Annotated in this window: 429 protein-coding genes, 7 tRNA genes, 1 other RNA gene and 1 pseudogene (1 of these 438 only partly in view); 220 read left to right on the top strand and 218 right to left on the bottom strand. The window is 71.7% G+C overall.

Annotated elements, in window-relative coordinates; translation table 11 throughout:
• The 3 genes from ACQPZA_RS00285 to ACQPZA_RS00295 all read left to right on the top strand — a co-directional run.
• On the top strand, positions 1–1,116 hold the 3' portion of the coding sequence (locus tag ACQPZA_RS00285; RefSeq protein WP_433277345.1) for a gamma-glutamyltransferase family protein. The gene continues 672 nt to the left of window position 1, outside the view; the window shows 1,116 of its 1,788 coding nt (coding positions 673–1,788); its start codon lies beyond the left edge, outside the window; the stop codon is at positions 1,114–1,116.
• Between the two features lie 177 nt (positions 1,117–1,293).
• A complete protein-coding gene (locus ACQPZA_RS00290; protein ID WP_433277347.1) occupies positions 1,294–1,863 on the top strand; it encodes a TetR/AcrR family transcriptional regulator in 570 nt (189 codons plus the stop codon).
• Between the two features lie 4 nt (positions 1,864–1,867).
• Positions 1,868–2,401, top strand: coding sequence for a methylated-DNA--[protein]-cysteine S-methyltransferase (locus ACQPZA_RS00295; protein ID WP_433277349.1), 534 nt, complete (start codon positions 1,868–1,870; stop codon positions 2,399–2,401).
• 7 nt (positions 2,402–2,408) lie between these two features.
• On the opposite strand, the gene ACQPZA_RS00300 is transcribed toward ACQPZA_RS00295, so the two are convergent.
• Genes ACQPZA_RS00300 through ACQPZA_RS00310 form a run of 3 tightly spaced genes read right to left on the bottom strand, consistent with a single transcriptional unit; the run spans position 2,409 to position 6,588 of the window.
• Entirely contained in the window at positions 2,409–3,209 is an 801-nt protein-coding gene (locus tag ACQPZA_RS00300; RefSeq protein ID WP_433277351.1) for a YceI family protein, read from the bottom strand.
• Positions 3,206–6,127, bottom strand: coding sequence for an MFS transporter (locus tag ACQPZA_RS00305; protein ID WP_433277353.1), 2,922 nt, complete (start codon positions 6,125–6,127; stop codon positions 3,206–3,208). The genes ACQPZA_RS00300 and ACQPZA_RS00305 overlap by 4 nt, the downstream gene beginning before the upstream one ends.
• On the bottom strand, positions 6,127–6,588 hold the full coding sequence (locus ACQPZA_RS00310; RefSeq protein ID WP_433277355.1) for a MarR family winged helix-turn-helix transcriptional regulator: 462 nt from the start codon (positions 6,586–6,588) through the stop codon (positions 6,127–6,129). The genes ACQPZA_RS00305 and ACQPZA_RS00310 overlap by 1 nt, the downstream gene beginning before the upstream one ends.
• Before the next feature lie 178 nt (positions 6,589–6,766).
• On the opposite strand from ACQPZA_RS00310, the gene ACQPZA_RS00315 reads away from it, so the two are divergent.
• The 12 genes from ACQPZA_RS00315 to ACQPZA_RS00370 all read left to right on the top strand — a co-directional run bounded on the left by ACQPZA_RS00315 (position 6,767) and on the right by ACQPZA_RS00370 (position 20,170).
• Positions 6,767–7,993, top strand: coding sequence for a cytochrome P450 (locus tag ACQPZA_RS00315; protein WP_433277357.1), 1,227 nt, complete (start codon positions 6,767–6,769; stop codon positions 7,991–7,993).
• Positions 7,994–8,048: 55 nt separating this feature from the next.
• Positions 8,049–8,558, top strand: coding sequence for a cupin domain-containing protein (locus ACQPZA_RS00320; protein ID WP_433277359.1), 510 nt, complete (start codon positions 8,049–8,051; stop codon positions 8,556–8,558).
• Positions 8,559–8,630: 72 nt separating this feature from the next.
• A complete protein-coding gene (locus ACQPZA_RS00325; RefSeq protein WP_169399048.1) occupies positions 8,631–9,071 on the top strand; it encodes a hypothetical protein in 441 nt (146 codons plus the stop codon).
• A 10-nt stretch (positions 9,072–9,081) separates the two neighbouring features.
• Positions 9,082–9,957, top strand: a complete 876-nt coding sequence (locus ACQPZA_RS00330) for an Fpg/Nei family DNA glycosylase (protein ID WP_169399049.1) — start codon at positions 9,082–9,084, stop codon at positions 9,955–9,957.
• A gap of 14 nt (positions 9,958–9,971) precedes the next feature.
• A complete protein-coding gene (locus tag ACQPZA_RS00335; protein WP_312859429.1) occupies positions 9,972–11,177 on the top strand; it encodes a sensor histidine kinase in 1,206 nt (401 codons plus the stop codon).
• 82 nt (positions 11,178–11,259) lie between these two features.
• Positions 11,260–12,132 carry a S49 family peptidase gene (locus tag ACQPZA_RS00340; RefSeq protein ID WP_169399066.1) on the top strand — a complete coding sequence of 291 codons (873 nt, stop codon included), beginning with the start codon at positions 11,260–11,262 and terminating at the stop codon, positions 12,130–12,132.
• A gap of 136 nt (positions 12,133–12,268) precedes the next feature.
• A complete protein-coding gene (locus tag ACQPZA_RS00345; RefSeq protein WP_169399050.1) occupies positions 12,269–13,141 on the top strand; it encodes a LytR/AlgR family response regulator transcription factor in 873 nt (290 codons plus the stop codon).
• On the top strand, positions 13,138–14,307 hold the full coding sequence (locus tag ACQPZA_RS00350) for a hypothetical protein (RefSeq protein WP_433277362.1): 1,170 nt from the start codon (positions 13,138–13,140) through the stop codon (positions 14,305–14,307). Before ACQPZA_RS00345 ends, ACQPZA_RS00350 begins: the two co-directional genes overlap by 4 nt.
• 9 nt (positions 14,308–14,316) lie before the next feature.
• The gene (locus ACQPZA_RS00355) at positions 14,317–16,047 is read left to right on the top strand and encodes a cation acetate symporter (protein ID WP_433277364.1); all 1,731 of its coding nucleotides are present in this window, start codon (positions 14,317–14,319) and stop codon (positions 16,045–16,047) included.
• Between the two features lie 131 nt (positions 16,048–16,178).
• Positions 16,179–17,930 (top strand): cation acetate symporter, encoded by a 1,752-nt coding sequence (locus ACQPZA_RS00360; protein ID WP_433277366.1) that lies wholly within the window; start codon positions 16,179–16,181, stop codon positions 17,928–17,930.
• Between the two features lie 267 nt (positions 17,931–18,197).
• Positions 18,198–18,530, top strand: a complete 333-nt coding sequence (locus ACQPZA_RS00365; RefSeq protein WP_169399052.1) for a DUF485 domain-containing protein — start codon at positions 18,198–18,200, stop codon at positions 18,528–18,530.
• A 2-nt stretch (positions 18,531–18,532) separates the two neighbouring features.
• Positions 18,533–20,170, top strand: coding sequence for a solute symporter family protein (locus ACQPZA_RS00370; protein ID WP_246267438.1), 1,638 nt, complete (start codon positions 18,533–18,535; stop codon positions 20,168–20,170).
• 68 nt (positions 20,171–20,238) lie between these two features.
• On the opposite strand, the gene ACQPZA_RS00375 is transcribed toward ACQPZA_RS00370, so the two are convergent.
• Positions 20,239–20,607, bottom strand: coding sequence for a hypothetical protein (locus ACQPZA_RS00375; RefSeq protein ID WP_169399054.1), 369 nt, complete (start codon positions 20,605–20,607; stop codon positions 20,239–20,241).
• A gap of 95 nt (positions 20,608–20,702) precedes the next feature.
• Between ACQPZA_RS00375 and ACQPZA_RS00380 the strand changes: the two genes are divergently transcribed.
• Entirely contained in the window at positions 20,703–21,035 is a 333-nt protein-coding gene (locus ACQPZA_RS00380) for a rhodanese-like domain-containing protein (RefSeq protein ID WP_433277368.1), read from the top strand.
• 5 nt (positions 21,036–21,040) lie between these two features.
• Complete coding sequence (locus tag ACQPZA_RS00385; protein ID WP_433277370.1) at positions 21,041–22,006, top strand: DUF4328 domain-containing protein; 966 nt, start codon at positions 21,041–21,043, stop codon at positions 22,004–22,006.
• On the opposite strand, the gene ACQPZA_RS00390 is transcribed toward ACQPZA_RS00385, so the two are convergent.
• The gene (locus ACQPZA_RS00390; RefSeq protein WP_433283153.1) at positions 21,969–23,141 is read right to left on the bottom strand and encodes a cytochrome P450; all 1,173 of its coding nucleotides are present in this window, start codon (positions 23,139–23,141) and stop codon (positions 21,969–21,971) included. The genes ACQPZA_RS00385 and ACQPZA_RS00390 overlap by 38 nt on opposite strands.
• Before the next feature lie 149 nt (positions 23,142–23,290).
• Between ACQPZA_RS00390 and ACQPZA_RS00395 the strand changes: the two genes are divergently transcribed.
• Together ACQPZA_RS00395 and ACQPZA_RS00400 are read left to right on the top strand one after the other, a co-directional pair.
• The gene (locus ACQPZA_RS00395; protein WP_433277372.1) at positions 23,291–24,253 is read left to right on the top strand and encodes a DUF5926 family protein; all 963 of its coding nucleotides are present in this window, start codon (positions 23,291–23,293) and stop codon (positions 24,251–24,253) included.
• Between the two features lie 52 nt (positions 24,254–24,305).
• Positions 24,306–25,223, top strand: a complete 918-nt coding sequence (locus ACQPZA_RS00400; RefSeq protein ID WP_211174966.1) for an SDR family NAD(P)-dependent oxidoreductase — start codon at positions 24,306–24,308, stop codon at positions 25,221–25,223.
• A gap of 90 nt (positions 25,224–25,313) precedes the next feature.
• Here the strand turns inward: ACQPZA_RS00400 and ACQPZA_RS00405 are convergent, their stop codons facing one another.
• On the bottom strand, positions 25,314–26,135 hold the full coding sequence (locus ACQPZA_RS00405; protein WP_433277374.1) for a CPBP family intramembrane glutamic endopeptidase: 822 nt from the start codon (positions 26,133–26,135) through the stop codon (positions 25,314–25,316).
• Between the two features lie 35 nt (positions 26,136–26,170).
• Between ACQPZA_RS00405 and ACQPZA_RS00410 the strand changes: the two genes are divergently transcribed.
• Positions 26,171–26,623 (top strand): hypothetical protein, encoded by a 453-nt coding sequence (locus ACQPZA_RS00410; RefSeq protein WP_433277376.1) that lies wholly within the window; start codon positions 26,171–26,173, stop codon positions 26,621–26,623.
• 26 nt (positions 26,624–26,649) lie between these two features.
• Positions 26,650–26,967 (top strand): DUF3817 domain-containing protein, encoded by a 318-nt coding sequence (locus tag ACQPZA_RS00415; protein ID WP_312859431.1) that lies wholly within the window; start codon positions 26,650–26,652, stop codon positions 26,965–26,967.
• Here the strand turns inward: ACQPZA_RS00415 and ACQPZA_RS00420 are convergent.
• The gene (locus ACQPZA_RS00420) at positions 26,960–27,772 is read right to left on the bottom strand and encodes a DUF2470 domain-containing protein (protein ID WP_433277378.1); all 813 of its coding nucleotides are present in this window, start codon (positions 27,770–27,772) and stop codon (positions 26,960–26,962) included. The genes ACQPZA_RS00415 and ACQPZA_RS00420 overlap by 8 nt on opposite strands.
• A 120-nt stretch (positions 27,773–27,892) precedes the next feature.
• Here ACQPZA_RS00420 and ACQPZA_RS00425 point away from each other — a divergent pair, with 120 nt between their 5' ends.
• The 3 genes from ACQPZA_RS00425 (at position 27,893) to ACQPZA_RS00435 (ending at position 30,479) form a co-directional block, all read left to right on the top strand.
• A complete protein-coding gene (locus tag ACQPZA_RS00425; RefSeq protein ID WP_169399062.1) occupies positions 27,893–28,774 on the top strand; it encodes a hypothetical protein in 882 nt (293 codons plus the stop codon).
• A 113-nt stretch (positions 28,775–28,887) separates the two neighbouring features.
• Complete coding sequence (gene pheA / locus ACQPZA_RS00430; protein ID WP_433277380.1) at positions 28,888–29,835, top strand: prephenate dehydratase; 948 nt, start codon at positions 28,888–28,890, stop codon at positions 29,833–29,835.
• Between the two features lie 11 nt (positions 29,836–29,846).
• Positions 29,847–30,479 (top strand): histidine phosphatase family protein, encoded by a 633-nt coding sequence (locus ACQPZA_RS00435; RefSeq protein WP_433283155.1) that lies wholly within the window; start codon positions 29,847–29,849, stop codon positions 30,477–30,479.
• A 26-nt stretch (positions 30,480–30,505) separates the two neighbouring features.
• On the opposite strand, the gene ACQPZA_RS00440 is transcribed toward ACQPZA_RS00435, so the two are convergent.
• On the bottom strand, positions 30,506–30,844 hold the full coding sequence (locus tag ACQPZA_RS00440; RefSeq protein ID WP_433283157.1) for a metallopeptidase family protein: 339 nt from the start codon (positions 30,842–30,844) through the stop codon (positions 30,506–30,508).
• 19 nt (positions 30,845–30,863) lie between these two features.
• A complete protein-coding gene (locus ACQPZA_RS00445) occupies positions 30,864–32,363 on the bottom strand; it encodes a septum formation family protein (protein WP_433277382.1) in 1,500 nt (499 codons plus the stop codon).
• Positions 32,364–32,524: 161 nt separating this feature from the next.
• Between ACQPZA_RS00445 and ACQPZA_RS00450 the strand changes: the two genes are divergently transcribed.
• From ACQPZA_RS00450 to ACQPZA_RS00460, 3 genes are read left to right on the top strand one after another with little or no spacing between them, the layout of a single operon-like run.
• Positions 32,525–33,163 carry a hypothetical protein gene (locus tag ACQPZA_RS00450; protein WP_433277384.1) on the top strand — a complete coding sequence of 213 codons (639 nt, stop codon included), beginning with the start codon at positions 32,525–32,527 and terminating at the stop codon, positions 33,161–33,163.
• A 19-nt stretch (positions 33,164–33,182) separates the two neighbouring features.
• Positions 33,183–34,349, top strand: a complete 1,167-nt coding sequence (locus ACQPZA_RS00455; RefSeq protein WP_433277386.1) for a glutathionylspermidine synthase family protein — start codon at positions 33,183–33,185, stop codon at positions 34,347–34,349.
• 22 nt (positions 34,350–34,371) lie between these two features.
• Positions 34,372–34,833: a DUF350 domain-containing protein gene (locus tag ACQPZA_RS00460; RefSeq protein WP_312859565.1), complete on the top strand. Its 462-nt coding sequence runs from the start codon at positions 34,372–34,374 to the stop codon at positions 34,831–34,833.
• Positions 34,834–34,921: 88 nt separating this feature from the next.
• On the opposite strand, the gene ACQPZA_RS00465 is transcribed toward ACQPZA_RS00460, so the two are convergent.
• Positions 34,922–35,563: an endonuclease gene (locus tag ACQPZA_RS00465; protein ID WP_433277388.1), complete on the bottom strand. Its 642-nt coding sequence runs from the start codon at positions 35,561–35,563 to the stop codon at positions 34,922–34,924.
• Between the two features lie 229 nt (positions 35,564–35,792).
• Between ACQPZA_RS00465 and ACQPZA_RS00470 the strand changes: the two genes are divergently transcribed.
• The 6 genes from ACQPZA_RS00470 to ACQPZA_RS00495 all read left to right on the top strand — a co-directional run bounded on the left by ACQPZA_RS00470 (position 35,793) and on the right by ACQPZA_RS00495 (position 42,845).
• Entirely contained in the window at positions 35,793–36,869 is a 1,077-nt protein-coding gene (locus ACQPZA_RS00470; RefSeq protein ID WP_433277390.1) for a MerR family transcriptional regulator, read from the top strand.
• 100 nt (positions 36,870–36,969) lie between these two features.
• Positions 36,970–37,779, top strand: a complete 810-nt coding sequence (locus tag ACQPZA_RS00475; RefSeq protein WP_433277392.1) for an HAD family hydrolase — start codon at positions 36,970–36,972, stop codon at positions 37,777–37,779.
• 180 nt (positions 37,780–37,959) lie between these two features.
• On the top strand, positions 37,960–38,583 hold the full coding sequence (locus ACQPZA_RS00480) for a phosphatase PAP2 family protein (protein ID WP_407692274.1): 624 nt from the start codon (positions 37,960–37,962) through the stop codon (positions 38,581–38,583).
• Positions 38,580–39,503: a decaprenyl-phosphate phosphoribosyltransferase gene (locus tag ACQPZA_RS00485; RefSeq protein ID WP_169400163.1), complete on the top strand. Its 924-nt coding sequence runs from the start codon at positions 38,580–38,582 to the stop codon at positions 39,501–39,503. Before ACQPZA_RS00480 ends, ACQPZA_RS00485 begins: the two co-directional genes overlap by 4 nt.
• A 121-nt stretch (positions 39,504–39,624) precedes the next feature.
• Positions 39,625–40,821: a UDP-galactopyranose mutase gene (gene glf / locus ACQPZA_RS00490; RefSeq protein ID WP_312859563.1), complete on the top strand. Its 1,197-nt coding sequence runs from the start codon at positions 39,625–39,627 to the stop codon at positions 40,819–40,821.
• 26 nt (positions 40,822–40,847) lie between these two features.
• The gene (locus ACQPZA_RS00495) at positions 40,848–42,845 is read left to right on the top strand and encodes a glycosyltransferase (RefSeq protein WP_433277394.1); all 1,998 of its coding nucleotides are present in this window, start codon (positions 40,848–40,850) and stop codon (positions 42,843–42,845) included.
• Between the two features lie 60 nt (positions 42,846–42,905).
• Here ACQPZA_RS00495 and ACQPZA_RS00500 read toward each other — a convergent pair whose 3' ends face one another.
• The 3 genes from ACQPZA_RS00500 to ACQPZA_RS00510 all read right to left on the bottom strand — a co-directional run bounded on the left by ACQPZA_RS00500 (position 42,906) and on the right by ACQPZA_RS00510 (position 51,222).
• On the bottom strand, positions 42,906–44,822 hold the full coding sequence (locus ACQPZA_RS00500; RefSeq protein WP_433283158.1) for a glycosyltransferase: 1,917 nt from the start codon (positions 44,820–44,822) through the stop codon (positions 42,906–42,908).
• Positions 44,823–44,908: 86 nt separating this feature from the next.
• On the bottom strand, positions 44,909–47,947 hold the full coding sequence (locus ACQPZA_RS00505; protein ID WP_433277396.1) for an arabinosyltransferase domain-containing protein: 3,039 nt from the start codon (positions 47,945–47,947) through the stop codon (positions 44,909–44,911).
• Between the two features lie 53 nt (positions 47,948–48,000).
• Positions 48,001–51,222, bottom strand: coding sequence for an arabinosyltransferase domain-containing protein (locus tag ACQPZA_RS00510; protein ID WP_433277398.1), 3,222 nt, complete (start codon positions 51,220–51,222; stop codon positions 48,001–48,003).
• Between the two features lie 471 nt (positions 51,223–51,693).
• On the opposite strand from ACQPZA_RS00510, the gene ACQPZA_RS00515 reads away from it, so the two are divergent.
• The 6 genes from ACQPZA_RS00515 to ACQPZA_RS00540 all read left to right on the top strand — a co-directional run bounded on the left by ACQPZA_RS00515 (position 51,694) and on the right by ACQPZA_RS00540 (position 59,045).
• Positions 51,694–52,953, top strand: coding sequence for a lipopolysaccharide biosynthesis protein (locus ACQPZA_RS00515; protein ID WP_169397819.1), 1,260 nt, complete (start codon positions 51,694–51,696; stop codon positions 52,951–52,953).
• Positions 52,943–54,100, top strand: a complete 1,158-nt coding sequence (locus ACQPZA_RS00520; RefSeq protein ID WP_433277400.1) for a glycosyltransferase family 4 protein — start codon at positions 52,943–52,945, stop codon at positions 54,098–54,100. Before ACQPZA_RS00515 ends, ACQPZA_RS00520 begins: the two co-directional genes overlap by 11 nt.
• A complete protein-coding gene (locus ACQPZA_RS00525; RefSeq protein ID WP_433277402.1) occupies positions 54,097–54,822 on the top strand; it encodes a class I SAM-dependent methyltransferase in 726 nt (241 codons plus the stop codon). The genes ACQPZA_RS00520 and ACQPZA_RS00525 overlap by 4 nt, the downstream gene beginning before the upstream one ends.
• Before the next feature lie 91 nt (positions 54,823–54,913).
• A complete protein-coding gene (locus ACQPZA_RS00530; RefSeq protein ID WP_433277404.1) occupies positions 54,914–56,695 on the top strand; it encodes a hypothetical protein in 1,782 nt (593 codons plus the stop codon).
• Positions 56,696–56,702: 7 nt separating this feature from the next.
• Positions 56,703–57,347: a nitroreductase family protein gene (locus ACQPZA_RS00535; protein WP_169397817.1), complete on the top strand. Its 645-nt coding sequence runs from the start codon at positions 56,703–56,705 to the stop codon at positions 57,345–57,347.
• Between the two features lie 207 nt (positions 57,348–57,554).
• Positions 57,555–59,045 carry an acyltransferase family protein gene (locus tag ACQPZA_RS00540; RefSeq protein ID WP_433277406.1) on the top strand — a complete coding sequence of 497 codons (1,491 nt, stop codon included), beginning with the start codon at positions 57,555–57,557 and terminating at the stop codon, positions 59,043–59,045.
• 27 nt (positions 59,046–59,072) lie between these two features.
• Here ACQPZA_RS00540 and ACQPZA_RS00545 read toward each other — a convergent pair whose 3' ends face one another.
• Genes ACQPZA_RS00545 through ACQPZA_RS00555 form a run of 3 tightly spaced genes read right to left on the bottom strand, consistent with a single transcriptional unit; the run spans position 59,073 to position 61,581 of the window.
• Positions 59,073–59,438, bottom strand: coding sequence for a YciI family protein (locus tag ACQPZA_RS00545; protein WP_433277408.1), 366 nt, complete (start codon positions 59,436–59,438; stop codon positions 59,073–59,075).
• A 26-nt stretch (positions 59,439–59,464) separates the two neighbouring features.
• The gene (locus ACQPZA_RS00550) at positions 59,465–60,220 is read right to left on the bottom strand and encodes a decaprenylphospho-beta-D-erythro-pentofuranosid-2-ulose 2-reductase (RefSeq protein WP_169397814.1); all 756 of its coding nucleotides are present in this window, start codon (positions 60,218–60,220) and stop codon (positions 59,465–59,467) included.
• Positions 60,220–61,581, bottom strand: a complete 1,362-nt coding sequence (locus ACQPZA_RS00555; protein WP_433277410.1) for an FAD-binding protein — start codon at positions 61,579–61,581, stop codon at positions 60,220–60,222. Before ACQPZA_RS00555 ends, ACQPZA_RS00550 begins: the two co-directional genes overlap by 1 nt.
• A gap of 130 nt (positions 61,582–61,711) precedes the next feature.
• On the opposite strand from ACQPZA_RS00555, the gene ACQPZA_RS00560 reads away from it, so the two are divergent.
• Complete coding sequence (locus ACQPZA_RS00560) at positions 61,712–62,317, top strand: DUF1707 SHOCT-like domain-containing protein (protein WP_169397812.1); 606 nt, start codon at positions 61,712–61,714, stop codon at positions 62,315–62,317.
• Between the two features lie 15 nt (positions 62,318–62,332).
• Here the strand turns inward: ACQPZA_RS00560 and ACQPZA_RS00565 are convergent, their stop codons facing one another.
• Positions 62,333–62,977 (bottom strand): nitroreductase family protein, encoded by a 645-nt coding sequence (locus ACQPZA_RS00565; RefSeq protein WP_169397811.1) that lies wholly within the window; start codon positions 62,975–62,977, stop codon positions 62,333–62,335.
• A gap of 135 nt (positions 62,978–63,112) precedes the next feature.
• Complete coding sequence (locus ACQPZA_RS00570) at positions 63,113–64,801, bottom strand: DUF885 domain-containing protein (RefSeq protein WP_433277413.1); 1,689 nt, start codon at positions 64,799–64,801, stop codon at positions 63,113–63,115.
• Between the two features lie 90 nt (positions 64,802–64,891).
• Here ACQPZA_RS00570 and ACQPZA_RS00575 point away from each other — a divergent pair, with 90 nt between their 5' ends.
• Positions 64,892–65,305: a GtrA family protein gene (locus ACQPZA_RS00575; protein WP_433277415.1), complete on the top strand. Its 414-nt coding sequence runs from the start codon at positions 64,892–64,894 to the stop codon at positions 65,303–65,305.
• A 58-nt stretch (positions 65,306–65,363) separates the two neighbouring features.
• Here the strand turns inward: ACQPZA_RS00575 and ACQPZA_RS00580 are convergent, their stop codons facing one another.
• The 9 genes from ACQPZA_RS00580 to ACQPZA_RS00620 form a co-directional block, all read right to left on the bottom strand.
• Complete coding sequence (locus ACQPZA_RS00580) at positions 65,364–66,668, bottom strand: UDP-glucose dehydrogenase family protein (protein ID WP_169397808.1); 1,305 nt, start codon at positions 66,666–66,668, stop codon at positions 65,364–65,366.
• Positions 66,669–66,717: 49 nt separating this feature from the next.
• Positions 66,718–67,758: a right-handed parallel beta-helix repeat-containing protein gene (locus tag ACQPZA_RS00585; protein WP_433277417.1), complete on the bottom strand. Its 1,041-nt coding sequence runs from the start codon at positions 67,756–67,758 to the stop codon at positions 66,718–66,720.
• Positions 67,755–69,728 carry a right-handed parallel beta-helix repeat-containing protein gene (locus ACQPZA_RS00590; RefSeq protein ID WP_433277419.1) on the bottom strand — a complete coding sequence of 658 codons (1,974 nt, stop codon included), beginning with the start codon at positions 69,726–69,728 and terminating at the stop codon, positions 67,755–67,757. Before ACQPZA_RS00590 ends, ACQPZA_RS00585 begins: the two co-directional genes overlap by 4 nt.
• Complete coding sequence (locus ACQPZA_RS00595) at positions 69,715–70,953, bottom strand: glycosyltransferase (protein WP_433277421.1); 1,239 nt, start codon at positions 70,951–70,953, stop codon at positions 69,715–69,717. The genes ACQPZA_RS00590 and ACQPZA_RS00595 overlap by 14 nt, the downstream gene beginning before the upstream one ends.
• 286 nt (positions 70,954–71,239) lie before the next feature.
• Positions 71,240–72,166, bottom strand: coding sequence for a galactofuranosyltransferase GlfT1 (gene glfT1, locus ACQPZA_RS00600; RefSeq protein WP_169397804.1), 927 nt, complete (start codon positions 72,164–72,166; stop codon positions 71,240–71,242).
• Positions 72,163–72,930: a galactan export ABC transporter ATP-binding subunit Wzt/RfbE gene (wzt, locus tag ACQPZA_RS00605; protein ID WP_169397803.1), complete on the bottom strand. Its 768-nt coding sequence runs from the start codon at positions 72,928–72,930 to the stop codon at positions 72,163–72,165. Before wzt ends, glfT1 begins: the two co-directional genes overlap by 4 nt.
• Before the next feature lie 7 nt (positions 72,931–72,937).
• On the bottom strand, positions 72,938–73,762 hold the full coding sequence (wzm, locus tag ACQPZA_RS00610) for a galactan export ABC transporter permease subunit Wzm/RfbD (protein ID WP_169397822.1): 825 nt from the start codon (positions 73,760–73,762) through the stop codon (positions 72,938–72,940).
• Between the two features lie 186 nt (positions 73,763–73,948).
• Complete coding sequence (locus tag ACQPZA_RS00615) at positions 73,949–74,509, bottom strand: bacterial proteasome activator family protein (protein ID WP_169397802.1); 561 nt, start codon at positions 74,507–74,509, stop codon at positions 73,949–73,951.
• Between the two features lie 136 nt (positions 74,510–74,645).
• A complete protein-coding gene (locus tag ACQPZA_RS00620; RefSeq protein ID WP_433277424.1) occupies positions 74,646–75,641 on the bottom strand; it encodes an NAD(P)H-quinone oxidoreductase in 996 nt (331 codons plus the stop codon).
• Between the two features lie 54 nt (positions 75,642–75,695).
• On the opposite strand from ACQPZA_RS00620, the gene ACQPZA_RS00625 reads away from it, so the two are divergent.
• Positions 75,696–76,334 (top strand): GNAT family N-acetyltransferase, encoded by a 639-nt coding sequence (locus ACQPZA_RS00625; RefSeq protein WP_433277426.1) that lies wholly within the window; start codon positions 75,696–75,698, stop codon positions 76,332–76,334.
• Here ACQPZA_RS00625 and ACQPZA_RS00630 read toward each other — a convergent pair.
• Positions 76,328–76,864, bottom strand: a complete 537-nt coding sequence (locus ACQPZA_RS00630; RefSeq protein ID WP_169397799.1) for a cupin domain-containing protein — start codon at positions 76,862–76,864, stop codon at positions 76,328–76,330. The two genes, ACQPZA_RS00625 and ACQPZA_RS00630, sit on opposite strands and share 7 nt — an antisense overlap.
• A gap of 240 nt (positions 76,865–77,104) precedes the next feature.
• Positions 77,105–78,049: a KPN_02809 family neutral zinc metallopeptidase gene (ypfJ, locus tag ACQPZA_RS00635; RefSeq protein ID WP_433277429.1), complete on the bottom strand. Its 945-nt coding sequence runs from the start codon at positions 78,047–78,049 to the stop codon at positions 77,105–77,107.
• A 149-nt stretch (positions 78,050–78,198) separates the two neighbouring features.
• Here ypfJ and ACQPZA_RS00640 point away from each other — a divergent pair.
• Positions 78,199–78,286: transfer RNA gene (locus ACQPZA_RS00640), tRNA-Ser, on the top strand.
• A gap of 178 nt (positions 78,287–78,464) precedes the next feature.
• On the opposite strand, the gene ACQPZA_RS00645 is transcribed toward ACQPZA_RS00640, so the two are convergent.
• Positions 78,465–79,085 carry a LysE family transporter gene (locus ACQPZA_RS00645; protein ID WP_433277430.1) on the bottom strand — a complete coding sequence of 207 codons (621 nt, stop codon included), beginning with the start codon at positions 79,083–79,085 and terminating at the stop codon, positions 78,465–78,467.
• Positions 79,086–79,295: 210 nt separating this feature from the next.
• Here ACQPZA_RS00645 and ACQPZA_RS00650 point away from each other — a divergent pair, with 210 nt between their 5' ends.
• A complete protein-coding gene (locus tag ACQPZA_RS00650) occupies positions 79,296–79,601 on the top strand; it encodes a hypothetical protein (RefSeq protein ID WP_433277432.1) in 306 nt (101 codons plus the stop codon).
• A gap of 105 nt (positions 79,602–79,706) precedes the next feature.
• On the opposite strand, the gene ACQPZA_RS00655 is transcribed toward ACQPZA_RS00650, so the two are convergent.
• Positions 79,707–80,069, bottom strand: coding sequence for a DUF6191 domain-containing protein (locus ACQPZA_RS00655; RefSeq protein WP_433277433.1), 363 nt, complete (start codon positions 80,067–80,069; stop codon positions 79,707–79,709).
• Between the two features lie 116 nt (positions 80,070–80,185).
• On the opposite strand from ACQPZA_RS00655, the gene ACQPZA_RS00660 reads away from it, so the two are divergent.
• Entirely contained in the window at positions 80,186–81,331 is a 1,146-nt protein-coding gene (locus ACQPZA_RS00660) for an MFS transporter (RefSeq protein ID WP_433277435.1), read from the top strand.
• A gap of 18 nt (positions 81,332–81,349) precedes the next feature.
• Here ACQPZA_RS00660 and ACQPZA_RS00665 read toward each other — a convergent pair whose 3' ends face one another.
• Positions 81,350–82,588 (bottom strand): GAF domain-containing protein, encoded by a 1,239-nt coding sequence (locus ACQPZA_RS00665; protein WP_433277437.1) that lies wholly within the window; start codon positions 82,586–82,588, stop codon positions 81,350–81,352.
• A 152-nt stretch (positions 82,589–82,740) separates the two neighbouring features.
• Between ACQPZA_RS00665 and ACQPZA_RS00670 the strand changes: the two genes are divergently transcribed.
• Positions 82,741–84,555 carry a flavin-containing monooxygenase gene (locus tag ACQPZA_RS00670; RefSeq protein ID WP_433277439.1) on the top strand — a complete coding sequence of 605 codons (1,815 nt, stop codon included), beginning with the start codon at positions 82,741–82,743 and terminating at the stop codon, positions 84,553–84,555.
• A 38-nt stretch (positions 84,556–84,593) separates the two neighbouring features.
• Here the strand turns inward: ACQPZA_RS00670 and ACQPZA_RS00675 are convergent, their stop codons facing one another.
• The 3 genes from ACQPZA_RS00675 to ACQPZA_RS00685 are packed head-to-tail and all read right to left on the bottom strand — an operon-like array spanning position 84,594 to position 86,059.
• Positions 84,594–85,508, bottom strand: coding sequence for an oxygenase MpaB family protein (locus ACQPZA_RS00675; protein WP_433277441.1), 915 nt, complete (start codon positions 85,506–85,508; stop codon positions 84,594–84,596).
• Between the two features lie 60 nt (positions 85,509–85,568).
• A complete protein-coding gene (locus tag ACQPZA_RS00680; protein WP_407692233.1) occupies positions 85,569–85,862 on the bottom strand; it encodes a hypothetical protein in 294 nt (97 codons plus the stop codon).
• Entirely contained in the window at positions 85,859–86,059 is a 201-nt protein-coding gene (locus ACQPZA_RS00685; protein ID WP_433277442.1) for a hypothetical protein, read from the bottom strand. The genes ACQPZA_RS00680 and ACQPZA_RS00685 overlap by 4 nt, the downstream gene beginning before the upstream one ends.
• Before the next feature lie 103 nt (positions 86,060–86,162).
• Here ACQPZA_RS00685 and ACQPZA_RS00690 point away from each other — a divergent pair, with 103 nt between their 5' ends.
• On the top strand, positions 86,163–87,023 hold the full coding sequence (locus ACQPZA_RS00690) for an alpha/beta fold hydrolase (protein WP_433277444.1): 861 nt from the start codon (positions 86,163–86,165) through the stop codon (positions 87,021–87,023).
• Here ACQPZA_RS00690 and ACQPZA_RS00695 read toward each other — a convergent pair.
• Entirely contained in the window at positions 87,007–88,266 is a 1,260-nt protein-coding gene (locus ACQPZA_RS00695; RefSeq protein ID WP_433277446.1) for a M18 family aminopeptidase, read from the bottom strand. The genes ACQPZA_RS00690 and ACQPZA_RS00695 overlap by 17 nt on opposite strands.
• Before the next feature lie 19 nt (positions 88,267–88,285).
• On the opposite strand from ACQPZA_RS00695, the gene mftG reads away from it, so the two are divergent.
• Positions 88,286–89,731, top strand: a complete 1,446-nt coding sequence (gene mftG / locus ACQPZA_RS00700; RefSeq protein ID WP_433277448.1) for a mycofactocin dehydrogenase MftG — start codon at positions 88,286–88,288, stop codon at positions 89,729–89,731.
• A gap of 16 nt (positions 89,732–89,747) precedes the next feature.
• Here the strand turns inward: mftG and ACQPZA_RS00705 are convergent, their stop codons facing one another.
• Both ACQPZA_RS00705 and ACQPZA_RS00710 read right to left on the bottom strand, forming a co-directional pair.
• A complete protein-coding gene (locus ACQPZA_RS00705) occupies positions 89,748–90,533 on the bottom strand; it encodes an arylamine N-acetyltransferase family protein (RefSeq protein WP_433277450.1) in 786 nt (261 codons plus the stop codon).
• The gene (locus tag ACQPZA_RS00710) at positions 90,512–90,952 is read right to left on the bottom strand and encodes a nucleotide triphosphate diphosphatase NUDT15 (RefSeq protein ID WP_433277451.1); all 441 of its coding nucleotides are present in this window, start codon (positions 90,950–90,952) and stop codon (positions 90,512–90,514) included. The genes ACQPZA_RS00705 and ACQPZA_RS00710 overlap by 22 nt, the downstream gene beginning before the upstream one ends.
• Positions 90,953–90,970: 18 nt before the next feature.
• Here ACQPZA_RS00710 and ACQPZA_RS00715 point away from each other — a divergent pair, with 18 nt between their 5' ends.
• The 3 genes from ACQPZA_RS00715 to ACQPZA_RS00725 all read left to right on the top strand — a co-directional run bounded on the left by ACQPZA_RS00715 (position 90,971) and on the right by ACQPZA_RS00725 (position 94,365).
• Complete coding sequence (locus ACQPZA_RS00715) at positions 90,971–92,992, top strand: M3 family metallopeptidase (RefSeq protein WP_433277453.1); 2,022 nt, start codon at positions 90,971–90,973, stop codon at positions 92,990–92,992.
• A gap of 104 nt (positions 92,993–93,096) precedes the next feature.
• Complete coding sequence (locus ACQPZA_RS00720) at positions 93,097–93,321, top strand: hypothetical protein (protein WP_169398061.1); 225 nt, start codon at positions 93,097–93,099, stop codon at positions 93,319–93,321.
• 60 nt (positions 93,322–93,381) lie between these two features.
• On the top strand, positions 93,382–94,365 hold the full coding sequence (locus tag ACQPZA_RS00725; RefSeq protein WP_433277455.1) for an MsnO8 family LLM class oxidoreductase: 984 nt from the start codon (positions 93,382–93,384) through the stop codon (positions 94,363–94,365).
• A 70-nt stretch (positions 94,366–94,435) separates the two neighbouring features.
• Here ACQPZA_RS00725 and ACQPZA_RS00730 read toward each other — a convergent pair whose 3' ends face one another.
• The gene (locus tag ACQPZA_RS00730) at positions 94,436–95,452 is read right to left on the bottom strand and encodes a glycoside hydrolase family 16 protein (RefSeq protein ID WP_433277457.1); all 1,017 of its coding nucleotides are present in this window, start codon (positions 95,450–95,452) and stop codon (positions 94,436–94,438) included.
• A 425-nt stretch (positions 95,453–95,877) separates the two neighbouring features.
• On the opposite strand from ACQPZA_RS00730, the gene ACQPZA_RS00735 reads away from it, so the two are divergent.
• A complete protein-coding gene (locus ACQPZA_RS00735) occupies positions 95,878–96,516 on the top strand; it encodes a response regulator transcription factor (protein ID WP_433277459.1) in 639 nt (212 codons plus the stop codon).
• Between the two features lie 144 nt (positions 96,517–96,660).
• Positions 96,661–96,936: a GlsB/YeaQ/YmgE family stress response membrane protein gene (locus tag ACQPZA_RS00740; protein WP_169398057.1), complete on the top strand. Its 276-nt coding sequence runs from the start codon at positions 96,661–96,663 to the stop codon at positions 96,934–96,936.
• A 66-nt stretch (positions 96,937–97,002) separates the two neighbouring features.
• Here the strand turns inward: ACQPZA_RS00740 and hisC are convergent, their stop codons facing one another.
• Positions 97,003–98,058 (bottom strand): histidinol-phosphate transaminase, encoded by a 1,056-nt coding sequence (gene hisC, locus ACQPZA_RS00745; protein ID WP_433277462.1) that lies wholly within the window; start codon positions 98,056–98,058, stop codon positions 97,003–97,005.
• A 77-nt stretch (positions 98,059–98,135) separates the two neighbouring features.
• On the opposite strand from hisC, the gene ACQPZA_RS00750 reads away from it, so the two are divergent.
• The 4 genes from ACQPZA_RS00750 to ACQPZA_RS00765 all read left to right on the top strand — a co-directional run bounded on the left by ACQPZA_RS00750 (position 98,136) and on the right by ACQPZA_RS00765 (position 101,373).
• A complete protein-coding gene (locus tag ACQPZA_RS00750; protein WP_169398055.1) occupies positions 98,136–98,837 on the top strand; it encodes a dienelactone hydrolase family protein in 702 nt (233 codons plus the stop codon).
• Between the two features lie 286 nt (positions 98,838–99,123).
• Positions 99,124–101,097 (top strand): acetoacetate--CoA ligase, encoded by a 1,974-nt coding sequence (locus tag ACQPZA_RS00755; RefSeq protein WP_433277464.1) that lies wholly within the window; start codon positions 99,124–99,126, stop codon positions 101,095–101,097.
• Between the two features lie 54 nt (positions 101,098–101,151).
• A tRNA-Ser gene (locus ACQPZA_RS00760) sits at positions 101,152–101,241 on the top strand.
• Positions 101,242–101,297: 56 nt separating this feature from the next.
• A tRNA-Arg gene (locus ACQPZA_RS00765) sits at positions 101,298–101,373 on the top strand.
• Between the two features lie 65 nt (positions 101,374–101,438).
• Here ACQPZA_RS00765 and ACQPZA_RS00770 read toward each other — a convergent pair.
• From ACQPZA_RS00770 to ACQPZA_RS00780, 3 genes are all read right to left on the bottom strand, one after another.
• Positions 101,439–102,008, bottom strand: coding sequence for a site-specific integrase (locus ACQPZA_RS00770; RefSeq protein ID WP_433277466.1), 570 nt, complete (start codon positions 102,006–102,008; stop codon positions 101,439–101,441).
• Positions 102,009–102,724: 716 nt separating this feature from the next.
• Entirely contained in the window at positions 102,725–103,165 is a 441-nt protein-coding gene (locus ACQPZA_RS00775) for a hypothetical protein (RefSeq protein ID WP_433277468.1), read from the bottom strand.
• Between the two features lie 20 nt (positions 103,166–103,185).
• Positions 103,186–103,566: a hypothetical protein gene (locus ACQPZA_RS00780; protein ID WP_433277470.1), complete on the bottom strand. Its 381-nt coding sequence runs from the start codon at positions 103,564–103,566 to the stop codon at positions 103,186–103,188.
• Here ACQPZA_RS00780 and ACQPZA_RS00785 point away from each other — a divergent pair.
• The 3 genes from ACQPZA_RS00785 to ACQPZA_RS00795 all read left to right on the top strand — a co-directional run bounded on the left by ACQPZA_RS00785 (position 103,553) and on the right by ACQPZA_RS00795 (position 106,842).
• On the top strand, positions 103,553–103,792 hold the full coding sequence (locus ACQPZA_RS00785; RefSeq protein WP_433277472.1) for a hypothetical protein: 240 nt from the start codon (positions 103,553–103,555) through the stop codon (positions 103,790–103,792). The two genes, ACQPZA_RS00780 and ACQPZA_RS00785, sit on opposite strands and share 14 nt — an antisense overlap.
• Positions 103,793–103,920: 128 nt before the next feature.
• A complete protein-coding gene (locus tag ACQPZA_RS00790; RefSeq protein ID WP_433277474.1) occupies positions 103,921–105,969 on the top strand; it encodes a GmrSD restriction endonuclease domain-containing protein in 2,049 nt (682 codons plus the stop codon).
• Positions 105,970–106,641: 672 nt separating this feature from the next.
• The gene (locus ACQPZA_RS00795) at positions 106,642–106,842 is read left to right on the top strand and encodes a hypothetical protein (RefSeq protein WP_433277476.1); all 201 of its coding nucleotides are present in this window, start codon (positions 106,642–106,644) and stop codon (positions 106,840–106,842) included.
• Between the two features lie 56 nt (positions 106,843–106,898).
• Here the strand turns inward: ACQPZA_RS00795 and ACQPZA_RS00800 are convergent, their stop codons facing one another.
• On the bottom strand, positions 106,899–107,852 hold the full coding sequence (locus ACQPZA_RS00800; RefSeq protein WP_433277478.1) for a helix-turn-helix transcriptional regulator: 954 nt from the start codon (positions 107,850–107,852) through the stop codon (positions 106,899–106,901).
• 63 nt (positions 107,853–107,915) lie between these two features.
• Here ACQPZA_RS00800 and ACQPZA_RS00805 point away from each other — a divergent pair, with 63 nt between their 5' ends.
• Positions 107,916–109,046: an epoxide hydrolase family protein gene (locus ACQPZA_RS00805; protein WP_433277479.1), complete on the top strand. Its 1,131-nt coding sequence runs from the start codon at positions 107,916–107,918 to the stop codon at positions 109,044–109,046.
• 52 nt (positions 109,047–109,098) lie between these two features.
• On the opposite strand, the gene ACQPZA_RS00810 is transcribed toward ACQPZA_RS00805, so the two are convergent.
• Positions 109,099–109,734 (bottom strand): TetR/AcrR family transcriptional regulator, encoded by a 636-nt coding sequence (locus tag ACQPZA_RS00810; RefSeq protein WP_312859256.1) that lies wholly within the window; start codon positions 109,732–109,734, stop codon positions 109,099–109,101.
• 222 nt (positions 109,735–109,956) lie between these two features.
• Here ACQPZA_RS00810 and ACQPZA_RS00815 point away from each other — a divergent pair, with 222 nt between their 5' ends.
• Complete coding sequence (locus ACQPZA_RS00815) at positions 109,957–111,177, top strand: cytochrome P450 (RefSeq protein ID WP_169397483.1); 1,221 nt, start codon at positions 109,957–109,959, stop codon at positions 111,175–111,177.
• Positions 111,178–111,231: 54 nt separating this feature from the next.
• Here ACQPZA_RS00815 and ACQPZA_RS00820 read toward each other — a convergent pair whose 3' ends face one another.
• Both ACQPZA_RS00820 and ACQPZA_RS00825 read right to left on the bottom strand, forming a co-directional pair.
• On the bottom strand, positions 111,232–112,032 hold the full coding sequence (locus ACQPZA_RS00820) for an enoyl-CoA hydratase/isomerase family protein (protein ID WP_433277482.1): 801 nt from the start codon (positions 112,030–112,032) through the stop codon (positions 111,232–111,234).
• Between the two features lie 132 nt (positions 112,033–112,164).
• Positions 112,165–113,103 carry an AraC family transcriptional regulator gene (locus ACQPZA_RS00825; protein WP_433277484.1) on the bottom strand — a complete coding sequence of 313 codons (939 nt, stop codon included), beginning with the start codon at positions 113,101–113,103 and terminating at the stop codon, positions 112,165–112,167.
• A 201-nt stretch (positions 113,104–113,304) separates the two neighbouring features.
• On the opposite strand from ACQPZA_RS00825, the gene ACQPZA_RS00830 reads away from it, so the two are divergent.
• The 5 genes from ACQPZA_RS00830 to ACQPZA_RS00850 all read left to right on the top strand — a co-directional run bounded on the left by ACQPZA_RS00830 (position 113,305) and on the right by ACQPZA_RS00850 (position 117,899).
• Positions 113,305–113,538, top strand: coding sequence for a hypothetical protein (locus ACQPZA_RS00830; RefSeq protein WP_433277486.1), 234 nt, complete (start codon positions 113,305–113,307; stop codon positions 113,536–113,538).
• Entirely contained in the window at positions 113,539–113,922 is a 384-nt protein-coding gene (locus tag ACQPZA_RS00835) for an ester cyclase (protein ID WP_433277488.1), read from the top strand.
• A 14-nt stretch (positions 113,923–113,936) separates the two neighbouring features.
• The gene (locus ACQPZA_RS00840; protein WP_433277490.1) at positions 113,937–114,896 is read left to right on the top strand and encodes a sigma-70 family RNA polymerase sigma factor; all 960 of its coding nucleotides are present in this window, start codon (positions 113,937–113,939) and stop codon (positions 114,894–114,896) included.
• A gap of 202 nt (positions 114,897–115,098) precedes the next feature.
• Positions 115,099–116,454 (top strand): lipopolysaccharide biosynthesis protein, encoded by a 1,356-nt coding sequence (locus ACQPZA_RS00845; RefSeq protein WP_433277492.1) that lies wholly within the window; start codon positions 115,099–115,101, stop codon positions 116,452–116,454.
• Positions 116,455–116,711: 257 nt separating this feature from the next.
• On the top strand, positions 116,712–117,899 hold the full coding sequence (locus ACQPZA_RS00850) for a GNAT family N-acetyltransferase (protein ID WP_433277494.1): 1,188 nt from the start codon (positions 116,712–116,714) through the stop codon (positions 117,897–117,899).
• 13 nt (positions 117,900–117,912) lie between these two features.
• Here the strand turns inward: ACQPZA_RS00850 and ACQPZA_RS00855 are convergent, their stop codons facing one another.
• Complete coding sequence (locus tag ACQPZA_RS00855; protein ID WP_433277496.1) at positions 117,913–118,467, bottom strand: dihydrofolate reductase family protein; 555 nt, start codon at positions 118,465–118,467, stop codon at positions 117,913–117,915.
• Between the two features lie 90 nt (positions 118,468–118,557).
• Between ACQPZA_RS00855 and ACQPZA_RS00860 the strand changes: the two genes are divergently transcribed.
• Positions 118,558–119,553, top strand: coding sequence for a DUF5937 family protein (locus ACQPZA_RS00860; protein WP_433277498.1), 996 nt, complete (start codon positions 118,558–118,560; stop codon positions 119,551–119,553).
• A 57-nt stretch (positions 119,554–119,610) separates the two neighbouring features.
• Here the strand turns inward: ACQPZA_RS00860 and ACQPZA_RS00865 are convergent, their stop codons facing one another.
• Together ACQPZA_RS00865 and ACQPZA_RS00870 are read right to left on the bottom strand one after the other, a co-directional pair.
• Entirely contained in the window at positions 119,611–120,198 is a 588-nt protein-coding gene (locus ACQPZA_RS00865) for an Ig-like domain-containing protein (RefSeq protein WP_433277500.1), read from the bottom strand.
• A gap of 202 nt (positions 120,199–120,400) precedes the next feature.
• Complete coding sequence (locus ACQPZA_RS00870) at positions 120,401–121,678, bottom strand: sodium:proton exchanger (protein ID WP_433277502.1); 1,278 nt, start codon at positions 121,676–121,678, stop codon at positions 120,401–120,403.
• 221 nt (positions 121,679–121,899) lie between these two features.
• On the opposite strand from ACQPZA_RS00870, the gene ACQPZA_RS00875 reads away from it, so the two are divergent.
• Positions 121,900–122,265 (top strand): ArsR/SmtB family transcription factor, encoded by a 366-nt coding sequence (locus tag ACQPZA_RS00875; protein ID WP_169397475.1) that lies wholly within the window; start codon positions 121,900–121,902, stop codon positions 122,263–122,265.
• 64 nt (positions 122,266–122,329) lie between these two features.
• Here ACQPZA_RS00875 and ACQPZA_RS00880 read toward each other — a convergent pair whose 3' ends face one another.
• Positions 122,330–122,746: a hypothetical protein gene (locus ACQPZA_RS00880; protein WP_169397474.1), complete on the bottom strand. Its 417-nt coding sequence runs from the start codon at positions 122,744–122,746 to the stop codon at positions 122,330–122,332.
• 323 nt (positions 122,747–123,069) lie between these two features.
• Between ACQPZA_RS00880 and ACQPZA_RS00885 the strand changes: the two genes are divergently transcribed.
• Genes ACQPZA_RS00885 through ACQPZA_RS00900 form a run of 4 tightly spaced genes read left to right on the top strand, consistent with a single transcriptional unit; the run spans position 123,070 to position 129,152 of the window.
• Positions 123,070–124,224, top strand: a complete 1,155-nt coding sequence (locus ACQPZA_RS00885) for a hypothetical protein (protein ID WP_433277505.1) — start codon at positions 123,070–123,072, stop codon at positions 124,222–124,224.
• A gap of 20 nt (positions 124,225–124,244) precedes the next feature.
• The gene (locus tag ACQPZA_RS00890) at positions 124,245–127,388 is read left to right on the top strand and encodes an ATP-binding protein (RefSeq protein ID WP_433277506.1); all 3,144 of its coding nucleotides are present in this window, start codon (positions 124,245–124,247) and stop codon (positions 127,386–127,388) included.
• Positions 127,389–127,426: 38 nt separating this feature from the next.
• Positions 127,427–128,605, top strand: a complete 1,179-nt coding sequence (locus ACQPZA_RS00895) for an acyl-CoA dehydrogenase family protein (protein ID WP_433277508.1) — start codon at positions 127,427–127,429, stop codon at positions 128,603–128,605.
• A 31-nt stretch (positions 128,606–128,636) separates the two neighbouring features.
• A complete protein-coding gene (locus tag ACQPZA_RS00900) occupies positions 128,637–129,152 on the top strand; it encodes a sigma-70 family RNA polymerase sigma factor (RefSeq protein WP_433277510.1) in 516 nt (171 codons plus the stop codon).
• Positions 129,153–129,170: 18 nt separating this feature from the next.
• On the opposite strand, the gene ACQPZA_RS00905 is transcribed toward ACQPZA_RS00900, so the two are convergent.
• Positions 129,171–129,704 (bottom strand): MarR family winged helix-turn-helix transcriptional regulator, encoded by a 534-nt coding sequence (locus ACQPZA_RS00905; protein ID WP_433277512.1) that lies wholly within the window; start codon positions 129,702–129,704, stop codon positions 129,171–129,173.
• Between the two features lie 56 nt (positions 129,705–129,760).
• On the opposite strand from ACQPZA_RS00905, the gene ACQPZA_RS00910 reads away from it, so the two are divergent.
• The 3 genes from ACQPZA_RS00910 (at position 129,761) to ACQPZA_RS00920 (ending at position 134,513) form a co-directional block, all read left to right on the top strand.
• Entirely contained in the window at positions 129,761–130,183 is a 423-nt protein-coding gene (locus tag ACQPZA_RS00910) for a DUF5313 family protein (protein WP_433277513.1), read from the top strand.
• Between the two features lie 362 nt (positions 130,184–130,545).
• Positions 130,546–131,562 (top strand): methyltransferase domain-containing protein, encoded by a 1,017-nt coding sequence (locus ACQPZA_RS00915; RefSeq protein ID WP_433277515.1) that lies wholly within the window; start codon positions 130,546–130,548, stop codon positions 131,560–131,562.
• A 158-nt stretch (positions 131,563–131,720) separates the two neighbouring features.
• A complete protein-coding gene (locus ACQPZA_RS00920; RefSeq protein WP_433277516.1) occupies positions 131,721–134,513 on the top strand; it encodes a helix-turn-helix transcriptional regulator in 2,793 nt (930 codons plus the stop codon).
• A 23-nt stretch (positions 134,514–134,536) separates the two neighbouring features.
• Here ACQPZA_RS00920 and ACQPZA_RS00925 read toward each other — a convergent pair whose 3' ends face one another.
• A complete protein-coding gene (locus ACQPZA_RS00925; RefSeq protein WP_433277518.1) occupies positions 134,537–135,748 on the bottom strand; it encodes an FAD-dependent monooxygenase in 1,212 nt (403 codons plus the stop codon).
• 81 nt (positions 135,749–135,829) lie between these two features.
• Here ACQPZA_RS00925 and ACQPZA_RS00930 point away from each other — a divergent pair, with 81 nt between their 5' ends.
• The gene (locus ACQPZA_RS00930) at positions 135,830–136,564 is read left to right on the top strand and encodes a TetR/AcrR family transcriptional regulator (RefSeq protein WP_433277519.1); all 735 of its coding nucleotides are present in this window, start codon (positions 135,830–135,832) and stop codon (positions 136,562–136,564) included.
• A 10-nt stretch (positions 136,565–136,574) separates the two neighbouring features.
• Here the strand turns inward: ACQPZA_RS00930 and ACQPZA_RS00935 are convergent, their stop codons facing one another.
• The 3 genes from ACQPZA_RS00935 to ACQPZA_RS00945 form a co-directional block, all read right to left on the bottom strand.
• Positions 136,575–137,615 (bottom strand): MerR family transcriptional regulator, encoded by a 1,041-nt coding sequence (locus tag ACQPZA_RS00935; RefSeq protein ID WP_433277521.1) that lies wholly within the window; start codon positions 137,613–137,615, stop codon positions 136,575–136,577.
• Positions 137,616–137,768: 153 nt separating this feature from the next.
• Complete coding sequence (locus ACQPZA_RS00940) at positions 137,769–139,955, bottom strand: FUSC family protein (protein WP_433277523.1); 2,187 nt, start codon at positions 139,953–139,955, stop codon at positions 137,769–137,771.
• Between the two features lie 160 nt (positions 139,956–140,115).
• Positions 140,116–141,084 (bottom strand): alpha/beta hydrolase, encoded by a 969-nt coding sequence (locus tag ACQPZA_RS00945; RefSeq protein WP_433277525.1) that lies wholly within the window; start codon positions 141,082–141,084, stop codon positions 140,116–140,118.
• A gap of 497 nt (positions 141,085–141,581) precedes the next feature.
• On the opposite strand from ACQPZA_RS00945, the gene ACQPZA_RS00950 reads away from it, so the two are divergent.
• The 6 genes from ACQPZA_RS00950 to ACQPZA_RS00975 all read left to right on the top strand — a co-directional run bounded on the left by ACQPZA_RS00950 (position 141,582) and on the right by ACQPZA_RS00975 (position 148,987).
• A complete protein-coding gene (locus tag ACQPZA_RS00950) occupies positions 141,582–142,160 on the top strand; it encodes a polysaccharide lyase family 7 protein (protein ID WP_433277526.1) in 579 nt (192 codons plus the stop codon).
• 423 nt (positions 142,161–142,583) lie between these two features.
• Positions 142,584–143,510: a hypothetical protein gene (locus ACQPZA_RS00955; protein WP_433277528.1), complete on the top strand. Its 927-nt coding sequence runs from the start codon at positions 142,584–142,586 to the stop codon at positions 143,508–143,510.
• Entirely contained in the window at positions 143,507–144,730 is a 1,224-nt protein-coding gene (locus ACQPZA_RS00960; RefSeq protein ID WP_169400643.1) for a glycosyltransferase, read from the top strand. Before ACQPZA_RS00955 ends, ACQPZA_RS00960 begins: the two co-directional genes overlap by 4 nt.
• A complete protein-coding gene (locus ACQPZA_RS00965) occupies positions 144,727–146,682 on the top strand; it encodes a right-handed parallel beta-helix repeat-containing protein (protein ID WP_433277530.1) in 1,956 nt (651 codons plus the stop codon). Before ACQPZA_RS00960 ends, ACQPZA_RS00965 begins: the two co-directional genes overlap by 4 nt.
• Positions 146,683–146,684: 2 nt before the next feature.
• Positions 146,685–147,587, top strand: a complete 903-nt coding sequence (locus ACQPZA_RS00970; protein ID WP_433277532.1) for a polysaccharide lyase — start codon at positions 146,685–146,687, stop codon at positions 147,585–147,587.
• Complete coding sequence (locus ACQPZA_RS00975) at positions 147,584–148,987, top strand: right-handed parallel beta-helix repeat-containing protein (protein WP_433277534.1); 1,404 nt, start codon at positions 147,584–147,586, stop codon at positions 148,985–148,987. The genes ACQPZA_RS00970 and ACQPZA_RS00975 overlap by 4 nt, the downstream gene beginning before the upstream one ends.
• A gap of 69 nt (positions 148,988–149,056) precedes the next feature.
• On the opposite strand, the gene ACQPZA_RS00980 is transcribed toward ACQPZA_RS00975, so the two are convergent.
• Entirely contained in the window at positions 149,057–150,049 is a 993-nt protein-coding gene (locus tag ACQPZA_RS00980) for a zinc-dependent alcohol dehydrogenase family protein (protein ID WP_433277536.1), read from the bottom strand.
• Between the two features lie 127 nt (positions 150,050–150,176).
• Between ACQPZA_RS00980 and ACQPZA_RS00985 the strand changes: the two genes are divergently transcribed.
• Positions 150,177–150,743, top strand: coding sequence for a CGNR zinc finger domain-containing protein (locus ACQPZA_RS00985; RefSeq protein WP_433277538.1), 567 nt, complete (start codon positions 150,177–150,179; stop codon positions 150,741–150,743).
• A gap of 143 nt (positions 150,744–150,886) precedes the next feature.
• Positions 150,887–151,141, top strand: a complete 255-nt coding sequence (locus ACQPZA_RS00990; protein ID WP_433277540.1) for a hypothetical protein — start codon at positions 150,887–150,889, stop codon at positions 151,139–151,141.
• A gap of 15 nt (positions 151,142–151,156) precedes the next feature.
• On the opposite strand, the gene ACQPZA_RS00995 is transcribed toward ACQPZA_RS00990, so the two are convergent.
• The 4 genes from ACQPZA_RS00995 to ACQPZA_RS01010 all read right to left on the bottom strand — a co-directional run bounded on the left by ACQPZA_RS00995 (position 151,157) and on the right by ACQPZA_RS01010 (position 154,262).
• Positions 151,157–151,933: an STAS domain-containing protein gene (locus ACQPZA_RS00995; protein WP_433277542.1), complete on the bottom strand. Its 777-nt coding sequence runs from the start codon at positions 151,931–151,933 to the stop codon at positions 151,157–151,159.
• On the bottom strand, positions 151,914–152,909 hold the full coding sequence (locus ACQPZA_RS01000; protein WP_433277543.1) for an anti-sigma factor RsbA family regulatory protein: 996 nt from the start codon (positions 152,907–152,909) through the stop codon (positions 151,914–151,916). The genes ACQPZA_RS00995 and ACQPZA_RS01000 overlap by 20 nt, the downstream gene beginning before the upstream one ends.
• Before the next feature lie 231 nt (positions 152,910–153,140).
• On the bottom strand, positions 153,141–153,440 hold the full coding sequence (locus tag ACQPZA_RS01005) for a hypothetical protein (RefSeq protein WP_433277545.1): 300 nt from the start codon (positions 153,438–153,440) through the stop codon (positions 153,141–153,143).
• Between the two features lie 60 nt (positions 153,441–153,500).
• A complete protein-coding gene (locus ACQPZA_RS01010) occupies positions 153,501–154,262 on the bottom strand; it encodes a Vms1/Ankzf1 family peptidyl-tRNA hydrolase (protein WP_433277547.1) in 762 nt (253 codons plus the stop codon).
• A 185-nt stretch (positions 154,263–154,447) separates the two neighbouring features.
• On the opposite strand from ACQPZA_RS01010, the gene ACQPZA_RS01015 reads away from it, so the two are divergent.
• Both ACQPZA_RS01015 and ACQPZA_RS01020 read left to right on the top strand, forming a co-directional pair.
• Positions 154,448–156,154 (top strand): dynamin family protein, encoded by a 1,707-nt coding sequence (locus ACQPZA_RS01015; RefSeq protein WP_433277549.1) that lies wholly within the window; start codon positions 154,448–154,450, stop codon positions 156,152–156,154.
• Positions 156,151–157,857 carry a GTPase gene (locus tag ACQPZA_RS01020; RefSeq protein ID WP_433277551.1) on the top strand — a complete coding sequence of 569 codons (1,707 nt, stop codon included), beginning with the start codon at positions 156,151–156,153 and terminating at the stop codon, positions 157,855–157,857. The genes ACQPZA_RS01015 and ACQPZA_RS01020 overlap by 4 nt, the downstream gene beginning before the upstream one ends.
• A gap of 147 nt (positions 157,858–158,004) precedes the next feature.
• On the opposite strand, the gene ACQPZA_RS01025 is transcribed toward ACQPZA_RS01020, so the two are convergent.
• Positions 158,005–158,553: a hypothetical protein gene (locus ACQPZA_RS01025; protein ID WP_433277553.1), complete on the bottom strand. Its 549-nt coding sequence runs from the start codon at positions 158,551–158,553 to the stop codon at positions 158,005–158,007.
• A gap of 55 nt (positions 158,554–158,608) precedes the next feature.
• Positions 158,609–160,663, bottom strand: coding sequence for an NAD(+) synthase (locus tag ACQPZA_RS01030; RefSeq protein ID WP_433277555.1), 2,055 nt, complete (start codon positions 160,661–160,663; stop codon positions 158,609–158,611).
• 145 nt (positions 160,664–160,808) lie between these two features.
• Between ACQPZA_RS01030 and ACQPZA_RS01035 the strand changes: the two genes are divergently transcribed.
• Positions 160,809–161,030, top strand: coding sequence for a hypothetical protein (locus ACQPZA_RS01035; RefSeq protein ID WP_433277557.1), 222 nt, complete (start codon positions 160,809–160,811; stop codon positions 161,028–161,030).
• Between the two features lie 39 nt (positions 161,031–161,069).
• Here the strand turns inward: ACQPZA_RS01035 and ACQPZA_RS01040 are convergent, their stop codons facing one another.
• The 3 genes from ACQPZA_RS01040 to ectB form a co-directional block, all read right to left on the bottom strand.
• A complete protein-coding gene (locus tag ACQPZA_RS01040; RefSeq protein ID WP_169394599.1) occupies positions 161,070–161,300 on the bottom strand; it encodes a hypothetical protein in 231 nt (76 codons plus the stop codon).
• 165 nt (positions 161,301–161,465) lie between these two features.
• The gene (locus tag ACQPZA_RS01045) at positions 161,466–165,803 is read right to left on the bottom strand and encodes a Pls/PosA family non-ribosomal peptide synthetase (RefSeq protein WP_433277559.1); all 4,338 of its coding nucleotides are present in this window, start codon (positions 165,801–165,803) and stop codon (positions 161,466–161,468) included.
• The gene (gene ectB / locus ACQPZA_RS01050) at positions 165,800–167,056 is read right to left on the bottom strand and encodes a diaminobutyrate--2-oxoglutarate transaminase (RefSeq protein ID WP_433277561.1); all 1,257 of its coding nucleotides are present in this window, start codon (positions 167,054–167,056) and stop codon (positions 165,800–165,802) included. The genes ACQPZA_RS01045 and ectB overlap by 4 nt, the downstream gene beginning before the upstream one ends.
• Before the next feature lie 458 nt (positions 167,057–167,514).
• Between ectB and ACQPZA_RS01055 the strand changes: the two genes are divergently transcribed.
• A complete protein-coding gene (locus ACQPZA_RS01055) occupies positions 167,515–168,276 on the top strand; it encodes an SDR family oxidoreductase (protein ID WP_169394602.1) in 762 nt (253 codons plus the stop codon).
• 22 nt (positions 168,277–168,298) lie between these two features.
• Here ACQPZA_RS01055 and ACQPZA_RS01060 read toward each other — a convergent pair whose 3' ends face one another.
• Positions 168,299–169,072, bottom strand: a complete 774-nt coding sequence (locus tag ACQPZA_RS01060; RefSeq protein ID WP_433277563.1) for an SDR family oxidoreductase — start codon at positions 169,070–169,072, stop codon at positions 168,299–168,301.
• A gap of 27 nt (positions 169,073–169,099) precedes the next feature.
• The gene (locus ACQPZA_RS01065; RefSeq protein WP_433277565.1) at positions 169,100–170,737 is read right to left on the bottom strand and encodes a thiamine pyrophosphate-binding protein; all 1,638 of its coding nucleotides are present in this window, start codon (positions 170,735–170,737) and stop codon (positions 169,100–169,102) included.
• A gap of 151 nt (positions 170,738–170,888) precedes the next feature.
• Here ACQPZA_RS01065 and ACQPZA_RS01070 point away from each other — a divergent pair, with 151 nt between their 5' ends.
• Positions 170,889–171,575: a FadR/GntR family transcriptional regulator gene (locus ACQPZA_RS01070; RefSeq protein ID WP_169394605.1), complete on the top strand. Its 687-nt coding sequence runs from the start codon at positions 170,889–170,891 to the stop codon at positions 171,573–171,575.
• Positions 171,576–171,651: 76 nt separating this feature from the next.
• Here ACQPZA_RS01070 and ACQPZA_RS01075 read toward each other — a convergent pair whose 3' ends face one another.
• From ACQPZA_RS01075 to ACQPZA_RS01110, 8 genes are read right to left on the bottom strand one after another with little or no spacing between them, the layout of a single operon-like run.
• A complete protein-coding gene (locus ACQPZA_RS01075; RefSeq protein WP_433277567.1) occupies positions 171,652–172,521 on the bottom strand; it encodes an amidohydrolase family protein in 870 nt (289 codons plus the stop codon).
• Between the two features lie 10 nt (positions 172,522–172,531).
• Complete coding sequence (locus tag ACQPZA_RS01080; RefSeq protein ID WP_433277569.1) at positions 172,532–173,536, bottom strand: aldo/keto reductase; 1,005 nt, start codon at positions 173,534–173,536, stop codon at positions 172,532–172,534.
• On the bottom strand, positions 173,533–173,844 hold the full coding sequence (locus ACQPZA_RS01085) for an L-rhamnose mutarotase (protein WP_433277571.1): 312 nt from the start codon (positions 173,842–173,844) through the stop codon (positions 173,533–173,535). Before ACQPZA_RS01085 ends, ACQPZA_RS01080 begins: the two co-directional genes overlap by 4 nt.
• Positions 173,844–174,887, bottom strand: a complete 1,044-nt coding sequence (locus tag ACQPZA_RS01090) for an ABC transporter permease (RefSeq protein WP_433277573.1) — start codon at positions 174,885–174,887, stop codon at positions 173,844–173,846. The genes ACQPZA_RS01085 and ACQPZA_RS01090 overlap by 1 nt, the downstream gene beginning before the upstream one ends.
• Complete coding sequence (locus ACQPZA_RS01095) at positions 174,884–176,464, bottom strand: sugar ABC transporter ATP-binding protein (protein WP_433277575.1); 1,581 nt, start codon at positions 176,462–176,464, stop codon at positions 174,884–174,886. Before ACQPZA_RS01095 ends, ACQPZA_RS01090 begins: the two co-directional genes overlap by 4 nt.
• Positions 176,465–176,475: 11 nt before the next feature.
• A complete protein-coding gene (locus tag ACQPZA_RS01100; protein WP_433277577.1) occupies positions 176,476–177,528 on the bottom strand; it encodes a sugar ABC transporter substrate-binding protein in 1,053 nt (350 codons plus the stop codon).
• A 30-nt stretch (positions 177,529–177,558) separates the two neighbouring features.
• On the bottom strand, positions 177,559–178,326 hold the full coding sequence (locus ACQPZA_RS01105) for an SDR family NAD(P)-dependent oxidoreductase (protein WP_312858953.1): 768 nt from the start codon (positions 178,324–178,326) through the stop codon (positions 177,559–177,561).
• The gene (locus ACQPZA_RS01110; RefSeq protein WP_433277579.1) at positions 178,323–179,645 is read right to left on the bottom strand and encodes an L-fuconate dehydratase; all 1,323 of its coding nucleotides are present in this window, start codon (positions 179,643–179,645) and stop codon (positions 178,323–178,325) included. The genes ACQPZA_RS01105 and ACQPZA_RS01110 overlap by 4 nt, the downstream gene beginning before the upstream one ends.
• 381 nt (positions 179,646–180,026) lie before the next feature.
• Between ACQPZA_RS01110 and ACQPZA_RS01115 the strand changes: the two genes are divergently transcribed.
• From ACQPZA_RS01115 to ACQPZA_RS01150, 8 genes are all read left to right on the top strand, one after another.
• Positions 180,027–180,983, top strand: coding sequence for a MurR/RpiR family transcriptional regulator (locus ACQPZA_RS01115; protein ID WP_211173828.1), 957 nt, complete (start codon positions 180,027–180,029; stop codon positions 180,981–180,983).
• Positions 180,983–181,774, top strand: coding sequence for a sugar isomerase domain-containing protein (locus ACQPZA_RS01120; protein ID WP_433277582.1), 792 nt, complete (start codon positions 180,983–180,985; stop codon positions 181,772–181,774). The genes ACQPZA_RS01115 and ACQPZA_RS01120 overlap by 1 nt, the downstream gene beginning before the upstream one ends.
• Before the next feature lie 103 nt (positions 181,775–181,877).
• Positions 181,878–183,305: an N-acetylglucosamine/diacetylchitobiose ABC transporter substrate-binding protein gene (gene ngcE, locus ACQPZA_RS01125; protein ID WP_169394613.1), complete on the top strand. Its 1,428-nt coding sequence runs from the start codon at positions 181,878–181,880 to the stop codon at positions 183,303–183,305.
• A 2-nt stretch (positions 183,306–183,307) separates the two neighbouring features.
• Positions 183,308–184,225, top strand: coding sequence for a carbohydrate ABC transporter permease (locus ACQPZA_RS01130; protein ID WP_169394614.1), 918 nt, complete (start codon positions 183,308–183,310; stop codon positions 184,223–184,225).
• Between the two features lie 11 nt (positions 184,226–184,236).
• Entirely contained in the window at positions 184,237–185,157 is a 921-nt protein-coding gene (locus ACQPZA_RS01135; RefSeq protein WP_433277585.1) for a carbohydrate ABC transporter permease, read from the top strand.
• Between the two features lie 64 nt (positions 185,158–185,221).
• Positions 185,222–186,364 carry an alpha/beta hydrolase gene (locus ACQPZA_RS01140; protein ID WP_433277587.1) on the top strand — a complete coding sequence of 381 codons (1,143 nt, stop codon included), beginning with the start codon at positions 185,222–185,224 and terminating at the stop codon, positions 186,362–186,364.
• Between the two features lie 110 nt (positions 186,365–186,474).
• Positions 186,475–187,215, top strand: a complete 741-nt coding sequence (locus ACQPZA_RS01145; protein WP_433277589.1) for a maleylpyruvate isomerase family mycothiol-dependent enzyme — start codon at positions 186,475–186,477, stop codon at positions 187,213–187,215.
• Positions 187,216–187,247: 32 nt separating this feature from the next.
• On the top strand, positions 187,248–187,565 hold the full coding sequence (locus ACQPZA_RS01150; RefSeq protein ID WP_433277590.1) for a hypothetical protein: 318 nt from the start codon (positions 187,248–187,250) through the stop codon (positions 187,563–187,565).
• 112 nt (positions 187,566–187,677) lie between these two features.
• Here the strand turns inward: ACQPZA_RS01150 and ACQPZA_RS01155 are convergent, their stop codons facing one another.
• The gene (locus tag ACQPZA_RS01155; RefSeq protein ID WP_169394618.1) at positions 187,678–188,127 is read right to left on the bottom strand and encodes an MSMEG_6728 family protein; all 450 of its coding nucleotides are present in this window, start codon (positions 188,125–188,127) and stop codon (positions 187,678–187,680) included.
• A 5-nt stretch (positions 188,128–188,132) separates the two neighbouring features.
• Positions 188,133–188,732, bottom strand: coding sequence for a hypothetical protein (locus tag ACQPZA_RS01160; protein WP_433277591.1), 600 nt, complete (start codon positions 188,730–188,732; stop codon positions 188,133–188,135).
• Between the two features lie 180 nt (positions 188,733–188,912).
• Here ACQPZA_RS01160 and ACQPZA_RS01165 point away from each other — a divergent pair, with 180 nt between their 5' ends.
• The 3 genes from ACQPZA_RS01165 (at position 188,913) to ACQPZA_RS01175 (ending at position 192,011) form a co-directional block, all read left to right on the top strand.
• Complete coding sequence (locus ACQPZA_RS01165) at positions 188,913–189,434, top strand: VOC family protein (RefSeq protein WP_433277593.1); 522 nt, start codon at positions 188,913–188,915, stop codon at positions 189,432–189,434.
• A 401-nt stretch (positions 189,435–189,835) separates the two neighbouring features.
• Positions 189,836–190,786, top strand: a complete 951-nt coding sequence (locus ACQPZA_RS01170) for an LCP family protein (RefSeq protein ID WP_433277595.1) — start codon at positions 189,836–189,838, stop codon at positions 190,784–190,786.
• 61 nt (positions 190,787–190,847) lie between these two features.
• The gene (locus ACQPZA_RS01175) at positions 190,848–192,011 is read left to right on the top strand and encodes a serine hydrolase domain-containing protein (RefSeq protein WP_433277597.1); all 1,164 of its coding nucleotides are present in this window, start codon (positions 190,848–190,850) and stop codon (positions 192,009–192,011) included.
• A gap of 40 nt (positions 192,012–192,051) precedes the next feature.
• On the opposite strand, the gene ACQPZA_RS01180 is transcribed toward ACQPZA_RS01175, so the two are convergent.
• Entirely contained in the window at positions 192,052–193,002 is a 951-nt protein-coding gene (locus ACQPZA_RS01180; RefSeq protein ID WP_433277598.1) for a Ku protein, read from the bottom strand.
• An 84-nt stretch (positions 193,003–193,086) separates the two neighbouring features.
• Between ACQPZA_RS01180 and ligD the strand changes: the two genes are divergently transcribed.
• Positions 193,087–193,998, top strand: coding sequence for a non-homologous end-joining DNA ligase (gene ligD, locus ACQPZA_RS01185; RefSeq protein ID WP_433283160.1), 912 nt, complete (start codon positions 193,087–193,089; stop codon positions 193,996–193,998).
• A gap of 172 nt (positions 193,999–194,170) precedes the next feature.
• Complete coding sequence (locus ACQPZA_RS01190) at positions 194,171–194,779, top strand: putative glycolipid-binding domain-containing protein (RefSeq protein WP_433277600.1); 609 nt, start codon at positions 194,171–194,173, stop codon at positions 194,777–194,779.
• 15 nt (positions 194,780–194,794) lie between these two features.
• Here the strand turns inward: ACQPZA_RS01190 and ACQPZA_RS01195 are convergent, their stop codons facing one another.
• The 3 genes from ACQPZA_RS01195 to ACQPZA_RS01205 form a co-directional block, all read right to left on the bottom strand.
• Positions 194,795–195,739 carry a prephenate dehydrogenase gene (locus tag ACQPZA_RS01195; protein ID WP_433277602.1) on the bottom strand — a complete coding sequence of 315 codons (945 nt, stop codon included), beginning with the start codon at positions 195,737–195,739 and terminating at the stop codon, positions 194,795–194,797.
• Positions 195,740–195,807: 68 nt separating this feature from the next.
• Positions 195,808–197,136, bottom strand: a complete 1,329-nt coding sequence (locus tag ACQPZA_RS01200; protein ID WP_433277604.1) for an amidase — start codon at positions 197,134–197,136, stop codon at positions 195,808–195,810.
• Positions 197,137–197,219: 83 nt separating this feature from the next.
• Positions 197,220–198,434: an amidohydrolase gene (locus ACQPZA_RS01205; protein ID WP_169394627.1), complete on the bottom strand. Its 1,215-nt coding sequence runs from the start codon at positions 198,432–198,434 to the stop codon at positions 197,220–197,222.
• 92 nt (positions 198,435–198,526) lie between these two features.
• Between ACQPZA_RS01205 and ACQPZA_RS01210 the strand changes: the two genes are divergently transcribed.
• From ACQPZA_RS01210 to ACQPZA_RS01220, 3 genes are all read left to right on the top strand, one after another.
• Positions 198,527–199,048 (top strand): tRNA adenosine deaminase-associated protein, encoded by a 522-nt coding sequence (locus tag ACQPZA_RS01210; RefSeq protein WP_169394628.1) that lies wholly within the window; start codon positions 198,527–198,529, stop codon positions 199,046–199,048.
• A 62-nt stretch (positions 199,049–199,110) separates the two neighbouring features.
• Positions 199,111–199,545 (top strand): nucleoside deaminase, encoded by a 435-nt coding sequence (locus ACQPZA_RS01215; RefSeq protein WP_433283162.1) that lies wholly within the window; start codon positions 199,111–199,113, stop codon positions 199,543–199,545.
• A 62-nt stretch (positions 199,546–199,607) separates the two neighbouring features.
• Positions 199,608–200,033: an NUDIX hydrolase gene (locus ACQPZA_RS01220; protein ID WP_211173830.1), complete on the top strand. Its 426-nt coding sequence runs from the start codon at positions 199,608–199,610 to the stop codon at positions 200,031–200,033.
• Positions 200,034–200,069: 36 nt separating this feature from the next.
• Here ACQPZA_RS01220 and ACQPZA_RS01225 read toward each other — a convergent pair whose 3' ends face one another.
• The 7 genes from ACQPZA_RS01225 to ACQPZA_RS01255 form a co-directional block, all read right to left on the bottom strand.
• On the bottom strand, positions 200,070–200,450 hold the full coding sequence (locus ACQPZA_RS01225; RefSeq protein ID WP_433277607.1) for a type II toxin-antitoxin system VapC family toxin: 381 nt from the start codon (positions 200,448–200,450) through the stop codon (positions 200,070–200,072).
• A gap of 16 nt (positions 200,451–200,466) precedes the next feature.
• Complete coding sequence (locus ACQPZA_RS01230) at positions 200,467–201,216, bottom strand: amino acid ABC transporter ATP-binding protein (RefSeq protein WP_433277609.1); 750 nt, start codon at positions 201,214–201,216, stop codon at positions 200,467–200,469.
• On the bottom strand, positions 201,213–202,067 hold the full coding sequence (locus ACQPZA_RS01235; RefSeq protein WP_433277611.1) for an amino acid ABC transporter permease: 855 nt from the start codon (positions 202,065–202,067) through the stop codon (positions 201,213–201,215). Before ACQPZA_RS01235 ends, ACQPZA_RS01230 begins: the two co-directional genes overlap by 4 nt.
• Positions 202,064–202,924, bottom strand: a complete 861-nt coding sequence (locus ACQPZA_RS01240) for an ABC transporter substrate-binding protein (protein WP_433277612.1) — start codon at positions 202,922–202,924, stop codon at positions 202,064–202,066. The genes ACQPZA_RS01235 and ACQPZA_RS01240 overlap by 4 nt, the downstream gene beginning before the upstream one ends.
• A gap of 125 nt (positions 202,925–203,049) precedes the next feature.
• Entirely contained in the window at positions 203,050–204,060 is a 1,011-nt protein-coding gene (locus ACQPZA_RS01245; RefSeq protein WP_433277614.1) for an amidohydrolase family protein, read from the bottom strand.
• Positions 204,060–204,461: a metal-sulfur cluster assembly factor gene (locus ACQPZA_RS01250; RefSeq protein ID WP_433277616.1), complete on the bottom strand. Its 402-nt coding sequence runs from the start codon at positions 204,459–204,461 to the stop codon at positions 204,060–204,062. The genes ACQPZA_RS01245 and ACQPZA_RS01250 overlap by 1 nt, the downstream gene beginning before the upstream one ends.
• Positions 204,462–204,538: 77 nt before the next feature.
• A complete protein-coding gene (locus tag ACQPZA_RS01255) occupies positions 204,539–205,288 on the bottom strand; it encodes an IclR family transcriptional regulator (RefSeq protein WP_433277618.1) in 750 nt (249 codons plus the stop codon).
• Positions 205,289–205,463: 175 nt separating this feature from the next.
• Here ACQPZA_RS01255 and ACQPZA_RS01260 point away from each other — a divergent pair.
• Positions 205,464–205,551, top strand: a tRNA-Ser gene (locus ACQPZA_RS01260).
• 175 nt (positions 205,552–205,726) lie between these two features.
• On the opposite strand, the gene ACQPZA_RS01265 is transcribed toward ACQPZA_RS01260, so the two are convergent.
• Positions 205,727–206,491 (bottom strand): class I SAM-dependent methyltransferase, encoded by a 765-nt coding sequence (locus tag ACQPZA_RS01265; protein ID WP_433277620.1) that lies wholly within the window; start codon positions 206,489–206,491, stop codon positions 205,727–205,729.
• Between the two features lie 517 nt (positions 206,492–207,008).
• Here ACQPZA_RS01265 and ACQPZA_RS01270 point away from each other — a divergent pair.
• Entirely contained in the window at positions 207,009–207,338 is a 330-nt protein-coding gene (locus tag ACQPZA_RS01270; RefSeq protein ID WP_433277622.1) for a hypothetical protein, read from the top strand.
• 356 nt (positions 207,339–207,694) lie between these two features.
• Positions 207,695–208,663: an IS481 family transposase gene (locus tag ACQPZA_RS01275; RefSeq protein WP_433276210.1), complete on the top strand. Its 969-nt coding sequence runs from the start codon at positions 207,695–207,697 to the stop codon at positions 208,661–208,663.
• Here ACQPZA_RS01275 and ACQPZA_RS01280 read toward each other — a convergent pair.
• The 8 genes from ACQPZA_RS01280 to ACQPZA_RS01315 all read right to left on the bottom strand — a co-directional run bounded on the left by ACQPZA_RS01280 (position 208,660) and on the right by ACQPZA_RS01315 (position 214,855).
• Positions 208,660–209,538 (bottom strand): alpha/beta fold hydrolase, encoded by an 879-nt coding sequence (locus ACQPZA_RS01280; protein ID WP_433277624.1) that lies wholly within the window; start codon positions 209,536–209,538, stop codon positions 208,660–208,662. The two genes, ACQPZA_RS01275 and ACQPZA_RS01280, sit on opposite strands and share 4 nt — an antisense overlap.
• 51 nt (positions 209,539–209,589) lie before the next feature.
• Complete coding sequence (locus tag ACQPZA_RS01285; RefSeq protein ID WP_433277626.1) at positions 209,590–210,324, bottom strand: class I SAM-dependent methyltransferase; 735 nt, start codon at positions 210,322–210,324, stop codon at positions 209,590–209,592.
• Positions 210,325–210,383: 59 nt separating this feature from the next.
• On the bottom strand, positions 210,384–210,911 hold the full coding sequence (locus tag ACQPZA_RS01290; RefSeq protein ID WP_433283164.1) for a class I SAM-dependent methyltransferase: 528 nt from the start codon (positions 210,909–210,911) through the stop codon (positions 210,384–210,386).
• Between the two features lie 94 nt (positions 210,912–211,005).
• On the bottom strand, positions 211,006–211,452 hold the full coding sequence (locus ACQPZA_RS01295; RefSeq protein ID WP_433277628.1) for a RidA family protein: 447 nt from the start codon (positions 211,450–211,452) through the stop codon (positions 211,006–211,008).
• 340 nt (positions 211,453–211,792) lie between these two features.
• Positions 211,793–212,773 (bottom strand): squalene cyclase, encoded by a 981-nt coding sequence (locus tag ACQPZA_RS01300; protein WP_433277630.1) that lies wholly within the window; start codon positions 212,771–212,773, stop codon positions 211,793–211,795.
• Between the two features lie 9 nt (positions 212,774–212,782).
• Positions 212,783–213,400 (bottom strand): GDSL-type esterase/lipase family protein, encoded by a 618-nt coding sequence (locus ACQPZA_RS01305; protein ID WP_433277633.1) that lies wholly within the window; start codon positions 213,398–213,400, stop codon positions 212,783–212,785.
• Between the two features lie 64 nt (positions 213,401–213,464).
• Positions 213,465–214,031: a GNAT family N-acetyltransferase gene (locus ACQPZA_RS01310; protein WP_433277635.1), complete on the bottom strand. Its 567-nt coding sequence runs from the start codon at positions 214,029–214,031 to the stop codon at positions 213,465–213,467.
• A complete protein-coding gene (locus tag ACQPZA_RS01315) occupies positions 214,028–214,855 on the bottom strand; it encodes a methyltransferase domain-containing protein (protein WP_433277637.1) in 828 nt (275 codons plus the stop codon). Before ACQPZA_RS01315 ends, ACQPZA_RS01310 begins: the two co-directional genes overlap by 4 nt.
• A gap of 192 nt (positions 214,856–215,047) precedes the next feature.
• Here ACQPZA_RS01315 and ACQPZA_RS01320 point away from each other — a divergent pair, with 192 nt between their 5' ends.
• Positions 215,048–216,133, top strand: a complete 1,086-nt coding sequence (locus ACQPZA_RS01320) for an alanine racemase (protein WP_433277639.1) — start codon at positions 215,048–215,050, stop codon at positions 216,131–216,133.
• Positions 216,134–216,160: 27 nt separating this feature from the next.
• Here the strand turns inward: ACQPZA_RS01320 and ACQPZA_RS01325 are convergent, their stop codons facing one another.
• Complete coding sequence (locus ACQPZA_RS01325) at positions 216,161–216,754, bottom strand: phosphoribosyltransferase family protein (protein ID WP_433277641.1); 594 nt, start codon at positions 216,752–216,754, stop codon at positions 216,161–216,163.
• A 65-nt stretch (positions 216,755–216,819) separates the two neighbouring features.
• Here ACQPZA_RS01325 and ACQPZA_RS01330 point away from each other — a divergent pair, with 65 nt between their 5' ends.
• Positions 216,820–217,689, top strand: coding sequence for an alpha/beta fold hydrolase (locus ACQPZA_RS01330; RefSeq protein ID WP_433277643.1), 870 nt, complete (start codon positions 216,820–216,822; stop codon positions 217,687–217,689).
• 72 nt (positions 217,690–217,761) lie between these two features.
• Complete coding sequence (locus tag ACQPZA_RS01335; RefSeq protein WP_433277644.1) at positions 217,762–219,039, top strand: cytochrome P450; 1,278 nt, start codon at positions 217,762–217,764, stop codon at positions 219,037–219,039.
• Between the two features lie 13 nt (positions 219,040–219,052).
• Here the strand turns inward: ACQPZA_RS01335 and ACQPZA_RS01340 are convergent, their stop codons facing one another.
• The 4 genes from ACQPZA_RS01340 to ACQPZA_RS01355 form a co-directional block, all read right to left on the bottom strand.
• Entirely contained in the window at positions 219,053–220,012 is a 960-nt protein-coding gene (locus ACQPZA_RS01340; protein ID WP_169394650.1) for a threo-3-hydroxy-L-aspartate ammonia-lyase, read from the bottom strand.
• Between the two features lie 69 nt (positions 220,013–220,081).
• Positions 220,082–221,197, bottom strand: a complete 1,116-nt coding sequence (locus ACQPZA_RS01345) for a bifunctional nuclease domain-containing protein (protein ID WP_433277647.1) — start codon at positions 221,195–221,197, stop codon at positions 220,082–220,084.
• A 101-nt stretch (positions 221,198–221,298) separates the two neighbouring features.
• Positions 221,299–221,574, bottom strand: coding sequence for a GlsB/YeaQ/YmgE family stress response membrane protein (locus tag ACQPZA_RS01350; protein WP_433277648.1), 276 nt, complete (start codon positions 221,572–221,574; stop codon positions 221,299–221,301).
• 170 nt (positions 221,575–221,744) lie between these two features.
• Positions 221,745–223,100, bottom strand: coding sequence for an FAD-dependent oxidoreductase (locus ACQPZA_RS01355; protein WP_433277650.1), 1,356 nt, complete (start codon positions 223,098–223,100; stop codon positions 221,745–221,747).
• Between the two features lie 418 nt (positions 223,101–223,518).
• Here ACQPZA_RS01355 and ACQPZA_RS01360 point away from each other — a divergent pair, with 418 nt between their 5' ends.
• Positions 223,519–223,995: an acyltransferase gene (locus ACQPZA_RS01360; protein WP_433277651.1), complete on the top strand. Its 477-nt coding sequence runs from the start codon at positions 223,519–223,521 to the stop codon at positions 223,993–223,995.
• A 21-nt stretch (positions 223,996–224,016) separates the two neighbouring features.
• Here ACQPZA_RS01360 and ACQPZA_RS01365 read toward each other — a convergent pair whose 3' ends face one another.
• From ACQPZA_RS01365 to ACQPZA_RS01380, 4 genes are all read right to left on the bottom strand, one after another.
• Positions 224,017–224,856, bottom strand: a complete 840-nt coding sequence (locus ACQPZA_RS01365; protein ID WP_433277653.1) for an alpha/beta fold hydrolase — start codon at positions 224,854–224,856, stop codon at positions 224,017–224,019.
• Positions 224,857–225,737: 881 nt separating this feature from the next.
• On the bottom strand, positions 225,738–226,382 hold the full coding sequence (locus tag ACQPZA_RS01370) for a class I SAM-dependent methyltransferase (protein ID WP_433277655.1): 645 nt from the start codon (positions 226,380–226,382) through the stop codon (positions 225,738–225,740).
• Positions 226,383–226,469: 87 nt separating this feature from the next.
• Positions 226,470–227,009 (bottom strand): GNAT family N-acetyltransferase, encoded by a 540-nt coding sequence (locus ACQPZA_RS01375; protein ID WP_433277657.1) that lies wholly within the window; start codon positions 227,007–227,009, stop codon positions 226,470–226,472.
• A gap of 135 nt (positions 227,010–227,144) precedes the next feature.
• Positions 227,145–227,232 (bottom strand) — tRNA-Ser (locus tag ACQPZA_RS01380).
• A 53-nt stretch (positions 227,233–227,285) separates the two neighbouring features.
• Here ACQPZA_RS01380 and ffs point away from each other — a divergent pair.
• The 3 genes from ffs to ACQPZA_RS01395 all read left to right on the top strand — a co-directional run bounded on the left by ffs (position 227,286) and on the right by ACQPZA_RS01395 (position 232,225).
• Positions 227,286–227,380: signal recognition particle sRNA small type (gene ffs / locus ACQPZA_RS01385), an RNA gene on the top strand.
• Between the two features lie 71 nt (positions 227,381–227,451).
• Positions 227,452–229,749, top strand: a complete 2,298-nt coding sequence (locus tag ACQPZA_RS01390) for a DNA polymerase III subunit gamma and tau (protein WP_433277659.1) — start codon at positions 227,452–227,454, stop codon at positions 229,747–229,749.
• A 103-nt stretch (positions 229,750–229,852) separates the two neighbouring features.
• Entirely contained in the window at positions 229,853–232,225 is a 2,373-nt protein-coding gene (locus tag ACQPZA_RS01395) for an HAD-IC family P-type ATPase (protein WP_433277661.1), read from the top strand.
• Between the two features lie 12 nt (positions 232,226–232,237).
• On the opposite strand, the gene ACQPZA_RS01400 is transcribed toward ACQPZA_RS01395, so the two are convergent.
• The gene (locus ACQPZA_RS01400; RefSeq protein WP_433277663.1) at positions 232,238–233,032 is read right to left on the bottom strand and encodes an N-acetylmuramoyl-L-alanine amidase; all 795 of its coding nucleotides are present in this window, start codon (positions 233,030–233,032) and stop codon (positions 232,238–232,240) included.
• A gap of 138 nt (positions 233,033–233,170) precedes the next feature.
• Here ACQPZA_RS01400 and ACQPZA_RS01405 point away from each other — a divergent pair, with 138 nt between their 5' ends.
• A complete protein-coding gene (locus ACQPZA_RS01405; protein ID WP_312859301.1) occupies positions 233,171–233,515 on the top strand; it encodes a YbaB/EbfC family nucleoid-associated protein in 345 nt (114 codons plus the stop codon).
• Positions 233,516–233,519: 4 nt separating this feature from the next.
• The gene (gene recR, locus ACQPZA_RS01410) at positions 233,520–234,137 is read left to right on the top strand and encodes a recombination mediator RecR (protein WP_169397949.1); all 618 of its coding nucleotides are present in this window, start codon (positions 233,520–233,522) and stop codon (positions 234,135–234,137) included.
• 108 nt (positions 234,138–234,245) lie between these two features.
• On the opposite strand, the gene ACQPZA_RS01415 is transcribed toward recR, so the two are convergent.
• On the bottom strand, positions 234,246–234,434 hold the full coding sequence (locus ACQPZA_RS01415) for a hypothetical protein (RefSeq protein WP_169397948.1): 189 nt from the start codon (positions 234,432–234,434) through the stop codon (positions 234,246–234,248).
• Positions 234,435–234,837: 403 nt separating this feature from the next.
• Between ACQPZA_RS01415 and ACQPZA_RS01420 the strand changes: the two genes are divergently transcribed.
• The 7 genes from ACQPZA_RS01420 to ACQPZA_RS01450 all read left to right on the top strand — a co-directional run bounded on the left by ACQPZA_RS01420 (position 234,838) and on the right by ACQPZA_RS01450 (position 242,073).
• Positions 234,838–235,710: a helix-turn-helix domain-containing protein gene (locus tag ACQPZA_RS01420; protein ID WP_433277667.1), complete on the top strand. Its 873-nt coding sequence runs from the start codon at positions 234,838–234,840 to the stop codon at positions 235,708–235,710.
• A 135-nt stretch (positions 235,711–235,845) separates the two neighbouring features.
• Positions 235,846–236,034 carry a DUF397 domain-containing protein gene (locus ACQPZA_RS01425; protein WP_169397946.1) on the top strand — a complete coding sequence of 63 codons (189 nt, stop codon included), beginning with the start codon at positions 235,846–235,848 and terminating at the stop codon, positions 236,032–236,034.
• A gap of 210 nt (positions 236,035–236,244) precedes the next feature.
• The gene (locus ACQPZA_RS01430) at positions 236,245–237,918 is read left to right on the top strand and encodes an ABC transporter substrate-binding protein (protein WP_433277669.1); all 1,674 of its coding nucleotides are present in this window, start codon (positions 236,245–236,247) and stop codon (positions 237,916–237,918) included.
• Between the two features lie 115 nt (positions 237,919–238,033).
• Entirely contained in the window at positions 238,034–239,038 is a 1,005-nt protein-coding gene (locus ACQPZA_RS01435) for an ABC transporter permease (RefSeq protein WP_169397944.1), read from the top strand.
• A 13-nt stretch (positions 239,039–239,051) separates the two neighbouring features.
• Complete coding sequence (locus ACQPZA_RS01440; RefSeq protein WP_433277671.1) at positions 239,052–239,975, top strand: ABC transporter permease; 924 nt, start codon at positions 239,052–239,054, stop codon at positions 239,973–239,975.
• Positions 239,972–240,952 (top strand): ABC transporter ATP-binding protein, encoded by a 981-nt coding sequence (locus tag ACQPZA_RS01445; RefSeq protein WP_433277673.1) that lies wholly within the window; start codon positions 239,972–239,974, stop codon positions 240,950–240,952. Before ACQPZA_RS01440 ends, ACQPZA_RS01445 begins: the two co-directional genes overlap by 4 nt.
• A 5-nt stretch (positions 240,953–240,957) precedes the next feature.
• On the top strand, positions 240,958–242,073 hold the full coding sequence (locus ACQPZA_RS01450; RefSeq protein WP_433277675.1) for an ABC transporter ATP-binding protein: 1,116 nt from the start codon (positions 240,958–240,960) through the stop codon (positions 242,071–242,073).
• Here the strand turns inward: ACQPZA_RS01450 and ACQPZA_RS01455 are convergent.
• The gene (locus tag ACQPZA_RS01455; RefSeq protein WP_433277677.1) at positions 242,051–242,662 is read right to left on the bottom strand and encodes a DedA family protein; all 612 of its coding nucleotides are present in this window, start codon (positions 242,660–242,662) and stop codon (positions 242,051–242,053) included. The genes ACQPZA_RS01450 and ACQPZA_RS01455 overlap by 23 nt on opposite strands.
• 137 nt (positions 242,663–242,799) lie before the next feature.
• On the opposite strand from ACQPZA_RS01455, the gene ACQPZA_RS01460 reads away from it, so the two are divergent.
• Complete coding sequence (locus ACQPZA_RS01460; protein WP_169397939.1) at positions 242,800–243,411, top strand: hypothetical protein; 612 nt, start codon at positions 242,800–242,802, stop codon at positions 243,409–243,411.
• Positions 243,412–243,504: 93 nt separating this feature from the next.
• Here the strand turns inward: ACQPZA_RS01460 and leuA are convergent, their stop codons facing one another.
• Positions 243,505–245,301: a 2-isopropylmalate synthase gene (gene leuA / locus ACQPZA_RS01465; RefSeq protein WP_169397938.1), complete on the bottom strand. Its 1,797-nt coding sequence runs from the start codon at positions 245,299–245,301 to the stop codon at positions 243,505–243,507.
• 324 nt (positions 245,302–245,625) lie between these two features.
• Between leuA and ACQPZA_RS01470 the strand changes: the two genes are divergently transcribed.
• The 3 genes from ACQPZA_RS01470 to ACQPZA_RS01480 all read left to right on the top strand — a co-directional run bounded on the left by ACQPZA_RS01470 (position 245,626) and on the right by ACQPZA_RS01480 (position 248,524).
• On the top strand, positions 245,626–245,922 hold the full coding sequence (locus tag ACQPZA_RS01470) for a hypothetical protein (RefSeq protein WP_169397954.1): 297 nt from the start codon (positions 245,626–245,628) through the stop codon (positions 245,920–245,922).
• A 227-nt stretch (positions 245,923–246,149) separates the two neighbouring features.
• Positions 246,150–247,415: an aspartate kinase gene (locus ACQPZA_RS01475; RefSeq protein WP_169397937.1), complete on the top strand. Its 1,266-nt coding sequence runs from the start codon at positions 246,150–246,152 to the stop codon at positions 247,413–247,415.
• Entirely contained in the window at positions 247,412–248,524 is a 1,113-nt protein-coding gene (locus ACQPZA_RS01480) for an aspartate-semialdehyde dehydrogenase (protein WP_433277682.1), read from the top strand. The genes ACQPZA_RS01475 and ACQPZA_RS01480 overlap by 4 nt, the downstream gene beginning before the upstream one ends.
• 40 nt (positions 248,525–248,564) lie before the next feature.
• On the opposite strand, the gene ACQPZA_RS01485 is transcribed toward ACQPZA_RS01480, so the two are convergent.
• Positions 248,565–249,605 carry an endonuclease/exonuclease/phosphatase family protein gene (locus ACQPZA_RS01485; RefSeq protein WP_433277684.1) on the bottom strand — a complete coding sequence of 347 codons (1,041 nt, stop codon included), beginning with the start codon at positions 249,603–249,605 and terminating at the stop codon, positions 248,565–248,567.
• Between the two features lie 16 nt (positions 249,606–249,621).
• Entirely contained in the window at positions 249,622–250,881 is a 1,260-nt protein-coding gene (locus tag ACQPZA_RS01490; RefSeq protein WP_433277686.1) for an MFS transporter, read from the bottom strand.
• 110 nt (positions 250,882–250,991) lie between these two features.
• Between ACQPZA_RS01490 and ACQPZA_RS01495 the strand changes: the two genes are divergently transcribed.
• The 3 genes from ACQPZA_RS01495 to ACQPZA_RS01505 all read left to right on the top strand — a co-directional run bounded on the left by ACQPZA_RS01495 (position 250,992) and on the right by ACQPZA_RS01505 (position 253,800).
• Complete coding sequence (locus tag ACQPZA_RS01495; RefSeq protein WP_433277688.1) at positions 250,992–251,261, top strand: hypothetical protein; 270 nt, start codon at positions 250,992–250,994, stop codon at positions 251,259–251,261.
• Positions 251,258–252,736, top strand: a complete 1,479-nt coding sequence (locus tag ACQPZA_RS01500; protein WP_169397933.1) for a catalase — start codon at positions 251,258–251,260, stop codon at positions 252,734–252,736. Before ACQPZA_RS01495 ends, ACQPZA_RS01500 begins: the two co-directional genes overlap by 4 nt.
• A 260-nt stretch (positions 252,737–252,996) precedes the next feature.
• Positions 252,997–253,800 carry an LppX_LprAFG lipoprotein gene (locus ACQPZA_RS01505; protein ID WP_433277690.1) on the top strand — a complete coding sequence of 268 codons (804 nt, stop codon included), beginning with the start codon at positions 252,997–252,999 and terminating at the stop codon, positions 253,798–253,800.
• Between the two features lie 12 nt (positions 253,801–253,812).
• Here ACQPZA_RS01505 and ACQPZA_RS01510 read toward each other — a convergent pair whose 3' ends face one another.
• The 3 genes from ACQPZA_RS01510 to ACQPZA_RS01520 form a co-directional block, all read right to left on the bottom strand.
• Positions 253,813–254,727, bottom strand: a complete 915-nt coding sequence (locus ACQPZA_RS01510; protein WP_169397931.1) for a carbohydrate ABC transporter permease — start codon at positions 254,725–254,727, stop codon at positions 253,813–253,815.
• The gene (locus ACQPZA_RS01515) at positions 254,724–255,692 is read right to left on the bottom strand and encodes a carbohydrate ABC transporter permease (RefSeq protein ID WP_433277693.1); all 969 of its coding nucleotides are present in this window, start codon (positions 255,690–255,692) and stop codon (positions 254,724–254,726) included. Before ACQPZA_RS01515 ends, ACQPZA_RS01510 begins: the two co-directional genes overlap by 4 nt.
• Before the next feature lie 82 nt (positions 255,693–255,774).
• Positions 255,775–257,160, bottom strand: a complete 1,386-nt coding sequence (locus ACQPZA_RS01520; protein WP_433277695.1) for an ABC transporter substrate-binding protein — start codon at positions 257,158–257,160, stop codon at positions 255,775–255,777.
• A 248-nt stretch (positions 257,161–257,408) separates the two neighbouring features.
• Between ACQPZA_RS01520 and ACQPZA_RS01525 the strand changes: the two genes are divergently transcribed.
• Positions 257,409–258,494, top strand: coding sequence for an ABC transporter ATP-binding protein (locus ACQPZA_RS01525; protein ID WP_433277697.1), 1,086 nt, complete (start codon positions 257,409–257,411; stop codon positions 258,492–258,494).
• Between the two features lie 52 nt (positions 258,495–258,546).
• On the opposite strand, the gene ACQPZA_RS01530 is transcribed toward ACQPZA_RS01525, so the two are convergent.
• The gene (locus ACQPZA_RS01530; protein WP_433277699.1) at positions 258,547–259,584 is read right to left on the bottom strand and encodes a GNAT family N-acetyltransferase; all 1,038 of its coding nucleotides are present in this window, start codon (positions 259,582–259,584) and stop codon (positions 258,547–258,549) included.
• A gap of 130 nt (positions 259,585–259,714) precedes the next feature.
• On the opposite strand from ACQPZA_RS01530, the gene ACQPZA_RS01535 reads away from it, so the two are divergent.
• Entirely contained in the window at positions 259,715–260,137 is a 423-nt protein-coding gene (locus tag ACQPZA_RS01535) for an organic hydroperoxide resistance protein (RefSeq protein ID WP_169397926.1), read from the top strand.
• A 50-nt stretch (positions 260,138–260,187) separates the two neighbouring features.
• On the opposite strand, the gene ACQPZA_RS01540 is transcribed toward ACQPZA_RS01535, so the two are convergent.
• A complete protein-coding gene (locus ACQPZA_RS01540; RefSeq protein ID WP_433277702.1) occupies positions 260,188–262,047 on the bottom strand; it encodes a prolyl oligopeptidase family serine peptidase in 1,860 nt (619 codons plus the stop codon).
• A 77-nt stretch (positions 262,048–262,124) separates the two neighbouring features.
• Here ACQPZA_RS01540 and ACQPZA_RS01545 point away from each other — a divergent pair, with 77 nt between their 5' ends.
• The 4 genes from ACQPZA_RS01545 to ACQPZA_RS01560 all read left to right on the top strand — a co-directional run bounded on the left by ACQPZA_RS01545 (position 262,125) and on the right by ACQPZA_RS01560 (position 265,175).
• The gene (locus ACQPZA_RS01545; RefSeq protein ID WP_211174685.1) at positions 262,125–262,535 is read left to right on the top strand and encodes a hypothetical protein; all 411 of its coding nucleotides are present in this window, start codon (positions 262,125–262,127) and stop codon (positions 262,533–262,535) included.
• A gap of 176 nt (positions 262,536–262,711) precedes the next feature.
• Positions 262,712–263,617 carry a hypothetical protein gene (locus tag ACQPZA_RS01550; protein ID WP_433277704.1) on the top strand — a complete coding sequence of 302 codons (906 nt, stop codon included), beginning with the start codon at positions 262,712–262,714 and terminating at the stop codon, positions 263,615–263,617.
• Positions 263,618–264,841: a hypothetical protein gene (locus tag ACQPZA_RS01555; RefSeq protein ID WP_433277706.1), complete on the top strand. Its 1,224-nt coding sequence runs from the start codon at positions 263,618–263,620 to the stop codon at positions 264,839–264,841.
• A 4-nt stretch (positions 264,842–264,845) separates the two neighbouring features.
• Positions 264,846–265,175, top strand: coding sequence for a YnfA family protein (locus ACQPZA_RS01560; RefSeq protein ID WP_169393942.1), 330 nt, complete (start codon positions 264,846–264,848; stop codon positions 265,173–265,175).
• A 3-nt stretch (positions 265,176–265,178) separates the two neighbouring features.
• Here the strand turns inward: ACQPZA_RS01560 and ACQPZA_RS01565 are convergent, their stop codons facing one another.
• The gene (locus tag ACQPZA_RS01565; protein ID WP_433277709.1) at positions 265,179–266,102 is read right to left on the bottom strand and encodes a cation diffusion facilitator family transporter; all 924 of its coding nucleotides are present in this window, start codon (positions 266,100–266,102) and stop codon (positions 265,179–265,181) included.
• Between the two features lie 25 nt (positions 266,103–266,127).
• Here ACQPZA_RS01565 and ACQPZA_RS01570 point away from each other — a divergent pair, with 25 nt between their 5' ends.
• Entirely contained in the window at positions 266,128–266,502 is a 375-nt protein-coding gene (locus ACQPZA_RS01570; protein ID WP_433277711.1) for an antibiotic biosynthesis monooxygenase family protein, read from the top strand.
• On the opposite strand, the gene ACQPZA_RS01575 is transcribed toward ACQPZA_RS01570, so the two are convergent.
• The 3 genes from ACQPZA_RS01575 to ACQPZA_RS01585 all read right to left on the bottom strand — a co-directional run bounded on the left by ACQPZA_RS01575 (position 266,388) and on the right by ACQPZA_RS01585 (position 268,270).
• Positions 266,388–267,020 (bottom strand): hypothetical protein, encoded by a 633-nt coding sequence (locus tag ACQPZA_RS01575; RefSeq protein WP_433277716.1) that lies wholly within the window; start codon positions 267,018–267,020, stop codon positions 266,388–266,390. The genes ACQPZA_RS01570 and ACQPZA_RS01575 overlap by 115 nt on opposite strands.
• On the bottom strand, positions 267,020–267,424 hold the full coding sequence (locus tag ACQPZA_RS01580) for a COX15/CtaA family protein (RefSeq protein ID WP_433277718.1): 405 nt from the start codon (positions 267,422–267,424) through the stop codon (positions 267,020–267,022). The genes ACQPZA_RS01575 and ACQPZA_RS01580 overlap by 1 nt, the downstream gene beginning before the upstream one ends.
• Positions 267,425–267,784: 360 nt before the next feature.
• Positions 267,785–268,270, bottom strand: coding sequence for a YkgB family protein (locus ACQPZA_RS01585; protein ID WP_433277720.1), 486 nt, complete (start codon positions 268,268–268,270; stop codon positions 267,785–267,787).
• 271 nt (positions 268,271–268,541) lie between these two features.
• On the opposite strand from ACQPZA_RS01585, the gene map reads away from it, so the two are divergent.
• The gene (gene map, locus ACQPZA_RS01590; RefSeq protein ID WP_433277722.1) at positions 268,542–269,321 is read left to right on the top strand and encodes a type I methionyl aminopeptidase; all 780 of its coding nucleotides are present in this window, start codon (positions 268,542–268,544) and stop codon (positions 269,319–269,321) included.
• 30 nt (positions 269,322–269,351) lie between these two features.
• On the opposite strand, the gene ACQPZA_RS01595 is transcribed toward map, so the two are convergent.
• Complete coding sequence (locus tag ACQPZA_RS01595; RefSeq protein WP_433277724.1) at positions 269,352–269,987, bottom strand: pyridoxamine 5'-phosphate oxidase family protein; 636 nt, start codon at positions 269,985–269,987, stop codon at positions 269,352–269,354.
• A 228-nt stretch (positions 269,988–270,215) separates the two neighbouring features.
• Here ACQPZA_RS01595 and ACQPZA_RS01600 point away from each other — a divergent pair, with 228 nt between their 5' ends.
• Positions 270,216–270,956 (top strand): DUF899 family protein, encoded by a 741-nt coding sequence (locus ACQPZA_RS01600; RefSeq protein WP_433277726.1) that lies wholly within the window; start codon positions 270,216–270,218, stop codon positions 270,954–270,956.
• Between the two features lie 340 nt (positions 270,957–271,296).
• On the opposite strand, the gene ACQPZA_RS01605 is transcribed toward ACQPZA_RS01600, so the two are convergent.
• On the bottom strand, positions 271,297–271,875 hold the full coding sequence (locus ACQPZA_RS01605; protein ID WP_433277728.1) for a TetR/AcrR family transcriptional regulator: 579 nt from the start codon (positions 271,873–271,875) through the stop codon (positions 271,297–271,299).
• 90 nt (positions 271,876–271,965) lie between these two features.
• Here ACQPZA_RS01605 and ACQPZA_RS01610 point away from each other — a divergent pair, with 90 nt between their 5' ends.
• Positions 271,966–272,931 (top strand): ketopantoate reductase family protein, encoded by a 966-nt coding sequence (locus ACQPZA_RS01610; RefSeq protein WP_433277730.1) that lies wholly within the window; start codon positions 271,966–271,968, stop codon positions 272,929–272,931.
• 98 nt (positions 272,932–273,029) lie between these two features.
• Here ACQPZA_RS01610 and ACQPZA_RS01615 read toward each other — a convergent pair.
• Together ACQPZA_RS01615 and ACQPZA_RS01620 are read right to left on the bottom strand one after the other, a co-directional pair.
• Positions 273,030–273,103 (bottom strand) — tRNA-Pro (locus ACQPZA_RS01615).
• Between the two features lie 24 nt (positions 273,104–273,127).
• Entirely contained in the window at positions 273,128–274,069 is a 942-nt protein-coding gene (locus tag ACQPZA_RS01620; RefSeq protein ID WP_433277732.1) for a metallophosphoesterase, read from the bottom strand.
• A 108-nt stretch (positions 274,070–274,177) separates the two neighbouring features.
• Here ACQPZA_RS01620 and ACQPZA_RS01625 point away from each other — a divergent pair, with 108 nt between their 5' ends.
• Positions 274,178–274,648: a GatB/YqeY domain-containing protein gene (locus tag ACQPZA_RS01625; RefSeq protein WP_169393949.1), complete on the top strand. Its 471-nt coding sequence runs from the start codon at positions 274,178–274,180 to the stop codon at positions 274,646–274,648.
• 52 nt (positions 274,649–274,700) lie between these two features.
• On the opposite strand, the gene topA is transcribed toward ACQPZA_RS01625, so the two are convergent.
• From topA to ACQPZA_RS01655, 6 genes are all read right to left on the bottom strand, one after another.
• Entirely contained in the window at positions 274,701–277,436 is a 2,736-nt protein-coding gene (gene topA, locus ACQPZA_RS01630; RefSeq protein ID WP_433282633.1) for a type I DNA topoisomerase, read from the bottom strand.
• Between the two features lie 341 nt (positions 277,437–277,777).
• Positions 277,778–278,371 (bottom strand): hypothetical protein, encoded by a 594-nt coding sequence (locus ACQPZA_RS01635; protein ID WP_433277734.1) that lies wholly within the window; start codon positions 278,369–278,371, stop codon positions 277,778–277,780.
• Between the two features lie 57 nt (positions 278,372–278,428).
• A complete protein-coding gene (locus tag ACQPZA_RS01640) occupies positions 278,429–279,046 on the bottom strand; it encodes a hypothetical protein (protein ID WP_433277736.1) in 618 nt (205 codons plus the stop codon).
• A gap of 92 nt (positions 279,047–279,138) precedes the next feature.
• On the bottom strand, positions 279,139–279,732 hold the full coding sequence (locus ACQPZA_RS01645; RefSeq protein WP_433277738.1) for a hypothetical protein: 594 nt from the start codon (positions 279,730–279,732) through the stop codon (positions 279,139–279,141).
• A 74-nt stretch (positions 279,733–279,806) separates the two neighbouring features.
• On the bottom strand, positions 279,807–280,361 hold the full coding sequence (locus tag ACQPZA_RS01650) for a hypothetical protein (protein ID WP_433277740.1): 555 nt from the start codon (positions 280,359–280,361) through the stop codon (positions 279,807–279,809).
• Between the two features lie 133 nt (positions 280,362–280,494).
• Entirely contained in the window at positions 280,495–282,807 is a 2,313-nt protein-coding gene (locus tag ACQPZA_RS01655; protein WP_169393954.1) for a sodium-translocating pyrophosphatase, read from the bottom strand.
• A 259-nt stretch (positions 282,808–283,066) separates the two neighbouring features.
• Between ACQPZA_RS01655 and ACQPZA_RS01660 the strand changes: the two genes are divergently transcribed.
• The gene (locus ACQPZA_RS01660; protein WP_169393955.1) at positions 283,067–284,005 is read left to right on the top strand and encodes a hypothetical protein; all 939 of its coding nucleotides are present in this window, start codon (positions 283,067–283,069) and stop codon (positions 284,003–284,005) included.
• 211 nt (positions 284,006–284,216) lie between these two features.
• Complete coding sequence (locus tag ACQPZA_RS01665) at positions 284,217–286,580, top strand: DEAD/DEAH box helicase (protein WP_433282635.1); 2,364 nt, start codon at positions 284,217–284,219, stop codon at positions 286,578–286,580.
• A 379-nt stretch (positions 286,581–286,959) separates the two neighbouring features.
• On the opposite strand, the gene ACQPZA_RS01670 is transcribed toward ACQPZA_RS01665, so the two are convergent.
• The 7 genes from ACQPZA_RS01670 to ssd form a co-directional block, all read right to left on the bottom strand.
• Entirely contained in the window at positions 286,960–287,472 is a 513-nt protein-coding gene (locus ACQPZA_RS01670) for an Rv3654c family TadE-like protein (RefSeq protein WP_433277742.1), read from the bottom strand.
• Positions 287,469–287,990 (bottom strand): TadE family type IV pilus minor pilin, encoded by a 522-nt coding sequence (locus tag ACQPZA_RS01675; protein ID WP_433277744.1) that lies wholly within the window; start codon positions 287,988–287,990, stop codon positions 287,469–287,471. Before ACQPZA_RS01675 ends, ACQPZA_RS01670 begins: the two co-directional genes overlap by 4 nt.
• Positions 287,990–288,205, bottom strand: a complete 216-nt coding sequence (locus ACQPZA_RS01680) for a DUF4244 domain-containing protein (RefSeq protein ID WP_169393957.1) — start codon at positions 288,203–288,205, stop codon at positions 287,990–287,992. The genes ACQPZA_RS01675 and ACQPZA_RS01680 overlap by 1 nt, the downstream gene beginning before the upstream one ends.
• Positions 288,206–288,233: 28 nt before the next feature.
• Positions 288,234–288,980, bottom strand: a complete 747-nt coding sequence (locus tag ACQPZA_RS01685) for a type II secretion system F family protein (protein WP_169393958.1) — start codon at positions 288,978–288,980, stop codon at positions 288,234–288,236.
• Positions 288,980–289,660 carry a type II secretion system F family protein gene (locus ACQPZA_RS01690; RefSeq protein ID WP_433277748.1) on the bottom strand — a complete coding sequence of 227 codons (681 nt, stop codon included), beginning with the start codon at positions 289,658–289,660 and terminating at the stop codon, positions 288,980–288,982. Before ACQPZA_RS01690 ends, ACQPZA_RS01685 begins: the two co-directional genes overlap by 1 nt.
• A 113-nt stretch (positions 289,661–289,773) precedes the next feature.
• Positions 289,774–290,943: a TadA family conjugal transfer-associated ATPase gene (locus tag ACQPZA_RS01695; RefSeq protein WP_211173675.1), complete on the bottom strand. Its 1,170-nt coding sequence runs from the start codon at positions 290,941–290,943 to the stop codon at positions 289,774–289,776.
• A 53-nt stretch (positions 290,944–290,996) separates the two neighbouring features.
• A complete protein-coding gene (gene ssd, locus ACQPZA_RS01700; RefSeq protein ID WP_312858890.1) occupies positions 290,997–292,106 on the bottom strand; it encodes a septum site-determining protein Ssd in 1,110 nt (369 codons plus the stop codon).
• A 416-nt stretch (positions 292,107–292,522) separates the two neighbouring features.
• On the opposite strand from ssd, the gene ACQPZA_RS01705 reads away from it, so the two are divergent.
• Positions 292,523–293,353 carry an HAD family hydrolase gene (locus ACQPZA_RS01705; protein WP_433277750.1) on the top strand — a complete coding sequence of 277 codons (831 nt, stop codon included), beginning with the start codon at positions 292,523–292,525 and terminating at the stop codon, positions 293,351–293,353.
• 354 nt (positions 293,354–293,707) lie between these two features.
• Here the strand turns inward: ACQPZA_RS01705 and ACQPZA_RS01710 are convergent, their stop codons facing one another.
• Complete coding sequence (locus tag ACQPZA_RS01710; protein ID WP_433277751.1) at positions 293,708–294,451, bottom strand: oxidoreductase; 744 nt, start codon at positions 294,449–294,451, stop codon at positions 293,708–293,710.
• A gap of 212 nt (positions 294,452–294,663) precedes the next feature.
• Between ACQPZA_RS01710 and acs the strand changes: the two genes are divergently transcribed.
• The 3 genes from acs (at position 294,664) to ACQPZA_RS01725 (ending at position 299,744) form a co-directional block, all read left to right on the top strand.
• Complete coding sequence (gene acs, locus ACQPZA_RS01715; RefSeq protein ID WP_433277752.1) at positions 294,664–296,649, top strand: acetate--CoA ligase; 1,986 nt, start codon at positions 294,664–294,666, stop codon at positions 296,647–296,649.
• A gap of 989 nt (positions 296,650–297,638) precedes the next feature.
• On the top strand, positions 297,639–299,024 hold the full coding sequence (locus tag ACQPZA_RS01720) for an OFA family MFS transporter (protein WP_433277753.1): 1,386 nt from the start codon (positions 297,639–297,641) through the stop codon (positions 299,022–299,024).
• Positions 299,025–299,198: 174 nt separating this feature from the next.
• Positions 299,199–299,744, top strand: coding sequence for a beta-class carbonic anhydrase (locus ACQPZA_RS01725; protein WP_433277755.1), 546 nt, complete (start codon positions 299,199–299,201; stop codon positions 299,742–299,744).
• A gap of 82 nt (positions 299,745–299,826) precedes the next feature.
• On the opposite strand, the gene ACQPZA_RS01730 is transcribed toward ACQPZA_RS01725, so the two are convergent.
• From ACQPZA_RS01730 to ACQPZA_RS01755, 6 genes are all read right to left on the bottom strand, one after another.
• Complete coding sequence (locus ACQPZA_RS01730) at positions 299,827–300,876, bottom strand: TerC family protein (protein WP_433277757.1); 1,050 nt, start codon at positions 300,874–300,876, stop codon at positions 299,827–299,829.
• Positions 300,877–300,963: 87 nt separating this feature from the next.
• Positions 300,964–301,548 (bottom strand): hypothetical protein, encoded by a 585-nt coding sequence (locus tag ACQPZA_RS01735; protein WP_433277758.1) that lies wholly within the window; start codon positions 301,546–301,548, stop codon positions 300,964–300,966.
• A gap of 1 nt (position 301,549) precedes the next feature.
• Complete coding sequence (locus ACQPZA_RS01740; RefSeq protein WP_433277759.1) at positions 301,550–302,956, bottom strand: Nramp family divalent metal transporter; 1,407 nt, start codon at positions 302,954–302,956, stop codon at positions 301,550–301,552.
• 320 nt (positions 302,957–303,276) lie between these two features.
• A complete protein-coding gene (locus tag ACQPZA_RS01745) occupies positions 303,277–305,421 on the bottom strand; it encodes an acetate--CoA ligase family protein (protein ID WP_433277761.1) in 2,145 nt (714 codons plus the stop codon).
• Between the two features lie 2 nt (positions 305,422–305,423).
• Entirely contained in the window at positions 305,424–306,650 is a 1,227-nt protein-coding gene (gene frc, locus ACQPZA_RS01750) for a formyl-CoA transferase (protein WP_433277763.1), read from the bottom strand.
• Between the two features lie 102 nt (positions 306,651–306,752).
• Positions 306,753–308,480 carry a thiamine pyrophosphate-binding protein gene (locus tag ACQPZA_RS01755; RefSeq protein ID WP_169393969.1) on the bottom strand — a complete coding sequence of 576 codons (1,728 nt, stop codon included), beginning with the start codon at positions 308,478–308,480 and terminating at the stop codon, positions 306,753–306,755.
• Positions 308,481–308,662: 182 nt separating this feature from the next.
• Between ACQPZA_RS01755 and ACQPZA_RS01760 the strand changes: the two genes are divergently transcribed.
• The gene (locus ACQPZA_RS01760) at positions 308,663–309,670 is read left to right on the top strand and encodes a 2-dehydropantoate 2-reductase (RefSeq protein WP_433277766.1); all 1,008 of its coding nucleotides are present in this window, start codon (positions 308,663–308,665) and stop codon (positions 309,668–309,670) included.
• Between the two features lie 249 nt (positions 309,671–309,919).
• Here ACQPZA_RS01760 and gcl read toward each other — a convergent pair whose 3' ends face one another.
• The 5 genes from gcl to sucC form a co-directional block, all read right to left on the bottom strand.
• Positions 309,920–311,617, bottom strand: coding sequence for a glyoxylate carboligase (gene gcl, locus ACQPZA_RS01765; protein ID WP_169393971.1), 1,698 nt, complete (start codon positions 311,615–311,617; stop codon positions 309,920–309,922).
• 101 nt (positions 311,618–311,718) lie between these two features.
• Positions 311,719–312,615 (bottom strand): 2-hydroxy-3-oxopropionate reductase, encoded by an 897-nt coding sequence (locus ACQPZA_RS01770; protein WP_312858892.1) that lies wholly within the window; start codon positions 312,613–312,615, stop codon positions 311,719–311,721.
• Complete coding sequence (locus ACQPZA_RS01775; RefSeq protein WP_433277768.1) at positions 312,612–313,478, bottom strand: hydroxypyruvate isomerase family protein; 867 nt, start codon at positions 313,476–313,478, stop codon at positions 312,612–312,614. Before ACQPZA_RS01775 ends, ACQPZA_RS01770 begins: the two co-directional genes overlap by 4 nt.
• A 71-nt stretch (positions 313,479–313,549) precedes the next feature.
• Positions 313,550–314,434, bottom strand: coding sequence for a succinate--CoA ligase subunit alpha (gene sucD / locus ACQPZA_RS01780; protein WP_433277770.1), 885 nt, complete (start codon positions 314,432–314,434; stop codon positions 313,550–313,552).
• 3 nt (positions 314,435–314,437) lie between these two features.
• A complete protein-coding gene (gene sucC, locus ACQPZA_RS01785) occupies positions 314,438–315,610 on the bottom strand; it encodes an ADP-forming succinate--CoA ligase subunit beta (protein ID WP_433282637.1) in 1,173 nt (390 codons plus the stop codon).
• A gap of 134 nt (positions 315,611–315,744) precedes the next feature.
• Between sucC and ACQPZA_RS01790 the strand changes: the two genes are divergently transcribed.
• Positions 315,745–317,136: an MFS transporter gene (locus ACQPZA_RS01790; RefSeq protein ID WP_433277772.1), complete on the top strand. Its 1,392-nt coding sequence runs from the start codon at positions 315,745–315,747 to the stop codon at positions 317,134–317,136.
• A gap of 72 nt (positions 317,137–317,208) precedes the next feature.
• Here ACQPZA_RS01790 and ACQPZA_RS01795 read toward each other — a convergent pair whose 3' ends face one another.
• Positions 317,209–317,394, bottom strand: coding sequence for a hypothetical protein (locus ACQPZA_RS01795; RefSeq protein WP_433277774.1), 186 nt, complete (start codon positions 317,392–317,394; stop codon positions 317,209–317,211).
• 27 nt (positions 317,395–317,421) lie between these two features.
• On the opposite strand from ACQPZA_RS01795, the gene ACQPZA_RS01800 reads away from it, so the two are divergent.
• Positions 317,422–317,580: a hypothetical protein gene (locus ACQPZA_RS01800; protein ID WP_433277775.1), complete on the top strand. Its 159-nt coding sequence runs from the start codon at positions 317,422–317,424 to the stop codon at positions 317,578–317,580.
• Positions 317,581–317,843: 263 nt separating this feature from the next.
• Here the strand turns inward: ACQPZA_RS01800 and ACQPZA_RS01805 are convergent, their stop codons facing one another.
• Entirely contained in the window at positions 317,844–318,578 is a 735-nt protein-coding gene (locus tag ACQPZA_RS01805; RefSeq protein ID WP_169393975.1) for a GntR family transcriptional regulator, read from the bottom strand.
• Between the two features lie 202 nt (positions 318,579–318,780).
• Between ACQPZA_RS01805 and arfB the strand changes: the two genes are divergently transcribed.
• The 3 genes from arfB (at position 318,781) to ACQPZA_RS01820 (ending at position 320,843) form a co-directional block, all read left to right on the top strand.
• The gene (gene arfB / locus ACQPZA_RS01810) at positions 318,781–319,209 is read left to right on the top strand and encodes an alternative ribosome rescue aminoacyl-tRNA hydrolase ArfB (protein ID WP_433277777.1); all 429 of its coding nucleotides are present in this window, start codon (positions 318,781–318,783) and stop codon (positions 319,207–319,209) included.
• A 219-nt stretch (positions 319,210–319,428) separates the two neighbouring features.
• Complete coding sequence (locus ACQPZA_RS01815; RefSeq protein ID WP_433277780.1) at positions 319,429–319,905, top strand: phage holin family protein; 477 nt, start codon at positions 319,429–319,431, stop codon at positions 319,903–319,905.
• A 5-nt stretch (positions 319,906–319,910) separates the two neighbouring features.
• Entirely contained in the window at positions 319,911–320,843 is a 933-nt protein-coding gene (locus ACQPZA_RS01820) for an alpha/beta fold hydrolase (protein ID WP_433277782.1), read from the top strand.
• Between the two features lie 72 nt (positions 320,844–320,915).
• Here the strand turns inward: ACQPZA_RS01820 and ACQPZA_RS01825 are convergent, their stop codons facing one another.
• A complete protein-coding gene (locus ACQPZA_RS01825; protein ID WP_433277784.1) occupies positions 320,916–322,019 on the bottom strand; it encodes a glycerophosphodiester phosphodiesterase in 1,104 nt (367 codons plus the stop codon).
• A 146-nt stretch (positions 322,020–322,165) separates the two neighbouring features.
• Between ACQPZA_RS01825 and purD the strand changes: the two genes are divergently transcribed.
• From purD to ACQPZA_RS01840, 3 genes are all read left to right on the top strand, one after another.
• Positions 322,166–323,461 (top strand): phosphoribosylamine--glycine ligase, encoded by a 1,296-nt coding sequence (gene purD / locus ACQPZA_RS01830; protein ID WP_433277787.1) that lies wholly within the window; start codon positions 322,166–322,168, stop codon positions 323,459–323,461.
• Positions 323,462–323,683: 222 nt separating this feature from the next.
• Complete coding sequence (locus ACQPZA_RS01835; RefSeq protein ID WP_433277789.1) at positions 323,684–324,619, top strand: hypothetical protein; 936 nt, start codon at positions 323,684–323,686, stop codon at positions 324,617–324,619.
• A 130-nt stretch (positions 324,620–324,749) separates the two neighbouring features.
• Complete coding sequence (locus ACQPZA_RS01840) at positions 324,750–325,868, top strand: pyridoxal phosphate-dependent aminotransferase (protein ID WP_433282639.1); 1,119 nt, start codon at positions 324,750–324,752, stop codon at positions 325,866–325,868.
• A 7-nt stretch (positions 325,869–325,875) separates the two neighbouring features.
• Here the strand turns inward: ACQPZA_RS01840 and ACQPZA_RS01845 are convergent, their stop codons facing one another.
• Positions 325,876–326,991, bottom strand: a complete 1,116-nt coding sequence (locus ACQPZA_RS01845; protein ID WP_433277791.1) for a threonine aldolase family protein — start codon at positions 326,989–326,991, stop codon at positions 325,876–325,878.
• Positions 326,992–327,184: 193 nt separating this feature from the next.
• Between ACQPZA_RS01845 and ACQPZA_RS01850 the strand changes: the two genes are divergently transcribed.
• From ACQPZA_RS01850 to ACQPZA_RS01875, 6 genes are all read left to right on the top strand, one after another.
• Positions 327,185–327,718, top strand: coding sequence for a SigE family RNA polymerase sigma factor (locus ACQPZA_RS01850; RefSeq protein WP_169394046.1), 534 nt, complete (start codon positions 327,185–327,187; stop codon positions 327,716–327,718).
• 15 nt (positions 327,719–327,733) lie between these two features.
• Complete coding sequence (locus ACQPZA_RS01855) at positions 327,734–328,441, top strand: hypothetical protein (RefSeq protein WP_433277792.1); 708 nt, start codon at positions 327,734–327,736, stop codon at positions 328,439–328,441.
• Positions 328,442–328,490: 49 nt separating this feature from the next.
• Positions 328,491–329,063, top strand: coding sequence for a TetR/AcrR family transcriptional regulator (locus ACQPZA_RS01860; protein ID WP_433277794.1), 573 nt, complete (start codon positions 328,491–328,493; stop codon positions 329,061–329,063).
• 25 nt (positions 329,064–329,088) lie between these two features.
• The gene (gene purB / locus ACQPZA_RS01865; protein WP_433277796.1) at positions 329,089–330,507 is read left to right on the top strand and encodes an adenylosuccinate lyase; all 1,419 of its coding nucleotides are present in this window, start codon (positions 329,089–329,091) and stop codon (positions 330,505–330,507) included.
• On the top strand, positions 330,504–331,334 hold the full coding sequence (locus ACQPZA_RS01870; RefSeq protein ID WP_169393986.1) for a phosphoribosylaminoimidazolesuccinocarboxamide synthase: 831 nt from the start codon (positions 330,504–330,506) through the stop codon (positions 331,332–331,334). Before purB ends, ACQPZA_RS01870 begins: the two co-directional genes overlap by 4 nt.
• 73 nt (positions 331,335–331,407) lie before the next feature.
• A complete protein-coding gene (locus tag ACQPZA_RS01875) occupies positions 331,408–332,217 on the top strand; it encodes a DUF2334 domain-containing protein (RefSeq protein WP_433277798.1) in 810 nt (269 codons plus the stop codon).
• A gap of 201 nt (positions 332,218–332,418) precedes the next feature.
• Here the strand turns inward: ACQPZA_RS01875 and ACQPZA_RS01880 are convergent, their stop codons facing one another.
• Positions 332,419–333,045, bottom strand: coding sequence for an MBL fold metallo-hydrolase (locus ACQPZA_RS01880; RefSeq protein ID WP_433277801.1), 627 nt, complete (start codon positions 333,043–333,045; stop codon positions 332,419–332,421).
• A 55-nt stretch (positions 333,046–333,100) separates the two neighbouring features.
• Positions 333,101–334,093, bottom strand: coding sequence for an NAD-dependent epimerase/dehydratase family protein (locus ACQPZA_RS01885; protein WP_433277803.1), 993 nt, complete (start codon positions 334,091–334,093; stop codon positions 333,101–333,103).
• A 60-nt stretch (positions 334,094–334,153) separates the two neighbouring features.
• Between ACQPZA_RS01885 and purS the strand changes: the two genes are divergently transcribed.
• The 5 genes from purS (at position 334,154) to ACQPZA_RS01910 (ending at position 338,440) form a co-directional block, all read left to right on the top strand.
• Complete coding sequence (purS, locus tag ACQPZA_RS01890; protein WP_433277805.1) at positions 334,154–334,387, top strand: phosphoribosylformylglycinamidine synthase subunit PurS; 234 nt, start codon at positions 334,154–334,156, stop codon at positions 334,385–334,387.
• Positions 334,384–335,058 (top strand): phosphoribosylformylglycinamidine synthase subunit PurQ, encoded by a 675-nt coding sequence (gene purQ, locus ACQPZA_RS01895; RefSeq protein WP_433277807.1) that lies wholly within the window; start codon positions 334,384–334,386, stop codon positions 335,056–335,058. Before purS ends, purQ begins: the two co-directional genes overlap by 4 nt.
• 96 nt (positions 335,059–335,154) lie before the next feature.
• Positions 335,155–336,393 carry a PP2C family protein-serine/threonine phosphatase gene (locus ACQPZA_RS01900; RefSeq protein WP_433277809.1) on the top strand — a complete coding sequence of 413 codons (1,239 nt, stop codon included), beginning with the start codon at positions 335,155–335,157 and terminating at the stop codon, positions 336,391–336,393.
• Positions 336,390–338,000: a sensor histidine kinase gene (locus ACQPZA_RS01905; RefSeq protein WP_433277811.1), complete on the top strand. Its 1,611-nt coding sequence runs from the start codon at positions 336,390–336,392 to the stop codon at positions 337,998–338,000. Before ACQPZA_RS01900 ends, ACQPZA_RS01905 begins: the two co-directional genes overlap by 4 nt.
• Entirely contained in the window at positions 337,997–338,440 is a 444-nt protein-coding gene (locus ACQPZA_RS01910) for a response regulator (RefSeq protein ID WP_433277813.1), read from the top strand. The genes ACQPZA_RS01905 and ACQPZA_RS01910 overlap by 4 nt, the downstream gene beginning before the upstream one ends.
• On the opposite strand, the gene ACQPZA_RS01915 is transcribed toward ACQPZA_RS01910, so the two are convergent.
• Positions 338,409–339,917: an FAD-dependent monooxygenase gene (locus ACQPZA_RS01915; RefSeq protein WP_433277815.1), complete on the bottom strand. Its 1,509-nt coding sequence runs from the start codon at positions 339,915–339,917 to the stop codon at positions 338,409–338,411. The genes ACQPZA_RS01910 and ACQPZA_RS01915 overlap by 32 nt on opposite strands.
• Positions 339,918–340,001: 84 nt before the next feature.
• Between ACQPZA_RS01915 and ACQPZA_RS01920 the strand changes: the two genes are divergently transcribed.
• Positions 340,002–340,649, top strand: a complete 648-nt coding sequence (locus tag ACQPZA_RS01920) for a TetR/AcrR family transcriptional regulator (RefSeq protein ID WP_433277817.1) — start codon at positions 340,002–340,004, stop codon at positions 340,647–340,649.
• 5 nt (positions 340,650–340,654) lie between these two features.
• Here ACQPZA_RS01920 and ACQPZA_RS01925 read toward each other — a convergent pair whose 3' ends face one another.
• Positions 340,655–341,035, bottom strand: a complete 381-nt coding sequence (locus tag ACQPZA_RS01925; RefSeq protein WP_433277819.1) for a hypothetical protein — start codon at positions 341,033–341,035, stop codon at positions 340,655–340,657.
• Between the two features lie 4 nt (positions 341,036–341,039).
• On the bottom strand, positions 341,040–341,720 hold the full coding sequence (locus ACQPZA_RS01930; RefSeq protein WP_433277822.1) for a thermonuclease family protein: 681 nt from the start codon (positions 341,718–341,720) through the stop codon (positions 341,040–341,042).
• Positions 341,721–341,855: 135 nt separating this feature from the next.
• Between ACQPZA_RS01930 and purL the strand changes: the two genes are divergently transcribed.
• From purL to purM, 5 genes are all read left to right on the top strand, one after another.
• A complete protein-coding gene (purL, locus tag ACQPZA_RS01935; protein WP_433277824.1) occupies positions 341,856–344,156 on the top strand; it encodes a phosphoribosylformylglycinamidine synthase subunit PurL in 2,301 nt (766 codons plus the stop codon).
• Between the two features lie 116 nt (positions 344,157–344,272).
• The gene (locus ACQPZA_RS01940) at positions 344,273–344,629 is read left to right on the top strand and encodes a sterol carrier family protein (RefSeq protein ID WP_169393999.1); all 357 of its coding nucleotides are present in this window, start codon (positions 344,273–344,275) and stop codon (positions 344,627–344,629) included.
• A 126-nt stretch (positions 344,630–344,755) separates the two neighbouring features.
• Positions 344,756–346,921 (top strand): putative bifunctional diguanylate cyclase/phosphodiesterase, encoded by a 2,166-nt coding sequence (locus ACQPZA_RS01945; protein ID WP_433277827.1) that lies wholly within the window; start codon positions 344,756–344,758, stop codon positions 346,919–346,921.
• Positions 346,922–346,947: 26 nt separating this feature from the next.
• Entirely contained in the window at positions 346,948–348,576 is a 1,629-nt protein-coding gene (gene purF, locus ACQPZA_RS01950) for an amidophosphoribosyltransferase (protein WP_433277829.1), read from the top strand.
• Positions 348,577–348,647: 71 nt separating this feature from the next.
• Positions 348,648–349,742, top strand: a complete 1,095-nt coding sequence (gene purM / locus ACQPZA_RS01955; protein WP_169394002.1) for a phosphoribosylformylglycinamidine cyclo-ligase — start codon at positions 348,648–348,650, stop codon at positions 349,740–349,742.
• Here the strand turns inward: purM and ACQPZA_RS01960 are convergent.
• Complete coding sequence (locus ACQPZA_RS01960) at positions 349,717–350,454, bottom strand: NUDIX hydrolase (protein ID WP_169394003.1); 738 nt, start codon at positions 350,452–350,454, stop codon at positions 349,717–349,719. The two genes, purM and ACQPZA_RS01960, sit on opposite strands and share 26 nt — an antisense overlap.
• A gap of 254 nt (positions 350,455–350,708) precedes the next feature.
• On the opposite strand from ACQPZA_RS01960, the gene ACQPZA_RS01965 reads away from it, so the two are divergent.
• Positions 350,709–352,028: an FUSC family protein gene (locus ACQPZA_RS01965; protein ID WP_433277832.1), complete on the top strand. Its 1,320-nt coding sequence runs from the start codon at positions 350,709–350,711 to the stop codon at positions 352,026–352,028.
• A gap of 10 nt (positions 352,029–352,038) precedes the next feature.
• Here ACQPZA_RS01965 and ACQPZA_RS01970 read toward each other — a convergent pair whose 3' ends face one another.
• From ACQPZA_RS01970 to ACQPZA_RS01990, 5 genes are read right to left on the bottom strand one after another with little or no spacing between them, the layout of a single operon-like run.
• The gene (locus ACQPZA_RS01970; RefSeq protein WP_169394005.1) at positions 352,039–352,398 is read right to left on the bottom strand and encodes a GntR family transcriptional regulator; all 360 of its coding nucleotides are present in this window, start codon (positions 352,396–352,398) and stop codon (positions 352,039–352,041) included.
• Positions 352,392–353,360 (bottom strand): DUF1648 domain-containing protein, encoded by a 969-nt coding sequence (locus tag ACQPZA_RS01975; protein ID WP_433277834.1) that lies wholly within the window; start codon positions 353,358–353,360, stop codon positions 352,392–352,394. Before ACQPZA_RS01975 ends, ACQPZA_RS01970 begins: the two co-directional genes overlap by 7 nt.
• 31 nt (positions 353,361–353,391) lie before the next feature.
• On the bottom strand, positions 353,392–354,420 hold the full coding sequence (locus ACQPZA_RS01980; RefSeq protein ID WP_433282641.1) for a Gfo/Idh/MocA family protein: 1,029 nt from the start codon (positions 354,418–354,420) through the stop codon (positions 353,392–353,394).
• A gap of 11 nt (positions 354,421–354,431) precedes the next feature.
• Positions 354,432–355,208 (bottom strand): SDR family oxidoreductase, encoded by a 777-nt coding sequence (locus ACQPZA_RS01985; protein WP_433277836.1) that lies wholly within the window; start codon positions 355,206–355,208, stop codon positions 354,432–354,434.
• The gene (locus tag ACQPZA_RS01990) at positions 355,208–356,374 is read right to left on the bottom strand and encodes a phytanoyl-CoA dioxygenase family protein (RefSeq protein WP_433277838.1); all 1,167 of its coding nucleotides are present in this window, start codon (positions 356,372–356,374) and stop codon (positions 355,208–355,210) included. The genes ACQPZA_RS01985 and ACQPZA_RS01990 overlap by 1 nt, the downstream gene beginning before the upstream one ends.
• Before the next feature lie 274 nt (positions 356,375–356,648).
• Here ACQPZA_RS01990 and ACQPZA_RS01995 point away from each other — a divergent pair, with 274 nt between their 5' ends.
• From ACQPZA_RS01995 to ACQPZA_RS02015, 5 genes are all read left to right on the top strand, one after another.
• Positions 356,649–357,671: a LacI family DNA-binding transcriptional regulator gene (locus tag ACQPZA_RS01995; RefSeq protein WP_433277840.1), complete on the top strand. Its 1,023-nt coding sequence runs from the start codon at positions 356,649–356,651 to the stop codon at positions 357,669–357,671.
• Positions 357,672–357,742: 71 nt separating this feature from the next.
• On the top strand, positions 357,743–358,498 hold the full coding sequence (locus ACQPZA_RS02000; RefSeq protein WP_433277842.1) for an ABC transporter ATP-binding protein: 756 nt from the start codon (positions 357,743–357,745) through the stop codon (positions 358,496–358,498).
• Positions 358,495–361,038 (top strand): ABC transporter permease, encoded by a 2,544-nt coding sequence (locus ACQPZA_RS02005; protein ID WP_433277844.1) that lies wholly within the window; start codon positions 358,495–358,497, stop codon positions 361,036–361,038. Before ACQPZA_RS02000 ends, ACQPZA_RS02005 begins: the two co-directional genes overlap by 4 nt.
• A 10-nt stretch (positions 361,039–361,048) precedes the next feature.
• Positions 361,049–362,284: a sensor histidine kinase gene (locus ACQPZA_RS02010; protein ID WP_433277846.1), complete on the top strand. Its 1,236-nt coding sequence runs from the start codon at positions 361,049–361,051 to the stop codon at positions 362,282–362,284.
• Positions 362,272–362,916: a response regulator gene (locus tag ACQPZA_RS02015; protein ID WP_433277848.1), complete on the top strand. Its 645-nt coding sequence runs from the start codon at positions 362,272–362,274 to the stop codon at positions 362,914–362,916. The genes ACQPZA_RS02010 and ACQPZA_RS02015 overlap by 13 nt, the downstream gene beginning before the upstream one ends.
• 20 nt (positions 362,917–362,936) lie before the next feature.
• Here the strand turns inward: ACQPZA_RS02015 and ACQPZA_RS02020 are convergent, their stop codons facing one another.
• From ACQPZA_RS02020 to iolC, 14 genes are all read right to left on the bottom strand, one after another.
• The gene (locus ACQPZA_RS02020; RefSeq protein WP_433277850.1) at positions 362,937–363,110 is read right to left on the bottom strand and encodes a hypothetical protein; all 174 of its coding nucleotides are present in this window, start codon (positions 363,108–363,110) and stop codon (positions 362,937–362,939) included.
• A 104-nt stretch (positions 363,111–363,214) separates the two neighbouring features.
• Positions 363,215–364,087, bottom strand: coding sequence for a sugar phosphate isomerase/epimerase family protein (locus ACQPZA_RS02025; RefSeq protein ID WP_433277851.1), 873 nt, complete (start codon positions 364,085–364,087; stop codon positions 363,215–363,217).
• Positions 364,084–365,130, bottom strand: a complete 1,047-nt coding sequence (locus tag ACQPZA_RS02030) for a Gfo/Idh/MocA family oxidoreductase (RefSeq protein WP_433277853.1) — start codon at positions 365,128–365,130, stop codon at positions 364,084–364,086. The genes ACQPZA_RS02025 and ACQPZA_RS02030 overlap by 4 nt, the downstream gene beginning before the upstream one ends.
• Positions 365,127–365,996 carry a sugar phosphate isomerase/epimerase family protein gene (locus tag ACQPZA_RS02035; RefSeq protein ID WP_433277855.1) on the bottom strand — a complete coding sequence of 290 codons (870 nt, stop codon included), beginning with the start codon at positions 365,994–365,996 and terminating at the stop codon, positions 365,127–365,129. The genes ACQPZA_RS02030 and ACQPZA_RS02035 overlap by 4 nt, the downstream gene beginning before the upstream one ends.
• Positions 365,993–367,012, bottom strand: coding sequence for a Gfo/Idh/MocA family oxidoreductase (locus ACQPZA_RS02040; RefSeq protein ID WP_433277857.1), 1,020 nt, complete (start codon positions 367,010–367,012; stop codon positions 365,993–365,995). The genes ACQPZA_RS02035 and ACQPZA_RS02040 overlap by 4 nt, the downstream gene beginning before the upstream one ends.
• A 28-nt stretch (positions 367,013–367,040) precedes the next feature.
• The gene (locus ACQPZA_RS02045; protein ID WP_169394014.1) at positions 367,041–367,856 is read right to left on the bottom strand and encodes an ATP-binding cassette domain-containing protein; all 816 of its coding nucleotides are present in this window, start codon (positions 367,854–367,856) and stop codon (positions 367,041–367,043) included.
• 7 nt (positions 367,857–367,863) lie between these two features.
• Positions 367,864–368,928 (bottom strand): ABC transporter permease, encoded by a 1,065-nt coding sequence (locus tag ACQPZA_RS02050; RefSeq protein WP_433277859.1) that lies wholly within the window; start codon positions 368,926–368,928, stop codon positions 367,864–367,866.
• 59 nt (positions 368,929–368,987) lie between these two features.
• Positions 368,988–369,983, bottom strand: coding sequence for a substrate-binding domain-containing protein (locus tag ACQPZA_RS02055; protein ID WP_433277861.1), 996 nt, complete (start codon positions 369,981–369,983; stop codon positions 368,988–368,990).
• 50 nt (positions 369,984–370,033) lie between these two features.
• Positions 370,034–370,957 (bottom strand): TIM barrel protein, encoded by a 924-nt coding sequence (locus tag ACQPZA_RS02060; RefSeq protein ID WP_169394016.1) that lies wholly within the window; start codon positions 370,955–370,957, stop codon positions 370,034–370,036.
• A 2-nt stretch (positions 370,958–370,959) separates the two neighbouring features.
• Positions 370,960–372,489, bottom strand: coding sequence for a CoA-acylating methylmalonate-semialdehyde dehydrogenase (locus tag ACQPZA_RS02065; protein ID WP_433277863.1), 1,530 nt, complete (start codon positions 372,487–372,489; stop codon positions 370,960–370,962).
• Positions 372,486–374,393 (bottom strand): 3D-(3,5/4)-trihydroxycyclohexane-1,2-dione acylhydrolase (decyclizing), encoded by a 1,908-nt coding sequence (iolD, locus tag ACQPZA_RS02070; RefSeq protein ID WP_433277865.1) that lies wholly within the window; start codon positions 374,391–374,393, stop codon positions 372,486–372,488. Before iolD ends, ACQPZA_RS02065 begins: the two co-directional genes overlap by 4 nt.
• Positions 374,390–375,295: a 5-deoxy-glucuronate isomerase gene (gene iolB / locus ACQPZA_RS02075; RefSeq protein WP_433277867.1), complete on the bottom strand. Its 906-nt coding sequence runs from the start codon at positions 375,293–375,295 to the stop codon at positions 374,390–374,392. The genes iolD and iolB overlap by 4 nt, the downstream gene beginning before the upstream one ends.
• Positions 375,292–376,167, bottom strand: coding sequence for a Cgl0159 family (beta/alpha)8-fold protein (locus tag ACQPZA_RS02080; protein WP_433277869.1), 876 nt, complete (start codon positions 376,165–376,167; stop codon positions 375,292–375,294). The genes iolB and ACQPZA_RS02080 overlap by 4 nt, the downstream gene beginning before the upstream one ends.
• Positions 376,160–377,164: a 5-dehydro-2-deoxygluconokinase gene (gene iolC / locus ACQPZA_RS02085; RefSeq protein WP_433277870.1), complete on the bottom strand. Its 1,005-nt coding sequence runs from the start codon at positions 377,162–377,164 to the stop codon at positions 376,160–376,162. The genes ACQPZA_RS02080 and iolC overlap by 8 nt, the downstream gene beginning before the upstream one ends.
• A gap of 118 nt (positions 377,165–377,282) precedes the next feature.
• Between iolC and ACQPZA_RS02090 the strand changes: the two genes are divergently transcribed.
• Positions 377,283–378,038, top strand: coding sequence for a GntR family transcriptional regulator (locus ACQPZA_RS02090; RefSeq protein ID WP_433277872.1), 756 nt, complete (start codon positions 377,283–377,285; stop codon positions 378,036–378,038).
• A 109-nt stretch (positions 378,039–378,147) separates the two neighbouring features.
• Here the strand turns inward: ACQPZA_RS02090 and ACQPZA_RS02095 are convergent, their stop codons facing one another.
• The 4 genes from ACQPZA_RS02095 to ACQPZA_RS02110 form a co-directional block, all read right to left on the bottom strand.
• Positions 378,148–378,357, bottom strand: coding sequence for a DUF3073 domain-containing protein (locus ACQPZA_RS02095; protein WP_169394021.1), 210 nt, complete (start codon positions 378,355–378,357; stop codon positions 378,148–378,150).
• A 212-nt stretch (positions 378,358–378,569) separates the two neighbouring features.
• Positions 378,570–379,766, bottom strand: a complete 1,197-nt coding sequence (locus ACQPZA_RS02100; protein ID WP_433277875.1) for an MFS transporter — start codon at positions 379,764–379,766, stop codon at positions 378,570–378,572.
• Positions 379,767–379,852: 86 nt separating this feature from the next.
• Positions 379,853–380,941: a YgfZ/GcvT domain-containing protein gene (locus tag ACQPZA_RS02105; RefSeq protein WP_433277877.1), complete on the bottom strand. Its 1,089-nt coding sequence runs from the start codon at positions 380,939–380,941 to the stop codon at positions 379,853–379,855.
• Positions 380,938–381,387 (bottom strand): Fur family transcriptional regulator, encoded by a 450-nt coding sequence (locus tag ACQPZA_RS02110; RefSeq protein WP_433282643.1) that lies wholly within the window; start codon positions 381,385–381,387, stop codon positions 380,938–380,940. The genes ACQPZA_RS02105 and ACQPZA_RS02110 overlap by 4 nt, the downstream gene beginning before the upstream one ends.
• 203 nt (positions 381,388–381,590) lie before the next feature.
• Here ACQPZA_RS02110 and ACQPZA_RS02115 point away from each other — a divergent pair, with 203 nt between their 5' ends.
• On the top strand, positions 381,591–383,036 hold the full coding sequence (locus ACQPZA_RS02115) for a hypothetical protein (RefSeq protein ID WP_433277879.1): 1,446 nt from the start codon (positions 381,591–381,593) through the stop codon (positions 383,034–383,036).
• A gap of 45 nt (positions 383,037–383,081) precedes the next feature.
• A complete protein-coding gene (locus tag ACQPZA_RS02120; protein ID WP_433277880.1) occupies positions 383,082–384,026 on the top strand; it encodes a hypothetical protein in 945 nt (314 codons plus the stop codon).
• A 3-nt stretch (positions 384,027–384,029) separates the two neighbouring features.
• Here the strand turns inward: ACQPZA_RS02120 and ACQPZA_RS02125 are convergent, their stop codons facing one another.
• The 9 genes from ACQPZA_RS02125 to ACQPZA_RS02165 all read right to left on the bottom strand — a co-directional run bounded on the left by ACQPZA_RS02125 (position 384,030) and on the right by ACQPZA_RS02165 (position 388,827).
• Positions 384,030–384,635: an FABP family protein gene (locus ACQPZA_RS02125; RefSeq protein WP_433282645.1), complete on the bottom strand. Its 606-nt coding sequence runs from the start codon at positions 384,633–384,635 to the stop codon at positions 384,030–384,032.
• 17 nt (positions 384,636–384,652) lie between these two features.
• A complete protein-coding gene (locus ACQPZA_RS02130) occupies positions 384,653–384,784 on the bottom strand; it encodes a hypothetical protein (protein ID WP_281359629.1) in 132 nt (43 codons plus the stop codon).
• A 103-nt stretch (positions 384,785–384,887) separates the two neighbouring features.
• On the bottom strand, positions 384,888–385,190 hold the full coding sequence (locus tag ACQPZA_RS02135) for a DUF1416 domain-containing protein (protein ID WP_433277882.1): 303 nt from the start codon (positions 385,188–385,190) through the stop codon (positions 384,888–384,890).
• Positions 385,190–386,029, bottom strand: coding sequence for a sulfurtransferase (locus tag ACQPZA_RS02140; RefSeq protein WP_433277884.1), 840 nt, complete (start codon positions 386,027–386,029; stop codon positions 385,190–385,192). Before ACQPZA_RS02140 ends, ACQPZA_RS02135 begins: the two co-directional genes overlap by 1 nt.
• Positions 386,026–386,490 (bottom strand): DUF4395 domain-containing protein, encoded by a 465-nt coding sequence (locus ACQPZA_RS02145; RefSeq protein WP_433277886.1) that lies wholly within the window; start codon positions 386,488–386,490, stop codon positions 386,026–386,028. Before ACQPZA_RS02145 ends, ACQPZA_RS02140 begins: the two co-directional genes overlap by 4 nt.
• A 39-nt stretch (positions 386,491–386,529) precedes the next feature.
• Complete coding sequence (locus tag ACQPZA_RS02150) at positions 386,530–386,604, bottom strand: putative leader peptide (protein ID WP_407692180.1); 75 nt, start codon at positions 386,602–386,604, stop codon at positions 386,530–386,532.
• Between the two features lie 79 nt (positions 386,605–386,683).
• A complete protein-coding gene (locus ACQPZA_RS02155) occupies positions 386,684–387,121 on the bottom strand; it encodes a thioredoxin family protein (protein WP_433277888.1) in 438 nt (145 codons plus the stop codon).
• Between the two features lie 48 nt (positions 387,122–387,169).
• Positions 387,170–387,949, bottom strand: coding sequence for an LmeA family phospholipid-binding protein (locus tag ACQPZA_RS02160; protein WP_169394028.1), 780 nt, complete (start codon positions 387,947–387,949; stop codon positions 387,170–387,172).
• Complete coding sequence (locus tag ACQPZA_RS02165; RefSeq protein WP_433277890.1) at positions 387,946–388,827, bottom strand: alpha/beta hydrolase; 882 nt, start codon at positions 388,825–388,827, stop codon at positions 387,946–387,948. The genes ACQPZA_RS02160 and ACQPZA_RS02165 overlap by 4 nt, the downstream gene beginning before the upstream one ends.
• 125 nt (positions 388,828–388,952) lie before the next feature.
• On the opposite strand from ACQPZA_RS02165, the gene ACQPZA_RS02170 reads away from it, so the two are divergent.
• The 6 genes from ACQPZA_RS02170 (at position 388,953) to pstB (ending at position 394,962) form a co-directional block, all read left to right on the top strand.
• Positions 388,953–389,732, top strand: coding sequence for a winged helix-turn-helix transcriptional regulator (locus ACQPZA_RS02170; RefSeq protein ID WP_433277892.1), 780 nt, complete (start codon positions 388,953–388,955; stop codon positions 389,730–389,732).
• A 49-nt stretch (positions 389,733–389,781) separates the two neighbouring features.
• Positions 389,782–390,681: a mycothiol synthase gene (gene mshD, locus ACQPZA_RS02175; protein ID WP_433277894.1), complete on the top strand. Its 900-nt coding sequence runs from the start codon at positions 389,782–389,784 to the stop codon at positions 390,679–390,681.
• A 244-nt stretch (positions 390,682–390,925) separates the two neighbouring features.
• On the top strand, positions 390,926–392,035 hold the full coding sequence (gene pstS, locus ACQPZA_RS02180) for a phosphate ABC transporter substrate-binding protein PstS (RefSeq protein ID WP_433282648.1): 1,110 nt from the start codon (positions 390,926–390,928) through the stop codon (positions 392,033–392,035).
• 97 nt (positions 392,036–392,132) lie between these two features.
• Entirely contained in the window at positions 392,133–393,086 is a 954-nt protein-coding gene (gene pstC / locus ACQPZA_RS02185) for a phosphate ABC transporter permease subunit PstC (protein ID WP_312858899.1), read from the top strand.
• The gene (gene pstA / locus ACQPZA_RS02190) at positions 393,086–394,171 is read left to right on the top strand and encodes a phosphate ABC transporter permease PstA (RefSeq protein WP_169394033.1); all 1,086 of its coding nucleotides are present in this window, start codon (positions 393,086–393,088) and stop codon (positions 394,169–394,171) included. Before pstC ends, pstA begins: the two co-directional genes overlap by 1 nt.
• 11 nt (positions 394,172–394,182) lie before the next feature.
• Positions 394,183–394,962 (top strand): phosphate ABC transporter ATP-binding protein PstB, encoded by a 780-nt coding sequence (pstB, locus tag ACQPZA_RS02195; RefSeq protein WP_169394034.1) that lies wholly within the window; start codon positions 394,183–394,185, stop codon positions 394,960–394,962.
• Positions 394,963–394,986: 24 nt separating this feature from the next.
• Here the strand turns inward: pstB and phoU (ACQPZA_RS02200) are convergent, their stop codons facing one another.
• The 6 genes from phoU (ACQPZA_RS02200) to ACQPZA_RS02225 form a co-directional block, all read right to left on the bottom strand.
• Complete coding sequence (gene phoU, locus ACQPZA_RS02200; RefSeq protein WP_433277897.1) at positions 394,987–395,646, bottom strand: phosphate signaling complex protein PhoU; 660 nt, start codon at positions 395,644–395,646, stop codon at positions 394,987–394,989.
• A 59-nt stretch (positions 395,647–395,705) separates the two neighbouring features.
• A complete protein-coding gene (phoU, locus tag ACQPZA_RS02205) occupies positions 395,706–396,362 on the bottom strand; it encodes a phosphate signaling complex protein PhoU (RefSeq protein WP_169394035.1) in 657 nt (218 codons plus the stop codon).
• A gap of 74 nt (positions 396,363–396,436) precedes the next feature.
• The gene (locus tag ACQPZA_RS02210) at positions 396,437–398,782 is read right to left on the bottom strand and encodes an LCP family protein (RefSeq protein ID WP_433277899.1); all 2,346 of its coding nucleotides are present in this window, start codon (positions 398,780–398,782) and stop codon (positions 396,437–396,439) included.
• Between the two features lie 811 nt (positions 398,783–399,593).
• Complete coding sequence (locus ACQPZA_RS02215) at positions 399,594–400,436, bottom strand: GGDEF domain-containing protein (protein WP_433277901.1); 843 nt, start codon at positions 400,434–400,436, stop codon at positions 399,594–399,596.
• 130 nt (positions 400,437–400,566) lie between these two features.
• A complete protein-coding gene (dusB, locus tag ACQPZA_RS02220; RefSeq protein WP_433277903.1) occupies positions 400,567–401,715 on the bottom strand; it encodes a tRNA dihydrouridine synthase DusB in 1,149 nt (382 codons plus the stop codon).
• Positions 401,716–401,736: 21 nt separating this feature from the next.
• Positions 401,737–402,315: a superoxide dismutase gene (locus tag ACQPZA_RS02225; RefSeq protein ID WP_433277904.1), complete on the bottom strand. Its 579-nt coding sequence runs from the start codon at positions 402,313–402,315 to the stop codon at positions 401,737–401,739.
• A 130-nt stretch (positions 402,316–402,445) separates the two neighbouring features.
• Here ACQPZA_RS02225 and ACQPZA_RS02230 point away from each other — a divergent pair.
• Positions 402,446–402,521, top strand: a tRNA-Lys gene (locus ACQPZA_RS02230).
• Positions 402,522–403,865: 1,344 nt separating this feature from the next.
• Here the strand turns inward: ACQPZA_RS02230 and ACQPZA_RS02235 are convergent.
• Positions 403,866–404,276 carry a hypothetical protein gene (locus ACQPZA_RS02235; RefSeq protein ID WP_433277906.1) on the bottom strand — a complete coding sequence of 137 codons (411 nt, stop codon included), beginning with the start codon at positions 404,274–404,276 and terminating at the stop codon, positions 403,866–403,868.
• 787 nt (positions 404,277–405,063) lie between these two features.
• Between ACQPZA_RS02235 and ACQPZA_RS02240 the strand changes: the two genes are divergently transcribed.
• The 7 genes and pseudogenes from ACQPZA_RS02240 to ACQPZA_RS02270 all read left to right on the top strand — a co-directional run bounded on the left by ACQPZA_RS02240 (position 405,064) and on the right by ACQPZA_RS02270 (position 410,956).
• The gene (locus tag ACQPZA_RS02240; protein WP_433277908.1) at positions 405,064–406,002 is read left to right on the top strand and encodes a cyclase family protein; all 939 of its coding nucleotides are present in this window, start codon (positions 405,064–405,066) and stop codon (positions 406,000–406,002) included.
• A 288-nt stretch (positions 406,003–406,290) separates the two neighbouring features.
• Positions 406,291–406,875, top strand: coding sequence for a globin domain-containing protein (locus tag ACQPZA_RS02245; protein WP_433277910.1), 585 nt, complete (start codon positions 406,291–406,293; stop codon positions 406,873–406,875).
• A gap of 54 nt (positions 406,876–406,929) precedes the next feature.
• Complete coding sequence (locus tag ACQPZA_RS02250; RefSeq protein ID WP_433277912.1) at positions 406,930–407,709, top strand: methyltransferase domain-containing protein; 780 nt, start codon at positions 406,930–406,932, stop codon at positions 407,707–407,709.
• 42 nt (positions 407,710–407,751) lie between these two features.
• Positions 407,752–408,000 (top strand): annotated as a pseudogene (locus ACQPZA_RS02255) (carboxylesterase family protein); the annotation flags it as partial.
• A 112-nt stretch (positions 408,001–408,112) separates the two neighbouring features.
• A complete protein-coding gene (locus tag ACQPZA_RS02260) occupies positions 408,113–409,204 on the top strand; it encodes a carboxylesterase family protein (protein ID WP_433277914.1) in 1,092 nt (363 codons plus the stop codon).
• Positions 409,205–409,344: 140 nt separating this feature from the next.
• On the top strand, positions 409,345–409,968 hold the full coding sequence (locus tag ACQPZA_RS02265) for a hypothetical protein (RefSeq protein ID WP_433277916.1): 624 nt from the start codon (positions 409,345–409,347) through the stop codon (positions 409,966–409,968).
• Positions 409,901–410,956, top strand: coding sequence for a hypothetical protein (locus ACQPZA_RS02270; RefSeq protein WP_433277918.1), 1,056 nt, complete (start codon positions 409,901–409,903; stop codon positions 410,954–410,956). The genes ACQPZA_RS02265 and ACQPZA_RS02270 overlap by 68 nt, the downstream gene beginning before the upstream one ends.
• 272 nt (positions 410,957–411,228) lie before the next feature.
• On the opposite strand, the gene ACQPZA_RS02275 is transcribed toward ACQPZA_RS02270, so the two are convergent.
• The 3 genes from ACQPZA_RS02275 to ACQPZA_RS02285 all read right to left on the bottom strand — a co-directional run bounded on the left by ACQPZA_RS02275 (position 411,229) and on the right by ACQPZA_RS02285 (position 413,751).
• On the bottom strand, positions 411,229–412,257 hold the full coding sequence (locus ACQPZA_RS02275; protein WP_433277920.1) for an aldo/keto reductase: 1,029 nt from the start codon (positions 412,255–412,257) through the stop codon (positions 411,229–411,231).
• Complete coding sequence (locus tag ACQPZA_RS02280) at positions 412,160–412,708, bottom strand: nitroreductase/quinone reductase family protein (RefSeq protein ID WP_433277922.1); 549 nt, start codon at positions 412,706–412,708, stop codon at positions 412,160–412,162. Before ACQPZA_RS02280 ends, ACQPZA_RS02275 begins: the two co-directional genes overlap by 98 nt.
• A gap of 161 nt (positions 412,709–412,869) precedes the next feature.
• Positions 412,870–413,751: an AraC family transcriptional regulator gene (locus ACQPZA_RS02285; protein ID WP_433277924.1), complete on the bottom strand. Its 882-nt coding sequence runs from the start codon at positions 413,749–413,751 to the stop codon at positions 412,870–412,872.
• A 420-nt stretch (positions 413,752–414,171) separates the two neighbouring features.
• Here ACQPZA_RS02285 and ACQPZA_RS02290 point away from each other — a divergent pair, with 420 nt between their 5' ends.
• Positions 414,172–414,330, top strand: coding sequence for a hypothetical protein (locus tag ACQPZA_RS02290; protein ID WP_433277926.1), 159 nt, complete (start codon positions 414,172–414,174; stop codon positions 414,328–414,330).
• Positions 414,331–414,428: 98 nt separating this feature from the next.
• Here ACQPZA_RS02290 and ACQPZA_RS02295 read toward each other — a convergent pair whose 3' ends face one another.
• Positions 414,429–416,510 carry a GAF domain-containing protein gene (locus tag ACQPZA_RS02295; protein WP_433277928.1) on the bottom strand — a complete coding sequence of 694 codons (2,082 nt, stop codon included), beginning with the start codon at positions 416,508–416,510 and terminating at the stop codon, positions 414,429–414,431.
• 326 nt (positions 416,511–416,836) lie between these two features.
• Here ACQPZA_RS02295 and ACQPZA_RS02300 point away from each other — a divergent pair, with 326 nt between their 5' ends.
• Both ACQPZA_RS02300 and ACQPZA_RS02305 read left to right on the top strand, forming a co-directional pair.
• Positions 416,837–418,240, top strand: coding sequence for a 2-dehydropantoate 2-reductase (locus tag ACQPZA_RS02300; protein WP_433277929.1), 1,404 nt, complete (start codon positions 416,837–416,839; stop codon positions 418,238–418,240).
• Between the two features lie 88 nt (positions 418,241–418,328).
• On the top strand, positions 418,329–419,441 hold the full coding sequence (locus ACQPZA_RS02305) for an alpha-hydroxy acid oxidase (protein ID WP_433277931.1): 1,113 nt from the start codon (positions 418,329–418,331) through the stop codon (positions 419,439–419,441).
• A gap of 468 nt (positions 419,442–419,909) precedes the next feature.
• On the opposite strand, the gene ACQPZA_RS02310 is transcribed toward ACQPZA_RS02305, so the two are convergent.
• The 4 genes from ACQPZA_RS02310 to ACQPZA_RS02325 form a co-directional block, all read right to left on the bottom strand.
• Positions 419,910–420,413, bottom strand: coding sequence for an Asp23/Gls24 family envelope stress response protein (locus ACQPZA_RS02310; RefSeq protein WP_433277933.1), 504 nt, complete (start codon positions 420,411–420,413; stop codon positions 419,910–419,912).
• 834 nt (positions 420,414–421,247) lie between these two features.
• Positions 421,248–422,900, bottom strand: coding sequence for an ABC-F family ATP-binding cassette domain-containing protein (locus ACQPZA_RS02315; RefSeq protein WP_433277934.1), 1,653 nt, complete (start codon positions 422,898–422,900; stop codon positions 421,248–421,250).
• A gap of 185 nt (positions 422,901–423,085) precedes the next feature.
• Positions 423,086–424,486 (bottom strand): MFS transporter, encoded by a 1,401-nt coding sequence (locus ACQPZA_RS02320; protein WP_433277936.1) that lies wholly within the window; start codon positions 424,484–424,486, stop codon positions 423,086–423,088.
• Positions 424,483–425,103 carry a helix-turn-helix domain-containing protein gene (locus tag ACQPZA_RS02325; RefSeq protein WP_433277938.1) on the bottom strand — a complete coding sequence of 207 codons (621 nt, stop codon included), beginning with the start codon at positions 425,101–425,103 and terminating at the stop codon, positions 424,483–424,485. Before ACQPZA_RS02325 ends, ACQPZA_RS02320 begins: the two co-directional genes overlap by 4 nt.
• Before the next feature lie 284 nt (positions 425,104–425,387).
• Here ACQPZA_RS02325 and ACQPZA_RS02330 point away from each other — a divergent pair, with 284 nt between their 5' ends.
• From ACQPZA_RS02330 to ACQPZA_RS02345, 4 genes are all read left to right on the top strand, one after another.
• A complete protein-coding gene (locus ACQPZA_RS02330) occupies positions 425,388–426,068 on the top strand; it encodes a VOC family protein (protein WP_433277939.1) in 681 nt (226 codons plus the stop codon).
• Positions 426,065–427,444 (top strand): dihydrolipoyl dehydrogenase family protein, encoded by a 1,380-nt coding sequence (locus tag ACQPZA_RS02335; protein ID WP_433277941.1) that lies wholly within the window; start codon positions 426,065–426,067, stop codon positions 427,442–427,444. Before ACQPZA_RS02330 ends, ACQPZA_RS02335 begins: the two co-directional genes overlap by 4 nt.
• 10 nt (positions 427,445–427,454) lie before the next feature.
• A complete protein-coding gene (locus ACQPZA_RS02340) occupies positions 427,455–428,213 on the top strand; it encodes an SDR family oxidoreductase (RefSeq protein ID WP_433277943.1) in 759 nt (252 codons plus the stop codon).
• 145 nt (positions 428,214–428,358) lie between these two features.
• The gene (locus ACQPZA_RS02345; RefSeq protein ID WP_433277945.1) at positions 428,359–429,084 is read left to right on the top strand and encodes a hypothetical protein; all 726 of its coding nucleotides are present in this window, start codon (positions 428,359–428,361) and stop codon (positions 429,082–429,084) included.
• Between the two features lie 274 nt (positions 429,085–429,358).
• On the opposite strand, the gene ACQPZA_RS02350 is transcribed toward ACQPZA_RS02345, so the two are convergent.
• Positions 429,359–430,696 carry a hypothetical protein gene (locus tag ACQPZA_RS02350; RefSeq protein ID WP_433277947.1) on the bottom strand — a complete coding sequence of 446 codons (1,338 nt, stop codon included), beginning with the start codon at positions 430,694–430,696 and terminating at the stop codon, positions 429,359–429,361.
• A 419-nt stretch (positions 430,697–431,115) separates the two neighbouring features.
• On the opposite strand from ACQPZA_RS02350, the gene ACQPZA_RS02355 reads away from it, so the two are divergent.
• A complete protein-coding gene (locus tag ACQPZA_RS02355) occupies positions 431,116–431,547 on the top strand; it encodes a hypothetical protein (RefSeq protein ID WP_433277949.1) in 432 nt (143 codons plus the stop codon).
• 37 nt (positions 431,548–431,584) lie between these two features.
• On the opposite strand, the gene ACQPZA_RS02360 is transcribed toward ACQPZA_RS02355, so the two are convergent.
• The gene (locus tag ACQPZA_RS02360; RefSeq protein ID WP_433277951.1) at positions 431,585–432,073 is read right to left on the bottom strand and encodes a three-helix bundle dimerization domain-containing protein; all 489 of its coding nucleotides are present in this window, start codon (positions 432,071–432,073) and stop codon (positions 431,585–431,587) included.
• Between the two features lie 191 nt (positions 432,074–432,264).
• Between ACQPZA_RS02360 and ACQPZA_RS02365 the strand changes: the two genes are divergently transcribed.
• Complete coding sequence (locus tag ACQPZA_RS02365; RefSeq protein ID WP_433277953.1) at positions 432,265–432,666, top strand: type II toxin-antitoxin system VapC family toxin; 402 nt, start codon at positions 432,265–432,267, stop codon at positions 432,664–432,666.
• 22 nt (positions 432,667–432,688) lie between these two features.
• On the opposite strand, the gene ACQPZA_RS02370 is transcribed toward ACQPZA_RS02365, so the two are convergent.
• A complete protein-coding gene (locus ACQPZA_RS02370; RefSeq protein WP_433277955.1) occupies positions 432,689–433,936 on the bottom strand; it encodes a cytochrome P450 in 1,248 nt (415 codons plus the stop codon).
• Positions 433,937–434,037: 101 nt separating this feature from the next.
• A complete protein-coding gene (locus tag ACQPZA_RS02375) occupies positions 434,038–434,961 on the bottom strand; it encodes a LysR family transcriptional regulator (RefSeq protein ID WP_433277957.1) in 924 nt (307 codons plus the stop codon).
• 113 nt (positions 434,962–435,074) lie between these two features.
• Between ACQPZA_RS02375 and ACQPZA_RS02380 the strand changes: the two genes are divergently transcribed.
• The 4 genes from ACQPZA_RS02380 (at position 435,075) to ACQPZA_RS02395 (ending at position 438,190) form a co-directional block, all read left to right on the top strand.
• Positions 435,075–436,112 carry a methyltransferase gene (locus tag ACQPZA_RS02380; protein WP_433277959.1) on the top strand — a complete coding sequence of 346 codons (1,038 nt, stop codon included), beginning with the start codon at positions 435,075–435,077 and terminating at the stop codon, positions 436,110–436,112.
• 179 nt (positions 436,113–436,291) lie between these two features.
• On the top strand, positions 436,292–436,480 hold the full coding sequence (locus tag ACQPZA_RS02385) for a suppressor of fused domain protein (RefSeq protein WP_433277961.1): 189 nt from the start codon (positions 436,292–436,294) through the stop codon (positions 436,478–436,480).
• A gap of 294 nt (positions 436,481–436,774) precedes the next feature.
• Positions 436,775–437,839, top strand: a complete 1,065-nt coding sequence (locus tag ACQPZA_RS02390; protein WP_433277963.1) for a sodium:calcium antiporter — start codon at positions 436,775–436,777, stop codon at positions 437,837–437,839.
• A gap of 111 nt (positions 437,840–437,950) precedes the next feature.
• Positions 437,951–438,190, top strand: a complete 240-nt coding sequence (locus ACQPZA_RS02395; protein ID WP_433277965.1) for a hypothetical protein — start codon at positions 437,951–437,953, stop codon at positions 438,188–438,190.
• A gap of 18 nt (positions 438,191–438,208) precedes the next feature.
• Here the strand turns inward: ACQPZA_RS02395 and ACQPZA_RS02400 are convergent, their stop codons facing one another.
• A complete protein-coding gene (locus ACQPZA_RS02400; protein WP_433277967.1) occupies positions 438,209–439,312 on the bottom strand; it encodes a hypothetical protein in 1,104 nt (367 codons plus the stop codon).
• A gap of 112 nt (positions 439,313–439,424) precedes the next feature.
• On the bottom strand, positions 439,425–440,702 hold the full coding sequence (locus ACQPZA_RS02405; protein ID WP_433277969.1) for an MFS transporter: 1,278 nt from the start codon (positions 440,700–440,702) through the stop codon (positions 439,425–439,427).
• Between the two features lie 280 nt (positions 440,703–440,982).
• Here ACQPZA_RS02405 and ACQPZA_RS02410 point away from each other — a divergent pair, with 280 nt between their 5' ends.
• The gene (locus tag ACQPZA_RS02410) at positions 440,983–442,563 is read left to right on the top strand and encodes a GMC family oxidoreductase (protein WP_433277971.1); all 1,581 of its coding nucleotides are present in this window, start codon (positions 440,983–440,985) and stop codon (positions 442,561–442,563) included.
• Positions 442,564–442,589: 26 nt separating this feature from the next.
• Here the strand turns inward: ACQPZA_RS02410 and ACQPZA_RS02415 are convergent, their stop codons facing one another.
• Positions 442,590–442,739, bottom strand: a complete 150-nt coding sequence (locus ACQPZA_RS02415; protein WP_433277973.1) for a hypothetical protein — start codon at positions 442,737–442,739, stop codon at positions 442,590–442,592.
• Positions 442,740–442,874: 135 nt separating this feature from the next.
• On the opposite strand from ACQPZA_RS02415, the gene ACQPZA_RS02420 reads away from it, so the two are divergent.
• Positions 442,875–443,192, top strand: coding sequence for a hypothetical protein (locus ACQPZA_RS02420; RefSeq protein WP_169398465.1), 318 nt, complete (start codon positions 442,875–442,877; stop codon positions 443,190–443,192).
• 222 nt (positions 443,193–443,414) lie between these two features.
• The gene (locus ACQPZA_RS02425; protein ID WP_433277976.1) at positions 443,415–443,828 is read left to right on the top strand and encodes an STAS domain-containing protein; all 414 of its coding nucleotides are present in this window, start codon (positions 443,415–443,417) and stop codon (positions 443,826–443,828) included.
• A 66-nt stretch (positions 443,829–443,894) separates the two neighbouring features.
• Here the strand turns inward: ACQPZA_RS02425 and ACQPZA_RS02430 are convergent, their stop codons facing one another.
• Together ACQPZA_RS02430 and ACQPZA_RS02435 are read right to left on the bottom strand one after the other, a co-directional pair.
• The gene (locus ACQPZA_RS02430; protein ID WP_169398467.1) at positions 443,895–444,098 is read right to left on the bottom strand and encodes a cold-shock protein; all 204 of its coding nucleotides are present in this window, start codon (positions 444,096–444,098) and stop codon (positions 443,895–443,897) included.
• A gap of 249 nt (positions 444,099–444,347) precedes the next feature.
• Positions 444,348–445,322, bottom strand: a complete 975-nt coding sequence (locus tag ACQPZA_RS02435) for an acyl-CoA desaturase (protein ID WP_433277978.1) — start codon at positions 445,320–445,322, stop codon at positions 444,348–444,350.
• Positions 445,323–445,630: 308 nt separating this feature from the next.
• Between ACQPZA_RS02435 and ACQPZA_RS02440 the strand changes: the two genes are divergently transcribed.
• Positions 445,631–446,383, top strand: coding sequence for a TetR/AcrR family transcriptional regulator C-terminal domain-containing protein (locus tag ACQPZA_RS02440; RefSeq protein WP_433277980.1), 753 nt, complete (start codon positions 445,631–445,633; stop codon positions 446,381–446,383).
• A 133-nt stretch (positions 446,384–446,516) separates the two neighbouring features.
• Here ACQPZA_RS02440 and ACQPZA_RS02445 read toward each other — a convergent pair whose 3' ends face one another.
• Positions 446,517–447,728: a low temperature requirement protein A gene (locus ACQPZA_RS02445; RefSeq protein ID WP_433277982.1), complete on the bottom strand. Its 1,212-nt coding sequence runs from the start codon at positions 447,726–447,728 to the stop codon at positions 446,517–446,519.
• Positions 447,729–447,857: 129 nt separating this feature from the next.
• Here ACQPZA_RS02445 and ACQPZA_RS02450 point away from each other — a divergent pair, with 129 nt between their 5' ends.
• From ACQPZA_RS02450 to ACQPZA_RS02470, 5 genes are all read left to right on the top strand, one after another.
• Complete coding sequence (locus ACQPZA_RS02450) at positions 447,858–448,700, top strand: MEDS domain-containing protein (RefSeq protein WP_433277984.1); 843 nt, start codon at positions 447,858–447,860, stop codon at positions 448,698–448,700.
• Between the two features lie 37 nt (positions 448,701–448,737).
• Positions 448,738–449,727 (top strand): MEDS domain-containing protein, encoded by a 990-nt coding sequence (locus ACQPZA_RS02455; protein WP_433277986.1) that lies wholly within the window; start codon positions 448,738–448,740, stop codon positions 449,725–449,727.
• A gap of 93 nt (positions 449,728–449,820) precedes the next feature.
• Positions 449,821–450,816, top strand: a complete 996-nt coding sequence (locus ACQPZA_RS02460) for a chemotaxis protein CheB (RefSeq protein WP_433277988.1) — start codon at positions 449,821–449,823, stop codon at positions 450,814–450,816.
• Between the two features lie 120 nt (positions 450,817–450,936).
• Positions 450,937–452,895 (top strand): CheR family methyltransferase, encoded by a 1,959-nt coding sequence (locus ACQPZA_RS02465; protein ID WP_433277990.1) that lies wholly within the window; start codon positions 450,937–450,939, stop codon positions 452,893–452,895.
• Positions 452,896–453,000: 105 nt separating this feature from the next.
• A complete protein-coding gene (locus ACQPZA_RS02470) occupies positions 453,001–453,792 on the top strand; it encodes an ATP-binding protein (RefSeq protein WP_433277992.1) in 792 nt (263 codons plus the stop codon).
• The last annotated feature ends 62 nt before the right edge of the window (positions 453,793–453,854 follow it).

Here is a 453,854-nt window from a genome sequence, read left to right on the forward strand (position 1 = left end):
GAGATCGAGGCGTTCGTCCGCACCCCGGTGCGCGACGAGTCCGGCCGGGACCACGCGGGCCTGCTCACCGCCGACGACCTCGCGGGCTGGGAGGCCACCTACGAGGACGCCCTCACGGTGGACGTCGGGGACGGCTGGACGGTGGCGAAGCCGGGCCCGTGGTCGCAGGGACCCGTGCTGCCGCAGACGCTGCAGCTGCTCAGGGACACCGAACTGCGCTACGACGACGGCGTGGCCTCGGCCGAGACGGTGCACCGGGCGGTGGAGGCGATGAAGCTGGCTCTCGCCGACCGGGAGGCCTGGTACGGCGACAGCGCGCCGGTACCGATCGAGACGCTGGTGTCCCCGGAGTACGCCGCCGCGCGCCGGTCGCTGATCGGCGAGAAGGCCTCGCTCGAGCTGCGTCCCGGTTCCCCGGACGGGCGCGAGCCGCGCATCGGGGCGTACGCGGCGCAGCCGGGCCACAAGCACGGCGACGGGGTGAGCGGGCTGGGGCTGGGCGAGCCGACGGTCAGCCGCACCGGTGTGATGCGCGGTGACACGGTGCACGTCGACGTCGTCGACGCCGCGGGCAACATGGTCTCCGCGACACCGTCGGGTGGCTGGTTGCAGTCCTCACCCACCATCCCCGCGCTCGGGTTCTGCCTCGGCACGCGGGCGCAGATGTTCTGGCTGGAGGACGGCCTGCCGTCCTCGCTCGTGCCGGGCAGGCGGCCGCGCACCACGCTGAGCCCGTCGCTCGGCCTGCGGGACGGCGAGCCTCGGCTCGCGTTCGGCACCCCCGGCGGCGACCAGCAGGACCAGTGGCAGCTGTGCTTCTGGCTCGCCCACACCGTGGGCGGTCTGGACCTGCAGGCGGCGATCGACTCGCCGGCCTGGCACAACACGGCGTTCCCGTCGTCGTTCGCGCCGCGCGGGTGGGAGCCCGGCGGGCTCGTGGTCGAGTCCCGGCTCGGCGCAGCCACCCTGGCCGAGCTGAGCCGCCGCGGTCACGTGGTCACCGACCAGGGCGAATGGGCACTCGGCCGGATGTGCGCGGTGGGACGCGGCGACGGCCCACTGCTGCGTGCGGCGGCGGACACCCGCAGCGGAGTGGGTGCCGCCTCGGCGTTCTGACTCGGCCGCGCACCCGTACCGGACTCCGGTGCGGGTGCGCCGCCGCGGCCGATCCCGGGCGTGGAACTTGATGTTGTAACGTCACACTGGAACGACGTTCCAGTGGAGGGTTCCATCAATACGCGCCGACGCAATACCGTCCGTAGCGAGCGGGCTCGGGCCACCCGTGCCCGCATCGTGGAGGCAGCCGGAGCGCTGTTCGTGCGCGACGGCTATCTCGAGACCACGATGGCCGGGATCGCGCGGGAGGCCGGCGTCGCGGTGCAGACGCTGTACCTGTCCTTCGGGAGCAAGGTGGCCGTTCTGGAGGCCGCGCTCGGCCTCGACCCGGAGGATCGGCCCGCTGACGATGTCGGGCATCTCACGGCGGAGCCGGACGGGCTCCGCGCGCTGGGCCACCACGTGGCCGCCACCGTGTCGGCCATCGAGCGGACCCACCCGCTGGACACCGTGCTGCGTGCCGCGGCGGCCGACCCCGAGCTCGCGGAGCTGCTGGACCGGACCAGGCGCGCCGTGCTCGCCCGGCACGCCCAGGCGGTCGACGAGCTGGCCGAGAAGCCCGGCTTCACCGACCGGATCTCCCTGCAGCGAGCCACGGACGTCGTCGCCGCCCTGCTGGCGCCGGAGACGTACGGCCTGCTCGTCGTGGGCCAGGGATGGACGCCGCCGGACTGGGCGGAGTGGGTGTGCCGGCACCTGGCCGCCGATCTCTTCCCGGGGGACCGTCGGGAGCCGGTGCCACACTGAGCTCGTGGCCATCGTCCGCACCGTCGTCCCCGCCCCCGGGCCGATCCGTGCCCTCACACTCGGTGTCTCCGACGCCGGTCTCGTGCTCGTGGCGTTCGGCGACCGTCCCGAGACGGTCGACCGGATGGCGGCGCGGCTCGGAGAGTCCGTCGTCGACGGCGCCGGGGGAACGGCGGCCGAGCAGGTCGCGGAGTACTTCTCGGGCGTCCGGCGGGCGTTCGACGTCCCCCTCGACTGGAGACTCACCCACGGCTGGCAGCGCACGGTCCTGCAGGCGTTGTACGACACCGTGCCGTTCGGGAGCACGGTGACCTACGGGGAACTGGCGGCCAGAAGCACCGACACCCCCCGCGGCCACACGGCGGCGAGGGGTGTCGGGGCGATCATGGGGTCGAACCCGCTGCCGGTGGTGGTGCCCTGCCACCGGGTGCTGGGTGCCGACTCCCTCGGTGGGTTCGGCGGGGGCCGCGCCACCAAGGAGTGGCTGCTCGCCCTGGAGGGGGTGCTCACCCCGGCCCTGGACTTCGGGCCGGAGTGAGCCCCGCTCAGGTGCGGACGGCCTGGATGTCGATGTCGATCCGCAGTGTGCGGCCCACGGTGAGGAGGCCGGCGAGCACCGACTGGTTCCAGTCGATGGCGAAGTCGTCCCGCGACACCTCGGTGGTCGCCGAGAACGCGGCGCGAACCTCGCCGGTGAGGCCGGGACCGGTGCCGTGGTACTCCACCCGCAGGGGCACCGGTGCACTCACGTCCTTGAGCGTGAGCACGCCCTCCACCACCCAGTGGGTGGCGTCGAGCCGGCGCAGGCCGTCGCTCTTGTAACGGATCTCCGGGTACCGCAGCACGTCGAGGAAGTCCGGGCTGCGCAGGTGCTCGTCCCGCATCTCCTCGGCGGTGTCCACGCCCGTGGGGTCGATGAGCACCTCGACCGAGCTGTTCTCCAGCGGGTCGGCCACCTGGACGTGGCCGCTGAAGCGGCGCAGCCGCCCGTGGATGCGGCCCAGCCCGATGTGCAGCGCGGTGGCCTGGATGCTCGAGTGCACCGGGTCGATCGTCCAGGTGCCCGGGGCGGGCAGGATCGCACCGCCCGCCCTGGGCAGCTGGAGCTCCCCGAGCGCGGTGACCGGTTCAGCCCCGACGGACACGGTGCGCGCCAGCGGGTCGTGCCCCGGCGCCGCGACGATCACGGTGTACGGGCCGGCCGGCAGCCCCTCGATGAGGACCCGACCGTCGGGTCCGCTGGAGCCACGGGCCCGCTGCACGCCGCCCGCGTCGACGGCCGTGAGGGTGCCGCCCGCCACCGGCCAGCCGTCGAGCGTGGTCAGCTGGCCGGTCAGGGCGCTCACCGGACACCGCCGGCGTCGAACGGCTCGAACAGGTGCTCCGAGGGGGGCGCCGCGTTCGGGCCTGCCGGGTTCTGTCCGGCCGGGTTCTGTCCGGCCGGGTTCTGGTTCGCCGGGTTCGGCGCGCCGAGCTGCACCACGGTGGAGGCCTGTGCTCCCGCCGAGATGTGCACCACCTGTGCCACGGGCGCGTATCCGCTGGCGGTCAGGGTGTAGGTGCCCTCGGCGAGGTCCTCGAACGTGAACGAACCGTCCGGTCCGGTGACCGCGGAGCCGACGACCGTCCCGGTGGCGTCCACGAGCGTGGCCATGGCTTCGGCCACCCCACGACCGTTGCTCGCCGCGGTGACCGTGCCGAGCAGGCGGGAGCGCCGTGGTAGCTCGAGGTCACGCTCGATCGTCGCGCCGACGGCGAGTTGCACGCTCACGGCGACGGGCTGGTGGCCGGGGCTCGCGGCCGTCAGCGTGTAGCTGCCGTCGGGCACGCCCACCAGCTGGAACCGGCCGTCGGCGTCGGTGACCCGCGCCGCGGCGACGTCGCCGCGTGCATCGATCAGGGTGACCGCGGCTCCGGCCACCGCCCGGGTGCCCGAGATCAGGTCCGGGGTGCGCACCGTGCCGACCACGCCGCTCGAGCCGCTGAGCGCGACGTCGTGGCGGGCCGGGGTGCCGCCGACGGCGACCATGGCCGCGTGCGGCTGGTACGTGCCGGCCGCGGCGACCACGAGGTACGTGCCGCCGGTGCGCAGGTCCACGCGGTAGTACCCGTCGTGGCCCGTGGTGGTGCGGGCCTCCTGGCGGCCTGCCGGGTCGGCGACGGTGACGACGACCTGCGGCAGCCCGAGCCCGTCGCTGCGCGACACCGTGCCGTACACGGCGGGCCCGTTGTCGGTGGCCGGTCGGTCGGCAGGCATCCCGGCGGCGGCCGGGTAGCCGGGGACCTGGGTGGCCTGCGTCTGCTCGTGGACCGGCGCGGGGACGGCGTCGGGCACGTGGTGTCCGTTGGCCGGTGCGTGCCCGTTGCCGTTGCCGTTGACCGCGGCCGCGAGCGGGGTGGTGTCCTGGCTCATCAGCGCGTGTCGCCCCCCCGACCCGTTGTGGGTCGCCGTGTTGTACGCCGCCGCGCGGCTCGCCATGTCGGGCTGCGCCGCGGGAGTGTGGGCGGCGTCGGAGCTCGTGACCTGTGCGGTCGCCCCCTCGGCGGACATCGACGATCCGGCGGGCCCGGCCTCGGCCAGCCCGGCATCCTCCATCGCCCTTGCCTGTGCACCGGACATCGTGCGCAACGGGAGCTCCTTGATGAACAGCACGAGCACGAACGCGACCATCAGCACGAACGCGACGATGAGGAACGTCGCGGTCATCGAGTCGGAGAAGCCGGCGAGGAACGGCCGGGCCAGCCGCGCGTCGATCTGCTGCAGGAACGAGGAGTCGTTCAGGACGCTGGACGCGCCACCGTCACCACCGCCGGACAGGGCGGCGATCACGGGCTGGTTGACCGGGTTGGCACGCACGGCCGGGTCGGCGAGCGCGGCCTGGAACTGCGGCGTGGTGGAGGCCTTGCGGAACTCGTCGGAGATGTTGCCGGTGACCGTGCTGAACACGATCGACAGGAAGATCGCGACGCCGATCGTGCCGCCCAGCTGGCGGAAGAACGTGGTGGACGCCGTAGCCACGCCCATGTCCCGCGCCGGCACCGCGTTCTGCACGGCCAGCACGAGGGTCTGCATGGAGAGACCCAGCCCGAGGCCGAACATCAGCATGTAGAGGTCGAGCTCCCACAGCGGGATGTCGACGTTGACGCGGAAGTGCATGAGCAGCATGGCGCCGACCATCAGAGCGACGCCGATGATCGGGAAGATCTTGTAGCGGCCGGTGCGTGAGGTGATCTGCCCGGAGACGATCGACGAGATCATGATCCCGGCCACGAGCGGGAGCGTCAGGAAGCCCGCTTCCGTCGGGGTGGCGCCGTGCACGATCTGCAGGAACTGGGGCAGCAGCGAGATGCCGCCGAACATGCCGGCACCGATCACGATGCCGGCGGCCGCCGACAGCGCGAAGACGCTGTTGCGGAACAGCCGCAGCGGGATCAGTGCGTCGTCGCCGTAGTGCCGCTCGGCCACCAGGAACAGGACGAGACCGACGAGGCCGATCGCGTAGCAGACGAGCGAGCGGGTGGAGTCCCAGCCCCACTCCCGGCCCTGCTCCGCCACGATGAGCAGCGGCACGAGGAACACCGCGAGCATGATGGCGCCCGGCCAGTCGATCCGGTGCGGCCGCGGGATGTGCGGCATGGTGAGCACCCGCGCCACGACGATCAGCGCGACGGCGCCGATCGGCACGTTCACCAGGAAGATCCAGCGCCAGCCGTCGATGCCCAGGATGGTGGTCTGGCCCGACAGGACCCCACCGATCACCGGCCCGAGCACGCTGGACGTGCCGAACACCGCGAGGATGTAACCCTGGTACCTGGCTCGCTCCCGGGGCGGCACGATGTCGCCCAGGATCGTCAGTGCCAGCGAGAACAGACCGCCGGCGCCGAGCCCCTGCACCGCGCGGAACGCGGCGAGCTCGTACATCGACTGCGAGAAGGTGCACAGCACCGAGCCGACGATGAAGATCGTGATGGCGGTCAGGAACAGCGGCTTGCGGCCGTAGATGTCCGACAGCTTCCCGTACAGCGGGGTGGTGATCGTGCCGGTGATGAGGAACGCGGTGGTGGCCCAGGCCTGCAGGCTCAGGCCGCCGAGGTCGTCGGCGATGGTGCGGATCGCGGTCGAGACGACCGTCTGGTCGAGTGCGGCCAGGAACATCCCGAGGGCGAGGCCCACCAGGATCGTCAGCACCTGGCGGTGGGTCAGCTCGCCCGACGGTGCCGGTGCGGCCCTGGTGGCGGGCTCCGCGGCAACTTGGGTGGACATCAGTTCTCTCCTCCTGGCCGGCGGCTGACCCGCCGGCCCGCATCCTGTACGTCGTCGGCGAAGCGGCCGAGCAGTTCGGCAAGGCGTCGGCGGGACTCTTCGGGCCAGCCGGACAACACCGAGGCGACGAGCTCGACGCGCTTGCGTCGCCCGTCCTCGCATATCCGGGCGCCCGCGGGGGTGACGGCGAGCAGGTGGGCCCTGCCGTCGTCGGGATCGGCGCGGCGCTCGACGAGGCCGGCGGCCACGAGCTCTGCGACCTTCCGGCTCACCGTGGAGGCGTCGATGCCCACGGCGTCGGCGATGGCACTGACGCGCTGTGGCCCCTGGTCGATGAGCTGGACCAGCACATGGGCCACGGCGATGTCACCGCGGTGGCGGCGCAGCGCGGTGACGATCCGGCCGAGCCGGCCCACCTCCTGGGCGATGCGGTCGGCGATCAGGAGATCACTCTCGTCCATCACGCCTCCTTCACCTGCCGTTTGCCTGTGCTTTACTAGCGTTGTTTGTAGCAAGCAACAACTTGCTTGGGGCAAGCATGCTCGCGCGACGTCCGATCGGCAACTTGTTTGGGGCCTTCGTGCCGTGATTCCGACCACCACGTCCTCGTGGTCCGCTCGCATGGCGTATTCACAGGGCATGCTCGATGTGTTCGACCCCCGGACTTTCGCGCGAGGCGTACCGCACGACGATCTCCGGGTCCTGCGGGACACCGACCCGGTGAGCTGGCAGGACGAGCCCGAGGTCGGCATCTGGCCCGCCGGACCGGGGTTCTGGGCCGTCACGCGCTACGCCGACGTCCGCCACGTCCTGCGCACGCCGTCGGACTTCTCCTCGTCGCTCGGGGCCACCCAGATCCGCGACCCGGACCCGGCCGACCTCCCGTTCATCCGCCGGATGATCCTGAACATGGACCCGCCCGAGCAGGTCCGCCTGCGCCGCCTCGTCACCGGCGCGTTCACCCGCCGCAGGCTCGAGCAGTTCACCGAGGTGATCCGGGAGCGCGCCGCCGCCCTGCTCGCCGCGGTGGCCGGGGACCGCCACTGCGACCTGCCCCGTGACGTCACCGACGACCTCCCGCTGCAGAACCTCGCCGACCTGCTCGGCGTGCCCGTCGCGGACCGGGCCCTGCTGTTGGAGTGGACCAACCGGGTGATCGGCTACCAGGACCCCGAGCACGGCCAGGTCGTCACCGACGCGGAGGGGCGGCCGGTCAACCCGCGCTCACCGGCGATGCTCGCCGACATGTTCGGCTACGCGGAGGACCTCGCCGAGCGCAAGCGCCGTGAACCGGCCGACGACGTGATGACGGCGCTGGTGGAGGCCGAGGTCGACGGCGAGCGGCTCACCGACGCCGAGCTGAAGATGTTCTTCTTCCTCCTGGTCGTCGCCGGGAACGACACCGTGCGCAGCGCTCTTCCCGGCGGGGTGCTCGCGCTCGTCGCGCACCCGGAGGCCTACCGGCGGCTACGCGCCGATCCCGCGTTGCTGCCGTCGGCGATCGAGGAGATGCTGCGGGTGCACCCGCCGGTGCTGACGTTCCGGCGCACCGCCACCCGCGATGTCGAGCTACGGGGACGGCAGATCGCCGCCGGGGACAAGGTGGTCGTCTACCACGTCTCGGCCAACCACGACGAGCGCCGCTTCCCCGACCCGTTCCGGTTCGACCTCGCGCGCGACCCGAACGACCACATCGCGTTCGGCCAGGGCCCGCACCTGTGCCTCGGCGCCGCGTTCGCCCGGCTGCAGATGCGCGAGTTCTTCGGGGAGTTCCTGCGGCTGCCGCCCGTCGAGCTCGACGGCGAGCCCCGACGGCTCGTGTCGAACTTCATCAACGGGCTGACGAGCCTGCCGCTGCGCTGGTAACCGGCCGCCCGAAGGGGTGAGGGCGCCCGAGCAGGCGGCCGATACCCTCCGCGCCGTGAGCAGAACTGGGCCCCGTCTCGTCGTCGCGGTGGGGCTGGCCGCCCTCGTGCTCGTGCTGACGGGGTGCGCGCAACCGGGCCAGCTGGGCCACCCCGCGCCCGAACCTCCGCCCCTGCCGGTCTCGTCCGCGACGGTGCATCCGGTGGCCCCCCCGCCACCCCGCGGACCCGACCCGATCACCGGCCGCGTCGAGGACCGGGTGACGATGCGGACCACCGGACCGGCCGTGTACTCGGTCGAGACCATCGTCCTGCGGCCCGGCGAGAACACCGGGTGGCACCGCCATCCCGGCACCGAGCTGGCGATCGTGCGGTCCGGCGAGGTCACGGTCCGGCGGGAGGGCGCCTGCCGGCCCACCCGCTACACGGCGGGCGAGGCCGTGTTCGTCGACGACGGTTCCCCTCACCTCGCGAGCAACGACGGCGCTGTGGCCGCCGAGATGGTGGTCACCCACCTCCTCGACCCCGGTGTGCCGGAGCGGAGCAGCGTCCCCCCGGCCTGCTGACGTCCACCCACCGGGGCCCGAAGTTGTGGGAAAGTGGAGGTTGCACGGGCCCGACTCACGACGGCGGGGATCATGGGTAGTAAGACGGTGGCTGGTGTCGACGGGCGGATGTGGTTGGTCCGCCGCAACATCGAGTGGTCGCTCCCGGCCACGGGGGACGACTTCGAACACGACGTCGACGGCGGCCGCGGGGCGGCGGTGCTCATCCTGTCGGCCCTGTTCTTCTTCTGGCTGGTGGTCATCGTGTGGGCGCCCGCGCAGGTGCACATACCGTGGTTCCTCTGGCTGGTCTTCGTCGCAGCGGTGCTGTTCTTCCCGGTGCGCTGGTACCTGCGCAGGCCGTGGACCGTCGTCGCCGAGACGGCGGGCAGCTACGACCTCCCCGCCGAACGGTGGACCGGGCTCGTCCGGGGCGGCTCGAAGTCCAAGGAGGAGCTGCGCATCGTGGTGCGCAGGCTGCGCACCCAGGGCACGCCGGGCCACGCCGACAGCCCCCTCCAGCCGGTGAACTAGCAGGCCCCCGATGCCCGAGCTGCCCGAGATCGAGGCGCTGGCCCACCACCTGCGTGAGCACGCGCTCTACCGGCCGGTCGCGCGTGTGGACGTGGCGAGCATGAGCGCCGTGAAGACGTTCGACCCGCCGGTGTCGGCGGTGGTCGGCCGGGTCGTCACCGGTGCCTCGCGCTACGGGAAGTTCCTCGCCGTCGAGTTCCTCGACCGGCCGGACGACCCGTTGCACCTGATCACGCACCTGTCCCGGGCCGGGTGGCTGCGCTGGCACGACTCGGCATCGGCCACCCCGCCGAAGCCGGGCAGGGGGCCGCTGGAGCTGCGCGTGCACCTCGACACCGTCGGCGGGCCCGGGTTCGACCTCACCGAGGCGGGCACGCAGAAACGCCTGTCGGTGTACCTCGTGCACGACCCGCAGGAGGTGCCCGGCATCGCGCGGCTCGGGCCCGACGCACTCGCGCTCACCCGCGACGAGTTCGCCGCGGTGCTCACCGGCCGCAGCGAGCGGCTCAAGACACTGCTCGTCGAGCAGCAGGCGATCGCCGGCATCGGCAACGCCTACAGCGACGAGATCCTGCACACCGCGAAGCTCTCGCCCTACGCCGCCTCCGGCCGGCTGAGGCCCGAGCAGATCGACGAGCTGTACGCGGCGATGCGCTCCGTGCTCACCGACGCCGTCGAGCGTTCCGTCGGCCAGGGCGCGGCCCAGCTCAAGGGGGAGAAGCGCTCGGGCCTGCGGGTGCACGCCCGCACCGGGATGCCGTGTCCGGTCTGCGGGGAGACGGTCCGGGAAGTCTCCTTCGCCAACAAGTCCTTCCAGTACTGTCCCGGCTGCCAGACCGGTGGCAAACCCCTCGCCGACCGGCGGCTGTCGCGGCTGGTGAGGTAGGTAGGAAGGTGAACGTGACCGAGCTGCTCGGCAGCTCCACGGCGCTGCTCATCGCCGGCGGCGTGATCGTGATCATGATCGTGCTGGTCGTGGTGCTGATCCTGCGCAACCGGCGCAACACCTTCGCCACTCCGCTCGAACGGGCCACCTTCGCCACCCTGCACACCGTCGCGCTCGCCGCTCCCGCACTCCGGGAGGGCCTGTCGCACAACTCGGCGGCGTTCGCCCTGCCCTACCTGCGTCAGCTGCTCGACACCTGCGCGCTGACGATGACCGACAACCGCGGCCAGACGCTCGCCTGGGACGGCGACGCCGACCAGCACGAGCCCGACGTGCGGGCGCTCGCCGACCAGGTGATCTCCACCGGCCGCCAGCAGGTGCTGTCCCACACGGCGATCATCTGCGACCACCCCGACTGCGTGGTGCGCGGCATCGTCGTGGTGCCGCTGGAGACCGACGGTGCGATCGTCGGCACGCTGGCCGCGCTCACCACGTCCACCGCAGGCCCGGTGCTGCTGCGGGCCACCGCCGAGGTCGCGCGGTACGTGTCGAGCCAGCTGGAGCTCGCCGAGCTCGACGAGTCGCGCGCCCGGCTCAACCGGGCCGAGGTCAGGGCGCTGCGGGCGCAGATCTCGCCGCACTTCGTCTACAACGCGCTCACCACGATCGCGTCGTTCATCCGCACCGACCCGGTGCGTGCCCGGGAGCTGCTGATCGAGTTCGCCGACTTCACCCGGTACTCGTTCCGCACCGCCGGGGAGTACACGACCCTGTCGGACGAGCTCACCAACATCGAGCGCTACATCCGGTTGGAGAAGGCCCGCTTCGGCAACCGGCTCAACATCAAGCTGCAGATCGCCCCCGAGGTGCTGTCCGTGGTGCTGCCCTTCCTCGCCCTCCAGCCGCTGGTGGAGAACGCCGTGCGGCACGGGCTGGCCAGCAAGCCCAACGGCGGCACCATCACGATCACGGCGGAGAACGCCGGAGCCGAGTGCGTGATCATCGTCGAGGACGACGGCATCGGGATGGATCCGGCGCGGCTCACCGACGACCTCGACGACGCCCACCAGTCCGGCGCGCACGTCGGTCTCGGCAACGTCGACGACCGGATGCGCTCCACGTTCGGGGACGACTTCGGGCTCGTGGTGGACACCGCGCCCGGAGCCGGCATGAAGATCACTCTCAGGGTCCCGAAGTTCCGCGCGGGCATCCGGGTCTGACCGCGTTCCCGCAGTACCGGCGGATCTCGATCTTGTTCGGCGCAGGTTTGCCCTACCGCGTAACGTGACCTGTATGGACGCGTTGCGCCTCCCCGATCGCCTGACCTCCCGCCTCCCGGGACGTCTCGGTGACCGAACGGACCGGCCGGTGGTGTCGATGGTCCGGCTGCACGGCGTGATCACGGCGACCACGGGCCCGGTGCCCCGTTCGGTGATCAACGCCAACGCGCTCGAGAAGACGCTCGAGCGCGCGTTCGCGCCGGAGCGGCTCGCCGCCGTCGCACTGCTGGTCAACTCTCCGGGTGGTTCGCCGACGCAGTCCGCGCTCGTGGCCGACCGGATCCGCGGCCTCGCCGAGGAGAAGGGCGTGCCGGTCCTCGCGTTCTGCGAGGACGTGGCGGCGTCCGGTGGCTACTGGCTGGCCTGCGCCGCCGACGAGATCTACGCCCACTCCACGTCGATCGTCGGGTCGATCGGGGTCATCAGCCAGGGTTTCGGGCTGCACAACCTGATCGAGCGATGGGGAGTGCAGCGCAGGCTCTACACCGCGGGCACCTCGAAGGCCAGGCTCGACCCGTTCCTCCCGGAGAAGCAGGAGGACGTCGACTGGCTGCGTGACCTGCAGGACGAGCTGCACGAGATCTTCAAGCAGTGGGTCACCACACGGCGCGGCGACCGCCTGAAGAGCGGGGCCGACATCTTCACCGGCGAGGTGTGGACGGGGGCACGCGCCGTCGAGATCGGGCTGGTCGACGGCCTGGGCACGGCTCGTGGCGTGCTGAGCGGACGCTTCCCCGACGCCGAGCTCGTGCCGGTGGAGGGACGCAGGCCGCTGCTCGCGCGGCTGGGTCTGGGTGCCGCCCCGGCGGCGGCCTGGACGCTCGGTGCCGACCAGCTGCTGGGTATCACACAGGCGGCCGAGATAAGAGCCACATGGGCACGGTACGGTTTGTAGCGCGGTGTGACCGGTCGATCCCGATTGGTGCTGGCCCCTGGCACTCACACGGAATCGCCGTCACCATGGTCGGCGGAGCCGGGGCGTGGTCGTCCCGGCCCTGGCGCGAGTCCCGGACACGCAGGATGAGGAGATCGTGGACAGCAACGACAGCTCCGGCGGCCTGGTCGTCCTCGCGGTGGATGACGAGGAACCGGCTCTCGAAGAACTGGCCTACCTCCTGAGCGAGGACTCCCGTGTCGGGATCGTGCTCAAGGCCTCCGATGCAACCGACGCCCTGCGCATCCTCAACAGCCGCCAGGGCGTGCGTGAGGCCGCCACGGCAGGCCAGGTGAGCCGAGGGCTCGCCAACCCGATGACAGGCACCCGCGTGGCGGAGCGCACCGACGTCGAGGTCGTCTTCCTCGACATCCGGATGCCCGGCCTCGACGGTCTCGAGCTGGCGCGCGTGTTCTCGTCGATGGCCGTCCCGCCGTCGGTCGTGTTCGTCACCGCCCACGACGACCGCGCCGTCGACGCCTACGAGGTGGGCGCGGTGGACTACCTCCTCAAGCCACTGCGTGCCGAGCGGCTCGCCGCCTCGATCGACCGCATCCTCGCCAACCGGGCCACCGGAGTGGCGGAGCCGGTGCGCGAGGAGGGCGGCGAGGACGAGGTCATCCCCGTCGAGCTCGCCGGCACCACCAAGCTCGTGCCGCGCTCGGCCGTGCGGTACGTCGAGGCGCAGGGTGACTACGCGCGGCTGCACACCCACGAGGGCAGCCACCTGGTCCGCATCCCGCTGTCGGTGCTCGAGGACCGCTGGCGTGACGCCGGCTTCGTGCGCATCCACCGCTCGTTCCTGGTGTCGCTCCCGCTGGTCACCGAGCTGCGGCTGTCGGGATCGGGCTACGTCGTGCGCGTCGGCAACGGCCCCGACTGCGCGGAGCTGCCGGTGAGCCGGCGCCACACCCGTGAGCTGAAGGACCGGCTCGTCCGCGCGACGAAACAGGCGTGGAGCCAGCGGTGACCACGTTCACCGACGGCGTCCCGCCGTCGGTGACACCCGAGCCCGGGGACGACCCAGGTCCCCCCGGGCCCGGGGCGGTGCGCCGCGAGGAGAGCTCGCCGGACGACCGCGAGCAGGAGTCCGCGGAGGACCGCGAGTACGACGACGCGCACATCGACGATACGGACCCGGACGACGCTGACCCCGATGACGACGGGACCGACGGCGGGGCCGGGTGGCTGCGCGACGAGATCCAGCGCCGTATCGCCGCCGGCCACTCGGCCACCGGGGGGCGGCACGCCCGCCGGGAGAGCGTCGACTCCACCGCCTCGTTCGGGTACGTGCCGCGCCACTCCGTGGCCACGCCCGGTCCCGGTGCGCCGCGGCCCGAGCCGGTCGGCGGCCCGGTCGCGTCCCGGCCCAGCGGACTGCTCCGGCGGGAGCGCACCGGTGACGACGGGATCTTCCCGCCGCTGGCCCCGGCCGCGTGGTCGCGTCCGCAGCAGCCGACCGGCCCCGACCCCGAGACGGACGTGGACGCCACCCGTCCTGGCCTGCCCGTTCTCCCGGCCACGGTGGACCTGGTCGCCGTCGCCCCCGCGCCTCCGGCGCCCGTCGAGCAGGCCACCGACCCGCCCGACGAGGCCGAGCCCGGCACGTCTCCCGGCGCCGGCACACCCGAAGCGCAGGCCGTCCCGGACCTGTTGGGCGACCCGCTGTTCACCGCGCGCACCCCGGCCCCCGGCTCCCGCACCCGCGGAACGTCCACCTCGGCGTCGGAGCAGAACGGCACCGACGAGGGGTCCGGCTCCACCGGGCCGGACGACGTCGACAGCAGGCGCGTGCGGGTGGTGCTCGCCGAGCGCAAGGGGGTGGCCCGGCCGGTCCGCACCGTGGTCGACATCCAGGAGGGCACGGGCGTCGGCGAGCTGCTGCGCAGCAACCTCATCGGTTCGCAGCTGGCCGTCGCGCTGCGGTTCGCCGTGTTCGCCGGGATCACCCTGGGCGTGCTCCCGGTGCTGTTCTACATCTTCCCCGAGATCGGCCGGATGGAGGTGCTCGGGCTGCGCGTGCCGTGGCTGCTGCTGGGCGTGCTCGTCTACCCGTTCCTGTTCGGGCTGGGTCTCTGGCACACGCGCACGGCTGAGCGGGTGGAGCAGAACTTCGCCGACCACGTGCAGGACTGAGCTCCGACCTTGAGCACGCCCGCGCTGGTCGCGCTGGTTGCGATCGCGCTCGTCGGCATCGCGTCCGCCGTGATCGGTTCGGTCGGTGTCCGGGTCGCGCGGAGCACGTCGGACTTCCTGGTCGCGTCGCGCACCGTCGGCACGGTGGCCAACGCCGGCGCGATCTCGGGCGAGTACCTGTCCGCCGCGTCCTTTCTCGGCATCGCGGGCCTGATCCTCCGCGAGGGGGCGGACGCGCTCTGGTACCCGATCGCGTTCGCCGCCGGCTACCTGGCGCTGGTGCTGTTCGTGGCGGCGCCGCTGCGCCGGTCGGGCGCGTACACCGTGCCGGACTTCGCCGAGGCCCGGCTCTCCTCGCCGGCCCTGCGCCGGGCGTGCACCACGTGCGTGCTGGTGATCGGCTGGCTGTACCTGCTGCCGCAGCTGCAGGGCGCAGGCCTCGCGCTCACCACGCTCACCACGCTCCCGGCCTGGAGCGGGGTCGCAGCGGCCGGAGTGATCGTCGTGCTGACGGTGATCGGGGGCGGCATGCGCTCCATCACGTTCGTGCAGGCCTTCCAGTACTGGCTCAAGTTCACCGCGCTGGCCGTGCCCGCCGTCGTCGTGCTGGGGTTCTTCCTGTCCGACGCCCGCACCTTCGACCGGGCGGCCCCGCCGAACTTCACCGCCGACACCACCGTGCAGGTACGCACGCCCGTCGTGCTGGAGGTGGCGGCGCGGGTCCGCCTCCAGGTGGACGGGGAGGTGAACGGCCGGCCCGTGCACGGCCGGGTGACGTGGGAACCGGGACGCTACGAGGTGGCGGCGGACACCAGCCTGGGGTTCGTCATCGGTTCGGCGGTGCCGACCGTGGTGGGGGCCCCGGCCACCGACCGGGCGTGGCTCGAGCCGATGTCCGGCAGCGCCCCCCACCAGCTGCTGGAGATCTACTCGATCCTCGTGGCCGGGTTCCTCGGCACGATGGGGATGCCGCACGTGCTGGTGCGCTTCTACACCAACCCGGACGGTCGGGCCGCCCGGCGCACCACGGTCGTCGTGCTGGCGATGATCGGGTCCTTCTACATGCTGGTGACCTTCATGGGGGCGCTGTCCCGGCTGTACACACCGCAGCTGCTGGTGAGCGGGCAGACCGACGCGGCGGTCCTGCTCGTCCCGACGGCGGTGCTCGGTGACGGCTGGGCCGGCTGGCTGCTGGGTGGCCTGGTGGCGGCCGGTGCGGCGGCAGCGTTCCTGGCCACCTCGTCAGGTCTCGTGGTGAGCCTGGCCGGGGTGGTGTTCACCGACCTGCTCAGGGGGCGCCTGCGGGACTTCCGGCTGGCGGCGCTCGTATCGGCGATCGTGCCGCTGCCGCTCGCCCTGTCGGTCACCCGGTTGGACTTCGCCCTGACGGTGCCGCTGGTGTTCGCGGTGGCCGCGTCGACGTTCTGCCCGCTGCTCGTGCTCGGGATCTGGTGGCGCGGGCTCACGGCGAGCGGAGCCCTCGCCGGGGTGCTGGTGGGCGGGGGGCTGTCCGGCCTCGCGGTCTGCCTCACCCTGTTCGCGACGGTGCCGTCCGGATGGGTGGGCGTGCTGCTGCTACGGCCGGCCGCGCTCACGGTGCCTGCCGCGTTCCTGACGATGGTCGTGGTGAGCATGCTGACGAGGGCGCAGATCCCGCCCGGCGTCGACGGCACGCTGCTGCGGCTGCACGCCCCGGAGCGGCTCGGTCTCTCCCACGACCGGCTCGACCCCCAGGCGTAGGGACTCCCGACCGACGGTCGCGGGCCCAACGGGACGGACCGGATGAACCGCCCGGCTCGCACAGGGATACGGTGAGCGGCGCGCCGAACACGATGTGGTAGAGCGACCACCGCGTTGACATAGTGGTGCGCGTGACGACGACCGGCCTGATCGCGCTCTTCGCCATGGGCCTCGTGGCACTGGCGTCGGCCGTGATCGGTTCGCTGGGCGTGCGGGTCGTCCGCAGCACCTCGGACTTCCTCGTGGCGTCGCGCACGGTGGGTGCCGCGGCGAACGCGGGTGCGATCTCGGGCGAGTACCTGTCGGCGGCGTCGTTCCTCGGGATCGCGGGGCTCATCCTGCGCGACGGGGTGGACGCGCTCTGGTACCCGGTCGGCTTCACGGCGGGTTACTTGGCACTCGTCATGTTCGTGGCAGCGCCGCTGCGCCGGTCGGGGGCCTACACGGTGCCCGACTTCGCGGAGGCCCGGCTGCGTTCGCCGGTGCTGCGCAAGGTCTGCACGGTGTTCGTGGTCGTCATCGGATGGCTCTACCTGCTGCCCCAGCTGCAGGGCGCGGGCCTCACCGTCGCCACGGTCACCGGGCTGCCGTCGTGGATCGGCGTCGTGGCGGCCGCGGTGGTCGTCGTCGCCACGGTGGTGCTGGGCGGCATGCGGTCCATCACGTTCGTGCAGGCGTTCCAGTACTGGCTCAAGCTCACCGCACTGGCGCTGCCCGCGGTCATCGCCCTGATCTTCTTCCTCAGCGACCAGCGCACCTTCGACCGGCCGGCCCCGCCGCAGTTCCAGGAGAACACCACCGTCGACATCCGGACGGACGTGGTGCTGGAGGTCGCGGTCCCGGTCAGCTTCACCGCCACGGGCGAGGTCGACGGCGTGCAGCGGGTCGACAGCCTCGTCCGCTGGGACGTCGGCACGCACACCGTCGAAGCGCCGGCGAAGCTCGACTTCCCCGGTGGTTCGCCGGTGCCGACGACGGTGGGCGCGCCCGCCTCGGACGAGAGCTGGCTGACCCCGTTCCCGGACGATCGCAACGACGGCCTGCTGGCCACCTACTCGCTGATCATCGCGCTGTTCCTGGGCACGATGGGTCTGCCGCACGTGCTGGTGCGCTTCTACACCAACCCCGACGGCCGGGCGGCCCGGCGCAGCGCGGTGGTCGTGCTGGCGCTGCTCGGCGGGTTCTACGGCGTGGTCACGCTGCTCGGTGCGCTGTCGCGGCTCTACACCCCCCAGCTACTGGTCAACGGGGACACCGACGCCGCCGTGCTGCTCCTGCCCACTGCCGTGCTGGGCAGCGGCTGGGCCGGAGCGCTGCTCGGCGGCCTGGTGGCGGCGGGTGCGTGGGCCGCGTTCCTGTCCACGTCGTCGGGCCTCGTCGTGAGCGTCGCCGGGGTGCTCTCCACCGACATCCTGGGCAGCAGCAGGGTGCGTGACTTCCGGATGTCCGCCGTCGTGGCCGGCGCGGTGCCGCTGGGGCTCTCGCTCGCGGTCACCCGCCTCGACTTCTCCGAGGCCGTCGCGCTGGTGTTCGCCGTGGCCGCGTCCACGTTCTGCCCGCTGCTCGTGCTGGGCGTCTGGTGGCGGGGGCTGACCGCTGTCGGCTCGATCGCCGGCGTGCTGGTGGGCGGGCTGGCCTCGGCCGGAGCGGTGGCGGTGAGCCTCTCGGGGTTCGGCGGGACGGGCTGGGTCGGGGTGCTGCTCTACCGGCCCGCGCTGGCCACCGTGCCCGCCGCGTTCCTCACGATGGTGGTGGTGAGCCGGTTGACGGCGAAGCAGCGGCCCACGGACGTCGACCAGGTGCTGCTCCGGCTGCACGCCCCGGAACGCCTCGGACTGACCAGGGACCGCCTCGAGGAGCGCGTGAAACGCGCAAGTGGTTGACGCCACACATACCAAAGCGCTAACAGTCGCGTGACTGCGCGGTCACATTTGTGACGCTGTGTCCATCATCGACCGCTCATTGACCGCTCGTCCTGGTGATTCGACCGCTGATCGGGACCTTGTCGCGCAACCGCGACGACCCTCGCGTTCACCCCACCGGAGTATTCCGACGAGCGAGTGTGACTGAACTATCGTTCGCTGCGTTGTGATACCCCGGATGGCGCGGCGGGACGCGGTGCGCAGCCGGATACGAGCGGGGAGGACGCCGTGAGCACGACAGGCGAGCGATCTACAGGCACCGTGTATGAACAGGTGCAGGCAAGTCCGGAGTTCGCCGACCTACGCCGCAGGCTACGGCGGTTCGTGTTCCCCATGAGCGTCGCCTTCCTGGCATGGTACTTGGCGTACGTGCTGCTCGCCTCGTACGCGCCGGGCTTCATGGCGATCAAGGTGCTGGGAAACATCAACATCGGCCTGATCATCGGCCTGCTGCAGTTCGTCAGCACCTTCGCCATCACCACCATCTACGTGCGGTACGCCAACAAGCACCTCGACCCGGCCGCCGAGAAGATCCGTCAGCAGATCGAGGGCGCAGAATGAACATGGACATCGCGCAGGCACCTGCCCCGCCTGCCGCCACCGCCGTCGGCGACGTCGGCCTGAACATCGGCATCTTCCTCGCCTTCGTCGCCGTCACCCTGGTGTTCGTCTACCGGGCGAGCCGCACCAACAAGACGGCGTCCGACTACTACGCAGCAGGCCGTGCCTTCACCGGACCGCAGAACGGCGTGGCGATCGCGGGCGACTACCTCTCCGCGGCCTCCTTCCTCGGCATCGCCGGAGCCATCGCGCTCAACGGCTACGACGGCTTCCTCTACTCGATCGGCTTCCTGGTGGCGTGGCTCGTCGCGCTGCTGCTGGTGGCCGAACTGCTCCGCAACACCGGCAAGTTCACGATGGGCGACGTCCTCGCGTTCCGCATGCGGCAGCGGCCCGTGCGTGCCGCGGCGGCCACGTCCACGCTCGTCGTGTCGTTCTTCTACCTGCTCGCGCAGATGGCGGGCGCGGGCGGCCTGATCGCCCTGCTGCTGCAGATCCCCACCAGCAACCGCGTCGGCCAGGGCGCCGTGATCGCCATCGTCGGCATCCTGATGATCGTCTACGTGCTCGTGGGCGGCATGAAGGGCACCACGTACGTCCAGATCATCAAGGCCGTGCTGCTGATCATCGGCGCCGCGGTCATGACGGTCTGGGTGCTCGGCATCGCCGGCTTCAACCTGTCGGCCCTGCTCGGTGACGCCGCCGCGGCCAGCCCGAAGGGCGACGCGGTGCTCGCACCGGGCCTGCAGTACACCAACCCGATCGACCTCGTGTCGCTCGGACTCGCGCTGGTGCTCGGCACCGCGGGCCTTCCGCACATCCTGATGCGGTTCTACACGGTGCCCTCGTCGAAGGAGGCCCGCCGCTCGGTGGTGTGGGCCATCTGGTTGATCGGACTGTTCTACCTGTTCACGCTGGTGCTGGGCTACGGCGCGGCGGCGCTCCTGCCGCCGGGCACCATCACCAGCGCCACCCAGAACAACGCGGCGCCGCTCCTGGCCTACCAGCTCGGCGGCGAGGTCCTGCTCGGCATCATCTCGGCCGTCGCGTTCGCGACGATCCTCGCGGTGGTGGCCGGTCTGACGATCACCGCGTCGGCATCGTTCGCCCACGACGTCTACGCCAGCGTGATCAAGCGCGGGCAGGCCTCGCCGGACGCCGAGGTCCGGGTCGCCCGCATCACCGCGCTGGTGATCGGGGTCGTCGCCATCATCGGCGGCATCATCGCCAACGGGCAGAACATCGCCTTCCTGGTGGCGCTGGCCTTCGCGGTCGCGGCGTCGGCCAACCTGCCGACGATCCTCTACTCGCTGTTCTGGAAGAAGTTCAACACCACCGGCGCGCTGTTCAGCATCTACGGCGGCCTGGCGATCTGCATCATCCTGATCGTCTTCTCGCCCGCGGTGTCGGGCAAGCCGGTCAACGCGGCCACCGGCCGCAGCGCCTCGATGCTCCAGGGCGTGGACTTCCACTGGTTCCCGCTGGACAACCCGGGCCTGGTCTCGATCCCGGCGTCGTTCCTCCTGGGCGTCATCGGCACCTACATCGGTGGCAGGCGGCCCGTCGAGGAGGGCAAGTTCGCGGAGATGGAGGTCCGGTCGCTCACCGGCGCCGGCTCCGAGAAGGCGATCGCGCACTAGTACAGCCGACACGCGTCCGGTAGCTGTACCGAACGGGGCGGGCCCACGGGCCCGCCCCGTTTCGCGTGTCAGCAGATCGTGACGATCCGGCGGGAGTGCACGGCCGTGGCCCATCCGCTCTGCGGAACGACGGCGCTCCACCAGCGGTACCCCTGCTCGTCCACGAACGGGTCGTGCTGCGGCTCGGTGGGTAGCGCGTGGAACACCGCGGACGCGAAACGGTCCGCGTTCGTCGGCCACGCTCCCGAGCCCGGATCGACGTCCAGGCGGAACCGGGCGGCGAGCTTGTGGGCGCCCACCCGGTACCTGAGGTAGAGCGCCAGGTCGATGCTGACCCAGGTCTCGTCGATGATCGGCGAAGACGTCTCGACACCGCAGCGGTGGACGCGTCGCGCCACGGACACCGCCCACTGCCCGGTCACACCGGCGTAGTCCACGAGATCCGACCGTAGTGGTGTCGGCACCCGATCGGGTCATCGTTGTCGCGTTCGCTGACCGGATCGTCACGTAGGCCCGTGGCAGGATGACACTCATGACTGGTCCAGCCGTCCCGGCGGTTCCCGTGGCGGATCTGCCGCCCGACGCAGCGCTGCTCGACGTCCGGGAGAACGACGAATGGGAAGCCGGCCACGCCCCCGGCGCCCGGCACCTGCCGATGTCCGAGCTCACGGCGCGTCTCGACGAGCTTCCCGACGACGACCCGCTCTACGTCGTGTGCCGCGCCGGTGGGCGTTCCGCCCGGGTGGTCGCCTACCTGGCCGGGCAGGGCTACCCGGCGGTGAACGTCGACGGGGGCATGCAGACGTGGGCCGCACAGGGCCGTGAGGTCGTCACCGACAGCGGCAACCCGCCAGAGATCATCTAGCCGCCGTGCCCCCGTCCGCGCCCTCACCAGGGGTGGCCCGGCTCGGGCCGCCCTGCCCGCGGTGCGGTCGGCGGGCACCGGCGGAGGGCGGCCCGTTCTGCCCGTACTGCGGCCGCTACCTCGCCGCGCTGCGGTGGGTGGCCGAGCCCCCGCCGTCCGCCGCTCCGGCCGCCCCTGCGCGGGTCCGCGTGCGCTACAGCGGGCCACCCCGGTACCGCACGCTGCCCCGCTGGGGGTTTCCGCCGCGACGCTGGGAGCCACCGGAGCCGGCCACGCCGACGCCCGATCCACTGCACGGCGCCCGCTCGACCTTCGGCACCCTGGTGCCGCTGCTGTGGGCCACCGTCGCGGTGGCGCTGCTCGCGGCAGGCGCCGAGGTGTGGCGCTACGTCCTGCTGCTGGCCAGCCGGGACAACGCGCTGTCCGCAGGCGAGGTGGCCGCATCGGACGCCCTCGTCGGATCCGCCGGCACGGTCTCGCCCATCCTCACCGTGGCGGCCGGTGTGCTGCTGATCCTCTGGAGCGTGCGCGCGTCGCGCGCCGCGGCCGACCGGGCGGGCGTCCGCCCGTCCCGTTCCCCCCGCATGGTCGTGCTCGGCTGGCTGGTGCCCGGGCTCAACCTCACCGTGCCGGGCTCGGTGCTCAGTGAGATCGAACACTGTGCGCTGGGCCTGCCCGTGGACCAGCGGCCCCGCCCGTCCCGGCTGCTGCTGGTCTGGTGGGCCCTCTGGGCCGCCGGCGTGGTGCTCTCCGCCGTGGTGCTCCTGTGGTCGCTGCGTACCGGCGTGCAGGCCCGCGCCGACGGGGTCGTGCTGCATGCCGTCCTCGACCTGCTCGCGGCCGTCACCGCGGGCGTCACGGCCCGGCTCGTCACGCGGCTCACCAGGCTGCTGGCTCCGGCCCGGCCGCGGCGCCGGGAGCTGCTGCTGAGCGTCAGACCGCCAGCCGCAGCTCGCGCAGCCCGCGCATGACGAAGTCCGGGCGGCGGCTGGGTTCGGCGGCCAGCGCCATCCCGGGCAGGCGGGTCCGCAGCGCGTCGAGCGCCGCGGCCACCTCCAGCCGGGCCAGCGGGGCACCGAGGCAGTAGTGCACCCCGGCGCCGAAGCCGAGGTGCGGGTTGCGGCGCCTGCCCACGTCCAGCTCGTCCGGCCGGTCGAACGCCCGGGGATCCCGCGCCGCCGCGCCGAGCAGTGCGGCGATCTTCGTGCCGGCCGGCACCGGGTGGCCGGCGACGGTCGTGTCCACCACGGCGGTGCGCTCGAAGAGCTGGAGCGGCGGGTCGTAGCGGATCAGCTCCTCAACGGCCGTGGCGTCGAGTCCCGGATCACCCACCAGCCGCTGCCACTGCACGGGGTGGCGCAACAGCGCCAGCACCCCGTTCCCGATCACGTTCACGGTGGCCTCGTGGCCGGCCATCAGGAGCAACGCCGCGGTGCCGACCAGCTCGTCCGCCTCGACATCGGCCTCGACCAGGTCGGTGACCAGGTCGTCGCCCGGGTGGGCCCTGCGGTGCGCGACGAGCCCGCGCAGCGCGTCCACGAAGTCGGCGGCAGCCTGCTCGGCCGCGCGCCTGCGGTGCTCGCCCGGGTCCGGCTCGTACATGGTGACGATGGCGCCCGACCAGCCGCGCAGCGCGGAGCGTTCCGGCTCCGGAACCCCGAGCAGCTCCGCGATCACCTCCACCGGGAGCCTGGCCGCCACGGTGGACATCAGGTCGGCACTCCCGTCGGCGTCGATCCGCTCGGCGAGCTCGTCGACCAGCCGGCCGGCCAGGCCGCGCACCCACGGCTCCAGCCGGGCCGCGTGGCCGCGGTTGAACGCGCCCGCCACCAGAACGCGCAGCCGGTCGTGCGCTGGCCCCTCCCGCTCGAGCAGCGAGTTGCGGTGCAGGAGGTTGAACGCCGGGAAGTCGGCGGCGGGCTCGGCGTCGGCCCAGATCCGGCCGAGGTCACGGCTGCGGAGCAGCTCCGAGCAGGCACCGTGCGACACCGCCACCGGTGTGCCGAGCAGGGCATGGGCATGCACCGGGCCGAGCGCGCGCAGCGCGGCGAAGGCGGGGTAGGGATCGGCGAGGAAGTGCGGATCGACCGGGTCGAACGGATGCAGCAGAACCTCCAGGGGCCACCGGCGGTCGAGGACCCGCCGGCGGGCAGTACCGTATCGCCCCGGCGGGCAGCGACCCCTCCGCGGCAGCGGTGAGGGTCGGCACGGCGTACCGACAATGTCGAGTCGTACCCGATAGCGTCTGGGGAACCATGGCCAAGAAGACACGTGTGCGTACGCGCGAGGGCGCCTCCCAGCACAGCGCGAGCGGCGAGAACCCCCGCCGGCCCTGCCCCTGCGGTTCCGGCAAGCGCTACAAGGCCTGCCACGGAGCGGGTGACGACGTCATCGTCCTGCGACCGTTCGAAGGTCTGGCGGCGGAGTCGGACCTGGTGGCGATGCGGGAGTTCCTGCCGTCGGCCACCGCGCCGCTACCGTTGCGCCAACCCCTCGACGTGCCGGTGACCATCGTGACCGTGCTGCCCGGGGCGTCCGCCGCGCTGGTCCGTCCCGACCGGTCGATCATGCTGGGGATGCAGGTGCAGACCCGCTCCGGAGACCTGTCGGCCGACCTCGGCAAGGCGCTGCGCTGGGCGCAGAGCGCAGAACCGGGCAGCGCGCTGCCCGTCGTCGGGCCGGGAATCGGCGACGGCGACCCCGTCCGGCTCCAGGACGTGCTCGAACCCGGGGCCACCCTCGACCTCACGCTGCACCCCGACTTCAGCTGGTGGGTCGTGCCGTCCGAGGACGGCGCCGAGCCCGCGGCCGACGTCACCGCGGCAATCGAGCGCGCCAACGCCGTCATCCTGCCGACGGAGGCGGTGCTCGCCGACGGCGTGCGGTCCGCCTACTGGGTCGACACCGGCACCAAGGCACACCTGCGCTGGGTGCGTCCGGAGCCCGAGGAGAAGCTGCTCGCGGCACTCGCCCGGCTGCAGGCCCGTGGCGAGCTCGCCCTCACCGACGAGGCTCGCTTCGCCGGCGTCTTCCGTGCCCACGGGCTGCTGGTTCCGGTCTGGGACCTCGACCGGGAGCTGCACCCCAAGGAGTGGGCCGACCCCGTGGCCGCGTTCGCCGCCCGGCTCGACGCCGCACTCGCCGAGGACGCCCCGCTGTCCGACGCCGAGCGCCGCGCCCGGGACGCGCTCGCCGGGAAGCAGATCACGCTCCGATAGCCAGGGACGAGGGCGCGGCCGGTGGTTACCGGCCGGTCATATGCTGCGACGCATGGGACTTCTCGACGGAAAGGTCGTCATCGTCACCGGCGCCGGTCGCGGCATCGGGCGCGGTGAGGCGCTGGAGTGCGCGGCTCAGGGAGCCGCTGTGGTGGTGGCCGAGTTCGACAAGGACGCAGGCGAGGCGGTGGCCGGGGAGATCACCGAGGCGGGCGGCCGGGCCGTGGCCGCGGGCGGGGACGTCGCCGACGCCGCGGTGGCCGACTCGCTCGTCGCCACCGCCGTCGAGCGGTTCGGTGCCCTCGACGCGCTGGTCAACAACGCCGGGATCCTGCGCGACCGGACCGTCGCCAAGCTCTCCGACGACGACTGGGACGCCGTCGTCCGCGTGCACCTGCGCGGCCACTTCATGCCCACCCGGGCCGCTGTCCGCTACTGGCGTGAGGCGAAGCGGCCAGGGCACGTCGTACACACGTCGTCGACGTCGGGGCTGCTCGGCAACTTCGGCCAGGGCAACTACGGCGCGGCGAAGGCAGGCATCGCCGCGTTCTCCACGATCGTCGCCATGGAGGGGGCGCGCAGCGGGATCACGAGCAACGCCATCGCCCCGACCGCCCTCACCCGGATGACGCTCGACCTGATGCCCGAGGAGTTCCGCTCCCGGCGCGAGGCCTCCATCGAACGCGGCGAGTTCGACTTCTTCGCTCCGGAGAACGTCGCCCCGCTGGTGGCGTTCCTCTGCTCGGACGCCTCGAGCCACATCAGCGGCAAGGTGTTCGGCGTGCAGGGCGACAGTGTCGAGATCTTCCAGCCGTTCACCAGCGTCGCCGAGATCAAGAACCACGGGAAGCGCTGGGACCCGGAGGACCTGCCGGGGCGGATCGACGAGCTCTTCGACGTCGCGGGCGTGCAGCCCGGCGCGGAGAACATGATGCAGCGGATGCGCTACCAGATCCTGGCCGAGCACTAGCGCCCCCGGCGCCCCCCCGGATTGCAGCAAAGCCACTTTGACGCAACCTGCTGGCATGAAAGTGGCTTTGCTGCAACGGGCCGGAGGCACCTACGGCAGCCAGCTCACCTTGCCGGCCAGGAGGGCGTAGCCCGTGAAGGCGACCACGTCGATGAGGGTGTGGGCACCGACGAGCGCCCACAGGCGGTTGGTGCGCTGCCAGATCCGGCCGAACACCAGCCCCATCACCAGGTTGCCGATGAACCCGCCGAGGCCCTGGTAGAGGTGGTAGCTCCCGCGCAGGAGCGCCTGGACCACCAGTGAGCGGTTCTCCGACCAGCCGAGCTGGCGCAGGCGGGTGATCAGGTAGCCGATCATCACCACCTCCTCGGCCCAGGCGTTGGCCCCGGCGGAGAGGATGAGGACCGGCACCCGCCACCACGTGTCGCCGAGCGTGGACGGCTGCACCGTGAGGCTCACCCCGAGCGCCTGCGCCACCAGGTAGAGACCGAGTCCGGGCACGCCGATGAGCGCGGCCAGCCCGGCCGCCCCGAGCGCGTCCCGGCCGGGGCGGCGGCGGTCCAGGCCGACGTCGCGGAGCGCGATGCCCGCCCGGATCAGCAGGTAGGCACCCAGCGCCCCCCAGCCCACGAGCTGCAGCACCCGCGTGAGCTGCAGTGCCAGGTCGACCAGGTTCGCCTGGGCCTCCGGGGCGTTGAGCGCCACCTGTTGCTGGTTCAGCGGCACCGGCTGCAGAACGGCGTCGAGCAGGCTCAGGAGGCTGCGCAATGCGGACAGCCCGAGCGTCACCGTCAGGACGACGAGCACCTCGGTGCCGACGAGGCGCCGGGTGCGCGGGTCGGTGATCGGAGCGGCCACGGGCGACGGCGGCGAGAGCCACTGCCGCGCTGTCGTCGAGCGGAGGCTGGACACGATCGCGGACGGTACCCGGCAGGTACGCTGGTCCCGTGCGACAGCTGGCCTTCTCCCCCCGCTGGATGCTGTGGCACGTGCTGACCCTGGGTGCCATGGTCACATGTGGCTTCCTCTCGGCATGGCAGTGGCACCGCGCCGGATCCGCGATGGGGTCCGTGCTGAACGTCGGCTACGGCCTGCAGTGGCCGCTGTTCGCCATCTTCTTCGCCGCGATGTGGTGGCGGATGCTCAAGATGGAGTCGGCGCGGCTGGCGGAGGAGGAGTCGGCGGCCGACGCCGTTGCGCCCGCCGAGGAGGACGTCGTCGACCCCGACGTCGAGCGCCTCCGCGACGCCGGACCGAGGGTGGTGACGTCGGGCGCGCCCTCGCCGTTCGGACCTCGACCCGTGTCGGTCCGGTCGCCTCTCATCGACGAGGACGACCAGGAGATGGCGGAGTACAACCGGATGCTGGCCCAGCTGGCCGCCCGCGACGCCGCTGACTGACCCCATACGAACCGCGAAGGACGTCCGTGTCGATCGAGACCGCTTTACGGAACTACCGGGTGGCCGCCTGGATCACCGGAGTGGGCCTGCTCGTGCTCGTGCTGGTGGCGATGCCGCTCAAGTACTTCTTCGGTCAGCCGCAGCTCGTCGCCGTGGTCGGCATGATGCACGGCTTCCTGTACATGGCTTACATCGTCCTCACGCTGCTGCTGGCCGAGCGCTGCAGGTGGAAGCCGCTGGACGCGCTGCTCATCCTGATCGCGGGCACCGTTCCGTTCGCGTCGTTCGTGGCCGAGCGCCGGGTGACCCAGCGGGTGCGGCTGGGGCGCTCACCCGTCAGCTAGCGTCGGCCGCGCTCGCGCCGGTGCCCTGGAAGGGGCAGCCGACCAGTAGCCCCATCTGCACCCGCAGCTCGTCGACCGTGGTGGCGGGCTCCCGCCACGCCAGCCGGACGTCGTGGTCGGTCCCGCTGGTCGTGTCGCCGGCCGGCCCTTCCACCCGCAGTCGCAGGCCACAGCGGTCCACCCCGAGCGGACGGATCCGCGCGCCGCGCAGCTCGCGCAGCCGTGGCGGCAGGTGCCGGGCCAGCGCGATGAGCACCTCGGGGTGCGCCTCCTCGAGGTGGGCGAGCCAGTGCTGCTCGTAGCGGCAGAAGGGGTCGGGGCGGGCGCCCGCCAGCTCGACGGGCGCGAGCGCGGCGCTGCCCTCGGCGTCGGACAGCACGGCGGAGCCGGGATCGAGGCGCACCAGCGTGGCGCCGTGCCCGAGCTGCAACAGCTCGGGATGCGGCCGAACGTCGGCGACCTGTAGCGCGACCCGCCGGGCGGCCTCGGGATCGGGCAGCCAGAGCCTGCCGGTGACCCAGAGCAGCGCGCGCACCGGCTCGCGGAGATCGACCGGCGCGTGGTCGGCGAGCTCGAGCATCGCGGCGAACTCGGCGCCGGGGGCCTTCCGGATGCGGTCGACGACCGGGTCGTCGTCGGCGAGGAGCAGCACCGCGGACCCGTCGGCCCGCACGTGGTGCACCAGTGGGGCCGTCCGTGGTGCGCCGGTGCCGACCAGGAAGGCCGAGCCACCCCGGGCGACCACGCTGCGGGCGCGCTCCGCGTCGGTGGGGGCCGGTGGACGCCGCAGCCGGATGGATGCCAACGAAGTCACCTCCGAGATTAGGTGAGCCTAAGCTATCGTCAGGCCTTCGACGATGTCCAGCACGCGGGAACCGGCAGCCGTTGTGAACCGCCGCGAGGCGACCCGTTAGCGTCTTGAACCGTGACGACGGCGGCAGGTGTTAACCCCTGGGCCATCCCACCGCTCTTCGCCCAGCTGGTCGACGACACCAGCCTGTTGCAACCGCGCTCGGTTGCACCCGGCGTCGACCAGGTGGTCTCGCGGTATGTCAGCGCCAGGGACGGCCGCTACGGCGGCCTGGTCGGGCAGCTCGTCTGCCCGGTCTCGCGGTTGCCGGCACTCGTCGCCGAGCTGGCGCGATCGGTTCCGGGCCGGCCCATCGAGCTGTCACTGGTCGTGGACACCGGCCTCGGTGCGGTACCGAAGGCGCTGTCCACCGTCTTCTCCCGATCGAACCTGGTCACCCCGCGCACCGTCGAGACCGCCGCACCGCCCGATGTCGATGCGGTGTGGCTGGAGCGCGTGGCCGAGTTCGTGCCTGAGGACGTCGTCGCGGTCGTCGAGCCCCGCAGGCCGTCGATCGCGGAGCCGGTGGGTACCGGCGCGTGGCTGGAGGCCGTCCGTCGGGTGGCCGAGCACGGCTGCGCGCCGAAGCTGCGCTGTGGCGGCCCACGCGCATCCGACGTCCCGTCGGTCACCGACATCGAGAACTTCGTGCGCGTCGTGGTCGAGGCGGGTCGCGGGTTCACCACGCTCGGGCTGCGGCACGTCGTCCGCACCGAGAGCCCCTCGGCTCCGGCCCAGCACGGCCTGCTCAACCTGCTCGTCGCCGTGTCGAGGGCCCTGTCCGGTGGTGACGTCCGCACGGCGCTGGAGAGCACCGACGCCGCCGCGCTCGCCGGGGAGATCGGTGCGCTCTCCGAGCCGGCCGTCACCGCCGTGAGGGGCCTGCTGTCACGGTGTGGCGCCGACCCGGAGCCCGTGCCCGCTGCGCAGCTCGCCGGTCTGGGTCTCCTGGCCTGAGCCGCGTTGTTCCTGGTCGGGGGAGCACGGCTCGGGTTCGTGGGCAGCCGGCCGGTGCCGGTCACCGCAACCAGGCTCGGGTGGCTGCTGCCCTCCCCGTAGCATGGTCTTCCGTGCCCAGACTCGCGTTCCTCGGACCGCGTGCCACGTTCACCGAACAGGCGCTGCGGACGCTCCCCGAGTCCGCCGACGCCGAGCTGGTGCCCTGCGCCGGCAGTCCGGCTGTGCTGGCCGCCGTCCGTGACGGTTCCGTCGATGCCGGCTGTGTCCCGATCGAGAACACCGTGGAGGGGGCCGTGCCGGCGGTGCTGGACGGCCTCGTCGCCGATCCGCCGCTGGTGATCATCCGCGAGGCCGTGGTGAACGTCAGCTTCGCGGTGATGGTCCGGCCGGGCACCCGGGCCGCGGACATCCGCACGGTCGCCTCCCACACCCACGCCATCGCGCAGACACGCGGCTGGATCGCCGCCAACCTGCCCGACGCCGACGTGCTGCTGTCCACCTCCACGGCGGAGGCCGCGGCCCAGGTGGCGCGCGGGGAGTTCGACGCGGCCGTGGCCGCCCCGCTCGCGGCGCAGCAGCACGGGCTCGAGGTGTTCGCCGACGACATCGCCGACAACCCCGGTGCCGTCACCCGCTTCGCGCTCGTCGCGCCCCCCGGACCGCCACCGGCTCCCACCGGCCACGACCGCACCACGCTGGCCGCCACCACCGAGAACCGGCCCGGCGCACTGCTGGGCCTGCTCACCGAGCTCGCGGTGCGGGGCATCGACCTGACCAGGATCGAGTCCCGGCCCATCAAGGACCGGCACGCCGAGTACTGGTTCCACCTCGACTGCTCGGGCCACGTCGCGGAGCCGGCCATGGGGGAGGCGCTGGCCGCACTGCACCGCCGGTGCGACCAGGTCCGGTTCCTCGGGTCGTACCCGCGCGCCGGCAACGGCGCTCCCCGGCCCGTTGGCCACGGCACTCCGGCGGTTCCGATCGGCAGCGCGGACGTGGTGGACTACGCCGCGGCCGAGGAGTGGCTGGCCGGGCTACGCGCCGGAAAGCTCGCATGAGCCCCGGACCCCTGCGGTTGGTGCTCGTCCGGCACGGGCAGACCGACGCCAACGTGCGCCGTGAGCTCGACTCGGTACCTCCCGGTGCCCCGCTCAACGAGCTGGGGCTCGCCCAGGCCGATGCGGCGGGAGAGCGGCTGGCCACCCACCCGGTCACGTCGGTGCATGCCTCGCGCGCCACGCGTGCCCAGCAGACGGCCGCCCCGATCGCCGCCGCGCACGGGCTGGACGTCACCGTGCACGACGGCGTGCACGAGGTGTTCGTCGGCGATCTGGAGGGCCGGTCGGACCGGGAGGCCCGCGAACACTTCGACACCGTCTACGCGGCGTGGTGGACCGGCGACCTCGACGCGCACCTGCCCGGCGGTGAGTCGGCCCACGACCTGCGCGCCCGCTACCTGCCGGTGGTGGAGCGGATCACGGACGGCGTCCACGGCGACGTGGTGCTCGTCAGTCACGGGGCGGCGATCCGGCTGGCGGCCGCAGCGCTGCTCGGCGACACCGCCGAGACGCTCTACGTGCCGAACACCGGCCTCGTGGTGCTGGTCGCCGATCCCGCGGCACCCAGCGGCTGGGCGCTCGACCACTGGGACAGTGCCGTGCCCGTCCCGGGCGACGTCACCGCGGGAGGTACCCCCCGCTGACCCTCCCGGGCGGGCTGGGCTGCTCGTCAGCCCCAGCCCAGCTCGTGGAGTGTCTCCTCGTCGATCCCGAAGTGGTGGGCGACCTCGTGCACCACGGTGACCGCCACCTCGTGCACCACCTCGTCGACGTCGTCGCACACGTCGAGGATCGCGTCCTGGTAGATCGTGATCCGGTCCGGCAGCACACCGCCGTAGTCCGACATCCGCTCGGTGAGCGCAATCCCCTCGTAGAGCCCCAGCAGCTCGGGCTCCTCGGGGTTGCGCTCCTCCACCAGCACCACGACGTTGTCCATCGCGGCGGTCAGCTGCGGCGGGATGGCGTCGAGCGCGTCAGCCACCGCCTCCTCGAACCGCCGCCGCGTCATCTCCACCGGCGGGAGGCTGTCACGCCCCGTTGCCGGACGCGTTACCCGGGTTGGCATCGGGCGGGGACGGCGGCGTCGGCGGTGTCGGGGGCGCCGGCGGAGTCGGCGGGGCCGTCGGGACCGAGGTCGATCCCGCAGGCGGCTGTGCCGGATCGGTGCCGGGCGGCGCGTCCCCGTTGGATGCGGGCGGCTGCTCGGCGGGCGGTCCGTCGGTCGGCTCGGCCCCGGCGGTGGGGTCGGCGGGGGCGGGAACGCCCGGTCCCGGGGTCTGCGTCGCCGGGGGCGCGGGCTCGTCGCCCACCACCACGTCGCCGCGGACGGGCCCGGTGACGGGAGCGAAGCCGCTCCGGTCGGGCAGCAGGGCCGCCAGGTTGCAGTTGACCTTCCGGGTGCCCGCCTTCCAGGACTCCTCGGTGAGGTTGTCCCAGTACACGGTGAGCTTCTTGGCCGCGATCACATCGCTGCCGCCCGCGTAGTCGTTGGCGATCTTCCCGCACTCCGGCTGCAGGTACGCGTCCTGGTCGCCGACGGCGGGGAAGTCGCCGGGGAACTTCTGGGACAGGTCCACGATCCCGACCGTCTCCACGGCGTGCGGCCCTGCGCAGTCCACCGGGTCACCGATGGTGCGCCCGTCGATGGCGAGGCAGGTGCCGGGGTCGTGCACCGCCGACTGGTCGGAGGTGGCGGCGCGCCCGGCCAGCGGGTACAGCGCCCCGGAGCGCGACGCGCTCTGCAGCCCGCAGCGCAGCTCCCGGTCGCCCTGGTTCCACTTCGTCGGCGAGGGCTTCAGCGCGCCCACCCGGTAGCGGCCGTCGGGGTCGAACTTGCCGCCCATGTAGTCGAGTACGAGCTGGCTGCACCGCTCGTTGACGAGCTGGCGCCACTGCCGGTCGTCGGGCAGCGCGACCTGGTCGGCGAGGGTCACCGAGCCGGCCTGCTCGAACAGGTGCGGCTGCGCGCAGTCGACCACCCGGGTGTCGGCGGCGTCGGGGCGGGACCAGGTGAGGCAGGTGCCGGGCGTGGACGGCGGGGCCGGCACCTCGACGACGTCCGGCTCGTCCGCTGCGCCGGGCAGGGCCGCGAGGGACCCGAGCACGGGCACCGTGGCGCCGGCGAACGTGTCGAGCGTGGCCACCCCGAACATCGTCAGCGCGCCGATGAGGACGCCCGTGACGATCCGGCGCGCAGGCACCTGCTTCGAGGAGCGGGGGGCGCCTGCGGCGGCCGGCGGTGGCGGCCGGTCGGCCGGGGTGCGTGGGGGCGGCGGCTGGGGGGTGCCGTGGCGTCCGCTGCGACGGGGAGCGGCGTCGCCCGTGGACGGCACCGGCGGCCGGGGCGGAACCGGCGGCTGCGGCGGAACCGGCGGCTGCGGCGGAACGGCCGGGCGCCCGGGGTTCCACGAGGGTGCGACGCGCGTACCGCCGGAGTTGCGGGGAGCTGCGGGACGCACGCCACCAGCGCCATGGGTGGCGGGCCGGTGGGGAGCGGCGAGGAGTCGGTCCATGTCGGCCGTCATCATGCCGTTACCTCTGGTGGGACCAAGCGGTCGGACCGGACTGCGCGACCATCGGTCGTCGGCGTGCTGCGAGCGTCAGCGTTTGCCGGTTGACGTGCTCCCGGTACGGTTTCGCCCGCAGGGGTGCCTGCGAACGGCCGACGAGCGCAGCCGAGGGGGATCGCGTGTCAACGGACGACAACCGACCCGGCGGCGACGGGCCTGCCGAGGAGCAGCCCGGCGATCACCGCGAGCCGTCCACCGGACGGATGCGCTTCCAGGACGAGTCGACCACACCGCGTGAGCCCACGCTCGCCGAGCGTCGCGCGCGGGAGCAGGCGGCGCGCCGCGAGGAGGAGGCGGAGCGCCAGCAGGCCGCGGACGCCGAGCGGTCGCGCAAGAAGCGCAAGCGCATCCTCGTCGGGGCGGGCGCCACGGTCGGGATCGTTGCGCTCATCGCCATCGGCTACCAGGTGGCGCAGCCCGACGACGAGGTGCAGGCCCGCTGCGTCGACGAGGAGACGAACGTCGTCGTCGACGACGCCAACTGCGCGACGCCTGCCAACAACAGTGGCGGCTACTACGGCGGTGGCGGGATCGTCCCGTACCCGATCTTCATCGGGGGCGGCGGCCGCCAGTACCGCTACAACTACGGCGGCAGCGGCAACATCGGCCAACCAGTGGCAGGCGGCACCGCGACGGTGCCGAAGGGTGGCACCCGCGTCACCACCCCGTCGGGGAAGAGCGTCGCGGGATCGTCGGGTAGCGGCTCGGTGTCGCGCGGCGGTTTCGGCGTCTCGAACAGCGGCTCCAGCGGCTCGTAGACGGGAACGACACCGAGAGATGGAACGGCAAAGGGGGAAGCCTCGGCCGGACTGGGAGAACACGGTCCGGGAGCAGGGGATGGTGTACGGCACGCCCGGCCGCGGCGAGGGCGGTTCCCCGCGGCCGTACTGGGACGAGTCGGTGCACTACGTCTTCTCGATGGACGAGATCCTCTCCCTCGAGGCCGACGTCGAGGTGGTGCACTCGATGTGTCTCGAGGCCGTCGACCACGTCGTCACCACCGAACGGTTCCGCGACTTCGCGCTGCCCGAGTGGTCGTGGGAGGGCGTCGCGGCATCGTGGAAGCGCAGCGACCCGCACGTCTACGGCCGGTTCGACCTGCGCTACGACGGCAGCGGCCCCGCCAAGCTGCTGGAGTACAACGCCGACACCCCCACCACGCTGCTCGAGGCGTCGATCCTGCAGTGGAACTGGCTGAAGGACACCCACGAGGGGGACGACCAGTGGAACTCCCTGCACGAGAAGCTCGTGGAGCGCTGGGCGCTGATCAAGGCGCGCCTGCCGGGTGACGAGATCCACTTCACGTGGTCGACCGGCGACTCGACCGGCGAGGACCACGTGACCGTCGGCTACCTGCAGGAGACAGCGGCGGAGGCCGGCCTCGACACCGTCGGCCTCTCGATCGAGGACATCGGCTGGGACGCCGCGCTCGACCGCTTCGTCGACCTCGAGGAAGCGCCGATGGCGGCGGTGTTCAAGCTCTACCCCTGGGAGTGGATGCTCACCGACCAGTTCGGCAAGCACGTGCTGCGCAGCCTCCCCGAGACGCTCTGGGTCGAGCCGCTGTGGAAGACGCTGCTGTCGAACAAGGCGCTGCTCGCCGTGCTCTGGGAGATGTATCCCGGCCACCCCAACCTGCTGCCCGCCTACCTCGACCAGCCCGGCCTGCTCACCGAGTACGTCCGCAAGCCCCGCCTCGGCCGTGAGGGCGCCAACATCTCGATCGTCGCGCCGGGGATGGAGCACCAGACGGGTGGTGTGTACGGCGAGGAGGGATACGTCTACCAGCTCTTCGACCCGCTTCCCGAGTTCGACGGCTACCGTCCCGCGCTGGGCGCCTGGATCGTCGGCGACACCGCGGCCGGCCTGGGTATCCGCGAGACCGTCGGGCTGGTGACCGACGACGGGGCCGCGTTCGTGCCGCACCGCATCCCCGAATCCTGACGCTCCCCCTCTGGAGGTTCTCGTGACCCCGACCGTGACGCTGGCCCAGATCGACCCGGGGTTCTTCTCGGTGATCGGACGGGGAATCGGCGCGATCCTGCTCTACGCCGTGATCGGCGTGCTGCTCATGCTCGTCGGCTTCTGGGGCGTGGACGTCACCACGCCGGGCAAGCTCAACCGCATGGTGCGCGACGGGCGGCCGAACGCGGTGATCGTCACCGCTGCGGGCATGGTGAGCATGGCGTTCATCGTGGTGGTGGCGATCTACGCGTCCTCGGGCGCGCTGCTGGAGGGCCTGCTCGCCTCGCTGATCTTCGGGCTGGTCGGCATCGTCGCGCAGGTCGGCGGGGTGCGGCTGCTGGAGTGGATCACGAACATCGACATCGGTGCGGTGCTGGCGGCCGACCGCGTGCAGCCCCAGGCGTACGTGGTGGGGGCGGCTCACCTGGCGCTGGGCCTGGTGGTCGCGGTCGCCATCCTCTGACCCGCGAGTCGCCCCGAACCCGCCCGCGAGTCGCCCGTTCTGCGTGCGCGAGTCGCCCGGAACGCGAACCGGGGACCGGCACGGTGGGTCAGTTCCCGGTGACCTGCTCGGCGAGTGAGCGGTCCAGTGCCACCCGCACGAGGGCGGCGGCCAGCGGGGCGAGCTCCTCGCCCGGGGCGAGACCGGCCAGCTCGTCCGGATCGGCAGGCAGGCCGAGCCGGCCGGCGCCGTCGAGCACCTTGCCGTCGAGGGCGGGCCGCAGCGACGGCCAGACGTCCTGCGCCTCGCGGCAGAAGATGTCGGCGCCGACCGGCCCGAGCCGGGGGAACGCCCTGAGCGCCTTCCGGACGCCGGCCGGGTCGCCGTCCACGGCGTCGCGCAGCCGCCGCAGGTCGCCGCCGTACTCCGACCGCAGCAGCTCCGCCCCCTCGCCGAGTGCGGTGGCCGTGCTCTCGTCGTAGCGCTTGTAGCCGGCCCGCCCCAGCGCATCCACCCGCTCCTGCCAGGACGCCGCGAGCATCCGGTCCGGCGTCCCCATCCCGGCGTCCACGAGCTCGCGGGCCGCCGCCACCGCGATGTCGGCCCGGATCCGCGTGGAGAGCAGCACCGAGAGCACCAGCAGCCGGTAGAGCGGGGCCGGGGTGTCGCGCAGCCGGATCCCGGCCTGCTCCGCGTAGGTGGTGCCGGCTCGGTCGAGCAGCGCGCGGACGGTGTCTCGGGCGGCGGTCACGACGGAGACGTACCCGCTGCAGCCGGCCTACATGTCAACGTGAACGACCTCTGGATCGCCGCCGTCGTGGCCTCGCGTGGCCTCCCCGTCGTGACGCAGGACGACGACTTCGGCCCCGTCGAGGGCATCGGGGGCCTGGCGGTCGTGCGGGTCTGACGGCATCCGTGGAAGCGGACGTCGGGGTCGGGCGGTTGACTCTCGACCATGTCGAGGCACCAGGTTCTGTGACATGGAGAGCTCGCGCGGGGACATGGAGCGGTTGCGCGGGATCGGGCAGATGTCTCGTGAGAGCGGTCTGACCGTCAGTGCGCTGCGCTTCTACGACGGCGCAGGCGTGCTCGTCCCGGCGAGGGTGGACCCGTCAACGGGGTACCGCTCCTACTCGCCGGAGCAGGTCGCCGTCGCCCGGCTCGTCGCGATGCTGCGCCGGGTCGGGATGCCGCTGGCCGGGATCCGCCGGGTACTGGCCGGCCGGCGTGACCCGGCCGTGGTCGACGTGTTGCTGGCCGAGCACCTGCACCGCCTGGAGCAGGGGCTGGCCGACGCCCGCCGCGAGCTCTCCTCCGTCAGATCCCTGCTCGCCGCCCACACCGTCCCGGGGCGGGGTGGGCCGACTCCGGAGGAGAACCCTGTGCCTGCCACCACCGTCACCGTCAGAGGACCCGAGCTGGCCGAGGCGCTGCGCGCCGTCCGGTTCGCCGTCGGGGCGGATCCCGCGCTGCCGGTGCTGAGCGGCGTCCTGCTGGACGTCACCGCCGAGGCGCTCACCGTCGTCGCCACCGACCGCTACCGGCTCGCGGTCTCGTCGGCGCCGGTGCTCTCGCTCGACGGGGCCCCCGTCGCGGTCGTCGTGCCCGCGGAGTTCGTCGACCGGATCCCCCAGGGGGAGAAGGTGCAGATCGCCGTCGACGGCCCCACCGTCACGGTCCACGCCGGGACCGACGTACTGAGCACGGAGCTCATCCCCGACGACTTCCCGGACTACCGCAGGCTGCTCCCCGAGCAGCGACGTCCGGTGCCGGTGCGGCCCGCGCTGCGTGCGGAGCTGCTGGCGGCACCCGTGCGCACGATGCGCCGCGAGCAGGACGGCACGGAGTTCGAGGTGGCGGTCCTCGGGCCGGGGCCGGACGGCGGCGTCACGATCGACCCGGACGCCGACGGCGTCGGGGTGAACCGGGAGTTCCTGCTGCAGGCGCTGGACGCCGGCGGTCCCGGACAGCTCCTGCTCTCGCTGGACGGCCCGATCGGACCGCTGGTCGTCCGGTCGGAACGCTCGGTCTCGCTGCTGATGCCGGTGCGCCTCTGACGGCGGGCTCCACCCCGGGCCGCTCCGTTCCCTTGACGGCCGTATGTGTGATGTGGCGGAAAGATCGGTCCTCGCACGACACGTCCGTAGGGTGGACGGTGTGCAAGCCCCCCGACTGGTCGCCACGGACGTCGACGGCACCCTGCTCGACCCGGACGACCGGGTCAGCGGGCGTGCGGCCGCAGTGATCGCCAGGGCGGTGGCGGCGGGAGTGGGGTTCGTGCTGGTCACGGGCCGCCCGCCACGGTGGATCCCGCCGGTCGCGGAACAGCTGGGGGTGGCGCGGCTCGCGGTGTGCGCCAACGGCGGCGTGCTCTACGACGCCGTCGACGACCGGGTGCTCTGGTCGCGCACGCTCGACCCGGACGTGCTCGCGCAGGTCGCGGAGGCCGCCGCGGTGGCTCTGCCCGGGTGCGGGCTGGCCGTCGAGCGGGTCGGCAACGGGGCGTTCGACGACCCGACGCCGTTCATCGCCGAGCCGGACTACCTGCACGCCTGGCCCGACTCCGACAATGCCGTGGTCCATCGGTCGGAGCTGCTGTCGCGGCCCGCGGTCAAGATGCTCGTGCGCTGCCCGCAGCTGTCGAGCGACGCGATGGTGGCCGCGCTCGCCCCCGTGATCGGCGACACGGCGGATCTGACGTTCTCCCACCCGCGGGGGCTCGTCGAGATCTCGCCACCGAACGTGACCAAGGCGTCCGGGCTCGCCGATGTGGCGCAGCGGTACGAGGTCGCCCCCGCCGACGTGATCGCCTTCGGGGACATGCCGAACGACCTGGAGATGCTGCGCTGGGCCGGACACGGTGTGGCCATGGGAAACGCGCATCCGGCGCTCCTGGAGGTGGCGGACGAGGTCACCGCGAGCAACAGCGACGACGGGCTGGCGCTGATCCTCGAACGCTGGTTCTGAACGCGAGGGCAACGCGAGGTGTCGTAGAGGGCACCGCAACCAGCTACTGCCGGTGACCGGGCGTAGCATCAAGGCCCGACAGCGCATCGCGGCGTGCGGCGGCGGGCCCGGCCCCCGCCGCGACGCCGCACCGACCGGCGCGGGCCAGGCCCGCCACGCCGCACTGGAGGCCCCCGCACCGTGGCCGAGCTCCTCGACCGCCCCGGCCCGACGCGCCCTCCGGCCGTCCTTCCGCAGGGCACTGTCACCCCAGAGGGCACTGTCGACATCCCTCCCGCCGCCTTCGAGGTGCGCGTGCTCGAGGCCGTGCAGGGCAGGCTCGGCCGCCCACCGGTCGTGCGGGTCGCCCGCGGGATGTCCTTGTTCGGCGAGCACGCCGCGGGATGGCTCCTGTTCGGCGCCGCGGGTGCGGTGATCGACCGCAGGCGCCGCCGCGACTGGGTCACGGCCACCGCCGCCGTGGCGCTGGCCCACGGCGCGTCCGTCGGTGTGAAGCGCGTGGTGCGCAGGCCGCGGCCGCAGGACCCGCGGGTGCAGGTGCTCGTCGGCACCCCCAGCAAGCTGAGCTTCCCGTCCGCCCACGCCACCTCCACCACCGCGGCGGCCGTGGTCTTCGGGGCACTCCTGCGCAAGCCGCTGGTGGCGGCGCTGGTGCCCCCGATGGCCCTGTCCCGGATGGTGCTGGGCGTGCACTACCCCACCGACGTGGTCGCGGGCTCCGTGCTCGGCGCCGCGGTGGCGGTGGTGACCCGGCGGGCGGCGAGTCGTCGCACTGCTCTGCGTGCCCGGAAGGGGAACCGATGACCAGCACCGACGTGCCGACCGAGCAGGCGGCCGTACCGCCGCGCACTCCGGTCAGCGTCACCCGTGGCGTGCTCAAGACGATGCGCCCGCGGCAGTGGGTGAAGAACGTACTGGTGCTCGCGGCGCCGTTCGTCGGCGGCGATCTGTTCACCCAGGGCATCGCGATCCATCTCGCGGTGGCCTTCGTGGCGTTCTCGCTGGCCGCCTCGGGCATCTACCTCGTGAACGACGCCAACGACGTCGCCGCCGACCGGGCGCACCCGACCAAGCGCAACCGGCCGATCGCGGCGGGGATCGTCGCACCCCGGCTGGCGCTGGGCGTGGCCGTCGTCCTGCTGCTGGGCGCGCTGGCGCTGAGCCTGCTGGCGAGCGTGCAGCTGGTGATCGTGCTCGCCGTGTACATCGCGGTGCAGCTGGCGTACTGCTTCTGGCTCAAGCACCAGCCGGTCCTCGACATCTGCATCGTCGCGTCCGGCTTCCTGCTCCGGGCCATCGCGGGTGGTGCCGCCACCGGAATCGCCCTGTCGCAGTGGTTCCTGCTGGTGGCCGGCTTCGGGTCGCTGTTCATGGTGGCGGGCAAGCGCTACGCGGAAATGATGCTCGCGGAGCGCACCGGCGCGAAGATCCGCAAGTCGCTGGAGAGCTACTCGGCGTCGTACCTGCGGTTCGTCTGGGCGCTCTCGGCCACCGTGCTGATCACGACGTACTCGTTGTGGGCGTTCGAGATCCGCGAGGAGCAGCACAACACCGTCTGGTCGGTGATCTCCATCGTGCCGTTCGTGATCGCGGTGCTGCGCTACTCGGTGGACGTCGACTCCGGCAACGGCGGCGAGCCGGAGGAGCTCGCGCTCGCCGACCGCGTCCTGCAGGTGCTGGCGCTGCTGTGGATCGGCACGCTCGTGCTGGCCGTCTACGCCTGACCTGCCCGGAAAAATGATCGAGGACATCTCGGCCGGCCCGCCGATCAGCGGTTTCGCACCGGACACACCGGACGCGGGGCGGCCACCGTCGTCATATCCGACGCCGCTACCCTCGGCGGTCGTGAGTTACGCGGGATATGACCTCGTCATCGTCGGATCGGGTTTCTTCGGCCTGACCGTCGCCGAGCGGGCCGCCACCGAGCTGGGTAAGCGCGTCCTGGTGCTCGAGCGGCGTTCGCACATCGGCGGCAATGCCTACTCCGAGCCCGAACCGGAAACCGGCATCGAGATCCACCGCTACGGTGCGCATTTGTTCCACACCTCCAACGAACGGGTGTGGGAGTACGTCAACCGCTTCACCGACTTCACCGACTACCAGCACCGCGTGTTCGCCCGGGTCGGCGAGCAGGTCTACGCGTTCCCGATGAACCTGGCGCTGATCAACCAGTTCTTCGGGAAGTCGCACACGCCCGACGAGGCACGCGCCCTGATCGCCGAGCAGGCGGCCGAGTTCGACACGAAGGACGCGACGAACCTCGAGGAGAAGGCCATCTCCCTGGTGGGGCGGCCGCTCTACGAGGCATTCGTCAAGGGCTACACGGCGAAGCAGTGGCAGACCGATCCCACCCAGCTCGACGCGTCGATCATCAACCGGCTGCCGGTGCGGTACACGTTCAACAACCGGTATTTCAACGACACCTACGAGGGCCTGCCGGTCGACGGGTACACGGCGTGGCTCGAGAAGATGGCCGACCACCCCGACATCGAGGTGCGGCTCGACGTCGACTACTTCGACGTGCGCGAGGAGATCCCGGCAGGCACCCCCACGGTCTACACCGGGGCCGTGGACCGCTACTTCGACTACTCCGAGGGCGAGCTCGGCTGGCGGACGCTGGACTTCGAGCAGGAGGTCCGCCACGACACCGGCGACTTCCAGGGCACCTCGGTCATGAACTACAACGACGAGGACGTCCCGTTCACCCGGATCCACGAGTTCCGCCACTTCCACCCGGAGCGGGACTACCCCACGGACAAGACCGTGATCGTGCGGGAGTACTCCCGGTTCGCGGAGTCCGGTGACGAGCCGTACTACCCGATCAACACGCCGGAGGACCGGCAGAAGCTCCAGCGCTACCGCGAGCTGGCACGCAAGGAGACCGCCAACGCCAACGTCCTCTTCGGCGGCAGACTGGGCACGTACAAGTATCTCGACATGCACATGGCAATCGGGTCGGCGCTGACCATGTTCGACAACCGCATCGCCCCCTACTTCGCCGACGGCCGTGCGCTGGCCGGCACCGAGAGCACTGAGGACTGAACTCAGAGGATGCAGGGCCTGACTCGATGACCCAGACCATCGTCACCGCCGAGGAGACCGTCGTGCCCACCGGGGAGGCGGTCGCCAGCAGCTTGTTGCAGCGGGTGATCCTGCCGCGTTCCGGTGATCCGATGAGCGTCCGTTCCCTCTACATGGACGAGCGCACCGGGCTCCGGATGACCACCGTGCCGGAGCCGATCGGTGCTCCGCCCGGCCCGAAGGTCGAGCTCACCGGCTCGGCGATGAGTGCGCGGCGGCTACGGGTCACCTCGCGGACCTCCGCGGTGGTGCCCGAGCAGAGCGAGGTCTCGTTCGCGGCGTACTTCAACGCCTTCGCCGCCGGGTACTGGCGGCGGTGGAGCCGGCTCACCGAGGTCCACCTCCGGCTGGAGGTGGAGGGCACCGGCCGCCTCGACGTCTACCGGACGAAGGCCGACGGCTCGCAGATCTTCGTGCGCGGCGTCGTGATCAACGGGCCGGGGCGCCAGGAGCTGGACCTGGACCTCGACCTGCGCCCGTTCGAGGACGGCGGGTGGTACTGGTTCGACCTCAGCACCGACTGCACCGAGCTCACGCTGCACGCGGGAGGGTGGTACGCCGCGGAGGCGGCCACCGGCCGGGCGGCCGTCACCATCGGCATGCCGACGTTCAACCGCCCGGCCGACTGCGTGGCCACGCTCGCCGCGATCGGCGAGGACCCCACCGTGCTCGAGGCCGTGACCGCGGTGATCCTGCCCGACCAGGGCACGAAGAAGGTGCGCGACGAGCCCGGCTTCGAGGCGGCCGCAGCGGTGCTCGGCGAGAAGCTGCGCATCATCGACCAGCCCAACCTCGGTGGGTCCGGCGGGTACGCCCGCGTCATGTACGAGGCGCTCGGCAGCACCGACTGCGAGCAGATCCTCTTCATGGACGACGACATCCTGCTCGAACCCGACTCGGTGCTGCGCGCCGTCGCGTTCTCCCGGTTCTCCCGGGAGCCGATGCTCGTCGGCGGGCAGATGCTGTCGCTGCAGTCCCGCTCGCAGCTGTCCACCATGGGCGAGGTCGTCGACCGCAACACGTTCCTGTGGCGCAACGCGCCGGGCACCGAGCCGCACCACGACCTGGCCGACCGCACGCTGCGCCAGACCCCGTGGCTGCACCGGCGCACGGACGTCGACTACAACGCGTGGTGGATGTGCCTGATCCCCCGTGCCGTCGCCGAGGACCTCGGGCTGCCGCTCCCGCTGTTCATCAAGTGGGACGACGCCGAGTACGGCCTGCGGGCCCGCTCGCGCGGCTACCGCACGGCCACGGTGCCGGGGATCGCGATCTGGCACATGTCGTTCCTGGAGAAGGACGACACGAGCGACTGGCAGGCCTACTTCCACTACCGCAACCGGCTGGTCGCAGCCGCGCTGCACGGCCCGGACAACCCGAGGTCCCTGCTGCGCGACACCCTCAAGCGCACCCTGCGCCACCTGCTGCTGATGGAGTACTCGGCCGTCGCGCTGCAGGCCATGGCGTTGCGCGACTTCCTCGCCGGGCCGGAGGCACTGTTCCCGAAGCTGCCCACGGTGCTGGGTGAGGTGCGGGCCGAGCGCGCGAAGTACGACGACGGACGGACGCTCGACTCGGCCACGCAGGTGCCGCTGTCGGAGCTCGACGCGCTCGCCGCTCAGGTGTTCCCGCCGCCGCCCACCCGCAAGATCCCGATCGCGAAGGGCCTCGCCCGCAGCGTCCTGCACAACCTCCGGGCGCCCAACCCGGAGCACCAGGTGGTGCCGCAGCGCAACGTGCCGTCCCGGCAGGCGCAATGGTTCGTGCTGTCGCAGCTGGACTCGGCCACCGTGTCCACGCCCGACGGGCGCGGGGTGACGTTCCGTCGCCGTGACCCGGAGCTGTTCCGATCGATGATCAAGCACGCGGTTGCGCAGCACCGCGAGATCGCGAAGGCGTGGCCGGAGCTGCGCCGCCGCTACCGGGACGCGCTACCGGCGCTCACGAGCCGGGAGTCCTGGAAGCGCGAGGTCTTCGACCGCTGACCGAGACGAAGGGGCCCGGACGGCATCGGCCGTCCGGGCCCCTTCGTCGTCGAAGCGGCTTCAGTCGTCCAGGCCGTAGAGCCGCGCCCAGTTGTCCCTGCTGGTGAGGTTGCCCATCTCGGCGCGGTAGCGCTGCGCCACCGCGGGTCCCTCCGACACGAACCGGCGGAACGTCCCGGCGGCGCGCTTCGTGAGCTGCAGCGCCACGTCCTTGTCGCGGGTGCGGACGCGGATGCCCTGCTCGGACATGTCGGTGACCACGGCGCGTTCGAAGGTGGAGACGTGCCACCAGTGCGCGTCGCCTGCCGGGACGAAGCCCGATCGGTGCACCGACCGGTCGGTGAGCAGGTACGCGGCGCGCTTGAGCCACGTGAGCCGCTCGTGGCCGGGCGGGTTGGCCGCCCGCACGACCTGCAGGTCGCGGAAGTCGTCATGCACCTCGGAGACGGGGTGCATGGCGGTCTCGGCGTACCGCGACCGGATACGCCGGATCTCCGCGGCGGCGGCCGCCGACCCGTCGCGCAGGATCTCGGGGCCGTCCAGGAAGTCCTCCATGGCCTGCAGCAGGGTGGCCGACAGTCCGTACTGCATGCTGATCACGTACTGCGACAGCAGCTGCCCGAGCCGCCGGGTGAGCCGCCGCACCGAGAAGTCGGTGTGCAGTGCCGCGGTGATCAGCCCGTTGCGCATGTTGAAGTACCGGTGCCACTCGTCCCAGTCCTTCCACCCGAAGTCGGCGTGCCACACGCCGGCTCCGGGCAGGGCGACGGTGGGGAAGCCGTGGGAGCGGGCCCGGTACCCGTACTCGATGTCGTCCCACTGGAAGAACAGCGGCAGCGGGTAGCCGATGGCCCGCACGATCGCGGCCGGGATCAGGCAGGACCACCACCCGTTGTACTCGGTGTCGACGCGGCGCTCCTGGTTGATCGGCAGCTGCCGCTCGTCGGTGCCGAGCAGGTAGGCCTCTTTGAGCGCACCGGGCACCGGCATGCCGACCTGCAGGAGCTCCGGCTCGGCGTACTCCGCGGAGATGTGCAGGTGGGCGGGGTGGAGCAGGTTGAGCATCTGCCCACCGACGATCGTGGGGTGCCGGGTGCTCGCGGCGAACGCGGTGAGCCGGATGAGGATCTCGGGGTCGAGCAGCACGTCGTCGTCCATGAGCAGGACGTCGGCGTGGTCGGCCGGCTCGCCCGCCGTGGCGTCGAACAGCCCACGGGTGAAGCCGCCCGCCCCGCCGAGGTTGGGCTGCCGGACGTAGCGCAGCCGCTCGCCGAGTGCCTCGGCGATCTCTGCGAAGCGGGGCCGCGACTCGATCGGGTCGCTGCCCTGGTCGACGACCTGCACGGTGCCGACGCTGGTCAGGGCGTCGGGATCGGAGGCCATCGCCTGCAGCGTGTTGAGGCAGTCCTCGGCCCGGTTGTACGTGCAGATCACCACGTCGGTGCGCGGCACGCGCCGGGTGACGGGGACGGTCCACGTGACGTCGGAGACGGTGAGGTGACCGGTCTCGGTGGTGAACTCCAGCCACATGCCGCCGCCGTCGACGAACCGGTCGACGGGCCCGGTGAGCCGGATCGTGCTGCCGTCGGCGTCACGGACGTCGTGGGCCTCGACGATGCGCCACACCTTGTTGGTGTCCGACGCCATCAGACGCAGCCTGCCCGTTCCGGTGACGACCGCCCGGACCTCGATGGAGGCGACGTCGGTCCAGCGCTGCCAGTAGGTGGCGTGGAACCGGCCGAAGTAGGTGTTGGTGCTGACGCGGGTGCTGGGGTCCAACGTGACGCTGGTGCGCTCGCGGCGCGCCGCGCCCTTCTCGACGATGGAGTAGAGATCCTCCGGCACCAGGGCCGACGGCCCGAAGAACAGACCGCGCTGCGCGGTGAGAGCGGGTCGGCCGTTGTCCTCGGACGGATCCGGGACGGCTCGGTCCGTGGCGGCGGGTGTCTCCGTCGCCGGGCTCGTGCTTTCCGGTATGCGAAGCATGTAGACAGCCGTCCTCGGTCGGGTGTGTACCTGGATGCCTCATTGTGGGGCAAGCAACGGGCTGAACCCCGGCGGGGTCAGCCGACGGGATCGAGCCCGGGGACGCGCGCGTGGCCGTCCCGGTGCCACCCGGAGACGGTCTGATCCGTGACGACGGGAGCCGGCTGCACGAGCGGGACCAGCGGTGACCAGCGATAGAGCTGTGCGGCGTCGCGTGTCGGGTCGCCGTGGAGGTAGGTGGCCATCCGCTGCTCGGTGACCAGCTGGCGGGGTGCGGCGAAGGGTCCGCCGAAGCCCGGGGCGTAGGTAATTAACCCGGACGGGTCGCTCGCGGGCGGTCCGACACGCCACTTCGCCAGCGCCGCGGTGCCCAGCGGCAGCGGTTCCGGGGTGATGCAGGGGAAGAGGAAGGCGACCGGCCAGTCGAGGATCGCGGTGGAGCCGGGCGGGAGGATTCCGAGCATCGGGGTGAGTCGTGGCACCCGGGGGAGCGACACGACGGCGGGGGGCCGGGGGCCCGCGTTCGGCGCGACGACGGCGAGCCGCACGGTGTCGGCGTCGCGCGGAGCCATCTGGCGGTCGTCGGTCGGTTCGACGGTGTCCGCGGTGACGGGCCGGCGTTCGAGCACCCGTTGCCCGGACCCGAACTCCAGGTACAGCGCGTCGCCCGGCTGGGCTGCGCCCGAGGTCGTGACGACCACGGGGAGCGCGCCGGAGCGCTGCTCGGGGTCGAGCCGGAACCAGGCGGTGGTCATCCGTCCCGCGACGACGACACCGGGCAGGGTGGTGCCCCCGATGTCGACGGGCAGGGTGCGGGGCGTCGGCGGCCCGGACGCGACCGGCAGCAGCCCGGCGGCCGGATCGGTCTCGACGGACAGCTGCTGCTCCAGGCCGCACGGGCGGCCCTGCAGCGTGGCGATGCCGTCGGAGGCGAGGGTGTAGCTGTCGCGATGCTCGACGGCGGTGCGCGCGAAGCCCAGCACCTGCAGCGCCAGCACGGCCACCAGGAGGACGGCCACCAGCGGCGCGGGGCCGGGCACCCGCCTCGGTACGGCGACGTCGGTGGCGCCCCCCGCGCGCAGCCAGGCCGTCCGGGCGAGCAGCCCGAGCACGAGGAGACCGCCGGCGACCAGCACGATGGTGGCCAGCGGAACGCTGCCCACCGCCGGGGGCTTGGTGCTGAAGCTCGGTACGAACCAGTTGCTCGCGTACGGCCAGATGTTGTAGCCGGCCAGGACCAGCGCGCCGACGACCGTCACCGCGCCGAGTCCGGCCACCAGCTGACGCGGTCGCTCGCGCAGTGTGGACACGCGGGGTCCCGCTGACCACGCCACGATGCCCAGCACCAGCACCGCGGCTCCGTAGCCTGCGACGTCGCCGAAGTGCTGGGTCCACTTGGTGGGGCTGGCGGTGAAGGTGGCCAGCGAGATCAGGAAGCCGAGCACCAGCCGCCGGGCCGGTCCGGCGGCGATGCCGGTCCGCGCCGTCCGCAGCGTCCACAACACGCCGACGGCCGCGAGCAGCGTGACGAGCACCGCGGCGCGCCGTCCGAGCGAACCCTGGAACGACGCGGGCTCGAGCAGGGTGGAGTAGCGCGCGTACTCCTCGTACCACTCCATCCCGCCGCCGATCACCGTGCGCACCCGGGTGGCCTCGAGCACCCCGGCGAGGCTCTGGTCGGTCACCATCAGCAGCACCGCGGAGGCCGGGGCGGCCACGAGTGCGACGACCAACGGCAGCACGTGCAGGTCACGGCGGGCGCGCAGCAGCCGCAGCACGGGCAGCGCGGCGGCGAGGAACGGCGTGAACGCCATGATCCCGGCTGGGGTCAGTGCGGTGGTGACCCCGGCGATCACGAGCCCGACGGCGAGCGGCAGCACCGTGCGGACGGCCACGGCGCGCTCGACGGCCAGGAACACCGCGAGGCCGCCGACAGCCACCCACGGCTCGGGCCGCAGCCCGAGGTTCAGCGGCACCCACCACGTGGCCAGGCCCAGCGCGGCGAGCCACGGCACCGAGCGACGGGTGGAGAACCGCCCCAGGCGGGGCAGCACGAGCCGGGAGAGCAGCCACCAGCACAGCAGCCCGAGCAGGGTGGACGGCAGCCGCATCCACAGCGTGGACGGCGACACGAGCGACCAGGCGTAGTAGACGTCGTAGAACCAGCTGAACGGCGCTTCCGGCGCGTTCAGCCAGCGGTAGACGTTGCCGATGAACCCGTTGCTGCCGATGCTGCGGACGATGCCGGTGATGTAGCCGTCGTCCACGGTGATCGCGCCGACGACCCACCACACGCCGAGCAGAGCCACGACCGCGGCGTCGACGGGACGCGGGACCCACCAGTGGCGCGGGAGCAGCCGCACGCGGTGGGTGACGGCACGGTCGGCGCGGCGCAGCGCGACGAGCATCCCGAGAAGGGCGAGCGCGCACACCAGGCCGATCGCGGTCTTGAGTGCGGAGATGGTGGTCTGGAAACGGGTGTCGGCGGTGAGCCCCATGTCGACGCCGGAGGGCACGTCGCTGAACGCCCCCGCGACGTCGGGCCGCACGTCGCCCTCGTGGGTGAGCGCCGGCGCGCCGTTCAGGAGGACATCGGTGCGCTGGGGGTCGGAGACCACCTCGAGGGTGCACGCTCCCGGCGGGAGCCGCACCGTGCCCAGGTCCACCCCGGCGCTCGCGACGCGCAGATCGTCGCCCGTGGCCGTCAGGCGCAGGCCGTGCAGCGGTTCGGCAGCGGGGTCGGGCCGCAGCGGCACGGTGGAGACCAGCACGCGGTCCGCGCTCGGGGCCGCGGCACCGCGGGGCGCGCCCTCACCGCGGGCCACGGCACAGCTCGTGGTCACGGTCAGGTCGACGGGCTGGTAGGGCATCAGCGGGATCGCGGCCGGCCCTTCGGAGGCCGTCCAGCTGTAGCGGACATCCGGCTGGTGGACCGGTGCGAACGGGAACGCCACCGCGGCGAGCGCCGAGACCAGCCCGAGCGCGAACACAGCGCGGCGGGGGCCGTGTGCGGCGCGCAGCGGCGGCGTCCCGTCACGTCTGTCCCGACCGCCGTGGTGCGGTTCCCGAGGGCTGTCCGGCTCGGGTGGAGGCACCGACCGTGCGGGCGAGAGCACGGCGTCACCCTATGTCGAGGCGATCACCCCGAGTGGTGGGGGTGAGGGATGCGTCAGCCGTTCGTGGCGGGACCCGTTCCGGTGGCGATGCTGGCGCCGGGGACCGTCCGCGTCGTCTCCGAGACGGTGTAGGCGGCGCGGGCCAGCGGGGTGCTGAACGAGTACACCTGGATGTTCGGGTCCACCCCGCCGACGACGGCGAGCTGCTGCACGCCCTGGGTACGGGGCAGCTGGGCGAACGCACCGCCCCGGGACGGCACCCAGGTGCCGTCGGTGAAGCCGGACAGGTCCCCGTCTCCCCACAGCACGGCGTACTCGGGCGCCTCGGTGATCCCGTCGACGATCGCCGGTTGCCGCTGGCAGGGGTAGGCGAACGCGAGCGGCCACGCCAGCGCCACGGGGGCGGTGGCCGGGAGGTAGTCCGACAGCACGACGGGGCGTTGGACGGCGGGCGCGGTGAAGGCCACGAAGCCGTTGACCATGCCCGTGGCGTCCACGGCCTCGAGCCGCACCACGTCGGCGCCCGCCGGCGGCTGCAGGACGAAGGTGCGCCATGCCGACTCGGTGGCGTCGTCCGTGAGCGGCTGGTCGCCTGCCGGGGTGACCTCGGTGCCCGACCTGCGGCCGTACACGGCGGTGAGGCTGTTGCCGTCTGTTTCCGTGAGCGTTCCCGCGGCCAGCACGGTGGTGGCCTCCCCACCCGTCAGCGCGGACGGGAGCGAGTACCAGCCGGTGGCCATGTCGCCGGTGTTGCGCTCGGCGCCGTGACCGTTGCGGAAGATGAGGCTGCCCCAGACCTCCGCCCCGGCCGGTCCCTGCGGCGGGTCGCCCGCGTAGTAGCCACCGCCCGCCTCGAAGTCGCGGGACAGCGCGGGTACCGGGAGGCCCGTCGCGAGCGGCAGCGTCGCCGCGGTGGAGGGGTCGAGCACGTGCACCACGCCTGCGGCGCCGCACTGCGACCCCGACGGGTCGGCCAGGCCCTGGGCCCAGATGGACTCGCGGGGGGTGCCCGCCACCGCGGCGGCGCCGAACGTGCCGACGGTGTAGACGGTGGTGCCCAGCAGCGAGATCAGCACCACGGCGGCCACCGCGCGCAGCGCCCCGAGCCGCACGTCACCGCGCCCGAACCGGCGGGCTGCCAGGCCGGTGATCAGCCCGAGTACGACCACGACGAGCACCCACAGCAGGGGCCGGTCCAGAGCGATGTTCTTCACCGCGGGCGGGAGCCCTGGGCGGCGCACGCCCTCGAGCCACGCGTAGGCCCACTCGTTCGGGCCGTGCCAGCCGAGCGCGATCGCGACGACGAAGGAGCCGGCGGCCGCGACGAGCAGCCCGACCCGCAGGGTCGACCCCTGCAGCGTCTGCCGGACGAGCGGCACCGCCATCACCAGCAGCAGCGCCAGGAACGCCGAGCCCACCCCGGCGAGGGCTCCGAAGTGGTGGGTCCACTTCGACGGGGTGAGCCAGAGCGCCGCGAACGCGAGCGCGGTGGTGGAGGCGGCCAGCCACAACGGCACGGGAACGGTCACCCTGCGGGCCCTGGCCGCCGCGGCGAGCACCGCGAACCACACGAGGGCGACCAGGCAGACCAGCACCGCGGCCCGCTTGGCGTAGTTGCCCATCGGGATCTGGGAGAACAGGAAGGTGTAGCGCTGCATCTCGGTGGTCCAGCTCTCCTGGCCCTGCAGCGACAGGAAGATCGTCTGGCCACGCAGGAAGTCGCGCAGCCCGCCGTCGCTGAACGCCAGCAGCGGGGCGACCATCCCGCCCGACGCCACGGCCAGCGCGCGCAGCGCGGTGCCGATGCGGTCGCCCGCCACCCGCACGACCGGCCAGAGCAGCGGGAGCCCCGCGAGCAGCGGGGCGAACAGCGTGAAGCCAGTGGGGTGTGCCGTGAAGCCGAGCCCGGCCAGCGCGAACGCGAGCCAGGCGAACCCCAGGCGCCGTCGCCTGCCCGCCGCCAGCACGGCGAGCATCGTGGCCGAGCCGCACACCGCCACGACCGTCTCCGGGCGCACCCCCATGTCCTGCGGCACCCACCACGACAGGAAGGTCACCGCGAGCACGGCGTGGGCGGCCATCCGCACGCCGCGGCGGTGCGGAGCCCAGTCCTCCATCGCCGCGACCACGAACCGCCGCAGCACCAGCCAGGTGACGATCCCGAACACCGTGGCCGGGATCCGCTGCAGCACCGGCGCGTTGCCCACGAGCTGCTGCCACCAGCCCAGCGACTGGTAGAACCAGGTGAACGGGGTGAAGTTCTGGTCGTAGAGCTGGAAGTAGTTGCCGACGTCGCCGGAGAGCACCGAGTTGCGGGCCATCGCGGCGTAGTAGCCGTCGTCGTCCGTGGCCGGGGCCACGAACATCCAGAAGACGATCACCGCGGGCACCAGGACGTCCACGATCCGCGGCCAGCCCGGCCGCCACCTGTACGGCACCCGCGCCGTCATCCGGTCGAGGCGCAGCAGCAGCACGAGAGTGGCGATCACGGCCGCCACGAGCGTCCAGATCAGCACGCTCTTCAGCGGCGTGGGACTGCTGGTGAACTCGTCGTCGACCCGCATCCGGACGGTCAGCCCGCCGGACGGCAGCACGGTGGCGTCGGTGGCGAGCACGTCCACGTCCGGCAGCTGTACCGCAGTCGTGTGGGCGAGCTGGGTACCGTCCCGGCTGATGGTCAGCTCGGCGTTGTCCGGCTGGGCGAACGACGACAGGTCCGGCGAGTCCGGGTCGGCCGGGTCGGGCGCGGGCCGGACGAAGGTCGGGACCCCCCGGCTGTCCCCGGTGATCCGGTACTCGCACGGTCCGGCGGGCAGCGGTTCGTCCACCAACAGCCGGTCCAGCGCGCCGACCCGCAGGCGGCCCTCGCGGGCGGTCACGATCATTCCGGTCGTCCCGGCCACCGGTGACTCCGGTGCCGCGGTGGACACCACGACGCCACCGCTCGCCTGTGCCGTGCGGGCGACGTCGCAGCTGAAGCGCACGTCGAGCGTCAGCGGCCGGTAAGCCGTGAGCGAGAGCAGCGTCGACTCCGGACGTGCCGGGTCGACGGGCCAGCTCACCGTCGGCTCCGAGACGGACACGGGGGCGAAGGGCAGCAATGCGGCGCACACGACGGCCACGAGCGCGGTGAGCCCCGCGAGCAGTGCGGTGCGCCGCCCTCGGCGCGCGACGGGGGGCGGGACGTCGGACGGGCCGCCGGTGTCGTGGTCGTCGCCCACCTCTGCGGCCGGCGCCGCGGCGTCCTCCCGCACGGCGTCGGACACGTCAGTCACAGCCGCATGCTGTCAGGACTGCCGCCATGAGCACGAACGGGGCTGATTGCGGGAGAGCCACGTTCCGGCAACGAGATGCGCACGAACCTGCCGCCGGTTTCACCAGGAACGACGCCAGAACTCCCCGGCCACGCCCCTTGCGGCGCCCGTGCTATCTGACCGGGTCGTGCTCGGATGGATGATTGTCGCCACTACAGTTCCGCGGTGGTCGATCTCCAGCCGGATGCGGTGCGTCACAGACGCCGCGGTCGTCACCCGGACGGTGAGCGCCGTGACCACCTCTTCGGGCGAAGGAGGCGCGAGCATGCGCAGACACAGGCGCACAGAAGTCACCCTGCCCCGGGTGACGGCGCGACCGTGACGGACCAGCAGACGCACAACCCACGGCAGGCGACCGGAAGCTGCATAATCGGCACCCCTGACGAATTCGAGCGGAAGGTCCCGGTCCTGGCCAGCACACCCGGCAACCGCATGCGGTCGGTCGGGCTCGTCGTCGTCGGGATCGTGGCGTCCGGACTGCTCATCAACGCCTACCTGGCCATCGTCGCGCGCAGCCTCACCGCCGCCGAGTACGCCTACTTCGGCGCCTTCTGGTCGCTCGCCCAGGTGGCCGGGTTCGGGATGTTCCTGTCCATCGAGCAGGAGACGGCCCGGCTGCTGCAGACCCCGAGGCGGCCGCTCGGGGTGCTCCGGGCGGTTCTGCTCACGGCGGCCACGATGGCGGTGGCCCTCCTCGCGGTGGTCGCGCTCGGCTGGCCGCTGTTGTCGAAGGCGTTCGGCGGCCAGTCGGTCACCGTCGTGGCGGTGGGTGTGCTGTGCCTGGTGTCGGCCGGTCAGTTCGTCGTGCGCGGCGCGCTCATCGGGATGGACCGGATGGGCCGGCACGCCGCGATCATGCTGCTCGACTCCGCGCTGCGGGTCGGCCTGGCCGCGCTCGTCGCCACGCTGATGACCACCCCCGGGAGCCCGGAGTTCGCGTGGACGCTGGTCGTGGCCATCGGGCTGGCGCACGCCCCGCAGCTGCTCTCCCTGCTGCGCAGGCGCACCCGCGCCGCCACCGAACCCGACCCGGCAGCGGGCCGTCTCGCCCCCCGGGCCGTCTGGACCGCCGTCGCACCGCTCCTGATGGGGTCGCTCTGCGCGCAGCTGCTGCTCAACGGTCCGCCGGTGCTCGTGCCGGTGCTCGCACAGAACCAGATGGACGTCACCCGCGCCGGCCAGTTCCTCGCGGTGTTCACGCTCGCCCGGATCCCGCTGTTCCTGGTGGTGCCGCTGCAGACGGCGTTGCTGCCGATCTTCACCTCGATCCTGCACGCGGGTGACCGGACCGCGCTCGTCCGCGTGGTCCGGTGGCTCTCGCTCGGGCTGCTCGCGCTGGCCGCGGCCGCGCTCGGGCTCGGGTTCCTGATCGGGCCGTGGCTCGTCGGGCTGATCTTCGGACCCGCCTACGTACTGCCCGGGTCGCACGTCGCCCTGCTCGCCGTGGGGGTCGCGGCCTATATCGGGCTGGTCCTGGTCACCCAGGTGCTCGTCGCGTCGGTGCGGCACCGGCTGGTGGCCTGGAGCTGGCTCTCGGGACTGCTCGTCGCCGGGGTTGTGCTGGCGGTGGTGCCGGACCTGCTCCTGCGCGCCGAGCTGGCCTTCCTCCTCGGCTCCGCCGCCGGATGGCTCGTGGGCACCGGGTTGGTGCTCAGCGAACGACGTGAACGGGAGCTGCAGAGTGTCTCCTGAGGAACGCCCCAACGGCAGGCGCCGTGACGACCTCGTCATCGCGCTGACCTACTACGCCCCGTACGTCTCGGGCCTGACCAACATGGCCCGGGACATCGCGGAGGGCCTCGCGGCCCGCGGTCGGCGCGTCACGGTCGTCACCAGCCGCTACGACTCGTCGCTGCCGCTCGAGGAGGAGATCAACGGTGTCCGGGTGCTCCGGGCGCCGGTGCTGGCCCGCCTCGGCCGCGGAGTGATCAGCCCGCAGCTGGTGCGCCTGGCCCGGGCCACGATGGCGAAGGCCGCGGTGGGCTCGGTGCAGCTCCCGATGCTGGAGGCGGGCGCGATCGCCGCCGGGATGCGCACCCCGCTCGTGTCCACCTACCACTGCGACGTGACGCTCCCGCCAGGGCTCGTCAACACGGTGCAGCGGCTGGTCGTCGACGCGTCGAACCGGCTGGCCATGAGGCAGTCCGCCGTCGTCACCGTCACCAGCGAGGACTACGCCCGGCACAGCCGCATGTGGCCGTCGATCGCGCCGTCGATGGTGGTCGTCCCACCCCCGTGCTCGCCGCCCCCGGCAGGTGAGCCGAGCTACCGCGAGACCGACGGCATGCACGTCGGCTTCCTCGGCCGGATCGTGCGCGAGAAGGGCCTCGAGTACCTGGTGCGCGGGTTCCGTGCGCTGCCCGACCCCGACGCGCGGCTGCTGATCGGCGGCGACTTCACCCACGTCGCAGGCGGCAGCGTCGTCGACCGCGTGCGCGAGGCGATCGGCGACGACAGCCGGATCCGGCTGATGGGTTTCGTGCCCGAGGAGCGGATCGGCGACTTCTACGCCTCCCTCGACGTGTTCACGCTGCCGTCGGTCAACGCGTTCGAGGCCTTCGGCATCGTGCAGGCGGTGGCGATGCTGGCCGGCGTCCCGGTGCTGTCCAGCGACATCCCCGGAGTGCGGCAGCCCGTCGCGCAGACCGGTTTCGGCACCGTCGTCCAGCCAGCCGACCCGGCGGCGATCACCCGCGCGCTGCGCTCGTTCCAGGCCGACCCGCCCGACCGCGCGGCCGGAGCCACCCGCGCCCACCAGGCGTTCTCGGTGTCGGCGGTGCTCGACGGGTACGAAGTTCTGATCGACAAGGCGGCCCACCAGGTCAGGAGCACGCAGTGAGCACGGAGTTCGAGCCTGTCGCCGGCTCGCCCGACCATTACGACGCCGACTACTACGTCAACAACGGCCAGGCGGGCGACCGGCCCGCGCTGCGCTGGTACGTCCGGATGGTCCGCCGCTACCTCGGCCGCGGCCCCTACCTCGACTTCGGGTGCGGCACGGGCCACCTGCTGCGCAGGCTGTCGGCGCACGATCGGGCGTCCGGGTTCGAGATCTCGCCGTACTCGGCGACCGTCGCCCGGCGCACCGCCCCCGGCTGCCCGGTGTACCTCACCCTCGACGCGATCCCCGACGCGAACTTCCGCGGGCTCACGGCCATCCACGTGCTGGAGCACCTCGACGACGAGACGGCCGCGGCGGTGCTGGCCTGCTGGCGGCGGGTGCTGGTGCCGGGCGGACGCGCACTCGTGGTGATGCCGGACCCGGCCGGCCGCGCGCGTGGTCTGGCGGGCGAGGGCTGGACCGGCTACCAGGACCCCACCCACATCAACCTCAAACCGCACGACGAGTGGCGCGCCGTCCTCACCGCAGCGGGCTTCACGGTGCTGCGCGAGGGCAGCGACGGGCTCTGGAACGTGCCGTACGGCAAGCTCCCGAAGCTCCTCGACGCGGCCCGGTACGCGGTGCCGTCCTTCGTCCAGTTCCTGGCCGGGCGGCTGTTCCTCCGCCCGGGCTCCGGTGAGTCGTCCGTGTTCGTGCTGGAGGTTCCCGCCGAGTCCTGACCCCGGCGCCTCCGTCCGGGTGCTGCCCGGCACGATGTACGCGCACGGCGGGTGCCGGGCGCCGGACACGAGGGGGAATCCGATCAGCACTGTGGTGGAGGCGGATCCGGCCGCCTGGTCGGGTCACCGGTCGGCTCGCCCGTCGCGTTCCCTCTGGACCTTCGCGCTGTTCGGCGTGACGATGCTGGCCTTCGGGGCGCTCATCTGGCACCGCCGCTGGATGAGCGACGACGGGCTCATCGTCCTGCGGACCGTGCGCCAGCTGGTCGCAGGTGAGGGCCCGGTCTTCAACGTGGGCGAGCGGGTCGAGGCCAACACCTCGACCCTGTGGACGGCGCTGCTGGCGATTCCCGGCCTGGTGCCGGGGATCTCGCTGAACTGGGCGGCGGTGATCCTCGGCCTGGCGCTGTCGGTCGCAGGCCTCGGGTTCGGGCTCGACGCCGCGCGCAGGTTGTTCGGGGCCCGGCGGCTGATGGTGCCGTTCGGCGCGCTCGTCGTCGTCTCGCTGCCGCCGTTCTGGGACTTCGGCACGTCCGGCCTGGAGACCGGTCTCATCGTCGGGTGGCTGGGCTTCACGTGGTGGCTGCTCGTGGGCCGCCTGGTCGCCGCCCGCGCCGGCGGGGGTGGCCGGGCGTGGCCGCTGGCCCTCGTGCTCGGACTCGCTCCGCTGGTGCGCCCCGACCTCGCCCTGTTCGGGCTGCTCGTGGCCGTCGCGCTGGTGGTGCTGGAGGCCCGCCGCGGGTGGCGCCGCCTGGTCGGGCTCGCGGTGGTGGCCGCCGCGGTGCCGCTGGCGTACGAGGTTTTCCGGGCCGGCTACTACGGCCTGCTGGTGCCGTCCACAGCGCTGGCCAAGGAAGCCAGCTCCGCCCGCTGGCAGCAGGGCATCTACTACCTGTTCGACCTGGTCGACCCCTACCGGCTGTGGATCCCGCTGCTGGTCCTGCTCGTCGGCGTGCTCGCGCTCGCGGGGCTGCTCCGGGGCGCGTCGTCGCAGCCGGCGTCGCGGCGCCTGGGCCTGCTCACCGTCGTGGTGGTCGCGGTGCCCGTGCTGGGCTCCGGATTGCTCGCGCTGTACGTCACGCGGGTCGGCGGCGACTTCATGCACGGCCGGATGCTGCTTCCGGCGCTGTTCTGCCTGGTGCTGCCGCTGATGGCGGTGCCGCTCACCCGGTGGACCGCGCTCCCCGTCATCGGGATGGCGGTGTGGGCCGTGGCGTGCATCGCCGGCATGCGGCCCGCCTACGACACGCTCGGCCCGAACTGGATCGCCAACGAGCGGCTCTACTACGTGATCCTCGTCGGCAAGCCCAACCCGGTGACCAGCGAGGACTTCGTCGGGCACCCGGTGGCGCCCGAGGGCGTCGCGGCGCTCGCCGCTGCGCCGTCCCCGTCGCTGGCGCTCGCCGGGCCGGGGGAGAACGGGCTGCATTGGTGGCTGTTCCCGAAGCCCGGCCAGGACGCCCGCAACACGATCGTCTGGCTCAACCTCGGTGTCACGGGCGAGCTGGCGCCGCTCTCCACCACGGTGCTCGACGGTGTCGGGCTCACCAACCCCCTCGCCGCACACGCCACGGGCATCCCCGACGGGCGCATCGGCCACGACAAGGACCTGCCGCCGGAGTGGTTCCTGGCCGACGCCGGGGTCACCGACACCGGTTTCGTCGACCCGGGGGGCGTCGCCGCCGCTCGCACCGCGCTCGCGTGCCCCCGCACCCAGGAGCTGCTCAACTCCGTGCGGGCACCGCTCACCGCACAGCGGTTCTGGGACAACCTGACCGGAGCCTGGGAGCGCACCTCCTACCGGTACCCCCGCGATCCCCGCGCGGCCGCGGACTGCCGCCCGGCCGAATCAGCCGACGGGCCCGGGGCATGATCAGAGCATGACGCTCCCCCTGAGCCCCGACGAGCTGCTCACCACCACCCGTTCCGTGCGCAAGCGTCTGGACCTCGACCGGCCGGTGCCCCTCGAACTCGTGCGGGAGTGCCTGGAGGTCGCTGTGCAGGCGCCCACCGGCAGCAACCAGCAGGGCTGGCACTGGCTGGTCGTCACCGACGCCGGGCTCCGGGCCCGGATCGGGGAGTACTACAAGCAGTCCTACGACCGGTACCGCAACTCGCCGGGCTACGGCGGCCGGGCCGCGAACCACAGCGACGAGCGACAGGCCGTGCAGGCGCGGGTGAGCACGTCGGCGGAGTACCTCGCCGACCGGATGGGCGACGTCCCCGTGCTCGTCCTCGCCTGCATCACGGCGGGCGAGGAGCTGCCCGCGAGCAACCAGGCCGGCCTGTGGGGCTCCCTGCTCCCGGCGGCGTGGAGCTTCCAGCTCGCGGCCCGCGCCCGCGGGCTCGGCAGTGCCTGGACGACGCTGCACCTGCGCTACGAAAAGGAGATCTCCGAGCTGCTCGGGATCCCGCCGAACGTCCGCCAGGGGGTCCTGCTGCCCACCGCCTACTACACGGGAGAGACGTTCAAGCCCGCGCCGCGGGAGCCGCTCGACACCGTGCTGCACCTCGACCGCTGGTAGCGGAACGTGTTCGGTCGTTGCACGCTGTACTGAATCGGTCTGGTTCGCTGCCACCCGGTCGGCCGTACCGCTGCCCAGCGGGCAGTGACGGCCCGGGCCATACCGGTACGTTCGGGCTGGTAGGCGCACCATCGCTCGGCGTGTCGTCGTTTTCACCGTGTGACGACAGCAGGTCAGCTGACCACCACTCCGTCCGTCGGTCGAGGCGTGCCCAGCACGGAGCTGCGTGGTCTGACCGGGCTGCGCATCGTGGCAGCGGCGTGGGTCGTCCTCTTCCATTTCCACTTCACGCCCCTGGAGGCGGTCGCGGAGGTGGCCGCCGTGCTGGGGCCGTTGATCACCGCGGGCGCCCTCGGGGTGGACCTGTTCTTCGTCCTCAGCGGGTTCGTGATCACCTACACGTACCTGGACTCGCTGGGGCCCGCACTGCGGGTCCGGGCCACCGTGCGTTTCGTCTGGGCTCGCGCCTGCCGCATCTGGCCCGTGTACGCGCTGGTGTTCCACCTGTTCGGGATCTGGCTGATGGCCCGCCTGTGGTACGGCTCCGACTCGGAGGTGGCGTTCCAGGCCGTGCAGCCGGATCTCGGCCCCACGGAGTACCTGCAGCAGCTGTTCATGGTCCAGCTCTGGGACAACCCGTTCTTCGACGGGGCGTCCTGGGTGGGGGCCACCTGGTCGATCAGCGCGGAGTGGCTGGCCTACCTGCTCTTCCCGGTGGGGGTGCTCGTCCTCTTCCGGCTGCGCAACCTCCCCGCCACGGTGCTGGCCATGGCCGCGGTGGCGCTGATGGCTCCGATGGTCTGGGCCTATCTGAGCACCGGAACCCCGTACCACCCGTGGAGCTGGGCCGCCCGCATCCTCTGCGGCTTCAGCGGGGGCGCCGTGATGTACCTGGCCGTCCGCCGGAAGCGCCGGACGGAGGGGCTGCGACGTGGCGCATCGACCGCGGCGGTGGTGCTGCCGGTGCTGATCGCGGCCGGCCTGCTGCTGGGTGAGCTCCTCGGCCCCGGGCGCGGCGGCGCAGTGATCGCGCTGTTCCCGTTACTGGTGGGGGCGCTGGCCGTGGCCGACCGTGGACCGGCGATGGTGCTGTCGATGCCGTGGGCCGTGTACGGCGGCCGGGTCTCCTACAGCCTCTACCTCGTGCACATCCCGATGTTCGAGATCTACTGGCTGGCGCTGCAGAAGTTCTCCTCGCTGGGGCCCGGCACGATGCTCGCGCACGTGACCGGCGTGGTCGTGCTGCTCTCGACGTTCGCGGTCGCGGCGCTGGCCTTCCATGCCGTCGAGGAGCCCGCCCGGCGGAGCCTGCGGGCGATGGCGCGGCCGGGCGATGCGGCGCCGGCACGGGCGTCGAGGTCTCCGCGGCACCGCGCCGTCGGGGGGACGGCGACCGGCTGGCCCGGCGTGGGCAACCAGTCGGCCACCAGGCTGACGTCGGAGGCGGCGACCGCCCGGTCCCGCATCGTCGCCGCTCGCCGCAACGCCGCCGCAGGCCGGAGCGGCGAGACGCGTGCCGGCGGGGGGCCGAGCGGTTCGGCCGAGGTCTCCGCGGTGCCACGCCGCCGCCCGGCACCGGAGGCCGGCGGGCCGCCTCTGGCTGCCGCGCTGATCAATGCCCAGCGCAGGCAACCGCCGCGGCCGGGTGACTACGAGCGTTCCCTCTACGTGCAGGGGTACCTCAACGCGCGGGGCTGAGCGCCGGTCGGCTCGTGGTGGCTGCCGCTACCGGGCCCCCTCCGAGAACACGACCTCCCGCACCTCGATGGCCATCCCGTCGACGGCAGCGTCCGGGATCATGGCGGCGAGCTCGACCGCCCGCTCCCGTGTCTCGCACTCCACGAGGTAGAAGCCGCCCATGAACTCCTTGGACTCCAGGAACGGACCATCGGTCACGACCGGCACGCCGTCGCGGCCCCGCACCACGACGCTCTGAGCCGGCTCGGCCAGTGCATGGGTCGCCACCATCTCGCCGGAGGCCCTGATCGTCTCCATGAACGCACCGTGGCCGTTCATCACCTCGTCGCGCTGCTCGGGGGAGAGCGCCTCCCACACGGCCGGGTTCATCTGCATGATCAGCAGGTACTTCACGGTGTGCTCCTTCGCGCGACGCCCGGTCAGATGGGCAGGCGGCGGAACACCGCGCGGGGCAGGTGCCGCAGCACGCTCATCACCACGCGCAGCGGGGCCGGCGCCCAGACGAGCTCGCGCCGGTTGCGCACGGCGTCGACCACCACGGCGGCCACGGCCTCGGGAGTGGTGGACAGCGGGGCGGGCTTCAGGCCCTCGGTCATCTTGGTGTGCACGAACCCGGGGCGCACCACGGTGACGGCGACACCGGACGGGCGGAGCGCCATGGTGAGCCCCGAGTAGAAGGCGTCCAGGCCGGCCTTGGTGGAGCCGTAGACGAAGTTGGACCGGCGCGCCCGCTCCCCCGCGACCGAGGAGAACGCGACGAGTGAGCCGTGGCCCTGCGCGCGGAGCCGCTCCGCGAGCGCGACGCCCACCGAGACGGCCGCGGTGTAGTTGACCTGGGCGAGCTCGACGACGGTGGCGACGTCGGTCCACGCCTTCTCGTTGTCGCCGAGCAGCCCGAACGCGACGAGGGCCACGTCGATGTCGCCGCCGGTGAAGGCCTTGCGGACCACGTCGGCGTGGGTGTCGAGAGCGAGCGCGTCGAACGTCAGCGTCTCGACGGCGCAGCCGAGGCGCTCGAGGCGGGCCCGCGCGGCATCCAGCTGTTCGGACGGCCGGGCGGCCAGCACCACCCGCAACGGCCGGTCGGAGGCGAACGCCTCGACGACCGCGAGGCCGATCTCCGAGGTGCCGCCCATCAGCAGCACGCTCTGCGGGTTGCCCACGGCGTCGATCATCAGTTCGTCAGCTCCAGCCGTCTGGCCATGTCGGATGTGAAGACCCCGGTGGGGTCGACGTGGTCGCGCACCTTGCGCCACTCGTCGAAGCGCGGGTAGCCGCGGCGGATCGTCGCGGCGCTCGCCCGGGACTCCTTGGCGAGATACAGCCGGCCGCCCGCGCCGAGCACGAGCTCGTCGAGCTCGTCGCAGAACCGGTGCAGCCCCCGCGCGATGGGGAAGTCGACGGTGATCGTCCAGCCGGGCTGCGGGAACGACAGCGGCGCGGCGTTGCCCTCGCCGAAGCGCTTGAGCACGTTGAGGCCGGACGCGTGCGGCGACTGCGCGATCTTCTCGACGACCCGGCGGAACGTCGGTTCCTGGCCGAACGGGACCAAGAACTGGTACTGCAGGAACCCGCGCGATCCGAAGACCCGGTTCCAGTCGCCGAACAGGTCGAGCACCTGGTAGAAGGCCGTGATGTTCTGGATCGAGCCCCGCTGGCGCTTCGGGGCCTTGCGGTACCAGAGCTCGCTGAACGCCCGCAGCGTGAATCGGTTGGCCAGTCCGTTCGGGAAGACGTCGGGGAACGACAGCAGCTGCGGCGCGTCGAACTTCAGGGGGTCGCTGCGCAGCTTCGCCGGCAGCTGGTCGACGGTGGCGAGCGAGCCGCGGGTGAGCACCGCCCGGCCGAGCTGGGCACCCGTGGTGGTGGTGTCGAACCAGGCGGCGGAGTAGCCGTAGGTGTCGTCGGAGCCGTCGGTGAGCAGGCCCATCAGCTCGTCGAGGTCGGCGGTGCGGTCGGTGTCGACCACGAAGTACGCCGACTCGGTGCGGTGCAGCTGTACCGAGGCGCGCACGATCACGCCCGTGAGGCCCATGCCGCCGACCGTGGCCCAGAACAGGTCGGACTCCGGCCCGTCCGGGGTGAGGGTGCGGAGCGTGCCGTCGGCGGTGACCAGGTCCAGCGAGAGGACGTGGTTGCCGAAGCTGCCCTTGCTGTGGTGGTTCTTGCCGTGGACGTCGGCGCCGATGGCCCCGCCGATCGTGACCTGCCGGGTGCCCGGCAGCACCGGCACCCACAGCCCGTACGGCAGTGCGCTGCGCATCAGCGCGTCGAGGCTGACCCCGCCGTCCACCACTGCGACACCGGTGTCGGCGTCGATGGAGTGGATGGTGGCGAGGCCGGTCATGTCGAGCACCGTGCCACCGGCGTTCTGGGCCGGATCACCGTAGGAGCGCCCGAGACCGCGGGCGATGATCCCGCGCGGGCCGGCCGCCGCGACCGCGGCGGAAACGTCGTCGAAGGACCTGGGTGTGAGCACCTGCGCCGTGGTGGGCGCGGTGCGGCCCCAGCCGCGCAGACTCGCCGTTCCGGACATCGGCGCCAGGCTACTCCCCGTAGAGATCGCGGTCGTGCCTCCACCCGGTGGGGCGTCCCCGCTGCGCTCGTTGCGTACGGGACCAGGATCAATCGGTCACCGAAAGGGCATTCCCCACTATTCTGCTGAGGTGAGCACGACGCCGCCGGACCCACCGGGAATCAGGATCTCCGACGCCGACAGGGAGCGTGCCGCAGCCCAGCTCCACCAGGCGCTCGCCGACGGCCGGATCACCGTGTCGGAGCTGGAGGAGCGGCTGTCGGTGATCTACGCCGCGCGGTACGAGGCCGATCTCCTGCCACCACTGGCCGACCTGCCCGGAGCGCACCAGGCCGCCCTCGCCGGTGCCGTCCCGCCGCCGCACGCGCCGGACGCACCGCCGCTGGTGCTGCGCACCGGAGCGTCCACGATCAAGCGCCGCGGCGCCTGGGACGTCCCGCCGCGGCTCCGGCTGCAGAGCGCGATGGGCTCGGTCGTCCTGGACTTCTGCGACACCCCGCTGCGCCACCCCGTGATCGACGTGGAGGTCGACCTCGGCGCGGGCTCGGCGCGGCTGCTCGTGCCGGACGAGTCCACGGCCGACGTCGATGCCGTCGTGGCCACCATGGGCACCGTCAAGAGCAGCGTCCCGTCCATCCGCAGGCCCGGCGTGCCCCACTTCGTGGTGCACGGCCGGGCCGGGATGGGCTCGGTCACGGTGCGGCGGCGGTACCGCTTCGCGGGCCACTACTTCTGAGCGGCCGTCCGGCGCTCACCAGCTGTCCCAGTGGGTGACGGCGTCGGAGTCGGTGCGCGGTGCGCGGCGGAAGTCGGTGCCGATCGTGTGGGCCACCGGGATCAGTGCCGTCTGCTGGACCGACTCGTACGGGATGCCGAGCACGTCGGCGGCCTCGCGCTCGTAGTGCAGATGGGCGGTGGTCCACGCGGTGCCGAGGCCGCGGGAGCGGGCGGCGAGCATGAAGCTCCAGACCCCGGGCAGTACCGACCCCCAGAGGTTCGCCTGCGCCACCACCGACGGGCTGGGTTCGCGGACGACGTGCACGCAGGGCACCAGCAGCACCGGCACCTCGTGCAGATGGTCGAACAGGTGTTGTGCGCTGTCGGCCATCCGCTGCCTGCCGTCGGCCTCCGAGCGGTCCACCCCGTCGTAGGGCACGGGCACGGTCGGCCGGGTCAGGCCCAGCCGGTACAGATCGGCGATCGCCGCCCGCCGTCCCGGGTCGGTGACGAACACGAACTCCCAGCGCTGGCGGTTGCGGCCGGTGGGTGCCTGCGCGGCCAGCTCCACACACTCGCGCAGCACCGACCGCTCGACGGGACGGGTGAGATCGAGCCGTTTGCGGACCGCACGGGTGGTGCTCAGCAGTTGGTCGGTGGACAGCTCGAGGACGGTCATCGGGTCTCCTCCCGCGGCGGGTCGCGGACCCGTCCAGGGCCGTCCACCGCCGGCACCGGCTCAACAGGCCCGCGAGCCGATCTCGTTCCCGCCTGCCCGACGAGGCGCGGTCGAGCCTCGTCGGGCAGGAGCCTCCTACAGGCGGGCGAGCTCGTCGGTGAGGTCGTCCAGGCCCAGGCTGCCCAGTGAGAGTGCGGCGCCGTGCCAGGCCTTGGGATCGAAGTCCGCACCCCGGGCAGCCCTGGCGGCATCGCGGCCGGCCAGCCAGGCCCGCTCGCCCAGCTTGTAGCTGATCGCCTGACCGGGCCAGCCCAGGTACCGCACGATCTCGCTGTCGAGGAACGGGCAGGGACGCCCGCAGTGGGCGCCGAAGAACGCGCGTGCCACTTCCGGGGTCCAGGTCTCCCCGGCGTGCACGGACGAGTCGGCGGGGACCTGCAGCCCGAGGTGCATCCCGATGTCGATCACCACGCGGATGGCGCGCATCTGCTGCGCGTCGAGGTAGCCGAGCCGGGTGCCGGGCAGCGTGAGGTAGCCGAGCTCGTCCATCAGCCGCTCGGCGTAGAGCGCCCAGCCCTCGGTGTTGCCGGACACCGAGCCGACGGTGGTCTGGTACGTCGAGAGCCGGTCGGCGAGGTGCGCCCACCGGGCGAGCTGCAGGTGGTGGCCGGGAACGCCCTCGTGGTACCAGGTGCTGACCAGGCCCCACAGGGGGAACCGGGTCTGGCCGAGCGTGGGCAGCCAGGTGCGGCCGGGCCGGGAGAAGTCGAGCGACGGGCGCGTGTAGTAGGGCGCGGCGGCGCTGCCCGACGGGGCGATCATGGCCTCGACCGTGCGGATCGGCCCGGAGATGTCGAAGTGGGCGCCGTCCAGCTCGTCGATCGCGGTGTCCATCATCTTCTGCAGCCAGATGCGTACCTCCTCGACCCCGTCGACCGCGTCGCCGTTCTCGTCGAGGTGGCGCATCGCCGTGATCGGGTCGGCGCCGGGGAGCACCGTCTGCGCCTCGCGGTGCATCTCCGCGTCGAGCCGGCGGAACTCGTCCCATCCCCACGCGTAGGCCTCGGCGAGGTCGAGGTCCGACCCCGTGCTCAGGCGGGCCCCGAGCCGGTAGCGCTCGGCGCCGACGCCGTCGGGCGTGCCCTGGGCCGCTGGCAGGTACTCGTGGGCGAGGTGGTCGCGGAGCCCGAGCGCCGCGGCGGCGGCGGCGTCGGCGGCGTCCGCCAGCGCGGCGCGCAACGCGGTGTCCTCGGGTGCCTTCGCGACGAACGTGTGGAACCAGGTGCCCTCCGCGCCGGCCAGCCAGGCGTCGAGCTGCCCGACGACCGTCTCGACCTGGCGGGGCGCCGCGTACAGGCCGCGGCGCGACCCCTCGGTGAGCGTGGCGACGTACCCGGCGTACGCCTGCGGCACCCGGGCCATCCGGCGGGCCACCACGTCCCAGTCGTCGGACGTGGCCGTCGGCATCAGCTCGAACAGCTGCCGTACCTGCTGGTGGGGTCCGAAGATGTTGCGCAGCGTCCGCAGGTGCTCCCCGGCGTCGCTCACGGCGAGCTGGGCCTCGAGACGTTCGCGCAGCAGGCGCGCACAGCGCCGGTCGTCGTCGTCGGCCACCACCGCCGCGGGGAGGGCGGCGAGCACGCTGCGCGCGAGGTCGTCGATCGCCTGCTGGCCGTCGGGGGAGAGGTCGGGGGTCCGGTCGTCGCCGGGGTGGGTGCCCAGCGAGGTCGCGGTCCTGGTGTCCAGGTCGGCGAGACGCCGGACGTAGTCGTCGGCGAGGGCGCGCACCCCGGTGGGGGTGCCGGCATCGGTCACGGTGGTCATCCGGATGATCGTGCCGGGCGAACCGGAATCGCGCAGCGGTGCATCCGGGGGAGGCACCGGGCGCTCGGACGCGGCGGATACCCTGCTGAGGTGACCGCGACCCGCTCTGCACCGGCCCAGCTCGGCCTGGTCGCGCAGCTGAGCCGGTTCGTCGTCATCGGCGTGCTGTCGGCCGGGGTCGACTTCGGCACCTACCAGGGGCTGCTCGCCCTCGGCACGTGGCCCGACGCCGCCAGGGCCGTGAGCTTCATCCTGGGCACCACCACCGCGTACCTCCTCAACCGGCGCTTCACGTTCCAGGTCGAGGGCGCGGCGCGGGCCCGGCTGGCGGGTTTCGTGCTGCTCTACGCCACCACGTTCGCACTCACCGTCGGGGTGAACGCGCTGATGCTGGCCGTGCTGCCTGCCATGCCGCTGCGGGTCAGCGTGGCGTGGGTGATCTCCCAGGGCACGGCCACGGTGGTCAACTTCGTGATGCTCCGCACCGTGGTCTTCCGGCGCTGACCCGGGGTCTTCCGACGCTGAACCGGCCCGGCGGCCGAGTGCCGCCGGACCGGGTACGTCAGCTGCGGCCGAGCCCGATCCAGGCGAAGCCGGCCCGGCGGAGCACGTCGGGGTCGAGCAGGTTGCGGGTGTCGATCACCACGGGGGCACCGACCACGCCGCCGAGCGCCGTCCAGTCGAGCGTGCGGAACTGGGGCCACTCGGTGAGCACGACCAGCGCCGCAGCGTCCTTGGCGGCGTCCAGCGCGTCGTCGACGACGGTGATCCCGTCGGTCACACCGGGCACGTCGTGCGGGCAGGCCGGGTCGTACCCGACGAGCTCGGCCCCCTCCGCGCGCAGCAGCTGCGCGACGGCGAGCGACGGGGAGTCGCGCAGGTCGTCCGTGCCGGCCTTGAACGTGAGCCCGAGCAGGCCGATCCGCTGCCCGGCGAGCGAGCCCCCGACGGCGGTGCGGACCTTGTCGACCACGCGCTCGCGCGTGGTCTCGTTGGTGCGCAGGCTCGCCCCGACCAGCTCGAAGTCCATCCCCGCCGCCGCGGCGATCTGCAGCAGCGCGTGGGTGTCCTTCGGGAAGCACGAGCCGCCCCAGCCGGGGCCGGGGGACAGGAAGGTCTGCCCGATCCGCCGGTCGTAGCCCATGCCCTCGGTGACCTCGATGACGTCCGCGCCGAGCCGCTCACACAGGTCGGCGAGCGCGTTGACGTAGGACAGCTTCATGGCGAGGAAGCAGTTCGCCGCGTACTTGACCATCTCGGCGCTGGCCGCGTCGGTGAGCTGGGTGGGGGCACCGAGCTTCGAGTAGAGCGCGGCCACGCGCTCGGCGGCGTCCTGGGCGTCGCTGCCGACCACGATCCGGTCGGGGTGCAGGAAGTCGTGCACCGCGCTGCCCTCCCGGAGGAACTCCGGGTTGCTGACGACGGACACGTCGCGCCGGCCCAGCATCTTCCGGGTCGCCTCGGCCGTGCCGACCGGCACCGTGGACTTGTTGACCACGACGCAGCCCTTCGGCAGCAGGTGGCGCACCTCGTTCGCCACCGCCTGCACGGCGGCCAGGTCGGCTGCGCCGCCCTCGCCCATCGGCGTCGGGACGCAGAGGAACACCACCTCGACGGCGGGTTCTTCGGGCCGGACGATCGCCTGCCGCGCACCCAGGACGAACTCGAGGCGGCCGGCAGCGACGTTCTCGGCGACCAGCTCGGGCAGGCCGGGTTCCAGGATGTCGATCTGGCCGTCGTTCAGGCGGTCGATCTTGTCGGGGTCGATGTCGGCGCACACGACGTGGTGGCCGAGTGAGGCCAGGCAGGCGCCGGTGGTGAGTCCTACGTAGCCGGTGCCGATGACGGCGATCCGTCGAGCGAACACAGCGGCTCCTCTCGATTCGATTCGGTTGGTCTGGAGAGGTCGTGGTGGGTCAGCCGCAGGCTTCGGGGCTCAGACCCTGACCGGCGTCGACGCTGCGGTTGTCGCAGCCGACCCGGTTCCGCTCCTCGTTCTTGGTGACGTTGATCGCGTAGCCATCTGCGTTGACGGTGGCCGTGTTGGAGTCGAAGGTGTTGTCCAGGCCCCAGCCGTCGAGGATCTCGTGCACCTGGAACCCGTCCTTGGGGCTGTCGGTGCCGGTGTTGCCGACGATCGTCCAGCCGTTCCCCTTGATGTCCACCCAGGAGTCGGCGTCGGTCATGCCGGCGCCCGAGAACGTGTTGCCGCGGAGGATCCCGCCGGTGGTGCCTTCCTTGATGTCCACCGACTCCGAGGTCGTCCCGGAGATGGTGTTGCCCTCGATGGTGTTGCGGTCGCTGCGGTCGGGCTCGCAGTTCGTCTGGTCGCACCAGTTGCTCTCGGCGCTGCCGATGTAGATGCCCTCGCCGTACTTGCCGTTGCGCAGGCCGGTGTTCTGCACGGTGTTGCCCCGCACCACGTTGTCGGTGCTGTTCTGCCTCAGATGGATGGCTTCGTCGCCGGTGCCCTCCACGAGCAGGCCCTCGATGAGGTTGCCGTGCGCGCGATCGGCCATCACGCCCTTCTGGCCGCCGCGGACGGTGAAGCCGCTCAGCTGCCAGTACGCCGTGCCGTCGAGGTGGAACGTGTAGCCGCCGTCGGTGGCGCCGCCGTCGAGGACGGCGTCGCGGGTTCCGCAGACGGCGATCGGCTTGTCCTGAGTGCCCTGCGCGGTGGCCACGAAGGTGCCTGCGTAGGTGCCCGGGGCGAGGGAGATCACCGAGCCCGGCTGGGCCCCGGCGAGTGCCTCGGTGAGCTCGTCGGCGGTGCGGACCTCGGTGGTGGGCTTCTGCGTGCACGCCGTGCCTGCCGTGGGAGGCGAGGGGGCGGGTGCCGGCGCCGGTTGTCCTCCGCCGTCCCCACCCCCGCACGCGGCCAGGGCAGCCACCGCCACCAGACCGCCGACCAGGCCGGTGACCCGGCGCCGGAGCGGCGACCCGGGCACCGCCGTCACCGGCGGGCCCCTCGCCCGGAGACCACCGTGACGCGGGTGACCGGCAGGGCGACGGTCGGGGTGGCGACCTCCTCGGGCCGGTCCGGCGCCGGCTGCGCGGCATCGGGCGTGGGAACCGGGGGCACCGGCCGCATCGGCTGGGGCATCGGACGCGGCATCGGCCGGGCCATCGGGGCGACCGGCCCCGGCCTCCCGATCGAGGTGATCACGTGGCTGTTGCCGGGGACCGGAGGGCCGGGCGGCACGTTGACGTAGGGGTGGGCGTGCTCGTGCTCGTCACGCAGCCGCTTGCGGCGCTTGGTCCACAGCCGGGCGGCCAGCGGCAGGAGCAGGATGAGCAGCCACAGCAGCAGCAGTGGATGGGTCTTCGCGTAGTCGCTCCAGTAGCGCAGCTCGTCGCGGTCGACCGTCCAGCGGGTCTCGTCGTTGCCGGAGATGCCGACGGTGGCGGTGGCGCCTACCCGGTTGACGTCGAGGGCGGCGAGGCCCCGGCCGGCCAGCTTGTTGGTGGTGACCGACGACCCGGTCACCTGCCCCACCAGCGAGATGCCGTAGCGGGACGCGGCGCGCACCTCGTTCTCCTGGACGGTGGCCGATGCGTCGGTGACCTGGATCGCGATCACGGCCGAACCGACGCGGTTGCCGGTGACCTGCGCGGCCCGGGTGCCGCCGCGCACAGCGATGCCGAACTCGGCCGCGTCGACGGTGTTGCCCGTGACGGAGGGCCGCTCCGCGTCGCCGCGCAGCACGATCCCGTCCTTGTTGCCCGACACGGTGTTGTCGCGCAGCGCGAGGCCGCCCGCCTCGACGGCGAGGATCCCGGCGTCGATGTTGCCCGTGGCGGTCGAGCGCTCGATCGTGTAGCCGGCGCCCTGGGCGGTGCTCGCCCCGCCCGCGGTGGCCTCGGCGGCCAGCGGGGATCCGTCGATCCGGATCCCGTTGCCCGCGTTGTCCGAGGACGTCACCTCGGTGAGGGTGATGCGCTCGGCGCCGCGCGTGGCGGTCACGCCGTCGCGTCCGTTCCCGCTGCTCGTGACGTCGGTGGCGGTGACGCCGCTCGTCTCCCGGTGCAGCAGCAGCCCGTCCAGCTCGTTGTCGCGCAGGGTCGCGTCGTTGACGACGATGTCGCTGGCGCGGCTGGTGAAGATCCCGTAGTGGCCGCGTTCGACCGTCATGTGGTTCGCCGAGCCGGTGGCCGGTGCGCCCGCGCTGCCGGTCCAGGCCACACCGCCGGTGCGACCGCTCCAGAACCCGAGGTCGGATGCCTTGACCTCGGTGAGGTCCATCCGGGCCCCGACGGCGCGCACGTAGGCGCGGCCGTCACCGCGGTCGGTGTCCGGCGCGTTCGCCGTCGGGTCCCAGCTCGTGATGGTCAGGGGAGCGTCGGGACCACCGGAGAGGGTCAGCGTCCCCTTGAAGGCGACCAGGGTCGCGAAGCCGCTCGGGCCGCTGGCCAGCTTCAGGGTTGCGTTCGGCTCCTGGATCCGCAGCTCCGCGCCACGCCCCACCACCACGGACCGGCTCAGCAGCCAGGAGCCGTCGGGTTGCCGCGCCGCGGCGTTGAGCCGCTCGAGCGAGGGGAGGTCGTACGGCTGGGAACGGGGGGTGAGGACCACGGTGGGAACGGCCTGACCCGCTGCGGCCACCTCGTAGGGGGTTTCCGACGGAGGCCGGTCGCTGACGATCGCGAAGAGCCGGTCGTCCTCGGCCTCGACGAGGGTCGCCTGGTGCTGCTGCGCTTCCGTGGTGGGGGCGACGTCGTCCTCGGCGTCCGTCGGGGCTTCGACGACCCCGGCCTCCTCGGCGTCGTCGAGCCTGCTGCCGGTGTCGGTCGGGTCCGGGCCGAGGACCCGTTCCACCATGCCGGTCTGGACGGCGCCCGCCGCGATGCCGCCGACGACGACGAGCGCCGTCAGTGCCACGAGCCAGCGACGGCTCTTCCGGCGGGGGGTCGGTTCAGGCTGCGCCACGGGTGTCCTCCGTCAGGCTGGCTTCGTCCTGGCCTTCGCCGCCGACGAGGTCGGCGTGCCGGGTGAGCCACCCCTGCTTGTTCATGGTCACGAATGCCCAGGTCTTGATCGGTAGAGCCACGAACATGATCACGAAAGTGACGAGCGGCAGGATGATGAGGTCGGACGGTCGGCGGCGCAGGTGCGAGAAGCTGCGGATGGCCCGGCCGATGAACAGCCACGCGATGCCGAGGATCACGGCGAGCTCGCGCTGGGGGCTGAACCACGCGGCGACGAGGTAGTAGACCGTCGCGAACATGGTGACCGGCGTGAACAGGATCTGGAACACGGTCAGCTGCGAGATCAGCGGGACGCGCCACAGCCAGCCCTTGAAGATGGAGGTGAGGTAGCAGCGGTAGGAGTTGCGGCTCCAGCGGACACGCTGCTTGCAGAACGCCTTGAACGTCGAGGGGAACATCGACAGCGCCCGCGCCGAGTCCTGGTGCTCGGTGCGGTAGCCCTGGGCCAGCACCAGCCAGGTGAGCCTGCCGTCGTCGCCTGCGACGCAGCGCCTGCCCAGGAAGAACTCGTGTTCGAGGTTGGCCAGAACCGGCATCACCGCGGAACGGCGGTAGGCCGCGGTGCGTCCGGAGACGCAGACGACGCCCCCGCGCCGAGCCGTGGCGGGCACGTAGTCTATGTACCGCAGGTCGATGATCCAGTCGGCGACGCGGCGCCAGACGCTGCTGCGGGGCTCGAAGACGTTCTGCCGGGTGCCGACCGCGCCCACCTTCGGGTTGACGAAGGGCATCTGCACGGCGTCGAGCAGGCCCGGCTCCCACGCGGTGTCGGAGTCGGTGAGGACGAGTACCTCGTACCGGGCGGCCCGGATGCCGACGCCGAGGGCCGAGCGCTTGCCCTCGTGGGCGAACATCATGACGTGGATGCGCCGGTCCTGGCGTGCCATCAGACGGTCGCGGGCTTCGAGGTCCTCGACGTCGAGCACGATGATCACCTCGGTCGGCCCCTGGGCCAGCCATGTGTCGAGGCAGCGCAGGAGGACGTCCGGGTCCTCACGGAACGAGGGAACGACCACGGAGGTCGTGGTCCGGAAGTCGTTCACGAGAGGGCGGTAGCCGGCGGACATGACCTTGCGGATCAGCCAGACCGACCAGGAGATGCCGCCGATGACACCGACCGGCAGGAAGAGCTGCCAATGCTCCAGAAAGCGGAGCCAATCCCACATCTTGTCCCCCGATATCCGACCACTATCGAGTGGGGAAATTAGCAGTGCGGGGTGGACAGCGATCACCTGGAGTGGTGACCGGGAGTGTTAACCATCCTTTTACCTTGATCGGTCGAGATTCGCTTCTCTGCACGTCAGAGGGGTTGTGTCAGCGATGAGTTACACATTCCGAGAACGCGCGGGCGTGCACACGACTAACAGAAGAAAAAGATACGGCTAAGTGATGTGATCGTAATCACACCCAATCGGGTGGGTGTTGATAGCGTGCAGTGACGACCTGATTACGTCAGGCGCGGTGGAACCGCTCGGCACGCCCCTGGCGCACGAGCCGCACCCACTGTGCGAACTGCTTCGGGCTGCGCTTGGTGACCAGGAAGTACCAGGCGAACCGCGGCACCTCCAGCAGCCCGACCTTGCGCATGCCCGGCTGCGACACGAGGTACCCGCGGTTGCGATAGGTGTAGTAGCGCTTCACCGGGTCGTCGGGGTCGCGCGCGTGCAGCCGGCCGCCGAGCATCGGCTTGTCGTCGTCCGACCCGGCCGGATGCAGGTAGGCCGCCCGGAGCGACGTACCGAACGGCAACTCGGACCGCACCAGCCTGCGGTGCATCTCCACCTCGTCGCCGCGGACGAACAGCCGCAGGTCCGGGACCCCGATGACGTCGAGAGTGGCGGCCCGGAACAGCGCCCCGTTGAACAGCGCGGCGACCCCGGGGAGCAGTTCGTCGTCGGCGCCGTGGCCGACGTCGGCGGCGAGTGCCGCCCGCGACCGGTGCCAGGTGAGCCCTCGACGTACCGGGAACGCGAGGCGGTCGGGGTGGTCCTTGTCGGCGACGGTGGGCGACACCGCGGCCAGCCCGCGGCGCTCCGCGAGATCGACGAGGGTGGCGAGCACCGTCTCGTCGGCGGCGTGGCCGTCGTCGTCACCCAGCCAGATCCAGTCCGCGCCCATGGCGAGCGCGTGCAGCATGCCGAGGGCGAACCCGCCGGCGCCACCGAGGTTGCTCCAGGACGGCAGCCATGTGGCGGGCAGGCCACTGGCGTCGACGATGTCGCGGGCCGGTTGGTCCGGCCCGTTATCGACGACGATCAGGTGGGCGATGGGGTGGGTCTGCTTCGCGAGCGCGGCCAGCGAGTCGACCAACATGTCGGTGCGATGGCGCGTGACGACCACCGCGACGACCGAGCCGGCAGGGAGCGGCTCCTGTCTCACCGGGTGGCTTCGATCTCGGCCAGCACGTCGCGGCCCTTGTAGTGGCGCAGCACCTCGCGCAGGGGTCCGTGCTCCCGGATCGTGCCCCGGTCCATCCAGATGGCCGTGTCGCAGAGGTCGGCGAGGAACTCGTCGGAGTGCGATGCGAACACGAGGATCCCGGAGCGTTCCACCAGCTCGTTGAGCCGGTTGCGCGCCTTGGCGAGGAACTCCGCGTCGACCGCGCCGATGCCCTCGTCGAGCAGCAGGATCTCGGGGTCGATGCTGGTGACGACGCCGAGCGCGAGCCGCACGCGCATACCCGTGGAGTAGGTGCGCAGCGGCATCTTAAGGTAGTCGCCCAGCTCGGTGAAGGCCGCGATGTCGTCGACCCGCGACTCCATCTGCTTGCGCGTCATGCCGAGGAAGAGGCCGCGGATGAGGATGTTCTCCAGCCCGGAGATCTCCGGGTCCATCCCGACGGCCAGGTCGAAGACCGGCGCCACCTTGCCGATCACGGAGGAGCGTCCGCGGGTGGGCTCGTAGATGCCCGACATGAGCCGCAGCAGCGTGGACTTGCCCGCTCCGTTGTGCCCGACGAGCGCGACGCGGTCGCCCTTGCGCAGGGACACCGTGATGTCGCGCAGCGCCTCGATGATGGGCACCTTCGAACCGGTGCCGATCCGGCCGCCCGCGCGGCCGAGCACGGCCTTCTTCAGCGACCGCGTCTTGGCGTCGAAGATCGGGAAGTCGACGGCCGCGCCGTCGAGATCGATGCTGACCATGCCGTCCTCAGACCCAGTACGCGACGCGGGAGCGGTAGTTGCGGAGGCAGACGAGCGCCGCGATGCAGCCCGCCACCGTGATGACACCGACGACGATCCAGTGGTGCCAGACGATCGGCTCGCCGAGCAGCGGCTCGCGGAGGATCTCGACGAAGTGCAGCACGGGGTTCAGCTCCGCGATCCGGGCCCGTTCGGCCACGGCCGGGTTCTTCAGCAGAGTGTCGTACTGCCACACGATCGGCGTCACGAAGAACAGCAGGTTCGCGAGGCTGGCGATGATCGGCGGGATGTCGCGGAACCGGGTGGCGATGATGCCCGTGAGCACGGTGATCCACGCGCCGTTGACGATGAGCAGCATGAAGGCGGGGATCGCCAGCAGCAGCGACCAGCCGAGTGGCGGCCGGAAGATCGCGGCGAGGATGCCCCACACGACGAGGTTGTGCAGGAAGAACAGCGTCTGGCGCCACACGAGCCGGTAGACGTGCAGGCTCAGCGGAGCCGGCAGGAACCGGATCAGACCCTCGTTGGCAATGAAGACCTCGCTGCCCTCGAGGATGCAGCCGTTGATGAAGTACCAGATCAGGAGACCGGTGGCGACGTAGGGCAGGAACGTGCGGATGTCCTCGCCGAACAGGGCGCCGTAGAGGATGCCCATGGCCGTGGCGACCACGGCCATGGTGATGCTGATCCACAGGGGCCCGAGCACCGAGCGGCGATATCGCTGCTTGATGTCCTGCCAGCCCAGGTATCCCCACAGCGGTCGCTGCCGCCAGCCCTGCCCGAGGTCGTCGAAGGCACGCCGCCAGCTGCGCGAGGGAGCAGCCTCGGGCATGACCGCCGGCACGGACGTCGCTTCCTCGGCCCGGTCGTCACCGGTGGTCATCGTCTGAGCCACCCGATGAGCGTACCGACGGGTGGTGACGGGCTCGTGCGGGCCTGCCCCGATTGCAGCAACGCCACGTTGTTGTAATTCCGAGGCATGTCCGCGGCCGGTCCCGTCACCTGCCGGTGCGGCCCGCTACAGGTACTGACCGGTGCCCCTGCCGAGGCCACCCTCGGGGCCGGGCTGCTGCGGCACGGCACCGGGAGGTAGGCCTCGACGCATCTGCTCCAGCTGCGCGCGGGCGGCCATCTGCTGCGCGAACAGCGCCGTCTGGATGCCGTGGAACAGCCCCTCCAGCCAGCCGACCAGCTGCGCCTGCGCGATCCGCAGCTCGGCGTCCGACGGGGTGCTGTCGTCGGTGAAGGGCAGGCTGAGGCGGTGGAGCTCGTCGCGCAGCTCGGGCGCGAGACCGGTCTCCAGCTCCTTGATCGAGTTCTCGTGGATCTCGCGGAGCCGGTTGCGCGACGCCTCGTCGAGAGGTGCCGCACGCACCTCCTCGAGGAGCTGCTTGATCATCGTGCCGATCCGCATGACCTTGCCGGGCTGCTCGACCATGGCTCCCACACCGCCCTGCTCGCCACCGTCCTCGCCCGACTGGGGCAGCGTCGCCATGCCCACCGGCTGGCCGTCCGGCCCGATGACCACGACCTGCTGCTCGCCGTTGCCGTTCGCGTGCTGCTCCGATGGCTGACTCATGATCTCCATGTTCCCGGGCGAGCAGACGCACGCTCGCCGCATCCACGCTCGCCACATCACTGTCGATGTCCTGTTCCCCGACACCGTATCCGGACGCCGGGCCGCCGGCTGGTGCTCGCCCGTCGGCCCGTGCCCCTCAGGCGTTGCCCGGGGTCACCAGCAGCAGCTTCCCCACCACGCCGCCGGCTTCCAGCTGCGCGTGCGCCTTGCCGGCGTCGGGCATCGGGACGGTGCCGTGCACGATCGGCCGCACCTTCCCGTCCTCGATCATCGGCCACACCTGTTCCCGCACGCCTGCCACGACCGCGCCCTTGCCGTTGGGTCCGTCCACCGGCCGCCCGCGCAGCCCCATCGCGGTGATGCTGGCCCGCTTGACCAGCAGCTTGTTGAGGTTGACCTCGCCCTTCGCGCCCCCCTGCAGGCCGATGATCAGCAGCCGGCCGTCGGGCGCGAGCGCGTCGATGTTGGCGGCGAGCCCCTTGGCGCCCATGTTGTCGAGGATGACGTCGGCGCCGTGGCCGTCGGTGGCCTTCTTGAGCTCGGCGGGGATGTCGTCGTGGTAGTCGATGACGATGTCGGCACCCAGCTCGCGGCAGCGCTCGAGCCGGTCCGGTGCCCCTGCCGTGGCGGCCACCCTGGCGCCGAGCGCCTTCGCCACCTGGATCGCGTGCGTCCCGATGCCGCTGCTGCCGCCCTGCACCAGGAACGTCTCGCCCGCGCTGAGCCGGCCCGCTGCCACGATGTTCGACCAGACCGTGCACGCCACCTCGGGGAGCCCGGCGGCCGTCACGATGTCGACGCCGGACGGCACCGGCAGCAGCTGCACCGCGGGCACGACCACTTTCTCCGCGTACCCGCCACCGGCGAGCAGCGCGCACACCTCGTCGCCGACCTGCCACCCCTCGACGCCCTCGCCGAGCTGCGCGATCCGTCCGGAGCACTCCAGGCCGATGGTGTCCGACGCACCGGGGGGCGGCGGGTAGTGGCCCTGGCGCTGGAGCAGGTCGGCGCGGTTGACCGCGCTCGCCACCACGTCGACGACGACCTCGCCGGGGCCCGCTACGGGGTCGGGGACCTCGGTCCACTCGAGAACGTCGGGACCGCCCGGTTCACGAACCGTGATTGCATACATGACCTCGAAACTATTCGGTCGAGTCCGTCCGTGCAGATCCGGCAGGGTGCTGTCATGACGCTCCCCGACCCGTGGCCGCTGCGCCGGCTGGCCCTGTGCACCCCGCGCCTGGAGCTGCGCCCCGATGACGACGACGGGCTGCTCGAGCTCGTGGAGGAGGCGCACCGCGGCGTCCACCCTCCCGACGAGATGCCGTTCCTCGTCCCCTGGACGGACCATGTCGGCCACCGCACCCTGCAGCACTACTGGTCGCAGCGGGCTCAGTTCGGCCCGGAGAACTGGACGCTCAACTTCCTGGTCCGCCTCGACGGCCGCGTGGTCGGCATGCAGGGGCTGACGGGCCAGAACTTCGGCCTCGTCCGCGAGGTCAAGACGGGCTCCTGGATCGGCCTGCGCCACCAGCGCCGCGGGATCGGCACCGAGATGCGCGCCGCGGTGCTGGCGTTCGCGTTCGACCACCTCGGAGCGGTCCGGGCCCGGTCCTCCGCCTTCAGCGGGAACGTGGCGTCGCTGCGCGTGTCGGAGCGCCTCGGCTACCAGCACGACGGCACCGAGACCGTGGTGCGGCGGGGGAGGGCGGGCCAGGACGTACGGCTGCTCGTCACGTCCGACCGGTTCGTGCGGCCGGACTGGGCGCTGCGGGTGGAGGGCCTCGACCCGTGCCGCGAGCTGCTCGGCGTCCCCGCTCAGTAGGGCAGGTCGGCGTCCTTCCAGCCGTCGTTCTGCTCGGCGTTGTCGAGGATCTTCTGCCAGCGCGCGGGGCTGCGCTCGGTCTCGTGGAAGTCGGTGCTCGTGGCGTGCCGGAACTCCAGCACCTCGGCACCCTCGGCCCCCGCCGTGTAGCCGTACGCCTTGCCGGCCGGGACGAAGAAGCCACCGCCCGGCTCGATCACGCGCTTGCCGAGGATGGCCTTGCCCTGGAGCACGTAGTAGAGGCAGTCGCTGTTGTGCGTGTGCGCAGGGAGGATGTAGTTCGGCGCGAGGTAGACGCGCACGATGCTGAACCCCTCCGACCCCGCGTGGCAGAACGGGACCAGCGACCGCAGACCGTTGAACATCGACGTCGCGGCGAACTCCTCACCCGGACCCGGGGTGAAGGTGACCTCGGTGAGCATGTCGCGCAGCGAGTGCATCGGCTCCCCGGTGAAGATGGAGAACTCGTCCGCAGCAGGGAGCTTCGGGTCCTGCAGGTCCTGGGGGGCCGCGTCCGCCGTCGAGGTCATGGGTCGTCCTCTCGTCCTCTGCCACATCGCAGGTCGTGAGCCACGCTACGAACCCCCGCAGCGCCCGGCTACGGCAGTTCCGACGGGCGGAAGCAAACCCCCCGCGAGTCGCCCCTTCCGGCCGCGCGAGTCGCCCGTTCCGGCCGCGCGAGTCGCCCGTCACGGGGCCGAGATCCGCGCATGCGCCCTCCGCAGGGCCAACAGCCGGATCTCGCACCGATCAGCGAGCCGGCAACGGGGTCAGCCGAGGTCGACGCCGCGGGCGAACGTGTCGCACCGCGCCGGGTCGCCGGTCTGGTAACCCGTCGTGTACCAGCGTTCGCGCTGCTCGGACGAGCCGTGGGTGAACTGGCTCTCGTCCACGCGCCCACCGCCGAGCTGGGTCTGGATGTAGTCGTCGCCGATCCGGGACGCGGTGTCGAGCGCGGCGTTGACGTCCTGCTGGGTGACGTCGGTGATCAGCGGGCGTCCGGACGCCGTCGGCACCGACGTGGCGTGGTTGGCCCACACGCCCGCGTAGCAGTCGGCCTGCAGCTCGAGCCGCACCGTGCCCGACGTCGGGCCGGTCTCCCCGGAGCGCACGCGCTCGTTCGTCCCCAGCAGTGCCTGGATGTGGTGGCCGTACTCGTGGGCGATCACGTAGGCCCGCGCGAACGGGCCCCCCTCGGCCCCGAAGCGGGTCTCCAGCTCACGGAAGAACGAGAGGTCGATGTAGATCTCGTTGTCGCCGGGGCAGTAGAACGGGCCGGTGTCCGAGGTGGCGCTGCCGCACCCGGTGCGGACGCCTCCGGTGAAGAAGTTGGTGCGCGGCGGCTGGAAGTTGATGTTGGAACGGGCGAACGTGTCGCTCCAGTAGCCGTCGAGCGAGTTGACGACGGCCACCACCTCGCAGTCCAGCTCCGTGTTGGCCTGGGCTCCCGTCCGGCAGCTCGACGCCGCCTGTGACGTGTCGGCCGTCTGCCCGTCGGAGAGCCCGCCCAGCCCGCTGGGCAGCCCCATGCCGCCACCGCCCGTGCTCCCGCCACCGAGCTGCGACAGCAGGAAGTACAGGATCAGCCCGACGATGCCGAGCCCGCCACCGCCCAGCGCGACCCGGCCTCCGACACTCCCGCCACCGCCACCACCGCCGCCCCTCAGGTCGTCGATGTTCGACGTGTCGAGATCGGCGTTCTCGTCGAACCGCATCGCTACCTCCCGCGCTCGGGCGTGATCCCACCACATGGGGTGGGTCCCCTGCCGGGTCGGCGCCCCTGCGCCCGCGGTCTGTTGGTCCCACCGACGGCAACGGCACGGAGGTGGCCGGGGTGACCCGGCCACGGGCTACCCTTCCGGGCGGAAGCGTGGCAGAGCGGCCGAATGCACTCGCCTTGAAAGCGAGAGTCCCGAAAGGGTCCGGGGGTTCGAATCCCTCCGCTTCCGCCAGGTCAGCCGGGTCTCAGTGACGGCAACGCCCCCGGTACGGCTGTCCCGAGCTGGGCCAGGGCAGGGGCCTTCTCGTCCAGCCTGCCGTGCCCAGCCCGAGCCCGATCGCACCCAGGTACAGCGCGTGGACGTCCGCGGGTTCAGGCCGGGTTCACACAGAAGTGCTCGCAGTTCGGGATCAGGGAATCATGGCGGCCAGGGCGACGATGAGCGCGCTGGATGAAAGCGCGGTCGACAACCGGCCCCGGGGTCCGGTCAGAAGACGTCCGAGCACGGCTCCGCCGCAGGCCAAGATCAGTTGCCAGCTGGCGGAGGCAAGGAAGGCAGCGAGGACGAACACGGCCTGCTCGGCGACGGATGTGGTAATCCCCGCTCGCGAACCGAGGACCAGCGCAGTGAAGTACACGACGGTGAGCGGATTGACGATGGTGATCGCGACCAGGCTCACGTAGGCGCGAACCGCGCTCGGTGGTGTGGACCGCTGCTGTCCGGACGGTGCGTCGGTGCGGAACTGGCGGACAGCGGCCACGGCGAGCCACAACGCCATCACGACGAGGACGACGACCGACAGCCACTGAAGCGGCTCCGTGACGGGTTGGATCACATCGGCGAGTGCGGCTCCCCCGAGGATCGCGAGTAGGGCGTAGAGCCCGTCCGCGGTCGCGACGCCCAGGGCTGCCGCTGCGCCCACACGCAGCGATGTGCGGGCGGTGAGCGCGACGAGGTACGTCGATACGGCTCCAACCGGTAGGGCGATCCCGTACCCGGCCAACAAGCCGGCGACGAGCGCGTCCGTCACGGCATCGTCGTGATCAGGCCTTCCGGGGAACGAGTCTGCTGCTGGAACGCCTCGGTAGCTGTGTCGGTCCGACAGGGCGACAGAGGGGTCGAGGGCATGGACCGATCATGTCGGTCTGTCCGGTCGAGTGCCACCGGTTAAGTCGCCGGGGCCACGCGTTTCCCTGATAAGCGGGAGACGATTGAAGATCGCCGATCCTAGGCTCGCCGTATGGCGCATCTCGATCCCGGACCGGACACCCCTGACTGTCCGGTAGCGGCACTCCGCGAGCTTCTGAACGCCTGGGACCCGATCGGCGTCGTCGGATTCGGTGGGCCGGAGGACGAGTACGACTGCTTGATCTCGCCGATCCTGGATCGGCTGGAGGGCGGCGCAGGCGCTGCCGAACTCGAGGCCTTTCTGCGGTCCGAACTGGAGAATCACTTCGGACTGAGTGCTGCGGCCGGCGACGCCGCTGCGATCGAGGCGGTGACACGGGGTGCCGTGATGCTGCGGGCCCGTGGTGGGGGCGTGTAGTACGCCTCCAGATTTCTGGACTTGCGGGTCCATTTTCGTCTCGCCACTGTGGGCCAGGCGGCCCGATCGTCAGCCCCGGCCTCGGCATGGTGACAAGCCGGCGACCTACGCACCACCGGTGTTCAACGGCGCCGCCGGGTAACCGTCCTTCGGGTCCGCCGGTGTGTCCACGGTGATGACCGGCCGACCGCCGTCGAGGTCGAGACCGAACCGCCGCGGGGCGCCGTCGTCGGAGTCCTCCCGGAGCACGAACTCGGTCTTGCGCTGCTCCAGCTCGTAGTGCTTCGTGGCGTAGAACAGCGCCGTGACCTCGTCAAACCCGGTCGCGAGCACGGCCTGCGTGCGCTTGTTGCGGCGCCAGGGAAGCCAGCTGCGTCCGCTGACTGCGAAGCCGATCCGGTCGAGGACCACCAGCGCCATGAGCAGGCATACGAGGCCGGTCAGTGCCACTGCCCAGACAACGCCCATCCGGGGATCGTAGGGGTGGCGAAACCGGTGGAGGCGCAGGTCCGGGTTCCCTTAACCTGACCGGTATGCCCGGTTGACGCACGCTCCCGCCCCCGGCCCGCCCGCTCGCCCGCCGCATGTTCGGGTGGGCGCTGCTCGCCGACGTCATCCCGCTCTACCCGCTGTACGCGCTCCTGTTCTCCGATACGGGTCTGTCCGACGCGCAGATCTCCGCGCTGTTCGTGATCTGGTCCGCCGTCGGTGTGCTGGCTGAGGTGCCATCCGGAGCGCTCGCCGACCGCTTCTCCCGGCGGGCCTGCCTGGTGGCGGCCGGTGTGCTGCAGGCCTGCGGCTACGCAGGATGGATCCTGCTGCCGAGCTTCACCGGATTCGCCGTCGGGTTCGTGCTGTGGGGCCTGGGCGGGGTGCTCGTGTCCGGTGCGAGCGAGGCCCTGCTCTACGACGGGCTGGTCGCCGCGGGGGCCGAGGAGCAGTACGCCCGGGTGAACGGGTGGGTCACGGCAGCGGAGCTGCTCGCGCAGATCCCGGCGGCTGCTGCCGCTGCCGTGCTGTACGCCGTCGGCGGTTATCCGCTCGTCGGGTGGGTGAGCGTCGGCGTCTGCCTGGCCGCGGCGGCGGTGGCGTCCCGGCTGCCGGAACAGCCCCGCGGGACCGGCTCGGCCGACGGTCCGGACGACGAGCCCGGCTACCTCGCGACGTTGCGTGCGGGGCTCGCCGTGGCCGCGCATCGCCCGGGGGTGCGCGCCGTCCTCGTGGCGGCTGCGGTGCTCGGCGCGTTCGACGCGGTGGAGGAGTACTTCCCGCTCATCGTCGCCGGGTGGGGGGTGCCGACGGCGTTCGTCCCGGTGGTGGATCTGCCGATCGTGCTGGCCGGCGTGGCGGGCGCCGCGCTCGCCGGCCGGGCCGCCCGGCTCCGGCCGTGGATGCTGGCCGCGGCGCTGGGCGGCGCGATGCTCCTGTTCGGCACAGCCGGGTTCGGCGGCCTTCCGGCGGGCATAGCCGCGGTGGCCGTCTTCTACGGCGCGTTCCGCTGTGTCCTCGTGGTCGTGGACGCGCGGCTGCAGGAGCGGATCGACAGCCGTTCCCGGGCCACGGTCACCTCGGTGGCCGGGGTCGGGACGGACATCGCCACCTTCGGGTTGTACGGCGCCTGGGCGATCGGTGCGGCGCCGCTGGTGGCGGTGCTCGGCGTCCTGGTGGCCGGGGCCCTGCCGCTGCTGCTCCGCCCCCCGGTCGTGCCCGGCGTGGGATCGAGCCGGTAGCGGTGGCGCCGTCGGGCGTCACGCCGACGTGGGGCGCCCCGCCGGTTCCCTCAGCTCGACTCGTACGCCACGGGCGATGCGGTAGGGCTGGCGCTGCAACAGGGGGCCCAGGGTGCGGCGCAGCCGCGACATCTCCGCGCGGACGGTGACGCGGCTGCCGCTGTCGCCGAACAGGTCCGCCGCGAGCTGCGCGGCCGAGCGGCCCTCCGGACTGCGGGCGAGCGCCCGAAGCATCTCGGCGTGGCGCGGGGTCAGTGTGTGCTGCCAGCGGCCACTCGGGGTGGTCACGTGGACCTGAGGCGACTCGCCCGTCAGGTCGAGCAGCAGGTGGACGGGCTCGTCGGGGGTCACGCCGCCGGGCACCTCCGGGCGGAGCAGCCATCCTCCGAGCAGCGGTTCAGCGGTGCAGCGACCGAGGCCCGGCAGCCACACCTCGCCTCCCTCCAGCGACTCGGGCAGTGCCACCCTGGCGGGGACGGGGAGGTCCAGCGCGGCCGCCGGAACGCCGTCCTGGCTCACGACGAGCGCCGGCCCGGTCAGCCGGGCGAGCAGCGGTGCCGCCACCACCCGCAGCCGCTCGATCGTGCGGTCGTGCGCGAGCCGCAGCTCCAGCTCCACGAGCCGGGCGACGGCGTCGACGAGGGCCACGGTGCCGGCGTGGACGGTGTGCACGGGCCCGCTCAGGTCGACCGCGCCCAGAAGGCGGCCGGTCACCGGGTCGTGCAGCGGCGCGGCGGCGCAGGTCCAGGGCTGGTGGCCTTCCGACCAGTGCTCCCCGGCGAAGACGTGCACGGGTGCGCCGACCACGAGACTGGTCCCGATCGCGTTCGTGCCGACGGTGTTCTCGTCCCACGCCGAACCCTCGACGAACCGGAGGTCGTCGGCCCGGCGGCGGACGGCCGCGCCGCCCTCCCGCCACAGCACGTGCCCCTCGGCGTCCACCACCACCATGATCTGGGCGGCTGACTCGGCCACCGGGAGCAGCCGGGCCCGCAGCAGCGGCAGGAGTGGCGCCAGACCGCTCGCCGCGCGGCGCTGCTCCAGGTCGGCACTGTCGAGCAGCGGCAGCTCGCCCGACCCGCGGGGGTCGAGCCCCGAGTCGCGCACGCGCCGCCAGGAGGCGGTGATGACCGGGCGCAGAGCGACCGGCGGGTCGACCCCGGTCAGAGCGGCGTTCCGGACCCGCCCGAGCACCCGAGCGTGCTCGCGGGGGTCCTCACCGGGACGCAGGGCGCTCTCGGGTGGCGGTGACGGCATCGGTACCTCCGCCGTCATGGTGCAGGGAGGCTCACGCAGATCACAAGGACCGGCTGCAACCCCCTGCAACCCTGCTGTGGCGGCCCGGCGCAGTGTTTCCTGCAGGTCGGGGCGCCGTCGACGAGGAGGGCGCACGACGACGGGAGCTGACAATGACGCAGACCCTCGAGCCGGCGCCTGCCACGTCTGCGCGCGGTCGTGTCGATGCGTGGCTGGCGGAGTTCGAGGCGGCCCTCGCCGCGCGGGACGCCGGACGGGCGGCCGACCTGTTCGCGACCACCTGCTTCTGGCGGGACCTCGTCTCGTTCACCTGGAACATCACCACGGTCGAGGGTCGTGACGGAGTCACGGACCTGCTGCAGGCCACGCTGGACACCACCGACCCCCGCGGCTTCCGCACCACCGAGGAGCCGTCGGAGTCCGGTGGTGTCACCGAGGCGTGGATCGAGTTCGAGACGTCGGTCGGCCGGGCCCGCGGGCATCTGCGGCTCGTGGAGGAGGGCGCCTGGACCCTCCTCACCACGCTGTACGAGCTGAAGGGCCACGAGGAGCCCCAGGGCGAGGCGCGGCCGAAGGGCGTGGAACACGGCGCCCGCCGGGACCGGATCAGCTGGAAGGAGGCCCGCGAGGCGGAGAACGCCGAGATGGGCCGCACCAGCCAGCCCTACGTCGTGGTCGTCGGGGGCGGCCAGGGCGGCATCGCACTGGGTGCACGCCTGCGCCAGCTGGGCGTCCCGCACGTGGTGGTCGACCGGCACGAGCGGCCCGGTGACCAGTGGCGCAGCCGCTACAAGTCGCTGTGCCTGCACGACCCGGTCTGGTACGACCACCTGCCCTACATCGACTTCCCGAAGAACTGGCCGGTGTTCGCGCCGAAGGACAAGATCGGCGACTGGCTCGAGATGTACACGAAGGTCATGGAGATCAACTACTGGCCCTCGACGACCTGCACGAGCGCCTCCTACGACCAGCAGGCAGGCGAGTGGACCGTGGTGCTCGACCGGGCGGGCGAGCAGGTGGTGCTGCACCCCGAGCAGCTCGTGCTGGCCACCGGCATGTCCGGCAAGGCGAACGTGCCCACCATCCCCGGCCAGGACCGCTTCCGCGGCGAGCAGCACCACAGCTCCCAGCACCCCGGACCGGACGCCTACGCGGGCAAGCGCGCCGTGGTGATCGGCTCGAACAACTCCGCGCACGACATCTGCGCGGCGCTGTGGGAGCACGGCGCCGACGTGACGATGGTGCAGCGCTCCTCGACGCACATCGTGAAGTCCGACTCGCTGATGGAGCTGGGGCTGGCCGACCTGTACTCCGAGCGGGCGGTGGCGAGCGGGATCACGACGCAGAAGGCGGACATGATCTTCGCGTCCCTGCCGTACCGGATCATGCACGAGTTCCAGAAGCCGATCTACGACGCCATCCGCGAGCGCGACGCCGACTTCTACGAGCGGCTGGAGAAGGCGGGGTTCTGGCTGGACTTCGGCGACGACGACTCCGGCCTGTTCATGAAGTACCTGCGTCGCGGCTCGGGCTACTACATCGACGTCGGCGCCGCCGACCTGGTGGCGAACGGCGACATCACGCTGGTGCATGGGACCGTCCGCGAGCTGACCGAGGACGCGGTGGTGCTCGACGACGGCACGGAGCTACCCGCGGACCTGGTCGTCTACGCCACCGGCTACGGCTCGATGAACGGCTGGGCCGCCGACCTGATCAACCAGGAGGTGGCCGACAAGGTCGGCAAGGTGTGGGGACTCGGTTCGGGTACGGCGAAGGACCCGGGACCGTGGGAGGGCGAGGAGCGCAACATGTGGAAGCCCACCCAGCAGGAGGGGCTCTGGTTCCACGGCGGCAACCTGCACCAGTCGCGGCACTACTCGCTCTACCTGGCGCTGCAGCTCAAGGCCCGCCAGGAGGGCATCCCGACGCCGGTGTACCGGCTGCAGGAGGTGCACCACCGCTCCTGACGGGGGCGAGGCGGTGGGTAGCGACGCCCCCGGTGCCGCTACCCACCGGTGGGAAGAGGAGCCCTCCGCGATCCTGATACATCCCGTTTCTCACGAACGAGCCGGCGCGCCCGCTCGATCTCCGGCGGAGCGGGCACGTCGGGCAACAGGTGCGTGGCCACCCGCAGGGACCGGAGGGCGACGGTGACGCCGAGGTCGGTGGTCGGCACCCCGGGCAGGCCGTACATGCGTCGTGCCCAGCGGGGCAGGGTCGCCAGCGCCACCGAGGCGATGGCGGGGATGGCCAGCTTCGTGACCGTCGGGGCCTCGCCCTTCGGGGCGAACAGGTTGCCCACGGCGCGCCGGGCCTCGTCGGTCAGCCCCAGCTCGGGACGCATGCGCTCGAGGTAGGCCTGCATCTCCCTGCGGGACGAGGGGGCGGCGAGCAGCCCGACGACCTGGGCCGCCCTGACGCTCTCGGCGATGTACCGGTCGACCTCCTGGTCGTCGAGGATCCCGGCCCGACGGGCGATCTCCGCGTAGGAGTCGATCTCCGTGGAATGCACCCACAGCAGGCCGGAGGGCTCGTCGATCCGGAACGTCGCGCCGGTCTCGGGGTCGTGACCGCGCAGCGAGGAGTGGAGCTTGCGCACCCGGGCGGCAGCGACCTCGACAGCGTCCGTGGAACCGAACGTCCGCACCCCGACGAACTCCACGGTGCGCTGGAACCGCGACCACGCCTTGCGCGGGTCGAACAGGGCCGAGTTCTGGTACGTGCCGCGCATCACGCGCGGGTGCAGCGACTGCAGCAGCAGCGCCCGGAACCCGCCGATCCAGAGCACCGGTTCGATGTGCACGCGCCACGTCACGGAGTCCGGCCCGAACAACCCGTAGTCCTGCGGCTTCTCGGCCATGTCGCCCCCTTCGCCCGGCGGGGCCGCGGCGAGGACGGGCGCCGCAGCCTTGTCCAGCACAGCACCATCTGCGCCGGGGCGCGACCTGACCGTTCCGACCGGAAGGCCGGGAGCGAGACCTCAGCCCGCGTCGTCCGGGCCGTTGCTGAGGTCCCCGTCGCGGATGTCGTCGGACGTGTCGTCGTCCGGGACGACGATCCCGGGGCCGCGGAGCCGGTACTCACCGCCGTGGCCGGCCACCTCGTGCAGGTCGTAGAGGTGGACGATCTTCGGCCCCTCGTGCAGGTGGGTGTAGCGCACCGTGCACGGCGCGGGTTCGGCCGCCTCGCGGGTGTGCACCCGGCCGTCGAGCGGACCTCCGACGAACCAGTAGACGTCGCGTCCGCCGTCCAGGGACGCCTCCTCCGAGGTCACGGCCGGTGTCTTCCGTGCAGGAGCTCCAGTATCCGGCGAGCTCGACGACCCGTGGCGGGGGCGTGCGCCGACCGGCCACCTCGCGCGGTGGCCGGCTCGTCGGTACGTCCGTCGCGCGCGGGGTCGAACATCCGGTGCGCGAACGCCGGCGTCTCGGCGTCGAGATCGCCCGCGGGGGTGGGTTGCTCCGGTGGCACCTCCGACACGGTACGGGCGTCACCGCCCGTCCGCCGTATTTGATCAAGAAACGGGCCCTGGCGATCAGGGCCCTTTTCGTCCAGGGCGTGCCATGGTCACGCCGTGGACGAACCTGTGATCGACACCCTGGACGTGCCGGGAGCCCGGCTGCATCTCGAGACCCGCGGGGCCGGTCCGCTGTTGCTGTTCGTCGTCGGCGGCAACGGGGACTCGGCGATCTACGGCGGGGTCGCCGCCGCTCTGGCCGACCGCTTCACGGTGGCCACCTACGATCGGCGCGGCTTCGCCCGCAGTCCGCTGCTCGCGCCCATCGAGGACGACGCGCGGATCGCCGCCGACGCCGACGACGCGCGCCGGCTGATCGCGCACCTCGGCGGTGGCCCCGCTCACGTGTTCGGCAGCAGCTCCGGCGCGATCGTGGTGCTGGAGCTCGTGGCGCGCCATCCCGAGGTCGTTGCCACAGCCGTGGCGCACGAGCCGCCGATCGCCACGCTGCTGCCGGACAGCGCCGAGTGGCTGGCCTTCTTCGACAGCGTCCAGGAGACCTACCGCGCGGAGGGGCGGTGGCCGGCGATGGCCCGGTTCGGCGCCGCGGTCGGGTCGGGGAGAGCCGCCGGCGGCCCGCCGCCCGACGTGGAGCTGCCGCAGTCCGTCGTCGAGATGATGGGGCGGGTCGAGACCAACATGACGTTCTGGATGGAGCACGAGCTGCACCAGTACCCCCGCTACGTCCCCGACCTGGACGCGCTGGGCGCCGCCCGCGACCGGATCGTGCCTGCCGGCGGCCAGGAGTCACGCGAGCACATGCCCTACCGCCCCAACCTCGTGCTCGCCGACCGGCTCGGCCTCCAGGTCGTCGACTTCGTCGGCGACCACGTCGGGTACGCGACCCACCCCGCCGAGTTCGCGTCCCAGCTCGGCGCCCTGCTCACCGGGCCGGGGTCGGTCAGACCGGGTCGGTGAGGAACGCCGTGGCCGCCGCGGCCAGGTGGCCGGGGTCGCGCACCCCGCACAGCTCCCGCGCCGAGTGCATCGACAGCACCGGAATCCCGACGTCGACCGTCCGGATCCCCAGGCGCGTGGCGATGAGCGGTCCGACGGTCGTGCCGCACGGCACCGTGTTCTTCCCGACGAACACCTGCGTCGGGACGCCGGCGTCCCGGCAGGCGCGGTGCCACGCGGCCGCGCCGGGGGCGTCGGTGGCGTAGCGCTGGTTGGCGTTGACCTTCAGCGCGGGCCCACCGTTCGGCAGTGCTCGGTGCGTGGGGTCGTGGTGGCCGAGGTAGTTCGGGTGCGCCGCGTGCGTGACGTCCACCGACAGGCATCGGGAGCCCGCGAAGGCGGCCCCACGGGCGTCGAAACCACCGGCCAGCCGGGTGAGCACCGTCTCCAGCAGGGGGCCGGCCGCACCGGTCGCCGACCCGCTGCCGATCTCCTCGTGGTCGAAGCCGACGAACACCGGGATGACGCCGCCGGCGTCGTCGGCAGCAGCGAGGAGCGCGCCCAGGCCCGCGTGCACGGACGCGAGGTTGTCCAGCCGGGGCGCGGCCAGCAGTTCCTCCTCCTCACCGAGGCGCGCGGGCGGGGTGACGTCGTGCACCACGAGGTCGTGTGCCGCCACCTCGTCGGGGTCGACGCCGACCTCGTCGGCCAGGAACTCGATGAGGTCGCCCTCGGCGGGGGAGCCGAGGCCCCAGACCGGGAGCAGGTGCTGCTGGGCGTCCAGGGTGAGGCCCTGGTTCACCTGGCGGTCGAGGTGGATGGCCAGCTGCGGCACCCGCAGCAGCGGCCGGTGCACGTCCACCAGCACGGTGGTGCCGTCGTAGAGCGCGAGGCGTCCGGCCAGGCCCAGGTCGCGGTCGAGCCACGAGTTCCACAGCGCCCCGCCGTAGACCTCCACGGCGACCTGCCGCCAGCCGCCCGCTCCGACGTCCGGGCGGGGCTTGACCTTCAGCGTCGGCGAGTCGGTGTGGGCCGCGAAGATCCGCATCGGGGTGCCGGGCGGCGCGGCCTCCGGGACGAACCAGGCCAGCAGCGTGCCGTCCCGCACGAGGTAGCGGCCACCTGAACTCCCGTCCCACGGGCCGGCCTCGGGCTGCTCGGAGAACCCGGCGGCGGACAGACGCCGCACCCCCTCGGCCACGGCGTGGTACGGGGTGGGCGCGGCTGCGATGAAGTCGGCGAGGTCGTGCGCGAGATCCGTCATCAGGTGCATCCTCTCCCACGTGCCCCGGCAGGAGTTCGACGTGGTGGTCGTCGGAGCCGGATCAGCCGGCTGCGCGCTCGCGGCCCGGCTGGCCGACGATCCGGCGCGGCGGGTGCTGCTGCTGGAGGCCGGTCCGGGCGGGCCGGCACCCGACCTGCTCGACGTCGGGTCGCTGGCGGCCACCCGGCCCGGGCATCCGAGCAACTGGGCCTATCCCGCGCAGCTGCGTCCCGGCTGCGTCACGACGGTGCCGCGGGGGCGCGGGCTGGGCGGGTCGAGCGCGATCAACGGGGCCAACTGGGTGCGTGCCACCCCCGCGGACGCCGACGGGTGGGGCGTTCCCGGCTGGACGTGGGCCGACCTGCTCCCGCACTACGTCCGCAGCGAGCACGATCTCGACCATCCGGGGCCGCCCTGGCACGGGGACCGGGGGCCGGTGTCCGTCCGGCGGCCGTCCGGTGACCTGCTGCACCCGGCCACGCCGCGGTTCCTCGACGCGGCGCGACGTCTCGGCTTCCCCGCGGAACCGGACAAGAACGCGGGCCGGGCGCCCGGTGCCGGGCTCGTCCCCAGCAACGGCATCGACGGGGTCCGGGTGAGCACCGCACAGGCCTACCTGCACCCGTCCCGGGCCGGGCTGGTCGTGCGGCCTGATGCGGCCGTGGCCCGCGTGCTGTTCGTCGGCGACCGGGCCCGGGGCGTTGAGTTGCTCGACGGCACGGTGGTCGAGGCCGGGCAGGTCGTGCTCGCCGCGGGCGCGATCGCCACGCCCCACCTCCTGCTGCTGTCCGGGATCGGTCCGCCCGACGACCTGCGAGCGGCGGGCGTGCCCGTGGCGCGCGAGCTGCCCGGGGTGGGCCGGGACTGGTCCGACCACCCGGTGGTGTACCTCCCGTTCGCCACCGCCGACCCGCCTGCCCACCCGCACGCGTCCTGCGTGCAGGCTGCGCTCGACCTGGACGCCGGTGCCGACCCCGCCGGTGACGTCGAGGTCATGCTGTTCGTACGGCCGTTCGACGGCGGGACCGACCTGCACCTGATGTGCGCGCTGCAGCACCCCGACAGCCGCGGGACGATCACTCTCACCTCGCCTGACCCGCGCGTCCGTCCGCGGATCTCGTACGCGTACCTGCGCACCGAGCACGACCGCCGCAGGCTGCGGCACGCGATCCGGGTGGGGGCCGACCTGCTCCGCGCCGGGCTCGGCGTCCGCGCCGCCCCGGCCGGTGACGTCCTCGGCTCCGACCATGCCCTGGACGGCTGGATCGCCGCTCACCTCAGCACCGCCCAGCACCTGAGCGGGAGCGCAGCGATCGGCCCCGTGGTGGACGCCCAACTCCGGGTGCACGGCGTCCCGGGCCTGCGGGTGGCCGACACGTCGGTGCTGCCGGTGGTGCCCCGTCGCGGCACCGCCGCCACGGCCGTGGCCATCGGGGAGAAGGCGGCGACGTTGCTCGGCGCCTGATCCGGACGACGGCCGCTCACACTGGGGCGACGGCGTCCAGATGCGGCCACAGCGCTCCCGGCGGCCCGTCGAGAACGATCCCGAACCGCTCGGCGAGCAGCGTCCGCTCCTCGTCGGGAGACACCGCCCGGTCCGTGCGCACGCCGTCGACGACCTCGGAGAACACCCCGTTGAGCAGCGAGATCCGGCGGTCGGGAAGTGGCAGCACCGCGAACCGGCGGGCGCGGAAGTACGAGTCGGGATCGTGCTCGTGGTAGTCGGAACGTTCCGCGAAGTCCGCGAGCTCCCTCGGCGTCGCCTGCCACGCCCAGCTCCGCTCCCACCGGCCATCGGAGTGGCGCTGCGCGGTCCACCACAGGTCGTCCTCGTGGTGCACCTGCACGTCGCCGTGGGTGCCCGGCTGCTGGGGCACGGGCTCGATCCAGGTGCCGCCGTTCCCGACGTCGGCGAGCCACGGGCCGTCGACGGTCTCGACGAGCAACCGCAGGTGGTCGAAGTCGGGACCGCGGGTGCCGTGCTCGTCGAGGAAGAACGCCGAGAAGAGGGTGACGCCGAAGCCCAGCTCGCGCAGCAGCGCGGCGAACAACCCGTTGAGCTCGTAGCAGTAGCCACCGCGTTGCCGGTGGATCAGCTTGTCGGCGATGTCGTCGAGACGTAGCGAGATCGGGACGCCGAGGTGGATGTCGTAGTCCTCCGACGGCACCGTCCAGGCGTACGCGCGGTGCAGGGCGGCGAGTGCTGCGCTCGTGGGGGCGGCCGGGCGCTGTGCCCCGATCTTCGTCAGGAGGGCGTCGACATCCATGCACTCGAGTCTGCGCCCAGCAGGCCAGTGTCGAGGCAGTGCCGCAGCGGTACGAACAGCTCGTCGCGACGCTCCCGCAGCTCGTCGAGGGTGAGCCAGGCGAGGTCGGTGGCCTTCTCCGGCTCCATGAGCCGCAGCTCACCACCGGTGCGCCTGCACGCGAGGAAGAGGGTGACGTAGTGGCGACCGATGTCGGGCATCGGGTCGTCGGTGAAGCCCAGCCTGGCCGTGACGTCGACGACGAGGCCGGTCTCCTCGGCCACCTCGCGCACCGCCGTGTGCTCCGGGGACTCGCCGAACTCCTGGTGGCCGCCGGGCAGCCCCCACAGGCCCGCGCCGTGCGCTCCCGCCCGCCGCATCACGAGCACCCGCCCGTCCTCGACCACCACCGCGCCGAAACCGACCCGTACCTGCGTCACGCACCTATGCTCGCGCGCGTGAGCGCCAACCCGTTCCTCGCCCCCAGCCCGTTGCCCTTCGAGTTCCCGGACTTCGACGCCATCCGGGAGGAGCACTTCGCGCCCGCGTTCACAGCGGGGATGGAGCAGCAGCGCGCGGAGGTCGACGCGATCACCGGCGACCCGGCGCCGCCGACGTTCGCCAACACGGTCGTCGCGCTGGAGCGCTCGGGGGCGGTGCTGCAGCGGGTCTCTGCGGTGTTCTTCGTGCTCGTCAGCTCGTGCAGCACGCCGGGGATCCGCGCCATCGAGGCGGAGTTCGCGCCCCGGCTCGCCGCGCACTCGGACGCGATCATGCTCGACCCGGCGCTGTTCGCCCGCATCGAGACGCTGCACGGGGCGCGTCACGAGCTGGGCCTGGACGCGGAGTCGCTGCGGTTGCTGGAGCGGCTCCACCGCGACGCGGTGCGGGCGGGGGCGCGGCTGGGGGCCGCCGAGCAGGAGCGGCTGCGGGCCCTCAACGCGGAGCTGTCGACGCTGTCCACGGAGTTCGGCGCGAAGCTGCTGGCCGGTGCGAACGACGCCGCGGTCCTCGTCGAGGATGCGGCCGAGCTCGCCGGGCTGTCCCCGGACGCCGTCTCCGCCGCGGCGCGGGCGGCCACCGCGCGAGGACACGACGGCGCGTACCTGATCACCCTCGTCCTACCCACCGGGCAGCCGGTGCTCTCCTCGCTCGCCGACCGCGGGCTGCGCGAGCGCGTGCACCGCGCGTCGGTCACGCGCGGCCTCGGCGGCGAGCACGACACCCGGGAGATCGTGCTGCGCATCGCCGCGCTGCGTGCCGAGCGCGCCGCGCTGCTCGGGCACCCGCACCACGCCTCCTGGGCGGTGGAGATCGGCACGGCCGGCACGGTCGACGCCATCGACGCGATGCTCGGGAAGCTGGCCCCGGTGGCGGCGGCCAACGCACAGACCGAGGCCGACGAGCTGTCGGTCGCGGCCGGCCACCCGATCGAGGCGTGGGACCGGGCGTTCCACGCCGAGCGGGTCCGCCGCGAGCGGTTCGACCTCGACGCCGACACGCTGCGGCCCTACCTCGAGCTGGAACGCGTGCTGCACGACGGCGTCTTCCACGCGGCCGGCCGGCTCTACGGGCTGCGGTTCAGCGAGCGCCACGACCTGCCGCGCTACCACCCCGAGGTGCGGGTCTTCGACGTCTTCGACGAGAACGGGCAGCTCGGGCTGTTCGTCGCCGACCTCTACGCGCGGGAGTCGAAGCGCGGCGGGGCCTGGATGAACTCGTTCGTCACGCAGTCGCGGCTGCTCGGCACCCGGCCGGTGGTGCTCAACACCCTCAACCTCGCGCGCCCCGCCGACGGGCAGCCGACGCTGCTCACGATCGACAACGTCCGCACGCTGTTCCACGAGTTCGGGCACGCGCTGCACGGGTTGTTCTCCGACGTGCAGTACCCGACGTTCGCCGGCACGAGGGTGCCCCGCGACTTCGTCGAGTACCCGTCGCAGGTCAACGAGATGTGGCTGGAGGACCCGGAGGTCCTCGCGAACTACGCCCGCCACCACGAGACCGGCGAGCCGCTGCCGCCCGAGCTGGTGGCGCGGCTGGCGGAGTCGCGGCAGTTCGGGGAGGGGTTCGCCACCACCGAGTACCTGGCCGCGGCGCTGCTCGACCAGGCGTGGCACCGCCTCGGCCCGGGCGAGCAGGTGACCGACGTGGAGACGTTCGAGGCCGACGCGATCGGCGCGGCCGGGGTGGCCGTCCCGACCGCCCCACCGCGTTACCGGACCACCTACTTCAACCACATCTTCGGCGGTGGCTACAGCGCGGGCTACTACTCCTACATCTGGAGCGAGGTGCTCGACGCCGACACCGTGGAGTGGTTCGCCGAGAACGGCGGCCTGCGGCGCGAGAACGGCGACACGTTCCGGCGCGAGCTGCTCTCCCGCGGAGGGGCGGTGGACCCGATGGAGGCCTACCGCGCGTTCCGCGGCCGCGACCCCGAGATCGCGCCGTTGCTGGCGCGCCGCGGCCTCGCGGGCTGACCGCGGAACTGGGGAGACCGCCGTCGGGCCCCCCGGTACTCTCCGGGCGTGATCCTCTGAGCTCGCGGATTCCGTCCCCCACCCCCATGATCTCGGAGGTTCCCATGTCCCAGTCCCAGCCGCTCCCGCCGAAGCAGTCGGAGTCCGCCGACGAGCCCGCCCCCGACGCGACGGAGGCCGAACCCGCCGTCGAACCGGAGGAGCCGCTCAACCGGGCCGCCCGGCGGGCGAAGGCCAAGCAGGTCGACCCGTCCCACGTCGGGCCCCGCGCGGGCCATGCCAGGGAGGGTCACGGCGCCCGGAGTCACACCAAGCGCCGCATCAGCTGACCGGGCGGCGCCCGGAGCTTCCGACGCGGAATTCCTCCTGAACGGCGCGTGTTGCCGCTCATGATGTTTCCGCAGGTGCGGCTCTCGCTCCTGGACCGGTCACGGACCAGGTCCGGAGAGCCCGACGAGGCTGCGCTGGGCCACACCGTGGCCCGGGCCCGACGCGCGGAACAGCTCGGCTACCACCGGTTCTGGGTGGCCGAGCACCACGCCGTCCCCGGCATCGCGAGCGGGAGCCCACCGGTCCTGATCGCCGCCGTGGCTGCTCGCACCGAGCGGATCCGGGTCGGCTCCGGCGGGGTGATGCTGCCCAACCACCAGCCGATCGTGGTGGCCGAGCAGTTCGCGATGCTGGAGGCGCTGTTCCCCGGCCGGATCGACCTGGGTGCGGGCCGCTCGCTCGGTTTCACGCCGCCGGTCCGCAGAGCACTGCGGCGCGACGCCGCCGGTCCCGACACGTTCGCCGCTGATCTCGCGGAGCTGCGCGCCTACCTGGACGGCACCGCGCCCGTCACGGTGCGGCCCCGCCTCGACCGGCCCGTCCCGCTGTTCGTGCTCGCCACCGGACGTGGTCTGGCTGTTGCCGGGGACGCCGGCCTGCCGGTGGTGCTGGGAGGGCCGGCGCTCGACCGCGACGGGATCGGCGAGGAGCTGGCCGACTACCGGGCCCGCGTCCGCGCGGCGGGGGCGCGGCCCTACGTCGTGGTGTCGCGGGACGTGCTGGTGGCCGACTCGGTGGCAGCGGCCCGCGAGCTCGCGCTGCCGGAGGCGTGGGCGCTGGCGGCGGCCCGCACCACCGGCCAGTTCCCGGCGCTGGAACCCGTCGACCCCGGCCGTCCGCTGTCGGCGCGGCAGCGGACCGTGGTCGAGGATGCGGTGGGGCGGACGGTGCACGGCGACGAGGCTGCGGTCGCCGACGAGCTGGGTGACCTGCTCGCCCGGACCGGCGCCGACGAACTGCTCGCGTCGACCTCGACGTTCGACCGGGCAGCGTTGGGCGAGTCCGACGCGCGGCTCGTCCGGATGTTCCGGCGGGACGACTGACGCTTGCGAACACAACGTCCCGCCCGGTGGGGAGCGCCGGGCGGGACGGGTGTGCGACGGGCGGCAGCGGCTACTTGTAGATCCGCATGTAGTCGACGAGCATCTCGCTCTGCTTGGGCGTTCCGCCGTCAGGGAAGTAGTCGAGCTGGATCGTGGCGTGCATCTTGCCGGGAGGCATCGTCTTGGAGTCGGTGCTCTCGAACCACTTCTCGCCGTCGATGTAGCCGGTGATCCGGCCGTCCACCCACTCGACGGCGTAGTTGTGCCACTGGGTGATGTCGAGCTTCTTCGTGGCGGACTTCTGCTGGTTGCTGGCGCTGTAGTGCAGGAAGAACGACACGTCGTCCGAGGCGCTGGTGGTCTCGGCGAAGTCGATCTCGCCACCCTCCGGCCACTCGTGGTCGCTCGGCCAGAGGATCAGCACGGGGTGGTACTGCGAGTCGCCCGCGGGGAACTTCGCGCGCATCTCCCACTTGCCGAAGCGCTGGCCGTCGCTCCACGCCATGCCGCCGCTGTTGCCCTTCGAGTCACCCCGGATGACGAGCGAGCCGTTCTCGACGCTGACCTGCTTCTCGGAGCGGGTGCCGTTGCCGCCGTTGCCCGCGCCTTCGTACACGCCCCACTTCGAGCTCATGCCGCCGTTGAACTCGTCGCCGCCGACCGGGGTCCAGCCGAGGCGCTGGGCGGCCTGCTTGCCGTCGCCCACGGCCTTGACGACGGGCGGCGGCGGAGCCGGCTTCTTCTGCGTGCTCTTCGTGGTGGAGCTCGATGCCTCTTTGGACGCCGGAGCGTCCTTGGTGGACTCGGGTGCGTTGCTGGTGGGGGGGATCGGGAGGGCATCGGTGGGAACGGCGAGCGCCGTGGTCGGGTCGGCCACGATCACCGTGCTCAGCTCGGGCGCAGCGAGGGAGGTGTCCTCTGCAGGTCGCAGGACGGTGGCGACCGTGGTGGCCACCAGCATCACCGTGGCGCCGATCGCGAGCGGAGCCAGCCTGCGCGTGAGGGAGCGCTGGGGAAGCGGGTCGGTGGTGACTACGGCGTCGACGTTCTCGCCCGCACGGCGGCGGTGACGCCGACCCTGGGTCACGGTGGGGGAACCGTGCTCTGCGGAAATACGTGCGATCAGCTCGGTCGGGGATTCCGAGCGATCTTCCGCAGCGGAGGTTGTCCGTCGCATGGGGCGGAACCATAAAGAAGGAGGAGCCCGATGATCAGCAAACCTGAGAGGTCAGGTTGCGCGTACGCGCCAGCAGGTCGGTCACGCGCGCCAAAACGACGTCAGACGGACGGATGGGGCAGCTCGGGTACTCCATTCGGAGTACCTGGGCTCTCAGGCGACCGGGATGTACCTCTCAGAACGTTCAAGGTTGCTCCGTTAGAAGATTGTTATCGCGGCCCGGCTGCGAGAAGCTAGGCGCGATGCTCCCCGCTGCTCCCCCGGGGGGTGCGTCCTCGTACGTCTCGACAGCCCTGTCGACACGTGTGTCCGTACCCCCGAACGATCATGTCCTGTTGGCGTTGCCCCCGACGGCCGCGTCGGCTGCTGTGCTGCGCAGCCTCCGGTCCGAGGGGGTCTCGGTCAGCCCCGTCAGCGACGGAATCGGTGTGCTCGACGCCGTCCGCTCGCGCGACCCCGCGCTGCTGGTGCTCGACGTCGAGCTGCCCGGGCCGGACCAGGCTGCGGTACTCGCGGCCGTCCAGACCGAGGCGCCGAACGTGCCGGTCATCGCGGTCACCCCGCGGGAACGCCGCGCGAGCCTGCTCGGCCAGCTGCGCGGCGACCGCGACGACTACCTGCTGCGGCCCTTCGCCGTCGACGAGCTCGCGGCGCGGATCCGGCTGCGGCTGCGGCTCGGTGCCGCCGTCGAGAACACCGTGATCCGCCACGGCGAGCTGACCGTCGACACCGAACTGGGGGAGGTGACCGTCGACGGACAATCGGTTTCGCTGTCTCCCACCGAATTCGCGATGTTGATGGCGCTGCTCGCGGATCCGGGTGAGGTGGTCTCCCCCGACAAGCTGGCGAGCGCCGTCTGGTCCGAGCCGGCGTCCGCCAATCTCGTGCAGGTCTACATCTCCTACCTACGCCGCAAGATCGGCGCGGAGCGCATCCGCACCGTCCGTGGTGAGGGATACGTCCTGGAGCCCTGAGGCCCTCCAGGTGGCCGTGACCCTATGGGGCGATAACGCTTCGGGTGTCATCCGGTCTCCAGGCGTGCAGGGCCGCTCACCCCGTGCTACCCAGTGCACACGCGGGTCGTGTGGGGTCGGCCCTGAGGAACCTCGGGAGTTGCAATGACCGTGACCGGGATCATCACAGCGATCGTCATCGGTGCCATCATCGGCTTCCTCGGGCGGCTCGTGGCGCCCGGGAAGCAGAACATTCCTATCTGGCTGACCATCCTGGTCGGGATCGTGGCGGCGTTCATCGGCACGTTCATCGCGCGGCTGTTCGGCGTGGCCAGCACGGGCGGCATCGACTGGATCGAACTCATTCTGCAGATTGTCGTCGCCGCCATCGGTGTCACCATCGTGGCAGGTGCCTATGGCAGGCGCGGCGTCACTCGCTGACGCTCGCGCACGCAGCGGCCCGGTCCCGACAGCGTGGTCGGGGCCGGGCCGGTGTCGTCTCCGGGGTCAGCCCGTGAACGAACGGGCCGCGGCCAGGAAGGCGTCGTTCTCGTCGGGCGCGGACACCGTCACCCGCACCCCGTCGGAAGCGAACGGACGGACGACCACCTTGTGGTGGTCAAGACAGTGCGCGGTGAACGGACCGGTGCGGTCGCCCAGCGCGAGCCACACGAAGTTGGACTGGGAGACCGGCACGGTGTAACCGGCCTCCAGCAGCGCGTCGCGCACCCGGCTCCGCTCGGTGACCACGTCCTTGCACCAGGCGAGCAACTCGGCCGCGTCGTCGAGCGCCGCAATCGCCCCGGCCTGCGCCACGGAGCTCACGCTGAACGGCGAGCACACCTTCCGCAGAGCGGTCGTCACGGCCGGCGCGCTGACGGCGTACCCCACCCGCAGGGCCGCGAGGCGGTAGGCCTTGGAGAACGTCCGCAGGACGACCAGGTTGGGGTGGGCGTCGATCAGTGCCATCCCGTCGACGGCCTCGGGGTCGGTGACGTACTCGTAGTACGCCTCGTCCAGCGCCACCAGGACGTCGGGACCGACCGAGACGAGCAGCCGCTCCATCTCCTCGCGAGTCACGACCGTGCCCGTCGGGTTGTTCGGGCTGCAGACGATCACCAGGCGCGTCCGCGGGGTGACGGCGGCGATCATGGCGTCGATGTCGTGCCGGAAGTCGTCGTCCAGCGGCACCGTGCGGATCGTGGCGCCCCCGATCTGCGTCACGATCGGATAGGACTCGAACGAGCGCCAGGCGTACACGACCTCGTCCGACGGCTCGAAACAGGTGGCCTGCACGAGCTGCTGGCACAACGTGACGGACCCGCACCCGATGGCGATCCGCTCGGCATCCACGTCGAGGTACTGCGCCAGACGTGCCGTGAGGCCCGTGACGGCGAGATCCGGGTACCGGTTGCCCCCTGCAGCGGCCTCGGCGATCGCGGCGAGCACCCGCGGTGTCGGCGGTAGCGACACCTCGTTGCTGGCCAGCTTGATGGCCCCGGGAATCGCGCGGCCGGGGACATAGGCCGGGAGCGTGTCGAGATCGGGGCGGATCAGCGTCATGTGGACACCCTATGTCTGTCGCCCCGTCCGCGTGCCCGCCGCTGTCACACTCGCCGAGCCGTGCAACCCTTGTGGTCATGACCGAGATCAGGACGGAGACCGTCCCGCTGGTCGATGGCAGCTCTCTGCGACTCACCGTGGCGGAGCCGGACGGTCCGGTGCGCGGCGGGATCGTGGTTCTGCACGAGGCGCGGGGGGTCACCGACGCCGTGCGCGGGCTCGTGCAAGGTCTCGCCGGCGACGGCTGGCTCACCGTGGCGCCGCACCTGTACCACCGCGACGCGGCCGACGAGCTGGACGGCGCCGCCGACGACGAGGTCCAGCAGCAGGTCGACCGGCTCGAGGGCGAGCAGATCATGGCCGACACCGACACGGCCTTCGGCTGGCTCGCCGAGCACGACATCACCGCCGACCGGATGGGCGTCATCGGCTTCGACCTCGGCGGCTCGGTTGCACTGGTGGTGGCGGCCAACCGCAGGCTCGGTGCCGCGGTCACCGTGGCGGGCGAAGGCATCGCCGACGCGGCCTCCACGGGTCTCCCGTCGCTGATCGAGGCGGCCCCCGGGCTCACCTGCCCCTGGCTCGGGATCTACGGCGAGACGGCCGACGGGGAGCCGGACCCGGGGATCAGCCGGCTGCGCGACGCCGCGAGCTCCTCGGAGGTGGCCACGGACGTCGTCGTGTACCCCCACAGCGGCCACCGCTTCGACGACGACCCGAACTCCGCCGCCGACGCCTGGCAGCGCACCCTGAACTGGTTCGACTCCCACCTGCGCTGACCCCACCCCGCGAGTCGCCCGTTTCCCGCGCGCGAGTCGCCCCGTCCTGCCCCGCGAGTCGCCCGTCCAGCTCGCAGGCGGGCTTGCGGGAGCGTGCGCGGAGGGCGGCCACGACGGGACCCGCGTGAGGGCATGTGGGGGATGGGGCCGGAACCCACATTCGACGCGCATCGACACGCCGTTCCGTGGTGTGTGAGCCCACCACCGGGTCGGGCGGACGCGCCCGTCCTCTCCCCGCCCCGGACGGCCCTGGCGCGACCCGGCGGCGGCTTGCATGCTGACCGTCATGGCTGCGTCCGAGATCCCCGACGTCCTGTGGACTCCCGACCCGCACCACGCCGGCCCGATGACCGAGTTCATGGCGTGGGTCCGTGAGCACCGCGGGGTCGACGTGCCCGACTACGCGGCGCTGCACAGCTGGTCGGTCGAGGACCTCGAGGGTTTCTGGTCGGCCGTCGCCGAGGTCGAGGGTGTCCGGTTCCACGCGCAGCCGAGCGTGGCGCTGGGCGGGAGTGAGATGCCGGGCGCGGAGTGGTTCCCGGGGGCCACGCTCAACTACGCGGAGCACGCGCTGACTCCCGGACCGGGCAGAGAGGACGCCGACATCGCACTCGTGTTCGCCCGGGAGGACGGCCTGGAGCGGACGGTCACGCACGCCGAGCTGCGGGAACTCGTCGGCCGGGCGCGGGCGGGCCTGGTCGGGATGGGGGTCGGCCGGGGGGACCGGGTCGTCGCGCTCGCCCCGAACTGCGTCGAGACGCTGGTCACCTTCCTCGCTGCCGCCAGCCTCGGTGCGATCTGGTCGTCCTGCTCGCCGGACTTCGGCGCGCGGGCCGTGCACGACAGGTTCGCGCAGATCGAGCCGGCGGTGCTGCTGGCGGTGGACGGCTACGTCTACGGCGGGAAGCGGTTCGACGTCCGCGCGAACATCGAGGCCCTGCGTGCGCAGCTGCCGATGCTGACGGCGACCGTCCTCGTCCCGTACCTGGACGAGGACGCGACGCTCGACGGCACGGTGTCGTGGAGCGACTTCACCGCGACGCACGCGGCGCTGGAGTTCGAGGCGGTGCCGTTCGACCACCCGCTCTGGGTGCTGTACTCGTCCGGTACCACGGGCCTGCCGAAGGGCATCGTGCACGGCCACGGCGGGATCGTCCTGGAGCACGTGAAGTCTCTGGGCCTGCAGATGGAGCTGGGCCCGGGGGACCGCTTCTTCTGGTTCACCACCACCGGCTGGATGATGTGGAACCTGCTGATCGGGGGCCTGCTGGTGGGCAGCACCGTGGTGCTGTTCGACGGCAACCCCGGCCATCCCGACCTGGGCGCGCTGTGGAAGCTCGCCGAGCGCCACCGCATCACCTACTTCGGGGTGTCGGCGCCGTTCATCCAGTCGAGCCTCAAGTCCGGGCTGCGCCCCCGCGACCGGTACGACCTGGGGTCGCTCGTCGCGATCGGATCGACCGGGGCGCCGCTGTCGGTCGAGGGCTTCCGGTGGGTCGGCGACGCCGTGGGCGAGGACATCCAGCTCTGCTCCGTGTCGGGTGGCACCGACGTGTGCTCCGCCTTCGTCGGCGCGTCGCCCCTCGTCCCCGTCTGGCTGGGTGAGATCTCCTGCGCCGGGCTCGGCGCTGCGGTCGCCGCCTACGACGAGTCCGGCAAGGAGCTCGTCGACGAGGTGGGCGAGCTGGTCATCACCCGGCCGATGCCGTCGATGCCGGTGTCGTTCTGGAACGACCCCGACGGTGCCCGGCTCCGCGAGGCCTACTTCGAGGACTTCCCCGGCGTCTGGCGCCACGGGGACTGGGTGCGGCTCACGCCGCGCGGCTCCTTCGTCATCTACGGCCGCAGCGACTCCACCCTGAACCGCGGCGGCGTCCGGATGGGCACGGCGGACTTCTACGCCGTGGTCGAGGGCGTCGACGAGATCCTCGACTCACTGGTGATCGACACCACCGAGCTCGCCGTCCACGACGACGGAGCCCTGCTCTGCTTCGTCGTGCTGGCGCCGGGCGCCTCGCTGGAGGACGTCGAGCCGGGCCTGCGCCGCACCCTGCGTTCCGAGCTGTCGCCGCGGCACGTCCCGGACCGGTTCATCGTCGTGGACGCCGTCCCACGCACCCTCAACGGCAAGAAGTGCGAGGTACCGGTCAAGAAGATCCTTTCGGGTGTGGCGCCCGACAAGGCCGTGAGCCGGGGGGCCCTGCAGAACCCCGAGGCGCTCGCTCCGTTCCTCGCGCTGGTGACCCCCGGGGGGTCGTGATCCGGGCGGAACGGCATGTGTAGTCTGGTGTCCGCTGGAGGCCGAGAGGCCCCGGGAGGCTTCGCCTAGTCTGGTCTATGGCGCCGCACTGCTAATGCGGTTTGGGGTCACCCCCCATCCCGGGTTCAAATCCCGGAGCCTCCGCACCTGGAGTGGTCGGGTAAGATCGGCCGCGACGGAGTACGACAACTGAAGAGCACGCGCCCGTAGCTCAACGGATAGAGCATCTGACTACGGATCAGAAGGTTAGGGGTTCGAATCCCTTCGGGCGCACCAGGTCAGAGCCACGGTCAGCGGTCCCGCTGCCACTCTGACAGCTGAGATCGACAGCAACGGCCACCTCACGACAGCTCCTCGTCGAGGTGGTCGAGTGCTTTCCGCTGGTTCTCCAGGTTCACGTGCCCGTAGACGTTCATCGTCATCTCCATGGCGCTGTGGCCGACGATCTCCATGACGATCCGCGGGTGGATGCCGAGCGCGAGCAGCAGGCTCACGCAGCTGTGACGCAGCCCATGAAGCGGCACGACACGGAGCCCATGCGCCTCACAGAGGGTGTTCCAGAGACGGGTGAGGTTGCGTGGCTCCATCGGCGTGCCGTGCCGGTGGCCGAAGACATAGTTCTCCGGTCGCCAGGGACGGCCGAGCTCGCCATGTTGCTCTTGCAGGCAGCGGTGATGATTGGCCAGGGCGTAGACGGCGCGTGGTGGCAGTGGCACTGTCCGGTTGGAGCGCCGGGACTCCGGCAGCGCCCGAAGCTGTCCGTCCACCCGTTGTACCGCCTGGGCCACCCGGAGTGTTCGAGCTTCCCGAGTGGCACGACACCGAGGTCCATGCCGCGCTGAGGTGTTGCGGCCGGACCTGCCGAAGCCCGTACGGCCCCGCTCCCACCGCGAGCTGGGCCCGCCGGCCATGCGCCGGCAACGGGGAAGCTGTGTGACGTGCGGGAGGACATCCCCGCTGGCCGCAGATCGTCTTAGCGTGCTTGAACGGCGGCAACCCCGCTGCGCGCCCCGATCCCGCAAGCGGCGGCGTCCGAGGGGATGCGCAAGCAGGGTTGTGGTCGGGTAGCGGGATCGGGGGTTCCGGGTTACCGCCGCCCGGTCCCGCCAAGTGCGGGCCAGGATCGCGGGGATGGAGGGCCATGCGCCGCTGACATGCCCAACTTGCAAGGAGCGGCATACTTTCGGCTGTCCCCCAACCAAGGAGTACGCGGTGACTCGACCGGCCGGCCTTCAACTGGGCCAACGCGCTACGCATTGTTCGACATGCGGTGAGTCCGTGGACCTCAGCCCGTCAGACTTTCTACGGGTGTCGGATGACAATGCCTACGAGTTCCGGCGTTGTCCGAACGTGCTACGACACGGACCCCACGAGGTCAGGCTGAAGGCGTACTGGGACGTAGAGAAACCCGGCGATGCATCGGTATGGGGTGTCGTCGGGTAGTGCCACTGGGCTCGGCGTGTCTGTATGTACAGCAAGTAAGTACAGCAACGCCAGCCGTCCGAGGCGGCTCAACCGATCTTAAGGATGCTGACTGACCTCGCCAGATTCCCCCAAGTAACCGAACAGCCATGAGTTCACACCGAAGAGGCCTAAGAAGTCAAGTTTTGACACTGGATGTTTGGCCCTAGCGTCTCCGCTTCACTAGGGTTGCACTAGCCTCCGTAAAAGCCTTAAGAGCGCGATGATGAGCCCACCATGCGGCTTCAATCTTTTCGTTGTCCGCGCGCTCGGTACGCCAAGCGACTCCAAGGTCGGCACCGCGCTTCCGCAATTCTCCGATCGCTTCTCCGAAGGATTTTCCCGTATTCAGGATAAGAAGCTTGGCCTCGGCTATGCGGTATGCACCGATGTCCCATTCCGCAACTCTTCCCTCGCGGTCCAAGCGTCGCTCTTCCCATACTCTGTTCCGGAAGTCTTCAGAAAAGGCGATAATATATGCGCACTGGTCTAAGAGGAGTGCGATTTCGCGCTCACGCCGCCCGGTGCGGGCGACGATGTACTGACCTAGTAATGCGATTCCTGCACCTGCTACTGCACCAACGAGTCCGATCCACGCAGCGTCCACGTTGCGTAGTATCTACGATCTCATGACCGGTAGCTCTCCAGTGCCTCGTCAAGTTCGATCCCAGCACGAGACCGTCTGGGCCGCCCGGAGTGTTCGAGCTTCGAAGTCGATGTGCTCCCATCGCAGGCCGCATACCTCGCTGCGCCGCAGGCGAGCATGAGTAGCAGAACCCACAGCGCGTGCCAATTGTCGTCGGTCGTGCCGTCGAGCATCTTGCGTGCTTCCGCCACCGACACTGGTTCCTTCGGCGCCGGCTTTGGCCTCTCGACGCGGACGAGCTTGGCGACGTTGCGGCTCACCAGCTCTTCGCGGTAGGCGTGCTCCAGCGCTGCTCTCAGGGTTGCGTGCACGTACTGGATGGTGCGGGTACCAACGCCATCTGCCCTCATGGCGTCGACCATCAGCCGGACGTCCCGCGCGCTCAGTCGAACGAGCTTCTTCCTGCCGATTCGGGACTTGGTCGGGTTGCGAGGGTTGCTGCATCCCGACCCGTACCGCGTCGGCGAAGTGCCGGACGGCTCGGCGGACACCGATGGGTACGTCGCGGCCGGCGTTGAGTTCGATAGCGGTGCAGCGGAGGATCTCACCGAGCTGGCTCGCGATGACCGGCGCGTCGAGGCCGGGTAGTCATCGAGCACGTCGCGGCGGTCACGTGCAGTGCGCGGGCCTCGTCGGCTTCGCGGCCGGTGACCTTCGCGGTTCGGTCGTAGCGGCTGTTGCTGCCCATGTTGGCCGGTCTGGTAAGGGTGTGCGCCGTGAAGGCGAGCGAATCTACGGTCCGGCAGGTCCTCCAGGGCGAAACCCAGTACGTCGTACCGCTTTACCAACGGCGCTACAGCTGGCAGCACGGCAAGGAGAAGGACCCGCTCGGGCAGCTGTGGGACGACTTGATGGTGCTCGTCGGCGACAACGGGTCGGCCACGCACTTCCTCGGCTCCATCGTGCTAGCTCCCAGCCCCGATACGACAGCGGGCGGCCTCACCCGCTGGATCGTGGTGGACGGGCAGCAGCGCCTGACCACGCTCAGCTTGCTGTTGTGCGCCGTTCGCGATCACGTCCACGCCGCCCACCCGCAGCTCGCGGAGAAGATTCACGACTTGCACCTGGTCAACAAGTACGCCGCTGGCGATGACCGGTATCGGTTGCTACCCACCCAGGCAGACCGAGCTTCCTGGGTCGCTTTGGTGGAGCGTGCCCCGGATGCTGGCGGTGAGGACCGGATCGGAAGCGCCTATCGGTGGTTCCGGGCGAAGCTTGCCGAGTTCGACGACCCTGATGACGACGCTGATGTACGCGCGCTGGAGCAAGCGGTGACCGGGCGACTCGCGCTGGTGTCCATATCTGCGCATGCCGACGACAACGTCCACCGGATCTTCGAGTCGCTCAATCACAAGGGCCAGCCGCTCACCCAGGCCGACCTGCTGCGCAACTACCTGTTCATGAAGCTGCCGACATTGGGCGACCACGTCTACACCTCTCAGTGGCTGCCCTTGCAGACGTTGCTCGACGACGCGCAGCTCGACGAGCTCGTGTGGCTTGACCTCGTCGTGGCCGGAGACGAGAAGGCGACCCAAACCGCGATCTACCGACTCCAGCAGAGCCGACTCGACCGGCTCTCGGAGGAGGAGATCGCGAACTGGGTGGAGCGGCTGCACCACCGGGCGCTGCTGCTGCGGCGCATCTTGCGGCCTGTTGAGGAGCCAGTGCCGGTGCTCCGTGACGCGTTGGATCGCCTGTCCCGCTGGGGTTCGACGGTGGTGCACCCGATCGCGCTGCACGTGCTGGAGTCGCACGACGCCGGCCGTGTCGACGCCGCTGAGGCGGCCCGCGCACTGCGCGTGGTGGAGAGCTTCCAGGTGCGCCGGATGGTTGTCGGTATTCCTACGAACAACCTCAACCGCATCCTCATGTCGCTGGTCAAGGAGTTGGGTGCCGAGCCGCCAACCGCCGAAGCGGTCACGAGGGTACTGTCCGGCCCCCGCAAGCGGTTCCCGTCTGACCAGCAGGTACGTGATGCGGTGCTGGTCGAGCCGTTCTACTTCCGTGGCCGCGGCCATCAGCAGCGGTTCGTGCTGCGGTCGCTGGAAGAGGACCTGCGACATGGCGAGCAGATCGCGTTCGACCTCGTAGACCTGAGCATCGAGCACGTACTGCCGCAGAGCCCTTCCGAGAAGTGGCTGAGCGAACTGGCTGTCGAGGCCGACCATTCGGAATCGCCCGAGGAGGTGCACACGTCGGTCGTGCACACGCTGGGCAATTTAACCCTCACCGCCTACAACCAGCAGCTGTCGAACTCCGATTTTGACGTCAAGCGCGTACAGTTGGCCGACAGCGGGCTGAAGACCAACCGGCTCATCGCCGAGAACGAGCAGTGGCGACGCGCAGAGATCCGCGCGCGCAGCCGCATGCTGGCTGACCGGGTCGTCGCGATCTGGCCCGGACCGGACGAGTCGGTGGCCGCATACCCGATCGAGCCGCGTTGGCGATTGATGAGCCAGGTGCTCGCGTCCGTCCCGGCCGGTCGGTGGACCAGCTACTCCGACGTGGCGGAAGTGATCGGATCTCACCAGGTCGCAGTGGGAAACCGCCTCGCCACGGTGACAATGTCAAACGCGCACCGCGTGCTGAAGCGCAACGGGCATATCTCTCCAGAGTTCCGCTGGCCCGACCCTGAACGCGATGACGATCCGCGCGAGGTGCTGCAGGCCGAGGGTGTGCGGTTCGACGGGTGGGGACGGGCCCAGCAGGAACAACGAGTCGACGCGGAGCAGCTGATGGCCATGATCGCGGAAGATCGCGACTAACCCGCCGGGGCATCGACGTTGGCCGGCAGTGGCGCCATCGCGGCAAGGCTTCACGGAGGAGTTTTGCTCCCACGGCGCGGCTCCCGCGCGCGACGTCACCGAAATCGGATGAGCGGAAATGCGGATCTCTTGCCGAACCGGTGGTTGCTGCAGACTATGCACCCTGCGCGGACGGCCCGCGTGGGCTCGCGCTGGGTGTCCGACATCCACCGTCGAGTGAGCTCACGCGGTGTCACGGTCGGGTTCTGCCTCTTTGATATGGACGAGCTTCTGCGAACGGTCGGACGAGTGGTCCAGTGAGGGATGATCACAGGTGTAAATAAGCGATTCGTTGTCGACCCCATGGCGGCAGATCAACGATTCTTAGAGGGGTACTATCTCGATCGACGACGGTAAGCGCTTCCGTCCGCTACGCACAGGACTGCGTAAGGTGATTCAAAATCCCCGCTTTCTTGCGGTTGGCTGAGCCTCCCGCCGCCCGAAGAGCAGTGAGCAATCGCCACTACCTTGACCGTGAGACCGGTCGCTATTCGTCTGTGACCACGATGTCGGCGTCGCTATGGCTGCCACGTTGCGGCGGCTCGGACACGACGCGTGGACGGCGGCGAATGCGGGGCTCAGTGGCGAGCGACGACGAGTTGACCGTCTACGCGGACAACGAGGGCGCCGCTCGTGACGCACGACGTCGAGTTCTCGAAGGGGCGCCAGCGCAACGTCGTCGGGAAGCACGTCTGGCTCCGCTGTTCCGAGATGGACGCGGCACAGCTTGTGGAAGATCGCATCAACGAATTTGCTGCGGCGCTCAACATCCACAAGGACGTGTGGATCTGGTTGTCGTCCGACGGGCTCGCGCTCTCGTTCGCGTGGAAGTAGGTCGGACAGACCGATCTACTCGAAGTAGTCTTCGTCGATCTCTGAGGGCGATCGGCTCAGTCGGCGGCTGCCCGTAGGTAGACCTCCGCGAGATGGCGCAGGTGCGGCCGGAGCTCGGCTGGGGACTCCACGGTGAACTCCATGCCGAGCATGCCGATGTAGGCAGCGATGGTTTCGAGGCTGTCGGCGCCCGTGACGAGCACCGATTCCGTGTCCGTGATCGACTCGACCACCCCGACGGTCGGGTTGATCCGATCGAGCACCGCTTCGGCATGCGCGGCGATGCGCAGGCGGGCGTGCACCTTCCAGCCGCTCGTGGCGATCGAGCGCATGGCGAAAGCCGTGTAGTCGCCGCCGGGCAGCGGCGAGGGCGGGAAGCTGCGACCTGTCGGCATCCGGGGTTCGATCCAGTCCGCCCGGAAGGTGTCCCACTCGCCGGACGAGGGGTCGCGCCCGACGAGATGCCAGCGGCGTTCCCAGCTCAGCAGGCGGTAAGGCTCGACGAGTCGGGCTGCTCCGCGGTAGTCGAAGCGCAACAGTTCGACCTGGCGGATGGCAGTCGCGACCGCCGTGAGCACGGTGTGGTCCACCTCGGGATCCGGTGCGTCGGTACCGGTGTTCTCGGGTGCTCGATCGACCACCGACGAGAGCGCCGCCACGGTCGATCGCAGCCGTGGCGGGAGCACCTGTTGGAGCTTCGCCAGTGCTCGCGCGCTCGACTCCATGATCCCGGTGATGCCGGTCGCCGCCCGCAGGCCGACCGCAACGGCGACGGCCTCCTCGTCGTCGAGCAGCAGCGGCGGCAGCTTGCCACCGGCGCCGAGGCGGTATCCGCCGGTCGTGCCTCTGGTGGTTTCGACCGGATAGCCGAGCTCGCGCATGCGGTCGATGTCGTTGCGGATGGTTCGCGCCGTCACCCCGAGGCGGGCGGCGAGCTCGGTGCCCGTCCAGGCCGGCCTCGACTGCAGCAGGGCGAGCAGGGCGAGGAGCCGCCCGGTGGTGTCAGCCATGGGTTGAACTTTCCTCGTTCAATAGGAACGAAGTGTTCCTATATCGACGATACCGTTGCCAGCATGACCAACACCGACATCCTCCCCTTCCGCGTCGAGGTCACCCCGGCCGAGGTCGACGATCTGATGGACCGGCTCTCGCGCACCCGCCTGCCCCAGCCCGCCCCCGGTGACGACTGGAGCTACGGCACCCCGAACAGCTACCTCCACGAGGCGGTGCAGCGCTGGCGCACCGGCTTCGACTGGCCGGCCCAGCAGGAGCGCATCAACGCCGTGCCGCACTTCACGACCGAGGTCGACGGGCAGACCCTGCACTTCATCCACGTGCGCTCGGCCCACCCCGATGCGACGCCGCTCCTGCTCGCCCACACCTACCCCGGATCGTCTGTCGACTACCTCGACATGATCGACCCGCTCACCGATCCGGTCGCGTACGGCGGCCGTGCCGAGGACGCCTTCGACTTGGTGATCCCGGACGCCCCCGGCTACGGCTTCTCGAACCCCGTCGCCGAAGCCGGCTGGGACACAGCCCGGGTGGCACGCGCCTATGACGAGCTCATGCGGCGACTCGGGTACACCCGATACGGCATCCACGGCTCGGACAACGGCGCCATGGTGGCCCGGGAACTCGGGCTCCTGAACCCCGACGGCTTTCTCGGCCTGCACGTGTTGCAGCTGTTCTCCTTCCCGTCCGGCGACCCCAGCGAGTTCGAGCGCCTCGAGCCGCAGGACTACGCGGGGCTCGAGCACATGAAGTGGTTCCAGTCGGTCGGTGGCTACAACACGATGAACGCGAGCCGGCCGCAGACCGTCGCGGTCGGCCTCAGTGACTCGCCGGTCGCTCTGCTCGCCTACAGCGAGCTGTTCACCTCCTTCGGCAACGGCACGTCACTGGTGCCGCTCGACACGATCCTCACCGAGGTCACCGTGAACTGGCTCGCCAACGCCGCGGCGGGCATGAGCCGTAGCTACTTCGAGAACGCCCGCGCCGAGGGCGAGCCGCAGGTGAACTCCGCGCCCACCGGCGTCGCCGTCTTCGCCGACGACTTCCAGACGATCAAGGCCTTCGCCGAGCGGGACAACTCCAACATCGTGCACTGGAGCCGCTTCGACAAGGGCGGCCACTTCGCCGCGCTCGAGGTCCCCGGGGTCGTCGCCGGCGACATCCGGGCGTTCTTCGCCGCGCTGCGCTGAGCGGGGCTGTCGGACCTCACGTCGTGACGGCGCTTCCGGCCCGGCGCATCGGTCAGGCGCCGGGTCGAGGGGGGCGGGGACGATCGTGCGGATGCGTGGGCGGGACGGCCCCGCTCTCTGCGCGCTCCGTCCCGTGAGCCGGTGCCCGGTCCGGAACCCGGAGGACGGTGCGGAGGGCCGACGACAGGCGCTCGCGGTACCGGTCCATGGCCTCCGGGCCGATCCCCTCGGCGGCGGCCCACGCGAAGTCGTCGGTGGCCACCCGCAGTGCGGTGTTCATGCTCGCGGCGTGGATGCGGACCTCGAGACTGTCCGGCGGCAGGCCCATGCGCTCGCCGAGCACCTCGGCGAAGGTGGGCTCGGCCCGCTCGTGCAGCACGAGCCACACGGCACGGAGGGCAGGCTCGTCGCGGGTCAGCCGGACGACGGCCAGCACCGCCTCGATGTCGCTGCGTGACGGGGCAGGTGTGAGGGTGTACTCGACGTCGAGATGCTCGGTGAGCTCGAGGTCCGGTGGCCAGGAGCGCAGCGCGTCCTTGAAGGCGTTGACCGTGCGGGTGAGCAGCGGTTCGACGCAGCTCTCCTTGCTGCGGAAGTACCGCCACAACGTGCGCTCGGACACCCCGGCCGCGCTCGCGATCTGCTCGCCCGATGTGGCCGATACGCCCTGCTCTCGGAACAGCCGCACTGCGTGACGAGAGATCTCGAGCCGTTGCTGCTGACGTTGGTGATCGCTCATCGGCGGCCGTCCGCGGCGAGGTCCACCGTCGTGCCCCTCCACCACATCGACCTCCACCTGCGACTCGGGGGCTGTTACGCAGGGCACACCGTAACGACCATCATTTATGGCAGTCCCTGCCACAAAGTTGTACCGTCGGGACGTCTTCGAGGTGTCCCGAGAGGAGAACCGGTGACCGTCGCCGCATCCACCGAGCGTCCCCAGCTGCCCTTCGTCCGGCCCAACGTGCTCGACCTCGCACCGCTGTACGAGGTGCTGCGTCGCGAGGCGCCGGTCGCGGAGGTCACCACGCCGGCAGGTGATCCCGCGTGGTTGGTCACCCGCTTCAACGAGGTCCGCGACCTCCTGGCCGACAAGCGGCTCGGCCGGTCCCACCCGGAGCCCGAGCGCGCATCGCGCATCTCCTACGCCGCCGTGCAGGACGGGCCCTCGGGTACCTACGAGACCGAGAACGCCGACCACACCCGGATGCGGCGGCTGCTGACCCCGGCGTTCTCCGCCAAACGCATGCTGCAGCTCTCCGATCACGTGCAGGACCTGGTCGACGGCTACATCGACCAGCTCGTCGCCGACCACGACGGTTCACCCGACGGGATCGTCGACCTGCACGCCGGGCTGGCCTTTCCGCTGCCCGTCGCGGTCATCTGCCGGCTGCTGGGCGTGCCCGAGGGTGACCGGGACCGTTTCCGCCTGCTCTCCGAGCGCATGGCCACCTACTCCGAGGACGGGGACGCCCACCGGGCCCGCACGGAGTTCGGGCGGTACATGGCCGGGCTTGCGGAGGCCAAGCGCGCCCACCTCGGCGAGGACGTCATCTCCGACCTCGTCCGCGCCCAGGCCGGCGACGAGGACTTCGACTACGCCGAGATGGTCCGGCTCTCGGTCGGCCTCCTCTTCGCAGGCCACGAGACCACCGTCAACCGCATCGGGCTGGGCACCCTTTTCCTGCTCACCCGCTCCGACCAGTGGGACGCTCTGACCACCGACCCGGACGGCCGGATCAACGCCACGGTCGAGGAGATCATGCGCCTCGGCGCCCCCGGCGACCTCGGCATCCTGCGCTACGCCCACACCGATCTCGACGTCGCCGGGGTCACCATCCATCGCGGTGACGCCGTCATCCTGTCGATCAACTCCGCCAACCGCGACCCGTCCGTCTTCGACGACGCCGAGACCTTCGACCCCGACCGCGAGGAGCGGGGGCACGTCGGTTTCGGGCACGGTCCGCACTTCTGCATCGGCGCAAGCCTCGCCCGTGTCGAACTGCGCACCGTCTTCGCCACCCTCGCCCGTCGCCTCCCGGGGCTGCGCCTGGCTGCGGACCTCGACAGCATCGATGTCCGCAAGGACCACATCACCGGTGGCGTCACCGCATTGCCGGTGACCTGGTGAGCACCGAGTCGACGGACAGCACTGCTGGTGGCCCCGCGCCGTCTCGGCGTCCTGTCAGCCGATGGCCTGCCGGTATGCCATGTCGGCGGCGGTGAGGCCCTCCAGCGCCATGCCCAGCGCCGTCCCCTCGGCCATCCGGCGGCTCACCCGTTGGCGCAACATGACCGCGAGGTAGCGGTTCAGCAGCTGTGGGCGCCGGGCCAGCTGCTCGGCGATCTCCACCGCGCGCTCGAGGACCCGCTCCTGCGGCACCACCTCGGCCACCGCACCCCAGTCCAGCGCCTGCTGCGCGGTGAACGAACCCTGAGTCATGATCAGGTGCCGGGCGCGGTTGAAGCCGAGGATCTCCTCCCAGACCACCTGGATGCCGTCGCCCGGCACGATGCCGAACGTCAGGTGCGGGTAGTCGGAGAACACCGTGGACTCGGCGGCGACCACGACGTCGCCGAGCAGGACGTACTCGCTGTGCACGGACGCCGGGCCGTTGACCGCGGACACGATCGGCATTTCGAGATCCACCAGCCGCTGCAGGACGCGCCGCCCCTCGGCGTAGGTCCTGTCCCAGTTGAGCGGCTTGGTGATGTCCCCGAGGCTGGGGCCGTCGATGTCGGTCATGAACCGGTCACCGGTCCCGGTCAGGATCAACACCTGGTTGTCGCGGTCCTCCGCGATCGCCTCCAGCGCCCGGGGCAGGTCGCTGTGCGTCTGGCCGGTGAAGGTGATCGGACCGCCGTCGGTGTGGAACCGGAGCGTCAGCACACCTGACGCGCTGCGCTCCATCGCGAGGTTCTCGTACGCGGTGAAGTAGGCCGGAGCGGGGCCTGCGGTTGCCGAGGTGCTGGAGGACGACGTCATCGGGTTCTCTCCTGAGGGGCGGGTGGAAGCTGATGTGTGTGGCTGCCGTCTGCTTGGTGGCGGAATCGCTCCGGATCTCACGGAGAACGGTGGGAGACGGGCGTCACATCCGCGCCCTACGACTCACGGCGGCTACCCCTGCTCGTCCTCCTGGTTCTGTGCGAGGGCGCGGAAGCGGCCGGGCGTGATGCCCCGGATGCGGGTGAACGCACGGTTGAACGCGTACTCGCTCGTGTAGCCGACCGATCGGGCGATCGGGCCGATCGGCCCATGGGTCGAGCGGAGGCGATGCGCCGCCAGCTCCATGCGCCAGTCGGCAAGGTAGGCGAGCGGGGGTTGCCCGACGAGCGCACGGAAGCGGCGCGCCAGGGTGGCCCGGGAGACCGAGAGGTGGGCGGCGAGGTCCGGCAGCGTCCAGTCCCGGGCCACGTCGCCGTGCAGAACGGCGATGGCCTCGCTGATGAGCGGGTCGCGCAGCGCGGTGAGCCAGGACGCCGGTAGCGGCTGAGTCTCGGCCGTCAGCAGCCAGGCGCGGATGATGTGGATGAGCAGGACGTCGAGCAGCCGGTCGCGGACGGTCGCGGTGCCGGTCGGTGCGCTGCCGATCTCGTGTGTGAGCAGCTGTAGGACGTGCTCCGTCGGCCGGGTCGGATCCGCATGTACGTGGATCACCGGCGGCAGCACGCCGAGCAGTGACGCGTTCAGGGTGGCGTCCTCCTGGTAGGAGCCACAGAGAATCCGGGTGTGCGTCTCGCCCCGTCCGATCGTCAGCCTGCCGCCGGAGGTCAGTGCCTGACGTGCAGCCAGGTGGTCGAACGGTTCGCAGTGCTGTCCTGGCCCGGTGACCAGCTGGTGATGCGGTCCGGTGGGCAGCAGCACCAGATCTCCCGGCAGGAGGTGACGCGGCTGCTGACCGTCGACCTCCAGCCAGACGTCACCCGCGATCATCGCGTGGAAAGCGGCACCGGGAATGTTGTCGATATCGACTCCCCAGTCCTTACCGGCTTCAACGGTGGCGGCGACCGTACCCCTGACCTTGGTGACGCCGAGCACGTCCGACAGTGGGTCCACCCCGGCAACCGTACTGGCACCGGGCGATGCCTGAGACGCACGGACAAAAGAATGAGCATATCGGCCATCGCTGGGGAACGGCCGGCTTCATAGAGTTTTGCCAGGTTCCCGGCCCTGGGCTGAATCCGAGGAAGGCCTGGGATTCTCGCTGCCCGGAGATCAGGGCGGCCAGTCCGGCTCGTGAATAAGGGAGTTGTGATCGTGGATCGTCGTGCCGTGCTCAAATCTGGAGCAGCCGTCACATTCGGCATGCTCGCCCTGGGAGCCGTCGAGTCCGGTATGAGCCCGGCACTGGCCGCCGACCAGCACCCGGCCACGGGGTGGGTCCCGTTGCCCGACCCGGCAACCGGCGGCGTGGTCAGTCCGCCCTTCCCCCAGCACCTGACGAGCCAGGAGCGGGCGAACCTGACGACGTTCGACGAGTTGGACTTCTAGGTGTTCTCCCACGCCCAGTGGGCGCGACTGAGTGAAAGCCACGCTCGCAACGTCCGGGCGCACTGGCCCGACGGCCATTACACCGACGGTCTCGACAAGCACGCCGAGGATCTGGCGGCACTGTTCGTGTGGGCGCCCGACACGCGAATCGAGGTGCACCCGCTGCGGGTGGCAAAGGACAACCTGACGGCCGTCACCGGCGTCATGAAGGGCACTTTCACGCGAACCATGCCCGACGGTAAGGGCGGCTCCATCTCGCCGACCGGTAAGAAGTACGCCCTCAACATGGCAACCGTCGGGATCTGGAACCGGCACGGCACGATGGATGAAGAGTTCCTGTTCTGGGACAACTCCGCCTTCTATCAGCAGATCGGCCTGGGCTGAACATCACCGGCAAAATGGACGCGGGCAAGGCTCCGGTTGTACGGATACTGGTGGCCGACGGCTACATCACGGTCGCGCTGTGCGGGCCCGCCCGTCAGGTGAGTGATGTCCAGGCGCTTTGCGCCGAGCTGGAAGCGGCCTCCGAGCTGTGTTCGAGCACCGGCACCGTGGTGCTCGACCTGTCGGCCTGCCCGGTGCTGGAGGACGAGGCGGCGGCCGCTGTTCGTCACGTTCTCGCCCGGATCCATGCGTGGACCCGTTGCGACGTGGAGCTGAGACGCTCCCCCGACAGGGTGCGAGCGGACATCCGCAGGTTGCCGGTCGAGCGGCCGGTCGTGGCGGAGACCCCTGGGGGAGAGCGGTGCATGTCCGAGGAGGATCAGCGGTGGGTCCGAGGGCTCACCGCGACCGGACGTGAGTACGAGCGGACCGTCGCGAAGCTGTACCCGTTGCTGCTGGTGCCGGCGCGCGCCGAGGCCGCCGGCAGGCTTCGCCGCACTCTCGACGTCCGGGGTCCGGAGATCGACGACATCGCCTGCCAGGCCGCCGCCGATGCCGTCGTCTCGATCATCCGGAAGGTTCCCGAGTTCCGCGGTGAGGCCACATTCACGACCTGGGCGCACCGGTTCGTGCTCACAGAGGTGGCCACCAAGGTCAACCGGCATTTCTGGCGCCGCTGCGACGCCTCGTTGGACGCGCCGGATCGCGGCGACCTGCCGGCGAGGCGTGAGTTCCAGCCGGAGATCGTGGCGGAGTTCCGCGACATGCTGGCCGTGGTGGCGAGGGCCGTCGACGTGGCACTGAGCGACAGGCAGCGCGACGCCCTCCTCGCCGCGGTGCTCGGCGGGATGTCGCCGGAGGCATTGGGGCAGCAGCGGAGCTCCAGCCGCAACGCTGTCTACAAGGTGGTGTACGACGCTCGGAGAAAACTGCGGTCGGCGCTCGCCATGGAGGGCTATCTCGGCACGGGGTGAAGACGCCACGCTGCGGTGTCCCGGCTACGCTCCGGAACGGTGTGCCGGGACGTCTGGTCGATGATGGTCGATCGACGACCGCGCGCAGCCCCGATGCGCGCACCAGGCCGGTCTGAAGATCTCCGCCTCGCGCCCAGGCCTGCAGGTAGCTCGATCGAGCCGCTCGGACCCCACCCCCGCCCGCATCCGAACTGAGGACGCCGTGGACGAGAGCCAGAGGGTCAGCGTGCCCGCCGTCGATGACCAGGCTGAGTCGAGGACGGAGCCGATAGTCCTCGTCGAGCAGGCACCCGATCCCGATGTGCGCCGGCGGTGGCGCCCGCCCAGTTTCGAGCTGAACGCCGTTGCGCTGATGGCGGCGACCGGGATCACCGGTGTCGTCGGGCTGGCGTTCTGGGCGGTGGCGGCGCGGCTGCCGCCCGCGGAGGTCGGGCGTGCGTCGGCCATCCTGACGACCGCCACAATGCTGTCGCAGCTGTCCAGCTCCAACGTGGGTGTGCTGTTCGGTCGTGTCCTCGCCGCCGCGGGCGCGAAGTCGCGCTCGCTGGTTCTGGGCGGGTACGGGATAGCTGTCGCCCTGAGCCTCGTGCTCGGGGCCGCATTCGTTCTCGTCATTCCCAATGAGCTTCTGACCGGGACCGTCGAGAAGGTGGCGTTCCCGCTGATCGTCGCCCTCTTCTCGCTGTTCGCCCTGCAGGACTGGGTGCTGACCGGCATACGCAAGTCGGTGTGGATACCCCTCGAACAGCTGTTGTTCGCGATCGGCAAGCTCGGCTTGCTGCTGCTTTTCTCGGTCTGGGCACTGCAGAACGGCATCGTCTTGTCGTGGGTGTTGCCGTGCCTGCTCGCGGTGTTGGTCGTGAACGCGGTGCTGCTGGGGAGAACGCTCCCGCGTCGTAGAGCGGCCGAGGCCGGGGCGACGGAGATGCCGGACCGTCGCGGCCTCACCAGGATCTTCCTGGCGGAGTACGCGACGGGTGCGGTCATGTACGTGGTGCCGCTCACCCTTCCGCTCCTGGTGGTCGCGGTACTCGGGACCGAGGCCAACGCCTACTACGCGGTGCCGTGGCTCATCAGCGAGTCGCTCGGCCTGCTGATCTTCAACATCAGCTCGTCGTACCTGGTCGAGGCGGCACACGACAGCCGGCGTATCGCCGCGCTGATGGCCCGGACGATCCGGCTGATCGCGCTGGTCGCCGTGCCCGGCGTCGCCGTGGTGATGATCGCCGCGCCGTGGATCCTCTCGATCCTGGGGCCGGCGTATGCCGCCGAGGGGTCGACAGTCCTTCGCCTGATGGTCCTGGCCATCCCCTTCAGCACGGTTTCCACCCTGTATGTGGCGATCTGTCGAATCCAACTGCAGATGGCCCGGGTGGTGGTCATCGAAGCGATGATCGCGGTGCTCGTCATCGGTTTCGCGTTCGCTCTGGTCGGCCCGCTCGGCCTCGCGGGCGTCGGTCTCGGCTACCTGATCGCGGAAGTCGTCGTCGCCGCCGCCACGATCGTGCCGCTGGTCCGGTTCCTCCGGGCCAACCGGTTCTCGCTCCGCCGCCGCTGACGGGTGGCACCAGGTCCTCCCGCGGGCGCACGCCTCAGGCTCGCCCCTGCACTGGCCGTGACCTCTGAGTCGGACAGAAGACCCAGACAATCACCAAACGGCGCAGTGCCGCTACGCTGGGTGCAGGAACGAGCCGATGCGGGAAGATCGAGGGAGCGTCAGATGAAGGCGACAGCCTGCGCTGTCGACCGCGGACGTCCGCGGCGAGGTGCTCGGCGTGAGATGTGGCCCGTCTGCCCGGTCGTATCGGAGTCGTAGTGCTGGACGTGAGTCGGCTGTCCACCCGTGAGGCCGTGGAGAAGATCCGCGAGGAGTGGACAGAGCTTCAGGACCGCAGTGAGACCCTCAACCCGTTCGTCGGGCCGGAGTGGACGATCCACTGGATGCGATCACTCATGCCCGAGACCGACGAGGCGTGGATCCTCACCGTCCGCGACGCCGGTCGGCTCGTCGGTGTCGCGCCGATGCACCTCCACACGTACCGGCTCGGGATCCGCAGGCTGCAGATGATCGGAAGCGGCGCGCCGTGGGTGGGGCCGTTCGAGGCTCCCGCAGTGCTCGCCGCGCAGCCGCAGGGCCGCCAGATAGCCCGTGCGCTGATCGAGTACCTCGCTACGCAGCAACGGTCATGGCATCTGGTCACGATCGCGCTCGGAGAGAGCGGCGACTGGCTCGAGCCGGGGTGGCTCGCCGCGCCGGACTTCACGGTCGTCGCCTACAAGACCACCCCCTTCGTCGTCCTCCCCCTTCCCCTAGCGCCGCGCGGACCCTCCGAGGGCAGGCGCAACCTCAAGGAGGCCGTCCGCCGCGCACGCAACCGGCTCACCAAGCGATTCGGGGTGGAAGGCTGGCAGGTCGAGGGCCTCACCGAGCCCGATGCGGTCCGGTCCGCCTCGGAGGAACTCGTCCGGCTGCACCGGGCTCGCGCGGAGTTCAGGGCGCGCGGCGATGAGCACTCCGACGTGCTCGCCGATCCACAGGTGCGCGCCTACGTCCTCGACGTGATCGCCGATCTCGCGGAACGCCGCCGCGTCACCGTCTACCGGCTCGTGGCGGAGGGGGAGACACTGGCCGTTCAACTCGTGCTCAGCACGGGCACGGCCGCGTTCATCTCCATCTCGGGGTTCCGCTCCGACGCCTGGGACTACTCCCCGACCAACTACCTGCAATGGGTCGCGGTCACCGACGCGGCGGAGCGTGGCATCTCCGAGGTCAACTTCTCCTCGTGGCCCACGCAGGCCAAGCTGCGCTGGAGTCGCACCGTGCGGTCCACCCCGGAGTTCGTCGTGATCGGACCGGGCCGGTTCGCGAAGCTGGTCGCGGCGCCCGCGTTCCTCACGGCGTCCGCGCTGAGCGCCTACCGGCGCGAACTGGGCGTGGGAACCATCGGCCAGCTGTTCCGGCGCGTCGACAGCAACCGGTCAGCTGGCCGACCCGCCTCCTGAGTCCGGCCGGCCCTCAGTGTCGCGGCCGGTAGGTCGCTATGACGGTGCCGCTGCTGGTGGGCCGGGCGCCCACCAGGTCGAGGCGCGTGAGCTCAGCGTCGTCGGCGAACAGCTTCTCGAGGCCCTGACCGGCCACGACCGGGCTGACGAACAGCGTGAGCTCGTCGAGCAGGTCCGCCGCGATCAGGGAGCGGACGAGACCCGGGCTGCCCGAGACCGTGATGTCCTTGCCATCGGCCGCCTTGAGCTCCCTGATCGCGGTCGCCAGGTCGCCGCTGACCAGATGGCTGTTCGGCCACGCGGACACGTCCGTCAGCGTCGTGGACACGACGTGCTTGGGCGAGGAGTTGATCCACTCGGCGAAGGCGAGGTCCTCGCCGTCGGTGACGGACGGCCAGTAGCCCGACCACTCCGTCCAGGTGACCCGGCCGAGCAGGATCGTGTCCGCCTCCGCCATCGTCCGGCCCATCTCGACCCCCATCTCCTCGTCGAACGCGAACTGCCACCTGTCCGGCGACTGCGCGACGCCGTCGAGCGAGACGAACAGTCCTGACACCAGCTTCCGCATGGCTTCCTCCCCTGGTCGGTGGGTGCGGGAGCCAGCTTGGCCGGGCGATGCGGCGTGGTCGACGATTCGGCCTGGGCCTAATCTGCGAGCGTGATCGAGGTGGACCTGACGGCCGAGGACCTCTCGCGGATCCGGTTCGCCTTCTCCCCGGTCGCGGAGACCGTGACCAGCCTGCGGGCGCTGTCCGTCGGAGCCCGCAACGGCCTGCAGGCGCCGTGGCTCGCTGACGTCACCGGGCGGCTGGACGCGGTGGACGTCGAGCTGCTCACCACGCTCGTCCGGCCCGCCGGCTATGTGCCCGACTTCCTGCTCCCCACCCCGGCCGGCCGCTCGGCCACGATCGGGGCGGGTCTGGAGCAGGTGGCCGCCACCCCGCCCGAGGTCGTGAGCGCCGAGCTGTGCCACCTCGCCGAGCACCCCGTCGCGCAGCGCGGATCCGGGCGGGATCGGCGGTCGGCGCTACTGCACGGGCTCGCCGACCGGCCCGAGTACGCGCTGCGCCGCATCACCGGCGAGCTGGAGCGGTACTGGGCCGCGGCTCTGGAGCCACACTGGTCGCGGATCGGCGCGCTGCTGCAGGCCGACCTCGCGCACCGGCTCGAGGAGCTCGCGACGGGCGGCGTCGCGCAGCTGTTCGGGACGCTGCACCCGGCCGTCGCGCTGCGGGGCGACCTGCTCACCGTCGCGAAGTACTACGACGGGCGGGTGGGGCTGCGCGGGCGAGGGCTGCTCCTGGTGCCGTGTGCGTTCGCATGGCCGGATGTCCTGGTCGGTACGGCCGATCCGCAGCCGAGCCTGACCTACTCCCCGCGCGGGCTCGGCCGCCTGTGGGAGTCCGCGCCTGCCGCGGGTGCCACCCCGCTGGCCGGGGTACTCGGCCGTACCCGGGCGACGATCCTCGCACTGCTCGACCTGCCGATGTCCACGACGCAGCTCGCCGCCCAGCTCGATCTCACCGCACCGACCCTGAGCGGGCACCTCACGGCACTGCGGTCGGCCGGGATCCTGGTCTCCCGCCGAGACGGGCGCGCGGTGCTCTATCGACGCACCACGCTGGGTGACCATCTGCTCGCTGCCGCCGGCTGAGCGCGCGCGGCTGAAGCGAGTAGTCGCTTCAGCCGCGCGGCCGTTCGATGGAGAGGCTTACGGGAACGGGAATCCGTGGAATCCGTTGTCGTCGCCCGGGAACGGGAATCCGTTGTTGTCGCCGCCGACCACCACGTTGTCCACGCGGCACGTGCCGGAGCCACCATACGTGTTGTCGCCGCCGATGACGACGTTGCTCTCGCGGCACTGACCCGGAACCGGGGGAGTCGGCGTCGGCGTGGGTCCCGGCGGCGTCGGGCCGAGCGTGACCACATACGGAATGGCGTCGTTCGACGCACCGCAGTTGAGGTCACCGTTGAAGGCGGCCGTGATGTTGTGGGTGCCGACGGTGCTGAACGTCGTGGTGAGCGAGGCCTGCGAGTTGGTGACCGGCACGGTGTCCAGGATGTCTCCACCGTCGAAGAAGGTCACGCCCAGGCCGCCGGGGTCAGGGAATCCCGGGCAGTTGATCACTGCGGTGAAGACGACCGGCTCACCGACGACCCCAGCCGCCGGTGACGCCGTCAGCGTGGTCGTCGAGTTCACCGCCTGAGCCCAGGCTGTTGGGGAGAACACCAATAACCCGGCAAGTGGAATTACCGCCAGCGCGAGCGAGCGGTGGCCCAGCCTGTAGCGAGTTTTCACTGCACTCCTCTTTCGGTGAGGGTCTATTCGAAAGTTGAATGGGCCCCCGCCAAAGGTGATTGGGCCCGTGCCCGGACGTCACCAGTAATGCACCTCGGGGCGGCGCAGGCAACGCAGATCACCCGCCAATGGTGTTTCGTCCTGCTGTGGAGGAGGGCTCGCCGATCTGGTTACGCTCCGTGAGAACGGAACCGGGCCGGAGCTAGCGGGCCACCAGTTCGACCTCGGCGTCCATCCCCGGGCCCGCGCGGAACGGGGCGGCGAGGGTGGGGAGGATGTGGCGGCGGTTGCGGACGAGCGCGGTGATCGCGAGGACTCCGTAGAGGCCGCACAGCACGTATCGGGCCTGCTGGCCGGGGAAGACGAACTGCAGCGCGAAGAGTCCGAGCAGCGTGAAGGCCAGCCACCGCGGGAACCGCAGTGCCAGCAGCGCGGCGATCCCGAGCAGCGTCTGGGCCGCGGTGAGCAGGAACTCCTCGATCTGGCGGCCGTCGAGCACGAGCGCCGCCGACCCCCCGCCGAGCAGGTAGGCGATGGGCAGGCTGCCGACGAGCAGCGTCCACTGGTTGACCTTGCTCGAGATCAGCGTGCTGATCGCGTCGGCGCCCTTGCCGTGCACGGCGAACAGGATCGCCACGATGAACTCCGGCGCCTCGGACGCGAGTGGGGCCAGCCACTGCACCAGCAGGAACTGGTCGATGCCGAGCTGGGTGCCCGTCTCGATGAGCGAGTGGGCGAATGGTTCGGCCGAGGCGAGGATGACCGCGGCGGCGAAGACGAACAGGCCGACCACCAGCGACCGCCGGACGCGGCCGGGCAGGCCACCGATCCGCGCCGCGGGGCCGACGAGCTCAGGCTCCTCGGCCTCGGCGCGGGAGACCTTCCACAGGTAGAACATGAACAGGCCGAGCAGCCCGAAGCCCAGCACGAGGTGGATCTGTCCCGTGAGCGGGACGATGAAGGCGACGACCGAGGCGATGGCGAGGAAGCCCAGCTCGACGCGCCGTCCGGACTCGAGCACGAGCTCCCGGACGGGACGACCCGAGCGGCGTGAGGCGACCGCCAGCGCGATGATCACCACGACCGACCAGCCCAGCCCCAGCAGCAGCCGGTTCGACCCGGTCATGTTCGCCGCCGCGTACGCCACATAGCTCGGATCGCTTCCGGCCGTGTAGGCGAAGTAGAGATCCACGGCGTACTCGGGCAGGACCGCGATGACGGCCAGGATCGCGATCGCCAGGGGGCCGGAGATGTCCATACGGGCGGCTTCGGCCGCCCACGCGAGCAGGAATGACGAGGCCACCACGGCGGCCCCGAACGTCACCAACCCGAGCAGGGCCGGCAGCGGAAGCCCACTGATGCGCACCACCAGGGCGGGGAGCGTGAGCAGTACACACAGTGCGATGGGGCGGATGAGCTTGGCGAGCACGGTGACCTTCCAGGACGGCGCGCCGCCGTTCCGGAGGTCTGCAGGGGACACTCCGACCAGGCGACTCGACTGGCCGAAGGTCTCGTCCACCCGCGGAGAACGGGTCCTGTCGCCGGAGGACCATGGGGCCCTCAGTGTGTCGACGATCAGGTTGGCGGACTACTCCCCTTCAGGAGTACCCACCCTGCCAGACACTTCGTCGATTGCGCAAGTGTCGAGGTCCGCGTCCGTCTCCTGGCGGTGGCCGCGCTCAGGAGGGAGGATGAAGCGTCATGGCGACCCTGCCCGGACCGGCCACTGCTCCGGGTCCGGCGCGCCGCGAGGTCACCGAGCCGACCCAGCCCCAACTGCGGTCGGCGGCCGCCACGTTCGCCCTCCTGAGCAGCCCTCCCCGGTTGCACCTCGTGTGGCTGATGGCGCACGAGACCTTCGACGTGGGCACCTTGGCCGCCCGGGTCGGGCTCAGCGTCGCCACCGCGAGCCAGCACCTGGGCAAGCTGCGGCTGGCCGGAGTGATCTCCGCCCGGCGCGACGGCCGGCACATGTACTACACGGTCGACGATCCGCACGTGCTCACGCTGATCGAGCAGATCTTCAGCCACATCGCACCGGACGGCACTCTCGCTCCCGATCCCTGATCGGCGGCCCGGCCGAGCGGATCGTGACCTCGGGCCGGACGCCGATCAGGAACGGCTCGACTCCTCAGGAGCCGTGGCGGCTCGGGCGCTCGCGCCGGAAGGACCAGGCCAGCACCCAGACCGTGCCAATGGTCAGCGCGATGGCGAGCGGCACGTGGACCGACAGCACCCCGACGTCACCGAGGTAGGCCTGCGCCAGGCCGAGCAGGAACACCAGCACACTGATCACGGTCGGCCAGATCGACCCGCGCGTTGCCCGCCACACCAGGGCCGCCGAGATCAGCATCAGAGCCGACAGCACGTGGAACACGATCGCGCCGCCGCCGTGCACGCTCGTGGCAGTCCCGCTGCCGCTGAGGATCTGCCCCGCCGTGGCGCCCTGGAAGAGAACTTCGAGTGTGCTCAGGGCCGCGGTGACCTGCAATGCGGTCCTCGCACGGCTACCGGCCCCGGCTCTCCCGGAGGTGTCGATCTGCGACATCAGTACGCCCTTCGTCCGCCGGACGATCCGGCCATCATCACCCAGTACGCCGCAGGGGCCGAGTCGGTTCAACAGATGCCAGCCATATGGTCCGACGATAAGAGCCACACGGGTGGCGTCCGCGGGTCCCGTGCCTCTCCGCTGTCGGGGGATCGCCGAGACCAGCTGTTCTGCCCTCGCCCGCGTAACGTCAAGGCCCAGGCCGCTCGACGACGCGCCGGCCCGGCCGTCCGCTCGCGCCACCCGACCGGCCGGGCCGAAGAGCCCGGACCGTCTCGATCGTGCGACGGCGGTGCGTGTCGCGACCCGAGCCTGGTCCAGCCATGGGTCGGCATCCGCCGTCGGGCGCCAAGGCAGACCTGAAGGGGGTCAGCGCCATGCAGGTCGCCGTCTCGGTGCTGGTGGGACTGGCCGGTGGGGCGTGCGCGCTGCTGACCCTCGCCTCCGCCGCGAAGACCGTGGTCGTGCCGCGCGCCGTGCCCGTGCTGATCACGCGCTGCGTGTTCGGCGCGATGCGTCTGCTCTTCACCGCCGCCCTGTGGCGCAGCCGGGACTACCGCACCCAGGACCGCGTCATGGCGCTGTTCGCGCCGTTCGGTCTCCTGATGCTTCCCCTGGTGTGGCTCGTGCTCGTCGTCGTCGGCTACACGGCGATCTTCTGGGCCGTGGGCATGCGCCCGGTGCGGGACGCGTTCCTGGAGAGCACCTCCTCCCTGCTCACGCTCGGCTTCCGGCCGCCGGCGGACACGTTCACCGCGGTGCTCGCGTTGTCCGAGGGGATCCTCGGGCTGGGCCTGCTCGCCCTGCTGGTCTCCTACCTGCCGTCCATCTACGCCTCGTACTCCCGCCGTGAGCTCATGGTCACCTCGCTGGACACGCAGGCCGGGAGCCCACCGTCGGCGGCCGAGCTGCTGGAACGGCTGGAGCGCATCGACGGGATCGGGGAGCTCGACACGTTCTGGCAGGACTGGTCGCGCTGGTTCGCGGACATCGCGGAGACCCACACGTCGACGCCGGTGCTGGTGCAGTTCCGCTCTCCCGAACACGACCGGTCGTGGGTGACCGCGGCCGGGGCCGTGCTCGACACCGCGGCGCTCGTGACGTCCACCCTGGACACGCCGAGGCAGCCGTCGGCGGAGCTCTGCATCCGGTCCGGCTACCTGGCACTGCACCGGATCGGCGCCTACTTCGGGATGCCCGGGGTCCCCGACCCCGCGCCGGGGACCCCGATCTCGGTGACCCGGACGGAGTACGACGCGGTGTGCGGACGCCTCGAGCGCGCGGGCGCGAAGCTCGTCTCCGACCGCGAGCAGGCCTGGCGCGACTTCGCCGGCTGGCGGGTCAACTACGACACCGTGCTGCTGCGTTTCGCGGCGCTGACCATGGCCCCACCGGCGCCCTGGTCGTCCGACCGTGCGATGCCGTTCCGGCGCCGTTCCGTCACCCGTCGCCGGGGCCGTCCCGTCACCGGCTCGTGAACGCAAAGGAGGATGCAGGGGTGAGCGCACCATCCGCTTCTCCCGGGCCCGAGCGCGGGTTCGTCGGACGAGGCGGCGACCTCGACGCGCTCACCCAGGTACTCGCCGGCGCCCGGAGCGGCCGCGGCAGGCTCGTGGTGCTGAGCGGGGAAGCGGGCATCGGCAAGACCAGCCTGGCCGAGGAGGTGGCCGACCGGGCGATCGCCGCCGGCTGGAGGCTCGCCTGGGCGGGGTGCGCGCCCGGCATGGCCGGACGAGCGCTGTGGCCGTGGACGGCCGCGCTGCGCGGGCTCGGGCAGGAGTGGCCGGCAGGACCGGAGCGCGACCCCGGCGCCGGGGTCCAGCTCGTCGACGAGCTGACCGGCGTGCTCCGGGCCGCTGCCGGGTCGGCTCCCGTGCTCGTCGTGCTGGACGACCTGCAGTGGGCCGACCCCGCCTCCGCGGAGCTGGTGGCGCTGCTCGCGCCCCTGCTGCGCGGCATGCCGGTGGTCGTGCTCTGCACGTGGCGGACGGAGAGCCTCGCGTCGGTGCGGGCGGCCCTGCGCGGTCCGGCGATGGTCCTGGAGCTGGCGGGCCTGAGCGAGGCCGACGTGGGTGTGCTCTCCACGGCCGACGCGGGGCGCGCGCTGAGCGCCGACGATGCGGCGGCACTGCACCGCCGGACGGGCGGCAACCCGTTGTTCGTCCGCGAGCTGGCGCGCGCGGACCACACCGGAGGCGTCGGCCTCCCGGCCACCATCAGGGACGCGCTCGACGGGAAGCTCGCCGCACTGCCTCCTGACGCGCGGAGCGTTATCGACGCGGCGTCCGTGCTCGACATCGAGTTCGACGTCGAGCTCGTCTCGGCGATGCTGGACCGCGATCCGGAGGAGGTGCTCGGGGCGCTCGAAGCCGCCCGGAGGGACGGCGTCCTCGGCCGGCTGACCCCCGCCCGCGCCCGCTTCGCCCACGACCTGTTCCGGGAGACCGTCTATGAGGAGCTCGGTCCGGTCGCGGCATCGCGGTGGCACCGCAGTGCCGCGACGGCGTTGGAGAAGGCCGCCGGACAGCCCGGCGTGTCGGCCCGGATCGCCCACCACGCCTACAGCGCCGGGACCCGCGGGGAGGCCGCCGCGAGGGCGGCGGGCCACGCCCTCGTCGCGGCCGAGGCGGCAATGGGGCTGCGCGGCTACGCCACAGCGGCCGTCGCGGCCGAGCGCGGGCTGGCGATGCTCGCCGCCGCACCCGCCGACGACGCCCTGCGGGCCCGGTTGCTGCTCGCCTCGGCCGATGCCCGGCACGCGCTCGGTGAGACGCCCGCCGCCCGGGCGATGTACCGGGAGGCCGCCGCGCTCGCCCGGGCAGCGGGCGAGCTCACGCTGGCCGGGCGCGCCGCACTCGGGTTCGCAGGTGGCCCAGCGGGTTTCGAGGTGCCGCTGGTCGACGCGGAGCAGGTCCGCTTGCTGAGCGACGTGCTCCAACGGCTGGACGCCTGTCCGCACGCGCCGGACCGGCGCGCCACCGTCGCGCTGCGGGCCCGGCTGCGGGCCCGGCTGTCCGTCGCGCTGTCGATGACCGACGCCGAACCCCGGCGCCGCGCGCTGGCGGGCGAGGCCGTGGTCCTGGCCCGGTCCGCCGACGACATCCGTGCGCTCGCCGAGGCGCTCGCGGCGCACTGCGACGCGATTGCGGGACCGGAGTGGAGCGAACGCCGCAGCGCCGATGCCGCGGAGGTGGTGCGGATCGGGGAGGCGCTCGGCGACCCGGAGGTGGAGCTGCTGGGGCGCAGGCTGCGCCTGGTCGCGCTGCTCGAGCTCGGCGACATCGCTGCCGTCGACGCCGAGATCGGCGCGTACGCCCGGGCCGCTGCGCGGATCTCCCAGCCCGCCTACGACTGGTACGTGCCGCTCTGGCGGGCGATGCAGGCCGTGCAGGTCGGTGCGTGGGACCGCTGCGAGCAGCTGCTGACACAGGTCGAGAAGATCGGGGTGGAGGGCGGCGGGGGCAACGCGGGAGTCCTGCGTCTGACCAACATCATCATGGCTGCCGAAGAACGTGCCGACGCCGCGACGATCCAGTCGATGTTGGTGCACCTGCCGCAGGAGTCGCCGGGGCTGTGGGTGTCGGTGGCAGCGTCCTTCATGCTCGCCGCCGCCGGTCGTCGCACGGAGGCCGGTGCGCGGCTGGACGCCGTGGTCGACGCACTTCCCGGGGCGCATCACGACTCCGAGTGGCTTCCGATGCTCGCCCAGGCCGCGGATGCCGTCGCCGTCGTCGGCGGGCATCCCGTCGCCGAGTGGCTCCACCGCGAGCTCACCCCGTTCGCCGACCGGATGGTCGTGGAGGGCATCGGGGCGGCGCTGCGCGGATCGGTGCACCGGCACCTGGGGCTGCTCGCCGCCGTGCTCGGCCGCCCGGAGGAGGCCGCCGCCCACCTCGCCGCCGCCGTCGACGTCAACACCCGCCTCGGAGCTCCCCTGCTCGCGGCCAGAGCACGGCGCGACGCGGCCGTGCTGCTCGGCGACACCGCGGCGGCCCGGCTGGCACTGGCCACCTATGAGGAGCTCGACGTCCCGGAGCGGGTGACCGAGCTGCGGCGTCTGCTCGACGCCACCGCGCCCACCCAGGACGGGCCGGCGCCGGCCCGCGCGGTGGCACAGCTGCGCCGGAACGGGGAGATCTGGTCGCTGCGCTACGGCGGCCGGGAGGCGCGGGTGCGCGACACCAAGGGCATGCGCGACCTGCACCGGCTGCTGCTGGCGCCGGGGTGCGAGCTGTCGGCCGTCGACCTGATGGGCGACGGCGGCGTGCTGCAGGGTGACCTCGGACCGGTCCTGGACGGGGAGGCCACCAGCGCCTACCGCCGCCGGCTGGGCGAGCTGGAGCAGGAGCTGGCCGCCGCCGACGCCGCAGGCGACGCGGCCCGGTCGGCCCGGGCCGGGGACGAGCGGGACCAGCTCGCCCGGCAGCTGGCGGCCGCCTACGGGCTGGCCGGACGCGCGAGACAGGCCGGCCCGGGCAGCGGTGGCGAGCGCGCCCGCACCGCGGTCCGGGCGCGGATCGCCTACGCGGTCCGGAAGATCGAGCATGTCCACCCCGAGCTCGCCCGGCACCTGCGGCGCTGCGTGCGTACCGGTGCGTTCTGCAGCTACGAGCCGGAGCCTCCGGTCACCTGGACGGACTGACTCGCACGATGTGCGAGGCGTTCTCACGCCTGCAGGGTGTGACGACTTCCGCTACCTCCCTGCACGCTGCGCTCGACGTCGATCCCGGCCGGCTCCCGGCACTGCTCAAGCCGGTGATCGAGGCTGAACGCGACCGGTCCGACGAGATCCGCAAGGCGACCCCGACGCTGGTCGAGGCGCTGCGCTCGGCCGGTGCCTTCCGCCTGCTCACCCCGCGCGAGCTGGGCGGCTTCGAGCTCCCGCTGGCCTGCGCGCTCGGCATCTACGAGGAGTTCGGCCGGATCGACGCGTCCACGGGGCTGCTGGTGTGGAACGCGAACTTCGGCCTCTGTGCGGCGTACCTGCCCGAGGCCGGGGTCGCCCGCATCTGGGGCGAGGACCCCGACCCCGTGATCGCCAACTCCGGCAGGCCGTTGCCGGCGCAGCCCGTCGAGGGCGGGTTCCGGCTCACCGGCCGCTGGGACCTCCTCACCGGTGTCGACTCCGCCGAGTGGATATCCCTGATCGCGTTCGTGCAGGACGGGGACCAGCCGCGGCTCACCGATGCGGGGGTGCTCGACCTGCGGGTGTTCTTCCTGCCCCGCGACCAGGTGCAGGTGCTGGACAGCTGGCACACCACCGGTGTGCGTGGTTCGGGCAGCGCCAGTGTGGTGCTCGATGACGTGTTCGTCCCGGACGACTCCGTGCTGGCGCTGGGCGGCCGGGCCCGGCTCGACGGTCCGCTGTACCGCATCCCCGCGGCCAGCCTGGTCATCCCCGGCTGCGCCGCGGTGGTTCTCGGGGTGGCCCGCGGCGCCGTCGACGAGGTGGCCCACCTCGTCGGGGAGAAGCGTGGGATGGACGGCAACCTCCTGTCCGCGCAGCTGCGGGTGCAGTCCGCGATCGCGGCAGCCGAGGCGTCCCTGCGGGCGGCGAAGCTGCTGCTGCTCTCCGCCGCCGGTGACCTGGACGCCGCGGCCGCGGCCGGTTCGGAGCCCGGCCTCGAGCTCCGCGGGGCGCTGCACGCGGCCATGGCCCACGCGGGGCAGGTCAGCCGCGAGGTGCTGGTCGCCATGTACGAGCTGGGCAGCTCGACGTCCCTCTACACCGGCAACCGGCTCGAACACGTCTTCCGGGACGGGATGGCGGCGATGCAGCACGGCAACGTCGCCCCGATGCACTTCGAGCTCGCCGGTCGGGTCCTGCTCGGTCTCGACCCGGCCAGCCCGATCGTCTGACGGTGGGGCGCGCTCACGGAAAGGTCGGCCCGTGACCGTGCAGGCGGATGCGTTCGTCCGTTCGTTGTACGACGATGCGGCCGGTCCGTTGTTCGCTTTCGTCGTGCGGCTGACCGGGGACCGGGTGCGGGCCGAGGACGTGGTGCAGGAGACGCTGGTGCGTGCCTGGAGGCGGGCCGAACACCTGGACCCGGGTTCCGACGCGCTGCGGGGCTGGCTGTTCACCGTGGCCCGCAACCTCGTCACCGACCTGCGGCGCTCGGACGCGGCGCGGCCGGTGGCCGGATGGGACGACGCTCTGCTGCCCGACGGGCCCAGGGTCGATGACGTCGAGAGGGCGACGCAGCGCTTCGTCCTCGCCGCCGCCCTCGGCAGGCTCACACCCGAGCATCGGGACGTGCTGGTCGCGGTCTACTACGAGGGCAGATCGGTTGCCGAGGCCGCGGAGCGGCTCGGGGTGCCGCGGGGCACGGTGAAGTCGCGCACGTACTACGCCTTGCGGGCACTGCGGCACGCGCTGGAGGAGGGGACCAGCGCGAGCCGGTGACCGTCGTGCCGTCGTTCGCTACCGCCGCGGGTGCCTGCCGTGGTCGGTGGCAGCGTCGCCGCCGTCCCGCGGGACGTCGGGGGCCTCCCGGGCCGCGGCGATCACGCGGGTGAGCGCTCCGTGCAGGTCCTCCAGCTCCGAGATCTCCATGCCCAGGCGGGCGACGATCGCGGGGGGCACCTTCTCGGCCTCGGCCCGCAGCCTGCGACCGGCCTCGGTCAGTGTGACCGCCAGGACCCGTTCGTCGGACCGGTCCCGCCCTCGCGTCACCAGTCCGGCCGCCTCGAGCCGCTTGAGCAGGGGGGACAGCGTTCCGGGATCGAGGGCGAGCGCTCCGCTCAGGTCCTTGACCGACCGTGGCGAGCGCTCCCACAGCGCGAGCATCACGAGGTACTGCGGATGGGTGAGCCCCATCGGTTCGAGGAGCGGCCGGTAGAGCGCGACGACGGTGCGCGCCGCGACGGACAAGGCGAAGCAGACCTGGCGATCGAGTTGCAGGGGATCGACCAGAACGGCAGCGTCGGGTGCGTCACGCACCTGTCTTCCGGACACGGCCCGAGCGTACTCTTGGTGCCATGGCTGTTGGGGCACAAAGCATTGGGGTACGCATGAGCCAGGCCACACGGCGGCGACCGAACCCGGCGCAATGGCTGATGTACGCCTTCGGCTTCGGCCTTCCCGCGGCGTACCGCGAGTGGGTGCTGCACGACCTCACCACGGGAACGTGGCAGGCGCGGCAGATGCTCCGCTCGCTGGTGCAGGTGGTGCCGTTCGCGGCCGCCATCGTCCTGCTGATGCCCGGCGAGCTGTGGGTCCGGCTGGTCGCGGTGCTCGGCGGTGCCGTGGTCGGGATGATCTACGCCGTCGCGTACCTCGAGGAGGCCACCGAGCACCGCGCACGCAAGGCCGGGTACCCGCGGGGCACCCTGCAGTCGGTGCGGTACGCCGCACACGCGGAGGAACACGCCGAGGCGGACCGGCGCTACGCCGAGCGGTACCGCCAGGGCGACAACTCGCCCGGCTCCGAGTAGACCTCCCGGTAGAGGGCGCGAGACAGAGGGGGCTCCCGTGCCGGCTGACTCCACCGAGGGTGGCGACCCGGTCTGCTGGCTCGACCAGCTCTGCCCGGAGTGCCACGCCGTCCCGTCGCCGGAGTCGCCGCACCGCTGCTGGCGCTGCGGCAGTCCCCGCGAGAGCGATCCGGCCGCGCCGATAACCGATCGCCCCGCCGATCCCCGCTGATCTAGCCTCGCGCCCGTGAGCTTCTTCTTCCGACGTCACTGACCCCGCCTGCGGTCGACGGGGCGTACCCCGCCGTGGGTGATGCGGGACGGTCTGCGGCCGTCCCGGGTCGCGGCGTGGGAGAAGAGCAGTGCGCGCAGGAGCGTGCCTCGTGGCGCGTTGTGTTCGGGGGATCGAGGACCTGCTGGCCGCCGAGATCGGCAGGCGGGCACTGGGCGAGGTGGTGGCCGCAGGCCACCGTGAGGTCCGGTTCGTCGTGTCGGAGACGGCTGCGACCGGGGTGACGGCCCTGGCCACCGCCGACGACGTGTTCGTCGTCGCCGCCGAGATCGAGGGGATCGGGCGAGCCCGGACCGATCTCGCGCGGCTGGCACGCGGGTTGGCGGCCGTGGACCTGGGCTCCGTCCTGGCGGTGCGGGCCCGGTGCGGAGGGCCACCGGGCCGCTCCGTCGACGTCTCGGCGTCGTTCCTCGGGCGTCGGGGGTTCACCCGCTTCGACGTGGAGGACGCGGTCGGTGCGGCCCTGGCCGGCAGGCTCGGCCTGGCCTACCACCCACGGCGTGCCGGAGCCCGGCCCCCGGAGGGCGGCCTGAGCTGGCGGGTGACGATCGTCGAGGACCGGGCGACCGTCGCCGTCCGGGTCGGGGCGCGACCCTTGCACCGCAGGCCGTGGAAGACCGTCGGCGTGCCCGGATCGCTGCATCCACCGCTGGCGGCGGCGATGGTGGCCCTCGCGGGTGTCCGGGCGGGCGAGCGGGTGCTCGACCCGTGCTGCGGCGCGGGCACCCTCGCGATCGAGGCGGCCCACACCGGGGCCTTCGCGACGGGCATGGACGTCGATCCTGCCGCGCTGGCCGCGTCCATCCACAACGGCCGCGGAGCGTCGGTGCGCTGGGCTCGGGCCGACGCCGGCGCCCTTCCCGTCGCGACCGCCGGGGTCCGGCGGGTACTGCTGAACCCCCCGTGGGGCCGGCTGGTCGAGCGGGCCGGGCTGCTGGCCCGCAGCCCGGGGCTTCTCGGGCAGGAGGTCCGCCGGGTTCTCGAGCCGGGCGGGACCGCCGTCCTCCTCGTCCCGGAGAGCCGTCCCGCACCGTCCGGGTTCACCGTGGAGCGCAGGATCTCCGTGGCGCTCGCCGGATGCCGGCTGGCCGTCCTCGTGCTGCGGTAACCGGGTGGCGCGCCATCGGGCATCCGGTGCAACCGGTGCCGCCGGACGCCGGAGAACCAGGGCCGGGAAGCCGTCCATGGTCTCGCGTCGGTCGACGGCCCCTGGTCCGGACCGTAAGCTGCCCGACCGCCGGGGGGCTGACGACGAGGGGCGAGTCGGTGGTGGACGTCGACGCTCGCCGGTCGGGTGTGGCGGGCGGTCTGGTCGGGCGCACGCGAGAGCTCGACCGGATCCGGTCCTTCCTGGACCGGGCCGCCGCCGGCGGCGAGGCGCTGTTGCTGTCGGGCGAACCCGGCGTGGGCAAGACCGTGCTGCTCGACGCCGCGGCGGAGACGGCATCGGCCAGCGGGACGCGGCTGCTGCGGGCGGCCGGCGCCGAGTTCGAGACCGCCGTGGCCTTCTCCGGGCTCAGGCAGCTGCTCGTTCCGTTGACGGAGGAGTTCGACCGGCTCGATCCGGCGCATCTCCGCGCGCTCTCGGCGGCCCTGGGCACCGGCGACGACGCGCCGGCCGACCGGCTGACCACGTTCAGCGCGGTGCTGGCGCTGCTGCGGGGGGTGGCGGCGGCGCGTCCGCTGCTGGTGATCGTGGACGATCTGCACTGGCTCGACCGGTCCAGTACCGCTGCGCTGGGGTTCGTCGCGCGCCGGCTGGCCGGGAGCCGGGTCGGGCTGCTCGCGGCGTCGCGCACAGCGGCGGCGAGCTTCCTGGACAGCAGCGGGCTGCCCGAGGACGAGGTGCAGCCGCTGGACGAGGACGCGGCGGCGGGTCTGCTGGGGGCCCGGTTCCCGACCCTCGCCGCCGCGGTGCGCCGGCGAGTGCTGGCCGAAGCGGAGGGAAATCCGCTGGCACTGCTGGAGCTGCCCGCGGTGATCACCGCGGCGCAGCGCATCGCGCGGGAGGCGTTGCCCACGGTCCTGCCGCTGAGCAGGCGGCTGCGCATGCTCTTCGCCTCCCGCGTGACCGAGCTTCCCGCCGCCACCCGTCGGGTGCTCCTGCTCGCGGCGCTGGAGGGCACCGGTGACCTGGGTGTGCTGCAGGCCGCCGCCCGCGGACGTGCACTGTGTGACCTGCAGCCGGCGGAGCGGGACCGGCTGGTCGGCGTCGACCAGGGGACGGGCCGGCTGGTTTTCCGTCATCCGCTGGTCCGGTCGACGGTGGTGGGGTTCGCCACCGAGGAGGACCGCCGATGGGCCCATCGGGCACTGGCGGACGTACTCACGGATGATCCGGAGCTGCGGGCGTGGCACCTCGCGGACGCGACGCTGGGTCCGGACGAGCAGGTCGCCCGCCTGCTCGAGCACGCGGCGCGGCGGGTGCTCGGCCGCGGTGACGGGGTCGGCGCGGTGGCCGCGATGCTCAAGGCGGCGGACCTGAGCCCGGCCGGTGCCGATCGGAGCCGGCGGCTGACCGAGGCTGCCTACGTCGGAGCGAACGTGACCGGGCAGCTGCGCACCGTCCCGCAGTTGCTCGAGGACGCACGCCGGGCGGACCCGGACTCCGGCGGCTCGCTCCAAGCCGCCGTCACCACGGCTCACCTGCTGCTGAACGGCGAGGGCGACGTCGAGACCGCCCACCGCGTCCTGGTCGGGGCGATCGAGACCGAGGGCGGCGACTACCGCGCCGATGACCGCGCGCTCATCGAGGCGCTCTACACGTTGCTCCTGGTGTGCTTCGTCGGTGACGGGCGTCCCGAGCTGTGGGCGCCGCTCACCGCGGCCGTCGAACGGTTGCAGCCGGAGGCCCCGACGGTTCTGGCGCTGTGTGCCACCACCTTCACCGACCCGGCCCGGGCCACGGTGGCGTCGGTCGACGAGGTGGAGACGATCATCCGCGGGCTCTCGGATGTCGGCGACCCCGTCCAGATCATCTGGACGGGCCGGGCGGCCTTCTTCCTCGACCGGATGACCGAATGCCGGGAACCCCACTGGCGGCTGGTCCGCGACGGACGCGAGGGACGGGCCGTCGCCTCGGGCATCGCGGCCGCGGTCAACCTGTGCCTGGACGACCTGTTGACCGGCCGGTGGACCGAGGCGCAGGAACTCGCCGACGAAGGTCTCCGCCTCTGCGCGCTCCACGGCTACCGGCTCATCGAGTGGCCCTTCTGGTTCGGTCAGGCGTTCCTCGCCGGCTGCCGGGGTGACGTCAAGCGAGCCACGGACCTGGCGGACCGCATGATGCGATGGGCCGAGCCGCGCGGAGCGGCCCTCGTCCTGTCCTACTCACGCTGCGCCCGTGCCCTGGCGGCCCTCGGTCAGGGCGACGCGGAGGAGGCCTTCCGGAACGTCGCCGCGATCAGCGCACCGGGCACTCTCGCCCCCCGCGCCCCGCTGGCGTTCTGGTCCGCGATCGACCTCGTCGAATCCGCGATCCGCACCCGTCGCCCCGCTGCCGCTGTCGCGCACGTCACCGCGATGGAGGAGGCCGGCATCGCCGCGCTCTCCCCGCGGCTCGCCCTCGTGGTGCGCGGAGCGGCGGCCATGACCGCCCCCGCGGATCGGGCCACCGGACTGTTCGAGGAGGCCCTCGCCGTCCGCGGGGTCGAGCGCTGGCCGTTCGACCTGGCCCGGGTGCGTCTCGCGTACGGCGAACGGCTGCGCCGCGACCGCGCCGCCGCCGAAGCGCGCCTGCAGCTCACCGCGGCGCTCGATACCTTCGACCGCCTCGGAGCACGACCGTGGGCGACCCGGGCAGGCGCCGAGCTCCGCGCGGCCGGAGCCGCTACGTCCTCGTCGACCGCGCGCGGGCCGGAGTCGCTCACCGCGCAGGAGCGTGAGATCGCGCTGCTCGCCGCCACCGGTCTGACGAACAAGGAGATCGGCCACGTGCTCCACCTGTCGCACCGGACGGTAGGGGCCAACCTCTACCGGGTCTTCCCCAAGCTGGGGATCACCTCCCGCGCCGCCCTCCGCGACGCACTGCGCTCCGACGGTTGCGAGCCGGAGCGCTAGCAGCACCGCAGCCCGGAACGCGCTCAGCGGGCGCCGGAGGCGCTCGTCGGGGCTGCGTAGTCGGGAAGATCCAGGTTCGCCGCCACCGACCCGGTGCCGGCGACGAGCAACCGCCGCACCAGAGCCCTCTTGAACAGGGTGTTGCGCAGCCACAGCCGCGTGGCTGTGGACGGGGCCAGGAACTGGCCGGGACTGGCGCCGCGCTGCCAGCGGGCGGCGTACCTGCGGAGGCGGTTCTCGTAGGCGGGGAAGGCCGCGCGATGGTCACCGCCCACGGCGGCGAGCTCACCGGCCAGCACGTAGGCGGCGACGACGGCGGTGCCGACGCCCATGCCGCCGAGAGTGACGCCGTAGCCGGCGTCGCCGATCAGCGCGACCCTCCCGGTGGACCAGCGCGGCACGCTGACCCGGCTGATCGAGTCGAAGTACAGCTCCGATGCCGCGGGCAGGGCGTCGAGCAGCCGGGGCACGTGCCAGCGCATCCCGCCCAGCGCGCCGGCGAGGATCTTCTTGTGCTGCTCGTCGTCGTGCCAGTCGTGGTCGAGGCGCGGCGAGGCGAAGACGGCGAAGGCGCCGGCGCGGGTGGGGTCGCGCTCGTCGGCGGCGACGCTGACCATGCGCCGCGGCACGTTGTACTGCTGCGGCGTGGTGCCGAGACCCAGGTCGTTGGGCAGCTCCCAGCCGGCAAGGTAGTAGCCGAGGTGGCGGACGTAGCGTGACTCGGCGCCGAAGGCGAGGCGGCGGACACCGGAGTGCAACCCGTCGGCGCCGATGACGAGGTCGACGGTGCGCGACGCCCCGCGGCGGAGGTCGACGTGCACGCCGTCGGAGCTCTGGGTCAGCGCGGTGACTGCGTCGTCGAACAGGTACTCCGCGTGCTCCGCGCTGCGGTCGTGGAGCACGCGGGACAGGTCGCTGCGGCGCACCTCGAGCTCACCCCCGGCGAACTCGGCCGGTAGCTCGAAGATCTGGCGGCCGTTCTCGTCGACGGCGCGCATCGCCCCGCCGTGGGTCCGGAGCGATCGCAGCTCGTCGAGCACCCCCATGCTCGACAGCACACCGAGGTGGGTGGGCCCGCGGAAGTCGACGGCGAAACCGCTGGTACGCAGGGTGGGGGCCACCTCGACGACCGTGGTCGTGGCGCCGTACCGGGAGAGCCAGAAGGCCACAGCCGGACCGGCGACCCCCGCGCCCGAGACGAGTACACGTAGGCCGTGCAGCGGAAGGTCCGTCATGTCGCACTCCTCATAAAAACTGTGTCCCACGGATACCGTGTACCTTAGACACGGTTATCGGGCGTCGGCAAGGAGCACGAGATGGCAGGGGTCGGAGACGGGTCGGCCGAGCACGCTACGGCCCATGCCCTGCTCTGGGAGCGGCGACCGCAACCGCGACGTGGTCCACGCCCGGCGCTGACGCTGGAGGTGATCGCGGGCACCGGCATCGAGATCGCCGACGCCGACGGGATACCGGCGGTCACCATGCAGCGGGTGGCCGAGACGCTCGGTTTCACGAAGATGTCGCTGTACCGGTACGTGCCCGGGAAGGTCGAGCTCGTCGCCCTCATGACCGACATGGCCCTCGGCGCACCGGCGCCGCTCGGGTCCGCCGGTTGGCGCCCGACGCTGCACGAGTGGGCCATCCAGATGTTCCACCGGTTCTGGAGGCATCCGTGGGCGCTGGAGGTCACCGTCGGGGCCCGGGCCATGGGACCGAACGAGATCGCCTGGCTGGAACAGGCCGTCGCCGCCCTCGACGGCACCGGGCTCGACGGCGGCGAGATGCTCGACGTGGCCGTCACCCTGATCGGCCACGTGCGCACCATCGCGCAACACGGGGCGGCCATGGGCAGCGAGCGGCCCGAACAGGAGATGGACTCGGCGCTCGCGGCCATCGTGCGGCACCGCGAGGACCGGTTCCCGGCCCTCGCGGCGGCTCTGGAGTCCGCGGCCACCCACGACTCCCAGAACCAGGCACTCGACTTCGGACTGAACCGCATCCTCGACGGCGTCGAGCTGCTCATCGCCACCCGCAGGGGCGAACCGGGATAGCGGCCGAGCCTCAGGTCGTGCCGACGACGTCCGCCACCACACACGCCAGGTTGTCCGGCGCGCCGAGGGCGTGGGCGTGCTCGACGATGCGCGCGACCACGGCGTCGGGTTCGGCCTCCCGCATCGCCTCGTGGAGCACATCCTCGCTGAGCACGGCATGCACCCCGTCGGTGCAGAGCAGGTACCGATCACCGGACCGCGCTTCGCGCAGCTCGACGTCCGGGCGGCCGTCGGCGTGCAGTGCGCGGACGAGAAGTGCCCGCTGCGGGTGCGAGGCCGCCTCGGCCGGCGTCAACCGCCCGTCCTCCACCATCGTCTGGACGAGGGTGTGGTCGGACGTGATCCGGTGCGTTACCCCGTCCCGGACCAGATAGGCGCGCGAGTCGCCGACGTGTACCAGCGCGAGCCGCGATCCCGAGCGGACCAGTGCCGTGAGCGTCGTCCCGGCCTCCGGTCCGACCGCACGAACCGCGGCGGCAGCGTCCGAGATCGCATCGTCGAGCGCATTGAGCACCGCACCTGCTGAGACGTCGACCTGAGCGAGTGCGCCCACCGCGGCGGCGCTCGCCGACGGGGCGTCCGCCGGCCCGAAGCCGTCGGCGACGGCCAGCAGCCCGGCGTCGGCGTGAACCGCGTCCTGGTTCGCCTGCCGCACCAGGCCGCGGTCACAGGCCATGGAGTAGCGCAAGGTCAGCGTGTTCTCGGCGGTCATGGTGGTGTCCTTCCCGGACAGGTGGTCGACGAGGTCGGAGGCAAGCGCCCGGCGGGTGGACGTCTCGATCTCGACCTGGCGCCAGTACGCCCTCACCTCGGCAGCAGCCGCGTCCGGGGGCAGCGCGACGACCTTCGCGATGCCGGCCAACGGCATGCCGAGGCGGCGTAGCCAGGCCACGAGCCGTGCCCGGTCGAGCTGGTCGGGCGAGTAGTACCGGTACCCGGACGAGGCATCGACCCGGGCCGGACGCAGCAACCCCAGCTCGTCGTAGAGCCGGAGCGCCTTCGGCGACAGCCGCGCCACCCGGGCGAACGTCCCGATCGTCAGGAGCTCCACTCCGTCCTCCTCGTTCCGGGCTCGGTGCCCGGTGACACGAGCGTCCGGGCTGACCCGGGGGCAAGGTCAAGAGCGGCCAGGACTTGCAGCAAAGCCACGTTGCGGCAACGAGATTGCATGAAAGTGGCTTTGCTGCAATCCCGGGGGAGGGGTCTACCGCGTCGAGCCGGTCGGCTCCGGTGCGCTCGTGGGGTCCGGCGCCGGGGCCCGGTTCCCCGCTCTGAGGTCGTCCGCGAGCGCGACCACGGCCTGGTCGGTCCGACGCAGCACCCGGCTGACGGTGAGCAGGCCGGAGCGGGGCGGCTCGGGATGGTGGGCCGCGTCGGACTCCGCGGCGTCGATCACGTCCTCCGCGGACCGGATCTCCCCGCCGTCGCGGCGCAGCAGCGCGTTGCGCAGGCCGTCGATATTGCCCCGGACCCGTTCCGCCGCCGGGCACACCGTCATCCAGTCCGGAGCGCGTATCTCGTCGGAGAGCCGGACCAGGGAACGGGCGTAGTGCTCGACGCCGGTCAGCATCTGCAGTGTCCGGTGGTAGCTCGACCGTTGGCGGCGCCACGGCAGGGGGCTGTCGAGCGGCGCGGCGCGGGCGCGCAGGGTGGCCAGCGCGTCGTGCAGGTTGCGGGCCAGCTCCACGGACGGGGTGGTCGGGTGCCGGCCGACGATGCGGTCCACCGACGTGGAGAGCACGTCGTCGACCGCGTTCACCAGGTCGTCGAGGGCCTCTCCGAACGCCTCCCGGCTGCGCTTCGGCAGCACCACGTACGCGGCGATGATGCCCAACGCGGCGCCGACCGCGGTCTCCTCGATCCGCAGCACCAGCAGGGCCACGCTGAACTGCCCGATCAGCCCGTACAGGAGTGCGAGCACCACGCTGATCCAGAACGCCAGCAGCGCCGGCGAGATCTGCACCAGGTAGATCCCCAGGAAGATGCAGACGAACAGGAGGATCAGAGCGGTCAGCTGGCTACCCGAGACGAGGGCCGCGAGACCGACCCCGGCGAGCACCCCGCCGATCGTCCCGAGGATGCGTCCCCAGCCGCGGGTCAGCACGTCGCCGCGGCTGCTGGTGCCGGCGAACACGAGGAACGCCGTGATGACCGCCCAGTACCAGCGGGAGGGCGAGACGAGCTCGCCCACGACGATTGCCAGGCTGGTGGCGACGCCGACCTGGATGGCCTGGCGGGTGGTCAGGAGGAGGCCGGAGGACGCAGCGGGAGCTGGGGCGCGGTCGTCGGTCACGTCCCCGGTGTCGGGGTCGGGACCGGTGGCCGCGGCAGGTGCGACGGGCTGCTCCGGGGCCAGCGGCGCCCGGAGCGCCCAGGCCAGCCGCGTCACGGCGAACGCCACGCGCTGGACCCGGTCGCCGTGGCCCTGCGTCTCGCCGACGATGGGCGCGACGCTGCGTTCGGCGCAGTCGAGCAGCGCGGTGACCATCGCCGTCGGCGTGCCGCTGGCGGTGGCCGCGAGCAGCCCGTGCAGGCCGTCCAGGAGCATCCGGCTCGCGTCGTCCGCCAGTGACTTGTCCTCCATGACCATGCGGACGCTCGCGACCGCGAGCCGCTCCGCGGCCAGCTCCACGTCGAGTACGTGGCCGGGCACGTCGGCCCCGGTGCCGCCGCCGGGCAGCTCCGACCCGGGACGGTCCGCCGTGACCGACACCGCGAGCGCGGTGTCGTTGAGCCGCGTCTGCCTGCGCTGCACGTTCCGCAGCCGCGCGTCGAGCTCGGGGGTACCGCCCGTGACCAGCTCGGTGACCGCGCCGACGAGGTCGTGGACGCGGGCGTCGAAGGCACGGAGCTGATGGACGAGTGTGCGCCCGGGCCGCTCGACGAACAGCACGCCGCGTAGCAGCAGTGTCGACCCGACGCCGACGCACGCCGCGAGCAGCAGCCAGGGCAGCTGGGCGGGCGTGGCCTGCAGGTACTGGGTGAAGAAGTACGCGTTGAAACCCGCCATGCCGAGGGCGAACCCGCGGGCGCCGAAGCGGCGGACGTAGACCGCGAGCATCATCACCACGACGAACACCACGTCGGCCGGGATGTGGTGGCGCGACAGCAACGCCCCCGCCGTGATCGCCGCCGCCGCCGGAACGAGCATCAGTGCCGTGGTGACCCTGCTGCGACGGAGATCGGGCTCGTTGACCGAGATGCTGCTGATCATCGCGAGCACGGCGGCGAACAGCAGCACGGTGACGGGCTGTTTGGCGACGGCGCTCACCACGGCCATCACGGCGGTCGCCAGGACCATCGAGGCCGTGCCGATCGCCGCGAGCCTGAGTCGGACCAGGCCCGGATCGGTTCCGGTCAACCTGGTGCGGAGCTCCGCAGGCCAGGACACCCGCTCAGTCTTGCACGTGGAACGCGGACCGCCAGGGATCCGAGCGGCCCGGTCCGGACAGGCGGCTGCTCCGCCGGCTCACCGCGCCCGGCTCGCGGAGGTCGTCGGCATCGAGTGTGAGGTGGCTCGCGGGGAGAGGCTCGTGGTGCTCCGCGCCGGCTCAGCCCGTGATGAGGCGTCTCAGCCAGCTCTCCCGGGCCCGGCGCGCGTCGACGGACAGGGCGGCGCCGGGCAGGAACGTGTCGAAGCCGTGGAAGGCTCCGGGCCACACGTGCAGTTCGGCCTGCACCCCGGCTCCCCACAGGCGGGTGGCGTAGTCCACGTCCTCGTCGCGGAAGGTCTCGGTGGATCCGCAGTCGACGAACGCGCCCGGCAGACCGGACAGGTCGGTGGCGCGGGCGGGCGCGGCGTAGGGGCTGACACTGTCGGTGCCCTGCTCGCTCCCCAGCAGGGCCGCCCATGCCGTGGCGTTGCTGACCTGGTCCCACATCCCGACGCCGGTGAACTGCTGGGCCGACACGCTGTTGTTGCGGTCGTCCAGCATCGGGCACATGAGCAGCTGTCCGGCCAGCTGGGGGCCACCGCGGTCACGGGCCAGCAGCGCCAGTCCCGCCGCCAGACCACCCCCACCGCTGACTCCCGCCACGACGAGGAAATCCGGGTTCCCGCCGATCTCGCGCGCGTTCTGCTCGGTCCAGAGCAGCCCGGCATAACAGTCCTCGATCGGCGCGGGATGCGGATTCTCCGGGGCCAGCCGATATTCGACGGTCACGACGACGACGCCGAGCCGTTCGATCCAGTCGAGGACCAGCTCGATCTGACTGAACCGGTCGCCGAACAGGAAGCCACCGCCGTGCATGAAATACACGACGGGCGCGCCCTGTGGTGCGTCGTGGCGGCGCAGAACGGAAAGAGTGACATCCGGTTCGGTGGCCAGCCCGCGAGCTTCGGCATGTCTGACACCGATCGGCCGCCCGGCGATGAGCCGCTCGACCGGGACGGCCGATCCCGCGACCCGGCTGCGGGAGGCCTGCACCATATCCGGGGTGATCGAGGACGGGATCCCGGCGAGCAGAGTGCGGCGCGCCATCTCCAGCTCCGGATCGAACGGCGGGCGGGGAAGTGGCATCGGGCACCCATCAGGACAGGTCGACCGGTGCTCCGGCATGACGGTGGCTGCGAAGTCACCATCGACTCGATAAGCACCCGCCGAAGTTGCTGGTGCACGGAAGGTTATCCGACCCCCTGACCGGGGGAAGGTGAAGTCGATCACCCCGGGGGAGTATCCGGTCATTCCGGCGCAGATTATCGCAAAACGGCGAGAAAGGGCATTGTGGAAACCCGGGGATCGGATGGTTCGCACTGGTGGCCGGAGTGGATCGCCGGAGAGGGTCGGATTCCGGCGCAGAACCCGGCCGATACTCGCGGTCCGGGCAGCGCTTCTCGGGCCGGTGGCCGTCGTCGCCGGCTGTGCCCGCCCGAGCCCGCCGCCCCCGCCGCTCACCCCTCCCGCGCCGACGGCAGTTCCCTCCCCGACCGCCGCTCCGGTGCCGCCCCGACCTCGGAGCCTTCTGCCCCGCCTCCGGTCCGTAACCGGCGCCCGGGCCAGTTGCTGGACCTGTCGGATTGGTACCTGACCCTGCCGGACCGTACTTCCACCTCGACCAGGCGGGGGACGGCGTTGTCTTCATCGCGAACGCCGGTGGGGTCACCACGTCGGGCAGCAGCTGTCCGCGCTCCGAAGTGCGGGAGATGGACGGGGACCGGAAGGCCGACTGGTCCAACCGCGCCGGCACCCACACGCTGTCGGTCCGGCAGGCCGTGACGCGGTTGCCCGCGGTCAAACCCGACGTGGTCACGGCGCAGATCCACGACGCCGAGGACGACGTCCTCGAGGTGCGGTTGGAGGGCGAGCGGTTGGTCGCCCAGTACGAGGACGGTGACGGCGAGAGGGTGATCGACCCGGTCTGCCGCCTGGGCACCCGTACGAACTCCGGATCGTGGCGGCGGGGAGCCGCGTGCAGGTCTTCTACAACGGCGAGCTCGAGGCCGACATCCCGTCGGCGAGGTGGTCGTCCACTCGCTGCAGGCGGCCCACTCCGGGTGAAGTTCCGCCCCGGTTCCCGGGTGGCCGGACCGTCCGGGGCCGGCCGACGTCCCCGGACGGCGCGGTGCCGGAAAGTTTTCCGGTCGTTGATGTGGTGAACCGGGCGGTCGCCCGCGGCCACCGGAATCAACGACTTTCTGTGATGGCGCCGCTTGTCGAGCGCGATCTTTGTATCTGCCGTGGGACGTAGGTCCTCGGCTTGTTGACGGTCGGTAACGGAATGCTGCCCTATTGGTGTGGACGCCGTCACGGTCAGCCGATGGGACAGATATCCCCCGATGTGGTTGGGTTCACAGGTTTAGTGGCGTGCAGTTGGGTATCAGGCGATAGATCAACCACGACTTTCGGGTGGTGGTATGCCGCCTGACCTGGGGAAACCCTGATTCTGCTGTACGTTCCGGGTGCGGCAGTTGTAGCGCTTGGTGACCGAATCCCGGCTGGTAACGCTCGCTTCGTCGTCTCCGAGAGCCAGCTTGCCCCGCGGGTTCGAATTGTTCTCCAGAATGGAAGGGCGCTGTCAGATGCAGGCATCGAGGATCTTCATCATCGGTTCGGGTGTGGTCGGAGTGGCCACCGGGCGGGGTTTCCTGGCCGCCGGTCACGACGTGACCTTCATCGACACGGACACTTCTCGGTTGGATGAGCTGAGGTCGGTCTACGGGTTGGATGCGCGTGCGGAGTTGGATCTCCGTGACGAGCTGGACTCGTTCGTGTTCTTGACGTTGCCCACGCCGAATGTGGGGTGGGAGTACGACCTGCGGGCGTTCACGGCGGGGACGACGTCGGTGGGGCAGGCGTTGGCGGACTCTCCTGGTCGCCACACGGTTGTGGTGCGGTCGACGGTTCCGCCGGGCACCACCGAGGGGTTGGTGCGGTCGGTGTTGGAGCGGTGTTCGGGTCGGGTGGCGGGGGTGGGGTTCGGGTTGGCGGCGAATCCGGAGTTTTTGCGGGCGGCGTCGGCTGAGGAGGATTTCCGGTCGCCGTGGATGACGGTGGTGGGGTCGCGTGATCCGGAGACGGTGGCGGGGTTGGTGGGGTTGTTGGCGTCGTTCGGTGGGGAGTTGCGGACGTTCGACTCGCCGGCTGAGGCGGAGTTCGTGAAGTGTGCGCACAACATCTTCAATGCGACGAAGATCAGTTTTTGGAACGAGATGTGGTTGGTGGCGCGGGAGGTGGGGGTGTCGTTGGATCCGGTGGCGGCGACGGTGGCGCGGTCGGCGGAGGGGTCGTTCAACCCGGAGTACGGGATTCGGGGTGGGGCGCCGTATGGGGGGGCGTGTCTGCCGAAGGACACGTGTGGGTTTGTGGGGTTCGCGGCGGGGGTGGGGGTGGATATGCCGTTGTTGCGGGCGGTGGTGGCGACGAATGAGCGGTTGGCGGCGGTGATGCGTCGTGAGGTGGAGGGTGTGGTGGGCCGGGAGGCGGTGGGGGGTGCCGGGCGGGCATGAGTCTGCCGCTTTATTACTACGTGTTGGGCACTCCGTTGGGGGTGCTGGGTTTGGTGCGGTGGTCGTGCTGGTTGGTGCGGCGGGTGCCGGCGGTGTTGTATCGGCCGGTGGTGAATGATTTCCGGTTGCCGGTGAGTGTGGTGGTGCCGGTGTATCAGGAGGATCCGGTGGTGTTCACCGCGGCGGTGGAGTCGTGGTTGGCGAATGAGGGTGTTGTCGAGGTCATTTTGGTGATCGATGCCTCGGATGTGGTGTGTCGGGAGATCGCGGGCCGGTATCCGGTGACGGTGGTGGTGACCGAGGTGCCGGGGAAGCGGGATGCGTTGCGGCGGGGGTGGCGGGCGGCGAGCAGCGAGTTGGTGGCGTTGGTGGATTCGGACACGATCTGGGCGCCGGATGTGGCGGCGCAGGTGTGTCAGCCGTTTGCTGATCCGCGGATCGGGGGGGTCGGGACGCGGCAGAGTGTGTACGGGTCGTCGGGGTTTCTGGCGCGGATCACGGACATGTTCCTGGATCATCGGTATTTCGATGAGAACGCGAGTCAGAGTTTGTTGGGGCAGGCGGTGTCGTGTCTGTCGGGGCGGACGGCGGTGTATCGGCGGGCGTTGTTGGTGGAGGTCGAGGACGAGTTCATGCATGAGACGTTCTGGGGGGTGCCGTGTCTGTCGGGGGATGACAAGCGGTTGACCACGTTGATCTTGGAGCGTGGGCATGGGACGTACATGCAGCGGAGTGCGGAGGTGTGGTCGACGTTCCCGGACGGGTGGCGGGTGTTCTGCCGGCAGCGGTTGCGGTGGGCGCGGAACACGTGGCGGTCGGATCTGCGGGCGTTGTCGCGGCGGTGGGTGTGGCGGCATCCGTTCCTGGCGTACACGATGATCGACAAGGCGGTGGCGTGTTTCACGTTGTTGCTGGGGTTGGCGTTCATGGTGTCGTCGATCGTGGCGGGGCATTGGGTGTTCGTGGTGGTGTTGGCGTTGTGGTGGCAGCTCAGCCGGTCGGCGAAGTTGTTGCCGCATCTGCGGCGGCGGCCGTCGTCGTTTTTCTATATTCCGGGTTATGTGGTGGTGTCGTGGTTGATGGCGTTGATCAAGATTCAGGCGTTGTGCACGATCCGGAAGCAGCGTTGGCTCACGCGTGAGGTGGCTGTGGAGAACGGTGTGGTCGTGCGGACCAGCATTGACGGCGACCAGTCCACACCGGAGGAAATCTCCGCATGAGTCGTACCCGGGACCGGTCCCGGTCTCACCGGCACAGCCTCTGGCTGTTGCTCGCCTGTGCCCTCATCACCCTCGTCGGCCTGGTGACCGCGCCGTCGGTCGCCACGGCCGGTTCGCCTGCGCCTGCCGCCTCGATGCTCCCGGCCCAACCGCCGCCGGGCGGGGACCCGGGGGACCGGGCAGCCGCGGCCGGCCGGATCCGGGCGGCGTGGGAGGGGCGGGGCCGGCCGACGCGGATGGCGATCGTGCGCGCCACCCGGGTCGACGTGGTGGCCGACGGGCACCTCGCCCAGCAGGTTCCGCTGCGTCCCGGCCCGGTCACCCTGCCCGTGCTCGACCGGTCCCTGCCCCCGACCTGGTTGCGTGAGAGCGCCGACACCGCGCTGCTGGCCGCCACGGTGGTCCTCACCCCGGGCACCGCGATGGACATCGCCGGGGACGTCTCGGGGATCCGCACGCTCGCCCTCGCCGGCGGCTCCAGCACCGCCGATACCGCGTCCCTCTACACCGGCGGCGGGCGGCTGAGCCTTCGCGGGCTGACCATCACCTCAGCCGACCCGGCCACCGGCCAACGTGCAGCCCCGGCTGCCGGGCGCTCCTCGATCGTGGTGTCCGCCCGCGGACACCTGGATGCCACGGACACCACCATCACCGACCTGGGCACCCCCGCCCCGGACTCCGACATCGGCGACGGCGGGCGGGCCGCCGTGGTGTTCGGCGCGGACAGCAGCGGCGCACTGGTCCGCACCACCTTGGCGCGCAACAGCACCGGGCTCCAACTGTCCCGCTCCGACGCCGTGCGCCTCGACCAGGTCACCGTCAGCGACTCCGTCGGCGACGGGATCGTCCTGCGCGGCGATCGCGCCACGATGATGACCGGCATCCGGGCCGAGCGAAACGGCGGCAACGGGATGGTAGTCGCGGCCGAGACCGCGGCCCGGCCCGCCGGTGGACCCGCGAGCCGGCTGACCGCGGGGAGCGCCGGCCGCCTCATCACCCAGGTGTCCACCACGGGCAACGGGAGGTTCGGACTCGTCCTCATCGGTCAGACGGGCGCTCAGGTCACCGATGTTTCCACCGCCGCCGACAAGTCGGGTGGTCTGCGGGTGAGCCGCTCGGCCGACACGGTGGTGACCAACTTCAGTGCGACCGACCAGCCGGTCGGTGTGTTCACCCACATCAACAGCACGAACGTGGTGCTGGACCACATTCGGACGACCGGTGGTCGGCGGGGCCTGGTGGTGGAGAAGAGCACCCAGGGCCTGGCGCTGCGCGAGTCGACGTTCCAGGGCGCCCGGGTGGCCGGGGTCGCCGTCGGCGGCCGGGACGTCACCGTCACCGGCGTGCAGGTCAGCGACTCCGCCACCGGGGTGCGCATCGAACGCGGCGCCAGGACCGTCACGGTGACCGGGCTGAGACTGCGCGGCGGCCACGACGGCATCGTCGCCACCCCCGACACCACCGGCGTGCTCGTGCAGGACCTCGTCGCCGAGGGCGTCGCCTTCGACACCGTGCGGACCTTCAGCCCCGACACCCGCATCATCGGCGGCCACATCACCGGCGGCACCACCGGCATCGACGTCGGCGCCGCCACCACCATCTCCGGCACCGTCATCGACCACGCCCAGGAAGGCATCCGCTCCCGCTCGGCCCAACTCGTACACGCCGACAACGTCGACGTGGCCACCACCGCCCTGGGCATCAACGCCGCCGAGGGCAGCCCCTTCCTGCTCACCGCCTCCCGCGTACACGCCCTCGAAGCCGTCCGCGGCCAGGTCGGCCAGGCCGGACCCAACGAGCTCAGCCTGCCCCCGCTCAACCTCCTCGGCGCCATCGGCATCCCCCTGATCCTGCTGGCCATCGTCCTGGAACAGGTCCACACCCGCCGCCAGCGCCGCACCGGCACAGCGCACCGCCGCCCCCCGCCCGTCCTCCCCTCGAGCGGAGGGTGACGGTGACGCGGTCCCACACCCTGCGGCGTTGCGTCGCGGCTGCCGGCGTGCTGGTCGTCGTGGCAGCCGTCGCGGCGTGCGGCGGGAGAGGCCCGGTCGAGCCGACCCCGACGGAGGTGGACTCCGTGGTCACCTCCACCGACCTGCAGCAGTTCCTGGGCAACGGGCTCGTCTACGACGACCACGGCAGCTTCGGTCTCGACGAGGCCCAGCTCCTGACCACCACCGACGCCCCCGGCGGGATCCTGCTCCGCGTCTCCTACCCCGCAGGCTCCGCCAGCCGCGCCGCCGGCGGCCCCGACGGCGGCACCCAGGCCTACCTCCGTCTGCCCGACACCAGCACCGCGACCGACACCCTCGACCTGCGCTACCAACTCCGCTTCTCCCCCGACTTCGACTTCGTCAAGGGCGGGAAGCTCCCCGGCCTCTACGGAGGCACCGTCACCAGCGGCCAACACATCCCCGACGGCACCAACGGCTTCTCCACCCGCTACATGTGGCGCACTGACGGCGCCGGCGAGGTCTACGCCTACCTCCCCACCTCCCAGCAACACGGCACCTCACTCGGCCGCGGCTGCTGGACCTTCACCCCCGGCCGCTGGACCCAGCTCCACCAACGCATCACCCTCAACACCCCCGGCCTCGCCAACGGCCGCATCACCGTCTGGCAGGACGACCGCCTCGTCCTCGACCACCCCGGCCTCGAGTTCCGCACCACCCCCGACCTGCGTATCGACGGCCTGTTCTTCTCCACCTTCTTCGGCGGCGACGACTCCAGCTGGGCCAGCCCCACCGACCAGCACGCCGACTTCGCGGACTTCGCCGTCTCCTCGACCTCGACCCCACCACCTGCACCGCCAGGCGCCGCGGCGCCCGACTGCGGAGTGAACGGAGCCCCGTCATGACGAGTCGCACAGCCGGCTGGAGACGTCGAACGGCCGGGTTTCCCCGGATCCCGGTCACCGCCGTCCGGGCCGTGCTGCTGATCGCCGTGCTCGGTCTGCTGAGCGGTGCCTTCGTTCTGCTGGGAAACGCCTACGCCCCGGCAAGTCCGGAACCACTGGCGCGCCGGCCGATCCCGGTGGAACCGGTGGTCGACCCGGCCCGGCCCTGCACCCGGGAAGCTCCGCCGGTGCCTGCGGCCGAACCGGGCACGCCGTCCCGCGCGGGCGTGAGCTTCGACCCCGCCTCCAACACGATCGTGCTCGCCTCGGGCGAGGGCGTCAGCCTCTCCGCACTCAGCAGCGCGGTCGGCAACCCGGCGGCGCTGCGCGAGGTGGCCCCCGGGGAGTGGCTGCTCGGGGCCGACCTCCAGGTGCTCACCGGCGCCTCGTTGCAGATCACCGCCCCTGACGTGCGCTGGCTGAAGCTCGGCAGCAGCCCGGCGGGCTTCGTCACCGTCAAGGTTCTCGGGGGTGCCCTCGACATCACCGGAACCTGCGTCACCTCATGGGACACCGCCGCAGGCCACGCCGACGCGGACAGCCTCGACGGCCGCGCCTTCCTGCTCGCCCGCGACGGCGCACGGATGCAGATCCAGCATTCCGAGGTGCGCTACCTCGGCTACGGCGAGGTCGAGTCCTACGGGATGTCGTGGCGCACCGCGGCCACCGGCGGCATCACCACGAGCGTCGTGTCGCACCTGTTCTACGGGCTCTACTCGTTCCGGGTCGACGGACTCACGGTGCAGGACAACGAGTTCCACCACAACGAGCTGTACGGCATCGACCCGCACACCAGCTCGCGCCGCATGCTGATCGAACGCAACATCGTGCACAACAACGGCAAGCACGGGATCGTCCTGGCCGAGGACTGCACCGACAGCGTGATCCGCGACAACGTGGTCTACGCCAACGACCACCACGGAATCGTGCTCTACCTGCACTCCGACCGGAACATCGTCGAAGGCAACGACTCCTTCGGCAACGCCGCCCAAGGCATCAACATCAACGAGTCGGCAGGCAACACCGTGCGCGGCAACCGCGTCTACGACAACACCGAGTCCGGCATCGCCGTCGGCCAGACCGCCAAGGACAACGTGGTGGAGAACAACCAGATCCGCGGCAACCAGCAGGACGGCATCCGCCTGGTCAGCGATGCCGTGGAGACCACCGTGCGGGGCAACGTCATCGGCGAGAACACCCGCTACGGCGTCTACGTCGACGGCAACGGCACCTTCGACCTCGCCGGCAACACCATCTTCGGCAACCGCACGGGCGTCATGCTGAAGGGCACGCCCACGGTCGTGACCCCTGCCGACAACCGGCTCTTCGACAACGTCAAGGGCGACATCGCGAAGAGCTGAGCCCCCGCGCGATCCCTCCGCCGACGGGGACGCCGCCGGAGGGGCCGCCACGGAGCGAGCCGGTGCAGATCAGGCGTGGGGGAACGTGAAGAGCACCTTTCCGGCGCGGTCCGGCGAGGCGTTGCGGGCGAACGCCTCCTCGTACCGGTCGAGCGGGTAGGTGGAGTCGACGGGCACGGCGAGCACGCCGCGGGCAACGAGGTCGACGAGGTAGCCCACGACCTTCTCGATCTCGGCCCGGGGTGCGCTGCGAACCCAGTTGGTCAGCCAGAACCCGCGGACCGCGAGCTCGCTGAACACGAGGTTGCCGAGCGGTACCGCCGGCGGCTCACCCGTGGGAGAGGAGTAGCTGACGACGGTGCCGCCGAACTCGAGCGCGGTCGCCAGCGTCCCCGGCACACTCCCGCCCGCGCCGTCGAGGACCAGCCGGAGCTTGTCGCCACCCAGTGCCGCCACGATCCGGTCGCCCAGGTCGTCGCCGTCCACGAGGACGATGTCGCCACCCGCGGCCCTGGCCTCCTCTGCGGCCTTCTCGCTCCGCACCAGGCTGAGCGTCCTGAGGCCGGCGATCTTGGCGAGGGCGATCACGCTGCGGGCGACGGCCGAGTTCCCGAGGGTCTGGCCCACCCAGTCGCCCGGCTCGAGGCCGACGTACTTGGTGAGCATCAGGTGGGCGGTGACCGGGTTGACCACCGCCATGGACAGCTGCTGCGCGTCGACGTCCTCGGGCACGACGACGATGTTGCGGGTGGGAACGACGACGGTGTCCCCCCACACGCCCTGTTCGTACGGGCTCAGAACGACCACGCGTTTTCCGGCGAGCGACCGGTCGACGGCGGACCCGACCTCGATCACCCGGCCGACGCCCTCGGAGCCGAGGACCGCGGGGATCGCCGGCTGCAGCGCGTAGTAGCCGTTCGAGAACAGGTAGTCGACGGGGTTGATCGGCGACACCTCCATCCGGACGAGCGCGTCCTCGGCGCCGACCGTCAGGTCGGGGTCCTTCTCGAGGCGCGCGTTGCCGGTGAGGTCGCCGACGGCGGTCAGGACGATCTGGCTCATGGGAGTGCTCCTCGCTACGTGCACCAGGGTAATCGTTATTCCTTCAACGACGCTTACGAACGTAGCGACTAACTCGATCTATGTAAAGGTCTATGTTGTTTAGACCATGTTCGGGTAACGTCGGGTCATGAGCTCCAGTGCGACGCGCACCGCCCGCGACGAGGCGGTCAGCGCTTCCGCGGCAGCGCTCGTGGACCTGTTGAACTCGCGTGCCTTCGCCGGCGTGGCGGACGGGCTCGCCACCCCCGAGTCGGCCGCCGAGGTCCTCCGCCCCTTCGGACAGGAGGATGGCGGCCCCTCACCGCACCGTCTCGACCTCGTCCGCGCGATACGGTCCGACCTCCTCGACGTTCTCGCAGCGGCCGATCCCTCCGACACCGCCGGGAACTGGGCGGCCTTCTCCGGTCGGGTCTCCTCCATCACGTTCCAGCAGGACTTCTCCGAACCGGGGCAGGTCCTGCTGCGTCAGATCACCGGTGACCCGGTGGCCGGCCGGATCACCCGGGCCGTCGCCGCGCTGGTCGCCGCGGGCGGCTGGTCGCGCCTGAAGCAATGCGCCAACGACGAGTGCCGCGCGGTGTTCTACGACACCACCCGCAGCCGCACCCGGCGCTGGCACTCCTACGAGTACTGCGGCAACCGCACCAACGTCGCCGCCTACCGGGCGCGTACCGCCGGGTGCGGTGGTGACTAGAGGTCGTCCTGCCGGTCGTGTCACGCTCTCGCCGTCACGCACGGGTGTTAGCGTCGAACCGTGAGTGCCGCTGCGACGCCCCCACGTCGTGGCGTTGCCCGTCCGCCGGTTTCGGCGCGAGCGCACGGTGACAGGAGCAACGGATGACCAGCCCCAACGTCGACCCTGCAGCGATTCCCGACAGGCGCATCCCCTCGGGGACCCCCGCAGGCGAGGCGCAGGAGCACCCGCCGATCTGGGATGTCCGCGGCAAGCGGTGGGACTACGTTCCCGAGCTCGGTGGATGGGTGTGTGAGCAGGACAAGGACACACTGAGCCGCGACGTGGGTTCGATCCCGGCCGAGTTCCAGCCGACCTACGGCTACCCGCCGCCGCACCCGCCGGTCCTGGACGTCTAGTGCGGTGGGCCCTGGTCAGGACCGTCCCGGCCCGAGCGTGAGTCCCGGCAGCTGATCCAGCTGCAGCAGCCGCAGTACCCGGGTCAGGTGCGGGGCCGCGCCGTGGAGCTCGACCTGCCCACCGGCGGCACGGAACGCAGCTGTCTCGAGGTGGAGCAGGCGGACCCCGCTGACCCCGAGGAACCGGAGACCGCCCAGGTCGATCCGGACCGTCCGGCCCGCCGTCCTGGTCAGGCTGCGCAGTGCCACGGCGAGGACGTCCAGGTTGGTCATGTCGATCTCGCCGCCGAGATGCAGCGTGGCCTCGCGGCGACGGACGTCGAGCTGCTGTTCGTGCAGGCCGTCGGGGTGGCCCGTCACGGCCAGGTCGAGGTGGTCCATCCCGGCTGCCCGGTCGTACAGGCACAGCACTGACACCTGGTGGTTGCGGCTGAGGTCCCCGAGCACCGCCTCGACGTCGGAGTACATCTCGTTCGAGGACGCGGCGACAACGCCGTCGGCCCACATGACCACGCCCAGTCCGCGATAGCCCTCGTCCAGGGCGTGCAGCACCAGACGTGCCGGCTCGGCGGCCGGGCGCAGGTCGGCGGGATCGAGGACGACCGGGCCGGCGCCGGACCGGTGCACGCCGGCGTCGAACCCGTCGGGCGCGGCGAGGGTGAGCACCTTCTCGCCACGGCTGTGGGCCGCGAGCAGCCACGTGTCGATCTCGGAACGCCGGTGGCGGTCAGAGGCGGCCAGGAGCGCGTGGTGCCCGACCGTCGCCAGCGCGTCACGCCGGTTGCCGGACATGCCCGTCCTCCTCTGTCGTGCCCGACCTCATGACCAGCCGGATCGTGAACCCGCGGTCCGTCGTACCCATCGTGACGTGGGTGCAGACCCGGTGGATCATCCACAGGCCGAGGCCTGCCGACGTCGTCCCCCTCGTGGGCAGCAGTCCGGCGAACGGATCGCTCGGCCCGGGACCTGCGTCGCTGATCGAGGCCACGACGCGCTCCGGCGCCGACCAGAGCCGCAACCGGACGGGCGGGCGCCCGTGCGCCAGTGCGTTGGTGACCGCCTCACTGACAGCGAGCACGGTGTCGTCGACCTCGATCTCGTCGAGCACGGTCGCGTCACCGACCGCGCGGGCGGCGTTGCGGGCAGCCGCAGGTGTGGGATCGAGCAGATCGACCACCGGAGGCGTCGTCGCCTCCAGTGGGTCGACGTCACCGGCCGGGCGCTGGGCGAGGAAATCTGCCGGTTCCTGGTAGCGCGGGTTGGGGACGTGCCGGCCGTCGACGGTCGCGAGGTGCGGGTGGGTGCGGACGACGTCGGCCGCCACGTCGTCGGAGATGAGGCGCGTGTCGTAGGGGCACAGGCCCCACGCGGGGAAGGGGGCGAAGGCGTGGTTGATCGTGGCCTCGTAGCGGGCCCACCAGTCCCACGGCGCGCCCAGCCCGGGATGCGGGACCTCACCGAGCACGCGGATCTGCTGCGCACCGTCCGTCAGGCGGTCGGCGAGGAACTGCCGGTTGGTCGCGATGGTGTTCGCCGGGCGGGTGCGCCGACCCTCCCGGTCGTCGAGGAAGACGACCCCGGGAATGCCGGTGAGCGCGGCGCGGAGCAGCTCCGCTGTCCCACCCCCCACGCCGACCACGGCCGGCTCTCCGGCCGCGACGCCCTGTTCGAGAAAGGGGATGGCGATGGCGAGGAACTCCTCGTCGGTGTTGTAGAAGGCGGCCTCGTGGAAGTAGCCCTGGTGCCCAGCCGGTGCACCCGTCCGCATGCCGGAACCCGCCTTCCGTTCGTCCGTGAGCCGCCGATGTCCGTGCCGGGCCTCGCCGGCCCGGGCGACTCCTCCGACACGCCGTGACCTCCTGACCCGGTGGCAACGGGTGACGTCGTCCCGCGTCGATTACGACCGGATGCCCCTTCACGTACCCGCCATCGGAGTGGCCAACCACCCGCCTGGTCACGCTGCGATGTCGGCGCGGCCCCGGGCCCGTGGAGTCCTGCCTCAGCGGCTGGGCGCGGGCGACCAGCGCAACACCGCCGCCACCCCGTCCTCGACGGGACGACCGACGAGCCCGGTGCGGCCCCCACCGAGTGGCTGGAACGAGGCGCCGGACCCCGCTGCCGCGCGGAGCAGCGCCGCGTCCACCGGCACCCGGTGAAGCGACCGCGCACCCATGGCTTCGAGCTCCTCGCGGTCGAGGGCGACATGGGTCGGGTTCTCCGCGATCCACGCGGTCCCATCACGCTCGATACCGCCGTCGAGCAGCAGCGTGTCCACCTGCTCGGCGCGCAGCGCCGCCACTACGGGACCGATGCCCTGCGCGAACGCGCCGTCCGGGCGGCCCGCGACCTGTGCGACGTGTTAGAGCTCGGCATACCGCTCGCGGCTGGACGCGTCCCGGGCCGCCCGGTCGACCGCGGCAGCGAGCTCCTCGTCGCCGGCGCCGGAGGGAGCTCCGCTGTGCTCGATCTCCACCGCGTACCTCGCCGCGCGCTCACCGAGGTTGTCGAGCAGCAGCTTGCGCGACTGCGTCTCGCCGGCCAGCACGACGAGGCGCGCTCCGGCCTCGGACACGTGCCGGTCGACCCGCTCGGCGAGCTCGCTGACATTGCTGCGCCAGGTGTTCTCGACGGTGTGCTGCATCTTCAGGTGCTTCCACCCGCCGCCACGCACCTTGTGCAGCGGGTGCCGGGCGCTCGTGACGTCCTCGACGGCTTCGGGGCCGGTGCCCGGGTCGCTCGGGTCGGCCAGCAGGATCTCGCCACCGTTCTTGTCGACCCGCACCACCACGGCCGTCATCGGTTCGGGCAGATCCAGCAGCATCGGCAGGAGGTCGGGCACCGACGCCCAGGAGGCCGAGGGTGGGTCAGGGGGCTCGGCGAGGACGCGGTCGAGCAGCACCTCCCCGCTTCCGGCCACGAGGACCCGCCCGGCCCGGCCCACGACCCGCGGGCCGCCCAGGACGGCGTCCTCCAACGCGGCCAGCGTCGACAGGTCGGCGTCCTGGGCCTCCAGCGCGGACCGCAGCTCCTGCCAGCGCAGGCGCAGGGCGTGCTCGGCGTCCTCGGTCTCGTGGGAGACGTCCAGGTAGACGGTGGCGTACGGCCCGGCGGCCCGGCTCACTCACGGATGAACTCCAGATCCATCTCGGTCGGGTACCCCCGATACGGGGGGTCACTCGGCCGGTCGATGAGGGCGGTGCGTGGGCAGCACCGTTCGGAGATCTCGTGCAGCGGCACCGGGGGTTCGGGAGGGCACCGAACGGGCATTCGTCGCGGAACGCGCACCGTCGGCGTCGAGGAGTGGGGATGGACATCGGTGCTCCTGCACCCACCGCGCCGCTCCTCGACGCGCTCGTCCGGCTGCGCGAAGCGGCCGCCGACGCCCGCTTCGCGCTGGAGATCCCCGGTGCGGAGCAGGCGCGTGCCGTGCGGACCGAGCTGGTCCACCAGCTCGACGACTACGTGCTGCCTCGGCTCCGGCGGTTGGACGCCCCCCTGCTCACCGTGGTGGGCGGCTCGACCGGTGCGGGCAAGTCGACGGTCGTCAACAGCCTGGTGCGGGCACCCGTCACGCCTGCGGGGGTGCTGCGCCCGACCACGCGCTCCCCGGTGCTCGTGTGCCATCCCGAAGACATGCGCTGGTTCTCCGACACCCGTGTGCTGCCCGACCTCACGCGCACCACCGGTGCGGGCGCCGGCCACGAGACGCTGCAGCTCGTCGCTTCACCGGCGCTCGACCAGGGACTGGCCTTCCTGGACGCACCGGACATCGACTCGGTCGTCACGGCCAACCGGCGGCTCGCCACGCAGCTCCTCGCCGCGGCCGACCTGTGGTTGTTCGTCACCACCGCGGCCCGGTACGCGGACGCCGTGCCGTGGGACGTGCTGCAGACCGCCGCGTCCCGGGGCACCGCGCTCGCCGTGCTGCTCGACCGGGTGCCGCCGGGAGCTCAGGACGAGATCGGTCCCCACCTGCGGGAGATGCTCGTCGAGCACGGCCTGGGCGACGCGCCGCTGTTCGTCGTGCCCGAGACGGTGCTCGACGCCGGGCTGCTGCCCGAGCCGGTGCTCGCCCCCCTGCGTGCCTGGTTCCACGACCTCGCCCGCGACGCCGGGCAGCGGGCGACGGTCGTGCGCCGCACCCTGGACGGTGCGCTCGACAGCCTTCGCCCCCGCACCGCCGCGCTGGCCGCACAGGCCGGTGCCCAGGTGGACGCGGCGCGTCAGCTGCGTGCGGACGCCCGGGCCGCCTACGCCGCTGCGCTGGCCGAGGTGGACGCCGGGATCCGCGACGGTGCGTTGTTGCGCGGCGAGGTGCTGGCCCGCTGGCAGGAGTTCGTCGGCACCGGGGAGCTGCTGCGCACGCTGCAGGCCCGGGTCGGCCGGTGGCGGGACCGGGTGGCCGCCGCCGTGCGGGGCCGGCCGCGGCCCGGGGACGATCTCGCCGTCGCGCTGGAGTCGGGGGTCGCGCTGCTGGTGGGCAGCGCTGCCGAGCAGGCCGCTGAGCGCACCGCGACGACGTGGCGGTCGACCGCGGCGGGGGCTGCCCTGCTCCGCGACGCCGGGCTGCGGCTGGACCGGGTGTCCCCGGAGTTCCGGGACGACGCCGAGCGCGCGGTGCGCGACTGGCAGGCCGCGGTGCTCGACCTCGTCCGCCGGGAGGGCGGGGACCGGCGGACGGTGGCCCGGGCGGCTGCGTACGGCGTGAACGCCACCGGCCTGCTGGTGATGATCGCCGTGTTCGCCACGACGTCGGTGATCGCCCCACCGATCGAGATCGTCGTGGCGGGAGGCACCACGATGCTGTCGCAGAAGGTGCTGGAGGCGCTGTTCGGCGACCAGGCCGTCCGCGAGCTCGCGGACGACGCGCGGGCGGACCTGCTGGACCGGGTCGAAGCCCTGCTCGGCCGGGAGGAGCAGCGCTACGCCCGCCTCCTCGAGCAGCACGCGACCCTCCCGGAGGACGGTGCCGCGCTGGCGCGGGCGGCGGCAGCGGTGGAGCGGGCCCGGTGAACGACGTGACCGGCCCGCGGCTCCAGGCCGGCCGCCGCGCCGAGCGCGAGCGGGCTACTGCCGAGGAGCACGTCGCGGCGCGGCTGCGGGCGCTGGACCAGGTGGTGCGGGTCGGGGCGGGCCGGCTCGACGAGGCGTTGCTCGTGCCGGCGCGGGCTCTCGCCCGCCGGGCCGGGGAGCGGCTGCGGCTGTCCGGGACGCACACGGTGGTGGCGCTCGCCGGTGCGACGGGCAGTGGCAAGTCGTCGTTGTTCAACGCGCTCAGCGGGGCCGACCTGTCGGCGGTCGGGGTGCGCCGGCCCACCACCGGTGTCGCACACGCCGCCGTGTGGGGCGCCGAGGGCGCGGGCCCGCTCCTGGACTGGCTGGAGATCCCGCGGCGGCACCACGTCCGGACCCCGGAGGGGGACGTGGCGGAGAACCTCCGCGGGCTCGTGCTGCTCGACCTGCCCGACCACGACTCGACGGAGGTGGCGCACCGGCTCGAGGTGGACAGGCTGGTCGCGCTCGTCGACGTGCTGGTGTGGGTGCTCGATCCGCAGAAGTACGCCGACGCCGCGGTCCACGACCGGTACCTGCGCCCGCTCGCCCGGCACGGCGAGGTGATGGTGGTGGTCCTCAACCAGGTCGACCGCCTCCCGGCCGGCAGCACCGATGCCGCTGTGGCCGATGTCCGACGGCTGCTCGCCGACGACGGGCTCACCGGCGTCCCGGTGCTGGCCACGTCGGCCGTCGCGCAGGACGGGCAGGACGAGCTGCGGTCGGTGCTGATCGGTGCCGTTGCGGCGCACCGGGCGGCGCTGCGCCGGGTGTCCGCCGACCTGGACGACGTGGCCGCTGCCCTCGACGTCGTCGTCGCCGGGCCGGCACGCAACGACCTGGACCCGGCGACCTCCCGCGCGCTGACCGCGGCGTTGAGCTCCGCGGCGGGGGTGACCGCCGTCGGTGTGGCCGTCCAGCAGGCAGCGGTGCACCGGGCGGTGGCGGCTACCGGGTCGCCGTTCACGCGCTGGTTGCGACGGCTGCGCCCGGACCCGCTGCGGCGCCTGCACCTCGACCGGGCACTGGCCCGGACGGGTGCCGGGGACGGCGGGGGAGAAGGGCAGGGGAGTGGGCCGCCCCCGGTCGCCCGGACCTCGCTCCCCGCGAGCACCGCCGTCGAGAGATCCCGGGTGGACGTCGCGCTGCGGGCGCTGGCCGACTCCGCGGCCGAGGATCTGCCGGCTCCGTGGCCGGACGCCGTGCGGACCGCGGCCCGGGGCCGGTTCGAGGACCTGCCGGACGCTCTCGACCGAGCGGTGGCCACCACCGACCTCGGGCTGACGCGCACCCCGGTGTGGTGGCGGGCCGTCGGGCTGCTGCAGGCACTGCTCGCCACGCTCGCCCTCGCCGGGGGCCTGTGGCTCGCCGCCCTGTACGTGCTGACGGTGCTCCGGCTCCCCGAGCCCGGCACCCCCATGTTCCGGGAGGTTCCGGCGCCGACCGCGTTGCTGCTCGGGGGGTTGCTGGCCGGGTTGCTCCTCGCGCTGCTGGCGCGGGTTCTGGCCGTCGTCGGTGCGCGCCGGCGGCGCGCGACGGCCGAGATGCGGCTGCGTGAGGCGGTGGCGGCCGTGGCCGACGAGCTCGTGCTCTCGCCGGTCCGGACGGAGCTGACGGCCTACGGCCACCTGCGGGACGCTGTGGCGCAGCTCCACCGTCGCTGAGCGCCGATCATTGCGTAGTACCGAGGGCGGAACACGTGACGCCCACGGTGGACGGCAGGGGTCCGTTCCTCTCGATGCCCAGGGAACTGGCGTCGCTCGTCGGCAGCATCGCCGGGACGACCGGCGAGCCGGCCCTGACCCCCGGGCTCAGCTCGCGGTCGCCTTGTCGCCGGTCGGGGTGACGGCGAACCAGGTGCCGTCCTCCCCGTGGTGCCCGGTGCTCTGCAGGCCGCCCACGTCGTCGCGGTGGCGGTAAAGGGGCCACCCGGCGAGGGTGAGCTGCGAGGTGCCCTCGGGACGGGCGAGCCTGCCGACCAGTGCCGCGTCGACGCCCAGCAGCTCGGGCTCCTGGCCGGGCGCGACCAGCACCGGGATCCAGGTCTCGGTGCAGGGACCGGTGCACGTCGACGCGGACGGTGCGGCGCTGTCCTTGTCGGACCGGTACATGAGGTGCCCACCGCCGTCCGTGGCAACGACGCCGAGGGGGCCGCTCTGCACGGCGTACAGCGCCGGCACAGCAGAAGATGAGCCGTGGCCTTCGTGGGCGCCGTGGCCACCCTGGTGCTCCGGGGCGGCCGCGGTGGGGGCGGCTGCCGGCGGGGCTGCCGGTGCGGGGGGCGGCGCCGCGGAACAGCCGGCGACCGCGATGCCGGCGGCGAGGACGGAACCGATCAGGGCGAGCGCGGAACGGGACACGGTCCCCGATCCTCCCCGTACCACCCTTCGGCCTCGACGCCGCCCCACGGCAGCGTCATTCCTCCGGGACCTCGCGCCGGATCTCCTCCAGCCAGATCCGGGCCGACATGTCCGACGGTGCCCGCCAGTCCCCGCGGGGCGACAGCGATCCACCTGCGGAGACCTTCGGGCCGTTGGGCAGCGCGGACCGCTTGAACTGGCTGAAGCTGTAGAACCGCTGGGCGAAGACCTCGAGCCAGTGCCGGATCTCGGCGAGCGTGTAGACGGGCCGCTTGTCCGCGGGGAACCCGGGCGGCCAGTTCCCGGCCTCCGGGTCCCGCCAGGCGTGCCAGGCCAGGAACGCGATCTTCGACGGGCGGAACCCGTAGCGCAGGACGTGGAAGAGCGAGAAGTCCTGCAGGGAGTAGGGCCCGACCTTCGCCTCGCTGCTCTGCACCTCCTCGTCCTCACCGGTCGGCACCAGCTCCGGGGTGATCTCGGTGTCGAGTACGGATTCGAGCACCTCGCCGACCTCGGCCTCGAACTGCTTGGACGAGACGACCCACCGGATCAGGTGCTGGATCAGGGTCTTCGGCACGCCGCCGTTGACGTTGTAGTGCGACATCTGGTCACCGACGCCGTATGTCGACCAGCCGAGTGCCAGCTCGGACAGGTCGCCGGTGCCGAGCACGATGCCGCCGCGCTGGTTGGCGGCCCGGAACAGGTAGTCGGTGCGCAGCCCGGCCTGCACGTTCTCGAACGTGACGTCGTAGTCCGGTTCGCCACGCGAGAAGGGGTGGCCGAGGTTGGTCAGCATCAGCCGCGCCGTCTCGGTGATGTCGAGCTCCTCGAAGGTGATCCCGAGCGCGCGGGCCAGCCGGATCGCGTTGCCCTTCGTGCGATCGCCCGTGGCGAAGCCCGGGAGCGTGAACCCGAGGATGTCACCGCGGGGACGGCCCAGCCGGTCCATGGCCCTCGCCGCGACGATCAGCGCGTGGGTGGAGTCCAGTCCGCCGGAGACGCCGATGACGACCTTGGGCTGCCCGATGGCGCGCAGGCGCTGTTCGAGCCCGGACACCTGGATGTTGTACGCCTCGTAGCAGTCCTGTTCGAGGCGCGACTCGTCCGCCGGGACGAAGGGGAACCGCTCGAGCTCGCGGCGCAGCCCGATGTCGTCGCCGGGCGGGTCGAGACGGAAGTCGATCCGGCGGAACGAGTCGGCCCGGGCGCCGTGGTGCCTGCGGTTGTCGTCGAACGTGCCCATGCGCAGGCGCTCGGCGCGCAGCAGGTCGAGGTCCACGTCGGCGACCGAACGCCGTGGACCCTCAGGGAAGCGCTCCGACTCGGCCAGCAGCACCCCGTTCTCGTAGACCATGGTCTGGCCGTCCCAGGCGAGGTCGGTGGTCGACTCACCCTCGCCCGCGGCCGCGTAGACGTAGGCGGCGAGGCATCGCGACGAGGCGGAACGGCACATCAGGTGCCGGTCCTCGGCGCGGCCCACCGTGATGGGGCTGCCCGACAGGTTCGTCAGCACCGTGGCACCGGCCAGCGCGGCCTCGGCGCTCGGCGGCACCGGCACCCACATGTCCTCGCAGATCTCGACGTGCAGGACGAACCCGGGCACGTCCGAGGCGGCGAACAGCAGGTCGGGACCGAAGGGCACGTCGACACCGGCGTCCGGGCCCCCGATGCGGATCGTCGAGCTGATGTCGTCGCCCGGAGCCAGCTGGCGGCGCTCGTAGAACTCCCGGTAGGTCGGCAGGTACGACTTCGGTGCCACCCCGAGCACGCGCCCGCGGTGGATGACCACGGCGGTGTTGTAGACGCGGTGCCGATAGCGCAGGGGGGCGCCCACGACGAGCACCGGCAGCAGGTCGGCCGAACCGGCGACGATGTCGAGCAGCGCCTGCTCGACCGCGTCGAGCAGCGACTCCTGCAGGAGGATGTCCTCGATCGAGTAGCCCGACAGCGTCAGCTCGGGGAAGACGGCCAACCCGACACCGTCGTCGTGGCACTCGTTGGCGACGTGCAGCACCGACTCGGCGTTGGCGGCCGGATCGGCGATCGAGGTCGTGAGCGTGCAGGCGGCGACGCGGAGAAAGCCGTGGCGGTACGCGGAGTGGAAGTCCATGCGGGCGGAGACGACCTTCCTCGTGAGGGGACACCGGAGATCCTGGTTCCAGTCTGCCCGCACCGCCGGATCTGGGAGACATGCGTGCTGCGCGCGGGGCTCCGTCCGGTTTGGAGCGGGGCGTCCGCCGGGTACCGAAGAGCACTTGACCTTGGAGAGCGGGGAGCAGCATGCGGATCGGTGGCGTGATCGTCGTCATCTGGCTGGTGATCGGTGTGACGCGAGCTACCAGCGCGGCTACTTCACGCAGTCGGAGGTGAACTGTGCCGCATTCGGAACCGTGCTGGTGACCATCGTCGTCGGGCCGCTCAACTACCTCGGGGTCAACCCGCGGATCGAGTGCGAGGTGCCGCAGCCGTCGCAGTGAGGGGTCCGGCGGCGGCGTCCCGCCGCCGGACCGGGACGGTCAACGCGACAGCCGCTGCGCCAGCATCTGCTTGCCCTGGTCGGCGCCCTTGCGGCTCTCCGCCTGCGCTCGCCGGAAGAACTCGGCCAGGTCGTCGTCGCCGTCGCGTTCGGCGTCCTGGGCGTAGGTCTCCAGACGGAGGGCGTTGTTCAGGCAGGCCTCGGTGAACCAGATCAGGTTGTAGTCCTTGTCCTTGGTCCCGGTGACCTGCCCGGTCTCGGTTGTCGACACGACGTGCTCCCTTCTCGCGCTTGCAGGATGCAACTCGTGCGTACCCGGAGTGTCGTGCATCACACGTCTGACTAGGGTCGGAAATTGCCCCGGGGCCGTCCCGCTGCCGTGCCGCCGAGATGACGGTGGTGCCACACCCCGGCCGGGATGTGGCACCACCGTTCGTCACGACGACCTGCGCCGCCACCTGTGCCCGCGGGTGGGGTCGTAGGTCTCCTGGTGGGACCCCCCGGAACCGGAACTGCTGCGGGGCGTCGAGCACGAGTTGGCCGGGTGGGCGCCCCGCCGCTTGGCGTGCCGTCCGTGACGGGTCTGCCAGGCGGCCTGCCGAGCGGCCTGCCGCGCCTCGCGGGCGTTGCGCCGGGCCAGCTCGCGGATCTGCCGGCGCGTCGGTGGCACCGCCGGATCGCCGGCCTCGGAGATCTCGCGGGCGGGGTTGCCCTGCCAGCGGGTGTCCGCGCCGGGCTGCTCGCCCTTCATCAGGAAGGCGTCGGCCTCGACCACGACCCGCTCGCCCATGACCACGCCGTAGTGCACGTAGCTGTTGGCGCCGATCGTGCTGCCGCTGCCGATCACGACGTAGTCCGACTTGAAGCCGCCGTCCTCCAGCGAGTGGCACTGGATCGTGGACTGGGCCCCGAGGGTGCAGTAGTCCCCGATCGTCACCATCGTCTTCTCCGGCATGGCCGCGCCGTCGTCGAAGAGCTTCTTCCCGACGCGCACGCCGAGCAGCCGCCACACGATCGACTTGAACGGTGTGCCGTTGTAGATCTGGAGGTAGCCGGTCCCGCTCAGCTTCCAGAGGCGCTCGTGCCGCCAGAAGTACGGCTCATAGATGGAGCAGAACTGCGGCCGGAGCCTGCGGAACCCGAAGCTGATGCGCTCTTCCAGGATCGAGTACAGCGTGGTGAACAGGAGCGCGGCGATGATCCCCAGCGCGTACGAGCTGACCCCGATGTCGCTGTAGAAGTAGCTCGAGAGCAGCCCGATGACGACGACGCCGAACCACTGCACCCACCGCATCAGCAGGAACAGCACGATCGTGACGGCGTTGGAGCGGTTCTTCCTGGCCAGCCTCGCCGGGAACTCCCCGTCGGTGCGGAACCGTTCGAGCTCGATGTCACGCTGGACGGAGCGGGGGATCTCGAAGGAGGGAGACCCGAGAAGGCCCACCCCTTCCCGCACCGGGCCGTCCATCGGGATCATCGCCTTCGTGGCGAGCAGCACGTTGTCCCCGGTCCGGCCACCGGCCGGGTAGGTCACCGCGTTGCCCACGAAGCTGTTGTCGCCCAGCGACACCCGCGAGACCTTGAACGACGAGCTGGAGTAGTCGGCGTTCGCCATCGACAGGCCGTCCGACACGAGCGTCCCGGTGCCCACGTGCGACAGGAACGGCGACTCGTGCTTCACCATCAGCCCGAAGTTCGACCCGGTCTGCTGCACGGTCGACAGGTCGTACCCGATCATCTGCAGGTAGCGGATGATGAACGAGCTGTCGCCCAGCAGGTTGGTGAAGAACCCGATGTTGGTCATCCGGCGCAGCGCCCGGTGGGCCGTGTAGCGCAGCCCGTAGAGCTTGAGGGTGGTGTCCGCCGGCACGAGCCGGTTCAGCAGGCGCGGCAGAGTGGTGGCCACCAGCAGCCCGAGAAGCATCACGCCGAACAGCAGTGCGCCCGACACGAGGAAGTAGTCGAGGTAGAACCGGGGCTCCACGAACACGCTGCGGTCGGTGCCGTCCACGATGCCCTGGATCGCCGATGCGGAGTTCACCGTGGGGAAGATGCTGGGCAGCGCGACCAGCAGCACGCCGGTGGCGAGCGGGCCCCAGACCAGCAGCATCCCGAGCAGCTGGGACGTGCCGTAGGCGAAGCGCCGGGCCCGGGTGCTGCCCAGCGGCTCCACGCGCCGGTAGTCGGCGGTCGTCTCCTGCGCGGGCGACCCGTGGTAGCTCGTGCCCGCAGGCACGTGCTGACCCGTGTGCAGCGACGACGTGTGGCCGAGCTGCGCCCCCTCCCCGACGGAGGTGCCGATGTCGAGCACGGTGGCCTCACCGATGAGGGCGCCCGCCCCGATGTCGACGCGGCCCGTCCGGATCCACCCGGACTCGGCGCGGTACCCACTGAAGAACGAGTCCTTGCGCACGACGGCGCCGGCCCCGATGGAGATCAGGTCACCACAGACCGGCAGCGAGGTGGAGAGGACGACTGCACCCCTGCCGACCTTCACCCCGAGCATCCGGAGGTAGACCAGGTAAAGGGGAGAGCCGACGAACGCCAGCGCCGGGCTGACGCGCAGCAGCTGGCGCACCGTCCAGAACCGCAGGTAGGCGAACCCCCAGATCGGGATCACGCGCGGCTTCCAGCGACCGATCAACACCCACTTCGCCACGACCGGGAGCAGGCTGAGAACGAGGAAGGCGCCCCCGCCCACGGCCACCGAACGGAGGTAGACGTCGGCCAGGCCGGTCGCCTCGGACACCCACTGGTACCCGGTGACGCCGACGAGCGCGACGACGTAGGCGAAGCCCACGTAGACCGCGGCCTGCGCGAACCCGGTGAACAGGTACTGCGCCGTGCTCGCCCGGCGGACGGTGCGCGGCTCCACCTCGGTGCGGCGCGGGCCGCGGTCCTGCAGCGTCGCGGCGAGCTTCCGCACCGTGGGGTTCAGGTACATGTCCTTCATGCCCACCGACGGCAGTTCCTCGTGCACCCTCAGCTTCGCGCTCAGCTGGGCGATGATCAGCGAGTTCATGCCGAGGTCGTCGAAGAAGTCGCTCTCGACGGACACGCGGTCGAGCGAGAGCATCCCGGCGACGGCGGCGGCCACCAGCTCCTCGACCTCGCCTTCGGCCTCGACCACCTCACCCTGCGCCGCCTGGTAGCGGGGACCCTGCGGCGCGGGGAGGTTCTTGCGGTCGGCCTTGTCGCTCGGGAGCATCGGGATGCGCTCGAGCTGCTCGAAGTACGCGGGCACCATGTACTTGGGGAGCCGGCGGCGGAGCTCGTCGTGCAGGAGGTCGACGTCCACGGGCGGCCCCTGGCGGCGTCGCGTGTAGTAGGCCACGAGCTCCACCACACCCGGGGCGGGCTCGTAGGTGTCCACCACGGCCTGGGCGACACCGGGCAGCTGCAGGAGCAGCGACTCGATCTCGGTCAGCTCGATGCGGTAACCGCGGACCTTGACCTGCGTGTCGATCCGGCCGAGGGTCTCGACCATGCCGTTCTCGGTGATCCGGCCGAGGTCGCCGCTGCGGTAGATGAGTCCTGAGGTGTTGTTGGGGATGCCCAGGACGTCGGGGATGAAGGCCTTCGCGGTGAGGTCGTCGCGGTTCACGTAACCGGCCGAGAGGCCGATGCCGGCGATGCCGATCTCGCCGAGCTCGCCGGGGAGCAGGGGGTGCTGGTCGTTCTCGTCGAGGATCACGATCGAGTACGTGGGGAGGGGAACGCCGATCGTCACCGGCTGGTCGGGGTCCAGCGTCGTCCAGGTGGCGGTGACAGTGGCCTCGGTGGGGCCGTACACGTTGAGGAACCGCCTGCCGGGGCGGTGCCAGCGGGCCACGAGGTCCTGGGGGCACGCCTCCCCGGAGACCAGCAGGAACCGCAGGTCGGGGAGGTCGTCGTCCATCGTCGCGAGCAGGGTGGGCACGCAGCACATGGCGGTGACGCCCTCCTCGCGGAGTAAGTCCGACAGGTCCTCGCCCAGCAGGCTGCCACCCCGCTTGGGTACGAGCGTCGCCCCCACGACGAGCGCGATCCAGATCTCCTCCACGGAGAAGTCGAACGCGATCGTCATGCCCTGGTACATGCGGTCGTCGGGGAGGACGCCGTAGGTCTCGGACGCGACCCGCACGAAGTTGCAGATGCTCGCGTGCTCGATCGCGACGCCCTTGGGGCGACCCGTCGTGCCGGAGGTGTAGATGATGTAGCAGAGGTCCTCCGCCGGCGTGCCCTGCTCGGCTGCGCTGAGCCGGGACCCGTCCTGGGCCTCGACCTCGTCCTGCACCTCGTCCACACACACCACGGCGGCCACCGCCTCCCCCACCTGCGCGCGCAGGTGGGAGAGGGTCAGCACGACGCTGACGCGGGCATCGCCCACGATGTAGGCGATGCGGTCGGGCGGGAACGCCGCGTCGAGCGGGACGTACGCGGCGTTGATCTTGAGTACCGCGAGCATGGCCACGTAGGACTGCAGCGGCTCGTCGAACACGAGCCCTACCCGTGCGCCTGGCCCGACCCCCCGGCCGAGCAGGAACCGGGCCATCCGGTTGGCCCGTGCGTCCAGCTCCGCGTAGGTGACCTCGAGGTCCCGCCTGCCCACGGCGAGATGCCCGGGGTCCCCGTCCGCCAGTAGCTGGTCGCACCGCTCCTCGAACAGGTGGTGCAGCCGTTCACCGGGCTTCCACCGCACCGACTGGTCGGTGTCGTCGCTGCTGAGTACCAGGTCCGCGAGCCGGCCGAACGCCCCAGCCGGCCGGGTCCCCTGGTCGAATCCGGTGCTCATACCGCGATGGCGTGCAGACCTGAGGCGGCCGACTCCTCGAGGATGTCGAGGCCGCGGTTCAGGAGCTGCTCGGACGTGGTGAGCGGGGCCAGGATCTTGACGACCTCGTCGCGGGGCCCGGCGGACTCCACGATCAGGCCCTGGCGGGCGCTCTGCCGGCAGATCTCGGCGGCGACGTCACCGTCGCGGACGTCGATGCCCTGCATCATCCCGCGGCCCTTGACCCGGGCGCCGGGGACGAGCTTCGCGATCCGCTCCAGCCGCTGTCCGACCAGCGCGCTGCTGCGCTCGATGTCCTCCTGGAAGCTCCGGTCGGCCCAGAACTTCTCCAGGGCCACCTTCGCGGTGACGAACGCGTGCGCGTTGCCGCGGAAGGTCCCGTTGTGCTCGCCGGGCTTCCAGATGTCCCACTCGGGTTTGATCAGGAGCAGCGACATCGGCAGGCCGAAGCCGGAGATGGACTTGGACAGCGTCACGAGGTCCGGGGTCACGCCCGTGCCCTCGAAGCTGAAGAACGAGCCGGTCCGACCGACGCCCGCCTGGATGTCGTCGACGATCAGCAGCGCGCCGTGTGCGTGGGCGGTGGCGGCGATGCGGCGCAGCCACGGCCGGGAGGCGACGTTGAGGCCGCCCTCGCCCTGAACCGTCTCGAGCAGGATCGCCGCTGGGGCGTCGACGCCGCTGGACGGGTCGGACAGCATCCGGTCGAGCATCTCGGCGGTGTCGATCGAGGCCCCGTGGTAGCCGTCGTAGGGCATGCGGGTGACGTCGGGCAGGGAGAGCGTGGTCCCCATGCGGTTGTCCCGGTTCCCGGTGGCGGCCAGCGCGCCCTGGCTGACGCCGTGGAAGCCGTTGGTGAACGAGATGACGTTGCGGCGGCCGGTGACCTTCCTGGCCAGCTTGAGTGCGGCTTCCACCGCGTTCGTCCCGGTGGGGCCGGTGAACTGGATCCGGTAGTCCATGCCGCGGGGCTCCAGGACCAGGCCTTCGAAGGCCTCCAGGAACTCCATCTTCGGCCGGGTGAACAGGTCCAGGCCCTGCGCGATGCCCCCGCCCCGGATGTGGGCGATGAGCGCCTCGGCCATGTCGGGGTCGTTGTGGCCGTAGTTCAGGGAGCCGGCGCCGGCGAGGAAGTCCAGGTACTCCCGACCCTCGGCGTCCCAGACGAGGGTGCCGCGGGCCCCCTCGAACACGATCTCGTACTTGCGGCTGTAGCTCCGGACACGCGACTCCCGCCGCGCGAAAACGTCCATGCCGGTCGAGTTCCGGCGTTCAGTCATCATGTCTGGGCCTACGCGGCAGGCCTCCGGTTTGTTCGAGCTTCAAGTAGTGACCGTACTCACCGCGTTCGCGCAAGGGTTTGATCCACATTTTCGTAAAGCTCGAGTAAACCCTTGAATGCAGATGAAGCCAGCGTGAAGGGTATTAACCGGACACGTTCGGGAGGTCTGCGAGCACTGTCGGAAAAGTGTTCCCGGCTGTGACTTACGACATGTTGAGGGCTGCACCACCCCGGACGCGGGGATCTCATGCCCACCGCGCGCCTGCGCCGAGGGCAGGCTGCCGGGCCCGGCGGCCGCCTGCCGGTCGAGGCGCCCCGGCTACTGTCCGCCCTGGCCAGAGAGGTCACTACTGCGGAAGCCGGCGTGCCACGGTGACGCCGGTCGGGTCCAGGACCCGCCGGAAGCAGGGCTAGCGTTCCGCGGAACCGATGATCAGGGGGGAAGCGGTGGCGAACGGACCAGTCGCGGTGGTGACGGGCGCGGGTTCTGGCCTCGGCCGCGTGGTGGCGCGGGCTCTGCTCGGCGCCGGATATCGCGTGGCATTGGCGGGCCGCCGACGCGAGGCACTCGAAGATACGGCAAACGCCGACCCGGCCGCGGTGGTGTCGCCCACGGATGTTGCGGACGCGGGGTCGGTCGCCCGGTTGTTCGGCACGGTTCTCGATACCTGGGGCCGGGTGGATCTGCTGATCAACAATGCCGGCACGTTCGGCCCGGCCGGCAGCCCCGACGAGATCTCGGTGGAGGATTGGACGGCTACGGTTGCCACCAATCTGACCGGTTCGTTCCTCTGTGCGCGGGAGGCATTCACCGCGATGCGCTCCCAGCAGCCGCAGGGCGGGCGGATCATCAACAACGGCTCGATCTCCGCCCACGCCCCCCGTCCGGGGAGCGCCGCGTACACCGCGACGAAGCACGCCATCACCGGTCTCACGAAGTCCATCTCGCTCGACGGGCGGCCCTACCGCATCGCCTGCGGGCAGATCGACATCGGCAACGCGGCCACCGACATGACGGCCGGGATCGCCACCGGCGCGCGCCAGGCCGACGGCAGCGTGCGGCCGGAGCCGACGTTCGACCCCGCCCACGTCGCCGACGCGGTGCTGCTCATGGCCGGGCTGCCGCTCGATGCGAACGTGCAGTTCATGACCATCGCCGCGACGGCGATGCCGTTCATCGGCCGGGGCTGACCGACCGTGCGGCCTGCTGCGGTCAGTGCGCGCGGATCATGCCGCCGTCGCAGCGGACCTGCTCGCCCGTGACGTAGGAAGCCGCGGTGCCGGCCAGGAAGGTGACGACCGCGGCGAACTCTTCCGGGGTGCCGTAGCGGCCCACGGGGATCGACGCCTCCGCCAGCGCCCGCTGTTCCTCGGGGCTGCTGCCCGAGCGTTCGGCGACAGCACGGTCCAGCACGGCGACCCGGTCGGTGTCGATGCGGCCGGGCAGCACCATGTTGACAGTCACACCGTCCGCGGCGACCTCGCCCGCGAGGGTCTTGAGGTAGCCGGCCAGCGCGCCACGTGCGGCGTTGGAGGCCACGAGCCCGTTGATCGGCTGCTGCACCCCGGTGGACCCCACCGCGACGATCCGGCCGAAGCTCCGCTCCCGCATGCCCGGCAGCACTGCGGCCACGAGCCGCAGGTGCGGCTGTACCAGGAGGTCGACGGCGGTCGCGAACTGCTCGGGGGTGAAGGCGTCGGCGGTGCCGGGCGGCGGACCCCCTCCGTTGAGCACCAGCACGTCCACCGGGCCGAAGCGCTGCTCGGCCTCGGCCACCAGCAGCGCGGCGGCGTCCGGGTCGGTGAGATCGACCTCGACCCCGACGGCCGACGGCAGCTTCGCCGCCTCGGCCCGCACCAGGTCCCCGCGCCGCCCGGCGAGCACGACGTGGGCGCCTTCCGCGGCGAGTGAGCGCGCCACGGCGAGACCGAGCCCGGAGCTCGAGCCCGGCACGATGGCGGTGCGTCCCTGCAGTCCCGTGTCCATGGTCAGGGAGTCAACCACCCCGCCCGATCAGCGCGGGCGGTACCAGCGGGGTGAGGTCGACAGCGGCGGGGTGAGCGCGGCGTGCACCGCGACCAGGTGGGGGCCTGCGGTGTCGAGGCTCTTCGCGAGCGCCGCCTCGAAAGCGTCGCCGAACCCGTCGACGCGCTCGGCAGGCACCCCGAAAGCGGCGGCGAGCGCGGCGAAGTCCGGGGTGGCCAGGTCGACGCCGCGGGTGGGCACCCCGGCTTGCACCTGGTCGAAGCGCAGCATCCCGTAGCCGCCGTCCTCGACGAGCACGACGGTGAGCGGCAGCTGCTCCTGGACCGCGGTGGCCAGCTCTCCACAGGCGAAGAGGAAACCGCCGTCGCCCACCACGGCCACGGCCCGGCCGGGGCCGGCGGCCGCCGCGCCCAGCGCAGCGGGGAAGGCGTAGCCGAGCGTGCCCCAGCCCATCGGGTAGGCCAGCCGGCGCGGCCCCGGCACCCGGTGGAACCCGGCGACCCAGTAGCCGGCGATGCACATGTCGGCGAGCACGGTGGCGTCGGCGGGGACGAGCCGGTCGAGCACGTCCAGCAGCTGGGCGGCCTGGGGTTCCTCCTCCCGCACCAGCGCCGCGACCTCCGCACGCAGGCCGTCGATGCGGGTGGTGACCTCGCCGCCGTCGCGGGGCGCGACCGCCGCGGCCAGCCGTCCCGTCACGTCCTTCGCATCTGCGACGAGCACGTGGTCGGGCCGGTAGTTCTTCGCCGCGTCCCCGGCGTCGACGTTGATCGCGAGCAACGCGGGCGGCGCGGGCATCCGCCAGTTCTGCGTGGTCATGCCGTCGAAGTCGCTGCCGATGGCGACCACCAGGTCGGCCTCGTCCCACAGCGACCCGATGGCGGGCACGTGCGCCGGACCGGGCACCAGGAACGGGTGGTCGGGCGGGAGCACGCCGCGACCGTTGTACGTGGTGAGGACCGGTGCCGCGAGGCGTTCGGCGAGCAGCGCCACCTCCGCGCCTGCGTCCGCCCGCAGGGCTCCGCCGCCCACCCAGAGCAGCGGACGGCGGGCCCGCTCCACGAGCGCCAGCGCGGCCGCGAGGTCGGGTTCCGCCGGTTCCTGCTGACCCTCCGGCGCGCCCGCCCCGGGCTGTCCGGCGGCCGTGAGCAGGTCGGTCGGCACCCCGAGGTAGACCGGTCCCGTCGGCGCCCGCAGAGCCGTGCGTCCGGCCCGCAGCACGTCGCCGTACAGGTCGCTCGCCGCGGTGCTCGTGGTGGCCGTCTTCGTCACCGGCGCGAACATGGCGGCCTGGTCCCGGGTCTCGTGCAGCACCCCCCGGTACACGCCGGGACGCCGCAGTGTCGACGGGATGTCGGTGGCGAGCACGAGCACCGGCGCGCCGGACGCCATGGCCTCCCCGGTGGCACCGAGGGTGTTGGCCGCGCCGGGGCCGGTGGTCACCACCGCGACCCCGAGCCTGCCGGTGGCCCGCGCGTAGCCGTCCGCCGCATACGCGGCGGCCTGCTCGTGGCGTACCCCGATCAGCCGGATACCGGCCGCGGCCGCGGCTTCCCACACCGGCAGGTTGTGCACGCCGGGCAGCCCGAAGGCGAGGTCGACCCCGAGCTCACGCAGCGCCGAGACCAGCGCCACCGCTCCGCTGTCGGATCCGATCTCAGCCATCGGCCACCTCCTGTGACGTCCAGAGGATCGACCATAGGGAGGAGGGGCGCCGAGCGGAACGGGCCGCGCCGCGATGTCGGGAACGGCGCGGGGACGAGGTATGCGGCTGCGGCGAAGTAGGCTCCAGACATCCGATGTCCTGGGAGGTCGAGTGCCGGTCACGGACGAAGCGATCGAGAAGATCAAGGCGATGATCGTCTCCGGCGAGCTGGGCCCGGGGGCGCGGCTGCCTCGCGAGGCCGATCTCGCCGAGCGGCTGGGGCTGTCGCGCAACTCCCTGCGTGAGGCCGTCAAGGCGCTCTCACTGATCCGGGTGCTGGACGTCCGGCAGGGCGACGGCACCTACGTCACCAGCCTCGACCCGCACCTGCTGCTCGACGCGATGACGTTCGTCGTCGACTTCCACCGCGACGACACCGTGCTGGAGTTCTTCGAGGTGCGGCGGATCCTGGAACCGGCGGCCACCGCGATGGCCGCCCTCACCATGACCGACGAGGAGATCGACGGCCTGCGCGGCGTGCTCGCCGAGCTCGACCCGGAACCCGACGTCGAGGCACTCGTGGCCAACGACCTGGAGTTCCACCGCCGTGTCGCGGTGGGCAGCGGGAACACCGTGCTGTGCTCGCTGATCGAGGGCCTGTCGGGCCCGACCACCCGCGCCCGGATCTGGCGGGGGCTCACCCAGGAGGGTGCTGTCGCGCGCACGATCGAGCAGCACACGGCCATCTGCGACGCGATCGCGGCCCGCCAGCCGGACGTCGCGCGGTCCTGGGCCACCGTCCATGTCGCGGGCGTCGAGGAGTGGCTGCGCAGCGCGCTGGGCACCGCAGGCGACTGACCGGAACCGCGCGCTCGGCACGGTCCTCGCAGACCCCGTGGGCTCTGCGAGGACCACACCCGGCGCGCGGAGCGGGCTACAGGCCGTAGACCCGCCGTGCCGTTGCGCCCAGGACGGCCGCGCGCTCGGCCGGGAGTAGGTCGGCGAGCATGCCCTCGGTCGTCGTCCGGACGGCGGGGTAGCCGCCGGCGAGCTCGCACACCGGCCAGTCGGAGCCGAACATCACCCGGTCCGCCCCGAAACATCGGAGCACCAGGTCGGCGTACGGCCGCAGGGTGGCGACGTCCCGGCCGCCGGGTGCCGCCTCGGTGAGGAGCCCGGAGAGCTTGCACGAGACGTTCGGCAACGCCGCGAGCTCGGCGACGAACGACGCCCACGGCTCCCACTCCGCGTCCGAGATCCCGGGCTTGCCCGCGTGGTCGAGCACGAACGCGACGTCGGGCGCAGCGCGGGCCGCGATGAGCGCCGCGGCGCGCTGCGGGGCCCGCACGAGGAGGTCGACGACCAGGCCGTGCCGCCCGGCCGTGGCGATCCCGCGAGCCACGTCGGGACGGGCCAGCCAGCCGGGGTCGGGCTCGTCCTGAGCGAGGTGCCGCACCCCGACCAGCCGGTCCCCGCCGGGACGGGAGCGCAGCCGCTCCAGCTCGTCCCCGACGCCGGGCCCGGTCAGATCCGCCCAGCCGACGACACCGGCGACGAGATCCGACCCGGCGGCCACGGCGAGCAGCCGCTCGCTCTCCGCCGTGGACGCCAGCGCCTGCACCAGGACGGTCGCCCCCACCCCGGGCGGGAGCACGGCACGCAGGTCCGCGACGTCGTAGCGGCGCCGGATGGCGGCGTGCTCCCGAGCGAGGAGCCAGCCGTGCCCCCCATCAGCGGGATCCCACAGATGATGATGAGCATCAACCCCGCCGGTGCCCCCGTGCTCCAGGTTCAGGAAAGCCACTTTGCTGCCCTCACAGGGCAGGAAAGTGGCTTTCCTGACCCCCGGGGGGTGGGGGGAGGAGGCCTTCGTTCGTCAGGTCTTGCCAGAGGGCGTCCGGGATCCGGGTCTCCGCTGCGGCTGCGTTCGCCGCCACCTCGGCCGCGGCGCGGGCGCCCAGCAGCACCGAGGCGACCTCGGGGCGCGCTCCCGCGAACGCGATCGCGGCGGCGGGCAGCGGGACCCCGTGGCGGCGGCAGACGGCGCCGATCGCGGCCGCACGCTCGCGAACGGTGGCAGGCGCCGGCTGGTAGTCGTACGTGGCGTCCGCAGGAGGGTTGTCCGTGGCGAGCAGTCCGCTGTTGAACACCCCTGCCGCCAGCACCGACACGCCGCGCTCCGCGCAGGCCGGGAGCAGGTCGTCGGCCGCGGACGGGTCGAGCAGGGTGTAGCGGCCCGCGACGAGCACGGCGTCCACCTCGGTCTCGACGACGAACCGGGTGAGCATGGCGGTCTGGTTCATCCCGGCCCCGATCGCCCCGATCACGCCCTGGGCGCGTAGCTCGTGCAGCGCCGGGTAGGCCTGCCCGGCCGCCTCCGCCCAGTGGTCGTCCGGGTCGTGGATCAGGACGAGGTCGATGCGGTCGAGCCCGAGCCGCTCCAGGCTCCCCTCCAGGCTGCGTCGCACGCCGTCGGCGCTGAAGTCCCAGACCCGTCGCAGGTCGGCGGGCACGTCGAAGCCCTCGTCGTCACGGCGGGAGGCGCCGTCGGGGTCGGGCACCAGCAGCCGTCCGACCTTCGTGGAGATCGTGTACTCCGCGCGCGGACGACCGGCCAGCGCGGCTCCGAGCCGCCGCTCCGCCAGGCCCAGCCCGTAGTGCGGCGCCGTGTCGAAGAACCGGATGCCGCTCTCCCACGCCTGGTCGATCGTGGCGGTGACGTCGGGCTCGGGCACCACGCGGTAGAGGTTGCCCAGCGGTGCGGTGCCGAGCCCGAGGGGGCTGACCGGCACGGAGGAGCGCCCCAGCACGGCGGTCATGGCAGCTCCCAGACCTGACGCAGCCCGCGGTCGGTGCCGGAGTAGTCGTCGGCGACGTCGAGCAGCTCCGCCATCCGCGCCTGCCATGTGACGTTCACCGGGTCGTCGCGCAGCGCGTCGCGCATGGCCCGGTAGTCCTCCACCTCGACGACGTGGAACAGGTCGAGGCCGTCGCGCCAGATCCGCCACGCGTGCACCCCGGCGCCGCGCAGGGCGGAGTCCAGCTCGGGCGGGATCTCGGCGTGGACCCGGTCGTAGTCCTCCTCCCGTCCCGGTCGCAGCTTGGTGTGCAGGGCGATCCGTTCCATCAGTCCTGAGCCTTTCCGCTGGTCAGTCGGGCCAGCACCAGCGCAACGAGGATCACGAGCCCGTTCACGGCCTGGATCTGGTCGGCCTTCACCTGGGCGAGGGTGAGCACGTTCTGGATCAGGCCAAGCAGTACCACGCCGCACAGCGCGCCGAAGAGCGAGCCCTTGCCGCCGTCGAGGCTGATGCCGCCGATCACCGCGGCGGCGAACACGGTGAAGATCATGCCGTTGCCCTGCGCGGCGGCCACCGAGCCGAGCCGGGCGGAGAGCATCAGCCCCGCGAGCGCGGCCAGCGCCCCGGCCACCACCAGCGTCAGCCAGATCACCCGCTCCACGCGGATACCGGCGGCGCGGGCGGCGTCGGGGTTGCCACCCACGGCGTAGAGCGAGCGGCCGACCCTCGTGTAGCCGAGCACGACCATGCCCACCGCGAACGCGATCACGACGATCCAGATGGCGAGCGGGATCGTGGCGATCCGCAGGCTGCCGAGGTCGTCGATCACCGGGATGCGGTTGGCGAGGTTGGAGATCGTCGCGCCGCCGACGATCGCGAGCTGCAAGCCGCGTAGGGCGATGAGCATCGCCAGCGTGACGATGAACGCCGAGAGCCGGAACCGGACGATGAGCAGCCCGTTGAAGGCGCCGATCAGGGCCCCGAACAGCACCGCCACCGGGAGCACCGTCCACGCGGGCCACGGCGCGCCGAGCACCGAGGTCTGGCCGACCACGAGGAACACCGCCACGGCGGGCGCGATCCCGACCACGGACTCCAGCGACAGGTCGAACTTGCCGACGATCAGCACCAGCGCCTCGGCCAGCACCACCAGCGCCAGCTCGGACTGGTACTTGAGCACCGTGTCGACCAGGTAGGACTGGCTGAGGAAGACGTCCGGCTTGAGCAGGTAGCCGACCACCAGCAGGGCGATGATCGGCGGGATCAGCGCGAAGTCGCGCAGCCGGGCCAGCCGCAGCCGGTTGGCCGGGCGCCCCGGCTTCGGTGGCGTCACCGGTGCCTGCGGTGCCGCGGTGCTCGTGTCCGTCATCGCTGTTCCCTCTCGGCAGAGGCCGTTCCGTCGACCGGATCCGGCTCGTCGCGCGGATCCGGAGCCGCCCCGATGCCCTCGATCTCCGCCACCAGGTCCGCCTCCCGCCAGCCCCGCGGGTGCTCGGCGACCAGCCGGCCCCCGACCATCACGACCACCCGGTCACACAACCGGAGGTCCTCCAGCTCGTCGCTCACCAGCAGCGCGGCGCGGTTGCGCCGGGTCTCCGCGTCGACCGCCCCGAGCAGCGACTCCTTCGAGCGCACGTCCACCCCCGCCGTCGGCTGCACCAGCACCAGCACCGTGGGGTCGTTCGCCAGCGCCCTGGCCATGACGACCTTCTGCGCGTTGCCACCCGACAGCTCGCTGACGGGCTGCCCCGGGCCGGCCGTGTGCACGTCCAGGTCGGTGATCATCCGGTTGGCCCGCTCGTCGCGCTTCTTCGGCAGAACGAAGCCGGCGGGCCCGAGCCGGTCGGTGATCGTCATCGTGGCGTTCTCCGCCACCGAGAGCGCGGGGACGAAGCCGTCGATGTTGCGGTCGCCCGGCAGGTACCCGACGCCGCCGCGCAGGGCGGCCGGCACGTCCCCGGAGCGGATCGGGAGCCCGGCCACGCGCACCGTGCCCTCCCGGGGCCGCAGTCCCACCACGGCTTCGGCGAGCTGACGCTTCCCGCTCGCCGCCGATCCCGCGACGCCGACGATCTCGCCGCGCCGCACCGTCAGGTCGACGCCGGTGACGATCCCCGGCACGGTCACCCCGGCGAGCTCCAGGGCGGCCTGCGCATCGGCGGGCACCGGCGGGCGGTCCGCGCCGACGTCGACCAGCCCGCGGGCCTCGCCGATCATCGCTGCCACGAGCTCGTCGCGGCCCAGCTCGGCGACGTCCGCGTCGAGCACGTAGCGGGCGTCGCGGAACACGGTGACCCGCTGGCAGATCTCGTAGATCTCCGGGAGGTGGTGGGAGATGTACAGGAACGTGACGCCCTGGGCTCGCAGGTCGCGCAGGCGGTCGAAGAGCCGGGCGATCGCGCGTCCCTCGAGCTGTGCGGTCGGCTCGTCGAGGATGACGAACCGGGCGCCGAGCGAGAGCGCGCCCGCGATCTCGACGAGCTGGCGCTGCTCGACCGACAGCTCGCGGGCCGCCACGTCGGGGTCGACGTGCACCGCCCACTCCTCGAGCAGCTCCGCCGCCTGCCTGCGCAGCAGCCGGGGGGAGAGCAGCCCGAACCGCCCCCGGGGCTGGCGGTGCAGGAACAGGTTCTCCGCCACCGAGAGACCGGGCACGACCGACGGCTTCTGGTAGACGCAGGCGACGTGCCGCCGCCAGGCCGCCCGGTCGCCCGCCGCCGGGGCCGGGCTGCCGCCGAACCGCACCTCGCCTGCGTCGGCGCGCAGCAGACCGGTGAGTACCCCGACGAGCGTGGACTTGCCGGCGCCGTTGCGCCCGACCAGCGCGTGTGTCTCGCCGGGCGCGACGGTCAGGCGCCCGTCGGCCAGCGCGACGGTGGCGCCGAACCGTTTCGTGACGCCCACCGCCTCGGCGACGGGCACCGGACCGTCCGCTCGCGGATCCATCGAGTCCACCCTCAGGCCGCCGCGTTGCCCCAGAGACTCTTGTCGTCCACGTTGTCCTTCGTGACCAGCGGTGCAGGCAGCTGGTCCTCGAAGCCGTTGGGCAGCTCGATCACGGTGCTGCCGTGGTCGGTCGGGCCCGGTGTCGGGGTCACGCCGGCCAGCGCCTGCTTCGCCCAGTACAGGCCGTACTGCGCGTAGAGGTCGGCGGGCTGGGACACGGTCGCGTCGATCTCACCGGCCCGGATCGCGTCGAACTCCTGCGGGATCCCGTCGTTGGAGATGATCGTGATGTGCTTCGGGTCGCCCGGCGGCACGAGCAGGTTGCGCTGCTTGAGCACCTGCAGCGTCGGGTCCAGGAAGACCCCGCCCGCCTGCATGTAGATGCCCTTGATGTCGGGGTCGGTGGACAGCCGGGTCTCCAGCGCCGCCTGGGCCTTGGTGCCCTCCCAGTCGGTGGGCTCCTCGAACACGGTGATGCCGGGGAACTTCGACGTCATGCATTCCTTGAACGCCTCGGAGCGGTCGCGCCCGTTGATCGACGACAGCGCGCCCTGGAACTCGACGACCTTGCCGGCGCCACCGAGCTTCTCGCCGAGGAACTCGCAGGCCTTCTGCCCGTACGCCCGGTTGTCCGCGCGCACGACCATGTAGATCTTGCCGCTGTCGGGGCGGGTGTCGATGCTGACCACCGGGATGCCCCGGCCGGCCAGCTCGTCGAGCTTGGACCCGATCGCGCCGGTGTCCTGCGGGGCGATGACGAGCGCGCCCGCACCCTGGGTGACCAGGCTGTCGATGTTGCCGATCACCTTCTGCACGTCGTTCTGCGAGTTGGTCGGCCCGGTGACGGTGACACCGAGCTCCCCGGCCTTCTCCGGGACGTAGCGGGCGTAGGCCGTCCAGAAGTCGGAGTCCGCGCGCGGCAGGTCGACGCCGATCGACGCCGACGCACCCCCGCTCGCGGGGGGTGCGGCACCGGGTGTGTCGCGGCTGCACGCGCCCACCGCGAGCAGGAAGGTGGTCGCGGCCAGCGCGCCCACGGCGCGTCGCGCAGGGACCGAAATCATCGTTGATCTCCTCGGCTTGACGGGCTCGGGTCAGTCCTTGCGCGGCCGCAGCCGCAGGCCTTGCATGCCGCCGTCCACGAAGAGCGCGGTGCCGGTGGTGGCGGCCGCCACCGGGCTGGCCAGGTAGGCGATGGCCGCGGCCACCTCCTGCGCCGACACCAGCCGGCCCATCGGCTGGCGGGCCTCCAGCGCGGCGCGTTCCGCGGCGGGGTCGTCGGCCGCGTCGAGCAGCCTGCCGACCCACGGCGTGTCGGCGGTGCCCGGGTTCACGCAGTTGACGCGGATGCCGTCGGCGACGTGGTCGGCCGCCATCGCGAGCGTGAGCGACTGCACCGCGCCCTTGCTCGCGCTGTAGAGCGCCCGCTGCGGCAGCCCGGCGGTGGCCGCGATGGAGCAGGTGTTGACGATCGCCGCGTTCGAGGACCGGCGCAGGTGCGGCAGCGCGGCCCGGCTGAGCCGGACGATGCCGAGCACGTTGACGTCGAGGACGCGGTGCCACTCGTCGAGGGAGTTGGTCTCGACGGTGCCCTGCGCGCCGATGCCGGCGTTGTTCACGAGCACGTCCAGGCCGCCGAGGCGCTCGACGGCTGCGGCGACGGCGGCATCCACCGAGTCCTGGTCGGTGACGTCCGCGGTCAGGCCGAGCAGCGGCTCCTCGACGCCGGACGGGTCGAGGTCCAGGCAGGCCACCTTGGCCCCGCGCTCAGCCAGGAGCCGCGCCGTGGCCAGCCCGATGCCGGAGCCGCCGCCGGTGACCACCGCGGCCAGCCCCGCGAACTCACCCCCGGGGGCGCTCACAGCGCGCTCCGCTGCGGCTCGCCGGCCCAGACGGCGCCATCGGGGAACCGGTACGCGGCCAGCGTCTGCGGCCGCATCTCGGCGCCGGCGCCCGGCGCGGTGGGGACGAGGTACCGGCCGTCCCGCACCACCACCGGGGCGACGAAGTGCTCGTGCAGGTGATCGACGTACTCGATCACCCGGTCGTCCATCGATCCGGACACTGCGATGAAGTCGAACATGGACAGATGCTGCACCAGCTCGCACAGGCCGACCCCGCCGGCGTGCGGGCAGACGGGCACCCCGAACTTCGCGGCCAGCAGCAGGATCGCCACGTTCTCGTTGACGCCGCCGACCCGGGCCGCGTCGATCTGCAGGTAGGACAGCGCCCCGGTCTGCAGGAGCTGCTTGAACACCACGCGGTTGGCCACGTGCTCCCCGGTGGCCACCTTGACCGGCGCGATACCGCGGGCGATGGCGGCGAGCCCGAGGACGTCGTCGGGGCTGGTCGGCTCCTCCACCCACCACGGGTCGAACGCGGTCAGCGCCCGGACCCAGTCGATCGCCGCGTCGACGTCCCAGCGCTGGTTGGCGTCCACCGCGATCCGGATGTCGGGGCCAACCGTCTCGCGGGCGATCCGCATCCGCCGCAGGTCGTCGTCGAGGTCGGCGCCCACCTTCAGCTTGATCTGGGTGAAGCCGTCGGCGACCGCCTCCCGGCACAGCCTGCGCAGCTTCTCGTCGTCGTAGCCGAGCCAGCCGGGGGTGGTGGTGTAGCCCGGGTAGCCCTGCGCCCGCAGCGTGGCCTCCCGCTCCGCGCGGCCCGGCTCCGCCGCACGGAGGATGGCCAGCGCCTCGTCGCGGGTGAGCGCGTCGGTCAGGTAGCGGAAGTCGACGAGGTCGACGATCTCCTCGGGCGTGAGACCGGCCAGCAGCTGCCACAGCGGCAGCCCGGCCCGCTTGGCCCGCAGGTCCCACAGCGCGTTGACGACCGCGGAGATCGCCATGTGGATGACGCCCTTCTCCGGGCCGAGCCAGCGCAGCTGGGAGTCGTGCACCAGTTCGATCCACAACGGCCCGAGCGCGTCGAGGGTGGTGTCGAGCGGTCGTCCGACGAGCATCGAGCCGATCGTCTCGATCGCGGCGGTCTGCACCTCGTTGCCCCGGCCGATCGTGAACGCGAAGCCGTGGCCCTCGTGACCGTCGGGGTCGTCGGTGCTGACGACCACGTAGGCGGCGGAGTAGTCGGGGTCGGGGTTCATCGCGTCGGAGCCGTCGAGCTCGCGAGAGGTGGGAAAGCGCACGTCGAGGGTGTGCACGGTGGTGATCCGCGCGGTCATGCCTGCCCCGCCGAACAAAGAAGCCGCACTGCTACCCCCGCTAGACATCCGATGTATCGCCGATCTTTATACGGCCACGCACCCTGGCGCACAAGGGCGGAGCGGTGTTCCGGGACGGACATCGGACGTCTACGGATGATCGGCGACGGCCGAGACCGCGGCGAGATCGACACCAGCGGGGTTTCGCAGGTGGGGAAGCCCTCTGGCGTCGATCTCGCTCGTCGGCGCCTGCCATTGACAGGGCCGCTGCTCACGAGCCGGGAGGGCTCCGTGTCCGTCCCGTTGCCCTCCATTAACAGAAACGTCTTACCGAAGTCTTGACAGTTCACCCCATTCGGTGGAAATTTTCACCACCTTGCTCCTGCTCGAAAGGTTGTACTGGTGGTGCTGGCTGGATCCGACTCACCCGCCGAGGCGGGCACCGGTCAGCTGCTCGTGCATCTGCGGAGCCTCCTCCCGGGGCTCGCCGGCGCGCTGCGGCAGGTCGGGAACGTGATCCTCGAGGATCCGGCCTGGGCCTCGCGGGCGACGATCGTGGAGCTCGGGGAGCGGAGCGGCACCTCACCGGCCACCGTCACCCGCTTCTGCCGCACCCTGGGCGTGGCGGGCTACACGGAGCTGCGGGTCGGCATCGCCACCGAGATCGGGCGCGCCGACCAGGCCGGCTGGGAGCTCGGCATCGGTGCGGACGTACTGCCCACCGACCCGATCGACCGCGTGCTGCGCACACTGGTGGCCGTCGACGTGCAGGCGATGCACGAGACCGCGGCGGCACTCGACCTCGCGGTGGTCGATGCGGTCGCCGACGCGGTGGTGGCCGCGCGGCGGGTCGACTTCTACGCCACGGGCGGCAGCGCCGCCGTGCTCGAGGACCAGCAGCTGCGGCTCTACCGGATCGGCATCGCCACCTGGACGTGGGCCGACGTGCACAACGGGCTCACCAGCGCCGCGCTGCTGGGCCCCGGCGACGTGGCCGTCGCGCTGTCGCACAGCGGCCGCACCACCGAGACCGTGGAGATGCTCGCCGAGGCCGGTCGGCGCGGCGCCACCACCGTCGCGATCACCAACTTCTCCACGTCACCGATCGCCGATGTCGCCGACCACCTGCTCGGCACCTCGGTGCGGGAGACGGCGTTCCGGGCCGGGGCGATGTCGGCGCGGCACTCCCAGTTCCTGGTGCTGGACCTGATCTACCTGGCGGTCGCACAACGCACGCACGAGCGCTCCACCGAGGCGTTCGCCCGCACCGCCGCCGCCGTGGCCGCGCACCGCACCCCGTACGACCCGCGCGCGAGGGGCGGCTCAGCACGCTCCGCCGATCCGCACCGAGGAGCCTGATGACCTCCGAGACGAACACGACGAGCGTCGCCCCCGGGCCGGCTCCGGTTTCCGGCGCGGCCTTCGCCGAGGCCGCCGCTGCCGCGGTGCAGCGGGTGTCCACCGAGCAGGCCGGCGCGGTCGCGGCGGCGGCAGCGCTGCTGGTCGACGCGCTATGCGCAGGCGGGGTGGTGCAGGCGTTCGGCACCGGCCACTCCCAGGCGCTGGCGATGGAGATCGCCGGACGCGCCGGCGGCCTCGTACCCACCAACATGATCGCCCTGCGCGACCTGGTGATCCTCGGTGGTGAGCCGCCGGACGTGCTGTTCGACGCCCACCTCGAACGGGATCCGGCCGTCGCCCACCGCGTCTACGAACTGGCGGGCGCGCACCCCTCCGACGTCTTCGTGATGGCGTCGAACTCCGGCGGGAACGGGTCCGTCGTGGAGCTCGCGCGGCTGGTCAAGGAGCGCGGGCACGGCCTCGTCGCGATCACGTCGATGGCGCACAGCTCGCGGGTGATCTCGCGACATCCCTCGGGGCTGCGGCTGTTCGAGCTCGCCGACGTCGTGCTCGACAACGGCGCGCCCTACGGGGACGCCGTGCTGACCACGGGTGAGATCGCCGTCGGCGGGATCTCGTCGATCACGGCGGCCCTGCTCGCCCAGATGGTGGTGGCCGAGGTCGTCGCCACCATGCTCGCCGCAGGCGAGGTCCCACCCGTCTACCTCTCGGCCAACATCCCCGAGGGCGACGCCCACAACTCCGCGCTGGAGGCCCGGTACGCCGGTCGCATCCGGCGATCCGCCTGACCGCCCCACCCCACAGTCCGTCCGCTCCCCATCGGCACGGCCCGTTCTGTCCGCTCCCCACCCCTCGTGATCAGCAGCTCATCGTCAGCTCAAGGAGACAGCCATGACCCCGTCTCGTCCCCCAACCGGCATCGACCGCCGGCAGTTCCTGCAGCGGCTGGCGGCCGCGGGCCTGCTCGCGGTACCGGGTGCGGGGCTGCTCTCCGCCTGCGCCACCGGAGGCGGGGGCACCACCACCGCCGCGCAGGGCCAGGTCAGCGCCACCAACCCGCTGGGTGTCGCCGCCGACGCCCCCCTGGACGTCGTGATCTTCAAGGGCGGCTACGGCGACGACTACGCCATCGCGCACGAGGCGATGTACAAGCAGCGGTACCCGCAGGCGCAGGTCAAGCACTCGGCGAGCACGCAGATCGCGCAGGAGATGCAGCCGCGGTTCGTCGCGGGCAACCCGCCCGACGTCCTGGACGACACGGGCGCCCAGAAGATCGAGTACGCGGTGCTCGTGAACGACAACCAGCTCACCGACCTCGGGCCCCTGCTCGATGCCCCCTCGGTGGACGACCCGAACGTCAAGGTGCGCGACACGCTGCTCCCCGGTGTGATCGAGCAGGGCACGTTCGGCGACAAGTTCGTCATCCTCAACTACGTCTACGAGACCTACGCGCTCTGGTACTCGAAGCCGCTGTTCGAGAAGAACGGCTGGCAGGTCCCCACCACGTGGGACGAGATGATGGCGCTCTGCGAGAAGATCAAGGCCGCAGGCATCGCCCCGTTCGCCTACGGCGGGGTCAACGCGGGCGACTACGTGATCGACCTCAACCTGGGCGCGGCCATCAAGCAGGGTGGCCTCGACGTCGTGAAGAACATCGACAACCTGCAGTCGGGCGCCTGGACGCAGGACACGGTGCTGGCGGCGACGCAGCGGCTCGAGGAGATGGCCCGCAAGGGCTACTTCATGCCGGGTTCGGAGGGCCTCAAGCACACCGAGGCGCAGACGGCGTGGGTGCAGGGCAAGGCCGCGTTCTACGTCTCCGGCTCGTGGATCGAGAACGAGATGAAGGGCATCGCGCCGCCGGACTTCGCGATGACCGCGGCGCCGGTTCCGGTGCTGGACAGCAGCTCGGCGATGCCGGTCACGGCCCTGCGTACGCAGCCGGCCGAGGCGTTCGTGGTGCCGTCCAAGGCGAAGAACGTCAACGGTGGCATGGAGTACCTGCGGACGATGCTCTCCAAGGAGGGCGGCATGAAGTTCGCCGAGCTCACCGCGTCGGTGCCCGCGGTGAAGGACGCCACGGCGCAGGCCAAGAAGACGCCGGCGCTGGAGTCGCTCACGGCCGCTCTCGCCGCCGCGGGCCCCAACGTGTTCAGCTGGCAGTTCCGGACCTGGTACTCCACCTACAGCACCCTGCTGATCACCGAGACGACGAACCTGCTCGCCGGCCGCACCGACGCCAAGGGCTACCTCGCGAAGCTGCAGGCGGAGACCGACCGGATCGCCGCCGACTCGAGCATCACCAAGTACCACCGCTGACCATGCGTTACGGAAAATACCGGTTCATCGCCGGCTTCCTGGCGGTCCCGCTGGCGCTCTACATCGTGTTCGTCGTGTCGCCGTACGCCCAGGCGTTCTACATCTCGATGACCGACTGGCGGGGCTTCTCCGGGCAGCAGAACTTCATCGGCTTCGGCAACTACATCGAGCTGGCCACCGACGGCCGGTTCTGGCGGGCCATGGGGCACAACGGGCTGCTGCTCCTGGTGGTGCCGCTGGTGACGATCGTGTTCGCCCTGTTCCTGGCGGCCGTCACGACCGTGGCGGGACGCCAGGGCGCGGTCGGTCGCGGCGGGGTGCGGGGATCACGCTTCTACCAGGTGGTGTTCTTCTTCCCGCAGGTCGTCCCGGTGGTGATCGCCGGGGTGCTCTTCGGGTTCTTCTTCAACCCCGACGCGGGGCTGCTCAACGGGCTGCTGCGCGTGCTCGGCCTGGGCTGGCTCACGCGGCCGTGGCTCGGCGACCCGGCGCTCGCCCTGCCGTCGGTGATGGCCGTGCTCATCTGGGGTGCGGTCGGCTTCTACTACGTGCTGTTCAGCTCGGCGATGAAGTCGGTGCCCCCTGACGTCTTCGAGGCGGCGGTGCTCGACGGAGCCGGGCGGCTGCGCACGTTCTGGAGCATCACGCTGCCGATGATCTGGGACAGCGTCCAGGTCTCCTACATCTACCTGGGGATCATGGTGCTCGACGGGTTCGCGCTGCTGCAGGTGATGTTGCCGGTGCCGGGTGGCGGCCCCGACGGGTCGACGGCGGTGGTGTCGCAGTACCTGTACGAGAGCGCCTTCATCAACGGCCGGTTCGGCTACGCCTCGGCCATCGGGGTGGCGCTGTGCCTGGTGACGCTGCTGCTGGCCGTCGCCGTCCTGCGGCTCACCCGCCGCCAGCAGACCGAGTACTGAGGAGTACGGCGATGACACTCGGCACGTCGGCGCCGGCCACGACGCCCCCCGACCGGTCGCAGCGCCGGCCGCGCCGCCACGACGACGCCCACCACAAGGCATCGCCGGGTGAGCGGACGCTCAACGTGTTCACCCACGGCTTCCTCGCGGTGTGGGCGATCCTCGTGGCGGTCCCGCTGATCTGGGCCGTGCTCACGGCCTTCAAGACCGACAGCGAGATCTTCTCCAGCCCGTGGAGCCTGCCCGCGCAGTGGCAGTTCGGCAACTTCGTGCGGGCCTGGACCACGGCCAGCATCGGCACGTACTTCGTCAACAGCCTCATCGTCGTCAGCGTCTCGGTGGTGCTGGTGATGCTGCTCGGGTCGATGGTGGCCTACGTGCTGGCCCGCTACGAGTTCCCCGGGCGGGGCGTCATCTACTACGCGTTCGTCGCCGGGATGACGTTCCCGATCTTCCTGGCCCTCGTGCCGCTGTTCTTCGTGGTGCAGAACCTCGGGATGCTCGGCACCTACCAGGGGCTGATCCTGGTCTACACGGCGTACGCACTGCCGTTCACGGTCTTCTTCATGACCGGGTTCTTCCGGACGTTGCCGAGCGCGCTCGCCGAGGCCGCGATGCTGGACGGCTGCTCGCACTCCGGCGTGTTCTTCCGGATCATGCTGCCGCTCGCCCGCCCGGGCCTGATCAGCGTGGGGATCTTCAACTTCCTCGGGCTGTGGAACCAGTACCTGCTGCCGCTCGTGCTGATGCCGGACAGCGACCACTACGTGCTCTCGCAGGGGCTCGCGGTGCTGGCGGCGAACCAGGGCTACCGCAGCGACTGGAGCGCCCTGTTCGCCGGTCTGGTGATCGCGCTGCTGCCGGTGCTCGCGGTGTACGTCGTGTTCCAGCGCCGGATCCAGGAGGGGCTGAGCGTCGGAGCCATCAAGTAGCGGCGCCGGTGCCGTGGCCGTCGACACGGTGAAAGGGCGGCCACATGCGGCGTACGGTGCAGAAGTGATCGGCTCGAGGGCGAGGCTCCGGGCACTGCGGTGGGGTCTACGTATCGTGTTCGGGCTGCCGCAGCCCGTGAAACGGGTGCTCGCGGGCCATCCGGTCCGGCTGGACGGGCAGGTCCTGGACCTGGACCTGCAACTGCTGGGGCGCGTCGACCGGCTGCTGTCGAGCTCCGCCGGCGGCACGGTCGACCAGGCCGCGCTGGCCGAGCAACGCCGCCAGGCCGACGAGGCGGCCGAGGTCGTCGCCGACGCCGCACTGGACGACGTCCTCACCGAGGACCTGCAGGTGCCCGGCGGAGCGGGCCCGCGCGCCGCCCGGCTCTACGTCCCGCCTGCCGTGCCCGAGACGGCGGGGCTGATCGTGTACTTCCACGGCGGCGGGTTCGTGATGGGCAGCATCGCCTCGACGGACCCGCTGTGCCGGCTGCTCGCGGCCCAGTCCGGGGTGCGGGTGCTCTCCGTCGACTACCGCCTCGCTCCGGAGGACCCGTACCCCGCGGCGCTCGAGGACGCCATCGCCGCGTACCACGGTGCCCGGGACGCAGCGTCCGACCTCGGCGCCGACCCCGAGCTGATCGCGGTGGGCGGCGACAGCGCGGGTGCCAACCTCGCCCTCGTCGTGGCCCAGCAGCAGGCGTTGGCCGGTGGCCCGCTCCCGGCGTTCGTCCTCGCGCTGTACCCCGTCACCGACGCGGCGCGCTCCACGCGCTCGCGGGAGATGTTCGGCGCCGGCTTCGGCCTCACCGCGGAGTACATCGCCGAGCTGGAACGCCTCTACCTGCCTGACGGGGTGCCGTCCGACGACACGCGGGGCGCGATCCTGCGCGCCGACGACCTGGCCGGGATGCCACCGGTCTATCTCTCCACCGCGGGCTTCGACCCGCTGCGTGACGAGGGCGAGGAGCTGGCCGATCGGCTGCACCACGCGGGGGTGCCGGTGGTGGCGCGCCGCTTTCCCGGCCTGGTGCACGGGTACGCCAGCTTCACCGCGGTCAGCGCCGCCGCCCGGGACGCCACCCTCGACGCGGCCAGCGCGCTGCGCGCGGCGCTCACGCTGGTGCGGAGCAGGCATCCGGCGAGGGTCATCGGCCATGCGGTGCTGGACGCGCTGCCGACCACCGCGCGCACCACCGGAGCGTGAGATCCACCGGTGACCCCGGTTCGGACGCTACCGTCACCCGGCACGTGGTCGGTCCGACGAGAAGGACGAGGCGCTGCGACGGCAGTCGCAGCACGGCTGGAGGCGAGCCCGTGGATCGCCAGGACGTCAGTGCCACCCTGCCCTGGATGGGCGCCGGCACCGAGTTCCTCTACCGCGCTGTCGACGCGTTGCCCGACGACGCCCTCCGCGCGCCAAGCGCGTTGCCCGGGTGGAGTCGGGCCCACGTCGTCGCCCACGTGGCGCGCAGCGCCGAGGGCCTCACCCGGCTCGCCACCTGGGCGCGCACCGGCGTCGAGACCCCGATGTACGCCTCCCGCGAGGAGCGGGCGGCGCGGATCGAGTCCTCGGCGCAGGCGTCCGCCGAGACGCTGCGCCGGGAGCTCATCACCACCGCCGACGAGCTCGACGCCGCCCTCGCCGCCCTCGACGACGAGGCGTGGCTCGCCGAGGTGCGCACCGCTCTCGGCGTGCCGGTGCCCGCGGCCGAGATCCCCTGGATGCGGGTGCGCGAGGTGTGGGTGCACGCGGTCGACCTCGACGTCGGGGCGAGCGTCGACGATCTCCCGCCGGAGGTGGTCGACGCCCTGCTGGACGACGCCACGGCCACCTTGTCGGAGCGCGAGGGGTGCCCCGTCGCGCTCCTGGCGCCGGTCGACCGGGAGCACACGTGGTGGCTCGGTCCGGAGTCCGGGTCCGGCTCCGTCGAAGTGCGGGGCGAGGCGGCCGCCGTGCTGGGCTGGCTGGTGGGCCGCACCGGGGGCGAGGGCGTCGATGCGGTCGGCCCCACCGGCAGGCCGGTCCCGGTCCCGGTCGCGCCGCGCTGGCTGTAGCCCTGAACCAATGGGAAGTTGACCACTTGGACGTGGACGAGGTCGTCACAGCTATCCGGGCAGAACTACCTCAGCGCATGGAGTGGTGGAACCTGCACGTCAGGTCGGTGTCCGTGCAGGCTCATGGCGAGTGGCCCATCACCGTGTTGGTCGATGACCCGACCTTCGACGAACCTCTGGAAATCCAGCTCGACGAGGACCCCTTCGGCTCCGACGACGTCAGTTCGCAGGCGAACTGCCAGCTCATCATCATCTGCGCGCTCACCGATGAGCGACTCCACGCCGAGCCGCCACCGGGGAGCTGGCAGACGTGGCGCACCGGCCGTAGCCCTCAGACCGGCCAGGAATAGGCGGCGCCCGACCCGCCTCGAGATCGACACCAGCGGGGTTTCGTCCGTGGGAAAGCCCTCTGGTGTCGATCTCGGCCGCTGTCGCCGGGTGCGCCGCGCCGGATGTAGCCCCTCAGACCGGCCAGAAGTAGGCGGAGTCCGGTTCCGCGTCCGGGAACAGCGGCCCGTAGAACTCGGGGTTCTTGCGTACCAGCGCGGACCGGTGGCTGCGGTGCACGCGCTCGTCTCCGACCCATTCCGGCAGGAGCGACCGCGCGGCGAGCTCGGCCTGGGTCCTCGGGGGTGGCAGTCCGTGCTCGGCGAGGTCCGTCCCGATGGTCGCGGCGCACGTGTCGGCCCGGCCCCGCGCCACCCACTCCGCGCAGACCACCAGCCCGTAGGCCGCGATGCCCTCGGGGTGTCCCGCCCACATCCGCACGGCGGGGTGGCGCTTCCAGCCGTAGGTCGCCCTGGTCACCGCCCGCAGCACCTGCAGCGCCTCCACGCGCTGCTTGCCGAGCCGCAGGTCGTCGAGCACGGCGGCGCTCGCGGCGAAGTCGGGGTAGGGCAGGAACGTCTGCATCGGGCCTACGCCCCCTCGACGAGGGTCACCACGCGCGTCAGCGACGGGGTGCGCGGCGTCGACCCGAACCCGAACCGCACGGGCGGCGCCACCGGGGCGAGCGCGCCCTGGTCGGCGCCGTTCCAGGTCGTGGCTGCCGCGGTCAGGCCGTGCAGGTCGAGGGCGGCGTAGTACTCCCTGCGCCCGCCTCCCGCGCTGCCCCTGGTGCGCACCCCCGGCAGCACCCGGCGGGCGACCACGTCCACGGCGCTGATCCACAGCGGGCTCGTCGCCACTGTCCGCGGTACCGCGCGGAGCAGGAGCCCTAGTGGTGGCCGCCCTCCGACGGTGAACGACAGCGCCAGCGGCGCGGCGTCCACCCGCCAGCGCACCCCGTCGATCTCGGCGTGGACCCCGCCCACTCGCACGTCGTCGAACAGGTAGGTGGCGGCCACGAACTCGGCCACCTCCCGCGACGGTGCGAGCAGGACGCGGTGCCCGTCCGGCTGCTCCACCATGACGTCGGTGAACGCGCCGAGCGGCGAGCGCGGCCAGTGCCCGACGACGACGCGCAGCCCGGCTGCCGTCCCCAGGCCGGCGATCCAGCCGTCGAAGCGGTCGGTCATCGTGCCCCCTCCGGTTCCCCGGGACTACCCGGAACGCCGCGAACCACGCCGTCCGGTGTGGCTACGGAGGAAGCTGACGCGGTGGGGGCGGGCCTGCCAGGCTGGGCGGGCCGAGGCCGGAATGTTGAGCATGCAAGTAACGTTGATCGCAGCACTGTACGTCCACGAGGAGGAGGACCCATGCCACAGCCAGAGGGTGCCGAGCTCGAAGCCGTGCGCGCTCGTCGAGCGGCGCTCAAGGAGAGGTACCTGCGCCCGGTCGGTGAGCGCCCCACCACGACGGTGCGGGGCGTGCACCACCTCGCGCTGGTCGCGCGCGACGTCGAGGAGACGATCAAGTTCTATCAGGACCTGCTGGGGTTCCCGCTGGTCGAGCTGGTGGAGAACCGCGACTACCAGGGGTCGAGCCACTTCTTCTTCGACATCGGCAACCGCAACCTGCTCGGCTTCTTCGACTTTCCCGGGCACGACCACCCCGACTACTCCGAGACGATCGGAGCCGTCCAGCACCTCGCGCTCTCCACCTCGCCGGAGGAGTTCGCCGCCACCCGCAAGCGCCTCGACGAGGCCGGCATCTCCTACCTGGGCCCGGACCGGGGCGTCGACAACAGCCTCTACATCCGCGACCCCAACGGGGTGGGCATCGAGTTCTACAGCGAGGAGCTCGGCGTATTCGAGGGGGAGCCGCTGCTCTCCTCCTGACGCCCGCTGAACGAGAAGTCGTGGCGGTCACGCAACCTGGGACTGACCCGGTGCGTCCTCTGATGTAGGACAACTGCGCCGCGTGACCGCCGTTACCGTTCATCGGTGCGGGGCCGCGGGGGGATGGGGTCAGCATGAACGGTGAGTACCGAGGACGGGGCGGCCAGCCGCCGCCGGCACACCCTTCGGGGCGGCCGCCGCGGCGCGGTGGTGGCCCCGGCTGGGGGCAGCCGCAGCGACCCCGGCCCCAGCAGGCCGGGCCGCCACCAGGCCCACCGCCCGGTCCGCCGCGTCCGCTGCGCGACACGGCGCTGCTCCCGTCCGATCCGGTCCGGCCCCAGTACCGGTCTCCCCAGTACCGGGGTCCCGCCGCCCCGGTCGCTCCGCCGCCGCGGCGTCCGGTGGGCGCCCGTCCGGTTCGCCGGCCGCGGTGGGGACGGCGGATCGGCATCGCCCTGCTCGTTCTGCTGCTGCTCGTGGTCGGTCTCGGCGTCTACGTCGACACGAGCCTCAACCGCGTTGCGGCCCTGCCGGCCGACAGCACGGCCACCTCGAAGGGCACCAACTGGTTGATCGTCGGGTCGGACAGCCGGTCCAACCTCACGCCGGAGCAGCGCGCCGAGTTCGCCACCGGCGACCCGGAGTCCGAGCTCACCGACACGATCATGCTCATGCACACCGGCAGTGGCCCCACCACGCTGGTCAGCATCCCGCGCGACTCCATGGTCGACATCCCGGGCAAGGGCCGACACAAGATCAACTCCGCCTACGGGCGCGGCGGCGGTGCCGACGGCGGCGGCCCCGAACTGCTGGTGCGCACGGTCGAGCAGGCCACCGGCCTGCACATCGACCACTACGCCGAGATCGGGTTCCTCGGTCTCGTCTCGATGGTGGACGCCGTCGGTGGCGTCGACCTCTGCGTCCCCGAGGCGATCAAGGACCCCAAGGCCGCTCTGGACATCAAGGCGGGCTGCCAGACGCTCGACCAGGCCACCGCCCTGGGCTATGTCCGCACCCGCGCCACCGCCACGTCCGACTTCGGGCGGGTCGAACGGCAGCGCGCCTTCATCTCCGCGCTGCTCGACAAGGTGACCAGCCCCACCACGCTGCTCAACCCGTTCCGGGTGGTGCCGCTGGCCACGGGACTGTCCAGCGCGATCACCGTGGACGACGGCGACCACGTGTGGAACCTCGCGAGCCTCGGCCTGGCGATGCGAGGGCTGAAGGACGGCGTCTCCACCACCGTTCCGGTGCGCGACGGCGTCGTGAACTGGGACCGCCAGCGTGCAGGCGCGCTCTTCCAGGCGATCGCCGACGACGAGCGGCCCCCGGCCAACGCACTCGGCCCCTGAGGTTGCGATGAGTTCCGCCCCGCCTGCCGGTCCCAGGTCTCGACGACCTCGAGGAGGATGCATGACGCAGCACGCGGGTGACGGACCGGTGGCCGCCGCGAGTCTCGAACGGATCTGGCAGGTCCCGGACGCGCAGGTCGCGTCCGGCCGGATCCCCGGCTACGTGGGCGCGGTGCGCGTCCGCGGGCAGGTGGAGGTCCGGGCGGGCGGCACCATGGCCGTCGGCGCGCACAGCGAGCCCATGAGCGAGCACACGCTCTTCCGCATCGCCTCGGCCACCAAGCCGATAGGCGGCGCTCTCGCGCTCGGTCTTGTGCAGGAGGGCGTGCTCGCGCTCGACGACCCGATCGCGCGGTGGCTGCCGGAGGCGGCGAACCCGCGCGTTCTCGTAGCGCCCGACGCCCCGCTCGACCACACCACCGAGGTGCGGCGACCGATCACGGTCCGGCACCTGCTGACCATGACGTGCGGCTGGGGTGCGGTGCTCGAGACGACCCCGCTGCAGGCGGCCATGAGGGAGCGGGGCGTCTACCCCGGCCCGCTCCCGCCCCCGATGACGGGCGACGAGTTCGTGGCGAGGCTCGCCGAGCTGCCCCTCGCGTTCCAGCCGGGGGAGGGCTGGCTGTACGACAGCGGCATCGACCTACTCGGCGTCCTGCTGGCCCGGGCCGCCGGAAAGCCGCTCTCCGACCTGCTCGCCGAGCGCATCACCGGACCACTCGGGATGACGTCCACGAGTTTCTGGACGCCGGAGGTCCACCGCCTCGCCACGTGCTACCTGCCGGGGCCGAACGGGCTCGACGTGCTCGACCCGCCGGGCGGCGCCTTCGCCTCCCCGCCCGGCTTCGAGAAGCTGGCCGGGGGCCTGCTGTCCACGGCGTCCGACGTACTGCGCTTCTACTGTGCGATGGCCGACGGTGGCGCACCGGTGCTCTCGGCCGACTCACTGGCACTGATGACGGCGGACGCGCTCACCGCGGCGCAGCGCCGGCAGGGGCTGCCCATCCTCGGTCCCGGAGTGTCATGGGGCCTCGGCACGAGCGTGGACGTCGAGGCCGTTGAGCCGTGGATGGCGCCGGGTCGCTGGGGCTGGGACGGCGGGACGGGCACCACCGTTCGTGTCGACCCGGGTCGCGACACCGTCGGTGTCCTGCTGACGCAGCGGCTGATGGCCGGCCCGCTGGACGGCTTCGACGACTTCTGGGCTGCGGTGGCCGCCGTCTGACCTGCGCGATGCGGCCGGGCCGGGGCGCCGTGTCCCCGGCTCAGGCCGGCTTGCGAGCCCGCTTGCGGGGTGCGGGGGCCTCGTCCTCCTCGGTCTTCTTCTTGGCTGCCGGCTTGGCTGCGGGCTTGCGGGCCGGCGCCTTCTTCTTGGTGCCCGCGTCGTTCTCCGACCCGCTCGTGGACGCGGCGGTGGCGGAGCGGCCCCCGGATCCGGCCCGGGCGGCCTCGACGCTGGCCTGCAGGGCGCTCAACAGGTCGGTCATGCTGTCCGGGCCCTCGTCGCGCTTCGCCGCCACCGGTGCCGGCCGGGTCTCGCCGGTGGTGCGCTTGCGGTCGATGAGCTCTACCACGGCGTCGCGGTACTCGTCGTGGAACTGCGCGGGATCGAACTCGGCGCCCAGGCTCTCCACCAGCGATGCCGCCATGGTCAGCTCCTGGGGCCGCAGCTCGACCTCGGCGTCCAGGATGTCGAACTCGGGCTCGCGCACCTCGTCGGGCCACAGCATCGTCTGGAGCACGATCGCCTTGTCGCGCACCCGCAGCAGCGCCATGCTCTCGCGCTGCCGCAGCGCGACCTTGACCACCGCCATCCGGTCGGTCTGCACCAGCGCCTCGCGCAGCAGCGCGTAGGGCTTCGCCGCCTTGGCGTCGGGCTCGAGGTAGTAGCTCTTCTCGAACAGCAGCGGGTCGATCTGGTCGGCGGGGACGAACTCGATGACGTCGATCTCGTGCCCGGTGGCCGTGGGCAGCGAGTCGAGATCCTCCTCGCTGAGGGTGATCAGCTCGCCGTCGTCGGTCTCGTAGCCCTTGACGATGTCGGCGTACTCGACCTCCTCGCCGTCGATCGAGCACGTGCGCTTGTACTTGATCCGTCCACCGTCGGCCGCGTGCACCTGGTGGAACCGGACGTCGTGGTTGGTCGTGGCCGAGTACGCCTTGACCGGCACGCTGACCAGACCGAACGAGACGGCGCCGCTCCACATCGCGCGCATGCAGGCCCCTGTTCCCTTCGCCGGCAACCGAGTCGGCAATATGTGTGAATCTCTCCCGAGTGCCAGCATGACGGCGTGCAGCCCATGCTCGCCACCCCTGGAGCCCTTCCGGACGGCCCGGAATGGGTGTTCGAGGTGAAGTGGGACGGCATGCGGCTGCTCGCCGACGTGGCCGACGGGCGGGTCCGGCTCGCGAGCCGCACCGAGCGTGACGTCACGGCGAGCTTCCCGGAGCTCGCCGAACTCACCCGGCTCGCGCCCGACGTCCTGCTCGACGGGGAGGTCGTGCTGCTCGAGGGCGGCGTCCCGAGCTTCCCGGCGCTGCTCGAGCGTCTCCACGGCCCCGCCCTGCCGCGGACGGTGGCGGCGCGGCCGGTGACCTACATGGTGTTCGACGTGCTGCGCCTCTACGGCGTCCCGCTGCTGGACCGCCCGTTCGAGGAACGCCGGGCCACCCTCGAACGTCTCGACCTCGCCTCCGTGCCGGCGCTCTCGCTGTCGCCGACGTATGCCGACGGCCACGCTCTGTTCGAGGCCACGCGTGAGCGGGGGATGGAGGGCGTGGTGGCGAAGCGGCGCGACGGCGTCTACCGGCCGGGGCGCCGGGGCCCGGGCTGGACGAAGGTGACCCACCGGCAGACGCAGGTGTGTGTCGTCGGGGGATGGCGCCCGGAGCGCGCAGGTCCCGGCCGGATCGGGTCGCTCCTGCTCGGTGTCCCCGACGCTGCCGGGCTTCGGTTCGCGGGCCGGGTCGGGTCGGGACTGGCCGGGGAGACGACCCAGCGTGTGCTGCGGGACCGCCTCGTCGAGGCCGAGCAGCCGCCGTTCGCCGAGCGGCTGCCCCGGCCCGACGGCGCGGGCGCGCACTGGTGTGAGCCGCAGACGGTGGTGGAGGTGGCCCACACCGGCTGGACCGAGGGCGGGCGCCTGCGGCAACCGGTGTTCCGCGGGGTGCGGGACGATCTCGATCCCGATCACGTGCGGCAGGAGGCGTGATCGCTCTCGGGACTGGCCGATCTCCGCGGTGCGGTGCAGGATGTGCCCCGTCGGATGCTCGAGAAGGGGGCGCCCCCGTGCCTGCGCCAGTTCACCTGCCTCCCACCACTCCGGCGAGGTGCGCAGTGTCACGCTCGCCGATCGCCGTCCTCGCTCGTCTACGGTGGTGCCGATGACGACGATGCTCACCTGGCAGGCCGACGGAGGCCACGGGCTCGAAGGTGCGCGCCTGCTGCTCCAGTCCCACGGCTACCGTGCGCTGGGCCGGATGGTCCGGGCCGAGCCCGGCAACGACTTCACCGCGTCCTACCGGCTGATCGTCGGCGAGGGCGGCGAGATCGTGCGGCTCTCGGTCACCGCGGCCACCGCGGAACGGGAACGCCACCTGACGATCAACCGCACCGACGACGGGGTCTGGCTCCTCGACACCGGTTCGGGCGGCGGAAACACCCGCACCGACTTCGCCGGCGCGGTCGACGTCGACCTCGAGTACAGCGCGATGTTCAACACGCTCCCGATCCGCCGTCTCAACCTGCACCGCGAGGCCGCCGAGCAGACGATGCCGATGGTGTTCGTGTCGCTGCCGGATCTCGGGGTGCGGGTGGTCGAGCAGACCTACCGCACGGTGTCGGCGCTGGACGACGCCACCGGCCACGCCGTGGTGGAGTTCCGCAGCGAGGACTTCGTCGCGGAACTGGTGGTGGACGCCGACGGCATCGTGGTCACCTACCCCGGCATCGCCACGCGGCTCCTGCCCGGCGTCACGCCCGCGGCGGGCTGAGTCGCACCCCGCGGCTCACCCGGTCCAGCCCACCACCGCGTCACCGCGGCGGCCGATCTCCCGCAGCGCCGGGAGAGCGAGCCGGGAGCGCCCTACCCGGACGGCCTCCGGGTCACGGGCGGCCGCCCAGCGCTGCCGTCCGGCGTACCCGGCGTTCACGGTGGCCGCCAGGCCTCCGGTGGACGCGAGCGCGCCCCGCATCGCGCCGAGCCGGCCCAGCGCGTCGTCCACGGCGCCGAGCAGCGCGTCCCGGTTGCCCTCGCACATCGCGAGCACCAGTTCCGGACGGGTGCCTGCCACCCGCGTGCCGTCGGCGAACGAGGACGCGGCGAGCGCCAGCGGCAGGTCGTCCTCGCCTGCGGCGCCCACGGCGGCCAGCACGGCGGCCAGCAGGTGCGGCAGGTGCGACACCCTGGCGACGGCCAGGTCGTGCTCGTCGGCTGCCGCCGGCACCACCCGGGCGCCGCATGCCCAGGCCAGCTCGGCGACGTCGGCCCACACGTCGAGGTCGAGCCCGTCGTCGGCGGCCACCACCCAGGCCGCGCCGGTGAACAGCCCGGCCTGCCCCGCCGCCCAGCCGGACTCCGCGGTGCCGGCCATCGGGTGCCCGCCGACGAAGCGGGCGCGTGGCGCGTAGCGCGCCACGTGGTCGGCCACGGCGACCTTGACGCTCACCGTGTCGGTCAGCCGGCAGGTGGGCGCGACCGCGTCGACGCGGCGCAGCACCCCGGGGAGTGCCGGCAACGGCACGGCCAGCACCACGAGCGCGTCGTCCTCGGCGGCCCTGCGCAGCGCGGCGTCGGTGTCGGTGGTGACGTCGAAACCGTCGGCTCGGGCCTCCTCCGCCGTGTCGGGCGAGTCGCTCGTCCCCCAGACCGTGCGCCCGGCCTTCCCGGCGGTCCGCATCAACGAGCCACCGATCAACCCGGTGCCGATCACGCACACCGCCCGCTCCGTCACCGCTCCGAGACTAGTGCGGTGGCCGGGAACGGTGCCGGGATGATCGGGTGATCAGGCGGGGCCGTCCGTCACTCTCTGGTGAGTGCCGACGCCACGCGCAGCACGCCGCGCTCCTCGAACCGGACACCGACGACCTGCACCCCCGCCGGCAGGCCGCCGTCGGCGACCTCCCCGGGCACCGACACGGCAGGCCAGCCCGTCAGGTTGAACGGCAGCGTGAGCGCGAGAAGCTGCGGCCGCACCGCCACGGTCGTGCCGGCGACCTCCACCTCCTCCGCACCGACGGGGGTGGCGCGCAGCCGGGTGGTGGGCAGCAGGAGAACGTCGAGATCACCGACGGCGGCCCGCATCACGGCCGCGAGGCGCCGCCTGGCACGCAGCGCGTCGACGTACTCCTTGGCGGGCTGCGCGGCCCACGGCAGGAGCCGCTCCCGCGTGGCGTCCTGGTAGTCCTGCGGTCGCTCGGCGAGCCACGCCGCGTGGGTGGCGTAGGCCTCGGCCCCGACGATCACCGGGTAGGTGGCGGCGAGCTCGTCGATCATCGGCGTGCTCACCTCGACGACGGACGCGCCGCGGGCCCGCAGCGTCTCGGCCGCGGTGGCCACCGCGGCGTCCAGTGCCGGGTCGAGGGCCCGCCAGTAGTCGTCGACGAGCACTCCCACCCGCACGCCGGCGACGCCGGGAGACTGGATCCCACCGCCGGTGCCGTCCGGCCTGCTGAGCACATCCCAGGCCACCGACGCGGCGTGCACGTCGGCTGCGAGCACGCCGACGTGGTCACACGTCTCCGACAGCGGGAACACCCCGTCGATGGACAGCGCGCCGAACGCCGGCTTCAGTCCCACCACCCCGCACAGCGCGGCCGGTGTCCGCACGCTCGCCCCGGTGTCGGTGCCCAGCGCGAGCGGGAGGTGTCCCGCCGCGATGGCCGCCGCGGAGCCCGAGGACGAGCCGCCGGTGATGCGCGTGGGGTCGTGCGGGTTGAGCGCGGGACCGGTGGCGGCGATGTCCCCGGTGGGGCCGTAGGCGAACTCGTGGGTGTGCAGCTTCGCCACCACGACGGCACCGGCTTCCCGCAGCCGTGCGACGACCGCGGCGTCGGCCTTCGCAGGCGGTGCGTCGGCGAGCACGTTGGAACCGGCCCTGGTGGGCAGCCCGGCCACGTCGAACAGGTCCTTCACCCCCACCGCCACACCGTGCAACGGCCCCCGCCACTCGCCGCGGGCGAGCTCGGCGGTGAGCGCGGCGGCCTGTGCCAGCGCCGCCTCCGCGTCGAGGCTGATCACGGCGTTGTGCGTGTCGGCGGCGAGCCGGTCGAGGATCTCGGTGACGTGCTCGACGGGGGAGAGCTCGCCGGAGCGCAGCGCCATGCCTAGCTCACGTAGGGAGGTGACCACCCGGCCATCCTGGCGCACGGCGTCCGCAGCGGTCTCGCGAACGTGCGGAGAGTGACGCAAGGGGCCACCAGGCAGGAGCTGCGTCAGGAGAGCGCGTCCAGCGCCAGCCCCGCGTAGACGGCGACGCCGTCGGCCATCGCGTCCTCGTCGAAGACCACGCGGTTGGAGTGGTTGGGGGGCGCGGCTCCGGGGTGGACGTCCGGCGGGCAGCCACCGAGGAACGCCAGCGCGCCGGGCACCTCGGAGAGCACGTACGAGAAGTCCTCGGCACCCATGATCGGGCTCTCCATCGTGACCACCCGGTCCGGACCAACCACGGCGTCGGCGAGGTGGCCGAGGCGCACGGCGGCGTCCGAGTCGTTGACGGTGACCGGGTAGCCCTGCTCGATGTGCACCTCCGCGGTGCAGCCGTGGGCCATCGCGGTGTGGCGGCACACGCGCCGGATCTCCTCATGGACGGTGGCGCGGGTCGCCTCGGAGAGCGTGCGCACGGTGCCCTCCATGAAGGCGGTCTCCGGGATGATGTTGTTGGTGGTGCCTGCGACGATCCGGCTGATCGTCACCACGACCGGCTGGTGGGCGCTCACCCGGCGGGTCACCGCCGTCTGCAGCGCACCCACCATCGCGGCGGCCGCGGGCAGCGGGTCGAGGGCGTCGTGCGGCGCCGAGGCGTGGCCCCCCCGGCCGCTGACCGTGACACGCACCGTGTCCGCCGCCGCCATCACCGGGCCCGGACGGACGTGCACCTCGCCGGCCGGCAGCGTGGCGCTGATGTGCAGGGCGTAGGCGGCGTCGGGCCGTCCGGCGGGCCCGGTGCGGTCGAGCAGGCCTTCGTCGATCATGTGCCGGGCGCCGTGGAAGCCCTCCTCGCCGGGCTGGAACATGAAGAGCACCCGCCCCGCCAGGTCGTGGCGCCGCGCGGCCAGCACCCGGGCCGCCGAGGCAAGCATGGCCACGTGGGTGTCGTGGCCGCAGGCGTGCATCGCGCCCTCGATCCGTGAGGCGAACGGGAGCCCCGTGTCCTCCTCCAGCGGCAGCGCGTCCATGTCGCCGCGCAGGAGCACCGTCGGCCCGGGACGCTCGCCCTCCAGCACGGCCACCACCGAGCTGACCGAGCGGCCGAGGTGCACCTGCAGCGGAAGGTCGGCGAGGGCGGCGACCACCGCGTCGCGGGTGCGCGGCAGATCGAGGCCGAGCTCGGGATGGCGGTGCAGCGCGCGACGCAGCGCCACCGTGCGTGGCTGGACGCCGCGGGCCTGTGAGCGGAGGGTAGTGATGAATGCGGCATCCGGTGGCATGGACCGAATCCTGGCAGCTCGGGGAGGTGACGTGCGAAACCTCTTCCCCATGTGGTTTGGAGCACAGTCGCTCGGAGGCTTACGGTAGTGGCATGGCGGTGCAGAGCATTGAGTCGCGCGCGGAGGTGCGTGAACAGGCCCTGCCCGGGTACGCCGTAGCGGCGATCCGGGAGGACGGGCAGTGGCGCTGCTCCCGGATGACACCCGAGGCCCTCGTCGACCTGGACACCGCGATCACCGAGCTACGGGAGCTGCGCTCCACCGGCGCGGTGCTCGGTCTGCTCGACGTCGACGACGAGTTCTTCGTCCTGCTGCGGCCCACCCCCGGTGGGATCTCGCTGATGGTGTCCGACGCCGTGGCGGCCCTGGACTACGACGTGGCCGCCGACGTCCTCGACCTGCTACGCCTGGAGCTGCCGCCGGAGGACGAGGCCCTCGACTCTCCGCCGTGGCCGGAGGGCGACCTCGCGATCCTCGCCGATCTCGGCCTGCCCGCCGACGAGCTCGAGGTGCTCGCCGGCGAGGTGGAGCTCTATCCCGACGAGCAGCTCGCCGCGATCGGCCGTCGCTGCGGCTTCGCCGATGCGCTCGCCGAGGTCGTCGACGCGCGGTGACGCCGGCGCGGGGCGCGGGCGCGGCGCGCTCCGGGCCCACCCCCTCCGCTTCGGATGAGGCGCTGGTGAAGCGCGCCATCGAGATCGCCACCGCCGCCCCGCGCACCGGTGACGTGCCGATCGGTGCCGTGGTCGTCGACGCCGACGGCCGTGAGCTCGCGGCGGCGTGCAACGGCCGCGAGGCCATGGGCGACCCCACGGCGCACGCGGAGCTGCTGGCGCTGCGGGCGGCTGCGGCGGTGCGGGGGGAGTGGCGCCTTGAGGGCTGCACCCTTGCCGTCACGGTGGAGCCCTGCACGATGTGCGCGGGCGCGATCGGGCTGGCCCGGGTGGCGCGGGTGGTGTTCGGCGCGTGGGAGCCGAAGACGGGCGCGGCGGGCTCGCTGTGGGACGTCCTGCGGGACCGCAGGCTCAACCACCGGCCGGAGGTGGTCGGCGGGGTGCTGGAGCGGGAGTGTGTCGCGCTCCTCGAGTCGTTCTTCGGGGGCTTCCGCTGAGCACCCGCGGTGTCGCGGGGAGAAGCGGTGGACGTTTCCGGCTGCCGCGCTAGCCTGCGCGAATGGAGCAGGCGGTGGTGCAGAAGACCCGCGTCGGGGCTTATGCGGTGTGCGTCCGGGACGGTGCGCTGCTCCTGGTCCGGTTCAGCCGCGGTGGGCGCTGGACGCTGCCGGGGGGCGGCCTGGACCACGGCGAGCGACCCGAGGACGCGGTCGTGCGCGAGGTCGAGGAGGAGACCGGACTGCACGTGGAGCTCGGCAGGGTGATCGGGGTCGACTCGTCGCGCTGGGACCGGGCCAGCGACGGCAGCCCGATCGACATGCACGCCCTGCACATCGTCTACACCGCGGAGGTGGTGGGCGGCTCCCTGCGCGACGAGGTCGGCGGCAGCACCGACCGCGCGGAGTGGGTGCCACTCGCGGACCTCGCCGACCGGCCCCACATCGGGCTGGTCGACATCGGGCTCGCCGCGGCCGGCCTCTCCTGACGGTCATTGCGCCTGGTCGTCCCCGGGGCCTGGCCGCTACACGGCCGTGGTCCGCAGCCCGACCGCTTCCGCTGCCGCGATCTGCCTGCGGTCGTAGGACAGCATGACGTCGGCGTTCAGCCGCAGCGCCGCGGCGACGTGCAACGCGTCGAGGCTGCGCAGGTTTCGCCCGGGCAGCAGACCGGCTTCCCGGTACAGCGATCGATCGGTCTCGAGGAGGTCGAACCGCTCGAGGAGGGCGGTGACGGCGGTCTGCGGGAGCCCGACTCGCACGGCGAGGCGGCGCAGCTCCGTCTCCAGTGCGAGACACGACACCGGGGCCTCGGGGAGCGCGTCGAGGTGCTCGGCGAGGCGCGCCGACGCCTCTTCCTCGACCAGCAGCTTCGCCGCCGCGGACGTCTCGATGTAAACGATCAACGGTCCCGCCGTAGCATCAGGCCAGCCGGCCCGCCGCGATCACGCGCGCCAGGAACTGCCGGGTCCGTTCGTGGACCGGGTCGCCCAGCACCTGCCCGGGCGGCCCGGACTCCAGCACGCGGCCGGCGTCGAGGAAGCACACCTGGTCCGACACCTGCTTGGCGAACCCCATCTCGTGGGTCGCCATGAGGATGGTGATCCCGCCGTCCGCGAGCTCCCGCACGATCGCGAGCACCTCGCCGACCAGCTCGGGGTCCAGTGCGGAGGTGATCTCGTCGAGGAGCAGCAGCCGCGGCTGAACCGCCAGGGCGCGGGCGATCGCCACCCGTTGCTGCTGGCCGCCGGAGAGGCGGTCGGGGTAGGCGCCGGCGAACCGTTCGAGCCCGACCCGGCGCAGCAGTTCGTGCGCCCGCTCGTCGGCCTCCGCGGCCGGCACGTGGTGCACCACCCGCGGCGCGAGGGACACGTTCTGCACCGCGGTCATGTGCGGGAACAGGTTGAACGCCTGGAACACGATCGCCATCCGGCGCTGCGCGGCGGCGACGTCGGCCCGGGGGTCGGAGACGTCCACGCCGTCGAGGAGGATCTGCCCGTCGTCGATCTCCTCCAGCAGGTCCACACACCGCAGCAGCGTCGACTTGCCGGAGCCCGACGACCCGATCAGCGTGACCACCCGGTGCTCCTCGACGGTCAGGTCGACGCCGTCGAGCACAGTCGCCGTGCCGTAGCGCCGGACCAGCCCGCGCACCTCGAGCACGGGGCTCACGAGGCACCCTGCCGGCGCGCCGCCCTGGCTGCCACCGCCTCGGCGACCCGGCCGGTCGGGATGGCGAGCAGCACGAACAGCAGCGCTGCCACCAGGTACGGCGTGAAGTTGAAGGTGCGGGCCGCCTCGATCTGGGCGGCCCGGATCGCGTCCACGGCGCCGAGCACGGAGATCAGCCCGACGTCCTTCTGCAGCGCGACGAAGTCGTTGAGCAGCGGCGGCAGCACCCGGCGTACCGCCTGCGGCAGCACGACCAGCCGCATCGACTGGCGGTGGCTCAGCCCCAGCGAGCGGGCCGCGGCCCGTTGTGACGGGTGCATCGACTCGATGCCGGCGCGGAACACCTCGGCCACGTACGCGGAGTAGACGAGGATCAACGTGATCGTGCCCAGCACGGCGGTGTCGGTCGGCACGCCCGAAAGCCGCAGCGCCGGCACCCCGAAGCCGATCAGGTACAGCGCGATGAGCAGCGGCAGCCCGCGGAACAGGTCGACGTAGCCGGTGGCCAGCGCACGCACCGGGAGGAACACCGGCCCGCGCAACGTCCGCAGCACGGCGATCAGCAGCCCCAGCACGAGGATCCCGATCTCGGCGACCACGAGCACCCGGACGTTGAGCCAGAGCCCCGCGAGCACCGGGGGCAGCGACGACCAGGCCACGTCGACGTCGAAGAAGGTGTCGCGGACCCGTGGCCAGCCCGGCGAGCTGACCACCCCGACGACGACCGCCCCGGCGAACACCACGGTGGACGCGAACGCGACCAGCGTGGAGCGTCGCGCCCGGGAGCGCCGGTAGGCCAGCCGGTCCCGGGCCAGCGGGCTCAGCTCCGGCGCGACGGGCGTGCCCCTCACTTCAGCGCCGGCGCCGACCCCGCCGAGGCGAGCCATTGCTGCTCCAGCGCGGTGAGGGTCCCGGCGGATCGCAACCGCTCCACGGCGGCCGAGACGCAGCCGGTGAGCGCGCTGCCCTTGTCCAGCACCGCGCCGAACTGTTCCGGGGTGCCCGATCCGGCCGGCAGCTGCCCGACGATCTTGCTTCCCTGTAGCTCCGCCGAGGTGATGAAGAACGCCGTGGGCAGGTCGACGACGATCGCGTCCACCTGCCCGTTGGTGAGTGCCAGCTTCGCGTCGTCGTTGGTGTTGAAGACGGCGGGCTGCGCGGAGGGCTTGATCTGGTCGACGATCGCCTCGTAGCTGGTGGTGCCGACCTGCGCGCCCAGCCGAGCGTCCTTGAGCCCGGCGACGGTGGTGGCGCCGGCGAACGGGCTGGACCCGAGGGCGACCACCGCCTGCTTGACGTCGTAGTAGGGCGCCGAGAAGTCGACCGCCTGCCGACGCTCGTCGGTGATCGAGAACTCGGTGAGGTTCAGGTCGAACGCCTTGGGCCCCGGCTGCACGGCCGCGTTGAACGGCACCCGTGCCCAGGTCACCTTGTCGCGGGGGTACCCCAGCTCGCCGGCGATCGCGTAGGCGACAGCGCTCTCGAAGCCCTTGCCCGACGCCGGGTCGTCGTCGATGTACCACGGTGGGTAGACCGGCTGGTCCGTGCCCACGGTGAGGATCCCGTCGGTGCGGGTCGGGAGCGCCCCTGGCGTGCAGGTGGCGGCTGTGGCCGGTCCGCTGTTCGTGTCGGCGGGTGCGCAGCCTGCGACGGCGAGGACGGCGGCGGCCGCCACGAGCAGGCGCCGGAGGGGAAGCGGGGAGGGCACCGGCAGATTCTCGCCTGTGGGCCGGCGGGGCGTCGATGATCCCCACCCCGGCGACGCGCGTGGCGCCGACCCGGGCCCGGGCACGCACCCCGCTCCGCGCCCGGGCCAAGGCCCGCCGGGGGAGGTCAGTGCGTCTGGGGCCGGCCCAGCCGCTCCACCGTCTCCGCGACGTCGAGGCCGTGCAACCGCAGCAGGTTCTCCCCGAGGATCTTGTGTTTGGCCTGGTCGGTGAGCTGCGGGTAGCCGTAGCCGTCGCAGAGGTCCTGCGGGATCTGGAAGTCCATGAACGCCTTCAGCGCCCACTGCGGATGGAACAGCGGGGCCTCGGACCCGTACACGATCTTGTCCTCGCCGCACCAGAACAGCAGCTTCCCCATGATCTCGGCGAACATCCGTGGTGACCGCCGCACGAAGTTGATCGTCGCGGCGATCGACGCGTAGAGGTTCGGGTAGCGGATCAGCTGCCAGCACGTCTCGTCGATGAACGGCAGTCCGACGTGGTAGATCACGAAGTTGATGTCCGGGAAGTTGGCGGCGGCACCGTCCATGTCCCAGGTCTGGGTGTGTTCGATCGGCTGCGGGCCCAGCGGCACGCCCTTGTGCACGCCGATGAGGTTGACGCCCAGCTCCTGGGCCTTCTCGAAGATCGGGAACGCGACCTTCGGGTCGTCCATCCGCCAGGGGATCGGCTGCCCGAAGTCGTAGCGCACGTTGTAGAACTTGAACGCCTTCGCCCCGAACTCGCCGACCTGACGCTCCATGAGATCGACGGCTTTCCGGCCTTCGAGGGGGTTCACCGACCCCCAGAAGACGGTGCGGTCGGGGTCGCGCGCGGCGAGCTCGGTGCACTCCTCCCAGGGGGAGAGACCGTCGCGGTAGAGGTCGGTGAGCGGCAGCGGCATCGCCACGAGCATGTCGGTGTCGGACTGCTCGTAGACCATCTCCCGGACGTCCGCGGGGCTCCAGTCCTTGAGGAACTCCTCCGGTGACAGCTTCGTCGCGTCGTCCGGGGTGAGGGTGGCGTGGAAGGCGTAGAGGTGGTTGGAGAACATCTCGGCGGGCTTGCCGTAGGCGTTCTTGGGGTCGAAGTTGAACGGGTGCGCCACCCCGTCGAACACGAACGCGTCGCCGATCATCAGCTGGCCTCCTCGACCTGGGAACGGTGCGCCGCGACGTAGGCATCGCGGTCGGGCACGGCAGTGGGGGCGGGCAGGAAGCGGAGCTTGCGCACGGCCGACTCGGCCAGCCGGTCCGTGGTCCACGCCTCGTCCCAGACGATCTCGACCTCGGCGCTGTCCACCCCGGGCTGCGCCGCGATCGCCTCCTCCACCTCGGTGAGCACGCGCGAGGCGAACGGGCACCACCCCGAGGTCAGGAGCAGCTCGACCCGGGCGTGGCCGTCCCGGAGCGCCACCGACCGGAGCAGCCCCATCTCGACCACCGAGATGCCCTTCTCCCGGCAGCACGGGTCGTAGACGTCCGACAGGGCGGCGATCGCCCACTCGGGAACGGCCGGGGGCGCGGCGTGCGAATCCATACGATGATCGTGTGACGCCGGTCTCAATGACGGAAGAGCGGTGATTTCAGATGGTGGGCCGCCCGGTCAGGGCAGCCTCACTCCAGCGTGAGCGCCCGGGCGACCCGGGACGCGCCCGCGCTCAGCGTCTGGCGGAGCGCGGCCCGGCGCCGCAGAGCTGCGGGCGAGGCGACGAACCCGAGCGAGCCGGCACCGTCCTTCGTGGTCACCGGCACGGCGAGGCAGCAGACGCCCACGGCGTACTCCTCGTCGTCGACGGCGAGGGCGCCCGGGGCGGGCAGGCGGTCGCCGAGCCTGCGGCGGTCGACGACCGTGTGGGGAGTGAGGTCGTGCAGCGGGTGCCGGGCGAGGTAGTCCTCCCGGTCCGGGGCGGGAAGCTGGGCGAGGATCGCCTTCCCCAGCGCCGTGGCGTGGGCGGCGTGGTGGATCCCGACCCAGAGGTCGATCCGGGGGGCCCGCGGGCTGTCGATGATCTCGACGATCACGATCTCCCCGTCGACGTGCCGGGCGAGGTACACCGCGCTGCAGAGCTCGTCGCGCAGCCACTCCAGCGCAGGACGGGCGCGCGCCACCCCGCGGGCGGCCGTCCCGTGGCTGCGGACGACGTCGATCCGGTGGCCGAGCACGTAGGACCCGTCGTCGAGGCGCTGCAGATAGCCCTCGTGGGTCAGGGTGCGCAGCAGGTGGTAGGCCGTGGGGAGGGGCAGACCCGTGGCGCGAGCGAGTTCCTTGGCGTGCGCCCGCCCTTCCCGCTCGGCGACGACCTCCAGCAAGCGCAGCGCACGCTGCACCGACTGGATGAGGGTCGGACCGCTCTGCTCGCCCACGTCACCGCTCCTTCGCGGGAAGTCCCGTTCGGAGCGTGGCAGAACCTCGCCGACTTGGGAACGACTTGGGAACGGCCGCCGCCGCTCCGCGCGCTCGCCCTGGTCCTTCACAGGGTCCCCGGGGTCTGCGAGGACCGTGCGCAGCGCGCGGACGGGACCTTGTAAGCTCATCGGCGGTAGCGTGTCCGAGCGGCCGAAGGAGCACGCCTCGAAAGCGTGTGAGGTGCAAGCCTCCGTGGGTTCAAATCCCACCGCTACCGCCACTGAACAGGGCGAACGCCGGGCCTTCCGTTGAGGGAGCGCCCGGCGTTCGTCGTCTGGTTGCAGTTCTGGTTGCAAGTCGCGACCCCGCTGCTGGGCGCGAGAGCACCTGGTGGAGGCGCGGGCGAAGCGCTCAGCAGTGCGTCGACGCCCACGAACTGACCAAGACAATCGCAATCAGTCGGCCTTGAGGACGAAGAACAGGAAGGCCAGGAAGCGGGTGTCGGACAGCGTGGCGAAGTCCTCCGGAAACCTCTCCGGGGCCCCGGGCACGGCCGGCGGCTCGCTGATGACCTCGATCCGGAAGCCGGCCGCGGTGAAGGCGTCGGTCATCGCGTGCAGCGGCCGGTCCCAGAAGGTCAGCCGGGTGCTGCCGCCGCCCATCGTCCACTCCTCGGTGCGCTCGGTGACCCCGAAGTACTTCGCCTTCTCCCCCGCCAGGCGCCTGAGAAGAGCGAGGGCGAACGGGTGTTCGACCGAGGCGATGAGCCGCCCGCCGGGGACCAGCACGCGGTGAAGCTCGGCCAGGGTCGGTCCCCAGTCGCGCAGGTAGTGCAGCACCAGGGACGCAACGACGTCGTCGAACGCGGCGTCGGCGAAGGGCAGCGGCTCGGCCAGGTCGGCGACCCGCAGGTCGGCGTCGGGGCCGAGTCGGCGACGAGCCACCTCCAGCATGCCCGCGCTCGCGTCGATGCCGGTGACGACGGCGCCGCGGTCGCGCAGTGTGGCGAACAGGGGCCCCGCGCCGCACCCGGCGTCGAGGATCCGCCGCCCGGTCACGTCGCCGGCGAGCTCCAGGACCGCGGGCCGCTCGTAGTGGGCGTTCAGGAGGCTGACCTCGTTCTCGGCCGCGTACCCCTCGGCGATGGGGTCGTAAGCGCCTCCACCGGCCGGCTCAGCGATACGCGCATGATCTTGTGAATCCGTAGTCACGCGGCTCATCGTGGCAGCCCGCGCTCGGCCACTTCTCGTGACGGATCCGGATCGTTGCGCGGTGGTGCCCCCGTCGATGGACTCCACAGCAAGCCGCCCACCTGATTGGCAACGTCGCGTCGTACTGCAGCGACAACGTGTTGGTATCGCGCCGCCATCGCGGTGCTGGACCAGCCCATCACTGACATGACCGTTCGCCCGCAGGAGAAGCCGCTTCCACTCCGATCCCGGGGAACAGGTGCACGTTCACCGCGACGCGGTATCCGGCGAACATGTTCTCCCGCACGAATGGAGCGGCGATGTTCTCGACCCGGTGCGTGAGGCACTCCTCGACCGTCCACGCCCGGCCCGGCTTCCGCACCGAGCCGCGGGCTGAGTCTCTGTGGGGTGCGAGGTGAGAATTGCGTCTATGAGCGCCTCGGAGGTTGTAGCGGTCGATCTCACCTCAGACGAACGGTATCTGTTGCGCCGAGGGCTGGGTGAGTGGGGCGGATCCGCGAGTCCCACGGATGATCTCGCCCGGGCTATGGGTTTCGTCAGCAAGGAGGACCTGTGGCGGGGCGAGGGACGCAGACTGCGGGAGGCGCTGGACCACGGGGAGCCGTTGACGAGGCCGCAGTGGTGGAAGGCGTTGCTGGCCACGGAGATCGTCTTCTCGAGCACCGTGGTGGGCGCTGGGTGGGACTGGACGATCACCACTGGCCTTCCCGATGAGGAGACGATCAAGCTCCTGCGGGAGGTGCAGCGGAAACTGGCCCGCGCACTACGGATTCCTGCCGCCGCCGAAATGGCCCCTATGGGACCAAGGCGCCGCCTCCGGCGGCGCGGGCCGGACACGCTGGCGGGTCATGCGTGATCATCCGCGGACCGTCCGTGATCTCCTGAGGCACCAGTCCGGCATGTCGTGAGACACCCGTCCGGGGTGTGTTGAGACTGGACACCACCGCTACCGCCATCCTCACCAGGCGAAACGCCAGGAAGGTCCACCCGGACCGGACCGGTGTCTTTGCTTCTTTTGCCCTCCGGCTCGCCCGCTCCTGCCTCCGGTCCGCGTTCGACCGGCGGTGCAGCTACCCGGCCCTGCGGCGTCCGGCCACGCCGAGCTCTAGGTGTAGTGCCCATGAGCGTTGTTGACGGCGTGTCGGCTTGAACATGGGGAGACCTCCGGGCGAGGTGTGAGTTGTCGACGCTCACCACCTGCACGGAGGTCTCATGGCCCACCGTAATGCCCGCCTGACCGTTCACGGCCGCATGCTGCTGATCGAGCGCGTGTCGGCCGGTCGCCCCGTCGCTCACGTCGCCGCGGAACTCGGGATATCCCGCGCGACCGGCTACAAGTGGTGGGCCCGCTGGCGCGCGGAAGGACCCCGCGGACTCCTCGACCGCTCCAGCCGCGCCCACCGCATCCCCCACCGCACCCCCGACCAACTCGTCCAGCAGATCGTGGCGCTGCGGGTCGAGCGCAAGCTCGGGCCGGCCCGCATCGCCCCACTGGTCGAGCTGCCCGCCTCCACCGTGCACGCAGTCCTCACCCGCCACGGACTGTCCCGGCTGGCCTGGCTCGACCGCCCCACCGGCACGCTGATCCGCCGCTACGAACGCGCCCGCCCCGGCGAGCTCGTGCACGTGGATGTGAAGAAGCTCGGCCGGCTGCGCGAGGGCGGCGGCTGGCGGGTCCACGGCCGCGACAGCCTCGAACGCCGCCGCGCCCGCTACCGGTCCCGGGTCGGGTTTGACTACGTCCACGCCGCGATCGATGACCACACCCGCCTGGCCTACGCCGAGATCCACCCCGACGAGAAAGCCGACACCTGCGCCGGGTTCCTCCGCCGCGCCGCCACCGCGCTCGCCGCCCACGGCATCCACCGGATCGAACGCGTCATGACCGACAACGCACTGGCCTACCGACGCTCCCACGCCTGGCGCGACGCCCTGGCCGACCTCGGCGCCACCGCCCGGTTCACCCGCCGCTACCGACCTCAAACCAACGGCAAAGCCGAACGGTTCAACCGCACCCTGCTCGAGGAATGGGCCTACCAGCGCCCGTTCACCAGCAACACCGACCGCGCCGCAGCCCTACCGGGCTGGTTACACACCTACAACCACCACCGCGGCCACACCGCCCTCGGCGGCCACGCACCCATCAGCCGCGTCAACAACCCAGCTGGGCATTACATCTAGGGCTGCCGCGATGCGTCCGCCGCGACACCAGCAAGAACCTGCGCGATGACGTCCGGGCGCTCTCGCCAGGGCTGATGGCCGGCATCGGCCACCTCGTAAAACCGCGCCTGCGGCAGGACCCCGGCCAGGGCCCGAGGGCCGTCAGCGGGCCTCGGGTCGGCCTCGCCGTGAACGATCCACACCGGGCACTCCACCGCGCCCCACCGAGCGCGCTCCTCGTCGTTGCTCCACGCGCTGGTCTCGGCGCTGAATGCGCGGTTGCACGCCATGTTGAGCGGCAGGGGGGTACGGGCGTCGACGCTGGCCCAGTCCCTGGCCGTCTCCGGGTCGACGAAGTCGGGGAGCCACGACAAGGTGCGCCATTCGACTTCCTCCGCCCAGGTCCGGTCCCTGGCCTCCAGCTCTTCCCGTCTCTCGTAGTCGGCATCGCTGAGCCGCGCCCGCTGCCGGGCCTTGTACGTCGCCCTGTGCGTCGACCATCCGATGCCGACGCCACTGCAATAGATCAGGGCTGCGACCCTCTGGCCGTGGGTGGCGGCGTACTCGATGCCGAGCGTTGCACCGAAGGAGTGGCCGAACACGTACCAGCGCTCGTAGCCGAAGTGCTGGCGTAGCTCGTCGAGGTCTGCCACGTAGCGGGCTAGGTCGTAGCCGTCGCTGGCCGAGGATCGGCCACAGCCTCGCTGGTCGTAGCGGTGTGTCCGGAAGGTTCCGTCGACCATCTCGGACACGGGTTCGAGGTAGTCCCACATGCCGGCGCCGCCGTGCAGGAAGACCAGCCCAGGTAGATCCTCCTCGGCAGGACCAGCCGCCGTAGCTACCCACAAGGCAGCGCCGTCGCTCATACGAACCATGTCCTCGGAGACGTCAGGCACGCCCGCACGGATACGAAGACCCCTGCTGGCTCCGCCCATACCCGGCACTGCTCAGAGATCCAGGGTGGGGTACACGATGAACACGAACTCCAACCCCGGCCGGTCGGGCGCGTCACGCACCTCGTCGACCGCGTATCCGTGGCGCTGGAGGTCATGCTCGATCTCTGCGCGGTCCCGGAAGCGCAATGTGCTGTCCGAGGTGAGGACGGCACCGTCGGACTCGAACACCCACGTGTGGCGGAAGCTGACCAACGGCAGGTCCACGCCGGTCAGCTCCACCCAGGTCTCCACCGACCCGACCCCATCGATCTGAACCCGGCGCCACGACTCCGCTCTGGTCCATTTCTCCCAGGCCCGGCGGCCCGGATCGCGAGTCTCGAACACGAAGCGGCCGCCAGGACGCAGCGCCGCGAACGTGCGACGCAGCATCTCTTCCCAGTCGGCCGGCTCGATGATGGCCTGAGCAGCGTTTCCGGTCATCAGCACGAGATCGGCGGCTGCGGTCGGGAGCACCGATGCGTCACCGAGGATCCAGCGCACCCGATGTGCACCGGGCTGGGCCCGGGCGTACTCCAGCGACCCGGCAGCAGGGTCGACGCCCGTCACGGCAATCCCCGACCGGGCCAGCCGGCGCGCCAGCAGCCCGGTTCCGCAGCCCAGGTCGATCACAGCCTTCGGCCTGATCTCGTCGATCATCGCGGCGTACACGTCGAGGTCCCGGCGATCGGAGTCGAGGGCGTCGTAGATGGAGACGAGGCGCTGGTCTTCGAAGATCGCATCCGGCATCCCGCGAGACTCCGGGCACCGACAGCGGGAGGACAAGCGAGTAACGGGCGGCAGCGTCCTCAGGAGAGGCGTCGCGCGCAGATGACGGCGTCGACACCGGTGCCCGCCACAGCGCGCGGGCGGTCCTCGGCGACGACGAACTCCCAGCTGGCGGGATCGAGCGCAGCGACCGCCTCGTCGACGGAGACCTGCACCTGACCGGCCGCGGGGGTGGCGGCTCCGGTGGCCGGGTCGATCGGGCGGTGACCGACGAAGAGCAGGGTGCTGCCCGGCGCGACCCCCGTCGCCATCCGGTCCACCATCTCCTCCACCGACCCCGCCACGTGGACGTACAGGCAGGTGACGAGGTCGTAGTGTCCAGGCTGCGGGGTCCAGGTCGCGAGATCGCCCTCGACCCAGTCGATGCGTTCGGCGACGTCCGCGCCGATGGCTTCGGCCGTCGACCGGGCATGAGCCAGGGCGGTCGCGGAGAAGTCGACCGCGGTGACGTGCCATCCGCGCGCAGCGAGCCAGAGCGTGTCGGACCCGTGACCACAGCCCGCGTCGAGGGCGATACCGGGACGCAGGTACCCGGCCGCCTCGGTCAGATGGTGTTCGGCGGACGCTTCGCGATGGCGTCCCCGTGCCGGCGCAGGGCTTGCGACCAGCGTTCCTCCCAGAAGCCCCGATCGAACTCCGCGGTCACGACGTCACCTCGGTTTCCGGCTTCGCGGACCTTCCCTGATCGCGGACTGCCGCGATCGCCTCGACCTCGACCAGCTGGTCGTCGTAGCCCAGCACCGTGACGCCCATGAGCGTGCTCGGGACATCGTGGTCGCCGAAGGCGTCCCGTACGACCTCCCACGTGGCGACGAGGTCGGCCTGGCGGGAGGAAGCGACGAGAACCCGGGTGCTGATCACGTCCCCGATCGTCGCACCGGCCTCGGCGAGTGCTGTGCGCATGTTCTCGACGGCTTTGGCGGCCTGCCCGGCGTAGTCGCCGACAGCGGCGGTGGTGCCGTCCGCGTTCAGCGGGCACGCCCCGGCGAGAAAGATCAGCCGAGCGTCAGCCGGTGCGGTCGCGGCGTAGGCGTACTCGGCGACGTTGGAAAGGGACTTCGAGCGGATCAGGGTCACGGCCTTGGTCATCGATTCCCACGCTAGCCGATCTTCTCGACATGGACTGACGACTCTCCCCACCGCAGGTTGGAGGCGATATGGCAACGCGCTTTATATTCGCCGGGGCAGCCTTTGACGTGCCGCTACCGTCGCACGGTGACTGCGGCCGCTCGCTCTGCCGTCCTCCGTCATTTCCGTTGGGAGAGAGGTGTGGTGCAGTCTTCCTGGGGACGTCGATCATCGTCGATCAGCTCGACGCGGGCGTCCGCGCAAGTCTGGGCCGCGTGACTTCCATCGTGACCGCCGACGAGTTGGGCGACTCCCCGGGTGACTGACGCAGTACACCCCGCCCGGAACGCGTCGCGGGCGGCTAGGGGGCGTGAAAGTCCCACCAGGCCAGCACCCGCGTCCCGGACAGGGTCAGCCACTTCGACGGCTCGCCCGCCGGCACGTCGACCTCGAACCACACCCGCCCGGGGTGCCTGCGGGCCTGGAGCCACGTGCCGTCCGGCTGCCTGGCGGCACGGATGAGCTCGATCGCGTCAGCCATGCGTGGGTCCGGCGCCGCGCCGTCGAGCAGTGCCGCCTCGCGGAAGTACTCACCTGCGTTGAGCACGTTGTAGAACCAGCGGTACGGGTAGGCGAAGCGCCCTACCCACGGGGCCACCGGTTCGCCCGTGGAGAGACGCCGGAAGAGCCCGCGCTGCAGGAGGTACTCCTCGCCGGCACGCCGGGCAGCGCGCGTGGCGTCCGTGCCTCCGGTGGCGACGTCGTAGGCGAGCAGTCCCTTGAGGGAGTTGAGCGTCGAATGGAACGACGATCGCGTGGAGCCCTCGACCCACTCGCAGTTCCAGCCGCCGTCAGGCAGTCGATGCTCGAGGAACCAGTCGACGATGCCGCTGATGTCGGCGCCGAGCCACACACCGTTCGCGAGTGTCACGCCGTTGATGCAGCAGTCGACCTCGCCACCCCAGTACGGCAGGTTGTCGTACTCCCACCGACTGTTCTCGGCGAGAAGCTCGGCCGTGCGGCGCTCGCGCAGCACCGCGGAGTCGAGACCCCATTCCCGCAACGAGGCGAGCGTCCACGTCGTCGCCGTCCAGGGCTGCCCGCCGTCGTCTGCCGCGTCAGGATTCTCGAAGTCGAAGTCCGCGGGGAAGTACGCGCCGCCCGCCCATTGCCCGTCCGGGTCCTGCAGCGCGAGGAGGCGCGCGCCGAAGCCGGTGATCGCGATCTTCGCCCGCGTCGCTTCCCAGACGTCGGGCGGTTGGTCCCCGAGATCGCGCTCGACCTGCCAGCACAATGCCGGATCGGAGTCGCGGAGCCACGCGATCAGGGCCTCGGTGACCATGGAGCGACCCTAGTGCGATTGCCCCATGAGTGCCGCGATCCACGTCTGCCACTGGGGGAGCACCAGATCCGCGAGCAGCGTGTAACCCCCCGCCCCGGGGTGCGCCCCGTCGCCCCGTCGGACCTCGCCCATCCACCGCGGTTCCGCCGCCAGCAACTCGAACGTCTCCACATACGGCACCGAGGCCTCCCCGCAGACGGCGCGGAACAGCTCGCTGAGTGTCTCGATCCGCTGGTTCTGCTCCGGATCGTCCACCGGCGGCGGGCCGACGACCAGCAGCGGGAGCCGGGCCGCAGCGGCGCCGTCGATGACTGCGCGCAGGTTCGCGACGCTGCGCGCCGTGCGCACCCGCTGTGTCCCGCCCTCGACGGTCGTGTCGTTCACGCCGAACGAGACGACCAGCCGCTCGTCACAGCCCGGCGCCCGACGCGCGGCCACCTCTGCGGGCCAGCGCCGGCAGACGTCCTCGCTCGTGTCCCGCCGGACCCCCAGGTTGTAGGTGGTGAGCGGGACGCCCGCCTGGTGCGAGCGCGCCGCCAATCGGCCGACCCAGCCCCGATGGTCCGGGTCACCGACACCGGCGACGAACGAGTCCCCGACGAAGAACACACGTCGGTCGGTGATCATCCCTCCACTCTGGCCCCCGCACCGGGACCGGACCAACCTCGTATGCCGGGAGGTGCGAGCCGGCCTACGCCGTGAGGTCCTTGTGGAAGATCTTGTAATCGCAGGGGGTGGCGAGCAGGGGTGCCAGGTGGGGATAGGACTCCTCGATCTCCCCGGTGCCCACCACCTTGTAGCCGATGCGGCCGTACCACCCCGCCAGGAACTGCTTCGACGGATGCGTCCAGTCCTGGGGCACCAGCAGTTCGAGCTGCATGACGGAACAGCCGGCGTCCCGCCCGGCCTGCTCGGCGAACCGCACGAGCTCCCGGCCCACGCCGACGCCGCGGTGCGCGGGGTCGGCCGCGAGCATGCCGAACTCGTACACGTCGCTGTCGAGGCGCTGGACCCGGACGCACCCCAGGGTCTGTCCGCCCGAGCGGGCCACGACGATCTCTCCGGCACGGATGAGACCGGCGAGCTCCTCGACGGTGGTGCGGGTGGTGCCGTCGATCCACAGCCCGTCCTCCGCGACCGCGTAGACCACGTTGACCAGGTCGGTCAGCGTCGACACGGTGCCGGTGTCGTCGGCCGCGGCGGCGGGGAGCGTCTCGATCTCGAGCCCGGTTGTGGACGGCCTCCGAACTCCGGTCATTCTCCGTCTTCTCCTTTTCGGCCCAGCGATACCCACATCGTGAATGCGACCAGGAAGTCGCCGCGTTCGGCGGCTCGATCCACCGAGTCGAAGAACGACTCCAGCAGCTGTTCCGGGATCAAGTCAACCACTCGTGCCCGCTTCGGGTCGAAGAACGCGAGGACGGTGGCCGCGTCGGTGGGCGAGGTGAAGCAGACGGTGACGGGTGAGGCCGTCACATTGCGCAGGCCGGCCTTCACCATGAGCGAGCGCGCAGTCCGCCCGGCGGTGGACAGGAGAATGTTCGACGACCGGACGGACGGGTCGTCGAGATGTGCGAAACCGTCATGCGTCAGGGACGGCCAGTCCGTGTCGATCACGCAGACCCGGCCGCCCGGGCGGGTCACCCGTACCAGTTCCGCGATCGCCGCGCCGGGATCAGCGAGGTGCTGGAGCACCCGTTCTGAGCGAACGCCGTCGAAGTGGTCGTCCGGGAAGTCGAGGGCGGTGACGTCGCCCACGACGTAGGTGACCGGGCCACCGTCGTGCCGGGCGTGAGCCGCGGAGATGACGTCGGCCGAGTTGTCGAGGGCGACCACCGACCCTCGTGGGCCCACCACCGAACCGAGGTCCCGCGCGACCTCGCCCAGCCCGCACCCCGCATCGAGCAGCCGTTCCCCCTCCGTCGCCGCGAACAGGTGGGAAGCGGTGGCGCGCATCCGCCGGATCTCGGGGTTGCTCGCCGTGCCGCTGAGGTACTCGATGACATGTCCCTTCAGCTCCTCGGAGCTGCGGTCGATGTCCGAAAAGGACGCGGGTAAAGATTCGCGTGCTGCTGTGCTCATCTCGGGGCTTCCTCTGAGCAGGTACGGGGTGAGCCGATCCTACGGTGCCGGAAATCGCTGTCCGAGAGAAATGAGACGAAGCGCTGCCTTTTCGGCCGGATATTCCCTTTGGCCGTACGGGATGACCGAGGTCATCGGGCTCTGTCCGGGCGGCGCGACGGGTCATGCCGTCGGAAGGTCACAATCGACGGCATGACTGCGACCGGCCTGATCGGCGACGGCCTCGACACCCCCTTCCTTGCCGTCGACGTCGACGCCCTGGACCGCAACCTCACGAGGATGGCCGGCGTGGCGCAGACGCGGGGGCTCGCGCTGCGCCCGCACGCGAAGACGCACAAGTGCCCGGAGATCGCCCGCCGCCAGGTCGGGCACGGCGCCGCGGGCCTGACCGTCGCCACGGTGGGCGAGGCCGAGATCTTCGCCGCGTCCGGCTTCGCCGACCTGTTCATCGCCTATCCGATCTGGGCTGCGGGCCCGCGTGCTGCCCGGTTGAGGGCCGTGGCCGAACGGGCGTCGCTCCGGGTGGGCGTCGACTCCGCCGAGGCCGCGCAGGTCCTCGCCCGAGCCGTGGCGGGCACGGACGTGGAGGCCGTCGTCGAGATCGACAGCGGTCACCACCGGAGCGGGGTGCAGCCCGACCGGGCCGCTGAGGTCGCCACCGCCGCGGCCCGCGCGGGGCTGCGGGTGTCGGGGGTGTTCACCTTCCCCGGCCACAGCTACGGCCCCGGTCGCCGGGAGCAGGCGGCCGCCGACGAGGCCACAGCGCTGGCCGGGGCGGCCGCGACGCTGCGGAAGGCCGGTCTCGACGTGGAGGTCGTCAGCGGCGGTTCGACACCGTCGGCGGCCATCGCGGACGGTGTCGCGCTGACCGAGATCCGGCCCGGCGTGTACGTCTTCAACGACGCGCAGCAGGCCGAGCTGGGCAGCTGTAGCTGGTCCGACATCGCGCTCACGGCGGTCAGCACCGTGGTGAGCGGTGCCGGGCGCCGGGTCGTGCTCGACGCGGGCAGCAAGGTGCTGGGCGCCGACCAGCCGGCCTGGGCCACCGGCGGCGGCCGGCTCCCAGACCACCCCGGCGCCCGGATCGTCGCGCTGTCCGAACATCACGCCACCGTCGTCCTCCCCGAGGACGGTGGCGTGCTGCAGCGGGGCGATGTCGTGCGGGTGGCTCCCAACCACGTGTGTTCCGCCGTCAGCCTGGCGGACGAGCTGGTCGTACTCGCTCAGGGCGTCCCGGTCGACCGCTGGCCGGTGGCCGCCCGGAACGCCAACACCTGACCCGGCCCGCACGGCGCCGGCCAGGTGTCACGGCCGGTGCAGCGGTTCGCCGTCGGCGCATCGCGGGCACCGGTCCGGCTCCCAGATCTCGTTGGGCCGGGCCACGAGGACATCGAGGGGCAGGCCTGCGCCTGCGGCGATGGTGGCCGGGGTCGTTCCCAGCGCCAGTAGCGCGCCGAGCGCGACCACCTCCGCACCGGCGGCCGTGAGATCGGCGAGGGTGGCGCGCACGGCCGAGCCCGCGTTCACGACGTCGTCGACGACGGCGACGCGTCTCCCCGGGAGCCGTGAGCGCAGGGCGGCGGGCAGCCGGTAGGTCGCCGAGTAGAGCCCGGTGCCCGTCGAGGTGCGTTCGGTGTAGCAGAAGGCGACGCCGAGCCGGGCGGCCACGAGCTGGGCGAGCAGGGCTCCGCCCACGAGCGGCCCGCACACGACATCCACCGCGTGCGGCCGGATCCGGTCCGCGAGGCGCTCGGCGGGCGCGTTGACCGTGTCCGACCAGAACAGGCCGTCGAGCTCGAGCCAGAGCTCGCCGTGGTGGCCGGACTCCAGGAGGAAGTGCCCCGTCCGCGCGGCCATGAGCCGCATGACGGCGTCGTTCTGGTCGTGGGGTGTGCTCACGAGGTCATATCCGTCGGACGGGCGATCATCGTGGCGATGCTGCTTCCGACCGAGAGGTGGAGCAAGTGGGTTTCTTCGAGGGGTTCACGACCCGGACCGTCGACGTCGGCGAGGCCGCACTGCACGTCCGGTACGGGGGTGCGGGATCGCCGGTCCTGCTCCTGCACGGGCACCCCCGCACGGGGGCGACGTGGCACCGGGTGGCAGCGCGGCTGCGTGAGGGTGGCCACACGGTCGTGGTGCCGGACCTGCGCGGCTACGGCCGGTCGTCCACGCCGGAGACCACGCATGACCACGCGCCGTACTCGAAGCGGGCGATGGCGCACGACATGGCCCGCCTCATGGCTCAGCTCGGCCACGAGACGTTCGCGGTGGCGGGCCACGACCGGGGCAGCTACGTGGCCCTGCGCCTGACCCTGGACCACCCGGCGGTGGTCGACCGGCTCACGGTGCTGGACTGCATCCCGATCACCGAGCACCTCGCCCGGTGCGACGCGCGTTTCGCATCGGCATGGTGGCACTGGTTCTTCTTCGCGCAGCCCGACAAGCCCGAGCGCGCGATCCTCGCCGACCCCGACGCCTGGTACGGCGGCGACCCGGCGAGCATGGGGGAGGAGGCGTACGCGGAGTTCCACCGCGCGATCCACGACCCGGCCACCGTGCGGGCGATGCTGGAGGACTACCGCGCCGGGCTGGGGATCGACCGTGCCCACGAGGAGGCCGACCGGGCGGCCGGACGCCGTGTGACCTGCCCGCTTCTCGTCCTGTGGTCGAGCCGCGACGACCTGGAGGACCTCCACGGCGACCCGCTGGCGGTGTGGCGCGAGTGGTCCACCGACCTACGCGGCGGTGGTCGGATCGACTCCGGACACCACATGGCCGAGGAGGCGCCGGACGAGCTCGCCGACGCGATTCTCGCCTTCCTCCGAGCCTGAGGCTGTGCATCTGTGGCGTTTCGGACGCATGCGGGAGACCGGATGTCCGGGTACTTGCCTAGAGTCGGGATCATGGGTGGCGTTCGCGGACGGATCATAGGCCTTCTGGCTCGCCGGCGCTTGGGACGCAGACGGGCGGGCGGCGGGTCGCCCGACGCACTGCTGTCGATGCTCCCGGGCTCGGCGCTGGTGCCGCTCCAACGCATCGGGCTCGACCCGGTGGAGGCACTGGGAGCCCTGCGCGAGGACGAGCCGGTCAGCCAGCTCAAGCTGCCGTTCGGGTTGCGCGCCTGGCTGGTCACGGGCTACGAGGAGAGCAAAGCGGTGCTCGGGGCGGGGAGCGCCTTCAGCAACGACTTCACCAACCTCGTCGGCACGGTGGGCATCACGGCCGACCAGAATCCGGGCGGTCTCGGCTTCACCGACCCACCGGCGCACACCCGCCTCCGGCGGATGCTCACTCCCGAGTTCACCGGCCACCGGCTACGCAGACTCGGCCCGCGTATCGAGGCGATCGTGGCCGGTCAGCTCGACGAGATGGCCGGGATCGCGGAGTCGGACGGGGTCGTCGACATCCTGCAGTCCTTCGCGCTCCCCATCCCGTCGCTCACCATCTGCGAGCTCCTCGGCGTCCCCTACTCCGACCGTGCCGACTTCCAGCGGCTCAGCACCACGCGTTTCGACCTGCTCGGCGGGGTCACCGGCACGATCGGCGCCATCTCCGAGTCGATGGAGTACCTGCTCGGCATCGTGGAGAAGCAGCGGGTCGCTCCCGGCGACGGGCTGCTCGGCATGCTCGTGCGGGAGCACGGCGACGACATCAGCGACCACGAGCTGGCCGGGCTCGCCGACGGCCTGCTCACCGGCGGGCTCGAGACCACCGCGAGCATGCTCGCGCTGGGCACCATCGTGCTGCTGCAGCAGCAGGAGAGCCGCATCGCCGTCCGCGACGACGACAGCGCGATCGAGCCGTTCGTCGACGAGCTGCTGCGCTACCTCACCGTGGTGCAGGTCGCGTTCCCGAGATTCGCGAAGGAGGAGATCCAGATCGGTGGTCGCACCATCGCCAAGGGCGACATCGTGCTCTGCTCGCTGAGCGGGGCCAACCGCGACGGGCACGGGCTCGACCGGTTCGACCCCACGCGCGACGCTCGGCCGCACCTCGCCTTCGGCTACGGCCTCCACCGCTGCATCGGTGCCGAGCTCGCCCGCATGGAGCTGCGCGCGGCCTACCCGGCCCTCCTCCGCCGGTTCCCCGACATCACGCTCGCCAAGGACCCCGGCGACCTCTCCTACCGCAAGCTGTCGTTCGTCTTCGGGGTCGACGCGCTCCCCGTCACGCTCCACTGAGTCGGCCGGCGGATCACGCCAGGAGGGAGGCGTAGCGGGGGAGGTCGATGTTCCCGCCGCTCACGATCACGCCGACCCGCTGCCCGGACAGCTCGCCGGCGAGCCTGCGCACGGCGGCGAAGGCCAGACAGCCGGTGGGCTCCACCACGATCTTGAGCGTGGCGGCGAACACCCTCATCGCCGCCACCAGCTCGTCGTCGGAGGCGGTGAAGATGTCGTCCACATCCCGGCGGATGATCGCGAAGGGCAGCTCGCCGAGGTGCTGGGTCTGTGCGCCGTCGGCGATGGTGTCGGGTGTGGCGATGTGCACGAGCGACCCGGTGCGCAGCGACTGCAGCCCGTCGTCGCCCGCCTCCGGTTCCACGCCGTAGATCCGGCAGGACGGCGAGAGCGCGCGGGTGGCCAGTGCCGCACCCGAGAGCAGCCCACCGCCGCCGAGGCAGACGAACAGGGCGTCGAGCTCGCCCACCTCCTCGATCAGCTCCTTCGTGGCGGTGCCTTGCCCCGCGATCACGTCGGGGTGGTCGTAGGGCGGCACGAGCGTCATGCCGTGCTCGGCCGCGAGGGCGCGGCCGAGCTCCTCGCGGTCCTCGGTGTATCTGTCGTAGACGACGATCGACGCGCCGTACCCGCGCGTGGCGGCCACCTTGCTCGCCGGGGCATCGTGCGGCATCACGATCGTGGCGGGCATCCCGAGGATGCGCGCGGAGAGCGCGACGGCCTGCGCGTGGTTCCCCGAGGAGTAGGTGATCACGCCCGCCCGCCGCTGCGCCTCGTCGAAGCGCGACAGGGCGTTGAACGCGCCGCGGAACTTGAACGCGCCCATCCGCTGGAAGTTCTCGCACTTGAAGAACACCGACGCGCCGACCTCGCCGTCCACCCGTCTCGATGTCAGCACGGGGGTGCGGTGGGCCTGGCCCCGGATCCGCTCGGCGGCGGCCTGCACGTCGGCGTAGGTGGGCGGTGTCGGCATCGTGCTCCCGTCTCGGTGTGTCCTTCGCATCGTGGTCGACGACACCGACACCGTCCTGCCCGGCCCGGGCTACGTGCCGGATCCGCGGTGCTCCGTGCGCACGAGGGACGCCAGCGCCGCCAAGGCCTCGGCCGCTATCGCCGGATGGTCACTGGGCCCGGGCGCCGGGCGCCGGGAACTGCGGTTCGCAGCCGTGACGACCTCGGGATCGACGCGGACGGGCGCGTCCACGAGCACCGCGATGTTCAGCGCGTCGCTCGGGCGCGCATCGACCGTCGAACCGTCCGCCAGCGCGAGGCGCGCGTAGAACACCCCGGCGGTGAGGCCGACGATCTCGACGGCTTCGATACGGCCGCCGGCGGCGGCCAGCAGGGCGACCGTCAGCTGGTACGTACTCGGTCGCGGCAACTCGGCTCCGTCGAGTGCGAGTGCGAGCGACGTGGCCTCGGCCGCCCCGACCCAGATCGGCAGCGTGTGCCCGACCTCGGCGTCGGACAGGACGACGATGTGCACGACATCGCCCTCCCTGTCCACGCGGCGCACGGCCGTGACCTGCATCGGAATCGGGTCGGCGGACTCGGTTTCCATGGCGGGCTCCTCCATCGTGGGGCGGACGGCGAGGTCGGGCATGCTGCGTCGCAGGCTCTCCCTCGCCTTGTACAGCCGGTTCTTCACGGCCGTCACCGAGACGCCGAGATGCTCCGCGGTCTCGGCGATGCTCAGTCCTTGCAGGTAGAACGCCGTGATCGCCGCGGCCTGTCCGACCGGCAGCGACGCGACGACCTCGGTGAGCCGCCGGGCCAGCAGGCGGTTCTCGACAACGGTGTCCGGTCCCGGGCCGGCGTCCCGTGGTTCGGCGATCCACCGGCCGCCGAGCACCACCTCGAGCGAGATCGGGCTCCGCGACTGCTGCCGGGCCAGGTTGCGTGCGGTGTTCAGGGCGATCCCGGCCAGCCAGGGCCCGAAGCTGGCGGGGCGCTCCAGCTTGTCCAGGCTCGTCATGGCGGCGAGGACGGCGTCCTGGACCACGTCCTCGGCCCCCGTGGGGTCGGCGAGCCAGCGGACGCACAGCGAGCGGACGAGGTCGAGATGCCGGTCGACCAGTACGGCGAACGCGGACCGGTCGCCGTGGCGCGCCGCGTGTACCAGCGCTGCGTCATCGTCGGCTGTGCTCGCCCTCCACACGTCCTCATAGTGGTGGCCACCCCATCCGGGGTTAGCCACTCAACGACGAACGCCGGGCCCGCCTCGGAAGGCGGACCCGGCGTTCGGCCGGTGTTCTGAGCTCAGCGACGCACGGACCTGCGGCTGTACATGCCGGTGACCAGGAAGACCCCGAGGGCCGCGACGACGACCTGGAGGATCAGCTCACCGATGTGGAACCCGCCTCCCGTGGCCAGGCCCAGGGCGCCGGCGATGAACGAGCCGATGAAGGCGGCGACGATACCGATGACGATCGTCAGCCAGATCGGGATCGGCTGCTTGCCCGGCACGACCAGGCGGCCCAATGCGCCGATGATGAGCCCCACGACGATGGCAGTGATGATGCCCGTGACGGTCACGGTTCCCTCCAGTTACGCCCCAGGGGTCGCTCTTGACGACCCGTTGTGGCTGAGTTCCCGGTCGGTCACGTGATCAAGCGTGATCGAGGCAACGTCGTCGATCTTTGGTCCGGGCGGACCATCGCCTACGACCGGATGCCGGAACGCCGCGGGCTGGGCGGTGCTGCGCGTCACCCCACGGCGGCCCGAGCCGGCCCGGCGCCGCGGAGCACCCGTTCCTGGAGCTCGGGGGCCACCAGCCGCTCCGGGCCGTCGAGCATGTTGATCACGCGCAGCAGTGCCGTGGCGAGGACGGCGTCGTCCTCTGCCGCCTCCCGGTACCGCTCCAGGTACTCGCCCATCTCGAGCATCTCCGCGGTCCGCTCGCCCTCGACGTGCGGGAACCGCAGGTCGCCGCCGACGACGATGCCCCACGGGTTGTCGAGCAGCGTTGCCGACGCGGTGAAGAAGCGGAGCCACAGTTCATCGCCGCCCTCATGGAGCAGGCGGCCCAGCAGCTGCGCTTCCAGCGCGGCGACCGTCATGCCCTGCCCGTAGATCGGGTTGAAGCTGCAGAGGGCGTCGGCGGCGACGAGATAGGCCTCCGGGAAACGATCGAGCTGCTCGTAACGACGGCGGACACTCGCCGGATAACGCGACAGCACCGGCTCGCTCAGCGGGTCGGCAGAACGGATGATCTCGGCGATGTCGGGGGCGGCCAGGTGCTCGGCGAACTCGGCCATGCCCGCGTCCTCGGTGGGCAGGACCTCATCGCCACCCCACGCGCTGATGTTGACCATGAAGCGCTCGCCCTCCTGTCCCAGCACGAGCCCACTGCGCAGCTGGCCCGGGTAGGGGGCGAACGTCGAGCCGAGACGGCCGCCGAGATGGTGGGGTTCACGGCGGTAGAGCCGGGAGAGGTAGGTGACGTCGATGCGCACCCGTTCCTCCGGTGCTCTCGCGTACCCGAGCTCGTCGAGCCACACCGGGCCGCGCGTGCCACGGCCTGCGGCGTCCACCACAAGATCGGCGGCCAGCACGGATTCCGCCGCGTCCGCCGAGCGGTTCCGCATGCGCACTCCGGTGATCCGGCGCCGATCAGGGGAACTCGTCAGGCCGGTCACCTCGCAGCGATCGACGATCGACACCCGGGGCAGGGCCGCGACCCGGGAGCCGACGGCGAACTCCAGCAGGGGACGGCTCACTCCCAGGGCGAACAGTCCCGACGGCCCGGGGCACAGCAGGCGACCGTCGGCGTACCAGTGGAAATCGGACCGCACATCGATGAGGGGCACGCCGGCCGCGAGCAGTTCGTCGCTCAGACCGGGGAAGAACTCGTCGAGCACCTCCCGGCCCCGGGCGAGCAGAGCGTGCGGATGGCGACCCTGCGGCACGCCGCGCCGCGGGCTCGGCTCGGTCGGAAGCTCGTCCCGGTCGAGCACCGTCACGCGCTCGAAACTTTCGCTGAGCGCCCGGGCCGCGAGCAGTCCTCCCATCGATGCGCCGATGACGACGGCGTGTCCGCGACGTGGCGAAATCGGATGCATCAGGCTCCTTCGGAAGAGTGCTCTGCATGGACCGCGGGATTGATTGACAGTGGGCGGGTGAATTTCCGTCGCTCGCCGTCGAGGTCATTCCCGGGCATACACATGAGTCGGAAGGGGTGCGCCCATAACTATACGGTCGGCCGGCGCGGCGAGGCCTCTGTCGCGACCTTTATGGACCGACTGCACGAATTGTGAAGACCGTGAATCCGGTTTCGGGCGGCGTCTACGGTGCTCACTCTCCGCTTATCGTCTGCTGATACGGCGGCGCCCCGGTTCATCACCGACGTCGTGATCGTCATTGACGGAGGCTGGACCGCTCAGTGACCGTGGCGCTCCCTCGGGTGCGGTCGGGCCGCCGACCCTCACATTCGGCCGCGACACGCGCGTGATCAGCGGAAACGCGGGTACCCCGCCTCCGATGAGACTGCTGGAGCGGGTGCTGAAGCCGACGGTGGACCGGTTGGTGGCGGAGCGCATCGAGGAGGAACGCCTCGATGGGCTCTACCGCTACCGCGTCCACAGCGACCCCGCCCGGCTGCGGATCCACCCCACCGCGGTCGTCAACAACGCGATCTTCAACACCGGCGGTGGCCACATCACCGTCGGGGAGTACGTGTTCTTCGGTCACAACGTCTGCGTGCTCGCCGGCGTGCACGAGGTCGACAAGTTCGGCATCGAGCGGCAGCAGGCCATCCCCCGCAGCGGGTACGACATCGAGATCGCCGAAGGTGTCTGGCTGGCGACCAACGTGCTGGTCGCCGGGCCGGTGACGATCGGTGCGCATGCGGTCGTGGGTGGTGGATCGGTGGTGCTGAAGGACGTTCCGCCGTATGCGGTGGTGGCGGGCAACCCGGCGAGGTTCATCCGGTCATTGGCTCCGTCCGGCGCGGATTGACCGGTGCTGCTTCGCCGGGTGTCAGCCGGCCAGAAAGGACCGTACCCGGCCGACCCAGTCGGCCTGCCGTTCGAAGTGCGCAGCATGGCCGGCCTCCGGCACCAGAGACAGTTCACTGTGCGGCACGGCCGCATGCAGCCGATGAGCTACCTGCGCGGGGAAACCCAGATCGTGCGCACCGTGCAGGATCAACGTGGGACGACGGAGTTCGCGTAGCACCGCTTCCGGATCGGCGGGCCGGGGTGACCGCAGCCTGCCCGCAAGCCATCCCGGATTCCATTCGCCGGAAAACCGGACCCGCCGCAGCACGGCCCGCCACGGGTCCAGCAACCCGAGGTCCCACAGGTTCATCGGCGCGGCGGCCATCGCCATGAGGCGGGTCTTCTCGGCCTGGCCGGTGGACCGATCCGCGAAGATCGCCGCAATCTCGGCGTCGACGGCCGCGACCCGTCGCAGATACTCGGCGTTCTGAGCGAGCTCGTCCTCGATATCCGGATACGCCGTGGTCGATGCGAGTACCAGCCGGTCCACAAGATGCGGATGGCGTTCGGCAAGCATCATCGCGAGCTGTCCGCCGTAGGAGAAGCCGAGCACGTCCACCCGGTCGGCGCCGAGTTCGTACACGAGCCGAGCAGCATCCTCGACACACAGGTCGGGCTGGTACTCGTCGGCGGGGAGGTCCCGGCTGCTGCGACCGCACCCGCGCAGGTCGAACAGGACGACACGGCGTACGTCGATCAGATCGTCGAGCGCCGGCAGGAGGTAGGAGTGGTCCCACCCGGGCCCGCCGTGGATCACCAGCAGGACGGGGGCGTCCGGATCGCCATGGCTGCGAACGAACAGTGACACGCCGTCCGCCATGTGAAGCAGTCCCTCATCGAGCACCGCGCACGGTATCGCTCCGGGTGCGCTGGTCCGCGGAAAGTCGCTGCTGCCGGGTTGCACATCGAGACCGGTGGTGAGCCGACTCAGCACCACTGGTGACCCTCGTAGGAGATGTGAACTCGGGTCTGCTGGTTGTCGCCGTGTTCCCGCCCAGGACGCAGGTCACCCCTGATGGGCTCGCCGTGAAGATTCAGCGAACCACTGACCCCGCACACCTCGTCGGAATCATCCCACTCGCCCGCGCGACTTCGGATGACGTCTGATTCGAGCCAGAACGCACTGCACGATCCGCAGGTGAACGCCGCCCGGCGGCCCAGCTGGGTGTGATGATCCAGGCGCTCCGCGCACAGCGGGCAACAATACGGATCGCCGTTTCGGGGATTGCGAACCGGCGGCGGGGACAAGTGTCTCATGCTGCGAGTCATCAGTCGAGCTCCCCTTGTCACGCGACAGCGTTGTGGTCCCATATTGCTGTTTGCGGCCGTGGAATGCCGCGTTATGTGTCCATGACGCGCCAGGGAGGGCGCAAGAAATGCTGAATCGGGCGTGCCACTCAGGCCGCGGTGAAGAATCCAGCATCGCGCTGGATGGCCCACGCCGTCTAGGGCGGTCATGGCAGGTCGAGTGGGGGTGGTGACCCCATTCTTCCGCTTGTGTCGCCGGACGCGGGATTCGCGGGGTACGTGCACCATATGCGGCCGGGCGCGATGGCGCCGCAAAATGTTCTACCGGACCGGACGTCAATGATCGGTCTTTGTCCAGTCAGCCCCGGAAGTCATCTTCTGAAGCGAGCGGTACGCCGGTCCGGACCACGGCGTGTGTTCGGAACCGGCCGCGGCCGGGACGCGCGTGGCGGGTCAGGCCGGGCGCCGCGCAGCAAGCAGTACCTGCGGGAGCCGCGAGGGCGGCTGCACCGGCAGCCTCAGCTCGGCGACCACGTCGAGACCGGCGTCGACCAGCATTCCGACCAGTTCCTCGGGGCGGTACAGGTGGGTCGTCCAGGACACCGGCAGGCCGCCGTACCCCTCCGTGCGGGCGATGTCGCCGTCGCCGACGTGCGTGCCGACCAGCGCCTGACCTCCGGGGACGAGCGCGTCCGCGAAGCTCCGCAGCACACCGGGCAGCGCCTCGCGCGGGAGGTTGAACAGCGACCACCAGCCGAGCACGCCGCCCAGCGAGGCCGGCGCGAGGTCGAGGTCGGTCGCCGAGGCGACGGAGAACCGAAGGTCGGGGTACTCCCGTCGGGCGTGCTCGATCATCCGCGGCGACAGGTCGACGCCCGAGGCGTCCAGACCCAGCCCGGAGAGGTGCGCGGTGACGATGCCGGGGCCGCAGCCGACGTCCAGGACCGGGCCGAGTCCGCGGACGGACTCCGCGAACGCGGCGAGCGCAGCCCGTAGCCACGGCTGCGCGTCGAGCCGGCCGGCCCCCATCTCGACGTAGGCGTCGGCCACCCGGTCGTAGGACTCGCGGACTGTCTCGAGGTCGGAGAGCTCCTGCACGACGGCACTCTACGCACGCCGCTCCCAGACCGAACGGCGTTGGCAGCGGCCGAGGAAGCCAAGGAAAGCGGAGTATGAGCGGCTCATTCACCCTTCCGGCGGCGGGGCCGCTGTAGGTGTGCGTCGACGCAACTCGTAGGCGACCGTCGGCCAGACTTCGCCCTTGACCTCGCGCAGTCGGTCGCCGGACCGATTGCGAGTGAAGCCTGCTCTCTCAGCGGCGGCTCGGGATGGGGCGTTGTCGGCGTGGGTCCACAAACGGATCACCTGGAGATCCAGGTGGGCGAAGGCCCAGCGGGTGAGGAGCGCGAGGGCTCGACGAGCGACGCCTCGGCCCCGCGCCTCCGCTGCCACCCAGTACGAGACGTCGCCTGTCCCATCTGCGTGTTCGAGGGCGACGTTGCCGAGGCGGGACCCGGTGCGCGCATCAGCGACCAAGAACCCTTCATGCCGTGGGTTCGACGAGAGCGCGTTGATCGCGGCGACGACGTCGTCCGCGGTCAGGTTCGAGGGGTCGGTCGTGAACCGCGTGATCTCTGCGTCCCTCGTACAGCACGCGTACCACTCTGCGTCCGAGGGCAACCAGGCTCGTAGAACGATCGTGCTGTCACGGAGGTGCGGGAGCACGTCACGAGCCTCGCAGAAGAGGCGGGCAAGGGTGCGACTTCCAGGTGGAGCGCTGGAGTGCGTGCTCCCGCCGATGGCGATGTGCAACGGCCGGACCACCCGTCAGGGCGGTCCGGCCGTATGCGCTGGTGACGCTGGCGGAGGATGCGGGATTCGAACCCGCGAGGGCGTGAACCCAACACGCTTTCCAAGCGTGCGCCATAGGCCACTAGGCGAATCCTCCGTGTCGGAGCATAGCCGGGTCGCTCGCGCCGCCGACGACCGCCTACACTCCTCCACGGACCCCGCGCGGCGTCCATCCTGTGAACTCCCCCAGGGCCGGAAGGCAGCAAGGGTCAACGGGCTCTGTCGGGTGCGCGGGGTCCCCTTACGTCTCCGGCCCGTGCGGCCACTTACGTTCCCCCGCGGCCTGCTGTCGGTGCCGGTCGGTAGCCTCGCGCCCGTGGCGCTGGCTCTGTACCGCAAGTACCGCCCGGCGAAGTTCGCCGAGGTGGTCGGGCAGGAACACGTCACGGAGCCGTTGAGCACGGCGCTCGCGGCGGGCCGTATCAACCACGCCTACCTGTTCTCGGGCCCCCGCGGCTGTGGGAAGACGTCGTCGGCGCGCATCCTGGCGCGGTCGCTCAACTGTGAGCTCGGTCCCACACCCGACCCGTGCGGGGTCTGCCCGTCCTGCATCTCGCTGGCGCCGGGCGGGCCGGGCAACATCGACGTCACCGAGCTCGACGCCGCGTCCCACGGTGGGGTGGACGACACCCGGGAGCTGCGCGACCGCGCCTTCTTCGCGCCCGCGGAGTCGCGCTACCGCGTGTTCATCGTCGACGAGGCCCACATGATCACGACGCAGGGTTTCAACGCCCTGCTCAAGATCGTGGAGGAGCCGCCGGAACACCTGGTGTTCGTGTTCGCCACCACCGAGCCGGACAAGGTGCTGCCCACCATCCGCTCGCGCACCCACCACTACCCGTTCCGCCTCATCCCGCCCGGCACGCTGCGCAAGCTGCTGGAGCGCATCTGCGCCGAGGAAGGCGCGGTCGTCGCGCCCCCGGTCTTCCCCCTCGTCATCCGCGCGGGGGGCGGCTCGGCGCGCGACTCGCTGTCGGTCCTCGACCAGCTGCTCGCCGGGGCCGGACCGGAGGGCGTCACCTACGAGCGGGCGGTGGCGCTGCTCGGGGTCACCGACGTCTCTCTGATCGACGACGTGGTCGACGCGCTCGCCGCGAGCGACCGCGCCGCGGTGTTCGAGGCCGTCGACCGGCTGGTGGAGGCCGGGCACGACCCCCGCCGCTTCGCGGCCGACCTGCTGCAACGCCTGCGCGACCTCACGCTGCTGCAGGCGGTGCCCGAGGCGGCCGAGCGCGGGCTCGTCGAGGGGGCCGAGGACGAGCTGTCGCGGATGATCGAGCAGGCCGGCAAGCTCGGTCAGGCCACGCTCACCCGCTACGGCGAGATCGTGCACACCGGGCTCACCGAGATGCGGGGGGCCACGGCGCCGCGGCTGCTGCTGGAGCTGCTGTGTGCGCGGATGCTGCTGCCCGCCGCCACCGTGGCCGAGCCGGGGCTGCTGGAACGCCTCGAGCGCCTCGAGCGGCGCAATGCCATCGCGTCCGCCCCGCTGCCCCCCGGGGAGACGGTGGCCGATCGTGAGGAGCCGGCCGATGTGCGGCCGCGGTTCCAGCGCCGCAGCGAGCGGGCGGAGCAGCCGGCGGGCGCCGGTGCGCCGGTGGAGGCTCGGGACGGCCGGGTCGGGGCGGCGCCCGCCGAGTCCGAGCAGGCGGTCCGGCAGCGGGCCGCCACGGATCGTCCCGCCGTCGATCCGCGGGCTGGCGTCGACTCTGCCGCCGGGCCCGCCGATTCCGGTCGCCGGGGTGGGGAACCGGTGGCAGCGGAACCCACCGGTGCTCCTCCCTCGGGCGCCGATCGTCCCGCCGTCGATGAGGCAGCAGGCGCCGCTCGCCGGGGCGGTGAACCCTCGACGGAACGCCCGCCCGGTGATCGTCCTGCCGTGGAGCCCGCCTCACCTGCCCGTCCCTCCGAACGGGAGCCTGTCGCCCGTCCCGGCTCGGCGCGCCCCGTCCCCGAGCGGGCAACGACCGCTGCCTCCGACCGCCCGGTTCCGCCGGCGCCGGCCGACACAGCCGCCCGGTACGACCGCGGTGGCCCCGCTCGCCAGGCCGAGCCCGCCGGCGTGGCTCCACTCGACGCGGCGGCGGTGCGGCGGGCGTGGCCGGAGGTGCTGGCCGCGGCCAAGGACCGCAAGAAGCGCACGGCCGCGCTGCTGGTGAGCGCCACCGTGCGGGCCGTGGAGGGCGACACGCTGGTGCTGAGCATCGGCACCGCCCCGCTGGCCCGGTTGCTCTCGGAGCAGAGCAACACCGAGGTCATCGCCGAGTCGCTGCACGCGGTGCTGGGGGTCCGCTGGCGGGTGCGCTGCGAGCACGGCGACGCCGTGCCGTCCGCGCCCCCCGCGGCCGGTCCGCCCCCGTCCCCCGTCGCCGCGCCGCAACGCCGGCCGTCCCGCCCGCCGCCCGTGCGTCGCTCGGCCGCCCCCGACGACGGCGAACCGCTCCCGCCCGAGCCGCCCGAGGAGGAGCCACCGCCCGACGACGAGGAGTCGATGATCGCCGAGGCGGCCACCGCCCCGGTGGATCTGCCCGTGGAGCAGCGGCGCGACCCCGAGGAGGCGGCGATCGAGCTTCTGAGCGCGCAGCTGGGAGCCCGGGCGATCGATCGGCGCTGACCCACCGCGGCGGCGCCAGCCCGAGTGCGCCACCGGGTGGCATCGCGTCGGCGAGCGGGCGTCCGGGCGGGCGGCAACCGGGCTCTGCGTAGGCTGCCGCCACGTGGCCGATGGACAAGTGCAGACCGACGTCCTCGTCGGGCTGACCGCCGATCAGGTCGCCGCCAGGGTCGCGGGCGGCCACACCAACGACGTCCCTGCCCGGGCCAGCCGCAGCGTCGGCGAGATCATCCGGGCCAACGTGCTCACCCGGTTCAACGCCATCGTGGGTGTGCTGTTCGCCATCATCCTGGTGATCGGGCCGATCCAGGACGGCCTCTTCGGCTTCGTGATCATCATCAACACGCTGATCGGCATCGTGCAGGAGGTGCGCGCGAAGCGGACGCTCGAGCGGCTGGCGATCATCGGGGAGGCCCGCACCCGGGTGCGACGCGACGGGGCATCGATCGAGCTGTCACCGAGTGCCGTTGTGCTCGACGACGTCATCGAGCTCGGGCCCGGCGACAAGGTCGTGGTGGACGGCGTGGTGCTCGCCTCGGACGGTCTCGAGGTGGACGAGTCGCTGCTCACCGGCGAGTCCGACCCGGTGCACAAACAACCCGGCGACCAGGTGCTCTCGGGGAGCTTCGTGACCGTCGGTACCGGCGCCCACCAGGCCACAAAGGTGGGGCGCGAGGCCTACGCGGCGAAACTGGCCGAGGAGGCGAGCAGGTTCAGCCTCGTCGACTCCGAGCTGCGGTCGGGCATCAACCGGATCCTGCAGATCGTCACCTACCTCATGGTGCCGGCGGCTGCGCTGATCATCTGGAGCCAGCTCCACACGGTGGGCGCCGACATCGACGACGCGCTGCGCGGGATGGTCGCCGCGCTGGTGCCGATGGTGCCCGAGGGGCTGGTGCTGCTCACCAGCATCGCGTTCGCCGTCGGGGTGGTCCGGCTCGGCCGTCGGCAGTGCCTCGTCCAGGAGCTGCCGGCCATCGAGGGCCTCGCGCGGGTCGACGTCGTGTGCGCCGACAAGACCGGCACGCTCACCGAGAACGGCATGCGGCTGGCCAGGGTTCAGCCGTTGCGGGGGATGTCGGAGGACGGCGTGCTGCACCGCTCGTTGGGTGCGCTCGCCGCCGCCGATCCCCGGCCCAACGCGAGCCTGGCAGCGGTGGGCGAGGGGTGCCCGTCGCCCGGCTGGACGGTGTCGGCGACGGCGCCGTTCTCGTCGGCCCGCAAGTGGAGCGGGGCGAGCTTCGGTGCCGACGGCGACTGGGTGCTCGGCGCCCCTGACGTCCTGTTGCCCGCAGACAGCCCCGAGCGGGCGGAGGCCGAGCGGGTGGGCGCCGAGGGCCTGCGGGTGCTCCTGCTTGGCCGCTCCGACCGCCCGGTCGACGCCGCGACGGCGCCCGGCGCGGTCGAGCCCGCCGCGCTGGTCGTCCTCGAACAGCGGGTTCGGCCCGAGGCGGCCGGCACGCTCGCCTACTTCGCGGCGCAGGACGTCGAGGTCAAGGTCATCTCGGGGGACAACGCCGTGTCGGTCGGCGCGGTGGCGGCGTCGCTCGACCTGCCGCACGCCGGCGCCCCCGTCGACGCCAGGCAGTTGCCGGCGGACCGGACCGAGCTGGCCGACGCGCTCGAGCGCAGCACGGTGTTCGGCCGCGTCACCCCGGCGCAGAAGCGCGACATGGTGGGCGCTCTGCAGTCGCGCGGGCACACCGTCGCGATGACGGGCGACGGGGTCAACGACGTGCTCGCGCTCAAGGACGCCGACATCGGCGTGGCCATGGGCTCGGGAAGCCCGGCCACCCGTGCCGTCGCGCAGATCGTGCTGCTGGACAACTCGTTCGCGACGCTGCCGCACGTCGTCGCCGAGGGGCGGCGGGTGATCGGCAACATCGAGCGCGTCGCCAACCTGTTCCTCACCAAGACCGTCTACTCCGTGCTGCTGGCGATCCTCATCGGCGTGGTCGAGGTGCCGTTCCCGTTCCTGCCCCGGCACCTGACGCTGATCGGCGCGCTCACGATCGGCATCCCCGCGTTCTTCCTCGCGCTCGCGCCGAACACCGAGCGTGCTCGCACGGGGTTCGTGCGCCGCGTGCTGCGGCTCGCGCTACCGGCGGGGGTGATCACCGGGCTGGCCACCTTCGTCACCTACCTGCTCGCCCGGGCCGACGCGACGGCCACCCCGGTCCAGCAGAGCACCGCCGCGGTGGTGACGCTGTACCTCGTCGCCACGTGGGTGCTCGTCGTCGTCGCCCGTCCGTTCGTGTGGTGGAAGACGGTGATGATCGCCGCGTCGATCGTGGCCTTCTGCTACGCGCTGTTCCTCCCGATCCTGTTCGGGCAGGACTTCTGGCAGCTCGACCCCGGCCACCGCCCGACGATGCTGCTGGCGCTCGTGGTGGCGGCGGTGGGCGCGCTGCTCGTCGAACTGGCAGCGCGGGTCAACCAGCACATCGACGCCCGCCGCGCCCGTGCCGCTGCCTGACCGGCGGAGCGGTCAGCCGGGGCGGTGCAGGTAGGCCAGCAGGCCCTGCGCCAGCGCACTCGCGTACCGGGCCCGGCCTTCGGGGCTGCTCACCAGCGCGGCCTCGGCGGGGTTGCGCATGTTGGCGCACTCCACGAGTGCCGTGGGGCGGGCGGCGAGGTTGAGCCCGGCGAGGTCGGACCGCGGGGAGAGGCCGTCGCGGCCGATGTAGTTCGAGTCCACGAAACCGGCACTGCGCATGGCGTCGCGCAGCGCCACCGACAACTCGTGCGCCGGCGCTTCCTGCGCCGGGTTCAGCGGCGGGTCGGAGTACGCCACGTGGAAGCCGGCTCCCCGAGCGGGGGCACCGTCGGCGTGGATGGAGACGATGGCGGCGGCCCCCGCGCTGTCGCCCGCCCGGCCGCGTTCGTCGACGCAGGGGCCGACGCCGTCGTCGTCCGTGCGTGTCATGACGACCCGGACGCCCGCCGCGGTGAGCTGTTGCGCCACCCGCGATGCGACGTCGAAGTTGAAGGCGTGCTCGGGATATCCCGCATCGGTCTGGGTGCCGGTGGTGTTGCAGGCCTTCGTGCCCCCACGCCCGTCGGGTACCTGGCGGTTGATGGCTGCGAGGTTCCGGGAGTTGCGGCCGTTGTGACCCGGGTCGAGCACCACCACGGGCGGCGCGACGGAGACGGGCGACGGGGCCCGTGCGGGGGACGGCGCCGAGCCGGCGGCGGGAAGGGGCACCTGCGGCGGGGGCGTCGCGCAGCCACCCAGCACCGCCGCCAGCGCGACGCCGCAGAGCCACAGGCGGGAGGTGCGCACGACCCTCAGCGTGGCACGGTGGCCGCGGCGCCACGCCATCTCCCCGCCTGAGGGCGTCGATGTGCTGCGGAAGCGTTAGCCTTTTGCCCTGAGCCGGCCGCGTCCGACGCGCCGGGCACGACTGCGAGGAGACCGCTGGTGCAACCGGGTCAGCCCGACATGCAGATGATCCTGCAGCAGGCGCAGAAGATGCAGGAGCAGCTGATGGCCGCCCAGGCCGAGCTGGCGGAGGCCGAGGTCATCGGCCAGGCCGGCAACGGACTGGTTCAGGTCACCACCACCGCCGCGGGCGAGGTGCGCTCCGTACGGATCGATCCGAAGATCGTCGACCCCGACGACGTGGAGACCCTGCAGGACCTCCTCGTCGGCGCGCTGCACGACGCCGCGCGGGCCGCACAGGAGATGCAGGCCGAGAAGATGGGGCCGCTGGCAGGCGGTCTGGGCGACGCCGCAGGCGGCCTCGGCCTTCCGGGACTCGGCTAGCCCCGTGTTCGAGGGACCGGTCCAGGACCTGATCGACGAGCTGGGCCGGCTGCCCGGAGTGGGGCCGAAGAGCGCTCAACGGATCGCCTTCCACCTGCTGGCGGCCGACCCCGTGGACGTGTCGCGGCTGCAGGAGGTGCTGCAGAAGGTCAAGGAGGGCGTGCGGTTCTGCGAGGTCTGCAGCAACGTCTCCGAGCGGGAGCGCTGCCGGTACTGCTCCGACGCGCGCCGCGACCCCACGATCGTCTGCGTCGTCGAGGAGCCGAAGGACGTGCTCGCCGTGGAGCGCACCCGCGAGTTCAAGGGGCGCTACCACGTGCTCGGTGGTGCTCTCGACCCGCTCGCGGGCGTCGGGCCGGACGGCCTGCGGATCCGTGAGCTGCTCGCCCGCCTCGGTGGCACCGGTCCGGCCCAGGACGAGACCGACATCGCCGAAGTGATCATCGCGACCGACCCCAACACCGAGGGCGAGGCCACCGCCACCTACCTGGTGCGGCTGCTGCGCGACTTCCCCGGCCTGTCGGTCACCCGGCTGGCGTCCGGTCTGCCGATGGGCGGCGACCTGGAGTTCGCCGACGAGCTCACCCTCGGTCGCGCGCTGTCCGGCCGGCGCGCCCTCTGACGGGCCGGCGCGGTGGCCGGCCCGCCCGGGCCGAGCACCGCGGCGGCGCCGGGACTGCTGAGCCCGGCACCGCCGCCGCCGCGATCACCCCCCGGCGACCGCGCCGCGTCAGTCCTCGTCCCATGACTCGGCGTCGTGGTCGTCGACGCCGTGGTACTCGGGCTGACGGGCCTCCCATTCCCGCCGCCGCTCTGCCGCGACCTCGCGCCAGGAGCGGGCGTGCACGTTGTCGATGATCCCCACGGCGATCGCGATCGCGACCATCACGCCGACCCCGGCGACGATCACGGCGATCATGGCGACCACCGGCCTCGGTGGACGGCCACCCCGTGGGTGCTGTTGCTCCTCGTTCTTCCGTTGGACATCACCGTCTTGCCCCTTCCCGTTGCAACTCACTCCGACTGGTTGTCGGACAGTGGGGGATCCCGGGTTCGAACCGGGACGGGATGCAGACGCTCCGGGTCCCGGAGCGGCCGCCGCATGGAACGCGGGACAGTCGAACCCAGGACGGGGGAAACAGCGGAAGGTAGGTGATCACTGCGGCCTCCTCTCCTGGGAGCCGCGGTCGGCGTGGTGAGTACCACAACCGACCTACGGATGCTTAGATTGCCTGAAGACAGTGCGTCATGCAATTGCAAAGCTGCGGGCGGCGCTCTGATCACCCGGCCGCAGCAATGGTGGACCGGCGATCAGGAGAGGCATGGCTGCACCGCAGAGCCCCGTCGGGTCCCGTCGCCGGCTGGGAGCCGAGCTCCGGCGTCTCCGGCTCAAGACCGGGCTGACGCTCGACGAGGTGGCCGAGCAGATGACCTGCTCCACGTCCAAGATCTCGCGGTTGGAGACGGGGAAGGGCATCCCCAAGGTGCCCGACGTCCGCGAGCTGATGCGGATCTACGGCGTCACCTCCGACACCGAGCGCGACATGCTCCTGCGGCTCGTCCGGGACGGGCGGCAGCACGGCTGGTGGGAGCCGCTCACCGACGGCGTGGCGCCGGAGCGGTTCGTGATGGACTCCCCCAGCCGGTACGCCGCGCTGGAGAGCGACGCGACGATAGTGCGCTCGTTCGAGGTGACGCTCGTGCACGGACTCCTGCAGGCTCAGGACTACACCCGCACGGTCCTGTCGATCCTGCTTCCCCACCATTCCGCGGAGGAGATCGACCGGCTGGTGGAACTGCGCCTCAAGCGGCAGGAGGCGTTGCGCCGGACCGACCGCGCCCCGCTCCAGCTCGTTGCCGTGTTGGACGAGGCGGTGCTACAGCGGCCGGTCGGGGGAGCCGGGGTCTGGGCGGCACAGGTCGAGCACATCCTCGAGATGGCCGACCTCCCGACGGTGACCGTCCGCGTGCTGCCGTTCGGCTCGGGGCTGCTCCGGGCCCACTTCGGCCGCTTCTCGCTGCTCGAGATCCCCGAAGAGCTGGGGTCCGATGTGGTCTACATCGAGGGCCAGGCGGGGGAGACCTTCCTGGACGTGAGGTCCGATGTGGACCACTACCGGGGCGTCTTCGCCGATGTCCTCCGGAATTCCCTCTCGCCAGGGGAGTCACGGAAGATCATCAGCGGTTACCGGTGAGGGCGACTCCCCTTCTGGAGGGTCCCAAGTGGACGGTATGTTCACGCTGACACTCACCTCGTCATCCGCGCAGGAGAATCGTGCGGGGGTCAGTCGTCGTTTATTTGGGAAGCGCACTACCTCAGGAAGGCCCCTGTGATTCAGTACCAGATCAGCAGCTACTGCAGTGGCGGCGCTTGCGTCGAGGTCGGACGCTCGCCGGAGGGGCCGGTTGTGGTGCGTGACAGCAAGGACCCGGAGCGCGGCACGTCGCTCGTCTTCACCCGCGAGGAGTGGACGGCGTTCGTCGCCGGCGTGAAGGCCGGGGAGTTCGACCTGGCGTGACGGGCAGTCGCGGGGAGGGGTCGTTCCGGACAGGGACGGCCCCTCCTCGCGTTCGCGGAGGGTGCGGCGACCACACGGGGTAAGGGCGAGGCAGCCAGCTGTAGCCCAACCGTGACACGAAGATCTACCGATCGGTATGGCCGCCCATTACCGTCTGCATCCCTGCCTTTTACCCGACGTGGGTCTCCGACCCGAAGAGGTGTTGCCCGCATGAGGTCAGCTAGACGTCTCTCCGCCCTGTTCGCAGCCGGAGCGCTTGCCGTCACACTGGCCGCGTGCGCCCAGTCCGAGCGGGGTGACGGCGCTGCTCAGGGCGGGTCCGGTGCCACCGGAGGCACGCTGGTGTTCGGGGTTCCCGGCGCGCCGGACAACTTCGACCCGATCTTCGCCCAGGACGGCGAGACGTTCCGGCCGGCCCGGCAGATGTACGACACCCTGATCACGTACAAGCAGGGCACCGCGGAGCTCGCGCCGGCCCTGGCGCTGGAGTGGACCCCGAGCGCCGACTTCACCGAGTGGACGTTCAAGCTCCGTGAGGGCGTCAAGTTCCACGACGGCACCGACTTCAACGCCGAGGCGGTCTGCTTCAACTTCAACCGCTGGGTGAACCTGCCCAACGCGGCGGCCCAGGCGCAGGCGATCTACTACAGCGACACGTTCGAGGGATTCACCAACAACCAGGCGAGCGCCACCGGCACGCCGGTCTTCAACTCGTGCGCCGCACCCGACCCCGCCACGGCCGTGATCAAGCTGAACAAGGCCAAGGGGGCGTTCCCGGCGGCCTTCGGGCTCACCTCGCTGTCGATCTCGAGCCCCGCGGCGCTGCAGCAGTACAACGCCGACCAGATCGAGCAGAGTGGCGAGGCCTTCACCTACGGCCCGTACGCCACCGAGCACCCCACCGGCACCGGTCCGTTCAAGTTCGAGAGCTACGACCGCACGGCCAACGTGATCACTCTCGTGCGCAACCCCGACTACTGGGGTGAGCCGGCCAAGGTCGACCGGCTGATCTTCCGCGTGATCCCCGACGAGAACGCGCGCAAGCAGGAGCTGCAGGCCGGCACCATCGACGGCTACGACTACCCCTCGCCGGCCGACTGGGAGTCGCTCAAGAGCAGCGGCTACAACGTGCTCGTCCGGCCGGTCTTCAACATCCTGTACATGGGGATCAACCAGAAGAACAACCCGGCGCTGCAGGACATCAGGGTCCGCCAGGCACTGGCGTACGCGATCGACCGTGAGTCCCTGGTGCGCAACCAGCTCCCCGAGGGCGCCGTGGTGGCCACCCAGTTCCTGCCGGAGACGGTGGACGGCTACGCGAGCGATCTCCAGCCGATCCCGTACGACCCCGAGCGTGCGAAGGCGCTGCTCGCGGAGGCCGGCCAGTCCAACCTCACGGTCAACTTCTACTACCCGACCGAGGTCACCCGGCCCTACATGCCCAACCCCACCAACATCTTCACGGCACTGCAGGAGAACCTGCGCCAGGTGGGGATCACGGTCAACGCGGTGCCGCAGCCGTGGAACGGCGGCTACCTCGACTCGATCACCGCCAACGGCGTGCACGACCTGCACCTGCTCGGCTGGACCGGCGACTACAACGACGCGGGCAACTTCCTCGGCACGTTCTTCGGCCGCAACAAGCCGGAGTTCGGCATCACCGACCAGGCCCTGTTCCAGCAGGTCGGCGCCGCGGACGCCACGGTCGACCCGGCGGGCCACGCCGCCGCGTACGAGCAGGTCAACCGCGACCTGATGGCGAAGTACCTGCCGGCGGTCCCGCTCAGCAGCTCGCCGCCCGCGATCGTGGTGCGGGAGAACGTCACCGGCCTGATCCCGTCCCCGCTGACGGACGAGCGGTTCTACACGGTCAGCAAGGGCTGATCGACAGGACCCCGGGTGGCACCGCCGGAGCCGGCGGTGCCACCCTCGCTCGCCGTCAGTGATCGTCGGCACCTGGTTGCCGGCGGTAGCCCGCATCGACACAGCAGGAGGGGACATGCTGCGGTTCGTGCTGCGGCGCCTCGTGCAGGTGATCCCGACGCTGCTGCTGCTGTCGTTGCTCGTCTTCGCCTGGCTGCGCAGCCTGCCCGGCGGTCCGGCATCCGCGTTCCTCGGTGACCGGGCCACCCCGCAGCGGATCGCCGAGCTCAACCGGATCCTCGGCCTGGACCAGCCCGTCCTGGTGCAGTACTGGCGGTTCCTCGTCCGGGTGGCGTCCGGCGACTTCGGCACCTCGACGATCACGGGCGAGCCCGTGCTCGCCGAGATCGGGCGCGCCTTGCCCGCCACCATCGAGCTGTCGCTGGCGGCGCTGGTGATCGCGGTCGTGCTGGGGATCCCGTTGGGCTACGTCGCGGCGCAGTACCGGGGCCGCCCGCTCGACGTCACCACCGTGATCGGCACGCTGATCGGCGTCGCGGTCCCGGTGTTCTTCCTCGGTTACCTGCTCAAGAGCGTGTTCGCGGTCCAGCTGGGCTGGTTCCCGCCGTCCGGCCGGCAGGCCGTGGACGTCGATGCCACGAACGTCACCGGGTTCGCGGTGCTCGACGGGTTCCTCACCCAGGAGTGGGACGCGAGCCTCGACGCGCTCAGCCACCTCGTGCTGCCTGCCGTGGCGCTGGCCACGATCCCGCTCGCCGTGATCGTCCGGATCACGCGGGCCTCGGTGCTCGACGTGCTGGGATCCGACTTCGTGCGCACCGCCAACTCGAAGGGGCTCTCGCCGAGCACGGTGCGGGGCCGGCACGTCCTGCGCAACGCGCTGCTGCCGGTGTCCACGACGATCGGGCTGCAGGTCGGGCTGTTGCTGGCCGGGGCGGTGCTCACCGAGAAGGTGTTCGTCTGGGGCGGCATCGGCACGCTGCTGGCCGGAGCCATCGAGCAGCGCGACTACCCGCGGCTGCAGGCGTTGCTGCTGCTGGGCGCGCTGGTGTACGTGCTGGTGAACCTGCTCGTCGACCTGTCCTACGCGATCATCGATCCCCGGGTGCGGCTGTCGTGAGCGGAGTCCTGTCATGACCGTCACCTGGGCGCAGCGCCGCAAGGCGCGGCTCGACGAGCTGTCCGCCGGTCGCAGCCTCACCTCCGAGGCCTTCCGGCGGCTGCGCCGCGAGCCTGCGGCGATCGCCGGTGCCGTGATCGTCGGCCTGTTCGTGGTGGTCGCCGCTCTCGCGCCGCTCATCGCCCCGCACGGCGCCGCCGAGACGTTCCCGCAGCTGCAGGAGAACCTGCGCCCGGGTGCCATTCCAGGCCCGCAGGACGGCTTCCCCCTGGGCAGCGACCAGCTCGGGCGCGACTTCTTCTCCCGGGTGATCCTGGCCGCGCAGCAGACGTTGCTGGTCGGGGTGCTCGCCACGCTGATCGGACTCGTGGTCGGCATCGTGATCGGCACCGTCGCGGGTGCGTTCGGCGGGTGGGTCGACACCCTGCTCATGCGGATCACCGACGTCCTGCTGGCCATCCCGAGCCTGCTGCTCGCCATCTCGGTGGCCGCGCTGGCCGCGAGCCCGTCGCAGACCACCGTCATCATCGCCGTGGCGATCGTCGGCGTCCCGATCTTCGCTCGGCTGCTCCGCGGGTCGATGCTCGCCCAGCGGGAGAGCGACCACGTCGTCGCGGCCACGTCCCTCGGGGTGAAACGGAGCGCGGTGGTGCTGCGGCACATGCTGCCCAACGCCATCGGCCCGGTGATCGTGCAGGCGACGCTGACGCTCGCCACGTCGATCCTGGACGCGGCCGCCCTGTCGTTCCTCGGCCTCGGCGACGCCGACCCCGCCCGTGCCGAGTGGGGGCTGATGCTGGCCCAGGCGCAGACCTACCTGGACGTGCGGCCTGCGCTCGCGTTCTACCCGGCGGCCGCGATCATCGTGGTGGCGCTGGGCTTCACGCTGCTCGGGGAGTCGCTGCGTGAGGCCATCGACCCGAAGGGGCGCCGATGACCGCGCTGCTGGAGGTGCGCGACCTGCAGGTGGCCTTCACCCGCCGTCGCGAGCCCGACACGGTCGCCGTCGACGGGGTGAGCTTCGACGTCGCGCCCGGCCAGGTGGTCGGTCTCGTCGGGGAGTCCGGGTGCGGGAAGTCGGTGACGTCGCTGGCGATCATGCGCCTCCTGCCGGCCCGCGGAGTACGGGTGAGCGGCTCGGTGCGGATGGACGGCACCGACCTGCTGACGCTGTCGGAGTCGGAGATGCGGGCCCGCCGCGGGCGCGACCTGTCGATGGTGTTCCAGGACCCGCTCTCGTCGTTGAACCCGGTGATCCCGATCGGCCTGCAGGTCACCGAGGTGCTGCGCAGGCACCGGGGGATGGCAGGCGACAAGGCCCGCCAGGCCGCCGCCGAGCTGCTGGAGCGGGTGGGCATCCCGGATCCCCGGCGACGCCTCGACTCCTACCCCCACCAGCTCTCCGGCGGCATGCGGCAGCGCGCACTCATCGCCATCGCGCTCGCCTGCCAGCCGCGGCTGCTCATCGCCGACGAGCCGACCACCGCCCTCGACGTCACGATCCAGGCGCAGATCCTCGGGCTGCTCTCCGAGCTCGTCCGGGAGACGGGCGCGGCCCTGATCATGATCACGCACGACCTCGGTGTCGTCGCGGGGCTCTGCGAGGCCGTCAACGTGCTCTACGGCGGCCGGATCGTGGAGCGCGCGCAGCGGCACCGTCTGTTCGCCACGCCTCGGCACCCCTACACACACGGCCTGCTGCGTTCGATCCCGCGGCTGGACGCGCCGCCGGGGGAGGAGCTCGAAGCCATCCGAGGCTCTGTGGTGGACAACCTGCCGTGGGCGCATGCCTGCGCCTTCGCGCCGCGCTGCCCCCGGGCGATCGAGACCTGCACCGAGGTCACCCCGGTCGCCGAGACGAGCGGCGGCCGGTTGCTGCGCTGCCACAACCCGGTCCCGGCGAACGCGGAGTGAGCACCATGGAGACGAGCGAACCGCTGCTCGACGTCCGCGATCTCGCGGTGCACTTCCCGATCAAGCGGGGTCTGGTGCTCGACCGCACGGTGGGGCACGTGTACGCCGTCGACGGCGTGTCGCTCCACATCGGACGCGGCGAGACCTACGGCCTGGTGGGCGAGTCGGGCTGCGGCAAGAGCACCCTCGGCCGGGCGATCCTGCGGCTCGTGGACCTGACCGCGGGACAGGTCACGTTCGACGGTGTCGACGTGGCCCAGCTCAAGGGCGAACAGCTGCGGACGATGCGCCGCCGCTTCCAGATGGTGTTCCAGGACCCGATGTCCAGCCTGGACCCCCGGCAGTCCGTCGAGTCGCTGCTGACCGAGGGCATGAAGGCACACGGGCTGTCGCGCGGCCCCGCGGCCGACGGGGCGCGGTTGCGCGAGCTCGTCGACTCGGTCGGGCTGCCGGCCGGCGCGCTGCGTCGCTACCCGCACGAGTTCTCCGGTGGCCAGCGCCAGCGCATCGGGATCGCCCGCGCGCTCAGCGTCGAACCCGATCTGATCGTCGCCGACGAGCCGGTGTCGGCGCTCGACGTCTCGGTGCAGGCCCAAGTGCTGAACCTGCTGGGCCGGCTGCAGTCCGAGCTCGGCCTCACCTACCTCGTGATCGCCCACGACCTGGCCGTCGTCCGCCACGTGAGCGACCGGGTTGGCGTGATGTACCTCGGCGGGCTTGTCGAGGAGGCGCCGTCGCAGGAGCTCTACGACGACCCCCAGCACCCCTACACCCGCGCGCTGCTGTCCGCGGTGCCGGTGCCCGACCCCGAGCTGGAGGACCACCGCGAGCGGATCCTGCTCACCGGGGACCTGCCCTCACCCGCCGCGCCCCCCGCGGGCTGCCGGTTCCACACCCGCTGCCCGTGGCGCCAGCCCACCCGGTGCGACGACGAGCGTCCGGCGCTGCGCGTGATCGCCGGCGCCCCCGCGGGGCACCGGGTGGCCTGCCACTTCGCCGAGGACATCCGCAGCGGCCTGCTTCAGCCGCACCGCGTGGACGTCGAGGCGGTCGACGACGTCCTCGCGCCCGGCGCGGTCCCGGACCTCCCCGGTTCGGTCACGGAGATCCTGGGTCGCTGACCGGCGGTGTCGCTGCGGCCGCCCGCTGCCGGTCCTCGGCGGATCGCGCCCGGGCGCGGCGGGCCAGCAGGGCGCCGAGCACGAGCGCGGCGGGCATGCCGATCGCGAGGCCGAGCAGCGGGTCACCCGTGACCCTCCCGCCGGCGTAGCCGATCAGGACGTACATCGCCGACCAGAGCACCGCACCGACGATCGACGCCCGCACGACCGCGCCGACCGGCAGTCGCAGCGCCCCGCACAGGACGGTGGAGACCACCACCCCGACGGGCACGAAGTACGAGGGCACGATCACCCCGGCCCCCGCGGTGCGCATCCGGGCCTCCACCCAGTCGGCCGCCCGGGCACCGGCGGGGCGTCGCCGCAGCCGCGCGAGCAGCGCGGGGCCCGCGTACCAGCCGACGGCGTACTTGACGAGGTCGCTGATCAGGGAACCGACCGCAGAGGCCGCAATCACCAGCGGGAGCCACAGCGCACCGGTGGCCGACCACGAGCCGCCGAGCACCAGCACCGGCTCGGCCGGGGTGAACGGCAGGCTCGTCCACAACAGGACGACCAGATACGCGGCGGTCGGATCCACCGGCAGTCGCACAGACGGACGCTACCCGATCACGAATCCGCACCTCGGAGCCGCACCGCTCAGCGGCCACCACCTGGACAGCTGTTCGGCTCCGGGACGGCGTGGGCGACGATGGGCGTGCGGGGGAGTGGGCGGCAACAGGAGGACGGATGGACGAGCAGGTACTCGTGGCGACGCGGCGGGCACTGCACGGGGTGGCGGAGAGCGTGATCGCCGGTCCGCAGTACCGCGCACACGGCACGATCAGGCTGACGGTGTCGGACGGCGGGTTCGCCGGAGTGGCGTCTCCCTTGCGGGTGCAGGGCACCGAGCTCGTCGGCCCGGCCGGGCGCTGGCCACTGCGCGGCACACTGGGCGAGCTCGGGGCGGCCGCCGGTGTGGACACCGGGCCACCCGAGGGGCTCTACAGCGACACGTCCGGCGTCGCCCTGGACGAGCCGCTGGCCGTCGACCCCGCAGCGGCCGAGCTGATCCTGGGCTGGTTCGGCCGGGGTGACGCGGGGCTGCGCGCGTTCCTGCCGGAGGCGACCCCCGTGCTCTGGCCGGAGCACTTCGACCTGGGCATCGACCTGGACGAGGTCAACTACGGGATCTCACCCGGCGACGCGGGGCACGCCTTCCCGTACGCGTACGTGGGGCCGTGGACCCCACGAGAGGGAGAGTTCTGGAACGCGCCGTTCGGCGCGGTGCGCCCGGCGTCCGACCTCCCCGATGCGGCGGCCGTGGCGGCCTTCTTCGCGGAGGGCCGCAGCCAGGCCTGACACCCCGCCCCGAGTTGCAGCAAAGCCACTTTCACGCAACCAGATGGCATGAAAGTGGCTTTGCTGCAATGGGGCTGGGCTGGAGGCTGGGGGTCAGCGCATCGCGCGGTTGACCGCCGAGACCACGGCCTTGAGCGAGGCGTTCACGATCGAGCTGTCCACCCCGACGCCCCAGAACACCGTGTCCTCCACGGCGCACTCGACGTAGGCGGCGGCACGGGCGTCGTCACCCGCGGACATGGCGTGCTCGTGGTAGTCGAGCACCCGCACGTCGAACCCGATGCCGGCGAGCGCGTCGACGAACGCCGCGATCGGCCCGTTGCCGCTGCCGGTGATCTCGTGCAGGTCGCTCTCCACGCGCACCGTCGCGACGATCTCGTCGGTGCCTTCGCCGTCGCTGGTGAGGCGGTGGCGGATCAGCTTCAGCGGCGTGACGCGGCCGAGGTACTCGGCGTCGAAGGCGTCGCGCATCTCCTTGGGGGAGACCTCGCCACCCTCGGAGTCGGTGACCTCCTGGATCACGCGCGAGAACTCCATCTGGAGCCGCCGCGGCAGGTCCATCTGGTGTTCGGCCTTCATGATGTAGGCGACGCCGCCCTTGCCGGACTGCGAGTTCACCCGGATCACGGCCTCGTAGGTGCGGCCGATGTCCTTCGGGTCGACCGGCAGGTAGGGCACCTCCCAGCGGAACTGGTCGACCTCGACGCCCGCCTGCGCGGCGTCGGCCTGCATCGCGGCGAAGCCCTTGTTGATCGCGTCCTGGTGGCTGCCGGAGAACGCCGTGTAGACGAGGTCGCCGCCCCAGGGGTGGCGCTCGGCAACGGGGAGCTGGTTGCAGTACTCGACGGTGCGCCGGATCTCGTCGATGTCGGAGAAGTCGATCTGCGGGTCGATGCCCTGGGTGAAGAGGTTCATGCCCAGCGTCACCAGGTCGACGTTGCCGGTGCGCTCGCCGTTGCCGAACAGGCAGCCCTCGATGCGGTCGGCGCCTGCCTGGTAGCCGAGCTCGGCGGCGGCCACGGCGGTGCCGCGGTCGTTGTGCGGGTGCAGGCTCAGGACCACGGCGTCGCGGCGGGCCAGGTGGCGGTGCATCCACTCGATGGAGTCGGCGTAGACGTTCGGCGTGGCCATCTCGACGGTCGCCGGCAGGTTGACGACCATCGGCGACTCGGGGGTCGGCTGCCAGATCGCGGAGACCGCGTTGCAGACGTCCACGGCGTACTCGAGCTCGGTGCCGGTGTAGGACTCGGGGGAGTACTCGAAGCGCCAGTCGGTGGCCGGGTACTTCTCGGCGAACCGCAGCACCTCCTCCGCGCCGTCGGTGGCGATCTTGGCGATGCCCGCGCGGTCGGACCGGAACACGACCCGGCGCTGGAGGATCGAGGTCGAGTTGTACAGGTGGACGATCGCGCGGGGTGCGCCCTCACAGGCCTCGTAGGTGCGCTCGATCAGCTCGGGGCGGGCCTGGGTGAGCACCTGGATCGTGACGTCGTCGGGGATCAGGTCGCGCTCGATGATCTCGCGGACGAAGTCGAAGTCGGTCTGGCTGGCGGCCGGGAACCCGACCTCGATCTCCTTGTAGCCCATGCGTACGAGCAGCTCGAACATGCGGTGCTTGCGCGCCGGGCTCATGGGGTCGATCAGGGCCTGGTTGCCGTCGCGCAGGTCGACCGCACACCACAGCGGGGCGGAGGAGATGCGCTTGTCGGGCCAGGTGCGGTCGGACAGCGAGACCGGCTCCACCTGTTCGTGGAACGGGCGGTAGCGGTGGATGGGCATGTCCGAACCGCGCTGCGGGTTCCAGACGGGCTGGCGGTCCGGCGCGGGGCGGGAAGGGGTGTGCAGACGGCTGGATGTCGCCGAGGTGAAGGCGTCGGGCGAGGTGGTCATCCGGGATGTACTCCTGTGGTCGGCCGATCAGACGTTCCTGACGTGACCGGCGCGCACGCCGAGACCCCGCGACGAGGGGCCGGTCGGTCAGACCCCGCCGCGGCGACGAAGGAGCAGGAGTGCCACGTTCTCGAGGTTAACCCCCACCGGGGGGAGCTCCGCAACCCGGCCCCTCGGGCGCCGTGCCACCCGATCGAGTGATACCGGCCGGTAGGCCGAAGATGCGGAGCGTGTCAGTATGGCCGTCTTCGTGCCGGTCACTCCGTCCTGCGGGTACAACGGAGGTACCGGAGGAGCGAGTGCCATGGGGAGGACAGTGTGACAGTGGGAACCACGGCACGCCGAGGCATCGACGCCCTCGGCAGCGTTCTGCGGATCGTCGGCATGCTCATCGTGCTCGTCCTCGTGCTACACATCGTGCTCACGCTCCTGGACGCGAACCCGGCCAACACCCTCGCCATGTCGATCCACGAGCTGGCCGACCAGTTCAACCTGGGCCTGTCGAACCTGTTCCTGCCGGCCGACCCGAAGCTGGGCATCGTGCTGAACTACGGCACGGCCGCGCTGATCTGGTTCGTGATCACCAGCGTGGTGGTGCGGATCGTGCGCCGCATCCCCTGACTCACCCCGCGTCCCGCGCCGGATCCGTCGGTCCGGCGGCCGGGACGCCCTGCGTCGAGCGCTCAGCTTTCCCCCTGTGGCATGGACCATTGGCAACGGTTGCCGCGTCCGTGCCCGGTAAGGTGAGATTCCGACCAGTACCTCGGCCGGAGCGCTCACCGCGTCCCCGACGGGGACGGTAGCCCCACGGTGCCGCGCCCACGCGGCATCAGGACAGGAGGTCGGCGGTGGCCCTCGTCGTGCAGAAGTACGGCGGATCATCAGTCCAGGACGCGGACCGCATCAAGAAGGTCGCCGAGCGGATCGTCCGGACCCACAAAGAGGGCCACGACGTCGTGGTGGTGGTGTCGGCCATGGGCGACACCACCGACGAGCTGCTCGACCTCGCGGAGCAGGTGTCCCCGGCGCCCCCGCCGCGCGAGATGGACATGCTGCTCACCGCAGGTGAGCGCATCTCCAACGCGCTCGTCGCGATGGCGATCCACTCCCTCGGTGCGCAGGCCCGCTCGTTCACCGGCTCCCAGGCCGGAATGATCACCACGTCCCGCCACGGCGACGCGCGGATCGTCCAGGTCAACCCGAAGCGGCTGCGCGACGCGCTCGACGAGGGCGCGATCGTACTGGTCGCCGGCTTCCAGGGCGTCAGCCAGGACTCGAAGGACGTCACCACGCTCGGCCGCGGCGGCTCCGACACCACCGCGGTGGCGCTGGCCGCTGCGCTGGAGGCCGACGTCTGCGAGATCTACACCGACGTCGACGGCATTTTCAGCGCCGACCCGCGGATCGTGCCGAACGCGCGGCACCTCGAGAGCATCACCTACGAGGAGATGCTGGAGATGGCCGCCTGCGGAGCGAAGATCCTCCACCTGCGCTCCGTGGAGTACGCGCGCCGGTACGACGTCCCGCTGCGGGTGCGCAGCTCCTACAACGACAAGCAGGGCTCGCTCGTCAGCGGCTCGATCAAGGAGATTCCCGTGGAGAACGCGATCATCACCGGGGTCGCGCACGACCGGTCCGAGGCCAAGATCACCATCACCGGCGTGCCGGACACTCCGGGGATGGCCGCCCGCATCTTCCGCACCGTGGCCGACGCCGAGATCAACATCGACATGGTGCTGCAGAACATCAGCCACTCCGGGGCGCGGCGCACCGACATCACGTTCACGCTGGCGCGTACCGACGGCCCGCGTGCCGTCGCCGTGCTCACCGCCGCGCAGCCGGAGATCGGCTTCATCGAGCTGCTCCACGACGCCGAGGTCGGCAAGGTCTCACTCGTCGGAGCGGGAATGCGCAACCATCCGGGGGTCACGGCCACGTTCTGCGAGGCCTTGTCGAACGCCGGCATCAACATCGAGACCATGAACACGTCGGAGATTCGGATCTCCGTGATCTGCCGGGTGGAGCAACTCGACGACGCCGTGCGTGCCCTGCACGCCGCGTTCGAGCTCGGCGGAGCGGAGCAGGCAGTAGTGCACGCGGGGAGCGGACGATGAGCGACTACACCAGCGAGACGTCGGACCTGAACGGGTCGGCGAACACCACAGGGCCGGTCGTCGCGATCGTCGGTGCCACCGGGGCCGTCGGCACCACGATGATCGACATCATCGACGGCCGCCCGTCGGTGCCGTGGTCGGACATCCGGCTGGTGGCCTCGGCCCGATCAGCGGGCCGGGTGCTGCGCGTGCGCGGGCAGGACGTCACCGTGCAGGCCCTCGCCCCCGAGGTCTTCGACGGCGTCGACATCGCGCTGTTCGACGTGCCCGACGAGGTGAGCGCGGAGTGGGGGCCGATCGCGGCCTCCCGCGGCGCCGTGGTCGTCGACAACTCCGGCGCGTTCCGGATGGACCCCGAGGTGCCGCTCGTGGTGCCCGAGGTCAACGCCGACAAGGTCACCGAGCGGCCCAAGGGCATCATCGCCAACCCCAACTGCACCACGCTGTCGATGATGGCCGCGATGGGCGCGTTGCACCGCGAGTTCGGTCTCGAGGCGCTCGTCGTAGCCTCCTACCAGGCCGCTTCCGGCGCCGGGCAGGGCGGCATCGACCGGCTCTACGCCGAGCTCGCCGCCGTCAGCGGCCGGGAGGTCGGGATGCGTGGCGGCGACGTCGCCCAGGCGCTGGCCGATGCCGGCCTCGACCCCGCCGCGTCGCCGTTCCCGGCGCCGCTGGCCCTCAACGTGGTGCCGTGGGCCGGCTCCCTCAAGGACGACGGGTGGTCGTCGGAGGAGCTGAAGGTCCGCAACGAGGCCCGCAAGATCCTCGGCATCCCGGACCTCAAGGTGTCGGCCACCTGTGTGCGCGTCCCCGTCGTCACCACCCACTCCCTCGCGGTGCACGCCACCTTCGCCGGTGACGTGTCCGTCGAGGCGGCGCAGAAGGTGCTGAGCGAGCAACCCACGATCGTCCTGCGCGACGACCCGGCGGCCGGGGAGTGGCCCACGCCGGCCGACGCGGTGGGCGGCGACCCGACGTGGGTCGGGCGGATCCGGCAGGCACTGGACTTCCCCAACACCCTCGAGCTGTTCCTGTGCGGCGACAACCTGCGCAAGGGCGCGGCGCTCAACACCTACGAGATCGCGGAGACGGTGGCAGCCCGGCTCTGACGCCGGGACCGGCTGCCCGGCTCAGGGGACGGGACGCCCCCTAGCCGGGCAGCCGCAGGCGGGTGATGACCGCGCGGTGGTCGCTGCCGTCGATGTCGTGCACGCCGAACGACTCGGCGGTGATGCCGTGGTTGGCGATCACGTGGTCGATCTGCGGCCCGATCAGGGCGCGCAGGCGCGGCGTGGGGCCCCACGTCGGAATGAGGCCCTGACCACGCTGCGCGCCGGCGTCGCCGCACCCGGAGATGGCGTCGCGCAGCACCGAGTGGTCCAGCGTCGCGTTGAAGTCGCCGGCGACGATGGCGGGGGTCGGACCGGTGCACCACTGCCGGAGCAGCCCGAGGTCGGTGCGCCAGTCCGGCACGGACCCGGGCACGGGCGCCACCGAGTGGAACGCGGTGACCCGTGTGTTGCCCAGACCCGCGCCGCTGAGCTCGACGTAGGGGAACGTCGTCGTCTCGGTGCCGATCCGGACCTGGACATCGCCGAGGTGGTCGGCCACCACCGCCGTGACGGCGTTGACGTCGCGCCGTCGCGAGCCGGGCGAGGTGTGCAGGTGGTACCCCAGCGGCTCCACCAGCGGCCTGAGCTGGTTCGAGAACGGTTCGCCCGCCTCGCTGAGCGCCACCACGTCCGGCCGCTGCTGCTCGATCAGCGCGGCGAGCTGATGGGCGTCGCCCCTGCCCTCGTAGGTGTTGAACGCGAGGACGGTGAGTGACGTGCCGCCGGTGGGCACCGGGTCGGCCACCACCCGCGGCAGGATCATCGCGCCGCCCACGAGCAGCACCGCCAGCACTCCGGCGACGAACGGCAGTACACGCCGTTCGAACACCATCACCACGAGCAGCAGCACGAGCAGCGCGGTGACACCGACGAGGATCCACGGCCGGAACGGCACGAGCTGGACGAACGGGCTGCGCCGGTCCAGCTGGAACAGCAGGTCGGGCAGGGCGAACACGGCCACGGCCAGCGTGAACACGACGGCGGCCGCGTAGCGCAGGACGTGCTTGTGGCGCGGCGGCGGTGGTGGCGGCGGCGGAGTGGGGGCCGCCGCGTCGAGGCGGCCCGGCGGTGCGGTCATCGGCCGCGAGTCTGCCCTAGATCGGTTGAGAGTCCACTGAGGGTCCCACTGTCAGCGGGGGCACCGGCGCGGTATCGGGCGGGTTCCGATGGACCCTCTCGCCCCGGTGGGCGAGGAGGGCCGCGACTGCGGCGACGCCGATTCCGGCCGTGCCGGCCACGGTGATCGCGAGCGCCGGCGACCCGATGTCGATCAGCGCGCCCGCTGTCGGGGTGCTGATCGCGGCACCGACCGTGATGGCCGAGCCGTGCAGGCCCGTGACCACCCCACGGGCGTGCTCGGGGGCGAGCCTGCTGACGGCCTCCGAGCTGGCGGCGAGTGATGGTGCGCAGAGCAGGCCCGCGGGCACCAGCAGCAGCGCGTAGCTCCACCATGGACCGCCCAGTGCGACCGGCAGGGTGGCGACGCCCATCGCCGCGACCAGCACGAAAAGTGACGGGGAGCGGCGGGCCACCCCGTAGAGGAAGCCTCCGGAGAGCGAGGCCAGGCACCACACGGCGTTGACGACCGCGATGGCCGCTGCCTGGCCGCTGGTCTGCAGTGCGGCGATCATCGACAGCTCGGTGCCGAAGATGAGCACGACAGCCGCGGTGGTGGCCAGCAACGCGGCGAACAGGCGCATGTCGAGCCACTCGCGGACCCGGCCCGGCGGCGCGTCGGACGGGCTCTGCGGGGCGCGGGTGGGTGGGTCGAGCAGCCAGAGCGCGACGCCGGAGACGAGCCAGCCCGCCCCGACGACCCACATCGCGATGCCGGTGGAGAGCTGCAGGGCGAGCAGGGTGCCGACAGCGGGACCGATGATGTAGGAGAGCTCGACCGACATCGAGTCGAGCGCGAAGGCCGGACGGCGGTGCCGGGCGGGCACCATCGCGGCGAGCGACTGGCGCACCACCGAGTACACGGGCATCCCGAGCAGGCCGCCGAGCAGCGCCCCGACCAGCAGCGCGGGGTAGGACAGCGACGGCGCGACGGTCCAGAACACCGCCTCGGCGCACAGGGTGAGCGCCAGCATCGTGCGCAGCCCGCGCCGATCGACCAGCCTGCCGAGCAGCGGCGCCCCGATGGCCATCCCGACGGTGGTGGACGCGCCGACGAGGCCGGCGGCGGCGTAGCCGTGCCCGAGGTCGAGCACCACGTGCAGGGTGAGGGTGATCGCGGCGGCCGAAGCGGGTATGCGTGCGAGGAAGGCGACCGCCGTGAGCGGGGCCACTCCGGGGAGGCGTAGGACCGTGCGAAAGGCGGCCAGGCCGGCGTTGCTCTCATCGGTGGCTGTCACCTGGTCCTCCTCGGCACATGGTCATGGTGGACCACCGGTCCGACGGAACTCGACCGAGTTGGCCCAGGATTAACTTGACCCATTCCAGAAAAGCTGGTCGACTGGCCGTGATGGCATCTCCGGTGGACGTCGCCCACCCCCTGCGGGGTGCGGGCCTGCCCGTCGTGCGCACCGGGGACGACCACCACCACCTGGTGTGCCGCTCGTGCGGCGACATCACCGACGTCGACCGCGTCGTCGGTACGCGCCCGTACCTCGCTCCCGGCGTCACCGGGAGCCACCTCGTGGCTGAGGCCGAGGTCGTGTTCCGGGGCACCTGCCCGCGCTGCCGGCGTGACCGGTCCTCCCACCCGAACCAGCAGCAGAAGGAGACTTCGTGACCGCGACCGAACCGCGGCCGACGACGAACAACGTCGGCATCCCGGTAGCCAGCGACAACGACTCGCTGACCATCGGCACCAATGGCCCGATCCTGCTCCAGGACCACTACCTCATCGAGAAGAACGCGCAGTTCAACCGCGAGCGTGTGCCCGAGCGTGTCGTGCACGCCAAGGGCGGCGGCGCGTTCGGTTTCCTCGAGGTCACCAACCCGGAGATCGCCAACTACACCAAGGCGGCGCTGTTCCAGCCCGGAGTGCGCACCGAGAGCCTCGTGCGCTTCTCGACGGTGGCGGGTGAGCTCGGGTCGCCCGACACCTGGCGCGACCCCCGCGGCTTCGCCGTGAAGTTCTACACGTCACAGGGCAACTACGACATCGTCGGCAACAACACGCCGGTGTTCTTCATCCGCGACCCCATCAAGTTCCCGGACTTCATCCACTCGCAGAAGCGCCGCGCCGACAACCACCTGCGCGACAACAACATGCAGTGGGACTTCTGGACCCTGCGGCCGGAGTCGGCGCACCAGGTCACCTGGCTGATGGGCGACCGCGGCATCCCGAAGTCCTGGCGCCACATGAACGGCTACAGCTCCCACACCTACCTGTGGGAGAACGCGGGCGGCGAGAAGTTCTGGGTCAAGTACCACTTCAAGACCGACCAGGGCATCGACTACCTCACCCAGGCCGACGCCGACCGTATCGCCGGTGAGGACGCCGATCACCACATCCGCGACCTGTACGCCGCGATCAAGGCGGGCGACCACCCGAGCTGGACGCTGAAGGTCCAGGTCATGCCCTACGAGGACGCCGCGGACTACCGCTTCAACCCGTTCGACCTCACCAAGGTGTGGCCGCACGGCGACTACCCGCTCATCGAGGTCGGGCGGTGGGTCCTGGACCGCAATGCGGAGAACTACTTCGCCCAGATCGAGCAGGCCGCGTTCGAGCCGTCGAACCTCGTGGCCGGCATCGGGCCGTCGCCGGACAAGATGCTGCAGGGGCGCCTGTTCGCCTACCCGGACGCGCACCGCTACCGGATCGGCGCCAACTACACCCAGCTTCCGGTGAACGCCGCGAAGTCGCCCGTCAACAGCTACTCCAAGGACGGCGCGATGCGGTACGAGAACACCGCCGACCCGGTGTACGTGCCCAACTCCTACGGCGGTCCCCACGCCAACCCGGCGATCGCGGGCGAGACGGCATCCACGTACGGCGTCGAGGACGAGGTCATCCGTTCGGCGTACAAGCTCCACGCCGAGGACGACGACTTCGGCCAGCCCGGCACGATGGTCCGCAAGGTCTTCAGCGACGAGCAGCGTGAGCGCTTCGTCGGCAACGTGGCGGGCCACCTGCGCAACGACGTGTCGGAGCCGGTCCTCGAGCGCGCCTTCCAGTACTGGAAGAACGTCGACAAGGAGACGGGCGACAAGATCGAGCAGGCCGTCCGCACGGGCGGTCCCGCCTACGAGAAGTGACCTGACGCCGCACGCCTGACGTCATCGACGAGGCCCCGCTCCCACTCAGGCGAGCGGGGCCTCGTCGTGCTCCGGCCCGTCCCCGACCCCACCCCGGGGGTGGTGATCGTCTCCGACTCGGGCAAACTGCCCATCGCGATACGGGCCGTCAGGCCCAACGGGGACGTGCACGGGTGGTTTCCCCGAGTACCGGTCGGATCGGCTCAGGGGGGCCCGTTTCGAGCGGCTTCTCATCCGCCCCCTCACGTCGAGGAGGACCCTTGTCCGGATCGAAACGCAGTGGCGCACTGGTCGGCGCGGGCGTCGTCGCGATCGCACTCCTCGCCGGGTGCAGCGGGAGCGGCGAGACCCCCGCAGGCGCCCCGGCGGCCCAGAACCCCGCGGCCGTGGCCGAGGACCCCGCGGCCGCCGCGCTCCTGGCGGCGGCGTCCGAGGCCACCGTCGCGGCCGGGACGGCGCGGTACGAGCTCCAGATGCACGTCGAGACCGGCGGCCAGCAGACCACCGTCAGCGGGACGGGCACCTACGACTTCGACCGCAAGATCGGCGACCTCGAGATGACCACAGCTGGTCCCGGCACCGCACCCGGCACCGTCGACGTGATCATCGACGGTGCCACCTTCTACACGCAGCTTCCCGGGCAGGGCGGTTGGACGCGGACGCAGACCGAGGGCTCCGCGGTCAGCGGCCAGCAGTACGACCCGGCCCAGCAGCTCGCCACCCTGCAGAAGGTGTCCGACGACGTCCGCATGGTCGGTACCGAGCAGCTGCGGGGCGCGGAGGTGCGTCACGTGGCCTTCACCATCGACCCGGCGGCGCTGGCGTCGGCCTCCGGCATGCCGGGCGACTCGGCGGCCGCGCTGCAGAGCGGTGGACCGATTCCGGGTGACCTGTGGGTCGACCAGGACGGTCGCGTCCGGAAGCTCCAGATGCAGATGACGATGAACCAGGGCGGGACCGTCAGCACGATGAACGTCATCTCGGAGTACTTCGACTTCGGAGTGCCCGTCACGGTGCAGCGGCCGGACCCGGCCACCGTGCAGGGACCTGCCGGCGGGCGCTGACCGCGCAGGCTCTCAGCCCTTGACGCTCCCGGCGAGCAGGCCGCGCACGAAGTAGCGCTGCAGCCCGAGGAAGACCAGCAGCGGGACGACGATCGAGACGAACGCGCCGGCGGCGAGCAGGTGCCAGTCGGCACCCCGGGTGCCGGCGAGCTCGGCCACCCGAACCGTCAGCGGCGCCACGTCCGACGTGCCGCCGGCGAACACGAGCGCCACCAGCAGGTCGTTCCACACCCACAGGAACTGGAACACGGCGAACGCCGCGATCGCGGGCTTCAGCAGCGGCAGCATGATCGTGGTGAAGATGCGCACGTGGCCCGCGCCGTCCACGCGCGCGGCCTCCACGAGCTCGGCCGGGACCTCACGCATGGCGTTGTGCAGCAGGAAGATCGCCAGCGGCAGCGCGAACGTCGAGTGTGCGATCCACACCGTCCAGAACGTGTTGTTGAGGCCGCTGCCCACGAAGATCTCCAGCAGCGGCAGCAGCGCCACCTGCAGCGGCACGATCTGGAGCGCGAAGATCGCCACGAAGAGCGTGTCGCGCAGGGGGAACGTCGTCCAGGCGAACCCGTACGCCGCCAGCGTGGCCAGCACGATCGGGATGGCCACCGAGGGCAGTGTGATCAGCACCGAGTTCGCGACGTAGCCGATGAGCGGCTGGCTCCCGCCGAAGAGCACCTCGGCGTAGTTGTCGAAGGTGATCGCCGGATGGGCGAAGAAGGTCCACCAGCCGGTGCGCTGCACGTCGCGCTCGGGACGGAACGAGGAGAGGAAGAGCCCGAACGTCGGGATCGTCCACAGGACGGCGATCACCACGGCCGCGAGGGACGCCCACCGCGAGGACAGGCGGTTGCGTGCCGTCGCCGGCCGCGTCGTCGCCGCCGTGACGATGTCGGGCGTCGCGTCGTCCCGGGTGTCCAGCAGGGTCATCGTGCGTTCGCCTTCCGCATCTGCCGGACGTTGTAGACGACGATGGGCACCACCAGGAGGAACAGCAGCATGGCGAGGGCGGAGCCCATGCCCAGGTCGGAGAGCCGGAAGCTCTGCACGTAGAACTCGTTGGCCACCACGCTGGTGCCGAACTGGCCGCCGGTCATGGTGCGGACGATGTCGAAGACCTTGAGCACGGCGATGCTGATCGCGGTGACCACCACGACCACGGCGGGCCGGATGCTCGGCAGGGTGATGTACCAGAACAGGCGCACCCCGCCGACCCCGTCGAGCCGCGCGGCCTCGACGACGTCGCTCGGGATGGCCTTGATCGCGGCCGACAGGACGGTCATCGCGAACCCGGCCTGGATCCAGATCATCACCACGATCAGCAGCAGGTTGTTCCATGGCTGTTGCAGGATCAGGTTGACCGGCTCGAACCCGAGCCAGACGAGGAACTGGTTGACCAGCCCGGTCTGCTGGATGTTCTGCTGGTTCGGCCGGTACTCGTAGACGAACTTCCAGATGATCGACGCCCCGACGAACGAGATCGCCATGGGCAGGAAGATCAGCGCCTTGGCGAACGACTCGAAGCGGGTGCGGTCCACCAGCACCGCGTAGACGAGCCCGGTCGCCGTCGCGAGGATCGGGGTGACCACGACCCAGAGCACCGTGTTGCGCAGGACGATGAGCAGGTCGGGCTGGGTGAAGATCCGGATGTAGTTGTCCAGCCCGACGAAGCCGGCGCTGCGGGCGTCGAGGAGCGACTGCACCGCGGTGCGGGCTGCCGGGTACAGCAGCCCGACGATCAGCAGCAGGATCGCCGGGGCCGCGAACGCGATGCCGGCGACCTGCTCGGCGCGGCGCCCCTTCCCGCGCCCGGCCACCAGCAGCACCACGCCGAGCACGGCGGCGAAGACGGCCACCGCGACCAGTAGCTGGACGAGCTTGTCGAGCAGGGTCATGCCGGCTCACCTCCGAGCGTGCCGAGGGGAAGGCCCGGGGCCGGGCGGTCCGCACCGCCCCCCGGCACAACGGAGTGGAGCCCTACTGGCCTGCCGGCCAGGACTGCTCGATGAACGTCAGCGCATCAGCCGTGCTCGTGCCCGTGATCCAGTCCGTCATGCCCCGCCAGAACGTCGCGGAGCCGACCGCGCCGGGCATGAGGTCCGACCCGTCGAACCGGAACGTGTTGCCCTCGTCCTGCAGGATCTCGGCCGTGAGCCGGTCGATCGGGCTGGCCAGGTTGGCCGGGTCCAGTCCGGTGTTGGCGCTGACCCAGCCGCTCTGCCCGAGCGCCGTGCCCGCCTTGGCCTTCTCGTTGGCCCACTCCGGCGAGGACAGGTAGGACTGGAAGGCCTGGACCTCGGGCCGGTCGGAGAACGCCGCCACGAACTCGGCGCCGACGAGGATGGTCTGGGGCGTGGCCGGGTTGATCGGCGGCAGCTCGAACGCGTAGACGTCGCCGTTCTCGGTGATGTCGGTGCCCTCCGGCCAGTTCGCCGCGTAGAAGTTGGCCTGGCGGTGCAGGTAGCAGGTCTCGTCGAGGATCGGCAGGCCGGCGTCCTGGAACGTGGTGGTGGCGATCGAGGACGGGTCGCCGAGGCCGCCGTTGACGTACGCCGGGTTCTTGAGCACCGAGCCGACGCGGTCGAGAGCTGCGCTCACCTGCGGCCCGTTGAACGGGATGGCGTGGGTGACCCACTGGTCGTAGACCTGCGGGCCGTTCTCCCGCAGCATCACGTCCTCGAGCCAGTCGGTGAGCGGCCAGCCCGTGGCCTCGCCGGAGGCGATGCCGGCGCACCACGGCTTGCCGCCCTCGGCCACGATCCGGTCGGACAGGGCGGTCATCTCGGCCCAGGTGGTGGGCACGGTGTAGCCCTTGGCCTGGAACGCCTTCGGCGAGTACCAGACGAACGACTTCACGTTGGCGCCCAGCGGTGCGGCGTAGAGGGTGCCGTCGACGCTTCCCGCCGACTTGAAGGTCTCCGGGTAGTACTGGTCGACGTTGGCGGCCACTCCGGCCGGAGCCGGCTTCACCGCGCCCGTCTGCCGAACGAGGGTGGACAGCAGGCCGGGCTGGGGCACGAACGCGATGTCGGGAGGGCTGCCGGCCTGCACCCGGACGGGGAGCTGGGCCTCGAACTCCTTCGAGCCCTCGTACACGATCTTGGCCCCGGTGCACTGCTCGAACGACTTGTACGAGTCGATGTGCGGCTGGTCCTCGGGGGTGATGATCGAGGTGTACACGGTGACCGTCGTGCCGTTCAGGTCTCCGTACTGGGCGTAGGCGCCGCACTCCGGGGCGGGTCCGGTGGGACCGCCGCCCGCGACGTTGCTCCCGCCGCATCCGGCGACCGCGAGAGTGAGGGCGAGGACGCCGCTCGCGAGTCCGGCCGCACGCGTCGGCCTTCTCGATGGCACAGCAGGCATCGCCACACCTCCACCTCATCGGGGATGAAACGGACGCGGGACCCGCGCCGTGCAATTCGCCATGGAAGCGGTTGCGCAGCGCTACGAGCAACGGCTCGCAGTAACGATCCCGTAACCTCACCGTGTGAATTGGTCGGACACGGAGAGTAGTAGTTCTGTCCCAAACACGATCGACATGACAGTCTTCGCCTGCTACTCCCTCACACTCGGATCGTCCGGCACGTTCCTGCCGGTGGAAGGAGCACAGCATGGCTGCTGTGACCTATGACAGCGCGAGTCGGATCTACCCCGGCTCCACCCGTCCCGCGGTCGACTCGCTCGACCTGGAGATCGCCGACGGGGAGTTCCTCGTCCTGGTCGGTCCCTCGGGTTGTGGCAAGTCCACTTCCCTGCGGATGCTCGCGGGGCTGGAGGACATCGACAAGGGATCCATCCACATCGGCGGCCGCGACGTCACGCGCGTTCCCCCGAAGGACCGCGACATCGCGATGGTCTTCCAGAACTACGCGCTCTACCCGCACATGACCGTCGCCGAGAACATGGGCTTCGCACTGAAGATCGCCGGCCAGCCCAAGGCCACGATCCAGGAGCGGGTGCGCGAGGCGGCGAAGATCCTCGACCTCGAGGACTACCTCGACCGTCGCCCCAAGGCACTGTCCGGTGGCCAGCGCCAGCGCGTCGCCATGGGCCGGGCGATCGTGCGGCAGCCGCAGGTGTTCTGCATGGACGAGCCGCTCTCCAACCTCGACGCGAAGCTGCGCGTCTCCACCCGCACGCAGATCGCCTCCCTGCAGCGGCGGCTGGGAATCACCACCGTCTACGTCACCCACGACCAGGTCGAGGCCATGACGATGGGTGACCGGGTGGCGGTGCTGAAGGACGGCATCCTCCAGCAGGTCGACACGCCGCGGGCGATGTACGACCGGCCCGCCAACGTGTTCGTGGCGGGGTTCATCGGCTCGCCCGCGATGAACCTGCTCCCGGTCGAGGTCGACGGCGACGTGCTGCACTTCGGCGGCGCCGACGTCCGGGTGCCTCGCCAGGCGGCCGACGCCGTCGGGGCCACGCGGTCGGTCACGGTCGGCGTCCGTCCGGAGGACATGGACATCGTCGAGAGCGGTGCCGGTCTGCTCACCGAGGTGGAGGTCGTCGAGGAGCTCGGCGCCGACGCCTACATCTACGGCAGCACCGAGATCAGCGGCGAGCGCCGCCCGATCATCGCGCGCGTCGACGGGCGTACGCCCCCCGACAAGGGCGCGGTGCTGCACCTCGCCCCCCGCGAGGGCGCCCTGCACATGTTCGCCGGTGACTCCGGGGAGCGCATCGACCTCTGAGAGAGTCCGTCGAGGGGCCCCGGGACCGGTTCGGTTCCGGGGCCCCTCGCGTTCAGGCGACCGGTGCGGGCAGGGGGGCGCGCAGCCGTACCTCGCCGTCCACGATCTCCGCCGACGGGCGCAGGCCTGCGCGGCGCAGCAGCCGGGTGACTCCCAGGTCGTCCGGACGGGCGACGCCGGTGAGCTCGGCTTCCCCCTGCTCCACGGCCATCTCGGCGATCCGGCGCAGCAGGGCGGTGCCCAGCCCCCGGCCCTGCCAGGCGTCCTCCACCAGCACGGCGGCGCGCACCGAGCCGAGCCCGTCGCCGTCGAGGTTCGCGATCCCCACGGCGCTCCCGCCGTCGGCGGTGACCGCGAGCACGGCCCGACCCGACCCGGACGCCTCGCCGAGGAGGACCTCCAGCTCACCGGGGGCGAGCTGCCGGGTGGGGCTGAGGAACCGGGACCGCCGCGACTCCGGGGCGCAGCGCGCGTGCAGCGCTGCGACCAACGGTGCATCGGCGGGATCCACCGGCCGCATGCGCACCTGGGAGCCGTCGCGCAGCAGCAGGATCCGATCCGGTGACCCCGATCGGGCCGGAGCACGCATGGCCAGCTGCGTGGCGAGCTCCAGCAGCGCCGCCGCCCGGGAGAGCTCGGTGGCGGTGAACGGCCAGGCTCGCCCGAGGCGCAGCTGCTGCGCGCCCACCCTGATGACGTGGGTGTGCCCACCGTGGTCCTCGGCCGCGGGGTCGACCAGCCGCGCGCGCAGCATGGTGGCCACGGCACGCGGCGCGCTGCCGGGGTCGGCCGCGACCATCCGGGCCAGCGCCAGCGCCGTGGTGGCCGGGTCGCTGAGCTCGGTGGCGTCGGCGCGCACCAGCAGGGTGCACGGGATGCCGGCGCTCTCCACCGCCTCGACCAGGGTGGCCGGATCGGCCGACTCCGGCACCTTGACGAGCAGCTCGTCGGTGATCGAGCCGTCGTCGGCGGGCTCGCCGACGACGTGCAGCGAGATGATGTTGCAGCCGGCGGCACCTACCGCCGTGGCCAGCTCGCCGAGGCGGCCGGGCCGGTCCTCCAGCTGGACATGCACGCGCCAGAGCGCCACGTGCTCCACCTCCTCGGGGATCGACTACCCAGGGTTCCCCTGAGTTGTTTCGGGTCTGCTACCGGACCATGACAGAGCCGGATCCCGGGAGATACGTTGGGCACGACACATCTCCCACGAAAGGCGCGACATGCCAGAACCCCTCTACACCGCCGAGGCCACCTCCACCGGCACCGGCCGCACCGGCCACGTCCGCTCCTCGGACGGCATCATCGACCAGGAGCTCAAGGCTCCCAAGGAGCTGGGCGGCCCGGGCGGCGCCACCAACCCCGAGCAGCTCTTCGCCGCCGGCTACGCCGCCTGCTTCCACGGCGCCATGCGCCTCGCCGCCAAGAACAAGGGCGTCCAGGTCAGCGAGGACGCCACCGTCGACGCCGCCGTCGGCATCGGCAAGGACGACACGAGCATGGCGATCAACGTCATCCTCACCGCCCACCTGCCCGGACTCGACCAGGCCACGGCCGACGAGGTCGTGCAGGCCGCGCACCAGCTGTGCCCGTACTCGAAGGCCACCCGCGGCAACGTCGACGTGCAGCTGAACGCGACCGTCTGACCCCTGTGCGCGGATACGCCTGCTGCGGCACCCGTATCCGCGCACGCGCGTCACCCCACCGCGCGGAGCGCGAAGCCGATCTCCGTGGCGATGTGGCGCAGCGTCTCGTCCACGACGAGCGAGCCGTGGCCCGCGTCGAAACGGCTCACCTCGTAGGTGACCTCGCCGTCGCCGACGGCCGCTCCACCGGGACTCCGCGCGGCGAGCGCGTCCAGGTAGTTGTCCACCTGGCGGATCGGGCACCGCGGGTCGTTCTCCCCCGCCAGCACGAGCACGGGCGCCCGCACCTCGTCCACGTAGGTCAGCGGTGACGAGGCCCGGTAGGTCTCCGGCCGCTCCTGCGGCGACCCGCCGAACAGGGCCCGGTCGAACGCACGGAGCTGTTCCATCTCGTCGGCGTAGGCGGTGAGGTAGTCGGCGACGGGCACCCCGGCGATCGCCGCCGCCCAGCGCTTCGGCTGCGTGCCGGCCGCCAGCAGCGCCAGGTAGCCGCCCCACGACCAGCCCTCCACCACGCAGCGCTTCTCGTCGGCGAGCCCGGTGGCGACGCAGTGGTCGAGCACGGCGGCCACGTCCTCCAGCTCCGTCAGCCCCGGCCGGCCCTCGATCGCGTCCCGCCAGGCCGAGCCGTACCCCGTGGAGCCGCGGTAGTTCACCTCCACGACGAGGAACCCGGCGTCCACCCACGCCGCACGCGCCGCGCTGAACCGGTCCTCGTCGGCCGCGTGGGGGCCGCCGTGCAGGCTCACCACCGTGGGCGCCGGACCGTCCACGCCTGCCGGGCGCGCGAGCAGCGCGTGTACCCGGCCGCCGGGGCCGTCCACCCAGAGGTCCTCCACGGGCACCGACCCCGGTGCCGGCTCCCCCGGGGGAGCGAGGAGCACCCGGTCGGTGCCGTCGGGGTGCAGGGCACGCACGGTGGACGGTTCGGCCGCCGACGAGCAGGTGTACTCCACCGTGCCGTCCGGGCGGACCTCGGCCGAGCCCACACATCCCGGCGCCACGGGCAGCTCCGTCAGCTCGCCCGTGTCCAGGTCGTAGCGGTGCAGCCGGGTGCGGGCGGCGTGGGTGTGCCAGACCAGCAGGTGGCGACCGTCGGGGTGGAAGTCGGCGTCCAGCTCGCCGGGCAGGCCGAGCGACAGCTCCTTCTCCGTGCCGGCGAGGACGTCCCAGACCAGCAGCTCCTCCCGGCCGTGCCGCTCGTGCAGCAGGAGCAGCCGCCCGTCGCCGGGCACCGGCGCGAACACCAGCGGGGTGAGGCCCTTGCCCTCGCCGTCGGACTTCTCGGCCACCGCCGTGCCGTCGGACACCCGGACCACCCGCACGGCGGGATGGCGGGAGTCGCCGTGCTCGGAGTGGCTGATCGCGAGCAGCGTCTCGTCCTCGGACAGGGCACCCACGCCGGCGTCCTCGGCGTGGGTGTAGACCACCTCGGAGGGCCCGTCGCCGCGGCGCAGCCAGATCTTCGTCCCGTCGTCGGTGGAGGTGCCGACGGCCACCACGGCCCGGCCGATCTCCAGGCCGGCCGGGTAGCCGTCCTCGACACCGGGCAGTGCCGGTTCGGCGACATCGCCGTCGGGGAGCCCGGCGAACGGCTCGGTGACCCAGTGCCCGAACTCGTCGCCGTCGGTGTCGGCGAACCACCACACCGCCGCCCCGTCCGGCGGGAGGGTCGCCGAGTGGGTGCCGCTGCGCCGGTCGGTCACCTGCCGGTGCGTGTCCGTGGCGCGGTCCCAGACGTAGACCTCCGTGGTCCCGCTCGAGTTCGACGTGTACACCGACCGGTCGGGCGCGTCCCGCGCCCAGGCCGGCCGCGACATCCGGGGCGCGGTGAACCGGGCCCGCCACCGCTGCTCACGCTCGTCGTCGAAGAGCCGGTCGGGGACGGGGGCGGAAGGGTGCTCGGTCACGACCCCGATCCTGCCGCACCGCGGCCGGACACCGGGGTGCCGGCGACGGCGCGGGGGAGCACGGGTTGAATTTCCGCGTGCGCATCCGGGCGACCCCGACCACCGGCACCGGCTACCGGCGCTCCGGCCTGCGCCTGGCCGCGACGCTCGTGGTGGCGGCACTCGCCGTCGGCGGATGCGGGAGCGCGGGGAGTGGGCCGGCCGCCCCCGCCGTCACGGCCGACGGTGTGCAGCGGGTGGAGGTGGCCGTCGCGGGCGGAGCGGTCACCGGCGGCGTGCGGCGGTTCGCGGTGCCCCTGGGGTCCACCGTCGAGGTCGTGGTGGCCAGCGACGTGGCCGACGAGGTGCACCTGCACGGCTACGACCGGACGGCCTACGTCACCGCGGGCGCCACCACCACCCTCCGCTTCGTGGCCGACCTGCCGGGGGTTTTCGACGTGGAGCTGGAGCAACGCAGCCTCCCCCTGACCCAGCTCCAGGTCTCCTGACACCCCGCCCCCGCCCCGCGAGTCGCCCGATTCCTCCCCGCGAGTCGCCCGCATCCGCCGCGCGAGTCGCCCGGATCGCGTGCGCGAGTCGCCCGGACCGGCGGGCCTCCTGAACCCGGTGCGTGGGGGTGCTGGGGACCCGCGGGCCGGGAGGCGCGGGCTCGTAGGGTGATCCTGTGGCGGGGGTCTGGATCGTTCGGTTGCTCCTTCTCGTCACGATGACGGCCCTGCTGCTGCCCGGGGGCGCGACGCCTGCCGATGCCCACGCGGGGGGCCTGTCGTCGGCCACCAGCGAGGCCCGGGTGGTCGCGATCGAACCGCCGGTGCCGGGGCTCCAGGTGCGCGCCGTCGAGTTCGGCGCCCGGCTGCTGGTGGAGAACGGCACGGGCGAGGTGGTCGTCGTCGAACCCCTGCCCGGTTCCCCGCCCGCCGCGCTGCCGGTCGTCGCCCCGGGCGGCGCGGCCTACTGGAGCGATCCCCGCGTGACCGCCGCGGCGGCCCAGCGGCGGCCGGATGGCGACCGCTCGGCCTGGACCGTTCCGCTGCGGGTGGGCGGCATCACCGTGGCGGTACGCGGCGAGCAGTTCTGGCCTCCGCCTCCCGCGACCGCGCTGTGGATCGGGCTCGCCGTTGCCGCGCTGGCCGTCCCCGCCGTGGCGGGGGTGCTCGGGGCGGGCCGGCGATGGGGACGGGTGGTGCTCGCCGCGGCGACGGTCGTGGTGATCGGTGCCCACCTGCTGCACGTGTTCGGTTCCGCCGGGGTTCCCGAGGACCAGCCGTACCCGTTGATGCTGCTCAGCGCGGCCGGCTACGCGCTGCTCGGCTGGCCGCTCGGCGTCGTGGGGGCGTGGCTGACGGTGCGCGGCCACAGCGCCGGCCCGCTGTTGTGCGTCGCCGCGGGCGGCCTGTTCGCGATCGTCATCACGCCGGTTGACGCCTTCACTCTCGTCGACGCCGTGGTTCCGTTCGACTGGGGCGCGGATCTCGACCGCGCGCTCGTGGCGCTGACCCTCGGCGGCGGGCTCGGCGTCGTCGTCGCGGGGATGGCGCTGCTGCGGCGCGGGCCGGTCCCGGCGGCGTAGATGGTGGTGCTCGCGCACGGCATCGGGGGAGTGGAGGGACTGCCGCTCGACGGCGAGCTCGTCCTGCAGACCGGTGGCGTCGTCGTGCTGGTGTCGTTCCTGGCAGTGGCGTTGCTGTGGAAGCACCCGCGGTTCACCGGCCCGGTGACCGGACGGCCGCTGCCCGCCGCCCTGGACTCGCCCGGGCTGCGGCGCGTGCTCCAGGCGGCGACGCTGGCGGTTGCGACCGCGATCGTCGGCTACGGGTTCGCCGGCCCACAGGATCCGGACGCCAACCCGGCGCCCCGGGCCCTCTACGTGCTGCTCTGGGTGGGGCTCGTTCCGGCGTCGCTGGTGTTCGGGCCGGTGTGGCGGGTGCTCAACCCGCTGCGGCTGCTGCACCGCCTCGCCGCGGCGGCCCTGCGCCGCTCCGCGAACGGGACGGCACCGTTGTCCGGCCGGCTGGGCTACTGGCCCGCTGCGCTCGGGCTGCTCGTGTTCGTGTGGCTGGAGCTGGTCGCGCCCGGCCGGGACCGGCCGGACGTCGTGTCGGCGTTCCTGCTCGGGTACGCCGTCCTGCACACGGTGGCCGCCCTGCGGTTCGGTGAGCGCTGGTTCGACCGGGCCGACGCGTTCGAAACCTACTCGGCCCTGACCGGCGCGCTGGCGCCGATCGGCAGGCTGGCCGACGGCCGGATCGGGCTGCGCAACCCGTTCCGTGGCCTGGCGGCCGTCCCCGTGGCGCCGGGGCTCGTCGGCTTCGTCGCGGTGTGGTGGGGCTCCACCGTGTTCGACGGCCTGAGTGGCTGGGTGGGGTGGCAGGCGCTGGGCCTGCCGGCGGTGCTCGACACGCTCGTGCTCATCGGGTTGGTCCTGCTGGTCGCCGGGCTCTACCGCGCCGCGACCGGCCCGCTGGCCGGCCCGCTGGTGACCACCCTCGTGCCGATCGCGGCGGGCTACACGATCGCCCATTACCTGACGTTGCTGCTGGTGGAGGGGCCGCGTGGGCTCGCGCAGCTGGGCGGCGCGCAGCTCGGTGCCGTCACCGCCGTGCCCGCGCCGGGGGTCGTGGCAGGTGTGCAGATCGCCGCCGTGCTCGTCGGGCACGTCGTGGCCGTCGTCGCGGCGCACGACCGCAGTGTGGCGCTGCTGCCCGAACACCGGCGGCTCGCCGACCAGGTGCCGCTGGTGCTGCTGATGGTGGCCTACACGATGGCCGGGTTGTTCCTGCTCGTGCTCTCCTGACCCCATGACGGTGGTGCGATCGATCCTGCTGTTCGTGCTGGCCGCCGTGGCCGAGATCGGCGGCGCGTGGCTGGTGTGGCAGGGCGTGCGGGAACACCGCGGGCTGCTGTGGATCGGGGCCGGTGTGCTGGCGCTGGGGGCCTACGGGTTCGTCGCCACGCTGCAGCCGGATCCGCACTTCGGACGGATCCTCGCCGCCTACGGCGGGATCTTCGTGGCCGGCTCGCTGGCGTGGGGGATGCTCGTTGACGGCTTCCGCCCCGACCGCCTCGACTACATCGGTGCTGCGCTGTGCCTCGTCGGGGTCGCCGTGATCATGTACGTGCCGCGCTGACGGTCACCAGGCGAGCTCGGTGCAGCCCGTGCGGGCTCCCGGCGGCTCCACCTGCAGGGTGAAGTGCGCGAGGTGGTGGCCCTCGGCGAGAAGCTCCTGGGCCTGGGTGAGCACGACCGCGGGATCGCAGGCGGCGTCCACGGTGAGGTGGGCGGAGCCGACCTCCATCCCGGAGGTGAGCGTCCAGACGTGGACGTCGTGCACGTCCTGCACGCCATCGAGCGACGCGAGCTCGGACCGGATGGCCGCCACGTCGACGTGGGCGGGCGCGGCCTGCACGAGGATCCGGACGGCCTGACGGGCCAGCGACCAGGTGCGCGGCAGCACGAACAGCCCGATCCCGATGGCGACGATGGGGTCGGCGTAGCGCCACCCGAACAGGAGCGTCACCGCACCGGCGAGCAGAACCCCGACCGAACCGAGCGTGTCGGCGAGCACCTCGAGATAGGCGCCGCGGATGTTGAGGCTCTCCTGGGCGCCCTTGCGCAGCATCGCGAACACGACGAGGTTGGCGCCGAGCCCGGCCGCGGCGGTGAGCATCAGCGGCAGGCCGGGCACCTCCGGCGGGTGGGCGAAGCGCTGCACGGCCTCGATGAGCACCCAACCGGCCACCCCGAAGAGCAGCACGGCGTTGGCGAGCGCGGCGAGGACCTCGGTGCGGTAGAGCCCGAAGGTCCTGCGGTCGGTGCGGCTGCCCTGGCGGCCCGCGGCGATGGCGGCGAGGGCCATCGCGACGCCGAGCACGTCGGTGAACATGTGGCCGGCGTCCGACAGCAGTGCCAGCGAGCCCGTCGCGAGCCCGACGAGGACCTCGAGCACCAGGAACGCCGCGAGCACACCGAGCGAGATGGCCAGTCGCTTCACGTACCGCCCGGACGCGCTTCCGCCCGCCGCTGCTTCGGTCCCGTGACCGTGACCCGCCCCCATGACCACAACATATGCGGAACTATGCATGAGTGCAACCGGTGACGGAGGGAGGTCGCGGTCGTCACGCTGGGCGCAGGCACGGCCCGGTGCCATGGTGGTGATCGTGGTGCTCGAGATCGCCGACTTCGCCGTGCTCCCCGGAACGGGGGACGACTTCGCGTCCGCGGTTCGCGAGGGCAACGCTCTGGTCGCCGATGTTCGCGGCTTCCACAGTGCTCGTCTCGGCCGCTGCGTCGAGACGCCCGGGCGGTTCGTGCTGATGGTGGAGTGGGAGAGCCTGGAGGCTCACACCGCTTTCCGCGAGTCGGAGAAGTTCGTGCGCCGGCGGGAGCTCATCGGCCCGTTCCTGGCCGGCGCCCCGCGGACGGACCGCGTGGCCGAGGTCCCGCTGTCGGTCTGACCGCCGTCGGCGTCCTGGCCGACCGGTACGGCGATCGACGCCCACAGCAGCGATGCCGCCGCGACCACGGCCGCGGCGCCGAGCACGTGCAGCAGGACGAGAACCTCCGGCACACCGACGGCGTACTGCACGCTCCCGAGCGCCCCCTGGGCCGCGACGACGGCAACCAGCAGGACGAACCGCCTGCGCGCACGGAGCGGGGCGGAGCTGAGCCGAAGTACCACGCCGAGCGCCGCCAGGAGGACGAGGTAGAGCACCAGGAGAACGCTGTGCAGGCCGGCCAGCGCCTGGACCGGGAGGTCCAGCCGGGGGGTGGCCGGGTCGCCGGCGTGCGGGCCGGCTGCGGTCACCAGCGTGCCGGCCGTCAGGAGCAGCCCCAGCGTCACGACTCCTGCCGTGGCGACCGCGCGGCCGGGTGGTGACAGCGCGACCCGCTGGGGGTCGTCGGGAAGGAAGACCGCGACGACGAGCTGGACGGCGAACCAGATCAGCAGCATCGACGGCAGGAAGTGCAGCATCACGTTCCACCAGGCCAGCTGGTTGAGGACGGTGAAACCACCGATGACGCCTGCAGCACCGCACCGGCCGGCATGATTGCGGCGAGGGTCACCACCCGGCGGCGCCGCGGCCGGAGCCGCCACGCCGCAACGAGGCAGCCGACCGAGATCAGGAGCACGACCGTCCCGAGCAGCCGGTTGCCGAACTCGATCCACTGGATGACCGCCGCGATGTCCTCCCGGGGCGTCGGCACCAGGCTCCCCGGGTCGCACTGCGGCCACGTCGGGCAGCCGAGACCGGAACCCGTCACCCGGACGAATGCCCCGGTCACGGTGATCACCACGTGCGCAACCACGTTGGCGACCGCGAATCGCCGCAGCGCTGCTTCCGCGCCGGACCGCGCCCCTGCGTCGTCGCTGGTCACGATGGCCTCCCGGCTCGTCAACGGGCTGCTACTACAGCATGTAGAGCAATGCGGTCGACGGGCGGGGTCGGTGGTGGTCCGACACGGCGGTGCGTGCGCCGGTCGGGTGACTCGGGCGCGCAGACTCGCGCCCGTGAACCGGGCGACTCGCGGGTGGTTCGGTGTCCTCGCAGACCGGGTGCGTTCGTCGCAGATGCGGTGGGCCCTGCGAGGAGCACGGCGGCTCTGCGACGACGCGTGGGGCCCCGGGGGTGAGCACGCGACGCCCGGCGCCTCCGAGGGGCGCCGGGCGGGGGGTGGCGATTCTGGGCGGTGCTGGATAACGCGGTGTGCCGGACTCGTCGAATCCGATTCAATCGATTATCGGACGGTGCGGCGGCGGGCCGCCAGGGACTCGCCCAGAGTCCACACGGAGGCGCCGAGCAGAACCAGGTCCTTGATGAGGAACTGGCCGGTCATGGAGAGTGCGGGAAATCCACCGCCGGCGGCTTCGCCGATTCCGGGAGTGGTGAACAGGTAGCTCAAGGTGCTGAGGAACAACACCACCGCCACTGCGCTGCCGACCGCGGAGGCCCGCGGCAGCCACGGGCGCAGCGCGATCAGCACCGCAGCGACGATCTCGACGGTTCCGATCACCGCGGCCAGCGTCTGAACACCGAAGATGTCGTAGAGCCAGCTCTGATACGGGCTGTTCGCGATCAGCGGCATGATCGCCGTGGCTTCGTAGGAGGCGAACTTCAGAGCACCGATCCAGGCGATCACCAGAGCGAGTCCGTAGCGGAGGATCGTGGATCCGATAACGGTAATGCGCTGGTCGGTGGTCGGGGCGGAGAGCGTGGTGGTCATCTCGGTTCCTTTCGCGGGTCTGCCGATCATCTCGAAATCCTCAACTTGTCCCGCGGCCGGATAATTTCTCGAATTCCTTACCGGAACCTAACGCGCCGACGGGAGTTTCTCTCGGAGTGACAGACCGGGCACCCGCACCGTCCGGCGATGCCCTGTCCGCGATGCCTGTCGGCGATGCCCTGCCCGCAGCGCCACGGGCGGGCTGGTATTTCTATACCGACACCTGCTATGTTCGGTATAACTATACCGGTACTGGTGACGTGAGGTACTCGTGATCGAACTGAAGACGCCTGCGGAGATCGAACGCATGCACGTGGCCGGGCGGTTCGTCGCCGAGGTGCTCACCGAGGTCGGCCGGCTCGCCGACGTGGGCGTCAACCTGCTGGACCTGGAGCAGCACGCGCGCGGCATGATCGAACGGCGCGGGGCCGAGTCGTGCTACTGGGACTACGAGCCGTCCTTCGGGAAGGGCCCGTTCCGCAACGTCATCTGCCTCTCGGTGAACGACGCCGTCCTGCACGGCCTGCCGCACGACTACACGCTGCGCGACGGCGACGTGCTCAGCGCGGACCTTGCGGTCGGCATCGACGGCTGGGTGGCCGACTCGGCGCGCACGGTCGTCGTCGGGACCGCCGCCGAGGAGGACCTGCGGATCATCCGCGCCACCGAGGAGGCGTTGGAGGCGGCGATCGAGGTGGCGCGTCCGGGCAACCGCCTGGGTGACATCTCGGCGGCGATCTGGACGGTGGCGCGCGACCACGGCTATCCGGTCAACAGCGAGTTCGGTGGTCACGGCATCGGCCGCACCATGCACGAGGACCTGCACGTTCCGAACAAGGGCCGGGCGGGGCGCGGCTTCCCGCTCCAGTCGGGCCTGACCCTCGCGCTCGAACCCTGGTTCGCCCGTACCACCGACCGGATCGTCTACGACGCCGACGGCTGGACGATCCGGTCGGCCGACGGCTCGCGTACGGCCCACTCCGAGCACACGGTGGCCATCACGGAGGACGCCCCTCTGGTGCTCACCCGGCGCGAGTCGGAGCACCCGTAGCCCCCGGCTCGGCGGCCGGGCTCGACGGGGTCAGTACATCGTCTCCTCGAGGCGCTTCGGCGCGGCCGCGTCGAAGGCCTGGCAGTCGACGGCGCCGTGGGTGATCGCTTCGAGCATCTCGCCCATCGAGGGTACGGCGGAGCCGGGGATCTGGGTGGCGCTGTTCCAGAGCTTGGAGCGCATCAGGGCCTTGGGGCACTGGATGTAGGCGGCGTCGACCGTCACGACGATCACGCTGGCCGGGAGCTTGTCCCGCCGCTCGCCCATGGCGAAGCTCTCCCGCAGTGCGGGGTCGGTGCTGAGCACGGCACGGCCGTTGACCCGCAGCAACGTGCCGATGCCCGGGATGAGGAACACCAGTGCGACGCGCGGGTCGCGCACGATGTTGCGCAGCGAGTCGACCCGGTTGTTGCCCCGGCGATCCGGGATGAGCAGGGTCTTCGGGTCCGCCACCCGGACGAAGCCAGGGGGGTCGCCCCGGGGCGAGCAGTCGAGCCCCTCGGGCCCCGACGTCGCCAGCACGACGAATGGAGAGGCCTCCACGTAGGCCCGGTAGTGCTCCGAGACGTGGTCCAGCTCCATGGTGACCGCGGCGGCGATCGGCTCGCCGTACACGGCGTCGAGCTGCTCGATCGTGCGGATGGTGGTGGCGTCGTCAACCCTCACGCCAGCGACCGTACGTGTCGGATCCCCCGGATCCCGCTCCCTGTGACGAGGGCTCCGCCTGCGCAAAGGCCCCGTCCGATGAGCTCGGACAGGGCCCCTGACCTGTGTCGGGATGGCAATATGTGAACCTGCGACCTCTTCGTCCTGAACCCGGATGCGTGCGCAGCCCCAGGGGGAGGTCGACGGGGGCGCGGCACACCGCCATCCGGAGATCCCACGGAGGCGATCATGAACGAGCAAGCACCCAGCTCGGCCCTCCCGCCGTTGGTCGACAGAAAGACCTGGCAGGAGGCGCGGGAAGCACTGTTCGCACGGGAGAAGGCGCACACCCGCGAAGGGGACGCGATCGCGGCGGCGCGGCGGCGGCTGCCGATGGTGGAGGTCGACGCCACCATCGAGGTGATCGGTCCTGACGGACCGATCACGATCCTCGACGTCTTCGAAGGCCGGAAGCAGCTCATCGCGTACTTCCACGCCTGGTGGCCCGGTCGGCCCGCCGCGGAGCAATGCGAGGGCTGCACGTTCTTCAACAGCCAGGTCCGCGAGCTGTCCTACATCCACTCCCGCGACGCCACGTACGCCACGCTCAGCAAGGGTCCGTACGAGGAAAGCGTCCGCTACCGGGACTTCTTGGGCTTGGACATGCCGTGGTACTCGGTCGAGAAGACGGCGGCGCAACTCCTGGAGGGTCGCGACTGGCAGCGCCACCACCTCGTCTGCTACGCCCGCGACGGCGAGCGGGTGTTCGAGACGTACTACACCGGCGGTCGCGGCGTCGAGGTCATGGCCCCCACCCACGGGCTGCTGGACATGACCGTCTACGGACGCCAGGAGGCGTGGGAGGACTCCCCCGACGGCTGGCCCCAGCCCTGGGGTGACGCCGGGAATCCCGAGGTCTGGCGTACGAACGGACGCCCCATCGCCCAGTGGTCCCGCATCGAAGCCGGCCGGTCCGACGAGCTGACCTGAGGATCAGCCGAGGCGACCGAGGGTCGTCGGTCCATCAGGTTGCGCGGCACCGGACGGGGCGGGCTGTGGTTCCCGGGAATGCTCGGGAGTGCGGACCCGAACATGCATAACGGCCATGGCCGGAAGCTCTCGGCAGAGCCTCTGACCAGGACCGGTCTGTTGTCGGGGTGAGAGGATTTGAACTGCGACCTCTCCGTCCCGAACGCGGACGCGGTCGTTCCGATAGTGCAATGCCGTGCTGTCGCACTGGCATTCTGCGGGTCTTGACCGGTCGAACCTGCGTAGGCAAAACAGAATCAGGAGACGCTAGCGGCGGTGGTCGGCTGGCGCATCGCGCGAGCTATCCGTCCGAGTGCGGTCGGCGCAGTCCGTCCAGCACGAGGGTGATGACGTCGTCGGCCTCGGCCCGCCAGTTGGGACGGTCATGGGCCGCGCCGATCCCGTGCAGCGCCATCATCACGGCACCGGCGTCCACGTCGTCGCGAACGGCGCCCTCCTGTACGGCGGCGGCCACCAGATCGGCGACAGCCTGCTCCAGTGCCCGGCTGCCCTCGGCGAGGGCACCCGAGCGATCGGCCATGAGGGTGGACAGCGTCCGGGCCAGGCCCTCGTGGGCGTCCATGTGGTCGACCGTGCCGCGGAGGAAGGTCGCCAACGCCTCCGCCGCGGGCAACGTGGCCTGTAGCTGGCGGGCGCGGTCGCACAGCGCGGCGACTTCCCCGTGGTAGACCGCCTCGGCCAGTGCCTCCCGGGTGGGGAAGTGGCGGTACAGCGTGCCGGTGCCCACCCCGGCCAGGCGAGCGAAGTCGTCGAAGCGCAGGTCGAAGAAGCCTCCGGCGTCGAAGACCTCCCGGGCCGTGGCGAGCAGGGCCTCACGCTTGCGCCGGGCGTCGGCCCGCAGCGGCTTGTCGGCGGTCATGCGCTCCCTCGCATTGACATATGGAGACGATCTCCATATTTTAGAAAGTGGAGATTACCTCCAATTCGATCGTACCCCTTGAGGTGCAGCGTGAAGATCCTGATGTTCGGCCGGGGCGTGATCGCCACCATCTACGGCTGGGTCCTGCACCAGGCGGGACATGACGTCGAGTTGTACGTCCGGCCGGGCCGCGCGGCGACGTACGGAGACGCAGTGGACCTCGACCTGCTCGATACGCGGCGCCGGGTGTGGGGGCAGCGCGTCGTCGAGAAGTGGCCGGTGCGCTACCGCGAGGCGCTGGAGCCGGACCACGACTTCGACCTGATCGTGCTCAGCGTGCCGCACCACCGCCTCCCGGAAGCGGCGGCCTTCCTGTCCCCGCGTGTCGGCCAGGCCACGGTGCTGGTCTTCGGCAACATCTGGACCGAGCCGCAGGCCGCGATCGGCGCACTCCCGCTCGACCAGATCGCCTGCGGCTTTCCCCAGGCCGGCGGCGGTTTCGGCGCGGACGGCGTGCTCCGTGGGGGGCTGCTGCCGTCGGTCATCTTCGGCACCCTCGGCCGGCCCCCGACCGACCGTGAGCGGGCCGTGCGTCAGGCGTTTCGCGACGCCGGGCTCCGGATCAAGGAGCAGCCTGACCTGCGCGGCTGGCTGTGGGTCCATTTCGTGTCGGATGCCGGCCTGTTCTCGCAGGGCCTGCGGCTGGGTTCCCTGTCCAAGCTGGCCGGGTCGACGCGCGACTTCCGCGAGGCGCTGCTGACCGGCCGCGAGCTGCTGCCGCTCCTCACGGCGCGCGGCATCGACCTGCGACGTCACCGGGGCGGTCTGCTGCTGTTCCGGGCGCCCACCTGGCTGATGGCCCCCGTGCTCGCCTGGCTGACCGCTCATGTCACGCCGCTGCGCGTGAATTTCGAGGCGCACTCCGACCCCGACGCCGAGGAGCCGCGTGAGGTCTGCCGAGACACCCTCGCGGAAGCACGACGGCTGGGCATTGCGGTACCACGACTGGAAGCGGCGGAACCGAACTTTGCCCGTGAGGGGACGGGTCGAGTCTGAATTCACCGCAAGGGAATGCTCGGAGTGCGGGCCCGAACATGCAGAACGGCCCTGGCCGGAAGCTCTCCAAAGAGTCTCTGACCAGGGCCGTTCTGTTGTCGGGGTGACAGGATTTGAACCTGCGACCTCTTCGTCCCGAACGAAGCGCGCTACCAAGCTGCGCCACACCCCGATGGCCCGTGAGCCGTGACCAACTCTAGCTGACGTCCACGGCGGCCGACGCGCGGGTGGCCGGTGCGGACGGAACCACCGACGCGCGGGGCACGAGCGTGAGGAGGCTGGCCTCCGGCGGGCAGGCGAACCGCACGGGGGCGAACGGCGAGGTGCCCAGGCCCGCGGAGACGTGCAGCCAGGTGTGGGCGCCCCAGCGCGAGGCGCCGCGGGCCCGGGAGCGGTCCAGGCCGCAGTTGGTGACGAGCGCGCCCACGCCCGGCACCCGCAGCTGGCCGCCGTGGGTGTGACCGGCCAGCACCAGGTCGTACCCGTCCGCGGCGAACCGGTCGAGGACCCGGGGCTCAGGCGAGTGGGTCAGCCCCAGCCGCAGGCCGACGTGGCGCGCCGGGCGCCCGGCGATGCGCTCGTAGCGGTCCAGGCCGAGGTGGGGGTCGTCGACGCCGGCCACGGCGACGGTGACGCCGGAGACCGTGAGCGTCACCTGCGTGTGGGTGGCATCGGACCAGCCGTGCTCCAGCATCGCGGCGCGGAGGTCGCGCCACGGCAGCGGGTCGCCGTGCGAGCGGCGCTTGCTCTTCACCAGGTAGCGCGCGGGGTTCTTCGGCGTGGGTCCGAAGTAGTCGTTGCTGCCGAAGACGAACAGCCCGGGGTACTGCAGCAGCGGACCGAGGGCGGCGACCACCGAGGGGACGGCCCGGGGATGGGCCAGGTTGTCACCGGTGTTCACGACGAGATCGGGCTCGAGGGCCGCCAGCGCGGCGACCCAGCGCTGCTTGCTCTGCTGGCGCGGCGTGAGGTGCAGGTCGGACACGTGCAGGACGCGCAGGGGGCGTGAGCCCTCGGCCAGCACCGGCAGCGTCGCCTCGCGCAGCGTCCACCTCCGGCGCTCGATACCCGCCGCGTAGGCGACCGCGGCCGCTCCCGTTGTGGTCGCGCCGAGCGCGAGCCGGCCCCAGCTGTTCACCCGGTCAGGGTACGGCGAGAGCCCGCGCATCCGGTATCCCCACGTGCCGGCCCCCGCGCCGTGCGGCGTCGCGGCGCCGCGACGCGGACATGCATTAGCGTCACCGCGGTGAGCACCTTGAAGGAGCAGCTGCGGACCGATCTGACCGCCGCCATGAAGGCTCGCGACGAGCTGGTGAAAGCCACCCTGCGGATGACGCTGACGGCCATCGGCAACGCCGAGGTCGCCGGCACGCAGGCCCGCGAGCTCGACGACGCCGAGGTCATCAAGGTGATCACCAGGGAGGCCAAGAAGCGTGCCGAGTCGGCCGAGGCCTTCGCCGCCGCCGGCCGCGAGGAGCTGGCCGCCCAGGAGCGCGCCGAGGGTGAGGTGCTGGCCCGGTACCTCCCGACGCAGCTCTCCGACGACGAGCTCGCCGTGATCGCGCGCACCGCGGTGGACGAGACCACCGCCGAGCTGGGCGAGCAGCCCGGTCCGCGTCAGATGGGACAGGTCATGAAGAAGGCCACCGCGGCGGCTGCGGGTCGGGCCGACGGCGGCCGGGTGGCCGCCGCCGTGAAGGCCCTGCTCGTCGGCTGAGAGGGCCCGTGCACGGCCGCGGGCCCCGCTGGGGTGCCCGCGGCCGCGCCCGTCACTTGGCGGGCGCCTTCTTCCGCGTGGTCGTCCGCTTCGCCGGAGTCTTCTTCGGTGCCGGACCGCGGGCCCGGCGTTCGGCCAGGAGCTCCGACGCGCGCTCGTCGCTGATCTGCTCGACGGTGTCGCCCTTGCGCAGCGACGCGTTGGTCTCGCCGTCGGTGACGTACGGGCCGAACCGCCCGTCCTTGATCACCATCGGCTTGCCGGTGGCCGCGTCGGCACCCAGCTCGCGCAGCGCCGGCGTGGCCGCCGCCGTACGCCGCCCCCGCTGCTTGGGCTGCTTGTAGATCTCCAGCGCCTCGTCGAGGGTGACGGTGAACAGCTGCTCCTCGTCGGAGAGCGACCGCGAGTCGGTGCCCTTCTTCAGGTACGGGCCGTAGCGCCCGTTCTGCGCGGTGATCTCCTCGCCGCTCTCCGGGTCGGTGCCGACCAGCCGCGGCAGCGAGAGCAGGCGCAGCGCCTCCTCGAGCGTGACGCTCTCGGTGGACATGCCCTTGAAGAGCGACCCGGTGCGCGGCTTGGGCTTGGCCGCCGCCTTCTTCTTCGTCCCGTTCGTGGGCGTCTCCGGCTCGGCGGGCTCCGGGAGGATCTCCGTGACGTAGGGCCCGTAGCGGCCCTCCTTCGCGACGATCTCGTGGCCCGTCGTCGGGTCGACGCCCAGCGAGCGGCCCTCCTGCGGCACCGAGAACAGCTGCTCGGCGACCTCCGGGGTGAGCTCGTCGGGCGGCAGGTCGTCGGGCAGGTTCGCGCGCTGTGACTGCCCGTCGCGGACGCGCTCCAGGTATGGGCCGTAGCGGCCGACGCGCACCACGACGTCGTCGAACACCGGGACGGAGTTGATCTCCCGGGCGTCGATCTCCTCGAGGTTGACGCCCACGAGCTTCTTGAGCCCGCCCGACCGCGCCACCGACCCCGCACTGCCCTGGTCGGCCCCGAAGTAGAAGCCGGAGAGCCAGTCGGTGCGGCCCTGCGTGCCTGCGGCGATCGAGTCGAGCTCGTCCTCCATCGCGGCGGTGAAGTCGTAGTCGACCAGCCGGCCGAAGTGGTGCTCGAGCAGCCCGACCACGGCGAACGCGATCCACGACGGGACGAGCGCCTGACCCTTCTTCCAGACGTACCCGCGGTCCTGGATCGTCTTGATGATCGACGCGTAGGTGGACGGGCGGCCGATCCCGAGGTCCTCCAGCGTCTTGATGAGGCTGGGCTCGGTGAACCGCGACGGCGGGTTGGTGGAGTGGCCCTCCGGGGTGAGCCGGGCGGCGGTCAGGGCCTGGCCCTGCGTGAGCTCGGGGAGCCGCGACTCGGCGTCGTCGGCCTCGCCGCCGGCCTGGTCGTCGACGGTCTCGACGTAGGCCTTGAGGAACCCGGGGAAGGTGATCGTGCGTCCCGACGCGGCGAACGTGACCGCCTCTCCGGTGGCCGCGGTGCCGCCGATGCGCACGCTGACGGTGGTGCCCCGCGCGTCGGCCATCTGCGACGCGACGGTGCGCTGCCAGATCAGCTCGTAGAGCCGGAAGTCGTCGCCGTCGACCTCGCGGGCGATCTCGCCGGGGGTGCGGAAGGTGTCGCCTGCCGGCCGGATCGCCTCGTGGGCCTCCTGCGCGTTCTTCACCTTGCGCGTGTACTGCCGCGGCTGGGCCGGCACGTAGGCGTCGCCGTAGAGCTCACGGGCCTGCGAGCGGGCGGCCTGGATCGCCGACTCCGACAGGGTGGTGGAGTCGGTGCGCAGGTAGGTGATGTAGCCGTTCTCGTAGAGCCGCTGTGCGCTGCGCATCGTGCGGTCGGCGGAGAAGCGCAGCTTCCGGCCGGCCTCCTGCTGCAGCGTGGACGTCATGAACGGCGGGTACGGCTTGCGGGTGTAGGGCTTCGACTCGACCGACTCGACGGCCAGGTCGCGGCCCTGCAGCGCCTCGGCCAGCCGCCGCGCGCCTGCCTCGTCGAGGGGCCGGGCCGTCTCCTTGCTCCCGGCAGCGCTCTTGAGCCTGCCGTCCGGGCCGAAGTCGCGGCCCGTGGCCACTCGCGTGCCGTCGATGGCCACCAGACGCGCGGGGAACTGCCTCGGGCTCGCCTCGGCCCCGGCGTCGAGCTGCGCGGCGATGTCCCAGTACGACGCCGAGACGAACGCCATGCGCTCGCGCTCGCGCTGGACGATGATCCGTGTGGCCACCGACTGCACCCGGCCGGCCGACAGCTTCGGCATGACCTTCTTCCACAGCACGGGGGAGACCTCGTAGCCGTAGAGCCGGTCGAGGATGCGCCTGGTCTCCTGCGCGTCGACCAGGTCGTGGTCGAGGTCGCGCAGGTTCTCGACGGCCGCCCTGATGGCCGACTCGGTGATCTCGTGGAAGACCATCCGCCGGACCGGGACCTTTGGCTTGAGCGTCTCGAGCAGGTGCCAGGCGATCGCCTCGCCCTCGCGGTCGTGGTCCGTGGCGAGCAGCAGCTCGTCGACGGACTTCAGGGCGTCCTTGAGCTCGGCGACCTTGCTCTTCTTCTCCGGCGTGATGATGTAGAGGGGCGCGAACTGGTTGTCGACGTCGACCCCGAGGCGGGCCCACGACTCGCCCTTGTACTTGGCGGGCACGTCGGCGGCGCCGCGCGGCAGGTCACGGATGTGCCCGACGGACGCCTCGACGATGTAGTCGTTGCCGAGGTACTGCTGGATCTTCTTCGCCTTCGTCCCGGACTCGACGATGACCAGCCGGCGCGGCGGTCGCCCGTTGGCGACCACGGCTGTGCCGTTGGGTCGGCCCGGGTCGGCCTTCGCGGCCGCCTTCCGGCTGCCCGTTCCCTTCTGGGCTGCGGGCTTCGCACTTGTCGTTCCGGTTGCCACCTGGTCCTACTCCATCGTCTACGGCCGCGTCGGCGCCGCGCACCGGCCGTTCTGCAGGGCCACCGCGCCGGATGCGCGGGGTGCCCGGACACCGAGTATGCGGGTCTCGGGTTCCGGCACGTACCGGAACCTCATGTTCACCCACCCACCTACCGTGTCGCGCTCGTCACACCGCACACCACGCGGCGTAGTGCGCTCGACACTGTGCGAGCCTGCGCCGCGAGAGCCTAACCAGCTCGTCAAGACGCCGTGCGGCCCCAGTACCTGGGCCAGTCGGCCCCGTCCGCCCTGGGCGGTACCGGGCCGACGAGCTCGACGAGCCGTTGGACCCGCCGTGTCCCACTGATCCGTAATGCCGTTCCACGTCCCACTCTTGCGGGTGGGATGCCTGCCCGGGTCGCCGCGGCGACCAGAGCGAGGTGCGTGTCCGGGGCGTGCGGGTCCAGCGCAAGCAGGTACCCGCCCCGGTCGTCCGGCCGGCCTGCGGCCAACGCCCACAGTCGTAACGCCGGACCGTCCAATTGCCATCCCGGTGGCACCGTCTTGACCGCACCGTTCGTCCACGCCCTGGCCAACCCGACCAGGTCGCACCGGAACGCCGAGCGCAACGCGGTGGCGCCGCTCTCGGTCTGCACGGTACCCATGGTGATGCCCGTGGCCGCGCACGCCGACGCCAGTGCGGGTGCCCTGGCGGGGTCGGGCAGCACGATCGACAGCCGCGCCTGGTCGCCTGCGCCGAAGCGGACGATCTGTCCCGGCCCGCACAGCAGTCCGGCGAGGTCGCTCACGCTCGGTGGGCGGGCGTCGGCGGAGAACAGCGACAGCTGCGACACGAGCGCACAGTAGAACACGCGTTCGAGCGTGACCACCAGGGCGCGCCGATGATCGCCTTAACGCGGCGCCGTGGCCGACAGGGCGGACAGCTGCTGGCACTGGGTCGCCCGCTCGGCGGCGCGCTGCAGGCGGGGCGTGGCGCTCAGATCGGCCAGCGGGTTCGGCGGGGTGATCGCGTCGAAGGTCGACTGGGCCTGGGTCAGCGCGGCCATCACCGACTCGGGGTTGCCGGGGTCGGCGGCGTCCACCGTGTTCTTGGCTCCCGTGAAGTCCTGCTCGAGGAACTCCAGCGCGCTCTGGGCCCGCCCCACGGCCTCGTTGCCACCCTGCACGGGCGAGCGGCCGATCGCGGTGAGCTGGTCGCGGCCCTGCTGCACGCCGTGGAGGACGGTGCCGAGGTAGTCGCTGACGGTGCGTTGCACGGTCGGGAGGTCGGCCGACGGCGCCAGGGCAGGAGGCGTCGTGGCCGGCACGGCGAAGCTCATGACCGCACCGCAGAGGCGATCGGCCCAGGCCACCGGGTCGCTCCCCGGGCCCTCGGTCGGGGTCGGGGCGGGATCGGCGGCTGCGCTGCCGGGAAGCGTCGTGGTGCAACCGGCGAGGACGGCGACGGCGAGTGCGGCGGCAACGGTGGGGACGACAACCGTGAGGGCGGGGCGGGTCGTTCGAGGCATGCGCCGGCTCCGGATCGGGGGAGGGACGGCGCCAGTGTGCCCGGGAGGCCTCGGGCAGTGATCACCGAGGCCCGGGAACGGGGTCGTCGGTGCTACCGGCCGCTCGTCTGGCGCCGGACCAGCTGGCAGTTCGGCGCGTGCTGGCTCGCCTGGTCCAGCTCGGGACTGGCCTTCAGGTCGACCGTCGGATCCGGCAGGTTCGCGAGATCCTGCAGCGGCGCGACCGCCTTCGGCAGCTCGCTGACCACCGCCTTGCGGTCACTGGTGTCGACCGCGTCGACCTGGGTCTTGACGTCCTGGAAGGAGGTCTTGAACGTGGTGAGCGTCTGGGCGAGCCGGGTGACCACGTCGTCGCCGCCCGCAACCGGCGAGGGCCCGACCCGCGTCATCCCGCCGATCGCCGAGTCGGCCGCCCCGGCGCTGCGGCCGAGGTAGTCGCTGATGCCCCTGGCGAGCCCTGCGGGGTCGGCTGCGGTGCTGAGCTGCGGGGGAGTGCCCGCCGTCCGGACGAAGGGCAGCAGTGCGCCGCACACCCCGTCGACCCACTTCACGGGATCGGCCGTGGTGGCGGGCAGCGAGCCGGCCGGGCTCGCCATGCCCTGGACGGTCGTGGTGCAGCCCGCCACGGGGACCAGCAGGGTGGCGAGGACCAGGACGATCAGTGCGGGGCGCGAGGTCGCCGGCATCTTGCTCCCGACTCGAGGGGACGTGGCCGACCAGTGTGCACGGCGGCGCGGGCGGCCCATGACTCCAGACCCGGTCAGCGCGCAGGTGAGGTGGTCGAGCGCACCTGCTGGCAGTTCGACGCCTTGTCGGCGGCGGTCCTGAGCTCGTCGGTGGCCTGCAGGCCCGCCGTCGGGTCGGCCAGGTTCCGCAGCTCCTGCAGCGGGGCCATCGCGGCCGGCAGGGCGCCTGCCATCGCCTGCGGGCTCGACGTGTCGACCCCCGCGAGCTGCCCCTTGGCCGCGTCGAAGCTCGTGCGGATCTGCGCCAGCGCGCCCTTGAGCCGTGCGACGTACTCGTCGCCGCCGGCCACCGGTGACGGCCCGACCGCGTCGAGGGCCGTGATCGACCCCTCCACGGCGGTGGCCGTGGCGCCGAAGTAGTCGCCGAGCCCGCGCACCGTGGCGACCGGGTCGACCCCGTTCACCTGCGGCTGCGTCGTGGCGGCCTTGGCGAAACCGGAGAGCGCCCCGCACACCTGGTCGGTCCACACCACCGCGTCGGACTCGGCGTCACCTCCACTGCCGCACCCGGTGGCGACGAGGAGCACGAACGCCGAGGCGAGCGTGCCGGTGAGCCTGCGAGTACCCATGCGGTCCTCCGCGACGTTGCGCTGTCAGGACGCGCGGCGCGCGTCGATCCGCGGGCAAAGTACTGGTAGTGCTCAGAAACGCCGGAGGCCGCCCACCCGAGCGGGTGAGCGGCCTTCGGGAGGGGTCGAGCGGTCAGCCGACCGAGCTCGCCGCCGGGGTGTCCGCGATCGACGTGGAGCGCCGCTTCGACACGACCACGGCCGCCACGATGATCGCCACCGCGACCAGCGCGATCGCGATCCGGAGCGGGGCCGATGCGGAGTCGCCAACCGAGAACGTCACCACTGCCGGTGCGATCAGCACCGAGACCAGGTTCATCACCTTGATCAGCGGGTTGATCGACGGGCCTGCGGTGTCCTTGAAGGGGTCACCCACCGTGTCACCGATGATGGTGGCCTCGTGGGCGGACGAGCCCTTGCCGCCGTGGTTGCCGTCCTCCACCAGCTTCTTCGCGTTGTCCCACGCGCCGCCGGAGTTGGCCAGGAAGACGGCCATCAACGTGCCCGCGGCGATGGCACCGGCCAGGTAGCCGGCCAGCGGGCCGACGCCGAGGCCGAAGCCGACGGCGATCGGGGCGAAGATCGCCAGCAGGCCGGGGGTGGCCAGCTCGCGCAGCGAGTCGCGGGTGCAGATGTCCACCACGCGGCCGTACTCCGGGCGGACGGTGCCCTCCATGATCCCGGGGTTCTCCCGGAACTGGCGGCGCACCTCGAACACGATCGCGCCGGCCGCCCGGGTGACAGCGTTGATCGCGAGCCCGGAGAACATGAACACCACCGAGGCGCCGATGATCACGCCGACGAGGGTGTTCGGGGCGAAGACCTCGAACGAGAAGGCCGTGCCGGCGTCCTGCAGGGCGACGCCCGCATCGAGCAGTGACTGGCCGATGGCGTCGCGGTAGGAGCCGAACAGCGCCGTGGCCGCGAGCACGGCCGTGGCGATCGCGATGCCCTTGGTGATGGCCTTGGTGGTGTTGCCCACCGCGTCCAGCTCGGTGAGGATGCCGACCCCGGCGCCCTCGACGTCGCCGGACATCTCCGCGATGCCCTGCGCGTTGTCGGAGACCGGACCGAAGGTGTCCATCGCGACGATCACGCCGACCGTGGTGAGCAGGCCGGTGCCGGCCAGCGCCACCGCGAACAGGGCCACCGTGATCGACCCTGTGGCCAGCGCGAACGCACCGAACACCGCCGCGCTGATGACCAGCGCGGTGTAGACGGCCGACTCGAAACCGATCGAGATACCGGCCAGGATCACCGTGGCCGGACCGGTGAGCGACGACTCCCCGACGGTCTTGACGGGCTTGTCCTCGGTGCCGGTGAAGTAGCCGGTCAGCTTGAGGATCACACCCGCCAGCACGATGCCGATGAGGACGGCGATCGAGGCGAGCAGCCGCGGGTCGCTGCCGGCCATGGCGGCGACGACGGTGGTGTCGGTCGGGCTCGTGAGTTCGCTGAAGCTGCCGGGCAGGTAGACGTAGGCGGCGATCACGCACAGCACGGCCGAGATGGCCGCGGAGATGTAGAAGCTGCGGTTGATCGTCGTCAGGCTGCTCTCGCCCTCGCGGGTGCGGGTGATGTAGACCCCGATCACCGCGGTGAGCACGCCGATGGCCGGCACGATCAGCGGGAACAGCAGGCCCTGCAGACCGAATGCGGCCGTGCCGAGGATCAGCGCGGCCACGAGCATCACGGCGTAGGACTCGAACAGGTCGGCGGCCATGCCGGCGCAGTCACCGACGTTGTCGCCCACGTTGTCCGCGATCGTCGCGGCGTTGCGGGGGTCGTCCTCGGGGATGCCCTGCTCGACCTTGCCGACGAGGTCGGCGCCCACGTCGGCGGCCTTCGTGAAGATGCCGCCGCCGACACGCATGAACATGGCGAGCAGCGCGGCGCCGAACCCGAAGCCTTCGAGCACCTTCGGTGCCTGGCCGGCGTAGACCATCACGACCACGGCCGCACCGAACAGGCCGAGGCCCACGGTGAACATGCCGACCACGCCACCGGTGCGGAACGCGATGCGGGTGGCCTTCTCCCGGCCACCCTCCTCGCGCGCCGCCGCGGCGACGCGGATGTTGGCGAAGGTGGCCAGCCGCATCCCCAGGTTGCCGATGGTGGCGGAGAACGCCGCACCGACGAGGAAGAAGATCGATCGCCCGATGCGCTCGCCGAGGTCGTCCGCGGGTAGCGCGAAGAGCAGGACGAACACGATCACGACGAACACGCCGAGCGTGCGGAACTGGCGGTTGAGGTACGCCGTGGCGCCTTCCTGGACCGCTCGGCCGATCTCCTGCATCTTGGGGGTGCCCTCGCCTGCGGCGAGGACCTCCCGGCGCAGGACGAAGCCGATGGCCAGGGCAGCGAGGGCGACCACCGCGACCACACCGACGAGGATGCGGTCATTCGCCCCGAGCTCGAGGCCCTGGGCGAGGGTGGACACGTGCATCCGTCCTCCTGGTTCAGTGAATACCGGAGCCAGGGAACTCAGACGGCACCCCTGGCGTCTTACCCGTCACCGCAGGTAGGCGCGGTACAGGCACAGGCAGTCTATGGGGGTGGGGCGGCCCCCTCGCCAGGCAGGGGCAGCGAAACGCTAAGCTTAACGATCTGATCACGAGCCCGTCGATTGCGGTTGGGACTGCGAACTGGGTGATGGTGACGATCGTGATGTTGACGTGATAGCCCGCGCTCCCCGCCGGACCCGCGTGATAGTCATCGGCTGTGCTCTCGCGCTCCTCTTCGCGGTGCCGATCGTCGCGGCGAGCGGGCTCGGTCATGCCCGCGCCACCGCCGGCGCCCAGCAGCGGCTCGCCGGGCCGATCGCCGTGGCGCCGGTAGCCCAGTCCGCCGCCGAGCCGGGCCGGGGCTCCCAGTCCGCACCGGCCCCGCCCGCCTCGCCCCGCAGAGAGGTCGCCCGTGCCGTGGTCGCGGCAGCCGAGGGTGCGGCGGCAGGCACCACCGAGCTCGCCGTGGCCGTGCTGGACCGCGAGACGGGCGAGCTGGCACTCGGGGCGCGAGGGGCCGAGCCCTACTACACGGCCTCGCTCTCGAAGGTCGTCGTGGCCGTGGACATCCTGGACCGCAGGCGGCTCGAGGGCCTGGCCGTCGCCGATCCCGACATCGCGCTGCTGCGCCGGTCGCTGGGCCCCAGCGACGACGGCGCGATGAACACGCTGTGGAGCCGCTTCGACGGTGTCGGCGCCGTCGGCCGGGTGAGCAGCCGGTTGGGCCTCAGCGGCACCGCCGCGCCGCGCGACCCCTCCCAGTGGGGTGAGGTGTCGGTGCCGGCCGCCGACACGGTGAAGATCTGGCAGCACATCCTCGACGAGATGCCGCCCGCCGACCGCGACCTGCTGGTCTCCGCCATGGACGCGGCTCCGCCGCAAGCCGCCGACGGGTTCAACCAGGCCTACGGCCTGCTGGCGCCGGCCGTCGACGGGCCCGGCGCCCCGGGAGCGGTGGCCAAGCAGGGCTGGATGTGCTGCTTCTCCGGCAAGTACTACATGCACAGCACGGGCGCGGTCGGTCCCGACCGCCGCTTCGTGGTGGCGCTGCTGACCAGGGTGCCGCGGGCACCGGGCTGGGAGGTCTCGCGCCAGGAGCTCACCCGCATCGCCACCGCGGCCACGCAGGCCATGGCCTGACTGTCGGCGGGGTGTGCCAACCTCGGACACCGTGGGGTGTGGTGGGAACGGACGAGCCGGTGGCGCGGCGGGCGCGGGGATCGGGACCCGACCCGGGCGTGGCGAGTTCCTCCTGCGCCGGGTGCTTGCCGGATCGGGAGCCGAGCTTCCGCCGCACTGGACGGTGACCGACGGGGCGGCGATCGAGGACGAGACGTCCCCGGGCCCCGCGATGACGGTGGCGCGGTGCGCGGACGACCTCCCCCAGCACGCGGACGATGACGCGGCAGGGCCACTGCGGCACGCCGTGCGGCTGCCCCCGCGCCCCGGCCGCTCCGTCGAATGGCCGGACTGGGTGCCCTCGCACGTGCGGGAGGCGCTGGGTCGCACCGGGATGCGGAGCCCGTGGAGTCATCAGGCGGCCGCAGCCGCACTGGCCCACGCAGGTCGGGACGTCGTGGTGGCCACGGGCACGGCGTCGGGGAAGTCGCTCGCCTACCAGCTGCCCGTGCTCGCGCGTTTCGCCGAGCAGCCCCGGGCCACCGCTCTCTACCTGTCCCCGACGAAGGCCCTCGCGGCCGACCAGCTCCGCGCTCTCGACGCGCTCGGCCTCCCCGACGTGCGCCCGGCCGCTCTCGACGGGGACACCCCCATGGACGCCCGCGACTGGGCACAGCAGCACGGGCGCTGGGTGTTCAGCAACCCCGACATGCTGCACCGCTCCGTGCTGCCGCGGCACGCGCGATGGGCCGCATTCCTGCGCAGGTTGCAGTTCGTCGTCGTCGACGAGTGCCACACCTACCGCGGGGTGTTCGGCTCGCACGTCGCGCTGCTGCTGCGCCGGCTGCTGCGGATCTGCGCCCGCTACGGGTCGCATCCCACGCTCGTGCTGGCGTCGGCCACCGTGGCGGAGCCTGCGGCCTTCGCGTCCCGGCTCACCGGTCGCGACGTCGTCGCGGTCACCGACGACGGTTCGCCGGGAGCCGGTCGCACCGTCGCGTTGTGGGAGCCGCCGCTGCTGCCCGAGCTGGTGGGGGAGAACGGGGCGCCCGTGCGCCGGGCCGCCGGTGCCGAGGCCGCCCGGATGCTCGCGGACCTCGTGGTGGAGGGTGCGCGCACCCTCGCCTTCGTGCGGTCCCGCCGGGGGGCCGAGGTCACCGCGCTGGGCGCGCAGCGGCTGCTCGCCGACGTCGACCCGGCGCTGGTCGAGCGCGTGGCCGCATACCGCGGCGGTTACCTGCCCGAGGAGCGCCGTGCTCTGGAGGTGGCGCTGGCGAGCGGCGAGCTGCTCGGCGTGGCCACCACCAACGCGCTCGAGCTGGGTGTCGACATCGCCGGTCTCGACGCGGTGGTGGTGGCCGGCTTCCCGGGCACGCGGGCGTCCTTCTGGCAGCAGTCCGGCCGTGCCGGGCGGGCTCGGGAGGAGGCGCTCGTGGTGCTCGTCGCCCGGGACGACCCGATGGACACCTACCTGGTGCACCACCCGGAGGCGCTGCTCGGAGCTCCGGTGGAGGGTTGCGTCCTGGACCCGCACAACCCCTACGTCCTCGCACCGCAGCTCGTCTGTGCCGCTGCCGAGCTCCCGCTCACCGAGCACGACGTGGCCGAGGTGTTCGGCGGTGCGCCTGCGGCGGCCGTGCTGGACGAGCTCGTCGCCGACGGTGTGCTGCGGCGCAGGCCCACGGGCTGGTTCTGGCCGTCCACGCGGGAGCGCCCGGCAGGATCGGTGGACATCCGGGGGTCGGGCCTCGGCCAGGTGGCGGTGGTGGAGGGGGAGACCGGCCGGATGCTGGGCACGGTGGACGGCCCCTCGGCCCCGGCCACCGCACACCCCGGCGCGGTGTACCTGCACCGGGGGGAGAGCTACCTCGTGGAGGACCTCGACCTCGACGCCGGCGTGGCCCTGGTGCGTTCCGCCGACCCGGACTGGCGCACGGACGCCCGTTCCACCGCCGACGTGGAGGTGGCGCGGGTCCTCGCCCACCGCGACCTCGGTGCCGTGCGGGTGTCGTTCGGGGAGGTCACGGTGACCTCGCAGGTGGTGGCCTACCAGCGCCGTGCTCCCGACGGCACCGTCCTGGAGACCGTGCCGCTCGACCTTCCGGAGCAGACCCTGCACACCCGCGGCGTCTGGTACGACCTCGACGAGGGGGCGCTGATCGCCGCCGGGGTGCCGCCCGTGCGGATCCCCGGGGCGCTGCACGCCGCGGAGCACGCCGCGATCGGTCTGCTCCCGCTGTTCGCGATCTGCGACCGATGGGACATCGGTGGCATGTCCACCGCTCTGCACCCGCACACGGGCCGGCCGACGGTCTTCGTGCACGACGGCCATCCCGGCGGCGCCGGGTTCGCCGAACGCGGGCACGCTGTTCTCGCGGCATGGTTGACGGCCACGCGGGACGCGATCCGCGGCTGCGAATGCCGTGCCGGCTGCCCGTCCTGCGTGCAGTCCCCCAAGTGCGGGAACGGCAACGTGCCGCTCGACAAGGCGGGCGCGGTCATCGTGCTGGGTGTGGTGCTCGATGCGCTGCCGGGGGCACCGGAGGCGGGGAGAACGACGTCATCCGCCCTGCACGGGGGGCCGCCGGCGAGATAGCCGCCGCCGGCCGGCCACATCGGGGGCCGGGCCGGCCGGCGACGGCCGGAGCGCGGTGGAACCGGTATCGGGGTGGGCGTCGGGGGGGACGCGCCGGCCCCACCGCAGCCTGGGGAGCGAGCTCGTGGTGCGGGTGGCCGAAACCGCCTGCAACCACATCAAGTAGGCGCTCCTGCCCCGGGTGCCGCCAGTGGTCGTCGCCCATCGGTTCTGCAGCCACGACGAGCGTTACGGTGCTGCGCCGAGTCGTCGGACGGCAGGCCCAAGGTGACGAATCCGGCCGTTGGGATAGCCCTCGCCCACCCGTCGAGTCGAGTCGACCGCTCGCCGCGACGATTTCCGCATGATGGGCAGCGAATCGCGGATCGTCAGACAAAACCTATCGGATGGCGGATCCGGTCCATGATCCGGGTCGAATGGTAGGTACGGGCCGGTGTCGATGCCGGCCCACACCCGCCGGGGCGCCGACCTGAACCAGCCCTGGATGGGGCGGCGCTGCGGATGTCGCCGGTGTCCCTGCTGGGTCGGGTTCTGCCGGCCCAGCGCGCGCCCGCCCGACCGCGTCGGCGGCGCCGGGAAGCGCGAGCGGTACCGCGACGTGGACCTCGACCAGCGCGTCCCACTCCGACAGCAGGCAGCGGGCGACCGCGGCCCCCATCCTCTCGGCGATCACCTCGGCCCGCCGGCACGCGGCCGCGGCGCCGTGGACGGCGTGCCCAGCTGCCGCGAGGGCGGCGAGGTCGGCAGCGGCCTCCGCCCGGTGGCGCGCCGCGACAGCGGCGCCGAGATGCAGACCGAGCAGCAGCGCCGCCACGATCACGGCGGCGGCCGCCGCGGCCCAGACGGTGGCGATGCCGTCGTCGCGCGGCCGGTGCGTCGGGCGGCGGATCATGGGGCTGTCGCACCGGGTTCGAGTGCGGCCACGGCGCGTCCGCTCACCCGTAGGGGGAGTGGGTGCAGCAGCTCACCGGAGACCTCCACGACCACGAGGTCGTCCTGGTGCACCAACTCGAGACGTGCGCCGTCGGGCGCGAGAGCGGCGGCCACGGCACGGCCGCGGTCGGGTTCGCCCCGGGCGGCGAGCCGGGCGAGCTCGCGCGCGGCGTCGATGCAGCGGATCGCCGCCGCGACCGCGACGACCGACCCGACGGCCACCGCCAGAAACACCGCGAGGCTGCACAGGGCCAGCGCGGCCTCCACGGTGACGGAGCCGCGGTCCGCCCGAGCGGCTGCCCGGCGGGCCTCTCTCCTTCCCGTGCCGGTGAGTGGCTGCCAGTGCCACCGCGCTCGCCGCCCCGCCGCTCGGGCGGATCTCCACGCGCGCCGCGGGGTGCCCGCACGCCGGTGCCGCAGGGCGTACCGGCGGGGAAACCGGTGCACCACCCGCGCCACCGGCGTGCGGGCGGGCATCAGAACGACACCGACAGCGCGCGCTGCACGAGATCGGTGAGCGCCGTGACGATGGACTCGCCGCTGATGACGGCGTAGAGGACGGCAGCGAACGCGGCGGCGGCGATGGTGCCGATCGCGTACTCGACCGTGCTCATGCCCGCGTCGTCGTCGCGGAGCAGCCGCAGCCGGGTCGCGGCGGTCTGCGGGATGGGGGAGGTGTGCAACAGGGACATGAGGATCTCCTTCGGGTAGGCGCGGTGGTCACCACTGCGCGAGTGCCTCGCCCGCCAGGCCGATGACGACCGGGGCGATACCGAGGACCAGGAACGCGGGGAGGAAGCAGAGTCCGAGAGGGCCGGTGATGTGCACCGCGGCGCGCTGGGACCTGGCCTGCGCGGAGTCGAGGAGGTCGGCCCGGAGCCGCGCGCCCTCGGCCCTGGCCACCTGGGCCAGTGCGGCTCCGGTGCCGGCGGATCGGCCCGCGGCCCGGGCGAACGTCGCGAGCACGGGCACGTCCTCGGCCGCGATCCACGCTTCGACCGGATCGGCACCGAGCTCGAGCAGGCCGGCGACCCTTCGCAGGTGGGTGCCGGTGGAGCCGTGGAGGGGCTCCGCCGCCGCAGCCACCGCGATCGACACGGGGAGCCCCGCCTCCAGGCACACGGCCAGGAGCTCCCAGCCGCCGGCGATGTCGCCGTCCTGTTCGGTGGCCGGTGCGGAGCGGGCCGCGGCCCGGCGGACGGCCAGCGCCCCGGCTCCACCCGCCGCGGCTCCCAGCACCACGCCTGCGGCGGCACCCGCGACCGTCCATCCGAGTGCGCCGGCCGCGACGGCGCCGACGACCACCCAGGAGCTGCGGAGCGCAGGCGGCGCGACGGCGTCGACCGGTCCCGGCGCCGTGCTCTGCAGCGCCAGCAGCCGGCCGGCGCCGTGGCGGCCACCGGGAACGAGCAGGGCGAGTGCCAGCACGACGAGCGCCGCGGTGACGGTGCCGGGCACGGCGGTCATCACGGCACCGCCGAACGAAGAATGTGCTCCGACCACGCCGCTCCGGCTGCCACCAGCGCGACGCCGGTGACCAGCATGACCTGACCGAGGACGCCACCGCGCAGGACCGCGACCGGATCGGCGCCGACGAGCTGGCCGAGACCGAGCCCGAGCAGTGGCAGTGCGGTGAGCACGTGTGCGGTGGCCCGGGGCCCGGCGAGCTGGGCTCGCACCGTGGCCCCGAACCGCACTCGCCAGCGGATGTCGTGGTGGGCGCGGGCGAGCAGCTCGGCGAGCGGGATGCCGTGCCGCTCCGCCAGCGACCATGCCACGGCGATCCGCTCCACGTCGGGACCGATCTCGGGCCGGTGGGCGCTGCCTCGGCGCAGTGCGGCGGAGACGCTGTCGCCGAGGCGCGCGGCGGCCGCCGCCGGGGCCAGGATGTCGCGGGCGAGCGGGCCGTCGGCGCGCACCCCGCCCAGCGCGGCAGCCGGGTGGCTGCCCGCCCGGAGCTCCTCCGTGATCCGGGAGACGGCATCGGCCAGCTGTGCGGACGTGGTGGCTGCGATGGTGCTCACCTGGTGGCGCGCCCGCCGCCTGCGCACCGTGAACGCGACGAGTGCCCCGGCCAGTGCTCCGCCCGGCCCCGCCGCCAGCAGCCCGGCGCAGCCGCCGAGCAGGATGGGACCGGTCGCCCACATCTGCCGGCTCCGGCGACGTGAACGGGCCGGCCAGAGCGCCGCGAACCTACCCACGCCTGCGGGTGCGGGCAGGCACGTGATCGCCGCAGCCAGTGCGGCGCATGCCATCGCGTTCACCACGGCCCGCGCACCCCGCGATCGGTGAGCAGCCGCTCGAGGCCGTCGCGGCCACCGGCCCATCCGTGCGTGCGGCTCCACGCCGGGTCGACCGTGACTCCCTCCGCCGAGCGCGACAGCACCCCCACGACGTCGAGCACCCGGCCGCCGGACGCCAGCCTGCGCATGTGCAGCACCACCTGCACGGCTGCGGCGAGCTGGCTGTGCAGGGCCGCCCGCGGCAGGCCACCGGTGGCCGCCAGCGCCTCCATGCGCGCCGGCACCTCGCGTGCCGAGTTGGCGTGCACGGTGCCGGAGCCACCGTCGTGGCCGGTGTTGAGGGCGGCCAGGAGATCGCAGACCTCGGCGCCGCGCACCTCACCGACCACGAGCCGGTCGGGGCGCATCCGCAGCGCCTGGCGAACCAGGTCGCGCAGCACGACCCCGCCGGCGCCCTCGATGTTGGCCGGCCGGGCGACGAGCCGCACCACGTGCGGGTGGCGGGGCCGCAGCTCCTCCGCGTCCTCGACACAGACGATCCGCTCCCGAGGGTCGACGGCGCTGAGCATCGCGGCGAGGATCGTGGTCTTGCCGGTGCCGGTGCCGCCGGACACGAGGAAGGCGAGCCGCGCGGCGAGCACCGCCCGCAGCAGGGCCTCCCCGGTGGCGTCGACGGTGCCGAGCGCGCGGAGGGCCGCGAGGTCGTGCGCCGCGGGACGCAGCACGCGCAGGGACAGACACGTGCCGTCGGCGGCGATCGGCGGCAGGACGGCGTGCAGCCGGACCCCGACGTCGGCGATCCAGCCGTCGACGTACGGGCTGGCGTCGTCGAGGCGACGGCCTGCGGCGATGGCCAGGCGCTGGGCCAGCCTGCGTACGGCGGCCTCGTCGGTGAACCGGACGTCGGTGGCCTCGAGGCCCGACCCGCGGTCGACCCACACCGAGCCGGGGCCGCACACCAGGACGTCGGTGGTGCGGGGGTCGCGCAGCAGCTCGTCGAGCGGTCCGGCGCCGACGAACTCCTGTCGCAGAACTCGCAGCGCCGCGAGCACGTCGAGATCGGAGGCGACGCCCCCGGCTTCCGCTCGGACGGCCGCGGCCACCGCGGCCTGGGTGATCTCGCCGCCGGCTGCGGCGAGCCGGGAGCGCACGCGGTCGACCAACTCGGAGGCGCTCCGCCCGCGCAGCTCGACCGGCGGCCGACCGGCGAGCGTGGTGGCCACGCTCCGGCCCGGCCCGCTCACGGCCGTGCCCCGGAGGTCCGCGCCGCGGTGGCGTGCAGCTCGGTGAGTACCGCCTGTGCCGCCGCGGCGAGCGGCCCCCGAGGACGACCCGGTGCGGTGCCGCGCTCCAGCGCACGGGCGAGACCCGCCTCGGGCCGCATCGCCGCGAGCAGCGGCAGGCCCAGCGCGCGTGCGACCTCGGCGGCATCCACACCTCCCGGCGCCGGACCCCGTACGACGAGACGGACCGGTCCGCCGTGCTCGCTCAGAACCGCGGCCACCCTGGCGCCCGCCGCGCACGACCGCACGTCGGCCGGAACGACGAGCACGGTGAGGTCGGCGGTTGCCAACGCGGCGATCGCGGCGTCGGTGGGGTAGCGGGGAAGATCACAGACGACCGTCTCGCCTGCTCGCCTGCCGGCCTCGATGACCGAACGGACGGCAGCCGGGGACGGCCCGTGTGCTGACCGGTCGCAGGACAGCACCGCCAGCTCGCCCCCGCCCCGGCGGGCGACCGCGGGTGCAGGAAGGGCGGCGTGCAGCGCGGTGGCAGGCACCCGACCGCCCTCGACCCCGATGTCGGGCCATCGCAGGCCGCCGAGCTCCTCCGCGCCGAGCACGAGGTCGAGACCGCCGCCGAGTGGGTCGCAGTCGACGAGCAGCACCCGCGAGCCCTCACGCACGGCGGTGACCGCGACGGCGGCGGCGAGTACGGAAGCACCGGCGCCACCCCGGCCGCCGACGACGGCCAGCACGGCGCCGTCGTGGCCCGGCCCCTCAGCGGCTTCGGTGAAGGCGGCCACCAGCCAGGACTCGGCGTCGGGCAGGGAGATGACGTGCTCGGCCCCCACCGCGACGGCGTGCTGCCACACGGGAGGCGCGGGTTCGCCACGGACGGCGACGATCACCTCGCCCCGGCGGGGCAGCCCGGCCTGCGCGCACTGCTGCGCGGCCGCCGCGTCGAGCAGCACGAGGGGTGCTCCCGGCCAGTGCGGCCGGGCCTGCGCCGCGTCGACCGTGCGGTGGAGCTCACAGCCCGCTGCCGCGGCCAACCGCAGGACGGTGTCGAGCAGTTCGGGGTCGGACACCATCACCAACCCGCGACGTTCGCCTGAGCCCTGATGCACCGCGACCTCCCTCGTCGTGCCGCTCGGGGGGAGCGGCGAGATCAGAGTGAGGTGCGGGTGGCTGCGTCGGAGGACGGATCGTCAACCTGTGGACAGCCAGTAGCCGATGTGGACAACCGTGCCCGATCGGCGCAGCTGTGCCGGGTTCTGTCGGGGCGCCCGGCAAGAGTTGATTCGGGGGGCCCCTCCGGGCTCCCCTGGACATGGGACGGCCCCCGCCAGGGGGGATTGGCGGGGGCCGTCGGTGGTTCAGCTCCGGGGGGTCGAGCTGAACCGCGCCCGGACACGTCCGGGCACCACCAACTGTAGCCCTTGAAAGGCTGCAACGCGCGCCCCTGGACGGAGCATCTGTGCAGCGTCCGCGGTGCGCCGTGGGGTCCGCCACTCCCTGTCGGGTTCTGGCAAGCTCGCTCCACGTGCCTGGTCCGTTGCCGACGCTACCCCCGAACCCGCCTCCAGCGGCCTCTGGAGCCGCTGCCTTCTTCGATCTTGACAAGACGATCATCGCGGGCTCCAGCGCCCTTGCGTTCAGCCGACCGTTCCGCCGCCGGGGGTTGATCAGCAGGCGGGCGGCGCTGCGCAGCGGATACGCCCAGTTACTGCTCGTGCTCTCCGGCGCGGACGCGGACACGATGGACCTGCTGCGCAGGCGGATCACCGCGCTCTGCACGGGGTGGGAGGTGGCGCAGATCCGGGCGATCGTCGCCGAGACCCTGCACGACATCGTCGAGCCGCTCGTGTACGCCGAGGCCGCCGAGCTGATCGCCGAGCACCGGGCGAACGGTGACGAGGTCATCGTGCTGTCCGCCTCTGGCCTGGAGGTCGTGGAACCCATCGCTGCTCTCGTGGGAGCCGACCGCTGCCTGGCCACGCGGATGAGCGTCGAGGAGGGCCGCTACACAGGTGTGATCGACTACTACTGCTACGGCGAGGAGAAGGCCGAGGCGGCGCGGAAGATCGCGGACGAGCGCGGCTACCGGCTGGAGGACTGCCGGGCCTACTCCGACTCGATCACGGACCTGCCGCTGCTGGAGACCGTCGGGCATCCCACGGTCGTCAACCCGGACAAGGGCCTGCGCCGGGAGGCGATGCAGCGCGGCTGGCCGATCCTGACGTTCGCCGACCCCGTGGCGCTGCGCCGGTTCCGACCCCCGGAGAGGAGCGCGACCTTCGCCGCGGCCGGACTGGGCGCGGCGGCGCTCGTGGGTGCGTCCTGGTACGGCCACAAGCGGTGGACCCGCCGGTGACGAGGCCGGCGATGTTCTGAACCGGTGCACTGCCGTCCGACCCTTGCTGTGCTTCCCGTCACGTACTACAAAGGGGTCACGGACTCCTGTTCGGCCAGGGGCGGTGCGGCAGAGAAGCACCCGTCCACCCCGAGCGGGTCTCCGTGCATGAGTGTCGGGCGCTCCACGCGCAGCACGCCGCGGGAGGCATGTCGTCGTGGGCCTGCGTATCGGGACGCTGGACGCCGAGGCCACCAACACGACACGTAGTGCACGCCTGGATCTCGATGCTCACGCGCAGATGGGCGGCGTTCCTCCGGGGATGCCGCCCGTCTCTTTTTCTCCCGCCGGACGTTCTCGCGGCCGTACAGGGGCTCAGGTCCGGGCGTCGGCGATCGAGATTCCCTCCCGGGCCCCGGCCTCCCACTGCGCGCAGCAGTGCAGCAGCCAGGTCGTGATGCCCTCGGGTGAGCCGGCGGCGAAGGCGCCGGCCGCGTCGCGGTACTCGGCGGCGTGGCGCAGGTGGCCCACCTCCGGGACGGCGAGCCCCTTCGGGTCGAGGCCGGCGGCCACGGCCGTGAGCCGGGCCGCGGCCCGCGCCACCACGCCGTTGGCGGTGGCGAAGGGGGCGAGCGCCAGCAGTTCTCCGTGCACCACGGCGACGAGAACGGGGGCGGGCACGGACGTTCCGCCGGTGAGCAGCCGGGCGAGCAGGTCGAGCCGGGCCGACACCTCGGCGTCCGCCCGCGGCCGACCGAGCTCGGTGCCGTGGCGCTCAGCAGGCACGAGATCGGCAGCGGCCACGAGGTGCAGGCGGGCCAGCGCCTGCAGCGGAGAGGTGCGCCAGACCCCGAGGAGCCTGCCGGACTCCTCGGCCACGCGCACGGCCCCGGCCAGTACCGGGCTGCGCACGGTGTCCTCGGTCCCGATGGCCGCGCCGTCGAGTGCGGCGGACGCCCGCGCCGCGCGCAGGCTCGCCTCGGCCGCGCTCGCCGGCCAGCCGCGCCGGTTCACCGGGTGGTTGTGCACGGCCACGACCGCGTCCCGGGCACTGGTCACGGCGTCGGAGACGCCGGGCAGCCCCAGCAGGGGGGCGAGCGGATCGGTGGTCGCTGGCACCCCGGCATGGTGCCATCCACGGGCGCTCGTCCCCGGGCTCGGGCGACCGCGAATCCCGGCCGGTCGCGACCCCCGGCCCGCGGTCCTACGATCGGGGCCCTACCTGCCCGTACTGGCGGTGCGCTGGGAGAGAGGGGCCGCTAGCGTCGTCCCTCGCACGGGAGCCGGGCAAGTACCGCCCGGTGTATGCGCCCAGGATCTGGAGGGCATTGATGGCCGAGGAATCGACGAACGCCACACTGAGCAACCTGGCGACCGAGAGTCGGAGTTTTCCTCCGAGTGACGAGTTCGCTGCCCAGGCCAACGCCACGGCCGAGTGGTACGACCGCGCCGACTCCGACCGCGAGACCTTCTGGGCCGAGCAGGCCGATCGCCTGCACTGGCACCAGAAGTGGGACAAGGTCCTGGAGTGGGACGCTCCGTTCGCCCAGTGGTTCGTGGGCGGCAAGCTGAACGTCGCCTACAACTGCGTCGACCGGCACGTCGAGGACGGCCACGGCGAGCAGGTCGCGTTCCACTGGGAGGGCGAGCCCGGTGACACCCGCACCATCACCTACGCGGATCTGAAGAGCGAGGTCTGCAAGGCGGCCAACGCCCTCACCGAGCTCGGCGTGCAGACCGGTGACCGGGTGGCGATCCAGCTCCCGATGATCCCGGAGGCAGTGGTGGCGATGCTGGCCTGCGCCCGGCTGGGGGCGGCGCACAGCGTCGTGTTCGGCGGGTTCTCGCCCGGCGCGCTGCGGTCGCGGATCGAGGACGCCGAGGCGAAGCTGCTGATCACCTCCGACGGGCAGTACCGGCGCGGGAAGCCGGCACCGATGAAGGAGAACACCGACGAGGCGGTCAAGGACACGCCGTCCATCGAGCACGTGCTGGTGGTCAAGCGCACCGAGACCGAGGTGCCGTGGACCGAGGGCCGTGACGTCTGGTGGCACGACATCGTCGACCGGCAGTCCGACGAGCACGAGGCGCAGCCGTTCGACTCCGAGCACCCGCTGTACATCCTCTACACCTCGGGCACCACCGGTAAGCCCAAGGGCATCCTGCACACCTCCGGCGGCTACCTCACGCAGGCCGCCTACACCCACCACGTGGTGTTCGACCACAAGCCGGGGGAGAGCGTCTACTGGTGCACCGCCGACATCGGCTGGGTCACGGGGCACACCTACATCGTGTACGGGCCGCTGGCCAACCGCGCGACGTCGGTGATGTACGAGGGCACGCCCAACACGCCCCACGAGGGGCGCCACTGGGAGATCATCCAGAAGTACGGCGTCTCCATCTACTACACCGCACCCACGCTGATCCGCACGTTCATGAAGTGGGGCAAGGAGATCCCGGACAAGTTCGACCTCTCCTCGCTCAAGGTTCTCGGCACGGTCGGCGAGCCGATCAACCCCGAGGCATGGATGTGGTACCGGGAGAACATCGGCCACGACAAGTGCCCGATCGTCGACACCTGGTGGCAGACCGAGACCGGCGCGATCATGATCGCGCCCCTGCCCGGCGTCACGGCGACGAAGCCCGGTTCCGCGATGCGTGCGGTGCCGGGGATCGCCGCGAACGTCGTCGACGAGTCCGGCACCCCGGTGGGGCCCGGCGGCGGTGGCTACCTCGTGCTCGACAAGCCATGGCCGGCGATGCTGCGGGGCATCTGGGGCGACGAGGAGCGCTACCGCGAGACCTACTGGTCGCGGTTCGCCGAGCAGGGCTACTACTTCGCGGGTGACGGCGCGAAGTACGACGACGACGGCGCGGTCTGGCTGCTCGGGCGCGTCGACGACGTGATGAACGTGTCGGGCCACCGCATCTCCACGACGGAGGTGGAGTCGGCGCTGGTCAGCCACCCGACGGTGGCCGAGGCGGCCGTGGTCGGAGCCTCCGACCCGACCACCGGGCAGGGAATCGTCGCGTTCGTCATCCTGCGGGGCAACGTCGCCCAGGACGAGGGGAAGGGCGCGGACGCCATCAAGGCCCTGCGCGACCACGTGTCCAAGGAGATCGGCCCGATCGCGAAGCCGCGCCAGATCATGGTCGTTGACGAGCTGCCGAAGACCCGCTCGGGCAAGATCATGCGCAGGCTGCTGCGCGATGTCGCGGAGAACCGCGAGGTCGGGGACGTCACCACGCTGGCCGACTCCTCGGTCATGGACCTCATCTCCGAGGGTCTCAAGGACGGCGGCAAGTCGGAGGACTGACCGCTGCTCCTCCCGGCCCGGCGTGTTCGCCGGGCCGGGAGCGGCAGGCCGGGCCGACCTCGCCGGCACCACCCCTTCTCATCCGGTCGCGACCTGTCGGGCCACGTCCACGGTCCCGCCCGCGCCCGTAGTCGCCTGCGCAGGCGTTCCGCTGCGCGGGACGCTCCCGCGCCCGTCGCGCCGGGAGACGCTCCCAGCGGCCCCGTGGGCGCCGCTCGAGATGCATAGCCTCCGGTAAAGCCCGTGCGCCGTCGCCGGCGGCACCGAGGCGCCGTTCCCGGGGCACGCAGCGGTCACGAAGTCGGACGGACCGCCGTTTCCGCCGGGCCCCGCGATCCGTGCCTCCCTGCTCGGAGGCTGCGCGGCGGTCCGCACGCTCCCACGCTCGTCCGCCCGCCCTGCTCAGGCCTGTCACCGGCGTGTCCGCGGCTCGCACCGCCGCTCCCGCGGAACAGATGGAACGAACCGGGAGAAAATCACCTGATTCGGACAATTAGCTAAGGTAAAGAAGTCTAAAAGATCTTCGCCGAGATCAGTAAAGAATGGCGACTCAGCGCCGGGCGGTAGCAACTAATTCTGGACAACCAGCCATACCGTATGCAGTATGTGAACCAGCACCGCGGCGGCGACACAAGGAGATGCGTTCCATGTCTCAGCTGGTCCCCATGAGAGCCCTGCGGACGTCCGAATCCACTCGTACACCACGAGTGGATGCCTCACCAGTTCCCTGAGTGCGTGCCTGACGGCCGGTTCACCAGTGTTCTTGCTGGTGGACGCCCGGCCGGCAGGACCGGGTCCGTCCGGGGCCGGCTGAGACCGGACGGTCCGGAACCTATACCCAATACCCGGAGCAGCAGTGCGGCGGATACGCCGTAATGCGTGCTCGCTGAGCGTGTCCGCATTGCGGGCGCGCCCTCAGTCGACCCCGAATTCAGCTGAACGGCACGACAAGAGGTCGCTCCACCCTCCCTCTCGTCAAAGGAGACGACGTGACTGTCACGGATCGCGAGATAACCGACTCCAACGGGCGCGTCTATCGCGTCGGGATACCGGCCGAGCAGATACTCGGCCGTTCGCGTAAGTGGATGATGTGGTTGCCCTGGGCGTCGATGTTCGGCGTCAGCGTCTTCGAGTACGGCTACGGCGCCGCGGAGAGCACGCTGGAGGACGTCCACGGCTGGTCGCTCGGACAGGCCTTCTGGCTCGTCAGCATCTGGACGGTGTTCCAGGCCGGCGTGGCCTTCCCCGCCGGACGGCTCCGGGAGAAGGGCATCGTCTCGGCCAGGGCGGCCATGCTCAGCGGTGCGGTGATGGTGTTCGCCGCGTTCGTGGTGCTCGGCCTGACCAGCAACCTCGTACTGAACTTCCTCTTCTACTCGGTCATCGGCGGTACCGGCGCCGGTCTCGTGTACGCCACCTCGATCAACATGGTCGGCAAGTGGTTCCCCGAGAAGCGCGGCGGAAAGACCGGTTTCGTCAACGGCGCCTTCGCCTACGGCGCCGTGCCGTTCATCTTCGTCTTCAGCTACATGTTCAACGAGAGCAACTTCACCCTCGTTCTCACCCTCATCGCGCTGTACATGCTGGTGATCGTCGGCGTGAGCGGCTTCATGTTCAAGGACCCGCCCAAGAACTGGTGGCCGAGCGACGTCGACCCGCTCGAGTGGGCGGCCAGCCCCAAGTCCGCCCGCAGCCTGGCCAAGAACCCGCCCGCGGTGAAGCAGTACGGCCCGATGGAAGCGATCAAGACCGGTCAGCTGCCACTCATGTGGTTCGCGCTGGCGATCATCGGCGGCGTGTCGCTGTTCGGGATCGGCTACCAGGTCGACTTCGCGAAGGAAGTGGGCTTCGGTCCGTTCATCGCGGCGTCCTCGGCGGGTGTGCTCTCGCTCGTCAACGGCTTCGGCCGCGGGTTCGTCGGGTGGCTCTCCGACCAGATCGGCCGCAAGGAGTCGCTGATCATCGTGCTGGTGGTCGAGGGAGTGGCGCAGTTCGGCCTGCTCTGGGGCGGGGACACCCACAACGAGGCGCTGTTCATCTTCTTCGCCTTCCTGGCGGGCCTCGGCGGTGGAGCCTTCTTCCCGATGTTCGCCGCGCTCACCCCCGACTACTTCGGGGAGAACAACAACGCCACCAACTACGGGCTCGTCTACAGCTCCAAGCTCGTCAGCGGGCTCTTCGGGCTGGGGGTGGCGTCCTGGGTGGTCACGACGTGGGGTTACAACGGGGCCTACACGATCGCCGGTGCCATCGCGTTCGTGTCCGCGATCATCTCGTTGTTCCTGCGGCAGCCCGGCCGCGGCCAGCGCGCTTCGGTCTCCAGCCCCAGCGTGGGTTCCGCGAGCCACGCGGTGGCGGACGGGGGCCGGGCCTGATACTCACGTGCTGACCGACCGGACCGGGCGGCTCGCCCGGTCCGGTCGGTGGTCCACCTGGCCGGTCGACGCCGGCTCCTTCGATGCGAGATGGAGATCGCTCGTGAACCCTTCGAGGTGCAGGACACAGCACGCATGTACCGGCGCCCCGCTCGTCTCACCGGTGGGTGCGACATGAGCAACGAGGAGCTGCTGCGGCGCCACGAGGCAGGTGGCGGCCGGCTCGCCGCGTCCAACGCCGCCGGCGCCGCTGCTGTCCCCACGCTGCGCACCGTGGTGCTGACGTGCATGGACGCGAGGATCGACGTGTCGCCCCTGTTCGGCCTCGAGCCGGGCGAGGTCCACGTCCTGCGCAACGCGGGAGGCGTGGTCACCGACGACGTGGTGCGGTCCGTGGTGATCAGCCAGCGGAAGCTGGGGACGCGGGACGTGCTGGTCGTGCAGCACAGCGGTTGTGGGCTGGCCTCGTTCACCGACGAGGAGTTCTCCGAGGAGCTCGCGCTCGAGGTCGGGATGCGCCCGCCGTGGCGAACCCATGCGTTCGCGGATCCGGCGGTGAACGTGCGGCGCGGCGTGGCGCGCCTGCGGCACGACCCGTTCCTGCTGCCCGAGACGGTCGTGCGCGGCTTCGTGCTCGACATCGAGAGCTTCGCCCTCAGCGAGGTCACCGACGACGAGCCGGCGGTCCGCGGAGTCGACGCGGTCAGGGAGTCGGCCTGAGATGACGCCCGGACCGGCCGCCCCCGAACGCCGAACTGCCCGCCCCGTACGGGGCGGGCAGCAGGGGCGTACGGAGCCGGGCTCAGCCGGCGGACTTGCCGCTGGTCTCGGGCACCTCCTCGACCGGGTCGTCGCCCTTCTCCACGGTGGTGGTGGCCGGGGTGGTGCCGGCAGCGGCGGCAGCGGCGGCCGCATCGTCCTTGCGCGACTTCGCGAGGCTGGCCACCGTGGTGATGGCCAGCGTGCCGACGATGACACCCAGGGACGCCAGGATCGGGATCTCGGGAGCCCACGCGACGCCGTGGTGGTGCAGCGCCTCGAAGATCAGCTTGAAGCCGATGAACGCCAGGATGATCGCGAGGCCCTTGCTCAGGTACACCAGGCGGTCGAGCAGGCCACCGATGAGGAAGAACAGCTGCCGCAGCCCCATCAGCGCGAACGCGTTGGCGGTGAACACCAGGTAGGGCTCCTGCGTGAGCCCGAAGATCGCCGGGATGGAGTCGACGGCGAACAGCAGGTCGGTGGTGCCGATCGCCACCATCACGATGAGCATCGGGGTGACGAGCTTGCGCCCGTCCACCCGGACGGTCAGCGCGGCCCCGTGGTACTCCTTCGTCGACGGAACGAGCTTCCGGACCGTGCGCAGAACCCGGTTCTCGTTGAACTCCTCCTCCTCTTCCGAGTGCCGGATGAGCTTCCAGGCCGTGTAGATGAGGAAGGCGCCGAAGAGGTAGAACATCCAGTCGAACCGCGCGATCGCCTCGGCGCCCAGCGCGATGAAGACACCTCGCAGGATCAGCGCCAGCACGATCCCGATGAGCAGCACCTTCTGGCGGTACTCCCGCGGCACGGCGAACCGGCTCATGATCAGCACGAAGATGAACAGGTTGTCCACCGACAGCGAGTACTCGGTGATCCACCCGGCGAAGAACTCGCCGCCGTACTGCGGCCCGGCGAAGGCCAGCACGCCGAGACCGAAAAGGACAGCGAGAGCGACGTAGCAGGAGACCCAGATCGTCGACTCCCGCATCGACGGATCACGGGGGTTACGGGCCACCAGGTAGAAGTCGAAGGCCAGCACGGCGAGGAACGCGCCTATCGTCGCGGCCCAGACCCAGAACGGAACACTCATCTCTCTCCTCGGAGATCGGCGGTCGGCTGTCGAGGTGTCGCGGCGGAGCCGAGGCCGGATCGACCCGGCCCCGCCGCGACACCACGGTCACGAGGACCGTCGGGACTTCACCCGGGCGCTCCCGGACGCCGCCGGCACACGGCCGGCCTGACGCCGGGCGCGCTTGCGTTCCCGGGCCTCCCACATCGTCTGCGCGTGTTCCGCGTAGATGCCGAACACGCGGCGGGCGTCGGCGTTGTGGTCCTGGATCCGCATGAGCCAGTACGGCGCGATCCGCTCGTAGAGCCAGATGAAGCCGATCGCGAAGCCCATGCTCACCAGTGCCTGGAAGGCGAAGAACGTCAGCACGTCACTCGGTGGCGTGGGGTTGCCGCCGAGCAGTACTGGCGTGACCGTCTCGTGGAGCAGACGCGAGGCGGGGAAACCCACCATCCAGTAGAACGCCACGGGGGCGAAGACCCCCGGCCGGAACCAGCCGCGGGCGACGAGCATCCCGTAGCCGACCCCGAACAGTGCGAGCGGCACGCCGAGGGTCAGCGCGCCGACCGCAGCCCAGCCGACCGGCTGGCCCACGACGAGGGCCAGCAGACCGACCACGACACCCGAGACGGCCCCGATCGCCGCACCCGGAAGCCCGACCTCGGCAAGGTCAAGTGCTCTTGGCCTGCTCATGTCAGTCCAACACCACGCCGAAGCGGATCAGGCTGTAGAACAGCATGCCCAGGTAGAACACGGCACCGAAGCCGATGATCAGGTTGCTCCAGAGCTTCGGACGGATCGGCTTGGGCAACAGCCGGTTGTTCACCAGGAGAAGCACGACGCAGTACGCGCCCATGGCGAACGTGGAGAGGAACGCGAGAACGTCCAGGATCGCGGCAGGACCGTCGGCCGGACCCCACAGCAGGATGCAGATCCCGAAGATGATCACGCCCCACAGGAACCCGGCGTAGAGATGCGCCATGCGGAACCGCTTGGCACCCGGGATGAAGTGGTAGGCCATGTCCGACTGCCCGCGGGAGAACGAGTCGAACAGGCCGAGCGTGGCGTTCAGGCCGATCAGCGCGATGAAGCTCATGAACACCCCGCCGAGTGCCGGGATGCCCACCGATGCGAACGAGTCCGACATCGCGTTGAGAGCCGCTTCGCGCTCGCCGTCACGCAGCAGGTTGACGACGTTCGGGCTGTTCCTCGCCGCCGCCTGTGCGAGCACGGTGAACGAGATCGTGACGAGCATCGTGATGCCCCAGAAGAGCAGCAGGGCGTCGAAGGTGACCCAGCGCCGCCAGCCGCGCCACTTGGCCATCTCCTCCGGGTCGTCCGTGTCGAACATGAAGCCACGCGACGGCATGACCTCTTCCTCGCCCGCGGAGCGCAGACCACGCAGCTGCGGGATGTGCGCGCCCATGCCGGCGCCCTTGTCCCGCAGGTGCAGCGTGTACCACATCTGCTGCATACCGGACGGGCCGGCGAAGGCGATCGAGCCGACGATCACCGGGAACCAGGCGGCCGTGAGGGCCTCCTCGGGCAGGTACCCGAAGGCGAACATGCCGGTGATCGTGCTGGCCAGGTCGCCCCACGTGCCCACCAGCGACGCGATGATCGCCGTACCGACGACCAGCGTGCCGATCAGGATGGAGAGCACGGTCTCGAGCAGGTTGTAGATCACCTTCGCGAGCGTGAAGACCAGCCCGACCAGGACCATCCCGACGATCGCCGCGATCTGCCAGGAAATGCCCGTCACGGACTCGAACGCCAGTGCGCCGGCCGAGAGGTGACCTGGCCAGATGTAGATGAGTATTGCGATGGTAAAGAAGAACCACATGATCGGTTTGAACACGCGGGCGGCGCCAGTGAAAATGCTCTCACCCGTTGCCATCGCGTACCGGGACATCTCCAGGAGTACAATTGCCTGGAGGGTCACCCCGATCAGGAAGAGCCAGCGGATCTCGGGTCCGAACAACAGAACAAGCCGAGGCCACATGTAGGACTCGCCCATGCCCACGCCGAGCGCGACGAGGAAGACCGTCGGGCCGAGCAGGTGGACGGAGGGCGGAGCCTCGGGCAGCTTGCGGATGGGCATCGGTTCGAGGCCACCCGCGTGCCACACCCTTTCGGGGCTTGCGGCAGTCGTGTCCCCGGGTACTCCGGCGTCAGGCTGTTTCGATGTAGTCACAGTGGTGGACCTTCCGATTTGGTGCTTCGTACGGCCGTTCGCCCCTCGCCCATGACCTCCTTGTCGTGACGATGCGGCGACGGCCGACCCGGCCGGCTGTCCCTGGAGGGTGGGCGAAATCCCCCAGGGGACGCCGGTCGGGCCGACCGTCCCGTACCCGGTTCGGCGGCTAGGACCCGTCGAACCGGTTCGAGCCGGCCCGCCGCGCGGGCCGGCTCGAAGATCTCTCAGATCAGTCCGGCACCCCGAGCCCAGCGGTACTTGGCTCCGAGGACCGCAACCGGCTTCTCGGTGGTGTAGGGGTATGCGACGACACCGTGCTGGTAGAGGTAGTCACTGGCTTCCTCGACCTCGGTGTCACCGGCGAGCGACGCCACGACGGGCTTCTCGATGCCCTTCTCCCGCGCCTCGGCCACCACGCGGGCGGTGAGCTCGGCGAAGACCATCGGCGGGGTGACGATCGTGTGCCAGTAACCCAGGATCAGGGCGTGGATCCGGTCGTCCTCGAGACCGAGCCGGATCGTGGCCTCGTACGTCGAGGGCGGCTCCCCTCCGGTGATGTCGATGGGGTTGCCGGACGCGCCGAACGGCGGGATGAACGCCTTGAAGGCCTCGTCGAGGTCCTTCGGCATCTCCATCAGGTTGAGACCGTTCTCGACGACCGCGTCGGAGAGCAGCACACCCGAGCCACCGGCCCCGGTGATGATGACGACGTTCTCGCCCTTCGGCGTGGGCAGCACGGGGATGCCCCGGGCGAACTCGAGCATGTCGTTGAGCGAGTAGGCCCGCACGACGCCCGACTGGCGCAGGATGTCGTCGTAGACCTTGTCGTCGCCTGCGAGGGCGCCGGTGTGCGAGCTGGCCGCCTTGGCGCCCAGCGCGGTGCGTCCGGCCTTCAGCACGACGACCGGCTTCTTCTTGGTGATCCGCTGTGCCGCCTCGACGAAGGACCGGCCGTCCTTCAGGTCCTCGAGGTGCATCGCGACGATGTTGGTGTCGGGGTCCTGCTCGAAGTAGGTGAGCAGGTCGTCCTCGTCCAGGTCGGACTTGTTGCCGAGGCCGACGATCGCCGAGACGCCCATCTTGGTGGTCCGGCTGAACCCGAGGATCGCCATCCCGATGCCGCCGGACTGCGAGGTGAGGGCCGTGCCGCCCTTCACGTCGTACGGGGTGCAGAACGTCGCACACAGGTTCTGCGGCGTGTAGTAGTAGCCGTAGATGTTCGGGCCGAGCATGCGGACGCCGCCCTCACGGGCGATCTTGACGATCTCGTCCTGCAGCTCGTGGTTGCCCGTCTCCGCGAAGCCGGAGGGGATCAGCACGGCGGCGGGGATGTTCTTCTCGCCCACCTCGCGCAGCGCCTGAGGCACGAACTTCGCCGGCACCGCGAACACCGCGACGTCGACCTCACCGGGCACGTCGAGGATGTTCTTGTAGGCCTTGCGCCCCAGGATCTCGTCGGCCTTGGGGTTGATCGGGTAGATCTCGCCGGCGTAGCCCCCGTTGATGAGGTTCTTCATCACCGAGTTGCCGATCTTGCCGTTCTCGGCGGACGCGCCGATGACCGCGACGGCGTTCGGCCGCATCATCCGGTTCATCGTGGCCAGGATCTCGTCCTGGGTGTACTTGACCGGCTCTACGTGATCCTCGGTCGCCAGCACGATCCGGACGTCGGCGGCGGACGCGCCGTCGGGCCGGGCGAACACGGGGTTGAGGTCGAACTCGCTGATCTGCGGGAAGTCGGTGACCAGGTCGGACAGGCGCTTGATGATGTCGGCCAGCGCGTCGGCGTCGGCCGGCTCGGCGCCGCGGGCGCCCTTCAGGACCTCGGCGGCAGCGATCCCGTCGAGCATGGAGTGCGCGGTCTCGGTGTCGACCGGGGCGAGCCGGAAGGTGACGTCCTTCAGGACCTCGACGAGCACGCCGCCGAGGCCGAAGACGATGACCTTGCCGAAGGTGGGGTCGGTGGTGGCCCCGATGATCACCTCGTGGCCGCCGCTCAGCATCTGCTGCACCTGGATGCCGTCGATGGTGGCATCGGCGTTGTAGGCCTTGGCGTTGGCGATGATCTCGTCGTAGGCGCTGCGCACCGCGTCGTCACCCGAGACGCCGACCTTGACGCCGCCGGCCTCGGTCTTGTGCAGGATCTCCGGCGACACGATCTTCATCACGACGCGGCCGCCGAGCTCGCCCGCCAGCCGCACCGCCTCGTCGGCCGAGCCCGCCAGGCCCTCGCCCGGCGTCGGGATCCCGTAGGCCTCGCACACCAGGCGGCCCTCGGGGGCGGTGAGCGAGTCACGGCCCTCGGCGCGGGCCTTGTCCAGGACCTCGCGTACCGCGTCTTTGTCGTAGGCCACGCTCTCCTGAGCCATGGTCAGATCACTCCTTGCGTCTTGAGCTCTGCGAAGCGCTCCAGGTCGAGACCCAGTTCGCGCACGTACACGTCTTCGTTGTGCTCTCCGAGCAGCGGCGAGGTCTCCACCTTCACCGGCGAGTCGGACAGCTTGATCGGGCAGCCGACCGTCTTGAACGATCCCCGCTCCGGGTGGTCGACCGTGACCACCATGTTGTTGTCGGCGAGGGAGGCGTCCTCGATGATCTCCTTCGTCGACAGGATCGGGCCGCACGGCACGTTCAGGGCGTTGAGCTGCGCGAGCGCGTCCCACTTGGTGAGGCGCGACGACCACTCCTCGATGAGCTGGAACATCTTGTCGAGCTTGTGCAGCCGCGCCGCCGGGGTGGCCCACTCGGGGTCCTCGGCGAGCTCGGGCCGGCCGATCAGGTTGGCGATCGGGGCCCAGCCGGGGGGCTGCACGATCACGTAGATCCAGTCGTTCGGACCACCGGGGCTGCACCGCACCGCCCAGCCGGGCTGGCCGCCGCCGGACGCGTTGCCCGAGCGCGGCACCTCGTCGGTGAACTGCTCGTTCGGGTACTCGGCGAGCGGGCCGTGCTCGAGACGCTGCTGGTCGCGCAGCTTCACGCGGCACAGGTTGAGCACGGCGTGCTGCATCGCCACGGTGACGCGCTGGCCGCGGCCCGTGTTGCCCCGCTGCACCAGCGCGGCGAGGATGCCGGCGACGGCGTGCATGCCGGTGCCGGAGTCACCGATCTGGGCTCCGGTGGCCAGCGGCGGCCCGTCCTCGAACCCGGTGGTGCTCATCGAGCCGCCCATGGCCTGGGCGACCACCTCGTACGCCTTGTAGTGCGTGTAGGGGCCTTCTCCGAAGCCCTTGATCGAGGCGTAGACCAGCCGGGGGTTGAGCTCCTGGAGACGGTCCCAGGTGAACCCCATCCGGTCGACGGCGCCGGGGCCGAAGTTCTCGACCAGGACGTCGGCCTTCTTCACCATCTCGATGAAGAGCTTCTTGCCTTCCTCGCTCTTCATGTTCAGCGTGATGCTGCGCTTGTTGCAGTTCAGCATCGTGAAGTACAGGCTGTCGACGTTCGGCACGTCCCTCAGCTGCTGACGGGTGATGTCACCGGTCGGCGCCTCGAGCTTGACCACGTCGGCGCCCAGCCAGGCGAGGATCTGCGTCGCAGACGGCCCGGACTGGACGTGGGTCATGTCGAGGACGCGGATCCCGTCAAGTGCACTCATCGCTCCCCCTCGCTGCGCGAGGCGGAAGCTTCGCGCAGGCAGTGTGTCGTTGGCTCGCTCGCAAACTCGGTCATCCGTCTGCTCCCCACGGATCGGCGGTGATCACTTGTACATGGTCTGGTTCATGGTTCCCGGCGCGTAGACATCCGGGTCGACCCAGACGTTGATGAGGGACGGCAGCCCCGACTCGCGGGCACGCTGGAGAGCGGGAGCGATGTCGGCCGGATCACTGACCTCCTCGCCGTAACCACCCAACATCTTGGCGAACTGGTCGTACTTGACGCGGCCGAGCGTGTTGCCCACGCGGCCGCGGCCCTCGCCGTACTTCTGGATCTGTCCGTAGCGGATCTGGTTCATCGACGAGTTGTTGCCGACGATCCCCACGAACGGGAGGTTGAAGCGGACGAGGGTCTCGAAGTCCCAGCCGGTGAGGCTGAAGGCGCCGTCGCCGAAGAGCGCGACGACCTCCTTGTCGGGACGGGCGTGCTTGGCAGCCATGACGAACGGGATGCCGACGCCGAGGGTGCCCAGCGGGCCCGGGTCCATCCAGTGGCCCGGGGACTTGGGCTGCACGACCTGGCCGGAGAACGTGACGATGTCGCCGCCGTCCCCGATGTAGATCGAGTCCTCCGTGAGGAACTCGTTGATCTCGTGCACGAGCCGGTACGGGTCGATCGGCATGGCGTCGGAGCGCTGCCGGGGCAGCCGCCTCTCGTACGCGGCGGTCTCGAAGGCCCGCAGCTCGTCGATCCAGGCCTTGCGGCCGGCGGCGCTGTGGCCGACCCGCCCGGAGGACGCGGCGGTGGTGGCGGCCAGTACGGCGCCCACGTCGCCGACGATGCCGAGGTCGATGTCGCGGTTCTTCCCGACCGTGCGGTAGTCGAGGTCGATCTGCACGACCTTGGCGGTGGGGGACAGCCTGCGGCCGTAGCCCATCCGGAAGTCGAACGGGGTGCCGACGATGATGATGAGGTCCGCGTCGATGAAGGCGTGGCGGCGGGCCAGCTGGAAGTGCATCGGGTCCTGGGGACCCAGGGTGCCGCGGCCCGCGCCGTTCATGAACGCCGGGATGTTGAGCGTGCGGACGAACTCGATCGCCGCGTCGGTGGCCCGGCACGTCCAGACCTGGTTGCCGAGCAGGACACACGGCCGCTCGGAGTGCGCGATGAGGTCGGCCAGCTGCTCGACGGCCGCGGGGTCGCCCGCTGACCGGGTGGAGGCGCGGTAGGACCCCGGCTTGGGTAGGCGGGCCTGCTCGTACGGCACGTGGGCGTCGAGGACGTCACGCGGGATCTCGAGGAAGGACGGGCCCGGCGCGCCGTTGAAACACTCCCGGAAGGCCATCGACACCATGTCGGCGGTGCGGGCCGTGTGCGGGACGGTGGCCGCGAACTTGGTGATCGGGGTCAGCATGTCGACGTGCGGGAGGTCCTGCAGCGAGCCCATCTTGTGCTGGTCGAGGGCACCCTGGCCGCCGATCAGCAGCATGGGGCTCTCGGCCCGGAACGCGTTGGCGACGCCGGTGATGGCATCGCTGGTGCCCGGGCCGGCGGTGACCACGGCACAGCCCGGCCTGCCGGTGATGCGCGCGTACCCGTCGGCCGCGTGGGCGGCCACCTGCTCGTGACGCACGTCGATGACAGCGATGCCCTCATCCACACAACCGTCGTAAATGTCGATAATGTGGCCGCCGCAGAGGGTGAAGATCGTGTCGACGCCCTCTGCCTTGAGCGCCTTCGCGACCAAGTGGCCGCCGGAGATGGTCTCGGGCGTGTTTGCCGCATCGCTCACCCCGGAGCGCGCGGCGCTTCCGGGGATCGTCTGCGTCATCGGGTGCATCTCCTCGTCGTCACCACACCGTAGCGGCGGCTGCTTCCATACTGCATACGGTATGGGTGCTTTGGTACTCCTCGGTTCGACAGATGTCCAGGGCTGGTTTTTTCTCGGCCCGTGTGACCCCCGTATGTCCGTCCTGTGCCGTCTTGACGGCGCGGCTCCATACTGCATACTGAATGCACAGTCGCCGAGGACGGGAGCTCGACGTGAAGGTCGCTGTGCTAGGGGCCGGTGCCATCGGGGCGTATGTGGGGGCGAGCCTCAGTCGGGCGGGTGCAGATGTGCATCTGGTCGCGCGCGGCCCGCAGCTCGCCGCGCTCCGAGCAAACGGAGTCCAGGTACTCAGCCCCAGGGGTGACTTCTCTGCTCACCCACACGCAACGGACGACCCCGGCGAGATCGGGCCTGTCGACCACATATTTCTCGGGTTCAAGGCCAACGCGTACGCCGCGGCCGGCTCGATGATCAAGCCTCTGCTGCACGACGACACCACGATCATCGCCGCCCAGAACGGCATCCCCTGGTGGTACTTCCACAAGCTGCCTGGGCCGTTCGAAGGTCATCGCATCGAGAGCGTCGACCCGGGCGGTGCGGTCACCGCCGCGCTCGACCTGGACCGGGCGGTCGGCTGCGTGGTCTATGCGGCCACCGAGATCGAGGCGCCGGGCGTGGTCCGGCACCTGGAGGGCACCCGGTTCTCCATCGGTGAGCCCGACGGCAGCATCTCGGCGCGCTGCACCGAGTTCGCCGACGCCATGGTGGCCGGTGGTCTGAAGTGCCCCGTCGAGCGTGATCTGCGCTGCGACATCTGGATCAAGCTGATGGGCAACATCGCCTTCAACCCGCTCAGCGCGCTCACCAGGGCGACCATGGCCGGCATCTGCCGTCACAAGGGCACCCGTGCGCTCGTGGCCACGATGATGGAGGAGACCCTCGCAGTCGCCCACGGGGTGGGCTGCCACCCGGAGATCTCCGTGGAGAAGCGCCTCGCCGGCGCCGAGCGCACCGGCGAGCACAAGACCTCCACGCTCCAGGACCTGGAGCGTGGCCGCCCGATGGAGCTCGACGTGCTGCTGACCGCAGTGGTGGAGCTCGCCGAGCTCACGGGCGTCGAGGTGCCCACCCTCCGGGCGATCACCGCTGTCGCCGACCTGCTCAACCAGCAGGTGGCCACAGCGTCCTGACAGGTCCGCGTCCAGAGGCCGTCGGCGGGTGAACAGCCCGTCGGCGGCCGACCTGTTTCCGGGCCTGTTCACGACCGGCACTCCCGACCGATGCGATCGGACGGGGGTGCCGTTCCTGTGTTCGGGGCAGAGGGGGCCGGAGGGTCGTGAGGCGACGTGCCAGGGAGAGAACGGCCAGGCACGCGAACGGCCCCCTCGTCCGCGGTGTGGGACGAGGGGGCCGTTCGTTTGTTGCCCCGCTGGGGGCGGTCAGTCTGCCAACGGCACCAGGTCGGGCGCGGGCTCGAACTCGTTGATGTGGTTCAGCGACGGCCCCATCGCGGCGTTGGCCTCCCGCTCCACCATCACCTCGACGAGGACCGGGAGCTGCTGGGCCTCCGACTCGAGCGTGGCCCAGCTCAGCGCGTCGGCGATGTCACCGGGCTGCTCCACCCGCCGGGCCGGGCAGCCGAACGCCTCCATGAGCTTGACGTGGTCGATCCCGCCCTCGCCGTAGTGCAGGTCGACCGCGTAGTTCATGTCGTAGCCGAGCTCGGCCTGCCGGATCAGGCCCAGGTACTCGTTGTTGACCATCACGATGACGAACGGGATCTTGTACTGCGCCGCGACCGCGATCTCCTCCATGAGGAACTGGAAGGAGTAGTCGCCCACCACGACGACCACCTGCTTCTCCGGGAACGCGCTCTTGACGCCGATCGCGGCGGGGATCTCCCACCCGAGCGGGCCGGCCTGGCCACAGACCATGTAGTGGCGTGGCTTGAACGTCTGCTGGAACTGGCCCGACCAGATCTGGTAGAGCCCGATCGCCGTGACGAACGTGGTGTCCGGGCCGAACGTCTGGTTGATCTCCCGGAACACGCGCGGCGGCTTGATCGGCACGTCGTCGAAGTCGTCGCGTCGCAGCAGGGTGCTGCGCAGGTGGGCCACCCGCTCCACCCACTGACCGGCCGAGTGCTGCGGTGCGGACCGCCTGGCGGTGTCGCACAGGGCGGCCAGGGTGGGCTTGGCGTGCCCGACGATGCCGAGGTCCGGTTCGAAGACCTTGCCGATCTGCGTCGGCTCGATGTCGACGTGGATGAACTTACGGCCCTGCCGGTAGGTCTCCAGATCGCCGGTGTGACGATCGCCGAACCGGGCGCCGACGGCGAGGACGAGGTCGCTCTCGAGGAACGAGGCGTTGCCCCAGCGGGTCTGTGTCTGCAGCCCGGCCATGCCGGCGAACAGCGGGTGGTCCTCCGGGAACGCGCCCTTGCCCATGAGCGTGACCTGCACCGGGATCTGCAGGTACTCGGCGAGCTGACGCAGCTCGTCGGAGGCCTCCGCGCCGATGACGCCGCCGCCGGCGAGGATGATCGGCCGCTCGGCCTCCAGCAGCATCTGCACGGCCGCGTTGACCGGCTGCGCGCGCGGTGCAGGCACGTCGACCGGGAGCGGTGCGTCGGCCGAGGCGTCGTAGAGGCAGGTGCCGCGCTGCACGTCGATCGGCAGGTCGATGAGCACCGGACCGGGACGGCCCGAGCGGGCGATCCGGAACGCCTCACGGAACACCCATGCCGCCTGGGCCGGCTCCTTGAGCTGCACCGCCCACTTCGTGACCGGCTTGGCGATCTCGACGATGTCGACGGCCTGGAAGGCCTCCTGGTGCAGCTTGGCGCGCTCCGCCTGCCCGGTGATGCAGATCATCGGGATGGAGTCGGCCAGAGCCGTGTAGAGGCCCGTGATCATGTTCGTGCCGGCCGGGCCGGAGGTTCCGATCGTCACCCCGACCTTGCCGGTGGCCCGGGACCACCCGTCGGCGGCGTGCGTGCCGCCTTCCTCGTGCCGCACCGTGAGGTGCTTGATGCCGCTCTTCCGCAGTGCCGCGTACAGCGGCAGGATCGCTGCGCCGGGGATGCCGAAGACCGTGTCGACGCCCTCCGACTCCATGACCGCCGCAACGGCCTCCATGCACGGGATCCTGCTTGCGCCGGTGCTTCCCATCGCCCTGCCTTCCGAGTCGCCGTTCCTGGAATCGCCGTTCTTGCGGTCGCCGTTCGTGTGGCCGGCGCTCACGCCGACGTCCTGCCCGACACGTTCTCGAGCACCTTCAGCAGCACCGAGTGGTCGAGCGATCCGTAGCCCTGGGCCTTGGCCGCAGCGATGAGCTGGGCGATGAGCCCGGTGACCGGCAACGCCACGCCGGCCTCCCGCGCCGCCGCGAGCGCGATACCCATGTCCTTGTGGTGCAGGTCGATGCGGAAGCCGGGCGCGAACTGCCTGGCCACCATCGACTCGCGCTTGAGCTCGAGGATCCGGCTCCCGGCGAGCCCACCGGCGAGCACGTCCAGGCCGCGGCCCGCGTCGACGCCGGAGGCCTCCAGCAGGACGATCGCCTCGGCCACGAGGGCGTACGTGCCGCCCACCACGAGCTGGTTGGCGGCCTTGACCGTCTGACCTGCCCCGCTGGGACCGACGTGGACGATCGTCTTGCCGAGCACCTCGAGGATCGGCAGCGCGGCGGTGAAGACGTCCTCCTCGCCCCCGACCATGATCGACAGGACGCCGTCGATCGCGCCCTTCTCACCGCCGCTGACAGGGGCGTCGAGGGCGCGGACACCGCGGGCGGTGGCCTCCTCGGCGACCTTGATCGACGTGTCGGGCCGGATCGTGCTCATGTCGATCAGCAGCAAGCCGGGGTTGGCGTTCTCGAGGACCCCACCTGCCCCGAGGATCACCTCCTCGACGTGCGGCGAGTCCGGCAGCATCGTGATGACGACGTCGGCGTCGGCCGTGACAGCAGCCACCGAGTCGGCGGCCTTCCCCCCGGCCGCGCCGAGTTTCTCCAGTGCGGCGGGCTGTGCGTCGTAGCCGATCACGGTGTGGCCGGCCTTGAGCAGGTTGGCGGCCATCGGACCGCCCATGATGCCCAGGCCGACGATCCCGATCGTGCTTGTCGTTGCTGTCACACGGACTCCTCGACGGTCGCGGTGGAACGAAGATGCCGGGGGAGCCACTCGAAGCTGTCGGCGCTCGGCCCCACCGGCTTGTACTCGAGACCGACGTGGCCGCTGTAGGCGCTCTTGGCCAGCCGGTCGAGCAGGACGGGCCAGTCGATGTCGCCCGTGCCCGGTTGGCCGCGGCCGGGTACGTCCGCGATCTGGACGTGCCCGAACCGGTCGGCCCGCCGCTCGACGAGCTGCTCGATCGGCTCGCCCATGCGGGCGAGGTGATAGAGGTCGGCGAGGAACGCGATGTTGGGGACGTCGTGGATGACCCGGAGGTAGTCGATCAGGTCGAGCGCCTCGTGCGAGGACGTGATCGGGTAGTCGGGACTCTCGATGCTGTTGAGTGCCTCGATCACGACGGTGGCCCCGGCCCGTTCCGCGGCCCGCGCGGCGAGCACGAGGTTCTCCGTGGCGAGCTCCCGCTGCTCGGGCACGCTCGACTCGGGGTCCCGGTTGCCGTAGAGGGCGTTCAGCGTGGTGCAGCCGAGCGAGGCGGCGAAGCCGACGGCCACGTCGATGTTCGCCCGGAAGCGCTCGCTGTCGCCGGGCCGGGAGAGCAGTCCCCGGTCGCCCGCCGCCATGTTCCCGGCGTCGAAGTTGAGGCCCACCAGCCGGGTGCCCGCGTCGAGCAGCGCGTCGCGGAGCTCGTCGAGCTCCCGGTTGGACGGGACCGGCTCGGCGAAGGGCCACCACAGCTCGACGGCGTCGAAGCCGGCGGCCGCGGCGGCGGCGGGTCGCTGCAGCAAGGGCAGCTCGGTGAACAGGATGGACAGGTTGACGTCGTAGCGCAGTGCCGGCTCAGGCACGTGGGCGGCGTCGGACATACGGCTCCTCCCGGAGTCGACGGACGTGGCGACGACGGCTGGCAGGTCGTCGCTGTTCCTGGAGGTGGCGCCTAACGCGCGATGAGCTCGCGCATCAGGTCGGCGGTCTCGCTGGGGGTCTTGCCGACCTTGACCCCGGCGGCCTCGAGGGCTTCCTTCTTGGCCTGGGCGGTGCCGGCGGAGCCGGAGACGATGGCTCCGGCGTGGCCCATGGTCTTGCCCTCGGGGGCGGTGAACCCGGCGACGTAGCCGACGACGGGCTTGGTGACGTTGGCCTTGATGAACTCCGCGGCGCGTTCCTCGGCGTCGCCGCCGATCTCGCCGATCATCACGATCGCGGTGGTGTCGGGGTCGGCCTCGAACGCGGCCAGTGCGTCGATGTGGGTGGTGCCGATGACCGGGTCACCACCGATTCCGATCGCGGTGGAGAACCCGATCTCGCGCAGTTCGTACATCATCTGGTAGGTCAGCGTGCCCGACTTCGACACCAGCCCGATCGGACCGGCGCCGGCGATGTCGGCCGGGATGATGCCCGCATTCGACTTGCCGGGGCTGATGATTCCCGGGCAGTTCGGACCGATGATCCTGGTGCGATTCCCCCGAGCGGAGGAATGGGCCCAGAAATAGGCCGAGTCGTGCACCGGAACACCTTCGGTGATGACGACGGCGAGCCCGATCTCGGCGTCGATCGCCTCGATCACGGCGTCCTTGGTGAACTTCGGCGGCACAAATACGACGCTGACGTCGGCGCCGGTCTCCTTCATCGCCTCCTCGACGGTGCCGAAGACGGTGAGGTCCTTGCCCCCGATCGACACGGTGGTGCCGGCCTTGCGGGCGTTGACACCCCCGACGATGTCGGTGCCGGCGGCGAGCATCTTCGCGGTGTGCTTGGTGCCCTCACCGCCGGTGATGCCCTGGACGATGACCTTGCTGTTCTCGTTGAGGAAGATCGCCATGACTCAGACCCCCGCGGCCGCGAGTTCGGCGGCCCGGTCGGCCGCGTTGTCCATCGTGTCCACCTGGGTGACCAGCGGGTGGTTCGCCTCGTCGAGGATCCGGCGGCCCTCGAGCACGTTGTTGCCGTCCAGCCGCACGACCAGCGGCTTCGTCGCGGCGTCACCGAGGATCTTCAGCGCCTCGACGATGCCGTTGGCCACCGCGTCGCAGGCGGTGATGCCGCCGAAGACGTTCACGAACACCGACCGCACGTCCGGATCGCCGAGGATCACGTCCAGCCCGTCGGCCATCACCTGCGCGGAGGCGCCGCCGCCGATGTCGAGGAAGTTGGCCGGCTTCACGCCGCCGTGCTTCTCACCGGCGTAGGCCACCACGTCGAGCGTGGACATCACCAGCCCGGCGCCGTTCCCGATGATCCCGACCTGGCCGCCGTCGAGCTTGACGTAGTTGAGGCCCTTGGCCTTCGCCTTCGCCTCGAGCGGGTTCTCGGTGCGCTGGTCGACCAGGTCGGCGTGGCCGGGGTGGCGGAAGTCGGCGTTCTCGTCGAGCGTGACCTTGCCGTCCAACGCGATGACGGTGCCCTCGGCGTCGGAGATCAGCGGGTTGACCTCCACCAGCGTGGCGTCCTCCGCCACGAAGGTCTCCCAGAGCTTCGCGATCACCTCTGCGGCGGCGTCGACCACGTCCAGCGGGAAGCCGGCCTCGTCGACGATCGCGCGGGCCCGCTCCACGTCGCACCCGATGAGCGGGTCGATGGGCACCTTCGCGAGGGCGTCGGGGCGTTCGGCGGCGAGCTGCTCGATCTCCATGCCGCCCTCGGCGCTGGCCATGGCCAGGAAGGTGCGGTTGGCCCGGTCGAGCAGGAAGGAGACGTAGTACTCCTGCGCGATCTGTGAGGCCTCGGCCACCAGCACGCGGTGCACGGTGTGGCCCTTGATGTCCATGCCCAGGATCTCGTGGGCCTTCTCGTTGGCCTCTTCCGGGGTCTTCGCGAGCTTCACGCCGCCCGCCTTGCCCCGGCCGCCGACCTTCACCTGCGCCTTGATGACGACGGCCCCGCCGATGTCGCGGGCCACCGCCTCGGCTTCCTCCGGCGTGACCGCGACGGAGCCGCGGGACACCGGGACGCCGTGAGCCTCGAACAAGTCTTTCGCCTGGTGCTCGTACAGGTCCACCTGCGGCATCTCCTGTCTGACGACCTCGTCACGGAGTGGTCGACTGTATGCAGTATGGAACGAGTTTGTCCAGGGGCCTTGTGTTCTAGCTCACTGCCGCGCATCATTTGGCATACAGTATGGAGGGAGCAGTCATGGGTGAGCCGGAAGGCGATGCCGCCTACCAGGAGGTCCGCGACTGGTACGGCCGCAGGTACCGCGTCGGAGAGGACCCCGTGGCACTGATCGGGCGCCCCCGATCGTCGATGCTGCGGCTGGCCTGGATCCCGATGGCAGCGGTCGGAGTGCTCCAGTACGGCTACGGGGCCGCGGTCCCGGCGCTGATGGCGCGCAACGGCTGGGGCCTCGCCGGAGCCTTCTGGCTACTCGCGGTCTGGACCGTGTTCCAGGCCGGCGTCGGTTTCCCGACCGCCTACCTCCGTGAGCGCCGTCGCCTGGGCCCGCGTGCCGTGATGATCACCGGTGCCGCGTTGAGTGCGCTGGGACTCGTCTCGCTCGCCCACAGCACCAGTCTGCTCGGCGCGCTGCTGGGCTACTCGGTACTGGGAGGCACCGGCGCGGGCCTCGTCTACGCGGCCTGCACCTCCACCGTGGCCAAGTGGTACCCGGAGCGCATGGCCTCCCGCGTCAGCAGGGTGACCGGGGCGTTCGCCTACGGTTCGGTGCCCTTCGTCGTGGCCGCGGTCATCGGGCTCGACGCCGCCAACCTCACGCCGGTCCTCGACGTGGCAGCGGTGGCGCTGTTCCTCCTGGTGGCAGGCGCCGGGATGTACTTCAGGGACCCGCCGGCGCGCTGGTGGCCCGCCGAGGTCGACCCGCGGGCATGGGGACTCGGCCACATCGGCAACCCGGGGCGGCGGAAGAACCCTCCGGCGATCCGCGAGTACTCGGCCCTGCAGGCGATCCGCACCCGGGTCATGACCGTGATGTACGCGATCCTCATCGGCGCGGGCGCGGTCTCGTTGTTCAACGCCGCGTTCGTGGTGGTCTTCGCCTCCGGCTTCGCCGCGGGAGCCGGTGTGGTCGCTCTCGCGGCCGGTGTTCTCGCCGGGGTGAACGGGGCCAGCCGCGCGGTGTCCGTCGGGATCTCCGACCGGCTCGGCCGCTGCCCGACGCTCACCGTCGTGCTGCTGGTGCAAGCCGTGGCGCAGCTGCTGTTCGCGCTCTCGGCGAGCACCGGCTCCACCGTCGCGATGGTGCTGGCAGCGGCGCTGGCCGGGCTGGGCGGCGGCGGCTTCTACCCGCTGTTCGCCAGCATCGCCAGGGAGTACTTCGGCGAGCAGAGCGCATTCGAGGTGCACGGCCTCGTCTACAGCGCCAAGGCCGGGGGCGGGGTGCTCGGTGTGGGACTGGCCGCGCTCGCCGTCACCTCGTGGGGCTTCGCCACCACGTTCCTCGTGGCCGCGTTCGTCTCGCTCGGGTCGGCGTGGGCGACCGGCGCACTGCAGCGGCCGGGCCTGCCGAGCCTCCTGCCCTCTGCGCGGATCTCGGAGCAGGGTTCAACGCCCTCGCGGTACGCCACCTGAGCCGCTCCCCCTCCATCCATCCCTGGGCCGCTCCGCCGGTGGAGCTGTCCAGGGATGGACCCCCGTGCCGTGTCAGGAGGCGCGGGAGTAGGGGCCCTCGGCCGCAGGAACCGTCTCGGTCGAGGGTCGGATCGGCTGGACGTCGGCGCCGTGGGCCCGCTGGGCCCGCAGTGCGGCGTCCAGGCCGAGCCCGAGCGCCCGGCCGTCGGCGTTGAAGCCTCGCGGCATGGTGGACAGGGCGCGCACAACCTTGCGCATCGTTCGCATTCTCATCACCTCGTGTAGATGGTCTTCCCGATCCGTGCGCCGGTATGCATGCCGGCGCACGGCTGCGCCGTCTGTACGGCGTGGTGGAAGCAGCAGCGCGCGGCGCTGCGCGTTCAGGGGGTGTTCCCGGTGTCGCTCGGCAGCGCGTGCGGCAATGGCGCGGCGTGCGAGAAGTGACACGGGACGTCGACGTCGACGTGAAGGCAGTCGTCGTCGACCGGGGAGCCCGTCGGCGTCGACGGGAGAGGGTGTGGTGCGGGTCGGGCTAGGAGCGCGCTGAACAACTCGGCTCTACTGCGCGGCGCCCAGGCGGCGCCCAGGCGGCGCCCTCGCGGCGTTGTCGTCGGGCCCGATACAACAGCGGTATCGGCCCCTCCTCCGCCTTGCGATGCCCCCACCTGGATCACCGCTCGCTACGAGCGGAGTTGTTCAGCACCCTCCTAGGGCTGGCGGGCCGTGACCGGACGCGCGGGTGTGCCGGCGTCAGCGCCGGACTTGTCCTGCTGCTCGAGGTACGACACGCGCGTGTGCTCGGTGTGCGCGTGCATCACCTCGGCGGCGCGGTCGGCGTTGCCCGCCGCGATCGCGTCGATCAGCGCCGAGTGCTCGCTCCAGCTCTGCGCGCCGCGGTGCCGGGCCACGGGGGTGTAGTACCAGCGCACCCGCCGGTCGACCTGGCTGGCGAGCTCGACCAGCACGTCGTTGCGGGAGAGCCGCATGACCGTGGCGTGCAGCTCGGCGTTGAGGGCGACCATCGTGGCGACGTCCTCGGCCTCCAGCGCCGCGAAGCCCTGGCGGCAGAGGTCGCGCAGGTGGGTGATGCCCTCCTCCGTGACGTGCTGGGCGGCCAGGCGCGCCGACTCCGTCTCCAGGAGCCTGCGGACGGCCAGCAGCTGGTCGGCCTCCTCGACGGTGGGGGTGTGGACGTACGCGCCCAGCCCCGGGCGCAGGTCCACCCACCCGTCGTTCTTCAGCCACTGCAGAGCCTCCCGGACCGGCTGGCGGGAGACGCCGAGCATCACCGCTAGCTCGCTCTCCACCAGGTGCTGACCTGGCTGGAGGTTCCGGCTGACGATCATGTCCAGGATCGCGTTGTATACGCTCTCGCGGAGCGGGACCGGCCGGGCGATACGGCGTGCGCCGGCGGCCTCGTGTTGCGTCTCGGACAATGACATCGTGGACTCCAGGTGGGGCGGCGGGTCGATCCAGCTCCCTTCCGGGGACACTCCTGTCTGGTCGACTGCCCACAGCATACAAAGTGCCGTGGCACTTTGTCGCAGTACCGGGCGGTGAACCTCCTCACGCCTTCCGCCCGGTCTGTCCGTTCTGTCCGTGTGAGGGTCCTCGGGACCCCGCGCACTGCGGCATGCTGGCCGTGTGGCCGATGGTGATCTGTCGGTGCGGGGACGGCTGGTACTGCCCGCACGGGAGCTGCACTGGCGGTTCTCCCGTGCTTCCGGCCCTGGTGGACAGGGTGTGAACACCACCGACTCGCGGGTGGAGCTGTCGTTCGACGTGGCCGGGTCGCCCTCGATCCCCGAGTCGCTGCGGGAGCGGGCACTCGACAGGCTCGCGGGCCGGCTCGTCGACGGGGTCCTGACGGTGGTGTCATCCGAACAGCGCAGCCAGCTGCGCAACCGGGAGACCGCGCGGGAGCGCCTGGCGGAGATCCTGCGCTCGGCCACGGCGCCCGACCCGCCACGGCGTAGGCCCACCCGGCCGACGGCCGGGGCCAAGCGGCGGCGGCTGGACGCCAAGACCCGGCGCGGCGCGGTCAAGCGCCTGCGCGGCCGTCCCGACGAGTGACGGCGCCCGCGGGGACCTCCATCGGTGGGCGGGACGCCGGCGAGGCCGGGAACACGCCTTACCCGACCGGTGAAGGGCGCGGCGCGCCGCGCTCCTGAGCGGGCACCGGCCTCGTGACCGTGGAAGGATGGCCAACCGATCACCGACAAGCCGAGCAGCACGTGCAGGAGGACCGCGGTGGCCAGCCCGACCAGCTCAAGTGGCGCGGAGGTTCCGCCCGTGCTGCCCTCGATCCCGCTATCGCGGGAGCCCGTCAAGCCGGCGGGAGAGCAGTCGATCGGTGCTCTCGTCCGTGAGGCCACGGCCCAGGTCTCCACCCTCGTGCGGGCCGAGGTGGAGCTGGCCCGCGCCGAGGTGACGTCCGAGGTGAAGAAGGGCCTGCAGGGCAGTGTCTTCTTCATCGTCGCGCTGACGGTCCTGCTCTTCAGCCTGTTCTTCGCCTTCTTCGCGCTCGGCGAGCTGCTCGCGCTGTGGCTCAACCGGGCCGCCGCGTTCGGCATCGTCTTCGGGATCATGCTCATCGTCGCCGGGCTCTTCGGGCTGCTGGGCTACCTGCGGGTCCGCCGCATCCGCAAGCCGGAGCGCACGATCTCCAGCCTGAAGGAGTCGGCGCAGGTCCTGTCCCACCGCGGCCGGGGCGAACCGGACGGCGCGGCGCACGAGCTGAACGGCCGGCCCGCGTCGCCCGCGCGCTGACCGGAGTGCGCAGGGCGGGGCCGGACCCGTCGTCGGTCCGGCTGTCCGGTCCCTGGACGCACCGCGCCGTCTCGGCCAACGGCATCCGCCTGCACGTCGCCGAGTGCGACGGCGGCGGCCCGCTGGTCGTACTGCTGCACGGCTTCCCCGAGTTCTGGTGGTCGTGGCGCCACCAGCTCGGCCACCTCGCCGAGCTCGGCTTCCGGGCGGTCGCCGTCGACCTGCGCGGCTACGGCGACTCCGACAAGCCCCCGCGCGGGTACGACCTGTGGACACTGGCCGGTGACATCGCCGGCCTGATCCGGGCGCTCGGCGAGTCCCGCGCGCACCTCGTCGGGCACGACTGGGGCGGGCTCATCGCCTGGACGGTCGCCGCGCTGCACCCGCGGCTCGTGCGCTCGCTGGCCGTGGTGGGCGCTCCCCACCCGCTGGCGGTGCGCGCAGCGGTGGTGCGCGACCCCCGCGGCCAGGGCCGGGCCACCGCCGCCTACGCGCTGGGCTTCCAGCTGCCGCGCCTGCCCGAACGCTCCCTGCGGGCCGAGGACGGCGCCCGCGTGGCCCGCATCCTGCGCGCCCGGGCCGGGGCGGAGTGGGTGGCGTCGCCCGACTTCGCCGAGGCGGCGGCGTGCTACCGGCACGCGATCCAGGTGCCCGGGGTCGTGCACTCCGCCATGGAGTACTACCGCTGGGCCCTGCGGTCACAGTTCCGCGCCGAGGGCAGGCGCTTCGCCGCCGCCGTGGCGCGGTCCACCGCCGTTCCGCTGCTGCAGATCCACGGTGCGCAGGACCCGTGCATGCTCGTCCGCACCGCCGCGGCGTCGCAGCGGTGGATCGGTGCCGACCACCGGCTGCACGTGCTTCCCGCCACCGGCCACTTCCCGCACGAGGAACGGCCGGGGGAGACGAACGCCCTGCTCGCCGGTTTCCTGGCCACCTGAACCCCGGCCCGGGCGCGGGGATCGGGCGACTCGCCCACGGAAAACGGGCGACTCGCGGGGTGGGTTCGGGGGTTACAGGGCGGCGCGGGCCGTCACGGCGGTGTCCGGGTTGTCCGCGAAGAGTCCGTCGATGCCCGCGGCGAAGAACACCGCGTACTCGGCGAACACGTTGCCGTAGTCGGCGGGGAACCCGGCGCTGCGCAGGTTCGCCGGGAGGAACTCGTTCTCGTTGCGGAACGTGTACGGGTGCACCAGCAGGTCCACGGCGTGCGCGGTGGCGACGAGCGGGGTGGGGTCGCCGAGGGTGCCGTCGGCGTTGCGGGCGACCACCATGTCCTTGTCGGGCCCGATGCCGTCGGCATAGGACGCGATGTGCTCCAGGCCGGCGGGTGTCACGAGGTCGGCGTACGTGCGGGGGTCGCCCACCGCCGCGAGGTCGGCCGGTGCGCCCTCGGTGTCCAGCAGCTGCACCAGCGGCACGTTCAGCTCGCCACTGAGCTGCCGGAGGTTCGTGGTCTCGAAGGACTGCACGAACACCGGCGCTCCCCGCCGGTTGAGACCGGCCCTGTCCAGCGCGGCGACGAGCGGCTGCTCCAGCGGGCACCCGATCGAGGCGAAGTAGCTGGGGTGCTTGGTCTCCGGGTAGATGCCGATCACCCGGCCGAGCTCCGCGGAAAGACGCTCCCGCAGCGCCAGGATCTCGTCGAACGTCGGGATCTCGAACCACCCGTCGTAGATCGTGTTCTCCTGGCGGACACCCGGGATCCGCTCCTTCGCCCGCAGGGTCTTGAGCTCGGCGAGGGTGAAGTCCTCGGTGAACCACCCGGTGTGCTCCACACCGTCGATGGTCTTGGTGGCCCGGCGGTCGGCGAACTCCGGATGGTCGGCGACATCCGTGGTGCGGCTGATCTGCGACTCGTGCCGGGCGACCAGCACCCCGTCGGAGGTGCTTACGAGGTCGGGCTCGATGAAGTCCGCGCCCATCCTGGCGGCGAGCTCGTAGGAGGCGAGGGTGTGCTCGGGGCGGTAGCCCGATGCGCCGCGGTGCCCGATGACGACCACGGTTCGTGTCGACGACTCGCGCCCGAGGGTGGGGGCGGTACCCCCGGCGGGGGGAGTGGTGGAGACCACATTCAGGGGAGCGACCGCAGTAATGCCGCGGATGGGCGACGCCATGTACGGAAACCCTGCCCCATCTGGGGGAGGCAACGGTCACCAGGAGGTGGCTTGCGTGGGGCGAGCTGATGAACTGCGAACGTGACCGGCGTGCGGGGCCGGGATCTGCGGGAAGGCCGCCGGTGGGACCGATACGATCCCACGTCGTGCGTGTTCTGGTCGTGGGGTCCGGTGCTCGTGAGCACGCCATTGTCCTTGCCATGGCGCAGGACCCGGGAGTGACGGCGCTGGCCTGCGCCCCGGGCAACGCGGGCACGGCCGCGGTGGCCGAGCAGCGCGGGCTCGACGTGCTGGATCCGGCCGCAGCCGCGGCGCTGGCCGTCGACTGGAAGGCCGACCTCGTCGTCGTCGGTCCCGAGATGCCGCTCGTCGCCGGGGTCGCCGACGCCGTCCGTGCCGCGGGCATCGCGTGCTTCGGCCCGAGCGCCGCCGCTTCCCGTATCGAGGGCTCCAAGAGCTTCGCGAAGGACGTGATGGAGGCGGCAGGCGTGTCCACCGCCGCGTCCGAGATCGTCGACAACCCTGCGCACCTCGACGCCGCGTTGTCCCGGTTCGCCCCGCCGTACGTCGTGAAGGACGACGGGCTGGCGGCGGGCAAGGGCGTCGTGGTGAGCCCGGACTTCGACACGGCCCGCGCGCACGCCAGCACGCTGCTCGACACCGGGCATCCGGTGCTGCTGGAGTCGTTCCTGGACGGCCCCGAGGTCTCGCTGTTCTGTCTCGTCGACGGGGAGACGGTGGTGCCGCTGCTGCCGGCACAGGACTTCAAACGCGTCGGTGACGACGACACGGGCCCGAACACCGGCGGGATGGGCGCCTACACGCCGCTGCCGTGGGCATCGCCCTCGTTGGCCGACGAGCTCGTGGCGAGCATCGTCGCACCGGTCGCGGCGGAGATGGTGCGCCGCGGCACCCCGTTCACCGGTCTGCTCTACGCGGGCCTGGCGCTGACGTCGGCGGGGCCGGCGGTGATCGAGTTCAACTGCCGCTTCGGCGATCCCGAGACGCAGGTCGTGCTGGCGCTGCTGCGCACCCCGCTCGCGCGCCTGTTGCACGCCACGGCGACCGGTGAGCTGGCGGCGCAGCCTCCGCTGCAGTGGTCCGAGGGTGCTGCCGTCACGGTGGTGGTGGCCGCGGAGGGCTATCCGGGCCTGCCCCGGCTCGGTGACGTGATCAGCGGAGCGGACGCCGACGGGGTGCTGCACGGCGGCACCCGCAGGCGGGACGACGGAGCCGTGGTGTCCACGGGGGGCCGCGTGCTGTCGGTGGTCGGCACGGGAGCGGATCTTGTGCGGGCCCGCGACGATGCCTACCGTCGGCTGGAGAACGTGCACCTCGCGGGCTCCCACCACCGCACCGACATCGCCCTGCGGGCCGCCCGCGGCGAGGTGACGATCCCTCGTCGGCCCGAGGTTGTCACTCGATCGGGTGATATCCACTAGGCGCCCTCACCGGCCGGATTCACCCAAAAAGCGTGCTTGTCGGCCGAACGGGCAGGGAAACTGGCAGTCGGTCATCAGTTTCCCCAGGTTGCGTCCGAACGGGTGGCGTTAGATGGTTCCGCTGCCCGCAACTGATCCACATCGTCGTCGCTCCCCGTGATGGCCGAGATCGTGGGTCTGCTCCGGGTCATCAGTTCGCTCCCCCGAGAACCGAGGACTCGCATGACGAAGAACGCACGTCCGCGTCACGCCGCTCAGAGCCGTGTGTCGCGTATCGCCGGCCGGGCCGCACTCGGCGTGCTGGGCGCGCCGATGGCCATGCTCGCCATCGCCGGACCGGCCGGCGCCGCCGAGGCCCACCTGGTCGACCCGGTCAGCGACGACGAGGTCGCAGGCACGGACGCCGCCTTCGAGGCCTTCGACGCCTCCACCCTGCCCGGCCTCACCGCGGCGGAGCTGAGCGCCCTCCCCACCGACGGGCTGCCCACCGACGGGCTGGACCTCCAGGGGATCGACCTCGGCCTGCTCAACCTCGGCGGTGGCGGTGCAGGTCTCTCCGAGCTGCCGTCCGCCGGCGCCCCGGACCTCAGCGTCCTCGAGCTGAACCAGCCGGTGTCGTACGCGCTGCCGAGCACCGACGCCCTGCCTGCGCTCCCGGAGCTGCCCTCGCTCGCGGGCACGGACGCCCTGCCGTCGCTGCCGGACACCGACTCGCTGCCGTCGCTGCCGGTCGTGTCCGACCTGCCGGAGCTGCCGAGCGTGGAGCTCCCCGCGCTCCCGACCGACGACGTGGTGGCCGCGCTGCCGAGCACCGACGTCGTGACCGACACCGTGACCGACGTGACCGCCGCCCTGCCCGAGCTGCCGGAGCTCCCGGTCGCCGTCGACCTGCCCGAGCTCCCCGAGCTGCCGGAGCTCCCCGTCGTCGGCGAGCTGCCGGCGCTGCCTGCACTGCCCATCCTCAGCACGTCGAACGACGACGACGAGGCGACGGCGGACGAGGACGCGGACGACGCGGCCGACGACGCCACCGACACCCTGAGTGCCGCCCTCCAGGTCGACCTCCCCGACCTGCCGGACACGAGCGCCGTCACCGACGCCGTCCCCGGCGGCACGGACGTCTTCTCTGCGACGGACCTGGTCTCCGGCCTGATCTGAGTAAGCGACCGCGGCGGCCGTCCTCCTCCGGGAGGGCGGCCGTCGCCCGCTTAGGCTCGGGACCGTGACCCCTCCTGCGACATCCGGGATCCCGATCGCGGCCCGTGCGGCGATCCCGCCGTTCCACGTCATGGACGTGTGGTCGGCCGCCGCCGAGCGTCAGCGCATGCACGGCGACCTGGTGAACCTCTCGGCCGGCCAGCCGTCCACACCGGCTCCCCCCGCCGTGCGGGCGGCCGCCGTGGCCGCGCTGTCCGACGACGTCCTCGGCTACACGGTCACGCTCGGCATCCCGGAGCTGCGTTCGGCGATCGCGGGCCACTACGCCCGCCGCTACGGCCTCGACGTCCCGGCGGAGCAGGTGGTGGTCACCACCGGCTCGTCAGGGGGCTTCCTGCTCGCGTTCCTCTCGGCGTTCGACGCGGGCGACCGGGTGGCACTGGCCCGGCCCGGCTACCCCTGCTACCGCAACATCCTCACGGCGCTCGGCTGCGAGGTCGTCGAGCTGCCGTGCGGGCCGGAGACCCACTACCAGCCGACCGTCGCCATGCTGGAGGCGTTGGACCAGCCCGTCCGCGGGCTCGTGGTCGCCAGTCCGGCCAACCCGACCGGGGCCGTGCTGGATCCGGCCGAGCTCGCCGCGCTGGCGTCCTACTGCGAGAGCACCGGCATCCAGCTGGTGAGCGACGAGATCTACCACGGCATCTCCTACGCGGGCGGGCCGCCGACCTCGTCGGCGTGGGGTACCTCGCGCGAGGCGATCGTCGTCAACTCGTTCTCGAAGTACTTCTCCATGACCGGGTGGCGGCTGGGATGGCTGCTCCTGCCGCCCCGCCTGCTGCGGCCCGCCGACTGCCTGGCAGGCAACCTGACCATCTGCCCGCCGGCACTGGCCCAACGTGCTGCGCTGGGCGCCTTCGATCCCACGAGCTACGTCGAGGCCGACGCGCATGTCGCCCGGTACGCGGTGAACCGGGGCCTCCTGCTCGACGGCCTGCCGCGGCTGGGCATCACGCGACTGGCCCCGGCCGACGGCGCGTTCTACGTCTATGCGGACGTGTCGCACCTGACCGCGGACTCGATGGACCTGACCTACCAACTGCTCGCCGCCACCGGCGTCGCGGTCGCCCCGGGCATCGACTTCGACCCGGTCGACGGGGGGCGCTGGATCCGGCTGTCCTGCGCAGGCGCCACGGAGGACGTGGCGGAAGCGCTGAAGCGGCTCGAGGGCTGGCTCCACCCGAGCTGATGGGCGGTTACTTCCCGCCCGGGTGGACCGGCGCGCGACCGGTACGGGAGGGGGTGCCCGGTGGCCGCGACGCTTCGACCGGCCCGATCCGCTCCAGTGCCGTGGTGATGTCGGCGTCGGTCAGGTCGGCGTGCGTCATCAGCCGGACCTGACCCGCCATCGTCGACGCCCGGACGCCGGCCTCCTCGAAGCGGCGGATCGTACCGTTCAGGTCGGCCACCGCCACCAGCACGATGTTGGTCTGCGGCACCCCGACCAGCCACCCGCGCTCGCGCAGCCCGGAGGCGAGGTTCCTGGCGCGCTCGTGGTCCTCGGACAGGCGGTCCACCCGGTCGAGCGCCACCAGCCCCGCGGCGGCGAGCACCCCGCCCTGGCGGACGCCGCCGCCGAGCATCTTGCGCAGCCGCCTGGCCTCCTCGACGAACTCGGCCGACCCGGCCACCACCGACCCGACCGGTGCGCCGAGGCCCTTGCTCAGGCACACCTGCACGGTGTCGGCGCCGACGGTCAGTGCCCCCGGCGGGACGCCGAGTGCCACCGCGGCGTGCCAGAGCCGGGCACCGTCGAGGTGGACGCGCAGCTTCGCGCCCCGTGCCGCCGCGACGACCTCGGCGTGCTCCTCGGGGGCGGTGACCGTGCCTCCCGCCGCGTTGTGCGTGTTCTCGAGGCACAGCAGGGTGGTGCGCAGCGTGTAGTAGGGCCCGGTGGACCCGGCGGCGCGGCGCACGGCGGCGGGCGAGACCTTGCCGGGCCCGGCGTCGTGCTCCATCGGACGCGGCATCCCACCGGCGAGCCACGCGGCGGTGCCGAGCTCGGCGTCGAGGACGTGCGCTCCCGCCGGGGCGAGGAACGCGTCGCCGCGCTGGAGGTGGTGCATCAGTGCGATGAGGTTGCCCATGGAGCCGCTGGGGGTCCAGAGTGCGTCGGCCGCGCCGACCAGGCCCGCCACCCGCACCTCGAGCTCGCGCATCGTGGGGTCGCGGTCGAGGACGTCGTCCCCCACCTCGGCGGCCGCCATCGCGGCCCGCATCTGCTTCGTGGGCTGGGTGACGGTGTCCGAGCGGAGGTCGATCGGGCGGTCGTCGGGTTTCGCAGACCGCCGGGCTCGCGATGGAGATCGCACGGCTTCCGATTCAACCAGCAGGCGACGGGCCGGTCGCGACTGGGTCACGAACAGGTCACGGCGGTGCGTCCGTTCGAGTGAATGGGCGACTCGCGTACAACGTGTAGCCCCGATCCTTGCGTCCCGTCCCCGAGAGCGACGCGTGCGGACGGCGACGGAGCAGGACGCGGTGCGGAAGGAGGGGAACCCCCGGGTGGACGACGCCGGCGAGCAGAAGTTCGTCGCAGAGACGTTCGAGGAGTACTTCCGCGCCCGCCGCGACGCGGTGCGCCGTACCGCGTACCTGCTGTGCGGCGACTGGCACCACGCCGACGACCACGCACAGGCGGCGTTCGTGGCACTGCACCGGCACTGGCGCCGGATCCGGGACCGCGGCGCGCTCGACGCCTGGATGCGACGGACCCTCGTGCGCGCCGTCGTGGACGAGTCGCGGCGGCCCTGGCGGCGGGAACGCGCCACCGCCGAGCCCGCCGACACGGGCGTTCCCGCACGCGCCGACACCGTCGCCACCCGGCACGTGCTGGTGGACGGCCTGCGGGCGGTGCCGCCGCGCCAGCGCGCCGTCCTCGTGCTGCGGTTCCTCGACGGCCTCGACGTCGCCGCCACGGCAGCGGCGCTCGGCTGCACGGAGGGCACCGTCAAGAGCCAGACGGCGCACGGTCTCGCGGCACTGCGCACGGTGCTGGGCGACTCGCTCGACGACCTGCGAACCACGGGATCGGGATAGGGGAGAGGTGACGGGATGAGCGACAACGACGACGAGGAGCTGGGCGCCCTGTTCCGCGCCGCCGCCTCCGACCCCGGCGCGCCCGCGCCGCGCTTCGACCACGACTCGGTCGTGAGCGCCTCCCGGCGCGCCACCGTCCGCAGGCGGGTGGCCGTGGCGGGGAGCGCGGTCGTGCTGCTCGCGGTGGCCGGCGTCGGTGCCGCGGTCACGCTGCCCGGTTCCCTGCGGGGCGACGACACCACGGTGGCCGCGCCGATGCTCGCGCCCGCCCCGGCCGCCGCGCCCGGGGCGCGGCAGGACGCCGCGCCCGGTGCTGACGCCCGCGCCGAGGGTGCGGCGCCACCGCTGGGCCCGGTGGGCCGTCCACTCGGTCCGGGCACCACCGAGTGCGCCGACCGGCAGGACCCGGCGCTCCGGACACTCGTCGAGGAGGTGCTGCCCGCCGTCCGTGACGCCTCCGAGGCGGCCACCACGATGGAGTGCCGCCCAAGAGGGGAGCGGGGCGTCAACGTCGAGATCGATGACGGTGGCGCCACCGGACTGCTGGCCGTGCAGTACCTGCCCCCGGGCACGATCGTGGCCCTCGTCCCGGGGGCCGTCAGCGCGCCGACGGCCTCCGGCGGCACGGTGATCGTGAGCTCGCGCCCGGCCGAGGTGGGCGCCCCGGCACCGTTCGAGGACAGGCTGACGTCCGTGGCGGACTTCCTCGCCCCCCGCCTCTGAGGTCGGCCGACGGTGGACCGCCGCCCGCGTCGCGGGAGACTCTGCACCCGTGGGTACCGCCAAGGGTGAACGGCGGCGGCAGGAGCTGGTGACGGCGGCCGCCGCGCTGCTGCGTTCCGGTGGCTTCGACGCCGTGCGGCACCGGGCGGTGGCTGATCGCGCCGGGCTGCCGCTGGCCTCCACCACCTACTACTTCGCCTCCCTCGACGACCTCGTCACCGCGGCCGCCGAACGGACCAGCCGCGACGAGCTCGCCGAGGGCCGGGAGCAGCTCGACGCGCTCGCCGAAGGGGCGGTCGACACGCCCGCCCTCGTCGAGCTGGTGCTGGACCAGCTGCTGGGCCCCGAGTCGCGCGACGGTGGCCTCGACGCCGTGCTCCTGCGGTACGAGCGGCTGGTGGGCGCGGGCAGGCGGCCGTACCTGGCGCCGTTGATGCGGGAGCTGCGCGGGGAGCTGGACGCATTGCTCGCCGAGATCCTCGTCCGGTGCGGGCATCCGCTCGACGCCGTCGCGCTGCGCGACCTCGTCTCGCTCGTCGACGGGGCGGTCATCAGCGCGTTGATCGAGGCCGACCCCGACCCGCGGGCGGCCGGCCGCGAGGTACTGATCCGCGCGCTGTAGGGCGGAGCGCCTATCGTTTCCGCACGTGATCCCCAACGTGCTGGCCGCTCGATACGCGAGCCCGGAGCTCGTGCGGCTGTGGTCGCCCGAACACAAGATCGTGCTGGAACGGCGGCTCTGGATCGCCGTCCTCACCGCGCAGCGCGACCTGGGCGTCGACGTCCCCGACTCCGCGATCGCCGACTACGAGCGCGTGGTCGAGCAGGTGGACCTGGAGTCGATCGCGGCCCGAGAGCGCGTCACGCGGCACGACGTGAAGGCCCGGATCGAGGAGTTCGACGCCCTCGCCGGCCACGAGCACGTGCACAAGGGGCTGACCAGCCGCGATCTCACCGAGAACGTCGAGCAGCTGCAGATCCGGCTCTCGCTCGAACACGTGCGCGACCGCACCGTGGCCGTGCTGTCCCGGCTCGCCCGGCGGGCTGCCGAGCACGCCGAGCTGGTGATGGCGGGCCGCAGCCACAACGTGGCGGCGCAGGCCACCACGCTCGGCAAGCGGTTCGCCTCCGCCGCCGACGAGCTGCTCGTGGCGTACGCGCGGCTGGAGGACCTGCGTGCGCGCTACCCGCTGCGCGGCATCAAGGGCCCGATGGGCACGGCGCAGGACATGCTCGACCTGCTCGGCGGTGACGAGGCCAAGCTCGCGTCGCTGGAGGACCGTGTCGCGGCGCACCTCGGGTTCTCCGGTGTGCTCACCAGCGTGGGCCAGGTCTACCCGCGCTCGCTGGACTTCGACGTGCTCAGCGCACTGGTCCAGCTCGCCGCCGCTCCGTCGTCGCTGGCCACCACGATCCGGCTGATGGCGGGCGCGGAGCTCGCCACCGAGGGCTTCCAGCCCGGCCAGGTCGGGTCGTCCGCGATGCCGCACAAGATGAACAGCCGCTCCGCCGAGCGGATCAACGGGATGATGGTGCTCCTGCGGGGTTACGCGGGGATGGCCGCCGAGCTGGCCGGCGCACAGTGGAACGAGGGGGACGTCTCCGACTCCGTCGTCCGCCGCGTCGCCCTGCCGGACGCGTTCTTCGCCCTCGACGGCCTGTTCGAGACCACGCTCACGGTGCTCGACGAGTTCGGGGCCTACCCGGCCGTCATCGCCCGCGAGCTGGACCGCTACCTGCCCTTCCTCGCGACCACGGCAGTGCTGATGGCGGCCGTCCGCGCCGGTGTCGGGCGGGAGAGCGCCCACGAGGTGATCAAGCAGCACGCCGTGGGCGTGGCGCTCGCCATGCGGGAGAAGGGCCAGGCCGAGAACGACCTCGTCGCCCGGCTGGCCGCCGATGAGCGGCTCGGGCTGCTGTCCGGCACCCTCGACGGGCTGCTCGCCGACCCGCTGCGGTTCACCGGAGCCGCCGCGGCTCAGGTCGGGTCGGTCGTCGCGCGGGTGGGGGAGATCGTCGACGCCCACCCCGATGCGGCCGCCTACACGCCGGGAGCGATCCTGTGAAGCTGCTGCACAGCGGCAAGGTCCGGGACATCTACGCCGACGGCGACGACATCGTGCTCGTGGCGTCGGATCGGCTGTCGATCTACGACGTGGTGCTCCCGACCCCGGTGCCGGACAAGGGTGCGCTGCTCACCCAGCTCTCGCTCTGGTGGTTCGACCGGCTCGCCGACATCGCGCCCAACCACGTCATCTCGGCGTCGGACGTGCCACCGGAGTTCGTCGGCCGGGCGATCCGCTGCCGCAGGCTCTCGATGCTGCCCGTGGAGTGCATCGCCCGCGGCTACCTCGCCGGACTGGGGCTCGCGGAGTACGAGAAGCACGGCACGGTCTCCGGGGTGGCGCTGCCGCCCGGCCTCGTCGAAGGCTCGAAGCTGCCCGAGCCGATCTTCACGCCCACCACCAAGGCGCCCGTCGGTGAGCACGACGAGTTCATGACGTTCGACGAGGTCGTGGCCGCGGTCGGAGCGGAGACGGCGGCGCGACTGCGTGACCTGACGCTCGCGGTGTACACGCGCGGCGCCGAGATCGCGGCAGGCAACGGGATCCTCGTCGCCGACACCAAGCTCGAGTTCGGGCTCGACCCGGCGGGGGAGATCGTGCTCGCCGACGAGGTGCTCACCCCCGACTCGTCCCGGTTCTGGCCGGCCGACTCGTGGGAGCCGGGGCGCGCGCAGTACTCCTTCGACAAGCAGTACGTGCGGGAGTGGTCGGCCTCTCTGCGGTGGGACCGGACCCCACCCGGACCCGAGGTGCCCACCGAGGTCGTGGCCGCCACGCGCGCTCGCTACGTGGAGGTGTACGAGCGCATCACCGGCGAGGACTGGTGATGGGCGCCGGAGCACCATCCAGCTATCACAGCACGGCCAACCGCCGTTCACGCGGGCATGCGTTGATGGGCTCGTGGCCACACAGCTGCCCGAACCCCGTCCGGTCGTGCCGTCCCACCTGGTCGTCTCGCTGTCCGGGCTGACGCACGACGCCACCGAGTCACTCGCCCGAGGCGTCGAGTTCGCCGCTGAGCTCGACGCGCGCGGCGTGCCGCTGTCGCAGCTTTTCCGGCCCCGCTCGGCGTCCGGGGCGCTGCAGCTGAAGTCGCCGCTCGTGAGCTGGATGCACGAGCGGCGCGCGGCGGGTGACGCCATCGTGCTGCACGGCTACGACCACAACTCGGATCCGATCGGCGCCTGGCAGTCCTCGGCGCTCGCGCGGGTGGGCCGTCGTGCGGAGTTCGCCGCACTGCCCCGTCATGAGGCCGGTCTGCGGCTCACCGCTGCCCGCCGCGCTCTGACGGCGCTGGGCCTGCGCACCGACATGTTCGTCCCGCCGCGCTGGCTCGCGTCGCCGGGCACCGTCGAGGCTTTGCACGACCAGGGTTTCGGCGTGCTGGCCGACGAGAACGGCGTGCGCCTCCTGCACGGTCCGGCCGACGACACGGTGATGCGGGCCAGGGTGCTCGGCTTCCGCGTCTCGGGCGAGCGCCACCCGCTGGCCGATGACCGGAAGGCCGCCGAGGCGTGGCGCTGCCGGGTGCTGGAGGCCGAGGTCGCCCGCACCGTGCGACGCGGCGGGCTGGTGCGGATCAACATCCGGGCCAAGGACCTGAAGCGGCCGGCGCGGCGGGCCGCCGTCCTGGCGGCGGTGGACGCCGCGCTCCGCCTCGGCGCCGTCCCCGCGACCTACCGCCTCCCGTCGCCGGCCCGAGCCGCCTGACCCGCCCCCCGCGCAACCGGGGCAACTCACCCGCACTTTCCCGGCGACTCGCGGACGGTTTTCGGGCGACTCGCGGGCGGTTTCGGGGCGACTCGCGGGGGCCCCCGCGAGTCGCCCGTTTCGCGCGCGCGAGTCGCCCATTACGTGCCCGCGAGTCGCCCGGTTTTGGTGTGCGAGTCGCCCGGGAGCGCGTGGGTGGGGTCAGAGCGTGGTGGGCTTCTCGCGGTCGAGGACGCGGACGGTGGTCTGCTCCGGGGCGAGCTGCTCGAACATCCCGTAGTGCATCGCGGGCCGGGCGAGCACGGCCTCGTGGATCGGCACCGCCGTGCGCGGTGCGACCGCCCGCAGGTAGTCCACGGCTTCGGAGAGCTTGAGCCAGGGCGCCCCGGTCGGCAGGAAGAGCACCTCGACCGCCGTGTCGGGCGGGGTGAACGAGTCGCCGGGATGCAGGTGGGTGCCGTCGACCAGGTAGGCGTTGTTCGCGACCACGGGGATGTCGGCGTGGATCACCGCATGCCGGCCGCCGAGCACGTCGATCCGCGACCCCCCGACCTCGAACGAGGTCCCCGGCGCCACCACCTCGTGCTCGACGTCGGCGAGCTGCCGCGACGTCCCGACGTCGACGATCAGGCGGGCATCGGGGTTGGCGGTCAGCAGGGCCCCCAGCCGGTCGGTGTCGAGGTGGTCGAAGTGCTGGTGCGTGACGAGCACGGCGTCGAGTCCCGCCACCTCCTCGAAGCCGGCCGAGAACGACCCGGGGTCGATCAGCAACCGCGCTGCGCCGGTGTCGAGCAGGAGACACGAGTGGCCGAAGTGGGTGATCTGCACCTCGACGAGTGTTCCACCGGAAGGCGCCGGGGGCGCGGTGACGACTCCTCGCTGGTCAGAGCAGCGAGGTGAGGACCTCCGACTCCTCGGCCGGGGTGAGCCCGGCCTTGCGGGGGCGGTCGGCGCCGAGGGCGCGTTCGTGCTCGAGCGCCGCGCGCGCGGTGTCGGCCACCGGGCGGCAGCGAAGGCCCGCCGCCGCTGCGGGTGCGGTGTCGCGCGCCAGCATGCCCGCCTCGGCCGGGGTCAGCCACAGCGGCAGCGACCGGGGACCGGACCACGGGTGCACCCCGGCCGCCGTCAGCGCCTCCGGTGTGACGGGCACGCGTTCCAGGTCCGCGGCCCCGACGGCGTCGGCGGTCTCGTCGAGCACCGCGTCGAGGGTGGAGCGGGGGCCGCTGGCGTCGAAGGTCCCGACCAGGTGTTCCTCCCCGGACCGCACGATCCAGTCGGCGAGGTCGCGGACGTCGATGATCTGGGCGGGCTGTGCGAGATCGCCCGGCACGACCGCCCGGCCGCCCCGCGCCAGCCGGTTGGGCCAGTAGCCGAACCGGTCCGTGCCGTCGTCCGGGCCGCAGATGAGGCCCGCCCTGGCGATCAACGTGCGGTCGCCTGCCGCGTCCCGCACGGCGTTCTCGGACGCCACCTTGATCGGGCCGTACGCCTCGCCGTCCTCGGTGGGGGTCTCGTCGGTGCGCGGGGTGACCAGCGCGGCGTCGACACCCGAACCGTGGGTGACGCTGTCGGCGTACACGCTGATCGTCGAGACGAAGGTCCAGTGCCGCGCGGTCGGGCCCAGGACGTCGAGCGCGGAGCGCACCCACGGCAGCGACATCCTGGCGACGTCCACGACCGCGTCGAACACCTCGCCGCGCAGCGGGTCGAGCGCGCCGGGGGCGTCGCGGTCCACGGCGAGGAGCTTCGCGCCCGCCGGCACGGCACCGGAATGGCCACGGGCTACGCACACCACCTCGTGTCCCCTGGTCACGGCCGCGGTCGCCACCGCCCTGGAGAGGAAACGCGTACCGCCGAGCACCAGCCATCGACCCATGGGAGGAGCCTCACGGACGGTGGCGCGGGGTGGCAATCGTGTTCGCCGTACGCTGATGAGGTGGCAAAGGTCGTGGTGGACGTGATGCCGAAGCCCGAGATCCTCGATCCGCAGGGCCAGGCCGTCGCGGGTGCGCTCGTCCGGCTCGGCGTTGCCGGGGTCGGGGATGTGCGGCAGGGCAAGCACTTCGAGCTCGAGGTGGACGACTCGGTCGACGACGAGACCCTGCACCGGTTGGCGGGCAGCCTGCTCGCCAACCCGGTGATCGAGGACTGGGTGGTGACCAGGGCATGAGGATCGGCGTCATCACCTTCCCGGGCACGCTCGACGACGTCGACGCGGCCCGGGCGGTGCGCTACGCGGGCGCCCAGCCGGTGGCGTTGTGGCACGCCGACCACGACCTGCAGGGCGTCGACGCGGTGATCGTGCCGGGCGGCTTCTCCTACGGCGACTACCTGCGGGCAGGCGCCATCGCCAGCATCGCCCCGATCATGACCGAGGTCGTGGCCGCCGCCGGCCGTGGCACGCCCGTGCTCGGCATCTGCAACGGGTTCCAGATCCTCTGCGAGGCGGGGCTGCTGCCCGGGGCGCTCACGCGCAACGTGGGGCTGCACTTCGTGTGCCGCGACCAGCGGCTGCGGGTCGAGTCCAGCGCCACGGCGTGGACGGGCGACCTCACCGCGGGCCAGGAGATCCTCGTGCCGCTGAAGTCCGGCGAGGGCCGGTTCGTCGCCGACGCCGCCACGATCGACCAGCTGGAGGGCGACGGCCGCGTCGTGTTCCGGTACGCCGGCGCGAACCCGAACGGCGCGATGTCGGCGATCGCCGGGATCAGCTCGGCCGACGGGCGTGTCGTCGGCCTGATGCCGCACCCCGAGCACGCGATCGATGCGCTGACCGGTCCGTCGCAGGACGGGCTGGCGCTGTTCACCTCGGTGCTGCAGGGTGCGGCGTCTCCTGTGTGACAGGACCCGTGTCACGTACCGAGGGTTCCGGGATCTAGGCTTCCGGATCCCGCCAGTGCACTGTGCCACTGAGGCCTGCGAGAAGGAGCGCTCGGCATGATCCGAACCGTTCCGGCTGCGCCCCGGCACGTGTTGCTGGTCGAGGACGACCCTGGCGACGTGTTCCTCGTGCGCGAGCTGCTCGCCGAGGTCGACCCCGAGCTCGGGGTGACAGTGGCGGAGTCGGTGGCCGAAGTGGTCGAGCGGGGGCTGCTCGGGCGGTGCGACTGCGTGTTGCTCGATCTCAACCTGCCCGGTTCCGACGGTCTCGACGGGCTGCGCACGATCCTGCGTACCGAGGGTGCCCCGGCCGTCTGCGTCCTCACCGGCCTGGACGACGAGCACCTCGGGACGGCGGCGGTCGCGGCGGGGGCGCAGGACTACCTGGTCAAGGGCAAGGTCGACGGGCAGGTACTGATCCGGGCCGTGCGCTACGCCGTGGAGCGGCGCCGGGCCGAGGCGAGCCTGCTGCGGCTGAGGGAGGAGCAGCTCGCCGCGGCGGAGTCGGCCCGCCTCGAGCGCGGGCTCCTGCCGTCACCGCTGCTGGCGGGCAGCCCCGTTCGGGCGCGGTCGTTCTACCGGGCGGGCCGCACCCGTTCCTTGATCGGCGGGGACTTCTTCGACGCCGTACTCGGACCGACCGGCACGGTGCACGCGATCGTGGGAGACGTCTGCGGGCACGGCCCGGACGAGGCGGCGCTCGGTGCGCTGCTGCGGGTTGCGTGGCGGGCCCTCGTGCTGGCCGGCGTGGACGAGCCACAGGTGCTGCCGAAGCTCCAGCAGCTGCTGGTGAGCGAGCGGCACGACCGGTCGCTGTTCACGACGGTCTGCACCGTCGCGTTCCGGTCCGAGGTGGACCCTGCCGACGGAAGGTTGACGACAGAGATGCTCGTGCGTCTGGCGGGGCACCCACCGCCGGTCTCGTTGATCCCGGCGCCACGGCCTGCCGTGCCGCCGGTGGGCCTTCCCCTGGGCCTGGACGTCGACGCGGCGTGGGAGCCCGCGAGCTTCGATCTCGGCGCCGAATGGGCACTGCTGCTGCACACCGACGGCCTCATCGAGGGCCGGGGCCCCGTCTCCGGAGAGCCGCTGTGGGAGGAGGGGCTGCTCGAGATGCTGGAACAGGAGCGCGCCACCGACCTGGAGCACCTGCCGGCGAAGCTCGTCGAGCGCGTGCAGGAGCTCAACGGGGGACCGCTCTCCGACGACGTCGCGATACTGCTGCTGTCGTCGGACACCGGGCCGCAGGACGCCCCCCAGGCCAGTGCGGTCCCCGCCGACGGGGCGGTGACATGACAGTGCTCGACGTGAAGCCGCCCGCGCAGCGCGAGGTCATGCGTCGCGAGTCCTCGCAGGCGAGCCGACGGCACTGGCCGCTGGCGCGGATCTTCGCCCTCGGTGCCTCGCTGGCGGCGCTCTTCGCGCTGGTCGTCGTGGTCCTCGGCGGCGTCGCGCTGTGGCGGCTCTCCGACGCGCGGGTCGCCCTGATCGACTCGGCCGGTCCGGCGCTGGTTGCCGCGCAGCAGCTGTCGAACGCGCTGCTGAACCAGGAGACCGGCGTGCGCGGCTACGACCTGGGCCGCCGCGCGGAGTTCCTGGACCCCTATGAGGACGGCCGGTCGAGCGAGGCGGAGATGGTGTCCGAGCTGCGTGGGCTCGCCGCCTCCGGCCGCCTTCCCGGCCTCGACGCGAACCTCGACGCCGTGGAGCGGGCGGCGCAAAGCTGGCGCACCCAGTACGCGGGCCCCGTGCTCGCCGGGACTGCCGTCGGGGTCGACCCGGAGCAGGGACGGGCCCTGTTCGACCAGGTCCGCGCCACGCTCCGGACTCTGCTCGCCGATCTGCAGGCGAAGCGGGAGGCGGCCAGGACCGGTATCGAGTCGGCGGCGCGGTTCCTCCTCATCGTGGGTGTCGCGATCGCCCTGCTGCTGGCGTCGTTCCTGGTGGCGGCAGCAGTCGGGCTGCGACGGGGAATCCTGCGTCCGGTCTCGGAGCTCGCGGTGCACGTGCGCCAGGTCGCGTCCGGGGACGTCACGAAGCCCGTGGACGCAGGTGGTCCGCGCGAGATCGTCGGGCTGGGCGCTGACGTCGAGGCGATGCGCCAGCACATCCTCCGCGACCTCGACGAGGCCAAGGAGGTGAACCGGCGCCTCGACGACCAGACCCGCGAACTGGAGCGCTCCAACCGCGACCTCGAGCAGTTCGCGTACGTGGCGAGTCACGACCTGCAGGAGCCGTTGCGCAAGGTGTCGAGCTTCTGCCAGCTGCTGCAGCGCCGGTACGGCGGTCAGCTCGACGAGCGTGCCGACCAGTACATCGCGTTCGCCGTGGACGGCGCCTCGCGCATGCAACGGCTGATCAACGACCTCCTGTCGTTCTCCCGCGTCGGGCGGACGACCGAGAACTTCACCGCTGTCGACCTCGCCGAGACGGCAGCGGTCGCCGCGGCTCAGCTCGAGGCGGCACGCGAGGAGACGGGCGGCGAGATCGTCCTCGGTGAGCTCCCGGTGGTCGCGGGCGACCGCGCTCTGCTGCAGGCGCTGCTGGTGAACCTCCTGGGCAACGGGCTGAAGTTCCACCGGGAGGGTGTGTCGCCGGTGGTCCGGGTGGAGTGCCGGCGGGAGGACGACTCCTTCGAGATCACGGTCGCCGACAACGGCATCGGCATCGAGTCCGAGTACTCCGACAAGGTGTTCGTGATCTTCCAGCGGCTGCACGGCCGCGACGTCTACCCCGGAACCGGTATCGGGCTGGCGCTCGCGAAGAAGATCGTCGAGTTCCACGGCGGCCGGATCGGTCTCGTCGAGACCCCCGGGCCCGGTACGACCGTGCGTTTCAGCCTGCCCGTCCCGGCCGACACGGCCGCCCCTGAACCCCTTGCTTCCGAGGAGACCGACGCGTGACAGAGCTCCAGCCCCGGATCATCAACGTGCTGCTGGTCGAGGACGACCCGGGCGACGTGCTGATGACCCGCGAGGCGTTCGACGAGTACCTGCACAACCGGCTCGACGTGGTGACGGACGGTGCTGCCGCGCTCTCCTACCTGCGCCGCGAGGAGCCCTACGCCGACGCGCCGCGCCCGGACCTGATCCTGCTCGACCTCAACCTCCCGCGGCGCGACGGCCGCGAGGTGCTCGAGGAGGTCAAGGCGGACCCTGACCTGCGGCACATCCCGGTGATCGTCCTCACCACCTCGCAGGCGGAGGAGGACGTGCTGCGCAGCTACCAGCTGCACGCCAACGCCTACGTCACCAAGCCGGTCGACTTCGAGGGCTTCATCGAGGCCATCAAGCAGATCGACTACTTCTTCGTCAGCGTGGTGAAGCTCCCGTCGGGAGGCTGACCCGCCCCCGTGTGTGCGTGATCGACCCGATGTAGCCGTCGGGGCGAACGAGCACCGTGGTGCCGTCCGCCACGTCGTACGCGCCGAACGCGTGCCCCTGGGCGTCCGCCACCGCCGTGCCGGTGGCACGTTCCCCGGCGCGGAGCACGGCGTGCGCCCCGACCCCCTGCGACGGCTTCGCGTCGCTGCCACCGAACGCCAGCACCGTGGCGTGCGGGCCGCGGAACAGGTCGAAGAGCCGCACCGCCCGCCCGTCCGCGTCGACGACCGGGGCATCGGGCGCGCGGTCGCCCGCCCGCAGCGCTCCGGGCTCGGCGCGTCCGTCGTGGACCAGCGGGCTGTCGCGGTAGGTGATGTCGAGCTGGTGGGTCTCCGTGCCGCGGGTGAAGGCGTCGGATGCGCCGTCGGTGTACTTGCGCAGCAGTTCGTTGCTGATCCCGAGTACCCGCGCGGCCACGGGGAGCCGCTCGGCCTCGTAGCTGTCCAGCAGGTCGGCCGCCCGCACGGCGTCGGTATCGGTGCCGAGCGCCTCGGCGAGCTTCCAGCCCAGGTTGTAGGCATCCTGGATGCCGGTGTTGAGCCCCTGGCCGCCCGTCGGCGGGTGGGCGTGGGCGGCGTCGCCCGCGAGGAACACGCGGCCGGCGCGGTAGCGCTTCGCGAGCCGGGAGTTCGGCCGCCAGACCGTGACCCAGGCCAGCTCACGCAGCCGGAAGCCGGGCGGGACCCCGAACCGGTCGAACGCCGCCTGCACCGTGGCAGGCGACGGCTCGGTGTCGGTGCCGGCCGGGCAGACGGTCTGGAACAGGTCTCCGCCGGGCAGCGGGCTCAGCGCGACGCCGGTGCGTGGGTCGTCCGCGGCGCCGAACCAGTAGCCGTACCGGTGGTCGAGGCCCTCGATCCGCATGTCGCCGAGCAGCATCCGCATCGACTCGTCGGTGGTGCCGTCGAACGGGATGCCGAGCGCCCTGCGCACGGTGCTGCGGCCCCCGTCGGCCCCCACCAGGTACGCCGCCCGCACGCGCTCGGACCGGCCGCCTCGCCGAAGGGTGGCGCTCACCCCGGTGCCGTCCTGCTCGAACGCCACCAGTTCGGTGCCGAGCTCGACCGGGACGCCCAGCTCGGCGAGCCGGGTGCGCAGGATCGACTCGGTGCGGTCCTGACCGAGCATCCACGGGTTGGGCAGCGGCACGTCGGGCGTGGGTTCCCGCCAGTCGCTCATGCGGCGCTCACCGACGAACTGCCCGCCGACGTGGACGCGTAGCGGTGCCGGAGGAGCCCCCGCGGCGCGCACTGCGTCGAGCACACCGAGGTCGTCGAAGACCTCGAGGGTCCGGGGCTGAAGTCCGTCCCCGCGTGAACCGGCAGCGGGCCGCTCGCCGCGTTCGACGACGCGCACCCCGACGCCGCGACGGGCGAGCTCGATGCCCAGGGTGAGACCGGTGGGGCCGGCACCGGCGATGAGGACCTGGTGAGCCATGCGATCCCCTTTTACTGAATAGACGTTCACTGAATGTTGGTTCATGGTCAACGCTGCTAGCGTCCGCTGTCAAGGAGGTCGGGCATGGGGGCTCCCACGAGCCGCGCGGCGAAGGCGGCGGAGACCGAGGCGGCGCTGAAGGCGGCGGCCAAGCGCGTCTTCGCCGAACGCGGCTACGTCAACACGAAGATCACGGACATCACGGCGGCAGCCGGGCGCGCCGCCGGCTCGTTCTACAACCACTTCACGAGCAAGGACGAGCTGCTCACGGCCCTGCTCACCGACATGTTCGCCGAGGGCGACCGCGCCGCGGAGGACCCCACCCACCGCTCCGACTTCGGCGACCGGGACGCCGTGCGCTGGCACATCGAGCAGTACTGGGGCTTCTACCGCGAGCACGTCCCCGAGATGGTCGCGCTGCGGCAGGCCGCCATGGCCGACCCCGGGTTCGGCCGCCGGCTGCAGGAGATGGTCACCCGGGACGCGGCCCATCTGATCGGGCACCTCGATCCCGTGCGTGCCGCCGGGATACCGCTGCCGGGGGAGCCCGACCTCGTGGTGTCGGTGTACTGCAGCCTGCTCGACCAGTTCGCCTACACCTGGCTCGCGGCAGGCGGGGACGGCACGGGAAGGCAGATCTCCGACGAGGAGGCGATCGAGACGCTGACGGAGTTCGTCCACCGCGGGCTCGCCGGCACGCCGCCGGTGCGACGTGGGTCGCCTCCCGGCTGATCCGGTCAGCCCTGCCGCACCGTCGACCCTGCCTCGTTCTCGCTCTGCAGCACCTGCTCGATCTCGGCTCGGTGCCAGTCGAGGGGGAGGACGAGCCGGCCGTCCCGGCCGATGTGGGCGAGCCGCGACCCACACCACCCGCACCCTCCTGCAGCGTCGACGGAGGCAAGGCTTTCGACCTCTGCACGGCGTCGGGCGGCGGCGGATGCACGCTGCTGCTGGGCGCGCTGCCGCTTCCGCGTGGCGGTCCGGTCGTAGAACCACCAGGCGCCGAACGGCACCGCGAGGATCGCTGCGGTGATCAGTGCCCACTTGATGATGAGGAGCACCAGACCTACAACGAGGACGATCCCGATCACGCGGGCAAGGCCGGGACTGCGCTTCATCTCCTCAGCACCACCACTTCTTCGCGCAGTAGCCGCCGGTGAGCGCTCCGTCCGGAAGCCCCTGGTCGCCGGGACTCGGCCAGTTGACGTCGCCCCCGCTGCCGCCACCGCTCGACGGACGAGGCTTCGTGCAGACCTGCGGGCCGTCATCGCGACTGCGTAGGTCGTCGAGGTAGGAGGCCGGTGCCCCGTGGCCGTCGTACACCGTCGTGTGGTCGAGAGCGACGGCCATCTCGCCGAAGTCGATGCCCGTGGCGAGCTTCACGTAGCGCAGCTCGTGACCGCGGCGGTCGCGGTTCACCCCAGGTTCGGCGACCAGCGTGACCGTCTGTCCCCCGAGTTGGGAACGCGCTGACTCCGTGGCCTGATCACCGCCGTAGGTGCCCGGCTCGCAGGCATCGATGCCCAGCACCTGCACCGTGCGTCCGCCGGAGACTTCGAACGTGTCGCCATCGATCACCGACGTCACCTGCACCGTCTCGCCGGGTTGCCCCGCCTCCGCCTCCGCGGGCGCTGCTGGTGAGACCGGTCCCGGTGGCGAGACCGCAGCCGAATCCGTCCCCGCACGGTCGATCGACGCTGCGGGGGTAGGGGGTGGGCTGGAGCTCGACAGGTCGGTGAGCGCGACGATCACGAACACACCGGCCGCGATCCCCGACCACACCTTGTACGCCAGCCGCACCATGCCTCCCCCACGCAGGTTCCGGCCGGATGTCGCCGCGGCCCGCGTCGTCGTTACGACTCGCTGTGGTGGGGTCGACAGCGCCCATACACCCGGTCGCGCGCGGCTGTGTGTCTCGTTTACGTACGCTGAGAAGCCGTGACGTCCGCCGCCACCGCGCAGTCCGCCCCCGTCCACACCGACACCGTCCGGAACGCCGCCGCGACGCCGGACCACCCGCAGCCCCACCGCGAGCTCGGGTTGAAGGACGACGAGTACGCGCGGATCCGGGAGATCCTCGGTCGCAGGCCGACCGACGCCGAGCTGGCGATGTACGCCGTGATGTGGAGCGAGCACTGCTCCTACAAGTCGTCGAAGGTGCATCTGGCCTACTTCGGCGAGACCACCACCGACGAGATGCGCAGCCGGATGCTCGCCGGGATCGGGGAGAACGCCGGCGTCGTCGACATCGGGGACGGCTGGGCCGTCACGTTCAAGGTCGAGTCGCACAACCACCCGTCGTACGTGGAGCCCTACCAGGGCGCGGCCACCGGTGTGGGTGGGATCGTGCGCGACATCATGGCGATGGGCGCCCGTCCGGTGGCGGTGGCCGACCCGCTGCGCTTCGGCCCGGCCGACGCGCCCGACACGGCCAGGGTGCTGCCCGGCGTGGTCGCGGGCGTGGGTGGCTACGGCAACTCCCTCGGACTGCCGAACATCGGTGGTGAGGTCGTCTTCGACGAGGGCTATCTGGGCAACCCGCTCGTCAACGCCCTGTGCATCGGCGCGATGCGCACGGAGGACCTGCACCTCGCGTTCGCCTCGGGCACCGGCAACAAGATCATCCTGTTCGGCGCGCGCACCGGGCTGGACGGCATCGGCGGTGTGTCGGTGCTCGCCAGCGAGACCTTCTCGGGCGAGGAGTCGGCGAGCGGCCGCAAGAAGCTCCCGTCGGTGCAGGTGGGTGACCCCTTCATGGAGAAGGTCCTCATCGAGTGCTGCCTGGAGCTGTTCCACGCCGGACTGGTGGTCGGCATCCAGGACCTCGGCGGCGCCGGCCTGTCGTGTGCCACGTCCGAGCTGGCCAGTGCCGGTGACGGCGGGATGCACGTCGACCTGGACACGGTGCCGCTGCGGGCCACCGGGATGACACCGGCGGAGATCCTCTCCAGCGAGTCCCAGGAGCGCATGTGCGCCGTCGTGCGTCCCGAGGACGTCGACGCCTTCATGGCCGTCTGCCGCAAGTGGGACGTCCTCGCGAGTGTGATCGGTGAGGTCACCGACGGCGACCGACTGGTGATCACCTGGCGCGGTGAGACCGTGGTGGACGTCCCCCCGCGCACCGTCGCGCACGACGGGCCGGTCTACGAGCGCCCCGTGCAGCGCTCGGCCGCACAGGACGCCCTCGTGGCCGACACCCCCGACCGCCTGGCCCGCCCGGCAGGCCCGGACGAGCTGCGCGCGGAGATCCTGCGGATGGCCGCCAGCCCCAACCTGTGCAGCCGGGCATGGGTCACCGACCAGTACGACCGCTACGTCCGCGGCAACACGGCGTCCGCGCAGCCCGCCGACGCCGGGATGGTGCGCATCGACGAGGAGACCGGGCGCGGGGTGGCCGTCGCCACCGACTGCAACTCCCGCTTCGTCGCCCTCGATCCCTACGCGGGGGCCCAGCTCGCGCTGGCCGAGGCGTACCGCAACGTCGCGACGAGCGGCGCGGTGCCGCTGGCCGTCACGGACTGCCTGAACTTCGGCTCGCCGGAGGACCCGCACGTGATGTGGCAGTTCCAGCAGGCCGTGCGCGGCCTCGCCGACGGGTGCGTTGCGCTCGGTCTGCCCGTGACCGGCGGGAACGTGAGCTTCTACAACCAGACCGGGGAGCGGGCGATCCTGCCCACCCCGGTGGTCGGCGTGCTCGGCGTGATCGACGACGTGGCCCGGCGCGTCCGGTCCGGGTTCACCCGCGACGGCGACACGGTGCTGCTGCTCGGCGACACCCGCGACGAGCTCGGCGGCAGCGAGTGGGCGAACGTGGTGCACGGCCACCTGGGCGGTCCGCCGCCGGTGGTCGACCTCGCTGCCGAGCAGCGCCTCGCCCGGCTGCTCGCCGCCGCCGCCGAGGCCGGGCTTCTCACCGGCGCCCACGACCTGTCCGACGGGGGTCTCGCGCAGGCGCTCGTGGAGGCCTGTCTCGTCGGGGGCCAGGGTGCGGCGGTGGAGCTCCCGGCCGCTCTCGACCCGTTCGTCGCGCTGTTCTCGGAGTCGGCGGGGCGCGTGCTCGTGACCACCGCCGCGGACCGGGCGGACGAGGTCAGGTCGCTGGCGGAGGCCGCAGGCGTGCCGGTCACGACGCTGGGCACCACCGGGGGCGCGGCGCTGGCCGTCGCGGGCCTGGCCGAGCTGTCGCTGTCCGAGCTGCGGACCGCCTGGGAGGCCACCCTCCCGGCCCTCTTCGGCTGACCCGCGGGGTCGCCCCCGGATTGCAGCAAAGCCACGTTCATGCCGTCACGTTGCGGCAACGTGGCTTTGCTGCAACACCGGGGACATTCGGTGGCCGCGCGGGATAGGTTCGCGGCATGCCGGAGGAGATCGACAACGGCGCGCTGAGGGCGGTGCTGGACTGGCTCGACGGCGGTCCGTCGCCGGAGCGCCCGGTGCTGCGCGGAGCGGTGAAGGAGAGCCTCGCGGCCGTGGCAGCCGCGGCGCCGGGACGCAGTGTGGAGGTGCGGGTGCCGCCGTACGGGGCCGTGCAGTGCGTCAGCGGGCCCCGGCACGGCCGCGGCACGCCGCCCAACGTCGTCGAGACCGATCCCCGCACCTGGCTCGCACTCGTCACCGGCAGGCTGACGTGGGTGCAGGCGGTGGAGGAGGGCGCGCTGCGCGCGTCCGGAACCCGTAGCGGCGAGATCGCGTGCCTGCTCCCGCTCTCCTGATCAGGCGTGTTGCCACTCTCCCGAGGGGTGAATGCAAACACATGGTGGTGGCGCAAACACAACGCGGTACGGAGAATTGTCCGATCAAGGTCGAAGCGGAAAGAACGGGCGACAGGGGGTGGTCGCGTGGTGGCACCGCGCAGCCTTCCTGATGCCGTCGACGCCGAGTTCGACAACGACTCCTGCGACGAGCCGCCGGCCACGGAACGCGCCCGTATCGAGCGGCTCGCCGCCCGGTGGGCGCAGCTGGGGCCGCCCGACGATCCCGGCGTCGCCCCCCACCTGGCCACGTTGCTGCGCAGGCTCGCAGCGATCCTGCGTGCCGAGCCGTTCTGGCCCCTCGCCGCCCGGGAGGTCGGGTCCGAGCTGCTCAGCACCGGGCTCTGCGGGGCTCCGGGCCGGCCGACGTACGGGTTCGACGACATCGTTCCGCCCAGCCTCCGCCTGTTGCGGCGGGAGGCGGCCGACGTGATCGGGGTGCCGGGGGTGGAGGGCGAGCGGCGCCTCGTCGCGGTGCTCGACGAGCTGCTCGCGGGCGTCATCAGGTCGCTGCAGGACCGGAACGGGGCCGGGGACGGCCGGAGCCGGCCCACCGACGATGCGGATGCGGCCGTCATGCGCCGCCACATGAGCGCTGTGTACGAGCAGTCGTCGTTCGGCGTCGTGATCATGTGCCTGGACGGCCGGATGATCGACGTGAACCCGGCCCTCGCCCGGATGTTCGGGCTGGACGGTCCGCTCGACCAGCCGCGGCCGGTGTCCGACTTCGTCCATCCCGACGACGTGCTCGACGTCGTCCAGCGCTTCCAGCGGCTCGCAGGCGGCGCGTCGGACGTCGTGCGGATGGAGCTACGGCTCGCGCGTCCCGACTCCGAGGTGCTGTGGGTCCACGTCACCGCCTCGCGCATCGTCGACGACAGCGGCGAGCCGTCCCATCTGATGGCGGTCGTGGAGGACGTGTCCGACCGGCACCGGCTGCGTTCGTGGCTCCAGGGCGAGTCCTACCAGGACCAGCTGACCCGCCTGCCGAACCGGGCCGTCACCGAGGCGTGGCTGCACCGCGCCTTCGCCTCCGACGGCCCGGAGCGGGTGGGCATCTGTGTCCTCGACATCGACGGCTTCCACCCGATCAACGACGGGCTCGGCCAGCAGACGGGGGACCGGCTGCTGCTCGCCGTCGCGGGCAGGCTGCAGCTGGCGGCGGGCTCTCACCTGGTCACCCGGATCGGGGCCGACGAGTTCGCGGTGCTGGTGTCCGACTCGGAGAGCAGCGGCGACGTCGGCAGGCTCGCCGACCGGTTGCAGGCCGCTCTGGTGATCCCGTTCCAGATCGACGGCCACACCCTCGTGGTCTCGGCGAGCATCGGCGTGGCCGAGTCCGAGACCGCGGGCGGTAGCGCGGCCGAGCTGTTGCGGGGTGCGGACGTGGCCCGATCGTGGGCGAAGGCCCTCGGGGGTGGGCGCCGGGTGGTGTTCGACCCGGAGCGCGACGCCACGGAGTCGGCGCGGTTCGCGCTGCTCTCCGGGCTGCGCGGCGCGATCGACCGCGGTGAGTTCCGGCTGGCCTTCCAGCCGCTCGTCCAGCTCACCGACGGGCGGGTGCGGGGGGCCGAGGCGCTGGTGCGCTGGGACCACCCGGAGCAGGGTGTGATCGGTCCCGGCCGGTTCATCGAGCTGGCCGAGCACAGCGGCGCGATCGTCCCGCTCGGGCGGTGGGTGCTGGAGGAGGCCTGTGGGCAGGCCGCGAGCTGGTGGCGTGAGCTCGGCCCCGCCGCGCCGTTCGTCAGCGTCAACGTCTCGCCGCTGCAGCTGACCGAACCGGGCTGGGTCCACGTGGTCACCGGCGCGCTCAGCTCCACGGGGCTCCCGCCCGAGCTGCTCCAGCTGGAGATCACCGAGCAGGCGGTCCTCGGGGACGAGACCGTCGCCCTCGACGCCCTGAACGCGCTGCGGGCCGCGGGAGTCCGGCTGGCGCTCGACGACTTCGGCACCGGTTACTCGAGCCTGGCCTGGCTGCGCACGCTGCCGGTGAACGCCCTCAAGATCGACGGCTCGTTCATCGACGGGCTGCGCAACCCGTCGGCCGACCCGACGGACTCCTCGATCGTGCGCGCCCTCGTCGAGATGGCCCACGCACTCGGCCTGGACGTCACGGCCGAATGGGTGGAGACCCCCGTGCAGGCCGAGAGGCTCGCCGAGCTCGGCTGCGACATGGGGCAGGGGAGATGGTTCGGTGATGCCGGTCCCGGTATGTGTGTCCCGGAGCTCCTTCGGCGTAGCATCGGCAGCTGAGTCGTCGTCTGCGCAAGGAGCGAGTTGTGCCGAGTTCCACCCGGAACGAGCACCCGACCGACCGCAATCCGAACCCCGACCTCACCGACGACCAGGCCGATACGAGCGCCCTCGATCCCGCTCCTCGTGAGGAGTGCGGTGTGTTCGGCGTGTGGGCCCCCGGTGAGGACGTCGCCAACCTCACCTACTACGGGCTGTACGCGTTGCAGCACCGTGGCCAGGAGGCCGCCGGGATCGCCGTGTCCGACGGGCACCGGATGGTCGTATTCAAGGATCTCGGGCTCGTCAGCCAGGTCTTCGACGAGCAGGTCCTGTCGTCGCTGAAGGGCCACCTGGCGGTGGGGCACTGCCGGTACTCCACCACGGGTTCCACCACCTGGGAGAACGCCCAGCCGACGTTCCGCACCACCGCCACCGGCAGCGGCATCGCGCTGGGTCACAACGGCAACCTGGTCAACACCGCTGAGCTGCGCGACGAGGTAGCCGCGCTGCGGACCGCCGCGTCGAAGGCGGACCGCTCGTCGATCCGGTCGAGCACCGACTCCGACCTCATCACCGAACTGCTGGCCGCCACCTCCGCCGACACCGGCGTCGAGGAGGCGGCGATGCGCCTGCTGCCCAGGGTGCGCGGCGCGTTCTCACTGGTGTTCGCCGACGAGCAGACGCTCTACGCCGCCCGCGACCCCCACGGGGTCCGCCCGCTGGTGCTCGGCCGTCTCGAGCGCGGCTGGGTGGTGGCCAGCGAGACCGCGGCGCTGGACATCGTCGGCGCGTCGATGGTGCGCGAGGTCGAGCCCGGTGAGCTGCTGGCCATCGACGCCGACGGGATGCGCAGCTCCCGGTTCTCGGCGCCGGAGCCGAAGGGCTGCGTGTTCGAGTACGTGTACCTGGCCCGGCCGGACACCACGATCTCCGGACGGTCCGTGCACGCGGCCCGCGTGGAGATCGGCAGGCGGCTCGCCGTCGAGCACCCGGTCGAGGCCGACCTGGTGATCCCCGTTCCGGAGTCGGGCACCCCCGCAGCCATCGGCTACGCGCAGGGTTCGGGCATCCCCTACGGGCAGGGCCTGGTGAAGAACGCCTACGTCGGCCGCACCTTCATCCAGCCCAGCCAGACGATCCGTCAGCTCGGTATCCGGCTCAAGCTCAACCCGCTGCGCGACGTCATCCGGGGCAAGCGGCTCGTCGTCGTCGACGACTCCATCGTGCGCGGCAACACCCAGCGTGCGCTGGTGCGCATGCTCCGGGAGGCCGGCGCGCTCGAGGTGCACGTGCGGATCGCCTCGCCGCCGGTGCGCTGGCCGTGCTTCTACGGCATCGACTTCGCCACCCGCGCCGAACTGGTGGCGGGCTCGCTCGACGTCGAGGGCGTACGCCGCTCGATCGGGTCGGACACGCTGGGCTACGTCTCGCTGGAAGGGTTGATCGCCGCCAGCGAGCAGCCACGCACCCGGCTCTGCTCGGCCTGCTTCGACGGCGAGTACCCGATCCCGCTGCCCGACGAGGCGCGGCTGGGCAAGCACCTGCTGGAGAAGCTCTCGGTACCCCCGGCCATCGCCGACCGGGTCGGCGAGACCGTGTCCGGGGCAGCTTCAGGCGATGCCGGCCCCCTGTCGGTCGGTTACGGTGCGGCCGACGCGCTGCGGCGTCCCTGACCCACCTCCATCCGACCTGTACACCCGGGCGTCCCATGCCGCCCCCCACTCACGCCAGGAGCGTTGCGACGATGCCGCCGACCACCTCCGGAGCCGACGGGCCCGGCGCCAGCTACGCGTCAGCCGGCGTCGACATCGACGCCGGGGAGCGCGCGGTCGAGGCGCTGCGCCCGTTCGCGGAGAAGGCGAGCCGACCCGAGGTCCTGGGTGGCATCGGGGGCTTCGCCGGGCTGTTCGCGCTGAAGATGGGCCGCTACACCGAGCCGGTGCTGGCGGCGTCCACCGACGGGGTGGGCACCAAGATCGCCGTGGCGCAGGCCGTCGACAAGCACGACACGATCGGCCTCGACCTCGTGGCCATGGTCGTCGACGACCTGGTGGTGTGCGGGGCGGAGCCGCTGTTCCTGCAGGACTACATCGCCGTGGGACGCCTGGTGCCCGACCAGGTCGCCACCATCGTCAAGGGCATCGCCGAGGGGTGTCAGCAGGCCGGCTGCGCGTTGCTGGGCGGGGAGACCGCCGAGCACCCCGGTCTGATGGAGGACGGCAGCTACGACATCTCGGCCACCGGCGTCGGGATCGTGGAGGCCGACGCGATGCTGCGGCCCGACCGGGTCCGCCCCGGCGACGTGCTACTGGCCATGGGCTCGTCGGGCCTGCACTCCAACGGCTACTCGCTGGCCCGGCACGTGCTGCTGGACATCGCGCGGATGCCGCTCTCGGGGCACGTGGAGGAGTTCGGGCACACCCTCGGGGAGGAACTGCTCGTCCCCACCCGGATCTACGCCCGCGACTGCCTCGCGCTGGCGGCCGAGACGGGGGTGCGCACCTTCGCCCACATCACCGGTGGCGGGTTGGCCCGCAACCTCGAGCGCGTGCTCCCGCCCGGCCTGGAAGCGGTCGTGGAGCGCGGCACCTGGACGCCGGCCCCGGTGTTCAAGCTGATCGCCTCCCGCGGCCGGGTCGACCGCGCGGAGATGGAGAAGACGTTCAACATGGGTGTCGGCATGGTGGCGGTCGTGCCTGCCGACGACGTCGACCGGGCACTGGCCGTGCTCACCGCCCGGCACGTCCCGGCGTGGGTGCTGGGTGAGGTGCGCCGAGGGGGCACCGAGCCGCTCGCCGACGGCCGGGTGCACCTCAAGGGCGACCATCCCCGTTTCTGAGAGCGGCGACGCGAACCGGCCCGCCGTTGGTGAGCGGTGCCGGGTCGCGGAGCATGGGCGGGTGGAGAGCCGTCGCCTTTCCCCGCTGGAACAGCTGCCCGGGGCGGCCGCGGCCGGTGCGCACCTTCTCGCCGGTGGGGAGCAGGAAGTCGGGAGTGGACGTCACCTTGCGCTGGAAGTTGCGGGGGTCGATCGTCGTGCCCCACACCGCCTCGTAGACCCGTCGTAGCTGCGACACGGTGAACTCCGGCGGGCAGAACGACGCGGCCAGCGTCGTGTACTCCAGCTTCGAGCGAGCCCGCTCGACGCCGTCGGCGAGGATCCGCGCGTGGTCGAACGCCAGATGCCCCACCTCGCCCACCGGGTGCCATGTCCCGATCGCGGTGCCGGACCCGCTCTCCTCCCCGGCCAGACCGGGCAGGAGAGCGAGGTGGCCGACGGTGAGCACCCGGCCGCGCGGGTCGCGGTCCGGGGCGGCGTAGCTGCCGAGCTGTTCGAGGTGGTGGCGGCCGACGGTCAGGCCGGTGTCCTCGACGAGCTCCCGGGTGGCGGCGTCGAGCAGATCCTCGCGCTGCCGCACGAACCCGCCGGGCAACGCGGGTTCGCCGGGGAACGGGGGCGCCGAACGCTGCGTGAGCAGCACACAGAGCCGGTCGTCGCGCACCGTGAGAACTACCAGGTCAACGGCCACGGCGAAGAGGTTGCCACGCATGTGGTTCTCACCCTGATGAGGAGAGAGGCGATCATCGTCGGGCTGACGGTACAGGTGGCTCCGACAACGATTTACAGACGATCACATGTAATGACAAGTGAGCATTTGCTGGAGGCGTCGTACGCTCGGGGAACTCGAGGGCGACTTCCGTGCCCTCGACGCGGCCGGGGCGGCCGCCGATCGTCGCGGGTCTGCGTCCGGGGTGAGGTCCACGCGCCGGACGCCCGGCCCGGGGCAGGACCAGGACCACGCCGATGACGGTGCCGGGGCGCAGCGCGCGATGGGTCCGTGCCCTGCGAAGGTTCGCCGGCGACACGGCGCACCGGGTGCGGGAGCGCGGCCGCTCGGCGGTGGCGCGCGCCGCGCGGCTGACCGGCGCCGCGGTGGCGGCCTACGTCGCGGCCCAGGCGTTCGGGCTCCGCAATCCGCCGCCGCTGATCGCGGCCCTGACCGCCCTGATCGTCGTGCAGGTGACGCTGACCAGCACGCTGGTCCACAGCCTGCAGCGGGTGCTCAGCGTCGTGACCGGGGTGAGCCTCGCACTGCTGTTCTCCTCGGTGGTCGGGCTGAACTGGTGGAGCCTCGCCCTGATCGTGTCGGCGTCCATCGTCGTGGGGCAGCTGCTGCGGTTGGGCCCGCAGCTGATCGAGGTGCCGATCAGCGCGATGCTCGTGCTCGGGGTCGGCTTCGCGGCCGGGGCGGAGAACGTGGCCGCCGATCGCATCCTGGAGACGCTCGTCGGATCGGCGGTCGGCGTGCTGGTGAACCTCGTCTTCCCGCCGGCCGTGCAGGTGCGTTCCGCCGCGGCGGCCGTCGAGCGGCTCGCCGAGGAGATCGCCGCGCTGCTCGACGCCGCGGCGGCCGGGATCGAGGACTCCCCGCCGTCCGTCGAGCTCGCCGGCCGCTGGCTGGACGACGCCCGGCGGCTCAACCGGCACGTGCCCCGCGTCGACCGGGCGCTGGAGCACGTGGAGGAGAGCCGCCAGCTCAACGTCCGGGTGGCGCTGGACACGCGGGCGAGCGGGCCGGGCCTACGCGACGGCCTCGACGTGCTGGAGCACTGCGCGGTGACGCTGCGCGGCTTGTTCCGCTCCCTGTGCGACACCCGGCGGGCGGCAGGTTCCGACCTGGACGGCCTCGACGAGAAGACGCGCTCGCTCCACGCCGACCTGCTGCACGAGCTGGCGACCGTGGTCCGGGCGTTCGGCCGGCTCCTCACCGCCGAGTCGACCGGGCCGGGCCCGCAGCAGGAGGAGGCCGACCTGGCCGCGGCGCTCCAGCGGCTGCACGCCGGCCGCAGCCGGGCGGCGGACCTGCTCCTGTCCGACACCCAGGACTCCCCGGCGATCGGGGAGGTCAACACCGCCCTGGTGCTGGCGGTGGACCGCATGATGGCCGAGCTCGACGTCGTCGAGCACGCCCGGCTGCGGGAGGAACGGCGCCGCGAGGCCGCCCGCAGGCGGACGGTCCGCGCGGTGGGCCGGCTGCGCTCGACGGGCCGGCAGCTGGCCGACCGCCCCCGCCTCAGGCGGGCCACCGGCCCCACGGACGGTCCTCCGGCGGCTGCCGACTGAGGTGGAGCGGTCAGGAGGTGCGCGCCGCTGCCCGGACCAGAGCGACGACCTCCTCGTCGTCCAGGTCGAACCGCCGGGCCGCGCGCACGAGGTCTCTCGCCAGCTCGACGACGGCGGCCCGGCCGGCCGGCACGCCGTCGCGCACGATGGCGCCGCGACCGCGGCGGAGCTCGATGAGCCCCTCGTCGCGCAGGCTCTGGTAGCCCGCGAGCACGGTGTGGATGCTGACCTGCAGCGAGGCTGCCAGGTCGCGGGCGCCCGGCAGCCGCTCGCCGCCGCGTACCGAGCCGTCCGCGATTCCACGCCGGACGCAGGCGGCGATCTGGTCGGCGAGCGGGGTGGCCCGGGTGGGGTCCACCCGGATCAGCACGGCCTGCCCCCGGAGGACGCGACACCGGCGAGCACGCCTGCCGCGGTGCGGGGATCGTCCACGGTGACGGTGAGCTGCTGTCCGGAGCGACGCGTGACCACCAGCGCCGGCCCGGCGCGGAGGATGATCCCGCGTCCGCCGGGCACGATCCGGTATCCCCACCCGCCGAATCCGGTGGGGGAGATGTCGGCGACGGTGACCGACGCGACCTCATCGGCCGGGACGTGCAGGCGTGGCCATCCCAGCAGCCCGAGCATGATGGTCAGCCCGCGCCGGTCGACGGTGACCCGCGCCTGGGAGTTCAGCACGACAGCGACGCCTGCCACGCCGGTGATGATGCCGGCGGCCGGGTGGACGGTGACCCCGAGCGCGCAGCCGATGATCACCACGACGGCACCGACCGCCGGGATCCACGGCGACCCGACGGTGCGGGACCAGCTGACCTGCTCGGCCGGTCCGAGCGGCACGGCCGGGACGGCCTCGGGTTCCTCCCCGTCGGCCGGGATGCTCGGTGTCACCAGCCAGGCGACCACGCCGGCCACCGCGCCTGTGGCCAGTCCGGCGGGGAACGTCCACCAGGGCAGCACCGCTGCGGCCGGATCGGTGAGCCCGAGGTTGGCGGCGACGCTGCCGAGGAGGATCGCGCCGAGGAACCCGGCCGTCGCCCACGACGCGGCGACGAGCACCCGCCCGTTGTCCCACCTCATACCCGGCGGGGACCCCACACCGCTCTGCCGGGCGCACAGGCCGAACAGCAGCGCCAGCCCGACGGCGAGCGCCACGGTCACCGCGAGGACGGTGCCCCGGCCGGCATACCTGTCCGCGCTGCCCGAGAGGTCGAAGTGCGAGGCGATCGGATCGGGCAGGCCGTCGGCCGTGGCGAGCACCACGATCGCCGGGGCGAAGGCGATCAGGTGCGGGAGGCCGGCGAGCAGGGTGCGCCGAGTGGTTGCCGAGCTCATGTGGGTCGCTCCTTCACTTGTTATGAATCAACTATAACAAGTGGCGTCCCTTTTGTCCTCGGTGATGGAGCTCCTCGATGCGCACCGGGCGGTGTTCCTGCAGGGAGAGCGCCGCTGCCTCGGCGATCCAGACGACCTCCATGGCGTCCTCGACGGTGCACGGAGAAGGCCGCTCACCGGCAACCACCTGGGCGAACGCGGCGAGCTCGGCGCGGAACGCGGTGGCGAGCCGGTCCATGAAGAACCCGTGCGGCGGCCCGGCCGGGAACGTGACGCCGGGCTCGGTCGAGCGGAGGGGGAGCCCGTCGTCCAGCCCGGCGGCCACGCTGTCGACGGAGCCGTGCAGCTCCAGCCGCACGTCGTAGCCCCGCGGGTTGTACCGGCTGTTCGAGACCAGGGCGACGGTGTCGTCGTCGAGGGTCAGGACGGCGGCGGCCGTGTCGACGTCGCCGACCTCCGTGAAGAACCGCTCACCCTTGTTGGAGCCGGTGGCGTAGACCTCCACCACCTCCCGACCGGTGACCCAGCGGACCGCGTCGAAGTCGTGCACGGCGCAGTCGCGGAAGATCCCGCCGGAGCCCGCGATGTAGGCCGGGGGCGGGGGAGCCGGGTCCAGGGTGGTGGAGCGGACGGTGTGCAGCCATCCGAGCTCGCCGCTCGCCACGGCCGCCCGGGCGGCGAGGAAACCGGGGTCGAACCGCCGGGGGTAGCCGACCTGCACGGGAACGCCGGTCGCCCGTACCCGCTCGGCCACGGCGAGCGCGTCGGCCGCGGCCCGCGCGAGCGGCTTCTCGCAGAACGTGGGCAGCCCGGCGTCCACGGCGGCGAGGAGCAGTTCGGGGTGGGCGTCGGTGGCCGCCGCGATCAGCACCCCGTCGACGCCGGCCGCGAGCAGCTTGGCGGGCGAGTCGACCGCCTCGGCGCCCACCCGCTCGGCCACCTCGGCGGTCACCCCGGGGACGGCGTCGGTGACGACGAGCGAGCCGACGGCGGGCAGGTCGCTGAGCGTCTGCGCGTGGAATGCGCCGATCCGGCCGAGGCCGATGAGCCCCAGCCGCAGTTCACCGGCCATCAGTCCAGCCCTCCGAACACGTTCTGGTCCCAGTCGATGACGGAGCCGGTGACGACACCGCTGCGGTCGGACAGCAGGAAGACGACGAAGTCGGCGATCTCGTCGACCTGCCCGAGCTTGCCCATGGGGAGCCGCTGCGCGGCCTGCTCGCGCCACGTGTCGTCGGCGGCGTGGAAGGCTCGCTGGGTGGCGTCCTCGCCCTCGGTGTCGGTCCAGCCGATGTCGAGCCCGTTGATCCGGATCCGGTCGAACCGGTGGGCGTGGGCGGCGTTGCGCGTGAGGCCGGCGAGGCCCGCCTTGGCGGCGACGTACGGCGCGAGGAAGGGCTGCCCGCCCAACTCGGACGAGGAGATCACGTTCACGACCGAGCCGGGTGCGCCGCGGGAGAGCATGTCGCGCACGGCCGCCTGCATGAGGAAGAACGGGCCGCGCAGGTTGACGGCGACGTGCGCGTCGAACAGTTCCGGTGTGGTGTCGACGAGGGTGCCCCGCGAGGTCAGCCCGGCCGCGTTGACCAGGGCGTCCACCCGGCCGAACTCCGACACCACCGCGGCCACGGACGCCTGCGCCTGCCCGACGTCGGCGATGTCGGCCGGCACGAACAGCGCGGCGGCGCCGCCTTCCCGCAGCTCGGCCACCAGCTTCTCGCCCGGCTCGCGGCGCCTGCCGGACACGGCCACCGACGCGCCCTCCCGGGCCGCGGCCCGCGCGACGCCGGCCCCGACCCCCTGCGTGCCGCCGCTGACCAGCACGACCCACTCGTCCAGCAGTCCCATCAGGCTGTCCTCCTGCGCTCGGCCCAGGCCGCGAGCTCGGTCCGGAAGGTGTCGTCGTCCCAGCCCTCGGCGAGTGCGCGCCGCACCAGGTCGGCCTGGCTGGGCGGGGCGAGGCCCTCGACGGGCGGGTCACGGTCCAGGTTCGTCGGGAACGCGTAGCCCTCCGCCGCCGCGGCGATCGCGTTGCCGGCGGCGTCCGCGCCCCGGCGGCGCAGCGCGGGAAGCAGCGCGAGGCACATCCGCTCCCGGTCGACGCTCTCCATCGCCCGCCCGAAGGCCGAGGAGACCTGCAGCAGGTTGGCCATCCGTCGGATGCCGGCGGACCGGTTGTGCCCGGCGCCGTGGATCACCGCCGGGTTGAAGAACGCCGCGTCGCCGGTCTGCAGGGGCAGCTGGACGTGGTGGGTCTCGAAGTACTCCCGGAACTCCGGCAGGTTCGTGGCCAGGTAGCCGGGCTCGTACTTCTGCGAGTGCGGCAGGTACAGGGTCGGGCCGCTCTCCACCGGCATGTCGGAGTGCGCGACCGCGCCCTGCAGTGTGAGCACGGGCGAGAGCCGGTGCACGTGCGCCGGGTAGCGCTCGATGGTGGTGCCCGGCAGGAACCCGAGGTGGTAGTCGCGGTGGCCCACCTGTGCCCGGCCGCCCGGATTGACCACGTTGACCTGCGAGGTCATCTGGTAGCCGGGGCCAAGCCACGCCTCGGAGACCAGCGCGAGCACGTCGTTGGCGTAGTAGTCGACGAACACCTCCGGCGCCCGGACCGCGAGCTTCTCCAGCGCGTTCCAGACGCGGTCGTTCGCCCCCGGCGGCGCGAAGTGGTCGCCCGCGACGGCGCCGGCCGCCCGTTGCTCGGCGATCAGCTCCTCGAACGCCGCGGTGGCCCGATCGACGACCGTGCGGTCCGGGAAGGCACCGCGGAACACCACGACCCCCGGGCCGTCGGTGAGAGCGTCGACGAGCTCCGACCGGACGTCCCACCGACCGGCGTCCGTCCCGGCCGCGGAGAGCACGCTCGCCGTCTCGTAGACCAGCACTCCCTGCTCGACGGCGGCGGCGTGCGGGTAGCGGCTCGCGTCGGTGGGGTCGGCCAGGACGGCGACCAGGTCCTCTACCCGGCAGTCGGCCTCGGTCGGCCGGCCCCGGGCGGCGTGCGTGGTGCGGGACATCCTCGTCCTCCTCGGAGGGTTCGTGGGGGGTGCGGGTCACAGATCCAGCACGAGACGAGGGCAGTGCGAGCGCGAGACGCAGATCATCATGCAGTCGTTCGCCGCCTGTCCTCGTCGGTGAGCACCGAGTCGCGGTGGTCGGGCTCGCCGGCCAGCGGGGGTCGTAGACCACCGGGGGCTGAGCGTGGGCACCGCGTACCTCCTCGATGCGCCCGGACTCTTAAAGCGCTTTAAGCTCCAGTACTATGCGAGCCGCATCGAGGTCGTGTCAAGAGTGGGGGTCGTCCTGAGCGTCGCGAACCCGGGCCGCCGGCCCAGGCTGGAGGATGTCGCCGCCGACGTCGGGGTGTCCACCGCATCCGTGTCGCTCGTGCTCCGGGGCGTGCCGGGCCCGAGCGCACAGACCCGGGAGCGGGTGCTGGAGGCCGCCGCGCGCCTGGGCTACCGGCCCGACCGCACCGCGAGCCTGCTGGCGCGCCGGCGGACCCACCTCCTCGGCGTGCCGGTGGTCCTGCGCGACGCGTTCCGCGCCGAGCTCGCCGAGGAGGTGCAGGTGGCCGCGGACGAGCGTGGTTACTCCGTGGCACTCGGGGCGGTCACCCCGGCGCACGACGAGGGTCGCGTCGTCGAGACCCTGCTCGACCTGCGCTGCGAGGCTCTCCTCCTGCTCTCTCCCGAGCTCGGGGCGGACGCGCTCGCGCAGCTCGGCAGCCGGGTCCCGACCGTGGTGGTGGGCCGCAACGTCGAGCCGTCGGGCTTCGATGTCGTGCGCGTGTCCGACGACCAGGGGGTCGGTCAGGCCGTCGACCACCTCGTCGGGCTCCGCCACCGGCACGTCGTGCACGTCGACGGCGGCGCCGCCCCGATGGCCGCCGACCGCCGCTCCGGCTTCCTCGCGGCGGCCCGGCGGCACGGCCTGGACGGCGCGCGGGTCGTGCCGGGCGGCTACGACGAGGCGGCGGGGGCCGCGGCTGCGCGCCTGCTGCTCGGTGAGCCCTCGCTCCCGACCGCGGTGGTCGCGGCCAACGACCGCAGCTCGATCGGCCTCCTCGACGTCTTCCTGCGGGCGGGGGTGCGGGTGCCCGGGGACGTGTCGGTCGTCGGCTACGACGACAGCGCGCTCGCCCGCCTCGCCCACGTCGACCTCACGACGGTGAGCCAGGAGGCCCGTGCGCAGGCCGGGCACGCCGTCGAGGCTGCCGTCGAACGCCTGGACGGCGACCGGGCCGAGGCCCGGCAGGTCGTGCTCACCCCGCGGCTCGTCGTGCGGGGGACGACGGGCCCGCCCCGGGGGTAGGGACAGCCCTGCCCCGGAGATCCAGGTCGACCCGGTGGGTTCGGGAGCCCCGGAGATCGAGGATCATCACCATGGTTCTGGTTCAGCAGTCGAGAAGTGCCCCGCCGCGAGATGTCGTGGTGCTGGCCGAGGTGTCGAAGTCGTACCCGGGCCGAACGGCGGTGCGCGCGCTCGACCGCGTGACGGTGGGCTTCACGGGCGGTTCGTTCACCGCCGTGATGGGACCGTCCGGGTCGGGGAAGTCGACGCTGCTGCACTGCGCGGCGGGTCTGGACCGGCCGAGCGAGGGTCGCGTGCTGCTGGCGGGCCAGGACATCAGCGCGCTGCGCGAGCCGAGGCTCACCGTCGTGCGCCGCGCGCACGTCGGGTTCGTCTTCCAGTCGTTCAACCTCGTCGACGCGCTGTCGGTGTGGGACAACGTGCTGCTGCCGCAGCGGCTCGCCGGCAAGCGGCCCGACGAGGCGTGGGCGCGGGAGGTGCTGGCACGGGTCGGCCTCGCGGGCCGGGAGAAGGCACGGCCGGGCGAGCTGTCCGGTGGCCAGCAGCAGCGCGTGGCGCTGGCCAGAGCGCTCGCCGGGCGCCCCGAGGTGATCTTCGGTGACGAGCCGACGGGTGCGCTGGATCTCTCCACCGGCCGCGAGGTGCTGGCGCTGCTGCGGCGGTTCGTCGACGAGTTCGGAGCGACGGTCGTGATGGTGACGCACGACCCGGCCGCGGCCGCCTGGGCCGACCGCGTGGTGTTCCTCGCCGACGGCCGGCTCGCCGGAGACCTGACCGCCCCCACGGCCGCGACGGTGTCGGCCCGCATGGTGGAGCTGACCAAGTGATCATCAAGCTGGCCGCGGGCACCGTGCGGCGCCGCCTGGCGGCCTTCGCCGGAACCTTCCTCACGGCCTTCCTGGCCATGGCGCTGATCGCCGGCAGCGGGCTGCTGCTGTTCTCGGTGCTCACCGCAGGACCCGGCGCCGACCGGTTCGCCGCAGCCGACGCGGTCGTCGCCGGTGACCGCGCCGTGGTGCTGACCACCGAGCAGGACAAGGGCGACGGCGAGGTCAAGGTCAAGACCAAGAGCGAGCGGCTGACCGGCGCGCCCGCGCTGCCCGGCGAGCTCGTCACCGCCGTCGCGGGCACGCCCGGTGTCGCCACGGCGGTACCCGACGCGGCGTTCCCGGTGGCGCTCGACCTCGCCGGTGTCCCGGTGCGGGCGCCGGACCGTGCGGCCGTGGTCGCGCACGGGTGGGCCTCGGCGTCGCTGACCCCCTACGCGCTGACCCGGGGCGCGCCGCCCGGGCGGGGTGGGGTCGTGCTCGACTCCGCGCTGGCCGACGGGCTGCGGATCGGCGAGACCGTGCGGGTGACCAGCCGGACCGGCGTGCGGGAGCTGCGCCTGGAGGGCGTCGCCGCACCCGCCACCGCCGAGGGCGTGCCGGGGCAGGCGGCGGTGTTCGTGGCCGACGCCCAGGTCGGCGAGCTGTCCGGGCTGTCCGGGCCGACGGCGGTCGGCGTGCGGATGGAGCCGGGCGTCGACGCCGCGACGGTGGTCGCGAGCCTGCAGGAGCGGATCGGGGGCGCCGCTGCGGTGCACACCGGTGCCGACAAGGTCACCGCCGATCTGCCCGGTGCGCTGCCGGACTACATCGGGGCGATCTCGATCTTCGGGTTCGTGCTGGGGATCACCGGCTTCGCCGCGGTGTTCGTCCTCACCGGGACGGTGTCGCTCGCGATCCGCCAGCGGCTGCGGGAGCTGGCCCTGCTCCGCACCGCAGGGGCGACCCCGAGCCAGCTGCGCCGCATGCTGAGCCTCGAGATCGCGATCGTGACCCTCGTGGCCGCTGTGCCTGCCCTGCCGGTCGGGGTCGTGGTGGCGCACCTCGTGGCGGCGCGGTTCCGCGATCTCGGCGCCGTCCCGCCCCAGTTCACCGTGGCGTTGAACGTGATGGTGCTGATCGCCGCCGTCGTCGTCGGGCTGCTCGTGACGCTGCTCTCCACGGCCGTGGCGGCCCACCGGGCGGTCCGGATAGCACCGACACAGGCACTGCGCGAGACCGTGACGGCCTCGGGCGGTGGCCGGGCGCTGCGGGTCGTCATCGCAGCGGTGCTGGTCGCCGGTGCGGTGGCGGTGCTCGGCCTCGTGCCGCTGGGCGGTGTGTACGGGATGGGGATGGGCTTCGTGTCCTCCGCGCTGCTGCTCTGCGCCGTCGCCGCTCTCGGGCCGCTGGCGGTGGGTGCGGTGACCGCGGTGGTGTCGCGGGTGGCCGCACTGAGCGGGGTGCTGGGCCGGATCGCCGGGGTGATGACCCGGGCGGAGAGTCGCCGGGTCGTGGGAGTGGCGATCCCGCTGACGCTCATGTTCGCGATCAACGCCACGATGCTGATCGACGGCGAGATCCTTACGCGGGTGACCGCCGACCAGCAGGCCACCCGTTCCGCTCCGGCCACCGTCCGGGTCGCCGCCACGAACGCGCCGGGCCTTCCGCTCGGCGTCGCCGAGCAGGTGTCCGCGCTGCCGGCGGTGACCGGTTCGGCCGCCACCATCGGCACGCGCGTCGTCGTCGACCTCGGGGGCAAGCCGGAGGACTACCCCGCGCAGGGGCTGCAGGTATCGGGTGAGCAGGCGCTCGACCTCGGCGTCACCGCGGGGAATCTGGACGATCTGGGCCGCGGCGGTCCGGACGGGGGGACGGTCGCCGTGAGCGGCCCGCTCGCCGAGGAGCGGGGCTGGAGCATCGGTGACCGGCCGGACTTCTGGCTCGCCGACGGTACGCGGACCCCTCTGACCGTGGTCGCCGTCTTCGACAACTGGCGCGGCTTCGGCGACCTGGTGCTGCCGGCCGAGCTCGCCGCCCGGCACGATCCCCGTGGCCTGGTCGGCGCCCTCTACCTCCGCGGCGAGCCCGGGGTGGCCGAGGCGGTCCACGCGCAGTGGCCCGCGCTCGCCGCGACGGACGCCCGGGACCCGCGGGGTGGCACCGCGGACGTGCAGAACCAGCAGGCCGCGTGGGAGCTGATGGTCGTCATCTCGCTGGGGTTCACCGCGATCGCGGTGGTCAACACGTTCGCCATCGCCACGAGCGCGCGCCGTCGCGAGTTCGCCGGGCTCCGGCTGATCGGCGCGACCTCCCCGCAGCTGCACCGGCTGCTCGGCCTGGAGGCGCTGGTCACCGTGGCCGTCGCGCTGGTGCTGGGCTGCCTGATCAGCGGCGCGGTGGTGGGCACCTTCAGCCTGGCCCAGGACGGGCAGTGGCGGCTGTTCGTCGACCCGCTGCGCTACCTGGCCATGATCGGCGGAGTCGCGTTGCTCGGTCTGGTGGCCGCGGCGGTGCCGGCCCGGCTGGTCGTCCGGCGCCGCTCGCTTCCCGGCCACTAGGTTCCTGCCGGTGATCGTCCGCGTGGGCCGGGAACTGGCCTACCTGCTGGCCGGCGTGCTGATCGGACCCGCCACGTTCCTGTGGGCCCTGATCACCACGCTGGCCAGCGGCCTGTTGTCGGTGACCTACCTCGGTCCGCCCGTCTTCCTCGTCCTCACGTGGGTGACCCGCCACCTCGCCGGCCTGGAGCGGTGGCGGGCGGGTGCCCTGCTGGGCAGGCCGGTGCCCGCGCCCTACGAGCCCGCCACCAGGGCGAACCCCTGGTCCCGCGGCCGCGCGCTGACCCGGGAGGCCGCCACCTGGCGGGACCTCGCCTGGCTGGTGCTGCTGTTCCCCCTCGGGCTCGCGACCGGGATCCCCGGGATCGTCGTCGCGGTCGTCGATCTCGGGACGATCCTCGCGCCCCTCTGGCTGTGGGCCGTGCCCAACCCGCACCTGCCCCCGGTCGTGGACACGCTGTTCCACACCGTCGGGGGCCGCTTCGTGCTCACGCTGCTCGGTGTCCTGCTCGCCCTTCCCGCGTGGTGGCTGGTCGGCACCCTGGCGAGGACGCAGGCCGAGCTCGCGGTGAAGCTGCTGGGGCAGGGCCCCCGGCAGCGCCTCGCCGACCGGGCCACCGAGCTCGCCGTCACCCGGCGGCGGGTGGTGGACGCGCAGGCGGCCGAGCTGCAGCGGATCGAGCGCGACCTGCACGACGGTGCCCAGGCCCGCATCGTGGCCGCCGGGATGACGCTGGCGCTGGCCGAACGCAAGATGCGGGCCACCGGTCCGCAGGGTGACCCGGCGCGCGACGACCTGCTGACCGCCCGCCGCCAGCTCGACGACGCGCTCGCCGAGCTGCGCAGGCTGGTCCGCGGGATCTACCCGCCGATCCTCACCGACCGGGGCCTCGTCGCCGCGCTGGGTGCGCTGGCGGGGGACGCATCGTTGCCGGTCGTGGTGCAGGCCGGCGATCTCGGTGAGCTGGCGCCCGCGGTGCAGGCGGCCGCCTACTTCGTGGTCGCCGAGACACTGGCGAACACGGCCAAGCACGCGACGGCAGGCGAGTGCGTCGTGGACGTCGCCCGCCGCGGGGACGTGCTGTCACTGGAGGTCCGCGACGACGGGCGCGGCGGCGCGGACCCGTCCGGATCGGGGCTCACCGGGCTGCGGCGCCGGGTCGAGGCACTGGACGGCAGGATGGAGGTCACGAGTCCACCCGGCGGTCCGACCGTCATTCGAGCGGAGCTGCCGTGCGCATCGTGATCGCCGAGGATCTGCTGCTGCTCCGGGACGGCCTGATCCGGATCCTCACCGACACCGGGCACACGGTCGTGGCGGCGGTGGACAACGCCCCCGACCTCGAGAGCGCGGTGCAGGAGCACCGCCCCGACCTGTCCATCGTCGACGTCCGGCTGCCCCCGGGGTTCCGGGACGAGGGTCTGCGGGCCGCGCTGGCGGTGCGGGGGCGCGACCCGAAGACACCGATCCTGATCCTGTCCCAGTACGTCGAGCGCACCTACGCCGCCGAGCTGCTCGCCGACGGCAACGGCGCGGTCGGTTACCTCCTCAAGGACCGGGTCACGGCGCTCGACGAGTTCCTCGACGCGATCGAGCGGGTTGCCGGGGGCGGCACCGTGATGGACCCGGAGGTCGTCCGGCAGCTGTTCGCCCGCAACAACCGCGACCGGGGCGTCACGGCACTCACCCCGCGCGAGCGGGAGGTGCTCGCGCTCGTCGCCCAGGGACTGTCGAACTCGGCCATCTGCGCGGAACTGGTGCTCGCCCCACCCTCGGTGGAGAAGCACATCACGAACATCCTGACGAAGTTGGATCTGCCACCGGCCGACGACACCCATCGCCGGGTGCGCGCCGTCCTGGCGTACCTGAACCAGTGACCGGCCACCAGTGCCGTCGGCTACCCGTCCTGGGGGTCGGGGCGGGGGCGGTCGGAGACGGGGGAGCGCCGGAGTTCGCGCAGATGCTCGGCGATGGCCACCTCGACCGCGGCCCGCACGGCGGCGGGTGAGACGTCGGGGTCGATCGAGCGGGCCGCGGCCAATGACCGCGCCGAGACAGAGATGTTGATCACTTCGGCAGCTTTCCCCATTGAAGTGGACGGGTTCCGGTAGGCCCCCGTGCTGTTAACCCCTGGACTAACGCTCTCGCGTGAGGGCCCTCACACATTACGCCCCGTTAGATGGACAGAATCGCGCGCAGGTGCCCCACGCTGTCGCGCACGTCGGCGACCGGGCCCTCCCCGCGCGGCTCCTCCGTGAGGATCGTGTCCTGTTCCAGCACGTACCAGCCGTCGTAGCCATGCCCGCGCAGACGCCCGACGATCGCCTCGAAGTCGACGTCGCCCTGGCCGAGCGGGCGGTACATCCCCTCCCGGACGGCCTCGGTGTAGGAGCGCCTGCCCGACTGCACCTGGCGCGCGAGCCGGGCGTCGACGTCCTTGAGGTGGGTGTGGGCGATCCGGTGGGGCGCCTGCCGCGTCAGCTCGGCGGGGTCGGTGCCGCCGATCAGCAGGTGGCCGGTGTCCAGGCACAGCGCGATCGACGAGCCGTCGAGCACGCGCTGCACCTCGTCAGGGTTCTCCACCATCGTGCCGACGTGCGGGTGCAGCACGGCGCGGACGCCGTGCTCGGTCGCGAGATCCGTGAGCCGGTCCAGGTTGGTCAGCAGCGTGCGCCAGCCCCGGTCGTCGAGGACGGGACGGGTGTCGTAGCCCTCCCGCCCGGAGACGGCCGAGAGCACCAGCACGTCCGAACCGGTCGCCGCGTACGCCTGGAGCAGCTTCTCCACCTCGGGCACCGGGTCGTGCTCGGACACGTGCAGCAGCAGCGGGGTGAACCCGCCGACGGCCTGCAGGTGGTTCCGGGAGAGCACCTCGGCCATCGCGCCGGGTTCCGCCGGGAGGAACCCGTCGGGCCCCAGCTCGGTGGCTGCGAGCCCCACCTCCCGCATCTCCGCGAGCACACGCTCGCGCGGGAGCTGGTAGCCCCACCCGGGCACCTCGCACACGCCCCACGAGATGGGCGCCCCCGCGATCCTCTGGTCACTCACGTCGACTGCTCCTCCACTTCGTACAGCACGCCGTAGGGCGTACGCAGGGGCTTGGTGCCGACCGGGCGCCCCGTCTCCCACGACCGGCGTGCCGCGGTGGCCAGGTCGAACGCGGCGAGGGCGTCGTGGCCGGTCACCCGCGGCGCGCTGCCGTCACGCACGGAGCGCCCGAACGCGTCCAGCTCCGCGGCGTAGGCCTCGGGATAGCGCTCCTCGAAGTCGCGCGGGATGTCGTGCGACGCCAGCCCCGGCGTTCGCCACTCGTAGTGGTGCCGCTGCGGGGCATCGATCCGGACGGTCGCGGCGCTGCCCATCACCTCGGTGGAGCACTCGTAGCCGTACCGGGCCGAGCGGCTGTTGTCGATCACCCCGAGGGCGCCGTTCTCGAAGCGCAGCACGACGACGGCGGTGTCGATGTCGCCGAGCGCGGCGAACGCCGGGTCGGCGGCGGCGCCGTGCGCACTGACCTCCACGACCTCGCCCACCAGCCAGCGGGCGACGTCGAGGTCGTGCACCGTGACGTCGACGAAGAACCCACCCGAGCCGGTCAGGTACGCGGGCGGCGGTGAGGTCATGTCCCGCAGCGACGTGCGGAACAGCGTCACCGCGCCCAGCTCCCCGGCGTGGATCCGCTCCGCGGCGGCCACCCAGTCCGGGTCGGACCGGCGGTGGAAGCCCACCTGGAACAGCACGCCGGCCTGCGCGACCGCATCGATGGTGGCGAGCGTGGTGTCGCGGTCCAGCGAGATCGGCTTCTCGCAGAAGATGTGCTTGCCCGCAGCGGCGGCGGCCACCGCCAGCTCCGCGTGCGACCCGGTGGAGGTGGCGATCGCGACGGCCTCGACGCCGTCGTCGGCCAGCAGCTCGTCGAAGCTCGCCGTCCAGGGCACCTCGAGCTGTTCGGCGAGTTGCCGGGCGACCGCGGTGTCCGCGTCGTACAGGCACGCCAACTCCGCCGAGGCGCAGCGCGACGCCAGGTTCCGCGCGTGGATCCGGCCCATCCGCCCGAGCCCGGCGAGCCCGACGCCGACCCGGCGGCTCATGCGCTGCTCACGGCGTGGCGGCCCAGGTACTCCAGCACCTTCTCGCGGTTGGAGCGCAGCGACTCCCGCGCCCGCTCCTCCCAGGCGAAGACGCAGACCGTGGCGATCCCGTCGAACCCGACCTCGGCGAGCGTGGCGAAGAACAGGTCCCAGTCGACCTCGCCCTGGCCCACGTCGAGGTGCTGGTGGACGCGCGCCGTCGACCCCGGGGGGTTGACGATGTAGCGCAGCCCCGAGCTCCCGGTGTGGTCGAAGGAGTCGGCGATGTGCAGCTGGGTGAGCAGCGGTCCGGCGTACCGGATGACGTCGGCGAGGTCGCCGCCCTGGTGGAACGTGTGCGGCGCGCAGTACAAGAAGGAGACGAGCTCGTTGTCTATGCCGCGGATCAGGTCGACCGCGCCCCGCCCGTCCTCCATGAAGTCGTCGGGGTGCGGCTCCAGCACGAGCCGCACGCCCTCCTGCTCGAACGCGGGGAGCAGCTCCTCCATCGAGCGCCAGAACTGTGCCTCGCTGGCCGCTGCCTGCTCGGGGCGCCCGTTGAACTCGGAGTTCATCACCTCGCAGCCCAGGTCGACGGCAATCTGGATGGCCCGGCGCCAGTACCGCACCGCGGCCTGCCGCTCGTCCTCGTCGGGGCCCGACCACTTGTAGAGCGGCAGCACCGAGGCGATCTCCACACCGGCGCCTGCGAGCTCCTTGCGGAACGCCGCGATGGTGGCCCGGTCGGCCCGCGGGTGCACGAAGAACGGGATGAAGTCCTCGCGCGGCGACAGCTCGATGTGCTGGTAGCCGAGCTCCGCGACCAGAGCCGGGAGCTCCAGCAGGGGCGTCCTCCGCAGCATGTAGGGGTCGACGGCCAGCTTCACCTGGCCCCCTCCTTGTACAGGTCGGGGCGCTCACGCAGGACCGCCGGGATGCGCTCGCCGGAGTGCAGCGCGGCGAGCGCCGTCTCGCACGACACGGTGGCGGCGTAGCCGTCCCACGCGCTGGGACCGGTGGTGCCGCCCGCGGTCACGGCGTCGATCCACGCCTGGAACTCGGTGTCGAACGCGCGGACGAAGCGCTCCTGCCAGTTGGCCGGCACCCGGCCGCTCACCCGTCCGGCCGTCTTGACCAGGGCACCCGCGCTCTCCGACAGCTCGACGGTGCCGTCCTCGCAGACCACCTCGCCGCGGATGTCGTAGCCGAAGCCCGCGTTCACCATGGCTTCGACGTCGACGACCACGCCGCTCGCCATCTCCAGCAGCACGAGCAGCGGGTCGTTGAAGCCTGCGGCCGCCTTGCTGCTCACCCGCGGCTTGAGCACGGTGATGGCGGCGATCTCGTCGTCGAACATCCAGCGGGCGACGTCGATGTCGTGCACCGTGCTGTCGTTGATGATCATGTCGCTGGTGTAGTGCGGCGGCACCGACGGGTTGCGGTGCGCGGCGTGCATGAGCAGCGGCAGGCCGATCTCCCCGCTGGTCACCACCTGCTTCATCGCCCGGTACTGCGGGTCGTAGCGCCGCATGAAACCGACCATGACGAGCCGTCGTCCCGCCGCGACCTCGGCGTCGACGATCCGGGTGCAGGCCGCCTCGGTGGTGGCGAGCGGCTTCTCGCAGAACACCTGCTTGCCGGCCGCGATGCAGGCCAGCACGTACTCCTCGTGGGTGGGTCCCCAGGACGTGACGACCACCGCGTCGACGCCCGGGTCGGCGATGAGCTCCTGGCCGCTGTCGTGCAGCACCGCGCCGGGGAGGTCGTCCGCGACCGTCCGTGCCCTGGCGAGATCCACGTCGGTGACCGCGGCGACCCGCGCCCCGGACAGCACGTGGGTGAGCCGCCGGATGTGGTCCTGCCCGATCATGCCCACGCCGATGACGCCGACGTTCAGAGTCACGTCGTTTCCTCTCCTGGAGTCGGGTGCTTCAGCGCTCGAGCTCGTGCGACAGCTCGGCGAGCTCCTGCCCGCCCGCCATCTCCGCGGTGAGCTCGTCGAGGGAGACCTCGGCGCGCTTCTTGTCGAGGACGCAGCGACCCAGCTTCAGGATGATGAAGTGGTCGCCCACCATGTAGGCGTGGTGCGGGTTGTGGGTGATGAACACGACGCCGAGGCCGGCGTCCCGCGCGGCCGCGGTGTACTTGAGCACCACTCCGGACTGCTTGACGCCCAGCGCGGCGGTCGGCTCGTCGAGGATCAGCACGCGCGCGCCGAAGTACACGGCCCTGGCGATCGCGACGCACTGGCGCTGGCCGCCGGACAGCGTGCCGATGGGCTGGTTGATGTCCTTGACCGTGATGCCCATCTTCTTGAGCTCGGCGTCGGCGATCTCGCGCATGCCCTTGATGTCCATCGGGGCGAGCGGGTAGTTGCCCTTGCGGATCTCGGAGCCGAGGAAGAAGTTGCGCCACACCTCCATCAGCCCGACCACCGCGAGGTCCTGGTACACGGTGGCGATGCCGTGGTCGAGCGACTCGCGCGGCGAGGAGAAATGCACCGCCGCGCCGTCGACCTTGACCGTGCCCTCGGTGTGCGGGTGCAGGCCAGAGATGATCTTGATCAGGGTGGACTTCCCGGCACCGTTGTCCCCGAGGACGCAGGTCACCTCGCCGGCGTTCACCGTCAGGTTGATGCCCTCGAGTGCCCGGATGGCGCCGTAGGCCTTGCCCACGTTCTCCATCTGGACCAGCGGGGAGCCGGCCTCCAGATCCTGTGCGGCGTGTTCCGCGATCGTGTCGGTCATGGCCGTCTCACCGCCTCTGGCTCGCGTAGTTCTTGACGTAAAGGTTGACGAGCACGGCCAGCAGGAGCATCGCGCCCAGGAAGGCCTTGAACCAGTTCGGGTCCCAGCCGGCGAAGACGATGCCCTGGGTGACCATGCCGAAGATGAACGCCCCGAGCGCGGAGCCCACCGCGGAGCCGTAGCCGCCGGTGAGCAGCGCGCCACCCACGACCGCGGCGATGATGTAGATGAACTCGTTGCCCACGCCCAGACCGGCCTGCACGCTGCTGAAGTTGAACAGCAGGTGCTGGCCGAGGAACCAGGCCAGGAACGCGACGCCCATGAACAGGCCGATCTTGACCTTGGGCACGGGCACACCGACCGCGCGGGCGCTGGCGGCGTTGCCGCCCGAGGCGAAGATCCAGTTGCCGGTGCGGGTGCGCAGCAGCACCCACGTGGCGATGGCCACGAACAGGATCCACCACACCACCGTGATCTCGATGGTGATGACGCCGAGGTCGATGTTGCCCGCGAACACCGCGCGCGCCGAGTCGAACCCGTCGAGGCGGTCGATGTTGGTGGTGGCCACCGTGCCGGTGACGAGCTTGGTGACACCCAGGTTGACGCCCTGCAGCACGAAGAACGTGCTCAGGGTGATGAGGAAGCTGGGAATCCCCGTCCGCACCACGAGGTAGCCGTTCACGAAGCCGATCGCCAGCGCGATCACCAGGCTGATGAACACGCCGACCCAGGCGTTCAGGCTGAACTGGTAGGAGATCATCGCCGAGGCGAGTGCTGCGGTGGCCACCGCGACACCGGCCGAGAGGTCGAACTCCCCACCGATCATGAGCAGGGCCACGCCGACCGCGACGATGCCGATGGTCGAGCTGGCGTACAGCACCGTCGAGAACGCCGGAAGGGTCCGGAAGGGCGGCGCGACCGCGAAGAAGAAGATGAAGATGGCGATCGCGGCAGCCAGCGCACCGATCTCCGGGCGCGCGAGCACGCGGGACAGCATCGACCGGCGGACCTGCGCCGGTTCCGGGGCGGACGGGGACTGCGGCGGCGGTGATGTCGTCACGGTCGAGCTCATGACTGGCTCCAGGGGTGGGCGGCGCGGTGGGGCCGGCGCGCCGGCCCCACCGCCGTGAACTAGCGAGTGTTGTTGGCTGCGTACGTCGCGATCTTGTCGATGTTGCTCTTGTCGACGAACGACGGACCGGTCAGCACGGGCTTGCCGCCGCCGATGTCGTTGCCGTTGGTGAGGTTCAGCCAGAGCGCCTGCACGGCCATGTAGCCCTGGACGTAGGGCTGCTGGTCGATCGAGAAGTCGATCGTGCCGTCCTGGATGTCCTTGGCGACATCGGCGTTCAGATCGAACGTCACGACCTTGGCCTGGCTGCTGGTGCCCTGCTTGGCCTGCAGCGCGGCGAGCGCGATCGGTGCGCCGAGCGTGACGACGTCGGTGATCGAGGGGTCCTGCTGCAGCTTCGCGCCGATCGTCTGCTGCACCGACGGCAGGTCAGTGCCGTTGACCTGCAGGTTCTCGGTGTTGGGGAAGGTCTTCTTCACCCCGGCACAGCGGGCCTCCAGCGCGACGCTGCCCTGCTCCTGCACCACGCAGATCGCCTTGCTGCCGCCCTCGGAGGCCATCCGCTGGCCCGCCGACTGCCCGGCGAGGTCCTCGTCCGAGCCGAAGTACATGGGGATGCCGTACTTCGTGTAGTCGGTGATGCCCGAGTTGAAGGCGACGGTCGGGATCCCGGCCTGGACCGCCTTCTGCGCAGCCGGTCCGACCTGGTCGGCGAACGCCAGCGTGACGGCGATCCCGTCGACCTTGCTGTCGATGGCGTTCTGCACCAGCGTCGCCTGCTGGCCCGCGTCGTTGTTGTTGGAGTACTTCAGGTCGACGTTGAGCTCCTTCGCCGCCTGCTGGGCGCCGGCGCGCACCTTGTCCCAGAACGAGTCGCCCGGGGCCTCGTGCGTGACCATCGCGATCGTGTACTGCCTGCCGCCGGCGCTGCCGACGGCGGGGCCGCTGTTCTGGTTGGCCTCGTTCGCGCCGCCCTGGCTGCTGCACGCGGCCAGCGCGACACCGAGCGCTGCGACCACAGCCAGCGCCCGCATCGACTTCCCGGGACTCCTCATCGAGTTTCCTTCCAGTGTCGGCCCGTCATCGGTGACGGACCGGGATCGGGTCAGTAGGGCCACCGTCGGAGCGGTCCGAGCCCGCACCCGGCGAAGTACCCCGCCGTGCGGGCGGCTATCGGTAGCGGGATGTGCGCTTCCACGGGATAGAGGTCCTGCTCCACCACGGTGAACAGGTCGGTGTCGAGTGCGGCGAGCGCGTCGAGCAGCGGTGGCATCGACGGGTCCCCGTACGGCGGCTCGACCATCACACCGAGCGGCACGGCCTCGGCGAGCGAGAGCTTCTCGGCGCGGACGCGCTCCCGGACGGCGGGGTCGACCTGCTTGAGGTGCACGTAGCGGATGCGTTCCGGGAACCGCCGGATGATGGCGATGTTGTCGCCGTCGCAGTAGGAGATGTGCCCGGTGTCGAGGCACAGGTTCACGTACCGCGGGTCGGTGTCGGCGAGGAACCGCTCCACCCGCACCTGCGTGTCGACGTGGGTGTCGGCGTGCGGGTGGAACACCAGGTCGACGCCGAACTCCTCGTGCAGCAGCTTCCCCAGCCGGTCGTAGCCGGTGGTGAGGTTCTTCCAGTGCTCGGGGTCGATGTCGCCTGACCCGGTGGCGGCGCCGGTGTGCATGTCGGTGTACTGCTCGGGCAGCAGCACGAGGTGGCGGGCGCCGAGCGCGGTGAGCAGGCGCGACTCCCTGCTGCACGCCTCGATCGCCTCGTCCAGCGCCTCGCCCCCGCGGTGCAGGCCGGCGAAGATCGTGCCGCCGCACAGCGTCAGCCCCCGGGAACCGAGCTCGTCGCGCAGCTGCCCGGGGTCCTGCGGCAGGAACCCGGACGGGCCGAGCTCGGTGTGGGTGTAGCCGGCCTGGCCGATCTCGTCGAGGTACTGCGTCCAGCCGACCTGGTGCGGGTCGGACGGGAACCACACGCCCCACGAGTCGGGGGCGGTGCCGAGGGTCAGCCGGTCCAGCGCAGCCATGATCAGGTCGCCGTCGGGAAGTGGTAGGACGCGCCGCTCGCCTGCGCGGTGTTGATGCTCGCTCCGCCTGCGCTCCGCTCGGCCTGCGGCCAGCGCGAGGTGACGACCTTCGCCCGCGTGTAGAACGAGACGCCCTCCGGGCCGTGGACGTGCTTGTCCCCGAAGAGCGAGTCCTTCCAGCCGCCGAAGGAGTAGTACGCCATCGGCACGGGGATCGGGACGTTGATGCCGATCATGCCCACGTTCACCCCGCGCTGGAACCGCCGCGCCGCCTCCCCGCTGGAGGTGAAGATGGCGGTGCCGTTGCCGTACGGGTTGGCGTTGATCAGCGCGATCGCCTCGTCCACGGAGTCGGTGCGCACCACCGAGAGGACCGGTCCGAAGATCTCCTCGCGGTAGACGTCCATGTCCCGGCCGACGTTGTCGATCACGGTGGGCCCCACGAAGAAGCCGTCCTCGTAGCCCGGGACGGTCAGGCCGCGGCCGTCGACGGCGAGCGTCGCGCCCTGGTCGGCGCCGCTGCCGATGAGCCCGACGATGCGGTCACGGGCGGCGGCGGTGACGACGGGGCCCATCTCGCTGGCCGGGTCACGGCCGGGGCCGACCTGCACGGCGCGGGCCTTCTCGCTCACCACGGCGACGAGCTCGTCAGCGGCGGAACCGACGGCGACGGCCGCCGACACCGCCATGCAGCGCTCGCCCGCCGAGCCGAACGCGGCCGCGACGAGGTGGTCGGAGGCGTAGTCCAGGGGAGCGTCCGGGAGGACGACGGCGTGGTTCTTCGCGCCGCCGAGGGCCTGCACCCGCTTGCCGTTGGCGGAGCCGCGCTCGTGGATGTAGCGCGCGATGGGCGTCGAGCCGACGAAGGATACCGCGGCGACGTCCGGGTGGTCCAGCAGCGCATCGACCGCCTCCTTGTCGCCGTGCACGACGTTGAACACGCCGTCGGGCAGCCCGGCCTCGGCCCACAGCTCCGCCACCAGCATGGACGCGCTCGGGTCGCGTTCGCTCGGCTTGAGCACGAAGGTGTTGCCGCAGGCGATGGCCACCGGATGCATCCACATCGGCACCATCGCCGGGAAGTTGAACGGGGTGATCCCGGCGCACACCCCGAGCGGCTGCCGGAACGAGAAGACGTCGACCCCACCCGAGACCTGGTCGGAGTACTCGCCCTTGAGCAGGGTCGGGATGCCGCAGGCGAACTCGACGACCTCCAGCCCGCGCTGCACCTCGCCACGGGCGTCGGAGACGACCTTGCCGTGCTCGTCGGAGATGATCTCCGCGATGTCCTGCGTGCGCTGGTTCACCAGCTCGCGGAACGCGAAGAGCACCTTGGTGCGCGTCGAGAGCGAGGACTGCGACCACGTCTCGAAGGCGGCGGCAGCCGTGGCGACCGCCGAGCCGATGTCCACCTGGTTCGCGAGCGCCACCTCGGCCTGCTGCTCACCGGTGGCGGGGTTCCACACCGGGCTGGTGCGGGTGGAGGTACCCGGCTCCGACTTGCCACCGATCCAGTGGGTGATGGTCCTCACGGCGATCCCTCCTCGGAGCCGGGCGCGCCGGACGGCCGCAGCAGGGGCCGCTGCTCCGCCTTGTGCGCCTCGTAGGTCTTGCGGGCCTGGTTCGTGCTCATCAGCTGGGCGACCTCGGACACCGGCACGTCCCACCAGCTCTCCGACGACGGGACGGGCGCGAGCGGGTCGGTCTCGATGTGGATGGCGGTGGTGCGGTCGGACGCGCGGGACCGCGCCAGCGCGGCGCGGAACTCCTCGATCGTCCGGACCCGGATGACGTCGGCGCCGAGACTCGCGGCGTTGGCGGCGAGGTCGACCGGGAGCACGTCGCCGTCGAGCTGGCCGGTCTCCGGGTTGCGGTAGCGGTAGGCGGTGCCGAAGCGCTGCGAACCCAGCGACTCCGAGAGCGCCCCGATCGAGGCGAACCCGCGGTTCTCCACGATGACGACGTTGAGCTTGATCCCCTCGGACACCGCGGTGACCAGCTCCTGGGACATCATCAGGTAGGAACCGTCGCCGACCAGCGCGAACACCTCGCGATCAGGCGCGGCCATCTTCACGCCGAGGGCGCCGGCGATCTCGTAGCCCATGCAGGAGTAGGCGTACTCGACGTGGTACTGCTTCGCGTCGCGCGCCCGCCAGAGCATCTGCAGGTCACCCGGCATGGAACCGGCCGCCTGCACCACGACGTCACGCGTGTCCATCTCCTCGTTGAGCGCGCCGAGCACCTCGGTCTGGGCCGGGAGCGGCGCGTGTCCCAGATGGACGGCCTGGTCCACCACCTGGTTCCACTCCGTGGCGTGGGCCCGGTGCGCCGCGGTGTAGGCGTCGTCGACGCGGTACCCCTCGACCGCGTCGACGAGCGCGTCCAGCGCAGCCCTCGCGTCGGCCACGAGGGTCGAACCGGCGTGCTTCGCGGCGTCGAAGGCCGCGATGTTGACGTTGACGAAGCGGACGTCCGGGTTCTGGAACGCCGTGCGCGACGCGGTGGTGAAGTCGCTGTAGCGGGTGCCCACCCCGATGACGACGTCGGCCTCGCGGGCCAGCGCGTTGGCCACGGGGGAACCGGTGGAGCCCACACCGCCGACGGCCTGCGGGTGCTCCCACAGCAGCGCCCCCTTGCCGGCCTGCGTGTCGGCGACGGGGATGCCCGTGGCCTCGGCGAAGCGGCGCAGCGCGTCGCCCGCCTCGCTGTAGTGCACCCCACCGCCCGCCACGAGCAGGGGACGGCGGGCCGAGGAGATGATCGCCGCGGCGCGGGCCAGTGCGGCAGGTTCGGGCACCGGACGCGGGATGTGCCAGACGCGCTTCGCGAACAGCTCGTCGGGCCAGTCGTGCGCCTCGGCCTGCACGTCCTGCGGCAGTGCGATCGTCGCCGCGCCGGTCTCCGCCGGGTCGGTGAGCACCCGCATCGCTCCGAGCAGCGCCGACGGGAGCTGCTCGGGGCGCCAGACCCGGTCGAAGAAGCGCGACAGCGGCCGGAACGCGTCGTTCACCGACACGTCGTAGCCGGAGGGCTGTTCCAGCTCCTGCAGCACCGGGCTGGCCACGCGGGTGGCGAAGATGTCCGACGGCAGCAGCAGCACCGGGATGCGGTTGGTGGTGGCCAGCGCCGCTCCGGTGAGCATGTTGGTGGACCCCGGCCCGATCGACGCCGTGCAGGCCATCGCCTGGAGCCGGTTGCGCATCCGCGAGTAGCCGACGGCGGCGTGCACCATGCCCTGCTCGTTGCGCGCCAGGTGGTAGGGGAGGTCGCCGCTCTCGGCGGTCTCGAGCAGCGCCTGCGCGACGCCGGCCACGTTGCCGTGCCCGAAGATGCCGAAGCAGCCGGGGATCAGCCGCTGCTCGATCCCGTCGCGCTCGCTGTACTGGGCGGCCAGGAACCGGACGAGCGCCTGGGCGACGGTCAGCCGGACGGTCATGAGCGCTCCTCCGTGGTCGTCAGGGGCAGCCGGGGGTCGATCTCCTGGTCGTCCCACGTGCCGCGGACCCAGCCGTGGGCCGGGTCGTCGCAGATCAGCCAGGCCCGGTCCGGGCTCGGGCCGGCCATGACGTTGAGGTAGTACAGGTCGTAGCCGGGCACGGCCATCGACGGCCCGTGCCAGCCGTGCGGGATGAGCACGGTGTCGCCGCTGCGCACCTCGGTGCACACGTCGATCTCGCGTCCCGGCCCCGAGGAGTAGACGCGCTGGTAGGCGATGCCCTCACCGGTGGGCCCCGGCGCGACCTCGAAGTAGTAGACCTCCTCCAGCCGCGCCTCACCCTCGCGCTCCTCGTCGTGCTTGTGCGGCGGGTAGGACGACCAGTTGGCCGCCGGGGTCAGCACCTCGACGGCGATCAGCTTGTCGGCGTCGAACGCCTCCGGGGTGCAGAAGTTGTTGACCTGCCTGCTGGCCTGCCCGGCTCCGCGCAGCTCGACCGACACGCCGTCGGCCGGGCCGTACCGGGCCGCCAGCCTGCGGGAGGCTCGGGCCGCCGGCAGGGCGAACCGGCCGCCCGCCCCGGACGAGACCGTGACCCGTGCATCGCGCGGGACGTACGCGAAGTCGGTGACCCGGGAGAACACGCTCTCGCGCCCGGCCAGCTCGAAGGTCTCGCCGTCGCACTCCACCGCGCAGGCACCGGACAGCGGGAGGACCACCATCTCGTCCTCGCCGGTGTCGAAGCTGACGCGCCCGCCCGCGGGCAGGTCGAGCACGCGCAGACTGCTGTATCCCCAGCCTGCGGTCTCCGGGGTGATGACGAGGGAGAACGTGCCGTCGGCCGTCTCGCCCCTGCGGACCACCGGGCCCACGGTCGGCGTCTCACTCGCGAGCTCGGTCACAGCAGGCTCACCGCCGCATCCACGGCTGCGGCGACGTCGTCGTTCGGCGGGTACAGCAGGGACCGGCCGATCACCAGCCCCTGGACCGTGGGCAGGGCCAGCGCCTTGCTCCAGCTCGCGAACGCGGCGTCCTGGTCGTCGGTCACCTCGCCGCCCAGGATCAGCGCTGGCAGCGTCGTGGCGGCCATGGCCCGCTCCATCTCCTCGACGATCGGCACCTTCAGCCACGTGTAGGCGGAGGTGGCTCCCAGCCCCGCCGCCACGCACGTCGCGCGGATCATGGCCTCGGCGGTGAGCTCGTTGCGTACGCGCCCGTCCACCCGGTGGGAGATGAACGGCTCGACCATCGCCATCAGCCCGTTGCGGGCCAGCTCGCCGACCGCGCGCGCACCCGCTTCCAGCGTGGTGGCCGTCGCCGGGTCCTCCGGGTCGATCCGCAGCAGCATCTTGCCGCCCTCGAAGCCGGACGCCGCGATGCTCGGCACGTCGTAGGCGGTGAAGCGGTCGTCGATCTCGAAGCTGGTGCCGGCCAGGCCGCCCCGGTTCATCGAGCCGACCACCACCTTGTCGTCGAGGGCGCCGAGCAGCAGGAGGTCCTCCAGCACGTCCGGGGTGCCGAGCACGCCGTTCACGCCGGGGCGGGACAGCGCGAGACAGAGCCGGTCAAGCAGGTCGGCGCGGTCGGCCATGGCCAGCGGCCGGCCACCGGCCCGCAGTGCGCCCCTGGCCGGGTGGTCGGCGGCGATCATCATCAGCTTGCCGTGCTCGGCGAGCAGGGAGCCGGGCCTGCGGCGCCGCGCCGCGGCTTCGGCCACGGCCTGGGGCCTGCGCACGCGGCTGTCGATCAGGTTGCGGAGCTGCTCCTCACGCACGGATGACCTCCCCGAGCCTCGCCTCGACCTCGTCGGTGGTGGGCATGGCGTCGGAACAGGCGAGCCGTCCCGCGACGATGGCCCCCGCGGTGTTGCAGAAGCGCATCGCCCGTTCGAGGTCCCACCCCGCCAGCAACGCGTGGCACAGCGCCCCGCCGAACGCGTCGCCGGCACCGAGCCCGTTCACCACCTCGACGGGCACCGGCGGCACCTGCACCTCCTGGGTGCCGTCGGAGGCGAGTACCCCAGCGGGTCCCTGCTTGACCACGGCCAGTTCGCCGCCCGCGTCGTGCAGGGCCCGGGCTGCGGCGCGCGGCTCGCGGACCCCGACGGCGGTCTCGCACTCGTCGAGGTTGCCGACCGCCACCGTCACGTGGGGCAGCGCCTCCTGCATCCACCGGCGGGCCTCCTCACGGGAGGACCAGAACATCGGCCGGTAGTCGAGGTCGAGCACCGTGATGCCGCCCTTGGCGCGCTCGCGGAGCGCGGCGAGGGTGGCGCCGCGGCTCGGTTCCTGGGACAGGCCCGTGCCGGTCACCCAGAAGATGTCGGCCGAGCGCACCGCGTCCATGTCGAGCTCGCCGGTGTGGATCTCCAGGTCGGGGGCCTTGGGGAGACGGTAGAAGTACAGCGGGAAGTCGTCGGGGGGGAATATCTCGCAGAAGGTGACGGGGGTGGGCAGCCCGGGCACCGCCGTGACGTACCGGTCGTCCACGCCGTAGCCGCGCAGCGCGTCGTGCAGGAACTCGCCGAACGGGTCCCCTCCGGTGCGGGTGATCACCGCGCTGCGCCTGCCGTGGCGGGCGGCGGCGACGGCGACGTTGGACGCGCTGCCCCCGAGGTACTTGCCGAACGTCTGCACCTCGCGCAGCGACACCCCGATCTGCAACGGGTAGATGTCCACCCCGATGCGTCCCATCGTGAGCACCTCGAGGGCGCTCGTGCGGTCGCTCCCGGCGTGCGGCGGTGCGTGCCCCGCGTCGGCCCCCGGCGTCATCGCTGTCCTCCCGTTCGGGTCGTGCTCCGGGAGTGACCCGGGACACTCCGACAGATGTACTCTGACGACCGGAACCTGTCAACACTTTGTCCTGACATAAACGACGGAGGAGTACGCCGTGGATCGTTCGGGCCCGACCGGCCTGGTCCCGGAGGTGGGGTTGGACCGCACCAGCCCGGTGCCCCTGTACTTCCAGGTGGCGAGCCGGATGCAGCAGCTCATCGAGAGCGGCGTGCTGCCGGTCGGAGGGCGGCTGGAGAACGAGGTGGAGCTGGCCGAGCGGCTGGGAGTGTCGCGGCCGACGATCCGCCGGGCCGTGCAGTACCTCGTGGAACGGGGCGTGCTCGTCCGCAAGCGCGGGGTCGGCACGCAGATCGTGCATCCGAAGGTACGCCGCCCGGTGGAGCTCTCGAGCCTCTACGACGACCTGGCGAAGTCGGGGCAGAAGCCAGGCACGCAGGTCCGGACGCTGGAGGTGCGGCGTGCGCCGGACCACGTGGCGGAGGCGCTCGGCCTCGACGAGAACGCTCAGGTCACATGGATGGAGCGACTGCGGTTCGCGGACGGCGAACCGCTCGCGATCATGCAGAACGCGGTGCCGGTGGAGGTGCTGCCGCTGCGGCGCGAAGACCTCGAAGTGCGAGGGCTCTACGAGCTGCTGCGGGCAGCGGGATACGCGCCGCGAATGGCCACGCAGGTGGTGGGTGCGCGGGTCGCCACGGCGGCGGAGGCCAGCGTGCTCGAGGACGTCAGGGGTGCACCGTTGCTCACGATGACGCGCACGGCCTGGGACGCGAGCGGCCGAGGCGTGGAGTACGGCTCGCACATCTACCGTGCGAGCCGCTACGCCTTCGAGCTGACGCTCTCCACGTGACACGAGCCGGCACTTGTGGGTGCCGGCCCGTGCTGAAGCTGTCGCGCCGTTGTGTCACCCCGCGAGGGCCCGAGGCAGGTGACCCGCAGGCCCTGCCGGGCCCCCGGCGTCACCTGTAGCGACGGCTCGGGGCCTCGTCCTCGTCGTCCGCCTCCGGAGGAGCGTACGGGTCGACGTAGTCGTCTTCGGCAACACCGTTGCGGGGTGCCGTCCCACTCCCGATCTCGCGCTGCAGCGCGTCGAGATCCATGGTGGGGGAGCTGTACTTGAGCTCTCGGGCCACCTTCGTCTGCTTGGCCTTGGCTCGTCCGCGCCCCATGGCTGGTCCCCCTTACAACAGGGAAGGGGCGGCCGGATAACTCGGCGGCCCCATTCACATCTCATCAATGTCCTGGTGACCACCGTACCTTGCGGATGGGGTCGTGTGCGATGTGGCACCAGTTGTGTGACTTCACACGCTCTCTGCCGCTCGGGCGCGTCGGAGGCGGGGCGTCTGGATCCGCCGATGTCCGCAGGTGAAGGCCGTGAAGGTCAGGTGCCGGCGCTGCGCCCGGCCACCGGCTCGGCCAACCTGATCAACGCGGCGAACGCCCCCAGCGCGGCCACCGCCCCCATCCCCAGCATCGCGGGCCAGCCGGCGACCTCGGCGACGAGGCCGCCGAGCGGGGGAGCCACCGCGGCGGCCACGTAGTTGGCGGTGTTGGACACGGCCATCGCGGTGGCGGCCCGGTCGGGTGGAGCGAGCTCGCCCGCCGCGGTGAAGACGAGGCCGTTCCAGCTGATCGCCACCGCGGCGGCGGGCACCAGCACGGCGGCGAGCACGGGTGCCGGCCCCGGTTCGAGCGCCGCGGACAGCGCGAACCCGACGGCCGCAGCGACGGCGACGACCCGCAGGGGCCCGAGCCTGCTCGACACGCGGTCGGACCAGAACCCGTTCCCGAGCCGCCCCAGCGCGCCGAGCACCTGGGTGAGCGCGAGCAGTCCGCTGGACAGGCCGAGGGAGAGCCCCGCGCCCTCGTGCAGCACCTCGACGAGGAAGACCGAGCCGAGGAACTGCGGGACGACCAGCAGCAGGCCCGCGAGGCTCAGCCGCAGCAGCCGCCGGTCCGCCAGCACGGTCATGACCCCGGTGGCCGGCCGGGTGCCGCGGGCGGGCCGGCCCGGTGGCTCGCGAACCCAGATCGCCACCGCGGCCGCGGCGAGCAGGCAGGTGGCGGCGAGCGTCAGGAACACGGCCGGGATCCCGCCCGCGGTGGCGATCGCCGGCAGGGCCGCGGCCGCGAGGGCCGCCCCGACCGGTACGGACGTCTGGCGGACGGCCATCGCCATCCCCCGGCGTTCGGACGGGAACCAGGTGAGCACCGCCCGGCCGCTGGCCGCGTTCACGCTCGCGCCGGATGCGCCCGCGAGGACCAGGAGGGCGCCTGCGGCGAGCGGGGTGTGGACGAACGCCGTCCCGGCCAGCGCCGCGGCCGCTCCGACCAGCCCGACGCTCATCACCCCGCGCTCGCCGAACCGGTCGGCCGCCCCGCCCCAGGCGATCAGCGTGAGGACGAGGCCGACGGAGATCGCTCCGATCAGGGTGCCGACGGCGGCGAGCCCGAGCCCGAAGTAGTCACGCAGTGCCGGCGTGACGGCGGAGAGCCCGAGGAAGTAGGCGGCTGTGGCGGCCTGGGCCACGGTGCCCACCGCGAGCACCACCCATCGATACCCGGGGCCCCTCAGCACGCGATCGACCGTACGTGGTCATCCCGAAGGGCAGGAGCGCCGTCCCGTGATGTGGACTGTGGGACGGAGCACGCAGCGGCGCGGGCTCAGCCGCGCAGCCCGCCCCGCATCTGGGCGGCGCGACCGGGAGGAGGGGCGTCGTCCTCCGGCGGCACCGAGGACGGGTCGACCGCAGCGGGCGCCACGCGGTCCTCGGCGCCGGCCACCAGCTCGGCGTCCACCGGCACGGACCGCTTGAGCAGCGCCAGCGCCACCGGCCCCAGCTCGTGGTGCAGGGCCACCGTGCCGACCCGGCCGACGGGCCTGCCGTCGCGCAGCACCGGGTCGCCCGGCAGCGGCAGGCGCTCGTCGCCGCCGTCGAGGTGCAGCAGCACCAGCCGGCGCGGGGGACGGCCGAGGTTGGCCACCCGCGCGACCGTCTCCTGCCCGCGGTAGCAGCCCTTCGTCAGGTGCACGGCCGAGCCGATCCAGCCCACCTCGTGCGGGATGGTGCGGTCGTCGGTGTCGACGTGCAGCCGGGGCCGCAGGGACTCCACGCGCATCGCCTCGAAGGCCATCGTGCCCGCCGGACGTGCGCCGGCCGCCGTCAGCCGCTCCCACCAGGCGGCCTGCGCCTCCCGGGGGACGAGCAGGTCGACGGCGTCGGTGCCCGGCCACGTCATCCGACGCGCGACCCCGCCGTCGGGCAGGGCCAGCGCCCCGTGCGGTGCGGCGGGCACCGCGCAGCCCGCCTTCGCGAGCACGTCCGCCGTAGCCGGGCCGACGATGCTCAGCACCGCGAGCTCGTCCGTGGCGTCCCGCGGTTCGACCTTCGACCAGAACACCATCTTCTGCAGGTAGCCGAGCAGCTCGGGGACGTCGCCGGGCTCCGTGTCGAGGTACACGGTGTCCTGGGCGTGGGCGACCACCATGTGGTGGAGCACGCGGCCGTTGATGTCGAGGATGAGTGCTTCGGTGCCGGTGTCGGACGGCAGCTCGCTGACGTGCTGGCTCAGCAGCAGGTGCAGCCAGCTCAGCCGGTCCTCACCGGTGACGGCGATGACGCTGCGGTGCCCGCGGTCGACGACGGCGGCGGTGCGTGCCATCGCCCGCTGCTCGGCCAGCGGGTCACCCCGGTGGGCGGGCACCTGCGGGTCGGAGTCGGCGCCGGGGAGCGTCTGGTCCGTGCTGGTCATGACAGCTCCTCTGGCGTGGTCTCGCGGCAGGTGCTGCACATTCCGGACAGGGCGACGTGGGAGGGGTCGAGCTCGAAGCCGATGTCGCTGCGCAGCCGGCGGGTCAGACCGTCCATCAGGTCGCTAGCGGCCTCGGTGACGGTGCCACAGGAATGGCAGACCAGGTGGACGTGCTGGTGTTCCTGCTCCGAGTAGGTGGGGGCGCCGTGTCCGAGATGGGTGTGGCGCACGAGTCCGATGCGCTCCATCAGGTCCAGCGTGCGGTAGATCGTGGTGATGTTGACCGCAGGTGCGGCCCGCTGCACCTCGGTGCAGATCTGCTCCGGGGTGGCGTGGCCGAGGGTGCGTACGGCGTCGAGGACCAGCTGCCGCTGCGGGGTCATCCGTAGGCCCCGTTGGTGCAGCGTCCGGCGCAGCGCCGATGATCCGCCAGCAGGATCGAGCATCGACGGAGTGTCCACCGGTTCGATGGTAGGCCGTCGGGAGGTCCCTGTCCGGGTGCCCGTCCGGCGGCCGCCCACGAGCCACCGACGGGGTCAACTCTCCCCTATCGGTATGCTCCGTCAGGGTGAACGACCAGGTTCGGTCGCGAAGATCTACCTACCCTCGGCGAAATGCAGGGTGACCATACGCTCGGGAGGGGCCGACGATGACGACTGACCCGGGCGTGTCCGGCGCCCCACGGTTCGACGTCGTCCTCCGGGGATACGACCGCCGGCAGGTCGACGAGCACGTGGCTCGTCTTCAGCGGGCGGTCGCCAGGATGCGGGCCGATCTCGAGCTGGCGCGCAGCCAGCCGCTCCCGGTCGTCTCGTCCCCCTCCGGCGGTCCGCCGGGGCAGGCCCCGCCCGGTGCGCGGCCCCGGCCCACTCCACGTCCGCGGCCCGGCGGCGGCCCGATGCCGCACGGCGAGTCGCCCGACATGATCGGGAACTTCACCGACCGGATGCAGAGCATTCTGCAGGCCGCCGAGGAAGAGGCCGCGGAGATCCGCAAGAAGGCCAGGGTCGCCGCCCGCGCCGAGGAGGACAAGGTCCGGGCCCAGCTCGCCGACCTGGTGCGTCAGCGCGACGCGCTCGTCGCCGAGCTCACGCGCATGCGCGGCCAGCTCGAGGGCATGCTCGCGGCGCCCACCGCCCGCATCACGCTGCCGCCCCGCGACGGTGCCCCGCCCGCCGGCCGGCCGCGGGACACCGCCGCACCGGGCTCGTCCCAGCAGCCCCCGGCGTCCTCCGCGTCCGCTCCTGCCGCACCGCCTTCCGCCGGCGCCCCTCGCGGGGCGGCCGCACCCTCGGGCGGGCAGGCCGCCCGCAGCGGTGACGGTCCCGGCAGCCACGGCCCGAGGCCCGGCGCCCCCGCCGCCGATGGAGCGCAGGGCGGCTCGGCTCGTCCGGCCCAGGGCGCGCCCGCACGTTCTCCGTCCGGTTCGTCCGGGGGTGCGCCGGGCGGATCGGCCCGCGCCGACATCCTCCAGACCCTCCCCCCGCCGTCGAAGATCGTCCCGCCGGGCGATCCGACCGGGGCCGTTCCCCATGTCGCAGGCGACCCGCGCGCCGGCGACCGCAGCTCTGCCTCGTCATCCGGCAAGCCGGCCGCCCACCGGCTGCCCTCCGGCGGCTACCAGGCGGTCGGTGCGGCGGCGGGCGAGCAGTCCGGATCGATGCGTCCGACCACGGAACCCGAACCGGAGCCCAGCGAGCTGTTCCGTCCCCCCGCCGGGGGCCGCGAGGACGAGCCGCGCACCAGCGCGGTGCCGCACGCCGCCCGCTCCGGCCCCGCTCCGGCAGCCGAGCGCACCACGGTCGTGCCCACCGTGCGGCCCGCCGACAAGTCCGGTCCGAGTGCCGGCAGCGATAAATCCGCCCGGAAACCGGTCCCTCCGGACTCAACCGTCAAGGTGAATTCGGTAAGGCCGCCGAGCGGCTCGGATGCGGGCAGGCCGGCCCCGCCGCCCGGCCCCGGTCAGGGCCGTTCCGAGCAGAAGAATGCGCCGTCAGACGAGGTGAATGACGGTCGACGCGGTGAGCGCGGGCCAGGTGTCGGAGGTGGTTCCGACCGCTCGGGTCGCTCCGCCTCGCCGTCACGTTCGGGTTGATTTCGATTGCGCACAGTTAGCTGAATTCGCGTACGGTCCGCATCCATGCAGCTGCCCCTGACGACGAACGGGCTGGTCCCGGTGGGTGTGGGCGTCGTGGTCGCCCTCGCTCTCGTCCTCCTGATCGTGTTCGCAATGAGACGCAGGCGCCCGGTGGGCGCCGCCCCACACCTCCGGGATCGCGGCATGCGCGACTGGACCGGACTGGAACCCCACCACGTCCTGGCCCCGCCGCCGCCCCCGGCGATGCCCGCGGTCCAGTGGTCCACCGGCCTCGCCGCGCCGTCGGCCCACCAGGACGCTCCGGTGCGCGGGTGGGGGGACGCGGCGCCGAAGGGCTACCCGGACTCCGCCGCCACCACCGGCAGTGCCACCACCACCGGCAGCGGGGCGTCCGGCGGGTCGCCCGGCGAGGCGTACCCGGTCGCCGGACCGGGCACGCCCGCGGCGCCGCCCTCCACCCCGGCCGGCAACAACCACACCGTGCGGCCGTTGCTCAGCTCACTCGACGCTGCGTCGCGCAGCGGGCTGGGCTCCCGGTCCAACGCGGCCGACTCCACCGGGTCCGGCCGTACAGTGGCAGCGGCGGTGGCGCAGGCGTTCGCCGTTCGGGCGGCGGCCGTCCGAAATGGTCGCCTGGAGCAGATTCCGGGCACATCCGAGCGGAACGGGTCTGCTGCTCTCTCCACCCCGCCGGCTGCGGTCCCGCCGAGCTCCGACCCGCCCGCGGCGAGCGCTGCGGTGCCTGCACAGCCGTCCACCGCGCAGGCCGACGTCCGCGACCGGCTGCTCGCCGTGCTGCTCGACGATCCGGCACGGGCGGTCGGTGCCACCGCCGAGCTGGAGGCGTGCCGCAGCCGGCTCCAGGACGTGCTGCACCGGCTCGCCGCCAGCGGTCTGCGCCCGGAGCAGCTCGCACGTCTCGTCGAGCTCCCGGTCGAGGAGGTACGCACGATCCTCGCGTCAGCCGCCGGTTCCCCCGCCCACTAGGGCTCAGCCGGCGATCCGGCTCAGCCGGGCCGAGAGGTGGGGCTGCAGGGGCTGGCCCTCCATCGCCCGCTCGTCGACGTAGGCCAGGTCCCCGCCCTCGACGAGTCCGTACAGCCGATGCGACGCCGTCACCTCCTTGGCGGAAGCCGTGCGCACTATCGCGTCGGCCTCGATCTCCCAGGACGTCAGGTTGCGGGCGCGGCCGTAGAAGATCTCGCTGATCCCGGTGGCGTGGGTGATGAGCACCTCGAGCTCCCCGTCGGGCTGAGGACGCCAGAAGCCGGTCTCCCGCGCCGCGGGCCGCAGCACCTCGCCGTCCGGACCGAGCAGCCACGCCCTGGACTCGTAGGACAGGAACGGACGCCCGTCGTGGGCGAACACGATCTGCTGGCCGTAGGCGTAAGGGCCGTCGATCGTCGGGTAGACGACCTCGCCCGCACCGCGCCACACCCCGATCAGGGGGAGCAGGCCGAGGCACTGCTCGTGCAGGTCGGGGCCCTCCCGGAGGTTCGCGGTGTCGTCCGGCACCGGAAGGTCCTCGAAACGGGGCCGGTTGCGCTGCGGTGAGTCGGGCGCTGCGTTCGCAGGCCCGGTGATCTGGCCGGGCAGCTCGGCCTCCGGGCCCGTCACGGGGTGACCTCCCGGGTGACGTCAGGGGTGCCCGGTTCCGTCGTGAAGAGCCGCCGGAGCAGGTAGCCGGTGAACGCCGCGATGCCCGCGCTGGTCACGATCAGCAGGCCTGAGAAGAACCAGTTCACGGGCGGGCAGCCTAGTCCGTGCGCTGTCCGGTGCCGGGCGTGGCACGGGAAGGCCCCGTGCGCCATGACGCGGCGCACGGGGCCTGCCGGCAACTCGCTGGTCCTACGACGCCACCGCGACCTCGGCCTGGTGCAGGCCAGGGCCGTCGGCGCTGAGCACGGTCTCGCCGTTGCCCGCACGGGACAGTGCGCGCAGCGTCCAGGTGCCGGGCGCGGCGAAGAACCGGAAGTCCCCGCCTGCCGACGCCACGACCTCGGCGGTGAACTCACCCGTCCCGTCGAGCAGGCGGACGAACGCTCCGGGCACGGGCAGACCGTCGGCGACCACCCGCCCGGCGAGCACGGTCTCCTTGGTGAGGTCGGTACCGGGCGGCAGCGCGACCGCCTGGTCGGGAGCTCCGCACATCAGCGGCCCGCCCCCAGCTCGATCGGCACGCCGATCAGGGAGCCGTACTCGGTCCAGCTGCCGTCGTAGTTCTTGACGTCGCTGTGGCCCAGCAGCTCGTGCAGCACCACCCAGGTGTGCGAGCTGCGCTCACCGATGCGGCAGTAGGCGATCGTCGCCTTGCCCTCGTCGAAGCCCGCCTCGCCGTAGAGCTCCTTGAGCTCCTCGTCGGACTTGAAGGTGCCGTCCTCGTTGGCCGCCTTGCTCCACGGGATGTTGATCGCCGACGGCACGTGGCCGGGCCGCTGGGACTGCTCCTGCGGCAGGTGGGCAGGCGCCAGGATCTTGCCGGAGAACTCGTCGGGTGAACGCACGTCGATCAGGTTCTTGGTGCCGATCGCGTCGACGACCTCGTCGCGGAAGGCCCGGATGGTGAGGTCCGGCTCCTGCGCCGTGTAGGTGGTGGCGCTGCGCTCGGCGACGTCGGAGGTGAGGGGGCGGCCGTCGAGCTCCCACTTCTTGCGACCGCCGTCGAGCAGCTTCACGTTCTGGTGGCCGTAGAGCTTGAACTCCCAGTACGCGTAGGCCGCGAACCAGTTGTTGTTGCCCCCGTAGAGGACGACCGTGTCGTCGGCGCCGACACCCTTGGCCGACAGGAGCTGCTCGAACTGCTCCTTGTCGACGATGTCGCGGCGCACCGGGTCCTGGAGCTCGGTGGTCCAGTTGATCTTGACGGCACCGGGGAGGTGGCCACCGTCGTAGGCGGTGGTGTCCTCGTCGACCTCGAGGAAGACGATCCCGTCGGTCCCGAGGTTCTTCTCGGCCCAGTCTGCTGTGACCAGGACGTCCTGACGGCTCATGCGGTGGCTCCCTGTTGGTTGTTCTTCCGGAAACGGGCGATCACTGCGTACAGCTCGCAGCCCAGGCAGAAGCCGAAGGCGGCGTTGAGGAAGGCGGCGGCCAGTGCGAAGGCGGTGGCGACGATGCCGAGGCCGGTGAGACCGGCGAGGTAACCGACAGTACCTATGACGGCGAACACGAGGCCGACGGTTTGCGAGAACCGCACCGGGGCGGCCTCTTCCCGCTCGGTGGGCGGTCTGAGCCGCGGCGCGACGAGTAGCCGGAACAGCACCGCGTAGGGCGAGAACCGGAGGCCGGCGATCGAGCCGAGCGCGAACACGAGTGCCTGTGCGCCGAGCAGCCAGCCGCTACCGCTGACGAGCACCAGCGCGAGAACGAAGGTGGTGAGTGCCGCCGAGAACCGGACGCCGCGCGGGTCGACGGGCGGATCGCGGCGCGCGGGGGCGGCAGGCGTGGACATGGGGATGCTCCTGAGGACGGGTGCGAGGGGACGCGGATCTCAGGAGGTGCGACAGAGGCAGCTACCGACGCGGCACAGGTCGACTGCGCGTCGTCGGGTCAGCGGCCAGCACACGGAGGCGAGGGTAACCGAGGATTGCTGCTTTCGGGAGCGGGGTGTAGCTGCACATATCGTCCGCGTGGCGGGAAACCGCTCACGCCGGCCCCGTGCCGGTCAGGCGGGGTGCGATCGCAGCCTCCAGTTCGGGGAGCCGGGGCACGCCCGAGATGCGGAGCAGCTCCGCCCCGTCGCGGGTGAAGGCGACGACCGTCGGTGTCCGCATCACCGAGAGCTCGCGGGCGACGTCGGGCCGTTCGGCGACGTCGATCTCGCGGTGCACCACGCCGGGGCGGCGGGCGGAGAGCTCCGTCAGCAGCTCCGCGGTGCGGCGGCACGGGGTGCACACGGGGGAGGACAGCTGCAGCAACAGGACCCGGTCCGAGGCGGCGGGGGCGGTGCCGGCGAGCGCCCATCCGCCGGACGCGGCGCCGCCGGTGCGCATCCGGCCGGCGCGGGCCCGCACCACCAGCCCCACCGCCGTGGCGAGCGCCAGCGTGCCCACCAGAACCAGGAGACCGGGGTCACTGATCATGCCGGTGGCAACGCGACGGGGGCGCCGCGTACTCCCAGGTCGTCCGGATCAGGACGGTGTCGGGGCACCGAGGGTGAGGTTGCGGGCCTCGCCACTGATCTCGAGCTGCCCGTTGTTGGCCCGCAGCGCGGTGGGGGTGACCTGCAACGGGAGCGAACCGGGATCGATGCGCACCGTGAACAGCTGCTGCAGCGTCCGCTGGATCGCCTGCGGGACGGGCTGGTTGTCGTCGCCGAGCCGGATGTCCTGCGGGACGATCTGCGCCTGGCCGCCGTCGAGCTGCAGCTCGGCGATGACCGACACCGGCGTCTCCTGGCCCAGGAACGATCCGGTGCCCGAGAGCCGGGCGACGTTGTCGGGATCGAGCCGCGTGAGCGCCGGGTCGCCGCCGTCCTCGACGGCCTGCTGCAACGCCTCGTCGTCGACCGTGTCGATCCGGAGGTCCTTGATGCCCGGCACGAGCCGTTCCACGTCGGTGGCCGACACGCTCACCGTGCCCTCGGCGTTGCCCACCTGCAGTGTCTTCGGGCCGGAGCCCAGCAGCATCGACAGCGGCGCCGTGACGTTGCGGAGCTGCGCCGAGACGTCGAGCTCCTGCAGCTGTCCGACGCGGATCCGGGTCGCGTCGACGTCGATGCTGCGGTAGTGGCCGGACAGTGCCTGCGTGAGGAACGGGAAGCCGTTGATCCGGACCGACGGGTCGTCCACGAGCCCGATCTGCTGCCGCATCTGCCGTGACACGGCCGACTCGGCGAGGGCGGCGGACCCGTAGTCGACGGCCACGAGCAGCCCGACAAGCACGAGCAGCCCGATGACCACGCGCTTCATCCGACCTCCGACCCTGGTGCCCGGCGCTCTGCCGGGGTGCGGGGTCCGACCGTAGAGCCGCCGCCGTTGGTGCGTTCGCCCGGGATGGCACTCGACGCGGCGGCGAGCGCCCACAGGGCGATGCGCTCGGCGAGTTCGGGGCCGGTTCCGCTCTCGCCGTGGCCCTCGCCCGGCTCGGTCCACAGCTGTGCGTGGCCCCCCGACGCCGCGGCCAGGGCTTCCGGGTGCGCCGCCGAGAAGTAGTGGTCACCGGCGAAGTGGACGAGCAGCAGCGGCACCGGCGCCACCGCCGCGACGACCTCCACCGGTGAGGGCGGGACCACCTCCCACGCCGAGTCAAGGCGCACGCCGAGCAGGCGGGCGACGGCGCGGCCGTGCGGCTGCTCCAGCAGCCAGTGCACCCGGCGCATCGCAGGTGTCTCGCGGGAGTACCAGCGTGCGGGGCCGCTGACGGCGACCACGGCGTCGGGACGGACCGTGCCTGCTGTGGCCTGGCGCAGCGCCACCGCCGCACCCAGGGAGAAGCCGACCGTGGCCACCCGGGAGTAGCCGGCGTCCCGGGCCCACCGCACGGCTGCGTCGAGGTCGAGCAGCTCCCGGTCGCCCACGGTGGTGCGCCCGCCCGAGCGACCGTGCCCCCGCATGTCGAGGGCGACCACGGGCGCCTGGCCGCTGAGGGCCTCCAGAACCACACGGGTGACGGGGCGGCGCGTGTGATGGGTGAACCCGTGACACACGGCGAGTGCGGTGTCCCCGCCGGGCCCTGGGAGGTGCATTCCGGAGAGTGAGACGCCGTCCAAGGTCGTTACGTTTAGCGCACGGTGCGTGACCTGCGCCGCGCCGCTCTTCCGATCGGCTCTCACGCAGTTATCCTGCATCGATCCGCGTGGTGTGTTCCGACCGGGTCACGCGGGTGTGAACGGTGCGTCAGCGTCGCCCGCCGTGATCGGACGAGGGGCGTCGGACCGGCGCCTCGGCTCCCGGTGTGGAAAGGAGGCACCACGTGGAACTCCTTCTGCTGACCGCCGATCCCGATCCGGGATCCGTGCTGCCGGCCCTGACATTGCTCCCCCACGGGGTCCGCACGGCGGCGCCGGAGGTGGCCGCGCTGCTGGACGCCGGCCCGCACGACGCCGTACTGGTCGACGCCCGCACCGACCTCGTGGCGGCCCGCAGCCTGTGCCGCCTGCTGGGCAGCACCGGCATGGACGTACCGGTGATCGCTGTGCTCACCGAGGGCGGCCTGGTGGCGGTGTCGGGCGAGTGGGTCGTCGACGAGATACTCCTGCCCGGTGCCGGTCCGGCCGAGGTGGACGCGCGGCTGCGGCTGCTCAAGTCCCGCCCGGGCGGCGACGCAGGCCGCGACGGCGGCGCGCTGGTGCTCGGCGAGCTGGTGATCGACGAGGCCACGTACGCGGCGCGCCTGCGCGGCAGGCTCCTCGAGCTCACCTACAAGGAGTTCGAGCTGCTCAAGTACCTCGCGCAGCACGCCGGCCGGGTCTTCACCCGCGCTCAGCTCCTCCAGGAGGTGTGGGGCTACGACTTCTTCGGCGGCACCCGGACCGTCGACGTGCACGTGCGGCGGCTGCGCGCCAAGCTCGGCACGGAGCACGAGCAGATGATCGGCACCGTGCGCAACGTCGGCTACAAGTTCGTCCGGCCCAGCCGAGGTCACCTGGGGGCACCCCCGGTCGGCATCGTCGACGACGATGGTGGCGGCGACGATGGCGAGGAGACCGACCGGGCCAACGGCCGCGTCAACGGTGTCGCCGGACTGGTGTGATCAGCAGCTCCGCGTCCTGCACGAGGGGGGCGGGGGTAGCGTCGCACCCGTGACCGAGCTGTCATGGCGTGCCGGGTTGGACCAGCCCACGATCGACGAGGTCACGGCCCTCGCGGCCGCGGCCACCACGGCCGACGGCACAGCTCCGCTCGGCGAGCACGTGCTCCTGCACCTGTCCGACGACACGGCCGTCCACCTGCTCGCGCGGGATCCCGACGGCGTCCTCGTGGGGTTCGCCCAGCTGGACCAGGCCGATCCGCAGGGCGGCGGCGTCGCCGAGCTGACGGTCGATCCCGGGCACCGCCGGGCCGGCCTCGGCACGCGCATCGTCGAGGAGCTCGTGGCGCGCACGGAGGACGGGCACCTCCGGGTCTGGGCCCACGGGCAGCACCCGGGAGCGGTGGCCCTCGCCGCGCGCCTCGGTTTCACCCCGGCCCGGGTGCTCTGGCAGATGCACCGGAGCCTGCTCACCCCCGTCGCCGAGCCCGACCTGCCCGCCGGGGTGCGGTTGCGCTCCTTCGTGGTCGGTGCCGACGAGGCCGAGTTCCTGCGCGTCAACAACGCGGCGTTCGACTGGCACCCCGAGCAGGGTGGCTGGGGCCTCGAGCAGATCGCGACGCGCGAGGCCGAGCCCTGGTTCGACCCGGCGGGCTTCCTGCTGGCGGTCGACGAGTCGGACCGGCTGCTCGGCTACCACTGGACGAAGGTGCACGAACCGGGCGAGCACGGACCCGAGCCGATCGGTGAGGTGTACGTGCTGGGCGTCGACCCGGCGGCGTGGGGGAAGCGGCTGGGCGCGGCGCTCACCCTCGCCGGGCTGCAGTACCTGAGGGACCGCGGCCTGGGCGCGGTGATGCTCTACGTCGAGGCTGACAACACTGCGGCCGTCCGGGTGTACGAACGCCTCGGGTTCACCCTGTCGGGCACCGACGTTTCTTACGCCCGGTGACAAGCGTTCACCGCGTGGCAACCATTGTGGCCGCGGGCACGATCACGTCTCCGCAGGTCACAGCAAGATCACGGCGGTCGTTTGAGCGATTCATGGCCTATCGCCTTTAAGCTGTTCATTCCGCGTTTACCTGATCGGGGGAGTGTGTCCACCCCGCTTACCTACCGTCGCTGACGTACGGCCACCCCGAGCCGTACGTCCCCGTTCAACGGGAACTCATGACGGAGGAACACAGGTGAAGACCGTGCGGCACGGAGCTCGTGCCCGAATCGCCGCGGTGGGCATCGCCGCCAGCGGCGCCCTGCTCATCGCCGGCTGTGGAGCTGCCAACGAGTCGGCTCCGGCGGGCGATGCTGGCGGGTCGGCTGCGCCGAGCGTCTCCGGAACGATCGCCGGTGCCGGCGCCAGCTCGCAGCAGGCTGCCCAGGAGGCGTGGATCGCCACCTTCACGGGCCAGAACGCCGACGCCAACATCACGTACGACCCCAGTGGATCGGGCGCGGGACGCACCCAGTTCCTCGGTGGTGGCGTCGCATTCGCCGGTAGCGACGCCTACCTCAAGCCGGAGGAGGTCACCCAGGCCAACACCCGCTGCAAGAGCGACGTCGTCGAGGTGCCGGCCTACGTCTCGCCGATCGCGATCATCTACAACGTCGCAGGCGTCAGCAACCTGCAGCTCGCCCCGGCCACCATCGCGCAGATCTTCGACCGGAAGATCACCAAGTGGAACGACCCGGCGATCGCCGCCGACAACCCCGGTGTCACGCTGCCCGACCTCGCGATCACCCCGGTCAACCGGTCGGACAAGTCCGGCACCACGCAGAACTTCGCCGACTACCTGAAGACCGCTGCCGGCACGTCGTGGCCGTACGACGTCAGCGACAGCTGGCCCGTGCAGGGCGGGGAGGCCGCCCAGGGCACCTCGGGTGTCGTGGGCGCGGTGAAGGCCGGCAACGGCGCGATCGGGTACGCCGACGAGAGCCAGGCCCGCGACCTGGGCCAGGCGAAGGTCAAGGTGGGCTCGGAGTACGTCGGACCCACCCCCGAGGCCGCCGCAGCCGTGCTCGAGGCCTCTCCGCGGGTCGAAGGCCAGGGCCCGTCCGTCTTCGCCTACAAGCTCGCCCGCGACACCTCCGCGTCGGGCACCTACCCGGTGGTGCTGGTGTCCTACCTGCTGGCCTGCTCCAAGTACCCGGACGCCCCCACAGCGGACCTGGTCAAGGCCTACCTCAACTACGTGGTCAGCTCCGACGGCCAGTCCGTCGCCGCCGACAAGGCAGGAGCCGCTCCGCTCAGCGACTCGCTGCGCAGTCAGATCACCCCGGCCATCAACGCCATCGCCGCCGGATCTTGAGCTCTTCGTCACCTAGCCGCCGGGACCGGGCGATTGTCACGATGACAGTCGCCCGGTCCCGCCGGTGTCTTCCTGCCCCACCCGTAGAGGGGATGCCGTGACCACGACCACCGAGAAGGTCATCGCGAAGGCGCCGCCGAAACCGGTGCTGCAGCTGGGTGACCGAATCTTCGCCGGCTCCGCGAAGGGCGCCGGGATCCTCATCCTCGTGGTGCTCGCCGGCGTCGCCGCGTTCCTCATCGCGCAGGCGATGCCCGCCATCGTCGCGTCGCCCGCCGACCTCCCCGGCGGGAAGACCCTCGTCGCGTACATCGCCCCGCTGGTGTTCGGGACGATCCTCGCCGCGCTGATCGCGCTCCTGATCGCCACCCCGCTCGCGGTGGCGGTCGCCCTGTTCATCACCCACTACGCGCCGCGCAGGCTCGCTCAGGGCCTCGGCTACCTGATCGACCTGCTCGCCGCCGTGCCGAGCATCGTCTACGGCCTGTGGGGCGTCGCGGTGCTCGCGCCCGCCACCCTCGGGCTCTCCACGTGGCTCAACACCTACCTCGGGTGGCTGCCCTTCTTCGCCGGCCCGGTGTCGGTCACCGGACGCACGATGCTGGTGGTCGGGGTCACCCTCGCGGTCATGATCCTGCCGATCATCACCGCGGTGGCCCGCGAGGTGTTCCTGCAGACCCCCAAGCTCCACGAGGAGGCGGCCCTCGCGCTGGGCGCCACCCGCTGGGAGATGATCCGGATGGCCGTGCTGCCGTTCGGCCGCTCGGGGATCATCAGCGGCGCGATGCTCGGGCTCGGCCGCGCACTCGGCGAGACGATGGCGGTGGCGATCATCCTGTCCGCGTCCGGCGCCGTCACGTTCAACCTGATCAGCTCGGACAACCCGTCGACGATCGCCGGCAACATCGCGCTGCAGTTCCCCGACTCCACCGGCCTGGCCGTCAACACGCTCATCGCGTCCGGTCTCGTGCTGTTCGTGATCACCCTGCTGGTCAACGCGCTCGCCCGCTACATCATCAACCGACGCCGCGAGTTCTCGGGGGCCAACTGATGTCCATCGACACCGAGCGCCAGCAGAGCGGCGCCGAGGTCACCGCCCCACCGGTCCCGTCCCTCGTCCGCGCCGAACTCCCGACGTGGGCGCCGTGGGCGGTGCTGGGTGGGTCGTTCGTCGTCATCGGTGCCCTGCTCGCGGCCACCGGTGGGTTCAGCATCGGCATGCTGGTGGTCGCGTCGGCGGTCGTCTACGCCGTGGCCACCTACGTGCTGTCCCGGGTCGTCGAGGGCGGCCGCAAGGCCGCCGACCGTCTCGTCACCATCGTGGTCACGCTGGCCTTCCTCATCGCGCTCGCGCCGCTGGTCTCCGTGGTCGTCACGGTGGTGGGCAACGGCCTCGCCCGGTTCGACGTCGAGTTCTTCAACTCCTCCATGCGCGGGGTCATCGGGGCGGGCGGCGGTGGCTACCACGCCATCGTCGGCACGCTGATCATCACGGCGCTGGCCGCCGTCATGTCGATCCCCGTCGGCCTGCTCACCGCCGTCTACCTGGTGGAGTACGGCAAGGGCAGGCTCGCCAGGGCGATCACCTTCTTCGTCGACGTCATGACCGGCATCCCGTCGATCGTGGCCGGCCTGTTCGCGTTCGCGCTGTTCGCGCTGTTCTTCGGACCGGGTGTCCGGCTCGGCTTCGCCGGGTCCGTGGCGTTGAGCGTGCTGATGATCCCGGTGGTCGTGCGGGCCACCGAGGAGATGCTCAAGATCGTGCCCAACGAGCTGCGGGAGGCGGCGTTCGCGCTCGGCACCCCGAAGTGGCGCACGATCATGAAGGTGGTCATCCCCACCTCGATCGCCGGCATCGCCTCGGGCGTCACGCTCGCGATCGCCCGCGTCATCGGCGAGACGGCGCCGCTGCTGATCGTGGCCGGCCTCACCACCGGCCTGAACTTCAACCCGTTCGAAGGGCGGATGGCCACGTTGCCGGTGTTCGCCTACACCTCGTACGCGGCGCCGGGCGTCCCCCGCGAGCCCTACCTGGACAGGGCGTGGACCGCCGCGCTCGTCCTGATCATCATCGTGCTGGTGCTGAACCTCGTGGCGCGGCTGATCGCCCGCCTGTTCGCCCCCAAGACCCGATAAGAGGAGCAACAGTGGGCAAAGCGATCGACGCCAAGAACCTGAACATCTACTACGGCTCCTTCCTCGCCGTCGAGGGCGTCTCCATGTCCATCCGCCCGCAGACGGTCACCGCGCTGATCGGCCCGTCCGGCTGCGGGAAGTCGACCTTCCTGCGGTCGATCAACCGGATGCACGAGGTGATCCCGGGCGCCCGCGTCGAGGGCAGGCTGGAGCTCGACGGGAAGGACCTCTACGGGCCCGGCATCGACCCCGTCGGGGTGCGCCGCCAGATCGGCATGGTCTTCCAGCGGCCCAACCCGTTCCCCACGATGTCGATCTACGACAACGTGATCGCGGGCCAGCGGCTGAACAACAAGAAGATGAAGAAGGACGCCACCGACACGCTCGTCGAGCAGTCGCTGCGTGGCGCCAACCTGTGGAACGAGGTGAAGGACCGCCTCGACAAGCCCGGTTCGGGCCTGTCCGGCGGCCAGCAGCAGCGCCTGTGCATCGCGCGTGCCATCGCGGTGCAGCCCGACGTGCTGCTGATGGACGAGCCGTGCTCGGCGCTCGACCCGATCTCGACGCTCGCGATCGAGGATCTGATCAACGAGCTCAAGATGGACTACACGATCGTCATCGTCACCCACAACATGCAGCAGGCCGCCCGGGTCAGCGACTACACGGGGTTCTTCAACATCGAGGGCACCGGCAAGCCGGGGCACCTCGTGGAGATGGACGAGACGAAGACGATCTTCTCCCAGCCCAAGGAGAAGGCCACCGAGGACTACGTGTCGGGCCGGTTCGGCTGATCGCCGCGGCGGGACCGGGCGCGCTCAGATCGGGATCGCGTCCGGTTCCTCGCCGGTGACCGCATAGACGGTCTGGTTGGCCACCACCACCGCGTGGTCGGCGAACCGCTCGTAGTACCGGGCCAGCAGCGTGACGTCGACGGCCACCGGCACGCCGTGCGGCCACGACGGGTCCATCAGCACGGTGAACATGTGCCGGTGCAGCACGTCCATCGCGTCGTCGTCGGCGTCGAGCTCCACGGCCAGCAGCACGTTGCGGGAGCGCACCACCTCGGCGGCCTTGAGTGCGAGCTGCACCGCGAGCGCTCCCATGCGGACGAAGTCGTCCCGGACCTCGGGGGGCAGTGCCGGCTGTGGGTGCCGCATGCACACCACCTGCGCGACGTGCAGCGCGAGGTCGCCCATCCGCTCGATGTCGCTCGAGGCGCGGATGGCCGACACCACGGCCCGCAGATCACCCGCGACCGGTGAGTGGAACAGCAGGGCGTCGGTGGCGACCTCCTCGACCCGCGCCCGCAGGACGTCGATCGCCTCGTCGCCCGCGATCACCCGCTCGGCGAGGCGCACCCGCTGGTCGAGCATTGCCGCGGTGGCCTGGTTCAGGGCTCCCGCCGCCGCCGTGCACATCCGGCCCAGCAGCTCCGACAGCTCGAAGAGCAGCTGCGGCAGGGGCAGAGGAGGCACAACGGAAGAGTAGGGCCTTCCGGGCGGGGCAGAGATGAACGAGTGGTGAAGCAGGACCGTCAGACTGTCAGAGGCCCGGGCATCCGGCCGGTGACGACGTAGACGATCCGGCGGGCGACGGCCACGGCGTGGTCGGCGTAGCGCTCGTAGAAGCGCGCCAGCAGCGTGATGTCGACGGCCGGCCCGACGCCGTGGCTCCAGTTGCGGTCCATCAGCACCGAGAAGATGTGCCGGTGCAGGTCGTCCATCGCGTCGTCGTCGCTCTCGAGCTGCGCCGCGGTGGACAGGTCGCGGCTGCGGATCACGTCGCCGGCCTTCAGCGCCAGGGCGACCCCGACCCGGCCCATCTCCGCGAAGTACGGCGCGACCTCGGCGGGAAGCACCGGCTGCGGGTGGCGCCGCCGGGCGGCCTGCGCCACGTGCAGGGCGAGGTCGCCCATCCGCTCGATGTCGCCCGCCCCGTGGATGGCCGAGACCACGATCCGGAGGTCGGTGGCTACCGGCGCCTGCAGCGCGAGCAGGGCGAATGCCCGCTCCTCCGCCGTGGCACGCAGGTCGTCCACCCTGATGTCCTCGGAGATCACCTCTTCGGCGAGCTGGAGATCGCACTCCAGCAACGCCCGGGTGGCCTTCTGCATCGCGTCGGCGACCTGGGTGCACATGCCCGCCAGTGCCTCGGCAAGTTCGTCGAGCTGCTCCTGGTAGGCATCACGCATACACCGAGGGTAGAGGTGAGTCGGACATTTGGCTCTATGAGCAGGTGAACCGATGGTGAACGGCGTTCGCCGAATCACGGGCATGTAGCGGTGGCCGCGGTGACGGCGGGTCCGTCGGCCTGCAGGGCGACCGGCTCGGCCGGTGCCCGGACGACGTCGTCGAACGAGAGGCCCAGCACGAGCTGCAGCTCGCCGGAGGTGCCCGGGTCCGGGACCGACGTCGCCGAGGGAACGGTGCTCGCGAGCAGAGCGGCGGCCGCGGCCTGGTCCGGGGAGAAGCGGATCACGGTCTGCGGGGTCGGCTGATCGGCGTTGCCGACGTCACCGACGCTGAACCCGAGCGAGCCCAGCGTCTCCCCGACCTGGGTCGCGAGACCCGATTTGTCCGACGCGTTGAGCACCGAGACCTTGACGTCGGCAGGCGAGGGTCCGGTGCTGGCGGCGTCGGGGTCGCGGGCCTGCTCGGGCAGCGGGGTGTCCTCCCGCAGCGCGGTGAACAGCTGTGCGGCGTCGGTGTCGCGGAGCACGGACCGGCCGGGGCTGTTGGGGTCGGTCGCCGTGGGTGCGACCGCGAACTGGACCCCCTCGGCGTCCAGCTTGTGCAGTGACGTGGCCAGCGCCAGCACCTCGTCGATTCCCGCGCCGTCGGTGACGACGGCCTTGCCGAGCGCGGGCCGCAGCGCGGCGAGCCGGGAGACGTCGAGCAGGCCGGCCCCGGCCACGGCCTTGGTCAGCACCGAGGCGAGCAGCTGCTGCTGGCGTTCGATCCGTCCGGAGTCCGAGGAGGGGTCACCCTGCACATCCGCCGCGCGCGCGAAGTCGGCGGCGCGCACGCCCTCGAGGGTGGCGGTCCCGGCATCGGGCACCACCGGTCCGAGCACGCCGTCCACCACCGGCCTGGTGACGCAGACGTTCGCGCCACCCACCGCGTCCGCCATCGCGCCGAGGGAGTCCAGGTCGACGCCGACGTACTTGGTGATCGCCAGCCCGGTCAGCTGCTGCACGACCCGGGTGACGCACCGGGGCCCTCCGACGTCGAGCGCCGAGAGCAGGTGCGTCCTCGCCTCGGCCCGCTCGGTCTCGTCGAGATAGGAGGCGGAGCCGGCGTCCCAGCGCTCGCACGGGGGCCGGTTGATCTCGAGGTTGTTCGGGATCGACAGCACGGCGAGCGGGCCACCGCCCGCCGGGATGTGCGCGACGGTGACGGTGTCCGCGCCGCCCCCGGTCGCTTCGGGGACAGCTCCGGGGGCGGCCCCGGCTGCCGCGGTGGCCGCGGTGTCGCCGTCGGACGCGACGATCAGCACGTTCTGGTCGCCCTGCTGGGCCTCCGCGTCGACGACCGAGCTCGAGTCGGGGTCCAGTGCCGCCGCGTTGCGGATGGAGGACTCGAGCCAGCCCTTCGTGCCCCAGCCGACCGAGGTCGTCGCGAACACCAGCAGTGCGGCCACCCCGGCCAGCACCCGGCTCACCGTGATGCGGGGGCGGCGTCTCGCCACCACCTTCGGCTCCGGCTCCTCCTCGCCGTCGCGCGCAGGCAGGGAGAGGCCGGCATGGGCGGCGGTGAGCCTGGTGAGGGTCTCGTCGATGTGCGAGGCGCGGTTCCCCATCTCGGAGTCCCGGTCGGCCCGGCGAGCGCGCTCGGCCTTCTCGCTGCGGTCCAGCGCCCGGCTCGACCCGGTCGCGGACGAGGAGGGGCGGACCCGCGTGGTGCCCTGGTCGACACCGGGAGCGGAGATCGGGCCGCTGGTGTCGGGGTCGACCCGCGGGGTGGCGGCGCGGACCCGGGTGGTGGCCTCGGTGGGTGGCGGGGGTGGGAGGTGGCGGCGTCCCGGGTCGGAGACGGGGCCGCCGGTGTCGGGTGCGGTGCGCGGGATACCGGGGCGCCCGCCTGCAGGCGTCGGTGGTGGGGCGCCCCGGCGTCCGGGGTCGGAGCTGGGAGCGTCCGGGTCGACGCGGGGGCCGGTGGCGCGGACGCGGGTGGTGGCCTCGGTGGGTGGCGGGGGTGGGACGCGGCGTCCCGGGTCGGAGATCGGTCCGCTGGTGTCGGGTGCGGTGCGGGGGATGCCGGGGCGCCCGCCTGCGGGTGTGGGTGGTGGGGCGTGGCGGCGTCCGGGGTCGGAGAAGGGGCCGCCGGTGTCGGGTGCGGTGCGGGGGATGCCGGGGCGCCCGCCTGCGGGTGTGGGTGGTGGGGCGTGGCGGCGTCCGGGGTCGGAGAAGGGGCCGCCGGTGTCCGGGTCGACGCGCGGAGGGGTGGCGCGGACCCGGCTCGTCGCCTGGTCGAGGGCGGGTGCCGGCGGTTGCACGTACGGGGGTGTCCGGGGCCGCTGCGGAGTGGAGGGCGGCGGCAGGGGATCACCGCCGATGCCACGCGGTGCCGGGGCGTCCGGCATCGGCTGGTAGCCGTGGCGGACGGGCGGCACCGCACCGTGGCCCGGGTCCGCTCCCTGGTCGGGGACGGCTGCCCGGCCGTGCCGGGCTCCCGGCCCGCGGACCGGTTCGGCCGGCTCCGCTGCAGGTGCGCGATAGGGGGGTGGCGAGTCGGCCGCCCGCCTCCGCCGCCCGCCGCCCTCACCGCGGCGGGGCGCGGGGTCACCGGGGGCCGGGCTCCAGGGCTCCGCCTCGCGGGCGACCCTCCGGGGTGCGTGACGGCCGGGGTCGGAGGGAGGCGCGGGGGGCGCGGTCCGGCCGGGCTCGTGCGAGGGGACGGCGGCATGGCGACCCGAGTCGGACGCGCCTGCGCCGTGCCGTGGTTCCGGCGGGTCCGGGAGGGCCCGCCTGCCGGAACCGCGTGCCGGTGGAGGGCTGGGGGACCGGTAGGCGTCGGGATCGTCCCGGCGTGGGGAATGCCGGGAGACGGGCGGGGGCGGGACGTCGCTGCCGGGATCGGAGCCGCGTGCGTGCTGTCCCGGAGCCGCCGGGGGCGGCGCGGGCGAATGTCGGCCCGCCTCCCGTTCCTCGGCTGCCCGTCGGCGCGCGGCGCGCCCGCCCGCCGGGGCTGGGGGCGCGTCCTCCTCGGGTTCGGAGCCGAGGAGGCCGTGCCGCGAGAGGACGTCGTCGGGTTGCTCGGGAGCCCGCCTACGGCCGCCGGATGGGGTGGAGCGCCGAGCACGGTGCGGACCGTCCTCCACGCCACCTCCTCGGGCACGAACAGGGGGCGGGCACGGGTGTCACCCGGACCCGCCCCCCTGTGGTCTCAATCGTGACCGAGCTTACGGAGCTGAACCGGTTCGATCACAAGCGGGTGTCGGCACGCGCGCCGGATCCCGGGATCAGACGCCGACCACCTGCTGCTCCGGCGAGACGGAGCGCTCCGGTGTGCTTGTCCCGGTATGCGACGGCATTGCGACCGGCGTGCTTGGCGCCGTACAGCAGCGTGTCGGCCATGGCGACGAGGCGCTCCAGCCCGGCGACGGGGCCCAGGGTGTGCGCCACGCCGATGCTCACCGTCACCCGGAGATCCCGGTCCAGCTCGTCCCAGGGATGCCGGTCGATCCGGTCGCGCGCCGCCTCGCAGATGCCGACGGCGTCCAGCAGGTCGCGGCCGGGGAGCACCAGCGCGAACTCCTCGCCCCCGTAGCGCGCGCAGAACGCCCCGTCGGGCAGGCCGGTGTCGAGCTCGGTGACGAGCCGCTGCAGCACGCGGTCACCGAAGGGGTGGCCGTAGGTGTCGTTGATCTGCTTGAAGTGGTCGACGTCCACCAGCGCGATACAGATCCCGGCCGTGCGCGTGAACGACGGGTCGTCGAGCAGCGTGACCAGCCGTTCGTCGAGGTAGCGCCGGTTGTAGCTGTCGGTGAGGCAGTCCCGGCGGCTCTGCTCGCGGGCCTCGGCGTGCTCACGGCGGAGCCGGTCGAGCTCGTCCGGGACGTGACCGCCGTGCAGGAGCCGGACAGCGGTGCGCAGGTGCTGGTACGCCTGTTCCCAGCGGCCGGCCTCGGCGAGCTCCTCGGCGACGGCGGTGTGCCGCGCCGCGGCGTTGGCGGCGGTGGTGGGGGGCTCCGTCCTCGTCGGCGTCTCCGGGGTCGATATGCCGTCCCGTGTGTCGTCGAGCGAAGGCGTACGCACCGTGACCACCACTCACCTCCCTGTTGCTGGTGGTGTCGTCGAGACGCATGGTGCTCTTGAGGCGGCGCACCCGTTCGCGGGCGCTTCCACCCGTCCGAGCCGCTCGCCCTCCGTGATCATGTCACTACCAGTCGGAGTATCAGCCGCCGGAGTGCTCCAGCTCCGCTCCGAAGGGAACCGACGGGTCGTCGGGGTCGTCGAGCCAGTGCTCCGGCAGCACGACCCGCCCCGGTGATCCCTGACGCCCGCGGGGCCCGTCGGCCTCGGGCGGGAACTCCTGGTGGGCGTCGAGCTGGGCGAGCAGCTCGTCGAGCTCGTCGATGCTGCTCACCAGGCCGAGCGCGCGGCGCAGCTCGGAACCGACGGGGAAGCCCTTGAGGTACCAGGCGATGTGCTTGCGCATGTCGCGGATGCCCTTGTCGACGCCCATGTGCTCCTGCAGCAGCACGGCGTGGCGGCGCATGGTGGCCGCCACCTGGCCCAGCGTCGGCGGGGTGGGCAGCGGACGGCCGGCGAACGCGGCCTCCAGGTCGCCGAACAGCCACGGACGACCGAGGCAGCCCCGTCCGACCACGACCCCGTCGCACCCGGTGGTCGCCACCATCGCGACGGCGTCGGCTGCGCTGAAGATGTCGCCGTTGCCGAGCACCGGCAGCTCGGCGGGCAGGGCGTCGCGGAGCCGGGCGATCGCCGACCAGTCGGCCGTGCCGGAGTAGCGCTGCGCCGCGGTGCGCGCGTGCAGGGCGACGGCCGCGACACCGGCGTCGGCGGCGCGGCGGCCGGCGTCGAGGTAGGTGCGGCGCTCGTCGTCGATGCCGATGCGCATCTTGATCGTCACCGGGATCCGTCCGGCGTTGTCGACGGCGGCCCGGACGATCGACTCGAACAGCCGCCGCTTGTACGGCAGGGCCGCGCCCCCGCCGCGCCGCGTGACCTTCGGGACGGGGCAGCCGAAGTTCAGGTCGACGTGATCGGCCAGGTCGCGCTCGGCGACCATGCGGACGGCCGCGCCCACCGTCGCCGGATCCACCCCGTAGAGCTGCATGGACCGCGGGTTCTCGTCGGGATCCATCGCGATCATCCGGAAGGTCAGCGGGTTGCGTTCCACGAGCCCGCGAGAGGTGATCATCTCGCAGACGTAGAACCCCGCCCCCTGCTCACGGCACAGGCGCCGGAACCCGGCGTTCGTGATGCCGGCCATCGGCGCCAGCACCACCGGCGTTTCGGACGCGTACGGACCGATGCGCAGCGGCTTCGGGCGCGTGGAGACGGCAGTAGGGGCACTCACGCTGCCCCATTCTCCTCCCCGTCAGAACCTGACGGTGATGCAGGCGGCCCGGCCGCCCGCCGTGCCCGCCACACCGGGCTCGACGGCGGTCGGCATGGCGTGGACGATGATCGACCCGGGCCGCCGGTCGGCGGGGAACTGCCAGGCCACGGTGTTCTCGACGCGACCCGTCCCGTCCTGGTCGGTGAGGAAGTCGAGCCAGATCTCGTTCTGGGGGTTGGCGTAGCGCGGGTCGACGCTGGGCTGGACGGGGTCGACGACGTTCTGGAAGTGCGGACCGGCGTCCGCGCCCGTCGCACCACAGGGATTGGTGTGGACGTGTGCGCCGTAGCGCCGCCCCGGCTCGAACCCGAGCACCTCCAGCCCGACGGTGGTGATGCCGCCCCCGGACCGCGCGTCCACCGAGGCGAACGCCCCCACCTTCACCACCCTCTGGTCGTAGGTGATGGCGGGGCCGGGCCCGGCGGTGAAGCTGGCGGCGACCTGGACGTTGCGCGAGGCGACTCCGGGGGGCGGGGACAGCGTGGCAGTGGCGGCGCTGCAACCGGACACCACCAGCGCGCCGAGGACTGCGGCGAGAACGGTTCGTGGGGAGCGCATGGGTCGAGAATGGGGCTTGACGTGCGGTAACGACGACCGGGTCCGGGTACTACGACCGAGTGACGCGCGCGCCTCGAACCGGGAGCCGTAGGCTGGTGCCCGCCGCCGCGCTCACGGCGCGGCGACGCGGGGGCCTCTAGCTCAACAGGCAGAGCAGCGGACTTTTAATCCGCGGGTTCAGGGTTCGATCCCCTGGGGGCCCACCACCTCTGACGTGGCATTACTGCTGCGCTGATGGCGTCGCGGGCGGCGTCATGGGATCAAGCGTGGGGGGAACGCGCATACGCTCCTGGTCGCGGCGACACAGCGCAGGCGTCAGACAGGGTGATACGCCGCCTGGCGAGTTAGGTCGACGATCGCCGCGCACGAGCGCAACGGTCGACCAGATGCGCGACCGGTACTTCGAGCTGGTGGATCTCGAACGGAACACGATCGCGACGTACGTCCGGTACGCGGACTGATACATCCGGCCGTTGATCGGCAGCGTCAAGGTCGGCGAGCAGGGCGGCGACGTCTCCTAGTCCATCGTCGTGATTGACGTCCGTCACGCCTACTTCAGTTTCGAAACTCAATTAGGATCGTGCGTGTTATCTAAGATTTGCCTCGTAGGGTATGCGGCGCAAGGTCACGCTGTCGCGATGACGCGCCAGCCACAACGCCTATCGGGCCGCTGGCCAGCGTGAGGATAGAGGCCTGACGAGAGAGGTTCGGGCGCGGCTGGCGTCCTCGGGCGCGCTGACAAGTCTCGCTACAGACAGACAGCTCTGCCGCCGCTGTCCGTGCATCGGACGTGGTGTCTTTTGAAGATCAGCGTCGCGCAACACCCCAGCTGATAAATCGACTTCAGGGACGTACCAATGCGGCAGAATCTTGGTTCACCCGCACGGGGAATCAGCACCAACCTGTGCTCGTCGCCGGGATGCCGTCCCGGGCCCTGTCACATTCGGCCGCTCTCCCTGGTATCGCACGGCAGGCTGGTCGTGCAGTCGCCTCGGAGGACGCACGCCTCGGAGACAGCGGCAGCCGGTGTCCCCGCTCTCGGGCATGGTGTCATTCGTTGTGTGAAGCAGAGAGATCGAGGGTGGCCAGACGTGGTCTGTGAGGCGACCCGCTTGACTGTTTGTGCAGGTATTGGCCCTGTGAGCCAGGACGCTGCCACCTTATAGTTCGCGGGTTCGGGGTTCGATCCTCTGGGGCCAACGTTTGCCCTGTGGGAAGGCAGAGCCATCGCAGGCGACTTTCTGCACTGCCCACTCTGGTTCCCGAATTCCGCACCATGAGTGATCCCACGCGGGAGTGCGATCGAGCTCAGGGTTGACCTCGTACTTCACGCCGGACACGCCGATTGAGCTGGCCCTAACGCCCGGTTTGGCGCCGCCGGCGGAACCGGTGTCGGCTGGCGGCAGCACGGACCTCGACGCGGACATCGACGCTCCGACTCTGCCCGACGGTGCGCTCACCGGAGGTTCTTACCGTCGCCACTGGTGGTGCTCAACAACTCGTGCTGGGCCTCTGCCAGGCCGAGTGACCGGGAGGAGAGGGGCGCGTCGTCAGAGCGTGTTGTCGGCAGCCAGTTTGGCCAGCTCTAGCGCGGTGCGGATGCGGCCGACGGGTTCGGCCTGGACGTTGATGAACGTCGTGTCGTCGCGGGCGGAGCGGTAGTAGTCGCCGCTGAAGCGTTGGCCGCCGCGCTCGCGTGACAGTTCGGTGACGTTGCCGGTGCCGTCTCGATCCACGAGCTGCTGGAGTTGTCGGGCATCTTCCGGTGAGGGCATGTCTACCCAGGCCACCGCCACGAGGGCGACATTGCTGCGGCCATCGCGGACTTCCAGCAAGGCGCGGAACAGCGCTGCGCACGGGTGGGCGCGGAAGAAACTCTGCGCTTGCCCGTAGGAGTGGGCTGCGCAGTTGGTGTCGGCGTCTACTCCACGTTCCCGAACCCGGAGCCCCTGCCGTTCCAAGCGCTCAGTAACGCGAGCGGTACTGCGGTCGCGTGCCTTACCGCGAGCCGAGGTGCTGTTGCTGGCTTGCGCTCGGGCCCCACTGCCGACGCTGCTGCCTCCGCCGGCCGCCGCCCCTGTCGTGCTTGTCCCGGCGCCCAGGCTGCTGCCTGCTGCTAATGCGATGGCCAGGGTGAGCGCCGCAACGAGCGCTCCGCCACCGCGCGGGATCCACTTGCCGTCGGGTCCTCTGGGCTGGTCCGGCTTCCCCACTTCACATCTCCCTGTGGAACATCGTGTTCGTGGCACGCGGCAGAGAGGCGGAATCGTAGAGTGGATCTCACCCGTAATGGGTGGTTTGCGGAAAGATCAGGCAGTCGGCGCAGCGCGGTCCCTACCGTGTGTGCGCAACAGGCATCACCTCCACGTCTGGCCTGGGGAGACGCGCAGGGGGCAGCGGTCCATGCTCGCGGACGCCTTCCTTCGGAGTGGTGCCGCTCTTGGTCCGAAGTGGAGTGAGCGAGGGTGGCCGGGCGTGGCTAGCGAGGTGCCGTGCGCAACTGATGTTGCGGGGTAGTGGCCCTGCGAGGTGGGACGCCGACGCCGTTAAACCGTGGGCTCAGGGTTCGATCCCCTGGGGGTCCACCAGGATTGACCTCCAGTTTCACCTCCTCGGGCAGCATGGTTGCCTGCGGATTCGGCGGGGGTGGCCCGACCAGCATGGTGACCTCCCCGGTGGAGGGCTGCTATAGCGTGCCTCGAACCCGTGACCGGAGGAGTCGATGCTGGGATGACGGCAAGGCGACCGATGCCCACACAGGACGACGTGCTCGGGTACTTCGACACGCTGTCGAACTGGGGACGGTGGGGCGACGACGACGAGCTCGGCACGCTGAACCACATCACCGACGACGTCCGGTTGGCGGCGTCGCGGGCCGTGCGCCACGGCAGGAGCGTCTCGTGCGCATGGGAGATCGCCGTGCCGGGGGAGATGGAGCGGTCGACGACGACGTGCCCGTGCGCCGCCGACATGCCGGGCGCCGAGAACATGCCGGTGTCCGCGTTCCACGCCGACCGGCGCTGGGGCTTCTCGTCCGAGCAGCTCGGCATCACGTTCCACGGCAACACCGTCACCCACGTCGACTCGCCGTGCCACATCTTCTGGGACGGCACGATGTACAACGGGCGCTCGCACTCGCTGGTCGACCCCGCAACGGGATCAGCGTGGGCGGCCGTCACGGCGGCCGCGAACGGGATCATCACCCGTGGTGTCCTGCTGGACATCGCGAGCGTCCGCGACGTGCCGTGGCTGGAACCGGGGCAGGGTGTGTTCCCTGACGATCTGGAAGAGGCCGAGCGTCGCCAGGGCGTGCGTGTGGGGCCCGGCGACGCGGTACTCCTGCGGACCGGCTACGGCCGCGCCCGGCACGAGGCCGGTGTGACGCACAGCTTCACGCAGGCCGGCTGGCACGCGTCCTGCCTGCCGTGGCTGCACGAACGGGAGGTCGCGCTGATCGGCGCCGACACCCCTCAGGACGTGCAGCCCTCGGGGTACGACGACGTGCTGATGCCGGTTCACGCCGTGGGCCTCGTAGCGATGGGTCTGTGGCTGCTCGACAACTGCGACCTCGAGGTGTGCGCGACGACGGCTGCCGAACTCGGCCAGTGGGACTTCCACCTCGCCGTCGCGCCGGTCCGCTTCGCCGGTACGTCCGGCAGCCCGGTCAACCCAATCGCCACATTCTGACCTGAGTTCCACTGGTCCTCACCAGCGATTTCGTGCGTTTCATGATTTTTATCGTCCCGCTGATCACACTCGCTGTGGACGCCGACGTTCAGGTGGATGCTCGCATCGAGCGCCGTTTGCCGACTGCGAACGCACTGTCCTGCAACGCCTACGCGCCCGAGTTCGATAGTCGATGAGCCGGTGTGGCTGCTTCGCGAGCAGCCGGCATTCATCTCTGGTCGACGAAAGGCAGCTCATGGTCAGGCAACCCTGCTCGAACCCCCTCAGCTACCCCGCGGCGTGGCAACGATGAGCCACCCGCAGGACGCGGGGGCGTCGTTCGCGGCCGGGGTGAGGCGGCCTTCACCTGCGGTGATCGCCGCCGTGCGGGTGTCGTGCCTCGCAGTGGCCGACCGGCCGGTTCGCCTTGCCGAGGTGTTCTACGCGCACCTGTTCGAGATGGCTCCGCAGCTACGGGCGATGTTCCCGCCCGACCTGACCGGACAGATGCAGAAGATGAGTGACAGCCTGCTGAATGTCATCGGCAAACTCGACACCGCGGACACGACGGCGCTGGAAGCGGGGCTACGCCGGCTCGGGGCCGATCACCGGATTCGCTTCCGGGTCGAGGTCGAACACTACGGGTACATCGGCCACGCTCTGACCCGGGCGGTGCGGGATTTGTCCGGACCGGGGTATTCGAGCTCCTTGAGCTCGTCCTGGATATCGGTGTATCAGTGGGTCGCGATGCAGATGATCGCGGGCGCCGAGGCGGCGGACTCGGGAGCGTCGGCGACGGATCGGTCGCTGCCTGCGGTACCGCAACCTCGCTGGTCCCGAGAAGACGAGAGCGCTGCTTCCCCCCTGCGACACCCGCACCGGGCCGGCAACTGACCCGCAGCGGTGGTGCCGCGGTCGAGGTGCTCGCGACACGGAAAGGGCAACCGCGTGGGACAAGAGGATCGGCAACTGCACGCCTCGACGTTCGGCGCAGCGGCGACCGCATACGCCGAGCACCGCCCGGACTACGCGCAGGCCGCGGTGCGCTGGGCGCTCGAACCCGCGCGCGGCCCGCGAGTGCTCGACCTCGGCGCCGGAACGGGCAAGCTGACTGCCACGCTGGTTGCGCTGGGCGCCGAGGTCGTCGCGGTCGAACCCGATCCGGCGATGCTGGCCGAGCTCCGGCGCGCGCTGCCGGGTGTCCGTTCCCTGCCGGGTAGCGCCGAGGCGATTCCCCTGCCGGACGCATCCGTCGACGCCGTGCTGGCCGGCCATGCCCTGCACTGGTTCGACATGGCCGTCGCGGGACCCGAGATCGCCAGGGTCCTCGTATCCGGCGGCATCCTGGCCGGCCTGTGGAACGTCCTCGACAACCGGGTCGACTGGGTTGCCGAACTCGAGCGGGTCGGCGGGAGCGCGGCCATCGGCCCGCGTGACACGCTCAGCGGCTGGCGCGCCGAGACGGCAGCGGCGCACCTTCCCGGAGACGGCGTGGCCGGCCGGTTCGGCTCGCCGGAGCAGGCCGAGTTCCCGCACGGGCAGCGCCGCACCGCCGACTCCCTCGTCGCGGCACTCGCGACGAGGGCGGGAGTTCTGGTCATGGCGGAACGGGAGCGAGAGGCCACGCTCGGCCGGATCCGCGCTCTCCTCGCGAGCCGGCCGGAGACCGCCCGCGGCGAGTTCACCCTCCCCATGCTCACCGGCGTGCTGCGCGTCCACCAGCCGTAAACCGCATGACCGGGTCCGGCCTGCGGTGTGAGGGTGCGGATCATGACCACTCAGGTACGCACGTCCGCCGGCGTGGTCCGGGGACGCTGGGAAGACGGAGTCGCCGTGTACCGCGGCGTTCCCTTCGCCGCGCCCCCGGTCGGGCGGGATCGGTTCGCCGCTCCCCGCCCGGTGGTGCGCTGGGACGGGGTCCGTGACGTGACCCGGTTCGGTCCGCCCCCACCGCAGCCGGGCAGGCCGACGGCGGGGGAGGCCTGGCTGAACCTCGCCGTCTGGACCCCGGATCCCGGCGGGACCGGGCTTCCGGTGGTGGTGTGGATCAGCGGCGGCACGTACCTCAACTGCGACACATCCAATCCGCACCTCGCCGGTGCGACCCCTGGCGGGCGCCGGCGCGGTGGTGGTGAGTGCTCACTACCGCACCGGTGCCGAGGGCTTCGCCCGGCTCGACGGCGCGCCGGACAACCGCGGGCTGCTCGACCAGGTCGCCGCACTGCGCTGGGTGCACGACAACATCGCCACCTTCGGCGGTGACCCGGGCAATGTCACCGTCCTTGGGCAGTCCGCGGGCGCCGGCTCGATCGCCGCGCTGCTGGTGATGCCGGCGGCGGCCGGACTGTTCCGTCGCGCGATCCTGCAGAGCCTCCCGGGGACCTTCTTCACACCAGGCCTGGCCGCGGACGTCGCGGCGGAGATCAGCGCCGAGCTCGGCCGCGCGCCGCGGGCCGAGGACCTCGCTGATGTCGCCCCCGATGATCTCGTCGACGCTGCCCGGTCAGTGACCATGCGTCTTCCGCAACGGGTCGATCGGTGGGGCGCGGTGGCGTACACGCCCACGCCGTTCTCCCCGGTGGTGGACGGTGAGGTCCTGCCGGCATCCCCGTGGGCAGCGCTCGCCGATGGCGCGGCCCGTGATGTCGATCTGCTCGTCGGGCATACCCGTGACGAGTTCAGCCTGCTCGGCACCCGGCTCGGGGACATCGACGACGCCGGGGTGGACGCGCTGCTCAACGGGCTGACACCGACACCGGGCGCGCAGCGCTACCGATCGGCCTATCCGTCCGCCTCTCCGAACGAGCTGCGCGACACCGCCATGTCGGACTGGCTGTGGCGGATGCCGGCCCTCCACCTCGCTGAGGCGGCCCACGCCGGTGGAGCGCGGGTGTGGCTCTACGAGCTCTGCTGGGGGTTCAACTCCGTGGGCGCATCGCACAGCCTCGACACCCTGCTCCTGTTCGGCACCACCGAGATCAGAACGGGGCTCACGGCAGCCGGTCCGGACGCGATGGCCCAGGCCCGACGTCTGTCGGGGCTGATCCGGGCCGAACACCTGTCGTTCGCCGCCACCGGAGACCCCGGCTGGGTTCGCTACACGCCCCACGAGCGCGACACGCGGGTGTACGACACCGACTCCACCGTCGCCCGGTATCCCGAGGAGCGGTCCCGCTGGATCTGGCGTGATCGACGTTTCGATGCCCTGGACCTCACGGCATGACCCCAGGCCTCGTCGGTGAGCCTCGAGGGTGGGCTGCGCGGTCCTGATACCCCGCGCCCGTATCGTTCGAGACAGCTGTCGGACACTGTCGGGTAGCCGCGCCGCGGTCCGAACGGGGCGACCAGCAGAGGACGTTCCGCATGCATCTGTCGCAGGCTGCCGCGACAACGGATAGCTTCTGGCCCGGGAGTCTGGACGGCTGGATCGGAATTCTGGGTGACAGCACGACGTTCCTGATCGCCATCGTCGGTTTGTCCTTGTGGCTTCGTGGCCGAAACCCTGTTGTGTCCCTCGCGCTGCGGAATGACCGGAGGAGGACGATCGGTGCCGTTCTCACGAGCCGTGGGTATGGACGGATCACGACAAGACGGGCGTGCCGAACCGCAGCGGAACGCCTCGTGCTCGGGCAGCGTGCTCTCACCGTCGCCACGGAGCTGAGGTGGATCGACGAGACCGCAAGAGATCATCGGCTGCCGGTCCCGGTCGCTCTGCACGGGATCGGCGGGGAACCGAGCGATGATCTTCAGCGGCTCAGCATCGCGTATCGGGCGTTCGCGCACCGGCTGAAGGCGCGCGGTCTGCTGGGTGGAGGAACGGCGCCGATCCTTGCCGAGCAGGCCGACGTGGCCGCCCGCACAGGCGAGTACCTCATGGCGCAGGCCATGTTCGCGATGGGCACGACAACAGCCGACGGGCGTGGCTCCTTCGCCATCGGCATTCGCCAGGTCGACGCAGCTCCGGCTCGAACACGTCAGGATCGGTGAGGGCCCGGGACAGGGAATCGACGATATCGCCGTCTCTCACCTCGCAGAGCGTCTCGTCTTCCCGGATACGTTTGCCGAAACGCTCTGCCGGGCGGACGGGATCGAGCCGATGCCGCTACCGCTGCGCGGCGAGGCCGATCGACGGCTTCTCGAGCAGCGCCTCAGCGGCAAGTTCTTCGACGGGACTCTGCCGTCCCTGCGGGGCACGGTCCGGCAGCGTGATCCCGCGAGCGGCTGGGTCCGGCTGCACCTCGTGCTGGCCGAAGCCGCATACAGCGCTGTGATGGCTACCCATAACGTCGGGGACCGCGGTATCGGCCGGCGCCGGGATGAGCTCAGCGGCGCGGCTCGCGTGCTGACGCTCCCGTGCCTGCCGGTGACGAGCGACGAGCAGATCATCGTCGTCCGACGGTCCGCCCATGTCCGAACCGGCGAAGGACAGTGGGCGGTCGGCGTCAACGGGAATCTGGAGATGCGCCCACGTTTCGGCATCTCGCTTGACCGCGACCCTCACGGAATCCCGGACCCGCGGCTCGCGATCGTCAGGGAAGCCGCGGAGGAGCTGGGAGTCGACCTCAGCGAACAGCCACTCGAGATCCTCGGGATCTCGCAGTTCGACTCCGACCAAGAAGTCGCGGTGTCCATCCTGCTGACGGCATGCCGGGTGCCTCTCACCGCAGCCGAACTCGCTGCTCGCGGTCGCTACTCGCACGCAACCGAGGGCCGCTGGGAGAGCGACGGCGCGATCCTGGCGGTCCCCGTTCCCACCGACATCGCCGGCGTCGAGTCCCTCCTCCGCTGGACCTTGACTGCACCTGACCACCAGCCACACCTGACGTCGGCGCTGGTCGCATTGACCTACCCGCGACTGATGGAGGAGATGAACGGCGACGCCGACGCGGCTCACGACTACCTGCGGAAGCTCGCAACCAGCTCCCCTGCCTCCTCGCCGCCGTCCGGAATCACCGAGATGCGCAGCCGGAGATGAGTCGACGACCGCGGTGCCTTCTGCGGCGGTTGCAGCGGATCGACATCCGCGCACCGATCTGTCCGATGGGGGGCGCGCGGCGGTTTGCCGTAACCGCTGGTGGTGCTGTATGGCACCCCCCCCGGGCCTCCGCCAGGCGGAGTGACCGGGAGGAGGGCGCTTCGTCAGAGTGTGTTGCCGGCGGCTAATAACACGCCGACGCAGCAGCTACTCTTCGCCCTCTGTCGGCTCTGCGCCATCGGTAAGTGGCGGGCCGTCACCCGGTCGTCGTTTCAGGCGGCGGAGCGCTCAGTGACGGGTCGGCGACGCAGGCTCAGGTTCGAGAGGGCCGGCGGGGTGTAGGCCACATTGTTCGGGCCGGCTTCGGTGCCGGGCGGAACGATCTCGTCGATGCGGTCGAAGACCTCGTCGTCCAGGGTGATGTCGGCGCCGGCCAGCAGGTCGTCGAGCTGTTCCATGGTGCGTGGTCCGATGATCGCCGAGGTGACGTCCGGGTGGGCGATGGCGAAGGCCATGGCGAGGTGGGTCATCGGCAGGCCGGCCTTCTCGGCGAGCGGGACGAGCTGTTCGACCACGTTGAGCTTGCCCTCGTGATTGAAGTGCACCGGCATGGTGCGAGCCCGGTGGGTGTCGTTCTGCCCGCTCTTGCGGATCCGGCCGGTGAGCAGGCCCTGGGCCAAGGGGCTCCATACCAACGTGCCCATCCCGTAGCGCCGGCAGACCGGCAGCACCTCGCGTTCGACGATGCGGTTGACGATGGAGTACGGCGGTTGCTCCGTGCGAAAGCGTTCCAGGCCACGGCGCTCGGCGACCCACTGCGCCTCGACGATCTCCGAGGCCGGGAAGGTCGATGTGCCGATCGTGCGCACCTTGCCGCTGTGGATCAGGTCGGACAGTGCGGACAGCGTCTCCTCCACGTCGACCGTCGGGTCGGGCCGGTGGACCTGGTAGAGGTCAAGGTGATCGGTTTGCAGGCGGCGCAGGGAGTTCTCGGCCGCGGTGATGATCCAGCGCCGCGAGTTCCCCCGGTGGTTCGGATCGTCGCCCATCGGGTAGTGCATCTTGCTGGCGAGCACAACGTTGTCGCGGCGACCCTTGAGCGCCTTGCCGACGATCACCTCCGATTCGCCACCGGAATACACGTCGGCGCTGTCAACGAAGTTGATCCCCGCATCCAGCGCCCTGTGGATGATCCGGATCGAGTCATCGTGATCGGAGTTTCCCATGGCCCCGAACATCATCGTGCCCAGGCAGTAGGGGCTGACCTGGATTCCGGTCCGACCGAGCGTGCGGTACTTCATATTCTTCTCCCGTTGAAAGTGTTTTGGTGAGCGTCTGCTCGTGGTCGAACACGATCTCGACCAGCGGGCTGTGCGCGAGCCAGTCGTCGAGGTCCTGGCGCCGGCCGACCCGCGCCGCGATCTCGGGCCGGTTCTGCAGGTCGAGCACAGCGGTGATCACCCGCCGCCGTGTCGACTCGTCGACCGGCCTCGCGGTCGCGGGCAGGTCGGCCCTCACCCCGTGCTTGAGATGCACGACGAACCGCGGGTCAGCGCGCAAGTTCGCATACCAGCTGCGGGGGACGGGCATGCCGGTCAGGTACCAATGACCGTCGACGCGGTGGAACCAGACCTCGATGCGGCGAGGGATACCGCTACGCCTGCCCAGCGTGGTGATGTCGATAGTGCGCTCGGTCGTGGAGGAGTCCGGCCCGATGTCGAGGGCGCGAGCGACAGCGTCATCCACGGTCACAGTCCGCTCTGCCGCTCGTTGTCGGAGAATACGTCGCCGCCCCCAACTCCGGTCCGGCCCAGCTTGCGATACTTCATGCTTCTCAGGAAATCAGCACTGCTGACGCCGGGCTAGCAAGATCCTCTCGCGTTTATGCACAATCCTCTTCGCTCAGGCAGCGTTCACGGAAGCGCCGCGCCGGCGGGCCCCGCTCCACCACGTAAACGCGCCGCATCGACGCTGGGCGGGACACCGAACTGGCGGCGGTACTCCCGGCTGAACTGGGACGGACTGTGGTACCCGACACGCTGGCCGATGCCGGTGATGTCGTTCGGACGGTTCGTCAACAGCAGTCTCGCCGCCTGTAGCCGGATGTTCTTCTGGAACTGGATCGGGCTCATCGCCGTCACCGCCTGGAAGTTGCGGTGGAAGGCGGAGACACTCATCCCCGACAGCTGTGCCACCTCCTCGACCCGGAACGGCTGGGTGTAGTTCTCCCGGATCCACCGCACGGCACGTCTGACGTGCGTCAGGCTGCTGTCGGCCACGCCGAGCTGACGGACGACGTCACCTTGCTCCCCAGTCATCAACCGCCAGAGGATCTCGCGCTTGTACAGCGGGGCCAGTGTTTTGCGGTCCCGTGGCCGGTCGAGCAGGCGCAACAGCCGCACCACGGCGTCGAGCAACTCATCCGGGGCGTCGCTCACCGCGATCCCTGGCCGCGCGGTGCCAGGAGACTGCGGCATGTCCCCCGGCCCGACCGGCAGCAGCTCCGCGATGACGGCAGGTTCCAGAGTCATTCCGAAGCCGAGCGCGGGCACGCCGGGAGCGACGTCCATGGCGTGTCCGGTGACCGGGACGTCGACCGAGGCGACGAGATACTGTCCGGCGCCGTAGTCGTAGAAGCGGTCGCCTAGGGCGAGACGCTTGCCGCCCTGGGCGATGACCGCCAGCACCGTCCCCGACATCGAGGACTCCGGCCCAGCGGCGTGGTCGACCTTGCAGATCCGGACGCCGTCGATGACAGTAGCCAGATCAGGACGCGCATGCCGGTCCAGCAGCACACGAAGCTCGTCCAGAGACACTTCGCGATTGCATCACAAAACCCGCGGAGGCACGGGAGCGCCTCGCGGACCGGACCGGGTGCCGCCGGAACGGCAGGTTGCGGCGTAGCTGGGTCCGGGCATCGTCGCGCCGGTCATGCCGGCGCAGCCACTCGCCGTAGCAGGCGAGCCCTGGCCGATTCCGGATGTGCACCGCGATCAGGCCAGTCGCGGGTCCGCTGAGCTCACAAGCATCACCCGCGCGTGACGATGTCCGATTCCCCACGTACCTCGGGATGCAGCCGCCCTGGGCGGTCGCCTGTGCCGGAACGGTGCACGTCCGGTTCGACCGCGTCCGCGACGGCGTGACCACCGAGGTCACCGACCAACCTCGGCGCGCCCACCCCTGACTGATCGCGTTTACCGGACGGGTTCGGAAACGTGCCGTACGAGCGTTACTACGCGGGTGATCCGGTAGGCGCGCATGCGAGGAACTACCTCAACTACGACAAGTCCGACGCATTCCGGCTTGTCGACCGAGCGCTCGCCCTGGCTGGTGGCCCCGTGCAGGCCGTCGCCGAGATGAGCTGGCCCGGGTGAGCGCGCACGGGTGTCCTGGCACGGGATCAGAACGCCGCACCGCGGGTCGGCCGCGGTCCCGCGGCGTCCTCAATGCTGGTGGCGTTGGAACGGCGGAATCAGTCGGGTAACTCCCGTAGAGCGGCGCGGAGGCGCAGCATGAGATGAAGGTCGAGGCGGCGGCCGGGTTCGCGCCAGTCGTCTCCGAGTATGTCGGTCACCGATTCCAGCCGCTGGTAGAGGGTGTTGACGTGCACAGTCAGCGCTTCGGCTGCCGCGCCGGGACGCAGATTGTGGTCGAAGTAGGCCAACAGGGTCGCACTGAGTGGTACGCCTCGCCGCTGTTCGGCGGCCAGCAGGGGGCCAAGGTTGTGTTCGATGGCTGCGCGCAGTTCAGCGCGGCCGGCGGTGCTGAGCAGGACGCGGTAGATACCGAGGTCCTCGGCGGTGCAGAGCTCGCCGACCCGCCCGAGAGCGAGCAGCGCGTCCACGATCTGACCGGCCGCGCGGAAGCTCCGCCCCAGCCGCATGCCTGCCGACCCCGGACCATCCGCATCATCGGCGTGTGAACCACTCGCCCCAGCGGCGACCGGACTGGCCAGCCCGGCGGTGACCGAGCCGAAGCGGGTGCTCCAGGACTCCGTCACCGCCTCGACCGTGTCCTGAGGGAGCACGATAACTGTGCGCGATCCGAGATCGGCGACGACCGCGCGCTTCGGCGCCGCCGCCCTCAGCGCCGCCAACCCTTCGCCCGTCGCCGTGGTCCCGGCCGTGGCCACCAGCACGTCATAACGCGTCGACGGGTCGAGACCGGCGAACCGCATCTGGCGGTCGAGCACGGCCGGATCGGCGCTCGGGTTGTTCAACAGGTCGGCCAGGAACGAGTCGCGAGCTCGGCGGGCCGCCTCATCGACCGCTTCGGCCCTGGTCAGCGCGAGTGCCAGCACCGGAGCCGCCCGAGCGAGCAACCGGTCAACGAACTGGTCGTCCACGAACCTCGATCCCATTCGCTCCGCCGCCGAACCCGACTCAACGGGTCCGGGCCCCCACGGCTGAGGCTTGGAGATGTCGGCGGAAGCTTGAGGGTCGGCGACACTTTCGAAGTCGAGGCTATCGGCCTCGCGACCGGGCCCGAGCGCGCGCTCAGTGCCGGCGGTCCTGGTTGCGGGCACCGTGACCAGTGCGCCGAGGACGTCGCAACCGGCCACCACCGGACACAGGCCCGGCTGCGAGGCGACTGGGGCGGTCGAACCAGTAACGGAACGGCTGGTCGGGCTGGCGGCGAGAGCGGCGTGTACGGCGGCCAGCCGGTCCGCCGGCACGCCTTCCGGGGGTGGGCCGTCAGCGGTGACCAGGTAGACCGGGCGGCCGGCCAACGTACGGACTTCGGCCAGCAGGTCAGCGACCTGACCACCTCGTAGTACCACCTGGGTGAGCATGTTGTCCCAGCGCAGCGCCTGCTCGAGCTCCCCGGTTCGCCGCTCCAGCTCGCGGTTGACCCGGTTGAGCTGGTCCAACCCGTCCTGGTATCGCTGCACCAGTCGCTGGTTGTCCAGTGCGACGGCGGCGTGCGCGGCCAACGCGACCAGCAGCGCGATGTCCTCCCCGGTAAACCGGTGCGGCCGCCGCTCCAGCACGAACAGCACCCCGAGCACCTGGTCGCGGCCGAGCAACGGGACACCGAGCACGGACCGGCAGTGCTCGGCCCGGGCCGCGGCGTCGTTGTCCGGGTGATGGTTGAACTGCGCGGTCTCGTAGTCGTCGGTCCAAGCCGGCTGAGTATGGGTCAGCACCTCGCCGGCCAGCCCGGCTTCGGCCTCCACCGAAATCCCGACCAACTGTGGGGTAAGCGCGCCGCTCACCGCATGGATCCGCAGCCGGCGATTTGCCTCCACCAGGCCGAGGTAGGCCATGTCCACCCCGAGCACCCTCCGGGCGTGCCCGACTATGTCGTCGATCAGCGCCAGCTGGTCGCGGTCGCCGGTGGCGGTGAGGTGCGCGGCGACCTCGTTGAGCGTGGCCAGCTCGCGGGCCCGTTGGGTGCGCTGTTCGAGCAGGGATCGGATACGCAGCGCTGCCACCGCCTCGCAGGCAGCGCGTTCGGTCGAGCCCAGTTGCTGGGCCAGCCCTCTCTCGTGGGCCGCGAACTCGGCCTCTGACGCCTCGGTCAGCAGCAGCTCCAGCCAGCCTCCCTCGTCCACCACTCACCCCACTGCTAGTGCACTTCTCCATGCGAGCAACCGATTGATGGAGACCCAATCCATTGTAGCGACAGTTCTCGGCTGGTTATCTCGTCATCACAACCACCGAGACGTCGGAAGAGGACAGGATGTACGACACCCGGCATTCCCGGCCCCCAATCATGATCGCCGACAAACCATGAGTTGCGCAGGCGCCCCGCGTTATCTATCGGGGAAGACCGACGGCTCAGTCAGCGGGAACTGGCCGAGACGTTCCGGCTGTTCGGACGGTTCGGGGTTCGGCGAGGGCGTCGCCGGACACGTCACCGCCCGCGACCCCGAGAACGGTGCTACTGGGCAACCCGTTGGGGACGATCTTCTTCCAGATCATGGTGTCGGACCTGCTGCTGGTGAACGAGCACGCCCGCTCAGTGCACGGCAAGGCCTTCACCAGCCGCGCCTCCCGCTCGACCCGATCACCCAGGAAGCGGCCGCGTGGCCGCTCGGTCGGCCAGGCGGGCTGGTGGTTCATCACCCTGGAGCACAGCTGCCAGGCCGAACTGCTCGCCCGAGCGGCCGGCACCCCGATCGGCTGCCGCCGTCGTCAGCCGCGGCCGTCTACGTCGAACCGGCCGCTCACTGCGCCGACTGGTTCAGCTTCCGCCCTCTGTCTGACCAGATCACCGCCGAGGAACCCAACCTCGTCTACTAGAGCAAAAACCATTCTCAACAAGCAGCCCAAGGGAATGCGCATGTCGAGTCCACACAACAGCGCCCGGGCCGCCGCCACACCCGAAACCATCGCCGTGGTCGGCACCGGCGCGGTGGGCGCGGCCCTGGCCGCCTGGCTCGCCCGCGCCGGACACCGCGTGATGGCCTGCAGCCGGAGCGCGCCGGAGCGGCCGGTGGTCGTGATCGATGAGGGCGACGGCCCTCGGGCTTACCCGGTGCGCTGGCACGCGGCGCCGGCGCAGGTCGACTCCACGGCGGACTGGGTGTTCGTTGCCACCAAACTGCCGCACACCCCCGTGGCGGCCAAGTGGCTGTCCGCGCTGGTCGGCCCGAGCACCCGGATCGTCGCCGCCCAGAACGGGGTAGACCACCGTGAGCGGTTCGCCGAACTCACCGACGCGCCCGTCGTGCCCGCGCTGGTCTACTTCATCGCCGAGCGACTGGCGGTGGGCAGCGTTCGGGTTCGGCACCTCGGCCGGGGGGATCTGGTGCTGCCCGACGACGAGAACGGCCGGCTGGCCGCCCGGCTGTGCAACGAGAGCGGGATCGTCGCGGAAACCGAACCCGACTTCACAACCCAGGCCTGGCGCAAACTGCTGATCAACGCCGCAGCGAACCCGCTGACCGTTCTGACCGGCCGTCGGCTCGAGGTGCTCCGCGAACCATCGGTCGCCGAACTGGTCCTGGCTCTGTTGGACGAGACCGTCTGGGTGGGACGGGCGGCCGGGGCCCGGTTCGACGCGTCCTCGGCGTCGGAGGCGCTGGCCTGGCTCCGAGCGCTCGACCCGGACGGCACCTCTTCGATGCTGCAGGACCGGGAGAACAACCGAGGCCTGGAACACGAAGGACTGACCGGCACGGTGGTGCGCCTGGCCCGGCGGCACGGCATTCCCCCTCCGGTCAGCGACACCGTTCTGGCCCTGCTGCGCGGCCTTTCGGCGAGCCCGGTCGGCAGTCCCGCCAGGGGACAGGTGCCAGCCGGACTCGGGCATGAAATGCAGGACCCCTGTTGCCACTGATCCCCAGCTCGTCGAGCTGATCACTGGTCCAGGGCATGGTGATAGATCGCTTTGTGGTCGCGCACCGAACACCAGCAGAGAGGGCCTGATGACGACACCACCCCAAGAAGTACTCAGTTTCTTCGCGAAGGATGCTGATTTCGCGACGCTTTCCGAGATCACCGACGCGGCTCGCGCGGGGCTGTCCCCTGACGTCCGCGACTTCCTGGACGGTGGCGCGGGGCGGGAGGTGACGCTGCGGCGGAACCGGCGGGCATCAGACCGCTGGGCCTACCGTCCTCGCGTCATGACCGGGCTCGGCGTACCGGATCTGGCCACGTCTTTCCTCGGCATTCCGCTGGGGCTTCCGATCCTCACCGCGCCGTTCGGCGCGGATGGACTGTTCCACCCCGAGGGACACCGCGCCGTCGCTCGGGCCAACGCCGCCGAGGGCGCGGTCAGCATCGTGCCGGAGGCAGGCACCCACTGCCTCGAAGCCGTCGCGGAAGCGGCCCCGGTGGCCGCCCGGATCGCCCAGGTGCACCCCATGGGCCCGCCCGCGAACTTTCTCGCCCTGTTGCATCGGATCGAGGACGCCGGCTATGACGCCGTGTGCGTCACGGTCGACTGCCCGACCGCCGGCTGGCGTGAGGGCAACCGGCGCCACAGGTTCAACCTGGACCCGGCCGTCATCAGCGGCAACTATCCCGCCAGCGGTCCGGTCGCGCTGGACGAGGTGTTCGGGCAGCTGTTCACCCGCACCGAGCCGGTCTGGACGTGGGCCGAGCTCGGCGAGCGGATGTCTACAACCCAACTGCCGTGGATGGCCAAGGGCGTCCTGACCGCTGAAGCCGCGTCAGCTGCGGTGGACGCCGGCGCCTCGGCGGTCCTCGTGTCGAACCACGGCGGGCGCCAGCTCGACGGGACCCCCGCGCCGCTCGACCAGCTGCCCGAGATCGCCTCGGCAATCGGTGACCGCGCACAGATCGCCCTCGACAGCGGTATCCGGTCGGGCAGCGACGTGGTCACGGCGCTGGCGCTGGGCGCCGAGGTTGTCGTCATCGGCCGGCTCGCGGCCTACGGGCTTGCGGCAGCCGGCGAGGCCGGAGTCCGGCGCGTCCACCAGCTACTGCGAGAAGAGATGCGCACGATCCTCACCCTGCTCGGGGCCGGTAGCGTGACCGAGCTCGGCCCTGCCTTTCTGCAGGAGGTACAGCCCTGACGACCCGGCTACCAGGGAAGGTAGCTCGGCGGCCACCGCCGCGGCGGCTCGAGAGGGCGATGTCGCCGTGGGCATGCGGGCAGTACCTCAAGTTCGTGGGATGGTCGTCGGCACGGACCGTGGCATCGGCCAGGAGACATACGCTCGGCCGCAGCAGGTGCGGCGGGGGCGGATCCGCACGGGCTGATGTTCGCGAACCACCCGGCCGCTGGCTGACGGTCACCGATACAACCGCGGACGCACGACTTCGGACACTTGTGGGCGGCCGTGCATGGTGGACGGAGCCGAGCTGGGCGGGGGCAGGCTCCGTCCACCAATCCGGCGCGGCCGGAGCTGACCTTCCGTGGCGGTCGAGGGGCCGCCATGGAAGGCCGCCGGCATGTCCGACGGCCGCACCGACACCGTGACGTGCTGGATCGTGTGGGGCCGTGGTGCCCAGCTTGGTGGGATCGGCGGTAACGGACTCGATCATTCGACGCGGGCCGGTTGCCGGGCCTGCTCCGCGGTGTCCTCGCCGGGCAGCTGCAGGTCCACCACGCTGATGTTGACCTCGACGACCTCAAGGCCGGTCATCTGCTCGATGGAGCCGATCACGTTGCGCCGGATCGAGCGGGCCAACTCGACGATCGCCACCCCATATTCCACGACGATGGTGAGGTCGATCGCGGCCTGGCGTTCGCCGACCTCGACCGCCACTCCCTGGCTGCTGCTGGCCCGCGCGCCCGGGATGCGTTCGCGGACCGCACCCATCGCACGCGCCGCGCCGCTACCGAAGCCGGCGACGCCCGTGACCTGCTTCGTGGCCAACCCGGCGATCTTCGATACCACAGGGTCGGCAACCGTGGTCTTGCCCTGGCTGGTTTCCAGATCACTGTCGCGAGTCGCGACCGGCGAGCGGGTCGACGCACTTGCTTCGTTGCGCGGGGTCTCGGGGCTGCTCGGGGCCGAGGCTCCGCTCGGGATGGTCGTCATCAGCTATCGATCTCACTCAGCTGCCGGGAGGTGGTGCCCGGGTGCTGACTCCTCCCCGGACCAGCGTCAATGTCGTGGAACGCCGCTACCTGCGGATACCCCGCTCACAGGATCGAGTTCGACATGGTGATGTGATGTCCATCACAGTCTTGCTGGGCCTGGCAGCAGGGAGACCGCGGAGCGATGGGTCTCGCTCACCATGGCCGCGGAACTGACCGGTTGCTTCTCGCCGACCGGGTGCGGCTCGGTCTCATGTCGCCCAATCGGCGCCGCGGCAGTCGTGTCGCAGCGTCCTCTTCCCGCTTGTGGACCTGCGGAACAACCATCGGGCGGAGCTGATCGCGCTAAACAACTGCGGTGAGCGTGCGTGAATGCCGTCATCCGCTCCGATCTCACCGCCATCCCGGCCTACAGGCGGACGCACCGTCGAAGGCTGCCTCAAGCTTCCACTGCGAGGGGGAGAAGATCATCATCCGCCCCGCTCCCCGGGAACGGTGTCCGCGTCACCATCACCGGCACCGAGGAGAACGACCTGTTCCTGGCGGCAGCCCGGAAGTTCGCCCGCTGAGGCGACCTCTCGGGAACATGCATGATTCGGTCGCCGTCACTTCCCCACGCGTCGCTGCACCACTCGGATTCGCAGGCTGCCACCCGGGTCAAGATCCAGGGGCACTTTGGGACTCCTCTCTGGTTCGACCTCGCCGAACAGTCCCTTCAGCACCTCCGCGGTCTGCCGGTCGGTGAGCCGGCGTCTCCCGAGCCTCGAGGAAGCCGTGTGAGATCCGGGGCACGGCAGCGGAGCCGCTCGTACACAGCAGGTGGCATGTCCCGGGATCACCCCGCGTCCTCAACCTTGCGGTACGGCGTCAGCCGCAGCCGCGGCCAGCCGGCCGTGTCGCGCAGGAACTGCCGGTCGTGGCTGGCCACCACGACCGCGGCCGGGGTCCCCGCCAGCGCCGCGGTCAGCTCGTCCACCAGCGCGATCGACAGGTGGTTGGTCGGCTCGTCCAGCAGCACGACGTGGGGGCGGGCGGCGAGCAGGACGGCCAGGTCGAGGCGCCGCTGCTGGCCGATCGAGAGGTCGGCAACCGGCCGGGTGGCGTCGCGGGAACCGAGCAGGCCCAGCTGAGACAGCGGCACCCGGTCGGACTCGTGGAGCCGGCCCGCGTTGACGAGCCTGGACACCGCGGCGTCGTAGATCTCGAACGCACGGCGCCGCGACGGCGGCGGGGACTCCTGCCGGAGCAGGCCGATGCGGGCGTCGCGCTTGCGGTGCACGCTGCCGCCGGTCGGGTCGAGCGCACCCGCGAGGACGGCCAGGAAGGTCGACTTGCCCGACCCGTTCGGCCCGGCCACGACCAGGCGGTCACCCGAGCGCAGGAGGGCCGAGCACGGACCGGCGAGCCGACCGGACACGGCGACGTCGTCGGCCCGTAGCAGCGTGGCGCCCGGCATCGCGCCGAGGCGCGGAGCCTGGAACCGCAACGGCGGCTCGGGGACGTCGACGACGTGCGCCTCGAGATCCTCCTGGCGCCGGTGCACCGCGCGCACCAGGGCGGGGGCGCGGGTGGCCCGGGTGTGCTTCCCGGTGCCCTTGGCCGGTCGCCAGCCGGTGGACAGCCGGTTCTGCGCCGCGGACAGATCGTCGACGAGCCGTTGCCGCTCGATCTGCTGGGCGCGGTGCTCGGCTTCCCAGCGCTCGCGCTCGGCGCGGCCACCCTCCTGGTACCCGCGGTAGCCGCCGCCGTAGGTGCGCGGACGGCCGTCGCGGGTGGGGTCGAGGTCGAGCACGGCGGTGACGACGTCGGCCAGCAACGCACGGTCGTGGCTGACCAGCACCACGGCGCCGGGGTGGGACCGCAGGCGCGCGGTGAGGTGGTCGAGGCCGCCGGCGTCGAGGTGGTTGGTGGGCTCGTCGAGCAGCAGGATGTCGTGCCCTGCGCCGAGCAGGCAGGCCAGCCGGATCCGGTAGCGCTGCCCGACCGACAGCGTGGCGAGCCTCCGGGAGCGGTCGTCGACGGCGTCGAGAGCGGCCAGCGACACCGCGACGCGCCGGTCCGCGTCCCATGCGTCGAGCGCGTCGACGGTCGCGAGCGCGGCGGCGTACTCCTCCTCGGCGCCGGGGCGGCCGTCGGCGAGCGCCGCGGTAGCGGCCTCGAACGCGCCGAGCGCGGCCCGAACCTCAGCCAACTCGACGTCGATGAGCTCGCCGACCGACCGGTCGTCAACGATCGGCATCTCCTGGTCGGCGACACCGAGTGAGCCGGTCCGGCGGATCGTTCCCGCGTCGGCGCCGAGCCGGCCGGCCAGCACCTGCAGCAGCGTGGTCTTGCCGCGGCCGTTCTCCCCGACGACGCCGAGCCGGTCGCCGGCGGAGACAGTCAGGTCGACGCCGGTCAGAACCGGTCGGCCGCCCCGCGTGACGTGCAGGTCGGTGGCGCCGAGATGAGCGCGCGAACGGGTGGACGGGACGGGATTGGTGAGCATGCTTCCTCTTCCCGCGCAGCCTGCAGCGGTCCGCGAGGCGGGACTGCGGGAAGCGCGAGGCACGAAGTGACGGCGGACAGGGAAGCGCGGCCCGGCCTCACCTGAGGAGTGCCGGGACCGCGCGCGTCCGCGCCGTCAGAGGAAGAAGTAATGCCTCACGCGCCGGACAGTAGCAGCGCAGCCGATCACGTTCGTCCCCTTTTCCGACGTGCTCGGCGTGTCGAGGCCACCGCGTCTTCGCAGAGCGGGGCTGCTCCTCGCAGGGCCCCCTGCCTCTGTGAGGAGGACACGCGGTCTGCGAGGACGGGCCGGCCGGCGCGCTGCCCGGCCGGGGTGGCCGGCGGGGTCGTCGTGATGCGCAGGCTGAGGGCGGCGGCCAGCAGGTACAGGCAGGCCTGAGCCTGCAGTGCGACGGTGAGGCCTGCCCCGGTGCCGACCAGGCCGGCGAGGAGCATGCCGGCGGCCTGGACACCGCTGAAGACCGCGAAGAAGGTGCTCAGGACGCGCCCGCGGCTGCCGGGATCGGTGTGGGTCTGCAGCAGGGTCAGGAGGCCGGTCATCGCCGCCATTCCCGGCACGCCGGCCGCGATGAACAGGGCGATGTAGACCCCGAGTTCGGTGGTCAGCGCGGGCGCGTTCCAGACCAGCAGCGACAGGGCGCCGAAGGCGGCGAGGGCGACCGAGGCCAGCCGGGCCGGGCTCCATCGCCGGATCAGGACGCCGAGGAGCAGCCCACCGGCAACGGCGCCGATGGCCTGCACACCCCGCAGGATGCCGACGTCGGTCTCGCTGCCGTGCAGGTCCCGGACGACGAAAAGGACGAACAGCACGATGAAGGCGCCCTGAGCGATCCCGGTGCACGCGGCGACGGCCATGACCCGGCGCAGCACGGCCGTCGTGGCGACCACCCGCATCCCCTCGCGCCAGTCCTTTCCGAGGCGGGAGACGCTGCTGCCCTCGGCCGGAGACGCTGTGGCGTGGTCGTCGACGTGCAGGCCGCCGGGCCGGCGCAGGGACCGCGTCCCGATGACGAAGGTGGCTGCGGTCAGGAGGTACAGGGCGACGACGGCCACCAGTACGCCCTCGATGCCGGTCAGGCCGAGCGCCAGCCCGCCGAGCGGACCGCCGATCAGGCGGGCCGAGTTGGACAACACCCCCATCACCTGGTTGACCGTGGCCAGGTCCTCGACCGGCACCAGGGCTGCGGCGGTGACGGCACGACAGGGCTCGATCACGGTGCTCAGCACGGCCTGGACACCGACGATCAGGTACAGCAGCCACAGCTGCGCGTCGGTGTCCACGGCGAGCAGCCCGAGCAGGGCCACCGCCTGTCCGGCAGCCACCCCGGCCATCAGTGACCAGGGGTCCAGGCGGTCCACCAGCACCCCGGCCAGGGGGCCGACGAGGACCGAAGGCACCAGTTGCAGGGCGAAGACGGTGGCGGTGACGAGCGGCGAACCGGTCAGTTGCAGCACGAACAGCGGCAGGGCGATGAACATCATCCAGTCGCCGATCTCGGAGACCAGGCCACCACCGCCCAGCCGCGCCACGCCGGGACGCCGGACCACCCCCAGCAGGTTGCTCACGACGGGTCTGCCCCGTCCTCGGCGCTCTCCTCCGCGTCGTCGACCACATCCGGGTTGAGGAACGCGCGCAGCGTCACCTGGACCACCCCGCTGTCCTGCGGTGCATCGGGGCGGATCGGGCGCACGTAGGGCCGCAGCAGACCGTCCACGGCGTCGAGCAGGTGCTGGAGCTCCTCCGGCGTGACCTGCAAGGAGTACCCGTTGTCGGCAGCGGCGTCCTGCCACCTGTCGGGCAGGAGGTCCCGGCGCGCCAGGTAGCGCTGGTAGAGGGCTTCGGAGTGCTGGGCGGCCACGCTCTCCAGCACGGTCGCTGCGACCCTCGCCGCCGGGCCGTCACCAGGTTCGACGGCGAAGCCGGGGGCGACCGCCTGCCACGGGCGGGTGCGGGCGTCGCCGTCGCCGGGCGCCGGCTCGACCAGCCCCACCTTCGCCAGCGCGCGCAGGTGCCAGGAGCAGTTCGACGCGCTCTGCCCGACCACCGCCGCGCACTGGCTCGCCGTGCGCGGTCCCGCTGCCAGCAGGTGGTTCAGCAGTGCGTAGCGCACCGGCACCGCCACCGCGGCCAGCGCTTCCTGTCCCAGTACCGCCCTCGGCGGCGGGCGCCGTTCTGAAGTCACGGCTTCAGGGTGGGGCCGCGGGAAGGCAGATGTCAAGTCTTCGCTTCAGAACTGAGCGGCCCACAGGACCCCGGCTGGGTGCTTGCGATGGCGGTCCGGCCCGGTCCACTCTGGGTCTGCAGTGGGGCGTGAGCCGGTACGGGCACCTCGATCCGCGGCTGATTCGTCCCTGCGGGGGGACCACCGAGAACGACGAACAGTGACGTCGCCACTCACCGCCAACGGCCGGTAGCAGGAGCGGTGTGAGGGTGTCGGTCGTCCCTGACACCACTCTGGAGGTTGCGATGAGCACGAGGGATGTCCGGATCGACGACGCGAGCGGGAGCACGAGCGTGCCGACCGTCGACCTGAAGTTCGAGGCGGTCGTCATCCCCGTGTCGGATGTCGACCGCGCCAAGGCGTTCTACGGCGGCCTCGGGTGGCGGCTCGATGCGGACTTCCCTTTCGACAACGGCTTCCGGGTCATCCAGTTCACGCCACCCGGCTCGGGCTGCTCGGTCCAGTTCGGCGCGAACATCACCACGGCGCCGCCCGGCTCGGCCCAGGGCCTCTACCTGATCGTCTCCGACATCGAGGCCGCACGCGACGAGCTCGCCGCCCGGGGTGCCGAGGTCAGTGAGGCGTTCCATGCCGGGGAGCCGGGTGCCCAGTACCAGCCCGGTGCCGGGAGCGCTCGGGTCAGCGGGCGCGCGCCCGAGAACGCGAGCTACGGCACCTACGCCACGTTCGCCGACCCGGACGGCAACGTCTGGCTGCTGCAGGAGGTCACCACCCGGCTTCCCGGGCGCGTCGACGCCGCGGAGACCTCGTTCCGCTCGGTAGCCGACCTCGCGAGCGCGATGCGGCGTGCGGAGGCCGCGCACGGCGAGCACGAGAAGCGCACCGGGGAACGCGATGAGGACTGGCCCGCCTGGTACGCCGCCTACATGGTGGCGGAACAGGCCGGGACGGAGCTTCCGACGTGAGCGACTACGACGTCATCGTTCTCGGCGGCGGCGCGCCCGGCGAGCACTGCGCCGCGGCGGTGGCCGCGGGCGGGCTGCGCGTCGCGGTGGTCGAGCGAGAGCTCGTCGGAGGCGAGTGCTCCTACTGGGCGTGCATCCCGTCGAAGTCGCTGTTGCGCCCCGGCGAGGCGGTGCAGGGCGCGCGTGAGGCCGGCGCGAGCGCCCAGATCGACGTTGCCGCCGCGCTGGCCTGGAGGGACTTCATGGTGTCGGACTACTCCGACGCCGGTCAGGAGCGCTGGCTCACCGACCACGGCATCGACCTGCTGCGAGGCGCCGGCCGGCTGGCCGGCACCGGCGTGGTCGAGGTCGACGGCGTCCGCCACACAGCGGAGCACATCGTCGTGGCGACCGGATCGGATCCGATCGTGCCTCCGATCCCGGGACTGAGTGAGCTCGAAGGCGTCTGGGGCACCCGGGAGGCCACGAGCATGACGGCGGTCCCGCGCCGCCTGCTCGTGCTGGGTGGCGGGTCGGCCGGCGTGGAGATCGCGCAGGTCGTGCGCCGTCTCGGTGGCGAGGCGGTGCTCGTCGAGGGCGCTGCCCGCGTGCTTCCCCGTGAGCCCGCGCCGCTGGGCGAGGCGCTCGGCGCGTCCCTGCGGCGGGACGGGATCGAGCTGATGCTCGGGATGCACGCCACCGCCGCGCGTCGGGAGGGTGACGAGTACGTCCTGCAGTTCGACGGCGCTGCGGACCTGCGGGGCGACCGGTTGCTCGTGGCGACCGGCCGGCGCCCACGCGTCGACGGGATAGGCCTCGACACGGTCGGGGTCGAGGCCGATCCCCACGGGATCCGGGTCGACCAGTACATGCGAGCAGGCGAGCGCCTCTGGGCGATCGGTGACGTCACCGGCATCTGGCCGCTCACCCACGTCGGCGAGTACGAGGGTGACGTGGTCGCGGCGAACATCCTCGGCGGTACGCGTCCGGCGAACTACGAAGCTGTTCCGCGAGTCACCTACACAGATCCGCAGGCAGCGGCGGTGGGGGCGGTCGAAGCGCAGTACAGCGCCACGGCCCCGGTGTCGGAGGTGCCGAAGACGGCGACGTACACGCACGCCTACGCCGAGTCCAACGGTTTCCTGACGCTGCTCAGCGACGGCGAGCGACTGACCGGCGCCTACGCGCTCGGCCCCGAAGCCGGCGAGTGGATGCAGCAGGCGACGCTCGCCATCCGCGCACATGTCCCGCTCGACGTGCTGAGCGACACGATCCAGCCCTTCCCCAGCTTCTCGGAGATCTACGACGCAGCGTTGAAGGTGCTCCGCATGCAGATCGCGGACGTGCCGAGGCCGGCGGGACCGATGGACGCGCAGGTAGCGGGCCTGTCGGGGTGAGGAGGGACAGATGAGCGGCGCAACCACGCATGTTCCCGCCCAGCGCGAACCGGAGCTGGCCGGACAGACCGTCGTCGTGATCGGCGGCAGCGCAGGCATCGGGCTGGAGACAGCTCGACGTGCCCGGTCGGAGGGTGCCGATGTCATCCTCACCGGGCGCAATGCCGACCGGCTGGAGAAGGCTGCGCTGGAGGTCGGCACGGAACGCAGTGCGGCCTTCGACGCGAACGACCCGGCTGCCCTGGAGAGGTTCTTCCAGGATCTGCCGGCACCGATCGACCACGTGATGGTCACGGCAGGGGGCCCGCACTACGGGCCCCTGCTGGAGATGGACTCCGGCCAGGTGCGCGAGGCGGTCAGCGAGCACATGGTGCTGGCGCTCGAGGTCGCGCGCAGCGCCGTCGGGCGCATGCGGCCCGGGGGCACGCTCCTGCTCATGGGCGGCACCGGTGCCCGGCGTGTCGGGCACGGCCTCGGGATCGCCTCCGCCACCACCGCCGCGATGCCTCCGTTCGTTGCGGCCCTCGCGCTCGAGCTCGCGCCGGTTCGGGTCAACCTCATCGCCGCAGGCTTCGTGGACACCCCGCTGTCGGCGTCGCTGCTCGGAGGTCGGCTCGAGGAGCGCCGGAACGAGCTGCGGGCGACGCTGCCGATCGGCCGCGTCGTCGGTCCCGCCGACGTCGCCGCGCTCGCCGTCCACATCATGAGCAACACGGCGCTCACCGGCGCGACGTACGACATCGACGGCGGGCAGCAGTTCGTCTCATGACCCGGGGACAGAGCTCGGCCGGCTCAGTTGTGCAGGTCCATTGCCCTGGGGGGGTATGCCTCGCCGGACCGTGTCGTCAGAATGCCATGGCATGAGTCACGACCGGTATCAAGATCCGCCGGGGCCCCCGCCTCGCCCTGGTCCCGTGGCAGGTCGCCAACCGGACCGACCACACCCGGGCGGGTACGACCAGGGCCCGAACCACGGGATACCGCAGGCTCCCGGGCGTCGCCCGCCACCGCCGCCCGATCCCGGCGCATACCAGCGCCCTCCGCAGGCGCCCGGCGGTCGTCCCCGCCGGCCCCCCGGCCCCGGCGGGTACGACCAGCCGCCCGGTCTCGCCGAACAGCCCACGACTCCGGTTCCTCAGCAGGGCCCCCAGCCCACCAGGTACTACGAGCAGCCGCCGCTCCCGGCCCCCGCGCCGTACGAGCAGGATCCCGACCCGCACCCGCGCGAGCGGCCACCAGCGCAGTACCAGCCGGCGGCGGAGCCCTACGAACCGCCGCCACCCCCTCGGGACTACTCCGGCCCGGCGTATCGAGAGCCCGAGGAATCTCCTGTCGACTACCAGCGTGAACGCGACCGCCGCGCCGACCGGACCACTCTCATCGCCAACACCATCCGTGTGGTCACGGCTCTCATCGCGCTTGTCTTCGTGTTGCACATCGTGTTCACCCTGTTCGGCGCCAACCCGGACAGCGGCGTGGTCGCTTTCGTCTACGGCACCGCGAAGATATTCGTCTTCGGCTTCGGCGACGTCTTCACTCCCGGCGATGCCACGATCGGCCTCATCGTCAACTACGGCCTGGCGGCGATCGTCTACCTGGTGGTCGGCCGGGTCATCCACCGCACACTTCGGAACCGCTGAGCAGGTCACGCCATCGGTGACGCATCAGGGTCGTGAGAGATCAGTGTCGAACAGGTGCGTGGCGTAGGTGATGGCCCACCTGCCCGAATTGCGGCTCGAGCGAATCGCCGAGGCCGTGCTCACGACGATGCCCGAGGATCCGCTGTCTCCCCTGTCCGTCTGTCGGCTCTGTGACGAGGCCAGCTGCTCGGCATGCCCGATGGGAGGCTTCGGCATGGGTTGTTGCGGCCGGTGGAACCGGCCGCAACACCCACGGGCTATCGGTGGAGATCGGTCACTTCTGGGAGTAGGCGCCGGGGAAGTCGACCGCCGAACCGGGAACCGGCTTGATCAGGTCCTCCTGCGGCTCGGTCGTGAGGTACCCGACCACCGGGCAGTCGATCAGTGCCTTCATGCTGCCGTACGGCTTGCCGCCGGGTGCAGTGAGCAGGTCGGGGTGTTCGGCTGCGAGCTTGAGGATCTGGAACTCGTCGGTCTGGCGAACGTTCAGCTTCTGGTCGATCGCCTTCTGGGTCCACTCGCCGAACTGTGCCTCCCACAGCGGGCTGTAGGCCGCGCGGCGGTTGTTCTCGGTCAGGGTGGGGAAGTCGCCCTGGACGTTGAGGGGGTCGCCGCCCTCGCTCAGGGCCTTCAGCAGAGCCGTGTTGCCCAGCGAGGCGTCCTCGGTGGCGTGGCCGTCCTTGATCACGTGGATCAGACCCTGCGCCTGAGGGTTGCCCAGGCCGGTCTGGCCGTTGACGAACGGGAAGATCCGCTCGCGGACGCTGCCGAGGAAGTCGTCGCCGCCGGAGAAGGCGGTGCCCGACAGTGCGGGTGCGTAGGTGGCGCGCTCGATGACCGCGGTCGTCGGGTCGTTCGAGTCCGTGGAGATGTAGAGGATGGGCTTGCCGGAGTCGAACCCGCGCACCAGCAGCAGGTCCACCGAAGCCGGGTGGAACGGTCCGGGGCCGGGGGCGTCCTTCTCGTCGGCCGGGTGCACCGCCAGGACCCGCTCCGCGGTGTTGGTGTGATGCTCGACGTCGAACGGCCCGTCGCCGACGGCGACGATGGGGGCGTTGTAGACCGTGGTCGATCCGGCGACGCGGATGAACGGGCTGTACTTGGCATCGCCGACCGCGCCGGGCGTGGCCTCGCTCGGCGGGAAGCCGTTCGGGCCGGCCTTCAGCACCCGGGTCGGGCTGAAGTCGGGAACTCCGGCGAAGTGGACGGTGGCCTCACCGAACACGTTGTCCGGGGCGCCGGTCAGAGTGACGTTCTGAACGCACGTCTGGCAGCCGATCGACGCGTTGGCGAGCTTGGGCGCGAAGTTCAGGCCGAGATCGTCGGCCGGCCCCTGTTCCGAGGCCTCTGTGATGACGTACCAGACGGTCTTGCCGTTGAACTCGCCCCGGTGCAGTGGCAGCCGGACGAACTCGTTCTTCAGATCGATCTTCACGGCGCTCGGCAGGATCGTCTTGGCCGCAGGCAAGATCCCGCTCGTGGCGCCGGTGGACGGCGGGGCAGGCGGTGGCGCGGCGTTCGCCTGCGCGCCGACAACGCCGGCCAGCATCGAGGCCACTGCCACCCCGACGAGGGAACTTCGGAGCACCCAGCGGCGACCATGAATCTTCATGTAAAGCTCCTGAAATGATTCGGGAAAGGAAAGGTACGCGAGCCGGGCTGTCCACCCGTGGTGGGAGAAGTCACTCCCGAGCTGGCGCCGGTAACGCTAGCCCGGGTTTTGCTGCGGATTCCTTACGAAGACCTTATGGATTGGGTTGGCCGCTCCAAAAGAATTCGTGCAGAGGGTGCGATTCGACCAGGGACTAGACCGGCCGGCCCATGGCGGGATGCTCCGCGACAAAAGTCGGAGGGCCGTGGTCAGCCGTTCGCGGACGCGCCCACGTTCGCGCCGGGGGTCGGAAGCTGAACGAGCACGAGCGGGACGAACAACGCAGAGTGAACGCGAGGAGAGATCGAACCTTGCGCCCTCGGTGGCCCGGGCAGCCTCTATGATCAACAAGCAGTCGCATTCACCGAGCTGGGGGAAGAATGACCTGGAGCGAGATCCGGGATCTGCACGTCGAGTTCCTCGCCGAGCAGGGATTCCGCCCGAAAGTCGATGACGAGGGAGACATCCACTTCCGCTACGAGGGCCGGCACCACTTCATCATGGAGTCGCAGGAGGACACGTACTTCCACCTGCTGTTCCCCAACTTCTTCCCGCTCACGAGCGGGACCGAGGTCGAGGCGGCGGCGCTCGCGGCGTCGTCGGCGACCCGGGTGACCAAGGTCGCCAAGGTGTACCTCAACCCGGCGATGGACAACGTCTGCGCATCCGTCGAGTTGCTCGTGGCCAAGCCGACGGACGTCCACGACCAGTTCCTGCGCTGCCTGGGCATCCTCGGTACGGCGACGGGGAAGTTCCTCGAGGAGATGACGGCTCGGCTGGACGGCGCTCAGCCGGGCGTCCGGACCGCGTGAGCCGGCGGCCGGGCCCGACCTGCTCGGGCCCGGTCCGTCAGTTCCCGGTCTCTTCCGGCGTGAGCAGCTTGCGGACCGCCCGCTCCACCAGCACCGGCAGGTAGTCGCGCACCGTGGCCGAGTCGAGGACCGTGCGCTGCTCGGCGATGTGAGCCAGCACGACATCGGATCCGACCGTTGGGGCGAAGTCGCGGAGCAGCCGCGCCGTCACGTTCTCCCACTGGCTCGCCATGCGTCGTTCCTGCGCCCGAGCCACGGCGTCGTCCGGATCCGCCGGCTCGCCCGGCACGCCGTTGTTCGGGTCCTGCCGCGGCTGCGCCAGTTGCGCCATGAGAGCGGGCGATCCGGGCAGCCACATGCGATCGGCCGGACCGTCCGCGGTGACGCCTGGCTGCGCGAGCTTCAGGTTCTGGTCGATCTTCCGCTGGACGAGCTTGATGTTCTCATCGGCTCTCGGCGGAATCGGCTGCGTCCACGTGGACGAGATCCGCGGACGGACTCCGTCCACCTCGGGCGATGTGCTCATGGATGCACTCCTGCGGTCGCGGGCAGGCCGGTTGCGCTGGGCCGGGAGACGGCCCGGCATCAAACGTTGATCAACTGCTTCCGGAGATTACCCGACCTCGTCCACATGCAGCCGTCCGCAGTCTCCGAGCAGTCCGACAGACTGGGCCGGCCGTGAAAAGGCACCATCGGAGGACAAATGGGGGAGAACACATGACACGGTTCGTCGTCGACTGCGGAGCTGTTCTTCATCTGGCCGGGGAGGGGATTCGCGTTCCGGCCGAGCACGAGCTTCTCGCGCCGACACTGTTGCGGTCGCAGACACTCTCGACCCTCCACGAAGCGGTGCACCGGGGAGAGCTGCCGTCGGATGTCGCCCTGGCCCGGCTCGCGCGCGTCAAGGCGATGCCGATCCGGCTCCTGGGCGACGCCGTGCTCCGGCGTCGGGCATGGGATCTCGCCGAGAAGATGGGGTGGGCCGAAACCTACGTCGCGGAGTACCTGGCACTGACCCAGTTGCAGGCGGATGCGTTCATCACGACGGACGCCGATCTGGCGCGCCGGGTGGACGGCGTAGTTCCCATCGCGTCGATCGAGGTGCTGTCGACGATCTGAGTGCTGCTCGGGCCCAGGCTCCTCAGGTCCGCTCCAGCAGCAGCCGCTGTGGACCACGGAACGAGATGTTGGGCGGGAAGGTGAGTTGCTGGTCCCGGACCAGGGCGAGATCGGGAGCGAGGCTCGTGAGCAGTTCGAGAACGATGCGGACCTCCATCCGGGCGAGCGGTGCCCCGAGGCAGAAGTGGATTCCCTTGCCGAACGCGAGGTGGCGAGCGGCGTCCGGGCGGCGGATGTCGAAGGTGTCGGGGTCGGGGAACCGGTCGGCGTCGCGGTCGGCCGAGCCCAGCAGCAGCATCAGCTTCGCGCCCGCCGGCACGTCCACGTCCCCGATCCGCACCGGCTGGGTGGTGATCCGCCGCCACGCGAGCACGCTGGTGTCGAACCTCAGCACCTCCTCCACCGCGTTGGTGATCAGCGAGGGGTCGGCGCACAGCGCCTCCCACTGGTCGCGGTGCTCGAGCAGGCGGCGGATCGTGTTCGTGGTCAGGTTGGTGGTGGTCTCGTGCCCGGCGAAGCTCAGCCCGTAGATCACGCCGATGATCTCGTCGATGGACAGCTGCTCGGGATCATCGAGGTGGACCCGGATGTGGTCGCTCGTGAAGTCGTCCTGCGGGTCGGCGAGCCGGTCGGCGACGAACTGCTCGCAGTAGCGCCAGTACCGGGCCATGTTCGTCGCGATCTCGCTCTGCTCGGTCGCGGACGGCAGGCCCCATGAGAACGCCATCCGGTTGCCGCACCAGCTCTTGAGCATCTCGGTGTCCTCGGGTGGGAAACCGATCAGCGTGAAGATCATGTACGCGGGCAGTGGGAACGTCAGCTCCTCGACCACGTCGAACCGCCGGCCGCTGACCATCCGTGTCGCGAGCTCCTCGGCCTTCGCCCGCACCTTCGGCTCGAGGGCTCCGGTGCGGCGGGCAGAGAACGCGCGCAGATTGTGCCGCCGGATCCGGGTGTGCTTCGGCGGGTCGGCGCTGGACATCGTTGCGCCGGCCCGGAACCCGCCGTCCCGCAGCGTGGTGCGCGCCTCGTCGGCGAGGGGGAAAATCGGGTCCTGCGCGATCGCCGCCGAGAATGTGCCGGGATCGGTGAAAATCCGCTCAATATCGACATAGCGGGTGACCACCCACATGTCGAGATCAGGAGCGTGGAACGCTGGTGCCTCGGCCCGTACCTGCGCCAGGTGTGGATACGGATCGTGTAGGTAGTCGGCGGCAAAGGGATCGAAGGACCGGTGGGCAGGACATGTCGAGCTGGTTGTCGGGCTCATCGGTGCTCCTCGAAGGATTGCATGCGGGTGCCTACTGCGAGCATGGGCGCGCTGCCGCGCGATGTAAAACGTGATCTCCTGGCCCGGTGCATGAGTAATGCTCATGAAGAGCGGTTCGAAGGTCCGCTCTGCAGCACTTTCCGGCAATGCGCCATGAATGCCTGTGCGCGTCGGGTCAGCTGAACGGAGGTGGGCCAGGCCAGCACCACCGGCGTGGGGTCGATCGGATCGGCCAACGGTCGTGTCACCAGCGGTAGACCCTCATAACTCACCTCCACCTCGGGACGCTGGATCAACATCGAGAAGCCGTAGCCGCGCGCAACGAGCGACCGCACCATCTCGAAGTTGGCGGTGCTGTGCCGGATCCTCGGTATGACGCCCGCCGCGGCGAGCACGCTGCTGAAGTGGTGCCGGCTCGGCGGGAAGTCGAGCATGATCATGTCGTGTGCGGCCAGGTCGCTCAGCCGGACCGACAGGCCGTCAGCCAGGGGGTGCTCCGGGGCGAGCAGCACGTACGGCGTGGTCGTGTACACCGTCTCCCGCTCGATGCCGGACATGATGTCCATGTCATAGAGCAGCGCGACCTCGCACCTGCCCGCGAGCAGCATCGACTGCAGGTCCACCAGCGACCCTTCGACGAAGTCCAGGTCGACGCCCGGGTGCTCGGCGTGGAAACTGCCGAGCAGGCCGGGCATGACGAACGGGCCGATGGTCTGGAAGCAGCCCACCACGAGCCGCCCGCGCGGTGACCGGCCCAGGTCCTGGGCGCCCACGCGGAGTTCCTCCGCCCGTCCGAGCAGAGCGCGTGCGTCGGTGATCAGCCGCTGACCAGCCGCGGTGAGCGTCAAGCCCTTCGCGCGCTGGCGCAGCAACAGCTGCACGCCCAGCTGGCGCTCCAGGTCGGCCACGCCCAGCGACACCGCCGACTGGGAGACGTGCAAGGCCTGGGCGGCCTTCGTCATGCTGCCGGCCTCCGCAGCAGCCACGAAGTACGACAGCTGACGCAGACTCAGTTCCTCGACCACATCCCGATTCTGGATTGTCCCCACCAGTCTTGGGGCGCGGCCCTCCTGATGACGAGGTCGTCGGCGCGAAGTCGGTGGACGACACGACCCGATCTCGGGGAGCGTCCCGGCCCATGGGCGACACGAAGATCCAGACATTGCGGGCGCTGGCGGGGCTGGCGACGCCGATGGCGCTGCGCGTGGCGGTCACGCTGCGCCTGGCCGACCGCCTGACCGACGCCGGTGCCACCGCCACGGACCTTGCCGGACAGACCGGGACCGAGCCGGCAGCGATGACCCGACTGCTGGACCACCTCGTGACGCTGGGCGTCCTCGATCGCACGGGCGGTCGCTACCGGACCACCGCACTCGGCGACCACCTCCGAGAGGACGCCGACAACGACCTGCTCGACGAGCTCGACATGACATCGGCCATCGGCCGTGCCGAGCTGGCCTTCGTGGAACTCCGGCACACGATGGAGACCGGGCAGGCCGCCTACCCGCGGCGCTACGGCCAGGACTTCTGGGCCGACCTCGCGGCCACCCCGGCCCTGCAGCGGTCCTTCGACGCCAAGATGACCCGCCGCTTCCGCGAGCATGCACCGAAGATCGCCCACCGCTTCGACTGGCACCGCTTCCGCACCGTCGTCGACGTCGGTGGCGGCCAGGGCACGGTGCTCAGCGCCGTCCTCCAGGCACATCCGACCGTTCACGGCCGGCTGGTCGACCTCGCTCCCACCGCAGCACGAGCCGCGCAGGAATTCGCCGCCGCCGGCTTGAGTGGTCGGGCCAGCGCCGTCGCGGGCAGCTTCTTCGAGCCCCTTCCGGAGGGCGCCGACGCCTACATCCTGTCGGACATCCTCCACGACTGGGACGACGAGCACGCCGGCAAGATCCTGGCCCGCTGCGCCGAGGCTGCCGGATCCGACGGCGTCATCCTGGTGATCGAGCCCGTCCGCGGACGGGGCGCCGACACCGCCATCGATCTCTCGATGCTCGTGTTCTTCGGTGGTCGGGAACGGAGTATCGACGAACTCGCCGAGCTGGCCGCCGGCCACGGCCTGGAACTGGCATCGACGACGCCGGTCACGGAAGGCCGCACCCTGCTCGAGTTCGCCGGCACCAGGACGCGCAAGGCGAAGGAGTCAGGGTATGTCCAGCCCGGGGCGTGAACAGCTACTGGTCTCCCACTACTCGACGTCATGGGGCTCCCCGCGGGCGCGGATCCCACTCGGATGTGGACCTATGCCACTTGTGGCATGTCCCAGCCCGGCGGCGACCGGATGCTCGAACTCCCATGTTCGGCCCTCGGCCCGCATGGGAGCTGGTAGAGATTCTCACGGTGGTTGTCGTGGATCATGGTCCGAGCCTCGAGAACCTGTCACTGCCGGATGGCTCGACGGTCAGATGTGCATGGCTGATCCCCATCACCTCCGCCGAGGTGCGGTACAAGAAGAAGCACGGGTTGGAAGCGCTCGAGGAACGGTTCGAGGCCGGTGGACTCGATTACCTCGACCCACACCGGGCCAGTGTCTGCTGAATGTCCTCCTCGCCACCCGCAGGCGTCGACGGCGCTCGCGATCGTGGTGCAGGCGTGGGCCACCCCGGGCGTGTTGCCGGCCCGGGTGGCCCCGAGGCCCTGGTCGAACTGGCAGGCAACGGGCAGGCGCAGCCGCGGCGGCGCCCACCCACGACGAGAACCGGGGCCCCGCCCGGCCCTGGTGCCGCTCCAGAACATCGGGATGATCGACTCATAACACGCTGTGCCGGGGAACTCCAGCCTTGACTTTCGGTCCACCAACCGTTCTCCTCATCCTGAGGAGGATTGTCCGATATGACGTCGATACTCATCTTCATCGCCGGAGCAGCACTACTCATTTACAGCGCCGAGAAGCTGATCGTCTACGTCGTCGGCGCGGCGAGCGGCCTGCACGTGTCCGTGTTCCTGCTCGCCATCATCTTCACGGGAATCGAGTTCGACGACGTCGCCCTCGGGGTGGCTCTGAACCTCGAAGACCTCAGTGGCGTTGCTCTCGGCACGGTTTTCGGAACGGCGATATCGATGACCGGGATCGTGCTTGCGCTTGCCGCGATCATCGCGCCGACCAGAGTGAACATCTCGCGCGACTACATCGTGCTTTTCGCTGTGGCACCGCTGGTGATGGTCCCGTTCATTCTGACCGGTCCGCTCACCGCCGTTCACGGTGTCGTGCTCGTGCTCCTGTTCGTGCTCTTCATCGCCTATGTCGCCGCCCGGGAGCTCAGGAGTAGTACGCCTGTCTTCCGCAATGCGGAGATACTCGAGAAGATCGAAGTGGGCGGCGGTGCGGGACGCCCTTCGCCGGGTGTCGACGAGCCCGTCGAGAAGCTCACGAGCAAACCCCCGTTCGAGGTGACGGTGCCCTTCAACAGGGCGCGCAAGCTCCCCGGCTGGGCGGGAATCGGGCTGGCCGTCGTCGCGCTCGCCGGCCTCATTCTCGGCGCCTACGCCACCAGCATCGGAACCGAGGGCATCCTCGAGGAGTACGCGATCGAGGGCGCTCTGTTCGGTGCCACCATCGCCACTCTGGTGCTCACGCTCGAGGACATCTTCCTGACCGTCGTGCCCACCCGCAGAGGTGCGCCCGAGATCGGGGTCGGCAACGTCATCGGCAGCGTCGTCTTCGGGGTCACCGGGAAGCTCGGCATCATCCTGCTCGCGGGTGGCAGCATCGTCGTCGGTGACGACGTGCTCTCCTGGCACCTGCCCGTGCTCGTCGTCATGACCGCCGTCGCGGCGTACTTCATCTACAGCGGCCGGCTCAGGCGCTGGCACGGGTTCGTGCTGCTGGCGCTCTACGTCGCCTACTGGGTCATCAGCTTCACGATGTTCGGGGAAGCCCCGATCGAAGCCGAGTGACCCTCCCGAGGACTGGCAGCATCTTTGCAGTCATGGACGGTTCTGCCAGTAGTCCTGGGCTCCGTCGCCTGGCACCGTAGAGACCGGTTCCGAGGCATGGAGGTGGAGAACATGGCCGGACGTGTGAGTGATCTGTTCGGACGGGTTCGCGCTGCCCTCCGGCGGCTCGACGAGCTCGAGCAGCGGCGGGCCCTGCTGGACCGGCCGTGGGAGGAGGAGTTCCTCCACTGGGCTGCTGACGGGAGCCTCCACGGCAGCCGGCTGCCCCCGGCCGGGAAGTACCGGCGTGGTCACAGCACCACGACCGGCGGATGGTGCCCGTGCGCCCACTCCCACCCGGTGCGGCCGTAGCGCAGGTCACGCGGGTGATCACCAGTTCGACGAGGTGTCCAGGTGACGGCGGAGGTCGTCGAACAGGACGGCGAGTCGGAGGGAGCCGAAGGCGGCGGTCGCGTGGTGCAGCACATCGAACACGGCGACCGTGGGGTCCGGGTGCGTCGCGGCGGCCAACGCGGGGAACGCCACGGCCTGCTGCAGCCGGTCGGGACCCTGCCCATCCGCCGGGCTGACTGCCCGGTACCGGACGTGCTCATCGGCCCACAGCGCCTGCCACGACGCCTCGACGTCGTCGAACGGCGCGGGCAGGGCTTGCCCGGAGTCGAGTGCGGCCAGAGCCGGAGCGATCCAGACGATCTCATCGAGGCCGGCCTCGGCGAAGGCACGGCGGGCCGCCCAACGAGCGAGCGCACGCTGGCGCGGTGCCCCGGCGGCTGCGACGGCCTCGGCGAGGGCCCGGTCGAGCAGCACCAGCGTTCGCGCGGAGGGAATCTCCCCCAGTGGACCAGGGGGTCTGGCTCCGCGCCAGAGCAGAGCCTCGTGCTGCTGCCGGCTGCGTTCGGCCTCGGGGTGTCTGCGGCGGTCGGCCTCGGCCCGCTCGGCCCGCACCTGGGCGGGATCAAGACTCTGCGCGTAGTCGTGCCAGTACCGCGCCACCTCGCCGGTCTGCCGCAACACCTGGTCCGGCCGGGCGGCCGATGGCCAGAACTGCAGCAGGTATCGATCGGGCGCAGGCGCGTCGGCACGGCTCGTGTCCGCTGCCTTGCCCGCGTCGATGCCGGAAGCGCAGTAGCGGACCCGGTACACGCCGGGGGCGAGCGCAAGGGGCTGGAACGTGGCACCCGCCCACCCGACCAGCGCAGTGGCTGACGAGTCGGCGACGAACCCGACCTCGACCACCTCTTCCCACTCCTCGCCCACCGGTGGCGGCCCGTCGTGCTCCTCGACGACGAACGGGACCTGCCCGGTGTGCAGACCGGTGATCAGGAACAGGCCGCCTGGATTTGCCGCTCCGCACAACCCGTTGACCTGACCGGCGAAACACGAGGCAAGATCCGAGACGCGCCAGCCTTCCACTCCGTCGACAGAGGCCTGCGAGTAGCTGACGTGGATATCGCCGCTGAACAGGGTTCGCACGCGGGCATTCTGCTGATCACCGGCCCCCAGCGCCATGATCGCTACGAGATCCGGGTGTTCGCCCTTGTGGGAGCGGATGGGCGGGTCTCGCGGCGATCATGAGGCCGCGCGGTCAGGTGCTGCGCACCCGGGGCGGGACGATCATCTTCCGGACGTCGACGAGCAGGAGGGCCGCGAGGCCGAGCAGCGGGAACAGGGTGAGCTGCACGAGACCCGCGCCCTGCCACCCCATCCCGGCGACGAGCCGGGCGAAGATCAGTCCGGAGAATGCTGCCGCCACGTAGTACGTGAGGATGAAGAGCCCGGCGCCGCGTCCCACGTGTTCGGGCCGGACGGCTCGCTGCAGAACCGTGCTGCAGTTGGTGAAGAGCACGCCACTGGCGAAGGTGCCCATCAGGAAGGCGAGCACGTACTGGGCGGCGGTGCCTTCGGCGAACTGGTACGCCGCCAGCGCGGTGAGTGACGAGCCGACGAAACCGACGGCCAGGAGCAGGCGCTGGTCGACGCGGTCCGCCAGCCACCCCACGGGAAGGGCGGTCATGGCGCCGAAGCCGACGAGCGACGCCGCGAGGGCGGCCTGTCCGGCGCTGAACTCGAGTTCCTCGCGGAGAAAGGTGGGGTACAGGCCCAGAAATCCGTAGAAGACGAGCCCCGACACGGCCGATGTGATGCCCAGGGCGAGGGCATTCCGGTTGTAGGGGGAGGCGGGGACGTGCTCGTAGGACGCCGTGTCGGTGGTGCCGTCCCGCCCGGCCACCGCCTCGCTCATGGCCCGGGGGACGGCGATCAGCAGGACAACCGCCATGACCAGGCCTGCACCTCCGAACACGAAGAACGGGGTGCGCCAGCCGCCCGCAGCCGTCGCCAGGCTCTGCCCGATGATCGGTCCGAGGAACACACCCAGGCCGAAGGCGAGACCGATGAAACCGGCCGCGGAGGCGCGGCGGTGAAAGAAGTAGGCGCCGATGATCGCGTAGATGGCCGTGGCCTGGACGCCCTCGCCGACTCCGCTCAGAAGCCGGTACAGAGCCATGTCCGCGAACCCCGCAGCGAACGGGATGGCGATCGTGGCGAGCGAATAGACGAGCACGCTCACGACCACGATCATTCTGCGCGGCAGCCGGTCCAGCAGGTATCCCGCCGGGAGGCCGGTGAGGGCGAGGCCCAGAGTGAACCCCGTGGCCAGCAGCCCGGCCTGGTCGAGCGAGAACCCGAACTCCTGACGGATCTCCGGCAGCAGTGGATAGAAGACCTGCCGGTCCATCGCGTTCAGCATGTACGACAGACAGAGCACCGTGAAACCGATGATGAGGGCGGCGGACGAGGCCTGGCGGCCCGGCCTGGGCTCGTTCTGTGGGTGCGTGCGACCGGGGACCGTCGGCTGCGCCATCGAAGCTCCTGACGTTCTCGGTGTCCGCTGAGCGGACACTCGTCCGTTGCCGGGTTCGCGTAGAGTGACCGAGTTGCCGAGGCGCCGTCAAGAGGGCCGCCGCAAGTCGAGGCCCAGGGCACGACCCGCAACCTGCGAAGGACCCGCGCCGGTCCCGTCGCTCCACACCCCGGCCGGTCGGCCTCGCGCCGCTGCTGATCGCGATGGACGACGGTCGGCGGGAGCCCATGTGGCCGTGGCGCCGCTCACGGAGTGAGAGTCTGAAGATCAGAGTGGCGCTATGGTCAAACCTTCGGAAAAGAGAAGGGGTGATCGGGTGCCTGGGTCGACCGGTGCAAGATCTTCAGGTCAGACCGAGTTCGTCGTGGTCGGGGCCGGCACGGCAGGCTGCGTCATCGCTTCGCGCCTTTCGGAGAATCCCGACAATCGGGTCCTGTTGCTGGAGGCGGGCCCGTTCGACGGGCCTGCTGCCATGGCGGTGCCTGCTGCGGCGGCGTCCATGTGGGGAACGGCGGTCGACTGGGCTTTCCACAGCGAGCCGCAGACCGGTCTCAACGGAGCCGTCGTGCCGTATACCCGAGGCCGGGTGCTGGGTGGCTCGAGCAGTATCAACGCAATGGCGCACATTCGGGCGCATCGATCGAGCTATGACGACTGGGTCCGCAAGGGCGCCCGGGGCTGGGGTTATGACGACCTGCTGCCCTACTTCCGCCGTAGTGAGCACGCGGACAGCACGGACACCGCGAACCGGGGTGTCGACGGACCGATGCAGGTGGCAGCGCTGCACGAGGTGAGTCCCTTCGCTCTCGCCACCCGCGACGCCGTGCGGCAGGCCGGGCTCCCGTTCGTCGACGACATCAACGTGGCCGAGCAGGACGGCGCGGGGTGGCTGGAGAAGAACATCGTCGACGGCGTACGCCAGTCGGCGGCTGACGCCTACATCCGCCCGATTCTGGCCGATCGCCCCAACCTGACCGTTGCCACCGATGCGCTGGTCCATCGGCTCCTGTTCTCCGGCGGACATTGCCATGGGGTGGAGTACTCGATGGAGGGCGAACTGCACCGCGTCGACGCAACTCGCGAGGTGGTGTTGACGGCGGGCGCGATCGGTTCGCCGCATCTGCTCATGCTTTCCGGGATCGGCCGGGCGGCAGATCTGAATGCGCACGGCGTTCCTGTCGTCACGGATCTTCCCGGGGTGGGGGAGAACCTGCAGGACCATCCGATCGCCCGTCTCGTCTACTCCGCAACCGGTCCCGTGCGGCCGAGTGCACGCCTCTACGGCAGCATCACCGCGCTGCTCCGCAGCGACCCCGCGATCGAGTACCCGGACATCCAACTGCTGTTCTGGGACATGGTGTCGTACCGGGCGCTGGCGGGGGGCCCGGAGCACGGCTACACCATCGGCGTCGTCGCGGCACGCCCCCGCAGCCGCGGCCGGATCCGCCTCGCGTCCGGCGAGGTCGGCGTGGCGCCCCTGATCGACCCCGGCTTCCTCACCGACGCCGACGACGTGCGGGTGCTCACGGAGGGGATACGCCGAGCCCGGGAGATCGGTGAGCAGCCGGCGCTGGCCGAGTGGCGGGCCAAGGAGTTCGGGCCCGGCGTGGACGTCCAGGAGGCCGATCAGTTGGAGCGGTACATCCGGGAGGACACGCACAGTGCCTGCCACCCCGCGGGGACCTGCCGGATCGGCGACGACGAGCGCGCCGTGGTCGACAGTGATCTTCGCGTGCGTGGCGTCACGGGCCTGCGGGTCGCCGACGCGTCGGTGATGCCGTCGGTGGCGGGCGCGAACATCAACGCCACCGTGCTGGCCATCGCCGAGCGCGCCGCCGTTCTCATCGGGAGCGAGGGCTGATCAGATCGGTCCGTCGGGCGGCTGCCTCAGATCTGCCGGAGGCACCACCAGAGCCACGCGCCACCCCCGAGTACCACCACGGCTCCGGTGACGAGGGAGCTGACCACGAGCAACATCACCCCGATGGCGATGACGAGCGCCGCGACGCACAGACTCAGTACGAGTGTCGGCCTCACCGGACCAGCATGTCGCAACTTGCCGTCGGTGGCGGTCCACCTCGGCGCACTGATCCGTTCGGGGTAGCGATGGTGGGGGAGGGGCCTGGGCCGGTCGGACGCCGCGGAAAATCGTGACGTGCGACCATCCCCGCCGTGACGAGACCTGTGATCTTCGTCGGTGGACCGCTCAACGGGCAGGTTGCCGAGCGGACTGGCGAGAAGTGGGACCAGTACCGCGACGACTCCGGACAGCCGCTCTCCAGGGAGATCGGCGACAAGGTCATGCGCCAGCAGCCGGCCAGCGAGCGGCAGCACTACTACCTGGCCTTCATCGCCGGGCAGCGCGAAGCTCTCGCCGAATGGGCCTACGTCCACCTGCCCCTCATGGGCTACTACACCGCCGCCGGCACATGGAACGCCAGTCTCAGCGCAGCCGTGGACGTGATGCAGGGGGCAGTGGCCAAGGAGTGACGGTTCCGGTGGTGTCGCCTCCCGCTACGCTGTAGCGTTAGTGATGTCACCGTGCCGAACAGGTCGATGACCCGCGGGGAGGCCTCGGCTCGCATCGAACGGAGCCCGAGCGCTTGCCTCGGCCCTGGGTACCCGTGCTGTCGGTCATGCTCCCGCCACGGATCTGGTTCTCAGGCCTCCCCGGTCGCACCACGCCCTTGGCATGGTCGTTGGAGTAGAGCCATGAACCCACGTCATCCGTTGCTCGGCCGTCCCGGTCGAGCCGATGCCCACCTGCGGGTGGCCGTCCACCAGCACACCGGTGCCGGGTTCGCCCTCAGCGTGGAGGGCGTGCTGGAACGGGCGACCGCGCCGATGCTGGCAGGCTGCCTGCACCGGCTGCTCGCGGTCGCCCGGCCGCCGGAGAGCGTGGCGGTCGACCTCGCCCGGGTGACCTTCATCGACGTGTGCGGCCTCAAGGTCCTGCTCGACGCGGCGAGGTGCGCCATCGAGCGCGGCTGCTCGCTGCGCCTCACCGACTGCAGCCGTCCCGCACTGCGGCTGGTGCGGATGGCGACGGCGTTCGACGTTCCGGAAGGACCTGCCCCGCGTCCCGATGGGAGCGCCCGCGCCGGGTTTCCGCTGGTGAGCGTGTGACGCCTGCCCGGGAATGCCAGGAGCCCGCCTCCCAGAGGAAGGCGGGCTCCTGGCAGAACAGGTGGATCAGATGACGCGGACCCCGGTGGCCTGGGGGCCCTTGGCGCCCTGGCCGACCGTGAACTCCACGCGCTGCCCCTCATCGAGGCTGCGGAATCCACCGGCGTCGATCTCGGAGTAGTGGACGAAGACGTCAGCGCCGCCGCCGTCGGTGGAGATGAAGCCGAAGCCCTTTTCGCCGTTGAACCACTTGACTGTTCCCTGTGCCATGGTGACTGCTCCTCGCAGGTAGAGGGGCTCCGCACTGTGCGAAGCCCGGCCGGCAACAGCGGCCTGCCCTGCGTCGTCCTGACGCCGGCGCCCGGCCACCGCTTCGTTCCTGCGGGCGTGCAACACACGAACACCGAAACTCAACGACCTACCTACCTAACTGGCGGACCCGTCGAATCGTTCCGCGAATCGCAAGAATATTTTTCCGGTGCTGCGAGCGGTCGGCGCGGACGATGGTGCGCGTAGCCGTCAACCGGAGGTCGTGGCCGGGTCGGCGGTGATCCGGGCCAGCCGGGAGGTGGTGGGCCAGCGAACGCTGTGCGCCCAGCCCAGCTTCTCCAGGATCCAGATCACGCGGGCGGACATGTCGACCTGTCCTGGCTGCACGCCGTGACGGGCGCAGGTGGGGTCGGCGTGGTGCAGGTTGTGCCAGGACTCGCCCATGGACAGGACCGCCAGCGGCCACACGTTGGTCGCCTTGCCCTGCGCGACGAACGGGCGATCACCGATCATGTGGCAGATCGAGTTGATCGACCATGTGACGTGGTGCAGTACGGCCACGCGCACCAGTCCGGCCCAGAAGAACGCCGTGAAGGCACCCCAGAACGACATGGTGACGAGGCCGCCGATCAGGGCCGGTGCGAGCAGGCTGATCACCGTCCACACCGGGAACAGCAGGCTGATCCGCGCGATGTCGCGGTCGGCGAGCAGGTCGGGGGTGAAGCGGGCGGCGTTGGTGCGGTCCTTCCCGAACAGCCAACCGAGGTGGGCGTGGAAGAACCCCTTGGCCAGCGCGGCCGGGGTGGTGCCGAACAGCCACGGCGAGTGCGGGTCGCCGTCCTTGTCGGAGTAGGCGTGGTGGCGGCGGTGGTCGGCGACCCAGGTGACGACGTCACCCTGCAGAGCCATGCTGCCGGCGATGGCGAGCCCGTTGCGCAGGCCCCGGTTCGCCTTGAACGCGCGGTGGGTGAAGTAGCGGTGGAAGCCGACCGTCACGCCGAAGCCGGAGAGGAAGTAGAAGCCCACGGCGAGGCCGATGTCGAGCCAGCTCAGGCCCCAACCCCAGGTCAGCGGCACGGCCGCGACCAGGGCCAGCATCGGGATCACGGTGAAGAAGTAGACCAGCGCGCTCTCCGCGGGTGGCCGTCTCCCGTCGAGCATCGGTTTGGCGTGGCCGCGCTGCTCGGTGGCTGTCGTGCCCCCGGGGGCGGTCAGTGTTGTCATGCTCGGAGTTCTCCTCGGTGATCTCGGGCGTGCGGCGGTCGTGCTGCGCCTGGTTGCGATGAGATGGACCCGGTCCTGGCGGAACGGCCCTGCGAGACGAAGACGCCCCGGGGTGCGGGGCCCTCACGTGCCTGCGGATTCCTGCGCCCGCACACTCCGGATACCCGTTTCCGACGATGGAGCACTGCGGACGGTGTGTGCGACGTGTCACTACTTTGTCGCGCTAGGTTGTAGACACTACGGTGTAGCGGCCCAATCTTCAATCGCGGACGGGGCAGCGCACGACGACGAGCACGGAGGTAGGCCTGGTGGACGGCGACGACACGTCGAACCCGGTGGTCGACGGAGACATCGACGGCGTCGCCGGTGCCGTCCCGGACGGGGGAGGGCGCCGGCCGGTGCTGTCCCGGAGCGAGGTGCTTGCCGCCGCCCTGTCGCTCATCGACCGCGACGGCGTCGAGGCGCTGTCCATGCGTCGCCTCGGCAAGGCGCTCGGCCGCGACCCGATGCGTCTCTACCGGCACGCGTCGAGCAAGGACGAGCTGCTCGACGGGGTGGTCGAGCTCGTGCTGTCCGAGCTCTCCGTCCCGGTGCCGGCGGACGCCGGCGACTGGGAGAAGGCCCTGCGGCGCACGGCCCACGCCTTCCGTGCGATCGTTCTCGCCCATCCCCACGTCGTGCCCTTGCTGGTGACCCGCCCGCTGGCCACCCCACTGGCCATGCGCCCCCTGGGCACGCTGCGCCCGCTCGAGGACCTGCTGGCGCTGTTCATGGAGGCAGGTTTCGACGGGCGCGGCGCTCTGCACGCCTACCGCCTCTACATCGGTTTCCTGTACGGGCACGTGCTCAACGAGCTGCAGGAACGGGTGCAGGACCCGGACGAGAGCGATGACCTGCTGCGGCTCGGCCTCTACCGGTTGCCCGTCCTCGAGTTCCCGCGGCTGCGCGCGCTGGCGACCGAGCTGGCGGAGTACGACGGCGGTCAGGAGCTCGACGAGGGTCTCGACGTCATCCTGACGGGCCTGCGCGAGCAGCTGAAGGCCGGCGCCACCGACTCGTGACGCCTGCTCGCGGCGGACGGGTGCGCCGCCCCTGACCGATCGCAGCGCCTACGGTGTCCCGGCCGACGCCGGCCGATCAGTCACCGGCCGGGCGTAACCGGATGATCGTCCGTGGGTGAGGGTCTCCCCGTCGTCAGGCGAGGGCGACACCGCGGCGGGCGCGTTGCCGGGCGCCCGACACGGCCACGGCCACCGTGATGAGGGCGAGCAGGCCGACGAGCACCAGCACGGGGACGTCCAGGACGGTGAGCACGAGGAGCGGGGCGATGGCGGCCACCGGCCACGGCCACAACGCCGACAGGTGCTTGTGGGCACCGACGAGCACGATGCCTGCGCCGATGAGGGTGAGGGTGATGCCACCGATCGCGGTCCACCCGGCCGGTGCGGGCAGGGCGGCGTACGGGTGCATGACCAGCTCCTCGATGCCGACGCCCGCCGCGGCGATACCGAGGCTGAGCGGCAGGTGGCCGTAGACGTAGAGGTCGTGCCGTTCGTCGGCCTCGTCCTCCTCCTCGTCCTCGTCTTCCTGAAGCTCTTCGTTGCCGCTGGCCGAGGCGACGTCGAAGTAGGTCCACCAGAGGGCGCCGCCCACCACGAACCCGACGGCCGCCACGACCACGGCCAGGCCGGCCCAGGCGGCGTCGTGAACTCCCGTGACGATGCCCGCGACGACCTCCCCCAGCACGAGGATCACGAACAGCCCGAACCGCTCCGGCAGGTGTTCCATGTGCAGCGGTGCGGTGTCGCCCCGCCACGTGGCCACGACGGGGCCTGCGGCGTCGGTGACCACCGCCACTGCCCACAGCACGTAGCGGGCCGGGGCCGGCACCGCGAGCGACACCGCCCAGAGTGCGGCGGCGATCCCGGTGCTGCCCAGGTAGACCGTGATGTTCCCCCGGCTCCCGGGCACGTGCCTCCACGCGCGCACGTACAGCGCCAGCAGCACGACCCGGCCGAGCAGGAAGCACGCCGCGAACGGCACCGCGGTCGCCCCGTCGGCACCGGTCGCGGCGGCGGCACAGCCGGCGATCGCGGCGGTGCCGACGAGCTGGGCGAGGCGGAAGACCACGTCGTCGGTGTCGAAGCGGTTGGCGTAGAGCGTGGTGCTGACCCACGAGAACCACATGGCCGTGAACAGACCGGCGAACACCGCGGCGCCAGACCAGCTGAGGTCCTTCAGGAACGCGGAGGCGAGCTCGGCGACGACGAGCACGTACGCCAGGTCGTAGAACAGCTCCAGCCGCGACGCCGTGCGTTCCTCACCGGTGGCGAGCCGCGGCGGGCGTACCCATTCCGCCGCGGCGTCGCGCGCCGCGACATCGGTCTCCTCGCGCTCCGCAGTCATGTGCTTCCTCCCCGGGTTCGATGGCCGCGACAGTGTCCCTGTCCCGTCGCCGTCGCGCCGGGTCGAAATCACGACCGGCGGCGGGCTTCGGGCTGGGTACGGCGGCCGGGACGTGGGTACGGTTGGGTCGTGTCCGCCACCGGTCGTGATCAGGTGACCACGATGTGGGACGGTCACCTGCTCCTGCTGCACCGCTCCGAGAGCGACCGGCTGGCCCGGTTGGCGGCCTGGGTCGACAGGGGACTCGACCAGGGGGAGAAGGTCCTCTGCGTCGAAGGCGCGGAGGCGGGGAGCCCGTTGTTCGGTCACCTCCGCGGTTGCGGGATCGACGTCGACGCGGCCGCGGAGGAAGGCCGGTTGGAGCTGCTGCCCCTCGATGCGTTCTCCTCGCCCGACGTTCAGGACGAGGTGGTGGACCGGGCGCTCGACGAGGGGTTCCCGGCGCTGCGGATGTCCGCGCAGGCCGACTCGGCCCGCACGATCCTCACCACCGAGGCGTACCAGGACCTGGAGCGTCGCATCGATCGGCTGTGCCGGACGCGACCGGTGTCGGCCATGTGCCGTTACGCGCGCCGCTCCACCACGGGCCAGCTTCTGCGTGACGTCGTGGGGATGCACGTGGCGGGGGTGCGCGATCCGACCTTGAGCAGTGGTGGGGCCGGGTCGGAGCTGGTCCTCCGGGGCGAGGTCGACATCGCCAACGTCGATGTACTCGCAGCCACGCTGGCCGCCGCCCTGGATGCCGCGATGTCCTCCGGACGGGATGTGGTGCGGCTGGATCTCGCCGGGGTGGACTTCCTCGGTGTCTCTGCCTGCCGCGCGATCGTGGAGGAGAGCGCGGCCTTCCGCGACGGTGGTGGTCGCCTCGTGCTCGCGGGCTCGGCACCGGGGCTCCTTCGCGTCCTCACGCTCGTCGGGCTCCCCGCGGTCCCGGGCCTGGAGCTCATCGGATGGGACCGTCCGGCCGGTTGACGTATCGCTGTCCACGACAACGGGTACGCCCCGATTTGTGCAGGCCGGCCACCCCGACGCCCCCCTCGCCGCGAGCGCAGCTCACGCCGTCGCGCTGTACGGGTCCGACGCGGAGCTCCGGCGGATGGTGCTGCCCTTCGTGCGCGAGGGCCTGCACGGCGGAGAGGCTGTGGTGGCCGCCGTGTCGGAGCAGGCGGCCGCTGTGCTGTGCGAGGGGCTGGGGAAGGCCCGGAACGACGTTCGATGGGCGGTGCCCGGCCTCACCTACACCAGCCTCGGGCCGGCGTCGGAGGCTGTGCGCAGCTATCTCGCCGAGCAGCACGAGGCCGGTACCCCTGTCCGGCTGCTGGCGGAGAACGCCACCGGCGGTCCTGCGGGGCGGACTGCCGCGTACCTGCGCCTCGACGCGGTGAGCAGCGAGGTCTACGGCGTCTACGGGTTCCCCTGGGCGTGCCTGTACGACCGGCGCCGGTATCCGGCCGAGGTGCTCGAGCAGGTGGTTCAGGTCCACCCCCTGCTGCTCGGAGCGGACGGCCGTGCGGCAGGCAACGGCGCGTACGTGAGCCCCGAGGCGTACCTCGCCGCGCATCCCGGGCCACTGTCCCCGGTGCCGCCGACGGTGGCCCTCGACGTCACGCTGACCACGGGCTCGGAGCTGTCGGCCGTGCGAAACCGGGCGGCGGCCGCCGCGGGGCTCCTCGGCCTGCCCGTCGCCGACACCCGTGATCTCGAGCTCGGGGCCGGTGAGGTGATCGCCAACGCTCTGGAACACGGTGTCCTGCCCTGCCGGGTCCGGCTGTGGGGCGAGGCGGGGCAGGTGGTGGTCCGGGTGGACGACCGCGGGCCCGGCGACGGCGTCGCCACCGCGGGATTCCGCCGCCCACCCCTCGACAGCCGTTCCGGCATGGGACTCTGGATCGCCCGCCAGCTCGCCGACGTCGTCCACGTCGGAACCGGGGTGGACGGGAACGCGGTCGAGCTCCGGTTCGGCGCTGTCGCGCGAGGAGGGGGACGAGATGCCGCGTGACGACGGCGAGGGCGGCCGGGCTCGGCGAACGACCCCTGCCCGAACTGTGAGGATCGGACGGGTGCGCGGCGCCGATACGGGGTACCGCAGACCGTGACACGTCCAGCGGTCGTTGCGGTCGGTGGGTCGGCAGGCGGCATCGAGGCGCTCGTCGCGATGGTGGCCGGCCTGCCCGCCGACCTGCCCGCGTCCGTGCTGGTGACGGTGCACATCGGGCAGCACGCCCGGAGCAGCCTCCCGCGGATCCTGGCGCGGTCCGGACCGCTGCCGGCAGCACACGCCGTTCACGGGGAGCAGGTCCGGCCCGGACGCATCTACGTCGCGCCTCCCGGATTCCACCTGCTCGTCGCGGGCGGGGTGGCGCGGCTGAGTCCGGGCCCGCGCGTCAACCGGCACCGGCCGGCGGTCGACGTGATGTTCGGCAGCGCGGCGCGGTGGGCGGGGGACCGGGTGGTGGCGGTCGTGCTGTCCGGCCTGCTCGACGACGGCGCCGTGGGCGCCGCGCTCGTCGCCAGGGCGGGCGGCCGCGTGGTCGTGCAGGACCCCGCAGAAGCGATCTTCGGGTCCATGCCACGAGCGGCGCTGGGCGCGGTACCGGCTGCGGACGTGCAGCCGACGGCGCGGCTCGGCTCCGCGGTCGGGGCCGTGCTGGAGGAGAGTGAGCCTGAGCGCAGGTCCGAGGACGAGAGGCAGGTGGAGTCGGAGATGTCGATGGAGGACAGCGGGAACCCGCGGTTCCTGGCAGCGGAGGAGACCCGGCTGACCCGCCTGATGTGTCCCGACTGTGGCGGCTCGCTCGCGGAGGTCGAGCTCCCGCACATCAGCTACTACCGGTGCCATGTGGGTCACCAGTACGCCCCGAAGACGCTGGAGGCGGCGCAGGCGGAGGCCGCGGAGCGGAAACTGTGGGCGGGGGTCGCGGCGCTGGAGGACCATGCGGCGCTCGCGCGGCACCTGGCCGAGCAGCCAGCTGCGCACGACCATCGCGCCGAGTACCGCCAGGCTGCCGAACGGGCCGCGGACCTGGCGAAGATGATGCGGTCGCACCTCGATTCTCCGAGCCTCCAGGACGTGGCCGGCTCGTCCTGAGCCGCCGTCCCGACGAAACGGACGATACGGAGACGACGACGCGGCGCCGGGCCTCCCTGGGCAGGTCTACCGTGCGGTTGCATGAACATGCGCGCCACCGGCCGTGCGTGAGGAGGCAACGTGTCGCAACCGAACGCGGCGTTCGAGGAGCTCCTCGTCTACCTGCGCGACGCCCGGGGTTTCGACCTCACCGGTTACAAGCGCTCGAGCCTGACCCGCCGGGTCGAGCGGCGGATGGCGCAGCTCGGCATCGCCGAGTACGGGGACTACCTCGACTACCTCCAGGTGCACGCCGAGGAGTTCACGGCGCTGTTCAACACGATCCTGATCAACGTGACGGGCTTCTTCCGGGATCCCGACGCCTGGGCCGCGTTGCAGACGGAGATCCTGCCTGCGCTGCTCGCAGCGAAGGCGAGCGGCGAACCGATCCGGGTCTGGAGCGCGGGCTGCGCGTCCGGCGAGGAGGCATACACGCTGGCGATCGTGCTCGCCGAGATGCTCGGCGCCGATGAGTTCCGCCGCCGGGTGAAGATCTACGCCACCGACGTTGACGAGGAGAGCCTGGCGCAGGCCCGGCACGGGACCTACTCCTCCCGGGAGATCCGGGGAATCGCGCAGGAGGAGTACCTCGAGAAGTACTTCGAGCAGGCCGGGGGCCGCTTCGTCTTCCGCAAGGACCTGCGGCGGGCCGTGATCTTCGGTCGGAACGACCTCGTGCAGGACGCGCCCATCTCGCGGATCGACCTGCTGGTCTGCCGCAACTCGCTGATGTACTTCAACGCCGAGACCCAGGCCCGCATCCTGTCGCGCTTCCACTTCGCCCTCGCCGACGCCGGTGTGCTGTTCCTCGGCAAGGCCGAGATGCTGCTGAGCCACTCGATGCTGTTCCTGCCCATCGACCTCAAGCGCAGGATCTTCCGCAAGGTTCCCCGGCAGCCCGTCGGCAACGGCACCGCGTTCGCCGAGGTGCCCTTCTCCGCCCCGCGCGCCGAGCTGCCCGGGGTGGAGCTGCTGCGTCACGAGACGCTCATGACGGGCCCGCTCGCGCAGGTCGTCCTCACCGCGGACGGCCGCGTCGCGCTGGCCAACCATCAGGCCGAGCACCTCTTCGGGGTGTCGGCGAGGGACGTCGGGCGGCCCTTCCGCGACCTCGACCTGTCCTACCGCCCCGTCGAGCTCCGCCAGTACATCGAGCAGGCCCAGCTCGAGCGGCGCACCGTGCGGGTGCCCGATGTCTCCTACCTCCGGGGCGGCGAGCATCTCGACGTCGAGGTGCACATCACCCCCCTCGCCACCGGGGAGAAGGGCCTGCTCGGGGTCAGCGTCGTCTTCCACGACGTCACCCAGGCCCGCCGGCTGCAGGACGAGCTGGAGCAGACGAACCGGCAGCTGGAGACCGCCTACGAGGAGCTCCAGAGCACCAACGAGGAGCTGGAGACCACCAACGAGGAGCTCCAGTCGACGGTGGAGGAGCTCGAGACGACGAACGAGGAGCTCCAGTCCACCAACGAGGAACTGGAGACGATGAACGAGGAGCTCCAGTCCACCAACGACGAGCTGCAGACGATCAACGACGAGCTGCAGGAACGCACCACCGAGCTCGACCAGGCCAACGGTTTCCTGGAGACCATCCTGTCGAGCCTGCGTGCGGGGGTCGTCGTCCTCGGTCCTGAGCTGCGGGTGCAGGTGTGGAACCGCCAGGCGGAGGAGCTGTGGGGACTGCGCACCGACGAGGCGGTGGGTGAGCATTTCCTCAACCTCGACATCGGCCTGCCGCTCGACCGGCTCCGTCCGCTCGTCCGGCAGACGCTGGTGGCGGACGCGGGCCTGAACGAGCTGGGCGTGGCGGCGGTCAACCGGCGGGGGCGCCCGATCCTCGTGCGCGTGCTCGCCAGCCCGCTCCGCGGAGCGGACGGCGGGGCCGGCGGGGTGATCCTGATGATGGAGCAGGAGGGAATGGCCGACCGCGCGGACGGCGCCACCGGCCCTGATGCCGTGCACCCGGACGGTCTCGCCGACGGCAACGGTCGCGAACCGGCGGCCGACGCTTCGCGCGCCGACGGCGCGGCTACCCGCTGACCATCGGGCCTACCGGACAGACCGCCCGATCGGTGTGGCTCCGCCAGGCGCTGCCATCGGTGCCTTCTGTCCCTATCCTCCGTAATCAGGAGGTTGCATTCAGTGGTGGTGAGCGGTGTCCTGGCCGGCCTCGACGTGCGCGACGACCACGCCGTCGTCACGCTCTCGGGTGCCCTCCGCCTGGGTACCCTGGCGGACGTCCGGCGGTTGCTGCTCAAACTGCTCACGGACCACAGGCGCCTGCTCGTCGACCTGTCCCGCATGCGGCTCGAATGGCTCCCGGCGGTGCAGGTCTTTCCCGCCGTGCTGACGGAAGCGGGCGGCTGGCCCGCGGGATTGCTGGTGCTCTTCGGCGCCGACGACCGGATGGCGACAGGTCTCGGGAAGCTGCACGTCGGGCGCACGGTCCCGGTGGTTGCCACCCTGGCCGCCGCCGAGCACCGACTGTTCGAGCGGCCCGACCGCGTCGTCCGGGACCGTGAGCTGCCGGCGGACGTGGCCGCGCCGGGGGTCGCACGGGCGTTCCTCCGGGACACCTGCACGGACTGGGAGGTGCCGGCGCTGGCCGCAGACGCCGCCCTCGTCGTCACCGAGCTCGTCTCCAACGCGGTGCAGCACGCGGGCAGTGAGAGCCGGCTCCGCATCGGGTGGGACGACCGAGGGCTGTGGATCGAGGTACGTGACTACCGTCCGGGTGACGATGCCCGGCCCCGCCCACGGGTGCTCGGTGCCCACCACGGCCGGGGTCTGCACGTCGTCGCCGCCGTGGCCACGCATTGGGGAGTGAGTGATCATCCCGATGGGAAAACGGTCTGGGCGCTGGTCGCCGTGCCCCCCGCACCCAGGCAGATCCACCCGTCCACCCGTCGACTCGGGGATGGAACGGTTCTACCCTGATGCCTGGTCAAGCGGCGTGTCAGCTGCTCGTCCTACCCGAAGTGGGGGGACTCGAATTGACG

This window comes from Pseudonocardia xinjiangensis, assembly GCF_050948425.1.
Taxonomy (GTDB): Bacteria; Actinomycetota; Actinomycetes; order Mycobacteriales; family Pseudonocardiaceae; genus Pseudonocardia; species Pseudonocardia xinjiangensis.

What these genes read in the sequence shown, in the direction of transcription:
- ACQPZA_RS00305 (WP_433277353.1), bottom strand. Translation starts at nt 6,127, where the DNA reads ATGTCCACCCAAGTTGCCGCGGAGCCCGCCACCAGGGCCGCACCGGCA.
- ACQPZA_RS00310 (WP_433277355.1), bottom strand. Translation starts at nt 6,588, where the DNA reads ATGGACGAGAGTGATCTCCTGATCGCCGACCGCATCGCCCAGGAGGTG.
- ACQPZA_RS00315 (WP_433277357.1), top strand. Translation starts at nt 6,767, where the DNA reads ATGCTCGATGTGTTCGACCCCCGGACTTTCGCGCGAGGCGTACCGCAC.
- ACQPZA_RS00325 (WP_169399048.1), top strand. Translation starts at nt 8,631, where the DNA reads ATGGGTAGTAAGACGGTGGCTGGTGTCGACGGGCGGATGTGGTTGGTC.
- ACQPZA_RS00330 (WP_169399049.1), top strand. Translation starts at nt 9,082, where the DNA reads ATGCCCGAGCTGCCCGAGATCGAGGCGCTGGCCCACCACCTGCGTGAG.
- ACQPZA_RS00370 (WP_246267438.1), top strand. Translation starts at nt 18,533, where the DNA reads ATGGACATCGCGCAGGCACCTGCCCCGCCTGCCGCCACCGCCGTCGGC.
- ACQPZA_RS00380 (WP_433277368.1), top strand. Translation starts at nt 20,703, where the DNA reads ATGACTGGTCCAGCCGTCCCGGCGGTTCCCGTGGCGGATCTGCCGCCC.
- ACQPZA_RS00395 (WP_433277372.1), top strand. Translation starts at nt 23,291, where the DNA reads ATGGCCAAGAAGACACGTGTGCGTACGCGCGAGGGCGCCTCCCAGCAC.
- ACQPZA_RS00400 (WP_211174966.1), top strand. Translation starts at nt 24,306, where the DNA reads ATGGGACTTCTCGACGGAAAGGTCGTCATCGTCACCGGCGCCGGTCGC.
- ACQPZA_RS00440 (WP_433283157.1), bottom strand. Translation starts at nt 30,844, where the DNA reads ATGACGCGGCGGCGGTTCGAGGAGGCGGTGGCTGACGCGCTCGACGCC.
- ACQPZA_RS00445 (WP_433277382.1), bottom strand. Translation starts at nt 32,363, where the DNA reads ATGATGACGGCCGACATGGACCGACTCCTCGCCGCTCCCCACCGGCCC.
- ACQPZA_RS00455 (WP_433277386.1), top strand. Translation starts at nt 33,183, where the DNA reads ATGGAACGGCAAAGGGGGAAGCCTCGGCCGGACTGGGAGAACACGGTC.
- ACQPZA_RS00470 (WP_433277390.1), top strand. Translation starts at nt 35,793, where the DNA reads ATGGAGAGCTCGCGCGGGGACATGGAGCGGTTGCGCGGGATCGGGCAG.
- ACQPZA_RS00485 (WP_169400163.1), top strand. Translation starts at nt 38,580, where the DNA reads ATGACCAGCACCGACGTGCCGACCGAGCAGGCGGCCGTACCGCCGCGC.
- ACQPZA_RS00495 (WP_433277394.1), top strand. Translation starts at nt 40,848, where the DNA reads ATGACCCAGACCATCGTCACCGCCGAGGAGACCGTCGTGCCCACCGGG.
- ACQPZA_RS00515 (WP_169397819.1), top strand. Translation starts at nt 51,694, where the DNA reads ATGCGGTCGGTCGGGCTCGTCGTCGTCGGGATCGTGGCGTCCGGACTG.
- ACQPZA_RS00535 (WP_169397817.1), top strand. Translation starts at nt 56,703, where the DNA reads ATGACGCTCCCCCTGAGCCCCGACGAGCTGCTCACCACCACCCGTTCC.
- ACQPZA_RS00550 (WP_169397814.1), bottom strand. Translation starts at nt 60,220, where the DNA reads ATGATCGACGCCGTGGGCAACCCGCAGAGCGTGCTGCTGATGGGCGGC.
- ACQPZA_RS00555 (WP_433277410.1), bottom strand. Translation starts at nt 61,581, where the DNA reads ATGTCCGGAACGGCGAGTCTGCGCGGCTGGGGCCGCACCGCGCCCACC.
- ACQPZA_RS00565 (WP_169397811.1), bottom strand. Translation starts at nt 62,977, where the DNA reads ATGACCGTCCTCGAGCTGTCCACCGACCAACTGCTGAGCACCACCCGT.
- ACQPZA_RS00570 (WP_433277413.1), bottom strand. Translation starts at nt 64,801, where the DNA reads ATGACCACCGTGACCGATGCCGGCACCCCCACCGGGGTGCGCGCCCTC.
- ACQPZA_RS00595 (WP_433277421.1), bottom strand. Translation starts at nt 70,953, where the DNA reads ATGTGGGATTGGCTCCGCTTTCTGGAGCATTGGCAGCTCTTCCTGCCG.
- wzt (WP_169397803.1), bottom strand. Translation starts at nt 72,930, where the DNA reads ATGGTCAGCATCGATCTCGACGGCGCGGCCGTCGACTTCCCGATCTTC.
- wzm (WP_169397822.1), bottom strand. Translation starts at nt 73,762, where the DNA reads ATGCCCGAGGCTGCTCCCTCGCGCAGCTGGCGGCGTGCCTTCGACGAC.
- ACQPZA_RS00615 (WP_169397802.1), bottom strand. Translation starts at nt 74,509, where the DNA reads ATGAGTCAGCCATCGGAGCAGCACGCGAACGGCAACGGCGAGCAGCAG.
- ACQPZA_RS00620 (WP_433277424.1), bottom strand. Translation starts at nt 75,641, where the DNA reads ATGTATGCAATCACGGTTCGTGAACCGGGCGGTCCCGACGTTCTCGAG.
- ACQPZA_RS00625 (WP_433277426.1), top strand. Translation starts at nt 75,696, where the DNA reads ATGACGCTCCCCGACCCGTGGCCGCTGCGCCGGCTGGCCCTGTGCACC.
- ACQPZA_RS00630 (WP_169397799.1), bottom strand. Translation starts at nt 76,864, where the DNA reads ATGACCTCGACGGCGGACGCGGCCCCCCAGGACCTGCAGGACCCGAAG.
- ypfJ (WP_433277429.1), bottom strand. Translation starts at nt 78,049, where the DNA reads ATGCGGTTCGACGAGAACGCCGATCTCGACACGTCGAACATCGACGAC.
- ACQPZA_RS00650 (WP_433277432.1), top strand. Translation starts at nt 79,296, where the DNA reads ATGGCGCATCTCGATCCCGGACCGGACACCCCTGACTGTCCGGTAGCG.
- ACQPZA_RS00655 (WP_433277433.1), bottom strand. Translation starts at nt 80,069, where the DNA reads ATGGGCGTTGTCTGGGCAGTGGCACTGACCGGCCTCGTATGCCTGCTC.
- ACQPZA_RS00660 (WP_433277435.1), top strand. Translation starts at nt 80,186, where the DNA reads ATGTTCGGGTGGGCGCTGCTCGCCGACGTCATCCCGCTCTACCCGCTG.
- ACQPZA_RS00665 (WP_433277437.1), bottom strand. Translation starts at nt 82,588, where the DNA reads ATGCCGTCACCGCCACCCGAGAGCGCCCTGCGTCCCGGTGAGGACCCC.
- ACQPZA_RS00670 (WP_433277439.1), top strand. Translation starts at nt 82,741, where the DNA reads ATGACGCAGACCCTCGAGCCGGCGCCTGCCACGTCTGCGCGCGGTCGT.
- ACQPZA_RS00695 (WP_433277446.1), bottom strand. Translation starts at nt 88,266, where the DNA reads ATGACGGATCTCGCGCACGACCTCGCCGACTTCATCGCAGCCGCGCCC.
- ACQPZA_RS00705 (WP_433277450.1), bottom strand. Translation starts at nt 90,533, where the DNA reads ATGGATGTCGACGCCCTCCTGACGAAGATCGGGGCACAGCGCCCGGCC.
- ACQPZA_RS00720 (WP_169398061.1), top strand. Translation starts at nt 93,097, where the DNA reads ATGTCCCAGTCCCAGCCGCTCCCGCCGAAGCAGTCGGAGTCCGCCGAC.
- ACQPZA_RS00725 (WP_433277455.1), top strand. Translation starts at nt 93,382, where the DNA reads ATGATGTTTCCGCAGGTGCGGCTCTCGCTCCTGGACCGGTCACGGACC.
- ACQPZA_RS00740 (WP_169398057.1), top strand. Translation starts at nt 96,661, where the DNA reads ATGACCGTGACCGGGATCATCACAGCGATCGTCATCGGTGCCATCATC.
- hisC (WP_433277462.1), bottom strand. Translation starts at nt 98,058, where the DNA reads ATGACGCTGATCCGCCCCGATCTCGACACGCTCCCGGCCTATGTCCCC.
- ACQPZA_RS00750 (WP_169398055.1), top strand. Translation starts at nt 98,136, where the DNA reads ATGACCGAGATCAGGACGGAGACCGTCCCGCTGGTCGATGGCAGCTCT.
- ACQPZA_RS00755 (WP_433277464.1), top strand. Translation starts at nt 99,124, where the DNA reads ATGGCTGCGTCCGAGATCCCCGACGTCCTGTGGACTCCCGACCCGCAC.
- ACQPZA_RS00770 (WP_433277466.1), bottom strand. Translation starts at nt 102,008, where the DNA reads ATGGCCGGCGGGCCCAGCTCGCGGTGGGAGCGGGGCCGTACGGGCTTC.
- ACQPZA_RS00785 (WP_433277472.1), top strand. Translation starts at nt 103,553, where the DNA reads ATGGCGTCGACCATCAGCCGGACGTCCCGCGCGCTCAGTCGAACGAGC.
- ACQPZA_RS00780 (WP_433277470.1), bottom strand. Translation starts at nt 103,566, where the DNA reads ATGGTCGACGCCATGAGGGCAGATGGCGTTGGTACCCGCACCATCCAG.
- ACQPZA_RS00800 (WP_433277478.1), bottom strand. Translation starts at nt 107,852, where the DNA reads ATGGCTGACACCACCGGGCGGCTCCTCGCCCTGCTCGCCCTGCTGCAG.
- ACQPZA_RS00805 (WP_433277479.1), top strand. Translation starts at nt 107,916, where the DNA reads ATGACCAACACCGACATCCTCCCCTTCCGCGTCGAGGTCACCCCGGCC.
- ACQPZA_RS00820 (WP_433277482.1), bottom strand. Translation starts at nt 112,032, where the DNA reads ATGACGTCGTCCTCCAGCACCTCGGCAACCGCAGGCCCCGCTCCGGCC.
- ACQPZA_RS00840 (WP_433277490.1), top strand. Translation starts at nt 113,937, where the DNA reads ATGGACGCGGGCAAGGCTCCGGTTGTACGGATACTGGTGGCCGACGGC.
- ACQPZA_RS00855 (WP_433277496.1), bottom strand. Translation starts at nt 118,467, where the DNA reads ATGCGGAAGCTGGTGTCAGGACTGTTCGTCTCGCTCGACGGCGTCGCG.
- ACQPZA_RS00875 (WP_169397475.1), top strand. Translation starts at nt 121,900, where the DNA reads ATGGCGACCCTGCCCGGACCGGCCACTGCTCCGGGTCCGGCGCGCCGC.
- ACQPZA_RS00880 (WP_169397474.1), bottom strand. Translation starts at nt 122,746, where the DNA reads ATGTCGCAGATCGACACCTCCGGGAGAGCCGGGGCCGGTAGCCGTGCG.
- ACQPZA_RS00885 (WP_433277505.1), top strand. Translation starts at nt 123,070, where the DNA reads ATGGGTCGGCATCCGCCGTCGGGCGCCAAGGCAGACCTGAAGGGGGTC.
- ACQPZA_RS00910 (WP_433277513.1), top strand. Translation starts at nt 129,761, where the DNA reads ATGAGCCAGGCCACACGGCGGCGACCGAACCCGGCGCAATGGCTGATG.
- ACQPZA_RS00925 (WP_433277518.1), bottom strand. Translation starts at nt 135,748, where the DNA reads ATGACGGACCTTCCGCTGCACGGCCTACGTGTACTCGTCTCGGGCGCG.
- ACQPZA_RS00930 (WP_433277519.1), top strand. Translation starts at nt 135,830, where the DNA reads ATGGCAGGGGTCGGAGACGGGTCGGCCGAGCACGCTACGGCCCATGCC.
- ACQPZA_RS00945 (WP_433277525.1), bottom strand. Translation starts at nt 141,084, where the DNA reads ATGCCACTTCCCCGCCCGCCGTTCGATCCGGAGCTGGAGATGGCGCGC.
- ACQPZA_RS00955 (WP_433277528.1), top strand. Translation starts at nt 142,584, where the DNA reads ATGCAGGCATCGAGGATCTTCATCATCGGTTCGGGTGTGGTCGGAGTG.
- ACQPZA_RS00960 (WP_169400643.1), top strand. Translation starts at nt 143,507, where the DNA reads ATGAGTCTGCCGCTTTATTACTACGTGTTGGGCACTCCGTTGGGGGTG.
- ACQPZA_RS00965 (WP_433277530.1), top strand. Translation starts at nt 144,727, where the DNA reads ATGAGTCGTACCCGGGACCGGTCCCGGTCTCACCGGCACAGCCTCTGG.
- ACQPZA_RS00975 (WP_433277534.1), top strand. Translation starts at nt 147,584, where the DNA reads ATGACGAGTCGCACAGCCGGCTGGAGACGTCGAACGGCCGGGTTTCCC.
- ACQPZA_RS00980 (WP_433277536.1), bottom strand. Translation starts at nt 150,049, where the DNA reads ATGAGCCAGATCGTCCTGACCGCCGTCGGCGACCTCACCGGCAACGCG.
- ACQPZA_RS00985 (WP_433277538.1), top strand. Translation starts at nt 150,177, where the DNA reads ATGAGCTCCAGTGCGACGCGCACCGCCCGCGACGAGGCGGTCAGCGCT.
- ACQPZA_RS00990 (WP_433277540.1), top strand. Translation starts at nt 150,887, where the DNA reads ATGACCAGCCCCAACGTCGACCCTGCAGCGATTCCCGACAGGCGCATC.
- ACQPZA_RS00995 (WP_433277542.1), bottom strand. Translation starts at nt 151,933, where the DNA reads ATGTCCGGCAACCGGCGTGACGCGCTGGCGACGGTCGGGCACCACGCG.
- ACQPZA_RS01000 (WP_433277543.1), bottom strand. Translation starts at nt 152,909, where the DNA reads ATGCGGACGGGTGCACCGGCTGGGCACCAGGGCTACTTCCACGAGGCC.
- ACQPZA_RS01015 (WP_433277549.1), top strand. Translation starts at nt 154,448, where the DNA reads ATGGACATCGGTGCTCCTGCACCCACCGCGCCGCTCCTCGACGCGCTC.
- ACQPZA_RS01030 (WP_433277555.1), bottom strand. Translation starts at nt 160,663, where the DNA reads ATGGACTTCCACTCCGCGTACCGCCACGGCTTTCTCCGCGTCGCCGCC.
- ACQPZA_RS01045 (WP_433277559.1), bottom strand. Translation starts at nt 165,803, where the DNA reads ATGAGCACCGGATTCGACCAGGGGACCCGGCCGGCTGGGGCGTTCGGC.
- ectB (WP_433277561.1), bottom strand. Translation starts at nt 167,056, where the DNA reads ATGGACGTTTTCGCGCGGCGGGAGTCGCGTGTCCGGAGCTACAGCCGC.
- ACQPZA_RS01055 (WP_169394602.1), top strand. Translation starts at nt 167,515, where the DNA reads ATGATCAGGGGGGAAGCGGTGGCGAACGGACCAGTCGCGGTGGTGACG.
- ACQPZA_RS01060 (WP_433277563.1), bottom strand. Translation starts at nt 169,072, where the DNA reads ATGGACACGGGACTGCAGGGACGCACCGCCATCGTGCCGGGCTCGAGC.
- ACQPZA_RS01065 (WP_433277565.1), bottom strand. Translation starts at nt 170,737, where the DNA reads ATGGCTGAGATCGGATCCGACAGCGGAGCGGTGGCGCTGGTCTCGGCG.
- ACQPZA_RS01080 (WP_433277569.1), bottom strand. Translation starts at nt 173,536, where the DNA reads ATGACCGCCGTGCTGGGGCGCTCCTCCGTGCCGGTCAGCCCCCTCGGG.
- ACQPZA_RS01085 (WP_433277571.1), bottom strand. Translation starts at nt 173,844, where the DNA reads ATGGAACGGATCGCCCTGCACACCAAGCTGCGACCGGGACGGGAGGAG.
- ACQPZA_RS01090 (WP_433277573.1), bottom strand. Translation starts at nt 174,887, where the DNA reads ATGACGGACACGAGCACCGCGGCACCGCAGGCACCGGTGACGCCACCG.
- ACQPZA_RS01095 (WP_433277575.1), bottom strand. Translation starts at nt 176,464, where the DNA reads ATGGATCCGCGAGCGGACGGTCCGGTGCCCGTCGCCGAGGCGGTGGGC.
- ACQPZA_RS01100 (WP_433277577.1), bottom strand. Translation starts at nt 177,528, where the DNA reads ATGATTTCGGTCCCTGCGCGACGCGCCGTGGGCGCGCTGGCCGCGACC.
- ACQPZA_RS01110 (WP_433277579.1), bottom strand. Translation starts at nt 179,645, where the DNA reads ATGACCGCGCGGATCACCACCGTGCACACCCTCGACGTGCGCTTTCCC.
- ACQPZA_RS01120 (WP_433277582.1), top strand. Translation starts at nt 180,983, where the DNA reads ATGACCTCCGAGACGAACACGACGAGCGTCGCCCCCGGGCCGGCTCCG.
- ngcE (WP_169394613.1), top strand. Translation starts at nt 181,878, where the DNA reads ATGACCCCGTCTCGTCCCCCAACCGGCATCGACCGCCGGCAGTTCCTG.
- ACQPZA_RS01130 (WP_169394614.1), top strand. Translation starts at nt 183,308, where the DNA reads ATGCGTTACGGAAAATACCGGTTCATCGCCGGCTTCCTGGCGGTCCCG.
- ACQPZA_RS01135 (WP_433277585.1), top strand. Translation starts at nt 184,237, where the DNA reads ATGACACTCGGCACGTCGGCGCCGGCCACGACGCCCCCCGACCGGTCG.
- ACQPZA_RS01155 (WP_169394618.1), bottom strand. Translation starts at nt 188,127, where the DNA reads ATGCAGACGTTCCTGCCCTACCCCGACTTCGCCGCGAGCGCCGCCGTG.
- ACQPZA_RS01160 (WP_433277591.1), bottom strand. Translation starts at nt 188,732, where the DNA reads ATGACCGACCGCTTCGACGGCTGGATCGCCGGCCTGGGGACGGCAGCC.
- ACQPZA_RS01165 (WP_433277593.1), top strand. Translation starts at nt 188,913, where the DNA reads ATGCCACAGCCAGAGGGTGCCGAGCTCGAAGCCGTGCGCGCTCGTCGA.
- ACQPZA_RS01175 (WP_433277597.1), top strand. Translation starts at nt 190,848, where the DNA reads ATGACGCAGCACGCGGGTGACGGACCGGTGGCCGCCGCGAGTCTCGAA.
- ACQPZA_RS01180 (WP_433277598.1), bottom strand. Translation starts at nt 193,002, where the DNA reads ATGCGCGCGATGTGGAGCGGCGCCGTCTCGTTCGGTCTGGTCAGCGTG.
- ligD (WP_433283160.1), top strand. Translation starts at nt 193,087, where the DNA reads ATGCTCGCCACCCCTGGAGCCCTTCCGGACGGCCCGGAATGGGTGTTC.
- ACQPZA_RS01190 (WP_433277600.1), top strand. Translation starts at nt 194,171, where the DNA reads ATGACGACGATGCTCACCTGGCAGGCCGACGGAGGCCACGGGCTCGAA.
- ACQPZA_RS01205 (WP_169394627.1), bottom strand. Translation starts at nt 198,434, where the DNA reads ATGCCACCGGATGCCGCATTCATCACTACCCTCCGCTCACAGGCCCGC.
- ACQPZA_RS01210 (WP_169394628.1), top strand. Translation starts at nt 198,527, where the DNA reads ATGGCGGTGCAGAGCATTGAGTCGCGCGCGGAGGTGCGTGAACAGGCC.
- ACQPZA_RS01220 (WP_211173830.1), top strand. Translation starts at nt 199,608, where the DNA reads ATGGAGCAGGCGGTGGTGCAGAAGACCCGCGTCGGGGCTTATGCGGTG.
- ACQPZA_RS01245 (WP_433277614.1), bottom strand. Translation starts at nt 204,060, where the DNA reads ATGATCGGCGACGCGTTCGTGTTCGACGGGGTGGCGCACCCGTTCAAC.
- ACQPZA_RS01250 (WP_433277616.1), bottom strand. Translation starts at nt 204,461, where the DNA reads ATGGATTCGCACGCCGCGCCCCCGGCCGTTCCCGAGTGGGCGATCGCC.
- ACQPZA_RS01265 (WP_433277620.1), bottom strand. Translation starts at nt 206,491, where the DNA reads ATGAGCCGCGTGACTACGGATTCACAAGATCATGCGCGTATCGCTGAG.
- ACQPZA_RS01270 (WP_433277622.1), top strand. Translation starts at nt 207,009, where the DNA reads ATGGGTTTCGTCAGCAAGGAGGACCTGTGGCGGGGCGAGGGACGCAGA.
- ACQPZA_RS01275 (WP_433276210.1), top strand. Translation starts at nt 207,695, where the DNA reads ATGGCCCACCGTAATGCCCGCCTGACCGTTCACGGCCGCATGCTGCTG.
- ACQPZA_RS01285 (WP_433277626.1), bottom strand. Translation starts at nt 210,324, where the DNA reads ATGCCGGATGCGATCTTCGAAGACCAGCGCCTCGTCTCCATCTACGAC.
- ACQPZA_RS01295 (WP_433277628.1), bottom strand. Translation starts at nt 211,452, where the DNA reads ATGACCAAGGCCGTGACCCTGATCCGCTCGAAGTCCCTTTCCAACGTC.
- ACQPZA_RS01300 (WP_433277630.1), bottom strand. Translation starts at nt 212,773, where the DNA reads ATGGTCACCGAGGCCCTGATCGCGTGGCTCCGCGACTCCGATCCGGCA.
- ACQPZA_RS01305 (WP_433277633.1), bottom strand. Translation starts at nt 213,400, where the DNA reads ATGATCACCGACCGACGTGTGTTCTTCGTCGGGGACTCGTTCGTCGCC.
- ACQPZA_RS01310 (WP_433277635.1), bottom strand. Translation starts at nt 214,031, where the DNA reads ATGACCGGAGTTCGGAGGCCGTCCACAACCGGGCTCGAGATCGAGACG.
- ACQPZA_RS01315 (WP_433277637.1), bottom strand. Translation starts at nt 214,855, where the DNA reads ATGAGCACAGCAGCACGCGAATCTTTACCCGCGTCCTTTTCGGACATC.
- ACQPZA_RS01320 (WP_433277639.1), top strand. Translation starts at nt 215,048, where the DNA reads ATGACTGCGACCGGCCTGATCGGCGACGGCCTCGACACCCCCTTCCTT.
- ACQPZA_RS01335 (WP_433277644.1), top strand. Translation starts at nt 217,762, where the DNA reads ATGGGTGGCGTTCGCGGACGGATCATAGGCCTTCTGGCTCGCCGGCGC.
- ACQPZA_RS01340 (WP_169394650.1), bottom strand. Translation starts at nt 220,012, where the DNA reads ATGCCGACACCGCCCACCTACGCCGACGTGCAGGCCGCCGCCGAGCGG.
- ACQPZA_RS01355 (WP_433277650.1), bottom strand. Translation starts at nt 223,100, where the DNA reads ATGCATCCGATTTCGCCACGTCGCGGACACGCCGTCGTCATCGGCGCA.
- ACQPZA_RS01360 (WP_433277651.1), top strand. Translation starts at nt 223,519, where the DNA reads ATGAGACTGCTGGAGCGGGTGCTGAAGCCGACGGTGGACCGGTTGGTG.
- ACQPZA_RS01365 (WP_433277653.1), bottom strand. Translation starts at nt 224,856, where the DNA reads ATGGCGGACGGCGTGTCACTGTTCGTTCGCAGCCATGGCGATCCGGAC.
- ACQPZA_RS01415 (WP_169397948.1), bottom strand. Translation starts at nt 234,434, where the DNA reads ATGATCGCCGTGATCGTCGCCGGGGTCGGCGTGATGGTCGCGATCGCG.
- ACQPZA_RS01420 (WP_433277667.1), top strand. Translation starts at nt 234,838, where the DNA reads ATGGCTGCACCGCAGAGCCCCGTCGGGTCCCGTCGCCGGCTGGGAGCC.
- ACQPZA_RS01430 (WP_433277669.1), top strand. Translation starts at nt 236,245, where the DNA reads ATGAGGTCAGCTAGACGTCTCTCCGCCCTGTTCGCAGCCGGAGCGCTT.
- ACQPZA_RS01435 (WP_169397944.1), top strand. Translation starts at nt 238,034, where the DNA reads ATGCTGCGGTTCGTGCTGCGGCGCCTCGTGCAGGTGATCCCGACGCTG.
- ACQPZA_RS01440 (WP_433277671.1), top strand. Translation starts at nt 239,052, where the DNA reads ATGACCGTCACCTGGGCGCAGCGCCGCAAGGCGCGGCTCGACGAGCTG.
- ACQPZA_RS01445 (WP_433277673.1), top strand. Translation starts at nt 239,972, where the DNA reads ATGACCGCGCTGCTGGAGGTGCGCGACCTGCAGGTGGCCTTCACCCGC.
- ACQPZA_RS01450 (WP_433277675.1), top strand. Translation starts at nt 240,958, where the DNA reads ATGGAGACGAGCGAACCGCTGCTCGACGTCCGCGATCTCGCGGTGCAC.
- ACQPZA_RS01460 (WP_169397939.1), top strand. Translation starts at nt 242,800, where the DNA reads ATGGACGAGCAGGTACTCGTGGCGACGCGGCGGGCACTGCACGGGGTG.
- leuA (WP_169397938.1), bottom strand. Translation starts at nt 245,301, where the DNA reads ATGACCACCTCGCCCGACGCCTTCACCTCGGCGACATCCAGCCGTCTG.
- ACQPZA_RS01480 (WP_433277682.1), top strand. Translation starts at nt 247,412, where the DNA reads ATGAGCGACTACACCAGCGAGACGTCGGACCTGAACGGGTCGGCGAAC.
- ACQPZA_RS01485 (WP_433277684.1), bottom strand. Translation starts at nt 249,605, where the DNA reads ATGACCGCACCGCCGGGCCGCCTCGACGCGGCGGCCCCCACTCCGCCG.
- ACQPZA_RS01495 (WP_433277688.1), top strand. Translation starts at nt 250,992, where the DNA reads ATGGCATCTCCGGTGGACGTCGCCCACCCCCTGCGGGGTGCGGGCCTG.
- ACQPZA_RS01510 (WP_169397931.1), bottom strand. Translation starts at nt 254,727, where the DNA reads ATGACCCTGCTGGACACCCGGGACGACGCGACGCCCGACATCGTCACG.
- ACQPZA_RS01515 (WP_433277693.1), bottom strand. Translation starts at nt 255,692, where the DNA reads ATGACCCTGCTCGACAAGCTCGTCCAGCTACTGGTCGCGGTGGCCGTC.
- ACQPZA_RS01520 (WP_433277695.1), bottom strand. Translation starts at nt 257,160, where the DNA reads ATGCCTGCTGTGCCATCGAGAAGGCCGACGCGTGCGGCCGGACTCGCG.
- ACQPZA_RS01525 (WP_433277697.1), top strand. Translation starts at nt 257,409, where the DNA reads ATGGCTGCTGTGACCTATGACAGCGCGAGTCGGATCTACCCCGGCTCC.
- ACQPZA_RS01535 (WP_169397926.1), top strand. Translation starts at nt 259,715, where the DNA reads ATGCCAGAACCCCTCTACACCGCCGAGGCCACCTCCACCGGCACCGGC.
- ACQPZA_RS01555 (WP_433277706.1), top strand. Translation starts at nt 263,618, where the DNA reads ATGGTGGTGCTCGCGCACGGCATCGGGGGAGTGGAGGGACTGCCGCTC.
- ACQPZA_RS01560 (WP_169393942.1), top strand. Translation starts at nt 264,846, where the DNA reads ATGACGGTGGTGCGATCGATCCTGCTGTTCGTGCTGGCCGCCGTGGCC.
- ACQPZA_RS01565 (WP_433277709.1), bottom strand. Translation starts at nt 266,102, where the DNA reads ATGGGGGCGGGTCACGGTCACGGGACCGAAGCAGCGGCGGGCGGAAGC.
- ACQPZA_RS01570 (WP_433277711.1), top strand. Translation starts at nt 266,128, where the DNA reads ATGAGTGCAACCGGTGACGGAGGGAGGTCGCGGTCGTCACGCTGGGCG.
- ACQPZA_RS01575 (WP_433277716.1), bottom strand. Translation starts at nt 267,020, where the DNA reads ATGCTGCACTTCCTGCCGTCGATGCTGCTGATCTGGTTCGCCGTCCAG.
- ACQPZA_RS01585 (WP_433277720.1), bottom strand. Translation starts at nt 268,270, where the DNA reads ATGACCACCACGCTCTCCGCCCCGACCACCGACCAGCGCATTACCGTT.
- ACQPZA_RS01600 (WP_433277726.1), top strand. Translation starts at nt 270,216, where the DNA reads ATGAACGAGCAAGCACCCAGCTCGGCCCTCCCGCCGTTGGTCGACAGA.
- ACQPZA_RS01605 (WP_433277728.1), bottom strand. Translation starts at nt 271,875, where the DNA reads ATGACCGCCGACAAGCCGCTGCGGGCCGACGCCCGGCGCAAGCGTGAG.
- ACQPZA_RS01640 (WP_433277736.1), bottom strand. Translation starts at nt 279,046, where the DNA reads ATGCCTCGAACGACCCGCCCCGCCCTCACGGTTGTCGTCCCCACCGTT.
- ACQPZA_RS01645 (WP_433277738.1), bottom strand. Translation starts at nt 279,732, where the DNA reads ATGCCGGCGACCTCGCGCCCCGCACTGATCGTCCTGGTCCTCGCCACC.
- ACQPZA_RS01650 (WP_433277740.1), bottom strand. Translation starts at nt 280,361, where the DNA reads ATGGGTACTCGCAGGCTCACCGGCACGCTCGCCTCGGCGTTCGTGCTC.
- ACQPZA_RS01655 (WP_169393954.1), bottom strand. Translation starts at nt 282,807, where the DNA reads ATGCACGTGTCCACCCTCGCCCAGGGCCTCGAGCTCGGGGCGAATGAC.
- ACQPZA_RS01665 (WP_433282635.1), top strand. Translation starts at nt 284,217, where the DNA reads ATGACGGTGGCGCGGTGCGCGGACGACCTCCCCCAGCACGCGGACGAT.
- ACQPZA_RS01670 (WP_433277742.1), bottom strand. Translation starts at nt 287,472, where the DNA reads ATGATCCGCCGCCCGACGCACCGGCCGCGCGACGACGGCATCGCCACC.
- ACQPZA_RS01675 (WP_433277744.1), bottom strand. Translation starts at nt 287,990, where the DNA reads ATGCCCGCCCGCACGCCGGTGGCGCGGGTGGTGCACCGGTTTCCCCGC.
- ACQPZA_RS01680 (WP_169393957.1), bottom strand. Translation starts at nt 288,205, where the DNA reads ATGTCCCTGTTGCACACCTCCCCCATCCCGCAGACCGCCGCGACCCGG.
- ACQPZA_RS01685 (WP_169393958.1), bottom strand. Translation starts at nt 288,980, where the DNA reads ATGACCGCCGTGCCCGGCACCGTCACCGCGGCGCTCGTCGTGCTGGCA.
- ACQPZA_RS01690 (WP_433277748.1), bottom strand. Translation starts at nt 289,660, where the DNA reads ATGTGGGCGACCGGTCCCATCCTGCTCGGCGGCTGCGCCGGGCTGCTG.
- acs (WP_433277752.1), top strand. Translation starts at nt 294,664, where the DNA reads ATGGCCGAGGAATCGACGAACGCCACACTGAGCAACCTGGCGACCGAG.
- ACQPZA_RS01725 (WP_433277755.1), top strand. Translation starts at nt 299,199, where the DNA reads ATGAGCAACGAGGAGCTGCTGCGGCGCCACGAGGCAGGTGGCGGCCGG.
- ACQPZA_RS01730 (WP_433277757.1), bottom strand. Translation starts at nt 300,876, where the DNA reads ATGAGTGTTCCGTTCTGGGTCTGGGCCGCGACGATAGGCGCGTTCCTC.
- ACQPZA_RS01735 (WP_433277758.1), bottom strand. Translation starts at nt 301,548, where the DNA reads ATGAGCAGGCCAAGAGCACTTGACCTTGCCGAGGTCGGGCTTCCGGGT.
- ACQPZA_RS01740 (WP_433277759.1), bottom strand. Translation starts at nt 302,956, where the DNA reads ATGCCCATCCGCAAGCTGCCCGAGGCTCCGCCCTCCGTCCACCTGCTC.
- ACQPZA_RS01745 (WP_433277761.1), bottom strand. Translation starts at nt 305,421, where the DNA reads ATGGCTCAGGAGAGCGTGGCCTACGACAAAGACGCGGTACGCGAGGTC.
- frc (WP_433277763.1), bottom strand. Translation starts at nt 306,650, where the DNA reads ATGAGTGCACTTGACGGGATCCGCGTCCTCGACATGACCCACGTCCAG.
- ACQPZA_RS01755 (WP_169393969.1), bottom strand. Translation starts at nt 308,480, where the DNA reads ATGACGCAGACGATCCCCGGAAGCGCCGCGCGCTCCGGGGTGAGCGAT.
- ACQPZA_RS01760 (WP_433277766.1), top strand. Translation starts at nt 308,663, where the DNA reads ATGCACAGTCGCCGAGGACGGGAGCTCGACGTGAAGGTCGCTGTGCTA.
- gcl (WP_169393971.1), bottom strand. Translation starts at nt 311,617, where the DNA reads ATGGAGGCCGTTGCGGCGGTCATGGAGTCGGAGGGCGTCGACACGGTC.
- ACQPZA_RS01775 (WP_433277768.1), bottom strand. Translation starts at nt 313,478, where the DNA reads ATGTCCGACGCCGCCCACGTGCCTGAGCCGGCACTGCGCTACGACGTC.
- sucD (WP_433277770.1), bottom strand. Translation starts at nt 314,434, where the DNA reads ATGGCGATCTTCCTCAACGAGAACAGCAAGGTCATCGTCCAGGGCATC.
- ACQPZA_RS01790 (WP_433277772.1), top strand. Translation starts at nt 315,745, where the DNA reads ATGGGTGAGCCGGAAGGCGATGCCGCCTACCAGGAGGTCCGCGACTGG.
- ACQPZA_RS01795 (WP_433277774.1), bottom strand. Translation starts at nt 317,394, where the DNA reads ATGCGCAAGGTTGTGCGCGCCCTGTCCACCATGCCGCGAGGCTTCAAC.
- ACQPZA_RS01800 (WP_433277775.1), top strand. Translation starts at nt 317,422, where the DNA reads ATGGTCTTCCCGATCCGTGCGCCGGTATGCATGCCGGCGCACGGCTGC.
- ACQPZA_RS01805 (WP_169393975.1), bottom strand. Translation starts at nt 318,578, where the DNA reads ATGTCATTGTCCGAGACGCAACACGAGGCCGCCGGCGCACGCCGTATC.
- ACQPZA_RS01825 (WP_433277784.1), bottom strand. Translation starts at nt 322,019, where the DNA reads ATGGCGTCGCCCATCCGCGGCATTACTGCGGTCGCTCCCCTGAATGTG.
- ACQPZA_RS01835 (WP_433277789.1), top strand. Translation starts at nt 323,684, where the DNA reads ATGACGAAGAACGCACGTCCGCGTCACGCCGCTCAGAGCCGTGTGTCG.
- ACQPZA_RS01840 (WP_433282639.1), top strand. Translation starts at nt 324,750, where the DNA reads ATGGACGTGTGGTCGGCCGCCGCCGAGCGTCAGCGCATGCACGGCGAC.
- ACQPZA_RS01855 (WP_433277792.1), top strand. Translation starts at nt 327,734, where the DNA reads ATGAGCGACAACGACGACGAGGAGCTGGGCGCCCTGTTCCGCGCCGCC.
- ACQPZA_RS01885 (WP_433277803.1), bottom strand. Translation starts at nt 334,093, where the DNA reads ATGGGTCGATGGCTGGTGCTCGGCGGTACGCGTTTCCTCTCCAGGGCG.
- purQ (WP_433277807.1), top strand. Translation starts at nt 334,384, where the DNA reads ATGAGGATCGGCGTCATCACCTTCCCGGGCACGCTCGACGACGTCGAC.
- ACQPZA_RS01900 (WP_433277809.1), top strand. Translation starts at nt 335,155, where the DNA reads ATGATCCGAACCGTTCCGGCTGCGCCCCGGCACGTGTTGCTGGTCGAG.
- ACQPZA_RS01905 (WP_433277811.1), top strand. Translation starts at nt 336,390, where the DNA reads ATGACAGTGCTCGACGTGAAGCCGCCCGCGCAGCGCGAGGTCATGCGT.
- ACQPZA_RS01915 (WP_433277815.1), bottom strand. Translation starts at nt 339,917, where the DNA reads ATGGCTCACCAGGTCCTCATCGCCGGTGCCGGCCCCACCGGTCTCACC.
- ACQPZA_RS01920 (WP_433277817.1), top strand. Translation starts at nt 340,002, where the DNA reads ATGGGGGCTCCCACGAGCCGCGCGGCGAAGGCGGCGGAGACCGAGGCG.
- ACQPZA_RS01925 (WP_433277819.1), bottom strand. Translation starts at nt 341,035, where the DNA reads ATGAAGCGCAGTCCCGGCCTTGCCCGCGTGATCGGGATCGTCCTCGTT.
- ACQPZA_RS01930 (WP_433277822.1), bottom strand. Translation starts at nt 341,720, where the DNA reads ATGGTGCGGCTGGCGTACAAGGTGTGGTCGGGGATCGCGGCCGGTGTG.
- ACQPZA_RS01940 (WP_169393999.1), top strand. Translation starts at nt 344,273, where the DNA reads ATGCCGGAGGAGATCGACAACGGCGCGCTGAGGGCGGTGCTGGACTGG.
- purM (WP_169394002.1), top strand. Translation starts at nt 348,648, where the DNA reads ATGCCGCCGACCACCTCCGGAGCCGACGGGCCCGGCGCCAGCTACGCG.
- ACQPZA_RS01960 (WP_169394003.1), bottom strand. Translation starts at nt 350,454, where the DNA reads ATGCGTGGCAACCTCTTCGCCGTGGCCGTTGACCTGGTAGTTCTCACG.
- ACQPZA_RS01965 (WP_433277832.1), top strand. Translation starts at nt 350,709, where the DNA reads ATGACGGTGCCGGGGCGCAGCGCGCGATGGGTCCGTGCCCTGCGAAGG.
- ACQPZA_RS01975 (WP_433277834.1), bottom strand. Translation starts at nt 353,360, where the DNA reads ATGAGCTCGGCAACCACTCGGCGCACCCTGCTCGCCGGCCTCCCGCAC.
- ACQPZA_RS01985 (WP_433277836.1), bottom strand. Translation starts at nt 355,208, where the DNA reads ATGGGACTGCTGGACGAGTGGGTCGTGCTGGTCAGCGGCGGCACGCAG.
- ACQPZA_RS01990 (WP_433277838.1), bottom strand. Translation starts at nt 356,374, where the DNA reads ATGTCCCGCACCACGCACGCCGCCCGGGGCCGGCCGACCGAGGCCGAC.
- ACQPZA_RS02000 (WP_433277842.1), top strand. Translation starts at nt 357,743, where the DNA reads ATGGTTCTGGTTCAGCAGTCGAGAAGTGCCCCGCCGCGAGATGTCGTG.
- ACQPZA_RS02030 (WP_433277853.1), bottom strand. Translation starts at nt 365,130, where the DNA reads ATGAGCCGCCGGGTCGGCGTCGGGCTCGCCGGGCTCGGGCGGATGGGC.
- ACQPZA_RS02045 (WP_169394014.1), bottom strand. Translation starts at nt 367,856, where the DNA reads ATGACCGACACGATCGCGGAACACGCCGCACAGGATCTGGAGGCCGGC.
- ACQPZA_RS02050 (WP_433277859.1), bottom strand. Translation starts at nt 368,928, where the DNA reads ATGAGCTCGACCGTGACGACATCACCGCCGCCGCAGTCCCCGTCCGCC.
- ACQPZA_RS02055 (WP_433277861.1), bottom strand. Translation starts at nt 369,983, where the DNA reads ATGAGGAGTCCCGGGAAGTCGATGCGGGCGCTGGCTGTGGTCGCAGCG.
- ACQPZA_RS02060 (WP_169394016.1), bottom strand. Translation starts at nt 370,957, where the DNA reads ATGGCTGCGCTGGACCGGCTGACCCTCGGCACCGCCCCCGACTCGTGG.
- iolD (WP_433277865.1), bottom strand. Translation starts at nt 374,393, where the DNA reads ATGACCGTCCGGCTGACCGTCGCCCAGGCGCTCGTCCGGTTCCTGGCC.
- iolC (WP_433277870.1), bottom strand. Translation starts at nt 377,164, where the DNA reads ATGACGCCGGGGGCCGACGCGGGGCACGCACCGCCGCACGCCGGGAGC.
- ACQPZA_RS02095 (WP_169394021.1), bottom strand. Translation starts at nt 378,357, where the DNA reads ATGGGGCGCGGACGAGCCAAGGCCAAGCAGACGAAGGTGGCCCGAGAG.
- ACQPZA_RS02105 (WP_433277877.1), bottom strand. Translation starts at nt 380,941, where the DNA reads ATGACCAGCACGGACCAGACGCTCCCCGGCGCCGACTCCGACCCGCAG.
- ACQPZA_RS02110 (WP_433282643.1), bottom strand. Translation starts at nt 381,387, where the DNA reads ATGCTCGATCCTGCTGGCGGATCATCGGCGCTGCGCCGGACGCTGCAC.
- ACQPZA_RS02115 (WP_433277879.1), top strand. Translation starts at nt 381,591, where the DNA reads ATGACGACTGACCCGGGCGTGTCCGGCGCCCCACGGTTCGACGTCGTC.
- ACQPZA_RS02120 (WP_433277880.1), top strand. Translation starts at nt 383,082, where the DNA reads ATGCAGCTGCCCCTGACGACGAACGGGCTGGTCCCGGTGGGTGTGGGC.
- ACQPZA_RS02135 (WP_433277882.1), bottom strand. Translation starts at nt 385,190, where the DNA reads ATGTGCGGAGCTCCCGACCAGGCGGTCGCGCTGCCGCCCGGTACCGAC.
- ACQPZA_RS02140 (WP_433277884.1), bottom strand. Translation starts at nt 386,029, where the DNA reads ATGAGCCGTCAGGACGTCCTGGTCACAGCAGACTGGGCCGAGAAGAAC.
- ACQPZA_RS02145 (WP_433277886.1), bottom strand. Translation starts at nt 386,490, where the DNA reads ATGTCCACGCCTGCCGCCCCCGCGCGCCGCGATCCGCCCGTCGACCCG.
- ACQPZA_RS02155 (WP_433277888.1), bottom strand. Translation starts at nt 387,121, where the DNA reads ATGATCAGTGACCCCGGTCTCCTGGTTCTGGTGGGCACGCTGGCGCTC.
- ACQPZA_RS02160 (WP_169394028.1), bottom strand. Translation starts at nt 387,949, where the DNA reads ATGAAGCGCGTGGTCATCGGGCTGCTCGTGCTTGTCGGGCTGCTCGTG.
- ACQPZA_RS02165 (WP_433277890.1), bottom strand. Translation starts at nt 388,827, where the DNA reads ATGCAGGATAACTGCGTGAGAGCCGATCGGAAGAGCGGCGCGGCGCAG.
- pstA (WP_169394033.1), top strand. Translation starts at nt 393,086, where the DNA reads ATGTCCATCGACACCGAGCGCCAGCAGAGCGGCGCCGAGGTCACCGCC.
- phoU (WP_169394035.1), bottom strand. Translation starts at nt 396,362, where the DNA reads ATGCGTGATGCCTACCAGGAGCAGCTCGACGAACTTGCCGAGGCACTG.
- ACQPZA_RS02225 (WP_433277904.1), bottom strand. Translation starts at nt 402,315, where the DNA reads ATGCGCTCCCCACGAACCGTTCTCGCCGCAGTCCTCGGCGCGCTGGTG.
- ACQPZA_RS02240 (WP_433277908.1), top strand. Translation starts at nt 405,064, where the DNA reads ATGCCCACACAGGACGACGTGCTCGGGTACTTCGACACGCTGTCGAAC.
- ACQPZA_RS02245 (WP_433277910.1), top strand. Translation starts at nt 406,291, where the DNA reads ATGAGCCACCCGCAGGACGCGGGGGCGTCGTTCGCGGCCGGGGTGAGG.
- ACQPZA_RS02265 (WP_433277916.1), top strand. Translation starts at nt 409,345, where the DNA reads ATGCATCTGTCGCAGGCTGCCGCGACAACGGATAGCTTCTGGCCCGGG.
- ACQPZA_RS02275 (WP_433277920.1), bottom strand. Translation starts at nt 412,257, where the DNA reads ATGAAGTACCGCACGCTCGGTCGGACCGGAATCCAGGTCAGCCCCTAC.
- ACQPZA_RS02305 (WP_433277931.1), top strand. Translation starts at nt 418,329, where the DNA reads ATGACGACACCACCCCAAGAAGTACTCAGTTTCTTCGCGAAGGATGCT.
- ACQPZA_RS02310 (WP_433277933.1), bottom strand. Translation starts at nt 420,413, where the DNA reads ATGACGACCATCCCGAGCGGAGCCTCGGCCCCGAGCAGCCCCGAGACC.
- ACQPZA_RS02315 (WP_433277934.1), bottom strand. Translation starts at nt 422,900, where the DNA reads ATGCTCACCAATCCCGTCCCGTCCACCCGTTCGCGCGCTCATCTCGGC.
- ACQPZA_RS02330 (WP_433277939.1), top strand. Translation starts at nt 425,388, where the DNA reads ATGAGCACGAGGGATGTCCGGATCGACGACGCGAGCGGGAGCACGAGC.
- ACQPZA_RS02340 (WP_433277943.1), top strand. Translation starts at nt 427,455, where the DNA reads ATGAGCGGCGCAACCACGCATGTTCCCGCCCAGCGCGAACCGGAGCTG.
- ACQPZA_RS02350 (WP_433277947.1), bottom strand. Translation starts at nt 430,696, where the DNA reads ATGAAGATTCATGGTCGCCGCTGGGTGCTCCGAAGTTCCCTCGTCGGG.
- ACQPZA_RS02355 (WP_433277949.1), top strand. Translation starts at nt 431,116, where the DNA reads ATGACCTGGAGCGAGATCCGGGATCTGCACGTCGAGTTCCTCGCCGAG.
- ACQPZA_RS02360 (WP_433277951.1), bottom strand. Translation starts at nt 432,073, where the DNA reads ATGAGCACATCGCCCGAGGTGGACGGAGTCCGTCCGCGGATCTCGTCC.
- ACQPZA_RS02365 (WP_433277953.1), top strand. Translation starts at nt 432,265, where the DNA reads ATGACACGGTTCGTCGTCGACTGCGGAGCTGTTCTTCATCTGGCCGGG.
- ACQPZA_RS02370 (WP_433277955.1), bottom strand. Translation starts at nt 433,936, where the DNA reads ATGAGCCCGACAACCAGCTCGACATGTCCTGCCCACCGGTCCTTCGAT.
- ACQPZA_RS02380 (WP_433277959.1), top strand. Translation starts at nt 435,075, where the DNA reads ATGGGCGACACGAAGATCCAGACATTGCGGGCGCTGGCGGGGCTGGCG.
- ACQPZA_RS02390 (WP_433277963.1), top strand. Translation starts at nt 436,775, where the DNA reads ATGACGTCGATACTCATCTTCATCGCCGGAGCAGCACTACTCATTTAC.
- ACQPZA_RS02395 (WP_433277965.1), top strand. Translation starts at nt 437,951, where the DNA reads ATGGCCGGACGTGTGAGTGATCTGTTCGGACGGGTTCGCGCTGCCCTC.
- ACQPZA_RS02405 (WP_433277969.1), bottom strand. Translation starts at nt 440,702, where the DNA reads ATGGCGCAGCCGACGGTCCCCGGTCGCACGCACCCACAGAACGAGCCC.
- ACQPZA_RS02410 (WP_433277971.1), top strand. Translation starts at nt 440,983, where the DNA reads ATGGTCAAACCTTCGGAAAAGAGAAGGGGTGATCGGGTGCCTGGGTCG.
- ACQPZA_RS02425 (WP_433277976.1), top strand. Translation starts at nt 443,415, where the DNA reads ATGAACCCACGTCATCCGTTGCTCGGCCGTCCCGGTCGAGCCGATGCC.
- ACQPZA_RS02430 (WP_169398467.1), bottom strand. Translation starts at nt 444,098, where the DNA reads ATGGCACAGGGAACAGTCAAGTGGTTCAACGGCGAAAAGGGCTTCGGC.
- ACQPZA_RS02435 (WP_433277978.1), bottom strand. Translation starts at nt 445,322, where the DNA reads ATGACAACACTGACCGCCCCCGGGGGCACGACAGCCACCGAGCAGCGC.
- ACQPZA_RS02445 (WP_433277982.1), bottom strand. Translation starts at nt 447,728, where the DNA reads ATGACTGCGGAGCGCGAGGAGACCGATGTCGCGGCGCGCGACGCCGCG.